The organism is Bacillus sp. FSL K6-1012 (assembly GCF_037964915.1).
Taxonomy (GTDB): Bacteria; Bacillota; Bacilli; order Bacillales; family Bacillaceae; genus Bacillus; species Bacillus halotolerans.
In genome coordinates this window covers 864,386-1,325,758 of sequence record NZ_CP150175.1, presented here as the reverse complement: position 1 = coordinate 1,325,758, position 461,373 = coordinate 864,386, and the positions used below count along the sequence as shown (strand labels likewise).

Sequence of the window (461,373 nt, the reverse complement as noted above, 5' to 3'; positions counted from 1 at the left end):
TGAGCGGCTCCAGCTGTTTGACATCCAGCATGCCGAGTGTTCCAAACAGGAGAAGCAGGTTTTTAAGCATATTGGCCGTTTCCTCTGTATCTGCCTTTTTCACTAGGATGTCAAGGACTTTATCACCTTGGCCAAAAAGACCGCGGAGCAAAGGCAGCACGCCCCGTTCGTTCATGTGCCCAAGCATTTGCAGCGTCTCCAGAATGGCTTCTTTGTTGTCGACTAAGGCATCTTCGATTTCTTCCAAATCACGTTTGCGCTGATCTTCTTCGGTCACCTGTACTTTCTGAATGCGTTTAATCGCTTTAGCCATTGTGCCCAATCCCCCTTTTCACAGCATCGCCAGGGAAGATGTAATCCTTCCGCGCCCATTTCTTATGAACCAGCACACCGATTTGCGGCTGCGGATTTCCGTTGCGGTGATTGATTTTAGGCAGCGGATTGATTCCATCCTGCTTCAATATTTCCATCTTTGCTGATGTTTCTTTGTACGCAGGCGTGTCGGTATCCTTGTCCGCGTGGCTGCCTGTTAACAGGTTGATCGCCGCTTCCCCAGAATCGTTCATTGGCAAATACACTTCCTTCCCTTTGACACGATCAGTGATCAGGCATTTCACCTTCACATTTCCAAAAGGCGACGTGAGTCTGACAAGGGTCCCGTTCTGGATTCCCCGTTCTGCCGCAAGCTCTGGAGAAATTTCTAAAAATACATGCGGCGTTTTTTCAGAAATGCCTTTTGATTTATACGTCAGGTTTCCTTCATGGAAATGCTCCAAGAGTCTGCCGTTATTTACATGGATATCATATTCCTCACCGAACTCCTCAGGCTCTGTCCATTGAACCGGATAAAGAATCGCTTTGCCGTCCGGAAAAGGAAAGCGTTCTGTAAAGAGTAAAGGTGAATCCTTCCCATCAGCACTTACAGGCCATTGCAGGGAGTTGTAGCCCTCAAGACGTTCATAGGTTACTCCTGCATAAATTGGTGACAGCATTGCAGCTTCTTCCATAATATCGGAAGGATGCTCATAATTCCAATTGGCCCCAAGCTTATTCGCTACCTCCATAATAATCTGCCAGTCCGGCTTTGATTCACCCATAGGTTCAAATACCTGGTATAAACGCTGAATACGGCGTTCAGTGTTTGTAAAGGTTCCTTCTTTTTCAAGGCTCGGGCTCGCAGGAAGAACAACATCTGCAAATTCTGCCGTCCGAGATAGGAAAATGTCCTGCACAACAAAGAAATCAAGTTTTTCATATGCGGCGTGTACATGATTGATATTAGAATCGACAAGGCCCATTTCTTCCCCTTTTACATACATCGCTTTCAGCTGGCCGGAATGGATTTTTTCAATCATTTCATGGTTGGTCATGCCCGGCTCCTTCGGCAGCTGCACACCCCAGGCTTGTTCGTATTTCTTGCGGACTTGTTCATCCTTCACTTTTTCATAGCCCGGCAGGCTGTCTGGCATGCTTCCGAAGTCACTTGCTCCCTGCACGTTGTTATGGCCGCGTAATGGATAAGAACCCGCACCCGGTTTTCCGTAGTTTCCTGTAACAAGCAGCAAATTTGAAATCGCAGTGCTTGTATCGCTGCCTCCAATGTGCTGTGTCACGCCCATGGCCCACAACGCGCATACACTGTCAGCCTCATGAATCATTTCAGCCATTTGAATCAGGGTTTGTTTATCAATTCCGGTTTTCTCCTCTGCATATTCAAGTGTGTACGGCGCAAGGCTTTTCACGTATTTATCCCGGCCGTTGACCCTTTCCTGCAAAAAGCGTTCATCGGCCTTACCGTTTTCAATCAGATATTTGGCGATGGCATTCAGCCAGACGATATCTGATCCGGCACGCGGCTGAACAAATAGATCAGAACGCTCAGCCATTTCGTGTTTTCTGATATCTGCCACGATAACCTTCTGCCCTCTCAGCTTGTGAGCCCGTTTAATGCGGGTAGACAATACCGGATGCGACTCTGATGTGTTCGAACCGATAATTAAAACAAGATCTGCCTGGGCGATATCTGTAATCGATCCTGAGTCACCGCCGTATCCGACTGTCCGGAACAGGCCGGCAGTAGCCGGAGACTGGCAATAGCGCGAGCAGTTATCCACATTATTTGTGCCGATAACCCCTCTGGCCAGCTTTTGCATCAGGTAGGATTCTTCATTCGTACATTTAGACGACGTGATAAAAGCAAGTGAGTCAGGGCCACATTCTTCTTTCAATTCAGTGAACTTGCTTGCGATCAGTGTTAAGGCTTCCTCCCACTCTGCTTCCCGGAAATGGTCGCCTTCGCGGATGAGCGGTTTTGTCAGACGCTCCTCACTGTTTACAAAATCCCAGCCGAACTTGCCTTTTACACAAGTGGAAATGCCATTGGCAGGCGCCTCCTCCTGCGGCTCCACTTTCAGAATATCTCTGCCCTTAGTCCAAACATCAAAACTGCAGCCGACACCGCAATAGGTGCAGACGGTTTTGGTTTTTTTGATTCGTTCATCACGCATGGCAGATTCCATGTCAGAAATGGCGAGAATCGAGCCGTATCCTGTCTCTACGCCTTTCGTAATCTCGATCATCGGGCGCAGTGATTCGTTATTGATGCCTGTTAAATATCCGGCTTCCCCTTCCATTCCTTTTTCCATCATCGCGTTGCACGGACATACGGTTGAGCAATGGCCGCACGACACACATGACGACTCGTTAATCGGCACGTCATGATCCCAAATGACGCGCGGGCGTTCCCGCTCCCAGTCAATCGTCAGTGTTTCTGTCACCTGTACGTCTTGGCATGCTTCGACACAGCGGCCGCACAAAATACATTGATCAGGATCATACCGGTAAAACGGATGGGATTCATCCTTATGATAAGGCTTTTGATCAAACGGGATGCTTTGGTGATTGATTTTCATTTCTTTCACCGTATTATGTATTTCGCATCCTCCATTGTTGTAATCGCAAACTGTACAGTAAAGCTCATGATTATATAAGATTTTATCCATCCCGATGACCTGTGCCTTTTTCACGTCAGACGCAAGCGTATCAATGACATCGCCATCCTTTATTTCAGCAGAGCACGATCTCTTCAGCTCACCATTGATGCTGACAATACACGTATCACATGTTTCAATCGGCCCAAGGCTCGGATGATAGCATACTTGCGGCACTTCGATTGAACTGTTATTCAAAAGCTGCAGCACCGTCTGGTCTCCGGCTGTCTCCATCTCAACGCCGTTTATGGTTACTTTTTTTGTGTCCGCCATCTCCATTCCCCTTTCTTGCGTTTATATACCGAATTACCCATTTCAGTTCCCTTGCATGTGCTGATTAAAACATACAGAGCGCATACAAATGTTTTAATGCACGAACATCGGGAAACGTCATGATAGACAAAAAGGGAGGGATAACCATGAAGAAAACCATTTCCGCATTAACAGCGGCGGCAGCACTGTCAGGCACTGTTTTTGGCTTCGGTACGGCAATTCCGGCAAAAGCTGCCGCTCAGGCAAATCCGCCTGCTGAAGAAACAACCTCATCATCCGCTGAGCTTGTAAAAAATCTTTATAACACCGCTTTTACAGGTGAAATGCCGCAGCAGGTACAAGGTCTTACGATTAACAAAAGCACAAAAGGGGATGTCCATGCCAAGATGGGAGAGCCGGAAAGACCGGCTGGAGGAAACAATATGTTTGATCTATACAGCTGGAATATGGGAAATCCCGGCTACGGCTTTTCCTATAACAAAGACATGACCATTTCAGAAATCCGTTACTTTGGAACCGGAGTAGAACGCCGTCTGAATCTTGGAGGGGTTACACCGGATGTGCTGAGCGATCAAATTGGCCCCGCCGACCGAATTTTAACCGTCCCATTCACGGATGAAATCGACTATATCTATGATACAGGCCCTTATGAGCTCCATTTCGTCATTGGAAAAGACCAGACAGCCGACCATGTCAATCTAAGAGCAAGATAAAAGCACTTGCGGCTCCAGCCGCTTTTTTTATGGACAAAGTGAGGATGGATTCCTTACAATACATAGGAGGAAAAATGCGGGAAGAGGTATCAATCATTAATGAGAAGGAACCGGTTCATATATGCGGCCTTTACAATCCTCATCATTGGGTTGGGACTGGGGTCAAGAGCGTTCTCCAGTTTTCTCCCGGATATCGTCAATGCCTATCTCGGAGATGCACTGTGGGCCGCAATGATTTTTACGGGCTGCGGCTTTCTGTTTCAGACGATGAAAACCATCACAACAGGCATTATCAGCCTTTTATTTTGCGTTATTATTGAATGCAGCCAGCTGTACCATGCTGAGTGGATCGATCGGATCAGGGACACTTCGCTCGGCGGCCTCGTGCTGGGGTACGGATTTTTATGGAGCGATATCATAGCTTATACGATGGGAATTGTCACCTGCACACTCATAGAGCTGATCCATCAAAACATCAAAAAGCGCCGCTGACGTGACGCTTTTTCTTATGTCGAGAACAGCCCGCACTGAGACAGAATCGTCTCTGTATCCAAGAGTGTGGCCTCCTTTATATCGACCCGGTGTTTATTCATAAAAGACTGAACAGCGTGATATCCAACCGCATATCCGGCAAAAGCAGATAATCCCGCCGGCTCAAAGCCTTGCGCTTTCGCTATTTGATCTCCAAACATGTAACGGCTCACCTCCGAAAAGCCTTTTACATCAATCACCTCTTTTATGACTTCAATGGAATATTGCAAATCGTCCCGATCAAAGCGAGTAACCCAAGGGCCTAATTGTTCTTCGCCAAAGAGCTCCCGCGCAAATGACTCAGCCAGCCCTTCAATGACAAGATAATCCCCGACTGACACAGAACCTCGGTGAAAATCAAAATACGAAAACCGCAGATTATGGTGAAATTCATGGGCAATCATCGATGAAATCCTAAGAAGGTTATAGCTGTTCGGATACATCCAAACGTGAATAAAGCCTGGAATTCCCCCAAACCCGCAATACCCTTTTTGCAGCTTCAGCTTGCTTGGATCAGCAATGTAAAGCCCGAACCTCATTTCTTCCGCATTTACTCGCAGCTTTTCACGCTCGGCAAAATGTATACACTGCTGCAGCGCAGATTCAGCAGTCTCGGCAATATGCAATTGCTGCAGTTTTCTTAATGCTTTCTGTCCGGTTTCAGCATTACACACATCCAAATAACCAAGCATCTTTACAGCCATGATCACATCATATCCATTTGGTGTCTTCGCTTTTAGGGGAACCTGTATGGCGCTCCACATTTTTTCAAACGGTCCCATCATCGTATACCGAAACTCGTCCTCTCTTTCGTGTTCTTCCATCGAAAACAGCTTTTCATATTGCTGAAAGGTCTGTTCTATTACGATATTCATCCTAATCCCTCCTCACGAAAAATATACGGTATGCCGCAGCGTAAAGGTCAACAGAAAAAATTAAGCCTTTCTGCCCTATAAAATCAAAGCCGGCCGCCGATAGGTAAGGCATAGGAGGTGTAGCAATGGATATTCCTGCATTATCAGTTGCCGTGCATCAAGCAAATCTGGCGCAAAATGTTAATATCGCTTTAACGAAAAAGATGCTGGACACTGCCCAGCAAAATGCTGACCAAACCCTTAAGCTGATTCAGCATCCGACACTCGGACAAAAAATTGACCTGAAAGCTTAGCTCCACACCCAGGCGGCCAAGAACTCCATCCTCCCGGCCGCCTTTATCTTTCACAAAAAAGCATGCATGTTTTGGCCTTTCCTCCGTATGATTTATTGTTTGTCATTTTAAGGAGGTCAGGAAGAGATGAAAAGAATGGTTAAAAAGGTGTCTTTGGTGTTGTTCGCATTCGTATTTATTTTTGCCATCAAGGGAGCACCCGCTCATGCGGAAACACATGCCTACGATGGAAAAAGCCCTTATTACAATGATTGTACGTCCAGCGCCGCCACAAAAAAATCTTCTAACTTAGTGAACGCAAACAATCAAGTCATCGGAGTCGTCGAGCTCAAGTTCAGCAGTACATGCAAAACGGCATGGGCAAAAATAACGATGAACAACACCTTGACAACAGGCTATGAAGCAAACGCGGAAATAACCCGGAACACAGACAAAAAGAGATATAACTGTGACTCTGCAGGCGGCAATGGCAAAGCGGTGGCAGGCCAAAAATCTTGTTATACGCCTATGGTCTATGACTTAGACCCGAGAACCTCCTACGCTTTCGGTAAATATTCAGGCCCCAACCTGAATGTATGGGCAACCACAGGCTCTTATTAAACAGAAAAAAGGCTGTCCAACGGGCATTTCCCGCAACAGCCTTTCCACATTTATTTAGCTTCCCTTTGTTTTTTTACCTCTTCAAGCTGAGTGACCGTCACCAATTGATAGCCTTGATCGGTTAGTCTTTTGATAATCTCATCGGCCGCATCAGCAGAAGTGCCGTAAATGTCATGAATTAAAATCGTCTTTCCGTCAGCCGCGTGGCTCATGACTCGGTTGACAATTGTATTTTTATTTCGGTCTTTCCAATCTTCCGGATCAATGTCCCATAACGCGACATCCATTTTCAGCTTGCTGCGCAGTTCATCATTCATGCCGCCATATGGAGGACGCACAAGCATCGGACGATACCCGCTTATTTTTTCAATCATGTCCTGCGTGTCATTGATCTGCTTTACAGCCTCTTTCACTGAAAGCCTTGTGAGAAGCGGATGGCTCCATGAGTGGTTCCCCACTTCATTTCCTTCTTTCAGCATTCTTTTTAACGTTTCCGGATAATATTGAACCCTGCTGCCCAGCACAAAAAACGTTGCATGCCCTTCATATTTCTTCAAGGAGTCCAGAATCTGATTTGTTGTCGCAGGATTCGGGCCGTCGTCGAAAGTAAGCGCAATGACTTTTTTATTCGGATCAACTGTTTCTTCTTTAGGTAATGAAATGACTTCGTGCTTCGGTTTTTGTTCTTTGATTTTATTTTTGTTTTTCGCTTTATCAATATATTGTTCTTTCAATATATCTTTTAAAAGATTTTTCTTAATCGCAATCGACTGCTCTCCAAGATAGCCCGCAGCGACTTGATATGTATCAAAATAAAACTCGATATAATCTTCCTTGACGGCAAAACGGCTGAAATTTTCTTTTGCCGGTACAGTTCCTTCTTTTAACAATTCGTCGTCCGCTGCAATGTCCTTATTCTTTTTAAGCTCATGATAAGCGATCAGCGAAAGCTTTTGTAAATAATCAGAGTCCTTTATGAAAATATCATCAATAGAAAGAAAGGCTTCCTTGCTAAAATCAAAGTTAAATGTTTTTTTTACGGTTTGTCCATGCGCGCCGCCTATGTATTTATATTCATTAAAGACCACTGCCGCTGTCTGCTTGGCATAATGAACAATTTCATAATCGATGTTGAGTTCATTGCGCTTTTTTGTATGCTCCTGGTCAGCATCTTTCGTTTCCTTCTGAAATTGGCGAACCTCTTTCTCTGCGAAACTCTTTAATGCCGCATCCATTTTTTTATTTTTAAAAACAGGGTAGTTGACCGCGTAATTAAAGGTTTTCCCGTCATTCACAAGCGTTGCGATCTCCACATCTCCATACTGAGAATCGGTTTTCACTTGATTCATGACCGTTTCTTTTTTTGATGTATTATGGCAAAAGCCAATAAGCCCTGCCGCACAAACAACTGCTAATAATACTTGAAACCATTTGATTCTTCTCGCCAACAACACAAACTCCTTCTTTCGTAATCACTTCGATTTATATCCCATCAAAAGATTCAGATGATGTTCTTTATGCTCATTCGTACTCAATTAGAAATATTTTTGTAACATTAAAGTAACATTTATTTCACTTTTGTAATAATAGGAGATTTAGAAGTTCTTGTCAATCCCTTTCTGAGGATTTACTCAATTTAAAAAAACAATTTGGTCGATGGACATACACCCATTTCTCATATCAGGAATAAGGTAAACAGAATAAAAAATGCTAGGGAGGTAACCCTCTTGGAATTTCCTGTTAATTACGATCAGTTTGAGCAAGTTTCACCTTTTGACGAAAGACAGCCATATTACTACCCGCGTCCGCGCCCTAGACCGCCATTTTATCCGCCTTATTATTACCCAAGACCGTTTTATCCGTTTTATCCGCGTCCGCCTTACTACTACCCGCGCCCTCCTTACTACCCTTGGTACGGATACGGCGGCGGATACGGCGGCGGATATGGAGGATACAACAGATAGCAGGCGGTGTTTACCGAGAATGGGGGCAGTCCAGCTCCCCTTTTTTTGTATAAAAATTGACAATATCATGACAAATACAGGAAATAATTGTGATCTGGATGGCCTCTTGGTACGATAACAAAAGCATGCAGTTTTGGGGGAGGCGTCTATTTTTGGAGAATTCAAGAGTTTCTGCTCCGATTTCTGAAACAAAATACATAAAAGCCTCGAACCGGGTATCCGTTTACGATTTTATAAAGCTTGCAAAACCCGGCATTATCGTATCAAACTCGATAGCAGCCTTCGGCGGATTTTGGATCGCATTTGTGGGCTCAGAAAAACCATTAACAGGACTCGCTTTTTTTATGACAATGATAACGGCAATGCTTGGAACCGCGTTCGTCATGGCCTCCGGCACTGTCTACAACAACTATTTTGATCGGCATATGGATGCAAAAATGAAGCGCACCCGCAGCAGGGCCTCAGTCACAGGAAAAATGCCGCCTGCTTTGATCTTAACGTATGGCTCTGTTTTAGGAATAGCAGGTCTTGCCATGCTGTATTCCCTCAACCCTTTACCTGCAATTCTCGGACTGGCCGCCTTTATTTTTTATGCCATCATCTATACAGTATGGGTGAAACGGGCCTCGGTATGGAGCACGTTTGTCGGAAGCTTTCCGGGAGCTGCTCCGCCGCTGATGGGTTATTGTGCCATCACAGGAGAAATCAGTGTAACCGCCGTCATGTTATATGCCATTATGTTTCTGTGGCAGCCCCCGCATTTTTGGGCTATTGGGATAAGACGCAAAGAGGAATATCGGGCGGCGGGTGTCCCGCTCTTGCCTGTTGTAAAAGGAAATCATGTAACGAAAGTAAAAATGATTCAATATATTGCAGTCCTGGTGCCGGTTACGCTATTATTTCCTTTTTCTCTCGGCACCGGCCATATAAGCCCATTTTATTTTTTAACTGCCTTAGTTCTCGGAGGTATATGGATCAAAAAAAGCATGCAAGGATTCAAAACAGACGATGACGTAAAGTGGGCAAAGGATATGTTTGTCTACTCACTCATTTATTTTTGCTTGCTGTTTTTTGTCATGATGATTGATTCATTTGTAATGTTATTAATCTGATGATTTTATGCAAAAAGAGCCACACATTAATGTGACTCTTTTTTGTTTGGGAAAACAGTCTCTAATAGAAATGTCAGGATAATAAACACAGCCGCGCAAATCAAAAATCGTACGATTTCAGTCAAAATCCAGCTATGGGCAATACTCATATCATCGGTTTCCTGGAGGGCTGCACATATTGAAAAAATAGTGAGTATGTATTTTAGGATTTCTTTGTTCATGGACACCATCACTTTCTGGATATGAGCACCAATATCCAAAATAACACATAGCTGAGAGCGGCAAAAGCCGAAAGAGCAAAAAAGTACCAGCCCAGTCTGAACTAAAGCTCCAATGAAATACATACTGGCTCTCCATTCTAAGATATGAAATATTACAGATTGAGATCCTTTCCATTGTCAGCTATCCCAATCCGGAATAAAGAAAAAATTGTCCAACCACCTACATTATGGTTATATATGATCTGCTTTTCTCATGTTCATTGATTTGGAGGCGTACGATGAAAGGGATTGTTTTAGTTGTTCAGCTTGGATTTTCATTCATGGCTTTTCTGTTTTTAGCCGCTGTCAATTGGTATCAAGGAAGCGAGCTTGTTTCAGATCAATTCGATTGGAATTACACAGCCAAATTTTCAAAGCTCCTTAACGGCATTGACACCATCACCAGCCCCAAACAAATTTCACAGCTGGATTTTTTCATATACTCTGCGAAACACTATCCGGTCATAAGTATACTGATGATCTGTTCGTTTTTATATGTGTTATTATCACTTTTTTTGCTGATTCGCGATTGCCACACGGCTCGGTAAAGAATATGTCATTTCCCATGCCCCATTGAAATACCATAAAAGGAGCACCGTTATGATCCTCCCCCTCTTTTTTCTTTAATCGCCAGTTCATCTAAAGGATATGGCAAGGCGTATCTCGCTCCGCGCACTTGATTTCTAAGCATTCCACGATTAGGTGCGCGATTTACATCTTCTCTATATTCGTATGGTCAATCAGAACTGCGTTTATATGATCCGAACTTGAATGTTCTTGCCTCATTGGTTATTTTCGGTTTCACCTTTTGTTTTTCCATCTTTCGGAACTTTTCTCTCGCTCTTTCGTATAACCTTACAGGAGGTATCACATGATGAAAGAGTATGAATTCGTTAGAGTCGAACTTAGTACCATGAGAAGAAGACCCAAAGAAGACTACCAACAAATCATTCGTGACTATGCTCAAAGAGGATGGAAGTTTATTCAGATTTTCGCCCCTAGTATAGACGGGTATGGAGCAGCTGCTTATTTTGAAATGATATTTGAAAGAGATGTGGAAGATGCTTAGTCTTTATGGCTAAGCATTCTTACCATTGAGTAACTTACATTTATAAATGACAAATCATAAAAAGCTTACAATTAGTAAGCTTTTTTGACCCTTCATGACAAAGAAAGACTCTAGTTTTTTCAATCGTGCTTCAAACTTCGCTTTCGTTCTCGCTCGATAAAGTCCATGCATCAGTTAGATGCTTAATCATTTACTTTCCCAGTATACACATAGATCACCTGTCTTAGAAATTCAGCTAATCCCTCACCATGTTGATCGTAATATCGCTTAAAGCGCTCATCTGATACATACATCTCCCCTAGACCTGCATGAGCTTCTTTGCTGTAGTCGCTCCAATGATAAAGAAGCCATTTTTTGTGCAATTCCGCCGCTTTCAAGGCATCTTCACTTTTTGGATCTCCTTCTTCAAATGCTTTTTTAAGTTTTTCAAACATTTCTTTTTCTGTAGCGGTCAGCTCTTCATATTGCTCCTTTGTCATATTCAACACTTTTTGGTTAGTTTCTTCCACCGCTTCTTCTCCATACTTTTGGCGTATTTCCGCTCCGTATTTCCTCTCGTTTTCTTCCACAAGCTCTTTTTTAAATCCTTTAAATTTCTCTTCATCTCTCATCTTTTCATTTCTCTCCTCTGCATGAATTGTTTTCTCTACATTTTGGATAAGGCTATCAATCCGGGCTCTTTCTTCTAGAAGCTCTGCATGATGATCCTTTAATGCTTTATGACGATTAAAAGATGGGGAAAAGATTAATTTTTTTATCTCCTCTAATTGGAAACCTAACTCTCGATAAAATAAAATGTGCTGTAATTCGTTGATTTCTTTTTCCCCATAAATTCGGTATCCTGATGAATTAATCCGTGCTGGCTTTAAAAGGTTAATCTCATCATAATACCTAAGCGTTCTTGTGCTGACTCCCGCTAATTTGGCTAACTTCTGAACGGTATATTCCATTTCTTCTCCCTCCTTATACATTAACCGTACACTTTGACGTAACGTGAATGTCAAAGCTTTTTTTATAAAAATCTCCTTGAATGTTTCAAGGAGATGATTTATCTGCAACATGTCATATACCGAAACTTATTTGATGTCTCTATTAAGAAGTTCTTTTAAAAGTTGATTGAACTCCTCCTGCTGTTTTATATTTTTGCGGCCATTCCGATTAATTGCTGCTAGTTCACAGACAATTCCAGCCGAAATGAAAAACAATAAACCTTCAAGCATATAGCATCCTCCAACGTTTAAGAGATAGTCAACTGTGTTTGTTCACTTTCTAAAGACTGCTTATCATTTTTATCTTCCTTACGCTGAAAAATGTTATTTAGAATAAGCGCTGTCATGACAAGCAGTGTTCCTGCTACATCAAAAGTGGTGATTTTAGATCCTTGTAGCATCATGATCAACAATGTAGTAATGGGAACAAAGTTAATAAATAAAATCCCGTTAATGGGTGATAAAATTTTCACACCATAGTTCCAGCTAAGGAGAGCTACGATACCTGGTAAAGTAATCATAAATAATAAGTCATACTTAATTTCAGCAATCAATTTCATACTTGGTATGGACACGTATCCTTGAGCGGTGAGCGCAGCTGTTAGAATACCCGTTACAGCTGTACCAAATAAACTTGTCAATGTTGAATAGCGCAGTGTAGACCATTCTTGAAATAGCTGTCCTCCCATTGTATAGATTACCCATCCCACAACCCCCATTAGAATAAAGGTTAGCGAATACAGATTATCTCTCAATGTATAAAAGAAACTCATATCACCTTTGGTAATAACGAATGCGGCTCCAAAAAAAGCAATCATAATAGATATAATCTTATATTTTTTCGGCTTCACATGTTTATATCCCCACAGGATAAAAATAGAAATGATTGGCATCAGCGCCTCTGCAATAGACGCAGTCATGATTCCAGACTCCCCCATCAATCTTTGGCCCCAAAAAATAAAAACATTGTATACAGTAAACGCCATCACACCAAAAAAAACGAGCAGTTTTGCTTTACCCTCTAGACGAAATGATTTCTTCCCCTCCCTCACCAATAATAAAATCACTAAGATAACTGCTACAACACCGTATCGAATAGATGAAAAATAAAATGGATCAACAAATGCTAATGCATGATCTGCAACTGGAAACATTGCGCCCCACGACATACTTGCTACTAAACATGTGAGGACACCAATGAATAATTGACCGTTTTTCATTGTCATTCCCCTCCTTTTCTTGTATTGACAATGAGAATTATAAAAAGAAGGGTGACATCATGTAAAATGAATAAAAATGATGAAAAACATCATTTATAATGATATTTTAAATGAAGGAGGGATACTAAATGGAACTGCGAGACTTACAAATTTTCCAAAGCGTTGCTCATCACAAAAGTATTACCGGCGCTGCAAAGGAATTAAGCTATGTACAATCCAATGTAACAGCACGTATTAAGCAATTAGAAAACGAACTCAAAACACCTCTTTTCAATCGGCATAAAAAAGGGGTAACATTAAATCCCGAGGGCCGAAAAATGCTTGAATACGTGAACAAAATCTTGATAGATGTTGAGGAGCTAAAACAAGTCTTTCTTGATAGTGATATACCGTCGGGAATATTAAAAATCGGGACAGTGGAAACAGTGAGGATACTGCCGCCCATCTTAGCCTCCTATTATAAAAAGTATCCTAACGTTGATTTATCATTGCAGGCTGGTTTAACGGAGGAGCTTATTGAGAAGGTAGCTAACCACGAATTAGACGGGGCTTTTATATCAGGGCCAATTAAGCATTCCATTCTCGAACAATATGATGTCAATACTGAAAAACTCACTCTAGTAACAGCAAATAAAACGTTTCAAATAGAGGATTTTATGACGACGCCGATCCTTGTGTCTAATCAAGGATGCGGATATCGTTCCAGGCTGGAACATTGGCTCAAAGATGAAGGTTTACTGCCAAAAAGAATTTTGGAGTTTAACATTCTAGAGACCATTTTAAATAGTGTTGCACTTGGTCTTGGAATCACAGTCGTACCCGAATCTGCCATAACACATCTTTCAGCCGCAGGTAAGGTTTATTGTCACCCGCTGCCTGAGAAATATAGCATGATCTCAACCATCTTTATTCGGCACAAAGACGCTTACATGACAAATTCGATGCGCAGCCTGCTGAAGACGATTAGTGAGCATCAAAGTATGAGTATGTCTTAAGGAAGTCTGCTACTGCTTTGTTCTCACCGCCAAACTTATGCATATTCCTGTTAGCCGCAAATATCTTTTCATAATAAAGAGCAGGCACCATCTCTGCTCCCCCTTTACTCCTTAACATCCGTTTATTTCTGTTATCAAGTTCATGAATTTTTCTGGTGCGGCACATATTACGGATACGTTATAGAGAGAGAAAATAATGAATATGCATTGTGACAAACTTGTTATAGAGAGGACAATTAATTCTCGATTCATGGTAAATGAATATAAAAAGAATCACATGTATGGATATCAAATAGAAGAGAGGCTAAAGAGATGGTTCTCCTTGAAACGGATCGGTTACTATTAAAAACGATTGATGTTAACCTTCTAGACGCTGCATCTAAACTGGATCATCAGGCTATTATAGACCTGGGTTATAAAACAAATGGGGAATGGCCAAACTCCGATTTTTTTGAAGCAATTCCTTATTTCCGCGAGATTTTAATCAAAAATAAAGGAACAAGAGGATTTGATTCATGGATCATTTTAAAGAAGGATGATTATGAAATTGTCGGAGGAACTGGGTTTTTAGGTGACCCGGATACGGATGGCATGGTTGAAATCGGTTTTGCAACAAATAAAAGTCACCGCCGTAAAGGTTATTGTTTTGAGGCTGCTCAAAAGTTAATAAACTGGGCATTAAGCGAAGAGAATGTTAACTGTATTGCGGCAAGATGTGATCATGGCAATATGGGATCACAACATATTTTGAAGAAGTTAGGGTTTAAACTGGACCGTGAAGAAAAAGACTTTATCCATTGGAGATACGCTAAAGTGTAAAAACATATTCTTCACTTATAAGAAAGCAGGCTCTATGCCTGCTTTTTCAAGTTATTTTCCTCTATGCTTTTTTTTAGCTTTTTGCTTTCTGATGAGATACTTTTGTTCTTTTATTTTTTCTCTTTGTTCTTTCGTTATTTGTTTTTTCCTTTGCTTCTTCGCTTCCAACTCTTGTTTCATCGCATCCTGTGCCTTTAAGGATGCTCCGGCACGTTTCAATTCCTTCGAAACCTGACGTTGCAATCTTTTCGGATTTATCTTTTTCTGATCTTGGGCCTTTACACGAACTCCTTCCTGCTCAGACTGGGACAGAGTCTTTAAGAGTTGTCTATTAACAAAATCGAATACTTCAGAATCCTTCGGCTCTTTTCCAAACAAATGCTGAGAGGCCTTTAGTTTTCCGTTTTTCACAACCTCAATAACTCCTACCCAAAACTGACCATTGTAGTAAATCGTTAATTTCATAACGATTCCCCCCTCTTTTAAATGATGAAAGAATGACGGACATCCCGAGGAGGGGAAGGTTACTGACATGATAAAAATGCATTCGGACTACCAACCGAATCGTGTTTTTTCATTCTTCCGCATAAATTTTATCAATTTTTCCCTTTAGAGAAAAGATATTGAGTGCATACTTCAAGAATAAGTCATGCATCAGCTTGAACCTTTTTTCTCTATTCAAAATCAAGGAAACCAAAGAAGACTGAAAAAAATTAAATAGAATTGCATTCTCTTCTTTCAATAGAATATCAAGCTACGGTTTCCTTTTGTTTCGCAAAAGCGAGGATCCCATTATTTGCATGCCCCTTTATGAAAGCAGCCTCTGCCGAACCAGTTTCATCTTTGTACGAAAAACGGAACTAACTCAAGTTCATTCGAGTCAGCTCCGCTTGATTATTAGTCCAAGTTTTGGTCGATGGTTCCCTCAAAATAGTCATCACTGACTTGTTCATGCGTTTCAGCCAAACCCTGTTCCAATTGAGTGGTTCCTTTGTAATCTGACAGTTCAAAATATCTTCCTGCAACATCCATATTTTCGTTTGCTTCTTCTTTGTTATTGGTTTGCTCGTTCTTGCCTAATGTCTCTGACTTAGGATCGCCATTTTGATTAAAATCAAAATCCTTGTCGATTTCCGAAAATCTTTTATAATCATCAGGTCTGTCTGCTCCATTTTTTTGAGTCACATCATCCACTCCCATTCCTTATCAATCAATATGACAGGCCAAAAACAATTGGCCCTATCTTGATATTAGGCTTTCCATTGAAACAAAACTTATTTGGTCCTCTTTGAACCTGTGCCATGTTTTTTAGGGTCATCTGCCTTGAATGCTGTTTCAGTCTCATGATCATTTCTTATTTGTTCAATACTTGAATTTTGAATCCCTTTTTTAGTCATGCTTTCACCTCTTTTCTGAAAACTTTGGAATATCAGCTTCCCCCTTATTCTGTCTTTTGAGCAGGCATTCATTCACCCCTTTTGACCAATAACAAAAAAACTCTTAAGAGTGACCATTCGTCAGTTCTGTATCTGCCAAAGCATAATTTATCTTTCAGTCAACACAATAAGTTTAAAGAATGTAATATGACAGAAACTGTTCCCTTTACTGTAAGAAAAACACTCTTTATTTAGAGGATCAGCCAGCATGAAAACAAGTCTAGAATTATGTATTAAGCCTAATTGCTGATGTGACTGCCGTTGGATCGGATACATTCATGCTAGTGAATCTGGTTTTTTTCATTGAATCGGAAAAGCAGATTAGATTGAAATAAGCCCTTCTCTCTGAGAAAGGCTAAGTAATGGTAATGACATTTACACAATCGGTTCATACCTTAAACCCCGCCATATTAATGAAGGCGGCGGGTCTATACGCAAAGGTGCAGCCTGTTTCTTTACACTCGCTGCTTATTTGATTACGAAATCACCGTATTCTGCTGAATGGATATTGATCGGTCCGTTCAGATTGTAGTTGTTCGACTTGGCGATAGAGCGAAGCACATCCACACGGGCAACAGATTCTCTCCACTCATCACGGGTGTCCGGATCTGCTGGATTCATCAGGTCGTCATAACGCACGTCCAGAAATTTATTTAACCATTTCTTCTCATCTATTCCGTCTTTAGGTGAGCCGCCTGCCTTTTTGTTCGTGCGTTTGATCAAGGCATAAAAAGAGTCAGGGTCATCACCATCGCCATGCTGAATAACTGTATCGTACATCACAGCTCTTGCCAATGCCGTTTTCAATCCGGCATTCTCTGATCGTTTCATGGCAGGCTGATAATACAAGCGATCATTTACCTTGTCTTGGGCAGCACGGAAATCTTTATCATTTCCAAGCGAACGCCAGGCAGAAGCAAATCCCTTGAGGTTGCTTATGTCATCGCTTTCTTCTTCGGCCAGACGGCGCAATTCAGGAAGATACTTTTTCAGTTTGTTATTCGGTACTGCCTTTGTGTATACTTCAACTACTTCCAATGCATCCCCGGTAGCCGTTGTAAAGCCTGCCCGGCCGCATGTATAGCCTCTTCCATCCCCCAAGGGTTCCACATATCCGTATTGGATTTCCGTCGTGCCGTTTTCAAAGATACTGGTCAGCTGTTCCGCCCGGCGCTTTTGATCCTTGTTCAGTCCGGCCGCAAAAACCGTATCACTCATCATCAGGGTAAAAAACATGGTAAAAATAAATGATGAAATCGCTGCCTTCTTCCAGAAACCTGCTTTTTTCTCCAAACTGATTTTCATTCTATTACCCCTTTCTACATATTGTAATTACGGACTCAGTATACATGAAGGGGTTGCCCTTTTGTTGAAAATACATCGATTTGTCAATATTTTGAATCTTAATTACTACTCTTAATGGTAATTGATTGCGGCTTGAACCTTATCCTCTCATTTAAAAGACAGACATCATTTTCACCACAGAGAGATTCTTGAGAGAAAAGGCTTTCCGACAAGGACTTCTCTTATTATCATTCGTTCCATTTTAAAAGTAATCATTGCCAATCAGCTATCGGAGATAATAGGAATTCATGTAAGTCAAAAAAAGAATCCTTCTTTGTAAGGACTCTTCCCAATACCAAGATGTTTTTATTTAAACCATGCTTTCTTTAAATTGCTGGTAAAGTTATTATCATTAAAAGGAACATTTGCTTTACCGAAATCTGTTGTATGTAATGCATTCCTTGCGGCAGGAGTTAAATCATCCCATCCGATTAACGGTTGAGTTCCGCCTACTACATCATCGCTCATAAGTAATTCATGGTTCAGCGGCCAAGTGCTGTCATATGCAATCAAAGGATGATGATCTCTCATGTTGCTTCCACTTGGTGCTGCATTTGTGAATTTTCCGTGTCCGGAATATGCAATGGATAAAACTTTTGGATGTTGATTTGCTGGATTATCAATCCATACAACGATTCCTTCCCAGTCATGTCTGTGACCTGATTTTGGAGAGGCTTCATCTTTTGGAAAATACCAGGAATACATAATTGCCCAAACACCATTATACCAAGCAGAACGCGAATATACTTGTCCTGTATTTTTGCTGCAATGTCCTTCAGGCGCTCCAGTAGGCTCTAAACCTCCACTTGTATTGCCTTGTGCATCGACTGCAGGAAAAGGCACGCATCCGCTATAAACCTTCAAATATGGCTGAAAACGTTTCGCCGCTTTTTGAGTAACAGTGGCAGGCGCTGCCTCTTTAAAACCGACAACCTTGTCATGATCGATTACTGCTGCATTTGCTGTTGAAACAATGCTGACAGAAGCAAAAACGGATAAAAAGAGAGCCAAGAAAAATTTGTTCATGATTCCAACTCCTTTTGACATTATAGACAATTATTAGTCATCAAAAATTCGAGTTGAAATCAATGTCATTTTTACAAACTTCACACATTTTGTTTCTAAAGTATTATTTCAATTTTTCGTATATTTTAAATTCGGTAAATCATATTCATTTCAAAAACGTGTCACAAACACACAATAAGCCCCATCCGCTAAGGACAGAGCTTTTTGTCATTTTAGAGCCCTTCAAGCACGTTTTTCGTCTGTAGCACCGCCATCAGAAAGCATCAGAAAAGAATACTAAAACTTCTCTGCACGAAGTGTCGGTTCTTCTGCAAACAATGATGATGTGCTGTTTCCTTACTCATCTTTTTTATCTTTATCGGCATCTTCATTATCCTCAACCGGATCTTCGGGATCAGTCTCATTATCTTTTTCATCATCTTTATTGATCGTATCGTCCTCATCAACACCCGGCGCATTGTTACCATTATTATCCTGTTCGTTCTCCTCAACATCTGGAGTATTGTTATCTTGATCATTATTATTTTGATCATTATTACAGCCCATTAATATAAAATTGGATAGACATAACGCAGTTATTATTTGCAGCCATTTTTTACTCATTTCCACCCTCCTCTCTTCTTTTTAATCCATATAAGTTTGTCCATTAATTTCACTTTGATTCGTTCCATTCTAAATGTCTTCTTGATCAGCATATTAATTCAATCCTTTGCGAAAACTATAAACAAAGGTGCTTAGGAAGTGGTTAAGAAGAAAAATAAATAACTATTCAAAATGCAGTTAACCATTTTAAACCAAATAATGTAAGACCATTCATGCCGATATCCTGCTAAGGTTGATTTATTCCTCCCTCTTTGGTGAAGTTGTTCTCTATCTTGAATATGTAGTTTCCTTATGAGTTTTTCAGGCTATAAAAAACACCCCAATCGCTAAACTCATTGTCTAACAATTGGGGCGCAATTTACGATTCATTGATAATCTTAGGATTTGCTCCATATTGATTCTCTATTGTTTCACTATCTTGGCAGTTAAAGATCAGCATAATAATAGGACCGACCACTGGAATAAAGCCTATAAATATCCACCAGCCACTTTTGCCGATATCATGCAATCTGCGGATACTGAGAGCAAGAGACGGAAGAAAAACAGCTAACTGATAAAGAAAGATCAGAATATATGCCAGTAATCCCCCGCCATATCCAATTACATATCCTACTTGAGAACCGGCATATCCTTCTGCCGCCAATGGGCCTGATGTTAATAATCCAACTAGTATTAATGATAGCAGTAATAAAATAAAACAAATGATGCCATTAAAGAGATGAAACATCCAATATTCCTTTCGCCGAGCTCTCCCTTCAAAATTGACATAGTTCTTTAAGCCATTCCAATACCATTTCATATAGTTTCCTCCATTACCAACACTGTAAATTACTGAAAAACATATCCATTATATCATAAAAATGATTAAAAATAGGGAGGTCTATAAAACTAGCCAATGGCAAAAAGACCTCATTATCGAAGAACTTGCTATACAAAAATGAAGGCAGTCGTGAAACAAAAATGGACAAGCTGATTGTCCTCACTCCTTTAGTTCCATTCTTAGTCAACTGACAACAAAACAGGAATTAACGAAATACGCCAACATACACTTTGTATGAATGTAAACGAAGGAGTGGTTGCTTTGTATCATTACTTTTATGTTCCTGTGTTAATTCCTCACTTACCACCTGCTCATCACACGCAAAGAAATCAAGACTTTTCAGAAAGACAGCGAAGAAGAGAAATCACATTGAATGTAGATGGCTTTATACCGCCATCCTCCACCGAGGATCTCGGAGACGGCTTTTATTCTTACGCATGGACTAACCAACAGGTCATAGATCCCGGTGAATACCTTGTTTGTTATCTTGAAGGAAGAGATATAAAGGTAATAAATGGCGGGTTTACTCCACGTGATTATGCTCCAATGTATGCAATAGGCAGTTTTCCGAGGCGAAGAAACCAGTGGGTGATTACGATTCATAATCCTCTTCAAACTCAAAGAGCCATATCACTTTATCTCATTGCGAAAAGATAACACAAAACAAAAACGGCAGGAACGCCTTTATCAGCGTTTCCTGCCGTTTTTTTCGTGTATGATTCCGCCTGGGTTCGAACCAGTGGCCTCTACCTTGTCAAGGTAGGGGCTATATGCCGTTACGAACTGACGTATTATTTTAATAACCATATTTTATAGGGTTTTCTAACAAGAATTTCTGATAAAAAACCTTTTGTTTTGACTAAAAAGTTTGTCCCCTATTCGTCCCCATCTGTTCCCAAATGGCATTACAACATACTTCGTCTATTCACTGTGATCGAATCCTTTCACCTAACCTATCTTCATAAACAGTTTATCATTTGGCTATCAGAAACAGCCCTATTAATAAATTATTAGTGAATTTGGCCATACCATATCATATAAACTTCATATATTAATATTGATTAAAATAATAGGAGGGCTTAAATTGGGTTATTATAAAAAATATAAAGAAGAGTATTACACTTGGAAAAAAACTTATTACAAAAAGTATTATGACCACGATAAGAAGCATTATGATTGTGACAAAAAGTATTATGACTGCGATAAGAAGCATTATGATTGCGACAATAAGTATTATGATTTTGATCATGACAAGAAGTATGATGATGATCACGATTATCATTACGATAAAAAGTATTATGATGACGATGATCATTATTATGATTTTGTCGAATCGTATAAAAAACATCACTAAATCTCTTAAACATCTATAAAAGTTTCTGCTTTATATCAAGTGATGTGAAAATAGAAAAGCTCCCTATTGTGTGGGAGCTTTTCTTAGAAAATTGAGATTTTATGTTCCTATCCAGGTTCAAATTAAACACCGCAGAACTTTTCAATGATTTTGACCCTAAAAAGAGACAGGATCAATGAATTTCTAAGCCGAAAAATCAAGTTTGCCCTTTTATTTCAAAGCCTATTGAATTGTACATCTGATGACTTCTGAATGAAAATGATGATTGTTGGCAGAATTGGACAACAATCCGCCAACACTTTACTACTTAATTACAGGTGGTTGATTCTTAGCCATTGAATGTCTCTTTGTTAAGGAACCTTTTACTCATTCACATTGCTTTTTATTAACCACTCTACTTCCGTTAATTCTTGTTTTTGAACGTCTTTTGTGTGTTTTTTCGTGAAATGTTCTTTAACAGCTTCTTCGTTTTCCCAAATCTCCCAAAGCATTATTTTGCGTTCTGATGGTTCAAGCGGATAAGCATGGAATGTAATACACCCTTCTTCTTTGTTTGTTTCTTCCTCAAGTTTTTTAAATTCCTTCATTATTTCATTAAGGTCTTTATCACTGATGATTTTTAAGCATGCCGTTATGTAATGCACCGAAATTCCTCCTCACATCATTTTATGACTTTTCATTATAACATTTTCTTGAAAAATGTAGATGTCATTTATACATCATTAAACGACATCGATAGCCTTTTAGACCAATTTTCTATAAATTCTAAAGCAAGCTAAAGGGTCGATATCAGACGATATGGTCCTCATTTATGTTTATTCCGACCCTTTTCAGTCTAAATAGAGGGACTTTTCAAAAAAATACTCTATTAGAGGGGGTCCTTAGCGGTATAATATTAAATATATGTAAATAAAAGGAGGTATTTGATTGTCTGTTTCGGATTTAATCCCATATCATTATGTAACTACAGACATTAATCATTGGTATGTTGTAATAAAGCAGGGTCGAGTTGAGAAAGCAAAAGAAATGAAAAGAAAAGTTGAAAAAGAATTCGATATGATGGAGAAAGATGAAAAGGTTGCAGTCTATCTTCAGCTATTAAAGCTACGGTACGAAATAATGCTGTCGTATCTCGAACCTGACTTTGTTAAAAATATAGATGGTGTTTATTCTGCTCTTAAAAAGACAAGGGAGAATATGGCCCCTGAATCCCTTACGAATACAATAGAGTTCTATTATCATTTTTTTACCGGTATGTATCATTTCAGAACAAGAGATTTAGTTATTGCCTTAACATATTATCGCGAAGCCGAAAAATATCTTGATTTATTAGATGAAAACGCAAATACAGATAAGGCCGAGTTCTATTTTAAAGTATCAGAGGTCTATTACTATATGAAAGAGACTCATTTCTCAATGAATTATGCTCAGCGAGCATATTCTATATTTAAAGAGCAAAAAAATGCTCAGGGTAACCTTACATATGGCAAAGAAATGGTCCAATGTCAGTTTGTTGTCTTTGGGAACTGGCTAGATAAAATGTGTTATGAGGATGCTTTAGAAACAGCTGAAAAAGCCTTAAATGATGCTATAAAATAGGGGAGCAACATTTAATTGGTTCAGCTCATTTTAACGTGGGATTATGTTATAATAACCTTGAAGAGCTTGACAATTCTGAGAAATATTTTCAAATCGCCTATGAAATTCATAAAGATCGAAAACACATTTATGAGTCCAAAGCGATTTTTAATCTGGCATATGTCAAAGCAAAGAAAAATGATTTAAAGACTGCATTAGAATTATACCAGGAAGGTCAGAAGGTTGCTGCCCGACACAACAACCAGGAAGTATCCGAGAAATTAAAACTGGTTAAAGGTATTTATTTATCATTCGACTTACAAACACTTAGAGAAGTGTTCAAGTTCTTCGAAGAGAAAAACCTTTACGGTGATATGGAAGAATACGCTGTTGCTGTTGCTGATTTTTTGACCAACAAAGAAGACAGACATGATGCGGTCGATTTTTATCAAATGGCAATTGAAGCACGCAAACAAATTCAAAGGGGGAAACATTTAAATGAAAAAATGTAAAATTGCAATTTGTTTAGCGCTCTTGCTTGGCGTTGTTGGAGTATCTAGCGCTTCATACGCTCTCTCTGAGCAGTCCACTTATAAGGTCGCAGATAGAGCAGCAACTTAATATGAAATCTAAGAAATAACCCCATTTTGGACGTTACAAATGGGGTTTTTATTTTATCTTCTCAACTCAATTTTTATTCTTGGATTTTCATTTAAATCATATACTGCATTAATAAAACCGACAACCCCTATAAAAAGTAAAAAACCCTTGCTACGCAAGGGTTTAAGCTATGATTCCGACTGGGCTCGAACCAGCGACCTCTACCCTGTCAAGGTAGCGCTCTCCCAGCTGAGCTACGGAATCATGATATGTATGTGTTGCTGGGTATGTTGTTGTCTTTCTGACAAGTTCTATTATATAACCTTCCCTTCTATTCGTCAACTGCTTTTTCAGAAAAACTTTTTTCGGACTTGCTGTTATGTTCATCGGCTATTATAATATGTCTTAATTTTCTAACAATAGGGGTGATGGGATTTTGCATTCTTTGATTTCTTCTGATGATGTATGGGTATTATGGGGATTTATTGCGGTGTGGGCGGCAGTGAGCATCGGGCTGGAGCAGCGGTTTAAGTGGGCTTCCGCTGTGTCTGGCGCTATTATCGCGCTGGCAGGTGCAATGGTGTTTACAAATATAGGAGTGCTTCCTGTTGAATCCCCTGTATACGATACCGTATGGTCATATGTGGTGCCGCTTGCGATTCCTCTTTTGCTGTTTCAGATCAATGTGCGGCAGATTTTTAAGGAAAGCAGGCGTTTGCTGTTTATTTTTCTTATAAGCTCCTTAGGGACAGTGGTTGGCAGCATCATCGCTTTTTTTCTATTAAAACAGCATATTCCCTATCTAGATAAGATCGGCGGGATGATCAGTGCCTCCTATATTGGCGGCGGGATTAATTTTGCGGCGATGGCTGCGAAATTTGAGACACCGGGCGAATATGTGTCGGCAACGGTTGTGGCAGATAACTTTATGATGGCGCTGTTGTTTTTTATTTTAATCAGCATTCCTGCACTCAAATGGTTTCGCCGTCATTATGCGATGCCGTTTGAAGATCAGGCAAAAGCGGAAGGAAACAGCGGTAACAGCGCGGAAAGCTATTGGAAGCGGAAAGACATTTCATTAAAGGACATTGCCTTTAACGCTGGAGCTGCTTTTGCTCTTGTTGCGGTAAGCGGTAAGGTTTCCGGCTATTTCAAAATTACGTTTTCTCATCCCCTGGTGACCGGAACGTTTGGCGATCAGTACCTTGTGCTTACGTCTTTAACCGTTCTTATCATCTTTCTGTTCCCTCGTTTTTTTGAAAGGCTCAATGGATCTCAGGAGCTTGGCACCTACTTGATTTATTTGTTTTTTGTGGTGATTGGCATTCCTGCAGATCTCCGGTTAATCATCACAAATGCGCCTCTTATTCTCTTATTTGTCTTCATCATCGCCATCAGCAATTTAGCGGTTTCCTTAGCTGTCGGTAAATTGTTCCGCGTGCGCCTTGAGGAAATTCTGCTTGCCGTAAACGCCACAGTCGGCGGCCCTACAACAGCAGCTGCGATGGCGATTGCCAAAGGATGGCGGGAGCTTGTTGCACCGATTATGCTGGTCGGCACACTCGGCTACTTGATCGGCAATTATGTTGGCACCTTTATGGGAAATTGGTTTTCTTCCTTTTTATAAAAAGGATTTTCACACTTTCCTCAGAATACTATGTAAGAGAAACGGAGAGATCACTGTATGTTAAAAGGACATACCATTTATATAAGACCTTTAGAAACAGAAGATGCTGAAGAGAATCTTCGGCTGCAAAGCGAAAACCGGGCATTTTTCGAACAGTTCTCCATGATTCGCGCAGACGATTACTATACGATTGAAGGGCAGAGAAAAAGGATCGAACAATATCAGCAAAGGCTGGTAAATGACCAAGAGTATCACTTCGGCATCTTCACAAATAAAGACCATACATTAATCGGGACGGTTTCCCTTTTCCAAATCATCCGCGGAGCGCTGCAATGCGCGTTTATTGGATACTTTTTAGATAAAGCCCATAACGGAAAGGGCCTTATGACAGAGACGGTCAGACTGATTGTTGATTATGCGTTTCACGATTTGAAACTGCATCGCATTGAAGCCGGTGTCATGCCTCGCAATCTGGGGTCCATGCGCGTATTAGAAAAAGCGGGATTTCATAAAGAGGGTATTGCCCGAAAAAACGTGAAAATCAATGGAAAATGGGAGGATCATCAAGTACTGGCGATTCTGAATCCTGATGATGAAAAATAAAAAAGAAGCCGGGATATGGGACTGACCCCATAAGATGAGACAAATAAAAAACACCTTCAAGTTTGAAAACGGATAGTTGTTATCCGAAATAAGACTTGGAGGTGTTTTTTGTATGGGAACAAGAATGAGTTATCCGATTGAAGTCAAACAGAAGGCTGTAGAAATGAGATTGGCAGGCGTGCCTACGAAAGAGATCATGCAGGAATTGAATATCAAGAATAAGACGCAGGTTCAGACATGGGTTAGATGGCATAAAGCTGGGGATACACATCGATTTGAACAGCCTGTTGGTAAGCAATACACTTACGGAAAAGGTCCGGAGTATTCTTCCGAATTAGAGAAACTGCAGGCAGAGAACCGTTATCTGAGACAACAAAATGAAGTTTTAAAAAAGTACAACGAATTGGAAAGGAAGTTGATAGCCAAACGTCAGTCGAACTTGTAGAAGTATTGCACGGCACAATGACCGTACAGAATATCTGTGTTCATTTAGGTATCTCACGAGCATCTTATTATCGTTGGAAAAAGAACCTGACGAAAGATCATCCCAAGTGCCATTTGGAAAAACAAATCGGCACGTTGTGCCGAGAGCACAAGTATCGATATGGATATCGAAAAATTACAGCTATATTAAAAAAGGGAATGCGTATTAACCATAAAACGGTTCAGCGTATCATGCAGAAAAATCAGTGGCAGTGCCGGGTTAAGGTGAAAAAGCGCAAGAAGAATGGGCAGCCATATGCCGTGGTCGATAACATATTGAATCGGAACTTTCAGTCTGATCATCCTCTTGAAAAACTAGTAACGGACATCACATATTTGCCTTATGGACAGAAACAATTGTACCTTTCCAGTATATTGGATGTATACAATGGAGAAGTGATTGCTTTCACGATTGGAGATAAGCAGGACACAGACTTTGTCTTAAACACACTTGATCAGCTGCCAACACTGCCTCAGAACTGCGTGTTACATAGTGACCAAGGATCTGTGTATACATCTTATGAGTATCAGAAAGCTGTTAAAACAAAAGGCATTACCATGAGCATGTCCCGCAAAGGGACGCCCGCTGATAATGCCTCCATCGAATCGTTTCATTCCTCACTAAAGTCTGAAACGTTCTATCTTAACAGCATTAATCGAACCACGACCGCCATCGTAGAACGCACTGTCAAAGAATACATTTATTATTATAACAACATTCGTATTCAAACGAAACTAAACAGCCAATCACCGATAAGCTATCGGCAATTGGCTGTATAAAAGGTGTTTTGATCCCTGTCTCAAAAACAGGGGTCAGTCCCATATCGCCCGGCTTCTTTTTTAACGCGCAGCTACGGGCGCAATTTCTTTCAGCGCTTGTTCGAAATCACGTTCTAAATCATCTGCATGTTCGACTCCCACACTTAGACGGAGCAGGCCGTCTGTGATGCCGCGTTTTTCACGCTCTTCCTTAGACATTGCCGCGTGAGACATCGTTGCCGGATAGGACAAAATCGATTCCACGGCGCCAAGGCTCACAGCAAAGACCGGAAGTGATACATTCTCTACTAATTTCTTAACGGCCTCCTTGCTTTCTAGCTCAAAGGAAAGCACAGCACCCGCTCCCATCGACTGACTTTTATGGGTTTGGGCCCCCGGATGATCAGACAGCCCCGGATAATACACGCGTTTCACCGCCGGATGCTTCTGGAAAAATTCCGCAAGCCGCTGCGCTGTTTGGCTCGCTTTTTCTAAACGGACCTGCAATGTTTTTAAGCCGCGCAGCACGAGCCAGCAATCTTGCACGCCAAGGACGGCGCCGAACGAGTTTTGCAGCTTATACAGCTGCTTCCCAAGCTCTTCATCCTTGACAGCAGCCAGTCCTGACAGCACATCGCTGTGTCCGCTCAGGAATTTTGTTGCGCTGTGAAGCACAATATCCACGCCGAGATCAAGCGGACGCTGCAGTGCCGGTGTCATGAATGTATTATCCAGAAAGGTCAGACAGCCGTTTTCTTTTGCAAGCTGGACAACCGCTTTAATATCAGTAATTCCAAGTGTCGGATTTGACGGTGTCTCCATATAAATGACCTTTGTGTTTGGCTGGATATTCCGTGCCACTTCGTTGATATCCGTCATATCAACAAACGTGTGCTCAATGCCAAAACGGGTCAAAACCTCTGTCACCATGCGGAAGGTTCCGCCGTATACATCTTCTGTCACAAGAACGTGATCGCCCTGTGAGAGAAGTAAAAATGCTGTTGAGATCGCAGCCATGCCTGAACTGAAAGCAAACCCTCTCGTTCCGCCTTCCAGTGCGGCAATTGTTTCTTCGAGAGCTGTTCTTGTCGGCGTGCCTGAGCGGCTGTAATCATATGCGCCAAATTCTTCAAATGAAGATTGATGGAAGGTCGAGGCGTGCTGGATCGGTACACTGACCGCCCCGGTTGCACCGTCTGTTTTAAATGGATTGTGCACGAGCTGGGTTTCCAGCGTCCAATTGTGATTACTCAAATGAAACAGCTCCCTCTTTGACCTGACATAAAGCCTGTTTTAGGTCCTCTTTTAAATCTTCCGCATGTTCAATTCCGACTGAAAAACGCAGCAGACGATTGCAGACACCGTTTGCGATACGGATTTCTTCAGGAATATCCATGTGCGTCTGTGTGGCAGGGTATGTAATAAAGCTCTCCACCCCGCCGAGGCTTTCTGCAAAGCAAATCGTTTTCAGTGCTTTTAGAAATGGATTCACCCACTCTTCTTTTTGCAGACGGAAGGATAGCATGCCTCCTTTTCCCGGGTAAAGCACATCCTTGATTTCTTCTTGCTCTTCTAAAAAGGCCGCAAGCTCTTGCGCGTTCTCCTGATGCTGGCGCATTCTGAGACTGAGCGTCTTCATTCCTCTCATCAAAAGCCATGAGTCAAACGGAGGCAGGACCGCGCCGATGGCGTTTTGATGCTGAAACATTTCTTCTCCAAGCTGTTCATCCTTTACAACAACAAGGCCTGCGAGCAAATCGTTATGGCCGCCTAAATATTTGGTTGCGCTGTGAATGACAATGTCGGCTCCGAGCTCAAGCGGACGCTGCAAAACCGGTGTATAAAATGTGTTATCAACAATCACCAGAAGACCGTGCTCTTTTGAGATCCGGGCGATCTTTTCAATGTCCGCCTCCTGCATCAGCGGATTTGTCGGTGTTTCCACAAACACCGCTTTTGTATTTGGTGTAATCTTGGAGCGTAAACAGTCCTCATCGCTGAAATCATCATAATAAAAGGTCAAGCCGTATTTTTTCCATTCATTTTCAAACAGACGGTACGTGCCCCCATACAAATCCGATGAAACGATCAGTTCATCCCCGCTTTTAAACAGTGCCATAATCGTTTGAATCGCTGCCATTCCCGAACTGAAGGCAAGCCCTCTCGCTCCGTTTTCTAAACTGGCAATCGCGTCCTCAACAAGCTGGCGTGTCGGGTTTTTTGTCCGAACATAATCAAATCCGGTCGATTCGCCGATCCCTCTGTGGCGGTATGCTGTTGATAAATAAATAGGAGGACTCACTGTTCCCGTTACTTCGTCGCTTCGGTTTCCGATTTGGGCTAATTTCGTTTCAACGTGCTGTGACATATAGCTGACACCTTCCCTTTTCATAATAAAAAACCCCTTCTTCATAAGAAGAAGGGGTTTAACGCTTCTTCTTATCTTCCAAGCATAGTACGCTTGCTGGATTTAGCACCTTGGCGCTTTGCACGTATGCAAAACAAGCCGGTTGCTGAGGTTTCTAAGGGCCAGTCCCTCCACCTCTCACGATAAGAAATATCGATTTCAATTTTCTGATTGTTTTATATTAGCGCAATTTGCAGTTTATTTCAATACTTTTTTCTTCGGGCACCGAACTGTTTAAAGAGAGAAATTTCTAATAATTCATGGTACAATAATTTCAAACGCAAGAAAGTCTAGTGATGTCCTGGAGGAATGTATTATGGCACCGAAAAACGGCACAGTTCAAGAAAAGAAGCTCTTTTCAAAAGAGCTTAACGAGGAAATGACAGTACTCGTTTATCTGCCGTCAAACTACTCCCCTCTTTATAAATATCATCTTATTATCGCGCAGGACGGCCACGATTATTTCAGGCTGGGGAGAATCGGCAGACAAGTGGAGGAATTGCTGTCCAAAAGAGAAATAGACCGATGCATTATTATCGGTGTTCCTTACAAGGATGTAAAAGAACGCAGAAAAACCTATCATCCGGAAGGTTCTAAGTTTTCGGCATATAAACGATTTATTGCCCACGAGCTAGTTCCTTTTGCGGACCATGAATTTCCGACGTACCAAGTCGGCTACGGGCGGACACTGATCGGTGATTCTCTCGGAGCGACCGTTTCTCTTATGACAGCGCTTGATTATCCGAATATGTTTGGTAACATCATCATGCAGTCTCCCTATGTAGATCAACATGTATTAGAAGCCGTGAAACAGTCAGACGACATCAAACACCTCTCTCTTTATCACCAAATCGGAACAAAAGAAACAGACGTCCATACGACAGACGGCAATATTTTGGACTTCACAGAACCGAATCAGGAGCTGAAAAAGCTTTTGGAGGAAAAGCTTTCCGATTATTATTTTGAGCCATTTGACGGAGACCACAAGTGGACATACTGGCAGCCGCTCATTACGCCGGCTCTGAAAAAAATGCTCTAACATACTTTATTTTCAGGAGGGACATACTATGAAATACGGAATTGTTTTATTTCCATCAAAAAAACTGCAAGATCTCGCGAACTCTTACAGAAAGCGCTATGATCCGAGCTATTCCCTGATCCCGCCTCATTTGACGCTGAGATCTTCATTTGAATTTACAGAAGAGGAAGCCGGTGAATTGGTATCACAATTAAGAGAAATCGCTAAAGAATCTCATCCGATTGTTCTCAAAATGACCAAATACAGTTCTTTTGCGCCTGTCAATAATGTCATTTACATTAAAGCAGAACCGACGGAAGAATTAAAAACACTGAATGAAAAACTTTACACCGGTGTATTAGCCGGTAATCAGGAATACAATTTTGTTCCGCATGTGACGGTCGGCCAAAACCTTTCCGACGATGAGCATTCGGATGTATTAGGGCAGTTAAAAATGCAGGAAGTATCTCATGAAGAAATTGTTGACCGTTTTCATCTGCTGTATCAATTGGAAAACGGTTCGTGGACGGTATATGAAACGTTCCTGTTAGGCGGAGGAGAATAAACGATTGGAAGCAGTTATCGCAAAAAATGAAGAACAAATGAAAGATGCATTTTATGTAAGAAAAGAAGTCTTTGTCAAAGAACAAAACGTACCAGTTGAAGAAGAAATTGATGAGCTCGAAAACGAATCAGAGCATATTGTGGTGTATGACGGAGATCAGCCGATCGGCGCCGGAAGATGGCGGCTAAAGAACGGATACGGCAAATTAGAGCGAATTTGTGTCTTAAAAAGCCACCGCTCAGCCGGTGTCGGCGGCATCATTATGAAAGCGCTGGAAAAAGCGGCAGCAGACGGCGGTGCTTCAGGTTTTATGTTAAATGCGCAGACACAAGCAGTGCCATTTTACAAAAAACATGGATATCGGGTGCTGTCTGAAAAGGAATTTCTCGATGCTGGCATTCCCCATTTGCAAATGATTAAGGATTAAACACCATCCGGGTCTTCTGAGATCCGGATTTTTTCGCATATAAAAAACCGCTCTCTCATGTGAACGGTTTTTTATACATATCGATTAATAGATGTGCCTATCCCTTTTTCTCGAAATCTTTTATAAAGAGAGCGCTTACGTTTTGCCTCGTTTACTTTCCTTTCAGCAGCCGTTAGATTCTCCTGCTGCTTTTCAAGTTCCTTGTATACCCGCTGAAACGGGACATAGCTGATCTTCTCTGTTCCGGCATAATCCTGTTTATGGCCTATTGTGCGATTGGCATATTGAGCGTATTGCTGGTTCTGAATTTGACCTGCATATATCATACGATCCCCACCCTTCTGCTGTTCTTTTCCCTTAAACTTACTTTTTGAAACACGTTTCTTTTGATATGATAGTCTTTGTCTGTAATGAACACCTTTTTATTGGGAGGACCCCTTTTTGAAATGCGCCCGACTGAATGATCGAACAATACATTTACATACATATTCGAGAGAACATTATCAATTCCTCTATGAAGAAGGAATAAAAGGGAATTTATTTTGTTCTCATTGCGGAAAGCCTGTTTTGTTAAGGCTCAACATCGCTGAACCGCCTGCATTTATTCACCGGCAGCCTGGTGATTTCCCGGCGTGTGAGGAAGCCTGCGAACCAAAACCGGCGAAAGAAGAGAGAAAAGAAGACTTTCAGGAATCCGGCGTCTTTCGTTTGCCTAAAGGAAAAGCGATATCAGCTGATCCGGCACCCGGTGTCACGGAATGGCAGACTCCAAGACATATTAAACCTGGTACACCTTTTATAAAAAGACCGGAAACACCTGATATGAGCCTTTTTCCGACTGTCGGCTTAAACACAGATCAGCTGAAAGCTGTCACGGAAACGGAAGGCCCTTTATTGGTGCTTGCCGGTGCAGGAAGCGGAAAAACACGTGTGCTGACCGCGCGCGCTGCCCACATGATCGAACACTTAGACATACCGCCGGAACATATGCTGCTTGTCACCTTTACAACAAAAGCCGTCGCGGAAATGAAAGATCGCATGGCGAAGCAGTACGGATTACAGCCGTCAAAAGTCAGAAGACTTGTCACCGGAACATTCCACAGCTTGTTTTATAAAATCCTATATCACTATGATTCTGCCAAATGGAATGGCGAACATTTGCTGAAAATGGAGTGGCAAAAGGAACAATATATGAAAAAAGCACTCTATGAAGAAGGCGTAGATGAGAAAGAGTTCCCTGTCGATCAGGCTTTGCAGCAAATCGGCTTCTGGAAAAACACTTATTTGCCGAATGAACATATTCCTTTAAAGGATGAGTGGGAAAAACAAGTTTACCGCCTATACGAATATTATGAGCGCCAGAAAAAAGAACACCGCCAATTTGATTTTGATGATATGGCGTCAGCCTGCTATGAACTGTTTATAGAACGGCCTGACCTTCTGGAGCAATATCAATCTAGGTTTACGTATATTTTAATCGATGAGTTTCAGGACATTAATCCGGTTCAATATAAAATCATGCAAATGCTGGCGAGTCCGGAACAAAACCTGTGCTGTGTCGGTGACGATGATCAGTCAATCTATGCGTTTCGCGGCAGCAGCCCTTCTTTTATTCTGGATTTTCAAAAGGATTATCCCGGTGCCAAAACAATCTATTTAACAGCGAACTACCGTTCAACACATCCGATCGTTTCCAGTGCTGATATTGTCGTGAAAAAGAACAAAAACAGGTATGCCAAGATGCTGGAAGCCGCTCGTGACGACGCGCAGGTCCCTGTGCTGTTTTATCCTTATGACGAAGAAGAAGAAGCGACAATGGTGGTTTCCGATATGAAAGAAAAAATTCAAAACGGCGCAAAACCTGAAGATTTTGCGGTTCTCTACCGGACAAACAGCGCCGGCCGCGCCATTTATGAAAGGCTCCATCAATCATCAATTCCGTATACCGCAGATCGCGGCGTCCAGTCCTTTTACAGCAGAAGGATCGTCCGCCAGATACTCGCATACTTGTACGCAAGCCAAAACGAGGATGATACTGAAGCGATTAAACACTTGCTGCCTGCCTTATTTCTAAAGCAGTCTGCTTTAAACACGCTGAAGGCGCTCTCGATTACCGAGGACTGCTCCATGATCAAGGCGCTGGCCAAACTGCCGGATCTGAAGCCGTTCCAGCTGGATAAAATCAAAAAAATCGTGCCCTTTTTCGCAAGCATCCGCACCATGAAGCCGGTGGAAGCCATTACCTTTGCCGAAGGAAAAATGGGCTTCTCCGAATACTTAAAAAAACGGGGCAACGAAGGAAATAAGCTGGAAAAAGGCTCTGATGACCTGCGTGACGTCAAGGTTGTCGCCAAAAAATTCAAAACCATCCCTGACTTTCTCGCCCATGTTGATCACATGCGGGCTGCTGAGAAAAACAAAACGGATGAAAACGGCGTGCAGCTGATGACCATTCACCGTTCAAAGGGCCTCGAATTCAAAACCGTCTATGTATTAGGCACGGTAGATGGCTCCATCCCGCATGATTTCTCACTAGAAACAGCGAGAAAGGGAGACGAAGCTCCGCTTGAGGAGGAAAGACGCCTTCTGTACGTTGCAATGACACGGGCCAAACAGCATTTATATTTGTCTTGTCCCGCAAACAGGCGCGGCAAAACCGCCCACCGTTCAAGGTTTTTGTATCCTCTTTTGCAGCAAACGAGACAGCCCTTGCCCAAATAAACAGCCCGGCAGTGATACTGCCGGGTTTTTCACTGTAAAAAAGGCCCGCTGCCCAGGCCATCCGCTTATTTACTATCCAGCATTTTAGAAATCGTTCCAAAATCAAGCTTTTCTTTTCCGCTTGTAATGGACTGAACAATCTTATCTTCCAGTTCTTTCGGCACGCGTCTGTTTGCCAGCTGCGCCACGCGTTTAATGACGCTGCGGACTGTGTTTTCATCTTTAAAATTGGCGTTTTGAAGTGATCCTGCAAGATTCATGACATCCTGCATGTTCACGCCTGTTTTCTTTTCAATGTTCTTAAAAAATTGATTATCCATGATACGCCTCCTTTTGGCGGAGTAATACAGTATTGTATGAACGCTTTACGCATAATGTGATGATTCGCAATCAAAAATAAGTTACTGCTTTAAAAAGCAGCAAAGGGTACACAATGTAAGGAAGAAGCACGGAAATCATCCGCACTTCCTCCTTCATTCATTTCTTAGTAGTTAAAAAAAGATGCACCTACGATGATGAGAAGAATGAACAGTACGACCACAAGAACGAATGTTGAACCGTAACCGCCTGAATATCCTCCAGCATAACCGCCGCCGTAGCAGCAGCCTCCGTAACCAAAGCCCATAACTAAGCACCTCCTTTACTCTCTATACACTATGTGAGATATCATGATCGGCTTGGATATCCGCATAGGGCTCTTGCGGATTTATGATGGATCATGCTGAGCCTGCTGTTTTTTCAGTAAGTCTTCCGTCTTTTCAGCCAATTCTTCAATTTCTTGTTCAAACGACAGGCCGGCTTCGTCAAATAAAGCCAATTCCTTTTCAATATGTTTGATCGTCTTGTCATGTTTGTTTTGCTTTTGATCGTGCGTGCCATACCTGCCCTCTATGAATTTTTCAAACTCGTTCATGAAATCCCCCCCTCTCATGACATATGCTGAGCGAATCAGCATTGTTAAAAAAACAAAAAACCGGACATCTCCGGTCTCTTGTCAGGGTCAGGCTATTGAGGTTTTTTCTTTTTACTGCCGCATCCGCAGCCTTTCTTTTTGATCTTTTTTGTTTGATACGATGAATCTGTATATGGAGTTTTTTGGGAAGGTTTGTTAAATTGATTCACTTTGATCCCTTCCTTTCCTTATGTCATATATGCTACTTTATGCGGATACTGACGGAAAGTTGCTGATGGGAATGCCTTATTCCTGCAGCCATTTTGATACAAGGGTTTCAATAATACCGGCCAGCCCTGCGATCGCCAGCAGCAAAACCAGCCACTGGGCCGCCTCTGGAATAAAGGCCTGGCACAAAATCAAAAAGCCGGCGCACCACACGCCTGTGCACCAATAGCAGCTCAGCAATTCACCGATAAACGCCCTCACACCCGTTCCCTTTATGACAATATACGTTTCAATGTTCCCGTCCGCATCCTTTTCCTCCTTCTCTTCATGAAAAAGGCTGCGCAGCGGCGCCATAATCGTATCAAACACGAAAAGACGCGCGAGCCGGAAGACCGCAAGCGAAAGAAGGAAAAGAGACAGCCAATTGATAACCACTGGTTCACTCCTTTCATCATCCCCTTCACATATATGCAGAAACCCTAGCTTTCATGAATTTGTATCTTGTCCTGTTGGAAATTGGTTATTTTTCTTATTCCGCTCTGCACCTCTTCTGCATTATATACAGTATGGATAAGAAAGGAGTGAAGGTTATGTCGTTTGAAGAAGAAGTTGAATCCCTGCACCCTGAAATATTTCAGCAATTATCTAGCGAGTTCGAACAGCAGATCGAAGTCATTGATTGCGAAAATATCACAATAGATACGTCACATATAACAGCTGCCCTTTCTATACAAGCCTTGGCTACAACATTGATTATCCTAGTGACACAGCTCGTCATCGCCGATGAGGACTTGGCTGACACTGTAGCAAGCGAAATACTCATTCTCGATAACTCCCAAATCAAAAAAAGAACCATCATTAAAATTATCAACAGCCGAAATATCAAGATTACTTTGTCTGCCGATGAAATAATAATCTTTGTACAACTTTTGCTTCAGGTGCTAAACAGCATTCTCCTTGAACTTGACGTCCTTTAATCCTTTCTTTTCACAAACTAAAAAGTCGAGGTGAAAACAAATGTCAGATAACGATAAAATCAAAGAAGAACTTGAAAAGCTTCCGGAAGTTGATCCAATGATGAAAATGCTGGTTCAAAATATATTTGTTAAACACGGCATCACGAAAGACAAAATGAAAAAAGTATCAGATGAAGAAAAGGAAATGCTTTTGAATATGGTAAAAGACTTGCAAGCGAAATCAGCGGAGCTAGCTGAAAAACAAAAGAAGAAAAACGAAGAAGAAGCTGTGCAAGAGCAAAAGAGCGATAAACCGCTTAGCCGCAGAGAGCAGCTCATTGAACAGCTCAGACAAAGACGGCAAAACAATAACAATTAACACCAATTATAAAAATAGGGAACTTCATCAGGATATATGCCTCAGTCAAAGTAAGAGGCTCGATCATTTAATAACAGTAAAAGAAAAGGAGGAATAGATATGGAAAGCAGACCATACTCTTGGGTTGCACTTGATCCTGACTGTGACCATCCGTTAGATCACAAAGAGAAAGAAAAAGAAGATAGAAAATGTAATTGTGATATTTGTTGCAATGGCAATGGTTTTGGCGACGACAATGCTTTTATCAATCAAGATCTGGCACAGGCAAATCTCAACAAACAAGTCTCCGATGAGACAATTATTATCAGAGACTCTTGTGACATCAACGTTTCGTCTACAGACGTTCAAGCCGTAACATCTGTTGTAACAGCACTTAATGCAGCTGTCCTTACAGTAGCTCTTACCTCAATTGCAGACGGAGTTATTGCCGAATTAGTCGCACAAGATTTATTGCAGCTGACAGCCAATAAGCAAGTAAACCGCCAGAAACTTCTTATCGAATGCTCCCGCGGCGTAAACGTTACAACAGTAGATGCCGATATCGCAACCCTTATCTCTACAGCAACAAACGTTCTTATCGCCGTCCTAGTTATCACTCTTGTCCTCTAGAACCTAAAAGCAGAGCTAAAAACGCTCTGCTTTTTCTTATTTTCCCGCATATGATGAATATATAGACGTTCACCCACACCAAGTGAGGCACGAGTACATATGTTGTTAAGGACTAAAGTCAAATACCCTATAAAGAAGGAGCTGAAATCAATGAGCTGCGGAAAAACCCATGGCCGGCATGAGAACTGTGTATGCGATGCAGTGGAAAAGATTTTAGCAGAGCAGGAGGCAGTTGAAGAACAGTGTCCGACTGGCTGCTATACCAACCTTTTAAACCCTACGATTGCTGGAAAAGACACAATTCCGTTTCTCGTTTTTGATAAAAAAGGCGGATTGTTCTCCACATTCGGAAACGTGGGGGGATTTGTGGATGATATGCAATGCTTTGAATCCATTTTCTTCCGCGTTGAAAAATTATGCGATTGCTGTGCAACACTTTCTATTTTACGCCCGGTCGATGTCAAAGGCGATACCTTAAGTGTTTGCCACCCTTGCGACCCGGATTTCTTCGGGCTAGAAAAAACAGATTTTTGCATCGAAGTGGACCTCGGATGCTTCTGTGCGATTCAATGCCTGTCACCAGAGTTAGTTGACAGAACTTCGCCTCATAAAGATAAAAAGCATCATCACAATGGATAAACACTTGTAAAGAGGAATCCCCTTCCAAGCTCTATTACAGGTGCAAATTATTCAGCTGCTTCGAAAGTGAGGCAGCTGACTCTCCATCATTTCGCCAGTCTCAAAATTACAAGGCAGGAGGGATAATATGAGCCAGAAAACATCAAGCTGCGTGCGTGAAGCGGTAGAACAAATTGAAGATCTGCAAAACGCGGTTGAAGAGGATTGCCCGACCGGCTGCCATTCCAAGCTTTTGTCTGTAAGCCATTCATTAGGCGATACAGTGCCTTTTGCAATATTTACATCAAAATCAAAGCCTTTAGTCGCCTTCGGTAATGTCGGCGAGCTGGATAACGGACCTTGCTTTAATACAGTATTTTTTAGAGTGGAAAAAGTTCATGGCAGCTGCGCAACGCTATCCTTATTAATCGCTTTTGACGAACACAAACACATTTTGGACTTCACCGATAAAGACACGATTTGTGAAGTGTTCCGACTTGAAAAAACGCACTACTGCATTGAAGTGGATTTAGACTGCTTCTGCGCGATTAATTGCTTAAATCCCCGTTTAATCAATCGAACACATCATCATTCATGATAAGGCGGAAAAGCTTGCAGATTTGCAGGCTTTTCTCTATGTAAAAAAGCTGCCGGAACGAACTGCCGGGCAGCTTTTTGCTTTCATTAAAAACCTAACGGGTGCAGAGATGTGATATCATCGATCGCCAGCTCAGTCGGAGCGCCGTTTCCGGTCGTCCGAAGCAGAACGGAATCATTTCTTCTTCCGACAATCACGCCTCTGTACGTTTTCCCATTGGCTTCGATCAGACAAAGCGCTCTCGGCATGTTATGCGGCAGTTTTGTTAAAAAGTCGATTTTTTCATGGATGGACATCTTGCTCATCGGTTTTTTCACTTTTCTGGCCGGCGGTGTCTTTTCTTCAGCTTTAGCTGCATTATGCACGGCCTCCGGTTCCTTTTCAGGCTTACGGGCTTCAGGTGCAGGCTCTTCCTTTTTTTCCGCTTCCTGAGGTTGCTGTTTGGCGGTGTCTTCAATTGCCTGCGGCTCTTCTAACGGTTCCTGCTGCTTTTTCTGGTTCTCCGGCTCTCTCGCCTCTTGTTTTTGCTGACTCACTTGTTCCTCTGCCTGTTTTTTCTCTGTTTGCTGAGCATCTTTTGCCTGAATGTCTTCCCGCTCTTTTTCCTCTGTTTCAATTGCACCTTTTACCTGAATGTCTTCCCGCTCTTTTTCATGATAAACCGGCTGTTCCTCTGCTTTTGTCGGAGCCGGTTTGGCTTTTCTTTTAATGACGATCTCCTGCATGGACGAGCGTGTTTCCATATAATCCGGCTGAACAATATACATGAGCGGTTTTTTATCCGCGTTTCTTTTCTTATTAGACATCTTCATCCCTCCGATTCTGTCATATTCTATCTATATGACAGAATGCTGAAAATCAGAAGAAATAAAAAAGCAATCCCTATTAGGGACTGCTTGTTGGTGAATCTGCTTAGCGGGCAGTGATATGGAAACCTGAATCAACATGAAGATTTTCACCTGTGATGCCTCGGGACATATCGCTAAATAAAAATGCAGCTGTATCTCCCACCTCTTCAGGTGTAGTCGTGCGGCGTAGCGGCGCACGCTCTTCGATGTCTTTTAAGATGGAGTTAAAGTCACTGATGCCTTTAGCAGACAATGTTCTGATTGGACCGGCAGAAATGCTGTTAACACGGATATTTTCTTTTCCTAAGTCAGCTGCTAAGTACTTCACACTTGCGTCAAGAGAAGCTTTCGCTACACCCATCACGTTGTAGTTCGGCATAACGAGCTCTCCGCCAAGGTAAGTCAGCGTTACGATGCTTCCGCCTTCAGTCATCATCGGACGCGCCGCTTTTGCGACAGCAGTCAGTGAGTATGAGCTGATGTTGTGAGCTAGAAGGAAGCCCTCACGATTTGTGTTTAAGTATTCGCCGACAAGCTCTTCTTTGTTGGCAAACGCGATACAATGCGCGATACCGTGAATCACACCGACCTGCTCCTTAATGCTTGCGAAACAAGTTTCGATTTCCGCGTCGTTTGTCACGTCGCAAGGAAGGATAATGGAATCGTTCCGCTCCAAAGTTCCAGCGAGTTCATGAACAGATTTCTCCAGGCGTTCACCTGCATATGTGAAAATCAATCGTGCGCCCGCTTCATGTAAAGAGCGCGCAATTCCCCAAGCGATACTGCGTTTGTTGGCTACTCCCATAACAACAATGTTGCGGCCTTCAAGTGAAAAATTCATATGTATAAAGCCTCCTATATTTGTTAAAGACATAGTATTAGTACCTGATCTTAATACCTATCATATCATAACCTTGTCCAGATGAAAAGCGCATACCAAAGTCAAACATGAAAGAGACCACCATAAGCAGGTGGTCTCATCGGTTTATTTTTATACTGTTTCGTTTAAAAGCGAAATGATTTGTCGGTCCGTGGCCCGATCCGATGCCGAGCGTATTTCCCACAGCTTCGCGGACAAAGTTGGCAGCAACCTCGAATGCCTGATGGATGCTGTCTCCTTTAGCGGTTTGGGCTGTTAAAGCCGCAGCAAAGGTGCAGCCTGTGCCATGCGTATGCTTCGTATCGATATAAGGATGGCTGATTTGCATAAACATGTTTCCATCAAAAAGAAGGTCAGTAATGTGATTGTCCTCAGGCTGGTGCCCGCCTTTGATAATCACATGCTGCGCACCCATCTTCACCAGCTGTTCCGCAGCTTTCTTCCGGTCATCAAGCGAACGGATCGCCATACCCGTCAGCGCTTCTGCTTCCGGCACATTCGGAGTGATCGCATAGCTTCTTGGAATCAGCAGCTCCTTCAGCGTAGCGATTGATTCATCGCGAAGCAAGGACGCCCCGCCCTTCGCGATCATAACCGGATCAACGATCACCCGGCTTAATTCGTATTGATCAATTTTCCTTGCCACTTCTTCAATCATTTCCGCATTCCAAAGCATTCCTGTTTTTACGGCGTCCGGTCTCAAATCCTCCGCCACAGCGTCAATTTGCTCTCTCAATGCCTCTGCAGTCAGCGGGTACACGCCGTGGACGCCAAGTGTATTTTGAGCAGTGACCGCCGTGATGGCAGACATTCCGAATACACCAAGCTCCTGAAAGGTTTTAATATCTGCCTGTATCCCCGCGCCGCCGCCTGAGTCAGAGCCGGCGATCGTCAAAGCTTTATATATACTCATCAAACTACACTCCTTTTATTACCCGATCCATTTATGATAGATGGATTTTGCCCTGGCAATATCATTTGTTCCATGGATCAATGCTCTGCCGTCCCTAAACAGCACCATTTTCATGTCATCCGAGCGGCAGGAAATTAAATACGGATTCGCTGCTATTTCCAGCCCCGCCTGCCTCAGCTGCCCCGCCAACACGTCAAGATCTGCTTCTTTTGTGAAAGAGGATCTGATTTGCACCGTGTTTCTGCCGCACAATACTGCTGCTTTCGTTTGATTTTCGTATGATAAAAACGGAAAATCCTTTGTGCCGCAGCTTGGACACGAGTCATCTTTAAGTCCCGCTGCTCTTACCTCTGACCGCTCATTGTTCCACAGGTCAAAGGAGCGCAGCACGGGCTCGCATTCCTCTCCCGTCAGCAGTTTCAGGGCGTCTGTCACCTGAAGGACAGCAACCTGCAGAACAGCCGGGCTGATAATGCCGGCTGTGTCGCATGTCGCACCGCCAATCGGAAGAGTATCGAGTAAACAATGAAGGCAGGGTGTTACTCCCGGCAATACAGTAAACGTAAGACCGTAGCTCCCCACACAAGCGCCGTAAAGAAACGGAATGCCTTCTTTCACCGCAGCATCGTTAACAATGAGCCGGGTTTCAAAATTATCGGCGGCATCTACAATGATTGATGCGCCGCGAATCAGCTCGGATACGTTTTCTGCTGTGACATCCATGACAAGTCCGGTCACATCCACGTCACTGTTAATGGAACGAAGACGCTGCTCAGCTGCTGCTGCTTTCGGCAGTTCCTTTTTGACATCATTTTCTGTGTAAAGCTGCTGGCGCTGCAGATTGCTCCATTCGACGTAATCTCTATCAGCGATTTTCACCGATCCGACTCCCGCTCTCACCAGCATCTCTGCGCTGGCTGTTCCCAGTGCGCCGGCGCCGATGATCACAACGAGCGCCTCTCTCAGTTTCTTCTGGCCTTCGCGGCCGATTGGAGCAAACAGCTCCTGTCTGGAATACCTGTCCGTCATACAGGAAGACCTTCTCCCGGACTGCTAGCCGTCCCATATGACTTGGCTGGAATGCGGCCTGCTTCATAAGATAGACGTCCTGCTTCTACCGCGAGCTTCATGGCGTGTGCCATTTTCACCGGATCGTTCGCACCTGATACGGCCGTATTCAGCAGTACGCCGTCCGCTCCAAGCTCCATTGCATATGCCGCATCTTTTGGCGATCCGATTCCGGCATCCACGATGACCGGCACTTTCGCCTGTTCAATGATAAATGACAGATTCAGAGGATTTAAAATTCCCTGCCCCGATCCAATCGGAGAAGCCCCCGGCATAATGGCATGAACACCAAGCTCTTCAAGCTTTCTCGCCAGCACCACATCATCCGAGGTGTACGGCAGCACAATGAACCCTTCTTCAAGAAGCTGTTCAGACGCTTTTAACGTTTCCACAGGATCGGGCAGCAAGGAGCGGCTGCACCCGATGACTTCGACTTTAATCATGTCACAAAGCCCGGATGCCTTCGCAAGCCGTGCAATTCGAACTGCTTCTTCCGCTGTGCTGGCGCCTGCTGTATTTGGCAGAAGCGTATATTTTGATAAATCAAGCTGCTCCAGAAAATTAGGCTGAGACGCTTCAAAGATATTCATTCTCCGCACAGCAAATGTTAAAATATCAGACTCTGAAACAGCCACCGCTTCCTTTTGAATGTCAAACGATGGATATTTTCCCGTGCCCAGCAGCAACCTTGATTGAAATTGTTTCCCGCCAATTGTTAACATTCTCATCCGCCTCCTACAAAATGGACAATTTCGATGACATCACGATCAGAAAGCTCTACCTCGTGATATTGTTCTTTACCGATAATTTCTTTATTTCTTTCAACGATCACGATTTTATTTTCAAGCTGATAAGACGCAAGCAAATCCTGAATCGTACCTGTGTCTCTATCCCACTCAACTTGTTTACCGTTCAGCTGAAGCATCATATCTGAACCGCCTCCTTGCGATCAATTCGAAAGGCGTGCAGCCAGTCTGCCTTGACCTCTTTATTCATAATGAGATCACCGATTAAAGCACCCGTTGCAGGAGCAAGCAGAATCCCGTTTCTGAAATGGCCCGCCGCAAATAAAATGCGGCTGTCCTCAGGGTGTCTGCCAATGTATGGTTTTCCGTCCTTTGTCCCCGGACGCAGTCCCGCCCAAAAACGATCAACCTTCATATTCTGAATCGCCGGCAGCATCGTTTTCGCTTTTTCCATAACCGACTGAAGTCCGCCAAGATCCGGCTTATCGCTCCAATCACCAGGCTTCATCGTCGCGCCGACAACCAGTCTGCCGCTTTTTCTCGGTACGATATAGCAATGATCATGATAAAGTGTTTTTGTCAGCGGAATATCATCATTCCAAACAGACAGGCACTCTCCTTTTACAGGAAAAAATGACTGGTTCAACCCGAGCTGTTTAAAAAACATCCCGCTCCAGACCCCGCTGGCAACCACGACATGGTCCGCATGCACGTCACCGGAACCCGTTTTGATCAAAATGGATTCACCGCCAAGTGTCACATCAAGAACGGGAGTATGCTCAAAAATATCCGTACCAAGCGCTTTAGCCGATTTAGCGTATGCCTTGCACACAAAATAAGGCTCAACATGAACATCGTCCTGAATAAAGCTCGCCCCGTAAATCTCTCCGGCCGTATACGGCTCTTTTTCCAGCACTTCTTCTTTTGTATGCCAGCTGACAGAATCCAAATCGTCCATTCGTCTCAAGCGGGACACGTCTTCTTCGGAGAATGCAAGCTTAAACATACCGCCTTCATGCCTTCTGATATCAATGCCGGATAAGGCAAGTAGCTCCTCTCCAAGACCCTGATACAAACGCTGACTGTGCATGGCGAAATCAAAAAACGCATCCCGCTCCTCGCACTCAGCATGGGCGCCAAGCATCCCTGCCGCGGCGCTTGTTGTTCTGCTGCCGATTGTTCCGCTTTCAAGCAATGCGGTGTTTTTCTTTTCTTTTGCCAACTGATAAGCTATCGCAGAACCAATAATTCCGCCTCCAATGACAACTGCATCATAATGCCTTTTCATACTGAATCTCCTTTAGCTTGCGGGAATATCGTCTGGCAGCTTCCAAAGGATCATCGGAAGAAAAAATTCCGGACATGACAGCGATACCGTCTGAACCTGCTTGTTTCATTTCTCTTAATCTGGCAGGTGTCATTCCGCCAATTGCAATAACCGGAATCGAGATCCTCTGTTTGATTTCTGAAAGCAAAGACACGCCTCTGCCCTCAAGTCCTTGTTTGCAATCCGTTTCAAACACATGGCCGAACAAAACATAATCAGCGTCTTCCTTTTCTGCCTGAAGCGCTTCCTCAAGTGAATGCACCGATCGCCCAATGTGCAGGTGAGGAAATCTCGCTCTTACTTGTTTCGGCGAAAAGCTGCTGCTCGGCAGCTGAACGCGATGAATATTTGAAAAAAGCGCAATATCAACCCGGCCATTCATCACCAGCTTTTGCTTATCAACACCGCCTTCAGAAATAAGCTCCAGCAGTTTCAAAATGTCAGCCGCCGATTTAGACCGTTCACGAATATGGATGAAATCAACCTCATCCTGAATGGCTATAATTGATCTCGCTAGATCTTCAACCGGCTTGCGGTCATCAGTTATGGCGTGCAGCTCCAAGCCCTTCCACCTCTTTTACGCCGCTGTCTGACCAGCCTTCTTTTCGATAAGCCATTCCCCAGAACTGATATTCATAATAGCTGGAAATAACAAAATTCTCTTTCATCTTGGCACGCACTTCCTCGGTGCTGTTTTCCGCCAGCTCATCCAAACGGTTAATTTGTTCTTCCACCTGCTGTCTGAACCAGTCACCGCCGTAGGTACCAATCCACTTCTGATAGATCGGATGCCCCGGATCACATGTCAGCAATTTCTCACCAACCTCATAATAAAGCCAATAGCACGGGAGAAGAGCTGCCAAGATTTCTGCAAAATTCCCGCTCAAAACCGAACGGTACATATGGGATGTATAGGAGTAAGCGGTAGGAGATGGCTTAAATGACTTCCGTTCTTCCTCACTGATTTCCAAAAGCTCCGTAAACTCGCGATGAAGCGCCATCTCCGCTTCATATGTACCTTGAGCATGGCTGGCCATGCGTCCTGTTGTATAAAGATCCGTTGCATAAGCGGCACCGAACGATTGCACCTTTGCAAAATGAGTTAAATAGTAAGAATCCTGAAGCACGTAATATTTAAAGCGGTCGATCGGGAGAGTTCCGTCACCGATCCCCTGAACAAATGGATGGACAAAGCTGCCTTCCCACCATTCTGCGGCTGCACTGCGGCATTCTTCTGAAAACTTCACACGTCATTCCCCCTGTCTGATAATAAAAAAACCACTTTCCCGCAAGGAAAAGTGGTTTGGAATTGGCATAGTTGTATAACACAAATACCGCTCCACTTCCCTACGCAGGTCTGAACCTGTTCAAGTTATGAGGGTCTAAAAGTCACACTTTTATCTCAGCCCTTATAAAGGACACCCCTAGTGGTTTTACGAATACATATTGAATTGTTCTGCACCTCTATATTAACACGAATCCTTATTTGGTCAAGATATTATCCTTCCAATGTTTTCTTAAGATCCGTTACGTACCCGCGTGATCCGGTGACAATTAAGCGGTCTCCGATTTTCAGCCTTGTATCGCCGTGAGGAACGATGCTGTCGACACCTCGGAAAATCCTGACAAAAATCACGTCGCCTGTTAAAGGGAATTCACGGAGAATCACGCCATCGTATTTGCTGTTTTCCATATTAATTTGATACAGCGAGGACTCCTGGTTCGTGAGCAGTTTCATGACGCCAGGCGCTTCTATCAGCGCGCGAAGCAGCGTTTTGGTCGACAGCAAGATGGAAAAGATGCTGATGCCCTGCTCTTTCAATTTCGCTTCGTTCTCCGGTGATCCGGTGCTGGCAATGACTCTTTCTGTTCCTTTTTCTTTGGCGTATAATGCGATGTCCGTATTCATGTCTTCATCCCCTGTCGCCACCACAAGGATTTCTGTATCAAATATACCGAGTGATTCAAGGGTTTGATGCTCATAATCAGAAATCGTTTCGACGGAAAATACTGAGTCTGACAGCTTTTCCTCAGCGTTTTCTTGATAAACGTGCACGACACGCACTTTATACTCGCTCTCAGGCAATTCAAGTGTCACAGGCAGTGTCATTTGATTAGCGCCGATAAATGTGATCTTCTTTTTCTCCTCCGGCTGCTCCTGTTTTTTGTACAGCTTTTTAAAACCGACCGGCGTAAAAATACTTGCAATAACCGCCACCAGCGTAAGCGCTCCTGACATATTCGCGCTGATGACATGAAGCTGCTGGCCGATTGTCGCAGCGGCAATCACAAGAGAAAGCGTTGATGTCAGCAGGAAACCAGACGCCAATATTGTGCGGTTATCATACCATTTCTTCAAGTACAGGACAGGAAGAATTTTGCTTACTAACAGCGCCATAAGCAACAGCGGAATCATCACTAAAATTTTCGGGTCCTGAAAAAGTGTCCAAATATCCAATTTTACACCGACCATCACAAAGAAAATCGGTATTAAGAACCCGTAGCCGAAGGAATCAAGCTGCTGAACCAGTTCCTTGTTCGGCGAGAGCAGGGAAACAAGCACGCCCGCTAAGAAAGCGCCGAGAATATTTTCTGCCCCCAGTGATTCAGACAGAGCCACCAGTACGATAATTAAGGTGAAAATAGCACGAGTCCCGATCTGGATCGTCCCTTTTGACATGGATTGAACAAAAGAACGGTGTTTGAAGACCCGGCCGAAGAAGTAAAGCACTACTCCGGCTGCGAACAGGATCATCAAGAGCCACATGTTTCCGCTGTCCTCTCCGTATAGAGAAGAAAATACAGCAAGAAGAATCATAGTGACCAAGTCAGCAATCACAGCAACAAGCAGGATGATCTGCCCGATGTTTGAATCCATGATCCTTTCTTCCTTTAAGGTTGGAACAACAACACCTAACGAAATCGTAGAAATAATAAGCGTCATTAAAAAAGCATTTTGGATAAATCCGGCCAAGACGAACCCATAGGACAGCAGCAATGATAAAATAAAAATACCGATAAAAATAATGGATGCTGTGGCAAATGTATTGGGTGCTTCCTTGCCGTTTTGCAGAAACTGTTTTTTCTTTCCTCTCTCAAAGGATGAAAAATCAATTTCAAGCCCGCTTAAAAACATTAAAAAGATAAATCCCAGCATAGAGAGCGTCTGAAGCCAAGTATCACCCTCCACAACTAAATTAAGACCGCTTTTTCCTATAATCAATCCCATAATAATTTCAGCAACTACAACAGGGATGCTGAGTTTAAACCGATGCAAAAGGATGGGAGTTAAAAATGCAACGATAAGTACGACAACTAATGATGCGACAGATGTATGCGCCATAATCTGAACCTCCTTTTAAAAAAACATAACGCGATTTTAACAAGGGTGATGATGAAAAATAAAGTAATAAGGTCTCATTTTTTTTAGAAAATGATTCTTCTATAATTTGCACATAAAAGCTGGTGATGACTCACAGCAATTTGCTTCATAATAAATAAAATCATGAGTAAGGAGGATGCTGCATTGGCTTACTACGATATTATCAGCGATATTCATGGCTGCTACGATGAAATGACAGCCCTGATAGAAAAACTTGGATACACAATAAAAAATGGATTGCCTGTACATGATGAAGGCAGGATGCTTGTTTTTGCCGGGGATTTGACAGACCGAGGCCCTAAATCAATTGAAGTCATCCGCTTTGTAGCCGGCGCTTATGAACAAGGAGCAGTGCGTTATGTCCCGGGAAATCATTGCAATAAGCTGTACCGCTACTTAAAAGGAAATCCCGTTAAAGTGATGCACGGTCTTGAAACAACTGCGGCAGAGCTTAAAGCACTTTCTGAAGAAGAAAGAAGAAAAGTCAGCGAACAATTTATGAAGCTGTATGAAACTGCGCCGCTTTACGACATTTTACATAATGGGGAATTGGTTGTCGCCCATGCTGGCATAAAGGCTGACGATATCGGCAAAAACACAAGGAGAGTAAAGGACTTTGTACTTTACGGCGATGTGACGGGTGAAACGTATCCGGACGGCAGACCCGTCAGGAGGGATTGGGCCGCCGCCTATAACGGGAAAGCATGGGTTGTATACGGACACACACCTGTTAAAGAGCCCCGCATCATAAATCGCACCATTAACATTGATACAGGCTGTGTGTTTGGGAATGAACTGACGGCCTTGCGTTTTCCCGAACTGGAGACAGTCTCCGTTCCAAGCTCTATGCCCTATGACGAATCTAGATTTCGCCCCATATAAAAAAGGAGAGAATCGTTTTAATGATTCTCTCCTTTAACTAATTCTTGCATATCGTGCGGCAGAGCCGCATGAAACGTCATTTTCTCCTGCGTCAGCGGGTGGATAAACGACAGCTGCTCACTGTGCAGCGCCTGCCTGTCAATCTTTTGTCTCGTTCCGCCGTACAACGTATCGCCGCACAGCGGGTGTCCGAGATAGCTCATATGGACGCGAATCTGGTGGGTCCGCCCTGTCTCAAGCTGCAATGCCACCGAGGTTAAGTCATCTGTTATACGTGTGACACGAAAGTGAGTAACAGCCTTCTGACCGCCCGGTGTCACCATCCGTTCAATGATACTGTCAGGATGTCTGTCAATCGGGGCGTCTATCTTTCCCTCTGTCTCTGTCATACGTCCATGCACAACCGCAACATATCTGCGTTTCACAAGACCGTTTTTTTGCGCCGACGATAAAATGGAGTGGGCAAAGCGATGTTTGGCAATCAGCATGACACCAGACGTGTCCCGGTCTAGCCGGGTGACAAGATGCACCGTGGCCCGCACTCCGTTTTTTTGGTAGTGATGGATGATGCCATTTGCTATGCTTCCCGCCGGGTGCTCTCGCGACGGAATAGATGACACATACGGCTGTTTGTTTATCACAAGCACGTGTTCATCCTCATACAGAATATCGAGCAGAACTGGCTCGGCCAAAAGCGTCTCGCTCACCTGTTCCTCAGGAAACTTTACAACAAGAAGGTCTCCCTCTCTCAATACGTATTTAACAGTCACATGCTTACCGTTAATGAGAAGATCTCCTCCGCTAAACTTGATGTCGGTCAGCAGACGTTTAGAAATCCCCAGCTCGCCCGCATATTCCTTTAAGGTCATTCCGTCTTCAGCGGAAGTGATGTTCTTTTCAATAATAAATTGCTCCACGATACGTCCTCTTTCTACTCACCTTTTCCGATAAATGAATCCTGGACTCTTTTCCAAAACGGAAACGGACGGAATCTTGCAAATCTTACATTTTCGGATGCAACCTGGCAGCGGATGGACTTTACATCCTTATGAAGCAGGGTTAAATGGTCAATTGTTACTTGAAAGTCAACTTCGTTTCTCGGTTTAATCATGCAATCATGATGGGATGGGAGAAGGAGCGGTGATCCGACCGTCCGGAATACGCGGTTATTGATAGATGCCATTTCCGCCAGCTGAATCGCTCTGATGGATGGGTGGATAATTGCTCCGCCCAGCGCTTTATTATAGGCTGTGCTCCCGGAAGGCGTGGACAGGCAAAGGCCGTCGCCTCGGAACGTTTCAAAGAGCTGCCCTTTGATTTCCACATCCGCCACAAGGCTTCCTTCTATGCTTTTAATCGTACATTCATTTAACGCCAAATATCTTTCCTCTCGCTCATTTTCATGATAGGTCACTATCACTTCAAGGAGCGGATATTCCACAGTATGATACGGTGTTTTGGCAATTGCGAGCACGAGTTTTTCAATTTCATGAGGAACCCAGTCCGCATAAAACCCAAGATGACCCGTGTGAACGCCGACAAAAGCCGTTTTATCTAACCTGTCGCTGTATCTGTGAAAAGCGTATAAAAGCGTCCCGTCGCCCCCGACTGAAATGACGATTTCCGGTTCATTTTCATCCAGTTCCATGTCAAAATCCAATAAATACGCCTGTATTTTGCTTTTCAGCGTATCAGAAACATTATCTCCTTTTGACGATACGGCAAATTTCATGCTTTTTCTTCCCCTTTACCTATTGATGCTCGCTTCCTTTTTTCTTTCTAGAAAAGGCAGCTTGAGCTTCCTGTATTTCACCCTTGATCTCCGACATCTCTTCATCAAGCCGTGAAGCCGCTTCAGAAGCGCGCTGAAGCCTCAGTTTTACTTTTTCAGGAATGTTTCCGCTGTATTTATAATTTAATGAATGCTCAATGGTCGCCCAAAAATTCATCGCCAGCGTACGGATCTGTATTTCAACAAGAACATGTTTCTCTCCAGATATCGTCTGCAAAGGATACATTACGACAAGGTGATATGACCGATACCCGCTCTCTTTATGTTCTGCAATATAATCTCTCTGATCCACAACGGTGAAATCTTTTCGGGCAAACAGCATTTCCTTTACAAATTGGATGTCATCGACAAATTGGCACATGATCCTAAGGCCTGCGATATCCTGCATGGTTTCAATTTCATGTAACGGTATGCTTTTCCGTCTGGCTTTTTCGAGTATACTCGCCACAGGCTTGACGCGTCCTGTCACAAACTCAATCGGTGAATGGTCATCCTCATATTCATAAAGCGTGCGGATCCCCTTAAGCTTCACTTTTAATTCTTCAACAGCCTGGCGGTACGGCACTAAAAAACGCTCCCATTGCTTGTCATCCATCATACATCCCCCAATTCAGCACCAGTTTCTATAGAAATACGCGTTTCACTTTTTCTTCCATTTCTTCTCCGTAGTTCGCATTATCTTTAATATTTTCTAAAAGATACTCCAGCTCCTCATAGAGGCCTGACAGCTCAATGCTTTCCTTCCCTGCCTCTAAAACAATCGGTTTTCTTTGATCATGGGCCTGCTTCAGTTCAGGCCATATATGTTCCTTTATCATGACATATTCAAAAGAATCAGCTAATTCAAGTATGTATACAAAAGCAATGTTGTCAGAATCAACAAGCATTTGACCTGACGGCTTGCGCTCTGCTTCGATTCCTTCTGTCTCACAGGTAAGGCGAAGCTCATCATCCGATAGTGTTGCATTTAAGATTTCGATTCTGTTTTGCATAATGCTCTCCTTTATAAACAAAGTACAGATTCATTTTATCATATCAAGCTCGATATTGATAAACCTAACATCTAAAGAGATAATAGTAAAAATGAGATTTACAGAGCTGAAAGGAAGACAATCATGAGCCAAGAAATTGAAATTGAATTTAAAAATCTGCTGACAAAACATGAATTTGAAAACATAGCTGCAGCACTGCACTTGACAGAAAAAGAATTTACAAATCAAGAGAATCACTATTTTGATACAAACAGCTTCGCACTGAAACAAAAACATGCGGCGCTTCGAATCCGCAAGAAAAATGGCGAGTATGTGCTGACGTTAAAAGAACCGGCTGAAGTTGGACTTCTGGAAACCCACCAGAAACTTTCCGGCGTATCCGACTTTACACGTTTCACGATTCCGAAAGGCCCTGTCGAGGACCAGCTGAAGAAGCTTCACATCGATACAGACGCCATTCATTATTTTGGATCTTTAGCAACAAATCGTGCAGAAAAAGAAACAGAAAAAGGTTTAATAGTTTTAGATCACAGCCGATATTTAAATAAAGAGGATTATGAAATCGAATTTGAGGCGGCTGACTGGCATGAAGGCAAGCTGGCCTTTGAAAAGCTGCTTCAGCAATTCAGTATTCCTCTGCGCGAAACCAAAAATAAAATTCAGCGTTTTTATGAAGAAAAACGAAAGTCTATATAAGGTGGAATGACATAGTGAACGTAACGAATTGGGCGGCTCTCCTTCAGCTTCAGGCATTACAGTCTATATCAAATGCAAGCAGCACGGGCAGTCAGAGTGCCGAAAGCCCGCTTTCAAGCTTCAGCTCCTTGCTCAGCCAATATACAAATGGACTGTCCCAGCAAACAACAGCGTCAGCAGCATCTTCAAGCCCGCTCAGCCAGCTGAACAGCGTTTACGGGACATCGCCGTCACTGCTTTCAGCTTACGGGCTTAACTCCTATTCAAACGGCAATGTCGCCCAAATGACAAAAGCGAGTGAAAGCACTGAAACAGCTGCTGTTGATGTCTCCTCAAACAAACAAGAGGATAAAACCGTCAGCTCGGGTGATTTCTCAATCGACAGCGCTATAAAAAAAGCCTCTGACAAATACGGAGTCGATGAAAAATTAATCCGCGCTGTCATCAAACAGGAATCAGGCTTCAATGCAAAAGCCGTCAGCGGTGCAGGCGCAATGGGCTTAATGCAGCTGATGCCGTCAACAGCAACCTCACTTGGCGTTTCCAATCCGCTTAATCCGCAACAAAACGTTGAGGGCGGAACGAAGTATTTAAAACAAATGCTGGATAAATATGATGGCAATGTATCCATGGCGTTAGCAGCTTATAACGCCGGACCGGGAAACGTTGATCGATACGGAGGCATTCCGCCTTTCAGAGAAACTCAAAACTATGTAAAAAAAATAACAGCAACCTATTACGCGTAACCGGAGCGGCTCTTGCCCTCCGGTTTTTTTGCGGAGTGAAATCTTACACATTCATGATTTGTATGTGATATGATATGAAATACAAACCCGGCTCTAAAGCCGAACCCTGTCTTCAAGCACATAAAAGGCAGTTTGTTTGTAGAAATGATGCCTTGTTGCTAAAATAAATCATAGATGAATTGAAATAAATACAGAAAATAACTTTTTGCAATAGGAATTATGATTCCTATTAGCCATATTTAAAGGAGTAGTCAACATGGGACAATCGTTTAACGCACCTTATGAAGCGATTGGAGAAGAACTTCTATCGCAACTTGTTGATACTTTTTATGAGCGTGTCGCGTTTCATCCTTTGCTTAAGCCCATATTTCCGAGCGATTTAACAGAAACGGCCAGGAAACAGAAGCAATTTTTGACACAGTATTTAGGCGGGCCTCCCCTTTATACTGAGGAACACGGCCATCCCATGCTCAGGGCAAGACATCTTCCCTTTCCAATTACAAACGAGAGGGCCGATGCGTGGCTCAGCTGTATGAAAGACGCAATGGACCATGTAGGACTAGAGGGCGATATTCGTGAATTTTTGTTTGGCCGGCTGGAGTTGACAGCAAGGCATATGGTGAATCAAACAGAAGCGGAGGATCGATCATATTGACAAACTATCAGCATGAGCAATACTTCGCCCATTGCCACGGCCATCCAAAAAAACCGCTGGAAATCTACATGTTTGTTGACCCTTTATGTCCCGAATGCTGGTCCTTAGAGCCTGTCATAAAAAAAATGAAAATCAGATACGGACGTTTTTTTACCTTACGCATCATAGCATCCGCAAGCCTTACAGCGTTAAATAAGAAACGCAAAAAGCATCTTCTGGCAGAAGCCTGGGAAAAGATCGCTAGCCGTTCCGGTATGCCGTGTGACGGCAGTGTATGGTTTGAGCAAGATCAGCCGCTCTCTTCTCCATATATGGCCGCTCTCGCATTTAAGGCAGCCGAACTTCAAGGAAGAAGAGCCGGTATGCAATTTCTTCGGAATATGCAAGAGAGTCTGTTCGTTTCGAAGAAGAATATTACGGATGAAAACGTGCTTTTGGAAATAGCGTCAAAAACAAGCCTAGATCTCGAGGAATTTCAAAAAGACCTTCACTCCCAAAGCGCGGTAAAGGCGCTTCAATGTGACATGAAAATCGCGGCTGAGATGGATGTTACAGCCACACCGACGCTGACGTTTTTTAATACGCAGCATGAAGACGAAGGACTTAAAGTCCCCGGCAGCTATTCATATCATGTATATGAAGAAATCTTATTTGAGATGCTTGGCGACGAGCCGAAGCCGTCAGAAACACCGCCTCTGGAATGTTTTATTGAATATTTCCGTTTCGTTGCCTCTAAGGAAATCGCTCTTGTATATGATTTGAGTCTTGAAGAGGTAGAAAAGGAAATGAAAAAATTGGCGTTTGCTAAAAAGGTTGCCAAAGTAGAGGCCAAGCACGGAATGTTTTGGCAGTCCCTCACAAGCAGTTCTGATGAATACCAATCATGTGAAAAATAGCCGCAGGCGTGTATATGCTTGAGGCTGTTTTTTTGCGCAAAAATCAAACATATGTTCTGTTCAAAGCACTAAAGAAACCGCGCCGGGATAAGCGCGGTTTCATATGTCTTAACGACAACAAAGGGGATGGGAGAAATTTTTCACGGTCAAACAAAGGGGTAATGTTTGTTTGTGATCAATTTCACATCCTTATCATATCAAAAGTTGTCGACTGTTGACAACCATTAAGCTTAATGTTCATATTTTTGTCACAAAACATAACTGACAGATTTCATTCATATGCTTGTAAGGAACAAGGACGAGGAGGATCGCCATGATGTTTAATGTGATCTCAATTGTGTGCATTGTTGTTTTTTTCTGTTTAAATTTATTAGCTATGATGCATATGCTGCCTCTTTACATTACATCCCCTCTGCTGTTTCTCTCTATTCTGTTTACCTTGTACCGCCTGAACCATCGGAAAACCTTTAAAGGATTTTAAAAAGCCTGTGCATCATTTATGCACAGGCAATTTTTTTAAGACTGCTTTACTTTTAACAGCAGTTCTTCCATCTCATCAAGTTTTTCCTCAAACATTTTGCACGCAGCTTCAATCGGTTCTGGAGACGTCATATCAACGCCCGCTTTTTTCAGGATGTCGATCGGATATTGTGAGCTGCCCGCTTTCAGGAAGTCAATATAACGGTCAACCGCAGGCTTGCCTTCCTTCAAAATTTGGCTGCTTAACGCCTGGGCCGCACTGTACCCTGTCGCATACTGATATACATAGTAGTTGTAATAGAAATGCGGAATCCGTGACCATTCGAGTCCGATTTCTTTATCAATCACCATGTCGTTTCCGAAATACTTTTTATTCAGATCATAATATACATTGGTCAGGAGCTCAGGTGTCAGCGGCTCTCCTTCTTGCGCTTTTATATGGATAAGATGTTCAAATTCTGCAAACATCGTTTGTCTGAAGACGGTTCCTCTAAAGCCCTCAAGCATATGGTTGAGAATATATAAACGCTGTTTTTCGTCCTCTAAATTGTTCAGCAAATATTCACCAAGCAGCGCTTCATTTGTCGTGGAGGCAACTTCCGCGACAAAGATGCTGTAATTGCCGTAAGGATATGGCTGGTGTTTTCTCGTATAGTAGCTGTGAACAGAGTGGCCGAACTCATGGACCAGCGTAAAGAGATTATTGACGTTATCATGCCAGTTCATTAAAATATACGGATTTGTGCCGTATGTTCCAGAAGAGTAAGCGCCGTTGCGTTTCCCTTTATTTTCATAAACATCAACCCAGCGGTTTTCAAGCCCCTCTTTTAAGATAGAGCGGTATTCTTCTCCTAAAGGTGCAAGCCCCTTTAGCATATAATCTTTAGCTTGTTCGTACGTAACCTTCATCCCCGCATCCTTCACAAGCGGTGTATACAGATCATAGATATGCACTTCATCCAGCTCAAGCACTTTCTTTCTCAGTGCAATATAACGATGCAGCAGCGGAAGATGCTTGTTAATCGTTTTGACGAGATTGTCGTATACCTCTTCAGGGATACTGTTGTTAGAAAGCGCAGCTTCTCGTGCTGATTTGTACTTTTTCATTCTTGCGTAGAAGTTGTCTTTTTTCACAGTCCCGCTCAAGGTAGTCGCCATTGTGTTTTTATATTGGCCGTATGTTTTATATACAGCGTCGAACGCATTTTTGCGGACTTCGCGGTTTTCGCTTTCTAAGAAATTAATAAAATTGCCGTGAGTGATCTGTTTTTCATTTCCCTCTTCATCTTTAATAGATGGGAATGTAATATCGGCATTATTTAACACGCTGAACGTATTTGACGACGAAGACAGCACCTCAGAAGCTTCAGCCAGCAGCGCTTCTTCCTTCTCGCTCAGCACGTGCGGGCGTTCCTTTGTGATTTCTTCAATCGCGTGTGAGTAAAGCTTCAGCTCTTCTTTTTCAAGAATAAACTGCTGCAGTTTGTCTTCCTCTATGGATAAAATCTCCGGAACAAGATAGGCTGTTGCGCTTGCGGCCTGTGTATACAGATTTCCAGCCTTATCATTAAGCCCCTGATAAAAGGAGTTCCCGGTATCTTGGTCTGAGCGCATATGCGCGTATGTGTAAAGTTTGCCCAAACGCTCCATCACCTTATCTTGGTAAGTAAGGGCTTCGTATAAATGATCAGCTGAATCAGCCAGCTTGCCTTTATACTTAGATAAATCCGGTATTAATTCTTTGACAGCTTGAAATTCTTTATTCCAGGCCTCATCACTAGGAAAAATATCCTCTAGTCTCCATGTGTCCTCTACCTTTACCTCGCTTCGGTCAGGCAGTTGATTAGCTTTTTTTTCCTCAGCCATGGTGATCCCCCTCGTTTTCTTTGATTCAAGCCAATTGAAAAAACGGTTGTTTCTCAATAAACTTGTGTTGTGAATATCTTCCGGTTTTTCACTGCCATTTGTCAAATCATATGCAGTTATAAAGAGAACGAATGCCAAAAAAGCAGTAAAAACACGAAAAACCTTTCCTTTTGTGCTTCTCACAACCAGCCCACCACCTTTGTCTTAGGGTGAGCCAAATCAGGAAAACTCATTCGATAAAACAGCTTCTGTCTTTTTCAATGAGATCCTGTAATGATTGGCTGCGGTTTGCGGGCTGATTCAGCACATATACTTCTTTCTGAGTCTCCCTCAAAAATCCCTTCTTGCACAAAAACTCAATGTACTGTTTAACCGCCTCAATGAAATCCTGATCCCTGTATACGCCTCTTAGCAAAATGTTCTTTTTATGAATGTGTATTTTGCAGTGCTGCAAAACGGCTGAAAAGCGAATGGGCGCATGTTTATATCCAAGATCCGTAATAAACAGATAAAGATAGCCCTGCCATACAAAAACGGGGCTCTTAAAAACAGCTCCTTTCTTTACAGGAACAAACACCTCTGTCGGAAGAAAAGAGAGAGGTGTATGCCGTTTTTCATAAAACAGAAGCCTGATCCGATTCATATCTTTAGAGAGAAAGCGATGAGTTTTGCGGCGAAAACGGAGAATGGCTCCTGTCCAATCTGAGTGCTTAAACGAAGAATCTGGTTCAGTGCAAAATAAATCTTCAGCCGCTGCCTGGCGGATTGGAATCGTTTGGACGGAGCAGTAAAAATGGGTTGTGTAAAACGGGATCATGCGGCTGAGCCTCAGGAAAGAATGTGTTTCGGGGCAGTAACATAACAGATCGCTGTTCGGACTGGCATTGATAAACTGCCAATGGAAAGCGGACAGCTGGTAAAAGGATGATGATGTCCGTTTTAAGCGGCTGCCTCCAAGAATCCACTGCGGTATCAGTCCTGCTTGTTTGAAACCGGCTGTTCTTTTTTGAAAGACATCTGGAGCGAGAGTCGCGCATTGGTATTCAACTGCAAGCGTATCCCCCTTTACTTTTGCCAAGATGTCGGGCCTTTGTTTAATCTCTTTCACGTACGGCTCTAAGAGCGGGGAAGCCTTTTGCGTTTTCAGCCATACATAAAGCTGCCGTTTTCCTTCTAAGTGATAGGCGCTCTCAGGTTCTATGTCTATCGTGCAGGACTTGTTCTGTTTATGGGCAAAATGCGGCGCTTTCTGAGACCCCAACTTCACATCGAGCTCCTCTGCACACACCGGGCAGAAAAACCTGGTCTGCTTTAATTGTTCTCTCCTCTGCCTGCCTATGAGGTGAAACACTTGGCCGTCTTCTGTCACAGCACTAAACAATTGTCATCTCTCCTTTCCAGATTCATAACTCTTTCTGGAAATAACCGATGAACTCCTGTTCGCTGATGTTTTGCCTATATGTATGTTTTTGATTTTCCAGCTTCAATATGTTGTTTTGAAATAGAAAAAAACCGATTTCCGGCAAGAAATCGGTCTGCTATGATGCAAAGTGTTTTTTTATCGTTTCAAGAGCGTGCTCTGATACAACCAGCTTGCCGTATTCTTCAAGACGGTGTATGCTGATTGAGGATTCAGACGCGTACTCCAACAGGATGCTTAGCTGATTTTCAACCTCTTCATCAGTCAAATTGTAAAAATCCACATATAAATAATATCGGTTCTCAAACGAATATAAAGTCGTTTTACTTCCGTTAACGTTTAATTTAGATAGAGAAATTACATCTTCGAAGTCATCAAACCGCAAGACAAATTGAAGCTTTTGCTCCTTTTCTTCCTGATTGACTTCTTGCTCTTCTTTTTGAAAATCATCCAGCAAGGCGTCAAGATCCTCAGATGCTGGTTCTTGCTTTTTATCCTCAGGAATCGGCAGTTCGAGCTTTTGTCCGTCTTTGGAAAGCTGGGCTTTGGTGACGATAATTTCTAATCCTTTGTCCAGTGCCTGAACTTGAATCCAAAGAGGACCTTCAACAGCGAATTCCTCTTCCTCATGAACTTCATCCATAACTTCCCAGAATAGTTCTTCACTGCGCTCACGGTTATACCAAATTTCTTCTCTGTCAAAACCGCGATCTTCAATATCTCCATAAGACATATAAAATTTTACTGTATGCTCGTTAATTCTTTCAATTTCCATTTGCCAACCTTCCCTTCTATATAAGATGTTGAAGGGACATCTAAGCTCCCGATTAATAGTACTTTACTACACTTTACCCATTCCGTCCACATCTTAACCTTGAACCAAGGCAAGTGTGAATTCCTTTGTATTTCTATTTTATGATAAATCAGTCACAAAAGAAATAAAAATGCATCTTCGGCCAAAAAATGGCTTGTCTTCCGCACCGCTATCATAAATTGCGTCCCGCTTCATATATTAGTGGTACAAGCGATGGAACGAAAGCGAGGTGCCGATTCATGGAGCATGACTATCTGATATCGCTGCTGCTTATCGTCGGAATTGATCTGATCCTCGGCGGCGATAATGCAGTCGTGATCGCCATGGCCAGCCGAAATTTACCGGACAAGCAAAGACAGCAAGCCATTATTCTCGGAACATTTATCGCCGTTGCGATGAGAATTGGATTAACAAGCGCAGCGGTTTATCTTTTGAATATTCCTTTCCTGCAATGCGCCGGAGGAATTTTCCTTCTATATTTGGGATACCAGCTATTAATTGAAAAAAAAGACGCCCAGCATGTCAAAAGCAGCACCTCTCTGTGGAAAGCCATACGAACAATTGTACTCGCAGACCTGTTTATGTCGCTGGACAATGTTATTGCTGTCGCAGGAGCGTCGCACGGTGAGCTTTCTCTCGTTATGATTGGTCTGTGTGTATCGGTGCCTGTAATTATTTGGGGCAGCAAACTTATCCACATCGCGCTTGAGAAAATACCTTTATTGATTTATGCGGGAAGCGGATTATTGGCTTATACAGGCGGAGAAATGATTGTCCGGGATAAAAAGCTGTCTTTTTTTATGGCTCAGCACGGCGCCGTTGAAGCGCTTCTCCCCATTTTAACCGTCGTCTTTGTCATCCTTGCCAGCATTTATTATCAGCAGGTTGAAAAATAAAAGAAGGCTGATGTCTCAGCCTTCTTTTTAACGTGCGATCTATTAGTTTGCCAAACGCTGTGCTTCTCTTAATTGGAAAGAGCGGACTTTTCTTGGCAGGAAACGTCTGATTTCGTCTTCGTTGTATCCGACCTGCAAACGTTTTTCATCGATGATGATCGGGCGGCGAAGCAAACCTGGGTGCTCGTTGATCAAGCGGTACAAGTCTTGCAGCGGCATTGATTCAACGTTTACATTCAATTTTTGGAATACTTTTGAACGGGTTGAGATGATCTCATCTGTTCCGTCCTCAGTCATTCTTAAGATTTGTTTTATTTCATCAATTGATAAAGGTTCAGAGAAAATGTTTCTTTCTACATAAGGAATCTCATGCTCCTCGAGCCACGCTCTCGCCTTTCTGCATGAAGTACAGCTTGGTGATGTGTATAATGTAACCATTCATCTTCACTCCTCTAATTAGTAGGATGAACATCTATTTTATTCTTAAATTGAAATTACTCTAAAAAAGGAATCTTTATAGGTATTATACTATAAAAAAGTAAGTGTGAACAGTGTCCTAAGAAAAAAATGTGTCAATCCAGCAAATTTTTATTTTATTCATGTGTTTGCATTCTCAATTAGCTTAACTCATCGAAAATATTTTTTTGCTTTTCTTCATCAATGAGTGTCAGGACTTCATCCGTTTTTTCGTATGATTCCCCGTACCATTTCTCATCTTTATAAGTATGAATGTTTTCATATGTCTGTTTCATGGCTTCAAGAATTTCTTCTTCTGATTCTGTTTTCGGTGACCAGTACAGAATCTCCATCTTGTTGACTTCATTCGTAGCCAATGACCGGCGCCGGTACCCAATTGACTGAGCATGCTTAAAATGCTCTCTTTGATAAAATCTCAGGCGTTTTTCTGTATCAGCATCATCTTCGTCCACAGGCTCCACCTCAAGCAATATCGGCTTATTTTTCTTTTTCAGCTTGGCAATCAGTTTGCCGCCAAGCCCCTGCCCTCTTGCATCTTTTGACACATACAGATAATCAACGAAGATAAAAGATTCAAATTCCGCAAACATTAAAATATGATGCTTGCCTTCGTCTTTATGATAAATATCGCTTCGCTCTCTCAAGAGAGCTTCCATATGCGCTTTTGATTTCAATTCTTCAATTGGAAAGTACTCGCTAAGCTTTTCGTACCAGTTCATTGATTTGCTCCTTATGAGTTCGTTGTCTTCATACTTTTAGATATACCCCATTTCTTCTTGTTTAAACAGCCTTACATCTATAAAGACGTACGAACGTTCCGCATGGTTTCATTTTTTTTCGGCAAGTAAGACGATTCGTCGTTCCACCGGAGATGTTTGTCATGCTCAATTCGCGTGTTTTTCCCGTTTGTAACGACTCAGGCCGGGCTGTGCCAACGCAATCAAAAAAGTCATGCCATATAATACACCCGCCGAAATAAAAGCTGTTTTTGCACCAGCAGCATCAGCCAGCAGTCCCATGATGGAATAAGTAACACCAGACCAAGGAGTCAACAGCGCGTTTTTGGCAGCCATGATCCCGATGCGCTTATGTGCCGGAATGACCTCCTGCAATACGGTTTCCTGACAAATATCTCTGACCTGATAAAAAGGCCCCATCGCCGCGCAAGCCAGGGCGCATAAAAATGGCAAGGGAGAAACCGCAAAGAAAAATGTCAGCACTGACATTACAAGTGAGCTGAATATAATCGCATACCCCATGTTTCGCTCAAAAAATGCAGAAAAATGGATGGCGATGACACTGCCGATCATAGCACCTATAAAATAAGAAGCGTTAAAGATTCCCCACCACACTTCTGTTTCATGCAGAACAGCCACTGTAAAAGCCAAAAGAATGGCAGATGACCAAACTGAGCCGGCAAGAGCTTCTATCATGTCCATTACAGTGATGTCTCTTACAATCGGGGTTGTTATCAAATCCTTCCATACACTTCTGGCAGATGCTGTTTCAGCTGTTCTTTTCGTTCCTTCATCGTTCACATGAAGCAGGCTGATGAAAGCTCCGGAAAAGACAAACAGGCATATGGCACTGCCGACAACGAACTCAAAAGATACAGCATATGTAAGAAAACCTCCAAGTCCCCAGCCAGCTGTTAAAAACAATTGATTAGCGAGTGAAATCACGCCGTTCGCTTTCACGTAATGCTCTTTTGAAACAATGACAGGCAGCAGCGCGAACCTTGCCGGCTGAAAAAAGGCGCCCGAAAATGAAAAACAAAAAACAAACAGCAGCGTCATGATCAAGGAGGAAATTCCGTTTTGGCTGACACTGTATGCGATTAGCATCGCAAAAACCGCTCTCAGCAGACTTGCACCGGCAAGCACCTTTTTAAAACCAAGCTTATGGAGTGCATCTGAAATGCAAAAGCTTGCCGCAACACTTGCAAACGACATGAATGATAAAATAAGACCCGAAAAAAAGACAGAATCGGTCATTTGATAGACCCTTACCATTAAAACGATTGTCACCAGTACTCCAGCTAAAGATTGCAGAGATTGCGACAGAAGCAGCGCAAAGACATTTTTCTGATGAATAATTTGAATAGTGTCCGCCTCCGTTTTTCCTCTAATTGTAAAAGATATGACTCTTACTTTCTATCAGCCTGTATAAAAAAATCCTTCAAAACATTTGTTTTGAAGGATTTTCAACTTATGAATAGGCTTTAAATTCTTCTTCCGTACACATCACAAAATGACCTGGTTTTACTTCACGGAATTCCATCTTTTCTCCATCCTTTAACCGATGCACGGACGGATCGTATTTCTGGCGGACACGATTTCTCTCATAATCCGGGTCAGGAAGCGGAATGGCAGAAAGCAATGATTTTGTATACGGGTGTAGCGGGTTTTCGTAAAGTTCATCTGCCGGCGCAAGTTCAACCAGCTTTCCGAAATACATCACTCCGATACGGTCGCTGATGTATTTGACCATTGATAAATCATGGGCGATAAACAAGTAGGTGAGTCCTTTTTCCTTTTGGAGTTCTTTCATTAAGTTCACGACTTGTGCCTGAATAGACACATCCAATGCAGAAATCGGTTCATCCGCGATAATAAATTCAGGATCAACGGCAAGAGCTCTCGCGATCCCGATTCTTTGCCGCTGTCCGCCGGAAAATTCATGCGGATAACGGTTGGCATGCTCCTTGTTTAAACCGACTGTTTTCAGGAGCTCATGAACCCGCTGCATACGCTCTTTCTTCGTTTTCGTCAGCTTATGAATGTCGAGGCCTTCTGCAATAATATCTGCGACTGTCATTCTCGGATTCAGCGATGCATATGGGTCCTGGAAAATCATTTGCATTTTGCGGTTGAATTCAAGCAGCTTTTTGCGGGATTTTTTACCGTGAACATTTTCACCGTTAAACAGCACCTCGCCATCAGTTGCTTCGTACAGCCGAATGATACTTCGGCCTGTTGTCGATTTACCGCAGCCAGATTCACCAACCAGACCTAATGTTTCGCCCCTATAGATATCAAACGACAGGTCATCTACGGCTTTAACCGTTCCTCTCGGCGTAACAAAGTGCTGTTTTAAATGTTTGATTTCTAATAGTTTCTCCGTCAATTTATTCACCTTCTCTCACTAAGACAGGTTTTTGATACGTATTCGCCAGCGTCCGCATTTTCGCTTTTACCGCTTCAGGCGGCTCTACCTTTGGCGCATCAGGATGAAGCAGCCACGATTTCACATAATGAGTATCGGAAACCTTAAACATTGGCGGCTCCTGTTCAAAATCAATTTTCATCGCATATGGACTCCGGAGCGCAAAGGCATCTCCCTTTGGAGGATTTGTCAAATCAGGCGGCGTGCCCGGGATTGCCGTCAGCTGTTCGTCTCCTGAGCTGTCAAGTGTCGGCATGGATGCCAGCAGTCCCCAAGTATACGGATGTCTCGGATCATAAAAAATCTCGTCTACCGTACCGGTTTCTACAATCTGTCCCGCATACATCACGGCAACTCTGTCGGCTACGTTAGCCACAACACCGAGATCGTGAGTGATAAAGATAATGGACGTGTCAATTTTCTTTTGCAATTCTTTCATCAATTCAAGAATCTGCGCTTGGATGGTCACGTCAAGAGCAGTTGTCGGCTCATCGGCAATTAACAGCTTCGGATTCGCCGCAAGTGCCATCGCAATGACAACACGCTGTCTCATCCCGCCTGAAAACTCGTGCGGAAATTGGTTGACCCGTTTTTCCGGCATTGGGATACCTACTAAATCAAGCAGCTCAACAGCACGTTTTTTCGCAGCTTCCTTTGAAATGTTTTCGTGTTTAAAAAGCACTTCCGTAATTTGTTTACCGACTTTCATTGTCGGGTTTAAAGAGGTCATCGGATCCTGGAATATCATTCCGATCTCTTTCCCCCGTACATTTTGCATCTCTTTTTCGGACAGCGGCACTAAATCCTTGCCGTCAAATAAAATCTCACCGCGTTTAAAATAACCCGGAGGCATCGGTATCAGCTTCATGATCGCTTGAGATGTCACACTTTTTCCAGAGCCTGACTCCCCGACGATTGCCAATGTTTCTCCTTTATTCAGATGGAAATTCACTCCGCGGATCGCCTGGACCTCTCCGCCGTATGTTTTAAATGAAATCGCTAAATCTTTTACTTCTAATAGGCGTGTCACCCGTATCACTCCCTTATTTACGTAACTTAGGATCCAATGCGTCTCTTAATCCGTCGCCGACAACGTTAAAACCAAACATCGTAATGCAGATAAAACCGGCAGGGAAAAACAAACGCCACGGATAATAGGTCAATGCAGGCAATCCGTCAGAAGCCATCGTTCCCCAGCTTGCAAGAGGAGCCGGAACACCAAGTCCTAAATAGCTTAAAAAGGCTTCTGTAAAAATCGCGGTTGGAACAGTTAGTGTCATCGTGACTAAAATAGAGCCCATTGCGTTCGGCACGATATGTTTAAACAGCAAACGGGATGTTTTCGCCCCGAGTGTCTGCGACGCAAGCACGTATTCCTGGTTCTTCAGCTGCAGCACTTGTCCGCGAACGATTCTGGCCATGTTAATCCAGCCCGTAATCGTCATGGCAATAATAATCGTTAACAGCCCTTTCGGAAGAACGACCATCAGCAGGATAACCATTAATAATGAAGGAACAGCCCAAAGGATATCTGCGATACGCATCATAATCTCATCTGTTCTGCCTCCGCGGAACCCTGAAATACTGCCCCAAATAACACCGATCAGCAAGTCAAGAACAGCGGCTGCGACACCGATAAAGATTGAAATTCGCGCACCTACCCATGTACGGACGAAAATGTCCCTTCCTAGATCATCAGTCCCGAACCAGTGATCCTTTGAAGGCGGCTTATCCGCATTTAAGAGATTGGTAGTCGAATAATCATATTTTGAGAAAACAGGCGCAAAAATCGCCATGAGAATAATGAGAACAATAATAACAAGCCCGACCATCGCAAGCTTATTGCTGCGGAAGCGTAACATCGCATCTTTCCAGAGGGAAAGGCTCTTTTTACTTATTTTCTCAGCATCGCCGGCATTCGCTGCGGCTGGTTCAAACATGTTTTTTGGAATGTTCTGCATGGCCTAGGCTCCTTTCTTTGCTTTGGAAAGCTTGATTCTTGGATCAATAATGCCGTATAACACGTCTACGATTAATACACATAAAAGCAGGATGACACTGAAGAACACCGTTACACCCATAATGACCGTATAATCACGGTTTGTAATACTGTTTACGAAGTGTGAACCAAGCCCCGGGATACCAAAAATAGTTTCAATGATAAAGCTTCCAGTTAAAACTTGAGCGGCCATAGGGCCCATATATGTAACGACTGGCAACAGCGCGTTTCGGATGGCGTGCCGCACTGTAACTGCAGGACGCGACAGCCCTTTCGCTTTCGCTGTACGAATATAATCACTGTTTAACACTTCAATCATGCTTGAACGGGAAAGTCTGGCAATAAACGCCATCGGCATGGAAGCAAGTGCGATGGAAGGCAAAAAGGTGTATGACCAGGACTCCCACCCCGCGACCGGAAACAGCTCAAGCTTCATGGAGAACACATATTGCAGCACAGCCGCCATGATAAAGCTCGGAACTGAAATACCAAAGATCGTTAAAATCGCGACGGTATAATCCTGCCATTTATTATGATAAAGGGCTGCAATCACCCCAAACAGTACACCAAACGCTAAAGCGAGGAGAATAGCTTCTGCTCCAAGAGTGAATGAAACGGGGAAACCTGAACTGATCAGGTCGTTAACACTCTGACCTTTATATTTAAATGACGGTCCGAAATCCCACATTGCAACTGATTTCAAATAGCTCGCATATTGTACAAACAGCGGCTTGTCCAGGCCATAATGCGCATTTAAGTTTGCTTCAATTTCAGGCGGAAGCTTTTTCTCACCTGAAAATGGCCCGCCCGGTGCTGCTTGCATTAAGAAGAATGTCACGGTTACAATCACAAATAATGTGATAATCATATAGACTAAACGTCTTCCGATATATTTTAGCAAGGGGGAACACCTCCATGGTTTTTACATTTTTACAATCCATCAGTAAGAAAGGTATATGGGAAATAGGTCCCCATATACCTTGAGGTTTTTGTTTTCACAAATAAGACTTATTGAAAGTACGAGTTTCTGAAATAAATTTCTCCGGTTCCAGTAATGATGGTTCCTTTCAGATTTTCGTCTTGCACCCAAGGAATCGTATAAAAATAAACTGGCGCTACTGGCATTTCATCAATGAAAATACCTTCTGCTTTTTTCAGCAGCTCAGCACGTTTAGTTGGATCAGTTTCAGTTTGTGACTGGTTCAGAAGTTTTTTGAATTCTGGATTTTCCCAGCCGGTATCGTTATTTCCTCCGTCTTTGTCACGGAACAGCTCAAGGAAGTTAATCGGATCGTTGAAGTCTCCAAGCCAGCCCATACGGCCGATTTGATAATCTTGGCTGTGAAGCTTATCAATATATACATTCCATTCTGAGTTATCAAGCTCTACATCCACGCCTAAATTTTTCTTCCACATTTCTTGCACTGCTTGAGCGATTTTTGCATGTGCATCATCAGTGTTATAAGACAATTTGATTTTCGGCAGGTCAGATGCCTTGCTTAAGCCCATTTCTTTCAGGCCTTTTTCAAGGTATTCTTTTGCCGTTTTGACATCGTTGTCTTTGTAGTAGCCTTCTTTGTTATCTTCAAATCCCTTCATTGTCGGCGGCACCGCAGCCATTGCCGGGATTTGTTCACCCTGTGTAATGTTTTTAACAATCGATTGGCGGTCAATCGCATAAGATAATGCTTTACGGATATTGACGTTGTCTAACGGCTTCGCTTCAGTATTGAATTTGTACCAATACACACCTGCCATCGGCTCAACATGTAAAGAACCGTCTTTTTTCAAGCTAGGGAGCGATTCAGTCGGAAGCTGTCCGAGCGGCAAACCAGCCCAATCAAGTTCGCCAGCTTGGAATTTTTTAAGTTCAGTATTGTTGTTGTTGATCATAACCATATTGATTTTCTTCAGTTTGACTTTGTCTTTATCCCAGTATTGATCATTCTTTTCAAGATCGATAGATCCGCTGTGTTTCCATGCCGTCATCTTAAATGGCCCGTTTGACACATAATCGTCTCCGGCATTTGTGTTCCACTTTTTGTTTTTCTCTGCAATTTTTTTGTTAATCGGCATATAAGTATAAAATGCTGTTAATTCAGTGAAGTATGGAGTCGGGTTGTTTAGTTCAACCTTTAATGTCTTATCGTTTTCAGCTTTTACTGCCACATCATCAAGGCTGCCTTTACCGGTATTTGCCGCCTCAGCACCTTTTATGTAGTAGAGCTGGTAAGCGTATTGTGATTCGTTATTAGGATCAAGCGCCCATTTCCATGCATATTCAAAATCTTGCGCTGTGACAGGGTCACCGTTTGACCATTTGGCATCATCACGAATCGTAAACGTATAGGTTTTTCCATCTTTGCTTGTTTCAATTTTAGAAGCTGCGCCTTCTTCAGGTTCACCATCTGCATTAATACGTGTCAATCCTTCAAAAGTCTGACGGATAACCCCGCCTGATACCGAGTCATTTGCCAATCCGGGATGTAAGGAGAACGGCTCAGTTTTAATATTAATGTTAAGAGTCGTCTTCCCTTTGCTGTCTTTTTTCCCATCACCGTTTGAACCGCTGCCGCCAAAGCCGCATGCGCTCAGCACGAGAGTGAAAATGAGCATTAACGTGACAATCGACCAACGTTTTTTCATATCCACAAACCCCCTAATAATCATTTTTTCAGCTCCTTACGGCTAAATCCTCAGAAATATCAGACAAATGAACCTAAGTTTACATAACTTTTATTCTGTTCCGTCTTTTCTGATTATTTTTGTAAAAAAGCTGTAACAATAGAGTGAACAAGTTCATTATAATGAAACAAATTCTTTATTGCAATATTATTTTATCAATTTAAAATTTTTAAACTTCGTTAGTTTTTCTGCCAATAACGCGATATCCTTCTGCCGTTTAAAGCATAAATTGATTAAAAACTATTTTAGGAGTTTCCAATCCATATTGCTTTATACATATAATATCTGGCTGTTTAACTGCTGAGAGCGGTTATCATTTGGGCGATTTATAACTGTTCTTTTATTTATATCATTACAATTTTCATGCAAAAAGAACGTTTTTTCAGGATGACAATTGGTTATAATTGATTTATAATGAAGCAATCAAAAGAAAAGCTTGCTATGAAAAAGAGTAGTACACATTTCACCCGTTTGAAGAGAGTCTGCGGTGCTGGGAGCAGATATCGGGCAATGTGGAATGGACTTTGGAGCAGCTGACCGAACCAAAAAGTAGGCTCAGCCGGAGCAGTCTCCGTTACAAACGTCAGAGTGATTCCATTTTAATGGAATAATCAGGGTGGTACCACGGTTCATTCGTCCCTTTTTTACAGGGGAAGAATGAGCCTTTTTTATTATGTTCTAAGAAATGAGGTTGATTTTCCAATGAAACAGACGATTTTTTCAGGCATCCAGCCAAGCGGTTCCGTTACACTCGGCAACTACATCGGTGCAATGAAGCAGTTTGTCGAACTGCAGCATGATTATAACAGCTATTTTTGCATCGTAGACCAGCATGCGATCACAGTGCCTCAGGATCGGCTTCAGCTGAGAAAAAATATCCGCAGTCTGGCTGCGCTTTATCTAGCTGTCGGTCTCGACCCTGAAAAGGCAACACTGTTTATTCAATCAGAGGTTCCCGCACATGCACAGGCCGGTTGGATGATGCAGTGCGTCGCTTATATTGGTGAGCTTGAACGAATGACTCAATTTAAGGACAAGTCAAATGGCAAAGAAGCTGTTGTCTCGGGCCTGTTAACGTACCCGCCGCTGATGGCTGCAGACATTCTGCTGTACGGAACAGATCTTGTGCCTGTCGGCGAGGATCAAAAGCAGCATCTTGAGCTGACCCGAAACCTTGCAGAGCGATTTAACAAAAAATATAACGACATCTTTACAATTCCGGAAGTCAAGATTCCAAAAGTAGGCGCTCGGATCATGTCTCTGACTGACCCGCTGAAGAAAATGAGTAAATCTGATCCGAACCAGAAATCTTTTATAACATTGCTGGACGAACCAAAGCAGCTTGAAAAGAAAATCAAAAGCGCTGTGACAGATTCTGAAGGTATTGTAAAATTTGACAAAGAAAACAAACCGGGCGTTTCCAATCTTCTTACGATTTATTCAATTCTCGGCAATACGACGATTGAAGAGCTTGAAGCGAAATACGAAGGAAAAGGCTATGGCGAGTTCAAAGGTGATTTGGCAGAAGTGGTAGTCGGTGCATTGAAGCCAATTCAAGACCGTTATCATGAACTGATTGAGTCCGAAGAATTAGACCGGATTCTTGATGAAGGCGCTGAGCGGGCGAACCGGACAGCAAACAAAATGCTCAAAAAAATGGAAAATGCCATGGGTCTCGGCCGAAAAAGACGATAACAAAAAGACCGCTCTTGCGATTTGCAAGAGCGGTTTTTTTAATTTACCTTTGATTCATTTTCTATTTCCCAAAGCTTCTCGAAAAAAGGCTGTCCTTTGATCAGGTTTTCGCAAAAAGCCAAATGCTTGTCCGACCAGCCTTCAATGGTTTCGTTATACAGCATGTCCCAAATCTCTTCAAAGCTCATCCGTTTGATTTGTTCATACATATGCGGGTTCCACTCTGTGTACCAGTAGCCAATCTCCGCACGGTTTTTCAGCCCTTTTAATTGATCCAGCGCCATAAACATAAGCTGCTTAATTTGCCGCTCTTTTCTCGTTAATCCTCTGACGTGCTCTGGTGCCAATGATAAGATATGATATTCTTTTGAAGACTCCAGCTTCTTCGGCTCAAATTCATACGTTTCCGGCTCTACATCTTTCACCATTTCATACACGAGCTGCTCCTGGCGCGGAATAAGGCGGCTTTTTCTGACAGGGATCGTGTAGCCGATTGTATCAACAGCCAAAATGCCGATTCCGTCCGTCACAACAAAACAATACTCCAGCTTTGTGCGTTCATGATTTTTGCGAATGTACGATTTTTGATGAACCTCTTCAAGCAAATCTTTTGGAAGCTCTGACAAATCGTTTTCTATGTAATGAAACAATACTGACGGCACCCTTAAGAGAGGCACCTGATCCAAAAGCTCAACCGTATCTTCCTTGCGCCATTCATGAAAGTGGCATACATTGTAGCCATTTTCTTCCCCTTCAAACCAATTGACCCACACATCATGAAGAAATAACATCTCTAACCCCTCACTTTATAAAAACTGTTGTCCACAGTATAGGCAAGGTGCAGAGAAATTATTCCATAGAGATTGAGGAAATCTGGAATAACTGGGTTTCTGTTATAAACACAAAAAGCAGACTTCCTCGTATATTTTCTGACAAAGGAAATCTGCTTACTCTAGGAATTCGTTACATTTTCTAACGAACATGATTTTCATTTTTATTTAATATTTTTAGGATCAAGAGCATCCCGCAAACCGTCTCCGACAAAGTTGAAGCACAGCACGGTAATTAAAATAAATAGCCCGGGAAATAATGGGTACCACCATGCTTGAATCATCAACGTAAAGTTTTGCGCATCTTGAAGCATATTCCCCCAACTTGCAATTGGAGGCTGGATTCCAAAGCCCAGATAACTTAATGTTGATTCAGCTAGAATTACACTGCCCACTTTTAAAGTGGCTGAGACAATTATTGGTCCTAGACAATTGGGTAATATATGCGAAAAAATGACTTTGTAATTTTTAGTCCCAATCGTTTTAGCAGCTAATACGAATTCTCTTGATCTCAGTGATAAAAACTCTCCTCTAACCAGCCGCGCTGTTGTTGTCCAACCTGTCAGAGAAAAAATTAAAATTAACTTATCCATACCCGGCTGAAAAATTGTTACCAATGTAATAAGGAGAAAAATATCTGGAATAGATAGGACTACATCTACTATCCTCATCAAAATAGCATCTACTATACCTTTAAAATATCCTGCCACAGCGCCAACTACAGTGCCTATTGTAATTGCACCAATTACTGAAGCAAAACCGACTAATAAGGAAACACGAGCCCCATATAACACCCTTGTGAATATATCACGGCCAAATTTATCTGTTCCCATTAAATTTTTAGAGCTTGGCGGCTTCAGTTTATTTAATAGTGACTGACTTTCTGGCGAATAAGGCGCAATAAAAGGTGCAAAAACGGCCATTAAAATAATGACTGTTAAAATAATACCTCCTATAACAGCCAACTTATTCTTTAAAAATTTTTCAAAAAAAATCTTAGTCATTGTTTCTGGTTTTTGTCTAATATTTTCTTTTAGCTTTACCTCATTAGAGGGAGCTGCAGTATTCGGAATTGTCATATGTACCTCCCCCTTTTAATATTCGATTCGCGGATCAACTAATGCATATAAAATATCCGCTATCAAGTTTCCTAGTACAACCAAAACAGCGGAAATAACAGTCATCGCCATAATAACCGGATAATCTCTGGAAAATGCTGAATCAATAAATAACTTCCCAAGTCCCGGCCAAGTAAAAATCTGTTCTACCACGACAGCACCACCAATAAATGACGGGATCATCAATCCGAAAATTGTAATAACAGGAAGAAGACCATTTCTTAAGCCATGTTTGAAAATCACTTTATTTTCTCTAAACCCTTTTGCACGAGCTGTTCTTATATAGTCCTGTTTCAATACATCGAGCATACTTGAACGTGTATAACGAGTAATACCAGCCATATCAGCAGTTGCTAAAACAAAAGCAGGTAAAATTAAATGATGAAGTCTGTCAAAAATGTTAAAATCAGCATTTAAAGTACTAACGCCCCCCGTAGGAAACCAACCGAGATTTACCGAAAGAATCATAATTAGAATTAATCCGAACCAAAAATTAGGTATTGCCAGACCTAAGAATGACGTGACAGTTATACCGTAGTCAAGCTTTGAATAAGGGCGTTTTGCAGAAAGAACACCGAAAGGAATGGAAATCAGAAGAGCAACAAGTGTTGAAAATACCATGAGCACCAGAGTGTTGGGTAAACGTGATAGGATTAAGTCGGAAACAGGTGTACCTTTTTTAACAATAGATGTACCAAAATCTCCTTGCAACATGTTTCCAAGCCATTTTAAATATTGAACTGGTTCAGGATCATTAAGTCCGTACTTTTCTATAAATTTCGCTCTGTCCGCTTGACTGATTGTCGGATCCATCATAAGTGACATCGGATCACCTGGTGCCGCTTTCATTATCGCAAAAGATAATATTGTAATGCCCAAAAGAATCGGCAGAGACATTAATGTTCTACGAACAATATATGTAACCATATTCTTGTCCCCTTTTCTAAAATAGGATAAAGAGGAAAGGATGCTGAATCCTCACCTCTCTAGGGATATAATTTTTATTGTTCAAGCCACCATTTCTCAATATGGTATAAGTCATTCTTAGGATGGAATACGTACCCATGCATGTTTGCCGGGATTGCCCTATGATAATTGTAATAAAATAAGAATGAATAAGGCTGATCCTCTGCAATCAATTTATAAATTTCTTCGTATTTTTTCTGATATTCTTTTCTGTCTGTGATTGACTTTGCCTCAACTAAGAGTTTATCAACCTTAGGGTTTTTGTACCAAATGTTGTTCAAGCCATTTTCAGACTGACTTGAATGGAAGATCGTGTATTGGTCAGGGAACGTAGCTAGACTCCATCCGAGCAGTAATGCATCATAATCCCAATTTGGCGGACTCGTCTGTTCAATAAGAGCACTAAATTCTACAATTTGCGGTTTTGCTTCAATTCCTACTTCTTTTAGCTGCTGCTGAACAACAACCGCTAAATCTTCCCGAATTTTATTGCCTTGATTGGTCTTAATGGTAAACGAGAATTTCTTTCCGTCCTTATCAAGGTAACCGTCTCCGTCTGTATCTTTCCATCCCGCTTCTTTCAGTAGCTTTTTAGCTTTTTTAGGATTGTAATCAAATGTAGGCACATCACTTTTCGGGTAATTCCAAGATAGCGGACTTTCAGGAACGTTTGCGACTTCACCATCACCGTTTAATACTTGATCCACCATTGCTTTTCGATCAAGTGCGTGCGTAAGAGCTTGGCGGACTTTTTTGTCTTTAAATAAATCTTTTTTTTCATTCCATCCGATATAGCTGTAGTTCAAACCAAGATCTGATTTAACTTGCACATTATCAAATGTTTTGACTGTCTCAAAATCAGTACCCGGGACAACAAAGAAATCAATATCTCCCGCCTTTAACTGGGCAATAGCTGCATTTGAATCTGGGATTGTTTTTACTGTAACTGTATCTAAATATGGTCTTCCGCCGTAATAATCTTCATTGGCTTCAAGTTTTACATAATCCCCTTTTTTCCATTCAGCAAACTTGAATGGACCTGAACCAATCGGATTCTTCCTGTTAAATTCATTTTCGCCTAAATCTGCAACTGGTACTTTCCCTAAAATGTGTTTAGGCAAAATACCGTAACTATCTAGAACAACATTGTAAAAATATGCATCTTTTTTCTTTAATTTAAATTCAACTTCATAATCACCTTTTTTTGTAACAGACTTTAGTGATTCAAAACCAGAGCCGCGTTCACCATTATAATCCTTATTTAAAGGTATGCTGTATGTGAAAACGACATCATCCGCTGTAAGTTCTTTTCCGTCATGGAATTTTACACCTTTTCTGATCTTGACATTATAAGTCAGACCATCCTTGGATTCTGTCACTTTCTCGGCTAGTGCAGGCTTCACATTTAACTTTTCATCTGTTTCCAGTAAAGTGCTATAGATCATCCCTTCAATATCAGAACTGGAAACGTCAGTAGAGTAAAGCGGGTTAAACAAAGTGGGCTCCCCAGTTGAACCAACAACCAAGTCCCCGCCCTGCTGCGGTTTGCCGGTTGATTTTTTCTCGCTGCTGCTTGACTTCGATCCCGAGCAGGCCGATAAAAAGATGGCCATCACCATTAATACACTTAGCATCATCAGTGCGGTTTTACGTCTTTTCATTCAATATTCCCCCTCTTGAAATGTTCGTTCTTCTTAGCTGCTGTTTATGTAGTAGCATACCCCCTCTCAAAGCTGTGCGGGCGACAGTTAGCTATAAAGGTGACAAGCCACAAAATGGCTGGGAGCAGCTTCTTTGAATTCTGGTAATTGTTCCTTGCATATCGGTTTTGCAACAGGACATCTCGTATGGAAAACACAGCCTTTAGGCGGATTGGCCGGGCTGGGCAGTTCTCCTTTCAGGACGATGCGTTCGCGTTTGACAGATCCTTTTTTTCTTGTAACCGGGACAGATGATAAAAGTGCCTGGGTGTATGGGTGTAGCGGGTTTTCATATAACTCATGCTTATCGGTCAGTTCCATCATTTTGCCGAGGTACATTACTCCGACCCTGTCACTGATATGGCGGACGACACTTAAATCGTGAGAGATAAATAGATACGTCAGATTAAATTCTTCCTGCAATTCTTCCATTAAGTTGATGACCTGGGCCTGAATCGATACATCAAGTGCAGAAACCGGTTCGTCTGCAATGATAAGCTCCGGATTCAGCGTGAGGGCTCTCGCAATGCCGATCCGCTGACGCTGCCCGCCGGAAAATTCATGGGGATAGCGTGAGGCAAACGACGGATGAAGGCCTACTCTCGCAAGCAGCTCTTCGACTTTCTCATTTCGTTCTCGCATCGTGTACATGTGATGTGTGTTAAAAGGCTCCTTAATAATAGAACGCAGCGTTTTTCTTGGATTCAGCGAAGCAAATGGATCTTGAAAGACCATCTGAATATTTTTGCGGACGTTTTTTCGTAAATTCTCCTCTGACAGATTGGAAATATCCTGTCCCTTAAAGAGAATCTGGCCTTCAGTCGGTTTGTACAGCCTGATCATCGTTCGGCCGGCAGTCGATTTTCCGCAGCCCGACTCTCCAACGATTCCGAGTGTTTCTCCTTTTTTTAAAGAAAACGAAACACCGTCCACCGCTTTCACATCACCAACTTTTCTTTGAAAAAAGCCTGAGCGGATTGGGAAATATTTTTTTACGTCTCGAAGTTCTAAAATTGTTTCCTGATTAGCTGCTGTCATGATTGTTCGGCACCTTCTTCCTCATATAAAAAGCATCTCACTGACCTTCCGCTTTTGTGCGTCAAAAGCGAAGGCTGATGGGTCCAGCATTTATCCATCGCTTTTGGGCACCTTGGAGCAAAACGGCACCCCGGCGGCAGATTATCCGGTGTCGGCACGCTGCCTTTAATCGCATTTAATTTATCAATCTCTCCATCTATGACAGGAATAGACATAAGCAGGCCTTCTGTATAAGGATGAAGGGGCTCTAAAAATAACTCATCGACTGAGGCATTTTCTACGACTTGTCCGCAGTACATGACAATGACTCTGTCGGCTGCTTCCGATACGACACCTAAGTCATGTGTAATCAGCAAAATTGAAGTATCGAACTTCTGGCAGAGATCCTTCATTAGCTCCAGCACCTGGGCTTGTATCGTCACGTCTAACGCCGTTGTCGGTTCATCGGCAATCAGCAGTTTTGGATTACAGCTGAGCGCGATGGCAATCATTACCCTCTGTCTCATGCCGCCAGATAGACGGTGCGGGTATTCCTTCATAATTTGCTCCGCTCTTGAAAACCCAACCATCTTCAAGAGGTCGACGGCTCTTTGATACGCTTCTTTTTTCTTCATGTTTTTATGGTAAATCAGCACTTCGGTAATTTGTTCTCCGATCGTTAACACCGGATTAAGGGAGGTCATTGGTTCTTGAAAGATCATGGATACTTCGTTTCCGCGGATTTTACAATAGTCATTTTCAGTGAATGTGGTGAGGTCCTTGTCTTCGAGTTTAATCGTACCGTCCATGATTTTTCCGCCTGAGCTCTGGACGAGACCCATAATAGACAATGAAGTAATACTTTTGCCGGAGCCCGATTCGCCTACAAGCGCGACGGTTTCGCCTTTTTTGATGTAGAAATCGACTCCGTCCACCGCAGGGATCGGCTCCTTTTTTCTAAAAAAATAAGTCTTTAAATTATTCACTTCTAAAAGTGTGCTCATGCTAGCTCCCCTTTCCCCCTCTTGTCGCCAAACGTTTTCAAGAGAAAGTAATCCCTCTATTCAGAAATAATAAACAATATTGAATTATCGAAAAATTTTATAGTTGTATATTATTACAATCATTTTGCAAAATCAAGAATTTTTTAGGATAATTGTAATATTATTAATGGAATTCCATTATTTTATTCTTTTAAAGCGTTGCTTTCAAAAAGGTTTCAGGAGAGATGGACAACCCTTCTGTTGTACTGGCTCTGTTCTCTGTTAAATATTTTTTTACAATATTGAATCCGACTGCGTATCCAAGCATTTTCGGCTGATATCCTTTGCCGTATAAAAGCTGATCGAACAATCGATGACCCCGTTTGATGTTCAGATGGGGCGCAATCTTTTTTTCGTAAAACACCTCAAGCTGCAGAGGGGTATACCAGGTGGTCCATTCAGCCGTTTGGCTTTGGCCTAACCTCTCATAAACAGCATATTCTGCTAGCCCCTCCATGATGATTGTATCAAGTAATGTGACGTCTTTTTCCTCTTTTGTCATATGATCTAACCGGCAAACATGATGATATTCATGTGTCATAAGGGCTGAAACCGAGGACAATTCGATATCTGACGAGAGAAAGAGAAACATTTTATCTGGGAAGGCGAGCCCTGATTTTGACCCGAATTCTAAACGGATTCTTCTGTTACGTTCATCAACCGGCAGTGCTACGATTGGCACGTCAGGTCCTTGCCACTTCTTTCTGAGATACTGCTCCTCTTTTTGTATATGCCTGAAAAGTCCTTTTTCTTTTAGAATGGAAGACGTGCTTATTCCCTCTTTTATGTTTTTAAACATTCCGTGATGCTGCAAATGTCCCAAGATGCCTTTCCAGTCTTCTTTCTTCGTTCTTGAAAAGTACGGGACAATGTAATGCGCCAGATCATCTATTGAAGCGGCTTTTTCAAACCATTTGTATGTTTGTTCCACGCTCATGCTATCGCCTCCTCTTTTTTATCCTATGCGCACGAAAAAAACCGGCTACCCTTTTAGGGCAGCCGGTTTGGCGTCATGATTACTGATATTTTTTGAAGATTAGCGTTGCGTTATGTCCGCCGAATCCCAGTGAGTTGCTGAGAACATAGCTGAGATCCTCTCTGCGTGCTTCATCAGGCACATAATCTAAATCGCATTCTTCGTCAGGCGTTTCAATATTGATTGTTGGCGGGATCATGCCTTCTTTAATGGCAAGGATAGAGAAAATGGCTTCAATACCGCCCGCCGCGCCTAGAAGGTGGCCCGTCATAGATTTTGTAGAGCTTACCGCAAGTTTATAGGCATGCTCGCCAAAAACTGTCTTAATCGCCATTGTTTCATATTTGTCATTGTAATATGTGCTTGTGCCGTGAGCATTGATATAGTCAATCTCTTCAGGCGCAATGCCCGCATCTTTAATGGCTTCTTGCATCGCTCTCGCTCCGCCTTCGCCGTCTTGGGCAGGCGCTGTGATATGATAAGCGTCTCCCGTCGAACCGTAACCGACGATTTCTCCGTAAATTTTGGCGCCGCGTGCAAGTGCATGCTCAAGTTCTTCAAGAACGATAATACCCGCACCTTCACCCATAACGAATCCATCACGGTTTTTATCAAACGGACGGCTCGCAGTTTTCGGATCCGGATTTGTAGAAAGCGCTTTGTTGGCACTGAAGCCCGCGAATGACATTCTAGTCAGCGGCGCTTCTGTTCCGCCTGTGATCATAGCGTCTGCATCGCCGCGCTGAATCACTTTAAATGCGTCACCGATAGAGTTTGTTCCTGTTGCACATGCAGTTACCGTACAAGAGTTAACTCCCTTTGCTCCTAAAGCGATAGAAATTTGGCCTGTCGCCATATCAGGAATCATCATCGGCACAAAAAACGGGCTTACCCGTCTTGGGCCTTTTGTTAAGAAGATTTCAAACTGAGACTCAAGCGTTTCAAGTCCTCCGATTCCGGAACCAACCCAAACACCGACTCTCGGCGCGATTTCATCAGTAATTTCAAGACCTGCGTCTTCAACTGCCATTTTCGCAGCGACAACCGCATATTGAGTGAAACGGTCCATTTTTCTTGCTTCTTTTTTGTCCATGTAATCTTCAACATTAAAGTCTTTTAATTCAGCGGCTACTTTAGCCGGATATTCTTCAGAATCAACACGAGTGATCGGACCGATCCCGGACACACCGTTGATTGCGTTATTCCAACTTGTATCGACGTCGTTGCCAAGCGGAGACAATGCTCCGAGTCCTGTAACAACTACTCTTTTTTTACTCATCTTGTGTGCACCTCACCTTTTTTTATCGGCCCCAGCGGATTGCAATGGCGCCCCAAGTTAATCCTCCGCCGAATCCTACCATGACGATCACATCGCCATCTTTGATTTTACCGGCTTCCAATTCTTCTACTAGAGAAATAGGAATGGATGCGGCAGAAGTGTTTCCATATTTATGAACAGTTTTAGACATCTTTTCGACAGGAAGCTCTAAACGCTCACGTGCAGCTTCCATGATGCGGATGTTCGCCTGATGCGGAATCAAAAAGTCGACGTCCTCTTTTGAGAGTCCGGCTTTTTCAATGACATTTACGCATGATTCACCCATTTGGCGGACCGCAAATTTGAAAACTTCACGTCCATTCATGATTGTATGTCCTTTTTCATTCAGATACAAGTGCTGACCGCCTGTGCCGTCTGCTCCTAGTTCAAATGAAAGAATTCCTCTGTCATCACTGACTGGCCCGACTACCGCAGCGCCCGCTCCGTCACCAAACAGAACGGCTGTGTTGCGGTCTTCCCAGTCTGTAATGCTTGAGAGCTTTTCTACACCGACAACAAGGACATGCTTATAAGTTCCGGATTCAATAAATTGTTTACCCGTTACAACCCCGTACATAAAGCCTGCACAAGCCGCGCTGATATCCATGGCACATGCTTTCTTTGCGCCGAGCTGTTCTTGAATCATACAAGAAACTGTAGGAAATGACTGATCAGGTGTGACAGTCGCAACGAGAATCATATCGAGATCCTCAGCGGACACTTCAGCTTGTTCCAGCGCTTTTTTCGCTGCTGCAACAGCCATATGTGATGAATATACGTCATCAGCGGCAATTCTTCTTTCTTCTATTCCTGTTCTTGTACGAATCCACTCGTCAGAAGTTTCAACCATTTTTTCTAAATCATGATTTGTTAAAACCTTCTCAGGGATATAACGTCCAACTCCAAGTATTCCAGCTTTCATAAGGGAAGACTCCTTTATATAGTTAATTTAGAAGATCAATCAGGTTATGATCAATTATTAGTATCAGGTACTAATTCTATCTTATTTTTTTTCACATGGCAATATATTCGTCTAAACTATCGGTTCATCTTACTCATAGAGTATGGTATATGGAAAAGGAGGCGTATGCAGGTGGATGTGTTTTCAAAAATGATGTTCGGCGATAACGCCAAACAAAAAACAGAAAAAGAAGAAGTGCAGGAGGAGGAGGTTTCCCCGACAAACGAAGAAGAGACGATTGATTACATGTATATTATGAACCAAATCGGTTCGATTATGAACTCTCTCGATCAAATCAAGCCCGCTCTGAAGGAACTCGCGCCTATGGTATCCGCTATTAAAAAGAAAATCATGTGAAAAGCCACTTTCGAGAAAGTGGCTTCTTCTTATTCGGTTTCAGATTTCGCGTCGGATTTACCCAGCTCATAGGCTTCCGCCATTACCGTTGTAAATAAATTCATAAACGGCTGAATGGCCTCCATCGACAGCTCTATTCCTGATTTTTCAAGCTGCTCTTTCGCTTCAGGCAGATATTTCATTGCTATTTGCAGAAACTCAAGTGATTTTTCGTGCTGCATGTAAAGTCACCCCGTTACTCGTTTTTTGGCAGTTCACCTGTTTTGTTATATGTTTTGACCAGTTTGGCGATTTTTTTCTGAAAGGCTTTGTCCACAAGCGGACTGAAGGTTCCCATTTCGACAACTCGGCTTTTCAGATCGTAATAGTGATCGCCGCCTTTTAAAGTCCCTTTGTCGAATTGCTCAGCTATAATTTCATAGGCCTTGTCCACATTTTGCACCGTGCTGGTTAACACGGTGTTTTCGCCAAGATCGGATTGATCTGTGACATAGCCGATCGCATATAGGCCGTCTTTTTTGATTTGCTGAATGACAGGAACATTATACCCGTCTCCGGCAGGATACACAACATCCGCGCCTTCGTTCTTCATTTTTTGATAAAGGTTCACCGCAGTCGAATCATCATCCCAGTGATCCGTATATTTTGTATTCACTTCTATATTAGGATTTTCATACTTAGCCCCTTTTATAAAGCCGTCCACTTCTGGCTGCCATGAAAAAGAAGCGATGACGCCGACCTGATTGGTTTTTGACATATGGGCAGCGGTCATTCCGCCGAAAAAGCCGATTGCTTCCCCGCTGAGATGAACGCTTGTGACATTGTCCGCTTTTGCTTTTGCATTTGAAATCACAAACTGCATATCCGGATAGTCTTCACTGACCAAGTTAAATACTTCTTCATACTCACTTCCATGGCCAAAGAGGAGATTGACGCCGCGCTTATGAAAATCTTCAATCGCATTTATAATATCTTCATCTGTTTTTACGCCTTCTTTATAGTAGACGTCCACATTGTATTTAGATTGTATATTCAGTAATCCTTTATACCCTTTTGTGCCCCATACGAGGTCATTAATCGTATCAGGAAAGAGCATGCCGACCTTCTCAATTTTTCCTTTAAACGGAGTTTGTCCACATCCGCTTAATAAAAGGAGGACAGAAAAGATCATGACAAGCCTTGTGATCAAGTCATGTTCAACTCCTTTTGACAAGCTATCACATGTATTAAAATGATACGTTTATTGTATCTAGAAAACTCGAAACATGGAAGGTTTTTCTTAATATTTGTCGAAAATTGATGAAAATTGTCTTTTCCACTCGAGAATTTTTGTTTTCGCTTCATCTTTTGAAGTTTTTTTCGTGACTTGCAAATCAAAAATGCAATCTTTGCCGGTATCACGGCCGGGCTCAAGCAGGAATCTCAACAGCTCGTCAGCTACATCTTCTGTATAAAAGCCCTCTTCCTCCTGTTCTTCTTTCCACGGCCCATACATTTTAGGAAGGATCACCGCTTTTTCTGAACCTGTCTTTTCACGTTTCTCCCACTCTTTTCGGTCTTGTTCGTATACCAATACATAAGCGGATTTATATTGGTCCAAAGGCAAAAAGCCGCAGTTATATTGGATACAAATTGTATCATACTTTTGATCCTCAATGTGCTCAAGCTGCCGAAAGTGTTCGTTTCTTCCAAGCCACATGAGTCTTTCTTCTAAGTACATTTGTCTGTTTTCATCATCTGTTTCAGCCAAAACGACATCGACGTATATGCCTTCATCCATCATTCGCTCGCATAAAGAAAGGCCGAAAAATTCATCCGCCCCTACAATCAGCGTTGATTCCATTTCATCTGCCGCCCTTCCGGTTTTTCATTTATCCAAAGCAAAACAGCCTCCGCAAAAGAGAAGGCTATTGTTATTGTATTCTTTATAACTCTTTTTCATGCCTGTGAAAGAATTTGCAGATTGATGCATAGATCCTGCTTGGGTGCTCAAATAAATGAAACGTTATGTCAACCGGACAGCCTTGGTTTTGCTGCTGCTTTTCCTTAAATACTTCCGCATGCAGGCTGTACGGATACGGTGCTCCGGTCATCCGCTGCCATATATGAACCGGTACGCTGCTCGGATAGCTTTCGATTGTTTTATAACGGAGTGAAGCCGCTTCTTTTTCGGAGATTTCGTAGCTTTCCGATACCTCTTTCAAAAATTGTTTATAGAAAAATTTATTTTCTTTTTCTGATTCATAATGTGCCTGAAGATCGAGACAAGGATTCAACATCGCGGCTGATCGGATATGATCCGGGGAAAAACGAAGCAGTTCATCGGCCACGAGAGCGCCCATCCCTTCTGCTAAAATATGAATCTTCGGATTGAGTATTTCCTGCTTCAACACGAAATGTATCAGCTGTTTGGCATAGGTGACCGCTTTTTCCGCGCCCCAGTGCCTTCCGAACAGATTGCTGTTAAAAATGGTATAGCCTTCGTCCCTCAGCATATTTAAAAGCTGATTTCTGCCATAATGCTGAAGCCAAAAACTTGAATCATTACCGACAAAGTGGGTTCTGTCCCCGAGGACAAAGATGCCAAAGCCGTTCGGACGATAGGGCAGATGAATCACGTTATGCTCCGTTCCCAATTGAAAATACCTTTCCGTTATTCCCATCGCTTGCCCGCCTCCTTTCACACTTCATCTCACGCTATCTTATGTAAAAAGAAAAGAAACGAATAAGGTAAAGTCCTAGCCTTTCTATGTTTTGGCTATTATACCAATTGACGATATTTATTTTTTATATTTTACCATTAAAAATGTGACGAATCAGACTCTTTTGTCACCTCACTTTCTTCTAAAATTAGATTCCCCCTTGGCTTTATGTATGGTATGATAACTTCTAGAATAGAATGAGAAGGACGAGGTGGAAACGTGCGATTTATTATTGCTTTTATTTGGACGTTCCTTTTATCGCATATGGCATGCTATTTGATTGCCAGCATGAACAGTGTAGCGTATAACTTCACAACATCATCCGTAATTGCTGTCGTTTTATATGTGCTGATCATGGCGCTAGCAGCAATCATGCCTATGAACAACAATGCCAGCCAGCATTAATAAGCCAAAAACCCAAAACATGTATTGTTTTGGGTTTTTTCGTGATCACGGTTTTCTTTTATACGTCCACAGGCGGTTGTGATTAGATGTTTCAGGAAACATATCTCCTGCTGACAGATGGACCTTTTGCGGGTTTTTGACCATACTCCCCGTCTCGCCGATTTCTACGTAGATGCCGTTGTTGGGCGCTTTCTGCCCGGGCCGGAATTGATGCTGCTGTCCCACTGTTTTTCCTCCTTTTCCTTTTTCGTGTAGTATGCGCCTAAGCGGGTGTGAATATGTTTCCATAAAAAAACTGCTGAGACCGGCTCAGCAGTTTTTTCGGTTATTCCCCTTTGTAAAGGATCGCCTTTAACAGCGCTTTTTGCACATGGAGACGGTTTTCGGCCTGCTGGAATACAGCGGAATTCGGACCGTCAATAATCTCTGCCGTCACTTCTTCTTCACGGTGTGCAGGAAGACAGTGCAAAAATGTATAGTCAGGTTTAGCATGGCTGACAAGCGATGCATTCACCTGGTAAGGCGCGAAGACTGCGAGACGCTCTTGTTCTTCCGCTTCCTGTCCCATGCTTGTGAATACATCTGAATAAATGACGTCCGCATTTTTTACGGCTTCAATCGGATCAGCTGTAAGTGTAATGGAAGCACCGGATTGAAGGGCAAATGCTTTGGCTGCTTCCGCCGCTTCGTCTAACACTTCGTATCCCTTAGGCGAAGCAATCGAGATATCACAGCCCATTTTTGCGCAGCCGATCATCAGGGAGTGCGCCACATTATTTCCGTCACCGATATATGCGACTTTCACACCTTTGAGATCGCCTTTGATTTCCTTGATCGTCAATAGGTCCGCCAGCGCCTGGCAAGGATGATATTTATCAGTAAGCCCGTTGATGACCGGAATATCAGCGTGTTCAGCAAGCTCCTCCACCTTTTCATGCTCGAAGGTCCGGATCATGATTGCATCTACATAGCCCGAGAGCACTTTTGCCGTGTCAGCCACAGTTTCACCGCGGCCCAGCTGCAGATCTTTCTGGCTTAAAAAGAGGGCATTTCCGCCAAGTTGCGCCATGCCGGCCTCAAATGAAACACGTGTCCGTGTGGATGATTTTTCAAAAATCATCGCAAGGGTTTTGCCTTGAAAAATAGGCTGAATCTTGTTTTGTTTCAGTTCACTGGCTTCAGCAAGCAACGCGCTGATATCCTGTTCACTGAGATCTTTTAGCGTTAATAGGTCTTTTCCGAATAGCATTTCTCCCATATTCACTGTGTGCATGATGCCACTTCCTTTTTATAAAGATCTCTGAGGGAAACAGGGTGCGGACTGCCTGATCCGCTTTGCAAAAACGCCCGTACGGTTTCCTCTTCAGTAAAGACGGTAATGCCGTGTGTCATGGCTTCCAAACGCTCTTTGCGTGCTTCTTCAGAGCCATTCAAATGGATATGGAGCGCTTTTTCATCCTGTTCCATCCATGAGGCGAATGTGCCTTCATGAACCGTAAAGCCGGCGTTTTCCGCTAATGTCTTCAAATCTTCCGGTCCGTTTTGCAAATAAATGCTTCCTTTTTGATTCCAAACACGCGTGTAGATTTTTTTCAACGCGCTGTCGGCGTCGTATGCAACACACATGCCTTCTCCTGTCGATTTCATCTCCGGTCCAAGCTTGACATCTACATCTTGAATCGCATGTGAGGAAAAGACCGGGAACTTTACAGCAACGCCGTGGTGATTTTGAACTGCCGGGTTTACATCTTTTAGAGATGCCCCCGCCAGCAGCCTTGTGGCGAGCGGAATCATCGGGACGCCCATGACTTTGCTGACGACCGGAACTGTACGGCTCGCTCTCGGGTTCACTTCAAGGACGAGAATGGTTTCGTTATCGATCACAAATTGGATGTTCATAATACCTTTAAATGAAAGCTTTTGGGCAATTTTTTGAGCAGCATCTTTTATTCCCTGCTGCAGTTTGTTTGTGACAGAAGGCCCCGGGAGAATGGCGAAGCTGTCTCCTGAGTGGACGCCCGCCCGCTCAATATGTTCGGTATATGTCGGGATAAAGACTTCTTCGCCATCGGAAATCAGATCAATTTCGACTTCTTTTCCTGACACGTACTGATCAATCAAAATCGGGTACGGCATGCTGTCTTCTCCGTCCAGCAGCTGAGAAAGCGCAGCTTCCGATTCAACGATGATCATGCCCATTCCGCCAATGACATAAGAAGGACGGATTAATACAGGATAGCCGATGCCGTTTGCTTTCTCTGCAGCCTCTTCTTTTGTATAGGCAATTTCTCCTTTAGCGTGCTGCAATCCGAGTTCATCAAGAAGCTGATAAAATTGATCGCGATCCTCTAACACGTCAAGCGTTTCAAACGATGTGCCGAGAAGCGTGATTCCGGCTTTTTCGAGCGCTTCAGCAGCATTGATCGCGGTTTGGCCGCCGAACTGCACGATCGCAAAGTCAATGTTTTCCTGCTCCGCCACGTTTAATATGTGCTCCGTTGTCAGCGGTTCAAAATACAGGCGGTCCGCAATTTCATAATCTGTGCTCACGGTTTCCGGGTTGTTATTAATCATAATCGTTTCGAATCCAAGCTTTTGCAGCGTTAACACCCCATGAACAGCACTGTAATCGAATTCAACGCCCTGCCCGATGCGAATCGGTCCTGAGCCGATAATCAGCGCGCGCTTTTTCTCTTTGCGGCTGATGTCTCCATCGGTTTCTCCGAAATACGTGGAGTAAAAATAGTTGGTTTTCGCATCAAACTCAGCTGCGCAAGTATCAACAATTTTGAAGGAAGGCGTAATCCCCTTCTCTTTGCGAAGAGCGCGCACCTCTGCCTCTGTCTTGCCGATAAGTGAGGCAATCGTTGCGTCTGAAAACCCTTTTTCCTTTGCCTTTTTCAATAAATCAAAAGAAAGGTCGCTCCCCGCTTCCATGATCTGATTTTCCAGCTTGATGATATTGTTAAAGGTGTGAAGGAAAAACGGGTCGATTTTTGTTTTTGCATGGATTTCTTCTATTGATATGCTTCGGCTTAACAGCTCCATCACAACGAAAAATCTTCGATCGTCAGGTGTGATTGCCAGCTCCCAGAGCGCTTCAATTGATAAGCCGCCGAGCTCCGGCAGATGCGTGCCGACGTTTTTCAGCTCAAGAGAGGCTGCCGCCTTTTGGAGCGCCGCTTCTACATTACGTTCAATCGCCATCACTTCTCCGGTGGCTTTCATTTTTGTGCCGAGCTTGCGATCCGCGTTTTTGAATTTATCAAACGGCCAGCGCGGAAACTTGACGATGACATAGTCCAATGCCGGTTCGAAGCTCGCATAAGTGGAGCCTGTAAGCGGGTTTTTTAATTCGTCAAGCGTGTATCCGACCGCCAATTTCGCAGCCATTTTCGCAATGGGATAACCTGTTGCTTTTGACGCGAGAGCAGATGAACGGCTCACACGCGGATTCACTTCAATGACGTAGTATTGCTTGCTGAACGGATCAAGCGCAAACTGAATGTTGCACCCGCCTACGACATCAAGTGCCGAAATGATCGTCAGACTTGCCGTCCGGAGCATTTGATAGTCTTCATCAGTTAATGTTTGTGAAGGCGCCACTACGATCGAATCGCCTGTATGCACACCGACCGGATCGATGTTTTCCATATTACAGACGGTAATGCATGTGTTGTTGCTGTCGCGCATCACTTCATATTCAATTTCTTTAAAGCCGGCAATGCTCTTTTCTACCAGGCATTGATTGATCGGGCTAGCCAGGAGCGCTTGCTTGATCATGGCGGCAAATGCTTCTTTCGTGGGCGCGATGCCCCCGCCTTTTCCGCCTAAAGTGTAAGCAGGCCGGATAATGACAGGAAAGCCGATGGATTCCGCAAAACGAAGGGCATCTGTTTCGTTATCGACAATTTCGCTTTCTGGAACTGGCTGATTCAGCTCGTTCATTAAAGAACGAAATTTTTCCCGGTCCTCTCCTTTTTGTATTGTATCAACGGATGTACCCAGAAGTTTGACGCCGTGCGCCTTTAAAATACCCGCTTCTTCAAGTTCAACCGCAAGATTCAGTGCAGTCTGCCCGCCTAAATTGGCCAGAAGTCCGTCGGGCTTTTCTTTCTTAATAATGTCTGTCAGGCTTTCTACCGTCAGCGGTTCAAAATAAATGTCATCCGCGAAAGCTTCATCGGTCATAATTGTTGCCGGGTTGTTGTTGACGAGAATAACCCGATAGCCTTCTTCCTTGAGCGCGATGCAACCTTGAGTGCCTGAATAATCAAATTCTGCCGCCTGGCCGATGATGATCGGGCCTGAGCCGATTACTAATATGCTTGAAATACTGGTGTCTTTAGGCATGGGCGATTTCTCTCCTTGCTGGTATCACATTCTTTAAATAATCATCAAAAATCCATTCGCTTTCCGCCGGTCCGGGATGGGCTTCCGGGTGGAATTGCACACTCATGACGGGCAGTTTTTTATGGGAAAGTCCTTCAACTGATGTGTCATTGACATGATGGAATCTGATCGTCAGCTCTTCTTGATTAATGGATTTTTCATCAACCACATAGCTGTGATTTTGGCTGGTCATGAACACCCGCTTCGTTTCACGGTCGATGACCGGATGGTTTGCGCCCCTGTGTCCGAACGGCAGCTTAAACGTATTTCCGCCGAAAGCGAGCGCAATCAGCTGGTGGCCGAGACATATGCCGAGTGTCGGAAAGCGGCTGACAATGTTTTTGATTTGTTCCATATACGGTGTAATGGCTTTCGGATCTCCGGGTCCGTTGGATAACACGACACCGTCGGGCTTTATGCCGTAAACCGATTCCATTTGCTGATACGGTATAACTGTGACCTTGCAGCCTCGTTTCACGAGTGATGATGCAATTGATTTTTTATAGCCAAAGTCAATGAGAGCGATATGTTTATTCCCTTCGCCGATTGTGCTGATGTCCTGTGCGGACGCCTGTTCTGCGACGTTCTCAGGCTGCAGGGCAATCTCAGCCGCTTCTTTAGAGGCAGTGACAGACGCCCCCATCGTTCCGTTCGCGCGGATTTTTTTGACGACAGCCCTCGTATCGACATGGGACAAGAGCGGGATGTTCCATTTTTTCAGATATTCCTTAAGACTGTATACCGCTTCATGATGAGAAAAATGATCGCACGCCTCGTAAACAACCGCTGCTTTCACTTGCGGTTTTTTGCTTTCAAAGTCGTTTTCATTAATGCCGTAGTTGCCGATCAGCGGGTACGTAAATACGATAATCTGTCCTTTGTATGACGGGTCTGTCAGCACTTCCTGATAACCCGTCATTCCTGTGAAAAACACAGCTTCGCCCGTGCAGTTTTCATGTCCGTCCAGTTCTCCGCTGAACACTGTTCCATCTTCTAATACTAAATAACCTTCCATCTAAAAGCCCACCTCTTGATGAATAATTAATTATAAAAATGAATTTTTATGCTTTCATATCGAAAAAAATTACAAATTGACAGCGGTATGCTGAGCAATCGCTTGTTTCAGCTTACTGACGGTTTCTGTTATTTCATCCTTTGTCACGGTGAGCGGCGGCAGCAGACGAATCACGTTCGGTCCGGCCGGCAGTACGAGCAAGCCTAATGTCTGCAATTCAGCAATGATGTCTGCAACCGGCCCATCACACTCAATTCCAAGCATTAATCCTTTGCCGCGGATTTGCCTCACAAAAGGACTCTTCAGTTCAGCCTCCAGCTGTTCTTTCAAAAACGCACCCTTATCAGCAGCCTCTTGCAGAAAGTCAGGCTGGAATACAACCTGCAATGTTGCATTGACGGCGGCCATCGCCAGCATATTCCCTCCGAAAGTCGTTCCGTGAGACCCAGGAGTAAACGCTGCTCCCAGCTCTTTCTTGCCGATTACCGCACCGACTGGAAAGCCGTTCCCCAATCCTTTTGCAGCTGTGATGATATCAGGTGAGAGGCCGAAGTGTTCGTATGCGAAGCCTTTTCCTGTCCGTCCAATGCCGGTCTGAATTTCATCAACGATCAGAAGCGCCTGCTTTTCCTTGCAAAACGACTGTACGGCTGTTAAAAATTCTGCACTGGCCGGATTGACTCCGCCTTCTCCCTGTACAGTCTCAAGCATTACCGCGGCTATGCCGTCTTCCTCCCCAAGAGCATTAAAAGCGGCAGGATCATTGTACGGGAGGTAATGAAAGCCTTCCAGCATCGGGCCGAAGCCTGTTTTGATTTTATCCTGTCCGGTAGCTGCCATCCCTGCATAGGTGCGGCCGTGGAATGATTGAAGAAATGTGATGATTTTCGTTTTTCCAGTTGCTTTTCGCGCCAGCTTAATCGCGCCTTCATTCGCTTCCGCTCCGCTGTTGCAGAAAAAAACGAGATCTCCGGCACTGTTTGCTGCTAACTGCTGTGCCGCTTGCTCCTGAAGACTGTTTTCAAACAGATTGGATACGTGCCATACGCTGTCGAGCTGTTTTTTGACCGCTTCTGTGACCGCTTCATGGCAGTGACCTAGGTTGGAAACCGCAATCCCTTGAATGAAATCGAGGTATGTTTTGCCGTTTTGATCCTCAACGCAAGTTCCCTTCGCTTTCTTTATCTCAATGTTCCACCGTCCGTAGGTTTGAAACAAGCTGCTCATGAAACAGCCTCCTTTGCTTTGACGATTTTTGTTCCTTGAAATGTTTGATCTGAGAAAAACGATCCTTTTCCATTTACGATCATCACTTCTGATACCTGGTCCGATAATGCTGACAAGGCTGAATTGACCTTTGGTATCATCCCGCCTGTGATCACTTCCTGTTTAATGAGAGTCTGAATTTCCTCAGGGGTCAGGATGTTGAGACGCTGTTTTTCCTTCATAATTCCTTCCACGTCTGTGACGAACATCAGCTTATCGGCTTTCAGCGCCCCGGCGACTGCCGAAGCAGCAAGATCAGCATTGACATTCAGTGTTTTGTAATCGCTCGTCAAGGACAGGGGCGCGATTACCGGGATAATGCCTTCATCCATCAGCGCGTTTACCATAGAGGCATTAACCTTTTTAATTTCTCCGACTTCCCCGTATGTGTCCGGATCAAGATAGTCTGCTTCGAGAAGGCCTCCATCCTTGCCGGACACTCCCGCAGCCCGGAGCCCGTGTTTTGCAAGCTCGGCAACGAAAAATTTATTCACTGAGCCGGACAGTACCATTTCAGCGACTTCCAATACCGGTTTGGTTGTTTTCCGCTGTCCGCCTGCAAATTCTGTTTTGATGTTTAACCGTTTCAGCATATGTGTGATTTCCGGTCCGCCGCCGTGCACGATTGCCAATTTCCATCCTGACTCCATCAATTCTTTCAGGTTTTGAAAAAATTCTTCCGACAGCTCACGGATGACACTTCCCCCGCATTTAAAAACGATTGTTTTCTTCATTGTGCTCCCCTTTATTACGTGCGATAGCTCGCATTAATTTTGATATAATCATAAGTCAGATCACAGCCCCATGCTCTTCCGTTCCCGTCTCCTTCATGCATCTTGATGACAATGGCAATCTCGTCTCCTTCGAGATATTCTTTCGCGAGAGATTCAGAGAATGGCTGAGGCTCGTTGTTTTTAAACAGGCATTGGCCCCCGAGATAAACCTCTACTTCTTCAGCCTTCACCTGAGCCGCGCTGTGCCCGATAGCCCCGATAATGCGCCCCCAGTTCGCGTCTGTTCCGTATACAGCGGTTTTTACGAGGTTCGACCCGACAATTTTCTTGGCAATTACGTTTGCATCAAGATTGTTTTTCGCCCCTTTTACTTGGGCTTCGATTAGTTTTGTCGCGCCTTCTCCGTCTCTGGCAATCTCCTTAGCCAAATCTTCGCAAGCCAGAAGAAGCGCTTTTTTAAAGAGCGGCCAGTCTTTATGCTCTTCCGTAAGGCACTCATTTTCCGCACAGCCATTTGCCATGACCAATACCATGTCATTGGTGGAGGTTTCTCCATCAACTGTAATTTGATTAAAAGAGACGTCAGTGATGTCGCGGAGCGCTTTTTGCAGCGTTTTTTCTTCGATTGCCGCGTCTGTTGTCACAAACCCCAGCATCGTTGCCATGTTTGGGTGAATCATTCCGGAGCCTTTAGCCGCTCCGCCGATGGTGACTTTTTGACCGCCGATTGTCAGTTCATAGCACGTTTGCTTGATGACTGTATCTGTCGTTAAAATCGCTTCCTCGAAATCTCCAGATCCCGCAGGCGTTTCTTTCAAAAGCTCGATGCCGGCCTGAATGTTTTCCATATTTAAATGTTCGCCGATGACACCAGTTGAAGAAACGGCGACAAGCTCCGGCTCAATGCCCAGCTGTAAAGCAAGGCTCTCCCGCATTTTGTATGCATCCTCTAAGCCCTGTTCCCCTGTACAAGCATTGGCAATGGCGCTGTTGACAATGACTGCTTTCAGAGCTGATCCATGCTTTAAGCTGTCCTGTGTGACTTTAATCGGAGCCGCCTGAAAGTGGCTTTGCGTATAAACTGCCGCGCTCACTGCCGGTGTCTCGCTGATGATGACGCCAAGGTCTTTTTTCGAGTAGCGCAGCCCGCAATGCACGCCCTTTGCCTGAAATCCTTTTGGCGAGGATACATCGCCTTTTACTTTCACTATTTGATCTTCACTCAACTGAATCATGGTTCGATTCTCTCCTGTTCTATGGATAAATTGGTGTCATGGTAAGACCTGTCTCTTCGTTCCAGCCATTCATGATATTGAAATTTTGTACTGCCTGCCCAGCGGCACCCTTCATCAGATTATCAATTACCGATACGATCGTGACCCTGTTCGTTCTTTCGTCGAGGGTAACGGATACATCGCAGAAATTGCTGCCGAACACTTCCTTCGTTTGCGGGTAATGACCCTTTGGCCTCACTCTCACAAAATATGAATCTTGGTAAAATTCCGAATATAAATCGTGCAGATCTTCTGCAGATAGGTCAGATGTTAACTGCGTATACATTGTCGCCATGATTCCCCTTGTCATCGGAACCAAGTGAGCAGAAAATGTAATAGCCTTCAACTCTGGCTGCCATTCTTTTAACGTCTGTTCAATCTCAGGGGTGTGCTGATGTTCATTTACTTTATAAATTTTAAAATTGTCGTTAAGCTCAGAAAAATGGGTTCCCATGGATGCTTTCCTCCCCGCACCGGAAACGCCTGTTTTCGCATCAACGATAACGAACGATTCATCAAGCAGCTTTTTTTGAGCCAGAGGCGCGAGGCCTAGCAGTACAGCCGTCGGGAAACACCCCGGATTGGCGATGAGCTTCGCCTGCTGAATGTTCCTTTGATTCAGCTCCGAAAGACCGTAAACTGCCTCTTGAATTGTTTCTTTTGGTGCCGCTGTCCGTTTATACCACTTTTCATATACAGCAGGCTCTTGGATCCTCAGATCACCTGACAGATCAATAACCGAAATTCCCACCTCTGCAAGCTGCGGAGTCAGTTCACTTGATACTCCCGGGGGCGCAGCAAGAAACATGACATCGATTTCCTGTTTGATTGTATTCATATCAATGGGCTTCAGCTTCTGCTCAGCCAAGCCGGTTAGATGAGGATAAACATTACTATAGACCTTTCCTTCCCCGCTGGATGAATAAAGTATACATTCTTCTGCATGAGGATGATGTGTAAGAATCCTGACAAGTTCGGCGCCTCCATAACCCGTAGCGCCTACAATTCCTATTTTCAAAACGAATTCACCTTCTTGGTCTTTGTGAAATTATTTAACATTATAACATGAATAAAAATTAATTCAATCGTATATTTAATATTTTTATTCATTTATAAATTTTCTGTTCAATAAAAAAACCGACTCTTAAAAAGCAGGCAGAAACCGCTTCAAGTTGTTGGTACGGCGCCATTTGCAGCTGTATAAAAAAACAGGCTGACCGTGTCAGCCTGTTTTCATCATCATCAATCCGCTCAGAAAATATAGAATAGAGCTTGTATAAAAAATCATTTGCACCGTAAAAAAGTCGGCGAGAAAACCGCCGAGCATAATGGCAGCTGCTGAAAAAACAGCGGTCCAAAAATGATAATTCCCAATCTTTTTTCCGCGTTCCCCGGTGTCTGTAAAGTCGGCGATTAATACTTTTTCTCCGTGTTTTTGCATCGCCCCAAAGAGACCTAACAGCACTTGCACGATGTACACTTGAAGAACGCTGTTAACATGCGGGACATACAAAAGCAGAACCGCCATGCCCCATGAGTTCGCAAGCAGATAATAGCGGCTGTCGATCCTTTCAGAAAGCCGGCCGAGGAGCGGGTAAATGAGCGCTCCGCTCAGTCCGAATAATCCGTAGGAAAACCCGAACTGCGTGTAGCTTGAGCCGATATTCTTCACAAACAGAATATAAAACGGAAAGATTAAACTGCTTGCGAAAAACACGCTGCTTTGTGAAAGTGTCAGCCATTTTAATTTGTTTTTCCCCATTATTTATACCTCTGATAAAAGTAATTCATAAACCGCTCATCCGGATCATACGTCTTTTTTTTCTGAAAAAACGCTTCGCTTTTCGGATACGCCTGTCTCATTTGCGCTTTTGTCTGATATGTCATATACGGCAGATAATAGCTTCCTCCGTGTTTGAGCGCAACGTCTGTCATGCGCCTGATGATCCTGGCAGCGTCAGCCTGGTCTTCTTTTGAAAAGCCCTCGTTGATTAAAAGCACGAGCGAAAACATATCATCCTTCGCATAAGACAGGTCAGCTTTTTCGTTTTTTTGCACATACCGGATCGTGATATTAAGCAGATTCAGGTCTTCGTGTGACAGCGTTTGTCTCAGGTCATCAATATAGGAAGCGTACTCCTTCACCGGCACAAAGTATTCCTGCAGCACGTCTGTATTTTCATTGTTTTCGTATTCGAGAAATTTTGATTCTGACCGCATGACATTATTGCGTGAGATCTTTGTTCCATTTTGGCTTAGAAAATAGGATTGCTGGGTATTCCACAGCCAGTTTCTGCCCCACCCGTACCTTCTTGACAGGCCGAGCGCGAATTTCGTCACCTGTGTATGCTCATCCTCTTTGAGATCGCTGTAAGATGTCAGCTGATCCTGCTCGTCTGATAATACGTAATTTGTGACATACATGTCTTTTAGAAATCCCTTTTCTGCTGTTGAGATGCGAGCGAGGTGCATGCGGACACCGGGATTGCCTTTGACATGCTTTGTAAAATAGTCAGCGTATGTGCTGTAGTTCATTTTTTCCGTCTGCATGACGTACAGCTCGTCATCCGTTAATTCAAGCTCAGCATCGAGAATCACGCCAAAAAGACCGTACCCGCCGATGACTGCTGAAAATAAGTCATCTTTTGGAGTGACAGTGACAATTGTGCCGTCGGCTTTTAAAAGACGGAATGATTTGACTGTATCAATCAGCGATCCATAGCGGATATCACGCCCGTGGGCATTGGCGCTGAGAGATCCTCCGATTGTAAAAATATTTTGTGACTGCATGACTTTTACCGCAAGCCCGTATGGATTTACGTATTTCTGTATGTCATTCCACGTCGCCCCGCTTTGGACCCTGATGGTTTTTTTCTCTTTATCGAAAGCGAGGATTTTGTTGTAGCCTGTCATGTCCAGAACGATGCCGTCCTCGTAATATGTATGGCCGCCCATCGAATGCTGGGTTCCGGCTATTGAGATTTTTATGCTTTTTCGATTGGCCTCTTTGACTGTGTCAATGAGGTTATTTTCTTCCTGCCCTTTCACCGTCTGCTTAATTTTCACCGGCATCAAGCGGCTGACATCGGTCATCTCGCTGGAGCCGCTTTTTTGCTCTGAGTGAACAGAGTACGCAAACAGGGCCGCATACGCACCGGTGCACAGCGCGAATGCAAGCAATTTCTTTTTCATGGCGCTCTCCCTGCTGTTTTTTATGGCCATTATACCATGTTTGCGTCCTCTTTTTTCCAGATTATCGTCTTGCCCGTTTTTCAGCGCGGCGGTCAGCCACGATAAAACAAGCGTGAATGGCGCCCGGCAGCCAAAAGATGCATGTCAATATGAGATTGATCAGGGCCTGAAACGGCTTTCCCGTAAACAAAACAGCAAGCGGCGGACATAGAACGGCAAGCAGGTACATCATTTTGCTTCACTCCTTTTCAGCTGTAAAAAGGACAGCCTCACAGTAAGGCTGTCCTCTTTTGTTTTATTGTATGCCAAGCGCGATTTTTGCATATCTTGACATTTTGTCCCGAGTCCACGGCGGATTCCACACAATGTGAACTTCCGTCTCTTTCACTTCCGGAATGTCCGCAAGCGCTTTTTTCACTTCATCCACAATAATCGGTGCTAAAGGGCATCCCATTGACGTCAGTGTCATTGTGACGTGCGTTAAGCCGTCTTCATCCATATCAACATCGTATACTAACCCGAGGTTTACGATATCAACGCCAAGCTCAGGGTCGACAACCTGTTCCAGGGCGCCCATAATGTTTTCTTTTAATGCTTCTTCCACGTTCCCTCACTCCTTTTTTCTACAGTATAACGTAAATCCGGCCTGTGTTTACACCTTTGTGCTTTATAAATGCGTTTCAAACCATTCAACGGTTTTTAACACAGCGGCCCGCGGCACTTTGTGATCGGCTCTTTCATCCGCAATGAACTGGAGATGTTCCGGCTGCTCGCTGTAATAAGATTTAATCGTGTCATAAAATTTCCGGGTCGGCGCGTAAGGCACGACTTGATCTTTAACACCATGCCAAAATAAAAGCGGGCGCTGGCGAAGTTTCTCCGGCTGAAGGCTGAGATCCAGCACTTTAAGGCGCTCCATGAGCTCCCGCACCCTTTCCTCCGGCACATCGATATCAATGCCCTGAGATTTGATGTGGTCGATCTGCTGCTGAAACAGCTCGACATAATTCGGGCTTCCCATCAGGCTGACGCCGGCTTGTACCCAGTCATAAACCGTTAAGGCGCCAAGCGTTGTAATGCCGCCCATTGATGTACCCGCAAGCCCGATACGGCCGCCTTCTATTAGGCCTTCCTTCTCAAAATGGTTCTTGAGTACTTCAAGCTCTTCAATCTCGTTTAGCACGATGTCCCAAAAATGGCCGGCCAGCTTTTCAACAGCCATTTGCTCTCCCCGTTCACCATGGTGCAGAGCCTCCGGCAGAACGGCTCTAAAGCCCTTCTCCGCAAGCAGATAAGCAATATGAAGGTTGTGTTCCTTTGCGCTTGCAAAGCCATGTATAAAGAAAACAAGAGGAACAGCACGGTGCCGGTTCTCTTCTTTTACAATATGTAAAAACGGAATGCCGGAAACGGTCTGATTTTCAATTTGAATCACAATGTCCCCTCCTTAGGATAACCATAATCATAAGTGTAACATGTAGACAATAAAGATGGTAAAAAGCTACACTGTCATTAAGGCAACTCGCGTAAAATCTTAGGTTAAAGGAGCTTTTCATGGAGACAAAACCCTATGTAATCGCATTAGATTTAGATGGAACATTATTAAAGGACGATAAAACAATATCAGAAAACACCCTTCAAACGATACAGCGCCTAAAAAATGACGGACATTACGTCTGCATCTCCACCGGCCGGCCGTACCGTTCAAGTTCCATGTACTATGAGCAGATGAATCTGACAACGCCGATCGTCAATTTCAATGGAGCGTTTGTCCACCATCCGCAAGATGACAGCTGGGGACGGTATCATACCTCACTGCCGCTTCAAGTTGTCAAACAGCTTGTGGATATCAGCGAGACCTACAACGTACATAATATACTTGCTGAAGTCATCGATGATGTGTACTTCCATTATCATGATGAGCATCTGATTGACGCCTTTAACATGAACACAACAAATGTCACCGTCGGCGATTTGCGTGAAAATCTCGGTGAGGATGTCACCTCTGTGCTCATCCATGCGAAAGAGGAAGATGTGCCAGAGATACGAGCTTATTTAACAGATGTGCACGCCGAGGTGATCGATCACAGAAGATGGGCAGCCCCGTGGCATGTGATTGAGATTATTAAAAGCGGCATGAACAAAGCGATTGGCTTGCAGAAAATCAGCGATTACTACGGCGTGCCGCGAGAACGGATCATCGCTTTTGGCGATGAAGATAACGACCTGGAAATGCTCGAATTTGCAGGATGCGGCGTCGCCATGGGAAATGGAATTGACGCAGTCAAGCAGATCGCTGACAAAACGACGGGTTCCAATGAAGAAGATGGGGTCGCCCAATTTTTGAAAGAATATTTCTCAATATAAAGAGCGGAGTGTTTTAATTTTTCCCACTTATAAACCTTTACCCGCCCCAGCATACTATGGGAGACGACTCATCTCGTCAAAGTATGGAAGGGGGCAGTCTCACAATGGGTAAACGAAGCAAATCCAAAAGGTTTATTCAGCAGGGTAAAGACTCCATCGGGCAACACGCCGCAAGATTTCCATATCGGTCTACTTTAGAAGAAGCTCACCAGCATGCCGCGGCACGAGACTCGGCTGAAAGGCAGTATGAATATTAAATGAGAAACGAACTGTTTCAGCAGGCGAAATCATTTGTTCAACAGGCTGTCATGGTGACAAACGGCTTTGAGGAAGGCGATCAGGAGCAAGCGATTCTGAGGGCCAAAAATGCTGTGTCTTCTGCGTATGCCAATTCGACAGATGCGGAACGTCAACAGCTTCATCAATTTCAAGATCAACTGGATAAATTGCAATAAAAAAAAGGCTATGGCGATTCGCCATAGCCTATTATTTGACCTCAAACTGCTGAACAGCCTGGACCTGCTTAAGATTCTCCGCTTTGCCCTTAAACGTCACCTTCACCTCGTATGTTCCCGGCTCCGGTACTTCCTTCCATTCATCAGTGAAATCATAGGTTTCTCCCGGTTCAAGCGTCAGGTTTTGAAAAGCCTGTGTAAACATTTTGTCTTTCGAATAACGGTATCTTTCTTTGTGTTCTGAATCGTACACGACAAGTTCAAATTTTTGTCCCGTGCTGAATTGAAACTCCACACTGCGTTCGCTTTGGTTCTTCAGTGACATGTTAAACTTGATTTGTTCAGGCTCCTGAATTGCGTCAACAGATAAAACAACCTCTTGATTCTCCATTCCGCCTGATACCTCCTTATCGGGTTCTGTCTGCTCATTTTTCCCGCAGCCTATTAATAGCACCACAGGCAAGAGCATCACAAGCAGCCGTTTCACGACTTCCACCTGCTTTCGTCAGTCTTTTCTAAAGAAACCAAAAATCCCGGTCGTTTGGACAATGTTTGTAAATGCTTTCGGGTCCACTTCTTTTACGATTTTTTCTAAATCGTACAATTCATACCTCGTGATGACGATAATCATCATTTCTTTCTGCTCGTTTGTAAAAGCTCCTTTGGCTGGGACAGTCGTTATGCCCCGCACCATTTTTCCATAAATGGCTTCTTTGATTTCGTCCGCTTTTTTCGTCACAATCATTGCTGTCAGCTTCATGTGCCTGGTATGAATCGCGTCGATCACCCTCGTTGTCACATACAAAGTAACAAGGGTATATAAAGCTTTCTCCCAACCTTGCAATAATCCTGCCGTCAGAATGATAATCCCGTTCAGAATAAAGAAATACGTGCCGACGGGTTTATCCTTCCACTTGGCCAGCACCATAGCGACGATATCAAGGCCGCCTGTCGAAGCGCCGTACTTTAATGTTAAACCGATTCCGACCGCGGAAATCACGCCGCCGAATACCGCGTTCAGCAGGATGTCATGAGACAGTCTCATTTCCGGCAGGATTCCCATAAACAATGTGGTCAGTGCGACACTCAAAATGCTGTACACCGTAAACGATCTGCCGACCTTCAGCCATCCTAAAATACCGACCGGAATATTTAAGAGGAACAAGAGCGTTCCCGTCGATATGTAGAAAGGGGCATATTGGTCAACGACGCTTGATAAAAGCTGGGCGACACCCGTGAATCCGCTGGCATATACATCTGCCGGAATCAGAAATAAGTTCAGCCCGGCCGCATTAAGTAAGGCCCCGATGATGACGATGAGTAATTTTTTTGTTTGATCTAGTACCATGGCATGTTCCTCCGCTCATTCTTCTTTATTATGTTTTCCCTTAAAACAAATATTTGAACACGATTTTGACAAATTAATATGATATAGTTGGCTTAAATCACATGATGACGAGCGATAAACGGAAAGAAGGGAAGCAAAATGACAGTTCATCTCATCGCTGACAGCGCCGCTGATCTGCCTCGTTCTTATTTTGAGGAAAACGGCATTGGCTTTATCCCGCTTAGGGTTTCTCTCGGCGACAAAGAATATGAAGATGCAGTCACGATTCATTCGGAACAAATATTTGAAGCGATGCAAAATGGGGAAGCGCCAAAGACGTCCCAAGCCTCACCGCAAACAATTAAAAATGTATTTTTGCAATATGCCAAAACAGGAGAGCCCGCACTTTACATCGCTTTTTCCTCAGGACTCTCCGGCACCTATCAGACAGCCGTCATGATCGCCAATGAAGTGAAGGAAGAATTCCCCGATTTTGATTTGCGGGTGATTGATTCCAAATGCGCTTCATTAGGCTGCGGTCTGGCCGTCCGGCATGCACGCGAACTCTGTATCAACGGAAATACAATACAAGAAATTGAAACGTCTGTAAAGAGCTTTTGCGCACAGCTTGAGCACATTTTTACAGTCGATGATTTAACGTACCTCGCCCGGGGCGGCCGAATTTCAAAAACGTCCGCTTTTGTCGGCGGTCTGCTTAATATTAAACCGCTTCTTCATATGGAGGACGGCAAGCTTGTGCCTCTTGAAAAAATCCGCGGACAGAAAAAGCTGTTCAAACGGATTATTGAATTAATGAAAGAGCGAGGAGACAATTGGAGCGATCAAACCGTCGGGATCAGCTATGCCGCTAACGAAGGAACAGCCAATGAAATGAAACACTTGATCGAAGACGCGTTCAAGCCGAAAGACATCATCATGCACTCCATCGGCTCTGCTGTCGGATCCCATTCCGGGCCGGGCACACTGGCCATATTTTTTCTGGGTAGATCATAATAAAACAGCCAGGCTAAAAAAGCCCTGGCTGTTTTTTCATTTTTATTGAATTCCGACTGCGTCATATGCCTTTTCGACAGAAGCTGATTGCTTCGAGTCTTCACCGTATAAATCATTGGCAGCTTCGATTGCCGCTTGCTTCATCATGCTGAAGTCTGAAGAAGGCGTTACATAATATGTCAAAGCCCGGTAATAAATTTGCTCACAAGCTTCACGCCCGATCCCCTCAACCCGCACATCATGGTGCACGCCGCCTTCTGCGAGAAGATATGCCGCTTTATTGTGGATCGACGAATTAATATGCACCCCGCCGTAATCCTCTGTGCCCGTATAACGGTTTGAATAATGATCCGGATTCCCCTGCTTGGAAGGGTCCTCTAACGAACGTAAAGCATCCCCGCGTACATCCGGCGTATATACATCCTCGCCGATTTCCCAGTCATCCCGGTCTGTCATCGCCGCCATAATATCAGAAATGGATTCGTTTAACGCGCCGGGTTCTCCCTGATATAAAAGGCCGGCGGAATACTGGGTGACCGCGTGTGTCATTTCATGCGCCACAATGTCGAGCGATCCGGACAGCGGCTTAAACCTAGCGCCGTCACCATCCCCGTACACCATCTGCACACCGTTCCACGCCGCATTGTTCCACTGTGTTCCCACATGTACGGTAGACGTAATTCTCGCGCCGTTTTGATCAAAAGAATGGCGGCCGAACGTGCGGCTGTAATAGTCGTAAACGGTTTGAGCGTTTGCATGGGCATCTACAGCCGCCGGATCATGAAATACGGACGTGCCGCTGACCACTTCACTGCCTGTATACCCGATCAATTGAGACAAAAGGGTAAACAAGGTTTCGTTCAGGTTCTTTGCGTCAAAAGTATTTATCCCTTTTCCCCTTGTTTCGTCAGCCAAATAATAACGCCCATTCTGTTCAGTTACTTCAAAGCTTTTTTCTTCGCCTGATACGCCGATCCCTGTACCGGCTGCTTCATGAATGGCATTAAAAGAATCGATGACCTTTCCGCTTTTGGCATTAATGAAATAATGCCAATAACCAGGCTCAGGTTCAGACGTCGAAAGTCTTACAAGGTAGGCAAGGTCATATGCGCCTTCGTGCGGATAAATATATAATTCGGCTTTCGGTTCCCCGTCAACATACTCGATTTTTCCAATGGAGGCCTCAAGCGCACGGCGCGCTGTATGTATGGCTTTTTTCTTAGATACAGACGGTGTGACAGATATGTCATTTATTTGCGGGTGCACCTTCCCGAAGAAACTTTTCACTTGTTTGTTTTCCTTCATCGCGACCGCCTGTCCAAAGCCGTAAACAGGAATCCCTTTATACACTTCCTCTAATTTAAAAAATGTTTGTTTTGTCTTTGAATCCTTTATTGTTTTTGAAATGCGAAAATGGCTGTTCGCGTTTCCTTTGAGCTTAAAATGCGTTTGTTGCTTGTCCAGATATGAAAATAGCGCTTCTTTCTGCGTTAGGTTTTGAGCTGGCTGCCATGATGGCTGTGATTTTTCGATGATGTATGAAGGGGTTTGATACGTATGGTCGTATTTGATGCTTTGATCTGCTGAGGCATTTGATGCAAAAACACATTGAGCCGCCGTGCATAAGCCGGCCATAAACAGAGATGTTTTGAACAGTGTACGCAAAACACCACATCCTTCCTGTTTTGGAATCTATTTTTTCGTTCATCCTAACAAAAAAACCGAAACTTGTATGTGGTGCTTCGTTCCTATTTTCAGGAAAAAGAAAGAAGGACAGAGGTTTCGCTCCGTCCTTCAGCTCCTATTCTACCAGTTTTTTATTCACGTAAATAATAACCCCTGCGCCATATGCCAAAATAAGCGGCGGAATCAGCTGCTCCTGGCCTTGAAATGAGATAAAGCTGTTCAGCAGAATGAACAAACCGGAATTCAAGAAAAAGTAGCCTGCTATTCTGGCCAGCCGATCCTTATCCCGGATACGTGCCTCATTAAACCCCGCCAGCATCCACGTCTGTTTTTTGATCCCGACAAAATAGGCTACCACAAAGAATAAAAGCGAAATGACAATTAATAGATAATTGATGCTGATCTCCATATTACAGCCTCCTACAACATTACTTGACGTTTAAATAAAGAAAAAAAGCGGCACAGCTAACCACAATCAGCAGAAGGACGACGAATGCATTGATGAGCGGCTGCACAAGAAGCAGAACAGCCAAAAACAGCAGATAGCCCGCACCGACCCTAGAAATCGTGACAATCTCATGTTGAGAGCGCATTTTGTTTTTTCTTACACCCGCAAACATCATTAACTTCTTCCGCTTCCACACATAACCTGCGAGCACCGCCAAATAAAGAGCCAATGGCACATATCTGTATGAGGGTGGCAGCAGCGGCAGGAGTATGATCACAGCAATAAGAAAGACTGAAAGTCCGCTTTTTCCTAACACAGAACCCCTCCGTTTCTGTTCCTCCCCTTCACCCATCATCGCTTCGGCAAGCTCTTTCGGATGAGAAAACTCATTTTCAACAGCTTCCCGCAGCTCCTCTACACTATGGCCGGCATTCATTCTGTCTTGTACAAAAGCGGTTAAATGGCCCTTCAATTCGGCTATCGTATTTTCTCTCTCTACTTCAGGCATATTCGCCAGCTCAGCGTTTAGTTCCTCCGTATAGCGGTCAATGATGTGCTGTGCATTCATAGCAAATCCCCCGATAAAGACAATAAAGCTTGATGGGTTTCCAGGTACTTCTCCAGCCGTTCTTTTAACATCTCTTCTCCTTTTTGCGTCATTTTGTAGTACTTCCTTTTCGGGCCATCCAAAGAATCTTGCCAAAAAAATTCGACCCAGTCCTTCTCCGTCATCCGTTTCAAAATCGGATAAATCGCACCCTCTGAAATAGCCAGTGCCGGGGTTGTTTTTAAGGACGATGTCAGCTCATAACCATACATCGGTTTTGAGCGCAGCAGGGATAAAATAGCCAGCTCGAAAATCCCTTTGCGAAATTGAACAATCCAGCGGTCGTTAATTTGATTCGTTTTCATGGTTTAAATATATCGAAAAAATCACTATATATCAATGACATATAGCTATGAAAAATGTCCTATTTTCCCCATTAACAAAAATGGAATTTCTCATACTTTTTAACCTTTTTATTACAAAAATGTTTTTATATTATGAAAAGTAAGAAAAGTGAATTTCTTCAGTTTGAAAAGGAGCAGTCGAATGCAGAAATCGATATCATTTTTTATCATTTTTTCAGTCCTCTGGGGGTCTTTATTTCTGTTTTCAATCATTGGCAGCTTAGGGACAACCCCGATTCCGCTGACAAAGGACTCCAAATTTCTCATGTCCAGCGTCATTCCTCAAGGCTGGGGCTTTTTCAGCAAAAACCCCCGTGATACCGCCATCGGCTTATATGAAGATGGAGATGCCAGCGCCAAGGTCAGGTGGCCTAATATGAGGGCTGATAATCTATTCGGCCTGTATCGTTATGGGCGATCGCAGGGCGTAGAAATGGGCGTGATCTACAGCCAAGTCGGCAAGGAACAGTGGACAGAATGTAAAGAAACGGACCTGAGTGCCTGCAAAAGCAAAGCCAAAACCGTTCAGCTGCAAACACCGGCGCCCCGCCCGCTGCTTTGCGGCAGCTATTATTTGACGAAAGAGGACATCGTTCCATGGAGCTATTCTAAATACACCGCTTCATCTTATCAGGTAAAAAGCATAGTCAAGGTTGTGATCTCATGCTCGAAAACATAAAACAGACCATCACCGGATGGGACAAAAAAAACCCGTGGACAAATGTATACGGACTCGCGCGAAGCATTATTGCTTTATCCAGCCTGCTGACGCTGCTTGTCAATCATCCGAGCCTCATTATGAAGCCAGCCAGCGGAATCAGCAGTTACCCTGCTTGTAAAATGAATCTCAGTCTCTTTTGCCTCGGCGAAAATAACTATATGATGTTAAATCTGTTCAGGTGGGTCTGTATTGCCATTCTGGTGCTTGTTGTGATCGGGTGGCGCCCCAGAATCACCGGGATTCTCCATTGGTATGTCAGTTACAGCCTGCAGTCGTCGTTAATTGTCATCGACGGAGGCGAGCAGGCAGCCGCGGTTATCACATTTTTGCTGATTCCTATCACGCTGACTGACCCGAGAAAATGGCATTGGAGCGGGAGGCCTGATGACCCAGAGGGCCAAAGAACAAATGGTAAAATCACAGCTTTTATTTCTTATTTTGTCATCAGACTTCAAGTAGCGGTACTTTACTTCCACTCTACTGTCGCTAAGCTGTCTCAGCAGGAATGGGTGGACGGAACGGCCGTCTATTATTTCGCCCAGGAAAAAACCATCGGCTTCAACGGCTTTTTTCAGGCTTTAACGAAGCCGTTTGTATCAAGTCCGTTTGTGGTGATTCCGACATGGGGGACGCTTCTCGTTCAGATTGTCATCTTTGCGGCACTGTTCGCGCCGAAGAAGCATTGGAGATTGATTTTAATCATCGCTGTTTTTATGCACGAGATATTCGCGGTTATGCTGGGTTTAATCAGCTTTTCACTCATCATGGCCGGCATTTTGATATTGTATCTCACTCCAATTGATTCCACGTTTCAATTTACATATATACGCAGACTGAAGTGGAATAAAAAAGAAAAGAAGGGAGAGGTTTCAGTTTGAAGAAGGCGTTTCTTGTATTTTTGTCGGTTGTATTGGTGACGACAGTGTTTTTGGTGAAGCAGCAGGAAAGTGTAGCACAGGCGAAGCAGCTTGAGTATTCAGGTGAAGAGATTTTTAAAGGGTTTGTGTTTGCTCAGGGTGAAGTGGGCAAAAAGCTTCCAGAGGTATTTAATAAAGCCATGACTGACAAGCTCAACACAAAACAGGCAAAGGCTTTTGCCAATCAGGTTGTTGCTGATATCAAAAAAGAGGATGCTGACTTTTTTGACAATCTGAAGAAAGCTGTTTACAGCAAAGATGCAATGAAGGTGGATGAACTGCTGAAAAAAGCAGGTCAAATCGTTGAAGAAAAAGTAGAAGCTGCAAAGGACATCGCCGCTTCCAAGGATGATACGTCCAGAGTTCAAGCCGAGCTCGTCAACACGGTCGATACCGCTAACTATTTCTATTATGTTTCTTATGTTGCCGCAGCCGGTGCGCTGATTCTTGTCATTCTTGCCATTGATATTACGCCGATCGCGATTTCAGACAATGTGGATCGCGAAATGGCAATCAGAACGCTGGTTGATGAATTAAATTAGAAATAAAAAAGGCTCGCTCCGCAGTTCTGCTGCAGGTGAGCCTTTTTCATGCACTATTTTTTCTCGTATGTCCAGCCGTCTTCCTGATACACTTTTCCGTTTTTCATTAAGTGGCCAAGCGCCCGTTTAAAGGCAGCCTTGCTCATGTTAAAACGTTCTTTGATATCATCGGGCTGGCTTTTGTCGCTGTACGGCATGGCGCCGTTTCTCGTTCTTAAATACGTAAGAATATACTCGGCATCAACAGACAGCGCATCCTGCTTTCTCGGAAGAAGCGACATATTCACTGAGCCGTCTTCCTTCACTTGAATCACACGTCCTGTCACTTTTGAGCCGAGTCTAGGCTCTTCTTTTCTTTCTGATGAATGAATAAAACCGCGGATTCCGTCATCCGTAATGATGAACGATCCTGAAGCGATCAGCCTGTACACCGTTCCGGTCAGCTCTTTATTCATCAGATCGTCTGAAGCGTCCGTAAACAGCTCGCTGATGATGTCCTCCGGTGCGGGTTTGGCAAACATGCGCCCCCGATTTGTCACCTTCAGCATACAGTAGAGCTTATCCCCTTTTTGCGGCCAGACATCTTCATACGGCGGCAGATGCTCTGTTGCGACAAGCGCGTCTTTTGAGAGGCCGACATCGACGAATACGCCCATATCATCTACCGTGTCCACCACTTCTACCCATCCGTACTCATCAGCGCTGATGACCGGAATTTTCATCGTTGCTGCGAGCCGTTCCTGCTGGTCAACGTATATAAAGACCTCTACCTCATCTCTGTCTTCTATATCCTCTGTCACTTCACTGTTATGTAAGAGAATCGTATCTTCTCCATCGGTTAAAAAGTAACCGAAGTCAGTTTCGTGATCTATACTCAAGGTTAACTGCTGCCCTGGTCTCATGCTATCGTCCTTCCTCTTCCCGCTTATTTCACTGCGGATCTTGTTAACATTTTTTCCAATCATCACAAATTGATTCTTTGTTCTGTTGGAAGTTTCTCTTTATTCTACTATAATCAACACATAAGTTAAATGTTATGGAGGTTTTCATATGGCAAAAGAAAGTTCATTTGATATTGTATCCAAGGTGGAGCTCCCTGAGGTGCAAAACGCGATTCAAATCGCACTGAAGGAAATCAGCACACGCTATGACTTCAAAGGGAGCAAAAGTGACATTTCATTAGATAAAGAAGAGCTTGTTCTTGTTTCCGATGACGAATTCAAATTAAGCCAGCTCAAGGATGTGCTTGTCAGCAAATTGATTAAGCGCAGCGTGCCGACAAAAAACATTGATTACGCCAAAATTGAGAACGCGTCCGGCGGCACCGTGCGCCAGCGCGCAAAGCTTGTTCAAGGGATTGACAAAGACAACGCCAAAAAAATCAATACCATCATCAAAAACTCCGGACTGAAAGTAAAATCTCAGGTACAGGATGATCAAGTGCGTGTCACCGGAAAAAACAAGGATGATCTTCAGCAGGTTATCGCAGCAGTTCGAGGTGCCGATCTGCCAATTGACGTTCAATTTATAAATTTCAGATAAATTTTCTGATTCCTATTGATTATTGTCTTTATTTTCGGTAAATTTGGAGAAAGGGAAAATGCCAGGCATCTTTTGGCAGCTCCTGAACATTAAAACTTCATATCCGTTCTTATCAAGAGAAGCAGAGGGACTGGCCCGACGAAGCTTCAGCAACCGGTGTAATGGCGCATTGCCATGACCAAGGTGCTAAATCCAGCAAGCTCGAACAGCTTGGAAGATAAGAAGAGACAATATCACTGACAAAGTCTTCTTCTTAAGAGGACTTTTTTTATTTCTCTTTTTTCCTTGCTGAATGTGAATAAAGGAGGCAGACAATGGGACTTTTAGAAGATTTGAAGAAACAGGTGTTAATCGGTGACGGCGCAATGGGCACGCTGCTTTACTCCTTCGGAATAGACAGGTGCTTTGAGGAGCTTAATCTTTCAAAACCTGAGGAAATTCAGCGTATACATAAAGCCTATGTCGAAGCGGGAGCAAACATCATTCAGACCAACACGTACGGAGCGAACTATATTAAATTATCGAGACACGGCCTTGAAGATGACATCAAAAAAATGAATCAGGAGGCTGTAAAAATCGCGCGGGCTTCCGCCGGCGATGCGTATGTGCTCGGGACGATGGGCGGCATCCGCACGTTTAACAAAAATGCGTACAGCCTTGACGAAATCAAACGAAGCTTTCGCGAACAGCTGTATTTACTGCTGCATGAAGAGCCGGACGGTTTGCTGTTAGAAACGTATTATGATTTGGAAGAAGCCCGTGCAGTGCTGAAAATCGCCCGAAAAGAAACCGATCTTCCGATTATGCTGAATGTATCCATGCATGAGCAAGGAGTACTTCAGGATGGAACGCCGCTTTCTGATGCGCTGCGCTCGGTTGCGGATCTCGGTGCCGATATCGTCGGCATTAACTGCCGGCTCGGCCCTTACCACATGATTGAAGCGCTCAGTGAAGTGCCGATTTTTGATGACGTGTTTTTATCTGTCTACCCGAACAGCAGCCTCCCCTCACTCGAAGAAGGCCGGCTTGTATATGAAACTGACGACAAGTATTTTCAAAACAGCGCGGCTGAGTTCCGCAAGCAAGGCGCGCGGATTATCGGCGGCTGCTGCGGCACCACGCCAAACCACATCCGGGCTATGGCAGAGGCTGTGGGCGGACTCGCCCCTGTTACGGAAAAGTATGTAAAGGTTCGGGCAAAGGAATTGGTGACCGTTCAGCACGAACGGACAGAGCCGGGATTAAATGAAATCGCTGCGGAAAAGCGCTCAATTATTGTTGAGCTGGACCCGCCGAAGAAATTGAGCTTTGACAAATTTCTGTCCGCCGCTGCCGAATTAAAAGAAGCGGGAATCGATGCCCTGACGCTCGCCGATAACTCACTGGCAACCCCGCGGATCAGCAATGTTGCCTGCGGCGCCCTTGTCAAGCAGCAGCTCGATATGCGGTCTCTTGTCCATATTACATGCCGGGACCGAAACATTATCGGACTCCAGTCACATTTAATGGGACTGGACACATTAGGGCTGCATGATGTGCTGGCGATTACCGGCGATCCTTCTAAAATCGGTGATTTCCCGGGTGCAACGTCTGTCTATGATTTAACATCCTTTGATTTAATCAGGCTGATTAAACAGTTCAATGAAGGGCTGTCTCTGTCCGGAAAACCGCTCGGAAAGAAAACCAATTTCTCAGTGGCCGCTGCTTTTAATCCAAACGTCCGCCATCTCGATAAAGCCGTAAAACGGCTGGAGAAAAAAATAGACTGCGGCGCTGATTATTTTATCTCACAGCCCGTCTATTCGGAGCAGCAGCTTGTCGATATTCATAATGAAACAAAGCATTTGAAGACTCCGATTTATATCGGCGTTATGCCGCTGACAAGCAGCCGGAACGCTGAGTTTATCCATAACGAAATTCCGGGCATCAAGCTGTCCGATTCCATCCGCGAAAAAATGGCGCGCGCCGGCGAAGATAAAGAGAAACAAAAGGCGGAAGGCCTTGCGATTGCACGCTCCCTGCTGGATACTGCCTGCGAGCTGTTTAACGGCATCTATTTAATCACGCCTTTTCTCAGATCTGACTTGACGTCGGAACTTACTTCTTACATTAAGCAAAAAGATGAACAGCGTCAGAATATTTATTTGCATTAACATCGCTTTCTAAGACTGTCCGAACCAATTGGGCAGTCTTTTTCAAACCCGATTCGTGTTACGATATAGAAAATAAATCACATAGGAGGAGGAACATCATGCTTGAAGTGAAAACCATACCCGCAGAGGATACATATGAAATCAGGAACCGCATTTTGCGTCCCCATCAATCAATTGAACAATGCAAATATGAACAGGATCAAGCAGAAGGCTCTTTCCATCTCGGCGCTTTTTTTGAAGGAACGCTGATCAGCATCGCTTCCTTTTCTCCCGAAAATCAGCCGCTATTGACTGATTCACCCGCATATCGGCTTAGAGGCATGGCAACGCTCGAAGAATACCGTGATCAAAAAGCCGGAAGCACACTGATCACATACGCGGAGCAGAAGCTGGCCGATATGGGCGTGCAGGCGGTCTGGTGCAACGCAAGATACCATGTGAAAGGCTATTACGAAAAGCTTGGCTGGAAAGAACTTGGCGAGCCGTTTGAGATTTCCGGCATTGGCACCCATATTGTGATGTACAAAAAAACAGGAACAAGCAGGTGATGACATGCATTCAGCAATTGAGCTGATTCAGCTTACTGAAAAACATGTGCCCGGCCTATTGCATCTGTGCCGGCAAGCCGGGTGGCCGGATTACGGCGAACGAGAGCTGCAGTTGCTTGTAAAACATGGACGCTTCTTCGGGTATCAAAACAGCCAAGGAGACATCATCTCCTGCATCGGTTTGTTTTTGTATGGCCGACTTGCTTCTATCGGACTCGTTATCGTCGACAACGAGTACAAACGGCGAGGTCTGGGGCGGCGTATGGTGAATGCGTGTATCAGCCAAGTCGATGAAAACACCGCCATCATGCTTTGCGCCACGAAGGAAGGTTTGCCGCTTTATGAAAAAGCCGGATTTCAAACAGCGGGTTCAATCCGCAAATACAGCTGTCAAAGCTTCAAGCCGCTTACAAAGCAGCATGACATTGAACTGACATCTTTTACAGAAAAGGATTTTCCGGAATTAATCGCGGCTGATCAAGCCGCCTTTGGCGGGGACAGAGCAGCACTTCTGCATCATTTGATCTCTCAGTCAGCGGAATGTGTAATTGCCAGAAATAATGAAGGCACATTCATTGGCTATGGCTTATCTGTCCAAACACCGGCCAATCTGAAATTAGGCCCGCTTATCGCACCGTCACCGGGTCTCGCTGCTGTATTGGTCAACAGGCTGGCCGCAGGAAAACAAGGACCCATCCGAATCGACGTGCCTGGGGAAAGCCCGTTGCTGCATGACAGCCTGGAAGCAATGGGATTTCACTTAGACGATGAGCCCCCGCTTATGATGTACCAAAAAAAGATGCTGCCTGCACGAAACAGACAATTATTCGCTGTCATCTCACAGGCGCTCGGTTAACCTTTTTTACCCGAACAGGAAGATTCTGTTCGGTTTTTTTAATGCCTTCAGGGACACTCTAAGCAGAAGAAAAGGAGTGTGCTTTGAGATGGAAACATCAAAACAAAATAACGGAATGACGATTGTAGCTATCGGTTCAATCCCTTTAATATTAACCCTTGGAAACTCTATGCTTATTCCTATACTGCCAAAAATGAAATCTGAACTTCATTTATCCCAATTTCAAGTCAGTCTCGTGATCACGGTGTTTTCCCTGATTGCGGCGTTTGCGATTCCGATTGTCGGCTATCTCGCAGACCGGTTTTCACGGAAAATCATCATTATTCCCTGCTTATTTTTGTATGGAGCAGGCGGATTGCTGGCCGGGTTTGCGGCAGGTTTTTTTGACAATGCTTATCCGTGGGTCATGGCTGGCCGGGCTCTTCAGGGTATCGGAGCAGCCGGAACGGGACCGATTGCGATGGCGCTGTCAGCGGACCTATTTAAAGGCGCGCAGGAAAGCAGAGTGCTCGGCCTTGTTGAAGCGTCAAACGGAATGGGGAAAGTTCTATCGCCGATTATTGGCTCACTTATCGCCCTGATCGTTTGGTATGGCGCATTTTTTGCCTTTCCTGTGTTTTGTATCATTTCAATCGTGCTGACTTGGATTTTTATTAAAGAAAAGGAAAAAGAAAAAGAACCGCCTCCTATCGGAAAATATGCAAAAGGGCTGTTAAGTGTATTTAAGCATGAAGGCAGATGGCTGTTTACCGCTTATTTAGCCGGGGCTACCTGTTTGTTTACCTTATTCGGCATTTTGTTTTACCTATCAGACGTACTGGAAAAAACATACGATACAGATGGCGTCAAAAAAGGGCTGATTTTGGCGATTCCCCTTTTGGTCATGTGTGTGACATCCTATACGACGGGCAGCAAAATCGGACAAAAGCAATCGTTAATGAAAAAGCTGATCGTCATCGGTTTAGCGTTTATGACTGTGTCTTACGCGGCACTGTCATTCATTGAAAATCTCGTCCTCTTTATCAGCGTTCTCGTGCTGAGCAGTATCGGTTCAGGCCTTGTCCTTCCTTGTATAAACAGCTTTATCACAGGCGCTGTCGGCAAAGAACGACGGGGTTTTGTGACATCGCTGTACGGATCAGTGCGTTTTCTGGGGGTGGCGATCGGGCCTCCTATTTTCGGGCGCTTGATGCAGTGGTCAAGACCCGGCATGTTCTTAAGCATTGCGGGCTTGACACTGGTTGTCGGTATTCTTGTGCTTACGCTGATTCATGTCAAACAAAATAAAGACGAGACGAATGAAAAAGAAGAGCCTGCAATGAATGGCAATCGGCTTCAGCCGGCTGAGGAAAGGTAGCGTCCGGTTTGAAAATCGAACGGATCGAGACCTTTCCGCTCTTTCACCGATTAGAGAAACCTTACGGAGATGCAAACGGATTTAAACAATACCGGACATGCTATCTGATCAGAATTATCACAGAAAGCGGCATTGACGGCTGGGGAGAGTGCGCGGATTGGCTCCCGGCCCTGCATGTCGGTTTCACAAAACGAATCATTCCCTATCTCTTAGGTAAACAGGCAGGCAGCCGCCTGCCTTTAGTGCGCACAATCAAAAAATGGCATCAGCGGGCGGCATCGGCTGTAAGCATGGCACTGACGGAGATTGCGGCAAAAGCGGCAGGTTGTTCCGTATGCGACATGTGGGGCGGGCGGTACAGAGAAGAACTCCCTGTATATGCCTCTTTCCAATCATATTCAGACCATCCGCAATGGATAAGCAGCTCGCTTACGAATGTTGAAGTTCAATTGAAACAGGGCTTCAATCAAATCAAAGTCAAAATCGGCGGGACAACCTTTGAGGAAGATGTGCGGCATATCACTGCCCTGCAAACCACGGCCGGCAGCTCTGTTTCTATTATTCTGGACGCAAACCAAAGCTACGATACAGCAGCAGCTTTAAAGTGGGAGCGTCTTTTTTCGAAATGGGCCAATATCAGCTGGCTGGAAGAGCCTCTGCCTTTTGACCAGCCGCAGGATTACACTTTGCTGCGGAGCCGTTTATCCGTTCCTGTCGCCGGCGGAGAAAATATGAAAGGCGCGGCACAATTTGCGCCTCTCCTCTCACAGCGCTGCCTGGATATTATTCAGCCTGATGTCATGCATGTCAATGGAATCGATGAGTTTCGCGACTGCCTCCAGCTCGCGCGTTATTTCGGTGTGAGAGCGTCTGCCCATGCCTATGACGGCGCTCTTTCCCGGCTTTATGCCTTATTTGCGCAAGCCTGCCTGCCTCCGTGGTCAAAAATGGAGAACGACCAAATTGAACCGATTGAGTGGGACGTAATGGAGAATCCTTTTACAGAACTGATCAGCCTTCAGCCTTCAAAAGGAATCGTGCACATCCCAAAAGGAACAGGGATCGGCAGAGAAATCAATATGGAGATCATCAATCGGTATATGTGGGATGGTTCAGCGTTTTAAGCTGTCCCATCCCTTTATTTATAGACATAAATCATGGACAGCCTCATAAAATGGTAACAGCGGACAAGTCTTTTCATAAAGGAGCAAATGACTTAATGGCTGAACTGCTGATGAAAGCAAAACTCACGTTTATGATTGTCACAGGCGGTGTATTACAGGGACTCGGCATGTCCTTATTTTTATTTCCGCATGATATTCCGACAGGCGGGGCGGCAGGTATTGCGGTCTTATTGCACCATTTGTTTCACATTCCCCACGGCTTCTCGGTATGGGCTGTGAATGTGTCAATGCTTTTCACTGCTTTAAAATGGCTGGAGATGAGAACATTCACCGGCACTCTCGCCTCGATTACCGTCACCTCTGTATCGGTATTGATCTTCGATGTCATTTTTCCGGACATCACCTCAAACCTGTGGCTTGATTTGGCAAGCGGCGCTGTTTTATTAGGACTCGGCATCGGACTTTTATACAAATATAAAATTTCTAACGGAGGGTTCGGAGCCCTTGCTCTTATGATCTCAATTTACCGGGGCGGAAACCCGGGAACCATCTTGCTCATTATGAATTGCATCATTTTTATGATTACCGCATCAATTATTGCCTGGGGCATTGTGATTCAAGCTCTGATTTGCCAAGTGATATCAACAAGAGTCATCGACTTCATCTATAACATCCGCCTGACCTCTCTTCCCATACTTACGCCTATGTACCGTCATAAAAAATAATAGGCAAGAGGCTCTCCCGATACAGAGAGCCCCGCAGCCGCTGTTTTACAAATAAAAGGTATCGGATCTTAACCCCAAGCGCAAAGTCTCCAGAGCAATCGCATCATGAAATGAGATATTCGCCAGATTGACATTCGGCCCGATCCTTTGAATAAAACCTTGCTGGAGCGTTTTGTTCGGTGCTTCAAATATCATTCGGCTGATATCGATATCCGACAAAATGATATCATCAACGATTTGAAACCGGACATCTCCGCTGCTGGAACAGATCCCCCCTGTCCCGCTTTCCCTTGCTTCCGTAATCACTTTCTCTGCGCCTGCCTCCATATCTTCGAGAATATACTCAAGCCATTCCTCAGAGCACTGGCAGCTTGATACTTCCTCATCCTTGCTGCCCACCTCGCTGAGCACAAGAAATTCATCAGAAAAATCAGCAATATAAGCCGCTTTTTCTTTATTTGTCATCGGGAGAGTGCCGTTTGAAATCTCAATATATTCGCACCCGAAGTAAGTGCAGTACCGATGAAATTCGTTGACTTTATTCTGGCTTACATATTTCTCAAACAGCGTGCCGCCGAAGAAAAACTTCACGTCATGCTCTTTCAGGGAGCTGATTTTTTCTTCAAGGTCTTTCGTAAGTAATGAAGTGCCCCAGCCGAACTTCACAAAATCTATATAGTCGGATGCCGCGCCTATCACATCTTTGAAAAACTGTAAGGGGTAGCCGTTGTCGATTAAAATGGTCTGTCCGTTTTCCCTCGGTTTACTTGTTCTCATTGGCAATTCTAGTGAAAAATCATTCATATCATGACCCTCTCTATCGTTGGAACTTCTCTTTCTTGTTTTACTTTCATCACGAAGTCGCCCTTTATTTCTTTTATACAGTACGCAATGTCTTCCGAATCAAATAACGGCTGGCTCCTGTCAAAAAACTTCTCCGCAACGGATGAGTTTTTGATTCTTTCAATCACTTCGGCCGCCGCACCATTCGTCCCTTCTATGATGCTTTTGATATATTCCGCACACGCCATATCATCATCACCTGACGGATGGGAAGCCACAATGTTCAGCACACAATCTTTTGCAGCGAGCTTTTTCACATATTCCGCTGTTGTTCTGGCATTAGAAAATCCGGTCACAAAAAGATGCTTGGCCTTCAGCGCTCCTAACGCTGCTGTGACGCCGTTTGTCGTTTTCTGGATCAGCCGCTTATCCGCCATATCCTGCTCTGCCATACGTTTTGGAGAATTATCCAAATCAAACCCTTTGATTCCGACCCCCTTTTCCTCTCCTGTTAATACATAATCCGGATAGGTTTCTTTCAACTTGAAAGCTTCTTCAGTTGTCCGGACCAAGAGAATTTCTTTCGCCCCGCCGATAAAAGCAAAATGGGCCACGGTAAAGGCTCGAATGACGTCAATAACGATATTGATATCTGCCGGGGCAAGTGAATGATGATGCCCCTGATAAATGGTAATCGGCATAATACCTCTCCTTGGGCATAAAACCATTTTGCTAAAAAGCATATTCAGCTGGTCTCTTATTGGTTCCGCCGCGCCTCCGTCTCCTCATTTTAGGCGGCCGCACACCTAAAAACCCTGAACCTTTATCTCAAAAGTGAATAGTCTGCCTATAACTCGATCAATAGATAAAAAACAGACAGATGCAAAACGGGGGGAAAATATTGAACGAACACATCACCTTTGACACATGGAACGAAACGCTGGCAAAAGAGATGACGGACCAATTGATCGATGAGCTCGATGTATTGAAATGGGCTTACAGGACATACGGGGATAAGATCGTGTATGCATGCAGCTTTGGCGCTGAAGGGATGGTGCTTCTCGACTTAATTTCAAAGATCAACAAACATGCGCACATCATCTTTTTAGATACAGGGCTCCATTTTCAGGAAACATATGAGCTGATCGAAGCCGTCAAACAAAAATACCCGGCATTTACGATCCAGCTGCTTGAACCCGAGCTGAACTTAAAAGAACAAGCGGCGCAATACGGCGATGAATTATGGAAACACAACCCGAATCTCTGCTGTCAATTACGGAAAATTGCACCTCTGCAAAAACACTTATCTGGCATGACAGCTTGGATATCAGGTCTGCGCCGGGAGCAATCGCCGACGAGAAAGCATATTCAATTCATCAATCAGGATCAGAAATTTAAGCTTATTAAAATCTGTCCGCTCATTCACTGGACATGGGATGATGTTTGGACGTACATCCGGCTCCACAATTTGCCTTACAACAAACTGCACGATCAAAATTACCCGAGCATAGGCTGTGAAATGTGCACATTGCCTTCTTCAAACCCAAATGATGAGAGAGCGGGAAGATGGGCCGGACGCGAGAAAACTGAATGCGGTCTGCACCAGGAATGAAAGACCGTATGTCGTGAGAATGGAAGCGCCGGCAGGTTTCAATCTACATTTTCTATTGATGAGAAAGCCCGTCCAGCGAAGAAATGGCAGACTATTAAAAAACAATGTAAAACGCAAAGATGGAGGTTAAGCACGTGAATGCAATCGAGCCCCATGGAGGGGTGTTAATCAACCGCTTCGATCCCGCATGCACTTTTGATGGCTGCACTTGCGAAGCTGAGCTTGATCAGCTGGCACTGAGCGACCTCGAGCTTATCGCGATCGGCGGCTACAGCCCGTTAACAGGTTTTTTGGGAGAAAAAGATTATCATTCCGTTGTGAAAGAGATGAGGCTGGCGAACGGTTTGCCGTGGAGCCTGCCTATTACGCTGCCTGTCAGCGAAGAAACAGCCAAACAGCTGTCTGTCGGAAATCACGTGAAGCTTGTGAAACACGGCGTGACGTACGGCATGATGACAGTGACCGATATCTATCAGCCAGATAAAACACAGGAGGCGCTGTCTGTTTATAAAACAAACGATCCCGCCCACCCCGGAGTAAAAAAACTGCTGGAGCGTCCGGACTTTTGTATTGGAGGGCCTATCCTTGTCAGCCGCCTTCCCGATAAGTCCTTCGAACAGTTTTATGCAGCGCCGGCACAAACGAGAACGGCCTTTGATAAGCTCGGCTGGAAAACGATTGTCGGCTTTCAGACGCGGAATCCCGTTCACAGAGCCCATGAATATATTCAAAAAACAGCGTTGGAAACCGTCGACGGTCTGCTGCTTCATCCGCTAGTAGGAGAAACGAAATCAGATGATATTCCGAGTGATATCAGAATGGAAAGCTACCAAGTGTTGCTTGACCAGTATTATCCAAAGGATCGGGTGATGTTATCGGTGTTCCCTGCCGCCATGCGGTATGCCGGACCGCGTGAAGCGATTTTCCATGCGCTCGTCCGCAAAAATTACGGCTGCACCCATTTTATCGTCGGACGCGATCATGCAGGCGTCGGCAGCTATTACGGAACATACGACGCACAGACCATTTTCGGATCATTCACCGAGGAAGAGCTGGGTATCAAGCCGCTGTTTTTTGAGCATAGCTTTTACTGCCGGAAATGCGGAAATATGGGCACCTCCAAAACATGTCCGCACAGCGCGAGGGATCACATCCATTTATCAGGCACCAAAGTGAGGGAGCTTCTCCGCCAAGGCAAAAAGCCGCCGAAAGAATTCAGCCGGCCCGAGGTCGCAAGCGTGCTGATAAAAGGGCTCCATCAGCAGCCTGTTGCCATTCAGAGAAACAGCGGGGGATCAGAATGACACACAACCCGAATATCGTTTGGCATCCAGCGGTGATCCAAAAATCTGACAGACAGAGCTTAAACGGGCATAAAAGCTGCGCCCTTTGGTTTACCGGTCTGTCCGGCTCAGGAAAATCAGTGCTTGCCAATGCCGTAGATGAAAAGCTCTATCACATGGGAATTCGGAGTTATGTTCTTGACGGCGATAATATCCGCCACGGATTGAATCGAGATCTCGGCTTTCGGACTGAGGACAGAATCGAAAACATCCGCCGGATCGGGGAAGTCGCGAAGCTGTTTGTCGATAGCGGCCAAATGATCTTAACAGCCTTTATTTCTCCGTTCAGAGAGGATCGGGATATGGTCAGAGAGCTGTTTCCCGATGGAGAATTTCTCGAAATTTATGTGAAGTGCCCGCTCCAGATTTGTGAACAGCGGGATCCGAAAGGCCTTTATAAAAAAGCGCGCAACGGAGACATTAAACATTTCACGGGGATTGATTCTCCCTATGAAGCACCTCTTTCCCCCGATTTGATCATTGAATCTGACCAAACGTCCATTGCGGATGGAGCTGATTTGATCATCAAAAAATTGCAGCACAAAGGCATTATTTAAAAAACCCGACATTGATCGGGTTTTTTTATTTAGCAAACTGCGCAATCAGGCTGTTTATTTTTTCTTTTTCCTCATAAAAGAGCCCGTGCCCATTGTTTTCAAACGGAACCAATTCCGATTGCTTTATGCCGCGTTTTAATACTTTTGCAAAATCAAACGGAGCGATTTTGTCCTTTCTGCCGTGCAGGATGAGTGTCGGCACCTTGATTTCCGCCAGATCCTTTCTGAGATCCTCGTCTCTTAACGCAATGCCTGAGTGAATCGTTCCGTAAGAGGAAGCGTCCAGCAAAAGATTCTGGAACCATTGCTGGAACTCCGGAGAAACTTGTTTCTCAAAAAACTGTCTTCCCAGGTCAGCAAGCGTCTTCGGCCGATCGCTTTTGAATTGTTCAATCATGTCATCAATGTCCTGTTTCCTCATGCCGTACGGATAGCCCGGGCGCTTTGTAAATGCTGGCGCGGCCGCTGACAATAAAACCAGTTTATCGATATCGGCGCTCTCATGTCTTGCCATGTAACGGATCGCAATCGCACCTCCCATCGAAAAGCCGGCGAGAATCGCATTCTCAAGCTGCAGCGTATAAATGACGGCCTTCACGTCATCTGCCATCGTATTATAATCGTAGCCTTCCCACGGGCGGTCGGAATCACCGTAGCCCCGAAAATCGATGCCAATAAAACGGAATCCTCTTTTCGGCAGCTCATTCATTTGATATTCAAACATCTTATGGTTCAGCGGCCAGCCATGCAAGAAGATAATAGGCCTTCCATGCCCGATATCCTCCACAAACAGTGTCACATGCTCCTCGGTTTTTACGTAATGCCCCACTCCACATTCCTCCTATTCCCTTTTCTTTCCCGTCTTGTAAACGCCTTGACGTGCGGGAAGCTTTGCATTTATGCTTACAAAACAAGCGGGGTGCAGCACCCAGAAAAGGCTCTTCACGTTTTACTATATGTATCAATCCGCGGAAACGATCAATGAAATTGATCCTGATGGCTTTAGGTCATTCAGGAATGTAAAGGATGTCAAATGATGAATAAAACAGCGATTCAAAAACCGTACGTACCAGAAAACCTGCAAGCTGCCGATTTTCATGAAACGGCTGCAACAGATGATGTGATCAGCATGCATTTATTTGAAGATTGTTCAATTTCCGGGGAAGACATAGACAGGCTTTGTATTGAAAAAACTGTATTTCGGAATGTCGTGTTTATCGATGTTTCCTTTCGTTTTATTGAGCTGACAGATGTGATTTTCGAAAAATGTGATGTATCGAACGCCGATTTCAGCGGGGCTGTTCTACACAGAACTTTATTCAAGCAATCGAAAATGGTCGGGATGAACCTGGCGGACTCAACGCTGCGGAATGTGTCGTTCGAGGAATGTCACGGGCAATTCAGTTCATTTTATTATTCGAATATGAAACACGTTCTGTTTCGTCATTGTGTTCTTCTGCAAAGTGAATGCAGCAGCATGGCGCTCCAGCAGACACACTTTGATGCATGCGAACTGGAGGGCGCCAACTTTACCGGTACGTCACTTCAAAACGTGGACATCAGCTCCTGCCGGTTTGAACAGATCCATGTCTCACTAGACAAATTAAAGGGCTGCAAAATTGCTCCGGAGCACGCAATGGCCTTTGCCAGAGCGCTGGGAGCTGTCATCGTCTAGCTTAAGCCTGCGTCATCAGGCGGCGGGCTGTATCTGCAGCCGCCTTGATGCCGATTTTCAGATCCTGAAGAGACGCATAGGAATACGACAGCCGGATGCTGTGCCGGTCTTCGCCGTCATAAACGGAACCGGGGTTCACCAGCACCTGCTGTTTCAATAATTCAAGAAACAGCTGCCTGACAGGCAGTTGTTTGTGGAATGTGACCCATATATAAAAGCCGCCGGCTGGGATTTCCCACTCGGCAATATCTCCTGCATACTGCTGAAGAAGCTGAAGTGCCGCGTCTCTCCTTTTCTTCAGCTCCTTTCTTACCCAAGCGAGGTGTTCTTCATAATATCCTTGTGACAGCCATTGCGCCGCGGCCCATTGAGAGAGGCCGCTCGATCCGTAATCCGTCTGCATTTTAATGTCAGCCAGCCTTTCAATAACTGGTTCCGGGCCGGCCAGCCAGCCGATTCGAAGACCGGGGCTTACTGTTTTCGAAAACGTGCCGAGATACAGGACATTGCCTTCCTGATCCATCGACTTTAACGGCAGCGGCGGCTGTTCTTCAAACCACAAATCACCGTACGCATCATCCTCAATGACCGGCAGCTGCTCTTTTTTTGACAGACTGACAACCTCTTCCCTTCTCTTCTCTGACATGACAATGCCAGTCGGATTATGAAACGACGGAATCGTGTAAAGCAGCTGGCCCCCGTATTGCTTCCGGTAAGCTGAAATTAGCCCCGCCTGCATTCCTTCTTCATCCATCGGCACACCGCGAAGCCGCATCCCTGCGGATTGAAAAACATGCAAAGAGTGAAGATAGGAAGGTTTTTCTGTCAAAATGACTGAGTCCCGCTTTAAAAGCCCGATCGAAATGAGCTGGAGCGCCTGCAGTGCGCCGGATACAATTAAAATGGCTGAAGGTGACACATTGATATGCTTTGTTTTTAAATGCTCAGCCACCGCCTCTCGCAGGTCTATATTCCCTTTCGGCTGTTCGTATCCTAAAGACAGAACATGCGGATTGATTTGCTGAAACATCCTGCGCATCGTTTCAGCCGGCAGCAGCTCTGGTGAAAGCTCTCCCGTCCCCAGCCGAATGATATCCGCTCGCGCCTCGTTTTTATTGATATCCTGAATGATAGAAGAATTGGGATGATGAATCCCTGAGCGGACATAGGTGCTCCAATCAAGCGGCGGAGCTGACGCAAGCACGCTCCATGTGCTGTTTACTACCTTTGTGCCGCCGCCTCTTCTCCCCTCTAACAGACCTTGAGACGTGAGTTCATCAATTCCCGATGTCACTGTGCTTCGGTTGACCTGAAACATATCCGCCAGCATTCTTTGCGACGGAATTTTCGTCCCTACAGCCCACTCGCCATGGAGAATTTTTTCTTTTATATATTGTTCGATTTGCCGATGAAGCGGAATGTCCGATTCACGGCCCGGCTGCCAATGTGACAACGTCATGCCCCCTTTTTTCACATTATACATTTGGCTGGTTTCAAAACCAACCAAATGGCCGGAGACATGTAAAATCTTCTCTATTATTATGAGAAAAACAGATGTGAAAGGAGTTTTTTTCAGCATGAATGCAATGATTCACGGAATCGTGCTGGCCTTCGGCTTAATTTTGCCGCTGGGGGCGCAGAATGTGTTTATTTTTCAGCAGGGAGCGTGGCAAAGGCATATTTGGCTGGCGCTTCCAGCCGTCATCAGTGCTTCTGTCTGCGATACCCTGCTCATTGTGTTAGCGGTTGCGGGTGTATCTGTCATTGTGCAGCAGGTGCCTGTTTTTGAGACGGGAATGATGGCCGTGGGATTTTTGTTTCTCATTTACATGGGCTGGGTGACATGGAACAGCCGTCCGAAAACGGATGACAAAGAAAACAATATATTCACAGCAAAGAAACAAGCCGCATTTGCCGCAGCCGTGTCTCTGTTAAACCCGCACGCCATTTTAGACACTGTCGGCGTCATCGGTACAAGCTCTTTACAATATTCTGGACTGGAGAAATGGCTCTTTATGGCCGCCTGCATCGCTGTGTCTTGGATTTGGTTTATCAGTCTTGCAATAGCGGGCCGGCTGTTTCAGACGATAGATACGAGCGGCAGGCTTATGTTGATCGTAAACAAATGTTCTGCGGTGGTAATGTGGGCTGCCGCCGTCTATTTCTTGTTCTCGATCTTTCGTTAACTGGAGGAAACCACAGCCTAAACATCGAATTGTATTTAGAAAAGGGGGCGATGTTTGTGACTGATGCTAAACAGTTTTATGACTACCATTCCTGGGCGAACAAGCGAATCTTGAACCATATCGAACACCTGCCGGAGGAAACTGCTTATCAAGAAGTAAAGAGCGTATTCCCTTCAGTCAGTGACGTACTGCTTCATATGTGCAGGGCTGACTACATATGGCTGAACGTTCTTTCGGGAGTGGACTACCAAGAGATTATAGACGGCACAGGCAAATTCGAGTCCGCGCATGGCAATATGGCAGCGATTAAACAGCACGCTTCCGAGTTGGAATTACAGTATCATCATTTCTTCAGCCGCCAAACGGACTTAGAACAGACCTTCTCCATGCAGCATCCGAAACTCGGTACACTGGAATCAACCTATGCAGACACCATCCTGCATGTCGTTAATCACGGCACTTATCACAGAGGGAACGTGACGGCCATGCTAAGACAGCTGGGCCATTCAGGCGTACCTACTGATTATATGTACTATTTATATGAGAAAAGAGAAAGCAAGGGCTAAACTGTCCTTGCTTTTTTTGGCGGAAAAGCCTCAAATGGAGCCTATTAACTTTTACATACCTGTATAAGCACGCTCCACATCAAGCTGTACAGGCCTGCCGCTTCGATACGAATCGGTCGCGGCGATGCCGACTTCTAAATTGATCGTCGCATCGACATCTGTCACAATCGGTGTTTTTCCATTCCGGACGCACTCTGCAAAATGCTGCAGTTCTAAGCAGTAGGCTTCATGAAAACGAGTTTGAAAGTCTGGGATGATCTCATAGCTGCTCCCTTTAGCGGTCAGGATGGTCACATTTTGGTTTCTCAATGTCCCTATGAAAATACTGCCTTCTGTCCCGATAATTTCTGCACGGATGTCATGGCCGTATGGAGAGGTTCTGCTTGCCTCGACGTCTCCCGCTGCGCCGGAATTAAACTCTAAATACGTCAGCGCCTGATCAACATCGCCGTATTGTTCCATAAACGGGTTGTTTAAAATCCGGCCGTGTCCGGAAACAGAAGTGATCTCCGCTCCGAGCAAATAACGGGCAATATCGTAATCATGGATGGAACAGTCGATAAAGATCCCTCCGCTATGTTTGATAAACTCAGCGGGAGGCGCTCCTTGATCGCGTGTAAAGCCTTTATAATAGATGGGTTTGCCGATCTCACCCGCGTCTATCCGCCGTTTCGCATCCGCATATGCAGGATCAAAACGCCTCATAAAACCGACTTGGCAGATGACACCTGTCTCTTTTATTTTTTCAGAAACTGATTTTGATTCCTCAAGGTTTAATGTCAGCGGTTTTTCAACGAAAATCTGCTTGCCGTTTTCCGCCGCTTTGATGATCATTTCCCCATGTGTGCTTGTCGGCGTTACGATGACCACTGCATCAATCTCGGAATCTGCTAAAATCTCATGCGGATCATCCGACCATTTTTCAAGCCCGAATTCTTTAGCGACCTGCTCGGCTCTTTCTGTCATCGGATCACCGACACTGACAAGCTCAGCTCCCGGAACGCTGGTCATAAGGTTTCTTGCGTGATAGTATCCCAGTCTCCCTAACCCTAATACCGCGCATCTTACTCGATTCCCCATGTCCTCATCTCCTTATTCTCCTTTTTTTTCGCCTAATGAAAGCGCTTTACCAGAATGATTAAAAAAATAGCGGTTCATCCACTATTTGGCCGATATATTTTTGCGCAAGCGCTTTCTCAAAAGGTGATTTCATTTTACAATGTCCTTTCTTCCCATGCAATATCTTTTTCGCCTTCGCTGTCAAAAAGAAAAGAACCCGCTGCATTATCGGATTCTTTTCTTGAACGGTGCTGTAGAATGTCTGATCACTAGCTCGGGTGATAACACTATTTTTTGTTTTGCCTTTCGTTTTCCTTCGATTTCTTCCGCCAGCAGTTCAATGACGCGCTGCCCCATTTCTTTAATCGGCTGGGCTACCGTTGTCAGGGGCGGATCGACCATTTCAGCAAGGATGGTGTTATCAAACCCGATGATGGACAGGTCATCCGGAACCTTGATGCCTCTTATTCTCGCTGCCTGAATGGCGGCACAGGCCAATACATCGTTAAAAGCAAAAATAGCGGTTGGCCTATCCCTGTCCAGCAATTTTCCCGCCTCTTCCTTTCCGCTCTCCAAAGAGAAGCGTGTCGGAACAATCAGCGACTCATCGACCGGCACATTCGCTTCCCCCATCGCCTGCCGGAATCCTTTGATTCTGTCTGTTTCACCTGTCGTTGACCCGTCACCCACAATGCAGGCAATCCTCGTGTGGCCCAGTGACAAAAGATGCTTGGCAGCCTCATACCCGCCGAGAACATCATCCATCACAACAATATCCATCGGAAGAAGGGGCTTATCCTGAGAAATCATGGCGAGCGGGATATGTTCGCTAATGATTTCCTCTAAAGCTGACATGCTGTCATGATTCTCAATTCCTGTCGCAAAAATGATGCCGTCTACGTTTTTTTGCTTTAGGACAGAAAAATATTTCGTTTCTTTTTTCGGATCGTAATCGGTACTGCAAATGATCATCTGAAAACCAAGCTCATCCGCTCTTTCCTCTATGCTTTTCGCGAGCTCGCCGTAAAACGGGTTTGAAATATCAGGCGTCACAAGGCCGATAATATTGGTCCGCTTTCCCGATAAAGCAGCGGCGTGGACATTGGGCGTGTACTCCATTTCCTTCATCACATTCATGACCCTTTGCCTTGTTTTGTCACTGATCCGGCCCGTATGGTTAATGACGCGCGATACGGTCGTGATCGAGACACCCGCCTTCCTCGCCACATCGTAAATTGTCGTTTTCATCTTCATCCCTCGTCTGCTCATTGAACTTTCCGGCTGACAATTTTCCGGTATTCAATTGGTGAAATGCCTTCAATTTGCTTAAAGAGCTTTGAAAAGTATGTCGGGTCCTCCATTCCAATCGTTTCCGCGATGACGCCCATTTTATCATTTGTCGAGGATAAAAGACGCTTTGCTTCAGTCATTCTCACCCGATTTGTGTATTGCCCCGGCGTGACACCAAGCACTTGCTGCATGCAGCGGGTCACATAATCCTGATTATAGTGCAGGGCGAGCGACAGATCCTTGATTGTCGTTTTCTCCTTATAATGCTCCTGTAAGTATCGGGCCGCCTCCCATGCCACCCGCTCTTTTGCAGATGGAATTTGAAACGCCTCCTTTTGAAGGTGCAGCATCAGCTCTTCAAACAAGATTTGTTTTCTGAGCGGCAAATCGGAGTTTTCTGCGGAGTAATCAATGAGCCTTTCAAACTGCTGCGCCATAAATTGCGGGCGTTGCACCTTGCCTTTTCTCGGCAATGCGAGCCCGTAGCGGGCCGGCTCCTCGAAGCTCCCCTTTTCCTGCTGAAGCTCTGCCCAATTGCTGCCCCCTTTTGCGGTAAATTCATATTGATGTTCATCAAAGTGAAGCCAATAATAGGAGGTCGCTTCATCACTGCCCTTTGTCCCATAGTGTTCAAGACCGGGAGAAAGCAAGATATATTCGCCCCCTTCAACAGAGAACGATTTTTCATTTTCAGTGATATATAACGTCCCCTGCTTGACGTATATCAGATCAAATACAGAAAAAATGCGTTTGACATGGGTTTCTCCTTTTTTAAAAACCCCTTCTCCGGCTGCGATAAATACCGGAAAAGGGGGGACTGTAAACAGGATGCGAGGCAATTTGATCACCCTCCTTTTTAAGTCGGATTTTTGCAAGAAGTATCGTTTCTCTCCCTTTTTATTATAAGGAAATGGAGGTACACTTTAAAACGTTGATTTTATTTACGAAAGGGGTTAGACACTATGAAACAAGCTGTCTTCAAATCAACTGCTTTGAAAAAACCCGCTGACAAATCGTTCTCATTATTTTCGCTTACTTGGCCGATCTTTATTGAGGTCTCATTATATATGTTTATGGGTAATGCTGATACACTGATGCTCAGCCAATACTCAGATAACAGTGTGGCGGCAGTCGGCGTCAGCAACCAGATTTTGAATTTAATTATCGTGATGTTCAGTTTTATCGCAACAGGAACAACTGTTGTCATCTCACAATTTTTAGGATCCCGGAAAAAGAAAGAAGCTATGGAAGTCGCTTATGTGTCAATCGCAGCCAACTTCTTCATCAGCCTTGCGATCAGCGCTCTCATCTTTTTTGCGGCAATTCCTCTGCTTCATATGATGGGATTATCAAATGAGCTGATGCCTGACGCTAAAGTCTTTTTACAAGTTGTCGGAGGTCTGTCCTTTATTCAGGCTTTAATCATGACATTCAGCGCGATCTTAAAAAGCTATGGCTACACAAAGGATACAATGTTTGTCACAATCGGCATGAACATTTTAAACATTGCCGGAAACTTTGTTGTCATTTTCGGTCTGTTCGGCTTTCCAGTTCTCGGCGTAGCCGGTGTTGCCATGTCCACATCTATCGCGCGTGTTATCGGATTAATCGCGATGATTGTCATTGTAAACAAACGCATTCAGCTGAAGATGTCGTTGAAAAAAGTATTTCATATGCATAAAGACCATTTGCGCAAGCTGCTGAAAATCGGCATTCCTTCAGCAGGCGAACAGCTTTCTTATAACCTTTCGCAAATGATTGTCACTTATTTTATTGCCATCATGGGGGCGCAGGCTTTAACAACCAAAGTGTATACGCAAAATATTACGATGTTTATTCTGCTCTTCGGGACTGCGATCAGCCAAGGCACACAAATTTTAATCGGCCGCTATATCGGCGGCAAACAGTTTGACGCTGCTTATGAGCGCTGCATGAAAAGCTTGTATTGGGCGCTCGGAATTGCTGCGGCCACATCTGTTTTGATGACAATCTTTTCAAAAGATCTTATCGGCATCTTCACACAAAGCCCTGATATTATCGCTACCGCAAGCCTTTTGATTGCGATGACCATCATCCTTGAACCGGGCCGCTCGTTTAATGTGATTATTATTAACTCTCTGCGCGCCGCGGGGGATGCGAAATTCCCGGTCTACATGGCGATGATTTCCATGTGGGGCATCGGCCTTCCGCTTGCTTATCTATTCGGCATTCATCTCGGTTTCGGGCTTGCCGGCGTATGGATTTCTTTTATCGCGGATGAATGGGTCCGGGGAATCTTAATGTACAGAAGATGGCGCTCACGGATCTGGATTCAAAAAGGTATGGCGTAACACCCGGCAGAACAAGCCGGGTGTTTTTTTACAGCTCGGACAGAATCATTTTTGCTTCGCTGTCTGTTAAGGCATGCTTGTGTCCAAATACGTTGTACTGCTCTGCTCGGATTTTTTCCAGAATGGCTCGGTACAGCTGAGCTGCAGCTTTTACCGCTTTTTGAGAATACTGAGGGAAAATCGGCAGGGCATCCAGGCACTCTTCAAGGTAGGCCTCCGCTTCAAAAGCGATGTACTCCCACGTCATCGTGAACGCTTTATTGACGGTGCCTTTTTGGAGATCGTCTTCCGTATAGCCGAATTGCTGCATCACCTGGCGGGGAATGCGGTTTTTTTGATGCTGGTCCGTTCCGAGATTGTTTAAAATTCGAATCAGCTGTATGGCCAAGCCGAGAGAGACCGCTGCTTGTTTGAGCTGATCTTGATTTCGGCGCGTCAGCATCGGCAGCAGCATCAATCCCGCGTTTCCGCCCGTCTGATATGCGTCCATGAGCAGTTCATCAAGGGTTTCATGCGTCTTCGATTCATCTTTCTTTGCGGCAAGGAACTCCCGAAAAGGCTCGCTGTCTAATGTAAATGTCTGATACGCATGGTCGAACGCTTTCCACAAATCGTGTTTCCCGTTACTTGCCCTTTGAAAAACATGTTCAGCCTCAGCTTCAAATACAGGTATCGCCTTCTCGTCTGCACTGGCTGCCGTATGGCAAAACGCCAAAACCGACCAAGCAGCTTGTCTTTGCTTCAGCGGGAGAAATGAGAATGCCTGGTAACAGGCTGGCGCGTATTCGCTGACAATCTGTCCGCACTGCTGATAAGCTTCTTTTATCTCTTTCATTTCTTTTCACTCCTATGTATCACTGCTTCTTCAAGTCTATTATGTTTTCTCCTAATTGTATATGAAGAAAAAGCCGATTCTTACTTTGTAAAAGTAACAAGAATGAAAAATGCGCAACATGCTGCTTCAATCATATAAACCTCGAATACCTAGTCTGAACAGGACCATCAACGAGATATGCTTTTTTATTTTTAATGCCATACAACAGATAGAGATTAAACACTTCTCAATCACTGCTTCAATAAAAGAGGAATCACGGAAAAAAGGGCTAATTGTTATTTAATACATTATAGTAATGGAGTGAGTTCAGTGATAAAATTTTTTGAATATAACTGGCAGGTTAGAGATCAATGGTTTACTTGGTGTCATCAACTAAGCACTGAAGAGTTACTTAAAAACCATCTTGGCGGGGTAGAGAATATTTTATATACCCTTTTTCATATTATTGACGTGGAATATAGTTGGGTTCGTGCTATCCAAGGAAAAGAAGATATCGTTGTTCAGTTCGCTGATTATCAAACACTCGATAAAGTGAAATCCCTCTCAAATACATTCCGATCTGAAATTATTGATGTTTTAGAAACACATTCAGAGCAAATAAAAGATGAACTTGTAAGCGTTCCTTGGGAGAAAGATGTTCTATATACGCGAGATGAAATATTACACCATATAATCGCTCACGAAATCCACCATATTGGTCAACTTTCTGTATGGGCTAGGGAATTAAAGTTAAGCCCAGTATCAGCTAGTTTTATCGACAGAACATTAAAACCTATTCATTCATATTGAAGGAACGTGGGGACTTTGGCGCAACAACACTTCGATATTGCTGTTGTAAAAAAAGGATAGATAGAGCATATATTTCTCTGCCCATCTATCCTTTCTTATTTTAATCTATACATCTCCGGCTTTTAAAAACATTTGCATAGAACCTACCTCTCGTCAATATCAATCCGATACGCCTCAAACCATGTATGAATTTGGGCAAGATGGGCGATCAGCTGCGGTCCTTTCATCAGCTGTCCGTACCATGGGACCTGAAAGGAGGAGCCTTCCGTGTCTAAAAGCTGATCCAATTGGTTTCTGTCCAGCAAGGTATGGAGCACGGAGTCCTTTTGGCTCCTGATCGCTTTCAGCCACTCGCTGACGCCTTTTGTATATTCAGGATGGTGCGTTTTCGGATACGGACTTTTTTTACGATATAAGATTTCATCAGGCAAAATGCCTTCAAGCGCTTTTCGCAAAATGCCTTTTTCCCGGTTGTCATGCATTTTCATTTCCCATGGGATATTCCAGACATATTCAACGAGCCGATGATCTGCAAACGGCACCCGCACCTCAAGGCTCGCCCCCATGCTCATGCGGTCCTTCCGGTCCAAAAGATTGGTCATAAACCAAAGCATATTTAAATAGAACAGCTGTCTTCTTGCTTTATCCTCACCTGTTTCACCGTCTAATAACGGCGTTTCGGCCAAGGTTTCTTCGTATTTCGCATGTACGTATTCTTTCAAATTCAATTTTTTTTGCCACGAACCGGAGAGCAGCTTCACCCGCTCTTCAGTTGATCTCATCCATGGAAAACCGGACTCAACGTCTGCTGTATGGAACCACGGATATCCGCCGAAAATCTCATCCGCGCATTCTCCTGACAGGCTGACGACAAAGTCCTTTTTGATTTCACGGCAAAACCACAATAGGGATGAGTCGACATCAGCCATTCCCGGCAGGTCTTTGACCAGAACGGCTTCCTCCAAATGATCGACGAGATCTTTTTGGCTGATGACGCATTTATGGTGCGTCGTGCCGAAAGCCTCTGTCATTTTTTCAATCCACGGCCCGTCGTCATTCGGCTGAAAGGCGCTCGCTTGAAAAAATTTGTCGTTTTCTTCGTAATCAATCGAATAAGTATGAAGCGGGGCTTTTCCTTCCTTTTCAAAATGGCCTGCGGCAATGGCGGTAATCGCACTCGAATCAAGTCCGCCGGATAGGAACGTACAAACCGGAACATCCGACACTAGCTGCCGCGTCACCGCATCCTGAAACAACGATCTCACATTGGCCACACTGTCTTCAAAGCTGTCCGTATGTTTCTCGCTTTTGACATTCCAATAACGCCATATGTTCAGTCCGTCTTTAGAAAACGTCAGCGCATGGGCTGGACGGACTTCATTAATGCCTTTAAACACGCCTGTCCCCGGGGTTCTGGACGGTCCGAGCCCGAAAATTTCCGAGAGACCCGTTCTGTCCACCCGCGCCTTCACCTCGGGGTGTGCGAGGATGGCTTTGAGTTCTGATCCGAAGAGAAAAGAAGAGCCTTGCTCCGTATAAAAAAACGGCTTCACGCCAAGACGGTCTCTCGCCGCAAACAGCAGATCACGCTTTTCATCCCACACGGCAAAGGCGAAAATGCCGTTCAAGCGATCCACACAATTCTCCTGCCATTCAATGTAGCTGTGCAGCAACACCTCGGTATCAGATGTCCGCTCGAACTGATGGCCCCGCGCCCGCAGCTCTTTGCGCAGATCTTCCGTGTTATACAGCTCACCATTGTAAATAATTGTGTACGTATCCCCTTTATAGGTGCATGCCATCGGCTGGCGTCCGCCTTCAATATCAACAACCGCAAGCCTTTTATGTCCGAATAAAACATGGTGCTCTCCCCAAACGTTAGAATCATCAGGCCCCCGTTTGGAAAGAGTGTCTGTCATTCTGTTCATCGTTTGTTTTTCTTGGACGAGCTGCTTTTTAAAGTCGACCCAACCCGTAATTCCACACATGTGATATCAGCTCCAATCCCGTTTCTTTCGGTATCAAATTCGTTTCTTTCAGCACCTTAGTAAGTTTATGCATCTATAGACAGATAGTTGATTTGTCCACAAAAGAGTTGTATGGGACAGGCTTGTATTGGAAAGAAAAGAGAGGAACGAAGAAAAAAGGAGAGCACTTCATTTATGAAACGAAAACAATTTCTATATAGAGATGAACAGAAATGGGAATACGGCACCATTCTGGTCGAAGAAGGCATATGCTTAATCGAAAACCAGGAAGGTGAAGTGCTGCTGGCGGAAAGTCTTCAAAACAGACCGATCTGGATTCAGCGCGAAGGGAAGTGGGAGCAGGCCGATTTCCAGGACAAAATGGTTCTGACATGTTGCGGAGAAGACATCTCCCTTTCCGGCGGAGAATGCATACGCTATGAAAAATCGGTAAAACGTCCGCTTATGACGCTTCTGGATTCGCTGGATGATGAAACCTTTCTCGCTTTTTTGCAGCATTTGCACAGCTTTGGTTTATCGGTATTCGATTGCGTGTTTTCTTATAATAAAGAGGTCTTTTCAAATATCTCAGAGGAACATGGTGTTTCCTTTTATCACTTTTCAAATGATACCGCCCAATGCGCGCTGCAGCACCATTACAGCAGAGGAGCGGCTGGCGACCGGTTCGAATGGACGGCTTCCGATGGAAAACGTTCCATTATGTATTCAGCGGTCCAGCGGGGACGCAAATAAAAAAGCGGTGCTTCAGCACCGCTTTTTCTTTATTTTTCTACAACAACCTTTACAGCCTTGCTTTCTTTTTTATCCGTATCAGCTGCCGTGACGTACAGCACCGTACCGGCTTTTTGTTTTTTGATTTTTACCGTAAAGGCACCTTTTGCGTCAGCTTTACCAGAAGCGATCACTTTTTTCGATTTGTTTTTCACTTTGATCACCGCTTTGCTGTTGGCCGTGCCTTTTACTGCTGTGTCTTTCGTTTTGACAGCCTTTACTTTCGGTGTGCCGGATGGTTTTCCTTTCACGACAACCACTTGTATGGATGTTTTTGCATCGCCTTTTGAGGCTTTCACATGCAGGACTTTATCTTGTTTCTGAGTCGGGATGCTGACTTTAAATGCACCGTCTTTTCCCGCTTTGGCACTGCCGAGTTTTTTCTTGCCGCTCATCACCTCGATCAGCGTGCCTTCTTTCGCTTTTCCTCTGACGGCTGTTTGCGTGCTTTCCAGCTTATTGACCTTCACCTGTAAATCAACAGCGCTGACAGCCTGCATCACATTCAGCCGGCCGTATCCGGAATGCCAGTCAACTCCTGGAATGCGGGGAATTTCGATTGGATCGCCATTATCGTCATACATTTCCTCTTCTTCACCGTCGGCGCTTTCAAAGGAAATATCGTCCGCTGTCTTTTTCAGGATATCCTCTGCTTCTGTTCTTTTAAGTTTCGGATTTTGCGCAAACAGCAGCCCTGCCGCAGCTGCCGCATAAGGCGTCGCCATGGACGTTCCGCTCATGTACGTCACATTTCCGTTCGGCACCAAGCTCGGGATATCAGAACCCGGCGCACTGATGTCGAGACCTTTCCCGTAGTTAGAAAAGTCTGCTGTCATATCCATGCGGTTCGTCGCTCCGACTGACATGACATATTTAGAGGAAGCTGGGTAAGATAAGGAATTGGCTCCGTCATTTCCGCTGGCTGCCGCAATCAGGACGTTTTTGTCAGCCGCGTATTTCAAAGCAAATTCAAGCACGCGGCTGTAGCCTCCGCCTAAGCTTAAGTTAATGACCTTTGCTCCTTTGTCAGCTGCGTATTTGATGCCGAGGGCAATTTGTTCAGTATCTCCGGAGCCTGTTGAATCAAGCACCTTAACCGGTATAATTTTCGCTTTGGCGTTCAGGCCAGTCATGGAATAGCCGTTATCACTTTGGGCGGCGATAATGCCGGCGACATGCGTTCCATGCCCTTGATCATCCATTGCATTGTTATTCCGTCCCACAAAATTGTGTCCCAGATCGGTTCTTACTTTCCCTTTTAAATCAGCAAGCGTACTGTCTACACCTGTGTCCACAACCGCAATCAATGTATCGTTCAGCTTGCGCTTGGACAGCAATGTGCTGGCAGGCTCATATTTGACATCTGCATTTTTGATGCCGCCGTTTTCACCATTGTTTCTAAGCGGCCACTGGTAAGAGTACTGAACGTCGTTAGACATGCTTTTGTATTCCTGAACCGGTTCAGCAAATTCTACGTTAGACATTTTGGATAATGTCGCGGCAGCGCTTTTCACACGTTTTGCGCTTGCCGTGTATGTCCCGCTTTGCTTTTGATCCTTCGGCAGTTCAAAAGAATAGAGGTTGTCAAACAGTTTCTTTGCCTTTTTCACATTGGAAATGTCTTGTTTCGATTGCGCGCTGGCAGAAAAGCCCTTCATTTCGTTATGTACTGATGAGAGGCTTTTATTGTCTTTTACCTTAAAAATCACCTTTGTTGTCTGAACTTCGCTTTTTGCCGCCAGGCTGTTTTCAGATAAAACCGCTCCTGCCGTCTTGCCCTCAAGCTTTGTGATGTTTAATCGCTCCGCCTGTTTCTTTATATCCCCTTTCAGGAAAGACGGAACGGATTGTAAAGCTGTTTCATATAACCGATTGATTGCTTTTTGATCCTTTTCGGTTACCTTATATGCAGACGCTGCGCCATTTTCTGACACATCGTCAAACATCGGTTTTAACGTCACAAGATCTTGATAGACTTCATTTCTCTCTGTTTTATTGAGTGCGAGTTTTGCAGCAATAAATGGAGCCGCTTTGTAGTAAAGGCTTGTCAGTTCTTTGCCCTCTGCTGTTTGGCTGAGCTGCTCATCACGAATCGCTCTCAGCTTTGCCAGAATGCCTTTTCCCGATTTTTTCTGATCGACACTCATTTCCACCGGGCAGGCTTCTGCCTCTTCCAGATCTGAGGGCTGCTTTTTGGTGCCTGTATATCCAATCGTATATTTGGCTTCGGCAGCTGCTTCTGCGCTTCCTCCGTCTTCCGTTTCCTCTTCCCCAAGGTTCTCAACCTTTACATAGTAAGGGCCGCTCCATGCATAAGGAAAAACAATTTCACTCTTTCCATCCTCTGCTGTGTAGGAACGGTACATGTCAAACGTCTCATCTTTAAGCGCTTTTTCCTTGCTTGGGTAGACAGATACATTCAGAACAGCATCACTCTTAACAGTCAGTGCCATATGAGAGTCTTTCTGAATATCTGCCTTTCCCGGATTCACTTGATACCATTTCGCCTGCTCCGGTTCCTTCATGGTTCCCGTTTGTTCTTTTCCTTTTTCCAGCACACCAGCTACATCAATGGTTCCGGCAGCAGCTGCTTTGGTGCCTGGAGAAAAAAGGCTGAAGATCAGTGCGAAAATGAGCACTGCCGCCAAAAAAGAGCTGAATTTTCTTCGTTTCATGTTATCCCTCCTGTAAAATAATGAATCTTTTTGAAGAGTATCATAATTTCATAGGCCGAGATACCGCTTACAGGGAATTTTAAGGTTATTTTAAATGATTTGGAATATCAGGGAGGAACCATATAAAAAAACCCGATTCTCTTTAGAACCGGGTTCAAGCTTTTTCTATTAAAATAATCGGAATCCAATCGGCAGATGAAGACCGAGCAGCACTGTCAGCACAAGGACAATGATAAAGCCGATCCACAGTCCGCCAGTTGATTTTTCTTTTTTCTTGCGGATCAATAGCATTTCCATCAGGCCGATGGTGATAATGCCAAGCAGCATTTTTCCAGCGTATTCCCCGTTCCAGTTGGCGAAACGGACAAACAGCTCAGCACCTGTCAAAATAATAATGATATAGAATAACCGCAGAATCATATGAGTGATTTTGGCGCCCTTCGCACTTCCTGATGAATACAGCGAGTAGCTGACGAAAAGCAGGATCAGCGCTACCACCCATGATGTAATATGCATGTGTGTCATACATGTTCCCCCTATCAGATAACATTACCCCACTTATAGTACCACGAACTTGTCCCTTGCTACAAAGATGATTCACAGAAAAAGCGGGCGGTTCCTGTGCCGCCCTCCTTATGATCAGCCGATTTGATTTGACAGCGTTCCGATGGGTTCAATCGTGATGTCGATTTGATCGCCTCGCCGCAGAAATTTCGGCGGTGTAAAGCCTTTTCCTACACCAGACGGCGTGCCGGTCGCAATGATGTCCCCCGCTTCAAGCGTCATCCCCATTGAAAGGGTTTCGATTAATTCCGCGACAGAGAAAATCATATCGCTTGCCGAGCCGGATTGGCGCAGCTCGCCGTTGACCCTCGTTTCAACCTTAAGGCGCTCCGGATCGGGAATTAACGATTTATGTACAAGCACAGGTCCCATCGGACATGTCGTATCCAGGCTTTTTCCGATAAAAAACTGCTTATGTCTTTTTTGCAGATCCCGCGCCGTGATATCATTCACAATCGTATATCCGAAAATATGGTCATAAGCTTCTTCTTTTGAAATGCGGGTGCCGCTTTTTCCGATGACGACAGCAAGCTCTCCTTCGTAATCGAGCTGAGAGGTGACCTCCTCATGGCTGTTTACCGCATCACCGTGGCCAGTGACTGTTACAGGCGATTTTGTAAATACCATCGGATGCTCCGGAATGTCAGCCTCGCTGCCCATTTCAATTGCATGATCCCTATAGTTTTTGCCGATGCACATGATATTTTTTGACGGCTTAGGAATAGGCGCATGGAGCTTCACGTCAGATAATGAGTAAATAAATGACCCAAGCTCATCATTTGGTTTCTTCGCCCACTCGGCCAGCTGCCTTGCATGCGCAACAAATTTATCCCCTTCTGCGATACACTCAATCAGCGAACTCGGAATCGTCTCAAGTTCAAACAGTTTTTTTTCAGCCCTTTGCAAGTCCATAATTTTATCATCTTCAATGATCAGGCCGACAAACATTCGGTTGTAAAGTTCCCCTGTCGCAAATTTCATGTTATTCCTCCATCATCTTTTAAATCAGAGTTCTACTTCAGTTATTCTCTGTCGAATGCTGAAATTCCTTTTTATCAAATGCGTGTTTTCATTCCCGTTTCGGGACTGGCTCGCTGTACATATCATACAAATGGCTTCTGAGGAGGAGGAAAGAATATGGAAAGCATACATTTATTTTTTCGTCGGCAGCAGCTTAACAGAACGGGGACTGCCAAAGGACTGATGATGACAGACAGAATCGTTTCTCCCATTCTTCTCACACAGCGTGACAGCCTGCAAAAGGCGTCCTATGAAATAAACTGTGATCAGTCTCCGCTCGGTGAAAAAAAGTTTTATCTGAATGCGGAACAAGATGATCCTTCACTGATGCGGCGCAGGCTTGCTTATTGTTTTTTTCATCAAATCGGCGTCGCTTCCCAGGATGCTTCTTACATCTTTCTGATCATCAATGGCCAAAGGGAAGGCATTTATTTAAAAATTGATGGGCTCGATGAGAATCGCCGGCTTCCGAAAGGAGCCATTTATGAAGTGAAGGATACCGATCCGAGGGTTCCGCTGTCTGTTTTCAAACACGAAGCTTCCATTGAAAACAGACAGCGCACCGCATACTTACGTGAATTTCTCACGCTGATCTGTAAAGCGGAGGATGACGAATTTGCCGAACGAATTAAAATGTATCTTGATGTAAAGCTGTTTTTCCTGTGGCTGATCGGCAGCGCCTGCACCCGCCAAGCCTTTTATTACGGCTTTTGTTTGAACGAGGCCGGCCGCTTTCACATCGCTCCAATGGAAACAAAAGCGCTTGCCGCATACGGATTTACAGAAGAAGACCCTCTATTGACAAACGGCCGTACACTTGCGTCAAGACTTCTCTCCATCCCAGCTTTCCGGGCACAATATCACGCGCTAATGAAAAACGTGCTGAGCCGGGAGTTTACGATTGACCGCCTGTCTCCGTTTATCAGGGACTGGCATTTTGACATTTGTCAAAGAGCAAGCGATGATCCGCATATGAAAAAAAGCCCCTTACAATTAGAGAAGGAGCAAGCAAATATCCTGCGCGAAATCGAAGAGCGGCAGGACTTTTTACAAGTACACCTGGCGAGACTATAGTCCTTTCTCCACCAGAGCAAGTCAAAAAGACCGCAGCAAAAATTGTCGCTTTTTTAGTCAAATTGACGAAAGGCAACCTTTTCAGCCAAAATAGGTTATACTATCTATATCCAGTATGCATCAAAATAAAATCTAGAATTGGAGATTGTTTCATGAATACAAAAATTGAAGAAATGAGAGTTATGCTAATTGAAACAGCACAAAAATACGGTATGAATTCGAAAGAAACGATTCAATGCAGCCAAGAGCTGGACAGTCTGCTCAATATTCGAATTAAAGAAGAAATCACCTCTTGGGGGCAAAACGCCCGTGTGTGATCATATGATATGTATTTAAAGGCTTCCCGCCTCACCCGCCGCTATTGCTCATCAACATCCTGAGACATGCTTCAGGTCGAGAATTTGCCGCCCGAAAACAACATGTTGAACAATACAGCAGACCCTTTCTGGATCAGCATGAAACATCACGGCAGATAACACTCCAGCAGCACGAATTACTCCGAAAGACATTTCCTGTACCTCTTTTGCACATACACCAACGCAAAACAATATACAATCACGCAGGCGGACAGCGGCAGCATCGCCGCATTTCCGCTTGGCTATAGACAATACCCAGCTTCTGAAATGTTTAAACCTTCATCTGGAAAAAACAAACGGATTTTTTTAAATCTCTCCGGCATGTCCCCATTTAATTTTCTCTCACACAAATGTGCGTTTGTCATAAGCTATCGTGAATAGCCCAGCACAAACAAATCTTGTCCTTACTTCACCTGCCTTTTTTCAATTTTACAACAAAGGATGTGCTCGTATGCCGGCAATTGTCGGAGCGTTTAAAATTAATGCGGTCGGTACGAGCGGAGTCGTTCATATCGGAGACTGCATTACCATTTCTCCTCAAGCCGAGGTCAGAACGTTTGCCGGGGCAGGCAGCTTTAATACCGGTGACAGTCTGAAGGTGATGAATTATAAAAACGCAACGAATGTGTACGACAATGATGTGGTTGATCAGCCGATCGCAGGCAATGCGTAAAGGAGCGGTGCTTCATGAATTTTTATATCAATCAAACCATCCAAATTAACTATCTCCGGCTGGAATCAATCAGCAACTCCTCCATACTGCAAATCGGGAGCGCCGGATCTATTAAGTCTCTTTCAAACTTGTATAATACGGGCAGCTATGTGGAACCCGCACCTGAGGTTTCCGCTTCGGGGGAACAGGTTGAATCGGAAGGGCCCGATACAGGATCATTGGTGCCGCTCCAGCCCCCTGGCCGTTAATAATAAGATGAGAGGTGAAAGAACATGTATGATCAATCCATTTCCTCTTACTTGCAAAATTTGAATTCCTTCGTTCAGCAGCAGGCGCTGCATATTCAGCAGCTCGAACGCCAGCTGAAAGAGATGCAAACTGAAATGAATACGATGAAACAGCGGCCGGCCACAACCATTGAGCGTGTGGAATATAAATTTGATCAGCTGAAAATCGAACGGCTCGACGGCACGCTGAATATCGGTTTAAATCCGACAGACCCGAACAGCGTTCAAAACTTTGAAGTGAGCCAGACTACACCGGAAATCGGAATGATGCAGCAGGAAGAGAGCGCCCAGCTCATGCAGCAAATCCGGCAGAACGTCGACATGTACTTAACCGAGGAAATCCCGGCTGTTTTGGAGCAGCTAGAAAACCAATATGACAGCAGGCTTGACGACACAAATCGGCATCATGTAATTGAGGACATCAGAAAACAAATAGACAGCCGGATTCACTATTATATGTCCCATATCAAAAAAGAAGAAAACACGCCGCCCAAACAATATGCGGAACATATCGCTGAGCATGTGAAGCGTGACGTGATCCGTGCTGTGGAACATTTTCTCGAACATATCCCCTCCGAAATGAAAGGAGATGAGCAAGCATGATCTTTACCGTCGTCAACCGCAGCCTGGAAGTCGGAGATATCCGAATGAACGGTGTATCCAGTTCCTCTGTTTTCCAAATTGGAGACGCAGAATCCATCTATTTATCGTCTATTTTTGATACGCCGCCTGAATCTCTTATTATCGGTCCGTTTGCTCCGCTGCCGTCGAATCATGCTTAAGCGTATATCACGCATCAGACAGATTAAATTTAACTCGCTCGGAATATCAAGCGTATTTCAAGCAGGCGATACAAACGAAATTGATATGAAAATAAAAGTGCTCGCTGTTCAGCGCTCGCTTTCAACGTTTTATGAAAATGAGGGGTCATTTAACAGAAAGGAGTACCCTATTTTTGATCAGCACGCTGTGAAGCTTCTTCCGGAAACGGGCGTGCAAACCGCTTTTTGCCATGAAGTGCCTGTCATCCATGTCCGCAACATCAAAATTCAAGGGGTCTCATCCTCTTCCGTCTTTCACGCAGGCTCAGCTTCGGTCGTACGCGGCGACGCGCGGATTAAACATATCCGTCAGATTCTGCCTCCAAACTCACAATCGTCCGGCACGGGCATATAATAAACAGAGACTTCTATAAAGGGTGTCGTCTATGCCAGCAATTGTCGGGCCTATAGCTATCAATTCCATATCGGGCGGAGTCGTGAACTTTGGTGATTCCTTTTACCTTTCTCCGAAAAGCTCTTCAAAATCTGCGCTCGGTTCGGGAGCAGGAAACACGGGAGATTTCCTTCTTTTAAACAACGTAGTCAACGCGACAAATTATATAGACCCCGATGTCAGCGATCAGGATATGGTTGGAAACGGATAAAAAGCAGCCGCTCTGCAAAGAGAGGGCTGCTTTTTATTTTTTCTTTTTCCGTTCATTGGACTTCTTTATTTTAATCAGCTTTTCAGGCGGCTGTTTTCTGATCCATTTAACAAACCGGGCAAGCTGCGGATCGTTTCTGAGCGCTTCTATTCCGGACAGTCGAACTGCCAGCTCCTGATTTGTATACAAGGCGTGGATCTGTTTATGGCAAGGGATGCAAAGCATCGCAGTCGGCAGGAACGTTCCGCCTTCTTCCTTCGGTGTGAGGTGGTGCTCTGTCAGCTGGACATCGCTCCGGCCGCATAGCTCACATATCCCGACAGTCTGTTTTGCCACATCCGCGTCCCCCTTACATCATCTCAAGTGTTACCCTTGTGCCGCGTCCGCTAGGTTCAGCCGGATGTACGATCAGCTTTTTCGGAAGCCGCGCCCGCAGTTCCTGCACATGGCTGATCACGCCGACAGACAGATTGTCTGACTGCAGTTTTTCCAAAGCGGTGACAACCGTATCAAGCAGATCTTGGTCAAGCGTTCCAAACCCTTCATCCAAGAAAAAGAACTGCAGCGGGTATTCACCGCGAAGCTGAATCTGCGCAGACAGCGCGAGAGCAAGAGAAAGCGAGGTAAGGAAGGTCTCCCCTCCTGACAAGCTTGATACCGGGCGCTTAACGCCTCCATTGGCATCATCACGCATCACAAATCCGCCTTCTGAATCCACTTCAATGGCATAACGCTGTCTTGTCAGCACGCCGAGCCGTGCTGACGCATCCCGTGCAACACTTTCAAGCTGTTCCTCAGCTAAAAATTCAACGAACGTATTGCCTTTAAACACTGCTTGAAGCTTGTCCAGCCTGTCGATATGGGTCTGCCATTTTTTCAGCTCAGCTTCAATTTCATTGAAACGTTTGTGATGGTCGCGGATCACAGCCAGTGCTTTGGCCGCCGCTCCTTTTTCTTCCATAGCAGTCCCAAATGCCTCCTCGGCTTCTTTTAAGGACGTGACGGTTTCGTTCCATTCACTTTCGGATAAGGATCTGCCGGCGAGCTTATCAGACACACGTTTTAAGTTTGCGGCATTTTGCTTACATTTATCCAGAAACTGGTCAATGCTGCCTTTGATCTTTTCAAGCTCATCGGCTGGGATGAGACTGCGCTCCACCTCGTCAGCCCGGACAAAGCGGGTGCTTTTCGCATGTTCAAGCCAATCCGCTTCCGCTTTTTTCAACCTTTCTTCCGCTTCCTTAAGCGTATGCTCGCTTGCTGAAGCGCGGCTTTTTGCCTGATTGAGCATCATTTGGGCGCTTTGCAGCTCTTCATATAGAGATTGTTCTTTTTCCTTTAAACATTTCAGATCCTGCTGAACTGAGCGGAGCTTCGTTTGGATGGAATCCTCTTTTACATAGTCTCCGAGTTCCTGCTTATAATCAGCTACGACGCCATTCGTACGTTCTGCGGCATAGTGAAGCTCCAGTTTTTCCCTTTCAAGCTGATGGCTCGATTCCCGCAGCCGCTCCTTTTGTGACTCATGCTCAGAAAGAAAAGCGATACTGCGTTCAATTCGTTTCTCGCACTCTTCCGCGGCCCGATCCTTTTCTTCAATGGCTTGCTGCCATTTTTCCGCTTCATCCAGGGATTGGCCTTCAAATGCTTCATGAAACATCTTCTGCTGGCTGTCCATCGAGGACTGAAGCTCTGCGATCATGCTGCCAATACGGTCAGCCTCTCTTTTTTCAAAACTCATTCTTTCATTAAGCTGCTCGACTTTTTTTAATGATTCCTGATATGCGCCAATCATTTGGGTCATTCGTGTTTTGACTGACAGGATGTCCTGTTTGATTTGCTTCCATTCAATTTTTGCGGCATGAAAAGCTTCCTGCACCGGCTGATTCTCACAGGAAGCAGCTGCCTCAAGAGTCGGCGCTTGAATCGATTTCAAAAACGGACACTGCTCGAGAAAGCGGGCGGACTGCTCTTCAAGTGTGATTTTGGCAGAAAGAATCTCCTGACTGAGCGCCGCCGTTTCTGACAGCAAATCTTCTGTCTGTTTGATTTCTGCTTCAACATTATGATCCGGCTCATATGTCCCATGTGCTGAGGCAGACGGGTCATGATCGGTTGAACCGCAGACCGGGCAAGGTTTTCCGGCAATCAGTTTTTCCGATAACTCTTTAGTTAGTGCCGCCATTCTTGCTTTCTCACGCTGAGTGTGAAGTGTGTTTTGTCGCTGTTTTGCCTGATCAGCAGTTCGCGTGAGTGATCGTTCCGTCTCGCAGACCATATGATACACAGCTTGCACAGCCTCATATGCCTGTATGATTTTATTTTCTTCCGCTTCAGCCTTTTGAACGAGTGTGTTCTTTTCCTCATTCATCTTCTGTAATACAAGGTTCAATGCGTCAATGCGTTTTTTCTCTTTTGCCAGCTGCTCCTCAGTCTGTCTGATCCGCAAAGCCATTTCAGCGGCCTGCTGGCAGCTTTTCCGCTCATCAGTGGTTACCTGCAAGGTTTTGAGCTGCTGTTTTAATTCCGTCTGTCTGTTTTGTCCCCTTGTAAGACGGTCAGTTACGGTTTCTAATTCCTTCATGACAGATTGAAGATTTTCGGCCTTCTGCTGAAGTTCAGCCTGTTTGCGCTCTGCCTCCTGCTGGGCCTCTCTCAATTTGATTTCGATCTCCTGCAAGCGGAAGAGCTGTTCCTGCTCAGCTAAAAGCTCTGGCTCTTTCTCGCTTTTATGGCGGCGCCACGCTTCATATTCTTCATTCTTTTGCTGAAAGAAAGCGGTGCGTTCTGTTAAATCCTTTTGGGCAAGCACTTCTTCCCTCGCGGCCTTCTCCTCATGCTGTACCGCTTCCAAGTATCGGTCCGCATACGGCTTTAAAGCGGCTGCTGTTTCCGCTTCCGCCAGGCGTTTTTGCATGCTGCCGACATGCGGCTTTTCCTCTTCAAGCCGATTTTTCTCTGCTTCATAAACGATTTTTTCCTTTTGGACATTCCAGATCTCTTGATGCTCCGCAAACCGTTCTTTTATTTGATCACGATTTTTTCTCACTGATTCCAGTTTGGCTTCCGCTTGTTCAACCGCTTGTTCAGCTTGTTCAACCGCTTCTGAACTCGCCTCGCCGAGACCCGATTGCTCTGCAAGCATTTCGTTTTTTCTCGCATTGGCTTCCTGCGCCTGCCGTCTCAGCTTTTTCACAAGGCGGTCTCCATACTGTTCCAAATTGAATAAACGCTGAAGCATATGCCTGCGTTCCGCCCCTTTTAAGGAAAGAAATTCAGCAAACTTCCCTTGCGGCAGCACAACCGCTCTCGTAAAGTCGTCGATGGTCAGCCCCAAGAGCTCCTCGACTCTTTTGTTCACTTCATTGGCCTTATCAGCAAGCACAGTTTGCTCATCCTTGATCTCGATGAAACGGCAAAGTGCTGTTTTCACCTTCATTTCATCCGTTCTCTTAAACACACGCTCGACTTTGTAAGAGGTTTGATGATTGGTCTGAAGCGCAAAGGTAAAGGAAACAGTCAGCGAATCTTCCGCATGGTTTAAGATCCCGTGCGTATTGTTCGCCGCCCGCTCTACCTTTCCGTATAAAGCAAGGGTCATCGCATCAAGGATCGAGGATTTACCGCTTCCTGTCGGCCCGAAAATACCGAAGACACCCGCACCGGAAAGGCTGTCAAAATCTATCGTCTGCTCCTCCCTAAAGCTGTGGAGCCCTTTTATCGTTAAGGCGATCGGCTTCATCTTGCTTCCTCCTCATCTTCTGCGCCTGATGCAAGCTCTAAAAACAGCTTCACCATTTCATCATCCGGCACTGCGCCGCCTGTCTGTTTTTCATAAAATTTCTTAAAACGGTCTTCGATGGACACATGCCTAACCTCGATCCGTTCGCGCTCAATGTTTTGTTCTTCAAAGACCGGCCTGATATGGATAAAGCCCGGATGTGCTTTTCGCAGTCTGTGAATGTCTTCAAGTGACAGCTGGTCCGTCACACGGATTTCAAGATCAATCCAGGCATTCTGATCCCTGCCTTCTTCGAGCCAGCTGTATACCTCGCTTAAACCATTTGCCGCTTTCCATTTTACGAGAGACTTGCCGCTTGATAATAAAACCTCATGCCATGAGGCCTCTTCGCCAGGCTTTGCGTCTACAATGGTCACCGATTTGGCGTAGCCTGCCTCAGAAAAGCTGTAGGCCAGCGGAGATCCAGAATACCGCGCAAGCGTTCGCGCCCGTTTAATCGTTTGCGGCCGATGCAAATGGCCGAGCGCCACGTAAGCGGCCTCCGCCGGCAGGCTTTCAGCGGCCACCGTATAAGCGCCGCCGACTTCAATCGGCCGCTCCGAGTCCGTTTGGTTGCCGCCCGCAACATAAATATGGCTGGCGGCAATCTTTACGGCGTCTTTTCGGTAGCGGCTTGTAATCTGTTCAAACGCCTGCCTGATTTTCACATCATAGTGATCACGGAGAAGTTTCTCATCAAATGTATCGGAAAGAACTTCATTTAACCGTGCCTCAGACGGATATGCCAGCGCTCCGACAGCCAAAAGCTCACCTGCTGAAGGCACTTCTATATGAAGCGGTTCAGTTGTCGGATAGCCGATTAAATAAATGCCGTTCTCATGTGTCAGCGGTGAAGCAGCGGACAATCTGTCAGGATTATCATGGTTTCCGGCAATGACAACGATCGGGCGCTTTCCTCTGTCACTGAGAGCGGACAGGCTTTCATAAAATAACTGCTCGGCTAAAGCCGGCGGGTTCACGGTATCAAACGCGTCTCCCGCCATCACAATAGCATCGATCTGCTCTTCCTTTACGATTGTATTCAGTTCGTCCAATACATCCGCCTGTTCACTCAGCCTGCTTCTTCCTTCAAGGGTTTTTCCTAGATGCCAGTCAGCCGTATGTAAAATCCGCAAATGCGTTCACCTCTCTTTTGTATAGAAAACGAGATCCGCTCCGTCTGAATTCCCGGAGCTTATGGATCTCGTTATAAAGTCAGAATGTGCCCTCCGTCAAAGAAATAAAGCGCACACCCTTTTACCTTCGTTTGAGCAATTTGTCCAACGGCCCTTGTGTACAGCTTAATTTGCGTTTCATATCTCTTTTTCAGGATCGGGGCTGCTCCTTCAAAGCCGTGCTGGAATTTACCCTCAATTCGGTCTGTTTTATAGTCCAGCAAATATAAGCCATCCTCTGTTTCGTAGAGACAATCGATGATCCCCTGCACCAATAGCGGCTCATCCGCCTCTTTCGCATCAGGATAAATCTCTTTTGCCGGAAGCGCCAAACTGAATGGAATTTCGCGGTTCTTCCATTTAGCGCCGATCAGTTTTTCGCCAATTTCTGTATGGAAAAATTGAACGATTTCCTCGATATTGATAGCGGATTGCTGTTCTTCGGTGAGCAGCTCTTTTTCATAAAGATGCTGCACTGTCCGCTCCGCTTCTTCTATCGTCGGCACATGTGTCAGCGGAATATGCTGCATGACCGTATGCATAGCTGTTCCTTTTTCTGCTGCTGTCAGGCCTTTTTTCATCATGAAAGCCGGGCGTCTGTACAGAATGCTTCCATCAGCCGGTTTAACGGGCGCCCGTCCGCTGTATTCGTCTTCGTACTCTCTTCTTCTCTTAATCTCAGAAACGGACTGCTTCGTGCGAATTTGTGTCACCTCGTGATACGAATACTTCCAAGCCAGCCGCTCCCGAGCTTTTTCCTCAAATGCAAACGGGCCGGGAACCGGTTCACCACGGCGGATCGCTTCAAGACGTTCGCTTTTTTCTTCCAGTCTCTCTTCCAGCTCATCATCAAGCAGATCATATGAATGAATCATTTGAATAGCAAAACGGGCCGGATGGCCTGATATATCAGAAACCGCTGCCGCACCGCCCTCAGCCAAAGACTCCAAGTCTCTGTGTCTGACAAGAGCAGGTCCGATGAAATCCAAATACGTTTTCGCCTGATAGCGGTCAAATTCCGGCAGAAGCCAGTCAGCTTGGGATGCGGATGCCTGCCATTTCGCCAGCTGTTTCTGATGATCCTTGCATGAGCCTACAAGAAACAGCTTTTCCTTTGCCCTCGTTAAAGCAACATAGAGGACACGCAATTCCTCAGACAGCAATTCCCTGCGCATTTTTTTCTTCATCGCGATGAGCGGAAGCGTCGGATAGCTGATGCGCCATTCTGGATGGATAAATTTCGTGCCAAACCCAAGCTCCTTGTCCAGCAGGTAGGATTTGTTGAGATCCATCATGTTGAAATTCCGGCCGAGTCCCGCTGTGAAGACGACTGGAAATTCGAGCCCTTTGCTGCTGTGAATCGTCATCAAACGGACAACATCCTCCTGTTCGGTCAACGCTCTCGCCGTTCCCAGATCATCGCCGCGTTCCTGCATGCGTTCGATAAACCTCAAGAATCGAAACAGGCCGCGAAATGCCGTCGATTCATATTGGCGCGCCCGGTCATAAAGGACACGCAAGTTAGCCTGGCGCTGTTTTCCGCCCGGCATCCCGCCGACATAATCCATATATTTTGTGTCGCGGTACACTTCCCAGATCAGCTCGGACACCGAATGGTTTTTCGAAAAAACGCGCCACTTTTGCAAATGTCCGTAAAACGTTTGCAGCTTTTGGTAGAGCTCATCGTTTCGGTCGCCGGCTGCCAGATAGTCTTTCATTGCTTCATAGTACGGCGCCTTTTTGTTTTCAAGCCGGATCAAAGACAGCTCGTTCTCGTCAGCACCGACAATCGGTGAACGCAGAACGGAAGCAAGCGGAATATCCTGATACGGGTTATCAATTACCTTCAGGACAGAAAGCACCACAGACACTTCCACCGCATCAAAGTAGCCTGATGTTAAATTGGCGTAAACCGGTATGCCCTGAGCTCGCAGTTCCTCCATGATTTGCGGCGCCCACGGCATCGATCGCAGCAAAATCACGATATCGCGGTATTGAATATTGCGGTGTGTCTTCGTTTTCCCGTCATATACTTTAAATGGCGATGAGATCAGCTTGCGTATTTCTTTAGCGATCGCTTTAGCTTCGAACTGCACCGTTTCCAGCTCTTCCGCTTCCTCGCCTGCGTCCGCCTCCTCTGACTTGTCAATCAGCAGCAGCCCTGTTTCCGTTTCGTTGTTTTCCGGATACGCCGCTCCGAGTTTCAGCTCAGCCTGTTCATCATAATCGACCTCGCCGATTTTGCCGCCCATCAGCTGTTTGAACAAGAAGTTTGTGCTGTCTAAAATATCAGCCCTGCTTCGAAAGTTTTTGTTCAAGTCGATTTTCCGGCCCGTACCTTCTCCGCTCTCTGTAAACCGTTTGTACTTTGAAAGAAAAAGAAGCGGCTCCGCAAGCCTGAATCGATAAATCGACTGTTTGACATCTCCTACCATAAACAGGTTGCCTGTCTCTTCCGGCCCGTTTGTGACGAGCTGAAGAATGGATTCTTGCACCAGGTTGGTATCCTGATATTCATCGACAAGCACCTCATGAAACTGCTCCTGATAAAATCTTGCCGCCTCACTCGGCTCACGTTCGCCTTTTTCGTTCACAGCGGTCAAGATGGACAGGCAATAATGCTCCAAATCAGAAAAATCGATAAGCGATTTCTCCTGCTTCGCGGCTTCAAACCGTTTCCCGTAGCTGATAACAAGCTGGACGAGTGTTTCAATGACAGGCTCCATGTCAGCCAAACTTTTTACATGCTGCTCCGGGCTTCTGGTGAAGTAATCGGTTTTAAGTTTTTCAAGCAGTTTTTTGGCGCCATTTCTTAAGTCTGTCGCTTCATCAAGCAAGACGGGATCAAACTCATCCCCCTTCACCGCTTTTGCACGCTTAAAGGAGACAGCGGGCACGCGTTGATAAAGTTCATTGAAGTCATCCTGATGCTGAATCAGCTCATCAATCTGCGCGAGATCATCGAGAAAATTTTCAGCGCGCGGCGCAGGTCCGCCCGGCGCTTTTGTCAGCTCAAGGGCACGCTGCAGCTTTTCCTTTGCTCCGTCCAGCACCATCGCAATATCTTCTTTGACATACGGATAAAACGGCAGTTCCTCGATCGCGCTCTTTTCTGTTACATCATACAAATGAACAAAGCTTTTCAGCCATGTCTCCGGATCAGGATGGGAACGGGAATACTCGTACACCTGTTTCACGAGATATTGCAGATCTAAGTCATGCCGGTCAGTCGTGTAGCGGTCGACAAGCTCAAAGAACGCCTTATCACCCTTTGCATATTCATCCTCAAACAGCTCATCAAGCACCTCGTCCCCGAGAAGCTCGCCTTCTGTCTGATCAGCAATCCGAAAGCCCGGATCAAGATCAATCAGGTAGTAATATTTTTTCAGCACCTGCAGGCAAAACGAATGAAGCGTTGAAATGCTGGCCCGGTTTAACAGCGACAGCTGGCGTCGGATATGCAGTGATCCCGGGCGTTTCACCAGCTCTTTTTCCAGTGCATCCGCGATCCGGTGTTTCATCTCTGCCGCTGAGGCGTTTGTAAAGGTGACAACGAGAAGCCGGTCTACATCAATCGGATTTTCTTCCGCCGTGATTTTCCGGATCATTCTTTCGACAAGAACAGCGGTTTTACCGGAGCCTGCCGCCGCTGCCACAAGGATATCCTGGCCGGTTGAGACGATGGCATTCCACTGGTCATCTGTCCATGTGCTGTCTGCCGGTTTAGGAATGTTCATTGCCATCAGCCTCCTTCTTTATCCAATCAAGTACCGTCTTGTCCTTTTCGGCCTTTAACAGACGATACTCGTTTTCTTCTAATGATTCATCAAATTGGCATACTGATTTGAACGCACAGTATGTGCAAGGCGTCTTGTTCTTCATTTTATACGGCTCAATGGATACGCGCCCGTCAGTGATTTGCTCGCCTGCTTCTTGGAAGGTGCGGCGCACATGCTTCGTCAACAGCTCAAATTCTTTTTCACCGACTGCCGCTGAATCCGATCTGAGTGAGCCGTCTTTCTTCAGGCCCGCATTGATGATATTTGATCTTCCTTCTTGAAGGGTTGTATCCATGAGGCGAATCGCTTCCTGATCACCGAGGAGGAGGCCCTTCATCTTAAATTTCTTAAAAATTTCCTGTTCAATTTCATCAAGTCCGAGCGGAAGATTCGATTGTATCATCGGGTCATGAATATGGAAATACAGCACTCCGGCCGGCGTGGCTTTCATTCCTAGCCAGTCTAACGAATGTGTAATCGATAAATCCAGATACGTCAGCATTTGCAGCGCAAGTCCGTAATACACTTCCGCCAAGTCAAGGCCTTTATCGCTGGATTTATAGTCGACAATTCGGAGGAGCAGGCCTTTAGAGCTTTCCGCTTTATCCACGCGGTCAATCCGCCCGACGAGCTCCATCGTACAGCCGTTTTTCAGCTTAAAGGTAAGCGGCGGGAGCGGGCCCTTTCCGCCAAAGCCCAATTCAAGGCCGATCGGCACGAATCCGCTCGCTTTTGCATGCTCGCTTAAAATGCCGGACACGCGTGTCACAATTTTTTGCAGTTTTTCCTTCACGTAATAATGTCTGTTTGAACTGAGCAGAATTTCTTTTTGCAGTTTCGGCGCCAGCCGCTCGACCGCATCATAAGAAAACAGCTCGCACTGCTCCTTCGTTAGGTCGCGCCAATCTATTTTGTGCTCGCGCAGCCGGTCTGAAATCAGTTTTAAACTCGAATGAAAGAGCTGCCCGATATCCGGTGCTTCAAGCTTGAAAAATTGACGTTCCTTCAGATGCAGCCCGTGAGACGCAAAATGGGAGAACGGACAAGCGTTAAAGGTTTCCATCCTCGACACGCTCCCTTGAATGCGTTCACCATAGAGCTGTCTCGATACAGAGCGTTCAAGCTGCTTGACTTCATTTCGGAAAAACAGGCTTGAGAAAAGCTTTTTCGACTCCAGCCTGTCAGGTTCATTCATCAGCGCATTGTACGCGCTCCACCAGACGTCGCTGATTTCATATTCCCTCGTCCATAATCTGAGCTGGCTAGCGGTGTATGATTGTGCCACGCTTTTATTGACAAGGTACATAAGCTGTTCCTCATCGCTGACCTGCTCCGGTTCATTTGTCAATAGACGCTCACGATGCTGCGGAAACAGTTCTTCCAGCCGCTTGATTACAATCGACGGCAAAAGCGTTTTCCCTTCCGCATCAGCAATCGGATACGTCACATAAAGGCGGTCAGACGGGCTTGAAAGCGCCATATAGATGAGGAAATGCTCATCAAGCAGACGCTCCCGCCCGCCGGAGGAAAGCTCAATACCTATCGTCTTCAGCCACTCACGATCATCATCCGACAGCACCCCGTTTTCGTCAGGGCGAGCCGGCAGGACGCCGTCGTTTGCCCCGATCACAAAGGTGCATGAGGTGCCGTATATTCTCGACAAATCCATATTGCCGACAAACACCTGATCAAGCGCCGGAGGGATAAGAGAGAATGTCAGCGACTCTGCACCGGTCTCCATCATTTGCTGAAACAAATCGAGAGAAATGTCATCTTCGCCCATCATTTCCACAAACTCCTCAAGCAGCTGAATGACTGCATCCCACGCCTGCTGGTGCTGCTGTGCTTCAATGATTCTGCCGTCTTCCTCAGCCCGCTGTCTTTCCTGATCCAGCTTCAGCGGCACATCTGTCTCTTCTAAATAACGGTAAAGCGCCTCCGCCTTCTCTTGAACCGTTTTTGCTTTTTTCATTCGTTTCTGCAGCTGGAACAGCGGCGGAACAATCCAATCGCGCGTGTCATTCAGCATGTTTTCCATTTCGATTTCTTGATCGGTCTGCGCAAATTCATCATCTAACGACACAAAACGTCTGTAATGGAAACGATCATCCTTTGTCCAGCGATCGCCTTTGATCCCGTAAGCGATACAGTAATTCTCCAGCTGATCAACCTGCTCTCTTACCTTGGCCTTCGGCTGGTTAAGCGGGAATAACAGTTCGGTTTTCACGCAGCGGAACACCGCTTCATAACGCCAATTTCCCTTTAATACGTCAAGGCTTGACCGGATAAATTCTACTAACGGGTGGTTCAGCATAGATGTTTTCCCGTCAATAAAATAAGGAATCTCGTAATCTGCAAATACTTCCTTGACCATATCCTTATAGTCTTCCGGCTGACGCGCTAGAATCGCCATATCCTTGTATCGGTAGCCCTTCTCTCTGACAAGGCTGTGGATTTCCCGGGCAATACCTTCCAGCTCTGCTCGTCTGTTTGCGGCCTGCATCACGGTAAAAGCCTCTTGTTTCTCAGCAAACGGAATAACCGGACGCGCTTCATACTGTGCTTCTAAATGGGCTAATTCCGGTGCGCCCTTGTGCCGCTTTGATTCATCAAGCTCTTTATAGGTGATGTCCAGATTCAGTTCCTTTGCCGTCTGGTGGAGGCGATAATACGTTTTTCCCGTCATTCTGAACAAATCAAGTTCCTGCGGCTCCCCCTCATGTGACGGCTTGTCCGCTGTGAGTGAAAACGTGATATGCTCTGCCTGAAGCATAAGCTGCTCTAACACCCTGAATTCCTGCGGTGTAAACTGATAAAAGCCGTCTACATAGACATGTGCCCCTTTCAAATCTTCCGCCTGCGGGATATGCTCTGCCAATAGTGTCAAATAATCATCAGAATGAAGATACTGATCCTCAAGGCTTTTTTCCATCTGCTGGTACAGGATCGATAAATCATGAAGCTTTTCAGATAAAATACGTTCCCCCCGATACTCGGAAGCTGTTCCGCTATCCGCCATCCGTCGAATATCTTCCGGTTCCAGACAGTATCTCTTAAACTCAGTCAGCATCCGTTCTACCTGTGCGGTAAAACCGCTTTTATCACTTGCTTTTTGATAGACTTTAAACTCCTGTTTGTGCTCTTCAATGAGCTTCCGCAGGAGCATCTGTACGCCCGTGCTCGTAAGAAACGGCCTGCTCATTCCTCCCGTATGCTGGAGGACGCGCCAGGCCAGTCGTGAAAAGCTGAAGACTTGAGCACGAATCATGCCGCCCGTATCAGGCGTTTTAGCAAGCTCGTATTCCATTAAAAACGTCATTTGATCCGGGACTAGAAAAATGATCGGTTTCCCGAATGGAGCCCGGCGCAGTTCATCTTGAATGCTGTCGATGATCAGCTTCGTTTTTCCACTCCCGGACCTGCCTACTAAAAACTCTGCTCCCAAATTAGAAGACCCCTCTCTTTTTATCTGTTTATATTTTATCGAACATTGACGAAAATGACCAATCTGATCTATTGGTAAAAACGGCCTTTTCACTTATGAGAAGCTGAATTTCTCCGCACATGTTTTCTGGCCTCACATATACTTTTACAGAAGCCCAATTCCTTAAGAATGGAGTTGAACCCCTTGTATTACAGCTATTTTTCTTATCCAGCGCAATATCGGGAAGACCCTGTTTTGATTCAAAATCTCCAGAAAGCCATCAACGGAGAATTCAGTGCGGTTCAATGCTACCGCAGGCTTGCTGAACTTGCCCACCCTGCCGATGTCAGAAAACAAATTGAAGAAATCAGGCGCGATGAGATCCGCCATCTCCGTAATTTCTCCTCATTATACGGAGCCATTACAGGCAAACATATCATGCCGAAACAAACAGAGAAATGCCCGGACACTTTTACAAGAGGACTTGATGCCGCTTTTAAAGATGAACAAAAAACCGTTGACTTTTACTTACGCGCAGCTGAGGAAACCTCAAATGTAAAGGCAAAGGGTATCTTTACGCGCGCCGCACGAGATGAACAAAATCATGCTGTCTGGTTTTTATACTATTTGATGGATCGCTAGCACACGATTTTGATAGACACGATCAGATTATATTTACACCCTCTCCCCCTAAAACACACTCCACTGTTTTTCTTAACCTCAGCCGGGAAACATAAAATCATACACGAACATATGAGGGGGAATCAAGCATGCAGCAACCCATTGAAGCTTGTATCGAATGTATGGAAGCTTGCAACCATTGTTTTACAAAATGTTTGGAAGAAAGTGCGCACCACGATCTGAGCGGCTGCATCCGGCTTGACAGGGAATGTGCGGATATTTGCGCGCTGGCAGTGAAAGCCATGCAAACGGACAGCCCCTTTATGAAAGAAATTTGCGCACTTTGCGCCGATATTTGTGAAGCCTGCGGCACTGAATGCGAAAAGCATGATCATGATCATTGCCAAGCGTGTGCGACGTCTTGTTTTGCCTGCGCCGATCACTGCCGCAAAATGGCTGCGTAACGAAGCATGAGAGGGATCAAATGAGAGCCCTCTTCACTCTTTTGACAGCCATACAGAGTAAAAATCAATCCACCCCTCTTCATCCAGCATCAGACCCTCAACAGTTTCACTCGATGCAACCTCAAGCACATTTTGATACAGCGGAATCGCGCTGACATCGCCTATAAGCTGACGGTCAATTTGTTTTACTATATTCATTCTGGAAGGCAGGTCGCGCAATGAGAAAAACCGTTCTATCATTTCTGAAAATGTCCGTTTCTGTTCATCTGAAAGATGCTGATGCAAAAAGCTGTTCTCCGAAAGCAGCAAATGCAAAAAACCAAACTCGCTTTCTTCATAAAACGTTGCGCTGTCATGAATGATGTCAGCCATTTGTACGATTTCCGGGCGGCGCAAATCGGCAGCAGCACAAAATTCCAGGTCAAGCCTAATGCCGTTCCGTTCACAAACCTCTTGAATCCATGCTGCGTTCTCGCGATGATCTGTTTCAGAAAAGGTAAACAGTGACAGCGTTTCCCCCGCATATCCGCTTTTTTTTATTAATTCCGCAGGTGAAGCATATCCCCAGTCAAAAGGCGCCGGGGGGAAAAAAGATGATACCGGAATGCTTCTGTGTCCTCCCGCCTCACGAACGAGCTGTTCAGATGAAATCAGCAGCCGAAGGGCTTTTCTCAAGCTTGGATGCTGAAGCGGCCCTTTCTTTCTGAGGTTTAGTGACAAATATTGAACATGCCGTTCTTCAAAAACAGTTTGCCTCTCAGGAGGTTTCTGTTTTTCTCGAAGGGTAAAACCGTACATATCATCTGCTTGCTCAGAAAGCACAAACTCAATACGATCTAAGAATGCCCGGCCCTTAAAGTAACGCTCGTTGGCTTGAAGAATGAGCATGTGTTCGTCATGCTGAACAAGGCAAAAAGGTCCCGTCCCATTCACCCCGCCGTTCGTTTCTGCCGGCAGGATAGACAGCCGTTCATCACAAAGAATATACGGCAAAAGCTCATTCGGCTGATCGAGCTCAATGTCCACACAAAAAGGCCCTTTCTCTGAAATCCGTTCAACACCTTTCAGCAGCCATTTATATGGATTTTCATCATGATCCATAAAACGCTGAAACGTAAATACAACATCCCTTGACGTCAATGGCTTTCCATTATGAAAAGAAACGCCTTTCCGAAGAAAAAATCGCCACCTTTTTTTCCCCGCCTTATTCCATCCGTGGATCAAATGCGGCTGCGGCTCTCTCTTTTCCCGATCAAATCGGAGCAGTGTATCATAAATCTGCTTGACAAAATGGCCCTCTGACCGCAGAAAAATCCTGTACGGATCAAAACTGCTTACCGCTGCTGGGGCTATAAACAAGCGCAGCACATCCTGTTCACCATCCTGTCCGGTTTCTGTTACAAAACCGAATACCTCAGAAAACCACATGTTATACATATTTTGAATCCCCGGAAATGCCGGCTGATAATGGTCAAGCAGTCCTTTTGCTTTTTCAAGTTTACCGGCTGTTGTATATTCCTTGGCAGTTTGAAGCAGCAAATCTTCCGGCTGACGGAGAAAAGCGATTTTTGATTTATGGCCGCGCCCCGATCCGCTTTCGCGAATGATCCATTTTTTGCTCTCCATCTTATGTAAAATCAGCTTCGCATTTCTCTCTGTACAATATAAACAAGCCGCAATCTCACTGAGCGGCATTTCCTTCATCTGTCCCGGTTCGCCGCTCTCAGCTTTTGCGAGCGCCACATAGTGGTCAATCAGCTTCAATCCCTGCACCTCCTGACAAAAAAGGGGAATCTTTTTCTCTTATTTTCTTCTCTTTTTGGCCCGCCGCCCCTTCTATACACTACTACTATATCAAACAGCGAAAGGCGGAAATCACATGTTTATCCTCTTCCAATCAATTAAATCCCGCTACACAGCACCCGTTTGGCTCCGATTTTTCGGCGAAATGCTGACAAGCCTGACAGGGGCCATGATGGGGCCGTTTATGGTGCTGTATCTGCATGAGCAATTAAACGGAAGCGTGATGCTTCCCATGCTTATCATCAGTCTTCAGCCCTTCGCTGATATTTGCCTGACACTCATAGCGGGACGTGTGACAGATCAGCTCGGACGGCGAACAGCGATCCTGACTGCCCTGCTTCTGCAAACAGCGGCAATGGCGGGTTTTGTTTTTGCTCATGATGCGTATTTTTTCGCTTTCCTTTATATCCTCAACGGCATCGGCAGATCCCTGTACATTCCTGCATCACGCGCACAGATCGCCGAAAGCACGCCGGAAAGCAGACGTTCGGAAGTTTTTGCCGTCATCAATGCCATCTACTCAGCAGGCTTGACGGCAGGTCCGCTGCTTGGGCTGCTGCTGTACGCTCATGATCCCGTTTGGATATTTGCATTAGATGCCGCGGCGCTGTTCATTTATTTTCTTATCGCCGCCTTTAAATTACCAGAAACAAAGCCGCTAAAAGCCGATCATCCCGCAGCATTATCCGCGCGTTTCACAAGATATCGGCCTGTTTTGATCCTTTTGCTGCTTTCTCTCCCAATCAGCATGTTATACGCGCAAACAGAAACGACATACAGGCTGTTCAGCAAAAGTATGTTTTCTGATTACCTGTCCATGCTGGCAATCTATTCGGCAGCAAAAGCTTTATTAAGCTTTGTTCTTCAAGTACCTCTAGTAAAATGGACAGAAAAGTTATCGATGAAAACGATTCTTCTCATTACCTATATTAGCTACTCACTTGCGGCCGCCGGCTTTGCATTCTCAACATCTTTAACGCTGCTTATGCTGACTGCTGCCGTGATGACGGTTGGAGAAAGCATCGGACTCACTCATATCCAAACCTTTATTTCCCGGCTGGCGCCGCCGCATATGCTCGGCCGTTTCTATGCGATATACGGCTTGCATTGGGATATTTCACGGTCAATCGGACCGCTGGCCGGCGGACTGATCCTGACTTCGTTTGGCGGAGAAATCATGTTTTACACTCTTTCCGTGTGTCTTCTCGCCGCCGGTTTCTTGCAGTCTCATATCATGGAGAGGATTGAATATAAGGTCATAAGAAAAATCAATGGCTGACAGAAAAAAATTCATAATTTCTTTATCAACAAAAATATACTATAGTATTCATACATTCACTACATGAACAATTGGAGCTGTAAGTTTATAGGAAGAAGGGTTTTATATTGAAGAAAGACAAAAATCTCCTCACAGATCTATGGTTTATCGCAATCAGTGCAGCCGGGGGGTTTATTCTTTCGTTATCCGGAATATCGATCGGATGGATGATCGGAACGCTGATTGTCGCCTGCTGTCTCGCTATGATACGGCCGGCTTGGCTGATGATGGCGCCAGACCAAAAAGGAATTAACCGCCGGTGGCTCGCTCTCGGGCAGATGATCCTCGGCATTGAATTGGGCCAAAAGCTGAACCTATCCGTTCTGTCTGTCCTCAAAGATCATTGGTTTTCGGTCGGCATCATGCTGATTTTATCGATACTTCTTGCCATGCTGTCAGGCTATGTGCTTTGGCGTTACAGCAAAACGGATATGATGACCAGCTTTGTCGGCACGGCTCCCGGCGGACTGTCCGCCATGCCGAGTATTGCTCAGGAGGTCGGTGCCAATACCGCTATTGTCAGTCTCGTTCAAATGATGCGGGTGCTGCTCGTGGTCCTGTCTATTCCGTTTTTGGTTATCCTGATTTACGCTAAACAAGATGGCCCTGCAAGTGCCGCAACACAAACGGTATCCGCTGCTACGACAGAAATCGGGCTCGCTCCCGTACTGTGGACCGGCGTTCTCATTTTCGTTGCCTGGGGAGCTTGTAAAGCGGCAAAATATTTAAAATTTCCCGCTCCGTGGCTGCTCGGCAGTATGCTCGGTGTAGCGGCCGTGCACATAGGCGGCGCTTCAATAACAGGCCATGACATGCTTGCATGGTGGCCGTCACAGGCTAACCATCTTTCGCAGATATTTCTGGGGGCTACAATCGGTTCTAAGATGTACAAAAGCATGTTTGCCGGCGTTACACGTATCATGATCGTCGGTTTCATTTCATCAGTCGGCTTAATTGCCGCCATGCTTTTAAGCGCGGTGATCGTTTCCAAACTGACAGGGATTTCGCTGATCACCTCTGTTTTGGCATTTGCACCCGGCGGCATTGCAGAAATGGCGACGACGTCTGTTACATTGCATGCCGATTCCACCTTTGTCGTTGCGGTTCAGGTCATACGCGTCATCCTTGTCATCGCCCTCTTGCCGCCGTTTTATCGTCTGCTTCACCATCTTCATGGTGAAAAAAAAGGCAAAGAGAGTTCGATAAGCGGCAGCAATGCCTAGTTAAAAAAAGGAATACTTAGGAAGAAAAGGGCAGGAGCGACTCTATTCTGCAGAGTATGGAGACTTCAAAATGAGGCAGGAAAGTGAAATTTCCTGATTGAAAAAGAGGTTATATATGATAACCTCTTTTTTCTATACAAAGTGATAAAATGATAAGGAAGTGAAAATTTATAGTTACGTTGATTCTCTTATAATAAGATTTGTTGGCAGTTTAATAATTTTTCTGTTTAAAGAAGTGTTACCCGAAATATACTCGATTATTTTCAACACAGCCTGTTGACCTAATTCTATTATGGGAATATCAATTGTTGTTATGGTCGGAGTAACGACTTGGCAAATCGAATGGTTGTCAAAACCAATTACAGCTAAGTCTTCTGGAACTTTAAAGCCATTTTTTATCGCCTGTTTAATAATCCCTGCGGCGACTTGATCATTTCCTGTAAATATTGCTGAGGGTCTGTCCTTTAGATCCTTTATCTTATGAAAAACACGAAAGCCATCCTCGATATTAAACAATTCGCCGAATATCCATTCGTTTCTATGATGTAAATTGTAATCTTGTAAAGCTTTCAAGTAACCCTCTCTCCTCTGACATTGAGCTTCGCTATATGGAGTATCAAAACAAAATCCAATTTTTTTATGTCCTCTTTCAATTAAATGTGCTACCCCCATGTATGCGGCTTCAAATTCATCATACCCAATGATCGTGATGTCCGCAGAGTGATGATATTCATTACACAATAAGATAGGACCATACTTTAAGAAAGGGGATATCTTATCCCATTCATTTTCTAAAGTTCCAAGAATAATGCCATCAACTTCTTTATGTTTCAATAACTCTAATAATTCCAGCTCTGTCTGTTTGTCATAAAAGGTTTGAAATACAATGACCTTGTAATTCTTAAACAGCGCTTCATGAGAGACCCCTTTTATTAATTGAGCAAAAAATGGATGGTCGATACTCGGAACCGATAAAGCTATCGTTTGTGTCTTATTTCTCCTAAAATTCCGAGCTAAATAATTGGGAGTGTAGTCAAGATCGTTAATAGCCTCTAAGATCATATCTCTTTTTTCTTTTGATACATAAGGATGATTATTCAATACTCTTGATACTGTGGTTTTAGACACATTGCACAATTTTGCTATTTCATCAATTGTAGGCATATTTTCCCTTCCTCAAAAAAGTTATTGACATGTTATCGGTTTCAGAAATTAGGATAAATTTGTATCAAATTTTCCAGATTATAAAAATCATTGGAGGTACTGTTCATGCAAAAACAGGTTAGAGTTTCAGGTAAAAGTAAAGAAAACATGTTATTGCTAAAACACTTAAAAGGTGACATGCAAGGAAAAGAACTTGTTATTGAAGACAGTATTGCAAACGAGCGGTGGAAACAAGTATTAAAAGAAAATACAGATATTGAAAACGACCTTTTCAACTACCAAAAAAATCGTGAAATCAGTAAAGTCCCTTTTATGCCTGTAGACAGATTAATAACCAATGATGAAGTGGATGATATCTTAAATACTTTAACTAAAGTTTTGCCAACTGGAAAATTTACGAGTGGTTCCTATTTAGAGCAATTCGAAGATGTTTTATCTACATATTTACATAAAAGGTATGTAATTGCAACCAGCAGTGGAACGGATGCTATTATGATAGGATTATTGGCTTTAGGGTTAAATCGTGGGGATGAAGTGATCATGCCAGCTAATAGCTTTGCAGCTACTGAAAATGCTGTGTTAGCTTTGGGAGGCGTTCCTGTCTATGTAGATATTAACCCGCAAACATTCTGCATCGATCCTAACAAAATCGAGGAAGCAATAACTCCTTATACAAAATTTATTCTGCCTGTGCATTTATACGGAAAACATTCAGAAATGAAGCATATCCGTCAAATAGCCAATCGTTATCAATTGAAAGTAATTGAGGATGCTTGCCAAGGAATTGGACTGACAGACTTAGGAAAGGATGCAGACATCACTACATTAAGTTTTAATCCATATAAGAATTTTGGTGTATGTGGTAAGGCTGGAGCAATAGCAACTGATAATGAAGAACTCGCTAAAAAATGCATTCAATTTAGTTATCATGGTTTTGAAGTAAATGTGAAAAATAAGAAAGTCATCGATTTTGGACTTAACTCAAAAATGGACAATTTACAAGCAGCTATTGGTTTAGAGAGAATGAAGTATCTTTCATTAAACAACTTCAAAAGACTGTTTTTGGCGGATAGATACATTACTCAATTAGCAGAATTACAGAATAAAGGTCTTATTGAATTACCGGAATTAAGTGAAGATCATGTGTGGCATCTGTTTCCTATTAAGGTAAGAACAGAAGATAGGACAAATATCATGACGAAATTAAATGAAGAGTTTGGTGTTCAAACAGATGTATATTATCCAATCCTGTCTCATATGCAAAAAACTCCTTTAGTACAGGACAAGTATACAAAACTCCAATTGGTCCATACGGAAAAAGCTCATAGCCAGGTACTGCATTTGCCATTATATCCGTCATTTACTTTAGAAGAACAAGACAGAGTAGTGGAGGGTCTGTTTCATGTTATTAAGCAAGAAGTCAGAGTATAAAACGTTATCCAAGGTTGACCATCCTAAGTATATTGTTTTTTGTGATTTTGATGAAACGTATTTTCCGCATACAATCGATGAACAAAAACAACGAGACATATATGAACTCGAAGATTATCTAGAACAAAAAAGTAAAGATGGGGAACTACTCATCGGATGGGTTACCGGGAGCAGTATAGAATCTATTCTGGATAAAATGGGACGAGGAAAATTTAGATATTTCCCGCATTTTATAGCTAGTGATCTTGGAACTGAAATTACGTACTTTTCAGAGCATAATTTCGGACAGCAAGATAATGAGTGGAACAGTCGTATAAATGAAGAGTTTAGTAAAGAAAAGATTGAGATACTTGTAAAACAGTTACATGAAAATCATAACATTCTTTTGAATCCGCAAACTCAATTAGGAACGTCACGGTATAAGAATAATTTTTATTATCAGGAACAAGATGAAATAAACGACAAGAAAAACCTATTAGCAATTGAAAAGATCTGCGAGGAATACGGAGTTTCAGTTAATATAAATCGTTGCAATCCCTTAGCAGGTGATCCAGAAGACAGCTATGATGTAGATTTTATACCCATGGGAACAGGAAAGAATGAAATTGTAAAGTTTATGTTAGAGAAATACAACCTAAATACTGAAAAAGCTATCGCATTTGGAGATAGCGGAAATGATGTTCGTATGTTACAGGCAGTAGGAAATGGATATCTACTTAAAAATGCAACACAAGAAGCCAAAAATCTGCATCAATTGATAACCGATAGTGAGTACTCAAAAGGAATTACCAATACCTTGAAAAAATTAATTGGATCATGAGGAGGAAATAGAGTATGAAGAAGATTGGTATCATAGGTGCAGGTGGTATTGCAAGAGCGCACGCAACTGCTTTATCTACAATTAAAAATGCAGAGTTAGTAGGGGTGTATGACATAAATCAACAAAATGCGGAAAGCTTTGTTAAAACTTTCGGTGGGAAGACATATGAAAATGTAGATGAACTAATTGATGTCTCAGAAGGTTTAATTGTAGCATCTCCAAACTTTTGCCATAAAGAACATGCTTTGCAAGCATTAGCAAAACATAAGCATGTATTGTGTGAAAAGCCTATGGCTATTTCTCTTGAAGAAGCAAGCATTATGAAAGATACTGCTGAAAGGTTAGACGTAAGAGCTAGTATGGGATTTAATTATAGATATTTGTCTTACGTAAATATCTTAAAAAGCTTAATTATCAATAATGAACTAGGTAACATACTGTCCATAAAAGTACACTTCAAGAAAAATAGTGCACTTAGACGTAAGAAGTTTACTTGGAGAGATGACGCTAATAGTAAGAAGACCAGCGGGTCATTGGGGGATCTGGGTATTCACCTTATCGACATGGTATGGTATTTGTTCGAGAGTGATTTCATCACAGAATCAGTAAGGGCAAAGATGAACACAAATGTAAAAACAAAAGAGGATAAACAGGTACTTGTAGATGACTATGCAGAAATTTATGGTCAACTGAAGAACAAGGTATTTGTAAATATCATCACATCAAAATGTTCTGTACCTGAAGACTGCGGTTTTAGCATTGAGGTAGTTGGACACAAAAAAGAGTTTAAATACCACACAGGCAATCCTCACGTTTACAAGCTCATAGATGGCTTGAACGTGGTAGACTGCCCAGTGCCGCAAAGTCTCTTAAACGATCCGCCAAACGAATTTTATGGTTGGGCTGATTCTTTTAGAAGCGAGTTAATCAATTGGATTTCATCAACTCAGAAAGATTGGGTTGAGATCCCTTCTTTTAACGATGGTTTTAGATCTCAGGAAGTATTAGAAATGTTCTTTGAGAAAGATAGCAACTCTCAAACAATGTCTGTTTTAGCAGTCAACTAGTATTTCGAAGAGATAAGTTACTGAAAAAGCAGGAATTTATTTTCCTGCTTTTTCATATAGGGGTGTAATGAATGTTAAGAGGGACATATTTATTTGGATATGCTTTCTTTTTCACAGTGGGTATTATCCATATATCAACAGGAAGTTTGACACCATTTCTTTTAGAGTCTTTTAACAAGACAACAGATGATATTTCGATCATCATTTTCTTTCAGTTTACCGGATTCCTAAGCGGAGTATTAATCGCACCGTTAATGATTAAGAAATACAGTCACTTTAGGACACTTACTTTAGCTTTGACAATTATGCTTGTAGCGTTAAGTATCTTTTTTCTCACTAAGGATTGGTATTATATTGTTGTAATGGCTTTTCTCTTAGGATATGGAGCAGGTACATTAGAAACGACAGTTGGTTCCTTTGTTATTGCTAATTTCGAAAGTAATGCAGAAAAAATGAGTAAGCTGGAAGTCCTCTTTGGATTAGGCGCTTTAACTTTCCCATTATTAATTAATTCCTTCATCAATATCAATAACTGGTTTTTACCGTATTACTGCATATTCACCTTTTTGTTCGTCCTATTAGCAGGGTGGTTAATTTTCTTATCCAAGAACCGAAAGTACGCTAAGAATGCTAACCAGCAAGTGGCCTTGCCAAATGTAGGAGCATTTCAATACTTTATAGGAGATAGAAAAAAATCAAAGCAATTAGGCTTTTTTGTATTTTTTGCTTTTCTATATGCTGGTATCGAAACAAATTTCGCCAACTTTTTACCTTCAATTATGATAAACCAAGACAATGAACAAATCAGTCTTATCAGTGTCTCCTTTTTCTGGGTAGGGATCATCATAGGAAGAATACTGATTGGTTTCGTAAGCAGAAGGCTTGATTTTTCTAAGTACCTCCTATTTAGTTGCAGTTGTTTAATAGTTTTGTTGATCGCCTTCTCTTATATAAATAACCCAATACTTCAATTGGGTGGCACATTTTTGATTGGTCTAAGTATAGCGGGCATATTTCCCATTGCTTTAACACTAGCATCAATCATTATTCAAAAGTACGTTGACGAAGTTACAAGTTTATTTATTGCTTCGGCAAGTTTCGGTGGAGCGATAATCTCTTTCTTAATTGGATGGAGTTTAAATCATGATACGATCTTATTAACCATGGGAATATTTACAACGATGGCGGTAATTCTAGTAGGTATTTCTGTAAAGATTAGGAGAACTAAAACAGAAGACCCTATTTCACTTGAAAGCAAAGCTTCAAAAACACAGTAAAAAAATTAAAGATACTAATAGGCGTATCGTAAGTAAGAAGAGGACTTAATGTCCTCTTTTTTATCAGGAGAAAACAGTGTTTTAGCAAGGGAGATAGTAGATGATAGAAGTGATTATGATTCTGTACCTGTCCGAGATACGTTCAGGTAACAAGCAAAGGTATTTACAGAATTGTTTTATGATACATCCATAAATCAAGGTATACTAGACTGTTGCTCCCCATCAAAAATAATTCCTAAATTTCCTCAGCATATTCTGAGGAAGCATCAAAAGCCAAAGATCGAATTTTGAGATTAACCGAAGATGCATGTAAACTAAAGGAGAAATCATAAAATTAATAGGGGCGTTATGATGAAAAAGATTTTTAAAGGGAGTTTGCTGCGCGACAACCCCGAGAAAGCAATGCACTTATATTATGGAATATGTTTAGGAATCTGGCTGATTTATAATTTGGTGACATCCAGTTCCCCTGGACTGCCGCTTATCATTTTAGCCGGAGGAAATCTGATTTACCTTACAATCTTGAAAAAGAAAGAAGAAACGTAAAAAACACCCACCTCAGTGCGTGTTTTTTATTTAAAAACGTTGTGAAACCCCTCTTCCATTTCTTCTGAGGACGGATACCATTTCGTCGCCAGATCCCGGAACAGCCTTTCCGCAAACAGAATCTCTTCCTCTGTATAACGGTCAAAAAAGGAAAGAAAACGCTGCTCAACCTTTTGATGATAGTATTGATGCAAGTTGTGCAGCTTCTTCCCTGCCGGCGTCAAACGGAAGTAGACCTCCTTCTTATTATCGCTGAGCTGTGTTCTGTGAAGGAAGCCGGCGCCAAGCAATTTTGTGCTGATGCGTGACACCGTCGCTTTCGTCGTATTCATTTTGTCGGCAATCGAAGTGACATTGATCGGCTCATGCTCCCCCACACAGGAAAGAACATGAATTTCTGTCATCGTTAATTGAGATTTTTGTCCGTGCTCCTGATCCAGCTTCTTCATTTCATCAGCCAAAAAGACTTTTATGAGCCCCTCCCATTTCTCCTGCTGATGAATGAGTTCCGTATATAATTCAAAAAGTGATCGCTTAGTATGTTCTGTATCCATACGGCTCTTCCATCCTTTATTAATCAATTGTTTCTTATATCATAACGTTTTGTTACAGATGAAACAATCGATTTGTGTTACACACGGCTGGCAATCGGCAGCCAGCGCCTGATACCTGTTTGAATCACTTCTGCCGCATCTGGCCCTGCGGCATCGACTGCCCAGGCGGCATGGCCATCAGGCCGAACCAATACAGTATGCACGTCTCTCCACTCTTCACGAGGTTCTGCAAGAGAAGCACACACTGTGTGCAAGCCTTTAAATGGGATGTGGTCATTATCAGCTCCTTGTTTCAGTGACAGCAAAACGTATGACCCATTATGCAGGCAGTTATAGAGGCGTTCCATACTGCCATCAGAAAGCCGCAGTTCCACATCCGGAAGTCTTTTGCCGTTCAACCGATGCGGCGGCATGTTTTGGTCAGCTTCATACCCGACATCGATTGCAGAAATTTGGCCCGCTATAAAGCGATTCACATCGGAAAAAGCAAGCATATCGGACACCATGCTTCGCAAATGGAGACCGGCCTTCGTGAAATCCATCAGCCGCGTCTGCGCCTCTGTGTTCCGAAGAAGATCTTCCGCCACCGGATGCCGCTCTGCGTGATAGCTGTCCAAAAGCCATGAAGGTGCAGAGCCGCCGACAGCCGCCGCAAGCTTCCATCCAAGGTTCATGGCATCCTGAAGACCGACATTCAGCCCTTGGCCGCCAGCAGGAAAATGAATATGTGCTGCATCGCCCGCAAGAAAGAGTCTGCCGCTCCGATACTCCTTCGCTTGACGGGAGGCATTCCCGAATCGGGACATCCACGTAGGCTCGTTTAAGCCAAAATCAGTTCCGCATATCCGGATGAGATCTGTTTTCAGCTCCTCTTCTGTGACAGGAGCATCTTTCGGCGTCTGCGTGCGGTAAGGGCTGATCAACACAACGCGGTACCGGTCAGGAGAAAGCGGAACAATCATGACTCCTCCCTCTGTCGTACAAAGCGACAAAACTCCTGATGGCGGCGGAGAAAGAAGCTTCACATCACCAAGAGCTGCGGTGACGGTGCTGTCTGTTCCAGGAAACGCAATTCCCGCCTGTTTCCTAACGACGCTCCCTGCTCCGTCAGCGCCAACGGCAAACAGGCTGCTCAGCGTCCGCACAATGCCTTCCCGATCCTTGAAAACGGTTTGCACTGCCTCTTCGTTTTGCGTTACCGTTAGCACCTCTGCCCCCCGTAACACCTCTGCCCCCAGGCTTCGCGCACGTTCCTCAAGCAGCTGTTCAGTCTCGGTCTGCGGAAGCAATAGCGTATAAGGACAGCTCGTATCCAGACTGGAAAAATCAAGACGGGTATCGAGCATTGAAAAATGGCCGGAAGATATCTTTTTCCCACGAGACGCAAAACGCTCAAGCAGCCCTCTCATTTCAAAAAGCTCAAGCGTGCGGGGGTGCAGCGTCAACGCCTTCGAATACGGCACTGGCTGTTCAAGCCGCTCAAGCACGCATGTTTTTACCCCTGCCAATGCCAGCTCAGAAGCCAGCATCAATCCAACCGGTCCGCCTCCGATAATAACTGTTTTGTAATCCATCATGAGATCACTCCTTTTGTTTTATCAGCAACTAAACAAAAACCCTAAGAAAAAAGAAATAAGTGTTAATAAATATTTCATTTTGTTACACACGTAACAAAAATAATTATATCGGGTGACAAATGATCTCGCAACATATTTTTCCAACCAGCACAAAAAAGACGCCTTTCAAATGGCGCCTTTTTCTCAGTGTACAGTTCCTAATCCGAAATGACTCCGACAATGTCTTTTTCCCTGATCGGACCGAAATGCCGGCTGTCAAAGCTATATATGCGATTATCTCCGATTACAAAATATTGCCCCTTCGATAACGTCTTTTTCCCTGTCGTTTCTTTCAGTGAAAAATCTCCCGTTACATGGCTTCCGGCAGATACAGATTTCAATGGTTTCAAAAATGGTTCAGCCACCTGTTTTCCGTTCACATACAGCTGATCGTCATTATATTTGATCGATTCACCGGGCAATCCAATGACTCGCTTTATCAGCACTTTTTGATCAGGGCCTTTAAACAAAACAATATCAAAACGATGGATGGTTTTGAATCGATGTGAAAATTTATTGACCAACAGTTCGTTCCCTTCCTGAAAAGTCGGGTTCATGCTGATGCCTTCTACTTTGTAATCAATAAAGACGGCATTTTTGACTTGAATGGCGAGAACTACGGACACGACACCGGCAAGAAACCAAAACCGTTTTTTCATGTTACTGTCTCCCTCCATCATGCTCACGCTGGCTGGCTCTCACATGCAGATGCCGTTCCACCCTTTTGCCGACATACCATAAGACAGCAATCACCAGAACGGCAATCACCGTGCGAATCGGCTGTGTGATCAGCGCGTGAAGATCATATCCGATGAAGCTGATCATAAAAATCATGACGAGCTTTCCCGAAGCTGCCGCCAAAACAAACGGCCGCGTCCCGATCCTTGACAAACCGGCGACCACATTCACCGCGGCAGACGGTGTAAATGGAAAACAAAGCAGCAGAAACATCGGGCCAAAACCGTGTCTTTCCACCCATAACATAAGCTTTCTGACAGACGGATGCCTGCGGATGAATCCAAGAGCCCTTCTTTGTCCATAATGACGGACAATGAAAAACACGAGAATGGACCCCGCTGTTGATCCGGCCCATGACAGGATGAAGCCTTCCCACAATCCAAACGAATTTGTATTCGCCACTACAAAAACGATAAGCGGCAAAAACGGAAGAAATGCTTCAACTAAAGGCAGCAGCACAGCAATAAGCGGACCGAAAGCCCTATAGCTTTGAAATAATTCAGTTAAACGATCCTCTGTCAAATAGGATAAAAATTGCTCCAACGTTTATACTCCTCACCGGGTTTGTCTATCCTTATTCTACACATTCTCGGCGAAAAACTAAAAAGTTTTGGTGATTTTTTCTGTCTTGAAACATTTCACCAGCCGATATAGAATATAACAAGAACAAACGTTCCCTTAAGAAAGAAGGAGTTACCATGCCGCATTTGCAGCCGGAAGGATATGAATTGATAGAGCGGGCTCTCTTTTTGCCTATGGTCATTACCATTTTAAACCGCGATCTCGGCGGAATTGAGAAAAGCTCATTAAAATTGAAACACCCTTATATACAACTTATCAACGAATCATTAAAAATAGCACAAAAGGATCTGATTGAGGTCAGAAAAGAGCTGAGGAAAAGAAAAATCGCCATCCACGAGGCTGAGCGTGATGAAGCCTTTACGCTTTATTTATTTGTCATCGATGGCTACGAAGAAAAACACCGCTATTTTAACCCGCGAATCCGGGAGCAAGTAAGCAGTTTGTTAACATACTATTTATTTTCGCCGGACTCGCCATGAGTCTTTCGAATCATTCTGTATTCCCCTCCTTGCGCCCGTCCCCTCTTCTAGCTCCTCAAGAATAAATTTCTGACAATTCGCACTATACAAACAAAATAAATTTATTTATAATTCGTACCACAGCCTTTCACTCCCCAAAAAATGACATGTGCCGCCAAATTAGCGACATGATTTGCAGCCTGCACATGACACGCACCGCCCAACTTTTGATCAAAGGAGGATTTTATGAAACTGATTCACATTCTTGCCGCTTTGCCCTTCATCGGACTTTTGCTTGGCATCCCTTTTGCAAACAAAGTGACACCCTATCTGTTTGGCATGCCATTCATTCTCGCCTATGTCGTCATGTGGGCTTTGCTGACCTCTGTCCTGATGGCGATCGTGTATGTCCTCGACAAAGAAAATAAAAGGGAGGAAGCAGAATGAACGCAGCTCTCATCATCATTTTTGGTGTCCTGCTATTCAGCATGTTTCTCGGTGTACGCGCCCAAAAAGGAAAAGACATGGACCTTGAGCAGTGGACGGTTGGAGGCCGCGGCTTCGGTACTGTTTTTGTTTTCCTATTGATGGCAGGAGAGATTTATACGACGTTTACGTTTCTCGGCGGAAGCGGCTGGGCTTACGGAAAAGGCGGGCCTGCCTTTTACATCATCGCCTACGGCTGTCTGGCCTATATTCTTTCTTATTGGCTCCTGCCGGCGGTATGGTCCTATGCGAAACAGCATAAGCTGATGTCGCAGTCCGATTTTTTCATCAAAAAGTACAACAGCCCGCTGCTTGGCGTGCTCGTCTCACTTGTCGGCATTGCCGCGCTTATTCCTTATCTTGTGCTGCAGCTGAAAGGGCTTGGATTGATTGTATCGGAAACGTCTTACGGAAAAATTTCTCCTACTGCTGCCATTTGGATCGGCGTCATTTCAATCACAGTTTACGTTATGGTATCCGGCATCCACGGGTCCGCCTGGATATCCGTTGTCAAAGACATCATGATTTTGGCCGTCGTTTTATTCTTAGGCATATATCTGCCGATTCATTACTACGGCGGATTTCAAGACATGTTTCAGCAGATTGAAAACGCAAATCCCGGTTTTATTACCCTGCCCGAAACAGGGCAAAGTGCTGCATGGTTCAGTTCAACCGTGCTGCTGACGGCGCTGGGCTTTTACATGTGGCCCCATACGTTTTCCGCTTCCTATTCAGCAGAAAACCCAAAAGTCTTTCGAAAAAACGCCATTATTATGCCTTTATACCAGCTGGTCCTTCTATTCGTCCTTTTCGTCGGCTTTGCGGCTATCCTGCAAGTTCCCGGTCTGAAAGGCGCAGACGCGGATTTATCACTTTTGAGACTGTCTCTTCAAACCTTTGATCCTTGGTTTGTCGGAATCATCGGTGCAGCCGGACTGCTGACAGCGCTTGTGCCGGGTTCCATGATTTTAATGTCGGCCTCCACTTTGTTTGCCAAAAATGTTTATCAAGTGTTTGCTCCCCGCACGACGGAACAGCAGGTGTCATTATTAGCTAAATGTTTAGTGCCTGTGATTGCGCTGATTGCTGTGTACTTTACATTCAAAGGCGGGAACACAATCGTTACGCTTCTCCTTATGGGATACAGCCTCGTCACACAGCTATTTCCGGCCCTGCTGTTCAGCCTGTTCAAGCATAAGATCGTGACCAAACAAGGAGCCTTTGCCGGCATTATAACGGGAGTCGGAGCGGTTTCTTATATTACGGTTACGGAAACAACAATCGGCACTTTATTTCCGGCGCTGCCGCAAGCGGCGAAAGACTTAAACGTCGGCATTGTCGCTTTGCTGCTGAATGTTACGGTCATGATAGCGGTAAGTCTCGTGACAAGAAAAACGAAAAGCACAGCTGCTGATCAAGCCGCTTAAACAAGAAAAAAGCAATCTGGACAACAGATTGCTTTTTTGTTTAGCGTTCGCAGGCGATAAAATCTTTATCACGGTCGCTCTTTTTATTGGCATCATAAAGCGCCTTAGATACGTAAGGCTTGTACTTCGTTTTTCCGCCTTTATTTTTCACCTTGGACGTACGGGCTACCCCGCCTTTGTACACTTTGTTTAATTCCTTGCAGTTCTTATACGTCTTTACCTTCGTTTTGGCTTCCGCCACATGGTCAGCTCCGTATGAAAAACCGAAAACGAGACCGAGTGACAGCAAAAGCGCCGCGGCTTTTTTCATGACAATATACTCCCCCATACCCAATATTTAGTTGTTTTATAGCGATTTTATCATAATTCAATTCGTCATATTTTACAAGATAAATATGGAAGGAGCGGCAGTTTCTTTGTCTTGCAGAGATGCAAACTGCCAAAACATGTTTTTCTCACTTTGCTCAAGGGTACACATACGAATGTACACCACACAAAAAGGAGCGTTGATGATGTCTGATACAAAACGAAACAATCCTTTAACAGCATTTTTTCACGATGAATTTCCTGAACAATACCAAGAACCGCCCGGTCTGCAGCAAAAAATGAAGCCGGTTCCGGACTGCGGAGAAAAAAGCTATAAAGGAGCTGGCAAACTAAATGGCCGAAAAGCTCTTGTCACCGGCGGTGATTCCGGTATTGGCCGCGCTGCCGCCATCGCTTATGCGCGGGAAGGCGCCGATGTGGCAATTAACTATTTGCCCGCGGAACAGCCTGATGCAAAAGAAGTAAAAGAACTGATTGAAGCAGAAGGACGCAAGGCAGTCCTGATTCCAGGTGATCTGAGTGACGAATCGTTTTGTCACGATTTAGTCAAACAAGCGCATAACGAACTCGGCGGGCTGGATGTGTTAGCGCTCGTTGCCGGTAAACAGCAAGCAGTGCAAAACATCGAAGACCTTCCTACTGAACAAATCTATAAAACGTTTGAAGTGAACGTCTTCTCGCTATATTGGGTTGTTAAAGCGGCGCTACCGTATTTGCCGGAGGGCGCGTCTATTATTACCACAACTTCAGTTGAAGGCTACAACCCAAGCCCGATGCTGTTAGATTATGCGGCGACGAAAAACGCCATTATCGGCTTTACCGTTGCGCTCGGAAAACAGCTGGCGCCCAAAGGCATCAGAGTGAACTCTGTTGCGCCAGGACCAATCTGGACTCCGCTGCAAATTTCCGGCGGACAGCCAACTGAAAACATTCCGAAATTCGGCAAAGGGACGCCGCCGTCACCATTAAACCGCGCGGGACAGCCGGTGGAACTGGCAGATGTTTATGTATTCTTAGCTTCAGAGAATTCAAGCTATGTGACATCTCAAATATACGGCATCACTGGCGGAATTCCGACGGCCTAGCGTTTTAGAAGGAGCTGCCCTATTTGGTCAGCTCCTTTCTATTTTCTAATACCGCTCCCCGAGCTCACGCAAAATAAAATCATAAATCATCTTCGTCCGCTCTTCCTTCGGGTACAGCATAAATTCCTGCCGTTTCGGGACACGGTGTTCGATTCTGTCCTGAAATTTGGTTCTGAGCCAGGCTGTCCGGTATACCTGATTCTCGAACGAATTGCAGGAGACCGGCAGTTCCATCGTTTTTCCGTTTGAAAACGTCACTTCCGTATCGTCGAATTCAGTCGGTTTGAATTCTTTTACATGCACATGGGAAATCCAGCCGCATTGGGGTCTAGTCGAAGAAAGTGTAGGGAATAAAAAGATTTGGTTCGAAGGGTCCACCATGATTGGCGGTTTGTGAGAAATTTTTGTCACTTCATAAGTTCCCGCTTTTCTTCCCGCGTAGCTTGATCCGAAAAATCGGCAGCTTCGGTCGACAATTTGCAGCGGCTTCATGCTGACGTAAAACATACAGTCTTTTTCAATGATTTTTGAACAGATTTTGCCGTCGATTTCTTCTGGCAAAACGGCAATTGTTGCGCTGTTTACTTCATACGATTCTAATGGTGCGTCAGTTTTCTGACTCATGTTATGGCCTCCATCCTTTTTCTGCAAAATTTATACTAATAATCTATCATCTGTGTTTATAAAACGACAGGATTTTTTAACAAATGAACTAAAATCATCTTTTATTTATATTTTTTAGTTCTATTTTACTAGTAATAAACCGATTTTACTTTACTGCATGATTTCAGATCACAGCATTTCGCAGGATATGTCGATAGATTGCCAAGTATTAGTTGTCTAAAGATTATAAAAATTTATTGATTTTTTCGACCGTTATCCATATACTATAAAAAAGGCATTGGGGGGATTCTTTATGAAAGAGAAAAAGTCGTACACTGAGCTCATGAAGTCCCGCAACACGCAAAAAACAAAAGAATTTGATGTAACAATGATGGATATTTACATTCAAATGGTGCTCGATGAATCCTTGTTTAAGCGTCGGTTGACCATGCTGACTGACCAAATCAACAAAGCCTTGGACGAAAAAGATAAAGATGCGTTTCTTACGCTCTCTAAAGAATATGCAGCGCTCAAACAGAGCGAATAAGCCAATCCTTAAGGATTGGCTTTTTTAATTACCCATTTACAATCGTTCCCCCGTTGACATGAATGGTCTGGCCGGTGACGTAAGTGGAATCATCGCTGGCAAGATATAAATAGCTCGGCGCCACTTCCACCGGCTGGCCCGGCCGTTCCATCGGCACATCCGAACCAAACACTTCCACATCTTTTGCAGCAAAGCTAGCCGGAATGAGCGGTGTCCAGATTGGCCCCGGCGCAACCGCATTGACACGAATGCCTTGCTGGACAAGCGATTGGGAAAGGGATCTTGTAAAAGTGACAATGGCTCCTTTCGTCGCTGAATAATCGATCAGTGTTTTATTGCCTTTGTACGCGGTGATCGATGCTGTATTGATAATACTGCTTCCTTTTTTCAAATGAGGCAGCACAGCCTTCGTTAAATAAAACATAGAGAAAATGTTCGTCTGGAAGGTTCTGATCAGCTGGTGGCTAGTGATTTTTTCAATGCTCGGCTGCACATGCTGCTCAGCGGCATTATTAACCAAAATATCTATGGTTGGAAAAGCCTGGCTGGCCTGTCTTACCACTTCATTACATAAGGCTTCATCTCCGACATCTCCTGCAATCAGCAGGCACTTCACCCCTTCTTTCTCTACATACTCCTTTGTTTCTTCGGCGTCCTGATGTTCATTAAAATACACAATGACCACATTCGCCCCTTCTTTTGCGAATAACACCGATACAGCGCGTCCGATCCCGCTGTCTCCGCCTGTAATAATGGCCGTTTTGCCCGCTAGTTTTTTTGCCTTCTTCGGCTTATCAAATACCGGACGGGGATCCATCAGATATTCGAATCCCGGCTGCTGGTCCTGATGCTGCGGCGGCAATGTTTTCTTTTTCTCATTCGCCAATGCAATCACTCCTTTTCAACCCTATTATGGTATGAACAAAGCCTGCTTCCTATGTATGAAAAGATAGAAAATGGAAAAATTAAGAATAAATGATATTGGAGGTACAATGGTTTGGCTAATCAACCTTTTTCAAAAGAAGCTCCCGAAACATATTGGAAAACATCGGCGGACTTGCCTTCTTTTCCGGCGCTGCAAGAAGATACGGAATGTGATGTCACCATTATTGGAGGAGGCATTACAGGAATCACGACGGCCTATGAGCTGTCCAAAAGAGGCTTCCGTGTCATTCTGATTGAAGCGAATCAGGTTCTCAATGGCACAACGGCCCACACAACGGCAAAAATTACAGCGCAGCACGACATGATTTATGATGAATTAATCCGCAATTTCGGACTGAACCACGCAAGGCTTTATTATGAAGCGAACCAGAATGCAATTGATTATATAAAAGGAATTGTTGATGAACTTCAGATCGATTGCGAATGGGCCGAACAAGACGCTTACCTTTACACAACAAGTGAAGATGCTGTACAAAAAATCCGCACTGAGCATGAGGCATACACAAAACTCGGGATTGAAAGGGATCTCTTAAAAGATCTTCCGCTTCCCGTCGGCTCTAAGCTGGCGCTCGTGATGAAGAATCAGGCCCAATTTCACCCGCTTCACTTTTTAACCGGGCTCCTTGATCAGATCGTGCAAAAGGGCGGACGGATTTATGAAGAGACTGTTGCGCTTGATATTAAAAAAGGAGAAATGCCTGAAGTTGTTACAAAAAGCCGGCACGCCATTAAAAGCCGATTTATCGTATGCTGCTCCCATTTCCCTTTTTATGACGGGGGCGGATTATATGCAGCAAGAATGTATTCTGACAGATCCTATGTCCTCGCCGTCAAGCCGAAGATCGACTATCCTGAGGGCATGTATTTAAGTATAGACCAGCCGTCAGTTGCGCTTCGCTACACCATTGTGAACGGAGAAAAGCTGATTCTCTTCAGCGGCGTAAGCCATAAAACAGGCCAAGGCAAAGACATGTCGACCCATTACGAAACGCTGAGACAATTGGCAGAAAGCACAATTGGAATCGAAAGCATTCCCTATTACTGGTCCACACAGGATCTCGTGACAATCGATAAAATCCCATTTATCGGGCCTATGTCTGAAAACGAAGACAATATTCTCGTTGCGACCGGCTTCAAAAAATGGGGCATGACATCATCAGCTGTCGCAGCTCAGCTTTTATCAGACCTTGTGGAGAAAAAAGACAATCCATATGAGAGCATTTTTACACCGTCTCGTTTCCATCTGAATCCCGGCTTGCAAAAGGTGATTTCTTACAATGCAGATGTGGCTAAGCATTTCATTAAAGGGAAGCTTGAAAAACCGAACGTCGAGTTTGAAGAGATCGCGCCAGGTGAAGGAAAAGCCGTCACCATTAACGGCAGACGCGCGGGGGCATTCAGAGATGAAACGGGCTGCCTGCATCTTGTTGATACAACCTGCACCCATTTAGGCTGTGAAGTGGAATGGAACGATGGAGAGCACACATGGGATTGTCCGTGCCACGGATCACGCTTTAAACCAACTGGCGAGGTAGTCGAAGGACCGGCCATCAAACCACTAAAACAAATTGACCTTGATTAAACCGTTCATATAACTGAACGGTTTTTTTATAAATATTTTCTATCTGCCGTCTTCATTCGTGCTTCCCTTGACCGATAAAAAAGAAAAAGGCTTAAAAAGCCAAAAGATAAAATTATATTTTCCCAAGGGGGATCACTGTATTGTTATTTAAAAAAGATAGAAAAAAAGAAACGGCTTATTTTTCAGATTCAAACGACCAGCAAAAAAACCGCATTCAGCTCACAAACAAGTTCTCAGATGTGAAAAAACAGCTCAAAATGGTCAGACTGGGAGATCCAGAGCTGCACGTGCTGCAGGAGCTACAGCCCTTAATCCAACAAAACATTGTTTACATCGTTGACGCTTTCTATAAAAATCTTGATCATGAAAGCTCATTAATGGATATCATTAACGACCACAGCTCAGTTGACCGCTTAAAACAAACGTTAAAACGGCATATTCAAGAAATGTTTGCCGGTGTCATTGATGATGAATTTATTGAAAAACGAAATAAAATTGCTTCTATCCATTTACGAATCGGCCTTCTGCCAAAATGGTACATGGGGGCGTTTCAGGAATTGCTTCTATCAATGATTGACATTTATGAAAAATCAATTACAGATCACCAGGAACTGCTGAAAGCAATCAAAGCGACAACTAAAATCTTGAACTTAGAACAGCAGCTTGTCCTTGAAGCGTTTCAGGATGAGTACAACCAAACCCGAGATGAACAAGAAGAAAGGAAAAACCTTCTGCATCAGAGAATCCAAGAAACCTCCGGGTCGATCGCAAATCTGTTCTCAGAAACGAGCCGATCCGTTCAAGAGCTTGTTGACAAATCTGAAGGCATTTCCGAAGCATCCAAAGCCGGCACAGTGACATCCAGCACCGTTGAAGAAAAGTCGATCGGCGGGAAAAAAGAGCTTGAAATCCAGCAAAAACAGATGAACCAGATCGATACGAGCCTCGTCCAAATCGAAAAAGAAATGGTCAAGCTGGATGAAATCGCACAGCAAATTGAAAAAATCTTCGGCATCGTCACAGGCATCGCCGAACAAACGAATCTTCTGTCGCTAAACGCATCTATTGAATCAGCCCGTGCAGGCGAACACGGCAAAGGCTTTGCCGTTGTGGCCAATGAAGTGCGAAAGCTGTCTGAAGATACGAAAAAAACCGTTTCTACAGTGTCCGAGCTTGTGAACAACACCAATACACAAATCAACATCGTGTCGAAGCATATCAAAAACGTGAACGGGCTTGTCAGCGAAAGCAAAGAAAAAATGACACAAATTAACCGTTTATTCGATGAAATCGTTCACAGCATGAAAGTCAGCAAAGAACAATCAGGAAAAATTGACGTCGATCTGCAGGCCTTTCTCGGAGGGCTCCAGGAGGTCAGCCGCGCCGTTTCTCATGTGGCTGCTTCTGTTGATTCGCTTGTCATTCTTACAGAAGAATAATCATCAAAAACCGGCCGACCGCAGGGCCGGTTTTTTTGCACCTATTTGTAAACCCTAATTAAAATTAAGTTGACATAAAAGCTGTCTGCATTTATTGTATAACCATATTTTATTCGTTAGCTGGAGGATTTTATATGAAATTACTAGACATGATGCACATTGCAATCTTTACTGCACTGATGGCAGTGCTTGGTTTTATCCCCCCTCTTTTCTTATCCTTTACACCTGTTCCTATTACACTGCAGACGCTCGGTGTCATGCTGGCCGGCAGCATTCTCAGACCCAAAGCCGCTTTTTTAAGCCAGCTTGTCTTTTTGCTGCTCGTCGCCTTTGGAGCCCCGCTATTGCCCGGCGGCCGCGGCGGGTTTGGCGTTTTTTTCGGACCGAGTGCGGGTTTTCTGATTGCTTATCCGTTCGCCTCGTGGCTGATCAGCCTAGCTGTTTACAGACTGCGTAAGGTGACAGTGTTCCGTCTCTTTTTCATTCATATTGTATTCGGCATCGCCTTTATTTACCTGCTTGGCATTCCTGTACAAGCTTTTATCATGCATATTGATCTGTTACAGGCCGGTTTTATAAGTCTTTCATTTGTGCCCGGCGATTTATTAAAAGCGGCAGCATCTGCGCTGCTTGCTATTAAGATCACCCAAGCCTTGTCTCTTTCTGATACGATGTATACAAAAGGAGGCTGACATTCTGTGACCATTACACATACATATCTATCCTTTGCCAATAAAAATCCAAGACGGATTGCGATCCAGACTGAATCTGAACATATTACATATCGGGATTTGAACCGGCTCGTCACCCAAACTGCCAATTGGCTGCGGGCGCAGCCAAACGTTCCAAAACGTGTAGCCATCCTGCTCCCAAACAGCCTTGCATTTTTACAGCTGTTTGCCGGAGCTGCCGCGGCCGGATGTACGGCGGTTCCTATTGATACACGCTGGAGTGCGGCTGAATGCGGTGAGCGGCTGGCATTAAGCGGTGCTGATTTTGTGGTGGCTTCATCTCTTTTTAAAAACAAACTGACAGATTGTCTGACACCCGTAGTTTGGCTGGAAGACTGTATGGCGCATATCTCAGAGGCATCCGCTGCCCCGGCCCCAGCCGTTGATCCGGAGCTTCCCTTTTATATGGGCTTTACATCAGGCTCAACAGGCAAGCCGAAAGGATTTACCCGCTCTCATCGCTCTTGGGTTGAAAGCTTTCATTGTACAAAAACTGATTTTTTGGTCTCTTCAAATGACAAAGTTCTGATTCCGGGAACATTACTGTCCTCTCACTTTTTATACGGTGCTGTCAGCACTCTGTATCTCGGGGGAACCGTTTGTTTGCTTAAAAAATTCATTCCCGCTCAAACGAAGGAGTGGCTAACACAAAAATCCATCAGCGTACTCTATACCGTACCGACAATGACAGATGCCCTCGCCAACATTCACGCTTTCCCTGACAGCTCCGTTACAATCATTTCTTCGGGAGCGGACTGGCCGGCAGCATCCAAGGAGAAGCTTGCATCCAAATGGCCTCATTTGAAGCTGTACGATTTTTACGGCACATCTGAGCTTAGCTTTGTTGCGTATCTCTCACCAGAAGACAGCAAACGAAAACCTCATTCAGCGGGCCGCCCTTTTCATAATGTCCGCATAGAGATCCGCAGCGCCGCCGGGGACCTCTGTCAGCCGGGGGAAATCGGGAAAATATTCGTCAAAAGCCCGATGAAGTTCTCAGGCTATGTAAACAGCCGCACACCAGATCAATCGGAATGGATGACAGTAGATGACATGGGCTATGTTGATGCAGAGGGATTTCTGTACATAGCCGGACGAGAAAACGGGATGATCGTATATGGCGGATTAAATATTTTCCCTGAAGAAATTGAGCGCGTGCTTCTCTCCTGCCCAGAGGTTGAAAAAGCAGCTGTGGCAGGCATTCCGGACGAGTATTGGGGAGAAATCGCCGCGGCCGTCATTTGCGGGAATACAGACGCCAAAAAGCTGAAAGCCTGGTGCAAGCAGAAACTGGCATCCTACAAAATCCCGAAAAAATGGGTATTTACAGACAGTATGCCGGAAACAAGCAGCGGCAAAATTGCCCGTTCGAACGTAAAAAAATGGCTGCGGGGTATGGTGAATTGAACGCGGTTATTGCAGATGCAAAACGAACGATTTTCGGAAAAGAAAACGGACTGCTGAAGCAGTTTTTGCCGGAGGATTTGGCCGCTCCTCTCATCAGCTGTCTCGGCCGAAAGTTAGAGGATCAAATTGACGAGGTGATTTTGGGAAACGCCACTGGCAGAGGCGGCAACCTCGCCCGGCTGTCAGCACTTCAAGCTGGACTTCCTTTATCTGTTCCCGGCATGACGATTGACAGACAATGCGGCTCCGGGCTTGAAGCAGTGCGTTCCGCATGCAATCTTATCAAAGCGGGTGCCGGAAACATTTATATCGCAGGCGGCGCAGAAAGCAGCAGCCGATCGCCTTTTTCAGAAAGAGCCCGCTTTTCGCCGGACACTGTTGGTGATCCCGATATGGGCATGGCGGCCGAATATACAGCAGCACGCTATGCCATCCCAAGAAACATGCAGGACGAATACACGCTTCTCAGCTATCAACGCAGCTGGAGTGCTCATACCGAAGGATTGTACCGTGAAGAGATTGTTCCTCTCGGGGAGTTGGAAACAGACGAAGCTTTTCTGAAAAGACGGCCGATGGAAGCGATCATTTCTCGTGCAAAGCCGGTGTTTGACACCAGCTCCGGAACGGTTACAGCCGCCAATAGCAGCGGCATATCAGATGGAGCGGCTGCACTCCTTGTCATGGAAGAGAAAAAAGCTGCATCCCTCGGCTATAAACCTGTGCTGCGCTTTATCGGAAGCGCCGTTAGCGGCATTCATCCCAACTATCCGTCCGCTGCGCCGGTTGAAGCGATCAAAAAGCTTTTATCTGCAAACGCGTTGACAACTGACGATATCGGTTTATACGAAATCAACGAAGCCTTTGCCGTTAAAATATGTGTCTGCTCACAAGAACTTGGCATTCCCTATACGAAGATCAATGTGCGGGGCGGCGCGTTAGCTCTCGGCCATCCTTACGGCGCTTCCGGGGCGGCACTGGTCACCAGATTGTTTTATGAAGCGCAGAGACGAACAGGCTGTCAATATGCTGTTGCCGCCATCGGAAGCGGCGGCGGAATCGGCTTGGCTTTATTATTTGAGGTTTTGGCATAGGCTTTTTCATAGGATGCATGCCTCTGATTTAGTATAATAGCGATAAGATCAAAGTCAGGAAGGGGATTTTATGACAGCCGTTTGCTTAGTAAGACACGGAGAAACCGATTGGAACCTGCAGCAAAAATGCCAAGGGAAAACAGATATCCCGCTGAACGCGACAGGCGAACGCCAAGCAAAAGAAACCGGAGAATACTTAAAAGATTTCTCTTGGGATATCATTGTCACCAGCCCGCTGAAAAGAGCCAGAAGGACCGCGGACATTATTAATGAATACCTCAATCTTCCTATCGTTGAGATGGATGACTTTAAGGAGCGTGATTACGGGGACGCGGAGGGCATGCCGCTTGAAGAACGGACAAAGCGCTATCCGGACAAGAACTATCCAAACATGGAAACGCTAAAAGAGCTCACGGACAGGCTGATGGGCGGATTGGTGAAAGTAAACCACGCATACCCAAATCAAAAGGTACTCATTGTCGCGCACGGCGCAGCGATTCACGCACTGCTGACAGAGATTTCCGGCGGTGATGCCGAGCTTCAAAATACGCGCCTTGTCAATGCCTGCCTTAGTAACATTCAATTTGCAGAAGAAAAATGGAAAATTAAAGACTATAACATCAATAGCCACTTATCCGGTTTTATTCAATAAGAAAAGACAGGCGTTTGCCTGTCTTTTCTTATTTATTTTCTGCTGTCATATCATTTTGAAGCTCATCTAAAATCGCATTCGCTCCGTCCACACTGCGGCGCAGAGACCATACCTGACGGTCAACATGGTACACATGCCCGTTTTTCACTGCCTTCAGCTTCTTCCACAGAACATTTTTTTCGATCGGGCGTTTGCCGTCCGCGTCAATGTCGTCTGTTTTTCCTGTCATCAGTATGATTACATCCGGGTCTGTTTTCAGCAGCTGCTCAAGTGTCATTTTCATGTTCACAGAGTCGCCGCCATTACCGGTTTTTTTGTTATCGGACGTGCTGATCGCATATTGATAGCCGACTTGTGTTAAAAGTCTCGATGTGAAGAAATTTTCATCTCTGGCCATAATCGTATCATTTGTATTTCCAATCAAAAGCACAGATTGGCTGTTCGCACTGATCTTTCTCTTTGTTTCATTCACTTTTTCTTCATGCGCTGTCAGCTTTTTCTCCATTTCCTTCTCTTTGCCGACTGCTTTGGCAATGGTAAGAGAAGCGTCAATTGTATCCTGATAATCAGCATTTAAATTATTAAGCGCGATCGTCGGCGCGATGTTTTTCAGCTGATCATATATCTTCTTATGACGGGTCGTGTCTGCAATAATCAAATCCGGTTTTAGCGAAGCGATTTTTTCCATGCTTGGCTGTGACCGTGTGCCGACAGAGGTGTAGCCGTCAATTTTTTTCAGTACATCCTTGTTGATCAGTTGCTTCGCTTTATTGTCATCCGCCACTCCAACAGGTGTAATGCCGAGATCAAGCAAAGTGTCGATAAAGCCAAGCTCAAGCACAACGACCCGCTTCGGATGCTCAGGCACGTTCGTTTTCCCTAAATCATGTGTTACCGCTGCTTTATTTTCTTCACTGTTTTGATGGCCGGCTGAAGAAGAACAAGCCACAGTCAAAACAGAAAGAAGTAAAACTGTAAGAATAATCAGTGTTTTTTTCATAACATTCCAGTCTCTCCTGTATGTAGTTTCTCAATTAAGATGTCCAAAAGATAGTATAACACGGAATGATAATCATTATCACTATTATTATTGAAAATCATAATAGAAAGTTTCGCATCGAAGTATCGTTTCTCTGTTGCTATGAGATGCACTTGCATATTCTAGAATCAAACAAAAAAGCTTGCAGAAAAAGCATCGTTTTTTCTGCAAGCTGAAACTTCAATTTTACAGTTTTACAAGGACTCTTCCTTGAATGTGATTTTGCAAAATATCTTTTAGCGCATCAGGTGCTTCTGTTAATGAGACTTCCTTGTCTATGATTGTCAGAAGCTGTTCAGGCTTAAGATCGGATGCCATGCGCTCCCAAACCGCCGCTCTAAGATCCATTGGACAATAGACTGAGTCTATCCCCAGCAGGCTGACTCCGCGAAGAATAAACGGATACACCGTTGCAGGAACCTCTCCCCCGCCCGTTAAACCGCTCACCGCGACAGATCCGCCATATTGGATTTTGCTTAAAAGCGAGGCAAGCTGCTTCCCGCCGACAGGATCAACGGCTCCTTGCCATTGCTGCTTGGACAGCGCCTTACGTTTACCGTCATAGACATCTTCCCTGCTGATTACTTCATCAGCACCGAGCTGCTTCAAATAGTCAGCCGCCTCCCGGTTTCCTGTGCTTGCGACCACGTTGTAGCCGCGTTTGCTGAGCATCGTTATTGCAATTCCGCCGACACCGCCGGTTGCTCCGGTGACAAGCACGCTCCCTTTTTCAGGAGAGAGTCCGTTCTGTTCAAGACGATGCACAGATAACGCCGCTGTAAACCCCGCCGTTCCGTACGCCATCGCTTCCTGCAGCGAAAGGTTCTTTGGCAAAGGCACCAGCCAGTCGCCAGGCACTGAAACATATTCGCTTAATCCGCCATGACGTGAGACACCAAGCTCATAGCTTGTCGCAATGACTTCATCCCCTTCGGCAAAACGCGGATCATTTGAAGAGACAACCGTACCTGCAGCATCAATGCCTAAAATAAGCGGATATTCTCTGACAATATTGCCGCCCGCTTTTCCGGCCAAGCCGTCTTTGTAGTTGATGCCTGAATATGCTGTTTTAATCAGCACGCCGTCTTTCGGCAAATCCTCTGTTGATATGGTTTTGATATTGACTGAAACATCATCTGCATTTTTTTCTGCCAGCAATGCTTGAAATAACGTTGACATTCGGCACACTCCTTTTCATCTTTATCGTAACCGAACATCGGCCAAAAAACCAAATCATGAGACCTCTATTTTCACTTCTCCGGCACATTAAGGCTGTAATGCACAAATGCGGTTTCCTCTTCATAGCCGTTTTGCTCATATAAACTTCTTGCCGTCCGGTTGTGATGTTCCGTCTGCAGCTTTAAACATTTCGCTCCGTTTTCCGCGGCATAATCCTTTGCAGCGGAAAGCAGCCGCCGGCCAACTCCCTTTTTTCGTACAGAAGAAGCGACGAATAAATCATTTAATATGTAGATTCTTTTCATAGCCACGGAAGAAAAGGCTGGATAAAGCTGTGTAAAACCAATGAATTCCCCATTTTCTTCTGCGATAAAAATAACAGACTCTTCCTTTTCCAGGCGTGCTTTCAAAAAAGCCTCCGCTCCTTCCAGATCCGACGCCTGCTTATAAAATTCCCGATACTGATTAAACAGCGGTGCTATAGCTGCCGCATCTGCTGGTAAAGCTTGACGAATGTTCATCTCGTTTCCTTCTCTCAATATGCTGTTAAGAATTACATTTTATATTTAATAGAATTTTCTGTAAACCATATTGATCAGAATACTTTTTTCAGCATGCATGAAAAAAATATCACGATAATATCCATTGAACTCATAGAAAAACATGCAGGTCAATGGAACTGATTTATTCGACAGGGTTTTTTCTGGTCGCGGGAGGATTTAACCTGAAAAAACATGAAATTTCAACATAATGATTATTTACTCATGTCTATTTTCGTTCTTTTCTGTATGAATGCAGTTATTTCGAGTCTCTATAGAAATAACGAGAGATGATATACCTAAATAGAAATAAAACAATCTCAAAAAAATGGGTCTACTAAAATAGTATCCAATCTATTACAATAAATTCACAGAATAGTCTATTAATAGGCTGCTCTGAAATTGTAAAGGAGAGGGTAAAGAGTGAGAAGCAAAAAATTGTGGATCAGCTTGTTGTTTGCGTTCACGCTAATCTTCACGATGGCATTCAGCAACATGTCTGCACAGGCTGCCGGAAAAAACAGTGAAGAAAAGAAGTACATTGTCGGGTTTAAACAGACAATGGGAGCTATGAGCACCGCCAAGAAAAAAGATGTTATTTCTGAAAAAGGCGGGAAAGTTCAAAAGCAATTTAAGTATGTAAATGCAGCCACAGCAACATTGGATGAAAAAGCTGTAAAAGAACTGAAAAAAGATCCGAGTGTTGCTTATGTGGAAGAAGATCATGTTGCACATGAATATGCGCAATCTGTTCCTTACGGCATTTCTCAAATTAAAGCGCCGGCTCTTCACTCTCAAGGCTACACAGGCTCTAATGTAAAAGTAGCTGTCATCGACAGCGGAATTGACTCTTCTCATCCTGACTTAAACGTTCGAGGCGGAGCAAGCTTCGTACCTTCTGAAACAAACCCATACCAAGACGGCAGTTCTCACGGCACGCATGTAGCCGGTACTGTTGCCGCTCTTAATAACACAATTGGTGTTCTGGGCGTAGCGCCTAGCGCATCATTATATGCAGTAAAAGTGCTTGATTCTACAGGAAGCGGCCAATACAGCTGGATTATTAACGGTATTGAATGGGCGATTTCTAACAACATGGATGTCATCAATATGAGTCTTGGCGGACCTACTGGATCTACAGCGTTGAAAACAGTAGTCGATAAAGCGGTTGCAAGCGGTATCGTCGTTGTTGCCGCAGCCGGAAACGAAGGAAGTTCAGGCAGCTCAAGCACAGTCGGCTACCCTGCAAAATATCCTTCTACTATTGCAGTAGGCGCAGTAAACAGCAGCAACCAAAGAGCTTCCTTCTCAAGCGCAGGTTCTGAGCTTGACGTTATGGCTCCCGGCGTGTCGATCCAAAGCACACTTCCTGGCGGCACATACGGCTCTTACAACGGAACCTCAATGGCGACACCTCACGTTGCCGGAGCAGCAGCTTTAATCCTTTCTAAACATCCGACTTGGTCAAATGCGCAAGTCCGTGATCGTTTAGAAAGCACTGCGACAAACCTTGGCAGCTCTTTCTACTATGGAAAAGGGTTAATCAACGTTCAAGCAGCTGCACAATAAGATAAAAGAGAAGCAGGTCACTCCATACCTGCTTCTTTTTTTATTGGTCGTCCCCCTGTTCTGAGGCCGGGTGTTCTGAGGTATTTTCTTCGGTTTCCGCATGTTGAATCCGTTCCATGATCGAAGGATGGCTCCCTCTGAAAAGTTTCACGAGAAAAGGCGGATCAACCTGGCTCAGCCCCGTAACAGCCAAATCTTGAAACGTTCTGACTGCGGCTTCGCTGTCCCCTGTCAGCTCAATCCCATATTGGTCAGCCTTATTCTCCTGATAGCGGGAAACAGCATTAGAAAAAGGCGTAACAGCAAAGCTCAAAACAGACACGATAAGCAATAACAGCGGCAATGCCGCAAGATCACGCCGGCCCTCTACATGAAACAGATTGCGTGCAAGCCGTACCCCCCGCTTGTAAAGCTTATCAACCACATAAAATCCAGCTAGCGACACAATTAAATAGCCAGCCAATCCGATATACACGTGCTTCATGACATAATGGCCCATTTCGTGCCCCATAATAAAGAGAATTTCCGAATCATCGAGTTTATTCAGCGTCGTATCCCATAGAACAATTCGCTTATTAGCCCCAATTCCTGTCACATAGGCATTAAGCGCGTTTGTTTTCTCTGACATATTCACTTCATATACATGATCAGCCGGAATATCTGCTTCTTCGGCCAGTGCTAAAATTTTGCTTTCCAGCTCTTTGTTTTTCAGCGGATAAAAATCATTGTATAAAGGATCAATAATCACCGGCTGAATAAAAAACAGAAACAGCGAAAACGGCACTGTTAACAGCCAGGCGTAAAACCACCATTTTTTTTCATGCTTTTTGATCAGCCAATAAAACACCAGCACGCAAAGTGTAAAGATCGGAAAACTGATCCAAAAATCAATGACTTGATCTTTAGCCCAGCTGGAGGCTGTCTGCGTCGAAATATTGTAATCAAGTGATACCTGATAGCCTATCCAATCCAAAGGCAGCGTCACCAGAGCCGTGATCAGCGAAAGCACAAACACGAAACCGATGATCTGCAAAAAACGAAAACGCACAGCCGCTTCCATCCATTGCTTGATTTTCTTTGAAACACCGCTGGTCAGCAATACAAAAAACAGAAACCAATCAAGAGGAATACTGATAAAAAATAAAAAGTTCTTCACATCAGAATACTGTTCGGCGACAGCCAATTGAGACGGCTTCATGAAAGAAGCCGGGTCAGCCTGTGTTCCTTTCACGGCCTCCGGCACAGCGGAATCGCCGGACATAAAGAAATACCAATAGAAAAAAAGCCCATACAGCACATATGCAAGCCCTGCACCCGCAATCCACTTGCGCATAACGCCTCACTCCTCACATCTAGACCCATTACTTCTATTGTAATCATAAATTCAATTTCTTAGAACCAAGCTGTGAGTTCGGACTTTTTCGCATGGAATCGCCCTTTGCTGGAGAAACTAGCAAATGTTTGGAGTGATGCAGATGAAAAAAATAGTAGCAGCCATCGTTGTTATCGGTCTTGTGTTTATTGCATTTTTCTACCTTTACAGCCGGTCAGGCGATGTATATCAATCGGTTGATGCGGAATTGATCACCCTGTCTTCAGACGGGCAGGAAAAGATTGAAATCGAAAAAAGACAGCACGTCAAAGATATGCTGGACATTATGAATCAGGGAAAGCAGCTGAAAACCGAAAAAACATCAGCTCCTGATTACGAAGGCACGATTAAATTTCATAAAGACAGATTTGACTCATTCAGATTATGGATTGACGACAGCCAGCAAGCCATTTTTTTGAAAGACGGCACGTATTACAAATTAACGCGAAACGATACCAAAGCGCTGCAAACTATCATTAAAAAAGAAGCAAAGGATTAACAATGGAAAAAGCGAAGCCCACTGGCTTCGCTTTTTTCACATTAATGAGGCAGCATATCTTTGAGCGCCCGTCTGAGCATTTTGCCTGTCGCATTTTTCGGAATCTCATCAAGAAAGATGATCTCGGCAGGCCGTTTGTATTTTGCCAGATGCTTTTCACAATGCGCCATCATTTCTTCTTCTGTGACACCAGACCGTTTCGGTACGACATATCCCTTTACCGCTTCGCCGCTTTCAGCATCAGGCACGCCGATGACAACAGCCTCCTTTACGTCCGGGTGGCTGTACAGGACCTCTTCCACTTCACGCGGATACACATTGTAGCCGCCTACAATAATCATGTCTTTTTTCCGGTCAACAATGTAAAAATAACCGTCCTCATCCCGCCTTGCCAGGTCTCCCGTATAAAGCCATCCGTCCTTTAAAGCGTGCTCCGTTTCCATCGGCATATTATAATAGCCCTTCATCACATTGGGCCCTTTTACGATCAATTCGCCCACCTGGTGATCAGGGACCTCTCGGCCGAGCGGATCGACGACCTTGTTTTCGACATGCAAAATACTTGTCCCGATGGAGCCTGGTTTTCTCCCTCTGTCAAACGGGTTAAAGCATGTGACAGGCGATGCTTCCGAAAGCCCGTAGCCCTCCAAAATGGTGACGCCGAATTTCTCTTCAAATGCCGTAAGCAGCGCGACCGGCATGGCCGCACCACCCGAGATGCACAGGCGAATAGAAGAAAAATCATCTGCCTTTCCTTCTTCATGCTGGAATAAATAGTTATACATCGTAGGCACGCCGGCAAAAATCGTTGCCTGCCGCTGCTTTACAAGCTTAAAAACAGATGCGGGGCTGAACTGCGGTTCAATCAGCACGCATGCGCCGCTCATCAGCGGAGCGTTCATGCAGACAGTTAAGCAAAAAACATGAAACATCGGAAGAGCGCAAACCACATTGTCTTTCTCATCCATTCCCAAATACCCGGCGACATCGTTTGCATTGCTGAACAAATTCTGGTGGGTCAGCATCGCGCCTTTCGGTCTTCCCGTTGTTCCTGACGTATATAAAATTACCGCAGTATCATCAGGCACAACCTCTGGATGGCGTGCAGCACCGGGTGTCGGACGCAACATTTTTGTAAACGTTGTCATTTTCATTCTGACTTCGGGATCTGAAGCTTCCAGCTCAGTTTCTCCCGTCCGGCATAAAATGACGAGTTCGACCTTTGGCAAAGATTCGTGCATGCTTTCATAAATCGGCAAAAGCTGATCTACTCCTACGATTGCTTTGACATCGCCGTTTGTCAGCATATAGCCGATTTCTGTCGGCGTGTACGTCGGATTGATCGGCACCACCACAATACCGGCCTTTAATGCGCCGAAAAATGCGATGACAAAATCAGGCGAATTGCCAAGCAGCAAAGCAAGGTGATCCCCTTTTTCCATACCCGCTTTTTGAAGGCCGTCCGCAAAACGCTGAATATTGTCATTCAGATCCTTGTAAGTAATCACTTGATCCCTAAACCTGCATGCGATGCTGTCCGGCTTCTCAGATGCTGTCTCTTCTAATTTTGAAACCAGATTCATTCTCCCACCCCTTAAAGTGAATGAGTAGTCATTCATTATTGAAGATAAGCTTTCCTTTTCATTATAGAGAAACACAAAAAAACACTCAAGAGCAAAAAGCCCCGAGTGTCAGTAGTGTTATAGATTCTTCAAAGCTTCGGCAATCGGTGTATCTCCTTCAGTGAGATCAAAAGCCCGATTTTCCGTGTTGGTTTCATCTAAAGAGGCAATGACTGCTGCCGCAACGTCATCACGTGATATATCACCCCGCTCTAGATCTGGGGCTGCGGAAACCGTTCCTGTTCCCGGTTCATTGCGAAGGCCTCCCGGACGTATAATCGTATAGGCTAAGCCGCTGGATTCCAGAATTTTATCAGCATAATGCTTGGCCACGTAATAAGGTTTAAGTGCCTCATTCCAATTTTCACGGCGGTGGGCCTGCAGGGCGCTGACCATAATAAAACGTTTGATTCCCGCGATTTCCGCAGCCTCTATTGCTTTTGCCGCTCCGTCAAGATCCACCAGCAGCGTTTTATCATAGCCTGTGCTCCCGCCGGAACCCGCCGTAAAAATAATCGCGTCACAGCCTTTTGCCGCAGCTGCGATTTCTTCCGGGCTTCCTTCTAGATTTGCTAGCACAGCTTCCGCGCCGGCCGCTTCCAAAGATGCTTTCTGTTCTTCTTTTCTGACCATCGCTCTGACGGAATGATCAGCATTCTCTTTGAATAAAGAAACAAGTCTTTGTCCGATTTGTCCGTTCGCTCCGATTAAAAACACTTTCATGTGAATCCCTCCTGCCTCCATTATTTCAAAACACAAATTTCCTTTCAAACAATGTGTTTTATATTAATAAATCAGATCAAGAAAATCTTCTTTCGTAATGTTCCCAAAATAATGCTTCAGATTCACATCAGCCAGCGCATCAGCGATCACACTGCGCTCATATTGCTTTCCAATCAGCAGGTTTTCGATTTCCGACACATCGCCCACACCGAAGAAATCGCCGAAAATTTTGCAGTCTTCAATTTTCCCTTTTTTTACTTCCAAACGCAAATCAATGGACCCGACCGGATAACGCTTTGAATGGTTCAGGTTAAATTTAGGTGAGCGGCCGTAGTTCCAGTCCCAATTTTGATAGCGTTCTTCCGAGATTTTGCGAATGACTTCCCAATCTTTTTCAGTCAGCTTATACTCCGGCACATCTTGAATGTGATTTGTATTGAAAATATGTTTGAGCAAATGACTGCGGAAATCTTCGGTCGTCATTTTATCATCAAGAAACTCACTGATGTTTGCCACACGGCTTCTGATTGATTTGATGCCCTTTGATTCAATTTTATCCTTTTTGACTTTTAAAGCGGACACAACATGATCAATGGCTGAATCAAACATGAGGGTGCCATGGCTGAAGATGCGGCCTCTTGTGGCAAATTGGGCGTTACCTGATATTTTGCGGCCATCTACCACAATATCATTCCGGCCGCTTAATTCCGCTTCAACTCCGAGCTGATGTAGCGCTTGAATCACCGGCTCAGTGAATTTTTTGAAGTTATGAAAGCTTTCACCGTCATCCTTCGTGATAAAGCTGAAATTTAAATTCCCTAAATCATGATACACAGCCCCGCCGCCAGATAAACGGCGGACGACGATAATTCCGTTTTCCTCTACATACTTTGTATTGATTTCTTCTATTGTATTTTGGTTTTTTCCGATGATGATAGACGGCTGATTCACGTAAAAAAGCAAATACGGCTGTTCAGGGTCTAAATATTTAAGGCAATACTCCTCGATAGCAAGATTGATCCGCGGATCATTGATATTTTGATTGTCAATAAATAACATGGTGCTCCTCCTTTATCCTTCCCACACAAAACCAGATTTCGCAATGTTCACTTTCCCGTTAAAAACGGTCTTGGCTTCTTTGCGAAGGTTGTCATGCACGCCGAAATGAGGCAGATGGGTCAGAAGCAGCTCGCCCGCTCCCGCTTCTTCTGCAATTCGCCCTGCTTCCAAGCTGTTCATATGGCCTGCGCTTGTCCCGTCTTGATCAGCATAAAAATTACATTCTGAGATCAATAAATCAGCGTTTTCCGAAAACGGAATAAATGAATCCTGATAGCTGGAATCAGCAGTATACACAACAGTATGGCTGCCGTCAGTAATCCGCATCGCATAACAAGTCACCGGGTGAACCGTTTTTAAAAAGGTGATCGTAAACGGACCGACAGTCAGCTGCTGATCAGGCTGATAGGCAATCCCTTTCGTATGCGTTTTATATGTAAGCTTTTGAAACTGTTCTATATCAGCATCATGTCCGTAAATCGGAAGCGAGTGCTCTCCTTTGCCGAGGAATGATCCGACTTGCTTCGCAAATTGCAGCGGCCCGATGTCGGCAATATGGTCATGGTGATAATGAGACAGAACCACCGCGTCCAGCTTTTCCGCCGGGACATATCCAAACAGCTTAGATAACACGGCACTTCCGCAGTCCACTAACAATGAAAAATCCCCCGATTGAAACAAGTAACCCGACGTCGCTTCATTTGCGGCCGGAAAACCGCCGTAGCATCCGATAACTGTAACTTTCATAATGTCCTCCTTCTTTTCAAAGAAAATTGATCCTCCTTCAATATACCCATTTTTCTAAAAAAAAGCATGTTTTAAACATTGTATCAAAACAGATGTTGAATTTCACTTTCTGTTATATTACAATGAAAACATTACAAAGGGGAAAGAGGGATTGGTTATGCTAGGGAAAATTACTGAATTTTTTAGAAACCTGCCTTCGAAAAAGTGCGCGGAATGCGGAAAAAAGATTGATGAGCAGCATGAGTGTTATGGTAATATTTGCAACGACTGTATAAAAGTAAGCGATATGTAAAGGGGCGAAAATCTCACGCATACAGTGTGAGATTTTCTTCATTCTTCTAACTTCTCTTTATATTGAAATAATAGTCAGGTTGGGTCAAAGCTCACCTGTTTTTAGATAATTATGGTGATTCACTTTATATTTTTGAATATTCTATATTTTCAAAATATAATTTACTATAGACGAACCTATTTCTTATCTATTATAATTTGATCTAATAGTGAGATTAAATATATGTCTATTCATGATATATGTTGATACTTTGTTTTTTGGGAGGTAATCTATGAAAAGAATTAGGTTTGGATTAGCCACGCAAATATTCGTTGGACTTATTCTAGGTGTTATTGCTGGCGTTATTTGGTACGGCAACCCAGCACTGCCTACTTATCTGCAGCCAATCGGGGATCTCTTTTTACGCTTAATCAAAATGATAGTGATTCCTATTGTTGTCTCCAGTTTAATCATCGGTGTAGCCGGAGCTGGAAATGGAAAGCAAGTTGGTAAATTAGGCTTCAGAACAATTCTGTACTTTGAGATCATTACGACCTTTGCCATCATTCTCGGACTAGCCCTTGCAAACATCTTCCACCCGGGTACAGGAGTTAATATACACGAAGCTCAAAAAACAGACATCAGTCAATATGTTGAAACAGAAAAAGAACAAAGCAATAAATCAGTGGCAGAGACATTCCTGCACATTGTGCCGACAAACTTCTTCCAATCCTTGGTCGAAGGGGATCTTCTTGCCATCATCTTCTTTACCGTACTATTTGCATTGGGAATTTCCGCGATCGGTGAAAGAGGCAAGCCAGTGTTAGCCTTTTTTGAAGGCGTTTCCCATTCGATGTTCCATGTGGTAAACCTTGTGATGAAAGTAGCGCCATTCGGGGTTTTTGCTCTAATCGGAGTTACTGTCTCTAAATTCGGACTCGGTTCTCTTCTATCTCTCGGAAAGCTTGTCGGATTGGTATATGTCGCACTTGCTTTCTTCTTAATCGTCATTTTTGGGATTGTCGGAAAAATTGCCGGTATCAGCATCTTCAAATTCCTGGCTTACATGAAGGACGAAATTTTATTGGCGTTCAGTACGTCCAGCTCTGAAACCGTTCTTCCGCGCATCATGGAAAAAATGGAGAAAATCGGCTGTCCGAAAGGTATTGTGTCTTTCGTTATCCCGATTGGATATACGTTTAACTTAGACGGCTCCGTTCTCTATCAATCTATTGCAGCGCTGTTTCTTGCACAAGTATACGGCATTGATTTAACAATTTGGCACCAAATTACGCTTGTATTAGTTTTGATGGTGACATCTAAAGGAATGGCTGCCGTTCCGGGAACTTCTTTTGTCGTCTTGCTTGCAACACTGGGCACGATCGGTGTTCCGGCAGAAGGACTTGCCTTTATTGCCGGTGTAGACCGCATTATGGACATGGCACGTACAGTTGTAAACCTGACTGGTAACGCACTTGCTGCCGTTGTCATGTCTAAATGGGAAGGCATGTTTAATCCTGCAAAAGCGGAAGCTGTCATGAGCCAATCTAAAGCAGATCAAAACGCAACCATTTCCGGTTAATCAAAAAGCCTGCGGGGTTCTCAACGCCCCGCAGGCTTTTTTTAATCTTGGACAAGCTCAAACAGCTCTGTAATCAAAACAGTGTCCTCATTCAGTTCCATTTCGCCATTTTTGATCAGCTCGGCCCATGCTCTTCGATGGTCCTCTTGAAATTCATCAATTCGGTCTCCGTTGCCCTCTCCTTTGACTAACCTCATATCAGGCGCTCCAAAGGTCGTTTCAAACACATCTGTCACTTTTATATTGCATCTCGGATGATCATGTTTATCATAAACGGTTACAAGCTGTCCCGCTGTTTGATATACATCACTCAGTTCATCTTTTGAATATAATGATTTCGGCGCGCAGGTGGCCGTTTTTTCTCCAGCAAGGATTTGCTGGATCAGCTGTTCTCCAAGACCTTCATCGCCTTCCCAGCCGAAAGTGCTTTTCAGTTCATAGATTTTCATTTGTTTTCTCCCTCTTATACCATCGGTGATTGCACATAATAATACAGGAGCTTCGCTGTATGGCGGAGAGAAGACTTATGCGTGCGCTCAAAAGCGTGCGAAGCGTCAATTCCCGGCCCGATCAGGCCGTGCACAATATCATGCCCGGATTTGATCGCTGCTGAGGCGTCCGACCCGTAATACGGGTAAATATCAAGCTTATAGTCAATATGGTGCTTTTCAGCTAAATCGACCAAATGCTTTCTCAGCTGATAATGATACGGACCGCTCGAATCCTTCACACAAATCGAAACCGAATATTCGTCTGTCGCCTGGCCGTCGCCGATAGCCCCCATATCCACCGCCAAGTATTCAACAGTTTCAGCAGGAATATTAGAGTTCCCGCCGTATCCGATTTCTTCATTATTAGAAATCAGAAAATGAGTCGTATACGGCAGTTCAATTTCTTCTGTTTGAATTTGATGGATTAAGCGAAGCAACAAGGCCACACTTGCTTTGTCATCTAAATGGCGTGATTTAATGAATCCGCTGGATGTGATCTCAACACGGGGATCAAACGAAACAAAATCTCCGACGCCAATGCCAAGCTCTTCCGTATCCTTACGGCAGTGTACAGGCTCATCCAGGCGGATTTCCATATTCTCTTGATTGCGCTCCGCTTTTCCCGCGTCTTTGTACACGTGCACAGACGTTTGATGCATTAAAATGGTGCCCGTATACGTTTTCCCTGAAGCCGTTTCAATTTGGCAATACTCCCCTTCGATCGAGTTATAGCGGAAACCGCCGATCAAATCGATTTTCAGCCGGCCGTCAGCTTTAATTTCTTTCACCATCGCGCCCAAGGTGTCAACGTGCGCCGTCAGCATTCGGTGACGGGATGTATCGCGGCCCGGAAGCGTGGCGATCAAACCGCCCTTATGGTTCAGAACCGTTTCGACCTTCCATTCTTTTAAAAGGTTTTCAACGTATTTGATCACCTCATATGTATTCCCTGTCGGACTTGGAATAGAAACGAGTTCTTTAATCAGCTCCATCGTTTTACGAACGGACGTCATAGGACATTCCTCCTTTTATTTTCTATTTAAAATATACTCTTTTCCTGATAGACCCGTCCAATCTTTTCCTATCAATCTAGCATATGCTGTAGAGAGCATGGGAAGAGGAGGGATATCTATGTGCTGTCGTCATTCACATGAACGGAAACATCATTGTAATTTTTGGTTTGATGATTTTTGGTTCTTTGACGAGTGGTTCGATAAGGATTTCCACGACCATTGCAAGAAAGAGAAAGAATGCCATGACCCTTGCGAGAAAAAGAAGAAAAAGAAAAGACATTGCTCTTGCAAAAAACGCTGCCACTCTTGCTGTCATTGCTAAGGACTGAGTCAGAAATATTCTGATACCCCATGCCTAAACGAATATTTCATTTTTCCAAGCGGGCTGTTACTGCTGCTTGGATTTTTTATTGAAACAGCCTTTTTGCCTTTACAATCCAAACCACTGATGCCGCGGCTATCCCAGCAACGATGAGTTCAACAGCCGCCGCATGTTCTATCACTCCTTTTTGGTATAAAACCGCCGGTACATTAAACAGCCCGTGTAAGAGAATCGAATACAGCAAAAACAGCGGCCGGCGGCTTTTAACCGCATACAGCACAAGCAGTGACAGACCGATTTGAACAGAGATGGCGCTGATTCTTTCAATTCCGCCGAGCAGCCATTCATACGAAGGTGTATTCAGCAGCTGCGCCTGAATCGGCATAAGTGCCTGCTTCACATCTTGATTAATCAATAGCTGTTCAAAAGTGCCGCTATTGATCGCAAAAGCGTACACGATAAGCGTAATGCTGGACAAGCCGGTTATTAGTATCGCCTCCAGACCGCCGTGGCCCGCTCCGAAGGCCAGACCGTCCGCCCAAGAAAGACGGCGCTTCATAAAGAAACGCATCATGATATACCTTCCGCACTCCTCAAAAATCCCGGCCATCAAGCATCCGTAAATGGCATACCAGACTGGATGCTTCATCACTTCTTTCGTCGTTTCATTCATTTGCAGCACATAAACATGAACGCCGCCCTCCAACAGCTGAGCAAAGACAAAAAACGTAAGAGCGCCAATAAAAAACACCTTAATCGGAGCATGATACTTTCGCCTAAACCATATCATCAGTCCGATCGGCAACAAAAACGCAATAACCCCGGAAATAATCATAGAGGCTATCGCTCCTTGACTGACCATTTTTTTCCTCCTTTTCTGGTTTTCTACTGACAGTTTCTCTTTTTTTATCAAAAATCCTCTTTTTAGTACCAGATACTAATATCTAGTGTTATAATCTGATAATAAAAGGAGTTGTGTTATTATGTCAAAAGCAAACATTACAGCAATCGGCACCTATGCGCCGACCCGGCGTTTAACCAATGCGGATCTGGAAAAAATCGTAAATACGTCTGATGAATGGATTGTTCAGCGCACAGGAATGAGAGAACGGCGGATTGCCGATGAGCAGCAGTTCACTTCAGACTTATGCATTGAAGCAGTCAAAGATCTCAAGAGCCGTTACGAAGGAACACTTGAAGATGTGGATATGATTCTCGTCGCCACAACAACAGCAGATTATGCCTTTCCGAGTACGGCTTGCCGGGTGCAGGAATATTTCGGCTGGGAGAACACCGGCGCGTTAGATATCAATGCGACATGCGCAGGACTGACATACGGTCTCCATTTGGCAAACGGATTGATTACATCCGGGCTTCATCAAAAAATTCTCGTCATCGCCGGAGAAACATTGTCAAAAGTGACTGATTATACAGATCGAACGACATGCGTTCTGTTCGGCGATGCTGCGGGCGCACTATTGGTTGAACGAACTGAAGAGGCACCGGGATTCCTCGCTTCCGTCCAAGGAACATATGGAAAAGGTGCAGATATTTTGTATAGGGCAGGACTGCGGAGCGAACTCAACGGCATGCCGCTTGCGGATTCCGGGAAAATGGTCCAAAACGGACGCGAAGTGTATAAGTGGGCCGCAAGAACCATTCCCCGTGAATTTGAACATCTTTTACACAAAGCAGGGCTCAGCCGTGATGATCTTGATTGGTTTGTTCCCCACAGCGCCAACTTGCGCATGATCGAATCGATTTGTGAAAAAACACCGTTTCCGATTGAACAAACACTCACCAGTGTCGAATACTACGGAAATACATCTTCAGTCTCTATTGTTTTGGCCCTTGATCTGGCAGTGAAAGCCGGGAAGCTGAAAAAAGACCAAACCCTGATGCTTTTCGGATTCGGCGGAGGATTAACGTATACCGGACTTCTGATTAAATGGGGATGTTAAATCAAAAAAGACCTTGTTTCCTGAGAAACAAGGTCTTTTTCATTAGGAAGCCGGCTGTTCTTCTGAAGTGTCTTCCTTCCGGCTTAAGATCGTAAAGTAGGTAATGCTCAGCGCGATCATGACTAGAGCAATGCCGATTAAGACACCGGCCATCTGCCACATGTAGCCGAAATCTCCGTTTGAAATCACCGCTCTGAACCCGTTTATGCTGTAGGTCATCGGCAGCGCGCCATGGATCACCTGATAGAAATTCGGAAGCAATTCTAATGGGAAGGTTCCTCCGCTGGCCCCGAGCTGCAGCACTAAAATAATGACTGCAATAAACCGGCCCGGATTGCCCATCGTCGTGGCCAAAAATTGAATCATCGCAAGGAAAGCGAGACTCGTAATGATCGTAAACACGTAAAATCTCCATGTGCTCTCCACCTCGAGCCCGATTCCCAGAAGAAGAACTGTCGCCACAATCAGTGATTGAATGATTCCTACCAGCATCATGACGTTAAATTTACTGAAGAACCACTCAAATCCGTTTCTCGGACGGCCTGATGCTTCTTTCAGCGGGAATACGACCGTCAGCATAATGCCGCCGACATACAAACCCATTGATAGGATATAAGGCGTCAGCCCTGTTCCGTAGTTAGGGACGGAATGAATCGCGTCGTCATTAGTTTTGACCGGATCCGCAAACATACCGTATGTTTTATCATCAGCGCTGATATCCCCTGTTTGATCAGCCGCATCATTCAGCTTATTAGACAGCTGTCCTGTGCCGTCCAATAGCTTGCCTAAACCTGTATCAAGCGATTCAGATCCCTCAGCGAGTTTTGATGATCCATTTTGAACTTGTTTAGAACCGTCTAACAGTTTCAGTAAGCCGCCCGACACTTGGCTGCCGCCTGTCACCAATTGTTCTGAGCCCGCTTTTGCTTTTGCAAACTGTTTATTGTATTCTCCAATACCGGCTGTCAGTTTATTTTGGCTATCTGTGATCTGCTGTGAACCGTTGTATATCTTCTCGGTTCCTTCAGTTAATTTGTCAATTGCATCTTGCGTCGCTTTTGCACCGTTATAAAGCTTAGATGTAGCTTCCGGCATTGCTTTCAGCTGTGCCGCCTGCTCTTTTACATCTTCCAGAGAGGCTTTAATTGTTGAAATGTCAGGAAGCTGGTCCACTGAAGGGAGCCGGCTAATGATTTGATCAAAATCAGGCGCATCTACTTGCGGAAGCTTCTTCTCAACAGAATTGATCAGCTGGCTTTTTTGCTCCGCTGTTAAGAACTCGCTTGAATTGATCACATTTTTAAATGCCTGATCACGGTTTTTTAAGCTGTTTTCAAACTCTGTCAGCTGCTTTTTAAATTGGTTCATGGCAGTTTCAGATTTTTCAAGGTTGCTGACAGCTGTTTCAAGCTGTGTCAAATCGACTGCGTTTATGACCTTCTCTGCTTTTTCTACTTTCTGTGAAGCCTCCGCGGCCTTTGTATTAAGCTGATCCAGACCGTTTGTAATCTTTGGAAAGCCCTGCTGCAATGTCTGCTGCCCGGCTAGAAGTTCATTCAGCCTTCCTGTCAGCTCACTTGATCCCGCGGCAATTTTTCCTGAATTTTCATAAATGGTATTGCTGCTGTCCTGGAATTTGCCGAGCGAGCTGTCAAGCGATTGAATGCCGCTTGTTACTTTAGCTGCTCCTGCTGCAAGCTGTGCCGTTTTGTCACTGATTGTCGCAGTGCTTTCTGTCAGCTTCTCCAGATTTTCTTTCAGCTGGGCGCTTCCGTTTTTCGCGTCCTTAGTGCCGTCATCAATTTTTTTCGCTCCGCTGCTCGCGTCGCTGAGACCTTTGGCAATATCTTTAAAGTTATCAAAAATCACTTTCGTATATTGCTCGGTCACTTCTTTAGAAACAGAAGCTTTCAGTTTATCAATCGCTTTTTCGCCAATCGTTGCTCCTACATAGTTTGAACCGGCATTCGTATGGTATTTCAAATCCAGTTTTTTCGGATTTTTATCCATTACAGTGCTGGCGTTTTTAGAAAAGTCTTCTGGAATCTCGACTACTAAATAGTATTTTTGATTTAATAAGTCCTTTAACGATTGGTCGAGATCAGTGGAAAAATGCCAGTCAAAGCTTTTATTATCTTTTAATTCTTTTACCAGATCATCACCGATTTGTAGCTTTTCTCCCTCATATGTCGTTCCTTTATCCTGGTTGACGACAACGACAGGCAGCTGGTCAACTGTGCCGTACGGGTCCCAATAGGCCTTTAAGAAAACACCGCTGTAAATAAGCGGGACAAACAAAATGGCGATGATGGGAATCAATAATTTTTTACTCGTTACGATGTCTTTCCATTGACTTCGTATTGTGTTCATCCTGATGCCTCCATTCTAAAACTGACTCATCATTAAAAATGGTCATTTTCTTGTAAAGAGAAAGGATTATCTAGTTGGCTGACAATCCTTTGACAACATACAACTCAAGCAGTTCCGCAATCGTTTCTTTATCAAGCGGGGGATGCTGTTTTTCCCAATCAAAAATGAGCGCGATATAAAGCTTCAACATGACAAAAGCCGTCAGCTCAGGATCACACGGCTTGATATCTCCGTTTTCGACACCCTCTTCTATCTTATTTTTAATATAAGAAAGAATGGAACGCTCCATTTTCTGAATCACGTCCTGAACTGCCATTGTACCAATCTCAGCATTTTCTTGAAAAATTTTAATCGTCAGCTGATGTGTTTTCCTGAATTCAAGAATGGCAAACAGCGCTCTGTGAACATTTTCATGGAACGGGAGATCAGGCTCCATCGCTTCGTCAGCTTTTTGCTTCATTTCTTTTAATAACGTAGAGAAAATATCATCAAACAGCTCTTCTTTATTTTTGAAAAACGTATAGATGGTTCCTTTTCCCACGTTCGCAAGCTTCGCCACCAAATCCATTGTCGTCGCTTTATAGCCAAACTGTGTGAAAGACTTTGTGGCAGCCTCCAAAATGAGCTTTTTTCGATCTATTGACATTGTATATCACCTCAAAACTGACCATTTGAACATTTTAGTCAATAAGTACATATGCAAATGTATCATACCATGCTGAACAATTCAAACATTTTTTACACAATATTGCCATCATCTAGGCACAAAAAACCCCCGTACGAGGTACGGAGGTTTTTAGTTGAATAAATATTTCAGCGCGTCTGACACAGCTGCTTTTCCTTGATCGATACAGTCCGGGATTCCAACACCCTCGAAGGATGCGCCCGTCATGTACACACCAGGATATGAGGAAGCCAGCGCTTCACGGAGCTCATTGATACGGCGTTTATGGCCGACATGGTACTGAGGCATGCTTTCATGCCAGCGCGTGACACATGTCATTTCCGGCTCACCGTTGATTTTCATTACTTTCTTTAGGTCTTCCAGTACAATGTTGATAATGTCGTTATCTGAGAGGTCGACGATGGATTCGTCTCCGGCTTTTCCGACATATGCCCGAAGCAGTGTTTTTCCTTCCGGCGCTGCGTGCGGCCATTTTTTGTTCGTCCACGTACAAGCTGTGATCGCGAAATCACTGTTTCTTGAGATGACAAAGCCCGTGCCCTCATGCTCCATTTGGACGGCGCCTTCCGGGAAGCCCAAGGCGACATTCGCCACAGATGTGGAATGCATGTTTTTCAGATTTGCAACAGCCGGCAAATCTGAAATCATTCCTGCGGCAGCTTTATGCGGGGCTGTTACAATCACAGATTCGGCATCAAGGGATACGCCGTTATCAAGATCAAGCGAGTAGCCCGTGCCTTCTCGGCTAATCTTAGTAACCTTTGTGCCTTTGTATACCTTTGTCAGCTTTAGTTGACTTTCGATCTCTTCGACAAGCGTCTGCAAGCCTGTTGTCAGCGTCTGAAACTGCCCTTGTTTTTTGGCTGTCAGCTGCTGGCCGGAGCCTTGAGGTCTTGTTTTTTTCATCCCAAGGATCAGGCTTCTGTGCTTTTGTTCCGTCTGATAGAATTGCGGGAATGTTGACATCAGGCTGAGTTTGTCGATATCACCTGCATAGATGCCTGATAAAAGCGGCTCGATTAAATTCTCGACAACTTCATCCCCGACACGTCTGCGGAAAAATTCTCCCAGTGACTGATCCTCTTTTGATTTACTTGCGGGCAGGATGAAATCCATTGCAGCTCGCGCCTTCCCTGACAGAGAAAACAGCCCCGTTGACACGAACGGCGCGATTTTTGTCGGTATTCCCATTACAGCCCCCTTCGGCATCGGATGCAAAGTGCGGTTGACAAGCACGTAAGATTGTCCGGTCGCATTGTTCACAAGCAGATGGTCAAGACCTAAGTCTTTGACAAGCTGCGGAGCGCTTTTTTTCCGTTCCAGGAATGAATCAGGCCCTCTTTCGATGATATAGCCGTCCTTCTTGACTGTCTGGATTTTTCCGCCTACTCTCGGACTTGCCTCAATAAGCGTCAGCTCAAGCGGCAAATCTTTGTCTCTGATTTCTTTTTCCATGTAGAAGGCGGCGGCTAAACCGGTAATGCCGCCGCCGATGATGACTACATGTTTTTTGCCGTCACTCATGTTCATCGCCTTCTTTAACGTCCTAATTTTTTCAAAACGACTGTTGCTAAAGCATCAATAAATGCCGGCTTAGCGTTTGGCATTTCCGGCCGGTAATAGCTGGCGCCGATATCGTCAGTCACCACTTTGCATTCATAGTCATTGTCATAAAGCACTTCTAGATGGTCCGCGACAAATCCGACAGGCGCATATACAAATGCTTGATAGCCTTTTTGTTCAAATAAATCACGTGTCAGATCTTGCACGTCAGGTCCGAGCCACGGATCAGGCGTATTGCCTTCACTTTGCCAGCCGACAGCGTATTCAGATACGCCTGCGCCTTCAGCGATCAGCTTCGCGGATTCATGAAGCTGATCCGGGTACGGATCTCCGTACTCTTTAATTTTTTCCGGAAGGCTGTGCGCGGAAACGATGAGCATCGCGTTTTCTCTTTCTTCCTTCGGCATTGACGCGTACGTGTCCTTCACTTGGTCAACCCAATATTTCACAAACTTCGGTTCATCGTACCAGCTTTCGACAGACGTAATTGTTAAGCCCCCGAGTTTTTCAGCCTCTTCCTTCGCACGTTTGTTGTAAGACTGCACGCTGAATGTGGAGAAGTGCGGTGCCAATACAAGGCTGACCGCCTCTGTAATGCCGTCCTTATGCATCTCTGCCACAGCGTCTTCAATAAACGGCTCGATATGCTTCAGCCCGATATACGCTTTAAACGTAATCTCATCCTGAATCTCGTTTAAGTGCTGTTCAAGCTTATAAGCCTGTTCTTCTGTGATTTTGGCAAGCGGCGAAATGCCCCCGATTGCTTCATATCTGTCTTTCAGATCCTGAAGCATTTCAGGCTCAGGCTTTCTGCCTCTTCTGATATGTGTATAATAACGCTCTATATCTTCTTCTTTGTAAGGCGTGCCGTACGCCATAATGAGAAGCCCCATTTTCTTTTTACCCACTGTTTACACCCTCTTTAGATGATCTATCACAAAACAATTTTGACAGGCTTTTATCCTGATACCAAAAAATATGCTCAGGAGTATTGGCCTATTTTCTTTGATTGAGAATATTCATGTACAAATGCAGTCAGCTTTTTCAGCACTTCCGGACTGACATCAGGAAATACACCGTGCCCGAGGTTAAAAATGAAGCTGTCCGATTTTAAGCCTTGATCAAGAATCTCTTTCGTTCTCTTCTCGATCACTTCCCAAGGAGCAAGCAAAATGGACGGGTCCAGGTTGCCTTGCACCGTTTTGGTGATGCCTTTTGATCTGGCTTCATCAATGCCGAGTCTCCAATCGAGCCCCACAACATCGAGAGGCAGGTCATGCCAATCCGTTGCTAAATGGCTGGCACCTACACCAAACATGATAAGCGGCACATTTTCCGATGCCAGCTCAGAAAAAATTCGGTTCATCACCGGTTTGATGTACGTTCTGTAATCCGCTTGATTCAGCGCGCCAACCCATGAATCAAAGATTTGAATGGCTTTTGCGCCCGCCTTAATTTGCGCTTTCGCGTACACGATAATCATGTCGGCAAGCTTTGTCATCAGCAGGTTCCAGGCATCCGGCATGCTGTACATAAAGGCTTTTGTTTTATTGTAGTTTTTCGAAGGCCCGCCTTCGATCATATAGCTGGCAAGCGTAAAAGGCGCACCAGAGAAACCGATTAGCGGGACGTCAAGCTGTTCATTGACAAGCAGTTTGATCGTTTCGAGCACATACGGCACGTCCTGTTCCGGCTCAAGCTTGCCGAGCTTTTCAATGTCCTGCAGAGAACGAATCGGCTGATCAATCACCGGCCCGATTCCATTTTTAATTTCAACATCTACACCGATCGACGGAAGCGGCGTCATAATATCTTTATAAAGGATTGCAGCATCGACTCCGTATTGCTCGACCGGAAGTCTTGTGACGTACGCACACAATTCGGGCTGATGTGTAATTTCGAACAATCCGTATTTTTCCTTCAGCTTACGGTACTCCGGCTGTGAGCGCCCGGCTTGTCTCATGTACCAAACAGGCGTGTGATCCGCTTTTTCTCCCCGCGCAGCTTTTAAAAACGTCTCGTTAAACGTTTCTCGTTTCCTCATCTGATTTCCACCTTTCATACTGCAACCATACGTTCGTGTTCCTTGACCATTACACTATACCTCGTTTTGGGCAAATGGTATAGAAATGCGGCTCAAAGTTCAAAAAATCGCCGAATTCCATTAAGAGGAAAACAGTTTCGGCTGAACGTAATCGGTTCCTTCTCCTTCTTTTTTTGTCTGTGTATTATAAGGCACCACTTTATAGGAAGCGCCCGAAAACAAATTGGCATATGGGATCTCATAGCTTCCCTTTCCTTCAACAGAATCAAGAAGCGTTTCCTTGCCGTCCTTATTTACATAAATTCTGTACACTGCCCGATCATCCTCTTGCGCATCCCATTTTAATTCAATCGTAAACAGCCCCGCTGCCCTAAATGTATAGTCAGCCGTCAGCGTTTTGACAGGCTCAAGCTCAATTGGGCTTTCAAGTTCTTTTACTTTTTTAGGCTTCGCAAACGCAGAACCCGTTTCGCCAGCCTGTGTCAAAATATCCTTAAACATTCTGGTCGGATATGCGCTTCCGCCTTTTAAGTAATGGTTTTGATCTGTTTTGTCATAGCCCATCCAGACAGCTCCCGTTATGTTCGGCGTATAACCTGCAAACCAGGCATCCTTTGTTGCGCCGGAAACGCCTGTATATGAAGTAGAACCGGTTTTCCCGGCAAGATCGCCGTGATAGGTGCCGGACGTTGCTGTTCCCTTCTTAACCACCTGCTGAAGCATTCTCGTCATGTTCCAAGACGTCTGTTTGCTGAATACTCGTTTTCCTTCTTCTTTATGATCGGCTATTGTTTCCCCGTCTTCATCTGTTATGTTTGAAATAAAGTACGGCTCGGTGTATGTTCCATTCGCGGCAAACGTATGAAAAGCGCCGGCAAGCTGGAGGGGTGACACGCCTTTTTCCAAACCGCCGAGAGCCAGAGCAAGCCCTTCATCCGGTATATCAATGCCGTTTGCCTTCAAATAAGATTTCCCCGTTTCCACACCGATCTCATTCAGCGTCCACACTGCAGGCGCGTTTTTGCTGTAAGTGATGGCATCAGACATCGTGACTTCCCCTTCATAACGGCCGTCATAGTTTTTCGGTGTGTAATCTCCGTAGGATTGTAATTCATCCTTTAACAGAGAGTACGGCTTGAATTTCTTTTCCTGCATCGCAGGTCCGTATACGGCCAGCGGCTTAAACGTTGACCCCGGCTGGCGCACAGCTGTCACACGATTATATCCTTTAGCCGTGTAATCTCTTCCGCCGATCGCCGCTTCCACACCGCCTGTTTTATTGTTGATAAAGACTGCGCTTCCTTCAGCATCTTGATCTGTTCCGGGATAATAGCTGCCTTCCTTCATGACTTGATATGCCGTTTTTTGCAGTTTTGAATCAAGCGGCACCTTAATCTTGTACCCGCCTTGAAGCAGCTGCTCTCCGGAAATGGAATACTTGTCCTCCGCTTCTTGGATCACAAGGTCAATATAGCTGTCAAACCAAGGTGTTTCCGACTGTTTTTTCACGTTCAGCCCGAGCGTCCTCCCCTGCGCGCTGACAGCCTCTTTCGCACTGATATAGCCTTGGTCATTCATCATGCCGAGAATCGTATCACGCCGCTCCTTGCTTTTATCAGGATGCAAAACAGGAGAATACGTAGAAGGCGCCTTCGGAATAGCAGCCAAGACCGCGCCTTCTGACACGGTTAAATCTTTAACTTCCTTATTAAAATAATAATGGGATGCAGCTTGAATTCCATAAACCCCGTGTCCGAAGTATAGCTGGTTCAGATACATTTCCAGCAGCTTGTCCTTGCTGTAATCCCGTTCAAGGTTGATCGCTATGATCACTTCTTTCGTTTTTCTTAAAAACGTTTTGTCATGTGTCAGAAAAATATTTTTGGCAAGCTGCTGGGTGATCGTGCTCGCGCCTTCTACTTTTCCTCCTGCTAATATATCGCGGTACACCGCTCTTCCGACAGATTTCACATCGATACCGTGGTGTTCATAAAATCTCTTATCTTCCACTGAGATAAACGCTTCTCTGACCCCTTTCGGAATTTCATTGATAGAGACCGGTTCACGATTTTCTGTATACAGACTTGCGACCTCATCCCCGTTTTGGTCAACAATTTTTGAAGATGCGTGAAGGATCAGCTTCTTTTCATCTATGACATAATGACCGAGAAAAATGATTGAAATATATCCTATTAAAGCGAGAAAAGCAGTTAACACTAAAATAATGATGGGAATGAAAAGTTTCTTTTTCTTTATCTTAAACATGAACTCACCTCGCCTTTCTAAAGGTAGTATGGGAAAAATTGTTTGGATTTATGTTTGAAGCAGTCGCCAATAGAAACTTATACCATTGTTTTGATATACTAGCAAGCAGGAGGTGGCTGATATGAAGGTTTATATTACATATGGGACAGCCGATTTTTTGAAAAACATCGTGCAAAAACATTCCTCGGAAAATATGCTTTTGATGCAGGGACAGGAAAATGCGATTTTAATTCACGAAACAAACGGAGAAACGGTTTTTCAGGCCCCCCATTCCTATGAAGTCATTGACCAAGTCGGGGACATGAAGCATCCCGGCTTCGCAGTATTGAACAATATAGCCGTCACACAGGAAGGACGGCCGCTGTTTGAAAACAGATTTAAAAACAGAGCGGGAAAAGTCGAAAACGAGCCCGGTTTTGAAGCCATTCGTGTCCTGCGTCCGCTTGACAGCGACACGTACGTCATTCTCACCTTGTGGGAAACAGAAAGATCCTTCCAAGACTGGCAGCAGTCAGGCTCATACAAAGAAGCCCACAAAAAACGCGGCACGTCTGCCGGAGTTGACACAACGTCCATTTTCTCCCGGCCTTCGTATGTCACCACATATGTTGCTGTCGAATAGCTGCCGGAATGTCCGGCAGCTTTTTTTATGGCGAAAGGGAGGGAAGCTAGATGAAGTATATTTGCCCAGTCTGCGGGTTTAAAGGGCTGACAGAACCGGCATATGATGACCAAGGGAATCACTCCTATGAAATCTGCTCGTGCTGCGGCTTCCAATTCGGATTTGACGATTTTGAAATGACGCGTGAGGACGGTTCATATTTAGAGCCTTCGGAAAGCATAATCGCCTACCGAAAAAACTGGCTTGCTGCCGGTGCCGTTATTTTTTCACCCGAATGCTACCCGCAGCATCAGCAGCAGGCTAAAAAAGTATTGAAGCACGAGTTGATCGAGCAGCTAAAACATATTCATGTCTATCTGAAGTAATATCTGCGGTCAGATGCTATCTGTCCCGGCACCTTCCGCCCGCCTATGAATAATCTGTAGGAAGCGGAAGGAGTGATCAATGATGGAAATCGGGATTATGTCTGTTCATGTTCTTTATGTGTTTTTTATTGGAGCGATCATTCTTTTTATGCTGCTGCGAAAAGATACAACCTTTATTTCGTTATTTGGGATTTTCATCATTTCGTTATGGGCCAGCCATTCGCTTTCAGCTTCGGTCAGCAGTTTATTCCACAGCTTCATCTATGCGGCATCTGAGCTGCTTCCTACGATTTTCATCATCTGTTTTATCGTGTCTATGAGTGATGTGTTAACGAAAACAGGGATAAATGAAGCGATGATTTCTCCCTTTGTCCGTCTTGTTAAAGGTCCTGTAATTGCATACTGGCTGATTGGCGGACTGATGTTTGCCATTTCTCTATTCTTCTGGCCTTCGCCGGGTGTCGCTTTAATCGGCGCCGTTCTGCTTCCGGCAGCCGCCCGTGCCGGCCTGCCGCCTATCGCTGCCGCCATGGCAATGAATTTATTCGGGCACGGCTTTGCCCTTTCAGGAGACTTTGTCATTCAGGCAGCGCCAAAACTGACAGCTGATGCAGCAGGCATCCCTGTCGGTGATGTCATCTCAGCAAGCATTCCGCTCGTTTTGATTATGGGCGTGACCACAACAACTGCGGCTTTCTTTATGATTCAGCGTGAACGCAAAAAACAATTGCGGCCCGCTTCTTTTTCCCCGATGTCAGAAGAACATGACACTTCAATGTATTTGCCGAAACGTCTTCGGTCAATGCTGGCTCTTTTGATTCCTCTTGTATTTGCCGCTGATATCGCGTGCATGGTCATATTCAACCTTCAAGGAAATGATGCAACCGCGTTAATTGGCGGATCGGCCATTTGCATCCTGCTGATCGTTCATTTCCTTGTGTATAAACAGAAAGGGCTTGAAAAAATCACTGGATATTTTATCGAGGGGTTTCAATTCGGCTTTAAGGTTTTCGGTCCCGTCATTCCAATTGCCGCTTTCTTTTATCTTGGTGATTCCGGCTATGAGAGCATCTTGGGTACTGAACTCCCTAAACATTCACACGGCATTGTCAATGATCTCGGCATCGCCTTATCCCACGCCATGCCTATGTCTAAGGAGCTTGCCGCCGCAGCCTTGACTGCCGCTGGAGCCGTAACCGGACTCGACGGTTCAGGTTTTTCAGGCATTTCCCTCGCCGGCTCCATCGCCAAGCTCTTTTCATCCGCTCTCCATGCTGATCCAGCCGTCCTGACCGCACTCGGGCAAATATCAGCCATCTGGGTGGGCGGCGGTACGCTTATTCCATGGGCGCTCATTCCCGCTGCAGCCATTTGCAAGGTCGATCCATTTGAGCTTGCTAGAAAGAACTTCCTCCCCGTTGTGATCGGACTTTCGGTGACAACCATTGCAGCGATGATCATGCTTTGAAACCCGACCAGTTGAAATATTCAGACTTTTTCTATACAATCATGGAAAAGCTTAGAAAAGGGGGAAGCGGCTTTGTCCATAAAGACGCTGCAAAAAGAGATAAACAAACAGCTCGACAGCTGTTTCGATGAAATGGTGGAAATCAGGCGCCATTTCCATATGTACCCTGAACTGTCCAATCAGGAAGAAAAAACGGCCGCTTTTATTGCTTCCTATTACGAATCGTTAGGAGTCCCGATCCGCACCAAAGTCGGCGGCAATGGAGTTTTGGCTTATATTGAAGGCAGCGAGCCCGGTCCTGCTGTCGCATTGCGGGCCGATTTTGACGCCCTTCCCATCCAGGATGAAAAAGATGTTCCTTACGCCTCCAAAGTGCCCGGTGTCATGCATGCATGCGGCCATGACGGCCATACAGCGGCTCTGCTTGCCGTCGGAAAGGTGCTTTATCAGAACAGGCATGATCTGAAAGGAACATTTATTATGATCCACCAGCACGCTGAGGAGTACGCGCCAGGGGGCGCAAAACCGATGATTGAAGACGGCTGTCTTGAAAACGCAGACGTCATATTCGGCACCCATCTTTGGGCGACTGAGCCGATCGGAACCATTCTCTGCCGCTCCGGTGCCGTAATGGCCGCAGCTGACAGATTTACAATCAGCATTCACGGAAAGGGCGGCCATGGCGCTCACCCCCATGATACAAAAGACGCCGTCCTGATCGGCTCGCAAATCGTTTCCTCGCTGCAGCATATTGTCAGCCGCAAAGTCAATCCGATTCACTCCGCTGTCATCTCGACAGGCTCTTTCATGGCTGATAACCCGTTTAATGTGATTGCAGACCATGCAACTCTCATTGGCACAGCTCGTTCGTTTAATGAAAATGTCCGCGACATTCTGGAAAAAGAAATCGAAGCTGTTGTAAAAGGTGTGTGCAGCATGCACGGCGCTTCCTATGACTACAACTATGAACGCGGCTACCCGGCGGTAGTCAATCACCCTGCGGAGACCGACCATCTGGTAAACGTCGCAAAAGCCACAGACGGCGTTCATCAGGTTCTTCAAGGTGAACCGCAAATGGGCGGCGAAGATTTTTCTTATTACTTACAGCATGTCAAAGGAACCTTTTTCTTTACCGGCGCCGCTCCTGAACAGCCTGAACGTATCTTTTCCCACCACCATCCAAAATTTGATATCAATGAAAAAGCGATGCTGACTGCTGCAAAAGTGCTTGCGGGCGCTGCAATCACTTACCATTTATCTTAAAAAAACAGCCGGAGTTTTACTCTCCGGCTGTTTCCTTTAATATTCTCAGATGAAAAACGTGTCTTGCTGTATCTCCAAGCTGAGCAAGCAGTTTATAATTGGCAATTCCGCCGACTGCGGCCCCTACCCCTGGTAAAAGCTGAAAAAGCTTGACGACATCAATATAATCGCGATACTCCTGCTGAAACACTCTCCAGTCAATATCCTTTTTCTCCGTCTCCCAGTTTTCAATGACAGAAAAAAGTGATTTGCGGCAGTCATCACTTGAAAAAGCAAGCTGAAATACAAGAAGTAAAAACATCCTTTCTTCTGCATTCTTCACATCAAAGCCGTATATCGAGGACAAAGTGAATAAACATTTCATCTTAATGGAAAGCAGGAGCGGGAAATCGGCAATACCTAAAAAGATGCCGCCCGCCCCGGTGCCGACTCCTTCAGCAGCCGCCACTTTCTGATAAGAAGCAATCGTTTTTTTCGCAAGCTCGTTTTTTTCACTGAGTGAAAGCGTGCTTGTATCCTTCTTATAAGTGGTGATATTAGACCCTGCCATCGTTGCTTCCACCATTTTTTTCACGCTTTCAGTTACCGCTGCATGAATTTTTTCAGGTATTCGTTCATTCACCTTTGTTTGCACACGCTTTGAGAAGCGTTCAAACATGGAATCCTTTCGCAAAAAATGCATTTTCCATTGAAGAGCTTCCTGCATCAGCAGATTCTCGCTCATTTGACCTACCCCTTTTTTCAGCTCACAGCTTTCCGTGTTTTTTTAATCTGGCGGTCATGTAAGACGGCAGAACGACAAAGATCAAGACGGCAGAGCCGATCAGCGCGTACAGAAAACCTGCAGCGCCCGCAGCATATGCAGAGGCCGCTGCCATGAGCAGAGCCTGCACGCTAAGCGCAGTTTTTAATAGAGAAAAATAGCTTTTCAGCTTCGCTTCCTTTTTGACAGGATATAGCTCTTGAAGCGCCAGATGGTCAAAGTGGCCAAACAGCGGCAGAAGCTGAATGCCTGTGATAAAGACGGTAAACACAGTCAAAATCCCTGCGATCATCGGGCTTGCAGACGCATACATAATAATCAGCGCGAAAATAACGGTTAATCTGACTTGAATGCCCAGATAATCACTTGAACGCAAAAACGCGCGGGCAAACATATAGGCGAACGTTTTACGCTGTTCAAACGGCACAAACCGCAGCAAAAAGTCGAGATACGCTCTCCGTTTCGCTTGTTTCTTTAAATGCGGCACATCCGTAAACAGGTTGGCAATCCGGTAAAAACGCTGCTTGCGTCTCAATTCGTATTCAATATGGCTTTCCCATTTAAATGTTTTTCCTTTTGCAGCGGAAGACACATAAAGATAAAGAGCCGCCATAATGATATAGATCACAAGCGCATACACATAAACAGACTGAAAAACAAAATACAGAACGAGTGTATTAGCGGCAAAACGAATGACAAGATCCATCTGTTTCATGCTTCGGTCATTTTGAAACGTCATACGCCATTCCAAGGCCTGATTCCACGCTTTCAGCAGCAGAAGCTGTACAAATACCGCCACGTACGACACGAGCGATGCTCCCGGCGTGACAGCGAAATAAAGCGGCATCGCTACAAGGCTCAGTGCAATCAGCGGAAACAGCTGGGACACATAGCTGTAAACAAACGCCTGTCTCAAATACGGCTCCATCTTAGCCTCAAGCGGCAATAAGAAGACAAGGTCAGCCTCCTTTAAAAGCGTCCGCACATAAGATCCTGTCAGAACGAGTGAAAACAGAACGGCCATCACCCAAAAGGACGGAAAGTGAGCGGGAATGTCCCGTACCCATTTGCTGTACCAGCTCGCCGCACCTGCGATAAAAAAGATCAAAACGATAACGAGGTGATCGTTGAGCATATATTTCATGTACATTCTTGTTTCTTTAATATGCTCCTGCAGCCGTGACTGCCAAATATCCAGCATGTTATTCATGGCCAGCGTCTTCCTTTGTGAGCTCTAGATACAAATCATCCAGCGCCGCGTCCTTCATTCCAAACTGCTCTCTGAGCTCGGACAGCGTGCCGCGCGCCCGCACTTCGCCGTTATGTAAAATGATAAACGAATCGCAATAGCGCTCCGCCGTTGCCAGGATGTGCGTTGACATCAGCACGCTCGCCCCGCTTTTCTTCGCTTCATTCATCCGCTCAAGCAGAGCATTAATTGCCAGCGGATCAAGTCCCAGAAACGGCTCATCAATGATGTAGAGCGCAGGCTCTGCCAAAAACGCACACATGATCATGACCTTCTGCTTCATTCCTTTAGAAAAATGCGCCGGGAACCATTTCAGCCTTTTTTCCATTCGAAATTCCTTTAACAGCGGCGGCAATCTTTTTTCCATCGTTTCTTTTGAAAGGCCGTATGCCATCGCCGTCAATTCAAGGTGTTCCATCAGCGTCAGTTCTTCATATAAGACGGGTGTCTCAGGAATATAAGTGAATTGGGACCGATAGCCTTCCCGATCCTCAGCAAAGGTTTTCCCGTTTAACTCAATAGATCCTTTATGCGGGTCCATCAGCCCGATGATATGTCTGATTGTTGTACTTTTACCTGCACCATTTAAACCGATTAAACCGACAATTTGGTTCGGCTCAAGGGTGAATGACACGTTTTTCAAAACCGGATTTCTCGTATAACCGCCGGTTAAGTCTTTTACCGATAGCAGAGACATAGTTTCTCCCCTTATATTGTTTTTCTTCATAGTACCAAAAACAAAGCCTGATTTGAAACAATTCCCTTTTAACAAATGATGAATTTGCTGTCATAAAGAGACAGGTTTCTGGACAATATAATCGTTGTAGAGGAAAAAGCATATCAACTGAAAAATGAGGTGTTTGTCAAAGACGTCTTAGGCACAGTTGGATAGAAAATAACATGTCCTATGCTCAAACCTTTTTGCATTCACTGAATTGATGAATCTTCATTTCTGAAGCTGACTATCAAATGAGGTGTTTATCGCAGGAATCGTTAGGCATTAAACAAGTCTTCATTTTATTGACAAATGAGGTGCTTACCAAAGGCATAACACATTTTCTTCATAAAGCTGATTCCTCTGCATTCAGGGTGAACGCTCCGCCGTTCATCCTGTTTTCTATTTTCTTCATTTCTGTGGTACGATGAGTTTATACATAAAAAAACAATTTCATAAGGAGGAACCCTCATGCATAGTGCAGAGAATTGTATCTTTTGTAAAATTATCGCCGGCGAAATCCCGTCAGCAAAGGTTTATGAAGATGAACATGTGCTGGCATTTCTCGATATCAGCCAAGTGACGAAAGGCCACACCCTTGTTATCCCGAAAACCCATATTGAAAATGTTTACGAATTTACAGACGAATTAGCGAAACAATATTTTCACGCCGTTCCGAAAATTGCCCGCGCCATCAGGGATGAATTTGAACCGATCGGCTTAAATACGTTAAACAACAACGGCGAAAAAGCAGGACAATCTGTTTTCCATTACCATATGCATATTATCCCGCGCTACGGAAAAGGAGACGGATTCGGAGCAGTGTGGAAAACACATGCAGATGATTACAAACCGGAAGATCTCCAAGACATTTCTTCATCCATTGCCAAACGCCTGGCCTCATCATAAAGATGAGGTTTTTTTATTTGTGAACAATTCGCAAATATTCGTCATTTTCTTTTGATAATTCTAATTTTTTATCAAAAAAACTGAATTTTTGTGATAGGATAATTGTATTATTTATTACATTAACGTGGAAAACAGGGAGAGATCATGATGGAACGTACAACGAATTTTAACGCAGGTCCTGCAGCGCTGCCATTAGAAGTTCTGCAAACAGCACAGAAAGAGTTTATTGATTTTAATGAATCCGGCATGTCCGTTATGGAGCTTTCCCACCGCAGCAAAGAATATGAAGCGGTGCATCAAAAAGCGAAAAGCTTGCTGATTGAACTGATGGGCATCCCGGAAGACTATGACATTCTGTTTCTTCAAGGCGGGGCAAGCCTTCAATTCTCAATGCTTCCGATGAACTTTTTAACACCTGAAAAAACCGCTCATTTTGTGATGACAGGCGCTTGGTCTGAAAAAGCGCTCGCTGAAGCGAAACTGTTCGGAAACACATCTGTGACGGCGACAAGCGAATCAGACAATTACAGCTACATTCCCAAGGTTGACCTTACAGATGTAAAAGACGGCGCATATTTACATATTACATCTAACAATACGATTTTCGGCACACAGTGGCAAGAATTCCCGAATTCTCCAATTCCGCTTGTCGCTGACATGTCCAGCGATATTTTAAGCCGAAAAATCGATGTATCCAAATTTGACGTCATTTACGGCGGTGCCCAAAAAAACCTTGGTCCTTCAGGTGTTACCGTTGTCGTAATGAAAAAATCATGGCTGCAAAATGAAAATGCCAACGTTCCGAAAATCCTTAAATATTCAACACATGTCAAAGCGGATTCTCTTTACAACACTCCGCCTACATTTGCCATTTATATGCTGAGCCTCGTCCTTGAGTGGCTGAAGAAAAACGGCGGAGTTGAAGCCGCTGAACAGCGCAACGAACAAAAAGCACAGGTTGTTTACAGCTGCATTGACGAAAGCAATGGCTTCTATAAAGGCCATGCCAGAAAGGACAGCCGTTCACGCATGAACGTTACCTTTACGCTCCGTGATGACGGTTTAACGAAAAAGTTCGTTCAGGAGGCAAAAGAAACAAAAATGGTAGGCCTTGGCGGACACCGTTCAGTAGGAGGCTGCCGTGCTTCCATTTATAATGCGGTGTCACTGGAAGACTGTGAAAAATTAGCTGCGTTCATGAAGAAATTCCAGCAGGAAAATGAGTAAAAAGTCTGGCTGTGCAAACCATTCGTTTGGTATACTGTTTGCATAACAAATTCTTTAAGCCTTCGCAATAAATGATGAGCATATTATTGGAGGGCAAAAAGCTTAGCAGAGGAGAGCATAGTTATGAAAACAAAAGAGTTAGTCATTATGGCTCTGTTTGCCGCAATCGGCGCAGCGCTCCATTCCATTATTCCGCCCTTTTTAGGCGGGATGAAACCAGATATGATGCTGATCATGATGTTTATGGGCATCCTTCTGTTCCCGCGGGTGCAAAATGTACTCGTTATCGGGATTGTGACCGGGATCATTTCAGCTCTTACAACCGCATTTCCGGCCGGACAGATTCCGAATATCATTGACAAACCTGTATCAGCGTTTCTGTTTTTCTTCCTGTTCCTTCTGGTCAGAAAGAGCCAGAAAACAGCTGCAGCCACAGTGCTGACAGTCATCGGCACCATCTTATCAGGAACTGTATTTTTAACGTCAGCTTTATTTATCGTCGGTTTGCCTGGCGGTTTCGCCGCATTATTCGCCGCAGTCGTTCTTCCGGCAGCTGTATTGAATACAATTGCCATGATCATAATGTATCCGATTGTGCAAACCATTTTAAGACGCTCAAGTTTTATGGAAGCTGCAAAATAAATGTGACACAAAACCTCTTCCGCTTCCGGGAGAGGTTTTTTTAAAAAAGAGCCCGCAGCATGTCAGCATGTTTTAAGCGAGGAGTTTTGTGAAAAAGATAAGACATAGTGTAAAGGCGGTTCCGGTTGAACAAACAAGCGCTTTCTGCCGGATGACTTTCTTCGGCGGATAAGAAGCAGCCTGGCTGAGAAGTCTGATATAGTAAATGGCGCCTGTTGCAAAGGCAAGGGTGATGCAGGATAACACAATCATAAAGACAGACAACCTTCTCCCTCCTTTTCACTTAAAAAATATGCTAAAATAAAGCAAGCTATGTATAGAAGTTCATTCTTCGAACAAAATTGAAAAAGCTGCACGTATCATATTTCAAGAAAAAAACGGGGTGATTTTAATGGCGGACGGACGTTCTCTATTAACAGGACTATTCGTGGGCGGCATCATCGGAGGTGCTGCAGTTCTTCTATCAGCACCTTCTTCAGGTAAACAGCTGCGTGAAAAAATCAAAACCAATTGCGATTCTTTTGAAGAAACGATCAAGCGCTTAAAATCAGACGGCTTAACTTTAAAGGACCAGCTAGTGAAAGCGGCAAAAGAAAGTGCAGATGTCATTAAAGACGTGAGCGGTGAACTGCAAACCTCAATTAAAAAATGGCAGGAAGAGATCAAACCTCATCAGCAGGATCTTCAAAAAGAAATCGCTGATATTGAAGAAAAAATCAAACAGCTGGAGAAAACCTTACAAAACTAATATCCTATTCAAAGGAAAAAAGTGCGGGTCATAACATGACCTGCACTTTTTTTATTCGCAAAAGCCTTTCCTAGCAACGGCTCAAGAATTTATTAAAAAATTCTTACATTTTCATCTTTATTAATCTTTATTTTATTGGCATAATAGAGAAAAAGATAAAGAGAAGCAGGTGACGTAATGAATCAAGTGGAACCGCCTTATGATGTGAAAGAGGCTCTGGTCTTCACCCAGAAAATGGCTCAGCTTAGCAAAGCTCTTTGGAAATCGATTGAGAAGGACTGGCAGCAATGGCTCAAACCGTATGACCTGAATATTAATGAGCACCATATTTTATGGATTGCTTATCAGCTGAATGGAGCTTCCATTTCTGAAATTGCAAAGTTCGGAGTCATGCACGTTTCAACGGCATTTAACTTTTCAAAAAAGCTTGAGGAACGCGGGTATTTAAGGTTTTCAAAACGGCTGAACGATAAACGAAACACATATGTTCAGCTGACTGAGGAAGGAACTGAGGTATTCTGGAGCTTGCTTGAAGAATTTGATCCGACGCGCAACGCGGTTTTTAAAGGGTCACAGCCTCTGTATCATTTATTCGGAAAGTTCCCTGAAGTGGCAGAAATGATGTGTATGATCCGCCATATATACGGCGATGATTTTATGGAAATCTTTGAAACATCACTCACAAATATCGACAACGACTTTGAAAGCGTAAACGGAAAACTGAAGAAAAAAGCAACGGACACTGCTGCGGATGAATCAGCCGAAGAACTTGAACCTGTAAACAGTTAATCAAAGTGTCTGATAATGTCTATAAAAACTTCCATCAGTTCTTTATAAAGCCCCTGCTCATACAGGGCAAAAATCGTTTCATGAACATCTAATTTTTCGTTCAGCTGTCCGGCAAAAAGCGCAAGGAGCTTATCAAAGGTTACAAATCCTTGCGCTTTTTGTGTTGCCAGCTCCTCCGACAATTCACCGCATATGCGCACAACCTCTTCCCCTTCTTCTCTGCTCAGCCCTTTATCAATCAGCAGCGCATAGAAAGGGTACCTGTCCATATCCACTGTTTTCACTAATAATTGTATGTAATATTCCAATCGCTCAATGCGATGATCCATCGAATCCATCCACACCACTTCTTTCTATCTTTAATCTTATTTTAGCTGATAATTCACTGAGAAGAAAGTTCTAACCCCATATTTCATAGATTGTTTGCTCCTTTCAAAAAAATACCTATTGAAAGATATTTTTTCTTAAAAAAGCATTGATTTTTTTTCTTGGGAGGAGTAAATTATTTTGAGATTCTATTCAAGATGTACGGAAGGATGACTTTGATGAATTGCTGGAAAACCATAAATCTGATGAAAGATTATGGTGCCGTTCGCATAATATTGATTGCTGTGTGTTTCATGATTATGGTTTTTATATCTAACTTCTTAGCATTTGAGCTGTTGCGGCCTAAAACAAGCTTGAGCGATGAATATGTACCGCTGTTCGGCGTTTTGCTCGTCGTTATTTTATTTGTACATAAAGTCATCCATGTCCTGCCGATCATCTGCAAAAAAAGAAAAATAGAAAAAAAGATTTATATATGGCGTATGCGAACGTGGAAACGGATACCGAAAACGACGATGCTGATTTCACTGTTAAGCCCTTTTATGCTGATAACACCTGTATTATTTTACGCCGCGCTGGCGTTTCCGAATCACGCCCATTACTTCTGCATGATTTCAGGCATTCATGCAGGCTACTGTCTGCCTGACTTTTTGCTGGCTCTGAAGCTGATGCAAGCACCGAAAGCATGCTTTATCGATCAGGAAGCAGACGGCTTGGATATTTTGGTCGAAAAGTAGCGGACGCTTGGCGCTGTGCCGATTTTTCAGTTTACATTCTATCTTTTTTGATAAATATTTGGTAATGTAATATGGGAGCAGTTCAGAGAGAGGGGGAATCTCCCATCATTTTATTCTATTTTATCGTGACTGCCTTGTTTATTGTTTACTTTATAAACAGGCTCACCAATACATTATGCCTTGTCAGAGAGATTCCTGAAGAGCGCCAGGATAAGGTATTTCGATTTATCAATGTATGTATATTAATTTTACTGATCTCTTCATTTGTGGAGATATCCTTTACTGTTTAAATATGAAGGAAGTAAAGAAAGCATAGCTGCCGGTCTCGCTAGAACCGGCAGCTATGCTTTTTTGCATTGATTAGTAAAGCCAAGAAGCGCCGATGATAATCAACAAGATAAATAAGACGACCAATAAAGCGAAACCGCCTGCAAATACTTCACCCATCTTAAAAAGCACCTCCTGTAAAAAGCTTTATTTTCCAATTACATCTTATGCAGTTAATTGATGAAACGATTAGGCGCTTGTGAAAGTAAAGGATCGCTTATTCAACAAGCGATCCCTTTTGCTGCTTAGTAGATGTAAGCTGCACCTACAATGATAAGCAAAATGAACAGTACAACAAGCAAAGCGAAACCGTTTGAATATCCTCCGCTCATGTTACATACCTCCTTTTCTTGATCAATATATTTGTATGTCATCAGCGAAAGTTTGACTAGACGAATGCCCTTTATTTAAAATCTTTTTACAGAAAGCCACAATATGTTATGATACGCATAGGCAATTCAATTTGGAATGATTAGGAGTGTTTGAAAACAATGAAGAAAATCGCAATAGCAGCTATCACTGCTACAAGCATCCTCGCTCTCAGTGCTTGCAGCAGCGGCGACAAAGAAGTCATCGCAAAAACAGACGCAGGCGATGTAACAAAAGGCGAACTTTACACAAACATGAAAAAACAAGCTGGAGCGAGCGTCCTGACTCAGCTGGTGCAAGAAAAAGTTTTGGACAAGAAATACAAAGTATCAGATAAAGAAATTGACAACAAGCTGAAAGAATACAAAACACAGCTCGGGGATCAATATACTGCGTTAGAAGATCAATATGGAAAAGATTACCTTAAAGAACAAGTTAAATTTGAATTACTTACACAAAAAGCAGCTAAAGATAACATCAAGGTTACAGATGACGATATAAAAGAATACTGGGAAGGCTTAAAAAATAAAATCCGCGCAAGCCACATCCTTGTCGCTGATAAAAAGACAGCTGAAGAAGTGGAGAAAAAGCTGAAAAAAGGCGAGAAATTTGAAGACCTTGCGAAAGAATACTCTACAGACAACTCTGCTTCACAAGGCGGGGACCTTGGCTGGTTTGCGAAAGACGGTATGGTCGCTGAATTCAGCAAAGCTGCATTCAAATTAAAAACTGGCGAAGTCAGTGATCCTGTGAAAACACAATATGGCTATCATATCATCAAAAAGACTGAAGAACGCGGAAAATATGAAGATATGAAAAAAGAGCTGAAATCTGAAGTTCTTGAGCAAAAACTTAATGACAATACAGCTGTGCAAGCAGCCGTTCAAAAAGTAATGAAAAAAGCTGACATCGATGTGAAGGATAAAGATTTGAAGGATACATTTAACACTTCTGCTTCTACTAGCAGTCCTTCAAACAGTTCTAAATAATAAAAAAAAGCTGTGCAGGCTCACCGGAGCTGCGCAGCTTTTTTTATGCGATGGAATGATTTTGGTTTTCTTCCTCACGCTGCTGGGACGTGCGGCGTTCTTTTTCTTTTTCCATCCTTTCAATATAAATCTGACCTTCTTTTTCAATAAAAGACTGGTCTAACTTGTCTTCCTCTTTGGCTGCTGACACCAGCTTATATGCACTGAAAATGATACCCACAATACAAAGATATACCCACCATGGAAAAAACAACACGGGCTTCTCCCCCTTTTGCATAGATTCTTTATTTTTAACCTTATGCAGGAATGAGACAGGTTATGAGCGGGAAAAGCATGTAAAAAAGGACTGAGCTGAACATGTCAGCATCAGTCCTTTTTGATTATTGATGAAAAGTCGGTTTATAAAAGGAACGGTTTTCAAGTGCAAATACACGTTCAGTGTACTCACCCGGCTTCACGCGCTCCAGCGCTCTGTCCATCATATTCATTTTCGCATCCAGATTATCAATATAGTGCAAAATTTCCGCTTCTTTTACCATCGGCGGTTTTGGGCTGCCCCATTCTGCTTTGCCGTGATGGCTCAGGATCAAGTGCTGAAGGATCAACACCTCTTCAGAATCGATTTGAAGCTCCTCAGCCGCTTTTGACAGCTCTGTGACCATAATGGAAATATGGCCGAGCAGATTGCCTTCTACTGTATAGGAAGTGGAAACGGGCCCGGACAGCTCTTTCACTTTTCCGAGATCGTGAAGGATAACTCCTGCATAAAGAAGATCACGGTCAAGAGACGGATATAAATCAGCAATTGCTTTTGCCAGATTCAGCATAGAGACGACGTGATACGCTAAACCTGAGACAAACTCGTGATGATTTTTCGTAGCCGCCGGGTAATCCATAAATTCTGCTTCGTGCTTTTTGACCAAATATCTTGTTATCCGCTGGATATTTGGATTTTTCATTTCAAATATATATTGAGTGATGGTATCCAGCATTTCATTTTTCGGAATCGGCGCAGTTTCCAAAAAATCATCAATATTGACGTTTTCATTCTCGCTCACCGGTCTGATATTTCTCAGCTTCAGCTGGGTGCGCCCGCGGTAATGGTGGACATCCCCCACAACCTTAACGATCGTCTGCGGCGCATAGGTTACTTCATCACTTTGCTTGGCATCCCACAGCTTGGCTTCAATATCACCTGACTGGTCTTGAAGCATCAGAGTTAAAAACGGTTTTCCATTGCTTGCAATCCCTTTTGTTAAGGATTTGATCAATAGATATTGGTCAACCTGTTCGCCAACCTCATGTAGCATAATCCCTTTAGCCATACTATTAAAGCTCCCTCCGTATCTTACATAATATCAGTATATCACATACCGATTTTCAGCTATATAACCTCATTTATGATACTAAATGGATGATTTGATCACTTTGAAACGCGTTTTTTACATGTTCATGGCATGTAAAATAGAAAATCTGCCGTTCTCCTCCTGATAAAACAGCAAGCATTTCCAGCACGCGGTTCAGACGTTTCTGATCGAAATGTACAAAGCTGTCGTCGAGCTGGAATGGCAGCATTGCCCCATCCTGACGAGTAACGGCCAGAGCGAAACGAATTGCTGTATACAGCTGTTCACACGTGCCCTGAGACAGCTCTTCCGCCTGAAATACCGTTCCAGCGCTGTTCATAACCATGATGGAATCATCTGTTTCGGAAAAATAAATCGATTGATAGCTGCCGTCAGTCAGCGGGCGGAAGAATTCTTCAGCTGTCTCCAAAAGACGCGGCAATCCGACTTTTTTATGCCGCTCCATTTTGTTTCTGATCACATGTCTGACCATTTGAATCGATGCCCATTTTTTTGCAGCTTCTTTCACACGCTCTTTTTGCATTTCGGTTTGCAATTTGAGATCTGAGACCAATCCCGAAGCCTCTAACTGTTCCTGTTTGACCAAAAGCAATGCGATTTGAGCGCGCAGCTGTTTCAGCTCCTCATCGAGCCGTTCTTTTTTTTCATGTTCCTGCAGTCGTTTTTGTTCCAATTCAGAAAGAGTGCCGGAGTCCGCCAGATGAAGTTCTGCTGAGCTGACACCTTGAAGCTGTGCATTAACGTTATACAGCCTTATTTCAGTATCCTTCAATTTCTTGCTGATGTCGGCTATGGCGAAAAACTCATTTCTGTTTTTTGCACCCGCCTCAGTGAATAATTGTTCGATCTGCGCTTGGAAATACCGTATCTCTTGCTCCAGCTCCAGCACCTGCTCTTCGTGAAATTGGATATCTGTTTCAATTTCTCTTTTTTGCTTCTCGATCTCTTTTTCGCGTTCCGCATTTTTCCGCAGTGCGTGAAGGACATCAGCCACGGGGGTTTGAGAATCGTTTTTGTCAGAAAGCAGCATTCTGACGCGTTCCTCAAATGTCCGCCGATGCTTTTGAAGTCTCCCTACTTCGATCGTCAGCTCATGTTTTTTCTTCACTTCTTTTTTTACATCCTTCATTACATTGTAAGCATCCAGTAAGAAGGAAGGGTCTTCCTTAAATCCGAGTTCATTCATGAATTGCTCAGCTTGGCTGAAGGAGGGAGCCATATCGGCCTCCCACTGTTCGAATTGCTGGATGATCCTTTCGTAAGCTGCCTCTTTCTGCTGGAGCTCTGCCCGCAACGATGTGAGGTGCTGTTTATTGCGGTCATCCTCCCATAGCGCTTCTCTAATCGCTTCGGCTTCTCGCGGAGAAATATCCGTCTCTGGCTCTTCCCTCTCCCTTACTTCTTCAGAAGACAGCGGCTTTCTGCCAGTTGTAAAGGCATACAGCATGAGTGCAGCGCCGACGCATATGGCTGGAATCCATTGCCCCAGCAGCAGAAAGAGAACCATGAAGAGAATGCCTGCTGCAATCACGATCTTCTTTTGTTTCGCCTGCTGCCTTTCGAAGAACTTCAGCTGTTCCCTCAGTTTCATCTGCTCTTGATGCTGTCCCTGTGCTTCATCATATGCTTTAAGAGCGGCTTCTTTTTCTTTTCTTTGGCTGTTTTCAAGTATGGCGGTAGATACGTCACGAATTGCCCTTTCAGCGTCTTCCAGCTCGCGCCGCGCCGCTTCAAACGCTTCATCAAGCTGTCTTTTTCTGTCTCTTGCCTGTACGTAATGCCGCACCGCCTGCTGGAGCTGCCATTCATAGTCATAAGACGTGTTCATATTCAGCAGTTCATTTTCATCTGTTTTATTCAGCTGCTCCAGCCCAGCCGCTGCCTGTGAAGAGGACTGGCGCAGCTGAGCCTGGATGGCGGCAAGGTGTTCCCCGTAGGATTGGTACATATGATACGCTGATGATAGCTCTAGGATAAGCGCTTCATTCGCCAATATATCCTCATTCGGGTTAAGCTTTTGCAGCTGTTTGTCCAACCCTGCAAGCTTTACCCGAAGCGCCTCCAGCTGTGCGGATTTCGGATGAAGATGGGATTCATACTTTTCTAAACGATGTAACCCGTCAGCAGGGAATTGCCCCGCATGCTCCGGATATTGTTCAATCGCCTGTTCCAGCGCAGTTTTTTCGGTTAGCACCGGCTTCAGTTCAATGGCCCTGTCGATGTTTCGAATATGTTCCGCAGTCTCTTTCAGCTCTGTTTCAGCAACAGCAAGACGGGACTCGAGCGTTCTTTTCTCCTCAAGAAGCTGATGATAGCCCGCCTCCTCCGCTTCAGCCTGCTTCAGCTTTGCTGCCAGCTGCTTCAGCGTTTCCAGCTCCTGATTCAAATGAGGATTTCGGCCGTTTGGTTTAAAGAGCCTTTCGCTTTCCTTCATCAATCTTGAATCAAGCTTTGATACGGATTCAGCGCCAAACAGGCTGGAAAACAGCAGGAATTCTCCAATCTTGTCCCGATTAAAGGCGTGAATTTCCTGCAATCCGAATACGTCAAACGAATAAATGGCTTTGTACAGCGCCCTGTCCGTACCCTGGAACAGCTGCTTCAGAAAATCTTCCTGCTTTACCTCTCCGGTTTCTGTGTACACCCTTACCTTCTCAGCGGTTCCTTTCGTCCGTTCAATCTTCATCACGCCGTATTCAGGGTGCTCAGCCTCAAGAACACCGCCATACACACCGCCGGATTTCGGTTCATATTTTTTCGATTTCGGAAAACCAAACAGCATGCTTTCGATAAATGACATCATCGTCGTTTTTCCTGCCTCATTTAATCCGTAGATTAATTGGACAGGCGAGGCGGAAAAGTGAAAGGTTCGATTTGAAAATTTTCCGTATTGGTAGATATGTATTGATATGATTCGCATTGCTTTCACCGCCTCATGACTCAAGCACCTTAAGCTGTCTTTTCAATAAAACCTGTGCCTGCTCTTTTATTTCCTTTATCTCCTCTTGACTAAACCGGTCTGCGTGTCTCCTATATACAGGATGCCGTTCAAGTCCTTCCAGCACGCCTGCAAGATCAGTCTGTTCAATGTCTTCCAATAAACCGCCGAAAAAAGGATCAAGGCTCTTAAGCTCTGCTTCATTTTCCGTCTCATCTTCTAATGAGAGCGGCCATATAAAATTCTCCTCGTCTACCTCTTGCTCCTGAAAGGCTTCAAGGAGCTCGTCCAGTGAACCTCTCGGCGCATCCGATAACCATTCTGGCGCGATCCCCTGTAATACGAGCTTCACACAAGCAGGAGTCCCTTTTTTCCGCAGCTTTGAAAACGTATCCTCGACAATTTGAAAGAGCGCGGTCATATTCTCTATCGCTGACACATCAACTTCTGCTTTCTCCCACAGGACGTCATGCGCTTTCTTAAATTCATAGGAAATATTTCCGCGCTCCACACGGACAAGATAAAAGCCTTTATCTCCTGTTTCCTTCATATGGCGCGCTTGAGGATTTCCCGGATATATCACGGCCGGATTCCCGGCAGAAACAACCTGGCGTTTGTGAATATGGCCAAGCGCCCAATAATCCATCCCGCTTTTCACAAGATCATCCTGAGTAAACGGGCAATATGGATCGTGTCCTTCAGATCCTGATAACGTGCCGTGGAGCATCCCGATATGAAAGGGCGCGTCAGTTGATCTCCGGTAGCGGGCGGCTTGGTTTTCCATCACGGCTCTGGTCTGATAGCTGAAACCGTAAATGCTTGCTGCGCGCCTGTCATTCTTATAAAACGATTTTTCTTCAGGGACTGGGGATGTAAACATGTGAACATTCTCCGGCCATTCAATCGGCGTCCATTCTCCGCCGAGATGATCATGGTTCCCAAAAATCACATAGACTGAAATCCTGTACTCTCTAAGTCTATCGAACTGTTTTTTCAAAAAGAGCTGCGCCTTTAAACTTCGATTGGCCTCATCAAACAGATCCCCCGCCAGCAAAACGAAATCAACGTTCTCTGTGATTGCAGCGTCTATAATATGTCTCACGCTTGAAAACGTGCTTTCTTTGATCCGGGCAAAAATGGGTTCCGGCAGATGCGATATCCCGTAAAACGGGCTGTCGAGATGAAGATCTGCCGCATGAATAAAGGTTAGATCAGTCAACATTCTGCTCCTTTCCAGGATGAAGTACCCTTATTTTAGCACCGATTTCTTGCGAATGCACGTTCTGTCAAAACGAATACAATCAAAAACAGCCTGAGCATCCCCAGGCTGTTTTCCAATCAGCTTTTTGACAAACGCAGCGCTTGTTTGATTGCTTTAAACGCGCTTGAGTTGCCGTAAATCAAGACGCCGCCTTTATAGATTCTGGCGCCAATGACGGCAAGTATGATAATGGTGAGCAATGTTATCCCGATGCCGGCAGCCGCCTGCCAAAACGGAATATCAAGCATGCCGACGCGCAAGAACATAATCATCGGCGTAAAGAACGGGATAAACGATGTGACCGTAATAAATCCTGCGTCCGGAGCGTTTAGTCCGAACATGGCAATCATAAAACCGGCAACCACCAAAAGCGTCATCGGTGTGATCGTTTGCTGCACGTCCTCTATTCTGCTGACGACGCTGCCAAGAAACGCGGCCAGTGTCGCATATAAAAAGTAACCGAGCAAAAAGAAAATAACAGCATATATCACGGTAGAAACGGGAACATCGGTCAGATTAAGAAAACCGCCGACAGATGAAGCCGTTTCGCTCGTTTTGTTCAGCTTCAGCGATAGATATCCGGCAGAAATAATGACAGCAAGCTGTGTTATTCCGACAAGCCCGATGCCTAACAGCTTTGCAAACATTTGCTGGATCGGCGGCATGCTTGAGATGAGGATTTCCATGACACGCGAAGATTTTTCAGTCGCAACCTCCATCGCAATCATACTGGCATACATAATAACGGAGAAATATATGACAAACAGCATAATGTAAACAAGCCCCATCGCCTGCCCCAGCTCTTCCTCAGACTTTGCACCCTCTTTCAGCGCCTCCTGCCCGACAGTGACAGGCGCATAGAGGCTGCTGATGGTTTCCTGCGAAACGCCGAGCTCCTCTGTTCCAACAGCGGTTTTTGTTTGTGTTAACGCCTGCTGCAGTGTTTGGTACGTGCTTTCATCCGAAATCGTTAACGCTTTGTACGTCCCTGAGATCGTCCCTTTTTCATCTCTTTTGATAATGAGCATCCCATCAAGCGTTTCCTCTTTGACTTGCTTTATAACCTTTTCCTCTGATTGCTTAGACTGCTTCACATCAAGATCGCTGTCTGTATCGACTGCTTTCAGCTGCTTTGAGAAAATCGGATATAATTCGTTTGTTTCATCAATAACAGCAATTTTCTCTTTTGTATCTTCTCCTTGAAACATAGAAATGATCGATTCTAAATTGGTGACAGCCAATACAAGCAGAACCGTGATGACAGTAGAAATAATAAAAGACTTTGCCATAATCTTATTTTTGTATGTATGAGAAAGCATGATCAAAAATTTATTCATAGACGGCCCCCACCTTTTCTATAAAAATATCATGGAGTGACGGCTCTTCAAGCTCAAACTTTCGAATAAATCCTTTTCCTTGTAGCATGGCGAAGATCTCTTGAGAGATGTCTTCATTGGCAATTTGCAGCTTTACGCCGCCAGCCGTTTCTTTCCATTGCGTAATTCCTTCGTGCCCCTGTAAAAAATGCAGATCGTCATCGGAATGAATGGTCACATTCTTTTTGCCGAATGAACGTTTAATTTCCTTCAGTCTGCCTTGCACAACAGGCTTCCCTTTTTGCAAAATACAAAGGTGCTCACACAGCTCCTCGACATGCTCCATCCGATGGCTGGAAAATAAAATCGAGACACCGCTGTTTTTCAAAGAGATAACAGCCTCCTTCAACAGCTCGACATTGACAGGGTCCAGCCCGCTGAATGGTTCATCGAGAATCAGCAGCTCAGGCTTATGCAAAACCGACGAAATAAACTGGATTTTCTGCTGGTTTCCTTTTGAAAGCTCTTCTACTTTTTTATTCTCGTATTCTGTTATATTGAAGCGTTCAAGCCATGTTCCGAGCTCTTTTACGGCTTCGCGTTTCTCCATGCCTTTTAATCTTGCCAGATAGACAAGCTGCTCCTTTACCTTCATTTTCGGATAAAGTCCGCGCTCTTCCGGCAAATATCCGATTTTGTTGCTCATACTGTAGTTGACGGGACGGCCTTTCCAGCTGATCGTACCCTCCGTAATGCTTAATAAGCCGAGAATCATGCGAAAGGTCGTCGTTTTTCCCGCTCCGTTTGCGCCTAAGAGGCCAAACATTTGCTGTTCCGGAATTTCCAGATTCAAACCGTCAACCGCTTTATAATCTCCAAATGTCTTCGTTACGTGATCAATCGTCAGCACCGAATCTCCTCCTTCCCTGCCCCATTATATACTATATTTGGTTAAAACATAATAAAGGATTTTGGTTTGTTATTTAGAATATAAATGAAGAAAGAACGATAAATGATGAAGTTGGAGGCGAAATATAATGGCGGAGTATTTTCTTACGGCTTTTGATCCTTCGGGAGAAACACTGATAAACGAGCGATTTGACGCAGAAAACGAAGATGCGGCAAAACAGCAGGGTGAAGCCCTGTTAAAGGAAAAAGAGATTCATCGTCATACCCATCGTTTAGTGAATGCAGCCGGAAAGCTGATTTTGTTTCAGAGATGATCAGCTTCCCGGCTGATCTGTTATGCTTGAAACTTCGGCTCCCGTTTCTCTAAAAATGCACGGATTCCTTCCTGGTGATCTTTTGTCCTCCTCATTCTCTCCTGGGCACTTCGTTCAAGAGCCAGCACCTTCTTCAATTCATCAATATGGAGGCTTTGAAAAATGGCTTTCGTCTCAATCATTGCCAATAAGGGCGAGGCTAAAAGCGTTTCAACATAAGGTCTTGCACCTTCCGCAGGATCTCCGTTAAATGTTCCATCCAAGAGACCCATGCCAGCCGCTTCTTCAGCGGATAGCTTTTTCCCGCTCCAAATCAGCTTTTTCGCTTTCGCTTCCCCAATCCTTTTTTTCAGCAAATAATGTCCCCCGCCATCAGGAACAAGGCCGATGCCGATAAAGTTCATTGCAAGGACGGCATTTTTCTCCGCAAGCACAATGTCAGCACAAAGTGCTAAACTCAAGCCCAGCCCAGCGGCAGCACCATGGACAGCGGCAATTGTCACTTTTTTCATTTCGTATAACGTTAAAGTAATGGCTTCGATCGTATCCATCAGCTGCCTAAATTGATCAGGGTCATGCTCAGAGGTCATCATCCGTATATCGCCGCCTGCCGAAAAACCTTTTCCGGTACCTCTCAGGAGGACGATGAGCGCCTCGCTTTCAGAAACCTTTTCACACGCCTCCTTCAGCTCGAAAAGCATTTGCTCATTCAAGGCGTGATGAGCATCAGGACGATTCAGCACAATTTCTGCCACAGGCCCCTTCAGTTCATATTGAATATAATCCATATGAAACACCTCCATGTATACGCTTTCTTTTTTTCTTTCTCATATACATTCCCCGCCGTCCTTAAAGAAACCTTTTTTATTTTTCAAGGTCAATAGATACTGAAAAATGCATATCATTTGAATGGGAACATAAAGTTTTATATAGTGAAATGGAAGGGATATAGAATGAGAAAGGGGGAAGGTAACATGGATAAATTGCTGATCAGCTTTCTATTAAGCTTATTTATGGTGTGCTTTCCCCCTTCTGACGTGGCCCTGCCCTCCCAGTTTGATGCAAGCACTGACAGCTATGTGCCAATGTCCTCATATCCGAAAGAATCACAATCAGCCAAAACGCCGTCACCGGGCAGTCTGCATCTGGCGGAGTTTATGAAAGAGTACAATCCATTGGCGCAGTCTATCAGAACGTTATCTGTCAAGCCGCTTGATGATCCTCACATCAACAGGCTGGAAAGGGTTTGTGCCGTCCCTGTCAAATACCAGTCTAATTACCTCCGAATATGAATGTATATCGTTTTGTTTGTACCCTATCTTTTATGCCAACACTACATTCGGAGGGATTTTCATTGAATATAAAAGAAAACGATCTGCCGGGAATCGGCAAAAAATTTGAAATTGAAACAAGAAACCGCGAAAAAATGACGATTATCATTCATGATGACGGAAGAAGAGAAATCTATCGATTTGATGATCGGGATCCGGATGAGCTTCTTTCCAATATTTCATTGGATGATTCTGAAGCAAGGCAAATTGCAGCCATTTTAGGCGGCATGGTCTATAAGCCGCAGGCGCTGGAATCCATCGAGATGGCGTTTAGCGACCTCATTATCGAATGGTTTAAGGTGGAAAAAGGCGCGAAGTCAATCGGGCGCACCCTCGGCGAACTTGATGTCCGTCAAAACTATGATGTCACTGTCATCGCCATCATTAAACACAACCAGCAAAAGTTTTTAAATCCAGGCGCTGACTCGGTGATTGAAGAAGATGATACCCTTGTCCTCTCAGGTGAAAGAAAGCATCTGAAAAAACTGACTCATGATTTTCTTTCTAGAGAGGGCGTGTGATCAGCGGATGGATCATCTTGTTTTTGAAGTCGGAACCGCGCTTGTGCTTGTGGCAATTGCCAGTGTCATCGCAAATAAAATTAAGTTTTCAATTATCCCGTTTCTCATTATTTTAGGGATGCTGCTTGGCCCTCATGCCCCTAAAGTCGGGATCATTGACCTCACGTTTATAGAAAGCAGTGAAATCATTGAGTTTTTCGGGCGGATGGGCGTGCTTTTCCTCCTTTTCTATCTCGGACTTGAATTCTCTGTCGGAAAGCTGATCAAGTCTGGAAAATCCATCGCAATTGGCGGATCAATTTATATTTTGATTAACTTCAGCCTCGGACTGCTTTATGGCTTTATCACCGGGTTTTCTTTTCTGGAAGTCCTCGTGCTGGCAGGCGTCATCACCATTTCTTCAAGCGCGATCGTCGCAAAAGTGCTGGTCGATTTAAAAAGAACGGCCAACCCGGAAACAGAGCTGATTCTCGGCATTATTATGTTTGAGGATATCTTCCTTGCCGTGTATCTGTCTGTTGTTTCCGGCCTTGTGCTTGGAGACGCGACATCAGTCGGGAGTGCGCTTTTGTCCATTCTGATCGCATTTGGCTATATGCTGCTGTTTTTTATCGCGGCCAGAAAGCTCCCGCCGCTTTTGAATAAGCTGTTGGACATTCGCTCGAACGAAGTGTTTATTATCGTCATTTTTGCAGCGCTCTTTTTCATCGCCGGATTTTCAGAGACAATTCATGTGGCAGAAGCCATCGGCGCGCTGCTGCTCGGTTTGGTATTTTCGGAAACAGAGCATTCCGATCGGATTGAGCACCTTGTCGTTCCGTTTCGCGACTTTTTCGGCGCGATGTTCTTTTTCAGCTTCGGCCTCAGCATAGACCCTTTTTCACTTGGTGAAGCGGTTTGGCTGGCATTGGGAGCTGTGATCCTGACCATATTCGGAAACTTTATCGCCGGAATGGTGGCTGGACGCCGCGCAGGGCTTTCTCATAAAGCCTCATCCAATATCGGTCTTACGATCGTATCACGGGGTGAGTTTTCGATTATCGTTGCCAACCTCGGCATAGCCGGCGGCCTGTCAGCCACATTAAAGCCGTTCGCCGCATTATATGTCCTCATTCTGGCGATTTTGGGGCCATTATTAACAAAAGAGTCAAAATGGATTTACCGCCAGCTAAACAAGGTGTTTAAATGGAAGCCGGACGTTCAGCCTGTGAAAAAACAGCGGGGATAAAAAAAAGCAGCACTGTGATCAGTGCTGCTTTGTCGTTCTCTCAAAAATCTGCTCTAAATATTTGATCTTTTCGTCCGTGTAGTGCTCAAATCGGTCATTGTATGATTTCGGGTCTTTCGGATTGGCAAAGTGTGTGATTTTCCCTGTATCCGGATCAATAAATTTACTTGCCGCACCGCAGCCGATGCCGATAATCGTCTGCACTTCTTCCATAATCATAATGTTGTAGATGCTTTCCTGGCCCGGAATCGAGTACCCGACGTTTTCCAGATTTCCAAGAATATTTTTCTGGCGGTATAAATAATAAGGCACGTATCCATGTTCTTTCGTCCAAGCTACCGCATCATCCATCATTTGAGAAACCTCTTCTCTCCCGGCAACTTTGTATTTATGTTTGTTTCTTGTCATTTCTGACGCCCGCTTAAAGGAAAGGGTATGAACAGTCAGCGATTCCGGCATCAGTTTCTCGGTTTCTGAGAGGCTGTGTCTGAACTCCTTCACGCCTTCGCCAGGCAAACCGATAATTAAATCCATATTGATATTATTCATGCCGTGCTGGCGTGACAGATGGTATTTTTCAATGGTCTCTTCCACCGTATGATGACGGCCGATTGCTTTGAGCGTTTCGTTTTCATAGGATTGCGGGTTAATGCTGATCCTGTCAATATCATATTTGTTCAACACGTCAAGTTTTTCTTCAGTAATCGTGTCGGGGCGACCGGCTTCCACAGTAATTTCCCGAATGTTTTTCACATCCGGGAAGGAGCGGACCATTTCTTCATACAGAAGATCCATCTCTTCCGCTGTAATGCTTGTAGGCGTCCCGCCGCCAAAATATATGGTTGTGACCTTGACGTCATGCTCCTTGAGCCATTCGCCGATTTTCTGCATTTCGTAATGCAGCCCCCATAAAAATGAGCCGACTCTGCCTGCTTGTCCTTGGATGGCGTATGCAGGGAATGTGCAATACGCACATTTGGTCGGGCAGAAAGGAATGCCGATATAAATACTGACTTCGTCCTTTACTTGATACAAATCAGGAACTGCCGCCAGCTGCCTGTCGACAATTTGCTGCATCAATTCGATTTTCTCATCATGAATTAAATAGTCTTTTTTCAATTCTGCATGCGCCTGTTCCTTCGGCATCCCGCTTTGCAGCTTTTTATGAAGCAGCTTCGTCGGGCGGATTCCCGTGAGAATTCCCCACTTTTGCGTCATGCCCGTATGCGCTTGAAGTAGATTTAAGTAAACATAAGAAATTGTGTTTTTTACTTGTTTGAAAGCTTCTTTTTCATTCATATCAGGAGAAAAAGATTTAGTATGGTGTTCCTTAATTCCGGTTCCTTTCACTTCTCCTGAAACCGTCACATGCTCATCCGTTTGCGTGCAGGCTAAAGAGATGACAAGATCCGCCGGCTCCTCTCCGCCGTAGACAAGACCGCATTCCTCATAAAACAAATTTGCGATATTTTGCAGTGGCCGATGAAGGCGGTCATCGTGTATGCCTTCTATTTTAATTTGCAACTTCATCACCTAATTTATCAGATTCAAAACTTTCTTTAGTGTACAGAAATAAACAGCTAAAATCAATCCGGCAAAAAAGCCGCCGCACCTGTTTGGGCGCGAGCGGCTTTTTTTATACGCGTTTCATGTGGAACTTATCGAGGAACCCTTTTCGCTGCTGCATACGGAAATATTCCTTCATCATATATGCGACGCCTTGCTCGTCATTTGACCTTGTGACCCAATCGGCTTTTCTCTTAATTTCCGGTGCAGCGTTCCCCATTGCAACCCCAAGTCCGGCAAGCTCAATCATCGGAAGATCGTCTTGCTGATGGCCGATAGCGACTACATCCTCCATCCCCAGCCCCAGTTCCGAAGCGACAAGTGCAAGGCCCGCTTCCTTCGAAACTCCCTTTGGAACAATGTTCATCTTCTCATCGTTTACGCGAATCACGTCAACCGCCGGGAAGGCTTTTGTAATCGTTTCTGTAATGTCTTGCTGAATATCTTGTTCTGTATATACTTCGATGACGGGCGCACTCACCGGTTCATCCATCAGAAGATCGCTTAACGATTCAACAAACTGAACCGGGTAAAAGATGGGATCTGACGGGTGGATCAGCGCTTTCCCAAGCAAATTTGAATTGACCTTTTTCTTGTTTCCAATCGAATATTTCTCGTGAAGAAGCCTGATGTTGCATTGATAGCTCTCAAGCACTTGAACGATATTAAAAGTATGATCGTCAGAAATTCTTTTTTCAAAAAAGGGCGCGTCTATTTTCTCAGCGATATAGGCGCCGCTGTGGGTGATCAGCTTTGCATCAAGCTTCAGCGATTTTGCTATTTTCTGAGCTGAGCGAAAATGGCGGTTGGTGACAAGTGTGACGTAAATCCCTTTTTTCTTAACATATTCAATCGCGTCTTTCGTTGCCTGATGAATTTTCCCGTTCGACCGAAGCAGCGCTCCATCTATGTTTAAGGCAAGCAATTGTTTAGACACAGAGATGTCCCCCTCCTTGATGACTGTACTTGTGTATAGGATATGACCCTGTCTCTGTGTTTAGAACAACCTTTTCTGTACAGCAAAAAAAGCCTGACTCAGCAGACTTTATATACGCAATCATAATAGGATACGATCGAAGCAGCCATTCTCCCTAATATCGTTATTTCGATTTACTTACGAAAAATCATGTATCAGGAACCCCTTATTTGACCAATGATGCGCTCCGAACACTTACTCTCTGTTGCTTATCCCCTCTATATAACGGCATGATATGCGACCGTATCCATTTGAAACAGGTAAGTGTAGGCGCTTTCAATGTTATTATCCCAGTTTTCTCTGCAGATGACAAGGGTTTTTTTAACTAAAAAAAGTAACCAATATCTGTGTAACTAAGGTAGCGTGTAATGTTAATTATTGGATTCTTCCACTTGAATAGGAACGTACATTCGTATACAATATAAACATTAAATGAAAAAAGCGGTGGTCCAATGACTGTATTAAAAGAAATTTATAATCAAGAACTGATCTCTCGATTGACAGATACTGTAAAAGAAACCTATCCTGCATTCAACAAAGACAAATTCGAGGAACTCTTAATGACGGGAGAATGGCCTGGGCTCGCATTAAAAGAACGCATGCGCCGCATTACCGTTGCTTTATACGAAACACTGCCGAAACATTATGGCGAAGCGCTTGCGGTATTATGGGATGCAGCTCCTCATTTTAAGGGACTCAGCGGAATCATATTTCCTGATTATGTGGAGCATTACGGCTTAGAGCATTGGGATGATTCAATGAAGGCGTTAGAATACTTTACGGCATATTCCACTTCAGAATTTGCTGTGAGACCTTTTTTGCTTTTAAATCAGGAAAAAATGATTGCACAATTCCTGATATGGTCTAAGCATGAAAATGAGCACGTAAGAAGACTTGCGAGTGAAGGAAGCAGGCCCCGCCTCCCATGGGGAAAATCGATACCCGCTTTGAAATCGGACCCCTCCCCCGTGCTGCCGATCCTTGAGCAGCTGATGCAGGACGAGTCTTTGTATGTGAGAAAAAGTGTGGCCAACAACCTTAATGATATATCAAAAACGCATCCTCACTTGCTGAGAAAAGTCGCAGAACAATGGTATGGAACACATCCTCATACAGACTGGATCATCAAACACGCTTACCGGACCTTGTTAAAAAAAGGCGATAAACAGGATTTATCGCTTTTTGGCTATCACGATGCTGACTCGATTCAACTGCAAGAATTAACGTGCGAGTCCAGCCGTATTTCTATTGGCGAAACCCTCAAGTTTACTTTTCACATTCATTCAGACAGGGATCAGAAAGTAAGAATTGAGTACGCCATTGATTACGTAAAAGCCAGAGGCCAGCATCATCGAAAGGTATTTAAAATAACAGAAACGAAAAAACGAAACAAAATCATATACCAAAACACAAACCTTTAAGGATTTATCTACAAGAAAACATTACAAAGGAATTCATACATTATCAGTGATCATCAATGGAGAGGTAAAGAAATCGCTGGATTTTCTAGTTTGCTGAACGAATAAAAAAATCCCTTCTTATCCAGAAGGGATTTTGAATGATTAGCCTTCGACACTGCCGTAAAGCTCTTCTAAAGGCTTCATGATGATTTTGTTTAATTCGCCGATCAGCATACTCATACGCTGCTCCGCTTCCATCAGCTGAGAGATTTTTTCGTGCTGCTGTACAAGCGCAACGGTTTTTTGAGCCTGCTGCACTTCGTCTTCTGTAATTTCTTCTCCAGCCATTTGTTTTTGCTGAAGTCTCAGCTGCACATCACGGAAGTTTTCGAACATTCGTTTCGCAGACTCGTCTGCGTTTACTTCATCGTACAGGTTTTTTAAACGGGTAAACTCTTCGCTCCCGCGCAATGCATTTTCCAGATCATACGCTACATCATAAAAATTAACAGCCATTGTAAGTAGCTCCTTTCATTATTGCCGATTGACATACCACTCCACTATAACAGACTATGGAGCTCCTTTCATTAATCGAAACCCGTTTCTTCTTAAAAAAGGATGACAAACAACGCTTGAATTGCACCTATGATTCCGCCGAGAAGGCCGCCCAAATAGGTTATCATTTTAAATTCTTTTTTCGAAATCGACAGCACCATTTCTTCAAGACGCTGTACCGGGAACTGATCCACCTGCTCCTTTACAATTTCCTCAAGGCGCATTCGTTTTAATACACTTTCAAGATTGGTTGAAATCCCCTCAAGCAATTTGTCTAAAAGCGCCGGCAGGATACGATGGTTCAGATCATTTTCATAGCGGGCTGTAAGCGAGCCAATCGTATTTTCAAAAAACGGAGCAGTTGAAAATGCTTGCAGCACTCTTTGTTTCAGGCTAAAGATTAGTACTTTTGCGTTCCATTTTTCGTCCGCTTCATTAAATGTATACTCCTTCAGCTTGCCCCATTCGTTTTTCAGAAGATCAGAAAGCAGCTTATTCGTTTCCTCATTCCGCAAAAACTTCAGAAGCTCCGGCAGCACGCGATCAGCAAGGCTTGAATTGCCGAGAAACATTTGCACCATGCTTCCAAGCATACCGCGTTCTTTTAAGAAATCATCAATCATATTGCCGAGACGGATTTTTCCTTCTTCACTTTCAAAATAATGAATGCTTCGCGCCAAAATATAGCCTGAAATCATCGGTATCTTCTCTTCTAGCTTTTCCTGCACTTCCAATGGCAGTGCTTCCTTTAACGTTTGATGCTCATATCGGCGGAAAAGTTCATTCAATTTATCATCCGTCCAGCGGCTGATCCAGTCGTCTGCCGCTTCACCCGGATGCTTTACTCCGGCTTTTTCAAGCGCTTCTTTTACTGTCATTTCAGATAGCGACAGGTTTTGAATCAGCTGTTCTCCGACTTGAAGCGCCTGCTTTTTGGCTGAATCTGAAACAAGCCGCTTTTTAATACCCTCAGGCGTTAATAAATGGTTTACCACCATCAGCCCCATTTGTTTCGCAAGCTCATCACGTCTTCTTGGAATCAATCCCGGAGTAAAAGGGACTCGTTTTCCAAACAAATAATATGCCTTATACGGCCTAAATAGCATTTGAATTGCTAAATGATTGGTCACCGCGCCGATAACTGCGCCGATCACGATCATAAATATAAAGGTTCCTGCAATACCCATTCCTGCTCATCTGCCTCCATCTGTGCTTTTACTTTTTCATAAATAGAATGACCTATTTGTATTATAGAGGTTGGTGTGATCACTTAGCAAACAAGGAGACAAAACATATGGCCATAAAATCAGCTTGTTTAACAGGAATAGGGCAAGATGCTGAATCGTAATCTGTAAAGTAGACTACCGACAGCTGTGTTCCTGATGTTTTTTGAAGCGTAAAGCTGCTGACACCCGCCGGCAGCTTTTTAATAAAAGGGGGAGTCTCACCATGATAACACTCGGTTTTATGTCCTTAACCCGCCAGCACGAGCAGGATTATTCCGCAGAATTGGCCACAAGAGCGCCCGAATTCGGCATACGTTTGATCCGCTTTACACCGTTTGACATTTTGCCCGACACCCTGCGTGTCAAAGCGCTGGTTTATCATCCCGCCAGCAGCAATTGGAATGAAACAGAACTTGCGATTCCCGATTATATTTATGACCGCTGCTTTTATGGGAAGGATTCACAATCACAAAAAGCAAAGCCGATCGTTGAATGGCTCAAAAAATATCCGAAAACCGAATTTATCGGGCGGGGTCTTCCTGATAAATGGACTGTGTTTCAAGATTTGCAGGAGCATTCTGTGATCAATCCTTACATTCCAGAAACCATGAAAGTGAGCCGATTTGAACAAATCCATTCGTATTTATTGAAAGAAAAAGCCTGTATTTTAAAGCCAGCGTTCGGTGCTGGCGGCAGAGGCGTGATACTTCTGGAGCTTGGCAAGAAAAACATAACCGCCACCTACCATATCGGAAAGGATAAACAGACAAAATCCTTTTCCAACCAAGCTTCATTTAAAACTTGGTGCAAAAAAGTGCTTCAGCACCAATATTTGATGCAGCCTTATTTAAATATCCAAGATAAGGAGCAATACCCTTGTGATATCCGGCTGTTTATGCAAAAAAATGAGGACGGTGAATGGCATACCGTCGGAAAGGCAGTGAGACGCGGATACAAAAACGGGCTGCTGGCCAATTTATCAGGCGGATCGGATACGCTTACATTTGATACATGGTTTGAAAATATCCCGAAAAAACAGCAGGTAGTCTTACTGGATGACGTATTCTCGATTACCCAATCGGTTCCGTATTATCTTGATGAGCGATACGGGCCATTATTTGAACTCGGTCTGGATATATGCCTTGCGAAGGACGGGAGGATCTGGATCCTTGATATCAATTCTAAACCAGGCAGAAAATCAATACTTCATGTTTCTCCTGAGAAAAAAGAACATCTATATACTTGTCCTCTTAAGCGGTGCAAATTTCTATTTTCGCTGCAAAACCAGAAAGGAGTCCTTCCGCGTGAATCGTAAACGGTTTTTGATCGGCATAGACAAAAACAGTGAAAATACTCTGTTTCTGCCCTCCGCAATGAAGCAAGACGGCCTTTTGTCTGCCTCATTCGGAACGAAGGTTGTCAGATGCCATGTTACTTTCAGACGAAATCTCGAACAGACAGTGCTCCTCTCTGAAAATCTGTTTCACGAACTGCTGATACCGCACCGCAGCCGGGCTGATATTCTCATTCATGATCATTCGGTGCACATTGGTCCATTAATCGGCATCTTCACCGCAGGGTTTACCGCATCACTTGAGCGCCCTTTTAAGGACCGTTCTCTCTTTTTTTCTAAACTGCTCACTTTGCATGAACAAACAGGAAGCTATTGCTTCGTGTTCGGCGCGCACCAAATCAATTGGCAGGAAGGGACGATTGAAGCGCTTCTATACAGGGAAAATGGCTGGGAGAAACACATTGTCCCGCTGCCGAACGTCGTGTATGACCGTTTGCCGAACAGAAAAATCGAGAACTCAATTGTCTTGCAGAATACAAAAAACCGGCTGATCAATGAATATCAAATCCCATGGTTCAATAAAACATTTTTCAACAAATGGGATGTTCATCAATTGCTGGAAAAAGACCCGAGAACGGCTCCTTACTTACCGAAATCAATCCTTCATCCTACTGTTGAGCGGATTGAAGAGCTGAGTGATTCATTCGGCAAGGTTTATATAAAACCGGCGGACGGAGCACTCGGCACCGGGATTTATCAGCTCGCCAAAACGGAATCCGGTTTGACTGTGAAACATACAAATGATGCCAAATCTTTTTCTTCAATCGACTATCCCGATGCTTCCGCATTTCTGGATGAATTTCAAAAACAGCATGATCCCGCTGTCTTTCTCGTTCAGCAAGGGGTAAATTTGATTGAATTTCAGGGAAAACCAGCCGATTTCCGCGTTCATACGAATAAAAACAGTAAAGGGAAATGGACTGTGACCGCCATCGCAGTAAAAATTTCAGGAGAAAACAGCATTACAACACACCTATCGAATGGCGGAAAAGTGAAAACGCTGGCCGAAGTATACGATGATCCGGCGGAACGAATACATGTCATTAAAAAGCTTTCTGCGGCGGCATTGACCGCCAGCCAAGTGCTCCATGACCATATCGAAGGGTTCATCGGCGAGATCGGTTTTGATTTTGGCATTGACCAAAACGGTAAGGTATGGATGTTTGAAGCGAATTCACGTCCGGGCCGCAGTATTTTTTCTCATCCGAGTCTGCAATCTGTCGATTCTTTGACAAAACGAAGAAGCTTTGAATATGCTTCATATCTTTCGAAGATGGCCATTACCTCCCATGAATCGCTGTGGCCATCCTAATTTGCCCGCTTTATGTAAAAGCGGGCTTGAAGTTTATTCAACGCAAGGACAAGTTCATCATAAAGCCCCTTCAATGATGTTTTGCAACAATGATACAATGAATGTAATTCGTCCGTATCCATGTCAATTGATATCAATTTCAAGGAGCGTGGCCCCTGATGATTTCTCATTTCAGCTGGAAACCTTTGTTTCAAAAACAAAAACTGCCCGGATGGACAATTTCCTTTTACTATAAAGGCATGCATTACGAGGGCATCTATCATAAAAGCGGCGAGATTGAATGGGGAGATTTGTTTCCCGCCCGTGCTGATGAGCCTGCACTCAAAAACGAGATACATGAATTGATGCTTTTTCATATTTACGATTAGCTTAGCCTGAGCGGCTAAGCTTTTTTTATGCCTTCTCAAGATTTACCACTAAAATCCCCGCATGAGTTTCAGTCAAATCTAACATAATACGTAGTAACAAGCCGGCAAAGCATTGGGTTACGCCGAGACGGCAGTGACACCCGAGACGGGTCCACAGACTGGTGCAACTCCAGTTAACCCAACCATATCAAATAAAAAAGGAGATTTTACACATGGCAAACCAAAACTCTTCAAATCAATTACTAGTACCTGGCGCAGCTCAGGCTATCGACCAAATGAAACTTGAAATCGCTTCTGAATTCGGCGTTAACCTTGGAGCGGATACGACTTCCCGCGCTAACGGTTCTGTCGGAGGAGAAATCACAAAACGTTTAGTATCTTTCGCTCAGCAGAACATGGGCGGACGCGTACAATAACAATTCAATAAATGGCTGACAGAAGGCGCGGTTTCCGCGCCTTCTTTATATTTGTCACCCTTTTTTCCTACACCACATATCCTAGGAGAAAAGGGAGGGAATCAAGGTGCCATTCATCGCTATTGTGAATTGGGAGCTGGTGCAGTTCGTAAGTATATCCATGATTAATGAATATGTTTCCCATCGTTCTGTCTTTTTGTACAGGTATTCTTTCCCGCGCTGTTCAAACTGAGTACATCCTTTTATAATGAGGGGCGAGGAGGTTTTTTCATGAAAATTGCCTTATTTGGCGCAACCGGCCGTGTCGGACAAGCCTTTTTAAGATTGGCAGGCACCAATGAACAACTCGATATTTACGCTCTGATCAGATCATCGAATGATAAACTTGGCCTGCCGAAAGAACGGATCGTTATCGGGAATGCCCGCTGCCGAGAAGATGTGAAAGAAGTTATGAAGGATGCTGAGATCGTCATCAGCTGTCTCGGTACAGATGGCGACGATACGTTGTCAGCTGCCATGACACATATTCTTGCCATTATGCAGGAAAAGCATATCAAACGGCTCATAACGATCGGCACCGCGGGCATTCTTAATTCACGATTTGAACCAGGAAAATACCGATTTGAAACAAATGAATCAAAACGAAAGCTGACCCGCGCTGCCAAGGAGCATGCAAGGGTATATGAAATGCTCAGAGCTTCGTCCTTAGACTGGACCATGATCTGCCCCACATATCTCCCCGACGGAGAAGCAGCAGGTGAATACCGTGCAGAGCGCAACGTCTTGCCGGCGGAAGGTAAAAAGATCACTGTCGGCGACACTGCGGCTTTTCTGTATCACGAGCTTCTTACAGGGGACTATATCGGCTGCCGGGTAGGACTGGCTTATTAATGCGCACAAAAACCCAAAACATTGAATGTCTTGGGTTTTTGAAAGCTATGCAATGGAGTGCCTCTGTCCTTTTTGCAGCTCATACATTTGATAATATTGCCCTTTTAACGCCATTAGTTCCTCATGATTCCCTTTCTCAACAATTTCTCCTTTTTCAAGCACTAAAATTTGATCCGCGTTTCTGATGGTTGAAAGCCGGTGTGCAATGACAAATGTCGTGCGCCCTTGTTTCACTACATCCAGTGCCTTCTGGATCAAAGCCTCTGTCTCCGTATCAATATGCGCCGTTGCTTCATCCAAAATCAAAATGGCGGGATCGTACGCCAGAGCTCTTGCAAAGGAAATGAGCTGCCGCTCTCCCGAGGATAGCGTGCTGCCTTTTTCAATGACAGGTTCGCTGATGCCTTTCGGAAGCTTTTCAAGAAGCGACTCAGCCCCGACTTGCCGCAGTGCTTCTATAATGTCTTCTTCTGAAATTCTTTCATCCTCCAGACTGACGTTAGAACCGATTGTTCCTGAAAATAAGTACGGGTCCTGCAGCACAATCCCCATATGGGATCTAAGTTTCTGCCTTGACATGCTGTAAATGCTTCTCCCATCGATGAGCACATCCCCTTTTTGCGCATCATAAAAGCGGAAGAGGATATTCAAAATCGAGCTCTTGCCTGATCCGGTATGGCCGACAAGCGCTACAGTTTCGCCTTTTTGTGCTGTAAAGGAAATGTGTTTCAAAACATTTTGTCCTTCTTGATAAGCAAATGATACGTCTCTAAATTCAACCCGCCCCAGCGCGCGCTCCTTCGCCGGTTCACCCGTTTCTTCCGTTTCCTTTTCTTCAAGCAGTTCAAAAACACGCCCGGCGGACACCCGCGCCAGTTCCAGCTTAGAAAACTGATTGACGATACCTGTAATCGGCTGGAATAAGCGGTTTAAGTAATCCACAAACGCGTACAGCACACCGATGGAAACAATTCCTGCCGCGTTTAGACTTGCGCCGCCAAAATGCCAGATCAGACAGACAAACGCAAGGTTGCGGATCACATTCACAAGATTGTGTGACATTAAGGAGTTTAAATTCAGCATCCTGTTCTGATAGTAATAATGAGATTCATTTAATTCCTCAAACTCTCTCATTGTTTCTTTTTGATGGAGAAAAGCTTGGATGATCGGCATGCCTTGAATAGACTCATTCATTTTTGCATTAATGTCACTATTGATCGAACGGATTTGATGATTGTAATAGGAAGCGTATTTCCGGTAGATGATCGACCACAGCCAGATGATCGGCACAATCGCCAAGCATAAAAACGCGAGCTTTACATCCAGCAGGAACAACGCCGTAAATATCCCGATCATATATATGCCGCTTGTCACAAACGTTGACAGCACTGTCACATATAAATCTCTGATTGCCTCAGTATCATTTGTAATTCTTGCGACTACTTTGCCCGCGGGAAGATTATCAAAATAGCGGATCGGCAGTTTCTGAATGCGGGAAAACACATCCTGTCTCATCTTTTGAATAATGCGGTTGGCACTCATCTGCAATAAATAATGCTGCCCATATTGGAAAAATACCGAGAAGACAAGCAAACCGGCATACAGAAAAATAAGAAACGTCATCCCCTTCATTTCCGGCTTATAGAACTGAAAAATCTCCTGCTTTGTCAGCTTTTCAGCAGGATACGTCCGGCTTTCATTCCCATTAGTGATCGTCAGCTTTCCGTCAGAAACCGTTCTGTTCCCGTCAAAGCTGACAGCCTGATCAACGAAATAAAACGCCATTCCCACTTGATAAATATGCGCTTCTTTCTCTTTAGCAGCCGCTCCCTGCATCCGGTCTTCCCTGACATAGGAGGTGCCGTCAAATTCAACTGCATTTTTATCTTTTTCCGAGACCTCATACCATGTTTTTTCAATCCCGAGGATGTGGTCGTCAATCATTTTTTTGCCGATAAACGGTCCGGTCAGCTCTGCCCCGACTGCAATCGCAAGCAACAGGACGGCAGTGATCAGCAATTTTTTATATAGGAGTGCGTATCTCCATAAGGTTTTTCCTGTCTTCATGCCCCTGCTCCCCCTTCTTCTGCAGTGAACAGCTGCTGCCTTTCGTATTGTTCCCGATACCATCCGTTATTGGCCATCAGCTCTTGATGTGTGCCTCTCTCAGAAATCACGCCGCCGTCCATCACAAGGATGAGATCGGCATGCTCCACAGCTGATAAACGATGCGTCAGAATAAATGTCGTTTTCTCTTGGCGGTTTTTCCTGATATTGCTGATAATAGCCGCCTCCGTTTTTGCATCTACAGCGGAAAGAGAATCATCCAGGATTAAAATCTCCGGATTCGCCATCAGCGCCCTCGCGATTGAAATTCTTTGTTTTTGCCCTCCAGAGAGTGCGACGCCTTTTTCACCCACCATTGTCTCCAGACCGGCCGGAAGCATTTGCAAGTCTTTTTCAAAATGAGCTTCTGAAACAGCCTTCTTTACCTCAGCATCACTTGCGTCAAGCTTTCCGTACAAGATGTTTTCTTTTACAGACCGGGAAAACAGTAAATGATCCTGCGGCACATATCCAATCCATCCGCGGAGCCGGTCAAGAGGAATCTGCTCAATCGGCACACCTGAACATGTGATGCTCCCTTCACCGGCTGGATACTGGCGCAAAAGCTGCTTAATGATCGTCGTTTTACCGCTCCCTGTTTTACCGGCAATCCCGACAGTCTGCCCTTTTCGCACGGCAAAAGAAATATCTTGAATATTCACATTTGTTGAGCTTGGGTATGTAAAGCTCACATGGCTGAAAACGATATCTCCAGGCTCTTTTAAATCAGACGGCCACTTCGGATCTGTCACGTCCGGTTCATAAGAAAGGGTTTCATTTACCCGATCTAAGGACGCGTTGCCGCGCTGCATCACATTAATTAATTCACCGATCGCAAACATCGGCCAAATCATCATGCCCAAATAGACATTAAAGGAAACAAGCTCGCCAAGCGTCAGCTCATTACGGAAAACAAGAAACGCTCCATACCCCAGCCCAATCAGATAGCTGGCGCCGACAAGCAGCTTAACAGTCGGCTCAAACAGAGAATCGATAAAGGCTACCTTCATATTCTTCCGGTACACATCGGCCGTCATTTCATTAAAACGGCGTTCATCATTCGTTTCCTGCACATAAGCGCGAATCACTCTCACACCCGAGACCGATTCGAGCACCCTGTCATTCAGCGCTCCGAAAGAATGTTGTGCCTCTGTAAACCTTTCATGAATTTTACTTCCGTATATGCTGATCGCAACAGCCATAATGGGAAGCGGTATTATGGCTGCAAGCGTCAGCTTCCAGCTGATCAAAAACCCCATCGTCAAAAAGATCGTCATCATAAACATTGTGGAATCGACTAATGTCAAAATGCCAAAACCCGTCGTTAAACTGACAGCCTGGAGATCATTTGTCCCCCGCGCCATTAAATCTCCTGTTCTGTATTTTTCATAAAACGGCGGCGCCATTTTCAGCAAATGGCCCATCAGCTTAGAGCGGAGAATTTTTTCCATCACATTCGCTCCGCCGAACAGCTGGTGCATCCAAAAATAAGACATGATATACACCACCGCCGTCAAACCTAAAAATACGCTGACATAAAACAGCAGCCCGCCTGAGGTAAACTCCCCCGATTTCATATCATCGATGGCGTTCCCCAACAATTTAGGCGGAAACATCTCAAGTACATTTACACATAATAAAAGCACAATCGCAATGGTATAGCGCAGCCAGTAGGCTTTAAAAAACCAGCCCAGCTTTTTCAATACTGAAAACATCCATCCCCATCTCCTTTATCTCGTCAGCCGCCTTCTATTTTTTCCTTGCAGCTCTTTTCGTTCAGGTTGTCATAACCAATCCTTGCCTCTGTATTTGTCTTCACATCCGATACACCTGTCTTTCTTAAGATTTTGTATATAAAAAAGGCATGAAGCGTCAGCTCCATGCCTTTTGTTATCGATTATGATGTACAGAGCGCTTTTCGGCGCGCGGATTAACCCAATTCAAAAAAACAGAATAAGGGTTTGCCGCGCCAATATGAAACTGTTCTGTAAGACATATCATTCCTTGGCATAGCAAACCCTCCATTCATTCTGATTTTTCACTCTTTTTTCATAATATAAACAAAACCTTTTTTTGTCAATCATTACTTGAACAGAGAAAAGATTAAATAGATATGATGTCGGGTATTGTATTGTACGACGTTTTTTGAAAGGGTGAGAATGATGTTTCATGCTGACCGTATTATTGTTGCGTTTGACGGAAGTGAAAACAGTAAGAAAGCGCTTCAGACAGCCATTGATCTTGCGAAAACGGTAAATGCAGCCATTACAGTCGCCCATTCGTATGATATGAAAGACAACCAGACCATCATCGATCCGCCGAGGCCCGCAGCAGGGGCAAGCTATATTGGCGGAGGCATGACAAGTGTTCCTGACCCGCTGATATCAGATGTTGCGCCACCGGAGCCAATGATTTATGAAGACCGTACGGAAGAAGTCATCGCCGAAGCCAGAATGATGCTGAATGATCAGCAGACAGAGGGAGATATCGATATATTGGAAGGTGACCCGGCTGAATCAATTATCGAGCATGCCAACCGGATTTCAGCAGATCTGATTGTAACCGGAAGCAGAGACCAAAACAGACTGAAGAAACTTTTGTTTGGAAGTGTAAGTGAAAAGCTTTCGGCGAAATCAGATATACCGGTTCTGATCGTAAAGTGAGCACGCCACGTGCTCGCTTTTTTATATTCATAATTGTGAAAAAACACGGATTTTCGTTTTTTTCTGATATAATGCTTTCGTGCCCAAAAGCACAAAAGCATTAAAGAAAATGATGGGGTGTTGTTTTGGATTCTCAAAAAAAGCTGATGTTTTCGTTAGCCGTCGGTTTATTTATATTAATGTTAGGAGTCATTATCTCCTGCTTATTTTTTCTTCATACAGAACCGCATATCCCGCTGTTCCTATGTGTTGTCCTGCTTTCAGCAGCCGGTTTATGGTACGGTTTTTCCTGGAACAGCCTTGAAAAAGGAATTGTAAACGGGATTAAAAACGGTGTACAGCCGATCATTGTTCTGGCACTGATCGGTATCTTAATCGGCGCTTGGATGTACAGCGGCGCCATACCGTCCGTTACAGTTTATGCTTTGTCCTTTATTGAACCGAGCCATCTTCTGTTGACTGCTTTGTTTTCCTGCATGATCATCAGCACGCTTGTCGGCTCAAGCCTGACAACTGTAAGCACAATTGGCGTGGCACTGATCGGCGTGGCGAGCGCGGCAGGCGTTCCGCTCGAATGGACGGCGGGGGCAGTCATTTGCGGAGCCTGCTTTGGTGATAAAATGTCACCGATGTCGGATACAACAAATTTTGCTGCGGGTATAGGCGAAATATCGATCTTTGAACACATTCGCCACATGATGGGCACAACTATTCCCGCCTTGCTGATCACCGTTGTCCTTTTTTACTTTCTTGGTTTATCAGTCTCAGCAGACGCTGCTTCAACAGATGATATTGCACATGTTATTGCCGGAATAAAAGATGCAGCAAACGTCACACCGTGGGCGCTTCTTTCTCCGCTCTTAGTTGTTTTGCTGGCGATTAAGCGCGTGTCCGTTATTCCCGTTCTGACTGCCGGTATTATTTCCTCGGGAATTTTGACAGCCATCTTTGTTCCCGACAGCAGCATTCAGGCTTTTATGTCAGCCCTGCAAAATGGCACCATGTTCGAAACTGACAATGAGGCTGCCGCTAAAATCATCAACAGAGGCGGACTGCAATCCATGATGGGCTCAGTTTCTCTTATTATGATCGCTTTTGCACTCGGCGGTTTAATGGAGAAAATCGGCCTGATCTCCGCACTATTGGAGGGTGTGATGAAAGGAATCCGTTCAAAGGGCAGTCTCATTGCAGCAACTGTCTGCTCCAGTATCGGTGTCAATCTTGCAACAGGCGAACAGTATTTATCTATATTAATACCGGGACAGTCATATAAATCCTTATATGACAAACAAAACATTCAGCGGAAGTTTTTATCAAGATCATTAGAGGACGGCGGAACATTGATTAATCCATTAATCCCTTGGGGCGTCAGCGGGGCTTTTATGGCAACCGCGCTTGGTGTTCCCGTCATTGACTATATCCCATTTACGTTCTTCCTCTATATATCGCCGATGATTTCGATTTTAGTTGGATTTGTAAAAAAATAAAAAGAGCGCCGCTTGCAAAGCGGGCTCTTTTTTAACATTAAAATGATACGCGGGCTGCCTGCTGAATGCTTTCTTGAAAAGCCGCCTGCAGCTGTTTTGTCACCGGTCCGGGCACTCCGCTTCCGACTGATTTTCCATCAAGCGTCACAACCGGAACAATCTCTGCCGTCGTTGAAGAAATAAAGATTTCCTCCGCCTGTCTCAGCTCTTCTTCAGTAACGGGCTTTTCATCAAGCTCTATGCCGTTCTTTACGATGAGATCCAAAATCTTCATTCGTGTAATCCCATTGAGAATCATTCGGTTAGCCGGATGCGTCCGCACCGTACCGTTTAAAACAGCATAAACATTAGAAGATGTACCTTCTGTAACAATTCCGTCTCTTATTAAAATGCCTTCAAATGCTCCCGCTTCGTAGGCTTTCTGCTTTGCCATCACATTATACAGTAAATTCAGACTTTTAATATCGCATCTCAGCCAGCGAAGATCCTCATCCGTGATGGCTGAAACGCCGTATGTCTGCTCCTGTTCCGGCTTTTTAACAGAAAATGTATAGGCCGTCGTCTGCGGCTCAAGGCCCGCTTCATATTGGTGTTTTCGCGGAGCAACCCCTCTTGTGGTTTGAATGTAAACCGCTCCGTCGCTGACCGCATTTTCCTGCACAAGCTTTTGCAGGTCCCACTCTAAATCTTCTAAACTGAACGGCAGTGAAATTCCGATCTCAGCCGCGCTTCTGAATAAACGCTCCGCATGCTCGCGCAAGCCGAATAATACCCCTTTATACACCCTGATAACCTCATAGATTCCGTCTCCAAACTGATAACCGCGATCTTCCACATCAACGGATGCCTCGTTTCGCTCCACCAGTTGGCCATTGACTAAAATCTTCATATAAGCCCTCCCTTTTTCGTATTTATCCTGATGCCTAATCAAGCTGTCATTGTCACTCATTCTACCATATCAAACCAGCTGAAAAACAGAAAGATCAAGAACTCAATAGCTGGGAAGGAGATTATTTTTTCCTTAAAATCTGACATTTCGACATTTTTTCTATGTTCTTTCCAATTTTATTCCTGTATACTTGACTCGTAATACATAGGTTGTAAACAATGGCACCTTCAGAGCTGCCAATACAGCGGTATGTAGAGATTTTATGCCACTGGAGAGATTGATATGCGACAAACGAGAGGAGACGCTTCTCCTTCTGCAGTTTCGCTTGCTTTTAAATTTGCAAGTTTAGCAGTTTTATGTGTGCTGCTTTTGCTTATGGTGATTTTAGGTTATTCCAACAGCTCCTCGAAAGCAAAGGAGATCACTGTCACAACAAACAGCCAGCTTCGTGATGAGAAGGAAAGCCTGAAGCTGAAAGACGACTCCCCAGGCCTGCTGATAAAACATTTGCAGACTGAGCAGAATATGGGAGACAAAACGGTTTATTTAACCTTCGATGATGGCCCGTCAGCCTCTACAAACCGCTTGCTGGACGTACTGAAAAGCGCCGATGTAAAGGCGACATTTTTTATGCTGTCACCGCGAATGAACGAATTCAAACACGCGGTTAAAAGGGCCGGAAATGAAGGGCATGCACTCGGTTTACACGGGGTCACGCATAATAACAAATTGTTTTATCAAACGCCGACATCACCGCTAAAAGAAATGCAGCAGGCGCGTGACACGCTGGAAAGCATTACAGGCTATTGCACTGATCTTGTCAGAACGCCCTACGGCAGCAAGCCGTCTCTTACAGATTCACAAATTCGCAATCTAGAAAAAGACGGTTTTGTGTACTGGGATTGGACGATTGACAGCATGGACTGGAAATACCGCAACTCAAAATACGTAGCAGAAGTACTGCAGCAGCTTGACAATATGGAACACAGCCATTCAAATCGGCCGTATGTGATTCTCATGCACGATCTTCCTGCTACAGTAAACGCACTGCCGGTGCTAATCCATAAACTGAAAGAAAAGGGCTATTCCTTCGGTGTGTTAAAGGATACAATGGTTCCGGTTCATGAATAAAAAAGTGAGGCGCTTATCTGCGGCCTCACTTTTTTATGCCCAAGCTGCGGGCAAACTCTCCGATTTTTTGATGGATGACGAAATCAAACAAACTGTCGCAGTACGTCGGCTCCAGGTTAATAATGGCTTTTTTAATGCCTGGAATCCGGATTGCATCCTCAGGCACAAATCTTGCGGGAGCAACCTCAAGAGACGTGCCGATCACCAATAATAGGTCGGCTTTATCCAGCTTTTCATAAAGCGTGTCAAAATGCAAAACGGCATCGCCAAACAGAACGACATCGGTTTTTAATACCGTTCCGCACACCTCACCGTCATTTCCGAACGCTGTACACTCCGGCACATCATGCTTCAGTAAATGAGGGAGATCATATCGGGCACCGCATGAGAGACAGCTCGCTGTTTGGATAGAGCCATGCAACTCGTATACATGTCTGCTTCCGGCTTTTCTATGAAGGCCGTCAATGTTTTGTGTGAATATATCCATCTGCTTCCCTTGTTTCTCCAGTTCTGCCAAAAGCAAATGCCCTTCATTCGGTTCATAGCTCCCGCTCATTTTCATTTGAAACAATTCTTTGAACTTAGGCCAAAACAGACGCGGATAGCTTAAAAAATAATCAAGGCTCATCGCCTCCATCCTTGAGGCATCCTCAGTCCAGATGCCGCCGGCTGAGCGAAAATCGGGTATGCCTGATTCTGTGCTCATTCCCGCTCCGGTCAGCACGACAATTCGCTGCGCTTCATTCAGCATGTTTCTGAATGCTTCCAATTCAACACCGCCTTACAGTCTTTTTTCTTATTTTACCATGAAAAAGACCCCGCCTCTTTGAGACGAAGTCTTTCTTTTTTAAGCCCGTTCCTTTTCCCCTTTATTGAGATTTACTTGAAACGGATCGTGCTGGTGCTTCTGGTTGACATACACCATTTGTCCGGGATAAGCAAATTCAACCCCTTCAGCGCCGAGGATTTCAATAATTTTGTAGTTGATATCCTCTCTGACATGAAGGTTCTCCGCCCAAACCGTTGTTTTTGTATAGAAGTTGAAAAATAAATTGTAATAGCTGTCAGCAAACGTATCGAAATTGACCATGATTGTATCATTATCGACGCCTTCATGTTCAAGCAGCATCTTTCTGAGCGAACGAATGCAGCGTTCCAAATTCTCAATCGGCGTTGCGTAGGATACATGAATGGAAAACGTAATCTGGCGCTTGGTCATTCTCGTCCAGTTCGTGATGGCTTCCATCGACAGCGTGGAATTCGGCACCGTTACAAGCGCACCCTGCGCTGTTCTGAATCTTGTGCTTCTGAAGGTAATATCCTCCACTGATCCGGTCACTGTCGCCGTCTCCACCCAATCACCGATCGTAAACGGCTTTTCAGTGATAATGATGATTCCGCCAAAGAAGTTGCTGATCGTGTCTTTCGCTGCTAGCGCAAAAGCCAATCCGCCAAGCCCAAGGCCCGCCACAAACCCATTGACGTCATAATTAAATTCCTGCGCGATCACGCTCACACTGAGCGCTATAATGACAAAACGGAGCAGCTTAGACAAAAACGGCGCCAGAATATCATCCATATCCAGTTCGAAGCGCTGATTCACTTTATGAAAAATAAAAGATGATGTAGCGGTCAAATTACAAAGCCCCCAGCTCAACAGCGCCACAATCAGCGAGCGGTATATTTTGCTGATCAGCGGCATCTGTGCATCTAAAAACGGTGAATAGCGGATCGCTAAAAACAGCCCTAAGGCAACAAAAAACCATCTGGCAGGCTTATCGAATGCCACAACCACCTGTTTAAAAATTTCGGTTTTCGGTTTGTTTGTCATATTAAAAAGCAAATTAAAGAAATATCTTGTAAACAGTTTTCTTAGTATAAGAAACAACAGCAAAATTGCCAAACTGATGCCGGTTTGTATGATTTTATCAAGCGTGAAATATTGCTGCAGATGATCTAGCATGGCAGTCTCCCCTCTATCCCAATCGAATGTTTATTATACTAAAACATTCGGCAGAATGCTTCCCTAAATGTCTTTATAAAACACAAAACCCCGGCGGAGCGCCGGGGCAATTTCTCATTTTAACCATTCAGCCAGATTCAATAGGGACAGTCACTTACTTTTTTTTCGTTTGTGTCTGATCAAGGAGAGTTGCTTTTTGCATTTCAACATCCGTTTCGGCTTTAATTCTTTCCTCCACTCTGATTCTCCCTTTTCCCATGATCTCGCCTCCTTTTTTGCTATTATAAAGTAACAGAATATTTTGTGAACATGTCGAAAGCACTATTTTTCTCCCGAAATATGCTCGGATACGGTGAGTGTTCTTGTTTCAGTTATACGTTGTTTTCAGCTTGGACTATTCAAATATGACAGAAAAAAAATTCACAAGTTGGTATCGCGGTGCATATATGGATTTGATACAATAACAGAAATGCCCATATGAGGAGCTGACAAGCTTGTTCACCATTGCCCACCGCGGAGCATCCGGCTACGCTCCCGAAAATACAATTGCTGCATTTGATCTCGCGGCAGAAATGAATGCAGATATGATTGAGCTGGATGTCCAGCTAACAAAAGACAGGCAGATTGTCGTTATACACGATGACAGAGTGGACCGGACAACAAACGGTTCAGGCTTTGTTAAGGATTTTACGCTGAAGGAGCTGCAGGCACTCGATGCAGGAAGCTGGTACGGCCCCGCTTTTCAAGGAGAAAAAATCCCGACTCTGGAGGACGTGCTCAAGCGCTACCATAAAAAAATCGGACTTTTAATTGAACTAAAGGGCCACCCTTCGCAAATCGGGATTGAAGAAGAAGTGGGACAGCTGTTAGGACAATTTTCTTTTTCTATTAACAATATTGTTCAATCCTTTGGTTTCCGTTCCATCCAAAGGTTCCGCGAGCTTTATCCATCGATTCCGACAGCCGTTATTACAAGACCGAATTTTGGCATGCTGTCCAGAAATCAGCTGAAAGCCTGCAAAGCTTTCGCAAATTATATCAATATCAAATACACACGTCTCAATCGTCTCATGATCGCTTCCGCCCATAAAAATGGATTAAAAGTGTTTGCATGGACAGTAAAGCATCAGAAAACAGCAGCCAAACTGCAGGCCATGGGCGTCGACGGGATTGTCACAGACTACCCGGACTACGTATTAAAGGATGGAAAACATGAATAGATATAGTGCAGTTTTTATTGGAGGCGCCCTTGGCGCTTGTCTCCGATACGGATGTAACATCAGCATAAACAATAATATATTTCCGGCTGCAACTTGGCTGGAGAACGCGGCAGGCAGCCTTCTTTTAGGCATTCTGACCGGTTTTTTTATGATTAGGGCGAAACGGCCTTTGCTATCGGCTTTTTTAGGCACCGGTTTTTGCGGAGGCTTTACAACCATGTCAACGCTTTCTAAAGAAACGGTCATGCTGTTGCAATCGCATTCGTCATTAGCTGTTTTGTATATGGCGGTCTCATTCATATCAGGAATCGGGCTTGCGCTCTTCGGCGTTTTGGCAGGACGGCGAATAGCCCAATTTCAAATCGGAAAGGAGCGGAAGCAATGATGACACTGGCTGGTATTTTCGCAGCGGGAGGACTCGGTGCTGTGCTGCGTTTTTGGCTTGGCAACATCATAACATCTAAAACGCAAAGCCTTCGTTTTCCAGTCGGCATATTGACCGTTAATATACTGGGTGCCCTCGGTCTTGGGCTTTTTACAGGGCTTCATGTGACAAATTCATCTGCAGCACTCATCATCGGCACCGGCTTTTTTGGCGCCTTTACCACGTTTTCGACTTTCAGCGTTGAAAGTGTTCAGCTCTTGCTGGCCAAGCGTGTAAAGGAAAGCATCCTATACATCGGTTTAACGCTTTGCGGGTCCCTTTTGGCGTTTTGGTGCGGCTGGACGCTGCTGACATAAAAAAACCTTGAGCTTATTTCTCGCTCAAGGTTGCACTGTTCAGCATGACTGGCTCGGGCATCGGCAGCGTATGGTGGGCCGTAATCCCGGATGTCTGGCTGATTTCTTCTTTTATATCTATTTGCTTAATCAAACGGCCATCCATCTTCAGCACCTTTATTGTATATGATCCGATGCGAATGGATTCGCCAGCCTCAATATCAATGTTTTCTTTCAATATCAGCCCGCCGATAGTGTCCACGTCTTCTTGAATCGACGCGCCGAGAAGGCTGTTCACCTGATCCATGCGAACCTTTCCATCCATAACATAATGGCGGTCGCCAAGCTTTTGGATCAGCGGCTGTTCATCTTCATCAAATTCATCTCTGATCTCGCCGACAATTTCTTCAAGAATGTCCTCTGTCGTGACAAGTCCCGAGGTTCCGCCGTATTCATCCGACAAAATCGCCATATGAATGCGTTCACGCTGCATTTTAATCAGCAGATCATGAACCGGAATTGTTTCAATGACTTCGATCACTGGCCGCACATACGGATGGATCGTCATTTTCATTCTTTCCTCTTCTGTCATAAACAGCAAGTCAGAAAACAAATGCTTCGTATTAACCAAGCCGATGACACTGTCTTTGTCCCCATCTGTGACAGGCCAGCGGGTGTATTTTTCTTTCAGCATAACCTCCAGCATCTCTGCCATCGTCATATCCGTTGATACAGCGGCCATTTCCTTCCGCGGTATCATAATTTCTTTGGCAATGCGGTTATCAAATTCAAAAATCTTATTCACATATTTATATTCAGACGGATTAATCTCTCCGTTTTTTAAACTCTCACACAACAGCATTCTGAGTTCTTCTTCAGAATGAGAACCCTCATGTTCTGACGCCGGCTTCAAACCAAACATGCCGCATAAAAGCCGCGCCGATCCATTCAGGATCCAAATAAACGGAAACAGAAGCAAATAGAATAGTCGCAGCGGACCCGCTATCAGCAAGGTTAGCTGTTCAGCCTTTTGAATCGCGACCGTTTTCGGGGCCAGTTCACCTACAACAACATGCAGAAATGTAATCAAGCCGTACGCGACTGCAAAAGAGACTGCATGAGAAACCGATTCCGGCAGGCCGAGCGGTTCAAACAATGGATGCAGCAGCCGTTCAAATGCCGGCTCCCCCAGCACGCCGAGTCCAATTGATGTCACTGTAATGCCCAGCTGGGATGCAGATAAATATTCATCCAAATCTGTAATGACACGCTTTGCGAGTATCGCCCGTTTGTTTCCTTCTGTTATAAGCTGATCAATTTTGGATCTCCTTACTCTAACAATCGCAAACTCACTTGCGACGAAAAATGCAGTTAAAGCAATGAGCACACCAATTAAAATCAGACTGTCAATATCGTCCATTTAACCTTATCCCCTCATTAAAGGATAAGGAGTCACCTCCTGATATAATCATTTTTCCTTAACATTGAGGTACGCGGTGTATTGTTGCCTAAGCAGAGGGCCCCATCATACCACCTCCAAGTCAAAGTTTGATTATAAATTGTATATTTTATTGTAACACAACTCATTCCAAAAATGATTTTAAATTTTTAGACTTCTATCATAGGACAGCCTATTGATTCATCCGGCCAGCAGGTTCTTGATATCCGTGCATAGCCTTTTAAGACGATGCTAAGATTATTGGGCAAGGTGCTGTTCACTGAAATATCGGACATATATCTGTTTTTCAAGCTGAAGCTTGTACGGCTCATTCGCTCGGATCTGCTTCGGCGGCGTGCATAGGATAAAGTTCGTTTGAGGCCAGTTTGACTGTTAGATCATGACGTGTGCTTTTAAATGCTTACTAGATGTGTCTGGTCACACAGCACAGGCAAGGGCCAGGAATGGGCTCGACCAGTTTGCGTTATAAACGGTTTCTATCTTCAGGCCGGCTCTGCTGTTATTGATTGAATTTGGCGGTTTATCTAAGGGAGAGATAAAATCAGGAATTGAAAAACAGGACAAAGCTTGGGGCATACGACAAATAAAAAAGATAACAGCCTCAAATAGCTGTTATCTTTTTGTCTGAGATGGCCTATGAAAAATCTTTATATAAGGCAATAAAGATGTCGCGTGATTTTTTGATCTGCTCCAGCGGCACACTGAAGGATAAACGGAAGTGCCCTTTCATCCCAAAACCGCTGCTCGGTACAATTAACAATTTATACTTTTGCGCTGCATGCACACAAAATGCGACTTCATCTTCAATTGGCGACTTCGGAAAAACGAAGAAACCGCCTTTTGGCATTTCAAATTCAAAACCGGCTTCCTTTAAAATATCAACCATGAGATCCCTGCGCTCTTTATAAGCGCTTGCGTCTATTCTTAAATCATCCATTCTCGCCACAGCCCGCTGCATCATGACAGGCGCATTTACAAATCCAAGCGTTCGATTGCAGTACACAAAAGCGTTTATCAAAAGGTCAGCATCCGGCATGCTGCTGTCTAAGCCGATATAACCGAGCCGCTCCCCTGCTATGCCGAGGTCTTTACTGAATGAGCTCGCCAAAATGACACGGTGATACGATTGGAACGGATTTGCCAGTTCTTCATCATAAATCAGCTGACTGTACGGTTCATCAAACAGCACATAGATGGTTTGGCCGTTTGTCTCTTCGATCTCTTTTAACAGAGCGCCTAGATCATCTATATTTTTCTGGCTGAGTACGGTTCCCGTCGGGTTATGCGGTGTATTCAGAATGAGACCCTTCGTCTGCGGGGTGATCGCCTGCCTGACCGCTTCAATATCAATCTCGAACCGGGCTGTCAGCGGGCAGCTGACAGCCTTCCCGCCATAGTTCTCAATATACAATTTATATTCTGCAAAGTAAGGAGCGAGAATGATGACCTCTTCTCCCGGATTTAATATACTTTTTAACGCCACATTCAATGCGCCGCCCGCACCTACTGTCATGACAACGCGCTCAGCTGAAAACTCGGCAGCAAAGCGGCCTGCCAGAAATTGCGCGACTTTTTCTCTAGCTTCAGGAAGGCCCTGATTTTGTATGTATCCGTGGTTTCCTTTTTCAGCTTCTTCTATTAATGCTCTCGTAAAGGCTTCAGGCGGTTCAACGACCGGGTTGCCGATTGAAAAATCAAACACCTGGTCATTCCCGAACTCTTTCTTCAGTCTCGCTCCTTCATCGAACAGCTTTCGAATCCACGATCCTTTATTAAGGTTCTCTTCAATTTCCCGCGATAAACCAGCCAATCTCATCTGTCCCTTCTGCACATATAAATTGAACATTCTATCTATCTATGTTACTTCAATCAGAATTCGGATGCCACAATTTCCATATCCGGCATCTCAAAAAAACAATAAACTTGTGTAAGGCACCCTTCATATATTAAACTATTCTCATAACTATAACGTGATGGTTGGGAGGGATTTAGATGGGGCTGAGACTTATCGTATCAGTGAACTAGCGGCACTTGCCGGAGTAACGAAACGAACAGTTGATTATTATACGAATCTTGGTCTGCTGACGCCGGCCAGATCCTGTTCAAATTATCGTTACTACGATGAAAACGCACTTAAACGACTCATATTTATTGTAGATTGCAAGCAGCAGAGATTGGCCCTGTCCGATATTAAAGATCGACTGGAGAACCAGTTTCCCTCTTCAGCCATAGATCATGATGAAATTGGAAATCTGGCATCTGAAATTGATTATATGAATCAAAACATCTCCGGAATCTTGCATCGGTTTGAACGGCTGGAGCCTGAGGAGCGTGACAAGCTAAAAAGCAAACTTACACCCGAAAAGCTCGCCGTGTTCCAATCATTTATGCTGCTGTTAAGTTAAAACCATTTTACTAACAGGAGGTGTTACCTTCATTCTCATTGTAGAGTGAAGGTTCTAATTGGACATAGTGAATTTGATTTTAGTCGCTGTTTTAATCGCCCTGACGGCGTTTTTCGTAGCATCTGAGTTTGCCATTATCAGAATCAGAGGCTCACGGATTGATCAGCTGATCGCGGAAGGAAATAAAGCAGCAATTGCCGCAAAAAGAGTGACCACGCATCTTGATGAGTATCTATCTGCGTGTCAGCTTGGAATTACATTGACTTCCATTGGATTAGGGGTTTTAGGGGAATCAACGATTGAAAGGCTTGTTCATCCGCTTTTCGTACAATTGGACGTACCAAGTTCCCTTTCACATATCATATCGTTTATTTTGGCGTATGCCATTATCACGTTCCTGCACGTTGTTGTCGGAGAACTTGCACCTAAGACAGTTGCCATCCAAAAGGCGGAAGCAGTGTCTATGCTGTTTGCGAAACCGCTGATTTGGTTTTACCGCATCATGTTCCCGTTCATCTGGCTTTTGAACAATTCCGCAAGGTTATTGACAAAAGCTTTTGGCCTGGAGACCGTATCAGAAAACGAACTGGCTCACTCTGAAGAAGAGCTAAGAATCATTCTGTCGGAAAGCTATAAAAGCGGTGAAATTAACCAGTCAGAATTTAAATATGTGAATAAAATCTTTGAATTTGACGACAGGCTCGCGAAAGAAATTATGATCCCGCGGACCGAGATTGTCAGCCTTCCGCATGACATTAAGATTTCTGAAATGATGGAAATCATTCAAATTGAAAAATATACCCGCTACCCAGTAGAAGAGGGCGATAAAGATAATATTATCGGGGTTATTAATATTAAAGAAGTGCTGACCGCCTGCATCAGCGGCGAGGTTTCTGTTGATTCCACCATCTCTCAATTCGTGAATCCGATCATTCATGTGATTGAATCTGCGCCGATCCATGATTTGCTTGTCAAAATGCAAAAAGAAAGAGTCCACATGGCAATCCTGTCAGATGAATACGGCGGAACTGCCGGACTGGTGACGGTAGAGGACATTATTGAAGAAATCGTTGGCGAAATCCGCGATGAGTTTGATATGGATGAAATCAGCGAAATCCGCAAAATCGGCGAAGGCCATTACATGCTGGACGGTAAAGTCTTGATCGACCAAGTGAACGACCTGCTCGGCATTCATTTAGAGAATGAAGAAGTCGATACGATCGGCGGCTGGTTCCTTACTCAGAAATACGATGTTGAAAAGAACGATTCAATTATCGAAGAAGGCTGTGAATTTATTATTAATGAAATTGACGGCCACCACGTCGCTTATATTGAAGTGAAAAAGCTCGCAGCAGAAGAGCTGATAGAAGTTGGAGAGTCGAAAGAAGCATAATTTGAAAAGACACCCTTTATTGGGGTGTCTTTTTTTATTCTGGTTCGTTTTTGACGTGATCATACCTCTCTTCTGAAAACTGCTGCTAATAAATCGGTCATCCGCGGGAACTCTAAAAAGGTGCAACTGCGAGAAAAACGAACATCTCTGCATTATTATCGAAAAGGAGCGAAAACATGAAAGTTGTCGTAACTGGAGCAGCAGGTAAAATCGGACGCTGGGCTGTAAGAACAATATTAGAGGCCGGCCATGATGTGACAGCATCAGACAGAGTATTAAAAGAAGAATCCGCATCGAAAAAATTTATTCAAGCTGATTTACGAGATTACGGTCAGGTATGTCAGCTAATTATGGGCTGTGACGCTGTGATTCACCTTGGGAATATCCCTACAGATGTCAGGAATACATCACAGGCGATATTTGAAAATAATATGCTTGTTAATTTTAATATCCTGGAAGCCTGTAAAGATTTTAAAATCCGTAAGCTTGTGTGGGCTTCCAGTGAAACGGTGCTGGGATATCCATTTGTGCCGGACGAGCTCAGTTACCTTCCCGTAGACGAGGACCATCCAACGATCGTAAAGTCATCTTATGCGATGGCAAAACGGCTGACCGAAATCCTCTCAGATATGTATTCAAAGCTGATCAATACACAAATTGTCACTCTCCGCTTTGCGAATATATATGAGCCTGATGAGTACGAAAAAATCCCAGGCATGCACTGGAACGAGCAGCAAAAGGATATTCAAAAGAAAAACGCATGGGCGTATTGTGATGTCAGGGATGCTGCACATGCTTGCCTTCTAGCACTCGAAAAAAACAATCTCGGAAATGACGTCTTCCATATTACTGCACCCGATACCATCATGAAAGAGCCGAGTGAAGACTTAGTAAAACGATTTTTCCCCGATGTATCTTTAAAGAGAGATATAAAAGGATATGAAACGCTGATGGCAATCGATAAAGCCAAAAAGGTCCTTGGCTATGAACCGCGTTATACATGGCGTTCTGTATTAAATAATGACGGCTCTCTTAAAGCACTGCCAGAGGATCAGCTATCATTATCAAAAATATAAACATCACAAAAAAGCAGCAGGCGATCACCGGACTCCTGCTGCTTTTTTTATATCATAATCATCTAAATTGATATCCAAATCCATTTTGAGGGCCATCTTCGCCAACTGCTTCCCCATATAGGGGCCCATTGTTAAACCAGACGATCCAAGACCGTTTGCCACTATGATCCCATTCCAGCCGGGAAGAGATCCGATCACCGGCACATCGCCTGGTGTAAAGGGGCGTAAGCCGACTCTTGCCTCTTGAAAGGTGCTGCTGTTCGCTAAGCCGGGAGCCATTTCTAATCCTTTGCTCAGAAGTTCCTGCAGCCCGCCAGCCGTTATCCGCACATCACGTCCGCCTATCTCATCTTCACGTGTCGCACCGATGGCTATTCTATTGTCATGATAAGCTAAAAGATATTCTTTGGAAGGCGGCATCACTGCAGGCCAGCTGTCGATATGATTTACATTCGGCACCTGCACATACACAATTTGCGCTTTTTGCACACTTACTTTGAAGTGAATTCCCAAAGGCGCTAACAATTGGTCTGCCCAAACACCGGCACAAACAATAACCTCGTCAGAAGAATAGATTTCATTACCGACAGTTACGCCTGTGACACGATTCGAATGATGTCGAAGCGCAGCATCACCTTTTAAAATGACTGCACCGTTTCTTTGAGCAGATCTCAATAATGTATCTCGCAGCACTTCTCCATCCACGCGGGCGGCTCTGCTTATATGAACAGAATGGTACCGTTCAGCCAGCAGAGGAAACAAATCAGCGGTTTGGTTTTCATGAAGAAAGGTAATCTCACCAATTTCCGCGGCAGCTTGTTTACGCTCCCGCACACGTTTTTCGATCTTTTCTATCTTTTCTATATCTTGATGAATACTGAGAGCACCGACTTGAGCATAACCAATGTCCGTCTCGCCTTCTTTTCTAAGTTCTTCTATGAACCGAGGATAAAAGCGCGCTCCGTCCTTTGCCAGCCGGTACCAAGCCTGATCACGGCGAGGAGACAGCCATGGACAGATAATGCCTTTCGCTGCATGGGTGGCCTGGCCCTTATCTTTCCGATCTATAACAAGAACCTCTGCACCCATTTTGGCTAGCTGATATGCTGTTGATGCTCCCAAAATTCCAGCCCCGACTATTATCATTTTTTTCATGATCCGTAACCTTTCCCAATGATCAATACCTCATTTAGTATAGCTAATGGCCCAGGAAATTATAAACAATCGGGAAATGGATGAATGCAATGACTGATGAATTAAAGTTGTTCCAGCTTCTTTTCAAGCTCTTTAATGCTGTTATTCAAAGCCTCTGTCATAGCCGCCAGCCTTTCCTTAGACGGAAGGTGGGCAAAATCAGCCTGCTGCAAAGGTTTACCGATAATCAGCTTCATTTTTCCTTTTTTGAACAACGCCTTTCCGCTTGAAGGTCCTTTATAAGCGGCCGGAACAAGGGGCGCTTTCCCCATTTGCGCAATTGTCACTGCGCCTCTTTTTAAAGGCACATCCTCAGAGGTTCTTGTTCCGCTTGGGAAGATTCCGACAATTTCTCCTTCTTTCAGCAGCTTAATCGGCGTTTTAATGCTGCTTGGGCCGGGATTTTCCCGATCTACCGGAAAGGCATGAATTTTCTTCAGAAACGAACCAATCCATTTATTTTGAAAAAGCTCTTTTTTCGCCATGTAGTGTATTTGATAAGGAAGAATCCCGACTCCGAGTGTGATCACATCAACCCAGCCAGAGTGTGTACACGCGATGACAAAACCTGAATCGGCCGGAAGGTTTTCTTTGTTATACACCTTCACTCCTCCGCGAAGAGAAAGAATAACTTTTAAAGCATTTGCACAAAACTTATACATATCGCACTTCCTTTGTCGTAATCAATGATTCTTTCTGTTACTTATTATAACAACATTTTTTATTACCTGGTACTAATTTTTAAGATTTCTCTTTTCTTAACGTCAAAAAGCTGAGGAATCATCCTCAGCTTTTTGTTATATGCCCTCTCTTGTCGGAGGCGCCATAAATTCCGGTCCGACCGGGTTTGATATCGTCTGTTCCAATATGGTATTGATGTCTTTTTTATCTTGACTGCTCAGCGTCCAGCCGGTAATTTCTGATACCGCCTCTATTTGCTCAGGTTTTCTAGCCCCCCAAAGGGCGATCCCAGCTCCCGGCTGGTCTAAAATCCATCTGACGGCCAGATGAATCACTGATTTTCCATACCGTGTCTTCGCCAGCTCATCTAATTGATTGACAGCAGAAAGATACTCTTTAAATCTTGGCTTCTGGAATTTCGGATCGTGATTTCGGAGATCGTCTCCCTCAAACGAATGATCTTCTGTCATTTTTCCTGTTAACAGCCCTCTGCATAAACTGCCGTACAATAGTGTTGTCATCTGTTTGTCTTTCGCATACGGAAGCACATTCTCTTCAATTTCCCTTTCAAACAGATTGTAAGGAGGCTGGATTGTATGAAGCGGAGCAACAGCCCGAAATGTATCCATTTGTTCAACCGAAAAATTACTGACGCCGATCGCGCGGATTTTCCCGGCATCATATAATTCCTTCATCACTTCTGCTGTTTCCTCTATCGGGACAAGCGGATCAGGCCAGTGCACCTGATATAGATCGATATAATCCGTCTGAAGACGTTGCAGGGAATCCTCGACCTCCTGTATAATTCTCGCTCTGTTAGCATGGCGGAACAGCTGATTGTTTTTCCAATCCAGCGCCGTTTTAGTGGCAAGAACAACCTGATCTCTTGCCCCATGCTGCTTGATCGCCTTCCCGACAATTTCTTCGGACTGCCCGAACCCATACGCCGGCGCGGTGTCAATCAGTGTGATCCCCTTATCAAGAGCGGCGCGGATGGTTTCGATCGATGTTTTTTCATCAGTGCCTCCCCACATGGTTCCGCCGATCGCCCATGTGCCGAGTCCAATTCGGGAGGCTTTTATTCCTGTGTCTGAGATACTGGTATATTCCATTGTGCCACTCCTTCACTTTTTCACTATGGTTTCCCTGATGGAAAAAATGTTAAACATTTCTCACCACTATCTTTCAGGGCAAATTTTAGGTACTATAGAGTAATGGTGTTTAATTACGTATTAAAAAGCCGTTTGCATGTAATGTGCAACTTTAAACCTTTCTTATGCGTGTATAACATAGAGGGGAGAAAAGGCAGTGACGATCGATGAAATTTACCAAATGTACATGAATGATGTTTACAGGTTCCTGCTCTCCATGACAAAAGACAAGCATCTTGCCGAAGACTTGCTGCAGGAAACCTTTATGCGGGCATACATACACATTCACTCCTATGATCACAGCAAAGTAAAGCCCTGGCTTTTTCAAGTGGCGCGGAACGCCTTCATTGATTACGTCAGAAAGCATAAGAAAGAAGTAACCATTTCTGATGATTTGATTGGAAGTCTCTTTCAAACTGCTGTTCAGAGCCCTGCCCATCAGGTAGAGATAAAGGAAGTGCTGACTGGTTATATGTCCGAGCTCCCCGATAACTATCGGGAGGCGTTAACACTATATTATTTAAAAGAATTAAATTACAAAGAAGCATCCCATATTATGAATATTTCAGAGGCGAATTTTAAAAGTGTTTTGTTTCGTGCCAGACAGCGGCTGAAAGCACTTTATAATAGAGGTGTTAATGATGAATGAAGAATTTAAAAAGCGTTTTGATCAATATAAAAACGGTGAAATGAGCGATCAGGAAATGACCGCGTTTGAAGAGGAACTTGAGAAGCTCGAAGTGTATCAGGAAATGATTGATAGTGAGCTGCCAGACGATCATGATTGGGATGTCGACATCAGTCCTGAAAAACAAAAAGCCATTCTGGCCTACGGCAAACGGAAGTCTTATTTGCGTATTTCCGCGCTTGCCGTCATTTCGACATTAATGATTTTGCCGCTATGTACGCTGGGAAGCTACCTCTATTACGGAATGGGAGGAAAACACAGCACCGGCAATGAATTTATGGAAACTGCCGCAGTCACTGTAGCCCTGACTATGCCAAATGTTCTTGTCGATACTTCTGGACTGAAGAGCCAGGTGAAGCTGTTTGGCATGAATACAGAATTCCCGCTGCAAAAACAGATTGGCACAAAAACGGCCGCCGTGGGGAATGAACGGGTGGAAATGTTTTATGACAGAGTGAAAGCGCCGGTCGTCAACTACTATGACTTAGAAATCCATAAAGCCGGCCATTACTTTACACACCCATCAAGCGGATCTGAACAAACAACCGCAAAAGCAGAAAAAACATTAAAAACTTTGCCTGAAGGGACTGTTTCCGAGGTCTACCTTTCTTATGACCGGGCATATCCGACAAAAGAAGTGTATCAAAAATTCAGCGGCTATGATGTAAGCTTTTTGTGGAACGCAGTTGAAACAGAGAACAATACAAAGGATACCCCTTACGCAGAGCCGCTTGGCTACCCAGGGAAAGATTCAAAGTTCCTGACTGCTCTTGATACAAAAGGCAAGTCAAACGGCGACCAATTTATCGATGCTTTAACTTACATATCGAAGCACGAGAAATGGGCGCAGGTCATCTCAAAACGAAAAGATTTAAAAGTGGACTCCCGCTTGGATTATGTAGAGAAAAATGGTGTTAATGTATACGGCTCAGTCGTTACAGGACCGACCAAGGAAATCCAGCGCATGCTGAAAAACAAATCAGTAAAATCAGCAAATGTCGGCGAGGTGGAATTATGGAATTGGTAAGAATTTTTAAAGAACATAATGTATTTGGCTGGATATCTGTCGGGACAGCAATTCTGTCTTTGCTCTTGCTTAATTTGGCGATTATCAGCAATGTGACCTCTTATTCTTATCAAATGCTGCCGTTTGCCATGGCCGCCGTTCCGTTTGGCGTTATCGAGCTTTTCATCAAAAGAGGACGCACGGGTCCCGGCCTGCTCGGCGTTGTACTTAATCTCTTTGTGATTATCTGTGTGTATACCATCGTATCAGTGGATACCAACTTACAGTTTGGCTTTTAGCAGAAAAGACGCCTGAAACGGCGTCTTTTTTATTACAGCTGTTTTCTGAATAAATAACTTTCAATCGTAAATCCCATTCTATCCTTATAAAATCTGTGGGCGTCTTTGCGCTGAAGGCCTGATGAAAGACTGACAAGAGGATAGCCCGCATCTTTCGCCCAGTTTGCCGCATAATCCAAAAGAAGTTTGCCGTACCCTTTAGATCTGTGAGACCCGCTTGTGACAAGATCCGCTATCCATACGTACTCTCCTTTATGAAGCGAGACCCTTGGCAGCGCGCCGCACAGCGCCCTGATCGCTTTATCCTCATATAAGGCAAACAGCATATACGACTCTTTTTGGACACAGCGCTCCAGCCTATGTAAATACGTCTTTTCATCCAGCTCTGTTCGTAATTCACGCATTACCGGATATGCTTCCATCCATTCTTCTCTAGTCGTTAATTGTTTGATATGAAGCATCTTATCAATCCCCTCTCCATTCGTTACAATGATAATATCCGATTTATGGCATTCACCAAATAGCCAAAACCTGAAAAAATGACCACGCCAGATGCAAAGGAGAGATAAAATGGATATCACGCCGTTTCTGGACAAAACAAGCAAAACACCGCTGTATGAACAGCTTTACACCTATTTCAAACAAGAAATGACACATGCCAGAATCACCAAGGGAATGAGGCTTCCGTCAAAACGCAGGCTCTCCGGCTTGCTCGGTGTCAGCACGGCAACGGTAGAACGCGCCTACGAGCAATTAACCACTGAAGGATATGTCAAAAGCAAGCCTAAAATCGGCTGGTTTGCGGCAGAAATTGAACCTGAGTTTCCGGCTGCTCCAGTATCATATCAACCGCCTCCTCAATCGGTCACTCATAAAGAAATAGAACCTGTTATTAACTTTCATCAAGGAAATGTCGATCCGGTCCACTTTCCCTTTAACGCTTGGCGAAAAAGCATAGTGAAAAGTCTCGATCTGTATTCTGAACAATTTCACACCTCAGGCGATCCTCAAGGAGAACCTGCACTCAGAGAAATGATAGCCCGATTTGTCAGACTGTCACGGGGTGTCAATTGTGACCCCAGCCAGATTATTATCGGAGCAGGCACTACTGTCCTTCTGCAAATTCTTTGCCTTACGCATCAGCCGGGAACAAAAATCGGTTTTGAAGAACCGGGATTTCACCGTTCAAGACGAATGTTTGAGGCCAATCACATGAACGTGATTCCCATTTGCACTGATGAAGAAGGAGTCCTGCCGGCTAGCCTTACACACGAGAGCCCGCATCTTGTCTATACGACTCCCTCGCATCAATTCCCTCTCGGGAGCATAATGACGATCGCCCGAAGACAGGAGCTGTTGTCTTGGGCAAAAGAGGCAAACTCATTTATTATTGAGGATGATTATGATGGAGAATTTCGCTACAGCGGGCAGCCCATTCCATCTCTGCAAGGCCTTGACCCGAATGGCAGGGTCATTTATCTCGGCACTTTTTCAAAATCATTGCTCCCTTCCTTGCGGATCAGCTATATGATTCTTCCTGCTGCACTTATTGAACCCGTAAGAAAAAATGCGCTTTTGATGAAACAGACCGTCTCTTCTCATAATCAATTGGCATTGGCAGATTTCATTGAAAACGGCGAATGGCAAAAGCATTTGAACAGGATGAGATCCTTGTATCGAAAAAAACACGCTGTTCTGCTGGAAGCGATACGAACTGAACTGGGAGACAGTGTGGAGGTTCTCGGAAAAAACTCGGGGCTTCACATCCTGCTCCGGCTCATGTTTTCAGCCAGTGAGGTTGATGCAATAAAAGCCGCTGCCAAAAACAGAGTGAATGTCTATCCGGTATCTCCATCGTACAAAAGCCAGCCGCCGTTTGTTTCTGTCTTAATCGGTTATGGAGGGCTTTCTGAAGAGGACATCCGGCTCGGTATCAAAAAGCTGAAAACCGCATGGGAGCCGCTGATGAAATCATAAAAAACAAAAAAACAGGCCCCCAACAGAGCCTGTTTTTCTAAAAGGATATAATCCCGATTAAATTTAAGAACACAATAATAATAGCCAGCGGCACAACGAAACGGAGCAAATAAAACCATATATAAAAGAATGCTTTTCCGGGATGCGATCCTTGTCTCATTTCTGCCCACAGCTCCTGTTTCGATATTTTCAGCGGAATAAAAATAGAAATTAACAGGGCGCCTAATGGCAGCAGAACATTGCTGACAGTAAAATCGACAACGTCAAAAAACGTCTTATCAAATATGCGCACATCGCTCAGCATGCCATAAGATAAGCAAGATGGGATACCGACTAAGAAGATTAAAAACCCGCTTGTCCATGACAGTTTTTTCCTCTTCGTTTCATCGCCTTTGCCGATAATGGCTACAATCATTTCCACCATTGAAAAGGCAGAGGTCAGTGCGGCAAATAAAAATGCGACAAGAAAGCCGATGAAAAACAGGATGCCGAACGGAAGCTGTTCAAAAACGGCCGGAAGCACTGTAAACAGCAAAGTCGGACCTTCATTCGGCTCTAATCCGAAGGAGAAAACCGCAGGAAAAATAGCCAGGCCTGCCAAAAGTGTCACAATGATATTCATGACGACAATGGAGGCTGCAGACCGCGGGATATTTTGCGTTTTCGGCAGATAGGAGCTGTAAGTCACCATGACCGAAACCCCCAGTGTTAACGTAAAGAAAGCCTGTCCCAGCGCAAATAAAACAGACTCCGGCGTCAAATCGCCGAAATGAGGCACAAGCAAAAATTTCACGCCTTCAATCGCATGATCCAGCGTGAGCGACCGAAGAACAAGCAGGACAAACAATATAAACAAAATCGGCATCATCACCGCGCTTACCCGTTCAATCCCTTTTTGAACCCCTCTGGCGACAACCAGCACAGTCAGCACCATAAAGATAAGCTGAGCCGCGAGCGTCTGCACGGGATTTTGAATAACAGAACCAAAAAGTGCACCGTACTGTTCCTGGGTGAGTCCTGACAGTGAACCTGATGCTGTTTTCACTATATATAGTAAAATCCATCCTCCGATAACACTGTAAAACGATAAAACTAAGAAACAAGCCGCTACGCCGACCCATCCTGTGAGAAACCAAGCTGTTCGCGGCGCTTCTTTTTTATATGCATCAATGGCATTCGTTTGGTTCCGTCTCCCAAAGATAAATTCTCCCACTAAAAGCGGATAGCCCAAGAGAATGGTAAATAGCACAAAAATAAGGAAAAAGGCGCCTCCTCCATTCGTCCCCGCTACATAAGGGAACTTCCAAATCGCGCCTAAGCCGATGGCTGATCCAGCGGCAGCCATGACGAAACCGATTTTTGAAGCCCATTGGACTGGTTTTTGCTCAGACAATGATGTCACTTCCTTTCCAGCCTATATTATCTCTTATTTTCATGCTTATTTCTATACATTCATTTGATGAGAATAGAAAAGAGAGCGGCCAGTGTAAGCCGCTCTCTTCTTTGAGAGTTATTGATTTAATTTTGAATGCTTTCTTGAATATAAGAAATAGATCGCCATGCCAATTAACAGCCACACAAGGAAGCGGACAATCGTCACCCATCCAAGATTAAAAATTAAGAACAGGCAGAAAAGAATTGCTAAGCCCGGGATAACCGGAACCCCTGGGCATTTAAAAGCTCTCGGGAGATCAGGCTGTTTCTTTCTCAATACGATAACCGCCACAGAAATCAGCACAAACGCTGACAGCGTTCCGATGTTTACCAGCTTGGCAAGCTCATCAAGCGGAACAAGTGAACCGAGAAGCGCCGACATAATGCCGAAAAACCAAGTCGCAACATAAGGTGTTTTATGCTTCGGATGAACCTTAGAAAGCGAGCCCGGAACCAGGCCGTCACGAGACATAGCAAACATAACGCGTGTCTGTCCATAAAGCATCACAAGCATAACCGTTGTCATTCCCAAAACCGCGCCGATATCGATAATGCCTGCCACCCAGTTTTGCCCCGCGCTTTGAAGAACGAGAGAAACCGGATGATCGACGCCTGCAAACTGGGCAAACGGAACAACCCCTGTCATGATGGCTGATACAGTCACATATAAAATCGTACAAGCCAATAATGAGAAAATAATTCCTTTCGGCAGATCCTTCCCAGGGTTTTTCGTCTCTTCCGCAGCAGAGGATACAGCGTCAAATCCGATAAAAGCAAAGAAAACGAGCGCCGCTGCGCTGAAAACGCCGCCAAAGCCCATTGGCATAAACGGCTGCCAGTTATCCGGCTTCACGTAAACAGCTGCTACCGCAATAAATAAGAGAACGACCAGCACTTTTAAAATCACCATAATGTTGTTGACTCTTTTAGATTCTCTGATGCCTAAATAAAGCAAATACGTAATCGCAAGAACAATGACAAACGCAGGCAGATTAAAAATGGTAAATGTTCCTTTTACAGCCCCCGGAGCAGCCGTTAAGGCAACCGGAAGATGAATGCCCAGCCCGGACAAAAATGATTGAAAATACCCGGACCACCCGACTGAAACGGCACTTACCGCCAGCATATACTCTAAAATTAAATCCCACCCGATAATGAAGGCCAAAAGTTCTCCCATTGTAGCATAAGTAAATGTGTACACGGAACCTGAGACAGGCACACTTGAAGCAAATTCAGCATAAGACAATGCAGCGAATAAACAAGCCAGCGCTGCGACAACAAATGAAATGGTCAGTCCGGGTCCGGCAGTTACCGCCCCTGTCCCCGTCAGTACAAAAATCCCAGTACCAATAATGGCCCCAATCCCAAGCAATGTTAAGTCAAACGCCCCTAATTCTCTTTTTAAGGATTTTTCTCCATTTGTTGCAGCGATTAAATCTTGTATGCTTTTCTTCCTAAATACGCTTCCTTTCATTCCCCTTCAACTCCTAGCTGATGTTTTCTTTATATTTTATTTGAATTTTCTGAATTCATGAGCGGTAATGGCCGTTTTTCTTTTTTTCTACTATATTTGTACTGGTGTTGAATCATTCCTTTCTCCTACTCAATATTATATATAAAAATCTGAAAATGAAAACTAAATTTTTAAAAAATTCGACAAATTTCTGCGATAACATATTTTCATGCACAAAAAAACCAGCAAATCTGCTGGTTTTTTGTACATTATGTTGAAATAAAACGGCCGCCATTTACATGAATCGTCTGTCCCGTCATATAGGAAGATTCGTCAGATGCGAGCAAGACGTACGCCCCCGCATGCTCAACCGGCTGTCCCGGTCTGCCCATCGGTGTATCAAGTCCATGCTGCTTCACTTTTTCTTCCGGGAATGTCGCCGGAATCAGCGGTGTCCAAATCGGACCGGGCGCCACCGCATTCACTCTGATGCCTTTGTCCGCAAGAGATTTGCTCATTGATCGTGTAAAGGAGACAATTGCCCCCTTTGTACTGGAATAATCAATTAATGCGGTATCCCCTTCATAAGCGGTAATCGAGGTCGTATTAATGATTGCGCTCCCTTCTTTCAAATGAGGCAAAGCTTTCTTCGTCATATGAAACATTGAAAAAATGTTCGTGCGGAAGGTTTTTTCAAGCTGTTCTGTTGAAATATCAAGAATACTGTCCTGCGGGTGCTGTTCAGCAGCGTTATTAACCAAAATATCCAGCTTCCCAAAATGGTCTACGGTTTGCTGTACAGCCTGTTCACAATGCTTCTCATCTCCGACGTCACCCGGAATCAGCAGGCAGCGGACGTTTTCCTGTTCAATCTGTTTTCGCGTTTCCTCCGCGTCAGAATGTTCGTCCAGATAAAGAATGGAGACGTCCGCCCCTTCTTTTGCGTACGCGATTGCTGCCGCTCTCCCGATTCCGCTGTCGCCTCCTGTAATGATCGCGACTTTTCCTTTCAGTTTTCCGCTTCCTTTATAATCACGGTCCTCTGATAAAGGAAGAGGATTCATTTCGGACTCAATACCCGGCTGCCGGTCCTGCCGCTGCGGTTCTTGTCCTTCTGTTTGTCTGTCCATTGGGTTCATATTGATCACTCCTAGACATGATAATACTGATCGTTTACCACATCACAGCAGCGAATAAACCGCAAAATATGTTTATAAAAGTACTTCTTCAGGAATAGCCCCTGTATATTTAGCTGACGGGCGGAAAATCATGTTGTTTTCTGCTTGTTCCAGCACGTGTGCGCACCAGCCTACCATTCGGCTTGCTGAAAACGTCGGTGTAAACAATTCATCATCAAAATCAATTGCCTTCATGACAGCAGCTGCATAAAATTCAACGTTTGTGTACAGCTTGCGGCCCGGTTTGTAGATGTCCAGCAAACGAATCGCTTCTGCCTCTACATGCAGCGCCAGATCCAAATCACGGTCATCGCCTGCAACCTCTTCAGCTTTCTGTCTCAAAGCTTCTGCCCGCGGATCTTTCGTCTTATACACGCGGTGCCCAAATCCCATCAGGCGTTCTCCTTTTTCAAGCTTTGCTGTCAAATACGCTGCAGCATTCGCTTTTTCTCCAATGTCTTCAAGCATTTTTGTCACAGCAGATGGAGCCCCTCCGTGCAGCGGGCCTTTCATCGTGCCAAGCGCCGCGGTAATGGCCGATACCAAATCACTCTCTGTAGACAAAGTGACCCGTGCTGAGAAAGTTGATGCATTCATGCCGTGCTCCATGGCCAGAATCATATATGTTTCAAGCGCTTTCTTTTTTGCTTCTGAAGGCTGCTCACCTGTGAGCATATAATAATAGTTTTCAACATGTCCGTACTGGGAAGATGGCTCAATGGCTTGTTCGCCGCGCACCCAGCGTTTTCTGTAAGCGATAATGGACGGCGTGATGGCAATCAGCCGAATCGCTTCTTCTATTTTTGGATAAAACGTGTACGTATTTTCCCCTAATGCTGAAACAACCGTTCTCAGTACCGACATGTCGTCCATGTTGTTTGGCAGCGACTGAATCAAACGCCCGATGCGGTCAGGCAGGTTTCGCTCCGCAATCAGCTTTTTTTCAAATGTCTGTAATTCATCTGATGCCGGCAGTTTTCCAAACAAAATCAAGTAAGCGGCTTCTTCAAAGCTGTGATGCAGCGCGATGTCTTTTGCATGATGTCCTCTGTAGATAAGCCGACCTTTTTCGCCGTCAATATGGCTGATTGATGTGTCCACACATGTAATTCCCTTTAATCCGTAATGTACCATTTGTATTCCCCCTATCCTTTTCTGTTATTATAGTAAATATAATATTTAAAAAATATTGAATATTTTAAAGGGAATTAATTAAAAATCTTAATCAGAGGGAGAATGGAAATGGATTTCAAATGGCTTCACACCTTTGTGACCGCAGCGAAATATGAAAACTTCAGAAAAACAGCAGAAACGCTTTTTTTATCTCAGCCCACTGTAACCGTTCATATCAAGCAATTAGAAAAAGAAATCAGCTGCAAGCTGTTCGAGCGAAAAGGCAGGCAGATTCAGTTAACCGATGAAGGCAGGGCTTATTTGCCGTTCGCACTGAGGCTGCTTGATGACTATGAAAACAGCATGGCAGAGCTCCACAGAGTGAGACAAGGCTACTCTCAAACCTTACAGCTCGCGGTTTCGCCGCTTATTGCCGATACCGTGCTTCCATCTGTTATGAAACGATACACTTCAATGAATACCGAAACAGAAATTGCAGTGAAAATTTTTGAATCGGCAGAAATCTCGTCTCTGATTAAAGCCGGCGAGGCGGATATCGGACTGAGCTGTTTAAAAGTCCAGTCTTCTTCTTTAACATGCCACTGTTTATATAAGGACCCTGTCGTCCTCGTTGCGCCTCCTGATCAGCGTTTCACATCAGACGAAGAAATTGATGCCAAAGAGGTGCTTGAGCAATACCTGCTTTTGACCCACAATCATCCTGACTACTGGGACGACTTACTCCGTCAAGTCAGAGTGACTTTTCCATTTGTGAGAACAATGAAAGTCACACAAACCCATATAACGAAACGGTTTATAAAAGAAGGACTTGGCGTTTCATTCCTCCCCTTATCTACAGTAAAGCGCGAATTAGAGGAAAAACAGATGATCAGAATTCCTTACCATTCTGTGCAGCTGCCTTATGCCGGTGCTTATGCGATCGCCCTTTATGAAAATAAGAAGGAAAAAAAGTTTTTGGACTTTTTATCACATTTTCATTTTTAGATGTAACCAAAACGAAGATGCTCCGTCTAATGAAAAAAACCCGTTCTATGAACGGGTTACTTCGTAAAATTAGAATCTTTTCGCACCGAGGTAGCGAGGCTTCCAGTAGCTGTTGTTCAGGCTGCTGATTTGTACACCGTCAGATCCTGCATGAACGAAACTGTTGTTTCCAATGTAAATCCCCATGTGAGAAGGGCCGGATTTATATGTTGTAAAGAATACGAAATCACCGACAGACGGGCTGGCAATGCTCTTCATGGAACTCCAGTATCCCGCAGTGCTCGTTCTTGCCACACTTGTTTGTTTGTTTAATACGTACCAAATGAATCCGCTGCAGTCAAAACCGGAAGTTGTTGTTCCGCCCCATTTGTACGGCGTTCCAGTTAGCGCTTTTGCATCAGAAACCAGTTTGCTTACGTTAAGTGATGTAGATGATACTTTGCTGCTTGAACTAGATGAAGGTTTAGAGGAAGTGACAGGTTTTGAACTTGTTCCTTTCACCTTCAATACTTGTCCGACATAGATTAAATCTGATTTTAAGCCGTTGAGACTCTTTATTTTGCTAACCGTTGTGCCGTATTTTTTCGCGATTTTAGATAGACTGTCGCCGCTTACTACTTTGTATGTAGAAGTTGCAGACGTAGACACGCTTGATGAGCCGGAGCTGCTTGAACTGCTTGAGCCCTTCACTTTCAGAACTTGTCCGATACGCAGAAGATCTGATTTTAAGCCGTTCAGTTTTTTCAGTTCATTGATCGTCATGCCGTATTTTTTCGAAATCTTCCAAAGACTGTCGCCGCTCACTACTTTGTATGTAGAAGAAGATGAACTGCTTTTTGAACCTGATGCTGCCGATTTACCGTTAATAGATAAAGTCTGTCCTGCGTAAATAATATCGGAATGAAGCTTGTTTTCTGATTTAATTTTACTTATTGTGGTGCCGTATTTTTTTGAAAGATCCCATAACGTGTCGCCTTTTTTCACCTTGACGCTTTGTGCAGATGCCGCTCCTGCAAATAAGGTCGATCCTAAAACTACTGCTGTTGTAGCTGTAATGATTTGCTTTTTCATGTTTTCCTCCCTAAATATGTATATCTATTATTATCTCTTTTTTTAATTAATCATCTTGTTTTCTATTATAAGGATGGATTCCCAACAGAAATAGTCTTGACTTCACGTGACAAATTTCTTAATTATTCGTTTTCAAAAAAAGTTTTTAAGGGTATTAAATATTTCATTTTCATTTCAAAGGTGACAAAAAACGAGTGCTTTTGTCATGTTTTTTGGGCGGTTTATCAACATTTAGGAAATAATTGAAGAAGGTTTTGGGGATTTATGACATAGCGAAAGAATGTTGAACTTATAGGTTTCGATAAAAACTGCGGGTATCCGCAGTTTTTTTATTTAAACAACCATATCACGCATAAACCATGAGGTAAAGATTTTTCCGGAAAAATGAATGCTTTGATGAAAGAAAGGCAAGATAACGGACACAGACAATTTATATTCATCACAATCCTTTACTTAATGTTTACAGGATCAACAGCCGCACTTAACAAACATTCCCTATCGTAATAAGCAGAACAAATTAAAGGAGGCCTGCAAAAAAATGAGTCTGTTTCAAAAAATGAAATCAAAATTGCTGCCAGTCGCAGCTGTTTCCGTGCTTACAGCCGGTATATTCGCCGGTGCAGAGCTGCAGCAGACCGAAAAAGCAAGCGCCAAAAAACAAAACAAAGATGAGATCAGAAATGTCATTGTGATGATTGGGGACGGCATGGGAGCATCGTACATAAACGCCTACCGTTCCATGAAAAATAACGGTGAAACACCGAACAACCCGAAGTTAACTGAATTTGACCGGAACCTGACAGGCATGATGATGACGCACCCGGATGACCCTGACTATAATATTACAGATTCAGCAGCCGCCGGAACAGCATTGGCGACAGGCGTTAAGACATATAACAATGCAATTGGCGTCGATAAAAACGGAAAAAAAGTAAAATCAATACTCGAAGAAGCCAAGCAGCAAGGCAAGTCAACAGGGCTTGTCGCAACTTCTGAAATTAACCACGCCACACCCGCAGCATACGGCGCTCACAATGAATCGCGGAAAAATATGAACCAAATCGCCAACAGCTATATAGATGATAAAATAAAAGGCAAACAAAAAATTGACGTTTTGCTTGGCGGCGGAAAATCCTACTTTACCCGCAAGGACAGAAATGTAACGAAAGAATTTAAACAAGCGGGCTACAGCTATGTGACAACAAAACAAGCGCTGAAGAAAAATAAAGATCAGCAGGTGCTCGGGCTTTTTGCAGACGGTGGGCTTGATAAAGCGCTCGACCGCGACAGCAAAACCCCATCCCTGAAAGATATGACTGTTTCAGCAATTGACCGGCTGAATCAAAATAAAAAAGGATTTTTCTTGATGGTCGAAGGCAGCCAAATTGACTGGGCCGCTCACGACAATGATACTGTCGGAGCCATGAGCGAGGTTAAGGATTTTGAACAGGCCTATAAAGCCGCTATTGAATTTGCGAAAAAAGATAAACATACGCTTGTGATTGCAGCTGCTGATCATACAACAGGCGGATTTACCATCGGTGCAAACGGCGAAAAAAATTGGCATGCGGAGCCGATTTTGGCCGCGAAAAAAACACCTGAGTTTATGGCCAAAAAAATCAGCGAAGGCAAACCGGTCAAAGATGTGCTCGCCCGCTATACAGATCTGGATTTCACACGTGAAGAAATGAAAAGTATTGAAGCCGCTTCACAGGCTGACAAAAGCAAAGGCGCCTACAAAGCCATCATCAAAATTTTCAACACCCGCTCTAACAGCGGCTGGACCAGTACCGATCATACCGGTGAAGAAGTACCGGTATACGCGTACGGCCCCGGAAAAGAGAAATTCAGCGGACTGATCAACAATACCGACCAGGCAAAAATCATATTTAACATTTTGAAAACAGGAAAATAAAAAGGATGCAGAACACTGCATCCTTTTTTCTTATAAATACCTGCGGTGAACCCCTTTTCCGTCATACGAAAACATCACTTGCTTATCCTCCAGCACAGATTCGATATGCACGCTTCTTCCCCACAGCTGGTATAAATAAGGAAGCACTTTCTCCAAGTATTTCAAATCCAGTTCTATGCCCTCATACCAATGCTTAATTAAGAGCTCGTTATTTTTCAGATAATCGCCTTCGTTTACTGTCAAATACGGAAATCCTCCGTTTACCCGCATGCTCACAAGCTGATCGCGGACAGCCTCCCACTCTTTATCGACGATTTTGTAGTCTCTGCCCTGCTTTTGGAACAGGTAAAGATCCTCGCGCATCACTAAATCTTTTGTTAAATAATTGCGGATGAATGAGATATCTGATTCAATCTCTCTGACCTCAAACATTTTCTCCCGGCCTGAGTTCGGCTTGACGCCCATTTTCTTCATTTCCTCAGTCGGATTGTTATACCGTTCCTCAATATCTTCAAAAATCTTCAGTCCCAAATAATAAGGGTTGATTCCCGTTTTTGACGGCTGGACAACCCCGGCATTCAGCTTGGCGAACTCTATCGCTTCATCAGAGGTTAAATCAAGCTCCCGGATAATTCTTTGATGCCAGTATGAGGCCCATCCTTCATTCATAATTTTCGTTTCCAGCTGAGGCCAAAAATAAAGCATTTCTTCTCTCATCATCGTCAAAATATCACGCTGCCACGGCTCAAGTTCCCTTGAATGCTCTTCAATAAAAAGCAGAATATCTTTCTCGGGCCGCGGCGGGAAAGGTTTTTTTGATTTTTTCAGTTGTTTTCTCGGTTTCTTTCCATCTAAATTCCATAGATCATCGTACGGCGTAGCCATTTCCTCAAACTCTTCTTCCTCATCATCCACACTCCACTGGAGCTTCGGACGCACCAAAGAAGGATCGATATGCTCCTGGATTGAAAGGATCGCGTCTAAAAAGGCCTCCACTTCCTTTATTCCGTGAATCCGTTCATAATACTTAATCCGCTCCGCCGTTGCCGCCATGCTTTCCACCATGTCACGCTTCGTGTTTTGGAAGCGGCAGTTGTTTTTGAAAAAGTCACAGTGGGCGAGTACATGGGCGACAATCAATTTATTTTGAATCAGTGAATTGCTGTCCAGCAAAAAGGCGTAGCATGGGTCTGAGTTAATGACAAGCTCATAAATTTTGCTTAATCCAAGGTCATAATGCAGTTTCATTTTGTGAAACTGTTTCCCGAAGCTCCAGTGGCTGAATCTTGTCGGCATCCCGTACGCGCCGAATGTATAAATAATTTCAGCCGGGCAGATTTCATATCTCATCGGATAGAAATCAAGGCCGAATCCTTTTGCAACTTCGGTAATTTCCTCAATTGCCCGCTGTAATCCCTTTTTCTCCTCCGCGTTCAACCGAATCCCCCCTACTTGGACTTATCTATAATGTATGAGCCCGCCTGATAAAAGATGATAAGTCACATTTCCGCCTGAAAAAAACTTGCCCTGCACATTGGCCTGTTTGCCAAATGTGTCAGTGGGTAAAAACAGACCATATTACGAAAAAAAGGAGCGATACCAATTGAACGCAGCAGACATGTTTTCTTCTTATCTCAGTAAATTGCCAAACCTCATCATTGCTTTGCTTGTCTTATTAATCGGATGGGCTATCGCCAAAATCATTGAAAAAGCGGTGTACAAAGGGCTCAGAAAAACAAAAATCGACGACAAGATCTTTGCTGAGAAAAAGCCGTCACGCTATTCATCGGAAAAAATCGTAAGCAAGGTCGTTTATTTTATCGCTTTGATTATCGTCTTTATTTTATTCTTTAACATTTTGCACCTGACAACAGTGGCTTCGCCTTTTGTCAGCATGCTTTCTGCTATTGCAGCAGCTGTTCCGAGCGTGCTGAAGGCCGGATTGATTCTGCTGTTAGGCTGGGCGGCAGCTTCTGTGTTAAGCTTTCTTGTCAAAAAAATCGGGATGAAGCTGAACACGAGCGAAAAACTGCGCAAATGGAACTTGGTATCTGAAGGGAAAGATATTCACCAGGCAGTTAACGCCGCTTCACAAATTGTCTTTTACCTCGTGCTGCTCATATTCTTGCCGGGAGTCTTATCTTCACTGAATATCAGCGGAATTTCAGGCCCGTTTACAAATATGATGGAAAGCGTACTCGCTTTTCTGCCGAAATTATTCGCTGCGGCGCTGATCGTTTTAATCGGCTGGCTCATCGCCCGCCTGGTCCGTGACATCATCACAAATTTCCTAGCAAGCATCGGTACAGAAAGATTCGCTGCTCGTATGGGGTTATCCATTTACTTAAAGGATACAAGCCTTTCAGCTGTCATCGGGACCATTGCTTATGTGCTGATTTTAATTCCGGTTGTCATTTCAGCGCTTGATCGTCTTGATGTCGCCGGCATTTCTCAGCCAGCCGTCTCTATGCTCAATACCATCTTAAACATGCTTCCGAATATCATTATCGCCATCGTACTGATTTTAGCCGGTATATGGGCCGGAAAATGGGTAAACACAATGGTGTCCGGACTGCTCCGCCGTGCAGGCTTTGATTCTTTATTAGGAAAAATGGGCGTAGAACCTGGCGCATCCGCAAAGCTGTCACTCTCCCAAGTTGTTGGTATGATTGCGCAAATCATTGTGATCCTGCTGTTTACAGCCGAGGCGCTGCAAATTGTTCAGCTGCATTTACTCGTTGAGATCGCAGGAGGCATCATCGCGTATCTGCCGAATGTCCTTGTCGCAGTATTTATCCTCGGAATCGGCCTTTACGCCGGAGAATTGCTGCGCAAGGTACTGGCCAGCATGATCAAAGGTCAGGAGTTCAAATCTTTAGCTGCGATTGCAAAGTATACAATCATCGCACTGGCTTTCTTTATGGCACTAGATCAGCTCGGAGTCGCTGACACAATTGTCAATTCCGCATTTATCATCGTGCTTGGCGGATTCGCACTTGCATTCGGTTTATCATTCGGTCTTGGCGGAAAGGATTTTGCTTCACGTTATCTTTCTAAATTCGAACGCAAAATTCAAAACACCGAGGTTGATACGAAAAACCGTTCAAAACAAAATCCTTCCAATGACATGAATTAATGAATTAAAAAAATGCGTGTGCCCAGCAGGGTGCACGCTTTTTTAGGGAAATTCCTTTTTTTTCATTTTATAATAGATTATGATAAGATATAGAAAATGTCTTATTCCGAGGTCTTAATATGAAGTTAACAAATTATACAGATTATTCATTACGAGTTTTGATTTTTCTTGCTGCAGAACGTCCCGGAGAACTTTCAAATATAAAACAGATCGCCGAAACGTATTCTATTTCAAAAAATCATCTCATGAAAGTCATATACAGGCTCGGTCAGCTCGGATATGTAGAAACGATACGCGGACGTGGAGGCGGCATACGTTTAGGCATGGATCCTGAAGACATTAATATTGGAGAGGTCGTCAGAAAAACAGAAGACGATTTTAATATTGTTGAATGTTTTGATGCGAATAGAAATCTCTGCATTATTTCTCCAGTGTGCGGCTTAAAACACGTGCTTAATGAAGCGCTTATGGCCTATCTTGCCGTTTTAAACAAATATACGCTGCGAGACCTTGTCAAAAACAAAGAGGAAATTATGCAGCTTTTGAAAATGAAGGAATAGTTGATGATTCCTTCTTTTTTTATGTCCTTTTTCCTGCTTTCTGTTAAGATAATATGACTGATTTTTAAAAAAGGCAAAACGATGAGTTGAATCTGCCGATATAAAAAAGAAACAGCATATTCAAAATCATTGGGGGAAAAAGGAGAGCTCAGATGAAAAAGAAATTAGCAGCAGGGCTGACAGCATCCGCGATTGTCAGCACAACACTAGCGATTACACCCGCTGAAGCAGCAACGATTAAAGTCAAAAGCGGAGATTCCTTATGGAAGCTGGCGCAAAACTACAACACAAGTGTAGCGGCCATCACATCCGCCAACCATCTTTCGACTACCGTCCTGTCAATCGGCCAGACGCTTACCATCCCAGGCAGCAATTCCGGCACTTCATCATCTTCTTCAGGCTCAACAGCAAAGAAGAGCGGAAATTCTGTTTACACAGTGAAAAGCGGCGATTCACTATGGCTGATTGCCAATGAGTATAAGATGTCGGTACAGGAACTGAAAAAGTTAAACGGATTGAGCAGCGACATGATTCGTGCAGGGCAAAAATTAAAAGTATCCGGAAAGGTTTCTTCAAATTCCAGTTCCGGCACTTCAAGCAGCTCTAAATCATCTAAATCGAGCTCAAGCTCTTCAGCTTCGACTGGCACTTACAAAGTGCAGCTAGGTGATTCGCTTTGGAAAATCGCGAACAAAGTCAATATGTCCATCGCTGAATTGAAGGTATTGAACAATTTAAAATCAGATACCATTTATGTGAATCAAGTGTTAAAAACAAAATCAGCGGGTTCTAATTCGTCATCCAAAGACAATTCATCCAAATCGAATCAATCAGCATCAGCAACAACGAAGTACACCGTAAAAAGCGGAGACTCACTTTGGAAGATCGCAAACAAATATAACCTGACTGTACAGCAAATCCGAAACAGCAACAATCTGAAATCAGACGTTCTGTACGTCGGACAAGTGCTGAAGCTGACCGGCAAATCAAGTTCCGGCACATCAACAACACCGTCTTCGTCAAATTCAAGCTCCGGCACAACGACGACTACATATACGGTGAAGAGCGGGGATTCCTTATGGGTGATCGCTCAAAAGTTCAATGTGACAGCCCAGCAGATCCGGGAGAAAAACAACTTGAAAAACGATGTCTTACAAATCGGCCAGAAGCTCACGATTACAGGCAAAGCTTCATCTTCAAATTCAAGTTCCGGATCTTCAGGCAGCACGATCTCAACAAGCGCGAAGATTAACAAAATGATCGCGGCCGCTAAGGAGCAGCTTGGCGTTCCATATCGCTGGGGAGGAACGACACCGGCCGGATTTGACTGCAGCGGATTCATTTACTATGCGCTAAACAAAGTGACATCTGTGTCCAGATTAACGGCGGCCGGCTACTGGAACACCATGAAATCTGTCAGCCAGCCTGCAGTCGGAGACTTTGTCTTCTTTTCGACATACAAAGCCGGCCCTTCTCATGTCGGGATTTACCTCGGAAACGGGGAATTCATTAATGCCAACGACTCAGGGGTTGTCATTTCAAATATGAACAACTCATACTGGAAACAGCGCTACCTCGGAGCAAAGCGTTATTTCTAAAAACAAAACTGTATGGCCTTTGTCGGCTGTACAGTTTTTTTATTAAAGACGAAACACATTGATGCTGATCATATGTTTTGTCACAGGGTGAAAATAAACTTCCGCACGCACGGAAAATGTTTCATCATTCTGTTTGACGGTCACCCGAAAGACATCCTTTGTCTGCTGGTCATTCACCTCGGTCCGCCCCATATAGGCGTAATCGGAAAAAGAAGCCCCTTTATATTCATCTTGAATTTTACTCCAAGCGAGCTGTTCCCACTTTTGAACAGACTCGTTCATGTTTTCTGAATGCCCTTTTGCAGCCATCGATAAGATGATGAAACCGCAAAACAGAAGCGCAATGGCATACGGCAGAGATTTCATGTTTTCAGTCTCCTGTACCCAGATTATTTTCATCTTAGGTTTTCCAAAACCGCTTGCTTCATTCAGACATTTTCATTTTATGTCTCCCTCATATTGCTACCCCAGTTCTGACGCAGACGCCAAGTTTTGCCCCGTCAATAACAGCTGATGCGGCATAAACTAATCCTGAACTTCTCACACAGGAAAGGAGAAGCGATTGATATGGATTATGCTGATTACGACAAAGCATTGTATTACACCCATCGTTCCCAATGGGATAATTTATTAATTTTAATGGTGCGGACAGAGGATGATTTGTTATCAAAACGAATTGAGCATTTTTTGCATGCATACCATTTTGAACAGGATTATGCTGTATTAGAAAAGGTGCTGTATTCTCTTCTCCGCTATATTGACCATGCCACTGAGCTGACATATGAGGATCAATTAGCGCTTCTCACATAAAAAAACCCCCGGTGTTTAGACGCCGGGGGTTCCTGCATTTGCGAACATGTGCAATTCTTCCATCAGCTCTTTTATGCTGGCCGCCATGTGTTCCGTTACTGTTGCGTTTTCCACATCAATCGTTACCGGATCAAGCACAAGCTGCCTCGGAATAGCATTGGCATATAAACCCCGCATCACGGTTCTCATATTGTTCAGCGCATTGATTCCGCCTTTTCCGCCGCCTGCTGCTGCCAAAAGAGCTACTGGCTTATATTTAAATTGTTCGCTGCTTAAAAAATCCAGTGCATTTTTTAAAGCGCCGCTCATGCCGCTGTGATATTCAGGAGATAGTAATACAATCGCATCCGCTTTGCTGACGCGCTGCTTCAGCTCTTGTACCCGCATAAGCTCGGCCTGTTCGGCTTCACCGTTAAATAACGGCAATATAAATTCGCTCAAATCAATCAAATCCGTTTGATACACAGATGAAATATAGGCTGCCGCAATTCTTGTCCTGCCATGTGTTCTCGGCGAGCCGCTAATCACTAATATGTTCACTTTGTGGTCTCTCCATTCAGGTTGTATTTCACTGCAAAAAGCGCTGCTTGTGTGCGGTCCGCCAGCTCAAGCTTTGCTAAAAGATTAGACACATGGGTTTTTACTGTTTTTTCTGAAATAAACAACGATGCTGCGATTTCTTTATTGCTTTTTCCGCAAGCAATTTCGTTTAGCACATCTCTTTCCCGCCGGGTTAATTGATAAAATTTTTCTTTTTCAGGTTCATTCTGTTTTTTCATATGTGTCAGGACATGGGGCATAATAGCTGAAGACAGCATATATTCGCCTGAATCAACCTGTCTCAGTGTTTTCACCAATTCCTCCGGCTCCGTATCCTTTAGCTGATATGCCTTCGCTCCTGCCTGAAGCGCAGGGATTACATGCTCCTGATCAGAGTAGCTCGTCAGCACGACGATATGGACACCGGGAAATTGCTGTACTGCTTTTTTTGTTGCTTCTATTCCATCCATATCCGGCATCGACAGATCCATCAGAACGAGGTCAGGCTTTGTTTCTTCGATGACACGGAGGGCCTCACTTCCGGTTGCCGCTTCTCCGACAACTTCAATGTCGTCCTTGGTGGCAAAGAAAAAACGAAGCCCCTTCCGGACAACATGGTGATCATCCGCTATTACAATTCTCATCTCACTGTCCTTCCTTTCTGATTGGTAAGCGGAAGTCTGACAGACAGCTTCGTGCCAGCTCCAAGCTCTGACTCAATGAAAAATTCCGCGCCGGCTTTTTCTGCCCGCTCTTTCATTCCTTTGATGCCAAGTGAAGGCAGTCCGTCGTGCGCTTCATAACGAAACCCTGCCCCATGATCGATAATATCCAGTTCTGCATAGGACGAAGAAGCAGTAATTCTGACATACGCTGTATCAGTCCCGGCATGCTTTTTGCAATTATTGAGGGCTTCCTGCACGACACGCCACAGCATATGCTCCTCTTCATCACGAAGGGCCGGACATCCTTTTTGTGTAAAGACGACATTCAATCCGATCAGAGTGCCGTAGCTTTTAATGGCTTCAGCCAGCCCTTTTTCCAATCCTCCGGGGCGAAGCTGCCAAATTAAGGACTTCATTTCAGCCAGCGCGTCCTGCGTTAACGTTTGAATAAAATCAATCATTTGCTGCAGGGTCTCTTCTTGTGTTAATGTCTTTGCCGCTTTTGCTGTTAAACTGACGGAAAACAGCATCTGGTTGACTGAATCATGCAGCTCCTGAGCGAGACGGTTCCGCTCCATTAAAAGAGCGTTTTTTTGTTTGTATTCAGCAAGTCTCATCCGCTGTATCGCCGTTCCGATCTGAAAAGCAACCGCCTCCAGCAAATGAAGCTCCTCCTCATCAAAAAGTGTCTTTCCAGCCGCCGCCACATTTAATAAACCAAACCGTCTGTCTCCATCTTCTAAGGGAACGGTTGCATGATGCGTAATCCCTTCTGTGTCAAAACAATGCAGCTCTTCAGCTGATTCTATGCGTTTACAGTTCATAATATTGGCTGCTTTTCTAAGTCCGCCGTTATTGAATTTCGTCAGGCAATAGCACTCCCCTTCACACATCAGCACTTTTTCCCTGCGGCTTAAAGCAGGCGGCAGGTATGCGTCTGCTGCTAACGTATAGGAACCGTCCTCTTCAATGAGAAAGATCCATCCAGACTGAAGATTCGTTAAGCTCAGCAATTCTTTTAAAACTTCATTCAGCGTTGCTTTGACATCGTGTCCTTGATTCAAAGTCTCGGCAATGGTTTTCAGCGTTCTTAATTTTTCCACCCTCGGTTTGGTCACGTCTCTCACTCCGGCTATGGTTATTATCTAAGATTATACCAGTTTTTTGAATATTGTTACTTCACATGAAGGATGATTTTCTTTCAGACTTTTGGATGAGAAATAGAAAAAAGCTGGATCACGCAATGTGATCCAGCTTTTTTAGAATTACTTTGCTGTTGCTTCGACAATTTCGTCAACTGTCTTCATGACATCGTCAGAAAGTGCCGCAAGACGCTGTTCACTGTCTTGTAGGGATGTTCCTTTTACGGCGAAATAAAATTTGACCTTCGGCTCAGTACCAGAAGGACGGAGGCAGAACCAAGATCCGTCTTCCAAGAAATATTTCAATACATTTGATTTTGGCAGGTCGATGGCTTCTTCTTTATTTTCCGTCAAAACCATCCGTTTGCTTAAAGCGTAATCCTCTGCTGAGACAACCTGTTTACCGGCCATTGTTTGCGGCGGATTTTGTCTGAAGGAAGCAAGAATCGCTTCAATCTGCTCCGCTCCCTGTTTTCCTTTCAGCGTCAGTGATTTCAGCCCTTCACGGTAAAAACCATATTCTTTGAAGATATTCATTAACGCTTCGTATAATGACGTTCCTTGTTTCTTATAGAACGCGCAAACCTCAACTGCCAAAAGTGCGGCCTGAATGGCATCCTTGTCGCGGGCGAAATCTCCGATTAAATAACCATAGCTTTCTTCATATCCGAATTGGAAAGTGTACTGGCCTGAGGCTTCGTATTGTTTAATCTTTTCCCCGATAAACTTAAAGCCCGTCAGTGTATCAATCGTATCGAGTCCGAATGAAGATGCGACATCGCGGCCGATTTCACTTGTTACGATTGTTTTGAGAACGACGCCATTCTCAGGCAGGATTCCTTGTTTTTTCTTTTCAGAAAGCAAATAATGAAGCAGCAACGCGCCGGTTTGGTTTCCTGTCAGCACTGTATATTTGCCTTCATCATTTTTCACCGCAATGCCAAGGCGGTCCGCATCTGGATCTGTTGCAATAAGAATATCTGCATTTTGCTCTTCGCCGAGCTTAATAGCGTATTCAAATGCAGCATGCTCTTCCGGGTTCGGAGATGTTACAGTTGAAAAGTCCGGATCTGGCCGTTCCTGTTCCTTCACGACCGTGACATTTTGATAGCCAAGGGCTTCGAGCCCGCGTCTGACCGGTTTGTTTGCGGTTCCATGCAGCGGAGTGAAAACCACTTTCACATCCACTTCTCCGGATAACTCAGGATGAACGGAAATAGATGTCAGTTTTTCAGTATAGACCTTATCAATCTCTTCACCGATGATCTTTATTAAGCCTTTTTCTTTTAACGCTTCTTCATCATCGACCGTGATTGTCAGTTCATTTTCGATGGCGTTTACCTGCTCAATGACGATGTCTGCTTCACGCGGAGGCAGCTGGCCGCCGTCATCACCGTACACTTTGTACCCATTATATTCAGGCGGGTTATGGCTAGCCGTCACGACAATTCCTCCGTAAGCGTTCAGTTGTCTGACAGCGAATGACAGCTCCGGCGTCGGGCGAAGCTCATCAAATACGTACGTTTGGATGCCTTGTGTAGCAAGTGTTTTTGCCGCTTCCATCGCAAACTCCGGTGACTTATGGCGGGAATCATACGCAATGACAACGCCCCGTTTTTTCGCTTCCTCACCCTGCTGCAAGATGTATGCCGCAAATCCCGCTGATGCCTTGCGCACCGTGTAAATATTCATCCGATTCGTACCGGCGCCAATTTCTCCGCGCATACCCCCAGTCCCGAATTCAAGGTTTTTATAGAAGCAGTCTTCAAGAGCCTGATCATTCCCCTCTAATTCAGTGAGGAGCTTTTTTAATTCAGGATCTAAATTTTCTGTCTGTTTCCAGCGTTCATAGCTCTTTCTCCAAGTCATAATTCGTCCTCCTATGTATCAGCCATATGCCATTATTTTAATATGAAGAGAGCGTCTCTGTCACTTGATATCTTGAGATCTGACGCTTTCTGGCTCATAAAAGAAAAAACGGGCTGCAGACAGCCCGTTATTTTTATTGTTCGACCGGTACAACCGCATCGTGTAATAGCTTGTTAAGGTTTTCTGTATGTTTGTTTTGCGTCTGCTCATCCCACTGGAATCGCTCGCTCATAAAATCAATAACGGCGTCTTTATATGTTTTTACCCAATTGATATCAAAAAATAAACGTCCCGTTCTGCGGACAAAGAAGTCAGCAGGCGTTGCAGTCAATTCTTCTTCAATGCTGTATTCTGCCTCGGCAAGGATATGAACCGGGATATTTCGCTTCGCAGCCTCGTCTTTCAGTGCCTCGACCCGATTAAAGACACGCTCTACGTTGGAGCCGTATCTGATAGCCAGCTGTTTCGCATCTTTTTCTGATAAGCCGGCCGCAATGCCTTCTTTCGTTTTCGCCGTCACGAAGGATGCAAGGTTTTTAGAACCGCCGACGTGCCCGCCTGAAATCGGCATGTTTTTCGTTTTGCATGGGCCGAAATCCTTTTCGCCTTCCTCTTTTAATCGATCACGAACAAGATCTACAATGTGCTCCGCCATTTTTCTGTACCCGGTCAGCTTACCGCCGGCAATAGTGATCAAGCCTGAATCTGACGTCCAAATTTCATCTTTGCGTGAAATCTCGGAAGGGTCCTTTCCTTCTTCATGAATGAGCGGACGCAGACCAGCCCAGCTTGATTCGATATCATCCGCTTTAATATTCAGTTCCGGGAACATGTAATTGATTGAATTGATGACGTAATCGCGATCCTCAGTTGTCATGCGCGGATGCTCCAGGGCCTCTTTGTAAACGGTATCGGTTGTGCCCACATATGTTTTGCCTTCGCGAGGAATAGCAAACACCATGCGGCCGTCCGGTGTATCGAAATATACCGCTTGTTTCAAAGGAAAGACAGATTGGTCAAATACAAGGTGAATACCTTTTGTATGCTGAAGGTGCTTTCCGTTTTTAGAATGGTCTTTTTCTCTGAGCTGGTCTACCCAAGGGCCTGTCGCATTGACGATTTTTTTCGCGTATACTTTATATTCTTTTTTCGTCAAAACGTCTTCAATTAATACACCGACTGCTTTGCCTTTTTCATAAAGGAGTTCTTTTACTTTGGAATAATTCACAGGCTCTGCCCCGAATTTGACCGCTTCCTTCATGACCTCGATTGTCAGTCTCGCATCGTCAGTGCGGTATTCAACATAGTAGCCGCCGCCTTTTAAGCCGTCTTTTTTCACCAAAGGCTCTTTTTGCAGCGTTTCTTTTGCTGAAAGCATACTTCTGCGTTCTGATTTTTTTACGCCGGCTAAGAAGTCATAAACTCTTAAACCGATAGAGGTTGTGAATGAACCGAATGTGCCGCCTTTATGAAACGGAAGCAGCATCCATTCCGGTGTGGTAACGTGCGGGCCGTTTTCATAGACAATCGCCCGCTCTTTCCCTACCTCAGCGACCATTTTCACTTCAAATTGTTTTAAATAGCGCAATCCGCCATGAACCAATTTTGTTGATCTGCTTGATGTTCCAGCCGCGAAATCCTGCATTTCGCTGAGTGCGACCTTCATGCCCCTTGATGCCGCGTCAAGAGCTGTACCAGCTCCTGTAATTCCTCCTCCGATAATAAATAGATCATATGTTTTTTTCGTCATGTCTGTCAGCATGCGATCCCGCTCAAGACTTGAAAATTGATTTTTCATTATTACGTTTCCTCCTTGTTGTCACGGTAAGTAAATAGAAAAAGAGACCACAACAGCCAAAGTGCATGTTCACACTTTGGTGCTGTGGTCTCTCCTCATCTCAGGACCGTTCTTATTAACTTGTAACCATTATAACATACTCTTATTTTATTTAAAAGCCATAGCTGCTTTAACGGCTTTTTGCCAGCCTGTATACAGCTCATTTCGTTTTTCTTCTTCCAATTTAGGTTCAAAACGCTTATCCAGATTCCACTGGTTAATAATTTCAGAACGATCCTTCCAGAATCCCACAGCGATACCCGCCAAATATGCCGCGCCAAGCGCAGTTGTTTCATTGATTTCCGGTCGTTCCACAGGCACATCCAAAATATCCCCTTGAAACTGCATCAAAAAGTTATTTTTAACAGCGCCGCCATCCACACGAAGCGTTTTCAATGAAATGTTAGAATCCGCTTCCATTGCATCAAGCACATCTTTCGTCTGATAAGCCAATGACTCCAGCGTGGCACGGATAAAATGTTCTTTTGTTGTGCCTCTTGTCAGGCCGAAAACTGAACCGCGCACATCGCTGTCCCAGTAAGGCGTTCCCAAGCCGACAAAGGCCGGAACGACATATACGCCGTCAGTTGAATCAACTTTCTCCGCGTATGATTCGCTAAGCGAAGAGTCCTGGAACATTCTCATTCCGTCTCTGAGCCATTGGATGGCTGAGCCTGCGACAAAAATACTTCCTTCTAAAGCATATTCAACTTTACCGTCAATGCCCCAGGCGATTGTTGTCAGCAGCCCGTGTTCCGACTTAATTGCTTTTTCCCCTGTATTCATCAGCATGAAACATCCTGTGCCGTATGTGTTTTTCCCCATACCTGCTTCAAAGCACGCCTGGCCGAACAGCGCGGACTGCTGGTCGCCTGCCGCTCCAGCAATCGGAATATTTTTTCCGAAGAAGTGATAATCAACTGTCTCCGCATACACATGAGAGGACGGTTTCACTTCAGGGAGCATTGATTTCGGAACGCCTAAAATCTCAAGCAGCTCATCGTCCCATTTCAAATCGTAAATATTAAACATCAGCGTTCTTGAGGCGTTGGAATAATCCGTTACGTGCGCTTTTCCGCCTGACATTTTCCAAATGAGCCATGTGTCAATCGTTCCAAACAGCAGCTCGCCTTTTTCCGCTTTTTCTCTTGCGCCTTCCACATTGTCTAAAATCCATTTCACCTTCGTGCCAGAAAAATATGGATCTATCAAAAGGCCTGTTTTCTCTCTGAATGTATCATTATATCCTTTTTCACGAAGCTCCTCGCAGATTCCAGACGTCTGTCGTGACTGCCAAACGATCGCATTATACACAGGCTTTCCTGTATCCTTATCCCAAACAACCGCTGTTTCCCTTTGGTTGGTAATGCCGATTCCGGCAATTTGAGAAGCGCTGATTCCCGATTCAGAAATGACAGATGCGATAACAGCAAGGACAGATCCCCAAATTTCATTTGCATTATGCTCAACCCATCCTGGATGCGGGAAGTATTGTGTAAATTCCTTTTGAGCGGAGTGAACGATTTTGCCTTCTTTATTAAACAGAATCGCTCTTGAACTTGTTGTCCCTTGATCTAAGGATAAAATGTAAGTTTCCATAAGATGTCTCCCCTTTGCTTAAATATATTTTGAATTTGATAGTGTTTTAGCTGCATGTTTTTTCGTATAGCCATAGAGTCCTAACAATACCACAACCAAAACAACGCTTACAATCCAGAAACTGCTTGTAATCTGCCCCTGAAACGCTGCGCTGTAAAATACACCGCCGAATGATCCGCCCAAAATCGGGCCGGCAACAGGAACCCATGCGTACTTCCAGTTTGATGAGCCTTTCCCCGGAATCGGCAGAAGTGCATGGGCAATCCGCGGGCCTAAGTCGCGGGCGGGATTAATTGCATATCCCGTGGTTCCTCCAAGAGAAATACCGATAGCAACGATGAGAAAACCGACGATTAAAGGGTTAAGTCCCTCTGTAAACTCATTTGCCCCAATCGCCAAAATTCCAAGCACAAGGACAAATGTCCCAATAACCTCACTTAAAACGTTTGCAAACGTATGCGGAATGCTGGGTCCGGTTGAAAAAACACCCAGCTTGGCAGCGGGATCATCGGTAGACTTCCAATGCGGCAGGTAATGAAGGTAAACAATCACCGCACCGATCATTGCTCCGATCATTTGCGCCGCAATGTAAACCGGAACCTCTTTCCACGGAAAATCACCAACAAAAGCAAATGCTATCGTTAACGCGGGATTGAGATGGGCGCCGCTGATGCCGCCGACCGCATAAGCGGCCATTGCCACACCTAATCCCCATCCAAATACAACAACAATCCAGCCAGATTGATATGAAAGCGATTTCTTCAAATTGACTCCTGCACAAACACCTGCGCCAAAAATAACAAGCAGCATCGTACCGATTAGTTCTCCCCAAAATGCTGTCATAGATAATTCCTCCTAAGGTTGCGATTAAGAAGTATGATAGAGAATAAAAAAACCACAACAAACCGCTTTACGGATGTATAACTTTTACCGTAAAGAGCTGCTGTGGGTCTCCGGATTCTCCATCACATTGTATTAACCTAGTGCAATTGTATCAGTGGATGAAAGCGGTGTCAATCACTTTCTGTCAAAAAGTTTTCATATTTTTTCCATAATTTGGTGTTAGATGTGGTGACAGCAACGGCACCAGCTTTCAGTGCCTGTTCTACATCTTGTTCTGTGCGGATGAAACCTCCCGCAAAGATAGGGATACCTGTTTTCTCTTTAATTTCCTGAATAAGTGACGGCACGATGCCCGGCAGCACTTCAATGAAGTCAGGCTTATGCTTGCCGACAAACTCCATGCTTTTTTCCATTGCGCTTGTATCAAGCAGAAACAAACGCTGGATCGCATAGATTTTCTTCTGCTTCGCTTTTGCAATCACGTTTGATCTTGTTGAGATAATCCCCGCTGGCTTGATATCCTGGCAGATAAATTCCGCTCCGTATTCATCATGTTTGATCCCTTGGATTAAATCGACATGCACCATCATCTTCTTCCCGTGCTTTTGCGCCTCTCTGATCACGCCCTTTAATTGTCCGAGATGAATATCAAGTATCACGCCGTACGAAAACGAGCTGTTTAAAAACTCATCAAATTGCTTCATATTGCGAATAGCCGGTAAAATAGGCTGGTTGTGAAAACTCATAGTGTGCTCCTTTAACAAATCACTTTTGTATCAAATCGTCAGTATGCTTTCCTTCACCGTTTTTACGATAAATGCAAGGTCTTCTTCTGTCAGACAAAATGGCGGGGCGAGCTGAATGACATTGTTATATCCGGCGACTGTATCGCCGTTTTTGCCGATGATCAGCCCTTTCTCTTTGCATGCCGCAACCACTTGGTTCACTTGGTCAGCGCCAGCCGGCTCTTTAGTCAGCTTATCTTTGACAAGTTCGATTCCGACCAGCAGCCCTTTTCCCCTTACATCTCCTACTGCAGGGTGTTCTCTCAACGACTGAAGCTCACCTAAAAGCTTTGCTCCGAGATCGCGGGATCGCTGAATCAGCTGTTCATCCTCCATAATTTGCAGGTTTTTCAAAGCCAATGCGCAGGCTGCCGGGCTGCCGCCGAATGTGCTGACGTGGCGGAAACGGTCATAAGGAGCTTCTCCTTGGTATGCTTCAAAAATCTCCCGTTTAACTGCGGTCGCTGACAATGGCAGATACGCGCTTGTAATCCCTTTCGCCATTGTAATGATATCGGGCTTCACGCCGTAGTGCATAAATCCGAACGGCTCGCCAGTCCGCCCAAATCCGCAGATGACTTCGTCACAAATCAGCAGGGCGCCGTGGCGGCGGCAGATTTCCTCCACTTTCTTCATATATCCGTCCGGCGGCATTAAAATGCCTCCGCCAGTAATAATGGGCTCCATAATGACACCGGCAATCGTTTCGCTTAATTCCCATGTCATGATGCGGTCAATTTCATTTGCGCTCTCTAGCGTATCGGCGTCTTCAGGATTTCGGTAGACATCAGGCGGGGCGGCGTGCAAGAATCCTTGGCTTAACGGTTCATATTTATATTTCCGCTGTGCCTGGCCGGTTGCAGAGAGTGCTCCCAACGTATTGCCGTGATAGGCTCTATATCTAGAGATGAATTTATAACGGCTGTGGTCGCCGTTTTCCAGATGGTACTGGCGAGCGATCTTAAAAGCGGTTTCATTTGCTTCCGATCCGCTGTTGGAAAAGAAAATCACATAATCGCCGCCAAGCCACTCATTCAGCTTCTCCGCCAAGTGAATCGCAGGTGCGTGACTTTGCGTTAACGGGTAATACGGCAGTTCCTTTAATTGTTCATAGGCAGCCTCCGCAAGCTCTTTTCTGCCGTAACCAACATTAACGCACCACAAACCGGACATCGCATCAAGATAGCGGCGTCCGTCTATATCAGTCACCCAGGCTCCTTCCGCCTTTTGGGCAATCAGACTGTCCGCTTGATGCGCTCCCTTCATAGCATGCCACACGAATTGCTCATCCTTTTGCTTTAATCCCTGATTTTGCTGAATGTTTTCCATCCCCATCATCTCCATTTCATTAGCGTTCAATAAATAAATTGAAACAGACCTTCTCTTATGTGATGTCTAGGTGATGATTTCCCTGACTTCAATATAAAGCCAGACGACAAAGGAGTCAATAAACCGCCGGGTAATTAAAACATCCTCTTTCATCAAGAAGAAAGAGGATGCAGCATCCAAAGCAGGACCGGCAAAGTGACTATGCTCAGCATTGTGCTGATAAAAGTGGCACTGGAAACGACTTCGGGCCTTGTATTAAACTGAACGGCCATTAAGGTCGTATTGGCAGCGGTCGGCATGGCCGCTACGAGAATCATGATTTGCTTCGTCATGTCATCCACAGGCAAAATCAATGTGAAGGCCAGCACAATTAACGGTGATACCATAAGCTTCAGCAGCAGAGAATAAGAAATTTTTCTATATTCAATATTCCTGAAAGAGATCAGCGCAAGCTGCATGCCAAGAATAATCATGATCGTCGGAATCGTCGCATTTCCGACCAGTTCAATGCCTGTCATTAACTCTTTAGGGATTGAAATATGCATAAGCTGAAGTATTGCGCCTAAAAGTGCTCCGTACGCCACAGGCATACGGATAACCCGAGTCATCACCGTTTTACATCCGCCTTCCTCCGAACCACCCTTTGCAGCGTAATACATGCCGATAGTACTCATAATTAACTGCTGCAGCACCATTAACACAACAGCCGTATCCAGCCCCGCCGTCCCAAACACAAGCAATACGACAGGCGTGCCGTAATTACCGTTATTCATAAAGGCTGATGAGAGAATCATGGCACAGCGATCTTGGTTCGAATACTTATGAAAAAAGGATAAAAAGGAGACCAACAGCACAAGAACCAGGCATAGACCCAGCACAAAAATAGACAGATACACATAGTCCATCGTCAGCTTGTTTGAATAAAACGTATCAAAAGCCAAAAAAGGAGACATTAAATATAAGGACATTTTGGACAGTGTCTGTATATCAAAACCAAGTGTTTTCTGTCCGATATAACCAATTGCGAAGATTCCGAAAACAGGAACTAAAACAAGCAGAAACTCCATAGGGCACCTTCTTTTCCGATGTACACACATTTATTTCTATTTTAAAGAAAGCACGGAAGCGTTTCAATTCCGCTTTTTTTAAAAAAAGCCCGCCAATTCAGGCGGACTTTCGCATTATTTTTTATAGTGAATATGATAAATATCGCGGCGTCTGTCTTTGAGCTGACGCACTGTTCCGTTTTGCCGCTGTCTTCTGAGAATTTCTAAGTCAACATCGCCAATGACGACCATTTCAATATTCGGGTTGGTTTCCCCAACGATGCCGTCTCTTGCGAATTCAAAATCAGAAGGGGCAAAGATGCCGGACTGAGCATATTGGATATCCATATTTTCCGTTTGCGGCAGGTTTCCAACCGTTCCGGAAATGACGGTATAAATTTGATTTTCGACTGCTCTTGCCTGTGAACAGTATCTGACACGCAAGTAGCCTTGGCGGTCTTCCGTACAAAATGGCGTAAAAATAATTTTTGCGCCTTTATCGGCCGCAATGCGGGCAAGCTCAGGAAACTCAATGTCATAGCAAATTTGGATCGCAATTTTCCCGCAGTCCGTATCAAACACACGTACCTGGTCGCCCGCGCTGATTCCCCACCATTTGCGTTCATTCGGCGTAATATGCAGTTTATATTGCTTCTCAATCGTTCCATCACGTCTGAACAGGTAGGCGATATTATAAATTTTCCCTTCCTCTTCTACAAAATGAGATCCGCCGATAATGTTGACATTATACTTAACAGCCAAGTCTGTAAACAGACTGATGTAATCCTCAGTATACTCGGTAATTCTCTGTACCGCCAAACTTGGTGAACGTTCCTCAAGGAAGGACATCAGCTGGGTTGTGAAAATTTCCGGGAACACTGCAAAATCAGACCTCGCGTCAGATGCGACATCGACATAGTACTCTACTTGATTTGCAAATTCCTCAAAGGAATAGATTTTTTTCATTTCGTATTGAATGACACAAATTCTCACAGGGAAGGCCGATTTATAAAAACGCTTTGTCTGCTGCGGCAGATAATCGACATTATTCCATTCCATGAGCGTCGCATATTTGATTGAAGCTGTATCATCCGGAAGATAATCCGGGTTAATCCGCATCAGGGTAAAACCGTTCATCAGCTGAAAAGAAAGGACAGGATCGTAAATTTGATGGCGTGTAACCTGTTCAACATACTCTCTCGCAGTCATTTCATCAGCATATTTATGATAGTTCGGTATCCGTCCGCCTATGATGATGCTTTTCAGATTTAAACGTCTTGCCAAATCCTTTCTTGCCTCATACAAACGATGGCCGATTTTCATCCGTCTGTAATCAGGATGCACCATGACCTCGATCCCGTACATGTTTAAGCCATCCGGATTGTGATTGGTGATGTATCCGTCATCTGTAATGTCCTGCCACGTATGGCGGTCATCATATTCATCAAAATTAATCAGGAGGCTTGAGCACGAACCGATAATTTCACCTTCGAATTCTGCACAAAACTGCCCTTCCGGAAAATGCTCCAGATGGCTGATTAAATGCTCTCGCTTCCACGGCTCCATGCCTGGAAAGCAGTCCTTTTGAAGGTCGATAATGTTGTCAATATCTTTCTCTTCGATATTACGGATGACCATTTTCTTTTCAAAACGGGTCAAATCTAATTTCTCAGACAATCTACTCGCTCCTTTCTAGTTTTGTGCGTTCAGATGATCAAGCAATAGGGCGAGCTCCATCTCCGCCATTGATTCGAGCCTGTGATCGTATTCTTCAAACATCAAGGTGCCTGTTACTTGATTTGGAACGATGACACACTTCATGCCCGCTCGCTTGGCAGCAATCGAACCATTGACGGAATCCTCGAATGCGAGACATTCCGACGGCGATACTCCAAGATTCTTTGCCGCTAACAAATACAGCTCGGGATTGGGCTTGACCTCTTCTACATCATCAGCTGTCTGAATCACTTCGAATTCGTCAAACAGGCCAAGTTGCTTTAAATGGCCGGATACCCATTTATAATCTGAGCTGGAAGCCAGTCCTACTTTTAAACCTAAATCCTTTGCCGCATTCAGATACGCTTCAACACCAGGTCTCGCTTTTTCTGTTTCCATGCGTTTTGCAAACCGGTCTCTTCTCAGTTTTGTCAGCTCTTCATGGTTCAGCTTTTTGCCTATCTGCTCTTCTAAGTATTCAAATGGCCGAAATCCCGCCGCTGTTCCGATAACCTTGCCCCAAACGGATAACGGCAGAACTGAGCCATGTTCCTCAAAAATTTCCTGAAGGACTTCATATTCATGGGTTTCTGTATCAAGAATAAGCCCATCAAAATCAAAAATTAACGCTTTTATCACTGCGTACAACTCCTTTGGCCCGAATTGAGACATATGTATACACTATACCCCGAAACGTCTCTGCTTTCAAAAAGTAAGGGTTTATGTGAAGAAAGAGCCTGCACATTGCAAGCTCTTTCTTATTAATGCAAGTTTTGATGAGAAATGTTTGTCAGCGCTTCTCCAGCAGACTCGTTCGACATCTGATTGACAGCCAGGTCTCCAAGCGCAACGATCCCGACTAGATTGTTTTGATCTACAATAGGAAGGCGGCGGATTTGGTGCTGGGCCATCAGATGCGACGCGTCTTCCAGACTCATATTAGGATTTCCTGATACGAGGTCTGTTGACATCACTTCTGAAACGGGTGTCTGGCCATCTCGGCCTTGAGCTGTGGTTCTCAATGCAATGTCACGGTCAGTCAGCATTCCTTTTAAAACACCTTGCTCTACCACGGGAACCGCCCCGACGTTATGCTGTTTCATCAGAGAAGCCGCTTCCTGAATCGTTTGATTCGGAGAAACGGTTGCTACCTGCGTTGTCATTGAATGTTTAACTGAACTCATTGGTCAGCACCCCTTTCAATCATTAGTATGTTCAGACACCGGATGATTAAAAAGGGAGTTGCAGGAAAGGTTTTGTGGTATGATTTCTCTGATGCAAAAAGAGCTTTTCTCGAAACGGAAAAGCTCTTGCCGCAGATTATATCAGCCTTCTGTGACCCGAAAAGGCATTGTTTGTTTTCGGTTGAAAATCAGATAAAGCAAACGGAAAATATACTCCGCAATCATTCAGCATCTTGCTGTTTTTATCAAAAATGGCTTGATCACTCAAGTCATCGTGCGGTGAAGGCTTTGTCAGAATAATATGTATCATTTGCAGACAAGCCATAATTTGAAAAGCTTCTTTTAATGTTCCTTGGTAATATTGGTTATTTAAAGACAGAACGCCTTTCTTTTTAAAGCGCTGAATGTCCAGTTCGGAGAAATAAAGAGGAAATACATGATGGAAAAGCTCCATTGACAGTTCCTTGATAAAGCTTTCCTGTTCTTCAGTTGCTGCGTTCACGATTCTCACGTCTATCACCTTTCTTGCCATCGAATATCCAAAGTCTTTCTCAAGAATATCACAGAAAAAAACGCGAAAGCTAAGGTAAGTGTTTCCTATGAGAAGCAGCGGCCTTTCGCGCAAAAAAGGAGCCATTTGATCATGAAAGAAAAAGGCAAAGGGCTAGAGCTGATAATCAGTGAAAAACAGGACGGACAATGGCTGTTTTCTGTGCTGAAAACAGAGCTCAAAGCTTCTAAACCCGTTATCCAAGAATGGATGACTTATCACAATATAAAGGTCAATCACGAGCATGTCAAAAACAACATACTCGTAAAAAAGGGTGACCGCCTGTTTATTGATCTTCAGGAAAGCGAAGAGTCATCCGTCATACCTGAGTATGGAGAGCTTGATATTTTATTTGAAGACCGCCACATGTTAATCGTCAATAAACCAGCTGGTATTTCCACTCATCCCAATGAAGAAGGCCAAACCGGCACACTCGCCAATTTGATCGCATATCACTTTCAGGTGAATGGCGAAACAATCAAAGTGCGCCATGTCCACCGTCTTGATCAGGATACATCAGGCGCTGTCGTATTCGCCAAGCACCGTCTGGCGCATGCCATCTTAGACCAGCAGCTAGAGCAAAAAACGCTGAGGCGTACGTATCTCGCAATTGTTGAAGGAAAACTGAAACCGAAAAAAGGCAAGATCGATTCGCCGATTGGAAGAGACAGATCACATCCGACAAGACGGCGGGTTTCGCCAGGCGGACAAGCCGCCGTCACCCATTACCGTACCCTTGCTATCAATGCGAGAGAACAGCTCTCGCTTGCTGAATTAGAGCTAGAAACAGGCAGAACACATCAAATCCGTGTGCATATGGCAAGCATCGGCCATCCGCTTACTGGGGATACACTTTACGGAGGCGGGAGCCAATTTCTTAACAGGCAGGCACTGCATGCCAAAAAGGTACAGGCTGTTCATCCGATTACCGAAGAGCTGGTCGTTGCCGAAGCACCTCTTCCCGCTGATATAGAAAGCCTTTGCCATACGTATTTATCATGAAAGAAAAGCCGCAGGGATTGTCCTGCGGCTTTTTTTACGAAATACGTTTTCCGTAAATAATATAACGTTTCGGGGCATCCCCGACGTATGAAAAAGGATAGCAGGTGGTCAGAATGAGCTCTTCCTTTTCGTGCTGCAGCGTAATAATGGAGGTATCATCCTTATCCACGATTTTTGTTTTTTCAATTTCATATGTGAAATCACCATATGAAAGGATGATGTTGAGCCGGTCACCTTTTTCAAGCTCTCCTGTCCGGCGAAAAACGGTGTCCCGATGTCCTGACAGTACAATTTGCCCGTTTTCATCTGGATAATAGCTGTCCTTGTAATGCCCCACACCCTTTTCTAAATCATCTGCATCGGTCCCTTCCACGATCGGAAGCTCCGCATTGATTTTCGGTATTTCCAGTATGCCGCTTGCTTGGCCGGTCTTCGGCTTAAACGATGATTTTTTCTCGGCTTGATTATCGTTTTTCTTCGTGCCTGCAATGGCCGGCGGCTGTTCAGCCGCCTTTTTTGCTTCTTTTAATGTCTGCTCTGTTTTCATGCTGGTATCTATCAGCTTGAAGCCCCCGTAGCCTGTGATCACAAGACCGATCACAATGATCACAAGAGGAATATATTTTTTCACGTCGTAGCGGCACTCCTTTTCCTTCTGATATATAAATACGTTCCGGACAGTGAGACCGCTGCGCCGATCACAATGAAGTTGTAGTATCCTGCTGATGTATCCGGAAGCTTATGATCAGAACCGCTTTCCTCACTTTCTTTATGCAAAGGCAGTGTGTTTATACGGCCGGCGGCAGTGGCAGGCTGTTTGGTCTCTGTTAATTCTTCAAAGGTCGAAATGACTGCAGGCGGCAGCTGATGGACCGGAGCTGTGCCCGGGGTCTCTCTTAGATCAGGCTGTTCTTCCCCAGGTGTCGGATTTACCTTGCCCGGATCGTCTGTTCCCGGACTGTCTGCCGGGTCTTCAGTGACTGGGTCTTCAGCCTGACTGTCTTCAGCCAGTTTTATTCTGCCTTCTTTCGTATATGAAATCGGCTTATCAAAGCTTTTTACATACTCTACAGTCGCTTCTAAATCCTCAGGCCCTGTAACCGGATGTTTCCCAAGCAATCCGATTGGCTGGTATTTGGCTCCTGTCGCCGTCGCCATAAAATGATTAACGGTCAATGTGTATGTGGCATCCGGCTGGATTTCGGTTCCGTCTGCCATCTTTATATCAACCGCTTTGCCTGTTTCTGTATCCCACGTATACGTAAACCCGCTTATGCTGTAGTCAGGGCCGAAAATCGGTGAGATTTGCGCATTGATGATCTCCCGCAAATCTTTTCCTTTAATCTCAAGCTTCGTCAGCACATTTCCAAACGGCTGAATGTTATAAAGGTCTCCCCATGTAATTGGGCCTTTCTTCAGTCCTTCCCGTATCCCGCCGCCATTCATTAGCGCAAAATCCGTTTTCATCGCCGCTCTCATGCCATCAGCAATCAAATTCCCAAGTGGTGTGTCGCCATCATTAGAATAACCGCCTTCCATATCAACAGCCGCCTCACCGACTACTTCGCTGATAATCGGTTCAGCAAGGGCCTGATACTTGCTTAAAATAGCTGAGGCGCTGGCATCAGGTTTTTTCTTGCTTTGATCGACATATTCGATATCAGCCGATTTTTTGACGATGTCTTTTGTCTGTTTATTGATTTCCAGATCTACAACACCTATCGCTTTTCCGTATTCAAACGCCTGAACGATCAGCTTGCCGTTCACTTCACCATTGACGACCTTATGGTTATGCGCTGCAAAAATGATGTCTATCTCAGAATCTGATTTGTTTGCAAGGTCAGCAGATTCGCCTGTTATTGTACTGCCATTTTGTTCGGCAGACATATGTGCGAGCACTGCAATGGCCCTGATGCCTTTTTTCTTCAACTCTTCGGCAGCGTCATTTACCGCTTGTATTTCATCGGTAAACTCAATATCCTTTATTCCGTCAGGCATGACCATTCCGGCCGCCGACTGTGTGACAACCCCAATAAAAGCAACTGGTATGCCCTCTACGTTTATAATGTCATAAGCCGGCAAAAAGGGTTCTCCGGTAGACTTCATTTTACAATTGGCGCACACAAGGGGAAAGTTTTGTCCGTCATAGCCGCTAGTGCCTTTCGGGTGATCTCCCCCTTTTAACATTCTCATGAGTTCATCCGTACCTTCATCGAACTCGTGATTGCCCACAGTTCCGACATCAAATCCGATATCCTCCATCAGCTCGACAGTTGGTTCGTCTTGAAGAAGAGATGATACGGGCGAACTTCCTCCGATCATATCCCCGGCGTGCACAGTGAGCGTGTTTTTCTTTTCCGCCTTTTTTTCTTTCAAATAGGCAGCTGCATAGTCCATGCGTCCGAATGTGCCATCTGGACTGCCGTCTCCATCAAGGTCAAGCTCGTATTGCTGATCGATTTTCCCATGTAAATCGTTCATGCTTAAAATTCTAAGCGGTATATTTTCTTGGAGAGAGGTTTGCTTTTTCTTGTAACCGGCACTCTCTGCTTCAGCTGCTGAAGCAAAGAAGATCCTGTTTTCCACAGCCACCTGCTTCCAGTCTGCTGGCGAAACATAGGTCTTGTTTGATGAGTCTCCCACATACCTTGTCAGCCCTTTTCCCTGCTCTCTGGCTCTAAATTCAAACGGCATTTCCATTAGAGGATCCGCTTCATTCCAAATGCCTTTTTGCTCCTTTTTAGCATTGGCGGCTGCGGCCTGAAATTCCTGATAATCCTCTTCATTTTCAACAGGCCAAATAAAATATGTTGGAGCATAGCCATTTTTCACGAGTTCTAAATTTACATTTGCCCCTGTCTCAGTCACAACCTGTCCAAGAAGTCTCCCATAGCTGTCCATGGCTTCGCTGCCGACTTTTACAGTAATGTGATCTCCTGGAGACAAAACAGTTTTTAAATAGTCAGAGGCTTTTTTTCCAAATCTTAATTGATTTTCATCCGCTTCATTTTTTGGTGTGTGGTATGTTTCTGGCGTGTCTACATTTACAAAGCGGATTTTTGCCGTGCCAAGTATCGGTTTTTTGACATGAATGGTGTCACCGTCTACAACGCGATCAACCACAGTTTCATATTCGCCTTCTGAAGTCGGCGGGGCAGGCTGCTCTTGAAGCAGCTTCATGTCTGCTGATTTTCGCGGAAGAAGCTGAAAGGATTGATATCTGCTCAACACGCCAGTGATTTCATACCATTTATCCTCAGTCAGTTCATCAATGATACCTGTCTCACTCATAACACGCAGTGTCATTGCGTGGTGATCATTATCAATCATCGTAACATTGTAACCGCCGCCTGCTTGAGAATTTGGAATGGAAGAAATATAAGCTTTGACTGTTACAAGACGCCCTTCATATTGATCACCCAAGCTGCCATTGACCAGTTCATTGATCGTTGAAAATTCAGGGACAGGGAGAGGCTGATTTGATTGGGTAATACGGATGCCTGATGTATCCGGAACTATTTCAGTAAGCCCTTGGTAAGTCGTTATTTTCCCTGTCACCGTAATGTCCATTCCTTCTTTTAACTCAGGGAAATTCTCTGGTGCTGCCGAATAAATGTTGATGCCGCCTGTGTCATCCTGCATAAAGGTCGACAGCTTTCCGCCTCCGATTGCGCTCTGATCGGCAGTAACAACGCCTTTAATCGTGACATGTTCATTCATTCGGCCGCGCGCTTCCTGTATTGTAATAGGCTGTGCTGCCGGCGGAGATTCAGCGTCATCCTTTAAGACCATTGACTGAACCTTCTTAAGACCTGTCGTATTAAAATAATGTTCAAGCTCACCCTGAACAGCTATCTTTTTCCCAAGAAGCAGCGGGTTCGTTTGCAGTCCGAATTGGCTTCTAAACGCGGAGGGGATTTGCACGGGAAGAATGTGATCGGGTGATGTCTCGTTTTTGCTGTCCGCTATAGCAACGTTATAATCATTTGAAAAAGGGCTTGTCAGATTGTAATGCTGGGGTGAAACGGCTTGGCCGATTGTATATCCTTCGACAAGAGCTTGCCCCTCTTTTTGCTGTATCGCTTTTTCAACCGATATTGGTTCTGGCTCAGCAGCTCTTACAGCTTCATAAGCGGACATGACATTCAAGAAAATAAAAAGTATGATCAAAACAACATGCAAAAAACGCCTCATCAGTTTTCCTCCCTTACATCTTGCATCATTCGTTTATTTGATAATCACTTCGACAATCAGCATATAAATCCTGTCAGGCGCTGCATAAAACACCGCAGACAAGCACAAAATACAGCTGATCTGAAAAAAAAGGAGGAATTCGGTTTGGATCAGCAATTTCAGCAGCAATCACAGAATAAAGGGATACCAGGCAAACCGCATCAAAATCACGGCGGACATGAAATGTTTGATATGCACGAGGTGCTTTCCGGAACGCTTACTGTGCTTGATCAGTTTATGATGCTGAGACAATTCTGTAAGGATCAGGAATTATTAAACATCCTTGACCGTCAATATCAATTCATTACATCTCAATATAACTTAACGGCAGAGTGCTTCAAAACAGGAAGCGAGCCTTCACAAAAAACGGCAACTTATATGATGAAAGAAGACAACCAGACTGTTTACGGTATGCAGCCGGCACAGCCTAAGAAACCTGTTCAATCCATGAATGACATTGATGACAGCATCATCAGCCGCCAAATGCTTTGCGCTGTTAAGGCACAGGCATCTATGCTGACGATGGCTTCTCTAGAAATGACAAATCCGGCCGTAAGACGTGTACTGTCTGCGCAAATTCAGCAGTATGTCGAAATGGCTTTTGAGATTTTCCTTTACCAAAACAAACATGGTTATTACCAAGTTCCGCAGCTTGACGCGCAGGATATGGAACAACTGAGAAATTCATTTGCCCCTGCACAAGGACAAATGCCTCCGACTCAAGGCGGTATGGGCCAGCAGGGACTTCATTAAATAAAAAAGGCATTGGATAGAAACTATCCAATGCCGCATTTTCTTCAAACGTTCTGGTAAAATCTTTTTCAAATTGATCAAGACTATCCTGCGTCGCCGCTTTAAACCCTTTTTTAAAATCCCCTTTTTTCGCTGTTTCCTTTATAATCTCCAAAATAATGTCTTTCCCGTATGTTTCCGTCAGCTCATTGATCATATAAAAGCTTTGCAAATAAACATCGGTTTCATATTCCGATCGAGCTTCCTGCCAGTTCTGATCTGTCTGCAAACGGTCAAACGGCACGACAGTAAACGTGATCGGATCTATGAGCAATTCATAGTTCGCGATCCACTCGCTTAATCCTTCATGGAACCATAAGGGGAACTCATCAGGACCTGCTTCGAGCTCCCGTAATTTCTGATGAAACGCATGGTGTGTGTACTCATGAATCAATAATCTCTGATACAGATAAACCGCTACATCATCACCTTCTAAAAGCTGCTTTTTCTCTTCAGGCAATAATCCGATCAGCTGCTCCCGCTCAGAATAAAAGCCGACAACATCCAATAAACCGGAATAAGCCTCCATCTGTTTTTCATTAGGAAAAAAAATAATATCAATAGGCTTATGATTCGAATAGTCAAGCATGACCTGATTAATACTCACCGCATATTCAAGCGTTTCTTTCGTTAATGGCAGTAAGGATTTTTCCTTAGAAGTGTAATAAACATCGGCCTGTTTAAATGACTCTTTCTTCATGTGCTTCGTCACTTGTTCTTTCGTTATCCCAGATGTCTGCCCTGGCAAAGACAGAATATACATCGTGCTTGATACGATGGCCGAGCTTACGGCCAGCATCACAAGGACTCCGCACAGGAATAGAGCGGATGCCGCACGCTTTCCTATGCCACCCTGCAAACGTCTCCCTCCCTGAGCCGGTCCGTCTTGTACCTTTTATTTTTACTCTATGCAGCCTTAGTTCACAGCGTGTCATTTCTGCAAAGAAAAAAGCCGCACAAGTTATGCGGCTTTTTATCTGTTATTCAGCTTGCGGAAAGACACGTTGTACTGTTTGACTGAATTCATCAAAGAATCCTGCAATCGGATCACCATTTTGAATCCGTTCGCCATACCCCTGCATCCGATCAACAAAGTCTGGATTTGCAGAAACATAAACATTGTCCATGTTCTTATCAGTGTCTCTAACTTTATCGGAAATTTTCTTTTTCAGATCTTTTCCAACTTCTTTTTTCCCATTTGTTAATACAACTGCAACATACGCTTGATTTCCGGCAACAATCACATTCGCGTGTTTAACTTCTTTCATATCGGTAATTTTATCGGCTGCATCATCAGCAACTTCCAACTTACGGTTATCATTACCGTTATTGTCATTACCATTATTCGTCATATTATTGTCAACGTTGTCACGGCTATCATTTTCATTGTTGATATTTCTTGTGCCGTTATCATTTGCCGGATTGCGGTAGTTAACATTTTCAGGCTCTGCATTATCACGTCTGCCCTCACCCTGATTGGCCATACTGCAGCCAGTCATAAGCAAAGGGATAAGAAGCATGGACGCAAGGACTTGTTTTTTTCCAAGCATGTGAATTCCTCCTTTATCACTTTACTTATAGGTTTTTCTAATTGGCTCTAAATATGCATGAAAAAATAACGGAAATGCTTTCCCGGGAAATAAAACGGTTAATTTGTCTAATCAGAGGGGAAAATATCAATACACTTATAAAGGAGGGATCACGTTGTTCAATCAGCGAAAAGGAATCAGTCCGACAGCCTTAGTTATCGGTTCAACTGTGCTTGTTGCTGCTTTATCACCGCAGATCCGGCAAAAAATCAGCGGGTTTATTACAGGTCAAATGAGCAACCGGAATTCTCAAAATAAGTCGTTTGATGTTTCTAATGTTGGAGATATCATGAAACAGGCGTTTGGCGGGAATAATCAAGATCAATCTCAAAATCGTCAGCAAAATGGCCGGCAGCATCAGCATGCAGGCCAGCAGCAAAGCCACCCTCAACAGCATCAGTCTCAGTCTAAGCATAATCGCCAAACGGACACAACAACAGCCAGAAATAGACAGCAGCAATATGCAGAGCCAATCCATTTCGAACAAAGCGCAATGAATGTAATGGATGACAACACTGTAATGGAAATGCTGGAAGACTTAGAACCCGGCCGTTAAAAAAAACGTGTAATCCCCCGTGGGATTACACGTTTTAATATGACTAGGCTTCTTCCGCTTCGATCACATTGGATCGATCTTGGAATACACCAGAATCTATTTCCTTCGTAACTTTGCTGGTAATCAGGCCTGATGTCATACTTCCGCTGACATTCAGCGCAGTACGTCCCATGTCAATCAACGGTTCGATAGAGATTAATAAACCGGCGAGCGCGACAGGCATATTTAACGCTGATAATACGAGCAGCGCTGCGAATGTAGCTCCGCCGCCAACTCCGGCGACACCAAACGAACTGATGGCAACAACCGCGATCACTGAGATAATAAACGCCGGATCAAACGGATTTTGACCGATTGTCGGGGCAATCATCATCGCCAGCATAGCCGGATAAATCCCGGCACAGCCATTTTGGCCGATAGATAGCCCGAACGAGCCGGCGAAATTCGCAATTCCTTCCGGGACACCCAAGCTTCTTTGTGTTTTAATATTCAGCGGCAAAGCGCCTGCGCTTGATCGTGACGTAAATGCAAACACGAGTACAGGCAGCGCTTTTTTCAAATAAACAACCGGATTTAATCCGCTGATCGTCAGCAGAAGCAAGTGGATGATAAACATTACAATTAACGCGGCATATGAAGCAATGACAAACATACCCAGTTTCAAAATGCTGTCAATATCACTTGTCGCAATCGTTTTTGTCATAATGGCCAGCACACCGTAAGGCGTCAGTCTCAAGATGAGAGTAACAACACGCATGACAATGGCGTAAACAGCATCAATCAATTTTTTGAACGTTTCAGCCTGTTCCGGCTGTTTCCGTCTCACACCTAGAAATGCAATGCCCAGAAAAGCGGCAAAAATAACGACTCCGATAGTTGATGTCGGTCTAGCCCCTGTAAAATCCAAAAACGGATTTCCAGGAAGCAGCTCAATCATTTGCTGCGGCAGTGTTTTCGCTGTCATCTCCTCTGATTTCTGTTCAAGCTCCTGTCCCCGAGAAAGCTCTGTATTTCCTTGGTCAACCTGAATCGCCTGAAGATCAAAGGAAAGGGCGGACGCAATACCAATCGCCGCGGCTACCGCTGTAGTCGCAACCAAAATCCCGATAATCAAACCGCTGATTTTCCCAAGATTTTTTGTCAGCTTCATCTTTGTAAAAGCGCCTAGAATGGAAATAAAAACAAGCGGCATGACAATCATTTGAAGCAATTTGACATATCCGCCCCCGGCAATATTAAACCAGTCGGCTGTTTGAACCACAATGTTTGAAGTCGGACCGTATATCAGCTGAAGCGCAAATCCAAAAACGATCCCCAGCCCCAGGGCAGTAAACACACGTTTTGAAAAAGAAACATGTTTCTTCTGCATGGCAAATAGCCCAATAATGAGTAAAAGTAAAATAAATACGTGCAAAATGACTAGCAAAGTCTCCAATTGAGGCAAACTCTCCCTTCAAAATTTTTCTTATATACTATATTACACAAATTCCGATAGTTCAAGTAAGAATTATTTCAGCATCAATATTTGGATAAAAAAACCCAATGAATACCGTTTTTGTTCTTTTCATTCCCCCCTTTCTTTAGTAACTTATATAAGGGTGATAATATTGCTGAAAGAACTGTTCGTAAATTTGACCATTTTAATCACATTTAATTATCTGTTCACCCACCTGTTTAAAGAAAGGTTAATACATAAAAAAGACCGCCTGTCCTTTCAGTTAATAAAAGGAACTGCCTGCGGTCTCCTCGGGGTTATTCTTATGAATTTTGGTCTGACGTATCACCATTCAATCATAGATTTTAGAAATATCCCTATTATGATCGCCGCTCTTTATGGAGGCTGGGTGTCTACGGCGGCAGCCCTGATGATAATCGCAGCAGGCCGCATGCTGATCAGCTTGAATGAATCTGCGCTGTATTCCATGATTACAATTTGTATCGCTGCCGTGCTGTCACTTATTGCATCAAGGAGAGAAAAAGTTCAGCTGAAACACGTTCTGTTACTTTTAATCATTTCAAATGGTTTCATCTCCTTTTTCTTCTATGTATTTGTTGATATCTATTCACTTAAGCTTCACTTTTACTTTTGGCTGATTTCAATTATCGGCGGCATGCTCAGCCTATATATTATCGAGCATGAAACAAATGCACATCTTTTATTTAAACAGTATAAGTTCCAGGCGCACTTTGACTTTTTGACAGGTATTTATAACCGCAGAAAGTTTGAAGAAATCACACAAGACCTGTATCAACAGGCTGCACACACTCCATCTTTACAATTTTCGCTTATTTATATGGATATCGATCACTTTAAAACCATTAACGATCAATACGGCCATCATGAGGGGGATCAGGTTCTAAAAGAGCTGGGATCCCGACTAAAACAAAATATCCGCAACACTGATCCTGCCGCACGGATCGGCGGCGAGGAATTTGCCGTCCTCTTGCCAAATTGCACGCCCGAGAAAGCATTCCAAATCGCCGAACGGATCAGGCACTCAATTAGTCATACACCGATTGTATTAACAAACGGGGAAAAACTTGCCGTTACGGCCTCACTGGGGGTAGCCCATTACCCCCGAAACACAGATAAGCCGGAAACCTTGCCGGTTCTTGCTGATCAAATGCTGTATAAAGCGAAAGAAAGCGGCCGAAACAAAGTATGGTTTTCTGAAAAAAAAGAATGAATTCATTTTTTGAATTCATTCTTCCAATCTGAAAGACGATGTAAAGGCAAAAAAGCGGGAACAAGCATCCCTTGATACTCTTTCTCAATAAATGCCGCTGTATCATCTGATTGATAGAGTTCAAGGATGGTTTGCAGTGTTTCGCGATCTCTGTCCTCAGCTCTGACAACAATTACATTCATATCTTCCTTCCCGGTTTGTCTGCCGCCCTTTAATGTATGCTTCTGCGGGTTCAGCCCCGCTTTTTTTGCGGCGGCTGTTTTCATCACAAACACGTCGGCTCCGCTCAATTCATCCTGTCGGCGTACGGTTTTCAATTTCAAGTGTTTCGGATTATCTTTTATCACATCAATTGAACCGGTTCCGTTAAATCCGTTCTTCAAAGTAAGCAAACCCGCTTCCTGCAGCAGCGTAAGGGCTCGCCCAAAATCGAGCGCTTCATCTGGGACAGCAACAACAGCACCGCGCGGAATATCTTTGATTCGCTGATATCGTTTTGAATAAATGCCCATAGGCGCTATGTATGTCGTGCCGAGCGGTGCCAGTTTATGTTTGTATTTCTTTGAAAACGACTGAAAATATGAAATGGATTGAATAGCATTGGCATCAATCTCTTTGTTAGCCAGCGCAATATCTGATTCTGCATAATCAGAGAATGGAATCAGCTGAATATTAAGCCCTTCCGCTTCAGCCTTTTTTACGATATAGTTCCATATCGCTTCGTCCGACTCAGCAATTCCAATTTTTATCGTTTCATGTTCTGCTGACGGTGAGCATGCAGTAAATGAAATGAAAAGAATAAGAACAAAACTGCATACAAGCCACTTTTTCATTGTGACACCATACTCCTATCTATTTATTAGAGCATGCAAGCAATATCAGACATAAAAATCAGACGCTCTTAGTTGATAAACGTTGTCATTTGTAACATTGGTTAACTTTACCTTACTCATATCAGATAGGGTTGTCAATTACTATTACCCTGCCTTTCCGTAAAGAGAAATTAAAGTAAAAAGTCCTGCAAACATATGATCACGTATCGAAAAAACAGATACATATCGGCAAATAAATATCAAAATGAAAAATAATATGTTATTTTCCGAAAAAAGTTTCGTTTAACAGTTGTTTTTTCTCAAAATTACTGGTAGAGTAAAGGTAATTATTTTTGTTCGAACTATCTTTAAGAAGAAAGTTTTGTAAGAGTTTTCGTCTTGGAAGTTTGTTTTAGAGCAAGAATAGTGAATTTAAGCGTTATGATCGCTTTAGGAGGAAATTTCATGTTAGAAGGTAAAGTAAAATGGTTCAACTCTGAAAAAGGTTTCGGATTCATCGAAGTAGAAGGTCAAGACGATGTATTCGTTCATTTCTCTGCTATTCAAGGCGAAGGCTTCAAAACTTTAGAAGAAGGCCAATCAGTTTCTTTCGAAATCGTTGAAGGAAACCGTGGACCACAAGCTGCTAACGTTACTAAAGAAGCGTAAGCATAAATTGATAATAAAAACTGCAGGTGCAAGCCTGCAGTTCTTATTTTAAAGAAAAAGCTGTTTTGCTTATGCAAAACAGCTTTTTTCATTAGTTCGCAATATCCCGTTTCATAAAGATTCCGAAAGCAAGCAACAGAAAGACGACAAAGTAAATCGCCAGCATCACAATAGAAAAAGTGATTGTCATCCCTTCCACTAACGGTGTTCCTTCTACATACTGCATCAGATCAACATTGGCAAATAAAATATACTTCGCCCAGTCAAACTTCATCGCCATAAATGTAGTGGCTGTCGTGCCCGTTACCAATAAAAAGATAGAAAACCCTACAGCAAGAGAGCTGTTTCTGAATACTGCGGACAGCATAAATGCCATCGTAGCCAGCATTAAAGCCGCAACAGATTCTGAGAGATACGTTTTGGCCAAATATCCTAACATGTTTTGTTCCAATACATGACCATCTTTATAGATTAAATGAACATTCGCGGCAGTGTCCCCGCCTGTTCCAAAAAAGACCAGTCCCAGCAAAGTTGAACCTATAAATAAAATAAACAGCAATAAGAGACCAAATAAAAGAACGGTAATATATTTAGAAAGCAGAATTTGAAAACGGCTGAGCGGCCGAATCATTAACAGCTTAACCGTACCCCAGTTAAATTCGTTTGCGACGATGCCAGCTGCAATTATAATCGTGAACAGCCCAGTAAGGATTGTAAAACCGGCAGAATCCGTTACATAAGACCAAACGGTATATCCAGTGTCACTCGGGATATTATGTTCAATGCGATAGTTATTGATTGTAATCGTTTCTTCATATTGTCCTTTTAGGGAAGGATCTTCCTTCATCGCCTTCTTCAAATCAGCATTTTGTGCTTGAAGCGTTTCTTTCCACTTCGGATTTGCTTCATCGGTTGAAAAGTGGTTTGTTAAAAATGCCCACCCGATCATTGTCAAAGCCAGGATTCCGATCATCACCCATGTTCCGACACGGCTGAAAATTTTGATCCACTCATTATAAATCAAATTAAGCATGTTGAACCTCCTCTTTTGCTTCGCCTGTGATTTCTAAGAAACGATCCTCTAATGATTTTGTAATCACTTTGACTTCATAAATGCGGATTTGCTGCATGACCAGCAATTCAATGACTGCAGGGACGTCCTCTTTAGCCAGTTTGATTTCCAAACCGTTTGTCTTGATTACCGAATCATATTCTTTTAGAATCGCAGCAGCTTCTTTCGGCTGCTCCACATGGAAGAAATATGTATCCTTTTCATCAGTTATTTCATCTCTTACATTCTGAATATCGATAAGTTTTCCTTTTTGGATAATCGCAATTCGGTCACACATTAGTTCCATTTCTGACAGCAGATGGCTTGATACGATGACAGACATTCCTCTTTCTCGCGTCAGCTTCTTTAAATGGTCTCTGATTTCTCTGATTCCCGCCGGATCAAGGCCGTTAGTCGGTTCATCCAAAATCAGCACTTTCGGATCGTGCAGAAGGCATTGTGCCAAGCCGAGACGCTGTCTCATTCCCAGAGAGTAGGTTTTCACTTTATCATGGATTCTTTCTTTGAGGCCTACCAGTTCTACCACTTCATCAATTTTTTCCTTCGTGACACCCTTTACCATCCTTGCGTATTGCTGGAGATTTTTATATCCGCTTAAGAATTTATACAGCTCTGGATTCTCTACAATAGCCCCGATATGTTTGATTGCCTTGGCATAATCTTTTGTGATTGATTGGCCGCAAATGAGCACGTCACCTTGTGACAGCTTCATTAAACCGACCATCATTCTGATTGTCGTCGTTTTCCCTGCTCCGTTTGGTCCCAGAAATCCAAATACTTCGCCTTCGCGAATCGTAAAGCTCAGATGATCAATGATCGTCCGGCCTCTGATGTTTTTTGTCACATTTTTTAATTCCAATACTGTTTTCATCAAATTCCTCCTCTTTCTAGTAAACTTCCATATTCGTTTTAAACCATTGCAGCACGGACATACCTTCCTGCTCGCGAATCTCTTCTACATCACGCTGTGCCATTTTTTCTCCGTCGGCGAGCACGATGACCTCGTCAAGCAGGATTTCAATTTCATCAATTTCGTGTGTCGCAATGACAACGATCTGCTGCTCAAAATCAATATAAGAAACGAGGCTGTTTACGATTGAATCCCTGACCATTGGATCAAGACCGGAAAAAGGCTCATCCAGCAGAATGACGGAAGCTTTTCTTGATAGTGCCAGCACGATTTTAAGACGGCCTCGATTTCCCTTAGAAAGCTGCTTTATCTTTTTTTCAGGCTTCAGCTGCATTTCCTCAAGCAGCTGATAGGCTTTTTCCATCTGAAAGTCAGGGAACTGTGATTCGTAAAAATCGAGCATATCTTTCACCGTAAATCCGGGATAAAACATGTCTAACTCTGTTAGATAAGCCGTCTGCTTGATCATGTCTCTTGTTACAGGCTGTTCACCCGCTTTTACTGAACCTGTAGTAGGAAACATCAATCCGGCGATTAATTTCAAGGTTGTCGATTTCCCGCTGCCATTCGAGCCCAAAAATCCGTAAATTTTTCCCGGATATAAAGTGAATGATATATTGTTTAGCGCCGTGTGGCCGCCGTATCTCTTAGACACATTGTCAAATACAATATTCATTCCTGTCCTCCTCCCGTGTATTTTTTAATGCCTGCCAACATTTCTTCTTTTGTTAATCCCAGCTCTGCCATTTGATGAATAAAGCTTTCAAACACTTCACGGGTAAGCCTCTCTTTCAGTTCATCCACGAGTTCAGCTTTGTCAGCGATAAACGTCCCTTGCCCTCTTCTTGTCTCCACAATTCCCAGCCTTTCCATTTCACTGTAGGTTCTTTGAATCGTATTCGGATTTACTTTTGTTTGAATTGCCATTTCTCTGACAGACGGCAGCTTGTCTCCGGGAACAAGCTCCTGTCTGACCAGCCTGTAAAAGATTTGATCAGCAATTTGCAAATAAATCGGTTTAGAGGATTGAAAGTCTTGTCTCATGTTCTCTACACCTCAACTTTTCGCTGCAGGAGCCTGGAAGCCAGAAAAAGAAATACAGCTGCCAAAACCAGCATGACTATAATAGACGGATAGGGAAGATGGAAGATGTTTAATTCCACGCTCCACCCTAAGGATCCCTTGTATGTAAAACCGACATCTCCATACGTTGTGAAATAATACAGTTTATCCAGCTGTGTCAGCCAAGGCATGATCAAATGGTCCTCTACATAAAACCACCCTATCCCCAGTAACATACAAATGAACCAGCGAAACCGTCTGATGAAGGAAGAACTCGATTTTAAAGAATGAAACACATTCCACAGCAGGATCACCGCACAGGAAAGATAAGCAGTAAATACCAGCCCATAAAGATTAAAGATCAGTATAGTGCCTGCAAGCGGAACTTGATCAGCAATGAGCGCTTTTGAGTCAAGGTACTGATAAAGAAAGACTCCATAAACTGAAATCAAAAACTGAAAAATAAATTGATAGACAAGACCGGTAGTCAGCTTCGAGAGTAAAAGCGCAGCTGCGCCGTTTGGATTATATAACCATAGCTGATTTTTCCCCTCTACACGAAGACTATTGTAGATCAGCAAAGGAGCTAAAAACACTTGAAAAATGGCAAGCATTACCCAGCATCCAAAAGCAGCTAAAGGTTCTTCAGTCAATCGTTCCAATAAAAAGCTTCCGGCAGCTAAAAGTATGACTGCACCGAGACATGCAAAAAACCGCATTTTTGACAGTCTCAGATCCTTTTTTACTAAACCCCAAAACGGTTTCATTGTTTTTCCTCCTAAAAACACTTATGAAGTGTATGACTCAAATAGTACACTAGAACTTTCTGAAATACAACATATTCCATGGATTTATTTTATAAAAAACCAAGTTTTATGCATTTAAACAGCATAAAAAAAGCAAACCCGCCATGAGTAAACGGATTTGCCTTTGATATTATTTCTTTTTATTTTTCATGGAGAGCAGCGCATCACGATAACTGCTGTCCTGCATTTTGTCACTTTTTTCAGTGACCTCTTTGTCTTTCTGATCTTCCTCAGAATGCTTAAACTTTTGAAGCGCCTGCCTGTAGAAGTCATCCCCAATTGAGTCACTTTTCTCTTTTTCAGAGTCAGTTTTTACAACGGCTGGGACATGCTCAGCAGCCCGTGCTTCAGCAGGGTATTGTGCTTCGTTTTCTTCCTCTTCTGGAGGGGCGATTTTTTCAGCTGTTTCTCGCTTCTCGAGTCCAGCAGAGGCGTTGCGGACGTTATACGTGATAAGGCCCGCAATCACAATGACAGCAGCAATAATTGCTATAATAATGGCCATTTTAACCTCTCCTTACTGTCCGGCTGTTAAGTTTCCTGTGACTTGGCTGACGCGTCTTCCTAATGCGCGGCCCAGCTGGATACCTTCCTCAGACATTAACTCATCACTGTCTACCGGGCAAGTGACGCCCGCTCCGTAGTAAGAACCGTACAGCGCGTTTTCAGGCACATTGCCAGGCAGACCGACAACAATCATCCCTTGGTGGAACATTGGCGTGATTAAGTTGTGCATTGTCATTTCCAAGCCGCCGTGTGTTGTTGCCGTTGTGCAGAATACTGCGCCGACTTTGTTGATCAGCTCGCCTTCAGCCCATAAGTAGCCGAGTCTGTCGATCCAAGTTTTCAGACCTGCACTGATTGTTCCGAAATGCCCGGGGCATCCCCAAATAATCGCGTCCATGTCTTTAAGCTTGCGGATATCCGCCTGATCTACGTGGTCGATGAATACTTCAGCCGCGTCGTTTTCCCGAGCGCCTTCAGCAATCGCTTCTGCCAATACCTTTGTATGTTCGCCTTCACTGTCATACACTACATAAATTTTCATTCAGGAAACCTCCCTGTACAGTTTAAGATTCCTTAACTTCTTTTGGAGCCGGAAGCAATGAAAGCTCCTCTTTTTTCTTTTTCTCCGCACGCAATTTATCTTTTCTGACATCACGCAGGAAAAGACTGAGAATCACACCTGCCACACAGAATAATGTCGCCCACATAAAGGCGTCATTAATCCCCATGACGTTTGAATCGAGTGTCGCGTGTTTATAAATATGTGAGTAAACATACGTTTTCGCTGTTTCATAAGGCACATTCATATTCACCATTATATTCGAAACTGCATTTTGGAACGCATGGAGGAAGTTCGGGTCCGCCGTGCTTGTTTTATCTGCAATTTGTGAATAATGGAATGTCGTGCGGTTTGTATAAATCGTCGTAATTAAGCTTGTTCCAATTGATCCGCTGATTTGGCGGAGCGTGTTGCTCATCGCCGTTCCGTGACTGTTCAGACGGGCAGGAAGCTGGTTCATCCCGGCTGTCATGACAGGCATCATTAAGAGTGACATACCGAATGCGCGAATTGAGTATACAAGCATAATGTGTGTATACGGTGTATCGATGGTCAATTGCGTATATTGGAATGTTGTCACCACTGTCACGACCAGACCGATAATCGCAAGCGGTCTCGGGCCGAATTTATCAAACAAAATACCTGAAATCGGTGACATGATCAGCATCACGATCGCACCCGGAAGCAGAAGCAGACCGGATTGAAGCGCCGTAAATCCGACCAGGTTTTGCAGATAGATCGGTAACAGGAACATACCAGTGTAAAGTGCCACTGTAATAATGATATTAATAACACTTGAGAGTGAGAAAATGTCGTATTTAAACACTCTGAAATCAAGCATCGGATCATCATGGCGCAATTGCTGAACAACAAAAGCAATAATTGCAATGACGCCGATTATAACTGTAGACAGTACAACAGGGTCGGTCCAGCCGTCAGAACCCGCTTCACTGACTCCGTATAATAAGGATGCGAAACCGACAATTGAGAGGATCGCTCCAAGTGTGTCAAGTTTGATTTTTTGCGGCTCCACCAGATTCTTAAAGATGAAGAAAGCCACGATGATAACAATTGCGCCGATCGGCACAAGTCCGTAAAACATGATGCGCCATGTGTAATGCTCAATAATCCACCCAGAAAGAGTCGGGCCGACCGCTGGAGCAAACATCATCGCAAGTCCGAAAATCCCCATTCCTTTCCCCCTGCTTTCAGGCGGGAAGATTAACAGAATGGTTGTCATAACGAGCGGCTGCAAGATACCTCCGCCCACGGCCTGGATCAAACGGCCGATCAGCATTACAGAGAAGTTAGGTGCGATACCGCAGACTAACGTACCGAGCGTAAAACAGAACATGGCGACGAGAAAGAGACTCCGTTGGCCAAAACGTGTAATCAGGAAGGCAGATAACGGAATCAATACGCCGTTAACAAGCATGTAACCTGTTGTCAGCCACTGAATCGTCGTTGCACTTACGCCAAATTCAGTCATTAAGTGCGGCATTGCGACGTTAAGCAATGTTTGGTTTAGTATTGCCAAAAACAAACCCGCCATTAGCACAATCAGCAATGTCATAGGGCTTTTTGTATTTTTTTCTTTGCCTGTAGCCATCTAAGACAACCTCCTTTCATGGTTTGATGACTGATCTGTTTTACTCAGAAATTTTAACAGATGCATTCATACCTGGAAGCACCTTATCAGATGGGTTTTTGATTGAAATTTTAACAGGAACTTTTTGCGTTACTTTTGTGTAGTTTCCGCTTGAATTTGTAGATGGAAGCATATCAAAAGTTGAGTTCGTCGCATAGCCAATTTCTTCTACAGTACCGTCAAAAGTTGTATCAGGATCTCCGTCAACTACTACGTCTACACTATTTCCTACTTCAACATCCGCAATATCTGTTTCTTTAATATTTGCTGTGATGTACAGGTTGTCCATGTCAATCGTTTGCGCAATTGTTGTACCAGCCTGTACGGTTTGTCCGTTTTTCACTTCGTTTTTCACAATTGTTCCATCCATGATGGATTTCACATCAACCGTTTGTTCACCTTTGATTTTTGCAACTGTATCGCCTTTTTTCACTGTTTTTCCTTCTTCAAGATCCCAGTCGGATACTTTACCTGCTGCTGGAGCTGAGATAGCTGCCATATCGCCGGCTACTTTTGCTTCATCTGTTTTTACGTAGTTTGTGCTTTGATAATAGTAGTAAGCACCTCCGCCTATAATTGCAAGAACAACAATCAAACCGATAATGTTGGTCAGAATTAAACGTCCTCTGTTCATTTTGTTTTTCTCCTTTCGTTTCTTCCTCTATCATTTTGTGGAAAGCTGGTGAAAATATGTGGGAAGTTTTCAATTACCGCTTTTTTCTGCACAGCCTTCAGCGAGCTTAGATAAACTCCCGGCAAGCTTACGCAAATATTGAAGCTGAGACGTGTCAAGCTTCTGATACAGGCTCGCGCCCATTTTTGCGTATTGCACAGCGGCTTTCTGTAAAAGTTTTTCCCCCTCTTCGGTTAACTGAATCATGACGATACGGCGGTCATCCGGACTGTCATATCGATTCATCAATTGCCGGTTATATAGGATATCGGTCATCCGGGTCACAGAAGCAGGCTTAAGATCAAGAGACATGGCCAGCTTGCTGAGCGGCGTGCTTCCGGTTTGATGAATTTTAAACATCAGTAAATATTGAAGGACTGTAATATCAAAAGGCTCAAGCACAATCTCCAATATCTTCTTCTGTTTTTTATAGATAGACCGAGACGTATCGAAGAGCTGTTCAAAAGTGAGCAAAGCACGTTCTGATTCAGTCAACTCCTTTTCACCTCATTCCTCAATAATAGTTCACAAGATAAAATATTAATAAATGAAAGAAGATTTGTCAAAGGAAAAATTCCTTTTTTCTTCTTATTTTTTTCGTAATCGCTTTCTTACTTTTTTTAAATAAAAAAAAGCCCTGAAATGGGCTCTTCACTAGGATAATTGATGGCTGATGCCAGTTTCTTCATTTCTGAAAAAGTTCTTCAGCGCCTGAAAAACGTCTGACTTCTGCTTTAAAATATAGTACTTGAATTTCTCGTCTTTCACATTTTTATAAGCCGACATTAACGTCGAGTGTCTATTGTATTGATTAACCTCGCCATAACAGAACAAATTCGCTTTCTTCATAATATCATTCACCAATTTCACGCACCGGGCATTATCAGATGTGAGATTGTCGCCGTCGGAGAAATGAAAAGGGTAAATATTATAACGGGCGGGGCTGTATTTTTCATCGATCAGCTCAAGCGACTTTCGATATACGGAAGAACAGATTGTTCCGCCGCTTTCTCCCTTTGAAAAGAAATCTTCCTCAGACACAACTTTTGCTTCTGTATGATGGGCAATAAATTCAATTTCAACTGTTTCATATTTCGTCCGTAAAAAGCGGGTCATCCAGAAAAAGAAGCTTCTCGCCATGTACTTTTCCCACACGCCCATACTGCCGCTCGTATCCATCATTGCTAACACGACAGCTTTTGACTCAGGCTTCGTGACATCATTCCATGTTTTATATTTTAAGTCCTCCGGATAAATCGGATAGAAAGACGGCTTCCCTGTCATCGCGTTGCGTTTAAAAGCCGACATCATTGTTCTTTTCTTATCAATATTACCGGTTAACCCTGTTTTACGGATATCGTTAAACTCAATATCCGTGTGGATGATATTATCTCTTTCTTTTTGCTGAAGATTCGGAAGCTCTAATTCTTTGAAGAGCGCTTCTTCTAAATCCATTAGTGAAACTTCTGCTTCATAATAATCCTCGCCTGCCTGATCTCCGGCTCCCTGGCCTTTACCCGGCCCCTGCTTTTTGTCTGATCCGTCCCGGGCTACAACATCTCCAACCTGGCTGTCGCCGTCCCCTTGCCCTACATGTTTATTTTTATCGTAGTTATAGCGGATTTTATACTCATCCAGTGATCGGATTGGAATTTTCACTACATCTTTGCCGTTAGACATAATAATGCTTTCCTCGGTTACGAGATCCGGGAGATTGTTTTTTATGGCTTCCTGTACTTTTTTTTGGTGGCGCTGCTGGTCATCGAAGCCTTTGCGATGGAGGGACCAGTTTTCCTCAGAAATTAAAAAATGGCCGCTGTCATTTTGGGACATGAATTCCCCTCCTTAACCATTTGTGGTCGTGATACATACCTATTCCGGCTTGTGCCAGATTATGAAACAAGTCTTTCGAAAAGATTTATATTCATCATATGCGCATAAGTACAGTTAATTGACAAACTATTTAGAAAATGGTACAAAACAACCCGCCCTGTTCGGACGGGTCACTTGCTTATCGGTTCAGCAGGCTGCCGACGTATTTCAGCAGCTCATTGGCACTCGTCGAGTTGTAGCCGTGCTCATCAATTAAACGGGCTACGACTTCATTTACTTTCTTCAGCTGCTGCTCATCAGGCGTTTTCGTTGAGGTCGTAATTTTAACGACATCCTTCAAATCAGCAAACAATTTTTTTTGAATGGCTTCACGCAGTCTTTCGTGGGAATTGTAGTCAAACCGCTTTCCTTTTCTCGCATAAGCGGAGATGCGGATTAAGATTTCTTCGCGGAACGCTTTTTTCGCGTTTTCGGAAATGCCGATCTGTTCTTCGATCGATCTCATCAGCTTTTCGTCCGGATTCATTTCTTCCCCTGTCAAAGGATCACGCAGCTTATTTTTATTGCAATAAGCCTCTACGTTGTCGAGATAATTATCCATGAGCGTTTTGGCTGATTCTTCATATGAATACACAAACGCTTTTTGGACTTCCTTCTTCGCAATATCATCATATTCCTTACGGGCTGCAGAAATAAAATTCAAGTACCGCTCCCGATCCTCGTTTGAAATAGACGGATGCTGATCAAGTCCTTCTTTTAAAGAACGGAGAACATCAAGGGAATTGATCGACTCCATATTTTTTCTGATAATGGTTGAAGAAATGCGGTTGATCACGTAGCGCGGGTCAATTCCGCTCATCCCCTCATCATTATATTCTTTCTTCATGTCCTCAACGTCTACTGAATTAAAGCCTTCCACACTTTCTCCGTCATACAGTCTCATTTTCTTCACCAGATCAATATCAGACCGCTTCGGCTCTTTTAATCTCGTAAGGATTGAAAACATCGCGGCGACCTTAAGGGTGTGAGGAGCAATATGAACATCCGATACATCACTTTCTGCGATCATTTTTTCATAAATTCTTTCTTCCTCAGACACTTTTAAGTTATAAGGAACAGGCATCACAATAATTCTGGAGTGCAAGGCTTCGTTTTTCTTATTAGAAATAAATGAGCGATACTCCGTTTCATTCGTGTGAGCTACGATCAGCTCATCAGCAGAAATTAACGCAAATCGCCCGGCTTTAAAATTCCCTTCCTGTGTCAGTGAGAGCAAATGCCAGAGAAACTTCTCATCACATTTCAGCATCTCCTGAAACTCCATCATGCCTCGGTTCGCCTTGTTCAGCTCTCCGTCAAACCGGTAGGCGCGCGGATCAGATTCAGAACCGTACTCGGCAATGGTTGAAAAATCAATACTTCCCGTCAAATCGGCAATATCCTGAGATTTCGGGTCAGACGGGCTGAAGGTGCCGATTCCCGTACGCTTATCCTCAGAAAAGAAGATCCGTTCCACCCTCACATCTTCAATACGCCCTCCGTACTCTTCCTCCAGCCTCATCACATTTAATGGTGACAGACTTCCTTCTATTCTAATGCCGTATTCTCTGTAAAAATCCTCCCGCAAATGATGAGGGATTAAATGAAGGGGGTCCTCGTGCATCGGGCAGCCTTTAATCGCGTATACAGCACCATTATCCGTCAGCGTGTACGCTTCAAGACCTTTTTTGAGCATCGTGACCAGCGTTGATTTACCGCCGCTCACAGGGCCCATTAAAAGTAGAATCCGCTTTCTGACATCAAGCCTTTTCGCTGCCGGATGAAAATATTCTTCCACAAGGCGCTCGAGGGATTCTTCAAGCCCGAACAGCTCGCGGTCAAAAAAGCTGTACTTCTTCCGTCCGTCAATCTCCTCTATCCCGCTGTCTTTTATCATATTAAAAACACGAGAATGAGCAGATTGCGCGACCATTGGATTCTCTTTAATAATCTCCAAATAATCAGCGAATGTTCCTTCCCATTTCAGACGCTGCTCTTCCTCTCTGTACTTTTCAATTTTCTTTAATATATCCATAAGGACCTCCTCTATCATGTTTGATGCGCTGTGCAAAAAAAGGTACTTTGATACAATCTATGCCGTCAGCTCGTGATACATGCTTTGGTTTCTTAAAAATAAAGATACCTTATACAGCGTTGACAAGGCAGACTGCGTGCGTTCATAATAAAGAAAATACAGAATCATCCAGACTCGGACAGCAGGAAAAATTGAAGAGGGGGAGAGACGGTGAAAACAATCATCATGATGGGAGTCATTGTCACTTTTTTAGTATCAATTTTTACCGCAGGGTACGATAGCAAGGCGGGAAAAGAATAAAAAGAAAAGGGTGCTCCCTCCTGAGAGCACCCTTTTTCTTTGTAACAGAACAGTGTTTTACAACTTAATTCTTTTCATCATTTTTGAATGCTGATCGCATTCGCATTTGTTTTCAAACTCAACTGTGCCGATTTTACAGCCTGGCCCGATAACAACTTCTTTCCCTCTGACAACCGCCGCCTCGGTATTTTCCAAATAGATTTTATCTCCTTCAATCAGCTCCGCAGTTAGTTTCGCTTTTTTTCGCGTAAAAAAGCGCGCACGTTTTTTTACAGTAATGGACGTTCCGCCTATTTCCCGAACCCGGCTGGCATCATGGCTCAATCCGATATCAATCTCGCCTGCATTCAACAAACCTGTTACGTCCACACAGCCAGTGATATGAAACGATTCGATTTCACAATCGCCTTTCACGCTGAGCTTTCCTTTTGCTTCGCACGAATCCCCTGCCATATTGCCGCCGATCTCAGTCAGACCCTTCAGCTTTAATCGGCCAACATGAAGAGCGCCTCTGACTTGCATCGTCCCATATATGCTGATTTTGTCCGCAGTCAAATCGCCTTCAAACTCGCTTTCTCCGAATACTTTCAGCCGTTCAGTCTCCGCGTTCCCGAGAAAACGGCCTGTGCCGTATATGCGGCAGCCTGCAGCGGACAGTCCTTCTCCAACCGTACCTTCACCTTTGATGCTGACATGGTGATAGGCACCTCCCGCAGCGTGCCCGGCACCATATAATTTTAAATTCCCTAATTTTACTGTTTCCATATGATCCTCCTTACATTCTTGTGTACATGCCTACCGAAGCGTTCGGATCACAAGTATAATCACCGCTGTATTCCACGGTCTCAATCCGGCAGTTCGGACCGATTTTCACTGTGTTTCCCCGCACAGTCTTGGCGTTCGTGTTTGTCAGCTCAATCACGTCCCCCTCGATCAGTTCAGCCGTTAACACAGGAGTCGGCATCAGCTTCAGCAATGTCAGCATCCCTTTTCTGCCCGTCACTTGAAGATGGCGGCAGCCGATTTCCCGCACATAACTCTCTCCGGAAGAAAGCTTGATATTCACCTGATCAGCATTTAAAAGACCGCTGACTATGCATTTCCCTTCGGTCTGAAATCTTTCCGTTTCACAATCAGCTTCCATGACCGCCTTTCCGGTGATCACAATGTCATCAGCCTTGACTGTTCCGCCAAATGTTGACGATCCCGCAACCTTCAATTGTTTAGCGGCGGTATCACCTTGAATAAAGCCTGTTCCATTCATGCGGATGGATTCTGCTTCAACATCCCCATGAATTTTCCCTGAACCGCTGATGGTTACTGTTTTTGCCTTGACGCTCCCATCCGCTTTACCGGTCCCGTTAAATGAAAAAGAGTCACACTCCACGTCTCCGGCCACGGTTCCGCTGCCATTAATCTCAACTGATTGAAATTTTCCGCCCTTTGAACTCCCCGTACCGTTTATCACCAGATTATCCATTATTTCCATTGATGGCCCTCCTGCATATATTTTGTCTTTAGTTCCTCTGAAGCATTTGCTAAATCCACTCTTTCGACAATCTTGACGGACGACTCAAAAAGGATGCTGTCTGCGGCAGCCGCTATAAAACAAGTCGTTACACCCAGCTTGCGTAAAATGATCAGTTCCGTCTGCTTCTTGATCTCCGCTGTATCATACTTCCTCAATACCTCAGCAGCCATTTTCGCTTCTTCCAAGCTGACATTTCCGGATTGTAAAAGCCCTTCAAGCACATACAGCGACAACAGATCCCGAGAAGAAAACACCGTGTCTGCTCCGCCTTCTGAAAAGACATGCAGAGCCGGCTTTGATATCAAACCTTTCGTCAGCAATTCATCAGCTGTCATGCTCACATCCTTCATTTTCGGTGACAGCATCTCCCGCATCTCATCCAAAGACAAATTTTCTTTCATCTTTTGAATGATTGAAATGCGCTTTAAAATATCCTCTCTAGGAAAAAACGTCTCTTGCCCTGTAAATGTGGATTTACGTATAAACCACTCCTCAGGGATTAAATTTTTTCGTTTCCATCGATACAGCTGACCGTATGAGATGGATGTTTCTTCAAGCAATTCTTTTTTAGAGATTAATTGATCTTCCATAAGTCCAGCTCCTTTGATGGATACATTGTAACATAACACTGTTACGTTGTTAAGCCTAAAATAACAAAACACAGTTCTATAAAAAAAACCCGCCCATACACATGAGCGGGTTTTTCACTATTTTAAATCTCGGTAATTTTGCTGACGCAGCGCCTCATACACAAGAATCGCTGCGGTATTGGACAGATTTAGCGATCTGACATGCTCTGTCATCGGAAGGCGCAGGCATCGGTCCATATTATTTTGAATTAATTCCTTTGGCAAGCCGCTTGTTTCTCTTCCGAACACAAAGAAATAATCCTCGTCAATATCCGTGTAGTCAAAAGATGTATGCGGCTTTTGGCCGAATTTCGTGATGAAGAAAAACTGCCCTTTTTTATATGCCTCAAACAATTCTTCTAACGAGTCATGATACACTACGTTTACAAACTCCCAATAATCAAGTCCGGCGCGCTTCAGCATTTTATCATCTGTTGAAAAGCCGAGCGGACGAATCAGGTGGAGCGTTGTATCTGTTGCTGCGCAAGTACGTGCGATATTCCCTGTATTAGCAGGAATTTCTGGTTGATATAAAACGACATGTAATGCCACTGTGTTCACCTCTATTTTTCTTATCCGCCCATCATTATATCATTAATTACTCTTTTGTCGTATCATCAACGATATGAAAAAAGGCATATCGGATAGACGGTGTGTATGCAGTTGAATCCTCGTATGACCAATACCTCATCCGGCTGTCATAGGACTGGGCGTTGACAAGCGGCATATTGCCTTTGTCCTTCGCCACCACAATCGTTGTATGATTAAACCGGCCGTCTCCCTCAAAATCATAGCAAATCACATCACCCGGCACCAGCTCTTCCGCTGATTTCACCCGAACCGCCCGAAGGCCGGCCTTGGAATTCGTCAAATACATTTTCATCGAGTGCGCCACCGTCCAGCTATAGCTCCAAGAGCTTTGTTTCATCCACCAGCCAGATCCTCTGTTCGGGTGACCGCGCATTGGCGCTCCTCCTGCATGAAGACACTGAGAAATAAAATTCGTACAATTATCGCTGAAATTCTTATAAGCCGGATTACGCTTGTTCCAATATTTTTCGGCATATTGTACCGCTCCGAGCCGGTCATATTGAAAAGCTCGGCCAAACGCTTCCCTTTCTTCCTGTGAATAGTCAATAATGCTTTGGCCTTCACTAAACCCCGCCGGTTTTTTTATCACTTCCTGATCCTTAATCAGAATTTGATCATAAACAAAAGCGACTCTTTCTTCTATCTGCTCTTCCATATACAGACTGTCATCCTGCTCCTTGTATAGATATTCGAAGTGTATGATATACCTGATGCATGCGGTTCCGTCATCCTCAACCTGCACATAGTCTATGACAGCTTTTGCTTTCGCTTTTATCATCTCAATCTTACGTTTTTCCAGAAGCTTTTTCTTTCGTTCCATGACTTCCAGGTCTCCGACTTGAGGCTCCTGTCTCAGATCATGCCCGTTGACCAGATAGCTGAGACGCTCCTCCGCTAGTTGTTCTAATATGTGCTTCAAGCTCACCCCACCCGACATACTTTTTTATAGAGAAAAAACACTTGGCTGCATCTCAAGTGTTTTTTCCTTCTGCTCTATACGTATGTCAGGACAAGACTTATTTAGTCATGCCGGCTTTTAGCAATTCAATTCCTTTTTCAATTTCCTGCTTTGCCTCTTCATCATTTTCTTTTTCCAGTGCTTTTTCAAGCTCCTCCGCGTATGTGTTGTCTCCGATTTTCCCGATAGCCCAGGCAGCCGTTCCCCTGATTACCGGGCGCGGATCTTTATGCATAAGCTCCGTCAGTTCAGACAGTGCGGAGGTGTCTTTAAAGTGGGCAAGCGCCAGAATCGCATTCCGCTGAATCGGTTTTTTTCCGCGCCACGAGCCTGAAACATGTCCGAATTTCTCTTTAAATTCACGGTTGCTGATGGTTAAAAGCGGCTTCAATAACGGTTTTGCAATCTCGGGATCCGGTTCCATTTCAGGATGCAGATGAAAATCCTTCCCTTTATTGATTGGACATACCGTTTGGCACGTATCGCATCCATACAGTCGGTTTCCGATTTTCGTGCGGAATTCATCCGGCAAAAATCCTTTTGTCTGGGTCAGAAAAGATATACAGCGCTGAGCGTTAAGCTGCCCAGGGTTCACAAGCGCTCCCGTCGGGCAAGCATCTAAACATTTGGTGCATGATCCGCACATATCCTCAATCGGCACATCCGGCTCGAAAGGTATATTTGTAATCATTTCCGCCAAATACACATAAGACCCGTACTCTGGCGTTGTAATCATACAATTTTTGGCGCTGAACCCAATTCCGGCCCGTTCCGCCACTGCCCGATCAGACAATTCACCCGTATCGACCATTGATTTTGTCCTGATATCCTCATGCTTGCTTCTCAGGAAATCCTCCAGAAGATCGAGCTTTTCCCGCAGGACGTCATGATAGTCCTTTCCCCAGGAGGCTCTGCAAAAAATGCCTCTGCGCTCAGTTCGCGTGCTTCTTGGCGCATCCTTCATTCTCGAAGGATAAGCAAGTGCAATCGCCACGATTGATTTCGCTTTCGGCAAAAGCAGCGTCGGCGTCACTCTTTTTTCAATATCAGGCTCTTCAAAACCGGAAAGATATCCGAGTGACTCCTGAAGAATCAAACGGTCTTTTAAACTGTCAAATGTATCAGCGGTCGTAAAACCGATCTTGTCCACGCCAATGCTTTTCGCGTATTCAATTAATTCTTCTTTCAGCTGATAAACGTTCATGGTTTGCACAGCCTCCTTTCTTTGTGATAAAACAATAAGCCGTTGTATAATAGGTTGATATCCCGTAATTGGAGTGAATGCATGTGAATATCAAACTTGATCCTGTTATTACTGAACGCGCGGCAGGAATAAATGCAGCCGCTGTGATATATGAAAATATTGAAGTCGGATCCTCTCCGCAAATGCTGAAAGGCAGACTTCGTTTATTTCAAGAGTCCCTGTTTTTTGACTATGCGGACGGCGGAATTTCCAGCCAGCCTTACGTCAAAGAATGGCAGACAATCTTTAAGCAGCTTGACCCTTCATTCGAGGGAGAAAAAACGCCGATGGAGCAAATGCTGATCCCGATATCCAAAGAACAATTCATGGAAAGCGAGGATTCAGCCCATGATACCATACATTTTTTCGCGTTAAAATATTCTCTCCCCATTATGATCTATGATGCCGGCAAGCTCCAGGAGCCAGTCCGGATTTCAGTAGGAGAAAAAGATAACATACTGATTTATTCTGATGAAGACGGGGTATTCGGCGATTTCAAAAACAAAGTCAATCAAAAACCCGTCACAGCAGATACAAAAAGCATGCTGCAAATCATCTTTTTCCCGCCATCGATTAAAAAAGAAAACGCCGTTAACCTATTAACATCATTAACGAAAATGTTTGAACAAATTCACGGCGGCTGCCATACAGTACATTGGCTTACGTAAAAGAACACGAGATTCGTGTTCTTTTTCACATAAAAAAACGCAATACTTCGTTTATCTGAGAAACGAAACACTGCGTTAATAACGTATGTATGGAGCGGGTGATGAGAATCGAACTCACGACATCAGCTTGGAAGGCTGAGGTTTTACCACTAAACTACACCCGCATTTATTATTGGCGGTGTCAGCACCGCTTTGACTTTTATTATGTTACACGTTTATTAATTTTTCGTCAAGAGAATATAAAAAATTTGTCGAAAAAAATTTTTATTTTTGTAATATTGTTAAGTTACATTTACATAATGTTAAATAAACTATACAATGGAAGAAAGTGAGAATGTGAAGGTGGCAGACGTCATGATGAAAAATAAAGTGAAAGAGCTCAGAGCGCGTTTCAGCTATTCTCAGGAAAAACTCGGAGAAACGGTCGGCGTCACGAGACAAACGGTAGCAGCAATTGAAAAAGGAGACTATGTTCCCTCACTGTTATTAGCATTAAAAATCTGCAAAGCCTTCTCCATGAAAATGGAGGATGTCTTTTGGCTAGAGGAGGAAGACTAATATGGGCATGAAAACAAAAGCAGCATTTCACCTCGTTTTGTTCGGCCTTGCATGCTGGACACTGATTGCATACTTTGAAGCTTCGGAAGGCATTGAAGCCTTTTTCAGCACAAGGAACGGCCAGATGATGTTTGAAATAAACATCACCCCGTTTATTCTTTTTATTGCGGCAGCTGCAGTTTATATCTATTTACAAAAGAAAAGCCGACCTGCGTCAAAAAATCTCCTGCTGCCAGATGAATTTGAGGAACAGGATGAAAGAGAGCAGATGATGACGGCAAAAGCCTGCCGTGCGTCATATATCGCCGTCTACTTTTCACTGCCTGCCGCCGCTGTCCTGCTCATTTTTTATCCGCTGTTTCAGTCACACATTCCCTTTTTCCCTATTATTATCGTGTTTATCATCATGATCATCCAGCACATATCCTACGTCATTTCCTTCAAGAAAAATGAAAAAAACTCCGGCGCGGTGTAATCGTCCGGAGTTTTTTCTTACCAGCTTGCTTTTTTCACACCCGGAATTTGACCTTTATGCGCCAGCTCCCTAAATGCAATTCTGGACATTTTAAATTTTCTCATATATCCTCTCGGGCGGCCCGTTACCATACAGCGGTTATGGAGTCTTCCCGGTGCTGAATCTCTCGGCAGCTTGCTGAGTGCTTCGTAATCTCCTTTTGCCTTTAACTCTTGTCTGATAGCAACATATTGTTCAACAAGCTTCTGGCGTTTTAATTCTTTTGCCACTTTTGATTTCTTAGCCAAGAAAAAGCCTCCTTTAAATCGTAACATTTACGATTTAAAATGTATCACGATGTATTCTAAAATGCAAGCACACCGCTCGGTAAAACAGACGGCCGAAGCCGTCCATTTTATTTATGCAATTCAACATAATAAAGCAGAGCATCTTTATGTTTGATCAGTTCATTTTTGTTTCCAGTGGTTTTCATTGTACCGTTAGAATCCTTTATGCTGCTGCCGATCAATATCGGTTTCCCGAAAGAAATTGGCTCTGCTGATGATATATTTTGAGTCATTTCCTGTACAGCGCTGACGTCACGCTGAAACGATGAAGCAGCCGTGCTGCTCCCTTGTTCATCAACAATGCCAAAGTGAACGGTGCTCATTTTTTTCTGCCCTTCCTCATTCTCAAAATAAACAAATTGTAATGTATCGGGATTTTCTTCCGTGTAATCAGCAGTTACCGGACCTATCGTTTCAACAAGCTTTCCGTTTTGGTAATGTTCAATGTACATGTCAGCCTCAGAAATGCTTTCGTTGATATTAGTCACTTCAGCAGCGAATGAATGCGGAGCCGCAATCTTCATTCTGTTTTTTTCAATATCTGAAACATCTGCCTCTTTGATTTCCATGTGCTTCGTATTTCCGCATGCAGACAGCATGACCAACAGAGTAACGGCACTTATAAGTATTTTCAGAAAAAACAGCCCCCTTTTTTGATTATCATACCATGTTCGGAGGCTGTGTTTTCACTTAAACTGACGCATGATTCTCTTTGACAAAATAAGTGTTACCGACGGCTTCTCCTCTTTTTTTCTGAAGCTTCCTTGTCCGCTCATTTTCGAACGGCAAAAGCGGAAAGACGAGCTCTGCAAAATAGTACGCTTCTTCTAAATGAGGATAGCCGGAAAAAATAAATGATTCAATGCCGAGGGCCTGGTACTCCGCTATGCGGTCGGCAATAGTCTGCGGATCTCCGACAAGAGCCGTGCCTGCCCCTCCTCTGACCAGGCCGATACCCGCCCACAGATTCGGGCTGATTTCAAGCTTTGTCCGATCGCCTCGATGAAGCTCCGCCATCCGCTTTTGACCCGAAGAATCAGCACGGCGCAAAGCGTTCTGTGCTTTGGCAATCGTGTCATCATCCAAATGGCTGATTAAACGCTCAGCCGCTTCCCACGCCTCATGTTCTGTTTCACGGGCGATCACATGCAGCCTAATGCCGAACCGCACTGTTCTTCCCTCTTTTTCCGCTTGCTTTTTGACTCTCTCGATCTTTTCTTTTACCTGCTCAGGCGGCTCACCCCACGTTAAATACACATCTGTATGCTTTGCCGCGACTTCAATTCCAGCCTGTGAGGACCCGCCGAAATAGATAGGCGGGTGCGGTGCTTGCCGCGGCGGGAATAGCAGATTGCTGTTTTCCACTTTTATATGGTTTCCTTCATAGGTAACCGTTTCTCCGCGCAAAAGCCCCCGCCAAACAGTTAAAAATTCGTCCGTTGCTTCATAGCGCTCATCATGACTGATAAACAGTCCGTCCCCGGCTAGCTCGTACGGATCGCCCCCTGCCACAACATTAATCAGCAGCCGTCCATCTGAAATGTGATCTAAGGTAGAGGTCATTCTGGCTGCAAGAGAAGGCTGCATTAACCCAGGCCGTACCGCGACTAAAAACTTTAAGTCCTTTGTTTCCCCGGCTAACGCAGCGGCTGTGAGCCAAGGGTCCTCGCACGATCTTCCCGTCGGCAGAAGGACTCCTGTATACCCCAGCCTGTCAGCGGCCTGCGCCACTTGTTTAAAGTATTCATGATCCGCCGTCCGCCCCTCGCTTTCCGACCCTAAATACCTTGCATCTCCATGTGTCGGAATAAACCAAAGAATGTCCATATCAATCTCTCCTTTTCGTCTATTTTCCCTCGTAACTGTTTCTCCACTTTAATAGCTTTCGTTCAAGCAGTCTGACAAAAGAATCCGTCAGCTTTCCAACCACCGCAAAAATGATAATCCCGGCAAACACTTTATTTGTTTGTGAAAATTGTCTGGCATCCATGATCATATAACCGACCCCTGAGCTTGAACCCATCAGCTCCGCTACAACAAGCCCAAGCCATGCAATACCCAGCGATAAGCGAATGCCGAGCAATATATTGGGCAGGGATGCCGGCACAATCACTTTTGTCATCTGCTGGTGCCATTTAAATTCAAGCACCCGGGCAACTTCGAACAGCTTAGCGTCAACTCCGCGAATGCCGTTAAATGTATTGATATACACAGGGAAGAAAGCGCCGAGCGCAATCAGCAAAATTTTAGATATTTCATCAAAACCGAACCATAAAATAAACAGCGGCGTGACAGCCAGATGCGGAACGGTTCTGAGCATTTGCAATGATGGGTCAAGATACAATTCCGTCCGTTTTGAAAATCCGGCCAAAATTCCGATCAATAGTCCAAGCCCCGCACCAAGTACAAAACCAAGCGCTGCCCGGTATATACTGATTTGCAGATGGCCAAAGAGCTCGCCTGTCAAAATGAGCTCTTTAAACGTCAGCAAGATCGCAACAGGTGTAGGGAGCACTGTCGCCGACACGATGCCAAGACTGCCGATCACCTGCCAGATGGCTATGATCACAGCAGGCAGCAGAAGCCCCTTTGCCCACCCGTATTTGATTCTATGGGGCTTTCTTTGTATCGCTTCAGCATTTGCTTTCGGCAGTGAACCTGCAGCCTCTGCTTTCATGATGGATCACCTCCAGAGACTTTTTCCTTTAACGCTTTTTTGATAAATGAATTATCAACAACTTCTCTCACATCAATTTTCTTATCTATCGCTTTTGTTTTAAATTGAAAATCCGCTGTCTCCTGCTGCGCTTTTATAATGTCTTCACTAATAACCTCATTCAGAGGCTCCGTATTTTTCAGCACATTTTCAACGACCTTTTTATCGAGATCTTTTATTTTTGCATACAAGTCAGCCGCTTCATCCGGATGTTCCTTTTGCCATACAACCGCCTGATTAAATACCTTCAGAAAACGGACCACTTCGTCTGGATGTTCCTTAGAGAATGTTGTTCTAACTAATGTAAACCCTGGTGAATATAAATCGGTGCTTTCCCCGTTCACAAGAAGTTTCGCTCCGTGTTTGATTGTTTCTAAGGATAGGTACGGCTCCCAGATGGACCAAGCGTCAACCGAACCGTTTTCAAACGCAGAGGCCGATTCATCAGGCTGCAGCTGAATAATGGTCACGTCATCAGCTGACAAGCCTGATTGATCAAGCGCTTTATACAAAAAGTCAAAGCCGCTGCTGCCTTTCGCTACAGCAATTTTCTTTCCTTTTAAATCTTTGACCTCCTTAATCCCGCTGGCTGGATTCACAAGTATTCCGTTCGCCTTTAATCCGTCCTGAGACAAGCCGATTTCTTTAAAATCAATGCCTGCCGCCTGTCCAGCGATCACTGGTGAATTGCCGACTTGAGAAAAGTCAAGTTTATCTGCTGCAAGCCCTTCAAATTGTGGCGGCCCGCTTTGAAACTCCACCCATTTCACCTTGATGCCTTCTTTTTCAAAAGCCTTTTCAAACCAGCCTTTTTCCTTGGCAATTAAAAGCGGGCTTAAGCTTTGCTGTATTCCGATCCGAATTTCTTTCAATGGTTTTTTATCACCGCTGGCTCCATTTGCTCCGCACCCTGCCAGCAGAAAAAAAATAGATGCCAATACAATGATTCCTTTTTTCATCTCTGCTTCAGCCCTTTCTATATCCCTGATCCTTCTGCATACTCAAAGTCTTCTGTTTTTTCGAATTCCGACAGCACTTTCTGTCTGATCGCTTGGAAATCAGTCGTCGTCCTGTTTCGGGGATAAGTCAGATGAATTGGCATCAGCTTGTGAATTTTTCCCGGTTTAGCTTTTAGGATCGCAATCTCATTCCCTAAATAAACAGATTCATCTATATCATGAGTGACGAGTATCATCGTTGTCTTTTTCCTCCGCCATATATCCAGCAGCACGTCTTGAAGGTGTTTTCGAGTAAACGCGTCTAACGCACCGAACGGTTCATCCAAAAGCAGCACCTCCGGCTCCCGCAGAAGAGCTCGTGCGATGGCCACTCTTTGAGACATACCGCCCGACAGCTCACGCGGATATGCTTTCTCCGATCCTTTTAATCTGACAATCTCGATCAGTTCATCTACCTTCTGTTTGACTTTAGGATCTTTCAAATTCAAATCGGCGGCAATATTCTGCTCAACCGTCAGCCAAGGAAAAAGACGGTGTTCCTGAAAAATAAATCCTTGCTGAATACCTGGTGCAGTCACATAGCGTCCGTTAATTTCGACACTCCCGCTAAAATCAGAATCAAGTCCTGCAATTATCTTTAAAAGTGTGCTTTTTCCGCATCCGCTCGGTCCGATGATCGTTAAAAACTCACCCGGTGCAATTGATAATTGAATATTCTCCAAGACCGTAGTTTGGCGGCCTTCTTGAGCAAATGCTTTTTCCTTGATGTTGATGGTCACAGCCACTTTTATCCCTCTCCTTCTGCCAACCCCGCCTTCTAAAAAAAACAAAAAGGCCCCCATCTCTGTTTTTGTAGAGATGAGAGCCTTCGGCGGTCCGATCAGCTGCCCAATTGTTTTTTGTTTGAATATCATGTTAATTCAAATTATTCCAATATGTCAACTCTTTTTTATTCAACATTTTTTGGATTAATGTTTATCACTTACTTTTCATATTCGCAAATAGCGCTTATTTCTATGAACCCTCGATCATCTCTATTAAACTGTTCTGCCAAGGGTTTTCTGCTTTTTTCAATAGTTTTTATCGTATTATACAAATGATTATTTTATAATCATTATAAAATAATATTGACTTTTTACTTAGAGATGATATTATGTTCTTATCAATTCCAAGAGGTGATGACATGAGTTCAAATAAACTGACAACTAGCTGGGGAGCTCCAGTTGGAGATAATCAAAATTCAATGACTGCCGGTTCTCGCGGACCAACTTTAATCCAAGATGTACACTTACTCGAAAAATTGGCCCATTTTAACAGAGAACGTGTTCCTGAGCGTGTCGTTCATGCTAAAGGTGCAGGCGCACACGGTTATTTTGAAGTGACAAACGATGTAACAAAATATACAAAAGCTGCTTTCTTATCAGAAGTCGGCAAACGCACACCTTTGTTCATCCGTTTCTCAACAGTTGCCGGTGAACTTGGCTCTGCTGACACCGTTCGCGACCCGCGCGGATTTGCTGTTAAGTTTTATACAGAAGAAGGAAACTATGACATCGTCGGCAACAATACGCCGGTATTCTTCATCCGCGATGCGATTAAGTTCCCTGATTTTATCCATACACAAAAAAGAGATCCAAAAACACACTTGAAAAATCCTACAGCTGTATGGGATTTCTGGTCACTTTCACCGGAATCTCTACACCAAGTGACGATCCTGATGTCTGACCGCGGAATTCCTGCTACACTTCGCCACATGCACGGTTTTGGTAGCCATACATTCAAATGGACAAATGCCGAAGGCGAAGGCGTATGGATCAAGTATCACTTTAAAACAGAACAAGGCGTGAAGAACCTTGATGTGAAGACAGCAGCAAAAATTGCCGGTGAAAACCCCGATTATCATACTGAAGATCTGTTCAATGCAATCGAAAACGGCGATTTCCCTGCATGGAAATTATATGTGCAAATCATGCCTTTAGAAGATGCAAATACGTACCGCTTCGATCCGTTTGATGTCACAAAAGTATGGTCTCAAAAAGACTATCCGCTCATTGAAGTCGGCCGTATGGTTCTTGACAGAAATCCGGAAAACTACTTTGCAGAAGTAGAACAAGCAACATTCTCACCTGGAACACTGGTCCCCGGTATTGATGTATCACCGGATAAAATGCTTCAAGGGCGTCTGTTTGCGTATCATGATGCGCATCGCTACCGTGTCGGAGCAAACCACCAGGCCCTGCCGATCAACCGCGCACGCAACGAAGTAAGAAACTATCAGCGTGACGGACAAATGCGCTTTGACAATAACGGCGGCGGCTCCGTCTACTACGAGCCAAACAGCTTCGGCGGACCGACTGAATCACCTGAGGATAAACAAGCGGCTTATCCAGTACAAGGAATGGCTGACAGCGTAAGCTACGATCACAATGATCACTACACACAAGCAGGCGATCTCTACCGTTTAATGAGCGAAGAGGAACGCACACGCCTTGTAGAAAATATCGTAAATGCAATGAAACCAGTAGAAAAAGAAGATATCAAACTCCGCCAAATCGAGCACTTTTACAAAGCTGATCCTGAATACGGAAGACGCGTAGCAGAGGGCTTAGGTTTGCCGATTAAAAAAGAAGTTTAATAGCATAGAAAAAAACCCGCTGTTTATTCAGCGGGTTTTTTACATAGATTTACGGATTGCCGTATGCTTCTCGTCAATCTTCATATAAATTTTTTCCATTAACTCCTCACTATTCATTATCTCCCGCTTGTTCTTTTCAATAAGAAGCGCCAGCGGCAGCATCTGATTGCCATATGTTTTTCGTTTTCTGAAGCGTCTTCTCCCTTTCTCTTTTTTGGTTCCCATCATTTCTCCCTCCTTTAAAAATAAAAAAGGCTCTTATCTCAAAAGATAAGAGCCTTCGGTGATCCGATCAGCAAATGTTGGAAATGTATATTAGCTATATTTAAACGTATTCAATTCGGCCTGTCAATGACTTTCTATACTGTTACTTATAAAGTTTGCTCCCTTGATTCACAAATTCCTCGGCTTTTTCTTTCATGCCCTCTTGAATGGCATCCCACTCATTAAGCTCTTTGTCTTTGGCATAATCACGGATATCCTGAGAAATTCTCATGCTGCAAAATTTCGGCCCGCACATCGAACAGAAATGAGCCGTTTTCGCCCCTTCAGCAGGCAGGGTCTCATCATGATATTCAAGCGCTCTTTCCGGATCAAGCGACAGGTTAAATTGGTCTCGCCAGCGGAATTCAAAGCGGGCTTTTGATAAAGCGTCATCTCGTATTTGCGCTCCCGGATGCCCTTTTGCAAGGTCAGCCGCATGCGCCGCAATTTTGTATGTAATAACCCCTTCCCGCACATCTTCACGGTTTGGCAGCCCGAGATGCTCCTTCGGCGTCACATAACAAAGCATGGCCGTACCGTACCAGCCGATCATCGCCGCTCCGATCGCTGATGTAATGTGGTCATAGCCCGGTGCAATATCCGTCGTCAGCGGTCCTAGCGTGTAAAAAGGCGCTTCTTTACAGATTTCCATTTGTTTATCGACGTTCTCCTTGATTTTATGCATCGGCACATGACCCGGCCCCTCAATCATCACCTGAACATCATGCTTCCAGGCAATTTGCGTGAGTTCTCCGAGAGTCTCTAATTCAGCAAACTGCGCTTCGTCATTGGCATCGGCAATTGACCCTGGGCGAAGCCCGTCTCCAAGAGAAAAGGCAATATCATACGTTTTCATAATTTCACAGATTTCTTCAAAATGAGTATACAGAAAGCTTTCCTGATGATGAGCCAGACACCACTGGGCCATAATCGCTCCGCCGCGTGACACAATTCCCGTTGTCCGTTTAGCAGTTAGCGGCACATATCGCAGCAAAACACCCGCGTGAATCGTAAAATAATCCACACCCTGTTCAGCCTGCTCAATCAGCGTGTCACGGTAGATTTCCCACGTTAAATCCTCCGCTACACCGTTTACTTTTTCAAGCGCTTGATAGATCGGAACGGTGCCAACCGGAACCGGACAATTTCGGATAATCCATTCACGCGTCGTATGAATATCTTTCCCCGTGGAAAGATCCATCATCGTATCTGCTCCCCAGCGAATCGCCCACGTCATTTTTTCCACTTCTTCTTCAATCGAAGATGTAACGGCTGAATTCCCGATATTCGCGTTAATTTTCACATGGAAATTTCGGCCGATTATCATTGGTTCACTTTCCGGATGATTAATATTTGCTGGAATAATCGCCCGGCCGCTGGCTACTTCATCTCTGACAAATTCGGGAGACACATGCTCACGAATAGCGATAAACTCCATTTCAGGGGTAATTATCCCCTTTTTCGCATAATGCATTTGAGTGACATTTTGGCCTGTTTTCGCCCGCAGCGGTTTCCGTTTTAACCCGGGATAGCTTACATTAGGGTTAGCCTTTTTATAGCCGTTGTCTTCTGGCTTCACAGCACGTCCATCGTATTTTTCAACATCGCCGCGCCCAGTGATCCACTTGTGCCGAAGCGGTTTTAAACCTTCTTGAATATTAATTTTTACATCGGGGTCCGTATACGGTCCGCTTGTATCATAGACACGAACCGGCGCGTTTTCCTCTTCGCCGAATGATCCTGTTGTCGGACTGAGTTCAATTTCTCTCATCGGCACTTGAATATCCGGCGAAGCCCCCTCTACATATACTTTTTTACTCCCCGAAAAACTCGACATAATGGAAATGTTGGCTTGCTGCACTGAATGATTTTGCATCACTTATCCTTCCCCTCTCTTTGTTTGAAAGGACAAAATCAAGCCCATAACCAGCACAAAAAACCGGATTCAATTGAATGAACCCGGTTACAGTCAGAAAGAAACATATTATTGCAGTATTCAGCAATAATAAAAACAATTCCTCTACTTCCCCACGCTGGTACGAACCAGATCAGGTCCAAAGGGTTAAGAAGCATATCTTCTCTCTCAGCCCGTCAGCGGGCACCCCCAGTAACTATTAATTTCGCACTTATAGTATCATAAAAACAAACTGAAAAAAAGAGCAATGTATAAAATATTCAGCAAATTCAAGACAAATATGTAATCGGCAATGCTATTTCGGAGATTTCATTTTCATGAAGCACCACCTGATACGCATTTGCATCAGATCTTGAACTCACAGCCTGAAAAAAATGATCATCAATAAAATGAAGAGCTGCTCCATCATCCGCCGCATAACCGCTGCTCAACGCTTTCTCTGATATCATGTGATGATATGTAGGTCTCCGATCCTTTTCTCCATCATAATGAGGACAAAAACTGCCTTGCAAAAAACCCAAGCTTTTCAAACCGGTCAGCGGTCCGGCAGAATCCGTCACACCTTCTTCAAACCAGCAGATCGCACCTGCACTTAATCCCGCTAAAATAATCCCGTTCTCCCAAGCTTTTTTCAATATGTGATCCAGTCCCCACTCCTTCCACAGCACCAGCAAATTTCTTGTATTTCCCCCGCCGACATAAATCACATCTTTCTCCATAATAAAGGAGGCTAAATCTGTTGTCGGCGGCTTAAATAAAGACAAATGAGACGGGTCACAATCAAGCTTTTGAAAAGCATGGTAAAACCGCTGAACATAGTTCTCCGCATCCCCGCTTGCCGTTGGCAAAAAACAAATGCGAGGTGAGGGCTGCTTTGACTGATTAATGATAAATTGATCAAGAACCAGATGATCTGGTTCCATTGAAAAACCTCCGCCGCCCATCGCAATAATCTGTTTCATCATCCGACTCCCCCAAGAAAATATTTTCCCCATTATAGCACTTTCGCATAAAAGCATGATACAAGGTAAAAATACCTTTGAATCAGGAGGTGACCGAAAAAATGGAACAAGACCGTTTGGCAAACCACGAAACAGTTGATTTACACGAAATCCTCAACTTCAAAACCGTATGTTTACTTAAATCAAAAATGATGCAGGGACTGGTGTTCGATCAGGAACTGAGAGCCCTTATGGAGAAGGATGTACAGCAGTCTGTACGGGACGTAACTGAGCTTCAGAGCCTCTATCAAAAGGCCCCGACAATAACAGGAGGTGACTATCATTGAACGATTTCTTAGACCCGAAAAACGCAAAAGGCATGCCTGACCTTGCTGATTCAGCACTTGCCCTAGATTTCTTAATTTCCGTAAAAACCGGCATCAAAAATTATGCTGTCGCCATCACGGAAACCGCAAGCCCAGAACTCAGAACAGCATTGCGAAATCAATTAGACGCCGCTATTTACCTGCACGGAGAACTATCACAGCTCATGATGGAAAAAGGCTGGCTTTTCCCTTCTGACTTGGACAAACAATTTCAAATCGATATGAAATCAGCACAAACAGCCGTTGATATCGCTGGGCTAAAACTTTTCCCCGATAACACGAACCGTCTCGGAACATTCGCAACGCCCGATCACTAAACAATAAGGAGACATCATGAATGAAAGCTGTTACGTATCAAGGCATTAAAGACGTCCGCGTCAAAGAGGTAAAAGCGCCAGAAATCAAAAAACCTGATGATATCATCGTCAAACTGACAACCACAGCAATCTGCGGATCTGATTTACACCTAATTCACGGCATGGTTCCCAATTTTCCTGAAGATTATATCATCGGCCATGAACCAATGGGCATTGTTGAAGAAACAGGCCCCGACGTTCACAAGGTTAAAAAAGGCGATCGTGTCATCATACCGTTTAACGTCAGCTGCGGCGAATGTTTTTTCTGCAAAAACCAGCTTGAAAGCCAATGTGACAATTCAAATGCAAACGGCGAAGTCGGTGCTTATTTTGGCTATTCAGACTCAGCAGGCGGCTATCCCGGAGGCCAGGCTGAATACATGCGCGTCCCCTATGCTAACTTCACTCCCTTTAAACTTCCTGATGACTGTGAAGTAGAAGATGAGAAATTGGTATTGCTTTCAGACGCTATGTCGACAGCCTATTGGAGCGTAGACAACGCAGGAGTAAAAGAGGGAAATACCGTCATTATTCTCGGCTGCGGTCCTGTCGGGCTGCTCGCGCAAAAATTCGCATGGATGAAAGGCGCCAAAAGAGTCATTGCAGTGGATTATGTAGACTATCGCCTTCAGCACGCAAAAAAAACAAACAATGTAGAAATCGTTAATTTCGAGCATCATGAAAACGCTGGTTCATATTTGAAAGAAATCACACAGGGCGGTGCAGATGTCGTCATCGACTGCGTCGGAATGGACGGCAAAATGTCCCCGCTTGAATTTCTCGCCACCGGTGTTAAAATGCACGGCGGAGCCATGGGTGCGCTGGTAACGGCGGCACAGGCTGTCAGAAAATGCGGCACAATTCAAGTGACAGGTGTGTACGGAATGAGATACAATGCATTTCCATTCGGAGACATCTTCCAAAGGAACGTAAATATTAGAACCGGCCAAGCCCCCGTCATTCATTATATGCCGTACCTGTATGAACTGATTGCTACAGGTAAAGTAGATCCGGGCGACATCATCACACATGTTCTGCCGTTAGATCAAGCAAAGCACGGTTATGAGGTGTTTGATACGAAAACAGACGGAGCCATTAAAGTGCTTCTTAAACCATAAAAAAAGACGGTCTCTCATTTTGAGAAGCCGTCTCTCTATTTTATTGCTCCACTCTTCTTAACGCTTCGTTTACTGTTTCTTTTATAAACGCGTCTTCCCCGGTCAAACTGTCTAATCTGAGTTCACCGCTTCTCAGTCTTTCTGAAAGATTGTTAATGTCCTCCTCGACTGTGATTTGCAGCTCACCAGCTAAAAACATTCTATGTAATTCATCAGCGACCATCGTTTCTTTATTCATTCATATCTCCTCCTATACTTAAGCATCACTTTTAGTCTGTCCCTCAGATAAACGATTATAGGAAAAAAGGTTCATTTATTTCAAAATAAATGAACCTTTTTTCCTTCTTCCCACGTATAACTGTTGAGAAAAAGAAAAAGGGGAAGATCTAATATGTCATTTTTTAAGAAACTTGCCGCAAGTGCCGGCATCGGCGCAGCAAAAGTCGATACCATTTTGGAGAAAGATGCGTATTGTCCAGGAGAAGAAGTCCGCGGAACTGTACATGTAAAAGGCGGGAAAATCGCCCAGGATATCCGTTATATTGACTTACAGCTCAACACAAGATATGTCATTGTAAAAGACGATGAAGAGCACCGGAAACACGCAACAATTCATTCTTTTCGGGTAACTGGTTCATTCACCATTCAGCCTGAAGAAGAACACCAATTTCCGTTCTCCTTCATCCTGCCTCTTGATACACCGATTACTGTAGGGAAGGTAGAAGTCGCAGTAGTGACAGACCTTGACATTCAAGGCGGTATTGATAAATCAGATCACGATCGTATCTTCGTAGAAGCACATCCTTGGGTTGAAAATGTATTAGAAGCAATTGAGAACCTTGGCTTCCGTCTTAACGAAGCAGACTGTGAACAGGCATCTTACTTCCAGCGCCGTCTGCCTTTCGTTCAAGAATTTGAGTTTGTTCCAACATCAGGCTATTACCGTCAGATGCTTGATGAATTAGAGCTTATTTTTCTTTTAGAGGAAGACGGTTTAGAAATTATTTTCGAAGTTGATCGCCGGGCAAGAGGCCTGCGTGGATGGCTGGAAGAGATGTATAATGACGGAGAGCAGCTTGTACGTGTCCGTTTCAGACAATCAGAGCTTGATGATATCGAACAACTTGAAGAGGTCTTAGAAGAGATCATCGACCAATATGCTGAGTAAATAACAAAAAGGAGCCTATATTAAGCATAGGCTCCTTCTTTTAATTAAAACAAAAACCTGTTTCTTACATAAGTAAGAAACAGGTTTTTATTGGATACCGGTGGTCGGGGTCGAACCGACACTCCAGAAGGAACACGATTTTGAGTCGTGCGCGTCTGCCAATTCCGCCACACCGGCAAGTTTTACGTCGTATCTAACCGACGAATATAAATATATCATGGATATGATAAAGTGTCAATGTATTTCAAAAAAGTTTTTTGGGAAATATAATAATAAAGGGCTAAAGCGACTTTTTATGAAATACAGCCCAATGCTTACTTCGACACTTTCATACAATAAAAAAATGATCTACATAAGTAGATCATTGATATGATTAGCTTCATTATATTTTTAAGCACAAACACCAATTTAACTTATCAAGTAAGTAAAATTGGTGCCGAGGGCCGGACTTGAACCGGCACGGTAGTCACCTACCGCAGGATTTTAAGTCCTGTGTGTCTGCCAATTCCACCACCCCGGCAAAAGAAAGGCGACACCCGGATTCGAACCGGGGATAAAGGTTTTGCAGACCTCTGCCTTACCACTTGGCTATGCCGCCGTAATTGGAGCGGAAGACGGGATTCGAACCCGCGACCCCCACCTTGGCAAGGTGGTGTTCTACCACTGAACTACTTCCGCATCTTAAGGGACTTAATACATTATATTCAATTGATATAAAAAAGTGAGACTGGGCTAGCTGGATTCGAACCAACGCATGACGGAGTCAAAGTCCGTTGCCTTACCGCTTGGCTATAGCCCAATGATAATATGGGGCGATTGATGGGAATCGAACCCACGAGTGCCAGAGCCACAATCTGGTGCGTTAACCACTTCGCCACAACCGCCATAATCTCAAGATGTCATAAATTTGGCAGGGGCAGTAGGAATCGAACCCACACCGGAGGTTTTGGAGACCTCTGTTCTACCGTTAAACTATGCCCCTATAAATGGTGGAGGGGGGCAGATTCGAACTGCCGAACCCTGAGGGAGCGGATTTACAGTCCGCCGCGTTTAGCCACTTCGCTACCCCTCCACATTAAGTTTTGAAAAAACAGTGCCGGCAAGAGGACTTGAACCCCCAACCTACTGATTACAAGTCAGTTGCTCTACCAATTGAGCTACACCGGCATAGGTGGTGGCTCGGGACGGAATCGAACCGCCGACACACGGATTTTCAGTCCGTTGCTCTACCAACTGAGCTACCGAGCCTTATTATTTAAATGGCGGTCCGGACGGGACTCGAACCCGCGACCTCCTGCGTGACAGGCAGGCATTCTAACCAACTGAACTACCGGACCATTTGATTTTAATTGGTTGCGGGGGCAGGATTTGAACCTGCGACCTTCGGGTTATGAGCCCGACGAGCTACCGAACTGCTCCACCCCGCGATGATAATGGTGGAGGATGACGGGCTCGAACCGCCGACCCTCTGCTTGTAAGGCAGATGCTCTCCCAGCTGAGCTAATCCTCCATCATATAATGACCCGTACGGGATTCGAACCCGTGTTACCGCCGTGAAAGGGCGGTGTCTTAACCGCTTGACCAACGGGCCCAGACTTTCAATTGTGATTATGTATAAATATCAGTGGCGGAGAGCAAGGGATTCGAACCCTTGAGACGGAGTTGACCGCCTACACGATTTCCAATCGTGCTCCTTCGACCACTCGGACAGCTCTCCAATAATGGCTCCGCAGGTAGGATTCGAACCTACGACCGATCGGTTAACAGCCGATAGCTCTACCACTGAGCTACTGCGGAATGAAGTCTGCCTGGCGATGTCCTACTCTCACAGGGGGAACCCCCCGACTACCATCGGCGCTGAAGAGCTTAACTTCCGTGTTCGGCATGGGAACGGGTGTGACCTCTTCGCCATCATCACCAGACAATTTCAGTGACATTTAACATTATACTATGTATATCTTGAAAAATCAAGAGTTTTTTTGAGATATTCTCTCAAAACTAGATAACAGGTGTGACATCATTAGAAATTAGGTTAAGTCCTCGATCGATTAGTATCTGTCAGCTCCATGTGTCGCCACACTTCCACCTCAGACCTATCAACCTGATCATCTTTCAGGGATCTTACTTCCTTGCGGAATGGGAAATCTCATCTTGAGGGGGGCTTCATGCTTAGATGCTTTCAGCACTTATCCCGTCCGCACATAGCTACCCAGCGATGCCCTTGGCAGAACAACTGGTACACCAGCGGTGCGTCCATCCCGGTCCTCTCGTACTAAGGACAGCTCCTCTCAAATTTCCTGCGCCCGCGACGGATAGGGACCGAACTGTCTCACGACGTTCTGAACCCAGCTCGCGTACCGCTTTAATGGGCGAACAGCCCAACCCTTGGGACCGACTACAGCCCCAGGATGCGATGAGCCGACATCGAGGTGCCAAACCTCCCCGTCGATGTGGACTCTTGGGGGAGATAAGCCTGTTATCCCCGGGGTAGCTTTTATCCGTTGAGCGATGGCCCTTCCATGCGGAACCACCGGATCACTAAGCCCGACTTTCGTCCCTGCTCGACTTGTAGGTCTCGCAGTCAAGCTCCCTTGTGCCTTTACACTCTGCGAATGATTTCCAACCATTCTGAGGGAACCTTTGGGCGCCTCCGTTACCTTTTAGGAGGCGACCGCCCCAGTCAAACTGCCCACCTGACACTGTCTCCCCGCCCGATAAGGGCGGCGGGTTAGAAGGTCAATACAGCCAGGGTAGTATCCCACCGATGCCTCCACCGAAGCTAGCGCTCCGGTTTCCAAGGCTCCTACCTATCCTGTACAAGCTGTACCAACATTCAATATCAGGCTGCAGTAAAGCTCCACGGGGTCTTTCCGTCCTGTCGCGGGTAACCTGCATCTTCACAGGTACTATAATTTCACCGAGTCTCTCGTTGAGACAGTGCCCAGATCGTTGCGCCTTTCGTGCGGGTCGGAACTTACCCGACAAGGAATTTCGCTACCTTAGGACCGTTATAGTTACGGCCGCCGTTTACTGGGGCTTCAATTCGCACCTTCGCTTACGCTAAGCGCTCCTCTTAACCTTCCAGCACCGGGCAGGCGTCAGCCCCTATACTTCGCCTTACGGCTTCGCAGAGACCTGTGTTTTTGCTAAACAGTCGCCTGGGCCTATTCACTGCGGCTCTCTCGGGCTTGCACCCTAACAGAGCACCCCTTCTCCCGAAGTTACGGGGTCATTTTGCCGAGTTCCTTAACGAGAGTTCTCTCGATCACCTTAGGATTCTCTCCTCGCCTACCTGTGTCGGTTTGCGGTACGGGCACCTCTCACCTCGCTAGAGGCTTTTCTTGGCAGTGTGGAATCAGGAACTTCGCTACTATATTTCGCTCGCCATCACAGCTCAGCCTTATGGGAAACGGATTTGCCTATTTCCCAGCCTAACTGCTTGGACGCGGATATCCAATACCGCGCTTACCCTATCCTCCTGCGTCCCCCCATTGCTCAAATGGTGAGGAGGTGGTACAGGAATATCAACCTGTTGTCCATCGCCTACGCCTTTCGGCCTCGGCTTAGGTCCCGACTAACCCTGAGCGGACGAGCCTTCCTCAGGAAACCTTAGGCATTCGGTGGAGGGGATTCTCACCCCTCTTTCGCTACTCATACCGGCATTCTCACTTCTAAGCGCTCCACCAGTCCTTCCGGTCTGGCTTCACAGCCCTTAGAACGCTCTCCTACCACTGTTCGAAGAACAGTCCGCAGCTTCGGTGATACGTTTAGCCCCGGTACATTTTCGGCGCAGAGTCACTCGACCAGTGAGCTATTACGCACTCTTTAAATGGTGGCTGCTTCTAAGCCAACATCCTGGTTGTCTAAGCAACTCCACATCCTTTTCCACTTAACGTATACTTTGGGACCTTAGCTGGCGGTCTGGGCTGTTTCCCTTTCGACTACGGATCTTATCACTCGCAGTCTGACTCCCAAGGATAAGTCATTGGCATTCGGAGTTTGACTGAATTCGGTAACCCGGTAGGGGCCCCTAGTCCAATCAGTGCTCTACCTCCAAGACTCTTACCTTGAGGCTAGCCCTAAAGCTATTTCGGAGAGAACCAGCTATCTCCAGGTTCGATTGGCATTTCACCCCTACCCACACCTCATCCCCGCACTTTTCAACGTGCGTGGGTTCGGGCCTCCATTCAGTGTTACCTGAACTTCACCCTGGACATGGGTAGATCACCTGGTTTCGGGTCTACGACCACGTACTCATGCGCCCTATTCAGACTCGCTTTCGCTGCGGCTCCGCATCTTCTGCTTAACCTTGCACGGGATCGTAACTCGCCGGTTCATTCTACAAAAGGCACGCCATCACCCGTTAACGGGCTCTGACTACTTGTAGGCACACGGTTTCAGGATCTCTTTCACTCCCCTTCCGGGGTGCTTTTCACCTTTCCCTCACGGTACTGGTTCACTATCGGTCACTAGGGAGTATTTAGCCTTGGGAGATGGTCCTCCCGGATTCCGACGGAATTTCACGTGTTCCGCCGTACTCAGGATCCACTCTGGAGAGAACGAAGTTTTGACTACAGGGCTGTTACCTTCTATGGCGGGCCTTTCCAGACCTCTTCATCTACCTCGTTCCTTTGTAACTCCGTATAGAGTGTCCTACAACCCCAAGAGGCAAGCCTCTTGGTTTGGGCTAATCCCGTTTCGCTCGCCGCTACTCAGGGAATCGCATTTGCTTTCTCTTCCTCCGGGTACTTAGATGTTTCAGTTCCCCGGGTCTGCCTTCTCATATCCTATGAATTCAGATATGGATACCACTCCATTACGAGTGGTGGGTTTCCCCATTCGGAAATCTCCGGATCAAAGCTTGCTTACAGCTCCCCGAAGCATATCGGTGTTCGTCCCGTCCTTCATCGGCTCCTAGTGCCAAGGCATCCACCGTGCGCCCTTTCTAACTTAACCGTTAAAAAGAATCACTATGTGATATCTTGTGTTACTAATTGAATGTGATGTCTACTGTTATCTAGTTTTCAAAGAACACGTTTCGAAGGAATGATCCTTCAAAACTAAACAAGACAGGGAACGTTCTGTTTATAAGACCCAAGGTCTTATATTCCGTAAATATCCTTAGAAAGGAGGTGATCCAGCCGCACCTTCCGATACGGCTACCTTGTTACGACTTCACCCCAATCATCTGTCCCACCTTCGGCGGCTGGCTCCATAAAGGTTACCTCACCGACTTCGGGTGTTACAAACTCTCGTGGTGTGACGGGCGGTGTGTACAAGGCCCGGGAACGTATTCACCGCGGCATGCTGATCCGCGATTACTAGCGATTCCAGCTTCACGCAGTCGAGTTGCAGACTGCGATCCGAACTGAGAACAGATTTGTGGGATTGGCTTAACCTCGCGGTTTCGCTGCCCTTTGTTCTGTCCATTGTAGCACGTGTGTAGCCCAGGTCATAAGGGGCATGATGATTTGACGTCATCCCCACCTTCCTCCGGTTTGTCACCGGCAGTCACCTTAGAGTGCCCAACTGAATGCTGGCAACTAAGATCAAGGGTTGCGCTCGTTGCGGGACTTAACCCAACATCTCACGACACGAGCTGACGACAACCATGCACCACCTGTCACTCTGCCCCCGAAGGGGACGTCCTATCTCTAGGATTGTCAGAGGATGTCAAGACCTGGTAAGGTTCTTCGCGTTGCTTCGAATTAAACCACATGCTCCACCGCTTGTGCGGGCCCCCGTCAATTCCTTTGAGTTTCAGTCTTGCGACCGTACTCCCCAGGCGGAGTGCTTAATGCGTTAGCTGCAGCACTAAGGGGCGGAAACCCCCTAACACTTAGCACTCATCGTTTACGGCGTGGACTACCAGGGTATCTAATCCTGTTCGCTCCCCACGCTTTCGCTCCTCAGCGTCAGTTACAGACCAGAGAGTCGCCTTCGCCACTGGTGTTCCTCCACATCTCTACGCATTTCACCGCTACACGTGGAATTCCACTCTCCTCTTCTGCACTCAAGTTCCCCAGTTTCCAATGACCCTCCCCGGTTGAGCCGGGGGCTTTCACATCAGACTTAAGGAACCGCCTGCGAGCCCTTTACGCCCAATAATTCCGGACAACGCTTGCCACCTACGTATTACCGCGGCTGCTGGCACGTAGTTAGCCGTGGCTTTCTGGTTAGGTACCGTCAAGGTACCGCCCTATTCGAACGGTACTTGTTCTTCCCTAACAACAGAGCTTTACGATCCGAAAACCTTCATCACTCACGCGGCGTTGCTCCGTCAGACTTTCGTCCATTGCGGAAGATTCCCTACTGCTGCCTCCCGTAGGAGTCTGGGCCGTGTCTCAGTCCCAGTGTGGCCGATCACCCTCTCAGGTCGGCTACGCATCGTTGCCTTGGTGAGCCGTTACCTCACCAACTAGCTAATGCGCCGCGGGTCCATCTGTAAGTGGTAGCCGAAGCCACCTTTTATGTTTGAACCATGCGGTTCAAACAAGCATCCGGTATTAGCCCCGGTTTCCCGGAGTTATCCCAGTCTTACAGGCAGGTTACCCACGTGTTACTCACCCGTCCGCCGCTAACATCAGGGAGCAAGCTCCCATCTGTCCGCTCGACTTGCATGTATTAGGCACGCCGCCAGCGTTCGTCCTGAGCCAGGATCAAACTCTCCGATAAATGGATCGCAGATTAAGTTCACCACATCCTGTGGTAACATCTGCGTGATCTGCATCGTGCAGACCTCAGTTTGACTGACTACGCACATCGCTGTGCGATTTATAATAAAACTTGAATTAACAGGTACGTTTTGTCTTGTTTAGTTTTCAAAGATCATCCGCCACTTCTTTAAGAAGCGACTTTTTCAGTATAACATTTCGACTTTGTTTTGTCAAATGTTTTTTATTTTATTTCTCCGCCGCTGTGAGCTTATTTTTTCAGAAGCGCATCAGCGACGTTTAATAATATACCATGCTCAGGAATCAGAGTCAACATCTTTTTTAAAAGAATATCCTCGATGAAAGACAGCCTGTCCTTTGGTTTCAATTCGGCACACGCTGATAAGACCTTTTTCTGTCAGGTAATCAAGCATGACGCCAAGGTCTTGAGTAAAATGTTTTAAGTCAGGATGCTGAAGAAGCTCGCTAAATTGCCATATGTCCTTTTCTTTCATCACTTCAAAAAGATGTGCTGAACCAATCTCAGCTTTAGAATGAATAAGAAAATCATTTGCTAAAAATAATAATTCAAGTCTTTTTTCCAAGCTTTCGTGACTTTCAATCAGCTCGGAATATAATTTGTACACTTGAGGTTCCATCTGACGCACTTGACTCCACACAGTGGTTTCCGGATGGAATCCTCTGTCGATTACTTCAATACGTGCTAGATGATGCAATGCATGGACTACTGCATTGTAGGCATCTAAAAATTGATTGGCTTCAAAGAAAGCTTTTCCTTCAACGTATCTTCTAATTAACTTGCCGTATTCAAGGCCGATCTTCAGTTTACGTTCTGCAAACGGAAAAGTATTAAGCCTGTCGATAAGCTCAGCAATATACTCATTGCGGTCAAACATGACTCTTCCGTTTACAATCCAATCTATGATTCTCCTATTTGTGCCGAGCAAAATCCATTCTTGAACCTGAGCATCAGTTATCACATGCAAAGAGGCTGTTTTGTGATCAAATTCATAATGCTTTATAAAAACAGGCTTATCAGACTGCTTTACAATGACAAGCAAAGCGGCATCAAAGTTGTCTGTTATGGAAGACGTTTTGTTTCTTCTCTCAATCATAATAACAGCCAATGTATTGGGATGACTTGCTCTTTCTTGGTAAATTGGACGGAGAAGATTTTCCATCACTATTCCTCCAATGCAATTGTTCAATTTTTTTATTCTCTATTTGATTCAATTCTATGGTTAAATCGAAATTCCTTTTTTCTAAACACATTGAACTATTATAAACAATTTCAAAGCAAGTCTCCATATTTAAATTCCATTTCAAACGAAAACATGAAGAAAATACCATCGGGTTTGTGCTATATTTAATTCAGAGGGGGATGGACATGGCGAAATACTCCAGCAAAATTAATAAAATCAGAACGTTTGCGTTAAGTTTGGTTTTCGTTGGGTTTATCATTATGTACATCGGGATCTTTTTTAAGGAATCCGTTTTGCTTTCGAGTTTGTTTATGATACTTGGGCTTTTATCTATCGGGCTCAGCACGGTTGTTTATTTTTGGATCGGCATGCTCTCGACTAAAGCGGTTCGGGTCATTTGTCCGGGCTGTGAAAAAGAGACCAAGGTTTTAGGCAGAGTAGATATGTGTATGCATTGCAGAGAGCCGCTGACTTTAGATCAAAGCTTAGAAGGAAAAGAATTTGATGAGTCTTATAATAAGAAGAAAATGTCGAAATAAATAAGCTGACCGTTTCGCGGTCAGCTTATTTTAATGGTTTTCTTTTTTTGAACACTCTTGGCAGACGCCGTAAATTTCTAAACGGTGGTGGCTTACTTTAAAGCCGGTCACATGTGCAGCAAGCTGCTCTACTTCATCAAGGCCGGGATAGTGGAAGTCCACAATTTTACCGCAGCTTTCACAAATGGCGTGATAGTGATCGGATGTAACAAAATCAAATCTGCTGGAAGCATCACCATATGTGAGCTCTTTTACCAGGCCGGATTCCCGGAACACACGCAAGTTGTTATATACCGTCGCTACGCTCATGTTAGGAAATTTTCCTTCCAGAGCTTTATATATATCGTCCGCTGTTGGATGAGCCATAGAGTTAACGAGATATTCCAGAATCGCATGACGTTGAGGAGTAATGCGAACTCCGGTTTCCTTCAACGTTTCTAAGGCTTCTTTTAGTTCATGTGCAGCCATCCGTCATGCACCTCTCTTCTAAAAAAGATTCTTACATTATAATGTTTATAATTAGTGTAACTCTTTTTACGATAATTTGTCAATTGATATTAGGGTAAAAGTTGCAGCATATGCTATGAGGCTGATTGACGATTTTACTTTCCCGACATATCTTTCAGCGTCTGGAGCGCTTCGGCTACATGGTCTTTCACTTTTACCTTTCTCCATTCTTTAATGAGCCGGCCTTCTTTGTCAATTAAAAAAGTGGAGCGTTCAATCCCCATATATTCTTTTCCGAAGTTTTTCTTCAGTTTCCATACATCAAACGCCTCCGCCAGCTTGTGTTCGTCATCGACAAGCAGCAAGAACGGCAGATTATGCTTCTCTTTAAATTTCCCGTGTTTTTCCTCGCTGTCCGGGCTGACGCCGATAATCACAGCATCCAGCTCAGCGAAGTTTTCATGGCTGTCACGAAAATCGCAGGCTTCAGTTGTGCATCCCGGTGTCATGTCTTTTGGATAAAAGTAAAGGACGATATATTTCCCTTCATAATCCGATAATTTTACTATCTCCCCATGATCGCCTTTCAACTCAATCTCAGGCGCTTTTTGTCCGATTTCAATAGTCATTTCTTTACCTCCGGATGTTTTTGTATTAAGCGTATCCAATTCTTGTCCAGATTACAACTATGACCCTGTATCTTGAGCCTGAATCCGTTGTTCTTGTCTGGAAGCATGCTACAATAGAGGGGACGCAAGGAGATATAGGAGGTTATTATTTTTGTATACAAAATCAGTTGAACTTCACCGTGAAGCATTAGAGCATATTGTCGGCGGTGTAAACAGCCCTTCAAGATCATATAAAGCAGTTGGCGGGGGTTCTCCTGTTGCAATGGAGAAAGCAAATGGCGCTTATTTTTGGGACGTCGACGGAAACAAATACATTGATTATTTGGCGGCTTACGGGCCAATCATCACCGGACATGCCCACCCGCATATTACAGAGGCGATTAAAAAAGCCGCGGAAAACGGTGTATTATATGGAACACCGACAAAACATGAGGTTACTTTTGCAAAGATGCTGAAGGAAGCCATCCCTGCTATGGATAAAGTAAGATTCGTCAATTCAGGGACAGAAGCTGTGATGACGACCATCCGTGTGGCTCGTGCTTACACAGGCCGCACCAAAATCATTAAATTTGCAGGCTGTTATCACGGCCATTCAGATCTTGTGCTCGTAGCGGCCGGCTCCGGTCCGTCTACTCTGGGCACGCCTGACTCAGCCGGTGTACCGAAAAGCATTGCAAACGAGGTCATTACAGTTCCATTTAATGATATTGACAGCTACAAAGCGGCCTTAGAGAAATGGGGCAGTGAAATCGCAGCGGTTCTCGTTGAACCGATTGTCGGCAACTTCGGTATCGTTGAGCCAAAAGAAGGTTTCTTAGAACAAGTAAACGAACTGACACACAATGCGGGCGCCCTCGTTATTTATGATGAAGTCATTACTGCTTTCCGCTTTATGTATGGCGGTGCACAGGATCTTTTACAGGTGAAACCGGATTTAACTGCACTCGGAAAAATTATTGGCGGCGGACTTCCAATTGGAGCCTATGGCGGCAAACAAGAAATTATGGAGCAAGTCGCACCGCTCGGCCCTGCATATCAGGCAGGAACAATGGCCGGAAACCCCGCTTCTATTTTATCCGGCATTGCTTGCCTGGAAGTGCTGAAAGAAGAAGGCGTGTATGAAAAGCTTGACCGTCTTGGCGCTATGCTTGAGGAAGGCATTTTGGCACACGCAGAAACCCATGGCATCACAATAACAGTCAATCGCTTAAAGGGTGCGCTGACGGTTTACTTCTCTGATGAGAAAGTAGAAAATTACGATCAGGCAGAACGCAGTGACGGTGAAACATTCGCTACGTTTTTCAAGCTGATGCTGGAGCGCGGCATTAATCTCGCACCTTCTAAATATGAAGCGTGGTTTATTACAACAGCACATACAGAGCAGGACATTAAAGATACGCTTGCTGCTGTTGAGGATGCTTTTAAACATCTTAAAAAGTAATATTGCACATCCCCGGACAGGAGCTTATAAGCTCCTGTTTTTGTGTACTTTTAAAATGCGTGTAAGATTTTGGTCTTTTTCTTGAGAAATAGCTTGAATAATTGTATTGATCCCTGTATATTACTTAATTGTTTAGCAAATAAACTCACAGGGAATTTTAATGATTAGCCATTTGCTAGGTCAAACAATTTATTATAGAAAGGAATGCACGCACAAACCAATGAAACTTGGTGCCCGCATTTTCAAAACAGGGATCGCGATTACGCTGGCTCTTTATTTAGCTTCGTGGATCGGACTTCCCGCACCGATTTTTGCTGGGATTGCAGCGATATTTGCGATCCAGCCGTCAATTTACCGCTCTTTTCTTATTATTATTGATCAGGTTCAGGCAAATATTATCGGAGCTGTTATTGCCACAGTGTTCGGTCTTATTTTCGGACCCAGTCCGATTATGATCGGATTGACAGCAGTTATTGTTATTACCATAATGCTGAAGCTTAAAATTGAACATACGATTTCGATTGCTCTTGTTACAGTTATTGCGATTTTAGAATCTGCCGGTGACGACTTTTTAATGTTTGCGCTGATCAGAACAAGCACAGTCATTTTAGGGGTGCTTTCTTCCTTTATCGTCAACCTGGTATTCCTGCCGCCTAAGTACGAGACAAAGCTGATTCATAACACAGTCGAAAACACTGAAGAAATCATGAAATGGATCAGGCTGATTATGCGCCAGTCAACAGAGCATTCGATTTTGAAAGAGGATATTGAAAAATTGAAAGAAAAAATGTTCAAGCTAGATCAGACATATCTTCTATATAAAGAAGAAAGAAGCTACTTTAAGAAAACGACTTACGTGAAATCAAGAAAACTTGTCCTGTTCAGACAGGCGATAATAACCGCAAACCGGGCGCTCGACACGCTGAAGAAGCTGCATCGCCTGGAAAACGAGATTTATCATATGCCTGAAGAGTTTCAGGAAACACTGACTGAAGAACTTGATTACCTTCTTTATTGGCACGAGCGGATTTTGATGAGGTTTGTCGGCAAAATTAAACCGCATGATGATACAGATGAAGAAGGCATCCAATACAAACAGCTGCTGACAAAGTCATTTCTTAAAAACCAGCGCAACTCAGATGATGAGCTTCTTGATTATAATATGCTTAATATTATGGCAAGCGCTGTAGAATACCGCGAGCAGCTTGAACATTTAGAAACACTTATTACAAGCTTTCAAACGTACCATCCGAAAGACTGCGAAATGGAAATAGAAGAGTAGCCCGGTTCATATGCCGGGTTTTTTTATACAAAAAAATCTTATATCCTTGATAAAAGGATATAAGATCGAAGTTTAATTCAAGTTTTGGATTGTGAATAAGTGCTTGTATTGACTGTCATAATCCATCAGTTCATCATGGGTTCCGGTTTCGATGATTGTTCCGTTTTCCATGACGACAATTTTATCCGCATGTGTGATGGTTGATAAGCGGTGAGCCACGACAAAAGTTGTTCTGTCCTTCGCCAGCTTGTCCATCGCTTCTTGAATGTAGTGCTCACTTTCAAGATCCAAAGCTGAAGTAGCTTCATCCAAGATCAGCAGCGGCGGATTTTTCAGAAATACACGCGCAATGGAAATCCGCTGTTTTTGTCCCCCTGAGAGCTTAACGCCTCTTTCTCCCACACGGGTCTCATACCCTTCCGGAAAACTCATAATAAAATCATGTGCATTGGCTGCTTTTGCGGCTTCCATAATGTCTTCAAGCGTGGCATCAGGTTTTCCGATCGCAATATTTTCTCTAATCGTTTCACTGAATAAAAAGGTATCCTGAAGCACCATGCCAACCTGATTGCGCAGGCTTCTTGCTTCATAATCCCGAATATCTGTCCCGTCAATCAATAGTTTGCCGCTTGATACATCATAAAACCTTGGAATCAGGCTGACGAGCGTGGATTTCCCTCCGCCGCTCATTCCAACGAGGGCTACGGTTTCTCCTCTGGTTACTTTTAAAGACACATCGTAAAGGATGTTTTCTTTTCCCTTTTCATATTGAAACGACACATTTCGAAATTCGACTTCTCCGCGGATATGGTCAGCTTTGATGGCATTTGGTTTGTCAGTCAGTTCATACGGCTCGTCAATAAATTCAAATACCCTGTCCATTGAAGCGATTGACTGCGTCAAGGTTGTAGAAGAATTAATCAGCCTTCTGACAGGGTTATACATTCTGTCGATATACCCGACAAACGCAACCATCGTTCCGACTGTCAGCGGTCCGTTGATGACAAAATAGCCGGCGAATGCAATCACGATGAGCGGTGCCAGATCTGTAATGGTGTTGACAACCGCAAAGGTTTTGGCATTCCAATTCGTATGACGGATTGCTTTATCTAAGAAATGGCTGTTTTTTTCATTAAAGTTGGCCTGCTCATGGTCTTCTATCGCAAAACTTCTGATCACTGGCATGCCTTGAATCCGTTCATGCAAATGCCCCTGTACCTGAGCAAGCGCCTGTGACCGCTCTCTTGTCAGCTTTCTTAAACGGCCGTAAAAATACTTCACTGATATACCGTATAACGGAAACAAAATGATGGAAATAAGCGTTAATTTAACGTCCAGTGTCAGCATGATAGAGATCACGATCAAAATCGTCAGCATATCGAGCCATATATTCATCAGACCTGTGATCACAAAATCCTTTGTTTGTTCCACGTCATTGATGACTCGGGAAATGACTTCCCCTGTTCTAGTATTCGCATAGAAACGAAGGCTCAGCTTCTGTATATGATCAAACAGCTTGGCTCTTATATCATAGAGTACCTTGCTGGCTGTCCACTGGGCAAAATATTGCCGATAATATTCAACAGGCGGGCGCAAAATTAAAAATAAGGCGAACATGATCGCCATAATGGTGAACAATGACGTTGTTTTGTCACTGGCCGTGCCGCCTCCTTGAATAATGTCGTCAACTACGTACTTCAGAAGCAATGGGAGAGCAAGCGGAATGGAGAATTTTACGATCCCGATTAATACTGTAATGAAAATTTGCTTCTTATAAGGTTTGACGAATTGCATATAGCGTTTCATAACCCCCACGTTGATTCCCCCTCTCTTTATCATGATGTGTGTGAGCCCATGTGAAAAACCTGTTGTACCCCGCAACAGGTTTTTACGTAACCATTATTTTGTATAGCGCAAATACCGTTCATACCACATATCGACAAACTCGGGTGCAAACGGGCCCTGCCGCTGATGAATCCAATGGAGCAGTGTGTTTAAGTAGTCTCTTAAAATACTGTCAATTTCTTTTGGATAATTCATGGATTTCCGATGATCATCATATTCGTCTTCATCGAGAATATTGTAAGTCATGTCAGGAAAAACCTTAACATCTAAGTCATAATCAATATATTTAATTGCTTCGCCATCATAGGCAAACGGAGAACTGATGTTGCAATAATAATGAACCCCGTCTTCCCTCAGCATCCCGATGACATTAAACCATTGTCTTGCGTGAAAATAACAGATTGCGGGCTCTCTGGTTATCCATGTCCGGCCGTCTGATTCGGTTACCATCGTCCGGTCATTGGCTCCGATGACACACATTTCTGTACTTTTTAAGATTGTTGTCTCATTCCAAATTCTATGAATCAGCCCATTATGCTTATAGCTGTGAATTTGAATGGTTTCTCCTTCCTTGGGATAACCCATATTTCTCCCCTACTTTCTATAAAGCCCTACAGTTAGTATGTCCAAATTTGCTTACCGACAACGTCTTTTACCTATTATAACGTTACAAATTGAAAAATGAAAATAAAAGAGCCATTCCGGCTTGGGAATGGCACATTCCTGCTCTACACATAGGAAGACGGCTTTTCTGAGCTGCGATATGAACGAATCACCTGCTCTGTCTGTTTCTGAAACGTATCCTGTATATCAGCAAGATGCTTTCGTTTTACCGCAATTTCATCCTGAATACCGCGCAGCCTTGCATCCCTTTCCAAGTGCCGGAGTTCTGCTTCGATTTCTTTGCAGCGGTCGAGCTCTGATTGGAGATCGAGAAGCTTGTCCATCGTTTTCATCTGTTCTATTACCAGCTTTTCAAATTCCGTCATCGGTTCCTCCTTCAGCCTGGTCAAAGTCTAAACGTTTCCACCATTAATCATTTCGATTCTGATCTAAGCAAACCCTTTGACTCATTCTGTTGAGCTTTCACAAGTTTTGTCGTTTTTCAAACAGAAAAAAGCACTTCCACCCGAAGATGAAGTGCTTTTTTCTGTTTCAGTGATTAGCTGTTTTGTTGTTTGTTTTGTTCAGCAGATTGGTTTTGCTGTCTTACCTGCTGTGTGTTAGTTTCGCTTGCGAATTCAGTGCCGAATTGACCTTGTTGGCCAGCAGCTGATTGTTGGTTTTGTTTTCTGACTTGCTGAGCGTTTGTTTCGCTAGCAAATTCAGTGCCGAATTGACCTTGACCAGCAGCTGATTGTTGGTTTTGTTTTCTGACTTGTTGAGCGTTTGTTTTGCTGAAGTTATTTGAGTTAGCCATTGTTATCACCTCCACGGTCATTAGAATGTGCAGGTAATCGAGTGGCTATTCCTTTTTTCAAAAAATTTTTTTAAACGAGCAGTGAGCGCCCGCCGTCAACGATAATGGTCTGCCCTCGGATCATGTCAGCTTTTGATGACACTAAAAATTCAACCGTATTGACCATATCTTTAATCTCTACCATACGTCCCGCCGGGGTATTTTGACGCGCATCCTCCAAAAGGTCTTCTCTGTTCGGGAAGTGTTTGAGCGCATCTGTGTCAATCGCTCCGCCTGATACCGCATTTACGATAATCTGTTTTGGTGAAAGCTCTACTGCGAGATAACGGGTTAAAGCCTCTAACGCAGCTTTTGACACACCAACTGTCGTATAGTTTTCAAGGTAGCGGATTGAACCTAATGAGCTGATGCTGACGATATGACCGCCGCCGTTTTTCTCCATCAGCTTTGCCGCTTCCTGAGCGCAGAAAAGCAAGGCTTTTGCATTGATGTTCATCGTCCAGTCCCAATGTGTCTCCTCTAATTCCATAACCGGTCTCAGTACGCCTGATGCAGCGTTATTAACAAAAACATCCAGTCTTCCAAAGGTTTCATCAATTTGCTGAAACATCTCTTTAATTTTTGCGGGCTGGCCTACGTTTGCTTTTACGATAAGCACTTTCACGCCAAGTTTTTCGATTTCTTCCGCTGTTTCCAGAGCGGCTTTTTTGCTGCGTGCATAGTTAATGACAATATTATAGCCGTTTTCCGCAAGTCTGATCGCCGCTGCTTTTCCGACGCCGCGGCTGCTTCCTGTTACGAGTGCACATTTATTTTGTTCCATTTTTTCCTCAGCTCCTTGTAGCGTATAGTTCTCTTCATTCCACAAACAATAATGGCAAGAACTTTAAAGGGGGTCTTCTGTTATGTATGTCGGACGAGATATGAGCGAATTGACCATGATTTCCAAAAAGGACTGGAAAAACAGTGAACTCGCCTTTTTTCATCATGCCTTTCAGCAAATTATGCCTTATTTGAACGAAGAAGGCCAATCAAAATACCGTGAATTAACGCAAGAGATTGAAGCGCGCGGCGGAATGAAGCGTAATGAAGCAGACTACAGCCACGGCACGCGCGTCAGTTATGATTAAGGACTCTTACCGAGCAGCCGAATTAAATGACTCCGGCTGCTTCCACTGCCATCTTCCAAATTTTCTGGTGTGACACTGGAAACGCGAATTCTTCAAGCTCTTCCTTCGTTACTTTTTTTAGGTCTGCAGTATCCGACACTTGTTTTACTTTACCGAAAAACACAGAAATATTCCATACCAGGTGGGTGAAAACATGCTCCACTACACCTTGGAGGTCACTGATTTCAGCTTTTATGCCAAAATCACTTTCTAAAAATGCAGTGAGCTGCTCGCGCTCTGTTTTGATTCCTTTTTGCGTTTCAAGATTCGGGAATTCCCACAGATTGGCAAGCAGTCCCTTAGACGGGCGTTTATGAATATAGACTTGTCCGTCATCATCTGTCAGTACAATTGCAGCCATTGTTTTGATTCCCGGTTTTTTCTTTTTGCTTTTCACCGGGAGTTCTCGTTCAGTGCCTTCTGCAAACGCTGAGCAATGCTGCTGAACAGGACAAAGCAGGCAAGAAGGTGATTTCGGCGTACAGATGATGGCTCCCAGCTCCATTAAACCCTGATTGAATTCAGAGGGTTTTTCTTTTGAAATAAACGCACGGACTGCTTCTTCAAAAATCGTTCTTGTTTTTGGCTTGGCAATATCATCCCAGATGGACAAAATTCTCGACATGACACGCATCACATTTCCGTCAACCGCGGGAATCGGTTTATTGTATGCGATGCTTAGCACCGCTCCTTTTGTGTAAGGACCTACGCCTTTTAAGCCGCCGAACTCTTTTTCTTCTGACGGAACAACTCCCCCGTATTGCTGCTTCACTTCTTTAACCGCGCTTTGCAGGTTTCTGACCCGCGAATAATAACCGAGGCCTTCCCATGCTTTGAGCACTTTTTCTTCATCGGCATCAGCGAGCGCTTCTACTGTCGGGAATTGCTCCACAAACCGTAAAAAGTAAGGAATGACCGTCTCTACCCTCGTTTGCTGGAGCATCACTTCAGATACCCATACTTTATACGGATCCTGGTCCTCTCTCCACGGCAGAATGCGCTGTTCTCTTTCGAACCAGTTAATTAAATCATTTTGAAATTGCTGTATATCTTTTTGTTTTATCTTATCTTCAAGTACGTTCATATGTGTTTCTCCCCAGTCTCTCGCGCCCCGCTTTTCTTTAGACTGTTTTTTGTTGTACACTAAGGGCACAGTACGATAATATGTTACATTAAATAGAAGTAAAGAAAAAGCGGAAACATATGAGAACGATTAAACAGGTTAAAAGATTGGGTATATAAAAATAGGTAATGTCTTACAAAAGTGAATGTGCAGGATACACCTGCAAGGAGGTCACCTATGGATACGGGCACACATGTTGTCATGGGCATCGCCCTCGGCGGAATCGCGACACTGGATCCGGTTGTCGGAACAGATCCGGCAATGGCTCACGCAGTCATGATCGCTACGCTTGCGGGCTCACAGGCTCCTGATATTGATACTGTGTTAAAACTTAAAAACAATGCTGTTTATATAAGAAATCACAGAGGCTTTACCCATTCTATTCCCGCCGTTTTGTTTTGGTCTGTCATCATTCCGGCGATTTTGTATTTATTTTATCCGCAGGCTGATTTTCTGCATCTGTGGCTGTGGACATTGCTGGCAGTTGTGCTGCATGTATTTGTTGACATTTTCAACGCGTACGGAACACAAGCCATCCGGCCGTTTTCGAAAAAATGGGTGGCGCTCGGGCTGATTAACACATTTGATCCGTTTATATTTATCAGCCATCTGGCGGCCATCGCGGTTTGGTATGTCGGCGGCAGCCCCGGTATCACATTTCTCACCTTATACGTAATACTGGCAGGCTATTATATCTTGCGCCTGATGATGCAGCTGCGAATCAAACGGCAGCTCCGTGAGATGATTCATGAAGAGATCGAAAGCATTATCATTTCGCCGACGATGAAATTCAGGCAATGGCGGATTGCGGTTACAACTGCGCATGCTTTTTATGTAGGAAGGAGCATGGACGGGCACGTGGTGATACTTGATACGTTTAATCGGGTGCCTGTGCCTGAAACCGACGTTATGCAAGCGGCGAAGCAGGATGATAACATTGCGGCGTTTCTTTCGTTCTCCCCGGTTTACAGGTGGGAAGTGGATACGTATAAGGATCATTACGAGGTACGGTTTATTGACCTGCGTTATCGGAGTAAAGGGCACTATCCGTTTGTCGCAATTGTTCATATCAGTCATGATCTTGAGATACGCTCATCTTATACCGGCTGGATATTCAGCGAAGAAAAGCTTCAGAAAAAATTAAAGCTCGGCTCTATTTAGAGCCGGGCTTTTTTGCGTCTTGTATAAAAAACAGCTAAGAGCAGACTGATGAAAGACATCACTGCGGATATTTTAAAATATGGCGGATAGTAGGTGAGTTCAATTTGATTGTCTCCCTTTTGCGCCTTAAAACCGATAAAAGTGTAATCGGCTTTTTCAATTTTCTGCTGTTTTCCGTTAATTTTCAGCTCCCAGCCTTTCTCATACGGAATCGGGAGCATGATGTACTGGGGTTTAGAATTGTGATATGTGAATGTCAGCTTGTTTTTATTCCATTCCAGGCTGTCTGTTCTCTCTGTTTTGTTTTGCGACACAGCGTTTTTTAATGTTTGATAATTTTCTGCATAAAGCGCTATGTGTGAAAGCTCGTACGTTCCTTTCGGAAGCCTGATCGAGATATGATCTGATTTAGGCACTCTGATGGTTAAATCATTTACACCCGTTTTATAGATCGATTGATTGGATTTTCTTGTTGTGACATAATCATTTACCTTTAGCGTAAATCCTTTGTCTTTTGCTTTGCTTTTTAAATAAAAACTGACATAGTAATCGCCCGGACCGGCTGACGCCTTTTTCGGAGTGATGATCAATTCTCCGCCGTTTTCTCCAGTTACCGTAAGGAGTCCGTTTTGATATTGAGCTTGTTTTGCAGTGATGTCCGATTTGGAGATCAGATTCGCCAGATCAGGCGGCTGCTCTGTTTTTTCAGTTGGATCTGCTAACACAATTCCTTTCAGCATCGCTTGCTCTTTCGCAAGAGCGGGCAATTTTTCCAAATCCCTTTCTGAGTAAACTTTATCGGCTGATTTGACGAAAGGAAGCATGTATTGATTTTCATAAACGGTGTAGTGCTCTGATTCTATATGTTTTGTAAAGCCGTATGGAACATTCGCTTCGTTTATTTTTTCCGTCATATAATATCTGCCGTAAAGCAAGCTGTACAAATTCGCTCTGTCCCCCAATGAAGCGTAGCGGCTGACGCTTTCTCTTCCCATATCGATGCGAAGATCATTCCAATAGAAGGAGAGCAAATGGCTGTTTAAAATGCTCGAGTAGGCGCTGAATCCATTAAACCCGTAAATAATCGGAGTGTTATTGCGGACGCCATTCATCCAGTCGATTCTCACGAGCGGATCATTGTCTTCCTTTTGCACACGTCTGATGAGCTGAGATTGTTCGTCTCCTTTGTATTCCTCGCTTGTAATATAGGATTTTGAGACACTGTCCAGCCCGCCTCCTTCTGAGAGCGCATATTTCTGATAGGTGTTAGCGACAAGCAGCGAAGACAGAATCACCACACCGTATACAGCAAGCTTTGCCCGTTTTTTCACAAAAACTGCGGCAAACAAAGCAGCGATTGTCAGGAACAAAAGCAGTAGGATGCTTTCATTCGCTGGCTTCCATATATCAAGCTCATACCTTTGGACATGATACCAATAAAGAAGCAGAACAATCGCTGCTGCAGGAAGCAGTTCTTTCCGCCTCAGCTCCTGCAGCTGTGATAAACCTGCGGCGGCTGCTCCGGCGATTGTAAAGGCCAAAATATATTCAAACCGGTTTTGCGGTGCGGAAAAGCCGTTAAAGGCGCTTGCCGCGTACGGACTGAAATGAAAGAGGATAAACAGAAGGCTCAATCCGGCAAAAAGGCGAAACACCCGGTGTTTATAAAAAGAAATGACAAACAAAAACAGCAAAAAGATGGCTGGCACCACGATAATCCTGCTTGAAAATAAAATATTATCATCGAAATTCAGCCACTCTATTTTTTCATTATACGGAGGGCGCAGGTTATTTAAATACCCGTAAACCACCGGCACAAATACCGCCGCACTGATACCGAAAGAAATGAGTCCCGAGACTAAAAACATTCTGCATTGAACCCATTTTTTCACTTCATGATCTTCCAGCTTGATCAGCCATCTGAACAAAATATAAATTCCAATGAAAATCAGATTTATGTATGCAAAGTAAAAATTGTTGATTAAGCTCAGTGAGCAAGCAATGATAAACCATGCCGGACGCCGCTCCCTGATGATTTTTTCCGCTCCGAGCACAAGAAGCGGAAGCCAAATCATTGTATCGGTGAAAAATTCCCAATACGCTTCGTGGCGAAAGTAAATAATCGATACTCCGTATAGTACAGCACCCGTAAACGCCGCTGCTCTGCGTTTGAGCAAATAGCTGAAAACAGAAGCTGCTGTAAAAATAATCAGACTCAGCTTAATAATGCTGATAAAAACGGCTGACTGTGCCCAAAAAAGCGTATCCGCCTCACCGATGAGATGAACCGATTGCAGCAGCCATACTGCGGCGGATGTCGCAAGAAAAAGGAAAGAAGCAGAAAAATAATAGCCAAGCTGGCTGAATGTGCCGCCGCCGAGTCCGAATGAATAATGATAGAAAAAGTTTCCTTGCGTGTATTGTTCATATAATAATTTCTTAAATACGATCATTTGCGCCAGTCCGTCACCGGGACCGGTCATATATCTGCCTTCCGCCCATTCTTTCACAAAAAAAGCGTGCGCAAGAACGGCTATGAACAGACTGGCCGCATAAATCATGACATGTTTTCTTTTTTTCATAAGAGGTCTCCAGTCTTGCCGTTAACTGTAAGCATGCAAAAAAGCACTGCCAATGGCAATTGATTCATTTCAGTGCAGTTTGGTCAGGCGCCGCATGTTTTTCAATTCGTTCGTTTCAGGCAGATCTTTGCTCGGGATATTTGCTTCTTTGATCAAATAATGCGGACGTTTTTTTGTTTCGTAATAGATTCTGCCGATGTATTCTCCTATGATGCCAAGGCTTAACAGCTGAACCCCGCCAAGGAATAAGACCGCAGATATAATTGTGAAATATCCGGGTACAGAAATACCGTTTGTAAGAATTTTGACGAACGTGGCTATGATATAAATAAGAGAGAGCAGCAATACAAAAATGCCGGTGTAAAAGCAAATTCTCAGCGGTTTATGGTTAAAGGAGACAACGCCGTCCATTCCGTAATTAAAAAGGCTGCTGAATGACCATTTGGATGTGCCGTTTTTTCTTTCGACATTTTCGTAAAAAACAATTTTCTGTTCGAAGCCGATCCAGCAAAACAGGCCTTTTGAAAAGCGGTTGCCTTCGCTCAATTTCAAAAGTGCATCCACAGCTTGGCGGCTTAACAGACGAAAGTCTCCGACACCGTCACGCAAATCAACTTCCACCGCTTTATTAATGAACTTGTAGTAAAGGGACGAAAGAAGCGAACGCACGGGGTTATCCCCTTTTCTGTTCCTCTGGGCAATGACTTGATCATAGCCTTCCTCGTAGCCTTTGATAAAATCCTTCAGCAAATAGGTCGGATGCTGCAAATCGGCGTCCATCACGACAACTGCCTCGCCTTGAACATGTTCAAATCCGGCCAAGATCGCGGCTTCTTTTCCAAAGTTTCGCGAAAATGATATGTATTTCACTCGGCTGCATTTGGATGCCAGGTCTTTGATCTGCTGAAGCGTGTCATCAATACTTCCGTCGTTAATGAAGAATATTTCATAATCATAATGAATGTTTTTGAATTCCTTTTTTAAAGATTCATGAATGAGTTTGACATTATAACCTTCATTGTAAGACGGGATAATAATCGAGATTAATCCTTGCTTCATTAAGGCACCTTCTTTTTTTTATTCTTTTTAAGTATTGCCTTAGGGGAATTGTACACAAATCTTCAGTAAGGCTATTCCTTTTTTTAAAGTCGTTTAAACCTGTTTTTTGTTACATTTTTGGTATGACATTTGAGTATATGTAATGTTATTTTGTCAGGTTTAAAATAGAGTATGAAAAAAAAGCATAGAAAAAGTCTGCCATTTCGACAGACGGTGCAAAGAAAATCTGACTTATTGGTTTTCAAGATATTCTAAAATAAGCTGATTCACGATGGCCGGCTTTTCGTGGCTGATCCAATGGGACGCTTCATCCACAAATATTAAATGCCCGTTTGGACAGCGTCTTGCTGTTTCTTTTGCAAGCTTTCTGCTTAAAAAGCGGTCTTCCATTCCCCAGATCATCCGATAAGGGGCTGTATGGCATTCGCGGGAATTTTCTGCAAGGCTGCCTTTTCTGAGGGCCCTGTACCAGTTCAGCATTGACGTCAGGGCGCCAGGCTGCTTCCACGCTTCTTTGTACTTATTGATATCCTCAGAAGAAAAAAGCTTCGGCCGATCAGATAGCCCGATGGCTTTATCTAATTTCTCATAGTCGTTTTCTGTTAACGCGGCCTCCGGTTTGTCCGGCAGCTGGAAGAAGGCAATGTATGAGCTTTTCAGCCATTGCGGAGGGTAGACTGGTGTTACGGTTTTCATGACGTGCGGATGCGGTATGTTAATGGCGATAAGCTTTTCAAGATATTCCGGACGTGTTGATGCCAAGTGCCAGGCTACTGCTCCTCCCCAGTCATGACCGATCACGATTGCTTTTTGATCAGTGAATTGCGAAATAAGCCCAATGATATCATCTCTTAATGTATCAATCCGATATGCCTCAATTCCTTCCGGTTTGTCACTGAGATTGTAACCTCGCTGATCAGGAACAATCACCCGGTACCCCGCGTCCGCAAGCGGTTTGATTTGGTTTTTCCAGCCATACCAAAACTCAGGAAATCCATGGAGCAGGACGATAAGCGGGCCGTCCTCCGGTCCTGCAGAAGCAACGTGGAGTGTGATTCCATTTGTTTTGACAAACTGGCTGTTAACTCCTTCCACTTAAATCTCCTCCTTGACTTTGCGTCATATGTTTCAGCCTTTTCTCTGTCAGTATAAAAGTGATGATACAAGCAGCAACAAGCAAGATCAGCTGAAGGATGATAAAGACTTGATCTCAGGAGCACCCCGGCCCCCAAGACAATCAAACCTGACAGGATCATGAGCACCGCACTGTAACGGTTGGCTTCATTCCATAACTTTTGATCTGACATTGAGCGTCTCGTTCTGAATCCATATACACTGTTAATGGATTTTGGAGGGAACAATTTGATAAAAAGACCTGCAATGATCATGAGCCCTCCGCCAACTAAACATGCCATCTGATCATCTCCTCTCTCATTGTTACGTTCAGAAAGAAGAAATGTTTCAATATCCTGACAAAAAGACAAGCATGAGCCTGTCTATTTAGCGTATTTGTAAATCCTTTGTCGGAATATAGCCTTTTATCCCGCCGTGATCAACGAATGCCCAGCTGAAATCAAATCCTCCGTTTTCACTGAATCCCCAGCCGAGCAAAGTGACTTCTGTCCCCGAGGAAAGCTGCTTGGCTTTTCCATTTTCCGGTGTTGGAGAATAGAAGGCAGTCTGTTTTGCTGTTTTTGCTTGACTTGCGGTTTTCATTAAGAAGTGTGTTGAAATAAATCCTTTTTTTCCTTTGAATTCAATTTGAGCCCAATCAGCATTAGCAAATCCCTTTACAGTGACTTTCTGTTCAGATGATACTGTGCCGAGAATCGCGCTTTTTTGTTTTGGCTCAGCCCGGACATTCAGTTTTCCTGCTTTAATCATATAAGAATCTGATGATGGCATGGTGACATTTATGGTCTGAAGGGTTGCAGCTTTTGCTGCGGGAGCAGTGCTACATGCTGTGAAACTCAGTCCTGCGGCGGCAGTTAAAGCGAGCAATACTTGTTTCTTTTTCATACATAGCTCCTCCTCGGATTTTGACAAGATATAAGAGGTATTCCCTGATTGCCTGGAGGATGAAACACTTTTTGTTTATTTTTTCTAACAGTTAAGGAAATTTTAAGGTTTGTAAGGTGTACATTACATTCTAATCTTTGTATGATACATTATGTAAGGTATACGTTACATAACGAGAGAGGATCAAATAAGATGAAGCACGGGGTTCGTAATTGTGTAAAAGAATACAGAAAAGCTAAAGGATGGACACAGGATCAGCTGGCAGAAAACATTCAAGTGACAAGACAGACGGTCATTGCAATTGAAAAACAAAGATATGAACCCTCGATAGGCACTGCAATTAAATTATCTTCAGTATTAGAGTGCTCATTAGATCAATTATTCTGGATAGAAGGAGACAAATAATATGAACATGACGTATCGTACCGGATTGTTTTTGCAAACTTTGCTTCCCATTTTATTGTGTGTCCTTTATTGGCATTCACCTTCAACTTTAACACTTCTGTTAGCAGTCATCGGAACTGCACGAGTTCTTTATTCTGCCGCACATATTCATAGAAATAAACTCTGGGGAAACGTACACTTTCAGAATGACCAACGCACCCGCTCAAATGCTCATTTCGCGGGCTATATATCACATTGGGTGATGATTGTTATTTTGCTTATAGGTGTTATTCTTATTCATCAATCCATGCTTCCTCTGTCCTATCTGCAGCTGATTGCATATACTGCTTTTCTTGGTTTTATGCTTAGAATGGTGATTAGTGATGTACTTAATACAAATGTGTAAAAAACAGCCTGCCGTACTTTGCCGGCAGGCTGTGTTAATGTAAAAGCCCTCTGCTTTGGTTTAAGTAATCATTCACGTCTTCACGGCCGCTTTGGAAAAGGTGGAGCTGGCCGCCATAGTTCTCAATCCACTGTGTGACGATTTTTTCGGTCATTTTTTCGCCTTGGTAGGCGTGTCCGGCTTTTGCATAGGTTGCTTCAAAGTCGCTCCATAACAATTCCACCCATGTTTTCGCCTGAATGTAGCTGATCATATCGTTTTTCTCCAGAAGCAGATTTGTCAGTTTCTCAATATACGTATTCATTTGGTGGTCTCCTTTCCTTCAGGAAAAAAATTACGCTTTAAAACTTCATGTTCTCCATATACTAACCTTACGTCTTCATCTGGCAAGACGCAACTTTTTGATCTCGAACCTAGGGGGATATGACATGGTCCGCAATAAAGAAAAAGGATTTCCTTACGAAAACGAAAACAAGTTTCAAGGTGAACCGAGAGCAAAGGACGACTATGCTTCAAAGCGTCCTGACGGGTCAATCAACCAGCATCCTCAGGAAAAAATGAGAGCCTCCGGCAAACGATAAAAGAAGAACAGCTGCACATGTGCAGCTGTTTTTTAGCCTTTATTGACTTGATACTCATAGACGCTTTTCTTTTCAGACAGATGCGCAAATGTTGAGAGCACCAGTCCGCACGCGGTCATCAGCGCTCCTCCCGCAAACAGCCAGGAATAAGAGCCGGTTCCGCTTAAAATGATGCCGCCGATCCACGCGCCGAGCGCATTGGCCAGGTTAAATGCAGACACGCTCACAGCTGCGGCGATCGTTGTTCCGTTCTCAGATGAAGAAAGCACCTTTGTTTGCAAAAGAGGCGGTGTGCCGAATGCGCAAGCTCCAAATAAGAAAGTCGCGACAATGGCTGCGGCCGGATAAACGGCGATGTACGGGAATACCGCAAGTACGCCGATCAAACCGATCATGACGCCAATCATGGTCCGGGTCAGCAGAGGAAGCGGCACTTTTCCCGCAAAGAAATTTCCCGCAACCCCTCCCAACCCATAGGCGAAGAGGGCACCTGTAATGCCGACTGTGCTGAAACCTGCTGAATTTCTTAAAATCGGTTCGATAAATGTATACGCGATAAATACGCCTGAATAGCCTAAAATTGTAATCGCAAAGGAGTACAGCACCTGTTTGTGTTTAAATACTCCCCACTCATTCATGAGCATCGGGATGACTTTTGGTTTTCTGTTCGGCACGGTAGCCATCAGGCCTACAAATCCGATCACTCCAAGCACCGTAATGATGGAAAACACGACTCTCCAGTTTAGGACATCACCCAAGTAGGAACCGAATGGAACACCCAGCATCAAAGCCACTGTTAAACCGCCGTTCATAGACGCAGCGGCTGCGGCGCGTTTTTCCGGCGGCACCATTTCACTAGCGAATACCATCGCAATCGCAAAGAAAGCGCCGTGAATGGAAGCAGATAAAATTCTTGAGACCGCCAATACCGCAAAATTCGGTGCCAGTGCGCTCATCAGGTTGGAAAGGATGAAAATCCCCATCAATCCAAGAAGCACCGGCTTTCTCGGGAGCTTAACAGAAACAATCGTGACGAGCGGGCCTGTCACACAGACGCTTGCCGCATAAGCGGTGACAAGGAGTCCCGCAGAGGAAACATGTATATGAAAGTCATCGGCAATCGACGTCAAAATACCCATCACCGCATATTCTGTGTATCCAATTGAAAACGTGCAGATCATTAGAACAAAAATAATTAATTTTACTGATGGGTTTTTCATACTCAACGTCATCGCCTCCTTTAATGTGAAAAAACAACGAGTTCCATCTTAAAAGAAATCCAGGGTGAATTCAATCATTTTTCCTCTAAAAATCGCCTTGAGTGTGCTCAAATAAAAAAGAGGCTGATATTCAGCCTCTCGGTTATCCCTGCTTCTTTTGCTGCAATACTGAGATTGGAAGCGCTTCTTCTTGATCGGGAGCCGATGTTCTGTATCCCCAAGCGAAAACGCCATTTAAATAGTTAATGTGAAACTCGTCCTCAGAGCCGTCCACAACATACGTTTCTCCCGGCGTGAAGTCCTCCGGGTTCAGCAAGTATGCCTTTGCCATGGCAATTTTCCGTTCGAGCACTGCCAGTTCATTTATGATTCCAAGCTGTTCCGCTTTTCTTGCTTTTTCAGAAAGTCCTGCGATTTCTGTATTGAGTTCGTGCGTTGTCATTTGACTGTATCGTTTCTCCATTTTCAGCTACTCCTCTTCCTGCAGAAATTGATCGATTAAATCGAGTGAGAATCCTTTTCTGAATAAAAATTGTTTGACCTTCATGGCACATTCATAGGAGCCGTCATAACGGTATTTTCTAAACGCTTTTTCCGCATGAAGACGCAGCGCTTCTTTTTCAGTATCTTCGTCATTTTCGTATTCAATCTGCTCCAGCGCCGCAGAGATGACATCAAATGAGAAGCCTTTGCGCTGCAGCTGCATCTGTGCTCGCTGTTTGATTTCTTTTGAAGAGAGTTTCTTGTCTTTCTTCAGAAGCTTTTCGATATGCTTAACTGCTTTTTCCGTCTGTTCTTCAAAGGAGAAAGAACTCAGTGTATCTTTGATGGTGTCGTCATCAATCCCCTTCGCTTTCAGCTCTCTGAACAAAACGTCAGGCCCTTTTCCGTTTGTTTTTTTGTGGGTGCTCACGTAGGCCGCCGCAAACTCTTGGTCATTTAAATAGTTGTAATCGTTCAGCTTATGAATCACTTCCGCAATGACGGGCGCCGAGGTATCTTTTTTCTTTAAATAGTCTTCTACCTCTTTCGTTGACCGCATTCGATAGGATAAAAAATCAATCGCACGGTTGAAGCCTTTTTTCACTTCATCTCCGTATTGAATCTCAATGATCTCGAGGTCATCAAGCTCTTTTCCCTTTGTAAGCTCAAATTTCACGAGCACATCTGCGTCAACACTGAAAGCATATTTTTCATCCAGAAAAATATTAAAGCGTTCCGTATTCTTCTTTTGCGCTGAAATCTTTGTAATAAATGGCATCTTAATCTCCCTTCTCCGGTCTCAAATGCGTTTTCTATGATCAAAATGAGGTAAAGTATAGGTATCAGAACGATGAGGAGAGATGTTTATGAATATTGCAATGACTGGCGGAACGGGTTTTCTCGGTACGCATCTGACTGGCGTCCTCACCCGCCAGGGACATCATGTTTATATTTTATCAAGAAACGCGCCAAAAACTGAACAAAAAAATATCAGTTATGTCCAATGGCTGACTGAAGAAGCTGCGCCTGAACAAGAACTTCCTCATATTGATGTTTGGGTAAATCTTGCGGGAAAATCAATTTTTGGCCGCTGGAACGAAAAAACGAAGCAGCAAATTCTCTCCAGCCGGATCGATGCAACCCGGGAAGTACGGCGGCTTATTCATAAACAGGCGGAAAAACCGAAGGCGCTTATTCAAGCCAGTGCAGTGGGCATTTACGGCACTAGCCTTGAAAAAACCTTTACAGAAGACTCCCCCACGTCGGACGAGGATTTTCTCAGCCACACTGCACATATGTGGGAACGGGAAGGGCAAAATATAGAAATGATGGGCATTCGAACGGTTTACGCGAGATTTGGCGTGATGCTCGGAGAAAAAGGCGCTCTCCCGCTGATGGTTCTGCCATATAAGCTGCTGGCCGGCGGAACGATCGGGACGGGCAATCAGTGGCTGTCCTGGATTCACGTGGAGGACGCCGCCCAGCTGATTGTATATGCAATCGAAAACGACAGCGTCTCAGGTCCTGTTAATGTGACAGCGCCTAATCCGGTTGAAATGAAGCAGTTCGGAAAAACGATTGCACGGGTGAAACACCGTCCCCACTGGCTCCCCGTTCCAGCATTCTTTTTATCAAAAGCATTGGGAGAAATGAGCCTGCTTATCGTGAAAGGACAGCGCGCTCTGCCGAAAAAAGCAATTACGTCCGGATTCCGTTTTACATATTCAGATCTTGAATTCGCCCTCTCGCAGCTGCTGACGGACCGAAAGGCTGTATAAAAACGGAAGGAAGCGTCAACCTTAATAATAACATGGTTGAAGGAGGTCCTTTTATGGAAAAGAAGAGGGAGAAGCACCAGCAAGGAGCCAACCTGAAGAAAATGCAGGAAGTTCTTTATTCGAGTGAATTTAAAAAGGCGGAAAAAGCTGCTAAGCGGAAGTAGGGATACATAGCGCCGGAAAGCAGATACTATGTTTGTTTGATATCACTTTTTAGGGGGAATTTGATATGGGCAGAAATCATATCCACAAAAACCGTGATAAAAACAAACAAAAACTTCCTCAGGTTCCCGATGCGTTAAAACGAGAAACTGACGGCGTTTACGAGGAATATTCAAGCGAACTCGCTGATGCGGATGACCGCGAAGCGCAGGAGCGCGCAAAAGCGGCCGACAGCAGAGCGAAAAGCAAAAAACGTTAATGAAAAACCCCTTGTCTCTGCTTGAGACAGGGGGTTTTTTACAGCTCGGTGAACCGTTCCTTTATCGGTGTGCGTTTTTTCACTTCCGGCATTTCATCAGGATAGCCTGTTTGTATGATCGCGGCGAAGCGCTCGTTATCCTGTAAACCGAAGGCTTGATGCACGTCTTTATCATAGAGGATCTTTCCGCTTTTCCAAACCATGCCGATTCCTTTTTCCCAGGCAAGAAGCTGGAGATTTTGAATCAATGAGCTGGTTGCCGCAAAATCATCATCTCTTGCTCTTTCGTTCTCATCTTCCTGAAATACAACGAGCAGAAATCCAGGCACACGGCTGAGTGTCTTTTTGAAATTTTGGAGTTTTTCTTCCGTCATGTCCGGCTTTGATTTTTTAGAAAATGAAGCAAAGGTTTTAATCAAGCTTGCTTTTCCTGTTTCACTGGAAACGTAAATAAATCTCCAAGGCTCCGTCACTCTGTGATTTGGCGCATATTTTGCCGTTTCTAGCATGTCAAGGATGACAGCCGGAGGTACGGGATCTTGTTTAAATTTACGGATTGATCTTCTGCTGCGTATGATATCCCGCAGTGCTGAATCTTGATTTATCTGTTCGGCTTGAGGCATACCGCTTCACCCTTTCTATCCAATTGAAAATGATTATCAATCATAATCATAACGGAAAGTGCAGCTTTTTGTAAACCGTCAGCCATATTAGATTTCAAGAATCCGAGTTTCTGAGTAAACGGCAGTCCCTGTCATGTTCACTTTGATGTGATCGTTATCTCCATTTATTTCAATTTCCACACTTCCGTCTTTCCCCATCTCCTGTCCTTGTTCAATGATGAATGTACGCTGCCCGGACCGGCCGTATTGCTGCATGTAAGCTCCCATCACACCGGATGCTGTGCCAGTCACGGGATCTTCTATTGTTCCTGAATACGGCGACGAAAAGTGGCGCCCGTGCAGGTCGCTGTCAGAGTGAATCGTTTCAAAGGTAAACGGATGCACTGAGGCTTTTGGCAGATCAACTAGAACTTCCGGAAATTGTTTGTTATTCGGCACCATTTTTTTAGAGGCTTCTAATGATTTGAGCGGAACGATCGCAGTCCATATGCCTGTGCTGCCAAAAACAATTGGAAGGTCCTCATGAAAGTCCTCCGCCGTAATTCCCAATGCGTCCGCGAGCTTTTCCCGGTCGCCCGTAAATGGTTTGAATTTCGGAGCAGCCTGTTCAAGTGTGATATGGATGCGCCCCTCTTTTTCAGAAATGTTTGCTGGCAGGATACCGGCTTTTGTCTGGATGCTGTACGTTTTACCAATCTCCAGCCTTCCTTTTTCACATAATGCGTATAGGGAAGCGACCGTCGCATGTCCGCATAAATTCATTTCGTGTCCAGGAGTGAAGTAACGGAGTTCAAGATCAGCCGCCTCGCTGTTCCGAATAAAGGAGGTTTCTGAATATCCTGCGATTTCAGCTATTCTCTGCATTTCTTCTTCTGTGTAATGGTCCCCGTGCAATACCACACCCGCGGGGTTTCCTTTGCCGGGATTTTCCGTAAATGCTTCATATTTTAATACCTCTGCTTTCATTCGCCTGCCATCCTTTCTACATCAATGTCTCTGTCAGTATAACAAAATATTAGAGGGAATTTTCAGTCAATATCAAAAACCCATTTTCTTTGCAGAGAAAATGGGTTCTTACAATCAGGAATTTCTTGTTTTATAGAGCAAATAAATAAAATAGGGGGCGCCGATCGCCGCTGTAAAAACGCCTGCCGGGACTTCGACCGGGGCAAATAAGGTTCTGCCGATGATGTCTGCTCCTAATACGAGCAGAGCCCCGATCAGTGCAGATGCCGGGAGCAGCGCACCGTAAAACGAGCCGACGAGACGCCTTGCGATGTGCGGCGCCATCAGACCGACAAAACCAATCGTTCCGGCAACCGAAACCGCACAGCCCGTAAGAGCCGTACTCAGCAGCAGGAGGAAGAACCGGTTTCTTTGCACGGAGCTTCCCGCGCCTGCCGCAATATCTTCACCGAGCATCTGTATATTCATATTTTTAAGACAGATAAAACAAATGAATAAGAGAATGACAGACAGCAACACGGCTATTTTTACATGCTGCCAGTTAGATCCGTAGACTGAACCTGTTATATATACATTGGCTTGGGACGCCCTGTAGATCGGTCCTTTGATCATGAGCAATGTGGTCATCGCTTGTGCAGACATTGAAAATCCGATTCCGATCAGCACCAGCCGAAACGTGGAGGCGCCATTTTTGTATGCGAGTAAATAAACGATAAGTCCAACAACTGATGCCCCGATAAATGCGGCAGCCGGAAGCCATGACAGACTGATCGTCAGTGAATCGCTTCGGTCTGAGAAGAACATCATGACAAGCACCACAGCCACAGCCGCTCCGCCCGTGATTCCGATAATATCCGGGGATGCGAGAGGGTTTCTGACCAGCCCCTGCAAAATTGCGCCTGCCGCAGCCAAGCAAACGCCGGCGCATACAGCTGTCAAAATTCTTGGCATGCGGAACGACATCACCATCATTTCATCGAGCTTTGAACCTGCACCGAAAAATGTTTTGGCCACATCCCAAGGAGGAATGAACCGCTGTCCGAGACCGGCGCTTATGATGAACACAGCCGCTGTTAAACCGAGTAAAACAAAAAAGACAATCCATGCTTTCTTTTCAGCCGCTGTAATGCCAAAACGAAGTTTCATAGATTCGCCCCCCTTCTTGCGATGTAAACAAACACTGGCATGCCGATAATCGCCGTCATAACCCCGACAGGAACTTCCTGAGGCATAATGATATATCGTGCCCCGATGTCCGCGGCAACAAGTAAAATCGCACCCAACACAGCGGAAAACGGCAGTACCCAGCGATAATCATTGCCGATGATAAAGCGGGCAAAGTGCGGGATGATGATGCCGATAAAGGAAATCGGCCCGGCAATGGAGACAGCCGAACCGGCAAGCAGGACAATGCATAGTGCCATAGCGAATTTCAGCAGTCCCGTTTTTTGACCAAGTCCTTTGGCAACATCTTCTCCCATGACAAGAAGATTAATTTTTCGGCCGAGGAAACAGCTGATCAAAAGCGCCGCCGCGGCATATGGAAGCATCGTCATCAGCAAATCGAGACTCCTGCCCTGCACAGAGCCCGTCAGCCAAAATAGCACCTGAGCCAGCTCGAGTTCATTGACGGAAAGCATGCCTTGTGTCAGCGAAGAAAACATTGCCGCCATGGCTGCTCCAGCCAGCGTCAATTTGATCGGCGTGAGCCCTTCCCTTCCAAGCGAACCTGCGGCATAGACAATCGCGGCGGTAAAGGAAGCACCGAGAAACGAGCTCCATACAAGCGCTTGGGGTGATTGAATATGCAGAAAAAATGATCCGGCAACAATAAAAAAGCCGGCCCCTGCGTTGATTCCGAAAATCCCTGGTGATGCTAGCGGGTTTTTTGTCAGCGCCTGCATCAGAGCGCCGGCAGCCGCAAGGGAAGCGCCGACGACCGTGGCAACCAAGGCGCGCGGGAGCCTGACGTCTTTAATGATGACTTGCTCATTTGATCCGTTAAAAGATGTAAACGCTTGATAGACCTGTTCCCATGACGTACCGGTATAGCCGTATATGACACTTGCGCAGACAGCCGCCAGCAAAACGAAAAGCAGACATAATAACAAAATCCATTTCGAATAAGCCTTTTTGAAGATCATCATCCAATTCTCCTAGTGATTTACTATGTAACATTCTTGATCATGACTGCAGTAAATTGATTGTTTTTGAGAATCATCCTCAATTAATGATTGACACTCTCACCACTGCTTATTATGATCTAAATGATAATGAATTTCAATATTGGGAGGAAAAAGATGAAAAAGCATATCAGCATGCTATTTGTATTACTTATGGCCGTTATGGTGCTTTCTGCCTGTAATAGTTCAGAAAGTTCAAGTAACAGCGAGGGGTCAAGCAGCAAAACAAGAACAGTTAAACATGCAATGGGGACATCAGACAACATTCCAGCCCATCCAAAACGGATTGTCGTCTTAACAAATGAAGGAACAGAGGCGCTTTTAGCGCTTGGCATTAAACCTGTCGGGGCCGTGAAGTCATGGAAGGGCGACCCGTGGTATGACTACCTGAAAGACGATATGAAAGGTGTTAAAAACGTCGGGCTAGAAACTGAACCGAATGTGGAAGCCATCGCGGAATTAAAGCCTGATTTGATTATTGGAAATAAAGTGCGCCAAGAAAAGATTTATGATCAGTTAAATGCGATTGCGCCGACGGTTTTTGCTGAATCTTTAGCCGGGAACTGGAAGGATAACCTGACTCTTTATGCCGACGCGGTGAATAAGGCGGACAAAGGCAAAGAAGTCATTGCTGATTTTGATAAGCGCGTTGCCGATATGAAAGATAAGCTTGGCGATCAGACAAACAAAACTGTGTCTGTTGTACGCTTTCTGTCCGGCGAGTCAAGAATCTATTATAAGGATTCATTCTCTGGCATTATTTTAGACCAGCTTGGTTTTAAACGTCCTGAAAAGCAAGTTGAGCTATTCAAGAAACAAAAGGACCAATTCACGTTCTCAACAGACAGCAAAGAATCCATTCCTGATATGGATGGCGATGTGCTTTTTTATTTCACTTATAAAGCCGATAATGCAAAAGATAATGAAAAATGGGCCAATCAGTGGACGAGCAGTTCACTATGGAAAAACCTCAAGGCTGTGAAATCAGGGAACGCCCATGAGGTCGATGACGTCGTGTGGACAACCGCAGGCGGAATCAAAGCCGCAAACTATCTGCTTGACGATATTGAAACGTATTTCTTAAAGTCTAAATAAAAAAAAGAACTCCGTCTGTTTAGACGGAGTCTTTTTTGCTTTTGCCGATCAGACGCGTGACGAGGAACATGGTGACAGAAAGAGATCTGTTTTTCCGATACGCCAAGTATTTTCCGCGCCATTCAGGTTTGTATTTTTCTTTAAATGCCCGGAGCCCGCTGAAGCTGTACATGTACCGAACATTATTAAAAATGACAGCCGCGAAGCGTTCTGACCAAAAGGATGTAAAGGCTGTGCCGACATTGGCCAAAGGCGCCATGCCCATGTTAAATGACGTGCACCCCTCCTCCTTCGCCCATAAAAACATGCGGATGAACAATGCATCCATAATACCGTTCGGGGCGTCGCTGCGATAGCGCATCAGATCGACCGAGATTTCGCCTTCCTGATACATCGGCATGATATTTGCGAAAGCTACAATGTCCCCTTCGGCATTTTTCATATAGGCGATCGGTGCTCTCTGTAAATATGACGGATCAAAGAACCCGAGCGAAAAGCCCTTCTCCTTTTTCGAGCCGAGCCATTCATCGGAGATTTGTTTGAGCTCTTCTAAAAACGCTTCTGAAAATGGAGGATGATCAACATGGAAAGTATATTCCTCCCGTTCAAACCGGTTATTGATCGCCCGCAGGCCTGCTTTTTTCTTCCCTGATATGGTAAACGTGTTTAAGTCCACATAGGCTTCCTCGCCAAGTTTAAAAAAGTTATACCCAAAATCGTGGTACAGCGCCATGTCCTCTCGTTCGATTTGATAGAACAAAACACTGAACCCCTTTTGATGTGCTTCGTTAAGAAATTCTTCGAGCACAAGCGGGAACGATTCTCTTTGGCCTGACGGATCGCCGAGCACGACCAGCCGTCTTGCAATTTTCCCAAACAGAAGCAATGCATTGCCGTCGCTTGAGAAATAAAACCGCTTATCCCCCAGAAAGCCGAGATGGCTGAGCGCGTTGCCGCCTTTTTCATTGAGAAACGCAGCAAGACGTTCTGGATCAGCTTTTTCCCCAATTGGTTTGGTTTTCTTATGGTACACCACTGTAAAAATAAAGAAGAACAGCGGAACGGCGATGACTGCCATGATGGTCGCATGTGTAATATGGGAAGTGCTGTGGACGAAATATTCGTGGCGCAGCACCTTTTTCATCCGATCCCAGATGAAGCTTGCGATAAGGTTATAGTTAAACAGTGCCACAGTAAACAGGGCCGCAGCGAAAATCATTTGCCCTAGTGTATAGGAAGCCTGTTCTCTGACAAATTGTTTTTTCAGCAGCACAAGCAAGACGATGATAATCGGCAATATGAATATTGCACTGATATTGAGCCCTTTTAAAAAGCTGAAAACAAATCCGCCGACAAGTGCTGTAATCGCCATTGTATAGGACCGTTTTGTCCGTTTATAAAGCTCGATCGGCAATATCAGCAAAATGAGCGCTGAGCTTAAGGACAGCCCGTTGAACAGCAAAAGGACCGGACGGGGAATGTGCGGAATGACTGTCAGCCTATCAATCGGCAGTGACACCGACGCAAGGACAATGAGACCGGCTACGAACACAATAAGTGAAAGCGATCCCTGTAAAATCCTCACTAACATGGCCCGCTGTACGACAAGCAGCACGTTTGTCGTTTCGATAGCCGGTGCGATGCGCGGGTTCGTTTCGAGCCGTTTCATTGTATTTTCGGTCAGGTCGCCGGCAGCAAAGAACAGCCCCAAAACAAATGGAATAAATGAATAGGCGAGCCTGTACAAAACGATTGACGTAACAATGGCTTCCTGATGATAGCCAAGCTGCTCCATACCGAGCAAGAACAAAAGGTCGAACGAGCCGAAACCGCCCGGCACGAGGCTGATCATCCCGCCGATCGCCGCAATGACGAACACCCCAAACACATACCGGATATCAGCATGAATGCCCATGGCGAACAAAGCAAAATAGATGACGACTCCAGCCATGAGCCATTCGGCAACGGAAGCGCCGATATAAGCGAAAATCGGATTTTTCACTTTATCCTCATTTTCTTCGTCTCCGGCTTTGCGGCCTTTTATTTTGGCCACCGCCAAGGATAACGGCAAAATCAGCGCGAAACCGATAACGACTGCCCACAGCCAAGGCTTTTCATGGATCACTTCATCCACTGGCAGCACCCGCGCTGCGACGAAAATGCTGAAAACAGATAGCCCGAGCAGCATAGATGACGTTAGCCAGGCGATTCCTTTCACGAGCGCCTTATGGTCTTTCGTATGCTCCTTATAGAACATCATTCTTAACCCGACACCGGCTAAACCGCCGAACCCGAGCACATTATTAAATGAATTGGCGATCCAGGAAACCCTGAATACCTTTCCGTTTGTGATCGAAAGGCGCAGCGAGTATTTAAGAACGTAATCATATAGTGACATGGCCGCAACAGCAAGCAGGCCGATGAGCACAAGAATGAATAAGTCGGTCCGCTCCAGCCCGTTGATAACCATAAGCGTTCGTTTGAATGACAGGTTTGTCAATTCTTTTTTCGACTGATAAAACACAAATAGTAAAACAGCAACAGGAAAAACGATTTTTAAAATTGATAAAGCATTCTTTTTAATCAGCAATGGTCTCTCCAATCATATACAGTTCGATATTTCTTTCCCCAATAATCTCCAACTCATTATACACTACCGCTATTTTTCGGACAAAGACTCATCTGCGGTTTATGCTGACTTTCTTTCAGCGGTTAAAATCGAGTAATATGGTAAGAGGAGCGAATGACGAGGAAGTGATCAAATGGAATATAACTTACATGATACAACAGTATTAAACGAAAATATTCTTTCATCTGAGGAACGGGAAATCTGGGTGCTTTATATGAAAGTCTTAACATCTGCCGGGCTCGGTGATGTATCTGAGTGGATGAAGCTGGATATGAGCATGCCGCAAATGAAAGTGCTCATGCTTTTAAACAATCACGGAACGCTGAAGGTCAGTGAAATTGCAGAGAAAATGGGGGCTTCCCTGTCAAATACAACCGGGCTGCTTGACCGCCTTGAGAAGTCCGGCTTTGTTAAACGCTCACACTCTGAAGAGGACCGCCGTTCAGTGGTTGTTCATTTAACGGAGGATGCGAAAAATATTTTTCGCGGGCTTTATCAAAAGGGCCATATGAAATTGAAGCGTTCCTTGGAGATACTGTCTCCTGATGAAAAGCAAGCTGTTTCCAAAGGGCTTTCTGTTCTTTCCAGAGCGCTGGAGCAGGCTAAAAAAGAATAATGTCAGCGAAGTCTGTCCTCACGCAAACTGCGGAGGCAGACTTTTTTTATTTGACATTTAGTTCATTTTAAATGAATAATATATTCTGAGTGAAGTAAAAGGAGTGATGAATATGCATAAGGCATTGGCAGATCAAAAAAGCCAAAAGTGGGCGATCAGCCTGTTTACCATCGGTGTGTTTATGGCTGCGCTGGATAACGGGATCATCTCCGCTGCGCTGACCACGATAAACGAATCGTTTGCCGTTTCTCCGTCTTGGGGTTCATGGGGCATTACGCTTTATACGCTCGGTCTCAGCGTCAGTGTGCCGATCGTCGGAAAGCTTTCCGACCGCTACGGCAGAAAAAAGCTGTTTCTTATTGAAGTCGGCCTTTTCGGGCTTGGTTCTTTGCTTGTCGCTTTAAGCCAAAGCTTTCCGCTATTTCTTATCTCACGGCTGATTCAGGCGCTTGGAGGCGGCGGGATTTTCATCATCGGAAGTTCTCACGTCCTTGCTACACTTCCAAAGGAAAAGCAAGGGAAGGCCCTTGGTTTGCTAGGGGCGATGAACGGGATGGCTGCTGTGCTCGGACCCAATATTGGAAGCTTTCTGCTTGATTGGACCGGGTCATGGCATTGGCTGTTTTTGATTAACCTGCCGATTGCAGTGCTGCTGGTTGTTTTCGGTGCATTTTTTATTGTGGAAACCAAAGCGCCGGAGGCCAAACGTCTCGACACGGCCGGAATTTTTCTTCTGTCCTTGTCAATTTTGGCTGTAATGTACGGCATGACAAACCTTGACGGGGCAAATCTCTTAAAAAGCCTGGGAGATCCTGAGGTTTATGGATGTATTGTTTTCGGTATTTTTTGTTTTGCGGCGCTCGTATGGTTTGAGAAGCGGATGGAAATGCGCGGGGGCGATCCCATTCTGGCGTATTCTTTACTTCGGAATCACATGTTTCAGCGAACGCTTATCATCGGTTTATTATCCGGGGGCCTCTTGGCGGCGGTTATTTTTATTCCGTCATATGTTGAGCAATATTTAGGCGTTCCTGCCGCAAAAGCGGGCTATTGGATGACACCTCTTGCCTTAGCTTCCGGAATCGGCGCTTGGCTTGGCGGAGCGCTCACCGACAAAAAAGGACCGGTGAAAACTGTTGTGCTTTCAGGAATTATTTCATGTGCGGGATTTGCTTTATTTCCGCTTTGGGTGACGGAAAAATGGGAGTTTGTCATTGCAAGCGTGGCGGCCGGCATCGGTTTTGGCTTTCTGCTAGGCGCTCCGCTGAATGTTCTTGTATCAGAAGCAGCTAAAGCGAATAAGGGCACGGCGCTCGGCACGCTTTCATTAGTAAGGCAAATCGGACTGACATTGGCGCCTACTCTTTATGCAGGTTTTATCACAGCAGGGTTTGACCAAATCGGCGATGAAATCAGCAGCCGCTTATCGGACAGCGGACAGTCAGGGAAGGCTATGCAGATGATTCCCGAGATCGACAGTTCAGATGTTTCTTCTTTACAAGAACAGATCGAACGCATTCCTGTGCCTGAAGTCAAAACTGCGATAAGCGATGCCATTCAGGCCAGTGTTGCCAGCGGCTATGATCATTTATATGCGGCGGCGGCTGTGATTTCTCTGCTGGTGATTGCAGCAATCAGTCTCCCGGCTTTCCGCCGGCAAAAGCGTTAAGACCACCCCATCCGTTTGGAAAGCTCCGTAATATGAGCGATATGGTGATGTGAGTGCCAGACATACAGCCCGAGCGCGTTCTCTAGGGTAATGATCTCTTTTGTATCGGGATGGTAAAATCCGCGCTGAAATTGCTGATCCGTCAGAGTGCGGAGAAGAGCCGTCCATCTTCCGTGAAGCTCCTGCAAAAGCGCGAGTGAACCGCTCGGCTCCGCTGTTTTGGAGTCTTCAAGCTCCGACCATGCTTTTTCATCATACGGACGGATGGCCGGCGTCTCTTCTGTCAAGCTTAATTTAAAACGGATATAGCTGTTCATATGACTGTCAGCCAGATGATGAACAACTTGACGGACGGTCCATCCGCCGTCTCGGTACGGTGTATCAAGCTGGCTGTCCGTCATTCTCTCAACGGCTTGCTTCAGCTTAGCCGGCACTTCCTCCAGCACTTGAATCCATTCTTCTTTCTGCTCGTTTGATATGAATTTCCTAGGCTTGTACTCTCCTATCGGATAGCTTAGATTGGCTGTTGACATGTGCATCTCCCTCCTGAATGCTTTATTCAATCTTTATTATTTTACAAGAAAACCATTGTTTATTGTGTTATTTTCCCATACAATAAAAACGACACTAGTGTCACTTTTATGAGCAGGAGGAGAAAACTATGGGTCAATCATTGTTTTGGAGAAATAAAGGGCTGATGACGCTGTTAGCCTCGCAAACGATTTCTTCCCTTGGCGACTGGCTGCACATTTTGGCCGTCTTAACATTAGCCGCCTTTCAGCTGGATGCTTCTTCACTGGATATGTCTTTTTTAATGATGTCATTTGCACTGCCTGTCATTGTTCTCGGCCCCGTATCGGGTGTGCTTGCAGATCGATTTGACAGAAAAATGATCATGTTTCTGTCTGAAATCGGCCGCACCCTCACCGTTATCAGCTGTGTTTATGTCAGTGAGCTTTGGCAGCTTTACGTATTGCTCAGCCTTCAGAGCTGTTTTTCTTCATTGTTTTCACCTTCTAAAAACGGCAAGCTTAAGGAATTGACATCAGAAGCTTTCCTTCAGCAGGCCGTTTCTATCAGCAGCATCATCGATAACACTGCAAAAATTTTCGGTCCCGCGCTTGGCGGCATAATGGTCGCCGCAGTCTCCATTCATTCCGTTTTCTTCATCAACGCGGGCGCTTTTCTTCTGTCTGCTGTCATTTTGTTTTTGCTTCCGAGAGATGCGTTTCAGCAAACACCCAATACACCTCAAGACAAAACATCAGCACTTGCTTCTATAAAAGAAGGTTTTCTATTTATGAAACAGACACCTCTTCTATTGACGGGCTTGTTCACGGCTTGCTTTGTTCTCTTCATATTGCAGATAGGCGATTCACAGGCTATTATTCTCATCCGCTCTTTTCCCGGTGCGCCGCCCGAACTTGCAGGATGGTGCATGGCCGTAAGCGGGGCCGGTATGCTGCTGACGGCGGCCATTGTAGGGAAAAGGCGAATTTCCTCTTATCTGCTTTATTTCACACTAGGGGCATGTCTGCTTGGAATAGCAACTGGATGTGTGCCATTTCTGGGAGGCCTCGGAATTGTCGGCACAGCACTTTTTATCTTCGCTTTTTTCATCATGGGAGCAGCTTTCGGCCTCGTCCATATCCCGTTTCAAATTCTTGTTCAGACGTCCGTGCCTGTTGATTATAGCGGCAGAGTGTTTGGCGCTATTCAGAGCATGACGACTCTCGCCTCCATTCTCGGCATGGCGGGCGGGGGCGTGCTGGCCGAATTGATCGGCGTATCTCTTGCTTTTCTGATCTGCGGCTGCTTGCTGATTGCGGCCGGATTGACTACACTTATAGGTAAGAAAATGGCAGAAAGCAGGCGATATTTTGTCACCGAAAGTAACAAAGGAGCACAAAGATAAACGGCAAGCCGAGATTTTAGAAGCCGCCAAAACCGTTTTTAAACGAAAGGGATTTGAATTAACGACAATGAAGGACGTTGTGGAGGAATCGGGCTTCAGCAGGGGCGGCGTCTATCTTTATTTTTCCAGTACAGAAGAGATGTTTCGCCGCATCATTGAGGCCGGCCTCGATGAAGGGCTCCGAAAGCTGGATGAATCAGCTGAAAACCGAAGTGTCTGGGATACTATTACCAGCTACCTCGATGGACTGACTGAAGGCCTACGTGGAGCGGCGGATACATTGGCGCCGGTGCAATTTGAATATTTGGTGACTGCTTGGCGCAATGAAGAACGGCGCGAGTATTTGGAGAAGCGTTATGATCTTTTTGTGACAAGGTTTTCGAAGCTTTTGCAAAAAGGAATCGATCAAGGTGAATTTCAGCCGCGGCAGCCTCTGGCGACGATTACTAAGTTTTTTCTTAATGTGAACGATGGCATGATCCAGAACGCGCTTTATTTCAATGAAGATAAAGCTGATGTATCAGGAATGGCTGAAGCAGCTAAACTGTATTTAAAAACAGCATTGCAAGTGAATCAAACATAAAAATCACGGCAGGAACGTTTCTCCTGCCGTGATTTTTCAGCCTGCGTGGTCTCGCACTTCCATTTTTACTTTTTGCCTCTTCGGCTGATAGATTTTCCCTACAAACAAATATCCATATTTAAACTTGTTCAGTGTCCAGGATGTCAGGATCGGGCCCGCTGTGCAGACGGCAAACAGCAAGAAAACGGCCGGCACGGCGGGAATGTCTGGCATATTTAACAGCAAAACATAGCCAATGATCATAAAATAAGCGTGCAGCAGATAAATCGAAAAGGAATAGTTACTGATAAACATAATGATTTTCGGCACCTGCTTTATGTTAGAAAACAGGTGAAAGCACAGGAAAATCATACTTGTTGAATAAAGCATGATGTCAGGCCGCTTTGAGCTGATCATGCCGACCTCTCCGAAATAAGAAACAGCCACAACCAACGCGGCGGACCCGACCGCAGCGCCGTATACCACCCAGCGGTATTGATTCAGCAGCGCTAAAAACCGCTTGTACTCTTTTCCGCAGTAATAAGCGAGACAAAAGTAGAAAAGCCAGCCTGCAAACGGAACCCAGAAGAACGGAAATGAACCGCCTTGTTCAGAAGCGGGTGCCGGACTGACTGCTGAGAAATAGCCCAAATAAGCGGCTGTCACCACAAACGAAACAGACAGCACCCATTTTGGCGATGCTTTTTTCAAATACTCATGAAAGAGCATGTGCAGGATATAAAATTGGAAGATGACAAGAATGAAATATCCGATAAAGTTTCCTAAAAATACGTTTTCCAGATATTTCTGCACAAACGCCAGAAAAGTCAGCTTTCCCCCCATTGCACTGGCCATCAGCAAGGCATCAATGGCTGCGATAAACAAAAAGGGAATAAAAATCACTTTTCCTCTCTTCTTCAAAAACCCCTCCGGCACCCCGTCAGGATAAGAACGCGCCAGCAAAAACTCAGAGATGAAAATGAAAGCAGGCGTGCTGAACATCAGGAGTGTGCGCAAAGAATCAACCGTGTGAGAAATATCGGCAAGTGCTTCCGCCTGAAGCATCAGAACCATTGAAATGATATGGAGCAGAACGACACTTAAGCACGAAATGCAGCGGATCACAAAAATTTCTTTGATTTGCATAACAGCGCTCCTTTATTTCAAATTTTTAGAAATCGATGGTTGTACCATAACACACCTGCTTCAATTGAAAAAAGTGCCTGATTTCTTATCTTTCAGTATGCATGAACGACTAAGACCCATAAAGACCCATAACTTTTTGGCATACCGCCCTCAGCCATTTGTCCCGTACAGCCGGTCTGCTATGCTTGACGCACGGGAACAGTGTCCTGTTCTCTTTTTTGATTCCGCAAAATTACAAAATCCGCGATTTGCCTCGGCATCCATGAGTGAAATTACCAAAAAAGCTGGCGTTGCGGATAAGACAATTTGTCTCGAAGACGGTGGCTCCCGCATTTGCGAAAACCTTCAGCAATGAAGTGTTCATTCGGGAAGTGCTGAATAACTGTATTAGAACTTACAAAAAGGTCCGTGTTCGTTCTGACTTTCTGCTCTTTTCAACCTGTCAGAAAACAAAAAACCTGCTGTAACCAAACAGCAGGTTTTAACATAGCCGCATATCTTTGAAGCATCAGTTCGTATTTAATCCTCCGCCATTCAATCCTTCTTTGATATAGGCGTTGACTTGGCTATTAGAAAGCAATCCAATATGTCCAATGCCATACAGTTGGATGTTTCTGGCTCCTTGTAATCGAGACAAGCTATTGATGACAATTTCATCATTCAGACTGTAGATCGATGTATAGAGGATCTTTTGATTAGGATCTGTACCTGGCAGCGCAACAGATGACACTAAACCATTAGCCCCTCCGAGCGTGACAACGTTTTGAATCTTATTGCCCCCGCCTAAATATTTTATAGCATACAGCGTATTGGCTCCTCCCATGCTATGAGCCACAATATCTACTTTTTTTGCTCCTGTTTCTTTTAAAACACGATCAATATATGCTGCAAGCTGCGGTCCGTTATTTAGGTTATTCCCTGTCTTATCATAAAAATCAATCGCATACAGTTTATTGCTTTGCCAGCCCTGAGAGATTAAGTAATTTTTAATAGCAAAAAAATTGTATGATGCACCGCTAATCCCATGAACAAGAACAACAGGGTTATGTGCTGTTTCTGCCTTCGCACTTGAAGGCGGAGCTGCTAGAATAGACAAAATCATTGATAGACAAATAGTTGATGCAATAAGTAATCTTTTCATTTGACGTTTCTCCTCAATTATGTATTTACCAGAATGATTATACAATTAAATTTAAACTTGGTAAATATAAACTTATCAGAATCTTCAATTTACCTATTATTTTGATTAAATCCTAATTCTGTCGATTGGCAGTTGTCTGCAGTACACTTGATCCATATACTCGAAAGAAACTTGAAAGGACAATAAGCGTAGGAGACATGCGGTTGTGTTCCCAGTCTCCCTTTCCTATAATATAGGGAACAGATGAAAGCTAAACATAAGATGGCATTCACTATTTTATATAGGACGAGTATCAAGAAGGAATTCAATTTTGTTTTCCGTATAAGAGAAAAGAACGATACGATTTTGCGGCAGGGCATTTAAAAAACTTCTGGTTTGCAAAAACAGCCATAGACACGGAGGACAGCATGAGAGTATTAAAATACGCCATATTAGGGCTTTTACGAAAAGGCGAATTGAGCGGATATGATATTACAAGTTATTTCAAAGCGGAGCTCGGCCAGTTTTGGAGCGCCAAGCACAGCCAGATTTATCCGGAGCTCAAAAAGCTGACAGATGAAGGCTTTATCACATTCCGGACAACGATTCAGGGCACAAAACTTGAGAAAAAAATGTATACCCTGACAGACAGCGGAAAACAGGAGCTTCACGTGTGGCTGACCCGCCACCACCCTATTCCGGAAACAGTGAAGGATGAATTTATGCTGAAGGCTTATTTCATTTCTTCTCTGTCACGCCAGGAGGCAGCCGACTTGTTTACAGACCAGCTGCTGAAGCGCAAGGAGAAGCTCGCTGATCTGCAAGGCAGTTATGAAAAGCTAATGGCCTCAGCGGAGCCAATGTCGTTTTCTTCACCGGATTTCGGCCACTATCTGGTACTGACAAAAGCGCTGGAACGGGAAAAGAATTACGTATCCTGGCTGGAGCATATTTTAGCCATGATACAAGAGAATACCCAGGAGCGGCCTTAATCGAAGGTGACTGGCCGTCCGGCAAACAACACTTGGAACAAAGACTGAACCTGACAGAACACACGATATAATGATAAAAGCATCTGCCCGGAGGCGGATGCTTTTACGTTCGGAGCGCTTTCAGCCCCGCTGTGAAGGTGACGGCGGCAAAAGCAAGCAAGATGCCGCAAATGCCGAGTATATCCGTGATGGTTGCCCCGTTAGCGATAATTTCTGTCAGTCCGCTCATCGCCCACTTTTGCGGGAGAAAGTCAGCAATGGACTGCATCAGCTTCGGCTCAATTTCTATCGGCCAATACATTCCGCTCACCATACACGTCGCAATAACGAACAAGTTGCCGAAAGCAAGCTGCTGTTCTGGCGTTCTGACATGGGCAGCAATCATCAGCCCGATGCCAACGACTGCAAACAGAAAAAAGGATACTAACACGATCAGCGCAGCCGGATTGCCCCAGCTGATTCCGAACAGCCAATGAGATGCGAGAAGCAGCATTCCAAATTGAATCCAGCCAATCACAAAGAACGACAGCACATACCCCGCTCCGATTTCCGCGCGGCTGACAGACGCGGTGAGCAGTCTCGGCCAGACGCCGCTTTTTCGAGCTTCTAATATCGTGCCGGCTGCCCCCATCATTGTCAGCATCACAAACAGAATGGAAAAGCCAGCAGCTCGTGAAGCTGTGTCACTTACGCCCTTGCCTTCTTTTTTATCATTGAGAGATTCCCGTTTTACAGCTGGGGCGCTATCTCCATGATCTTTGGCGATTACCGTTTTATAAGCCGATTTCCAGCTCTCCCCCGCCGCCTCGGCCGCGGTTTTTGCCGCGGTTACCTGAATGTTGAGCTTTGCCAGCTTGCTTTCGGCATACTGTTTAGCGACTGGCGCTTCTGTCAGCTCTGGACCGTGGCTGAAGACCAGCTCCGGCTTCTCTCCTTTTTCCAGCTTCTCTTGGAAAGAGCGGGAAAGGGTGATGACTCCGGCAATTTTCTTTTGTTTCAGTTTTTCTGAAGCTTTGCTTTTAGTCATCGTTTGAAATGTATACATATCATCATGTTGCTTGAGCTCCCGGATATAATGCTGTGAAAGAAGCGTATCATCCTGATCGACGATCGCAAGCCGCATCTTATCATCACTTCCGCCGAGCAGACCGCCGAATACAAAGGTCAGCAGCAGCGGGGCAGCGAACATCATTAAATAGTTCTGCGGCTTCTTAAAAATGAGAGAAAGCTCAACGCCGCAAATGGCTATGATTTTTTTCACCGTGTTTTACCTCCTTATCTTGTGTGAAGCCTTCTGATGCCAACAGCCAGTGAACAAAGACCGATTGCCGCAAAAAGAAGGACCGGCGTTTGAAGTTCAGCCCAGCCTCCCCCTTCCATTAAGGAAAGAAAGCCTTCGAGCGCCCATCGATTTGGCACCGCCTTTGAAACAGATTGCAGAAAATCCGGAAATTGATAAAACGGAAGCATAGAACCACCGAGAACGGCAAGCACCTGAATTCCAAAACCGCCTAAAACATCTGCTGACTTCATATCGCTGATGCACGAAGCAAGAAGCATTGAAATGCTGGATACAGCTGCTGCGTAGGAAAGCCCCAGCACGCACACAAACAAGAGATTGTCTCCCCAGTCCACATCAAATATATTGATGGTCACAATAAGAAAAATGAAAAATTGTATAATGGCAAACAAATAGGTTCCGAGCCACTTCCCGAAGAGAATGGCGTATTTTTGTGCAGGCGTCATCAGCAGTCTGGCAAGGGTTTCTGTTTCCTTTTCCAGCAAAAATGATTTCGCGCCGACCGTCATATGAAACAGCATAAACATGCAAAGCATTGCCGCCGAATAGTATTGAAAACTGGTAACTTCTTTTGCGCCGACTGATTTCTCAGTAACAGCAAGCCTGGCACCCGCTTCTTTTTCAAGCGTCTTAGCAAGATTTTCTGCTATGAGGGCAGGATTGAGCTTTCCTTGTTTTACAGCTTCCGTCTTGGTGACATATTCCATCGAGGCGGATGCCGCTTCTCGTACCGCCTTGTATTGGTCTAAAAAAGATACTGCAGCCGTTTCTATGATAGAGCTTTTTAATTCCTGATCAGTGCCAGCATAGACAGCGGCCGGTTTCTTGCCGGATCCCCAATGTGCCGGGACGGCAATTCCGACATCAATTTTCTTTTCCGCCAGCAGCTTTTTCATTTCCTTTTTACTGCCGGCTTCTGTGACCTTGATCATCTTCATTTTTTCAAGTACGTCTGTTTTAAACATCTTCGACGCGCCTGACTGATCAGACTGGACATAGCCGACTTTGATTTCATCAATCCCGCTGCCTCCGCCAAGGATTGATCCAAGAGCGGCCCCTAATATGGCTGTTAAGATCAGCGGCATTAGGATAAGCATCATAAACCCTTTTTTGTCCGTGATTCTGATTTTGACATCTTTCCATGCGATCCATATTGCTTTTTTCATCGCCGCCCCTCCTAATCCCGCAATGTGCGGCCTGTCAGATTCAGAAACAGCCGTTCCAGATTCGGCTCCTGAACCTGAAGAGACAGGAGATTCGTTTGATGGGCAGCGGCTTCCGCGAGCAGGCTGGTGACTACTTTCTCATGGTGCGCCGCAGCAACCTCAATTTTGAGCTCAGATTCATTCACTATTACATCATTCACATTGGCAAGCGAGCGGACAGCAGAAAGAAATCCTTCATCTGCCCCGCTGACAGTCATCTGGATGATCGTATCTCCTCCAAGACGGCTGCACAAGTCGTTTTTTGTGCCGATTGCAATCATTTCTCCCTGATCAATAATGCCGATCCGGTCGCATAAATACTCGACCTCTTCCATGTAGTGACTCGTATAGATCACGGTCATGCCTGTTTCGTTGAGCTGTTTGACTGTTTCTAAAATATGATTTCTCGATTGGGGGTCGATGCCGACGGTCGGTTCATCCATGATAAGCAGCTCAGGCTTATGCATAAGGGCTGCGCCGATGTTAATTCTCCGTTTCATTCCGCCGGAGAATGTTTCGATTTTATCTTTAGCCCGTTCAGTAAGCCCTACATATTCAAGGACTTCTGCTGATCTTTTTTTGGCCTCTCCATGCGTGAGTCCATACATTTTCCCCCAAAATACGAGATTTTCTTGAGCCGTCAGTGTCGGGTACAGGGCGATTTCCTGCGGGACGATGCCGATTTTTTGTTTGGCTTTGTTCGTGTCTTTGCCGATGACATACCCGCCGACTGTAATCTCCCCTCCGTCAAGCGGCACAAGTCCGGAAATCATAGAAATGGTTGTGGACTTCCCCGCTCCGTTCGGTCCGAGAAGTCCGAACGACTCACCCTTTCTCAAGGAAAAAGAGATTCCTTTGACAATTGTTTTTTTTCCGTATGCCTTTTTGATATTTTCTGCTTGAAGCACGCCGTTTCACTCCTTTTTTTATCCCATTGCCATTGTAGAAGAGATTGAGGCGTGAAACATGTGGCGCCGGATAGAACATCGGGCATAAAAAAAGGCCTGTGACAGGCCTTTTCAGGGCAACGCATATGCCAAACGTCATCTATCAAAAGACAGATACGCCATGTCTGACGGAATAAATGGCGGCTTGGGTTCTGTCTCTGACCGACAGTTTGCTGATAATGTTTGACACGTGATTTTTCACTGTTCCTTCTGTAATGTACAGCTTTTCGGCAATTTCTTTATTGTTCAGTCCGTACCCGAGCTCAGCCAGCACTTCCATTTCACGCTCGGTCAGGTCGAGCAGTTCCTTCGGTTTTTCTTTCTCTTCCGTTCCTTTCAGCTGTTTTTCTCGTTTCCATTCATTCAGCATTTGGGCTGTGAGTTCCGGCGGGAGCACCATTCCTCCTGATTGAACAGTCATCACCGCTTTCACAATCGTATCGGCTGACATGTCCTTTAACAGGTACCCGCTTGCCCCTTCTTCAAGCGCTTCGGCAATCAGCTCTGAATCTTTAAAGGTCGTCAGCATCAGCACCTTTACGCCCGGCAGCGAGCTGGTGATCAATTTTGTTCCCTCCACCCCGTTGGACACCGGCATGCGGATGTCCATCAATACGATATCCGGTTCCATCTCCTTCGCCTTTTCAAAGGCTTCCTGTCCGTTTCGCGCCGTGGCGATGACATCGAGCTCTTCCCGGAGCTGAAGCAGAGACGCCAGCCCTTCTCTGACGATATCCTGATCGTCGGTAATGATGATTTTAATCATGATAAACTCTCCTTTTGCTGTGCGGGCCCAAAGCTCCATTTTTTATTAGCCAAAGAAAATTCCGCAATCACGGTAAATCCTTGATCCCGCTCGCTTTCAAAACGGATCATCCCGCCATGTTCGGCCGCCCGCTTTTTCATATTCAAGAGACCAAATCCCAGCGCGGCCTCAGGATTTCCTTTTCCGTCATCTTTAATCAAAAGACTGACTGTTTCCGGTGAACACGTGAGCTGAATCGAGCAGGCAGTGGCGCCGCCGTGACGTTTTGCATTGGTCAGCGCCTCCTGCACCGTTCTGATCACAGTCGGATGCAGAGACAGCGGGACCAGCGCAGGATCGCCGCTGACCGTCAGTTCGGATGTGACGCCCGCATTTTTGTAAAAGTCTTCTGTCAGCTGTTTCAGCGATTCAATGAATGAGGGATCGTTCTCCGTTTGCAGGGTTCGGACTGATAAGCGGATATCGCCGAGTGCTTCACGGGCGAGCGTTTCACAGACGCCGACTGTCTCATCTGCTTTTCGGCTGTCTCTTTTTTGCCATTCACGCAGAAGCTGCAGCTGGACAAGAAGCGCCGTCATTTTGTGCCCTACTGTATCATGGATGTCCCGTGCCATTCTGTTCCGCTCGTGAATGGCAGTGAGTTCTTCGACCTGCTTCGCATATAAATGCAGCTCCTGGTGTGCTGCTGACAGCGCCCGATGCGAATCCGTCAGTTCCTGAAACTGCTGTTTTGCCGTTTCTTGTGCTTCAAGAAGTTTGCGGATTAATTTGCCGACCACCCCGCAGAACACCACAAATGTCATGCTGGTGATGTGATCCATGACGTATTCATTGCCGGCTAGCAGATATGTACGTATGAGGACAATTGAAAACAAAATTGAGCAAAGACATAACAAAAACCATGCCATTTTTCTATTGAACCCGCGCAGAAAAAATGCGACAGCTACCGGGCATAGCATAATAATGAACAAACCATTGCCGGGAAACATGAATCCAAACGAAAAGCCGACCGTAAGATCAATCAGACAAAACCAGACGTCATACTTCTCTGTTTTCAGCAGAAAATGATTGGCTGCATACACGGCAGCTCCTAACGCTATAAATAGATATTCAAACCAGTTATCATCCTTTACGAGGGACAGATACATCGAACAGCTCACCATCAAGGTGAAAATTCTTGTAAATAAAAGAGCCTTCACGCTCATCACTCCTATAAGCAATTCCTTTCTTATCATACCTGCCTCTTGTTATTTTTTACAGATGTTTCTGGAAAATAAAAACCGCATATGAACTTTATGTCATATGCGGCGTTTCCACTTATTTATTTGAATTCAACCCAGACTGATCCTTGGTCTGCTGAACGCACGCAATTCTCAATCCAGCGGATGCCCTCGATCCCTGCATCAATGTCAGGATAGACTAAGTTGTTCAAGGTTTCTTCATCTTCGCGATTTTTAGCGTCAATTGCTATGGCAAACTTAAGATAAATATTGGCCCACGCCTCTGACAGCCCTTCGCTGTGTAAGGCGCCGAGACGTTCATCGGCGCTGCATGCACCATCTAAATATTGCATGCCGCGAACGAGTGTCTGAATCGGCTCTCCCTGCACTTCATACGTCAGTTCGTTCGGTTTGCTGTCCCACCATTCGATGCTTGCTTTAGAGCCAACAATTCTGATTCTGTGGCCATCCATACACCCTGCATTGATTGATGATGTCCACATCGTCCCGACCGCCCCGTTTTCATAATGCATTAGCACATGGGCATTATCCTCAAGCGGCGTGCGGCTGCCGACGAAGCTCTGGCGGTCACACAGCAGCTCTTTTATTTTCATATGCGGCATAATAAGCTGCGACATATAATACGTGTGGGTAGATAAATCGCCCAGCACAAAGCTTGGCCCGGCGATCGCAGGGTCGACACGCCATTTCTGTGCAGCGCTTATGTTTTCGCCTTCATCTGCTGCACAAAAACCGTGTGTGTACTGCAAGTCAACCACACGAATATCGCCGATCTTGCCCTGCTCAATTATCGCACGCATTTGAAGGAGCATTTGATTGCCGGAAAAACCGTATGTCACGCCGACAATTTTCCCTTTTTTCTCCGCGAGCGCTTTGATTTCATAGCCCTCTTCTGAAGTGAAGAACAGCGGTTTTTCACAAATGACATGCAGATCTGCTTCAAGCGCTGCCTTACAGATCTCATAATGAGTGCCGTTCGGAGTGGCAATCGATACAACCTCTATGCCATCCTCTCTTTTCGTTTCCTCCGCAAACATTGTTTGATAGTCGGGATAACAGCGTTCCGCTTCCACTCCGAGGTTCACCCCGAAGTCTTTTCCTCTTTCGGCATCGATATCAAAGGCGCCTGCGGTTAATTGAAAGGCAGTATTGTCTCTCAGCGCTCCAATACGATGTTTATATCCAACCTGGCTGAGCCGCCCGCCGCCTACCATTGCCCAGCGCAGCGGTTTTGAAATGGTTCTTTCTCCATTTAGCATGATGAAAACCTCCTATTGGCTGATGGTTTGTTTTAAAGCTTCTATCGATGTGCGGATGCCCGCTTCCGGTGACATCGTCAGGTCCTCCATTTCTAAGGAAACCTCACCGTCATACCCCATCATTTTTACGACTGAAAAAAATTCCTTCCACCACTGTAAATCCTGTCCGCAGCCGACAGCTACATAATTCCATGCCCGGTTTGCAGGATCTGTCACTTCTTTTGTTTCTAACAGCCCGTTAACCGCAGCTAAATGTCTTTCAATTCTGACATCTTTTCCGTGAACATGGTGAATGGCTTCTCCGAGCTCCCTTGCTGCGATGATTGGGTCTGCGCCCATCCATAACAAATGGCTCGGGTCAAGATTCAAACCGACCATCGGGCCGACTGCATTTCTGAGCCGAAAGAGAGTCTCAGGATTATAGACTAATTGAGAGCTGAAATTTTCAAGCGCGATTTTTTCAACACCGCAGGCTTCCGCTTTTTTGACAAGCTCCTTCCAATACGGAATCGCAACATCTTCCCATTGATAATTGAGTATATCTTTTAAAACAGGAGGCCAGCTCACTGTGTATGTGATCCAGTTCGGCACTTTGTCGTCCGGGCCGCCGGCTGGCAGGCCGCTCATCATGATCACTTTTTTGACGCCTAATAATCCAGCCAGCTCCATCGTTTTGTCAGTTACTTCTCTGTGCAATTTGCCCAGTTCGCCTGGATCCAAAGGATTCCCCGAGCAGTTTAAAGCGCAAAGTGTCATATTCCGCTTTTCCAGCGCTGCTGAAAATTCTTCTCTTTTGTGACTGCTTTGCAGCAGTTCATCAAGATTCAAGTGAGGCGCAGGCGACCAGCCTCCGGTTGTCATTTCAAGCGTATCAATGCCAAGCTCCGCGGCAAAATTGAGCATTTCTTCAAAAGGCAAATGTCCTAAACTGTCTGTTACATAAGATAGTTTCATTGATAGATTCCTCCTAGTATCTGCAGGTTACGATAAGTGAGTTGTTTGATTTTGGATTTCCTGATCATCGCGGCGGCCATACTGGCGAAAGGAGTGTTCAAGCTGTTCAAGTGACCGCCCTTTTGTCTCAGGCACATATTTTTTCACAAATAGAATCGCTAGGATATTCATAGCGACAAAGATAAAAAATGTCGCCGACATCCCAATATGATTGAGCAAAATGGGAAAGGTGAATCCAATGAGAAAGTTAGCTGTCCACAAGCAGAAAGTACTGATCCCCATACCAAGTCCCCGCACATGCATAGGGAAAATTTCTGAGAGCATGAGCCACGTCACTGTAGAAATGGCTGTCTGCTGAAATGCAAGAAACAAAACGGTCAAACTCAGAACAACATACGGCAGGGCGAGTGTTCCTTCAAGGACAATAGATAAAATCCCGATCAGCAGAAGAGCTGTCATCGTGCCAATCTGTCCGATGATCAGCATGGGCCGACGGCGGACTTTGCCGAGAAGCCATATCCCAAAAATGACCGCAATAACTGAAATAACACCGTTTGCAATATTGCCGATTAATGCAGCTTCTGTTTGAAAACCGGCTTCTCTCAGAATTTCTGTCCCATAGTACATGATTGAATTGACACCGGTAATTTGCTGTACGATGGCGATTCCGATCCCAATCAATAAAATGCGCCTGATCCACGGCTCTTGAAAATCATGAAAGCCTGCCTTTTTTGCTGTGCCCTCAATCGCATGTTTGATTTCTTTTATTTCCTGCTGTGCCCGGCTGTCTTCACGGATTTGCCGAAGCACCCGCAGGGCGTCACCCATTCTGCCTTTAACTGCCAGCCAACGCGGGCTTTCAGGCACGATGAGCATTCCAAACCATAACACAACAGCTGGAAGTGTCGCGATGACCAGCATATACCGCCATACATTTGCGCTCTCCCCCATTCTGCTGCCGATAATGGCGTTAAAGGTGTATGCCAGCAGCTGGCCAATTACGATCATCAGTTCATTTTGTGTCACGATTCGTCCCCTGCGTTCTGCCGGCGAAATTTCCGCTAAAAAGGTTGGAACCGTTACAGAAGCGCAGCCAACCGCCAGTCCGAGCAGAAAACGAAAGGCAATCATCACGGACGCGTTTGGTGAAAAGGTGCAGCCAAGTGTGGCTGCGATGAAGAGTAAGGCTAAATAAAGGATCGTTTTTCGGCGGCCGTGACGATCGGACAGACGTCCTCCAAACATCGCCCCAAAGGCTGCCCCGAGAAGCAGGGAACTCGCAACCAGTCCTTCTGTAACAGGTGTAAGATTCAGTTGACCTGCAGTTGCCATAAAAGGAAGTGCCCCATTAATGACACCCGTATCGTAACCGAACAATAGGCCGCCGAATGTAGATACCAATGTAATCGTTCGTAAAAGCCCTTTATGAGCTAAGCTTTCTTTTTCTTTTACAGCCTCTTTCTTTTTAGTACTCACGGCTTTCTTCCCCTTCTTTCAAGAATGGCAGAGCACCCGACACCAAGCATAAGCCAATGCATCCCTCCTTCAGCAACATTCATTGTTGTAACCGCTTTCTAAAAAGATTATAAGACAACGAGATTTCTCGCGTCTTTATCATATGAAGACATTGTTTTGTCATTTCAGGACATCTTATTCGTGCGGCTTGGCCTGTTCGGTTTTTTGAAAAGGTTTATTGATTTGAAATGCGGTCATTTTTGAATCTTTATAAAGGGAACGGAAAAGCCCTGGAGAGCTGCCGATTTTGGCGGAAAATATGCGAGTGAAATAATGTACTGAGAAACCGATTTCTTCTGCTATTTCTTTAATCGACAGAGTCGTTGATTTCAGCAGCTCGGCAGCTTTATTTATTTTTTCATTTTGGACAAATTCTGAGTAGCTGACGCCCAGTTCTGCTGCAAATAAACGTGATAAATGTCTCCCTGAGATATGAAAGTGGCTGGCGACATCCGTCAGCTTTAACGGCTGTGACAGATTGTCTTTTATGTGCAGTTTCACCTCTGTCAGCAAAGCAGAAGATGTGTGAATGGGCTGCTTTTGTTTCGAGCGATGGGCGGCCGGGAGAAAGGTTTGGATTAATGACAGGATCAATGCATGCGACAAATGAGATAGGATCTCTTTGTCAAAAGTATTGACAGGCTGCGCTGCTTGCAGCATTAATGTTTTCCAAAGCAGGCCCGGCGGTTCGCCAGCTTTCATTTGCATTGTGATAAGGGGACTTTGTTTCACTTTTTCCATCACTTTGATCCATTCGGCGCTTGACTGATCCTCGCTCAGCTCGAAAGCAACATAAAAAAGGAACAGACCTGTTTCACTTTTGATTTGGTGCAAATGATCCGGCTTTGACAAAAAAATCGTCTGTTCACGAAGCGGATATGTACGATCGCCTTCAAGGTAATATCCTTCACCTCTTACGACGTAACAAATTTCATAAAAGGAATGCTTATGAAGCAGTGTGTTATAGTGGTTCGTCATCGCTCCCCAATAGTGGACGTAAAATAAAACATCCTTTTGCTCTAAGCGATGCACATATTGATTTAAAGCGATTTTGCCCGTCACAAGGTGATTGAGTTCCATGTAAACGCCTCCTAACAAGTTGGTTCTCCCATCATAACAAGGCGGACAGAAATAAAAAATCCCCCTGCCGTTTTTTACGGGCAAAGGGATGACAGTTAAATCACAAATTTGATATGTGCTCCGGAGACAGGGTCTTTCACAAGAAAATGGTTTTCCGTTTCTTCAAGCGAATATCCAGCGTTTTTGACTCGGTCCGCCACACGTTTGAGTTCCTCCTGATAAGGCAGGACAACGGTGTAATAGTCGAGCCCGCTCGCATTTGCCGGCTTAGGCGGCGCATGTTTCCCAGCCCAGATGTTTAAGCCGATATGGTGGTGGTAGCCACCGGCTGAAATGAAGAGAGCAGACATGCCCGCATAGTCTCCGACAATGTCAAAGCCCAGCACATCTGTGTAAAACGCTTTTGCTTCTTTCAGATCGCTGACATGCAGATGAATGTGCCCGATGACCGTACCGTTTGGAAGCGTTGTTTTCCGCTCTTCTCCGGCCTCTTCCAAAAGGCCCTCGATGTCGACAGCAGTTGTTGTCATGACGTAGTTTCCTTCACGATCCCGCTGCCAAGTGCTGCGAGGACGGTCAGCGTACATTTCAATTCCGTTTCCGTCAGGATCAGAGAGATAGAGCGCCTCACTGACAGCGTGGTCTCCCTGTCCGAGGGCAATCCCGTTTTCAATCAAGCGGGCGAGTGCGATACCAAGTTCCTTTCTGTTGGGAAGCAGAATCGCAAAGTGATACAGGCCCGTTACCGTGCGTTCAGGCAAGACGACAGCGCTTGGATTTTCTTCCAGAATAAGCAGGGGGCGTTTTCCGTCAGCCGTTAATTCAGCTTGGCGGTCCGTCTTATTCAAGACTTGAAAGCCGATCACGTTGCAGTAGAACTGAAGGGAACGCTCCAGACTGCGGATTGTGAGTTTGACATAGCCAATGGTTGTATCCTCATGAATGCTGGTCATGCTGTATGCCTCTTTTCTTATGCTGATACGTTTTCGTTCTTTTTTGCTTTAAACACAAATGGGTCCAGTGCCAGGAATCTGCTTCCAGTAAGCGCCAGGTGAATGGATGTCAAAAGCAGAAGGTAATCAAATTCTGCATTGCCCATGAATGGCGCTTTCAGCTTCACTGTAATAATGGCTCCGATCAATGTGAGAGCAAACAGAACACCTACAATACGTGTAGCCAATCCGAAAAAGACGAGCACTCCGCCAACGAGTTCAATCGCTGCGATGACATACGCCATAAAGCTTGGAAGGCCTATGCTGCCGAAAAATTGGATGGTGCCCTCCATTGCCTGAAACTTTGATAAACCGTGAACAAAAAAGATAATACCTGTGATGACTCTTAAAAGTAATGTGCCAATTTCAAATGATTTATTCATTTTTATCCTCCTTGATAAATGTTATCACTTACTTAATGTAAGCTAGTATATATACATAACTTGTTTACGTCAAGTAATTTTGTTACATTTTACGAAATTGAAATAAAAGTACTATAAATCTGTAACAAAAAAGACCTTTATGCAGGACAAAGGTCTTTTTCTTTATTTCTGAAATTGGCTTTCGTATAAGTCACTGTAAAATCCTTTTTGGCGTACCAGCTCATCATGGCTGCCTTTTTCAATCATTTCGCCGTCTTTTAATACGACAATCTGATCCGCTCTTTGAATGGTATTCAGCCTATGAGCAATGATAACGCTCGTTCTCCCCTCCATTAAACGGGCAAGCGCTTCTTGGATTTTCACTTCTGTTACGGTATCAATGTTGCTTGTCGCTTCATCCAAGATGAGCAGAACCGGATCGGCCAGCACGGCTCTTGCTATGGAGATCAATTGTTTCTGTCCTTGACTGATGCCCGAGCCGTTTTGCGTCAGCACTGTATCATATCCTTTTGGCATCCGCTCAATAAAGCTGTGGGCATTCGCTGTTTTTGCTGCGGCCTCGACTTCCTGATCGGAGGCATCGAGCCTGCCGTAGCGGATATTTTCTCTGATCGTGCCTTGGAACAAGAACGAATCCTGAAGCACAAACCCCATATTTTTTCTCAGGCTCGCCCTTGTCAGCTTTTTAATATCAATCCCGTCAATTAAAATGCTCCCCTCATTGGGCTCATAAAAACGGGCAAGCAGATTGGTAACAGTGGTTTTACCCGCTCCCGTCGGGCCGACAAAGGCGATTGACTGCCCGGCCGGCACTGTGAATTGGAGGTGTTTCAGTGTCTGATTGTTTTCCTCGTAGCCGAAGGAAACATTTCGGAATTCAATGCCGCCTGTTTGTATCGGCTGATGCAGGGCACTCTTTTCATCCTCACGCTCCTCTTTTTCATCCAGCACGTCAAACACCCGTTCAGCGCCGGCAATAGCGGACAGCATCGTATTAAACTGATTGGCCAGATCATTTAATGGACGCGTAAACTGTCTTGAGTACTCGGCAAAGACAACGATGGTGCCGATGGATATCCAGCCTTTCAGCGCAAACAGTCCGCCGATTGCAGCAATGATCGTAAAGCTTAAATTGTTTAAAGAGTTCATCACTTTCGGGATAAAGCCGGAAATCGTCTGTGCCCAGAAGCCTGAAGTCTTGAGTGCGGCGTTTTTTTCCAGAAATTCAGCTGTAATCTGGTCTTCCCGTGAATACGCTTTGATGACCTTTGCGCCTGAAATGCTTTCTTCAATATATCCGTTCAGCTCGCCAAGATTTTTTTGCTGTTCTTTAAACAGTTTCCCCGTACGGTTTGTGATCCATTTCAGACTCACCGCCATTACCGGAATGATCGTCAGCGTGATCACCGTCAGAAGCGGACTCATGTACAGCATGACGGCAATCGTTCCGACGAAAGTGATGACGCTCGACAGAATTTGAATCACCGACGTATTTAAAGTGGAGCTGACATTTTCGATGTCATTGGTCACCCGGCTCATCAGCTCACCATGCCGCTGTTTATCAAAAAACGGGATCGGCAGCTCATGCAGATGGGTGAACAGCTCGCTTCGCATTCTAAAAACTGTGCCTTGCGAAATCGTGATCATCCAATAGTTTTGAAACCAGAGTGATAAAGATTGAATGAGATATATGCCAAGCAGAATGAGCAGAACGGGAATAAGCCCGCTGACCGTCTGGCCGACGATGAAATGGTCGATGGCCTTTCCGATCACAAAGGGGCCGAGGAGGCCGAATATCGCGCTGATTACGACCATCAGCATAACGAGTATGAGCAGCCCTTTTCGTTCTGCCAGGTAAGACCAGATTCGTCTCAGGGTGCCTTTTGTATCCTTTGCTTTCGCCCTTTTTTTGGCGCGTTCTTTTTTATCGATTGGGATTTTGGGATATTGGAAAGGCTTGCGGATGTCTTTCAGCACGACTCGCTCCCCTCCCTTCCGAATTGTGACTCGTAAATGCGCTTATATAAATGTGAGTCAGAAAGCAGCTGGCTGTGTGTGCCTTTTTCTATCAGCTCTCCATCCTCGAGCAGCAAGATTTCATCAGCTTTCATGGCCGTTGTTATTTTTTGTGTAATGATTAAGGTTGTGCACTCATATGTGCTGATGGCCTCAAGCAGATTCGCTTCCGTTTGCAGGTCAAGCGCGCTTGTGCTGTCATCCAAAAGAAGGATGGAGGGTTTTCTGATCAGTGCCCTTGCAATAGAAATCCGCTGCTTTTGGCCGCCGGACAAATTGACGCCTCTTTGTCCCAGGACGGTATCATATCCCTTCGGAAGCTTCATGATCGTTTCATGGATTTGCGCATGTTTGGCCGCTTCCATTATTTCATCAAGTGAAGCATTTTCTTTGCCCCAAGCAATATTTTCTTTGATCGTGCCTGAGAACAAGAGCACTTCCTGGGGCACAAATCCGATTTGCTTGCGAAGGCCCTCCGCCGGAAAGTCATCAATAGGCTTTTCATCTATGTAAATGCTGCCCGAATCCGGCTGATAAAGCCGCGGAATGAGCTGAAAAAGCGTCGATTTCCCTGATCCTGTCGCCCCGAGAATCGCGATCGTTTCTTTCGGCTTTGCGGAAAATGAGACATTGCGCAGCGCTTCTCTGTCCATATCCGGATATCGGAAGGACACATCCTGAAAGTCAATTCGGCCTGACAAGCGAGATGAGAGTAATCCTTCCTCCTGCTCGTCACCTTCTGTTTCAAGCACCTCGCCGATTCTGTCGCCTGAGGCTTTTGCCCGGGTGAAAATCATAATCAAAAACGGGAACATAGAAAGCGCACCCGTAATTCGTGTCGCATAGTTAATAACCGCAACGACATCGCCGACTTGAGAACCTCCGCTTGTGATGCTGTGAGCTCCCGCCCATAAAATAAAAAGAATGCAGAGGTTCATCAGCAGCATCAGCACAGGCATCGTAAATTCTACAAGCTGAAATGCCGAGACCGTTTTTTGCATCAGCATCGTGTTTGCTTTGATAAATCTCTTGACCTCATGGCTTCCGCGCAGCAGCGCTTTAATCAGCTTGATCGCAGTTAAATTCTCCTGCATGATCGTATTCACCTGATCCAGCCGCTTCTGCACAGACCGGAACAGCGCCCCGCCCTTTTTCAGTACCCAAAGCAAAAACAAAATCAGGATCGGAATCGTCACAAGAAGAAAAAAGCCGAGCTTCACATTAACGGCGAGTGACAGCGCAATGCCGCCCAAAATCATTAACGGCGCACGTAGCATAAACCTCAGGCTCATAAAAATCAGGTTTTGCACCTGTGTTACATCATTTGTCAGCCTTGTCATATAGGATGAGGACGAAAACTGTCCAAATGTTGAATAAGAGAAGGACTGGATTTTTTGAAAAAGCCCTTTTCTCGTATCGTAGGAAAAGCTTTGGCTGACATGGGCAGCGTAAAAGGAATTCAGCATCCCCGCCGCAAATGATAAAATGGTCAGACCGATCATGACCGCACCCCATATCCAAACGTGCCGCATGTCTTGCTTCAAAATCCCATCGTCGATGATTTTTGCGATCAATAGAGGCTGTACCAGTTCAACCGCGAGTTCCGTCAGCATGAGAATCAGCGCAATTCCCACCAGAAGTGAGTATGGTTTTAAATATGATAAAGCCTTTGACATGTAAAAGCCTCCAAATCCCTTATACTCGATTGTCTCTTTCTTTACTTTACTATGATGGTCTTTTTGACGGCAAACGAAAACCCTCCCAAAAAGGAGGGTCTGCTTTATTGATTTAATAGTTTTTCCACACGCTCCCGCATCTGCGGCACACTCAATCCGATAATCACCTGAAACGCTTTCCCGTTTCTGACGACGCCGTGTGCGCCAAGCGCGCGGAAGACGCTGTCGGGTTCGACCTTTTTTTCATCCTTGACGCTGACTCTGAGGCGGGTGGCGCAGTTTGTGACCTCGGTGATGTTGTCTTTTCCGCCTAACGCTTCGATGTACAATGCAGCGGTTTCATCTGCCGTTTCTGCAGCGGAGGCTGTTTCATCCTTTTTATTTTTTCTTTCTCTGTATTCTTGTTTCGAATACAGCTTTGTTTCCTGCTGATCGTCAATTTCCCGTCCCGGTGTGGCAATATTGAATTTGAGGATCAGAAATCGGAAGACGAAAAAATAAATTGCAGTAAATGAGAGTCCAATCAGAATTTGATACACATACGTCATACCGTGGCTGCCAAAGAGCGGAATCCAGTTCAGGGTAACCGCCTCAATTAACCCGCCCCCCATGTTTCCGACAACACCGGCCATATACATGACCGTCGACATTGTCGCGGCGAGTACGGCGTGAACCGCAAATAGGAAAGGAGAGATGAATAAGAAAGTAAACTCAATCGGCTCTGTGATGCCGGCGACGATGGCCGTGAGTGTGACAGGAATCAGCAGGCCGGCAACGAGTTTTTTCTTTTCCTTTTTGGCTGTGACATAAAACGCGAGCGCAATCCCCGGAATGCCGAAGATTTTTGAATTGCCGTGAAGCGCGAATCCGCCTTGCGGGAACAGCTCCTTCAGCGGTTTGGCGCTTTGTGAATATTCACCAAGGTGCTGCGCCCAATACGTGACGATCCCGCCTTCTGCCACAGCCGGGCCGTAGATGAACGGCGTGTAAATAAAATGATGAAGACCGGTCGGAATCAAAATCCGTTCCAAAAATGTGTAAATCCAAACGCCCACCGCCCCGGAAGCGACAAGAAAGCTTTGAAGCGACCCGATTCCCGTTTGGACCATCGGCCAGATAAAAGACACGGCCAGAGCGACCGGAATCATAATGAAGAAGGAAATCATGACGATATACGTGGAGCCTTGAAAGATGCCGAGAAAATCAGGCAGTTTTTTATCAAAATAGCGGTTATGCAAAAATACGACAATGGAAGAAATAAAGATTGCCCCGATAATGTTGGTATCAAGCGTTTTAATGCCGGCAATCATCGTTAATCCGCTCGTTCCGCCGACCTCTTGATTCATATCGACGCCAAAGGCGCCTCCCCAGACTGTCAGGATCGAGCTGACAAAATAATTAAACGTTAAATAAACCGTAAGCGCTTCCAAACAAGCGCGCGCCTGAGCTTTTTTCGCCAAAGCGACTGGAATGCCGATGGCGAATAAAAGCGGCATTTGATTAAATACCGTCCAGCCGCCTTGCTCAATGATATACCAGCACTGATACCAAAACCCGTCAGGATCAGCGAGCGGCCCCATCAGGGTTTCGTTTTTGAAAAGCGTGCTGACACCCACGATAATGCCGGCGAACGCAAATAATAATACAGGCACAAACATCGCGCTTCCAAAGCGCTGGACTTTTTGCATCATACCAAAACCCCCTGCTACTCAATGTCGTTTTTTTCAGCTTCTTTGTAATCAACATATGCGCGGAACAATGCTTCGCCAACGAGAAAAAACGGCGCAAAAGCGACAATTTCTTTTTTATCACTCAATGTCACGGGCTTGCTTGTCGCATAAAGATTATGCGGTGTGAGCTGGGCGAGGACATTGTTTTTCAAATTCGTAATGGAAATAAAGGGAACTCCCTTTGCGGAAAGCATTCTTGCCTGCGGAATCAGCTCAGGCGTTTCTCCGGACAGCGAAATGATGATAAACAGGTCATTCACCTTAAAATCATCCTGCATCTGGTCAAATTCATTTCTGCCCTCAATTAAAATCAGATACTTATTGAGAGGGATAAACATTCTTTGCAAATCATGGGCGCATATCTTTTGCGCCGTTCCGGACCCGTACACGAAAATGCGGTCCGCTTCATCAATCAGCTGGCACATGTCCGTCATGTCCTTTGTCCTTATAAATTTCAAATTTGCTTCAATATCATCCAGCAGCTTTTGAAAACTCATACTCTCGCCTTCTTCCGGCTGATCTTCCCACTTCAAAAAAACGCGAAATTCACTGTAGCCGCTGAAACCGAGCTTTTGGGCAAGACGCAAAATCGAGGAACGCGATACGCTGCATGCTTTCGCAAGGGCATCGATTCCAAGACGATAGCACGTGTTCTTGTGATTCAATATATATTTCAAAATATGAAAATCATTGTCATTTAATTTACTGTAATGCTGATTAATCAGTTCTTCGAGCTGCATATCAGATCCCCCCATTTTCTTTCTATTATATACAATATAGATTTCGAAAATGGGGGATTTTTCAGTTATGAGATACGGCTCGGGCTTTGATCAAGCTCAGGCCAGAAATCTTTGTTGGCCTCCAATAAATCTTCGAGAATAAGCCTTGCCACACGGGCGTTCGGCACTGTTTTTGAGAGAATGAGCGCCTGCCATAGCTTTTGGAAGGATTTTTCCGTCCACGCCTCAACTGTCAATTTTTCAACTGATACCTGCTGTTCCATCAGTCCTTTTTGGAACTGCGGAATGTTTCCGACTGTGATCGGTTCAGGCCCGTTTGAGCCGACGATACACGGCACCTCTACCATCGCTGTCGGGTCAAAGTTTGCGATTGCGCCGTTATTTTCAACGATTAAAAGCATTCTTTCACCTGTATTGTAGGCAATGGCGCGGGCAAGATCGACGATATATGACGCGTGATCGTCTATTTTGATTTCGCTGTTTTTAGAGGACTGCTCGCGTGCAATCATGTCGCATTGGCTGAAAATAAAGGCTTCGCGTCCTTCCATGACTTCGTTTGCCCGCGTATGGTTCGGATTTGATTTTTTCACCATGTCATCCGGGAACAGATAATATTGTAAATACGTATTCGGCAATGTGTCCGGATCGGCGGCCTGCACGTCACGCGCTTTTGCGAACGTGTCATTCCAGCTCGCCTCCACCGCCTCGGACTCTGCGTTCGGAATATACCCGTACTGAGACACATGTTCCTTCAGCTTCGGCATTAAATCATTGCCCTCTTGATCCTGAATGGATGTCCACCAGCCGAAATGATTTAATCCATAATACCGGACCTTCATTTCTTTTCTTGAGGACAGGCCGAGAATTTGCGCCATACGGTCTTCGATACCGACCGGCATATCACAGATGTTGAGGATTTTTGAGTTCGGTCTGAGGCGTCTCGTTGCTTCCGCCACAATCGCCGCCGGGTTGGAGTAATTCAGCATCCACGCATCTGGCGAGTATGTTTCCATGTAATCTAATATTTCAAGCACGCCGCCAATTGAACGCATACCGTATGCGATACCGCCCGGTCCGCATGTCTCCTGGCCCACAACTCCGTACTTCAGCGGAATTTGCTCATCAAGCGCACGCATCGCGTATTTCCCTACCCTGATGTGTGCCATGACAAAATCAACGTCTGTAAAAGCTTCTTCCGGGTCAGTCGTCGCTGTAAATTCAATTTCGGGTGCTTTTTCTCTGATAAAAACGTCACAGGCCCCCGCGATCCGCTCCTGTCTTTCCTTATCATTGTCATACAGCTTCAGCTTTCTGATCGGAAACTCATCCAAATGGTCTAAGAGCATCAGAACAATCCCGGGAGTAAATGTGCTCCCTCCGCCCGCTATTACGATTGAGAATGATTTTTTCTTCATATGACGACCTCCTTGATAACGTTTACATTTTATTTATATCATGTGACAGCTTGTCTCGTAATGCTTTTGGCGCACTTAGGTCATTTGATCAGTTTTAGTTTTTTTTCCCATTGAGCGGGAAATTTCTCACTTATCTATCAGTTCAACAATTTGATTTTTTTACCTTTTTTGTAATCTCAAAGTCTCATCATCTGTGAAATTTGAGTGAATATACGCCCTTCCAATTCTTATGAAAAGGTTCTTTTGTACGATTCGGATACATGCCGAATTATTTATAATCATTTATATAAAACATCCATTTGTGCGTTAATTTAGGAAAGGCAGGGGACAAAAGTTGGACTCACATAAAGTCATCGAGCTTGCAAATCAGTACAGTGCAGCCGCAGAAGAGGTCAGAAGCTCAAAAATGCTCCTTGACTCCCGGTTATCTGCATTGGGCGATACGTGGCAGGGAAAAGCAAGAGACACATTCGACCAGGATTTCGAGGAAACAAAAGCCGCCTACGAGCAGTTCGAACAGGAGCTGCTTGAAACAAGCCAGGAACTTAAGGCAGCTGCCGTAAAAATAGAAGAACGAAAAGCTGAGATTGCCAGAATGGAAGAATTAGAAAGAAAAGCAAGAGAGGAAAGACATAAACTCGAGAGGTGAATAGCGTGTCAGGAAACATTGCAGTTGATCCGGATAAGCTTGAACAGCTGGCAAATGATGTGGTCACAGAATTAACTGATATGGAAAACAAATATAAGGATTTGCATGCGGAGCTGGGACAGCTGATTTTACAATGCGATCCCCGCTACAGCAGCTGTTTTTCGGGGGTTGGGGATGCTTGGAGCTCAGGAAAAGCACTCGTCAGCAAGCTGAGTGACAATGAGATATTCATCAGAAAAACGAGCGACAAATTTGTTGAGCAAGACAATATTTTACGAAAGCTTTATAACGCTTACGACAAATACGGAACGATGACAAGCTTAACCGCCCTGATGCTGACCCAGGGAAAATACTACGGATTAGGGCTTACAAAGTTTGTGAAACAGCCAAGCGGCTTACATACTGCACGGCATTCAAAGCTTCTATTGGACATTTCCAGAGCAGTAGACAGCTCCCGTTATCAAAAAGCAGCCAGAGTGCTTTTGAACCCAAAATATCTGTTTAAAAAGACAAACCGGCCATTTTCTGATTTGGTACATAAAAAGTTTACAAAATACTTTCCGCAGGACACGGTGGATTTTTCAAACAGCGTAAGGAGCTATACAAGAGGATTTGTTAATGAAGCCGGCGTACGCTCAACACTGAAGGATGTCGGAAAAACAGGCTTGAAATTCGCAAAAGGAAATGCCATTACAGCGACACTGATAACCGGAGCGACAGAAACGTTTGGAGCAGGCTTAAAGATCGCAGAAAATTACGCGAAATACGAAGACAAACCCGAAGTGCTCAAACGGGAAAATGCAAAAGCTGTTGGCAATGCAGTGAATAACACTATTTTTGTCGCTGGCGGCGCAACGGCAGGCGCTGTAATAGGCGGGGCGATCGGAAGTTTTGCAGGCCCTGTTGGTACTGTCCTCCTTGGCGCAGCTGGCTCTTATGTTGGCGGAGTGGTAGGAGAACAAATTGCCAAATTTACGGCAGGTTTCGCCGAAAAGGCAGCCTTAAAGCTGAAAGAACCGATTCATGCTGTTGTAAATACTGCCAAAAAGGGGCTGGAAGCGGCCGGCAAAGTCGTAAAAACGGTGAATGACGGCATAGATGCGGCTAATAAAACAATTCATAAAGGAATGGCCAAAGCAAAGAAAACGGCGGACTCGCTCATACACGGCGCAACTCATTTCCTTAAAGGCAAACTTTCATTCGGATAGGAGAATAAATCATGAATCAGTTTACGATCAGCTTAGAAGAGCTCATATTTTGTTTTTACAGCGAAGGCTTTTTTGAACAGGGCATGTCACTGAAGCAAGCCTATTTTCCTGAAGTAGAAGATGAGCAGCTCGGATTTTTATTTGAAGCGGCCTGCCGTTCGCTTTTGGCGAAGGATGCTGCTGAATATCGGAATCATCAATACAGGTTAAAGGACGAGTATTGCCCGTTTATCCACGTATTAAATGACGCGGACTATACAGTGAAGCTTTCCAAGTTTGACGAGCAAGGCAGCGAACGGAATGTTTCCTGCCATGTTTCAAAATTTGGCACCTACTCCCATGAGCTTCTTTTTGATGAGCAAGTACATAGTATAAAAAAAATGGAATCAAGCGACGGATTACTTACAAAAACAGCTGAGTTTTTAAATATAATAGATACCGAGGATAAAAGCGAATCTATCCTGACTTTGACATCAAAAGAATTTGAAGCACTTCTGGAAGGTGCTTCCGAGACTCCCTCATACCTGAAGGAATTCCTTGGAAAGCACGACTACCAAGAGGACATTACCCGGTTTATAAATGATTTGTCATTACGTAAAGGAAAGATGGATACCCTGATGCGCCTGTCTTACGATAAAGATAACGCACCGGAAGTGGATGACATGGCTTTTATCCTGCCCGGCACCCGCCATACTTGGCTTGTAACGGGTATCACCCAGAATGAATTTACTGTCATGGCTGCTCATAAGGATGTTGTAAATCAAATCATTTCAAAACCGAACGAGAATCTGAATTGATAAAAGGAGAAGAGCATTGGAAAATCAAGTAGTCGAAGTCAAAAGCAGAATGTTCCTGAGAATATGGGCTTTTGTCGGATCTGCCGGTATGGGGCTTGCTTGTTTATGGCTGTTTTATATGGGGATTACCTTTCAAACGAAATATTATCTCCTAGCCATTCCAGCAGGTTTTCTATTCACCTTGTTTTGTTTATATTTATTTATCATCTTTTTTCCTGCCTTTACCTCTAGGGGAAATATCATCTTCCGTATTAAAACCGGAAAAGATGGTGAGATATTCACTGACAAAGCGGCTGTGAAATTTGCCGATATCAAGAAAATTGAAATGAATCGCAATAAATACCGCTTAAAAGGGATTTTTCAGGAAGATGTCATAATTCAAACAACTGACCACAAGACAATTCGCATTCCGACTTGGAACATCATTCCAAACCCTTTGTTTTTTGAAGCGGTTGAACGTTATATTGTCCCACATATGAATGATGAAGCGAAAACGAATTGGATCGGTCAGTTTACAGAGATTCAGCGCAATGTGTATTTAAAGGAATTTGAGAATCATCCGAAGCTATAGGAGCAGCACATTGGAATCACATGATATCGAAGTCAAAAGCAGAATGTTTTTCAGAATCTGGCTGTTTCTCGCAACAGGCGGCGCCGTTATTGCAGGCGTGTGGCTGGTATCAGAAGCCATTACGTTCGAATCCAAGTACTCTCTGCTTTATTTGGGCGGCGGATTGATGGCGATTGTCTATGGCTTGATCACATTTTCTATGGTTTTACCGGCGTTCACAAGCCGAGGACATGTTATTTTTCGTATTAAACAAGGGCCTGATGGGGAAATCTTCACAAAAAAACGCAGCGTGCCTTTTACTGAAATCAAGCGCATTTATATGGGACGCCATCAATACAGTTTGAAAGGGATTTTCTTTGAGGATATTATCATTGAGAAGAATGACGGCAAGATCGTTCGTATTCCGACTTGGAACATCATAGCTAATCCATTATTTTTCGAAGCGGTTGAACGTTATATGCTGCCCCATATGACGGAAGAGGCGAAAAACAATTGGATCAGCCAGTTTACGGAGATTCAGCGCAGTGTGTATTTAAAGGAATTTGAAGAGAATCCAAAGCTTTAACGCCTCTCTCTCCTTTATAATGAAATGTAATTGAAGTTTGAGGGGTGCGCGTGATGCTGATGACCATTCTTTTATTTCTCGCGGCGGGACTTGCTGAAATTGGCGGAGGCTATTTGATTTGGCTGTGGCTGAGAGAAGCGAAGCCCGTCGGATACGGGGCAGCCGGGGCGCTGATATTGATTGTATACGGCATTCTCCCGACGTTTCAATCCTTCCCTTCCTTCGGCCGTGTATATGCCGCTTATGGAGGGGTGTTCATCGTACTAGCTGTCTTTTGGGGGTGGCTTGTCGATCGGAAAACTCCTGATCTGTATGACTGGATCGGCGCACTGATTTGTCTGATAGGCGTTTGTGTGATCTTATTCGCGCCGCGAGCATAAACAAAATGGCCTGCTTATGAAAGCGGGCCATTTTTGTTTAATCCTCTTTTAAGTTGTTCAGCAGCACTTCATGCTCCTGCTGCGGTTCGTCCAGCGGATAAATTCTTGCTGTTCCGGTTTCTTCATTCACATGCTGAATGTAAATCGGAACTCCGTTATAAGTTACTTTCTTCATATCCGGTGATTCCACGATTTCTTTCGCTCTCTGTATATTCATCTCAACACCCTCCTTCACCCATAACGTTTCCATTTCTTGAAAGAAGTATGCTTTATGATCCAGCGGTCATATTAAATTTTTTCAATCGTTTGTAGAAGGTGCTGCGCGGAATGCCGCTGATTTTCGCGGCTTGGGAGACGTTTCCTTTTGCCGTTTCAAGCGCATTGATAAGGATATCTTTTTGAATTTGCTCACGGAGAGTAAGCGCCTTTGTTTCAGCCCCCTTTTCTTTTACGGGGCCGATCGGCAAGCCCGACGCTTCGAGCAATAAGGAAAGCGGCTCGTCACTCAGCCGTCCGTCCGGAAACCTGATGGAAAGGCGTTCAAAGACATTAAACAGCTCGCGGATATTCCCCGGCCACTTCCATTGCTTCAGTACGTCCAAAAAGGCAGGCGGAAGCTCTCCCGGCCATCCATTTTTCTGTGTGTAGCACGCAAAGAGGGCCTCAATATCTTCGAGGCGGTTCCGCAGCGGAGGAAGATGAATCGGGTAGACATGAAGGCGGTAAAACAGGTCCTCTCTGATTTTTCCGCTTTCTGCGAGTTCACGCAAATCACAATGTGTGGCTGCAATCACTCTGATATCAACCGGAATTTCTTTTGTCCCGCCGACCGGCGTAATCTTGCGTTCCTGAAGCACCCGTAAAAGCGCCACCTGCATCGAGTGGGAAATTTCTCCGATTTCATCTAGAAATAAGGTGCCGTGATTCGCTTTTTGGAAGGCGCCTTTGTAGCCATCTCGTTTCGCTCCTGTAAAAGCGCCTTCTGCATAGCCGAACAGCTCGCTTTCGATTAAATCCGACGGGATCGCTCCGCAATTCACGGCTACAAACGGGCCGTTCTTACGGTCGCTGTTTTCATGAAGCGCGCGGGCCGCGACTTCCTTGCCCGTGCCGGTTTCACCCGACAGGCAAACTGTCGCATCAGCCGCGGCCGCTCGTTCGAGGCTTTTGAGCATCGCTTGCGATTGCCTGCTTTGTCCGAGGACTCCATTGAATCGAAAGGCCGGCTTTTTCTTTTGTTCCGATAAATAAAAACAAGTGCCGCTGTCCCCCATGGTGACCGCTTTATCGATTGTAAAACCCCTTTCCTTCAACTCATAAAGATGCCGGCCTTGCCAATCCGGTATTGACGATCGTATCGGTAGGCTTGCGCCGATGATGTGCTGTTTGGCATTACAAAGCACGATCGGTACACGGGACGCTGTCCTATCAGCAAAGCGGCTGAGCAGTTCAAGCTCTTTCTCCCTGCTTTTGGCTGCCAATTCCCTTTCCGCGGCAAAGGCAATGGCCGCGGAAATGCCGAGCATATTTAGGGGTGTGTGCGCTGCCGGGCAAGAGATATCAATCACTCCCGCAAGACTGCCGTCCTCATAATGAATCGGTGCTGCTGAGCAATTCCAGTGATGGGAGGCGACAGAATAATGCTCTGAACCTTGAATGACAACCGGCTCGCTAATGTGAAGCGCCGTTCCGATTGCATTTGTGCCAACCGCCGTTTCCGTCCAGCACGCGCCTTCGATAAAGTTAATGCGTTTGGCTTCATGGAGCGCGCGGCGATGCCCGTCAAGCGCCAGCACCACGCCGTCCGCATCAATTAATAGCGCCATCATTTCCATTTCTTTTATTGCAGGCAGCAATTTTTCCAGGTAAGGCATTGCGGTCGACAGAAAGAATGAATGTTTGTTTGACTGCTGATCCAGCTCCGTTTGCTGCAAAACCTTCGGGCCTTTTTCCAAATAGGGGTTAACCTCAGCCTTTCTGCAGCGATGCCAGGACTCGGCTATCCTTTTTCTTATTCGGGCTTCGTCCAGCACGCCGTCCTTCACAAAACGTTTCCAGGTTTGCAAATCGTTCGGGATCGAATTCATTCCTTGATCGTTCCTCCCTTACACGCCGTTTTCATCTATTGTAGGGGAAAAGTAAAGCGCTTTCAACAATAAAAAAGCCGGCGTATTCGCCAGCTTTTCTTGTTATGCATGCACCGCAAGCCCAATTGTGCTTAACAATGCTTCGTGCAGCGTTTCCGAGAGCGTCGGATGGGCCGCGATAAAATGCTCTGCCATATCCGCCGTCATTTCACCGTTCATGATGGCAGCCGCCTGGCCGATGAGCTCGGTCACATCCGGTCCGATCATTGAGACTCCGACGATTTCGCCGAACTCCGGTTCCGCCACGATCTTGACCTTTCCTTCCGCTTGGTGTTTGATGAGCGCCTTCCCGTTTGCGGCAAAAGGAAATTCACCAATCTGTACTTCTCCGTAAACGTGTCTTGCCTGTTTTTCCGTCAATCCGATACATGCGATTTCCGGCGATGTGTAAATACATCGGGGCACGTTTTTTTCGTTCATTTTGATGTCGCGTCCTGAAGCGTGTGAAGCGGCGATGATTCCTTCATGGAAAGCAGCATGGGCCAGCTGAATGCCACCGATCGCGTCCCCGCATGCGTAGATATGAGGCACATTGGTCTGCATCTGCTCATTTACGGGAATACCTTTTTGGGAAAAATCAATTCCCGCCTGGTCAAGCTGTAATCCATCCAGATGAGGTTTTCTGCCGATCGCCACCAGTACATAATCGGCCTTCGTCTTAAACTCACGCTGTCCGCTTTTCCATATCGCCGTTTTGGCTGCTTGATCAACACGCTCTAACCGGGAGGAGGTATGAACTTCAACTCCGTCTTCCTCAAGCTTTTCCTGAAAGTGACGGGCGATATCCTCATCCTCTGCCGGAATCAGCTGGTCGGCTGTTTCAATGATCGTCACCTTCGTTCCAAGTCTGGCGAACAATCCGGCATACTCGCAGCCGATCACACCGCCGCCGACAATTACAAGCGAAGCGGGAATGTCTGAAAGGGCGAGTGCGTCTTTGCTGTCAATCACCCATTCGCCGTCAAACGGGGCAAAGGGCAGCTCGATCGGCTCTGATCCGGTTGCGATCAATATTTGTTCCGCCTCTCTGATTTCTTTTCCGTTCTCCCCTTTGATCAAGAGCTTCTTGTCAGAAAGAAAGGAAGCCTCTCCCTTCACGACTTGTATTTGATTTTTTTTCATTAAGTACTGTACGCCTTGGACAAGCTGGCTGACAACCTGCTGTTTTCGGCTCTGCATTTTGTCCCAATCAACCGATATTGCACCGGGCGGAAGCTCAATGCCGAAGCGCCCGGCATGTTTGATTTTATCGAGCACATTTGCGCTTTCTAACAAAGACTTCGTCGGAATGCAGCCTTCATTCAGACAGGTTCCTCCAAGTGAGCCTTTGTCAATGAGCAGCACCTTTTTTCCCTGCTGTGCCGCTGAGACTGCTGCCGCATAGCCCGCTGGTCCCCCTCCGATAATGGCTAATGTCATGTTCTTTCACCTGCTTTTCTATAAAATTAACGCTGCCGGTTCCTCCAAATATGTTTTGATCGCCTTCAGAAACTCAGCGGCCGGAGCGCCGTCACAGACTCTGTGATCAAATGTCAGGCTGAGCGGCAGGATCGTACCTCTGACAATCTCCTCCCCTTGAAAAACCGGCGTGTCAAAGCTTGCTCCGATGCCGAGAATGCCTGTTTCGGGCGGATTTAATATCGGCGTAAAATGCTCCACGCCGGATGCGCCAAGGTTTGTGATTGAGAAGGTCGAGCCTTGCAATTCTTCGCTTCCCGTCCGTCCCTCGCGTGCTTTTTTGGCATGTTCTGAGATGGATTGAGCCAGTTCGATCAGCGATTTCTTTTCAGCATGGCGGATCACAGGCACAACCAACCCTTTTTCAAGAGCAACAGCCATTCCAAGATGAACATGAGGATGTGTGATAATGCGCTCATTTTTGTAGAAGCTGTTCAGCATAGGGTGTGATTGTAGAGCGAGCACCGCAGCTCTTGAGACAAAATGAGTGATCGTCAATTTCGTGCCGTGCCGTTCCTCAGCTGTCGGCGAAAGCTGTTTTTGAAGAGCTGCCAGCTTAGTGATATCAGCCTTCATTGTAATCGTCAGCTGGGCGCTGTTTGCCAAGCTTTCCTGCATTCTGGATGCGATCACTTTTCTCATGCCTGTAACTGGCGTTTCCTGCGCCTTTTGCTCAGAAACCGGCTCTGTCTGCTCTTTTTTCTGTTCAGCAAGCGCCTTTGTTACATCGTCTTTCACGATTCGCCCGCCTGGTCCTGTGCCCTTCAGATTTTTCAGGTCTAACCCTGCTTTTTCCGCTATTTTTCTGGCGACTGGAGAGATTTTCAGTCTGTCTTTTTTAGTGTTTGCGGGTTTGTTCTCCTGTTTAGGAGGCTGGGGATTGGCTTGCCTGCTAGCTTCAGCGGCTGGCTCTTCCGTTTCTTCCTGCACCGATTCATTGGCGTTCCCGATATAGCAGATGGCTGTACCGGGCGGAACCTCTTCCCCTTCTTTCACCTTAATATCAATCAGCGTGCCCTTTTCAGGCGCTTCGATTTCCATTTCTATTTTCTCCGACTGAATGCTGGCGATGCTTTCTCCCTTTTCAACCGGATCTCCCACTTTTTTGTTCCAAATCGATACTTCTCCTTGTTTCATGGCCATTCCCAACTTTGGCATCACTACTTTGACCGCCATATGTGTCCCCCCTTTAATTCACTGCCGGCTCGCCAAGCAATTCAAGCGTGACGCTGACGATTTTATCTGGTGTCGGCAAATATTGGTCTTCAAGCACTGGCGAAAACGGCACAGGTGTGTGCGGCGCTGTAATCCGCTTAATCGGCGCATCCAGCAGATCAAAGCCTTTGTCGGCCACAATCGCGGCTATATCTGTGGCTATGCTGCATCGCGGATTGGCTTCGTCAATGATGATCAGCCGGTTTGTTTTTTCTAGCGATGTGAAAATTGCTTCCTCATCCAGAGGAGACAGACTGCGCGGATCAAGCACCTCGGCTTCAATGCCTTTTTCTGATAATTGTGCTGCCGCTTCGAGTGCGGTATTGACCTGCTTGCCGATCGCAAACAGCGTAATGTCGCTGCCCTCGCGTTTGATGTCCGCTTTTCCGAGCGGAATTGTGTAATACTCTTCCGGCACTTCGCCTTTCATGTTGTAGGACGTTTTGTCTTCAAAAAAGAACACCGGATCGTTGTCTTCGATCGCCGCAAGCAGCAGACCTTTGGCATCATACGGACTCGACGGAACAACCGTCTTCAGCCCCGGAATGCTTGTGAAAAGGCCGTACAGCGCCTGGGAGTGCTGTGCCGCAGCCCGGAAACCCGCTCCGTATGTGGTGCGGACGGTAATCGGCACTTGCGCTTTTCCGCCGAACATATAGCGGAATTTTGCCCCTTGGTTGATGACCTGGTCAAAGCACGTGCCGATGAAATCGTTAAACATCAGCTCCGCAATCGGTCTCAGCCCTGTTGATGCCGCAGCCATAGCGGCGCCCATATAGCCCGCTTCAGAAATGGGCGTATCCAGCACTCTGCTCCGTCCAAATTCCTGAACGAGCCCTTTGGTGACGCCTAATACGCCGCCCCATGCTTCGTCATCCTGCAAATGATCGACTGCCGCTCCTCCGGCTACATCCTCACCGATCAACAGCACATTTTCGTCCCTTCTCATCGCAAGTTTCATCGCCTCGTTGATCGCGTCTGACATGCTTATGACTCTTGCCATCTTACATTCCTCCTTTTTCGTATGAGACATATACATCTGCCAGCAGCTCTGATTCTTTCGGATATGGGCTGTCTTCGCTGAAAGAGACTGCTTTTTCAATCGATTCGCTGACACGCTGTTCAATGTCTGACAGCTTATTAGCATCTGTTTCTTTTAAAAGGTAGTTTTTAAAACCTTGAATGGCATCTTTTTCTTCAAGGTGCTCAACTCTTTCATCCTTTGTTTTATAGGTTTGGGCATCTCCTTCGAAATGGCCGTAGTTTCGGTAGGTCATGCATTCAATCAAAGACGGGCCTCCGCCGTTTCTTGCTCGTTCAATCGCTTCCTCCGCTGCCTGATAAACTGCTAAAATATCTTTTCCGTCCACGGTTACTCCCGGCATGTTATAGGCAGCTGCCCGATCAGCGATTGAATCACAGGCTGACGCGTACTCAAATGGCGTGGCTTCGCCGTAGCCGTTGTTTTCAGCGATAAACACAACTGGAAGATTCCATACAGCCGCTAAGTTGAGGCCTTCATGGAAGGTTCCTTGATTATTTGCTCCGTCTCCGAAAAAGCAAACGCTTACATTATTGGTCTGTTTATATTTAGCCGTGAGCGCTGACCCGCATGCGAGCGTAAATCCGCCCCCGACGATTCCATTTGCCCCTAACATACCTTTATTGAGATCGGCAATGTGCATAGAACCGCCCTTGCCTTTACACAGTCCGGTCGCTTTCCCGAATATTTCCGCCATCATGCCGTCCAGATCACAGCCCTTGGCGATACAATGCCCATGCCCTCTATGTGTGCTTGTAATGCTGTCGCCATCGTCTAAGTGAGCGCACACGCCTACAGCTACAGCTTCTTCACCGGCATACAAATGGACAAATCCGGGAAGCACTCCCTCTGCGAACAGTTCATGCACTTTGTCCTCAAAGCCCCTGATTTCCAGCATCTTTTGGTACATCCACAGCGCTTTTTCCTCAGTTAATGACAAGCCTTCTCGTTTTAACAGTTCCATTGTGTGTGCCTCCTTCTTTAGGGTTCGCATTAATGAATGCAAGAAGTGTGCCAGCTATTGGATGCCTGTAAAATCAGTCTTCTATGTTGATACCATGAGACAGTTTGAGACAGGTGTCTCATTTTGTCTCGATATGAAACCATGTGTCTCGTTTTATTCCAAATAAAAAAGACCGGGCACCTGCCCGGTCTTTTGACGTCGATCGACATATTTATTTCCTCGGAAATCTTATCAACTTCCTAATGCCTCTGCATCGTTTTTCTGAATGGCGATTTCAGGAGTAAAATCAATTGAATATTTTACATAACCAAAGCCGCCGTCCCCATCCTTCTGCATGCAGTCTATCGTGCCTCTGAAATATGTATACCCTTTTTGATTAAGCGTTTTTCTGACGGTTTCCGCCATCGCCGCGGCATCTGTTTTTGTTTTTCCGCTTGCATCTAACTGTATCGTCAAACTTAGCGGCGCTCTTTCAGCCAATTGCTTGCTCCAGCTTGTCTCTAATGTGAACTGGTCGTTTTCAACGCTGATATCTGCTTCGGCTTTTATAAGTTGCGGAACGGCTTTTTTCAAATCTGTTTCGATTTCCTTTGATGCTTCTTGATTTAGATGTTTTGCAACAGACTCGGTATAGGCTTCTTCAATTCCATCGCAGGTTACCTTAGGATGGAGAAACCCCATCGCGCACATTTGGTAGCTTTGAGATTGGGTGTTTGCTTGAAACACATATTCCGAGGTTTTCGCGTTATAAACTCCATTCGTGATCTTGATTTCTTTTTGAGGATAGGTCTGTTTCACATATGATGTGAGCTTTTGCTCTGCGGCATTTTTGGAAAATGGATCACCGAATAAAAAATGATAGATATAAAAGCCGCTTCCACATACCGCAATGGCAAGGAAGCCAAACACCATTCTTTTCATTTTCACACCCTTTTCGGGTTATGTACGTATTACAGTTCTTGTTTTTCTTCAACCGCCCTGTTCAGTGCTTGAAGCATGTAACCAATGCCTTTGTACGGTGCCAGCGGCCAGCTGATATGCTGATGATCTCCGACGACCGTGCCTAGGACTTTACGATATTTTTTCCCGCCGAGCATGACGAGCTCTTCTTTTTCAAGAAAACCCTTTTCACGATATTGACGGCTTAACTTCTCCTCTGTCATAATCTCTGGATGACCGCTCCCGAATGCCACATCGTAGTTTTCCGGCACGATGTCATCAGGACGCAGGAACCCGTGCTTCGCCGACAAAATGACCCACTCGTCAAAAAAAGCTTTTGCATACCGCTCGCACGCCTGATGAAACGGGCTCAGGTAAGCGTCTTCCGCCCTCGTCGGCCCCGCATCAGGCTGAACATCCCAGATTTTTTTCGCGCCGCAGGGGATGATGCATAGTCGTTTCATATTGATTTTCGAACTCCTTTTATCTTCTGGACTATCACAATGATTAAAATCCCGATCATGATCGCACAACCAACAGCGACCGTAATCAACGGATACAAAAGAGGAAATATGACATTGGGAATCACTTCATACATATCAGAATGATACCCCATTGAATTTCCTCCAACGTATGAAAAATTGAGCAGTTTTACACTCAATGGATCCTTGCTTCTATCAGAATAGCTTAGAAGCTTCTCCTTTACAGTCCCATCCTGATGAATCCTGATTATTTTCCATTTGCTTTTTTCAAGACTTATTTGATCGTCAGTTATTCTCTGAACAATGTAAACCAGATTTTGATCAGTCTTTCGATCCTTTACCGTTAATATTTCAAGCCATGAAAAGTATCTTCCTCCTCTTTCTCGATTAGAAAGCCATACTTCAGAAGGTGATGAGAGATCTCGGCCGTCTAATTGATACTGTATGTTAACAATCTCTCCGGCAGGAACGTTTTCGTCTTTATCCCAGCTTGTCAGGGGCGCATGTTTTCCTGTTTTGGCCTCAATAATCCTAATATGATGATTAAATATGTTGATATTTTGAGTATCTATCGCAGGTTCATAACCTTGCTTGTCTTGATATGCATAATGAATGTCATAACGATTTGTTACGTTGTGATCTATTATATTTTCTCTCAATAGTACAAAGATAGGATAGGCTGAAATCACGATCAGCAGCAGGCCTATACCTGTACAAAAATGCATTCTCTTCATTTGATTCTCCTCTTTTTTTCATACCTATCAATGTACCATAAATCCAACAAATCGTCTCCTTTATTTGGAAAGCGTTTCGAATGACATAAAAAAAGAGGGGATCCCCCTCTACTTCAACAGCTTCAATGCCGCTTGCTTCAGCAGCTGAACGCTTCGCGGAAGAATATCTTCCTGGATATCGAACTTTTCATGATGATGCGGGGCAGCGATGTCGGTGCCAATGATCATATATGTCCCTTTTCCTCCCCGCTCCTGAACTCTTTTGATCATATAGCTTGCGTCTTCACTTCCTCTTGAGCCGGTCTGGATGCCTTGCAGTGAGGAAAATCCGCCAACCTCTCCAGCAGCTTCTAGCACGGTCGAAACCATTTCCTCGTCACATTTGATCGGAATCGCTCCGCCGATGATTTCGACCTCATGTTCAAGCTCATGCATGGCTGCGCTGTGGGCGATGATCTTTCTCACCCGCTCTTCCAGATCGCGGTTGACCTCTTCTGAATCTGACCGCGTTTCAATGATCATTTTCGCGTGCTGCGGGATGATATTGGCCGCTGTTCCGCCTTCAAGCACGCCGACATTGATCCGGGTATCGCCCGAGCTGAAACGCGGAATGGCATGTATATTTAAAAGCGCCGTCGCCGCCCCTAGCAAAGCATTTCTGCCATGCTCAGGAGCCGCTCCTGCATGTGAGGAGACGCCCCGGAAATGAGCAGCCATTTTCGTAGTGGCCAGAAATCCTTCTGCACCGCCGTATACTTCCCCAAGCGGCACATTAGTCCCCAGATGATGGCAGAGGAGATAATCAACATCGTCCAGCATGCCTTTCTCAGTAACGGCATACGCTCCGCGGACACCCTCCTCAGCGGGCTGGAAAATCAGCTTCAGAGTACCTGCAAAGTTTCGATGTGCCAGCGCTTCAGCAACGCCTAGCCCGATCGCGGTATGTCCGTCATGGGCGCATGCGTGCATATTTCCTTCAAATGCAGAACGGAAGCCCTTGGCGTGAGGACCATGGTCAGCATCTGCGCTTTCTGTAATCGGAAGTGCATCCATATCAAAACGAAGCGCAACGACGGGTCCCGGCGTATTCCCTTCAAGTCTTCCGATGACAGCGGTATATCCGCCTTTCATCGGCGCAATGATATCAGGATCGGCTCCATTTTCAATTGCACGGTCAAAAGCGCGCTTCAGTTCTTTTTCTGAAGGAACGCCTCTGCGGGCCTCGCCATCCATTGCGTCCTTGCCATATGTTACGTGATATCCCAGGGCTTGAAGAGTTTCCACAACCTTTCCGGCTGTGCGAAATTCTGTGAAGCCCAGTTCGGGATGCCGGTGAAAATCTCGTCTTATTTGAATCATATCCATATGTCTCCCACCCTTTGCCGTTTTTATTTTGCATAAACGCCCGGTCCGATCGGCCAGCCGAAAGCGTACCAAATGAACATCATGAGAAGCCACGCCAAGAAGAACAGAACCGTATACGGAATCATGGTTGAGATCACAGTTCCGAAGCCCGCATCTGATTTGTAGCGCTTATAGTAAGCCATCAGCATCGGCAAGTACGGATTCATCGGCGTAATGGTGTTGGTCGCGGAATCCGCAATCCGATAGGCAATTTGAATAAACGCGGGATGAAAATCCAGCAGCATCAGCATCGGGATAAACACAGGGGCCAGCAACGCCCATAAAGCAGAGCCGCTCGTAATAAACAGACTGACGACACAAGTCAGCAACGAAAATCCGATTAATACAGGAAACCCGGTTAAATGGATGGATTCCAGAAAGTCCGCTCCTTTTACAGCCATAAAAATTCCCATATTGCTCCACGTGAAAAAAGCGATAAACTGTGAAATAACAAAGACAAGCACAATAAAGCCTGACATGCCTTTAATGGAATCTCCCATCAGCCTCGGGACGTCTGTCTGATCCTTAATGCGTCCGGCCACGATGCCATAGACAACCGATACAGTAATAAAGAACAGCAGAATGATGGGGATGATGCCTTTCAGAAAAGGCGAGGAAAGAATTGATCGGTTTTCAGGATCACGCAGGAGCGCTCCCTCTGGAACGACTAATAACGCAATGACTCCAGCATATAAAAGAGCCGCTGCCCCGGCCGCCTTCAGTGCTTTGATCTCTTTTCCCGTTAACGCCGCCATTTCAGGCTTGTATTCTCCGCGGTAGCTGCCAAGCCGGGGTTCAACGATTTTATCAGTAACCCATGCACCGATAAAGGCTAAAACAAATACGGAGGCCGCCATGAAAAACCAGTTATCGACAGCCGATACCTGAGCATTTTTATCGACGGTTTGTGCGACCTGTGTGGTAATGCCGGAAAGAAGCGCGTCTGTCCCGGCGATCATCAGATTGGCCGTAAATCCTGACCCTACACCTGCCGCAGCGGCCGCAAAGCCGGCAAGCGGATGACGCCCGGCTGCCATGAAGATCAGGGCGCCAACCGGCGGGATAATGACCCATGCCGCATCAGACGCCAGATTCCCTAAAATCCCGACAAATACGACGGAATAGCTGATGATCGCTTTCGGAACATGCGCCATCATCTTTTGCAGCACAGCCTCGATCAAACCGACGCGTTCCGCCAGCCCGATGCCGAGCACCATCGTGAGCACAAGTCCGAGAGGCGGAAATTGAACAAAGTTGTTCACCGCTTCCGTCAGCATCCAGTGAATGCCCTCGGTGCTGAGCAAACTCTTAACGGCTACCTCTTTCCCGTCTCCCGGATGTGTCACTGCGTTTCCTGCCAGCAAAACAGACATGGCAATGATGATCATCGATAAGTAGATAAATAACATAAAAGGATCAGGCAATTTGTTTCCGACCTTTTCGATCCACTTTAATATTCCTTTATGCTCGATTTTTTGTAAAGAATCAGCGGTCATGACTTCCGGCAGATGTTTAGCCATAGCGCCCTCCTATAATCGGTTTTAGTTGATCTTCATTGAAATCGATTCACGGGAATGCAGAATAAAATAGACTGAATTTACAAATAATTTAACACCTGCTGATAACGCTTTTTCATCGAACGTGAATTTAGGATGGTGATGCGGATAGATCATCTCCCCGGTTCCCGCTCCCAAAGCGATATAACAGCTAGGCACTCGTTCAGAAAACGCGGAGAAATCCTCTCCGCCCATCATTGGCGCTAACGGAAATACCTGATCCTTCCCCCACAGATTCTCTGCTGCTTGTCTGACCAGTTCGGTTACGTTCGGATCGTTTACCACAGACTTGTATCCATGGCGGTAATCAAAATCATACGACGCGCCATGGGCTTCAGTTACGCCTTTTATAATGGTTTCCATGAGCGCTTCCGTATTTGCCCGGACTTCCTTTCGAAACGTCCTTACCGTCCCTCCAAGCGTCACAGTATCGGGGATCACATTGTAGGCGGAGCCCGCATGACACATGGTAACAGAGAGCACCAGTCTTTCGGCAGGATCTGTATGTCTTGAGGCAATGCTTTGCAAATGAGTAATGACTTGTGAGGCAATCACAAGCGGGTCAATACACTGTTCAGGCTGAGAGGCATGCCCGCCTTTTCCTTTAATCGTGATATCAAAGCGATCAGAGTTAGCTGCGACCGGGCCTGATGCCAGTCCGATTTTTCCTAAAGGCATGGCAGAAAACAGATGGATGGCTATGCATAGATCAAGATGGTCCGCAACACCAGCCTTCACCATTTCCTGCGCTCCGCCAGGATGAACCTCCTCGGCATGCTGAAAAATAAAGTAGACTTCGCCGCTAAGCTCATCCTTTTTCCGAGACAAAATCTCAGCCGCCCCAAGCAGCATGGCGGTGTGCCCATCATGCCCGCACGCATGCATTACACCTGGATGGCGGGAGCGAAAATGACTGTCATGCTCCTCTTGAATCGGCAGCGCATCCATATCAGCGCGCAGCCCAATTCGCTTGCCCGGGCGCGCACCGCTCAGCCGGGCAACGACACTTGTCCTTGTCGGGCGGCTGATCTCAAGATTTTCAAAAGAAGAGAGTGTATCATATACAAATTGAGCTGTTTTTTCTTCTTGAAAGGACAGCTCCGGGTATTGATGAAGATGTCTCCTCCATTCAATCACGTTCTTATATATACTGGCGTATTCATCCATCATGCTTCCAGCCTCCATTCTGTTTTAGAAACTCTTGCATTTACTTTATTGATTATATGGGGCTGGTTCAATTGGAATGTCAGACAATCTGACTTATTGAATCAAAAAAGAAGAGGAAATCTGACAGATTCCTCTTCGTCTGTTGTATTTTTGCACAGTGAAAATAAACTTTTCCTAAATAACTAACTTATAAAGCAAAAAGAGCGTCCCGCTCCGCTTTTACCTTGAATTAGGAAACATCTACTGTTGCTCCGCCCCATCAAGATACTTACTCTCAAAGTCATCGAGCAATGCACGCACTTCATCTGTTGACTTAGTGTTCATGCACTGGTTTCTTAATTCACTTGCTCCGCGGAATCCGCGGAGGTAAATTTTGAAAAAGCGAGGAAGAGGCTTGTATGGACGCGCTTCTAATGCTGAATATTTATCATGAAGATCCAGATGCAGCCGTAAGAGATCAAGCAATTCCTTACTGCTATGCTCTTTCGGCTCCTTTTCAAAGGCAAATGGATTTGTAAAAATACCGCGCCCTATCATAATTCCATCGACACCGTATTGTTCAGCAAGTTTTAATCCAGTTTGGCGGTCAGGAATATCCCCATTGATCGTCAACAGTGTATCTGGCGCTACCTCATCACGAAGTTTCTTAATCTCCGGGATGAGTTCCCAATGCGCATCCACTTTGCTCATTTCCGCTCTTGTGCGCAAATGAATGGAAAGATTAGCAATGTCCTGTTTCAATACGTGTGTCAGCCAGCCGCGCCATTCATCTATATCCGTGTAACCAAGTCTAGTTTTCACGCTTACTGGCAATCCGCCTGCTTTTGCTGCTTGTATTAGTTCTGCTGCAACCTCTGGACGACAAATAAGGCCGCTTCCCTTTCCATTTCCCGCAACATTAGGTACAGGACAGCCCATATTGATATCTAGACCCTTAAACCCTAGTTCCGCCATACCAATACTCATTTGGCGAAAGTTCTCAGGCTTGTCTCCCCATATATGAGCTACCATTGGCTGTTCATCCTCAGTGAAGGTCAAACGGCCGCGCACACTATCCTTCCCATCCGGGTGACAATAGCTCTCCGAGTTTGTAAACTCTGTAAAAAACACATCCGGCCTGCCTGCTTCACTTACTACATGACGGAAAACAACATCTGTCACATCTTCCATTGGTGCCAGTACAAAAAATGGCCGTGGTAATTCACGCCAGAAATTATCTATCGTCATTACATTCAAATCCTTTCATTATGGGATACCAACCCAAACCTTTATCCCAAAATTAAAAAGCTGACCATGCTTCTTTTACACTTATAGCATGCTTAAGCACTTCTTATCAAACGATAGTAAATTTTGAACATTTACATCTTTACTAATCACACATAAAAAGTGACAAAGTAAACCGAGTAAGAAAGGCAGTTTGGGTCATAGGTTTAGGTACATGATCCAAGTTTCAGTGTATGTTCCTGCAAATTTTCTTTCAATAGCTTGGATGGGTTGCGCATGAAAAAGACCCGGAAATCGGCAATGTTCATTCTACCGAAATCCAGATCTGATTAGGACTTAATGAGACGATTTCAATACAAGCTTCGCCACTGCTTCAACGTGAGCTGTCTGCGGAAACATATCGACAGGCTGAATATATTCCACGCGATAGTCTTTCGACAGCGCCTGCAAATCCTTCGCAAGCGTGGATGGATTGCAGGAAACGTAGACAAAGCGTTTCGGTTTGACTTTTTTGATCGTATCCAGGAACGTGCTGTCACAGCCGGTTCTTGGCGGATCAACGATGACGACGTCCGGGCGGAAGCCTTCTTTCGTCCATTTCGGGAGCCAGTGCTCGGCTGTTCCTGTTACGTACGTGGCGTTTGTCATGCCGTGTTTTTTGGCATTTTTCTTGGCATCGTCAATCGATTCTTTGATGACGTCCATGCCGCGGACTTCCTTCGCTCCGTCGGCCACCCACATGCCGATGGTGCCGACGCCGCAATACGCGTCAACGACTTTTTCTTTCCCGGTCAGCTGCGCCGCTTTTTTCACTTCATCATACAGCTTGACGGTTTGCTCCGGATTGAGCTGGAAGAAGGCGCGGGCGCTCAATTCAAAAGATACGTCGCCAAGCACCTCTTGAATCACGGTATGTCCGGCGAGAGGTTTTGATTTCTCACCGAAAATAACAGAGGTTTTCGCTCCGTTTACATTTTGAATAATGGATTTCACCTCAGGCAGGCGATTTTGGATCGCTTTGACGATTTCTTCCTTGTGCGGAAGCGTTTCTTTTGCTGTTACAAGCACGACCTGCACTTCGCCTGTTTCAAAGCCGACTCTCGTCACTATCGTGCGAACGTCGCCTTTTCGTTTTCTTTCATTATAAACAGACACATTGAAGTCCTCTAAAATGCGGCGGACGATGCCTGTTGTTTTGTTGGTTGCCGGATGCTGAACGATGCAGTCTTTGATCGGTACGATATCATGAGAATCAAGGCCGTATAAGCCGGCAATGATGCTGCCGCTTTGTGAGCGTCCGATCTGGAATTGGCTTTTGTTGCGGTAATTCCATGGGTTGTCCATGCCGACCGTTTCTCTGATATCCATGTTTTCGACTTTGAACTTCGTATGGCGCTCCAGAGACTGGATGACAATGTCGCGCTTTTCCCGAAGCTGCTGGCTGTATGCAAGATGCTGAAGCTGGCAGCCGCCGCACTGCTCGTAGACAGGGCAAGGCGGTGCCACCCGATGCTCCGAAGCCTTGCGAATCTTCTTGATCCGTCCCTCCGAAAACTTCGGCTGCACTTTCGTCGCTTGGACGACAACCTCTTCACCAGGAAGCGCGCCGGGCACGAATACGACTTTTTTCTTGAAATAGCCGACGCCTTCCCCGTTAATCCCGAGACGTTTAATCGTCAGCGGAAAGGTCTGTCCGACTTTCAGTTCGACGGGCGCCTTTTTGTTTTGTTGGTTCACGTTGTTCTCTCCGTTTCTATATGAAGCTTTCTGCAAGTAACAGAAAGTGAAATGTTTTTTCACATCTTTCTAGTATAACACGTTTGCACGATTTCCTTCATTGTGAGACGAATTATTCTATACTTCTCCACAAATACAAAGACGCATAGCTCAAATAAGGCTCCCACTCCCTGCTCATCGCGAGCATAACATCCTTTGCCGGTTTGTCGTCCAAATTGAAGTGGCGTTTGATCGCGTTTTGCAGTCCAATATCGGCCAGCGGGAATAAATTGGGACGTCCGAGCCCAAACATCAGCACGTTTTGTACCGTCCATGGGCCGATGCCTCTGATTTTGATCATTTTTTTCATGATGTCTTCATCTGTCAGTTGGGGCAGCTCTGACAAGTCGAGCGAACCTTCGGCGATCATTCGCGACGTATCAATGGCGTATTCCGCTTTTCTCATGCTGAATTGGAGCTCGCGGAGATCTTGATAATCCAGCGCCGCAATCGTTTCCGGCTTCGGATAGCACCACACGCCGTCCTTCTGCTCGCCGAACGTATGGACAAACCGTTCTGTCAAGGTGTACGCAAAAGATATATTCAGCTGCTGGTGCACAATGCATTTCATGATACAGTTGTACACGCTGTAGTCTAATACCAGCGGCGTGCCTGCATGCTCTTCAAAAATCGCGGAAAGATTCGTTTTTGAGAAATGATCAAGGACATGCTGCAAATCATGTTCCCATTGAAAAATCCGTTTGATTTCCTTCATCATGTCTTCCTGCTCTGTTTCCCCGCTGACGAGAAACTCGGGCTCGTCCGCATGGCCTAACGCCTGCACCTTCACAATACATACGTCACCGGCCTTATTTCTGATCGGCACTCTTATGTCCCGCGCTTTCAAATCAACTGCATTAAGAGGATCTAACGACAGCCTGTCGAGCACACGGTCAAAATGGTACGGCGGTGTGACCGATACTTTTTCTTTCCACATATGATCAGCCCTTTTTCCGTTTTTTGTTCAGTATACCACGCCGCTGGAAATCGGTAGAAAACACTGTATACTTTTCTGAAAAAGGCTGCATGATATAATGGCAGGTGGAGGGTTGTTTATGATCAACATTACCGCTATCACAACACAGCATCAGCTTTTGAAAAATATACCGATCGAACGGGTTGAACAGCCGGATATTGCGTGGTACTGGGTTGATTTTTACGGCCCGGAGGAAACGGAAACCGCGTTATTGAGAGATTTTTTTCATTTTCATCCGCTTGCGATTGAAGATTGCTTTCAGCATATGCAGCGTCCGAAGCTTGACCATTACGACGGCTATCGCTTTTACGTGCTTCATGCGCTGAATCAGGAAACACTTGAAACCGAGGAAGTCGATATCTTTCAAGGCGAAAAATTTGTCGTCACCTTTCATTTACACGAAACGCCCGGTATCGCCAAAGTCCGGGAGCGTTTATATGCTTCACCGGACATGTTAAAAAAAGGGCCGGGGCATATTTCTTACATGATCATGGATCAGCTTGTTGATGAATATTTTCCTCTGGTCTACAAAATAGAAGACCGGCTGAATGAGATTGAAGACAGCCGCAGCCACAAAACATACGGGACGCTGATGAGCGAGGTGTTTGAGCTCAGAACTGACCTATTGCATCTCAGGCGGACCATTATTCCGATGCGTGATTTGCTGTATCGGATTTTAAGCCTTGACCATGTGAAGGAGCAGCGGGAAACAAAGGCATACTTCAGCGATATTTACGATCATTTATTAAAGCTTTCAGAAATTGTGGAATCTAACCGCGACATGACGTCCGATTTGCGTGACAGCTACGTGACACTGAATTCGAACAGGATGAATGCGATTATGATGACATTGACCATCGTGTCTACGATTTTTATCCCGCTCACGTTTATCGCCGGCGTTTACGGCATGAACTTCGACAACATGCCGGAGCTTCACTGGAAATACGGATATTTCGCCGTGCTTGGCCTGATGGCCGCTCTTGTGGCCGGCATGCTGATATGGTTTGTACATAAAGGATGGTTCAACATCTTTAAATGAGGACAGCGTGAAGCTGTTCTTTTTATTTTGGTAAGCCGCTTTCCAGCATATCCTGTTCATTTTGTATATAATGAAAAAAATGTTCAGGGAGTGATCATATTGAAAATCGCTGTGATCGGACTCGGCAATATGGGACAGCCCATTGCCCGGAACGTGCTTCAAGCAGGCTATCGTTTGACAGTATACAATCGGACGAAAGAAAAGACGGAAGAATTCGCATCCCAGGGCGCCCAAGTGGCAGAAACGCCGCGCCAGGCGGCCGAGACCGCTGATATTGTCGTGACAATGCTTTCCGATGACAATTCTGTCAGCGCCGTGACATTCGGCAAAGACGGATTGATTGAAGGATTATCAGAGAATGGCATTCACATTTCGATGAGCACGATCAGTGTGGAGTTCTCAGAAAAACTCGCGGCCGCCCATGCAGAAAAAGGACAATCCTTCCTTGCGGCTCCTGTGCTGGGAAGGCCGGATGCAGCCGCAAAAGCCGCCCTTCGCATTATAGCGGCAGGACCCGCGGAAGCAAAAAAAACAGCAAAACCTCTGCTCGAAAGCTTGAGTCAGCAAGTGTTTGACGTCGGCGAAGAAAGCAAAACAGCAAACGCAGCGAAAATCAGCATCAATTTCCTGCTCGTATCCATGCTGGAGGCGTTATCTGAATCATTCCTGTTGATGGAGAAATACGGATTAGAGCAAAAACAATTTTTAGAGATCGCCAACGCGCTTTTCGGCTCCCCCGTATATCAAAATTACGGAACGATCATGGCTGAGCAAACATTTGAGCCGGCGGGCTTTAAAATGTCATTAGGGTTGAAGGACACCAATCTGGCGCTCGCCGCCGCGGAGCAGGTTTCTGCAAACCTCCCTCTTGCCGAGCTGGCGAAAGGCCATTTTGAAAGCGGTATTGAAAAAGGGCTTGGAAACCTAGATTGGGCCGCTTTAATAAAATGCATAGAAAAATAGTAAAAGCCTCTCCATTGCGGAGAGGCTTTCATGTTTACAAAGACGGCAGCTTCATTTCTTTCTCAAACATCAAGTCATCAATGCTTTTAAAGGTATAGCCTTGTTTTTCCAGGTCGGTAATCGCATCGTCCAGCGCCTCGGCATTGTCCTTAGAGACAGTGTGAAGCAGGTAAATCGCACCCGGATGCGCCTGTTTGATCATGTGGTCGTAGGCGTATTTTTTCCCTTTTTGATGATTGATTTTCCAGTCGACAAAAGCGACGGACCAGAAAACGGTTTGATAGCCCATGCGTTTTGTTTCTTTCAGCACATATTCACTGAACACGCCGCGCGGCGGCCGTAAGTATAGGTTGTCCTGCTTTCCCGTGATCTTATAAACTTCCTCGTTGACTGAATCAAGCTCGTCCTGAATTTGGTCTGCTGTTTTTGTCGTCAGATCCGGATGGTGAAAGGAGTGGTTGCCGATGATATGCCCTTCATCCGACATCCGTTTGATCAGCTCGGGCTGATCCTTCACGAAATGCCCGGTGACAAAAAACGTTCCTGTCACGTGATGTTTTTTTAAGACATCAAGCACTTTTGGCGTATAGCCATTTTCGTAGCCGTTATCAAATGTTAAATAAATTGTTTTTTCTTTTGTATTGCCTAAATAAAACGCGTCATATTTTTTGATCAGGCTGTTCAGCTGTTTTCCCGCATCTGGCGGCTGATGATTAACGCTTCGCTTAAAGCCCCAATTAATCGGCTCATTCGGTACCGCATCTGCCTGTTTTGCTCCTGCTGCAAGCAGGACGGCGGCGCAGCATATTGCACACATCCACTTCATGGCCAGCGCTCCTTCTGCATTTTTTCTTATTTTACAGAAAGGCGCCCTGTTTTATACTGACGCTTTATGCCAATATAAAAAACCGCGGCATGCGCGGTTTTATTCCCAGTCTTTTTTAAATCGTTCATATTTGGCTTCCAGGTCATCCAGCATGCCGATGAGCCTGTCTATATCTTCAACGTCTGTTGCTTCAGGGTCTAATGAATCGATGACGTTCATAAACATGTCTAGTCTGTTCTTTAAATAATCAAGCTGCTGATCTTTATTGTTTACTGCGTTCCCCATTCTGCGCCTCCATTCATTTTTTATTATGGTAGCTCATTTTTTGCCGTTTTTCAATCGCCCCGCTACTTGCGATCTTGGCAAATCAGGTCTAAAATTAACTGTTGGCAGCGTTAGTATGCCTCATTTATAAAGGAGTTAGATAGTCATGACACAAAACACGAAGCTGCGTCCGATTACACCTGAGTTCGACCCTTGGGAAGCCTATATGGATGTCGACCAGTATGGAGATATGCAGCTGACGAACGTTGAATTTACAACGACGACACTGTGCAATATGAGATGCGAGCATTGCGCTGTAGGCTATACATTGCAGCCCAAAGACCCGAATGCTCTGCCAATAGATCTTCTGTTAAAACGGCTGGAGGAAATTCCCCGCCTCAGATCCATCAGTATTACAGGCGGAGAGCCGATGCTTTCATTAAAATCTGTAAAGGAATATGTCGTGCCGTTATTGAAATACGCCCACGAGCGCGGGGTGCGGACCCAAATCAATTCAAACCTGACTCTCGATATCGAGCGATACGAATGGATTATTCCGTATCTTGATGTGTTACATATTTCTCATAACTGGGGAACGGTTGAAGAGTTTGCGGAAATCGGTTTTGCTATGATGGACAGAAAACCGACCTTCGAGCAGCGCGCGCGCTATTTTGATAAAATGATCGAAAACAGCCGCAAGCTAGTGGATGCCGGAGTGATGGTATCAGCGGAAACGATGCTGAACAAACGCACACTTCCGCACATTGAGCATATTCACCGCCAAATCACAGAAGATATGAAATGTCAGCGTCATGAAATCCATCCGATGTATCCGAGTGATTTTGCGAGCGCCCTTGAATCTCTCAGCCTGAAGGACATGAGACAGGCGATTCACCGTTTGCTAGATATTCGTGATGAAAAGACATGGATGCTGTTCGGCACACTGCCGTTTTACGCATGCAGTCCTGATGAAGAGGATCAAGAGCTGCTTCGCCGGCTTCGCACGGCGAAAAACGTGACAGTGAGAAATGACCCTGACGGCCGGTCGCGCCTGAATGTCAATATTTTTGACGGGAATATTATTGTGACCGACTTTGGCGATACACCGCCGCTCGGCAATATACAGACGGACAGCCTGCCTTCCTCCTATCAAAAGTGGAGAGAAACAAAGCTGGCCAAAGAACTGAACTGCCACTGCCCGAATGTCCGGTGCCTCGGACCAAACGTTCTCGTCAAAAACAGCTACTACCAGGATACAGATTTTTCAAAACGTCAAGCCAGGAGTTAGATGCGGATGGAAGAAACACTTACGGAGATTTTTCAGAATAAAATCGTTGATATTCTCCTCGTCGCCGTCATTTTGTGGATCGGTGTTTTTATCATTAACCGATTGGTGCAGTTATTTTTTAAACGGACGGACTTTATTGAAGAAAGAAAAGAGAAAACCATTGAAAGCCTTGTCCGTTCTATCACCCAATATACGGCGACGATCGGTTTTATCTTTTATGTTATTTCTTTATTTGTGCATGATTTCGGCAAGATTTTAGCCGGGGCGGGCGTAGCCGGTATCGTCATTGGTTTTGGCGCCCAGTCACTGATTAAGGATGTGCTGGCGGGTGTGTTTTTAATTTATGAACGCCAGCTTCATAAAGGCGATTATGTGACGGTAAACAATTTATTTAACGGCACCGTCGAAGAAATCGGCCTGCGCTCGCTGCAAATCCGTGAATGGAGCGGAAAGCTTCTCACCATCAGCAACGGCGAGGTCAGACAAATAGAAAATTATAATATTGATTTTATGCGGATTACCGAATCCTTTCTCATCAGCTTTAAAGAAGATCCAGATCGTGTATACAGTGTGCTGGAGGAAGCGTGCGACATGCTGAATGAAGAGCTTCGCGATTCACTGAAGCGGGATGAATTCGGAAACCCGACAGAACCTTTTCAAATACACGGCATCACCGCTTTGAATAAAATCAACCGCGGAGTGGAATTTACCGTAAAGGGCATGGTCCGGGATGAAGATTATTTCAGCGCCAGCCTTGCCGCCAGACGGGTTCTCGTTCGCCAGCTGTACCAAAACAATGTGCAAATGCTTGAGGAAGCTGTAAGAATTGAAAGAACCCAATAAAAAAACTGATTCCATTATAGGAATCAGTTTTTTATTTATCTCGGCTGTGAGGAAAGCTGGAAGCTAAACGTGACATGGTCTTGAACCGGAATCCACGCGCCGATTCCCTGTGACGTGACATTTTTCACAACAAGTTTTCGTTTATTGCCTTTGAGCACTAAATAGACTTCTCCGTAAGTCACTTTCCCTTTTTCATTCACAGCCGGAGCATATGCGTTTAAATAACCGAGTTTTTTCGGAGCGACTTTATAAATTTGGTCTCGTTTTGTTCCCGCTCCGATGACCGTTTCAAATGCAAGCGGAAGATTTGTTTTTTTCATCGCCTTCAGCATCATCATGCTTTTGACATCTTCCGTGTTTGGAACTTTTGCTGTCAGGCCGCCCGTTACTCTATATTGCTGCTCTTGGGCATAATGCATTTCAGCCGTTTGTTTTCCGCCGCGGTTATCCGCGCGGTTTGTATTGATTTTTTTATATTCCCAGTTGGCGACTGTTTCATTCGATTCATAACCAAGCGCCCATTTCCCGAGAAATATTGTGGCTCGGTAGCCGACCGCAAGCGGTGTGCCAGAGACCGTAGACTCGTTCAGCATTTTGATGAGGTGCGGATTTTCGATCTGTACCTCTGATGAACTCAGCAGTTCCTTAGCCAGCTTGCTCGGCTGAAGCATCGGCTGATCCTGTGAAGCATTCGGATACGTGTTTTCCTTCGAAATGCTTGCCACAGAATTCGGCACCTTAAACTGCTTCTTCGCGTGGATGGGCTGAACGCCGAAAAAACTAAAGAATAACAACACAATAAGTGTGGAATGAAATAGCTTTTTCATCATATCACTCTTTCTATCGCATTTTCCCTTAGTCTTTTCATCCCGCTTTGTTGTTATCCATCATTTTTTCAGGTTAAAGAAGGAAAAAGCCGATCGCCATAATGACATAAGCCGCTAGCAGCGTGGCACCTTCAAACCAGTTGGAATCACCATCATTCGAAATGGCAATCATCAAGAGAACGGAAGACACCATCGCGACAAGCTCCGGCAGTGTAAACACAAGCGGCATGCTTACCGGGAAAAAGATGGAACAGATCACAAGAACAGGCGCGACAAACATAGCAATCTGCAGCGTCGAACCGACTGCAATTTCAACTGCAATATCCATTTTATTTTTATAGGCCATAATGATGGCTGACGCGTGTTCCGCCGCATTACCGACAATCGCAACGATGATGACCCCGATAAACAGCTCGCTCCAGCCGAACTGTTCAGCAACCGAGTGGAATGTGTGCACCAGGTTTTCGGATATGTACGCCACGACAATTGTTGCCGCAAACAAAACAATCGTGGCAACCTTCCCTGACCATTCCGGCTGCTCCTCTTCCTCAGGCTGGACAGCATTGTTCGGCTGATATACACCGCGGTGCGTGACAAGCTTAAAGTACAGAGCCGCCACATATAACAGAATCAAAATGATGCTGATCCCGATGCTTAAATTAAGCTTGCTTGTATCCCCCATTCCAACCGAAAACACCTCAGGAATTACGAAAGCCACAATAATGGCGAAAATCAAAAGCCCTGAATTATGGCGTGCATCATGGATATTAAACTCCTGCCGCTTGTATTTTAAACCGCCGACAAAAAACGATAAGCCCGCAACCAGCAGGAGATTTCCCAGCACTGAACCTGTTAAAGAGGCAAGCACGATTCCTGTAAGGCCTTCCTTTAATGCAAATAGCGAAATAATCAGCTCAACCGCATTCCCGAAGGTGGCGTTCAACAGACCGCCGATCCGCGGCCCGGCAATAATAGACAGCGATTCTGTCGCTCTTCCCATATAGCTTGCCAGAGCAATAATTGTTACACAATAGACTGCAAAGAGAATGGCAGAAGGCCAATGCATCAAACTGCCGATAACAGAAAGCGGAACACCAGCCGCCACTAATATAAAAAAGATACGATTCATAGTGAATTGACTCCTTTTGTATGACTTGTTTTATTTTTATTCTTCACAAAAATCATCATGATTACACGAGGTCAAATGTTTGCGCGCGATATAGGCTTTTTTCAGGTTGCCGGCTTTTGGAAATCGGTGTACGATCAACATAGATCTCACAAAGGAGAACAGACACGATGTCACGAATGCATTTTTTTATTCTGGTTTTGCTCGTTTCCATATCCGGTTTTTCACAAGGCATGCTGCTGCCCGTCATCTCGATTATCTTTGAAACAAATGGTGAATCAGCGGCGATTAACGGCCTGCATGCGACTGGACTCTACATCGGAGTGCTATTGGCTTCTCCGTTTATGGAGGCCCCGCTTAGAAAACTGGGTTTCAAACCGCTGATCGTCATTGGCGGAAGCATCGTCATTTTAAGCTTGTTCGGGTTCATTTGGCTTCAGTCGGTTTGGATGTGGTTCCTGCTTCGTCTTTTCATCGGGATCGGCGACCATATGCTTCACTTTTCTACGCAAACGTGGGTGACCTCCATGTCGTCAAAGCAAAACCGCGGGAGAAATCTTTCCATTTACGGACTCTCCTTTGGTCTTGGTTTTGCTGCGGGCCCGTTTATGGTCCCGTTTGTTAAGCTGAGTCCGGCACTGCCTTTTATCGTGTCAGGCTGCATCAGTTTGCTTGCGTGGCTCTTTGTTTTCTTGCTACAAAATGCATACCCGGAAACCAGCCCTCACGAAACCAAATCAGACAATAGTTTCAGACGCTTTTACCAGGCTATGCTGTTTGCATGGGTGGCGTTTATGCCTACGTTCGGGTACGGATTTCTGGAGACTGCATTAAACGGCAGCTTTCCTGTGTATGCGCTGCGTCTGGGTTTATCTGTGGACGCCGTCGCTTTGATTCTTCCTGCATTTGCGATCGGAAGCATTATTTTTCAATTCCCGCTCGGCATTCTCAGCGATAAATACGGAAGACGGAATGTGCTGCTTGTGATTTTGCTGACGGGGGCCTTTTGCTTTCTCATCGCTGGCGTGTTCCCTTTTCCTTACGTGATCGGCTGCTGCTTCTTTATTGCGGGCATGGCAGTCGGGTCAACCTTTACACTCGGCATCAGCTTTATGACAGACCTTCTTCCGTCCCACCTGCTTCCGGCGGGGAATTTGCTGTGCGGCATTTCATTCAGTCTCGGCAGCATTTTCGGGCCGATTGCAGGCGGCTGGTATATGCAAACCTTCGAAAGCGCTAACTTGTTCTATTTGATTACCCTCATTCTGGCCGCTGTCTGGCTCGCTATCGCTTTAGGCAAACCAAAAAGCTGGCCAGCTGCTGAGACCTATTCTTCCTCTTCATAAGAAAAAGCCTCCTGACAAAAAGTCAGGAGGCTTTTCTTCTAATGATAGCCGTTTTGTCCGTTGGCACTTCCGCTTGTTTTATGACTCGATTTGCTCTTTGAGTTCTGTTTGTTATGGCTTCCGCCTTTTTTCGTATGCTTTGTCATCACGTTTTGCCCCCCGGATCATTTTTGAACTGAAGTTCCTTTATAGGGTGCGCTAATTGTAGGGATTTTCATCAGGAAGCTTTTTACGTTTATGTAAAAGCGCGTTGATTTCTCCCCCTAAAATAATTAAAATCCCGCTTAAGTAAAACCAGATCATCAGGACGATGATCCCCCCAATGCTTCCGTATGTGGCGCTATAGTTCGCAAATGTACTGACGTAAAACGAAAACAGGGTGCTGACGACAATCCAGCCGATGGCCGCAAACAGCGCACCCGGCATTACAAAGCGAAGCGACAGCTTTTTGTTAGGCGCGATGACGTACAAAGCGGAAAAAACAATCAGCAGCACAAGCGGGCTGACTCCCCAGCGGATCGCAGTCCAGATGGATAAAAACAGGTCCGAAGCGCCGACAAAGTCCGCAGCAAGCATTCCGATCTGCCGGCCGAATACCGGCAGAAGCAAGGCAACTAAAATGGTAAACACCATGGCGATCGTCAGAAAAATTGAGGTTAGACGTACAATGATAAAAGAGCGGTTTTCCTCCACTTCATACGCGTGGTTTAACGATCTGACGATGGCATTCATTCCATTAGACGCAGACCATAACGCCGCGATGATCCCGAATGACAGCAATCCGCCGTTTCGGTCATTTAATGTTTGGTGGGTAATGGATTCAACGAGGGACATCGCACTTCCGGGAGCGTATTGTTTTACAACCCCCAGCACGTCATCTGTAGAAATCGGAAGATACGCGGTGAGCGTCAGCATAAAAATCAAAAACGGAAACAGCGATAACAGAAAAAAATACGCCAGCTCCGCAGATTTGCTTTGCCCCTCATGAAGGGTGTATCTGCCGAACAGCTCTTTCAGAAAGTTCATGTCGTCTCACCTCGAATGTTTGATCATTTATCTTTTGTAAAATGTTCCTTTGTTTCCTGTACCAGCTCCATCACTTTCGGCGTTGTTTTCTTCAGCTCTTTGACTTGCTGATTAACGAAGCCGACTTCATCTGACAGCGTCTGGGCCAGCTGTTTTGCTTCATCAATTTTTGTAATGACATTGTTTTTCAATAGTTCAGGATTGTTTTTGTACAGAGACATTTTATGCTTGCACGTCATCCATCTCATGCCGCAGGCCTGTCTCGTCGGCTTATGGAGCAAGGATAGCGCCGCGCCTGCCGCAGCTCCGAGAATGACACCTTTCAGCAACCAGCGTTCATTGTTCATGATGAACTCTCCTTTCCCTTACAATTGTTTTTCTTCTTGAATGGCTGCAAGCAGATGCTCACAGCCTGATCTGATCAATTGATAGACCTCGTCAAAGTTCCCGGTGTAGTAAGGGTCGGGAACGTCCGCGAGATCTGAATCATCAACGTAGTCAAGCAGCCTCTTGATCTGTGCGGCTTTTTTAAAACCCGCCATGCTTCTCAGGCTTCCGATATTTTCTGCATCCATCGCAATGATGTAATCAAAATCGGTTAAATCCTGTTCGCGCACCTGGCGCGCCAGCATGCCTTCAAAGCTGATTCCTTCTCTGCGCAATATCTCCTGCGTTCCTTCATGCGGAGGATTGCCGATGTGCCAGCCGCCGATGCCGGCTGAGTCTGTTCTGATTTTCCCCTCTAATCCTTTTGTTGCTGCCAAGTCCCGAAATATCGCTTCCGCCATTGGAGACCGGCAAATGTTTCCCAAGCAAACAAATAATACGCTGATCATGTTGTGCAACCTCCCTATTCTTTGCCCATATTTCTCTAAAAAGAAACCTTTACCGCTATCTTAGTAGGATGTTCAATCACTTTTCAACTGATGTCACCACTTTTTTGAAATAAATGGACGAAATGAGAATAGGGTTTTTTTCTGATGGAATTCTGTTAGAATAAAACATACCAAATGACGCGAAAGAAAGGATGTAATCATTTGTCCAGCCAAAATACAGAAACATTAACTCAAATGATTGAAGAGATTTCACAAAAACTGAACATGCTGAATGTCGGGGTTATCAAAGCGGAAGACTTCAGCGACGAAAAAATAGAGGATCTCACCTACCTTCATAAAATGGTGATGAAAAAAGAAGCATTCAGCCCGAGCGAAATGCAGGCGATCGCTCAAGAACTTGCATCACTTCGAAAATAATGGGGCTTGCCGGCATCCGGCAAGTCTTTTTTCTTATTGATGAAGATGATTCTTTTTGCTTTCGTTTATTAGGGAGCCGGAAAGACGCGGCAGCAAGGCGCCGGGCTTCCTGAGACCGGCGAATACAGCAAATGGCCGAATAAGATTTTGAAGGAGTACTAGAATGAAAACGAAATACGTCAAAACAGCATACGGAATGTACATCAACTACTTCTTGCTCGGAATGGTCAATATCATTCTCGCATCTAACATGTCCTCCTTAACGAAGCAGTGGAATACCGACCCGACAGGCATCAGTTATGTGATTGCGGCTATCGGATTCGGCAAGCTGCTGACATACGGAATATCTGGCGTTTTATCAGATAAAATAGGCAGAAAACCGCTCATTGTGGCTTCCGCCGGAATGATGGCTGTCTTTTTAATCGGTATTCCATTATCACCGAGTTATGAACTTGCGTTTGTGTTTGCTTTATTAGCCGGAGTCGCAAATTCGGCCATGGACGCAGGAACATATCCGGCTTTAACGGAGCTCTTCCCAACTGCTCCCAGCTCGGCGAATGTCTTGGTAAAAGCTTTTATGTCTCTCGGGGCCGCTCTTTTGCCGCTCCTGATTACAGTTTTGGCAGACCATAGCCTATTCTACGGATATGCATTTTATTTGCCGGCAGCTGTCTATGTGCTGAACATCCTTTGCTTATCAGCGGTTTCGCTGCCAAAAAAACAGAAACAACCCATCAGCACCGGGCAACAGGGATCTCCTGCTTTCTTATCTGAACCCGACATGAAGAAAGAAGGCGCCGCGCTGATTATCATTGGTTTTACATCAACCGCTTTATTCACAGTCTCTCAAATCTGGCTTCCAAGCTTCGCCCAAAAGGCTGTAGGGTTAGCTGAATCAGCTTCCGTACAATTGCTGAGCTACTATAGTATAGGCGCTTTGGTATCTGTTTTATTATTAGCCCTTCTGCTGAACAGATGGGTAAAACCGGTGATGATTACGCTGCTGTACCCCGTTATTACCTTATGTACGCTTGCCGTTATGCTGACAGTTCACGTCCCAGTTGTACTGGACATCACAGCCTTTTTCTTAGGATTTTCAACTGCGGGTGTGTTTCAAATTACCGTTACATTAATGACAGAGCTTTTCTGGAACCGTAAAGGCACTGTCACCGGAATTGTTGCGACAGCTTCAAGTATCGCGTCTATTCTGCTGCCGATTGCCACAGGGCTCATCGCAAAAGCGGGAGGCATAGCCCATATCTTTATGTTCGACTTCGGCATTGCCGTCATCGGAACAGCCTCTGCTGCCTTTTTGTATTACAGATACAATAAACTGACCGCAGGTTCCAAGCTATCATGAAAAAACGGACGCCCCCGCAGGGCGTCCGTTTTTGTTATTTTTCAAGCAGTGCCAAAGATTCGCGGTTAAATGCAGGAATGTCATCCGGCGTGCGGCTGGTGACCAATTGATTTTGGCAAACCACGACTTCCTGGTCAACGACATCGGCCCCAGCGTATTCCATATCTACACGAATGGACGTATAGCCTGTCGCTTTTCTGCCTTCCAGCGCTTTAGCAGTAATCAGCAGCTGCGGGCCGTGACAAATCGCAAATACCGGCTTTTTGTCCGTCATAAACGCTTTTGTAAACTGGACGAAACGCTCATCGGCACGAAGCTGGTCAGGTGAAAAACCTCCCGGAATTAAAAGCGCGTCAAAGTCGGAAGGGTTTACGTCATCAATGGACGCATCGACTGTGACTTGCGCATTTCCCTGCTTGCCTTTTACGGTTTTCCCTTTTTCATTTTCAATAACGGTCAGCTCATGCCCCGCTTCTTTAAATGCTTTTGCTGGTTCAGCATACTCGCTGTCTTCGAAATAATCTGTCAGCACAACTGCGATTTTTTTACCCATGATTGATAACCTCCCCCTTAATATGTCTACATAAAACACTCTACCCCAGCCACAATATAATAAACATTTTGCAGAGCTGACAAACGATAAGCATAATGACCCAATTCACATCACCCAAAGATGATACATAATACTTATTTTTCTCCCTTTTACAATAATCATAAAGAAACATCTACAAATGCTTACAAAATATTCTTACAATAGAACCAGTAACACAAATTTCGTTGAAAGGTGGAGAACTGGTGAGAATACAGAAAAGACGAAAAGACGTCAGTAACATTCTCCGTATTCTGCTGCCCCCAATTATGATACTTAGCCTAATCCTCCCAACACCGCCTGTTCATGCAGAAGAAAACATGGCTCCTCAAGTGAATCTCAGTATTTTGGCTACAACTGATATTCATGCCAACATGATGGATTACGACTACTACAGCGACAAAGAAACGACAGAATTCGGGCTTGCCAGAACGGCACAGCTGATCCAAAAGCACCGCCAGGAGAACCCAAACACCCTGCTCGTGGATAACGGTGACTTGATTCAAGGCAATCCGCTGGGCGAATACGCAGTGAAATACGAAAAAGACAACATTATCTCCGGTGCAAAAACCCACCCGATCATCAGCGTCATGAATGCGCTGAAATACGACGCCGGCACATTGGGGAATCATGAATTTAATTACGGGCTCGACTTTCTTGACGGCACGATCAAAGGAGCCGATTTCCCGATTGTAAACGCCAATGTTAAAACAACTGGCGGCGTACACCGTTATACGCCGTATGCAATTAACGAGAAAACAGTCACAGATGAAAACGGAAACGAACAGAAGATCAAAGTAGGCTACATAGGTTTTGTTCCGCCGCAAATCATGACCTGGGACAAAAAGAATCTCGAAGGACAGGTTCAGGTGCAGGATATCGTCGAATCTGCCAATGAAACGATTCCGAAAATGAAGGCAGAAGGCGCGGATGTCATTATTGCCCTTGCCCACACTGGTATTGAAAAGCAGGCGCAATCGTCAGGTGCAGAAAACGCCGTTTTTGACCTGGCCACGAAAACAAAGGGCATTGATGCGATTGTCTCGGGCCATCAGCACGGACTCTTCCCTTCCGCAGAATATGCGGGTGCCGCTCAGTTCGATGTTGAAAAAGGAACCATTAACGGCATTCCGGTCGTCATGCCAAGCAGCTGGGGCAAATACTTAGGCGTCATTGACCTCAAGCTTGAAAAAACAGACGGCTCGTGGAAGGTCGCAGATTCCAAGGGCAGCATCGAATCAATTTCCGGCAGCGTCACATCCAGAAACGAAGCCGTCACAAAAGCCATTCAGCAAACACATCAAAACACGCTGGAATATGTCAGAAAGCCTGTCGGAAAAACAGAAGCCGACATTAACAGCTTCTTTGCACAAGTCAAGGACGACCCTTCTATTCAAATTGTGACAGATGCGCAAAAATGGTACGCGGAAAATGAAATGAAGGATACCGAGTATAAAGATCTTCCGATTTTGTCAGCAGGCGCGCCGTTTAAAGCCGGCGGCAGAAACGGAGCCAATTACTATACAAACATTCCGGCCGGAGATCTTGCGATTAAAAACGTCGGAGACTTGTATCTGTACGATAATACCCTCCAGATCGTGAAGCTGACCGGTAGCGAGGTGAAGGACTGGCTCGACATGTCAGCTGGCCAATTTAATCATATCGATCCGTCAAAAGGCGGCGATCAGGCCTTGCTGAATGAGAATTTCCGCTCCTACAACTTTGACGTGATTGACGGCGTTACCTATCAGGTCGATGTCACAAAACCGGCTAAATACAACGAAAACGGAAAAGTGATTAACGCGGATTCAAGCCGGATCATCAACCTTTCCTATGAAGGCAAACCGATCAGCCCGAGCCAGGAATTTCTCGTAGTCACGAACAATTACCGCGCCTCCGGCGGCGGCGGTTTCCCTCATCTGACGAGTGATAAGATTGTCCACGGCTCCGCAGTTGAAAACAGACAGGTGCTGATGGATTACATTATTGAACAGAAAACATTAAATCCAAAAGCCGACAACAACTGGTCGATTGCACCGGTTTCCGGCACGAATTTGACGTTTGAATCTTCGCTTTTAGCCAGGCCTTTTGCGGACAAAGCTGATGATGTCGCTTATGTGAAACATTCTTCAAATGAAGGCTACGGCGTGTACAAGCTTCAATTTGACGACGATTCAGATACCGATCCTCCTGAAGGCGGATTATGGGATCTTACCGTCATGCATACAAATGATACGCATGCGCACCTTGATGACGCAGCCAGACGAATGACGAAAATCAGCGAAGTAAGAAACGAAACAGACCACAACATCCTGCTTGACGCGGGAGATGTGTTTTCCGGCGACCTGTATTTCACGAAATGGAACGGTTTAGCCGACCTGAAACTGATGAACATGATGGGTTATGACGCCATGACCTTCGGAAACCACGAATTTGATAAAGGTCCGTCTGTTCTTTCTGATTTTCTCAGCGGGAACAGCACAACTGTCGATCCGGCGAATCGCTATCACTTTGAAGCGCCTGATTTTCCAATCGTCAGCGCGAATGTGGATGTATCAAATGAACCTAAGCTAAAATCATATGTCAAAAAGCCGCAGACCTTTACTGCGGGAGAAAAGAAAGAGCCGGGCATCCATCCGTACATTCTGTTAGACGTTGACGGCGAGAAAGTGGCCGTGTTCGGACTGACAACAGAAGACACAGCCACAACATCAAGCCCGGGCAAAAGCATTGTATTTAACGACGCATTTAAAACTGCGCAGAACACCGTGAAAACGATTCAGGAAGAAGAAAAAGTAAACAAAATTATCGCGCTCACCCACATTGGGCATAACCGCGATCTTGAGCTAGCCAAAAAAGTGAAAGGCATTGACTTGATCATCGGCGGACACACCCACACTCTCGTGGACAAAATGGAGGTCGTGGAAAACGACGAACCGACTATCGTGGCGCAGGCAAAAGAATACGGCCAATTCTTAGGACGTGTCGATGTCTCATTTGATGATGACGGCGTCGTTCAAACAGACAAATCAAATCTAAGCGTACTGCCGATTGATGAGAATACTGAAGAAAACACGGAAGCAAAAGAAGAGCTCGATCAGTTCAAAAAAGAATTAGAGGACGTCAAAAATGAAAAAGTCGGCTACACGGATGTAGCCCTTGACGGCCAGCGTGAGCATGTGCGCACGAAGGAAACCAATCTCGGGAACTTCATCGCGGACGGCATGCTTGCAAAAGCGAAAGAAGCATCCGGCGCCAACATTGCGATTACAAATGGCGGCGGCATCAGAGCCGGCATTGACAAAGGCAAGATCACACTTGGCGAAGTACTGAACGTAATGCCGTTCGGCAACACGCTTTACGTGGCTGATTTGACCGGAAAACAAATCAAAGAAGCTCTTGAACAAGGCTTAAGCAATGTGGAGAACGGAGGCGGGGCCTTCCCTCAGGTGGCTGGAATCGAATATACCTTTACATTAAACAACGAACCTGGACACCGTGTTTTAGACGTGAAATTCGAATCGCCTAACGGAGACAAAGTTGATCTGAATACAGATGATACCTACCGCGTCGCAACAAATAATTTTGTCGGCGGCGGTGGAGACGGATACTCTGTCTTTACGGAAGCTTCTCATTGTGAAGACCTCGGCTACGTAGATTATGAGATTTTCACCGAGCAGCTGAAAAAGCTTGGTGACAAGGTCTCTCCTAAAATGGAAGGACGGATCAAAGAAGTATTCCTGCCGACAAAGCAGAAGGATGGCAGCTGGACACTCGATGAAGACAAATTTGCGATTTATGCCAAAAACGCCAACAAGCCGTTTGTCTATTATGAAACGTCTGAAGGATCACAAGAGAAACCAATCAATCTAAAAATGAAAAAAGACCAGGTCAAGCTATTGAAGGATAGAGAATTAGATCCTTCCCTGACGGTGTTCAACTACTGGTACAGCATGAAGCTTCCAATGGCGAACATCAAAACCGCGAACACTGAAATCGGAATCAAATCTAAGGGAGAATTAAACGTCTCCCTATCAAATGTATATGACTTTACAGTGAAGCAAAAAGGAAAAGAAGTGAAATCATTCAAGGAACCGGTTGAGCTATCGCTTCGGATGTTTGATATTGAAGAAGCTCACAACCCTGCCATTTACCATGTCGACCGGAAAAAGAAAACTTTTACAAAGACAGAAAAGGGATCAGTTGACGATGATATTGTAACAGGATACACAAACCACTTCAGCGAATACACGATCTTAAATTCCGGTGCTCACGATAAACCGCCGGCGTTCCCGTCCGATCAGCCGACAGGCGGCGATGACGACGGCAAGAATGGCGGAGGGTCCGACAATCCAGGCGGAAAGCAGCCGAATGATGGCAAAGGCGGCGATCAAACACCCCCCGGCACTGAACCAACAAATGGATCGGGCGGATCGGGAACCGATGGACCGGCTGGCGGCTTGCTTCCTGATACAGCCACCTCCATGTATTCCATCCTGCTGGCCGGATTTCTTATCAGCGCACTCGGAACAGCATTATATTTGCATCAGCGAAGAAAACAGAACAGAGCGAATGAAGCATAAAAAAAGCTGCTCGTTATGGGACTGACCCCTGTTTTTGAGACAGGGATCAAAACACCTTTTATACAGCTAATTGCCGATAGCTTATTGGTGATTGGCTGTTTCGTTTCGTTTGAATACGAATGTTGTTATAATAATAAATGTATTCTTTGACAGTGCGTTCTACGATGGTGGTCGTGGTTCGATCAATGCTGTAAAGATAGAACGTTTCAGACTTTAGTGAGGAATGAAACGATTCGATGGAGGCATTATCAGCGGGCGTCCCTTTGCGGGACATGCTCATGGTAATGCCTTTTGTTTTAACAGCTTTCTGATACTCATAAGATGTATACACAGATCCTTGGTCACTATGTAACACACAGTTCTGAGGCAGTGTTGGCAGTTGCTCAAGTGTGTTTAAGACAAAGTCTGTGTCCTGCTTATCTCCAATCGTGAAAGCAATCACTTCTCCATTGTATACATCCAATATACTGGAAAGGTACAATTGTTTCTGTCCATAAGGCAAATATGTGATGTCCGTTACTAGTTTTTCAAGAGGACGATCAGACTGAAAGTTCCGATTCAATATGTTATCGACCACGGCATATGGCTGCCCATTCTTCTTGCGTTTTTTCACCTTAACCCGGCACTGCCACTGATTTTTCTGCATGATACGCTGAACCGTTTTATGGTTAATACGCATTCCCTTTTTTAATATAGCTGTAATTTTTCGATATCCATATCGATACTTGTGCTCTCGGCACAACGTGCCGATTTGTTTTTCCAAATGGCATTTGGGATGATCTTTCGTCAGGTTCTTTTTCCAACGATAATAAGATGCTCGTGAAATACCTAAATGAACACAGATATTCTGTACGGTCATTGTGTTGCGCAATACTTCTACAAGTTCGACTGACGTTTGACTATCAACTTCCTTTCCAATTCGTTGTACTTTTTTAAAACTTCATTTTGTTGTCTCAGATAACGGTTCTCAGCCTGCAGTTTCTCTAATTCGGAAGAGTACTCCGGACCTTTTCCGTAAGTGTATTGCTTACCAACAGGCTGTTCAAATCGATGTGTTTCCCCAGCCTTATGCCATCTAACCCATGTCTGAACCTGCGTCTTATTCTTGATATTCAATTCCTGCATGATCTCTTTCATAGGCACACCTGCCAATCTCATTTCTACAGCCTTCTGTTTGACTTCAATCGGATAACTCATTCTTGTTCCCATACAAAAAACACCTCCAAGTCTTATTTCGGATAACAACTATCCGTTTTCAAACTTGAAGGTGTTTTTTATTTGTCTCATCTTATGGGGTCAGTCCCTTATCGAGCAGCTTTCTTTTTTATACCCACTTCACAACATCTTCAACAGCAGATCTTGTTTTCGGACGAGGGTCTCGCACACGGTAGCCGAACGCCACCATAACAGAAATATCAAAGCTTCCGTTTTCCAGAAGGCCTTCCTCTTCAAGGATGCGATGAATTTCATCATATTGGAAGCCTTCCACAGGGCAGGAATCAACGCCGATTTGCGCAGCGGCTGTCATCATGTTGCCAAGCGCAATATAGGTTTGTTTGGATGCCCAGTCAAACAGGGTTCTGTCGCTTTCAAGCAAATGCAAATCGTGCTTCTGGAACTCCTCTGTTTTGCTGAGATAGCCTTCATACACGTCTTGCGGCATTTGTTTTACTTCTTTTAAATGACGTTTGATGTAGTCCGCATTATATTTCATATCCTTCGCTGTACGCGCCAGAATCAGGACGAAATGGCTTGCTGTCGGAAGCTGCTTTTGCGCGCCCCATGTGTATTCGCGAAGCTTTTCGCGGAATTCGGGATTTTGGACAACAACGAATTTCCAAGGCTCAAGGCCGAGTGAACTTGGAGACAGTCTTCCTGTTTCTAAAATAAATTCAAAATCGCTGTCTGATACTTTTTTATTCGGGTCAAATTCCTTTGTCGCATGTCTGAAATTGTATGCGTCCAGAATTTGTTTCTTTACATCTGCCATGTTAAGCACCTCTCCTTTTGGTTACTCTCACTTCTATTGTAGCCATTCTCATAAAAAGTAAAAGTACGCACATTTTTGTATGATAGTATCAATTTTGATACCAAGAGAAAAAAGCGCTCTGCCGCAGGCAGGCGCTCTTTATTTTCCCCGTCGCGCAAAATCGACAAACCTGAATTTGTCCAGACGGTGTCTGCTTTCCGTATATTGAAAGAGACTTGTATCCTCTAAAAAGACATAGTTTCTCACAACCACCATATGGTCATAGCCGCGTAAATCAAGCAATTCCCTGTCCTCATCCGTACACGGCTCGGCCACAATTTCTTTCTGCGCGTAACTGATCGAAAGACCAAGCTCTCCTTCAATATATTCATAAATGGAGTTTTCGCAAATTTCTTTCGTCAGGTGAGGCACATGCTTTCTGAAAAAGTAGTCCTTGTCCAAAATGACATGCTCCCCGTCAATCTTTCTTGACCTGATCACTTCCCATATGTCATCATCCGGCTGTGCCCGAAGCTGTTTTTGGATCAGATCTGACGGGGGCACCAGCCCGAATTTGTGAACGGCTGTTTTCGTTTCTTTCCCCAAAGTTTGCGCCAGTTCCTTGAAGCTGACAAGCCCAGAGACCGGAAACTGCATTTTTTCACGGTTGAGAATCACGGAGCCTTTCCCCCTGATTTTCTGGATATATCCATTTTGAGCCAGCATGTGAAGCGCCTTTCGAACCGTCTCTCTTGATGTGCCGTACTGTGCGGTCAATTCATGTTCAGACGGAAGAATCTCCTCCGCCTTCCATCGGCCGTCTTCAATTTGCTGTGCGATGTCTTTATAGATTGTGATAAATTTATTCACCTTCATTTATGACCACCCAGCTTAGTTTAGCACGGTTTTGTTAAATGATAAACAATGGACTCATACGGTCGGAGCGTCATATTCTTCAGTTCTTCTCTCTCTTCATCGTTTGTCAGAAGCACCTCTGCCTTCCACTCGCCGGGCTTCAGCGTGTCCGGCAGTGTAAAGGCTGCCTCCGTCCCGTAAAAATTATTGATGATGAGCAGCTTCTCATTTTCGCCATGTCTCATATACGCAAAAACGTTCGGATCATCCTTTGCGATCAGTTCATACGTTCCCTCCGTGACAATGTCATAGGTTTTTCGGATCTGGATCAGCTTCTGGTAGTGATAAAAGACCGAGTGTTTGTCCTTTAGCGCCGCCTCGGCATTGATCTCCCGGTAATTGCCGGCGGCGGGTATCCATGGCGTGCCTGTTGTAAATCCGGCATTCGGCGTATCATCCCACTGGACGGGTGTTCTGGAATTGTCACGGGACTTTTCCTGTAAAATGGCTAAAATCTCTTTCTCCGCCATGCCTTTTTTCTTGAAGGCGTGATACATGTTCAGCGACTCGACATCCCGATAGGAGCTGATGCCGGTAAACTTCGGATTGGTCATGCCGAGCTCTTCACCCTGATAAATATAAGGCGTGCCCTGCATCATATGAATGGCCGTCGCAAGCATTTTTGCTGATTTCACCCGATATGGACCGTCATTTCCATATCTCGATACAATGCGCGGCTGATCGTGATTGCACCAGAACAAAGCGTTCCAGCCCCCTCCCGCCTGCATCTCCGTCTGCCACACGGATAAGATCTCCTTCAGCTTCAGAAAATCGAACGGAGCCAAGGCCCATTTTTCTCCGTTTGGATAATCGACCTTGAGATGATGGAAGTTAAACGTCATATCAAGCTCTTCATTGCCCGGATTTGTATAACGGATGCAATGGTCAATCGATGTAGAAGACATCTCACCGACCGTCATGCTGTCATAATGTGAAAACACCTTTTCGTTCATTTCATGCAGAAATTCATGCACCCGCGGCCCGTCAGTGTAAAAGGTACGGCCATCATCGCCGTCTTCCGCATTCGGAAAGCGCTGGTCTTTTGAAATCAGATTAATGACATCAAGCCTGAAGCCATCAATTCCTTTTTCAAACCAAAAATGCATCATCTCATAGACATGCTTTCTGACCTCTTCATTTTCCCAATTCAAATCAGCCTGTGTGACATCAAACAGGTGCAGATAATATTGGCCTGAAGCTTCGTCAAGCTTCCATGCCGAGCCGCCGAATTTCGATTCCCAGTTTGTCGGGGCTGTGCCGTCTTCGTTCGGGTTTTTCCATATATAAAAATCACGGTATGGGCTGTCTTTTGAAGAAATCGCCTCTCTAAACCATTTGTGCTCAGTTGACGTATGATTGACCACTAGATCCATGACGACTTTTAAGCCTCTTTTGTGCGCTTCAGCTAATAAGCGTTCAAAATCTTCCATTGTGCCGTACTCTTGATAAATCGTGAAGTAATCCCGAATATCATACCCATTATCATGCTGCGGCGAGTCGTAAATCGGCGTTAGCCAAAGAACATCAACCTGAAGCGTTTGTAAGTAATCAAGCTTTTCAATAATTCCATTCAAATCGCCAATGCCGTTTCCCGTCGTATCTTTAAAGCTTTTCGGATAAATTTGATAAACCACGGCTTTTTTCCACCATGGTGTTTGTTCTGTTTTCATCTGTCTCCACCACCGTCTTTTTTAATGAAAATGGGAAAAAGGGACCGTCAAAAACACGTCCCGCTCCCCTTTGTTATTTACGTTTCAGTCGCGCATAAGCGTATGTTCCGGCAAACGGAACAATCAAGACAATCGCCATTCCGATTGCGAATGCACCCCAGTACTGGCTCATAATCGAGAAAATGCCGGGCACGCCGCCAACACCGACGGAGCTAGCCAAAACGCCTTGAGATGAGATATACATCCCGGCCAGCCCTGAGCTGATCATCGCAATGATAAACGGAAATTTGTAGCGAAGGTTCACCCCGAATATGGCAGGCTCTGTAACGCCCAGATAAGCGGAAATGCCTGATGTTAAGGAAAGACCTTTTTGTTTCTCATCCTTTACGATAAACATCATCGCCAGCGCCGCTGATCCTTGGGCGATATTTGAAAGCGCCAGCATCGGCCATAAAAATGTGCCTCCGAGCTTAGAGCCGATCAGCTGCAGATCAACTGCCAAAAACGTATGATGCATTCCGGTAATCACCAGCGCTGAGTATAAGCCGCCGTACAGCAGCCCGCCCAGCGCGGCAAATGAGCCGAACACCGAGATAAGCCCCGAAGTTAACACATTCCCGATCGCAAATGTGACCGGACCGATAATGATAAAGGACGCAAAACCCGTCACGAGCAGGGTAATCGGCGCGACGACTAAAAGCTGTATTCCCTCGGGCGTCCGTTTCGTCAAAAACAATTCAATCTTGGCAAGCAAATACGAAGCGAGTAAAATCGGGAGCACCTGCCCTTGGTAGCCGACCTTCTGCACCTCAAGGCCGAAAAGATTCCATACGGGGATCTCTCCGCTTTGTTCCGCGGCGCCATAGCCCCACGCATTCAGTAAATCAGGATGCACGAGCATAACGCCGAGCACAATGCCGAGGAGCGGATTGCCGCCAAACCGCTTCACCGCCGACCAGCCGATCAGCGCTGGCAGGAACGTAAAGGCCGTGCCTGCGATTAAATTGATCATATTGGCAAGATCCGCCCACTGCGGGTACACCTGCACAATCGATTTTGTACTGAAGAAAATCTCCTGCGCCGTTAAGATATTGTTGATTCCCATTAAGAGACCCGCCGTGACAATCGCCGGCAAAATCGGAATAAAGATATCTGCAAGCGTTTTCACAGCACGCTGCAAAGGATTCATATTTTTTTCTGAGGCCTTCTTCACATCGTCCTTTGTTGACTCGCCAATCCCCGTTTCCTTGACCAGTTCCGCATATACTTTGTTGACTGTTCCCTGGCCGATCACAACCTGAAACTGTCCGTTTGTCGAAAACGATCCCTTTACAACATCGATTTGATCCAGCGCCTCTTGGTCAACCTTGCTTTCATCTATTAACGCGAAGCGTAAACGTGTTACACAATGAGTTGCCGCTGCAATATTTTCAGCACCGCCGACTGCTTCAACAATTTGCCGTGCTGATCTGTTCAGTTCCCCCATGCCAACCCCTCCGTTTGATAACTTGTATATACAATTTATGTTTATATTGTATTCCTGTATATACATGTAGTCAACAACTTTTTATAGCGCTTTCATACTATTCGTAAAGTCATAGAATGGCTTAACAGAAAGGTTACTCTAAAAAGCTAGCAAATGTTTTGAGAGGTGAACCCTATGAATAAACACGAGAATGCCCTGCAAGTTCCTCCGTGAGCTCGAGGCCAACAAGGAAGGGCCGATTTCTCCTATCTCAAGGAAAACACTATTAACAGAAAGCTGCTCAGAGATATCGTGTTTAAAGGGTTTGACTTCGGAAATGGACTGTGCGGATTTGTTATATATATCGAAGGAATCGTAAAATCTGAATCTATTCAGGATCACGCCCTCCTTCCTTTTTGCGGCATCTGAAGGATGAAATAGAGAAAGACGAAGAATCTCTGCCAATACGCTGTCTATTTCCAGTGTATTGGCAGAGACGAGTTTGAAACTATTATTTTGTCGACGTCAAAATGCCTGATTGTAAAAATGAAAGGCGGCTAAAGGAGAAGCATTGAAGAACCGATCGCCGAGTCCGCCATCAGAGGTTCCAGAGAGGCTTTACTTACAGAAAGCCTCAGAGTCAATAACGCTCATTAATGTGGTGATGCGATCTTGCTGCCTTTGTTCATCTAATTGATCATCAAGAGTAAGACGATGTTGAGTTCCAAAAACCCTAAGAGTTTTCAGCTTCTTTTGTCTGGTAAACAGCACTCTGTTTCGTTTTTCTTCTATCTTTCAGGTAATACTGTTCAGATGTGAAAAATTCGGTATACAGCGCTTTTACCTTCTTGCTCAATAATAACAGCGCAATCACATTCGGAACGAGAATAAAAACTAACGCTAAGTCCAGAAAGCCCCAGATGGCTTTTGCTCCGCCGGCGGCACCTATGATAATAGCCGCTAAATAAACGAATTTAATGACATGTCCCGACAGCCGTCCGAATAGAAATTCAGCTTGTTTTACGCCGTAAAATATGACAACCATAATGGTCGAGACAACAAAAAAGACGAGAGAAATCGAAACGAAGTACCCTCCGCCAGATCCGAAATAATGATGAAAGGCAGCCGTAGTCAGTGCTGCTGGGTCACTTGAGGCGTTCTTCCCTGTCCAGACACCCGATGCAAGGACGACAAACGCCGTGGTGGTGCAGATGATCAAGGTATCAATGACAATGCCGATCACAGACCAGAAGCCTTGTCTTACGGGGTGGTCAGTCATTGCCGCCGCATGTGCAATCGGGGCGGTTCCCATCCCGGCTTCATTAGAATACAGGCCGCGGGCAAACCCCCAGCGGATGGTTTCAGCCAAGGCAGCGCCTGCAAATCCTCCTGCTGCCGAAGAAGAAGTAAACGCATTCGAAAATATGAGAGAGAAAAACGCCGGAACAGATGAAAGATTCATAAGAACAATCAGGAGACCGGCTCCCGCGTATGCACCTGCCATGAGAGGCACAACAAACTCAGTTACTTTTCCGATCCGCTTCACCCCGCCAATTACAACTAAACCAATCAAAAACGCGATGCCGATTCCGGCGTATATTTTATTGAAAGAAAACGTTTCGGCAAGAGAGACTGAAACTGAATTCCCCTGAACCATTATGCTTGGAATCAGCTCTACGATCAGTGCAACAGAAAAAAACACGCCGAGCCATTTCATGCGCAGCCCTTTTGTTATGTAATACATCGGTCCCCCGACAAATTCACCCTGCTCATTTTTTTCCCTGTAATGAACCGCAAGCACACTTTCTGAAAACTTAATCGCCATAGCAAATAAGGCGACCAGCCACATCCAAAAAACAGCCCCGGGACCGCCAAACATGATAGCCGCAGGCACTCCGACAATGTTCGCCGCCCCAATCGTCGAACTGAGGGCTGATGTCAATGCCTGAAGCGGCGTAACTGTCCCCTCTCCCTTTGGCTTTTTTCCTACGCTGCCGATCGTCTGCTTCAAAATGTATAAAGGATAGCGAAATTGAAAAAACTTCAGCAAAATGGTGAAGTACAATCCCGTCCCCGTCAGTAAGATAATTAGCGGCGGCCCCCACAGCCAATCAGATATACGCTCTACCCATTCTAATAGTTGTTGCATCCCATCACCCTTTCCCGTTTATGGGTCAATTCCCCACAGATGGAAAAACATAAACCTTTTAGGGCAGACAGAACTGAGTCAAATTGAGGAAGAAAGGAAGCTGGACGGCTAAAAAACATCGCCTGACAAGGAAAACTAAGTGGAAGAAGGTCTGTTTCGTCCCAGCCGCTCATATACTTGATTCTTATAAAACGATGACGCTGGTTTGGAAAACATGCCTTTTTTGTCGGCAAGCTTATCGAGCATCAGCTGCTTTTCTGATTTTTTTCTTACTAATTGCTCACGTTCCTTTTCGTCATAGCACTTGGAGATTAAATGGTTGAGGGTCATAAGCTCTTTTTTAAGTGCACCCTCATCCTCAGCCATCCCTGCATTTTTTAACATTCGGTAGCCCATCCGCAGGGATTCCGGCAAGTGGGCCGCATCATCCTTTGGCAGCGGTTTTCCCATTCCCGGCAGGTTGTCAAATTCTCCGTCTTTGATGGCGCGTTTAATCTTATCTTCAGACACAATATGAGAATAATCCATCGTCCCACCTCTTTTCATTAATGAACATATTTTATCATACAGCTGCCATAAACCATATTATTCCTTTATTGACAGAAAGAGACCTGCTTTTACATCTGGCGAATTCCTAGGAAAACGTTGATTCGACGGCGTTTTTCGCCACATTTTCCATCGGACGATTTTCACTTTTCTAATCAGCCGATTCGTGTTATATTGGATACGTTCGTTTTTTCTATCGTTTCGCTCGAACTGTGATCGGAAAAAAGGAGTGTAACAATGAAAACATTTATAAAAGAAAGAGGACTGGCCTTCTTCTTAATTGCGGTCGTCCTGTTATGGGTAAAGACGTATGTCGGTTATGTCCTGAACTTCAATTTAGGAATAGACAACACGATCCAGAAAATATTGCTTTTTGTGAATCCGCTCAGCTCAAGCTTATTCTTTCTTGGATTTGGACTTTTGTTCAAGAAAAAATTACAGCAGACAGCCATCATAGTGATTCATTTTTTAATGTCTTTTTTACTGTACGCAAACATTGTGTATTACCGATTCTTCAATGATTTTATTACGATTCCGGTCATTATGCAGGCTAAAACAAACGGCGGCCAACTCGGTGACAGCGCATTTTCGCTGATGAGACCGACTGACGCCTTTTACTTTATCGATACGATCATTCTGATTATCTTAGCGATTAAAGTGAACAAGCCTGCCGATACGTCTAACAAAAAATCATTCCGAATCGTTCTTGCGTCTTCGATTCTCGTTTTCTTAATCAACCTGGCAGTTGCGGAGTCAGACCGTCCTGAATTGCTGACAAGATCATTTGACCGAAACTATCTTGTCAAATATTTAGGAACATACAATTTCACGATTTATGACGCTGTGCAGAATGTCAAATCCAACAGCCAGCGCGCACTTGCCGATTCAAGCGATGTAACGGAAGTTGAGAACTACATGAAAGCCAATTACGATGTGCCGAACAATGTGTATTTCGGCAAAGCGGAAGGAAAAAACGTCATTTACGTTTCACTTGAATCTTTACAGTCCTTTATCATCGACTATAAAATTGATGGCAAAGAAGTGACACCGTTCTTAAATAAACTGGCGCACGATAACGAAACGTTCTACTTTGATAACTTTTTCCACCAAACAGGACAAGGTAAAACATCGGATGCAGAATTTATGATGGAAAACTCTCTGTACCCGCTGGCCCAGGGTTCCGTTTTCGTTAATAAAGCGCAAAACACGCTTCAATCCGTTCCGGCGATTTTGAAGTCTAAAGATTACACATCTGCTACGTTCCACGGGAATACGCAGACGTTCTGGAACCGAAACGAAATGTACAAAGCGGAAGGCATTGATAAGTTCTTCGACTCTGCTTACTATGACATGAACGAAGAAAACACGAAAAACTACGGCATGAAAGATAAACCGTTCTTTAAAGAATCAATGCCGCTGTTAGAAAGCTTGCCGCAGCCGTTCTATACGAAGTTCATTACCCTGTCTAACCACTTCCCATTCGGAATGGATGAGGGGGATACTGACTTCCCGGCTGGAGACTTTGGCGACTCTGTCGTCAACAACTACTTCCAGTCAGCCCATTACCTTGATCAGTCCATTGAACAATTTTTCAATGACCTGAAAAAAGACGGGTTATATGATAAATCGGTTATCGTGATGTACGGAGACCACTACGGCATCTCTGAAAACCACAATAACGCGATGGCGAAAGTGCTTGGCAAAGATGAAATTACCGATTATGACAACGCCCAGCTTCAGCGGGTGCCGCTCTTTATCCACGCTGCCGGCGTGAAGGGCGAAAAAGTTCATAAATATGCCGGAGACGTCGATGTGGCTCCAACCCTTCTGCATTTGCTCGGAGTGGATACGAAAGACTACTTGATGTCCGGTTCTGATATTTTATCTAAAGAACACCGTGAAGTAATTCCGTTCCGCAACGGAGACTTTATATCACCGAAGTACACGAAAATATCCGGCAAGTACTATGACACAAAAACCGGGAAACAGCTTGATGAATCTGAGATCGACAAGTCAGAAGACTCACTCGTCAAGAAGGAACTCGAAATGTCCGATAAAATCATAAACGGAGACCTGCTGCGTTTCTACAACCCGAAAGGTTTTACAAAGGTGAACCCTTCCGATTATGATTACACAAAACACGGCGAGGATTCAGAGACGTCAACAGAAGACGAAGATAAATAAGAAAAAAGCAGAGAGGCTGGCCTCTCTGCTTTTTTTATTTCACTGCAGCACGTAATTCCTCTGCCGCAAACTCTACATTCGGGCCAATAATGACTTGTACTGATTGCCCGCCCGATTTGACGACTCCTTTTGCGCCTGCTTTCTTTAATAACGCTTCATCCACTAAAGAAGTATCTTTCACTGTCAGTCTCAGCCTTGTCGCACAGTGATCGATCGTCTGCAGGTTTTCTTTTCCGCCAAGCCCCTTCAGCATGATGTTTTCATTGACAGACTGTGCTGTGTTCTCGTCCAGCACTTCATCCAAGTCATCATCCTCACGTCCCGGCGTTTTCAAATTCAACGTCTTAATTAAGACGTAAAACACGACAAAGTATACAGCCGCATAGCATATACCTACCAGAAGCAGCAGCAGCGGCTTTTCTGCAATTCCGTAGCTCAAAAGATAATCGATCGCACCGGCTGAAAAAGAAAATCCAGAGCGTATGCCGAGCAAATTAACGATGAATAACGACAGTCCGGTTAAGACTGCATGCACAGCGTATAACAGCGGAGATAAAAACATAAATGCAAACTCAATTGGCTCGGTTATCCCTGTGATAAACGCAGTCAACGCAAACCCGATCATCATCCCGGCCGTTGCTTTTCGTTTTGACGGCTTGGCAGTCACAATCATTGCCAGACATGCCGCCGGAAGGCCGAACATCATAATCGGGAAGAATCCCGTCATGTATGTGCCCGCTGTCGGGTCTTTAGCGAAAAAGCGCGCCAAATCACCTGTCACTCCGTTATATTCGCCGAATTGGAACCAGAAAATATTATTGAGCACGTGGTGAAGACCGAGCGGAATTAACAGCCTGTTGAATAAGCCGAATATGCCCGCGCCGATTCCTCCAAGCCCAAGCATCCACTCCCCAAACGCGTTAATTCCCGATTGAATCGGCGGCCATATCGAACCGAATATTCCTGCTAAAATGATTGTAAAAATAGCGGTGACAATCGGCACAAGCCGTCTGCCGCTGAAGAATCCGAGATATTCCGGCAGTTTTGTATCCTTGAAGCGGTTATAGGTGTAACCCGCAATTAATCCGGCAATAATTCCCCCAAATACCGCCATGTTGTTTGCTTCATTAATCGATTTTGTTGCCGCGTCGAGCATCAGATACGAAATCGCCCCTGATAAACCCGCGGCCCCATTGCTATCCTTTGAAATGCCGATGGCAATCCCAATCGCAAATATAAGCGGCAGGTGATCAAAAACAGCAGTTCCCGCTTGATAAACAAACGGGATATCGAATAAATCCTCCCTGCCAAGTGCAAGGATAATCCCAACTGCAGGCAAAACCGCAATCGGGAGCATAAATGACTTTCCAAGCTTTTGTAAAAATGAAAGCATACCCATCCCCCTCTTACCCTTTTTTAAAAATATACCATACAAGATATCTAGTGATCTATACCAATTTTCCCGGCATATTTCTTTTTTCCCAGGTTCGCGTGTTTCCTATTCTAGAGCCAATTGTGGTAAGCTTAAACTAGATTATTTAAAAAGAAAGCGGGAATGACAGATGATTGTAACAAACGATCAAGAATTAGAAGGCCTGAAAAAAATCGGCAGAATTGTAGCGCTGGCGCGTGAAGAAATGAAACGGAAAGCAGAGCCCGGCATGAGCACTAAAGACCTTGACCTTATCGGAAAAGCGGTGCTTGACGAGCATGGCGCTGTTTCGGCTCCGCAAAAAGAATACGACTTTCCTGGTGTGACATGCATCAGCGTAAATGATGAAGTGGCGCATGGTATTCCAAGCACATCCACTATTTTAAAAGCCGGAGATCTTGTGAACATTGATATCTCTGCTGAATTCGGCGGTTTCTACTCCGATACAGGCATCTCGTTTGTGCTCGGTGAAGGAGAAGAACGTCTTCACAAGCTATGCCAATGCGCAGAGGATGCCTTCCAAAAAGGGCTGCAGCAGGCAAAAGCCGGCAAGCGCCAAAATCAGATCGGGAGAGCCGTTTATCATGAAGCACGTTCTAAAGGATTTACCGTCATTAAAACCCTGACCGGCCACGGAATCGGCAGAAGCCTTCACGAAGCGCCGAACCACATCATGAACTATTATGATCCATTTGATAACGCGCTTTTCAAAAACGGCACAGTGATCGCACTTGAACCATTCATTTCAACAAAAGCGGAAACTATCGTCGAAGCTGGAGACGGCTGGACCTTTAAGACGCCGGATAAAAGCATGGTCGCCCAAGTTGAGCACACCATCGTCATCACCAAAGACGAACCGATTATCCTGACAAAGCTGTAAAAACACATTTCGTATGTTTAACCTCCTCCTTTTACAGGTAAATCATCACTATTCTGCAGGAGGAGGCACTGTAATGAACAGAGATCAAGAAAAAATCCAAATTGAAAACGAAATGAATGCAATGCACGGAACAATAAAAGAAGAAATGTTAAAAGACTTTGAAGAATTTAAAGACTACCTGAAAAAACAAGTTAACCGGGGCAAGAAATTAGGATTAGATGACGGCAAGCTTGTCAAAAACGCTGCGATCCTGGGAGACTACCTCGCAAAGCATGAAGAGCCGCAAAACGGCGAAGAAATGCTGCTTCAGGAACTTTGGAGCGTTGCGGATGATGATGAGAAAAAACATTTGGCACAGCTATTAGTCAAATTGGTTGAGAAACAATAAAACACCTAAGCCGGGCGTATGCCCGGCTTCTTTATATTGTCACAGCCCGGCCCATCCAGATATGCTACACTAGGATTAATGTCTTGAAAGGAGCCTTTGTCCGCATGTGGTTTATTATTTTTGGAATCGTCTTTTTTATTGAAGGCATCATCATGACCGTTTTCGGCATGAAGAAAAAAAACGGGATGCTTACATATATCGGTATTGTGTTCAGCATCATGACACTTGGCATTGTCGTGCTGAAACTCACCGGGCATTAAAATCATATTCAGCGTTTACTCCGCATATACATACAGGAAGAACGTTCGCATCACTAGTGCGAAAGACTCAGTTTTTCCCGCATCTCTTTTCAGCATCTTTTGATAGATGTTACAATGCCAATCGTTTGGTCAATCAGATAGGGAAAGGAGTTTTCTGACATGCATTACGGCAGTAAAGGCTGGTATGTGGCAGAATTAAAAAAGCAGGGTATCACGAAATATGAAGGAAGAAAGCTTCAAAGCTATAAAACCTATTTTCTTGCCAACCTGCTTGAAACAAAGACAAAACAATCCTGACATGGTAAAGCCGCGCACGTTTAGATGCGCGGCTTTTTTATTGAATCGGAAGCATCCTGTCCCGTTTTTTGATAAAGGAAGATCTCCAGCTTTCCGACAATGCTTCTTCACTTAAAATCCGTTCAATGGCGGCGAGATTTTTTGTGTCATGGTATTTGATATGGTTTGCGAATTGGACGGATATGTCTTTTTCGCCTCTGGACAGCAGTTCGAGCTTTGCATCCGGAGCGACCCTGCCCTCTTCCAGCACGCGAAAATAAAATCCTGTATATCCGGTTTGCTGAACTTTCAGCACCATATCCTTCACACCAAACTTTTTGGCAAGTTTTATACACGGCTGACGCGGCTGGCTGACCTGAACAACAGCATCATCAAGCTGAAAGACATCCCCTATGCAAACGTCCTCCTCAGTCAGGCCTTGCACCGTAAGATTTTCACCAAACGCGGCGGCCGGGAGCGATCTTGAGAGAAACTCCGTCCAAAACGGATAGTGCTCCGCGGAATAGACACAGACAGCCTTATCAGGGCCGCCATGATTGACGAGGTCCGCCTGTCCGTCTCCCTCAAAATTCTCCCGATACAGCATCACTGCGGAATCTGCCGGCCGCTTCATAATGCCGGTCTCTATTTTCTTTCCGTCATATTCAAGCGTCTGCGGCTTTCCCAGATTAAGAGAAAGAATGGAATAATGAGCTGATGTCATACAAACACAACTCCTTTACAGGATATAAAATGATTGATTATCATAAAAAGAAAAGGTGGTTTTTTACATGCTTCAATATCGAATCGTTGCTGACGGCCGGGTTCAAGGTGTCGGTTTCCGCTACTTTGTTCAAGCGGAAGCCGATAAGCATAAACTCACCGGCTGGGTCAAAAACCGTGATGACGGGCGTGTCGAGATTTTGGCCGAAGGGCCGGAAAACGCCTTGCAATCATTTCTTGAGGCCGTGAAGAAAGGCAGCCCCTTTTCAAAGGTTACCGGCATCTCTGTCACTGAATCCAGCAGCCTTGAAGGCCATCACCGGTTTTCAATTGTCTATTCGTAAGGCTTATCCTGATAAAAGTAATTCGGCTTGACGATTGAATTGTCATAAGATCGGTGAAAAATATGTGTGGAGGCGGGTGAAATCGGCGGTATCAGCCACGTCCAGTCACCCGTCAGCTTTCTGCCCGCTTCTTCCTCCTGTTCTTCAAACCGTTTAAACTGGCTTGCAGCCGTGTGATGATCGACGATGCTGACGCCGTGCTTTTTATACGAGTGCAAGACAGCTTTATTCAATTCAACAAGCGCCTGATCCTTCCATAAATCCGCATTGTAATCAGTGGCAATACCGATAACGGATGCCACTTTTTTGAGCTTATCATACCGCTTTTCATCAGCCAGATTTCTCGCACCGATCTCCGTTCCCATATACCAGCCGTTAAACGGTGCGGCATTATAATGAACGCCCCCGATCTCAAGCCTCATATCCGCAATAATCGGCACGCCGTACCATTGCAGCTTCAGGTCAGAAAACGCTTCGAATTCCGGGTGGGTCAGCGGAACTTCTATCACCAGTGACCGGGGCAGCTCATACCAGACCGGCTGTTGGTCACCCTTCATGCGGAAAATAAGCGGCAGCAAATCAAAATCAGTTCGCTCTCCGCGCCAGCCGAGCTGCTCACAGGCTGCGGTGAGAGAACGGGAAGCAGGATCGCCGATTCTTTCTCCGTCGGATTCATATCCCGCATACCGGATCAGCTGATGATTCCAGATCTCAACTTGCTTTTCGCCCTTCTCTTCCGGAGGGAAAATCGTAATGGTCGGCCTGATTTTCCCGTTATTTGTGGCGGTTTCAATGTGATGAAACAGAGCGTCCCGTACTTCTTCTTTAGTCCGGACGTCACGTCTGTCAATGACATTCAGCGAGTTCCAGAACAGTCTGCCGATGCAGCGGTTGCTGTTTCTCCAAGCCATTTTCGCCCCGTGCGCTAGCTCTTCCTTTGTATGTACATAGCTTCCAGTCCGGTCAATCTCACTTTTAATGTCATCGAGACGGTCTTGCGCTTCATCCTCCTTTCCGAGTTCCTGATAGCAATTGGCAATAAACGCTTTCGCTTCGTTCCAGAGTATTTCTTTATCTTCCAACAAACTCTCTCCTCCAAATCGCATTCATGCTTCTCATTGTATCGTTTTTGAGCGGGAAGACAAATGATTTTTCTGCATCTTCTTGGAAAAACAAATAAAAAAACACCCGCGTTTGCGAGTGTCAAAGGGATGATAAATGATGGGCCAATTCCATTAAATCACTGCGAAAGTTTCTGCCTGTCATTGGGATGCCGTGCCCGGTCAGCAGCGCTTCCGGTTCTCGTTCGGCAAGTCTTTGAATCGACTCGGCGGCCATCTCAGTGTCAGGTGTGAAATAAGCCGGCGGGCCGTGAAGCTCCTGTTTTTGAATGAAGACGTCAGCCATTTTTTCCTGTTCAACTGTAATCACCGCATCGCCAGCGACAAGCACACGGCCGTCCTCGCGGAATAATGAAATATGGCCCGGTGTGTGGCCCGGTGTTGCGATCCAGATCCACTCGTCCAAAAACGGAACAGTGCCGTCTTCAGGCAGTGCTTGAACATGAGCGGAAATATCGATCGAATGGCGCGGAAACAGCGGCGACAGCTTGGCAACCAGACCGCTTTTGCTGTCTGGCCTCGCCGGCGGATAATCCTCTTTTCCGGTCACAAAAGGCATTTCCCGCGAATGGACATAAACAGGAACATCCCAATGCTCAAGGATCTCTTCAATGGCCCCGATATGATCAAAGTGCCCGTGTGTCAGAATAATGGCCTTCAAGTGGTAGTCATCACCGAATCTTTGTTTTGCTTCGTTTAAAATCATGCCGGCTGATTGAGGCATGCCGGCATCTATTAAAATAAATGAATGAGGTTCAGAAGGATACTGAATAAAATAGACATTCGCAATTTGCACGGTCAGACCATGTACACCCTCTGCGGCCTCGAACCCAGTCCCGCTTCTGACTGAAGTCAGCGGCATATAAGGATTACTCATGAAGACACCTCCGGTACGTTGTATGCCGTTAGTGTATGTCATTCCGCCTGAATTATCATGCAGAAATCGAAATGGCACCGATCAATAAAGCGGTAACCGTCATGACAATCACGGCGAGAACCGCCCATTTCAAAGCGAATTTTTGATGATCGTCAATTGAGACACCGACAAGCCCGACAAGCAAATGTGTTGATGGCACTAGCGGACTCAGCATATGAATCGGCTGCCCGATAATTGAGGCTCTGGCAATTTCGACTGTATCAACACCGTATGCGACAGCCGTTTCTGATAAAATCGGCAGCACTCCGTAAAAATACGCGTCATTCGGCATGAGAAATGTGAAAATGCCGCTAGTTAATGCTACAATTGCCGGGATCAAGCCGCCCATTTGTTCAGGAATCATCGACACAAGCGAAATCGCCATTTCGTCAACCATTTTGGTGCCTGTTAAAATTCCCGTAAAAACGCCTGCTGCAAAGATCATGGAGCCAATGGCCAGCACGTTGCTTGAATGTGCTGAAATACGCTGTCTCTGATGATCGAGGTTCGGATAATTCACAATGAGTGCAATACAGAATGCGATGACAAACAGCACCGTTAAACTGACTTTGCCTGATACTAAAAATCCTATCAATGAAAGCGTTAACAACAAATTGAACCGCCAAAGCTTCGGCCGCTTCCACTCATCTTCAACCGAAGCGGCTGGTTCGTTGACATCGGCCGGCTGGTTCAGCTCAATCACGCCGAGCCGTTTGCGCTCCGCTTTACCCAGCACATACGCAACTGCGACCATACAAAGCATTCCGCTCGCGATCACAGGGATCATAGGCCCGGTCAGCTCAGCCGGATCAACCCCAAGCGCGCTCGCCGCCCGCGGCGTCGCGCCTCCCCACGGGATCGTATTCATAATCCCCATGCCGACTCCGGCAATTCCCGCCAATATAATCGGCCGGATGCCGAGCAGCAAATAGAGCGGAAGCATCGCGCTTGTTGTAATCATATAGGTTGTTGAACCGTCTCCATCCAATGCAACAAGCATCGTAAGAACCGCTGTCCCGACAACGATTTTTAACGGATCGCCTTTGACCATATTTAATATTTTGGCAACCATCGGATCAAAAAGCCCAGTGTCAATCATGATTCCAAAATATAAAATCGCAAACATAATCATAACAGCCGTCGGCGCCACCTGTTGAATCCCCGAGATCATCATATCGCCAACTTCAGTGAACCCGAAACCGGCTATCAGCGCAAACACAATCGGCGTCAAAACCAATGCGGTCAGGACAGAAAGCCGTTTTGTCATGATCAGTACCATAAACACAAGCATCATAAGAAATCCTAAGATTGCTAACACATTCATTCCCCCTTTAAATGAATCCGCTTACATTTTATCCCCTATTCCCCTTTTGCCTTTTTGTCATCGTATGAGAAAAACGGTCTCAAGTAAATAATTTGGTTTTTTTGTATTTTTAATTTTTTAAAACCGTTTTGTTCTTTTTGGTCATTTCTAAACACAAAAAAAGCATTCCGCCTACGGCAGAATACTTTTTGCTTAATTGCCTGTCATGATGGTTTGATAAAACGCTGATTGTTCTTCAAGAAACCGTTTCGTTTCCTTGCTGTTTAAATAAAAGCTCTCCCAGTCCTGCTCGTTTATTTTCTGCTTCCATTCGGGCGAGGATGTCACCTTTTTTAATGCTTGGTCCCAGTAAGAAATCTCTTCCTCAGACATGTTTTTCGGTCCCAGCACCCCTCTCCAATGAGAGAAGACAAACGGAATGCCCTGCTCTTTCCACGTCGGCACTTTTGGAAAACCGGGCAGCCTTTTATCTGACGTGACGGCGGCTAATGTAATCTCGCCGTTTCGCTCGTACGGCTTGGCTTCTGAAACAGTCATGGAAGCTGCTTCTATCTCATGCCTGATAAGCGCCTGGATCAATTCTTCACTGCTGTCAAACTGTAAAAACTCAATGTCGAAAGGGTCAATCCCATACATATCAGCGGCTCTGACGAACGAGAGCTGATCGTCATTGCCAAGCCCCGGGGAAAAACCGATTTTGACTTTGCCAGGATGCTTCTTGATCTCTTTCAGCACATCCTTTCCGCTTTTCAGCGCCGACCCTTTCGGAAGAGCGACAGTCTGCCATTCCTTAGCGAGAATCGCCAGCGGCGTAAAATCATCAGTTTTTAATTTACTTTGACCGAGCAGGTAATTGCTCAGGATTAAACTGGACATCATACTGATAGTCTTCCTGCCGCTTTGGTTGACATATTTCCAGCCTTTATCGCCTCCGCTCCCGGGCTTATACACAATATGAATCCCGCCTTTCATCAGCTGTTTTTGCCTGAGCACGGATTGAATCGCCTGCGCCGTTACATCCCAGCCCCCGGAAGGCTCGGCAGGCACAACGATCTCAATCGGCCCGTCCGGCAGACGGGGAGCGGCCGCCTTCCGGATGTCACCTTGCATGAAGACCAATAGACAAATGAATATGATCACAAGTTTTTT

The 461,373-nt window shown here is 44.8% G+C and carries 466 protein-coding genes, 18 tRNA genes, 3 rRNA genes, 6 pseudogenes, 4 riboswitches and 1 other annotated feature (2 of these 498 only partly in view); of the genes and pseudogenes, 184 read left to right on the top strand and 309 right to left on the bottom strand.

Annotated features, from left to right (window positions below; genetic code table 11):
- Positions 1–313, bottom strand: partial view of a DUF1641 domain-containing protein gene (locus NSS75_RS06860; RefSeq protein WP_106020477.1) — the 5' portion only. It extends 248 nt beyond the left edge of the window; the window shows 313 of its 561 coding nt (coding positions 1–313); its start codon is at positions 311–313; its stop codon lies off the left edge, out of view.
- Positions 306–3,263, bottom strand: coding sequence for a formate dehydrogenase subunit alpha (gene fdhF, locus NSS75_RS06855; protein WP_268498258.1), 2,958 nt, complete (start codon positions 3,261–3,263; stop codon positions 306–308). Before fdhF ends, NSS75_RS06860 begins: the two co-directional genes overlap by 8 nt.
- A gap of 146 nt (positions 3,264–3,409) precedes the next feature.
- Here fdhF and NSS75_RS06850 point away from each other — a divergent pair, with 146 nt between their 5' ends.
- Positions 3,410–3,976, top strand: coding sequence for a YjgB family protein (locus tag NSS75_RS06850; protein WP_095713527.1), 567 nt, complete (start codon positions 3,410–3,412; stop codon positions 3,974–3,976).
- A 99-nt stretch (positions 3,977–4,075) separates the two neighbouring features.
- Positions 4,076–4,468, top strand: a complete 393-nt coding sequence (locus NSS75_RS06845; RefSeq protein ID WP_268498261.1) for a DUF2809 domain-containing protein — start codon at positions 4,076–4,078, stop codon at positions 4,466–4,468.
- A gap of 14 nt (positions 4,469–4,482) precedes the next feature.
- Here NSS75_RS06845 and NSS75_RS06840 read toward each other — a convergent pair whose 3' ends face one another.
- Positions 4,483–5,382 (bottom strand): DUF2268 domain-containing protein, encoded by a 900-nt coding sequence (locus tag NSS75_RS06840; RefSeq protein WP_106020480.1) that lies wholly within the window; start codon positions 5,380–5,382, stop codon positions 4,483–4,485.
- 125 nt (positions 5,383–5,507) lie between these two features.
- On the opposite strand from NSS75_RS06840, the gene NSS75_RS06835 reads away from it, so the two are divergent.
- Together NSS75_RS06835 and NSS75_RS06830 are read left to right on the top strand one after the other, a co-directional pair.
- Positions 5,508–5,675 (top strand): YjfB family protein, encoded by a 168-nt coding sequence (locus tag NSS75_RS06835; protein ID WP_326374514.1) that lies wholly within the window; start codon positions 5,508–5,510, stop codon positions 5,673–5,675.
- 126 nt (positions 5,676–5,801) lie between these two features.
- Complete coding sequence (locus NSS75_RS06830) at positions 5,802–6,275, top strand: YjfA family protein (RefSeq protein WP_339236682.1); 474 nt, start codon at positions 5,802–5,804, stop codon at positions 6,273–6,275.
- Between the two features lie 50 nt (positions 6,276–6,325).
- Here NSS75_RS06830 and NSS75_RS06825 read toward each other — a convergent pair whose 3' ends face one another.
- On the bottom strand, positions 6,326–7,726 hold the full coding sequence (locus NSS75_RS06825) for a polysaccharide deacetylase family protein (RefSeq protein ID WP_339236680.1): 1,401 nt from the start codon (positions 7,724–7,726) through the stop codon (positions 6,326–6,328).
- Between the two features lie 276 nt (positions 7,727–8,002).
- On the opposite strand from NSS75_RS06825, the gene NSS75_RS06820 reads away from it, so the two are divergent.
- From NSS75_RS06820 to NSS75_RS06805, 4 genes are all read left to right on the top strand, one after another.
- On the top strand, positions 8,003–8,239 hold the full coding sequence (locus NSS75_RS06820) for a hypothetical protein (RefSeq protein WP_024121014.1): 237 nt from the start codon (positions 8,003–8,005) through the stop codon (positions 8,237–8,239).
- A 125-nt stretch (positions 8,240–8,364) separates the two neighbouring features.
- Positions 8,365–9,351, top strand: coding sequence for a heme o synthase (cyoE, locus tag NSS75_RS06815; RefSeq protein ID WP_103671649.1), 987 nt, complete (start codon positions 8,365–8,367; stop codon positions 9,349–9,351).
- A gap of 499 nt (positions 9,352–9,850) precedes the next feature.
- Positions 9,851–10,159 carry a YjdJ family protein gene (locus NSS75_RS06810; RefSeq protein WP_101860785.1) on the top strand — a complete coding sequence of 103 codons (309 nt, stop codon included), beginning with the start codon at positions 9,851–9,853 and terminating at the stop codon, positions 10,157–10,159.
- Between the two features lie 326 nt (positions 10,160–10,485).
- Positions 10,486–10,680 (top strand): DUF4177 domain-containing protein, encoded by a 195-nt coding sequence (locus NSS75_RS06805; RefSeq protein WP_024121010.1) that lies wholly within the window; start codon positions 10,486–10,488, stop codon positions 10,678–10,680.
- Between the two features lie 182 nt (positions 10,681–10,862).
- Here NSS75_RS06805 and NSS75_RS06800 read toward each other — a convergent pair whose 3' ends face one another.
- The 3 genes from NSS75_RS06800 to NSS75_RS06790 all read right to left on the bottom strand — a co-directional run bounded on the left by NSS75_RS06800 (position 10,863) and on the right by NSS75_RS06790 (position 12,889).
- Positions 10,863–11,630 carry a MerR family transcriptional regulator gene (locus tag NSS75_RS06800; protein ID WP_268508771.1) on the bottom strand — a complete coding sequence of 256 codons (768 nt, stop codon included), beginning with the start codon at positions 11,628–11,630 and terminating at the stop codon, positions 10,863–10,865.
- A 126-nt stretch (positions 11,631–11,756) separates the two neighbouring features.
- Positions 11,757–11,900: a YrzO family protein gene (locus tag NSS75_RS06795; RefSeq protein WP_024121008.1), complete on the bottom strand. Its 144-nt coding sequence runs from the start codon at positions 11,898–11,900 to the stop codon at positions 11,757–11,759.
- Between the two features lie 17 nt (positions 11,901–11,917).
- The gene (locus NSS75_RS06790) at positions 11,918–12,889 is read right to left on the bottom strand and encodes a DMT family transporter (RefSeq protein WP_339236672.1); all 972 of its coding nucleotides are present in this window, start codon (positions 12,887–12,889) and stop codon (positions 11,918–11,920) included.
- A gap of 128 nt (positions 12,890–13,017) precedes the next feature.
- Here NSS75_RS06790 and NSS75_RS06785 point away from each other — a divergent pair, with 128 nt between their 5' ends.
- The gene (locus NSS75_RS06785; RefSeq protein ID WP_185848066.1) at positions 13,018–13,884 is read left to right on the top strand and encodes a LysR family transcriptional regulator; all 867 of its coding nucleotides are present in this window, start codon (positions 13,018–13,020) and stop codon (positions 13,882–13,884) included.
- Positions 13,885–14,196: 312 nt separating this feature from the next.
- On the top strand, positions 14,197–14,703 hold the full coding sequence (locus NSS75_RS06780; RefSeq protein WP_024121004.1) for a GNAT family protein: 507 nt from the start codon (positions 14,197–14,199) through the stop codon (positions 14,701–14,703).
- Positions 14,704–14,754: 51 nt separating this feature from the next.
- On the opposite strand, the gene NSS75_RS06775 is transcribed toward NSS75_RS06780, so the two are convergent.
- The 7 genes from NSS75_RS06775 to NSS75_RS06745 all read right to left on the bottom strand — a co-directional run bounded on the left by NSS75_RS06775 (position 14,755) and on the right by NSS75_RS06745 (position 19,911).
- Positions 14,755–15,168: a YjdF family protein gene (locus NSS75_RS06775; RefSeq protein ID WP_024121003.1), complete on the bottom strand. Its 414-nt coding sequence runs from the start codon at positions 15,166–15,168 to the stop codon at positions 14,755–14,757.
- Positions 15,169–15,600: 432 nt separating this feature from the next.
- On the bottom strand, positions 15,601–15,888 hold the full coding sequence (locus NSS75_RS06770; RefSeq protein ID WP_101860788.1) for a YozQ family protein: 288 nt from the start codon (positions 15,886–15,888) through the stop codon (positions 15,601–15,603).
- 89 nt (positions 15,889–15,977) lie between these two features.
- The gene (locus NSS75_RS06765) at positions 15,978–16,100 is read right to left on the bottom strand and encodes a hypothetical protein (protein ID WP_059292995.1); all 123 of its coding nucleotides are present in this window, start codon (positions 16,098–16,100) and stop codon (positions 15,978–15,980) included.
- Positions 16,101–16,607: 507 nt separating this feature from the next.
- Complete coding sequence (gene csn, locus NSS75_RS06760) at positions 16,608–17,444, bottom strand: chitosanase (protein ID WP_095713539.1); 837 nt, start codon at positions 17,442–17,444, stop codon at positions 16,608–16,610.
- 345 nt (positions 17,445–17,789) lie between these two features.
- Positions 17,790–18,509, bottom strand: a complete 720-nt coding sequence (locus NSS75_RS06755) for an NPP1 family protein (protein ID WP_339236665.1) — start codon at positions 18,507–18,509, stop codon at positions 17,790–17,792.
- Positions 18,510–18,845: 336 nt separating this feature from the next.
- On the bottom strand, positions 18,846–19,112 hold the full coding sequence (locus NSS75_RS06750) for a hypothetical protein (RefSeq protein WP_339236661.1): 267 nt from the start codon (positions 19,110–19,112) through the stop codon (positions 18,846–18,848).
- A 358-nt stretch (positions 19,113–19,470) separates the two neighbouring features.
- Positions 19,471–19,911, bottom strand: a complete 441-nt coding sequence (locus NSS75_RS06745; RefSeq protein ID WP_024120995.1) for a DUF805 domain-containing protein — start codon at positions 19,909–19,911, stop codon at positions 19,471–19,473.
- A 282-nt stretch (positions 19,912–20,193) separates the two neighbouring features.
- Here NSS75_RS06745 and NSS75_RS06740 point away from each other — a divergent pair, with 282 nt between their 5' ends.
- The gene (locus tag NSS75_RS06740; RefSeq protein ID WP_024120994.1) at positions 20,194–20,589 is read left to right on the top strand and encodes a hypothetical protein; all 396 of its coding nucleotides are present in this window, start codon (positions 20,194–20,196) and stop codon (positions 20,587–20,589) included.
- Positions 20,590–21,016: 427 nt separating this feature from the next.
- Positions 21,017–21,286, top strand: coding sequence for a hypothetical protein (locus NSS75_RS06735; RefSeq protein WP_101860790.1), 270 nt, complete (start codon positions 21,017–21,019; stop codon positions 21,284–21,286).
- A 362-nt stretch (positions 21,287–21,648) separates the two neighbouring features.
- Here NSS75_RS06735 and NSS75_RS06730 read toward each other — a convergent pair whose 3' ends face one another.
- A complete protein-coding gene (locus NSS75_RS06730; RefSeq protein ID WP_268543747.1) occupies positions 21,649–21,936 on the bottom strand; it encodes a putative quinol monooxygenase in 288 nt (95 codons plus the stop codon).
- Between the two features lie 277 nt (positions 21,937–22,213).
- Between NSS75_RS06730 and NSS75_RS06725 the strand changes: the two genes are divergently transcribed.
- Positions 22,214–22,885 (top strand): hypothetical protein, encoded by a 672-nt coding sequence (locus NSS75_RS06725; protein ID WP_339236654.1) that lies wholly within the window; start codon positions 22,214–22,216, stop codon positions 22,883–22,885.
- A 35-nt stretch (positions 22,886–22,920) separates the two neighbouring features.
- Positions 22,921–23,376 (top strand): tetratricopeptide repeat protein, encoded by a 456-nt coding sequence (locus NSS75_RS06720; protein ID WP_339236651.1) that lies wholly within the window; start codon positions 22,921–22,923, stop codon positions 23,374–23,376.
- Between the two features lie 279 nt (positions 23,377–23,655).
- Here NSS75_RS06720 and NSS75_RS06715 read toward each other — a convergent pair.
- A tRNA-Val gene (locus NSS75_RS06715) sits at positions 23,656–23,728 on the bottom strand.
- 172 nt (positions 23,729–23,900) lie between these two features.
- Here NSS75_RS06715 and NSS75_RS06710 point away from each other — a divergent pair.
- From NSS75_RS06710 to NSS75_RS06700, 3 genes are all read left to right on the top strand, one after another.
- Positions 23,901–25,091, top strand: coding sequence for a DUF819 family protein (locus tag NSS75_RS06710; RefSeq protein WP_339236647.1), 1,191 nt, complete (start codon positions 23,901–23,903; stop codon positions 25,089–25,091).
- A 57-nt stretch (positions 25,092–25,148) separates the two neighbouring features.
- On the top strand, positions 25,149–25,694 hold the full coding sequence (locus NSS75_RS06705; protein ID WP_326374648.1) for a GNAT family protein: 546 nt from the start codon (positions 25,149–25,151) through the stop codon (positions 25,692–25,694).
- A 112-nt stretch (positions 25,695–25,806) separates the two neighbouring features.
- A protein-coding gene (locus NSS75_RS06700; protein ID WP_339236642.1) for an IS3 family transposase occupies positions 25,807–26,957 on the top strand; the annotation gives its coding sequence in 2 pieces (ribosomal slippage) (positions 25,807–26,080 and positions 26,080–26,957; 1,152 coding nt in all).
- 60 nt (positions 26,958–27,017) lie between these two features.
- Here NSS75_RS06700 and metC read toward each other — a convergent pair.
- Positions 27,018–28,190, bottom strand: coding sequence for a cystathionine beta-lyase (metC, locus tag NSS75_RS06695; protein ID WP_339236639.1), 1,173 nt, complete (start codon positions 28,188–28,190; stop codon positions 27,018–27,020).
- Complete coding sequence (gene metI, locus NSS75_RS06690; RefSeq protein WP_101863942.1) at positions 28,183–29,304, bottom strand: cystathionine gamma-synthase/O-acetylhomoserine thiolyase; 1,122 nt, start codon at positions 29,302–29,304, stop codon at positions 28,183–28,185. Before metI ends, metC begins: the two co-directional genes overlap by 8 nt.
- Positions 29,305–29,372: 68 nt before the next feature.
- A riboswitch (SAM riboswitch) is annotated at positions 29,373–29,493 on the bottom strand.
- A gap of 166 nt (positions 29,494–29,659) precedes the next feature.
- Between metI and NSS75_RS06685 the strand changes: the two genes are divergently transcribed.
- From NSS75_RS06685 to NSS75_RS06675, 3 genes are read left to right on the top strand one after another with little or no spacing between them, the layout of a single operon-like run.
- Positions 29,660–30,382 (top strand): esterase family protein, encoded by a 723-nt coding sequence (locus NSS75_RS06685; protein ID WP_024120954.1) that lies wholly within the window; start codon positions 29,660–29,662, stop codon positions 30,380–30,382.
- Between the two features lie 28 nt (positions 30,383–30,410).
- Positions 30,411–30,926, top strand: a complete 516-nt coding sequence (locus NSS75_RS06680) for a YjcG family protein (protein WP_010333788.1) — start codon at positions 30,411–30,413, stop codon at positions 30,924–30,926.
- Positions 30,927–30,930: 4 nt separating this feature from the next.
- Positions 30,931–31,353 carry a GNAT family N-acetyltransferase gene (locus NSS75_RS06675; protein ID WP_339236636.1) on the top strand — a complete coding sequence of 141 codons (423 nt, stop codon included), beginning with the start codon at positions 30,931–30,933 and terminating at the stop codon, positions 31,351–31,353.
- 71 nt (positions 31,354–31,424) lie between these two features.
- Here the strand turns inward: NSS75_RS06675 and NSS75_RS06670 are convergent, their stop codons facing one another.
- The gene (locus NSS75_RS06670) at positions 31,425–31,679 is read right to left on the bottom strand and encodes a hypothetical protein (RefSeq protein WP_095713603.1); all 255 of its coding nucleotides are present in this window, start codon (positions 31,677–31,679) and stop codon (positions 31,425–31,427) included.
- A 115-nt stretch (positions 31,680–31,794) separates the two neighbouring features.
- Here NSS75_RS06670 and NSS75_RS06665 point away from each other — a divergent pair, with 115 nt between their 5' ends.
- Positions 31,795–34,074, top strand: coding sequence for an ATP-dependent helicase (locus tag NSS75_RS06665; protein ID WP_339236630.1), 2,280 nt, complete (start codon positions 31,795–31,797; stop codon positions 34,072–34,074).
- A gap of 65 nt (positions 34,075–34,139) precedes the next feature.
- Here the strand turns inward: NSS75_RS06665 and NSS75_RS06660 are convergent, their stop codons facing one another.
- The 4 genes from NSS75_RS06660 to NSS75_RS06645 form a co-directional block, all read right to left on the bottom strand.
- Positions 34,140–34,394, bottom strand: coding sequence for a stage VI sporulation protein F (locus NSS75_RS06660; RefSeq protein WP_024120950.1), 255 nt, complete (start codon positions 34,392–34,394; stop codon positions 34,140–34,142).
- A gap of 164 nt (positions 34,395–34,558) precedes the next feature.
- Positions 34,559–34,699, bottom strand: a complete 141-nt coding sequence (locus NSS75_RS06655; RefSeq protein ID WP_024120949.1) for a YjcZ family sporulation protein — start codon at positions 34,697–34,699, stop codon at positions 34,559–34,561.
- A gap of 81 nt (positions 34,700–34,780) precedes the next feature.
- The gene (locus NSS75_RS06650; RefSeq protein ID WP_213418521.1) at positions 34,781–34,987 is read right to left on the bottom strand and encodes a hypothetical protein; all 207 of its coding nucleotides are present in this window, start codon (positions 34,985–34,987) and stop codon (positions 34,781–34,783) included.
- 285 nt (positions 34,988–35,272) lie between these two features.
- Complete coding sequence (locus NSS75_RS06645; protein WP_010333781.1) at positions 35,273–35,629, bottom strand: DUF1360 domain-containing protein; 357 nt, start codon at positions 35,627–35,629, stop codon at positions 35,273–35,275.
- Positions 35,630–35,784: 155 nt separating this feature from the next.
- Between NSS75_RS06645 and NSS75_RS06640 the strand changes: the two genes are divergently transcribed.
- The 5 genes from NSS75_RS06640 (at position 35,785) to cotZ (ending at position 38,354) form a co-directional block, all read left to right on the top strand.
- Positions 35,785–36,171: a spore coat protein gene (locus tag NSS75_RS06640; RefSeq protein ID WP_103672301.1), complete on the top strand. Its 387-nt coding sequence runs from the start codon at positions 35,785–35,787 to the stop codon at positions 36,169–36,171.
- Between the two features lie 40 nt (positions 36,172–36,211).
- Positions 36,212–36,529, top strand: a complete 318-nt coding sequence (locus tag NSS75_RS06635; protein ID WP_101860796.1) for a spore coat protein — start codon at positions 36,212–36,214, stop codon at positions 36,527–36,529.
- 99 nt (positions 36,530–36,628) lie between these two features.
- Entirely contained in the window at positions 36,629–37,138 is a 510-nt protein-coding gene (gene cotX, locus NSS75_RS06630; RefSeq protein WP_101860797.1) for a spore coat protein CotX, read from the top strand.
- 150 nt (positions 37,139–37,288) lie between these two features.
- Positions 37,289–37,777 carry a spore coat protein CotY gene (gene cotY, locus NSS75_RS06625; RefSeq protein ID WP_003239243.1) on the top strand — a complete coding sequence of 163 codons (489 nt, stop codon included), beginning with the start codon at positions 37,289–37,291 and terminating at the stop codon, positions 37,775–37,777.
- A gap of 127 nt (positions 37,778–37,904) precedes the next feature.
- Entirely contained in the window at positions 37,905–38,354 is a 450-nt protein-coding gene (cotZ, locus tag NSS75_RS06620) for a spore coat protein CotZ (protein ID WP_095713608.1), read from the top strand.
- Positions 38,355–38,440: 86 nt separating this feature from the next.
- Here cotZ and cotO read toward each other — a convergent pair whose 3' ends face one another.
- From cotO to NSS75_RS06570, 10 genes are all read right to left on the bottom strand, one after another.
- A complete protein-coding gene (cotO, locus tag NSS75_RS06615) occupies positions 38,441–39,166 on the bottom strand; it encodes a spore coat protein CotO (RefSeq protein WP_081638279.1) in 726 nt (241 codons plus the stop codon).
- Positions 39,167–39,266: 100 nt separating this feature from the next.
- On the bottom strand, positions 39,267–40,043 hold the full coding sequence (gene fabI / locus NSS75_RS06610) for an enoyl-ACP reductase FabI (RefSeq protein WP_024120941.1): 777 nt from the start codon (positions 40,041–40,043) through the stop codon (positions 39,267–39,269).
- A gap of 136 nt (positions 40,044–40,179) precedes the next feature.
- The gene (thiD, locus tag NSS75_RS06605; RefSeq protein WP_101860798.1) at positions 40,180–40,995 is read right to left on the bottom strand and encodes a bifunctional hydroxymethylpyrimidine kinase/phosphomethylpyrimidine kinase; all 816 of its coding nucleotides are present in this window, start codon (positions 40,993–40,995) and stop codon (positions 40,180–40,182) included.
- Positions 40,996–41,013: 18 nt separating this feature from the next.
- Positions 41,014–42,024, bottom strand: coding sequence for a thiazole biosynthesis adenylyltransferase ThiF (gene thiF, locus NSS75_RS06600; protein ID WP_024120939.1), 1,011 nt, complete (start codon positions 42,022–42,024; stop codon positions 41,014–41,016).
- Positions 42,021–42,791: a thiazole synthase gene (gene thiG, locus NSS75_RS06595; protein WP_081638278.1), complete on the bottom strand. Its 771-nt coding sequence runs from the start codon at positions 42,789–42,791 to the stop codon at positions 42,021–42,023. Before thiG ends, thiF begins: the two co-directional genes overlap by 4 nt.
- Positions 42,788–42,988, bottom strand: a complete 201-nt coding sequence (thiS, locus tag NSS75_RS06590) for a sulfur carrier protein ThiS (protein WP_081638285.1) — start codon at positions 42,986–42,988, stop codon at positions 42,788–42,790. Before thiS ends, thiG begins: the two co-directional genes overlap by 4 nt.
- A complete protein-coding gene (thiO, locus tag NSS75_RS06585) occupies positions 42,988–44,097 on the bottom strand; it encodes a glycine oxidase ThiO (protein WP_268543221.1) in 1,110 nt (369 codons plus the stop codon). The genes thiS and thiO overlap by 1 nt, the downstream gene beginning before the upstream one ends.
- Positions 44,081–44,698, bottom strand: coding sequence for a thiazole tautomerase TenI (tenI, locus tag NSS75_RS06580; protein WP_198097489.1), 618 nt, complete (start codon positions 44,696–44,698; stop codon positions 44,081–44,083). The genes thiO and tenI overlap by 17 nt, the downstream gene beginning before the upstream one ends.
- Complete coding sequence (tenA, locus tag NSS75_RS06575; RefSeq protein ID WP_024120934.1) at positions 44,676–45,383, bottom strand: thiaminase II; 708 nt, start codon at positions 45,381–45,383, stop codon at positions 44,676–44,678. The genes tenI and tenA overlap by 23 nt, the downstream gene beginning before the upstream one ends.
- Before the next feature lie 80 nt (positions 45,384–45,463).
- Positions 45,464–45,572, bottom strand: a riboswitch (TPP riboswitch).
- Between the two features lie 62 nt (positions 45,573–45,634).
- On the bottom strand, positions 45,635–47,479 hold the full coding sequence (locus tag NSS75_RS06570; RefSeq protein WP_095713615.1) for a monovalent cation:proton antiporter family protein: 1,845 nt from the start codon (positions 47,477–47,479) through the stop codon (positions 45,635–45,637).
- Between the two features lie 183 nt (positions 47,480–47,662).
- On the opposite strand from NSS75_RS06570, the gene prpE reads away from it, so the two are divergent.
- Positions 47,663–48,400 carry a bis(5'-nucleosyl)-tetraphosphatase PrpE gene (gene prpE / locus NSS75_RS06565; RefSeq protein ID WP_024120932.1) on the top strand — a complete coding sequence of 246 codons (738 nt, stop codon included), beginning with the start codon at positions 47,663–47,665 and terminating at the stop codon, positions 48,398–48,400.
- 17 nt (positions 48,401–48,417) lie between these two features.
- On the opposite strand, the gene NSS75_RS06560 is transcribed toward prpE, so the two are convergent.
- Genes NSS75_RS06560 through NSS75_RS06545 form a run of 4 tightly spaced genes read right to left on the bottom strand, consistent with a single transcriptional unit; the run spans position 48,418 to position 51,184 of the window.
- Complete coding sequence (locus NSS75_RS06560) at positions 48,418–49,317, bottom strand: RluA family pseudouridine synthase (protein ID WP_185848077.1); 900 nt, start codon at positions 49,315–49,317, stop codon at positions 48,418–48,420.
- 14 nt (positions 49,318–49,331) lie between these two features.
- On the bottom strand, positions 49,332–50,132 hold the full coding sequence (locus tag NSS75_RS06555; protein ID WP_010333761.1) for an NAD kinase: 801 nt from the start codon (positions 50,130–50,132) through the stop codon (positions 49,332–49,334).
- A 19-nt stretch (positions 50,133–50,151) separates the two neighbouring features.
- Positions 50,152–50,787, bottom strand: coding sequence for a GTP diphosphokinase (yjbM, locus tag NSS75_RS06550; RefSeq protein ID WP_024120930.1), 636 nt, complete (start codon positions 50,785–50,787; stop codon positions 50,152–50,154).
- Between the two features lie 28 nt (positions 50,788–50,815).
- On the bottom strand, positions 50,816–51,184 hold the full coding sequence (locus tag NSS75_RS06545) for a hypothetical protein (protein WP_095713617.1): 369 nt from the start codon (positions 51,182–51,184) through the stop codon (positions 50,816–50,818).
- Positions 51,185–51,307: 123 nt separating this feature from the next.
- Here NSS75_RS06545 and NSS75_RS06540 point away from each other — a divergent pair, with 123 nt between their 5' ends.
- The 5 genes from NSS75_RS06540 to NSS75_RS06520 all read left to right on the top strand — a co-directional run bounded on the left by NSS75_RS06540 (position 51,308) and on the right by NSS75_RS06520 (position 54,658).
- The gene (locus NSS75_RS06540) at positions 51,308–51,880 is read left to right on the top strand and encodes a CYTH domain-containing protein (RefSeq protein ID WP_024120928.1); all 573 of its coding nucleotides are present in this window, start codon (positions 51,308–51,310) and stop codon (positions 51,878–51,880) included.
- A 14-nt stretch (positions 51,881–51,894) separates the two neighbouring features.
- On the top strand, positions 51,895–52,626 hold the full coding sequence (locus tag NSS75_RS06535) for a lytic transglycosylase domain-containing protein (RefSeq protein ID WP_255238335.1): 732 nt from the start codon (positions 51,895–51,897) through the stop codon (positions 52,624–52,626).
- Positions 52,627–52,882: 256 nt separating this feature from the next.
- Positions 52,883–53,281, top strand: a complete 399-nt coding sequence (locus NSS75_RS06530) for a thiol management oxidoreductase (RefSeq protein ID WP_339236611.1) — start codon at positions 52,883–52,885, stop codon at positions 53,279–53,281.
- The gene (spxH, locus tag NSS75_RS06525; RefSeq protein WP_024120926.1) at positions 53,278–54,177 is read left to right on the top strand and encodes a protease adaptor protein SpxH; all 900 of its coding nucleotides are present in this window, start codon (positions 53,278–53,280) and stop codon (positions 54,175–54,177) included. The genes NSS75_RS06530 and spxH overlap by 4 nt, the downstream gene beginning before the upstream one ends.
- 313 nt (positions 54,178–54,490) lie before the next feature.
- Positions 54,491–54,658, top strand: coding sequence for a hypothetical protein (locus NSS75_RS06520; protein WP_024120925.1), 168 nt, complete (start codon positions 54,491–54,493; stop codon positions 54,656–54,658).
- 35 nt (positions 54,659–54,693) lie between these two features.
- Here the strand turns inward: NSS75_RS06520 and pepF are convergent, their stop codons facing one another.
- From pepF to NSS75_RS06500, 4 genes are all read right to left on the bottom strand, one after another.
- A complete protein-coding gene (gene pepF / locus NSS75_RS06515; RefSeq protein ID WP_176471078.1) occupies positions 54,694–56,523 on the bottom strand; it encodes an oligoendopeptidase F in 1,830 nt (609 codons plus the stop codon).
- 229 nt (positions 56,524–56,752) lie between these two features.
- Complete coding sequence (locus NSS75_RS06510) at positions 56,753–57,904, bottom strand: competence protein CoiA family protein (protein WP_339236607.1); 1,152 nt, start codon at positions 57,902–57,904, stop codon at positions 56,753–56,755.
- Between the two features lie 157 nt (positions 57,905–58,061).
- On the bottom strand, positions 58,062–58,718 hold the full coding sequence (gene mecA / locus NSS75_RS06505; protein ID WP_024120921.1) for an adaptor protein MecA: 657 nt from the start codon (positions 58,716–58,718) through the stop codon (positions 58,062–58,064).
- Positions 58,685–58,810 (bottom strand): hypothetical protein, encoded by a 126-nt coding sequence (locus NSS75_RS06500; RefSeq protein ID WP_120698858.1) that lies wholly within the window; start codon positions 58,808–58,810, stop codon positions 58,685–58,687. The genes mecA and NSS75_RS06500 overlap by 34 nt, the downstream gene beginning before the upstream one ends.
- 186 nt (positions 58,811–58,996) lie before the next feature.
- On the opposite strand from NSS75_RS06500, the gene NSS75_RS06495 reads away from it, so the two are divergent.
- The gene (locus tag NSS75_RS06495; RefSeq protein WP_044156385.1) at positions 58,997–59,653 is read left to right on the top strand and encodes a TerC family protein; all 657 of its coding nucleotides are present in this window, start codon (positions 58,997–58,999) and stop codon (positions 59,651–59,653) included.
- Between the two features lie 42 nt (positions 59,654–59,695).
- Here the strand turns inward: NSS75_RS06495 and spx are convergent, their stop codons facing one another.
- The 8 genes from spx to oppA all read right to left on the bottom strand — a co-directional run bounded on the left by spx (position 59,696) and on the right by oppA (position 67,940).
- The gene (gene spx / locus NSS75_RS06490) at positions 59,696–60,091 is read right to left on the bottom strand and encodes a transcriptional regulator Spx (RefSeq protein ID WP_024120919.1); all 396 of its coding nucleotides are present in this window, start codon (positions 60,089–60,091) and stop codon (positions 59,696–59,698) included.
- 179 nt (positions 60,092–60,270) lie between these two features.
- The gene (locus NSS75_RS06485) at positions 60,271–60,849 is read right to left on the bottom strand and encodes a GNAT family N-acetyltransferase (RefSeq protein WP_103672306.1); all 579 of its coding nucleotides are present in this window, start codon (positions 60,847–60,849) and stop codon (positions 60,271–60,273) included.
- Between the two features lie 165 nt (positions 60,850–61,014).
- Positions 61,015–62,232: an MFS transporter gene (locus tag NSS75_RS06480; protein WP_103672307.1), complete on the bottom strand. Its 1,218-nt coding sequence runs from the start codon at positions 62,230–62,232 to the stop codon at positions 61,015–61,017.
- 106 nt (positions 62,233–62,338) lie between these two features.
- Positions 62,339–63,256 carry an oligopeptide ABC transporter ATP-binding protein OppF gene (gene oppF / locus NSS75_RS06475; protein WP_268543207.1) on the bottom strand — a complete coding sequence of 306 codons (918 nt, stop codon included), beginning with the start codon at positions 63,254–63,256 and terminating at the stop codon, positions 62,339–62,341.
- A 1-nt stretch (position 63,257) separates the two neighbouring features.
- Positions 63,258–64,334, bottom strand: coding sequence for an oligopeptide ABC transporter ATP-binding protein OppD (gene oppD / locus NSS75_RS06470; RefSeq protein ID WP_268449908.1), 1,077 nt, complete (start codon positions 64,332–64,334; stop codon positions 63,258–63,260).
- A gap of 4 nt (positions 64,335–64,338) precedes the next feature.
- Entirely contained in the window at positions 64,339–65,256 is a 918-nt protein-coding gene (gene oppC / locus NSS75_RS06465) for an oligopeptide ABC transporter permease OppC (protein WP_024120915.1), read from the bottom strand.
- Positions 65,257–65,259: 3 nt separating this feature from the next.
- Positions 65,260–66,195 (bottom strand): oligopeptide ABC transporter permease OppB, encoded by a 936-nt coding sequence (gene oppB / locus NSS75_RS06460; RefSeq protein WP_024120914.1) that lies wholly within the window; start codon positions 66,193–66,195, stop codon positions 65,260–65,262.
- Positions 66,196–66,302: 107 nt separating this feature from the next.
- Positions 66,303–67,940: an oligopeptide ABC transporter substrate-binding protein OppA gene (gene oppA / locus NSS75_RS06455; protein ID WP_024120913.1), complete on the bottom strand. Its 1,638-nt coding sequence runs from the start codon at positions 67,938–67,940 to the stop codon at positions 66,303–66,305.
- Positions 67,941–68,411: 471 nt separating this feature from the next.
- Positions 68,412–68,623 (top strand) — a binding site (T-box leader).
- A gap of 58 nt (positions 68,624–68,681) precedes the next feature.
- Here oppA and trpS point away from each other — a divergent pair.
- Positions 68,682–69,674: a tryptophan--tRNA ligase gene (gene trpS, locus NSS75_RS06450; RefSeq protein WP_010333741.1), complete on the top strand. Its 993-nt coding sequence runs from the start codon at positions 68,682–68,684 to the stop codon at positions 69,672–69,674.
- Between the two features lie 38 nt (positions 69,675–69,712).
- Here the strand turns inward: trpS and NSS75_RS06445 are convergent, their stop codons facing one another.
- The 9 genes from NSS75_RS06445 to fabH all read right to left on the bottom strand — a co-directional run bounded on the left by NSS75_RS06445 (position 69,713) and on the right by fabH (position 79,564).
- Positions 69,713–70,465 (bottom strand): YjbA family protein, encoded by a 753-nt coding sequence (locus NSS75_RS06445; RefSeq protein ID WP_024120912.1) that lies wholly within the window; start codon positions 70,463–70,465, stop codon positions 69,713–69,715.
- Between the two features lie 203 nt (positions 70,466–70,668).
- Positions 70,669–71,583, bottom strand: coding sequence for an oligopeptide ABC transporter permease (gene opp4C, locus NSS75_RS06440; protein ID WP_168747418.1), 915 nt, complete (start codon positions 71,581–71,583; stop codon positions 70,669–70,671).
- Between the two features lie 15 nt (positions 71,584–71,598).
- Positions 71,599–72,549, bottom strand: a complete 951-nt coding sequence (locus tag NSS75_RS06435; RefSeq protein WP_105990589.1) for an ABC transporter permease — start codon at positions 72,547–72,549, stop codon at positions 71,599–71,601.
- A 74-nt stretch (positions 72,550–72,623) separates the two neighbouring features.
- Positions 72,624–74,249, bottom strand: a complete 1,626-nt coding sequence (locus tag NSS75_RS06430; RefSeq protein WP_168747417.1) for a peptide-binding protein — start codon at positions 74,247–74,249, stop codon at positions 72,624–72,626.
- Between the two features lie 87 nt (positions 74,250–74,336).
- Positions 74,337–75,326: an oligopeptide ABC transporter ATP-binding protein AppF gene (gene appF / locus NSS75_RS06425; protein ID WP_213418513.1), complete on the bottom strand. Its 990-nt coding sequence runs from the start codon at positions 75,324–75,326 to the stop codon at positions 74,337–74,339.
- Entirely contained in the window at positions 75,323–76,309 is a 987-nt protein-coding gene (gene appD, locus NSS75_RS06420) for an oligopeptide ABC transporter ATP-binding protein AppD (RefSeq protein ID WP_185848081.1), read from the bottom strand. Before appD ends, appF begins: the two co-directional genes overlap by 4 nt.
- 190 nt (positions 76,310–76,499) lie before the next feature.
- Positions 76,500–77,285: a DUF2268 domain-containing protein gene (locus NSS75_RS06415; RefSeq protein WP_185848082.1), complete on the bottom strand. Its 786-nt coding sequence runs from the start codon at positions 77,283–77,285 to the stop codon at positions 76,500–76,502.
- Positions 77,286–77,364: 79 nt separating this feature from the next.
- Positions 77,365–78,603, bottom strand: a complete 1,239-nt coding sequence (gene fabF / locus NSS75_RS06410) for a beta-ketoacyl-ACP synthase II (RefSeq protein WP_185848083.1) — start codon at positions 78,601–78,603, stop codon at positions 77,365–77,367.
- A 22-nt stretch (positions 78,604–78,625) separates the two neighbouring features.
- Entirely contained in the window at positions 78,626–79,564 is a 939-nt protein-coding gene (gene fabH / locus NSS75_RS06405; RefSeq protein ID WP_010333732.1) for a beta-ketoacyl-ACP synthase III, read from the bottom strand.
- A gap of 165 nt (positions 79,565–79,729) precedes the next feature.
- On the opposite strand from fabH, the gene NSS75_RS06400 reads away from it, so the two are divergent.
- Complete coding sequence (locus NSS75_RS06400) at positions 79,730–79,960, top strand: hypothetical protein (RefSeq protein WP_081638273.1); 231 nt, start codon at positions 79,730–79,732, stop codon at positions 79,958–79,960.
- 29 nt (positions 79,961–79,989) lie between these two features.
- Here NSS75_RS06400 and comZ read toward each other — a convergent pair whose 3' ends face one another.
- The 4 genes from comZ to NSS75_RS06380 form a co-directional block, all read right to left on the bottom strand.
- Positions 79,990–80,181 (bottom strand): ComG operon transcriptional repressor ComZ, encoded by a 192-nt coding sequence (comZ, locus tag NSS75_RS06395; RefSeq protein ID WP_003224559.1) that lies wholly within the window; start codon positions 80,179–80,181, stop codon positions 79,990–79,992.
- A gap of 14 nt (positions 80,182–80,195) precedes the next feature.
- Positions 80,196–81,149 (bottom strand): BMP family ABC transporter substrate-binding protein, encoded by a 954-nt coding sequence (locus NSS75_RS06390; protein WP_024120903.1) that lies wholly within the window; start codon positions 81,147–81,149, stop codon positions 80,196–80,198.
- Between the two features lie 90 nt (positions 81,150–81,239).
- The gene (locus NSS75_RS06385; RefSeq protein WP_101860814.1) at positions 81,240–81,803 is read right to left on the bottom strand and encodes a hypothetical protein; all 564 of its coding nucleotides are present in this window, start codon (positions 81,801–81,803) and stop codon (positions 81,240–81,242) included.
- Positions 81,804–81,885: 82 nt separating this feature from the next.
- A complete protein-coding gene (locus NSS75_RS06380; protein ID WP_024120901.1) occupies positions 81,886–82,623 on the bottom strand; it encodes a hypothetical protein in 738 nt (245 codons plus the stop codon).
- Between the two features lie 258 nt (positions 82,624–82,881).
- On the opposite strand from NSS75_RS06380, the gene NSS75_RS06375 reads away from it, so the two are divergent.
- Entirely contained in the window at positions 82,882–83,067 is a 186-nt protein-coding gene (locus NSS75_RS06375; protein ID WP_010333727.1) for a YjzD family protein, read from the top strand.
- 45 nt (positions 83,068–83,112) lie between these two features.
- Here the strand turns inward: NSS75_RS06375 and NSS75_RS06370 are convergent, their stop codons facing one another.
- From NSS75_RS06370 to NSS75_RS06310, 13 genes are all read right to left on the bottom strand, one after another.
- A complete protein-coding gene (locus NSS75_RS06370; protein ID WP_003239319.1) occupies positions 83,113–83,292 on the bottom strand; it encodes a YjzC family protein in 180 nt (59 codons plus the stop codon).
- A gap of 100 nt (positions 83,293–83,392) precedes the next feature.
- The gene (gene argF / locus NSS75_RS06365; RefSeq protein ID WP_339236586.1) at positions 83,393–84,340 is read right to left on the bottom strand and encodes an ornithine carbamoyltransferase; all 948 of its coding nucleotides are present in this window, start codon (positions 84,338–84,340) and stop codon (positions 83,393–83,395) included.
- A complete protein-coding gene (locus tag NSS75_RS06360) occupies positions 84,328–87,420 on the bottom strand; it encodes a carbamoyl phosphate synthase large subunit (protein ID WP_185848086.1) in 3,093 nt (1,030 codons plus the stop codon). The genes argF and NSS75_RS06360 overlap by 13 nt, the downstream gene beginning before the upstream one ends.
- The gene (locus tag NSS75_RS06355; RefSeq protein ID WP_044156409.1) at positions 87,413–88,474 is read right to left on the bottom strand and encodes a carbamoyl phosphate synthase small subunit; all 1,062 of its coding nucleotides are present in this window, start codon (positions 88,472–88,474) and stop codon (positions 87,413–87,415) included. The genes NSS75_RS06360 and NSS75_RS06355 overlap by 8 nt, the downstream gene beginning before the upstream one ends.
- Before the next feature lie 69 nt (positions 88,475–88,543).
- Positions 88,544–89,701 (bottom strand): acetylornithine transaminase, encoded by a 1,158-nt coding sequence (locus tag NSS75_RS06350; protein ID WP_339236581.1) that lies wholly within the window; start codon positions 89,699–89,701, stop codon positions 88,544–88,546.
- The gene (gene argB, locus NSS75_RS06345) at positions 89,698–90,474 is read right to left on the bottom strand and encodes an acetylglutamate kinase (protein WP_213418506.1); all 777 of its coding nucleotides are present in this window, start codon (positions 90,472–90,474) and stop codon (positions 89,698–89,700) included. The genes NSS75_RS06350 and argB overlap by 4 nt, the downstream gene beginning before the upstream one ends.
- A 14-nt stretch (positions 90,475–90,488) precedes the next feature.
- Positions 90,489–91,709, bottom strand: a complete 1,221-nt coding sequence (argJ, locus tag NSS75_RS06340) for a bifunctional ornithine acetyltransferase/N-acetylglutamate synthase (protein WP_151174921.1) — start codon at positions 91,707–91,709, stop codon at positions 90,489–90,491.
- Positions 91,710–91,728: 19 nt separating this feature from the next.
- Positions 91,729–92,766, bottom strand: coding sequence for an N-acetyl-gamma-glutamyl-phosphate reductase (argC, locus tag NSS75_RS06335; protein ID WP_198097499.1), 1,038 nt, complete (start codon positions 92,764–92,766; stop codon positions 91,729–91,731).
- Between the two features lie 204 nt (positions 92,767–92,970).
- Positions 92,971–93,510 carry an MFS transporter gene (locus tag NSS75_RS06330; RefSeq protein WP_044156416.1) on the bottom strand — a complete coding sequence of 180 codons (540 nt, stop codon included), beginning with the start codon at positions 93,508–93,510 and terminating at the stop codon, positions 92,971–92,973.
- Positions 93,510–94,940 (bottom strand): FAD-binding oxidoreductase, encoded by a 1,431-nt coding sequence (locus NSS75_RS06325; RefSeq protein ID WP_339236576.1) that lies wholly within the window; start codon positions 94,938–94,940, stop codon positions 93,510–93,512. Before NSS75_RS06325 ends, NSS75_RS06330 begins: the two co-directional genes overlap by 1 nt.
- A gap of 61 nt (positions 94,941–95,001) precedes the next feature.
- The gene (locus NSS75_RS06320) at positions 95,002–95,172 is read right to left on the bottom strand and encodes a YqaE/Pmp3 family membrane protein (protein ID WP_326366229.1); all 171 of its coding nucleotides are present in this window, start codon (positions 95,170–95,172) and stop codon (positions 95,002–95,004) included.
- Between the two features lie 63 nt (positions 95,173–95,235).
- Positions 95,236–95,544: a metal-sulfur cluster assembly factor gene (locus NSS75_RS06315; protein WP_003224525.1), complete on the bottom strand. Its 309-nt coding sequence runs from the start codon at positions 95,542–95,544 to the stop codon at positions 95,236–95,238.
- Between the two features lie 63 nt (positions 95,545–95,607).
- Positions 95,608–96,375, bottom strand: coding sequence for a prolyl oligopeptidase family serine peptidase (locus NSS75_RS06310; protein ID WP_024120892.1), 768 nt, complete (start codon positions 96,373–96,375; stop codon positions 95,608–95,610).
- Positions 96,376–96,494: 119 nt separating this feature from the next.
- On the opposite strand from NSS75_RS06310, the gene NSS75_RS06305 reads away from it, so the two are divergent.
- The 3 genes from NSS75_RS06305 to NSS75_RS06295 all read left to right on the top strand — a co-directional run bounded on the left by NSS75_RS06305 (position 96,495) and on the right by NSS75_RS06295 (position 97,762).
- The gene (locus tag NSS75_RS06305) at positions 96,495–97,307 is read left to right on the top strand and encodes a Cof-type HAD-IIB family hydrolase (RefSeq protein WP_103672314.1); all 813 of its coding nucleotides are present in this window, start codon (positions 96,495–96,497) and stop codon (positions 97,305–97,307) included.
- A gap of 104 nt (positions 97,308–97,411) precedes the next feature.
- Positions 97,412–97,564, top strand: a complete 153-nt coding sequence (locus NSS75_RS06300) for a hypothetical protein (protein WP_024120890.1) — start codon at positions 97,412–97,414, stop codon at positions 97,562–97,564.
- On the top strand, positions 97,565–97,762 hold the full coding sequence (locus tag NSS75_RS06295; RefSeq protein WP_003224518.1) for a DUF3813 domain-containing protein: 198 nt from the start codon (positions 97,565–97,567) through the stop codon (positions 97,760–97,762).
- Between the two features lie 31 nt (positions 97,763–97,793).
- Here NSS75_RS06295 and NSS75_RS06290 read toward each other — a convergent pair whose 3' ends face one another.
- Both NSS75_RS06290 and NSS75_RS06285 read right to left on the bottom strand, forming a co-directional pair.
- Entirely contained in the window at positions 97,794–98,249 is a 456-nt protein-coding gene (locus NSS75_RS06290) for a BsuPI-related putative proteinase inhibitor (RefSeq protein WP_308314990.1), read from the bottom strand.
- Between the two features lie 18 nt (positions 98,250–98,267).
- On the bottom strand, positions 98,268–99,110 hold the full coding sequence (locus NSS75_RS06285) for a YitT family protein (RefSeq protein ID WP_024120888.1): 843 nt from the start codon (positions 99,108–99,110) through the stop codon (positions 98,268–98,270).
- Between the two features lie 138 nt (positions 99,111–99,248).
- On the opposite strand from NSS75_RS06285, the gene NSS75_RS06280 reads away from it, so the two are divergent.
- Positions 99,249–100,103 (top strand): DegV family protein, encoded by an 855-nt coding sequence (locus tag NSS75_RS06280; protein WP_095713640.1) that lies wholly within the window; start codon positions 99,249–99,251, stop codon positions 100,101–100,103.
- A 42-nt stretch (positions 100,104–100,145) separates the two neighbouring features.
- Here NSS75_RS06280 and NSS75_RS06275 read toward each other — a convergent pair whose 3' ends face one another.
- From NSS75_RS06275 to NSS75_RS06260, 4 genes are all read right to left on the bottom strand, one after another.
- The gene (locus tag NSS75_RS06275) at positions 100,146–101,768 is read right to left on the bottom strand and encodes a M4 family metallopeptidase (RefSeq protein ID WP_059352712.1); all 1,623 of its coding nucleotides are present in this window, start codon (positions 101,766–101,768) and stop codon (positions 100,146–100,148) included.
- Between the two features lie 136 nt (positions 101,769–101,904).
- Complete coding sequence (locus NSS75_RS06270; RefSeq protein WP_024120885.1) at positions 101,905–102,198, bottom strand: DUF3784 domain-containing protein; 294 nt, start codon at positions 102,196–102,198, stop codon at positions 101,905–101,907.
- A 19-nt stretch (positions 102,199–102,217) separates the two neighbouring features.
- Entirely contained in the window at positions 102,218–102,805 is a 588-nt protein-coding gene (locus tag NSS75_RS06265; protein WP_339236565.1) for a hypothetical protein, read from the bottom strand.
- The gene (locus NSS75_RS06260; protein WP_010333707.1) at positions 102,802–103,149 is read right to left on the bottom strand and encodes a PadR family transcriptional regulator; all 348 of its coding nucleotides are present in this window, start codon (positions 103,147–103,149) and stop codon (positions 102,802–102,804) included. Before NSS75_RS06260 ends, NSS75_RS06265 begins: the two co-directional genes overlap by 4 nt.
- 181 nt (positions 103,150–103,330) lie before the next feature.
- On the opposite strand from NSS75_RS06260, the gene NSS75_RS06255 reads away from it, so the two are divergent.
- From NSS75_RS06255 to NSS75_RS06245, 3 genes are read left to right on the top strand one after another with little or no spacing between them, the layout of a single operon-like run.
- Positions 103,331–103,867: an SdpA family antimicrobial peptide system protein gene (locus NSS75_RS06255; RefSeq protein ID WP_024120883.1), complete on the top strand. Its 537-nt coding sequence runs from the start codon at positions 103,331–103,333 to the stop codon at positions 103,865–103,867.
- Positions 103,852–104,787, top strand: coding sequence for a sporulation-delaying protein SdpB family protein (locus NSS75_RS06250; RefSeq protein WP_268498355.1), 936 nt, complete (start codon positions 103,852–103,854; stop codon positions 104,785–104,787). The genes NSS75_RS06255 and NSS75_RS06250 overlap by 16 nt, the downstream gene beginning before the upstream one ends.
- Positions 104,784–105,368 carry a sporulation delaying protein family toxin gene (locus NSS75_RS06245; protein ID WP_024120881.1) on the top strand — a complete coding sequence of 195 codons (585 nt, stop codon included), beginning with the start codon at positions 104,784–104,786 and terminating at the stop codon, positions 105,366–105,368. The genes NSS75_RS06250 and NSS75_RS06245 overlap by 4 nt, the downstream gene beginning before the upstream one ends.
- A 53-nt stretch (positions 105,369–105,421) precedes the next feature.
- Here the strand turns inward: NSS75_RS06245 and NSS75_RS06240 are convergent, their stop codons facing one another.
- Positions 105,422–106,270, bottom strand: coding sequence for a S1 RNA-binding domain-containing protein (locus NSS75_RS06240; RefSeq protein ID WP_101860824.1), 849 nt, complete (start codon positions 106,268–106,270; stop codon positions 105,422–105,424).
- 148 nt (positions 106,271–106,418) lie between these two features.
- Between NSS75_RS06240 and NSS75_RS06235 the strand changes: the two genes are divergently transcribed.
- From NSS75_RS06235 to NSS75_RS06205, 7 genes are all read left to right on the top strand, one after another.
- Entirely contained in the window at positions 106,419–106,910 is a 492-nt protein-coding gene (locus NSS75_RS06235; protein WP_044156433.1) for a YajQ family cyclic di-GMP-binding protein, read from the top strand.
- Between the two features lie 106 nt (positions 106,911–107,016).
- A riboswitch (SAM riboswitch) is annotated at positions 107,017–107,134 on the top strand.
- A 90-nt stretch (positions 107,135–107,224) separates the two neighbouring features.
- The gene (locus NSS75_RS06230) at positions 107,225–109,063 is read left to right on the top strand and encodes a bifunctional homocysteine S-methyltransferase/methylenetetrahydrofolate reductase (protein WP_106020560.1); all 1,839 of its coding nucleotides are present in this window, start codon (positions 107,225–107,227) and stop codon (positions 109,061–109,063) included.
- A gap of 98 nt (positions 109,064–109,161) precedes the next feature.
- Positions 109,162–109,611 carry a GNAT family N-acetyltransferase gene (locus NSS75_RS06225; protein WP_101860826.1) on the top strand — a complete coding sequence of 150 codons (450 nt, stop codon included), beginning with the start codon at positions 109,162–109,164 and terminating at the stop codon, positions 109,609–109,611.
- Positions 109,612–109,615: 4 nt separating this feature from the next.
- Positions 109,616–110,467 carry a GNAT family N-acetyltransferase gene (locus NSS75_RS06220; RefSeq protein ID WP_339236557.1) on the top strand — a complete coding sequence of 284 codons (852 nt, stop codon included), beginning with the start codon at positions 109,616–109,618 and terminating at the stop codon, positions 110,465–110,467.
- Between the two features lie 88 nt (positions 110,468–110,555).
- On the top strand, positions 110,556–111,824 hold the full coding sequence (locus NSS75_RS06215) for an MFS transporter (RefSeq protein ID WP_044156438.1): 1,269 nt from the start codon (positions 110,556–110,558) through the stop codon (positions 111,822–111,824).
- A gap of 8 nt (positions 111,825–111,832) precedes the next feature.
- Entirely contained in the window at positions 111,833–112,948 is a 1,116-nt protein-coding gene (locus tag NSS75_RS06210) for a mandelate racemase/muconate lactonizing enzyme family protein (protein WP_339236554.1), read from the top strand.
- A 95-nt stretch (positions 112,949–113,043) separates the two neighbouring features.
- Positions 113,044–113,673 (top strand): YitT family protein, encoded by a 630-nt coding sequence (locus NSS75_RS06205; protein WP_010333695.1) that lies wholly within the window; start codon positions 113,044–113,046, stop codon positions 113,671–113,673.
- A gap of 45 nt (positions 113,674–113,718) precedes the next feature.
- Here the strand turns inward: NSS75_RS06205 and NSS75_RS06200 are convergent, their stop codons facing one another.
- Both NSS75_RS06200 and NSS75_RS06195 read right to left on the bottom strand, forming a co-directional pair.
- The gene (locus NSS75_RS06200; protein WP_095713651.1) at positions 113,719–114,477 is read right to left on the bottom strand and encodes a phosphosulfolactate synthase; all 759 of its coding nucleotides are present in this window, start codon (positions 114,475–114,477) and stop codon (positions 113,719–113,721) included.
- The gene (locus NSS75_RS06195) at positions 114,474–115,157 is read right to left on the bottom strand and encodes a 2-phosphosulfolactate phosphatase (RefSeq protein WP_339236550.1); all 684 of its coding nucleotides are present in this window, start codon (positions 115,155–115,157) and stop codon (positions 114,474–114,476) included. Before NSS75_RS06195 ends, NSS75_RS06200 begins: the two co-directional genes overlap by 4 nt.
- Positions 115,158–115,357: 200 nt before the next feature.
- Between NSS75_RS06195 and NSS75_RS06190 the strand changes: the two genes are divergently transcribed.
- The 3 genes from NSS75_RS06190 (at position 115,358) to cysC (ending at position 117,968) form a co-directional block, all read left to right on the top strand.
- A complete protein-coding gene (locus tag NSS75_RS06190; protein WP_024120870.1) occupies positions 115,358–116,068 on the top strand; it encodes a phosphoadenylyl-sulfate reductase in 711 nt (236 codons plus the stop codon).
- Positions 116,069–116,202: 134 nt separating this feature from the next.
- Positions 116,203–117,372 (top strand): sulfate adenylyltransferase, encoded by a 1,170-nt coding sequence (gene sat / locus NSS75_RS06185; protein ID WP_326366223.1) that lies wholly within the window; start codon positions 116,203–116,205, stop codon positions 117,370–117,372.
- Complete coding sequence (gene cysC / locus NSS75_RS06180; protein ID WP_101863837.1) at positions 117,369–117,968, top strand: adenylyl-sulfate kinase; 600 nt, start codon at positions 117,369–117,371, stop codon at positions 117,966–117,968. The genes sat and cysC overlap by 4 nt, the downstream gene beginning before the upstream one ends.
- A 25-nt stretch (positions 117,969–117,993) precedes the next feature.
- Here the strand turns inward: cysC and NSS75_RS06175 are convergent, their stop codons facing one another.
- On the bottom strand, positions 117,994–118,797 hold the full coding sequence (locus NSS75_RS06175) for an alpha/beta hydrolase (protein ID WP_024120867.1): 804 nt from the start codon (positions 118,795–118,797) through the stop codon (positions 117,994–117,996).
- A 207-nt stretch (positions 118,798–119,004) separates the two neighbouring features.
- Between NSS75_RS06175 and NSS75_RS06170 the strand changes: the two genes are divergently transcribed.
- Positions 119,005–119,643: a pentapeptide repeat-containing protein gene (locus tag NSS75_RS06170; protein WP_213418715.1), complete on the top strand. Its 639-nt coding sequence runs from the start codon at positions 119,005–119,007 to the stop codon at positions 119,641–119,643.
- A 1-nt stretch (position 119,644) separates the two neighbouring features.
- On the opposite strand, the gene NSS75_RS06165 is transcribed toward NSS75_RS06170, so the two are convergent.
- Positions 119,645–121,102 (bottom strand): PLP-dependent aminotransferase family protein, encoded by a 1,458-nt coding sequence (locus NSS75_RS06165; protein WP_326366222.1) that lies wholly within the window; start codon positions 121,100–121,102, stop codon positions 119,645–119,647.
- 82 nt (positions 121,103–121,184) lie between these two features.
- On the opposite strand from NSS75_RS06165, the gene NSS75_RS06160 reads away from it, so the two are divergent.
- Complete coding sequence (locus tag NSS75_RS06160; protein WP_198097505.1) at positions 121,185–121,829, top strand: LysE/ArgO family amino acid transporter; 645 nt, start codon at positions 121,185–121,187, stop codon at positions 121,827–121,829.
- Positions 121,830–121,885: 56 nt separating this feature from the next.
- Complete coding sequence (locus NSS75_RS06155) at positions 121,886–122,395, top strand: DinB family protein (protein ID WP_024120862.1); 510 nt, start codon at positions 121,886–121,888, stop codon at positions 122,393–122,395.
- A gap of 51 nt (positions 122,396–122,446) precedes the next feature.
- Here NSS75_RS06155 and NSS75_RS06150 read toward each other — a convergent pair whose 3' ends face one another.
- The 3 genes from NSS75_RS06150 to NSS75_RS06140 form a co-directional block, all read right to left on the bottom strand.
- The gene (locus NSS75_RS06150; RefSeq protein WP_198097506.1) at positions 122,447–123,475 is read right to left on the bottom strand and encodes a Gfo/Idh/MocA family oxidoreductase; all 1,029 of its coding nucleotides are present in this window, start codon (positions 123,473–123,475) and stop codon (positions 122,447–122,449) included.
- Positions 123,476–123,679: 204 nt separating this feature from the next.
- A complete protein-coding gene (locus NSS75_RS06145) occupies positions 123,680–124,702 on the bottom strand; it encodes a LacI family DNA-binding transcriptional regulator (protein WP_024120859.1) in 1,023 nt (340 codons plus the stop codon).
- Positions 124,703–124,719: 17 nt separating this feature from the next.
- A complete protein-coding gene (locus NSS75_RS06140) occupies positions 124,720–125,583 on the bottom strand; it encodes an AraC family transcriptional regulator (protein WP_024120858.1) in 864 nt (287 codons plus the stop codon).
- A 123-nt stretch (positions 125,584–125,706) separates the two neighbouring features.
- Between NSS75_RS06140 and NSS75_RS06135 the strand changes: the two genes are divergently transcribed.
- On the top strand, positions 125,707–127,074 hold the full coding sequence (locus NSS75_RS06135) for an MATE family efflux transporter (protein ID WP_024120857.1): 1,368 nt from the start codon (positions 125,707–125,709) through the stop codon (positions 127,072–127,074).
- Positions 127,075–127,102: 28 nt separating this feature from the next.
- Here NSS75_RS06135 and NSS75_RS06130 read toward each other — a convergent pair.
- Positions 127,103–127,932: pseudogene (locus NSS75_RS06130) on the bottom strand (phytoene/squalene synthase family protein).
- Positions 127,933–128,218: 286 nt separating this feature from the next.
- On the opposite strand from NSS75_RS06130, the gene NSS75_RS06125 reads away from it, so the two are divergent.
- Positions 128,219–128,698 (top strand): DinB family protein, encoded by a 480-nt coding sequence (locus NSS75_RS06125; protein WP_339236536.1) that lies wholly within the window; start codon positions 128,219–128,221, stop codon positions 128,696–128,698.
- A 143-nt stretch (positions 128,699–128,841) separates the two neighbouring features.
- On the opposite strand, the gene asnB is transcribed toward NSS75_RS06125, so the two are convergent.
- Positions 128,842–130,686, bottom strand: a complete 1,845-nt coding sequence (gene asnB, locus NSS75_RS06120) for an asparagine synthase (glutamine-hydrolyzing) (RefSeq protein ID WP_339236533.1) — start codon at positions 130,684–130,686, stop codon at positions 128,842–128,844.
- A gap of 174 nt (positions 130,687–130,860) precedes the next feature.
- On the opposite strand from asnB, the gene NSS75_RS06115 reads away from it, so the two are divergent.
- Positions 130,861–131,418, top strand: a complete 558-nt coding sequence (locus NSS75_RS06115; protein ID WP_339236530.1) for a DUF2777 domain-containing protein — start codon at positions 130,861–130,863, stop codon at positions 131,416–131,418.
- Positions 131,419–131,447: 29 nt separating this feature from the next.
- On the opposite strand, the gene NSS75_RS06110 is transcribed toward NSS75_RS06115, so the two are convergent.
- The 3 genes from NSS75_RS06110 to NSS75_RS06100 all read right to left on the bottom strand — a co-directional run bounded on the left by NSS75_RS06110 (position 131,448) and on the right by NSS75_RS06100 (position 135,677).
- The gene (locus tag NSS75_RS06110; protein WP_339236527.1) at positions 131,448–134,132 is read right to left on the bottom strand and encodes a peptidase S8; all 2,685 of its coding nucleotides are present in this window, start codon (positions 134,130–134,132) and stop codon (positions 131,448–131,450) included.
- Positions 134,133–134,300: 168 nt separating this feature from the next.
- The gene (locus NSS75_RS06105; protein ID WP_044156468.1) at positions 134,301–134,657 is read right to left on the bottom strand and encodes a YisL family protein; all 357 of its coding nucleotides are present in this window, start codon (positions 134,655–134,657) and stop codon (positions 134,301–134,303) included.
- A gap of 114 nt (positions 134,658–134,771) precedes the next feature.
- Positions 134,772–135,677 carry a fumarylacetoacetate hydrolase family protein gene (locus NSS75_RS06100; RefSeq protein WP_024120850.1) on the bottom strand — a complete coding sequence of 302 codons (906 nt, stop codon included), beginning with the start codon at positions 135,675–135,677 and terminating at the stop codon, positions 134,772–134,774.
- Positions 135,678–135,833: 156 nt separating this feature from the next.
- Between NSS75_RS06100 and NSS75_RS06095 the strand changes: the two genes are divergently transcribed.
- The 8 genes from NSS75_RS06095 to NSS75_RS06060 all read left to right on the top strand — a co-directional run bounded on the left by NSS75_RS06095 (position 135,834) and on the right by NSS75_RS06060 (position 139,532).
- Entirely contained in the window at positions 135,834–136,790 is a 957-nt protein-coding gene (locus tag NSS75_RS06095; protein ID WP_024120849.1) for a CotH kinase family protein, read from the top strand.
- 152 nt (positions 136,791–136,942) lie between these two features.
- A complete protein-coding gene (locus tag NSS75_RS06090) occupies positions 136,943–137,107 on the top strand; it encodes an aspartyl-phosphate phosphatase Spo0E family protein (protein ID WP_024120848.1) in 165 nt (54 codons plus the stop codon).
- A 490-nt stretch (positions 137,108–137,597) separates the two neighbouring features.
- Positions 137,598–137,819, top strand: coding sequence for a spore germination protein (locus NSS75_RS06085; RefSeq protein WP_010333672.1), 222 nt, complete (start codon positions 137,598–137,600; stop codon positions 137,817–137,819).
- Between the two features lie 14 nt (positions 137,820–137,833).
- Positions 137,834–138,067 (top strand): spore germination protein GerPB, encoded by a 234-nt coding sequence (locus NSS75_RS06080; RefSeq protein WP_024120846.1) that lies wholly within the window; start codon positions 137,834–137,836, stop codon positions 138,065–138,067.
- A 24-nt stretch (positions 138,068–138,091) separates the two neighbouring features.
- The gene (locus NSS75_RS06075; RefSeq protein WP_101860848.1) at positions 138,092–138,709 is read left to right on the top strand and encodes a spore germination protein GerPC; all 618 of its coding nucleotides are present in this window, start codon (positions 138,092–138,094) and stop codon (positions 138,707–138,709) included.
- On the top strand, positions 138,706–138,888 hold the full coding sequence (gerPD, locus tag NSS75_RS06070; RefSeq protein ID WP_024120844.1) for a spore germination protein GerPD: 183 nt from the start codon (positions 138,706–138,708) through the stop codon (positions 138,886–138,888). The genes NSS75_RS06075 and gerPD overlap by 4 nt, the downstream gene beginning before the upstream one ends.
- On the top strand, positions 138,881–139,282 hold the full coding sequence (locus NSS75_RS06065) for a spore germination protein GerPE (protein WP_095713668.1): 402 nt from the start codon (positions 138,881–138,883) through the stop codon (positions 139,280–139,282). Before gerPD ends, NSS75_RS06065 begins: the two co-directional genes overlap by 8 nt.
- A 31-nt stretch (positions 139,283–139,313) precedes the next feature.
- Positions 139,314–139,532, top strand: a complete 219-nt coding sequence (locus NSS75_RS06060) for a spore germination protein (RefSeq protein WP_095713669.1) — start codon at positions 139,314–139,316, stop codon at positions 139,530–139,532.
- 33 nt (positions 139,533–139,565) lie between these two features.
- Here the strand turns inward: NSS75_RS06060 and NSS75_RS06055 are convergent, their stop codons facing one another.
- The 5 genes from NSS75_RS06055 to addB all read right to left on the bottom strand — a co-directional run bounded on the left by NSS75_RS06055 (position 139,566) and on the right by addB (position 151,712).
- Positions 139,566–139,868 carry a hypothetical protein gene (locus tag NSS75_RS06055; protein ID WP_101860849.1) on the bottom strand — a complete coding sequence of 101 codons (303 nt, stop codon included), beginning with the start codon at positions 139,866–139,868 and terminating at the stop codon, positions 139,566–139,568.
- 13 nt (positions 139,869–139,881) lie between these two features.
- Positions 139,882–143,274: an exonuclease subunit SbcC gene (sbcC, locus tag NSS75_RS06050; RefSeq protein WP_339236516.1), complete on the bottom strand. Its 3,393-nt coding sequence runs from the start codon at positions 143,272–143,274 to the stop codon at positions 139,882–139,884.
- Positions 143,271–144,449: an exonuclease subunit SbcD gene (gene sbcD, locus NSS75_RS06045; protein ID WP_024120840.1), complete on the bottom strand. Its 1,179-nt coding sequence runs from the start codon at positions 144,447–144,449 to the stop codon at positions 143,271–143,273. Before sbcD ends, sbcC begins: the two co-directional genes overlap by 4 nt.
- 71 nt (positions 144,450–144,520) lie before the next feature.
- Positions 144,521–148,225, bottom strand: a complete 3,705-nt coding sequence (addA, locus tag NSS75_RS06040; RefSeq protein ID WP_339236513.1) for a helicase-exonuclease AddAB subunit AddA — start codon at positions 148,223–148,225, stop codon at positions 144,521–144,523.
- On the bottom strand, positions 148,212–151,712 hold the full coding sequence (gene addB, locus NSS75_RS06035) for a helicase-exonuclease AddAB subunit AddB (RefSeq protein ID WP_339236510.1): 3,501 nt from the start codon (positions 151,710–151,712) through the stop codon (positions 148,212–148,214). The genes addA and addB overlap by 14 nt, the downstream gene beginning before the upstream one ends.
- Positions 151,713–151,895: 183 nt before the next feature.
- Here addB and NSS75_RS06030 point away from each other — a divergent pair, with 183 nt between their 5' ends.
- Positions 151,896–152,333, top strand: coding sequence for a ferritin family protein (locus tag NSS75_RS06030; protein ID WP_326231138.1), 438 nt, complete (start codon positions 151,896–151,898; stop codon positions 152,331–152,333).
- A gap of 128 nt (positions 152,334–152,461) precedes the next feature.
- Positions 152,462–152,776, top strand: coding sequence for a four-helix bundle copper-binding protein (locus NSS75_RS06025; protein WP_339236505.1), 315 nt, complete (start codon positions 152,462–152,464; stop codon positions 152,774–152,776).
- A gap of 33 nt (positions 152,777–152,809) precedes the next feature.
- Here the strand turns inward: NSS75_RS06025 and NSS75_RS06020 are convergent, their stop codons facing one another.
- A complete protein-coding gene (locus NSS75_RS06020) occupies positions 152,810–154,540 on the bottom strand; it encodes an ABC transporter substrate-binding protein (RefSeq protein WP_339236502.1) in 1,731 nt (576 codons plus the stop codon).
- A 115-nt stretch (positions 154,541–154,655) separates the two neighbouring features.
- Here NSS75_RS06020 and NSS75_RS06015 point away from each other — a divergent pair, with 115 nt between their 5' ends.
- Together NSS75_RS06015 and NSS75_RS06010 are read left to right on the top strand one after the other, a co-directional pair.
- Positions 154,656–155,858 carry an MFS transporter gene (locus NSS75_RS06015; RefSeq protein WP_024120834.1) on the top strand — a complete coding sequence of 401 codons (1,203 nt, stop codon included), beginning with the start codon at positions 154,656–154,658 and terminating at the stop codon, positions 155,856–155,858.
- Positions 155,859–155,965: 107 nt separating this feature from the next.
- On the top strand, positions 155,966–157,120 hold the full coding sequence (locus tag NSS75_RS06010; protein ID WP_339236499.1) for an AbrB family transcriptional regulator: 1,155 nt from the start codon (positions 155,966–155,968) through the stop codon (positions 157,118–157,120).
- Positions 157,121–157,294: 174 nt separating this feature from the next.
- Here the strand turns inward: NSS75_RS06010 and ntdR are convergent, their stop codons facing one another.
- Complete coding sequence (ntdR, locus tag NSS75_RS06005) at positions 157,295–158,284, bottom strand: NTD biosynthesis operon transcriptional regulator NtdR (protein WP_024120832.1); 990 nt, start codon at positions 158,282–158,284, stop codon at positions 157,295–157,297.
- A gap of 105 nt (positions 158,285–158,389) precedes the next feature.
- Here ntdR and NSS75_RS06000 point away from each other — a divergent pair, with 105 nt between their 5' ends.
- The 5 genes from NSS75_RS06000 to NSS75_RS05980 all read left to right on the top strand — a co-directional run bounded on the left by NSS75_RS06000 (position 158,390) and on the right by NSS75_RS05980 (position 163,425).
- Entirely contained in the window at positions 158,390–159,715 is a 1,326-nt protein-coding gene (locus NSS75_RS06000) for a DegT/DnrJ/EryC1/StrS family aminotransferase (protein ID WP_339236496.1), read from the top strand.
- Positions 159,687–160,535 (top strand): kanosamine-6-phosphate phosphatase, encoded by an 849-nt coding sequence (gene ntdB, locus NSS75_RS05995; protein WP_339236493.1) that lies wholly within the window; start codon positions 159,687–159,689, stop codon positions 160,533–160,535. The genes NSS75_RS06000 and ntdB overlap by 29 nt, the downstream gene beginning before the upstream one ends.
- 14 nt (positions 160,536–160,549) lie before the next feature.
- Positions 160,550–161,602, top strand: a complete 1,053-nt coding sequence (gene ntdC / locus NSS75_RS05990; RefSeq protein WP_024120829.1) for a glucose-6-phosphate 3-dehydrogenase NdtC — start codon at positions 160,550–160,552, stop codon at positions 161,600–161,602.
- 71 nt (positions 161,603–161,673) lie between these two features.
- Entirely contained in the window at positions 161,674–162,879 is a 1,206-nt protein-coding gene (gene glcP / locus NSS75_RS05985; RefSeq protein WP_103672334.1) for a glucose/mannose transporter GlcP, read from the top strand.
- 348 nt (positions 162,880–163,227) lie between these two features.
- A complete protein-coding gene (locus NSS75_RS05980; RefSeq protein WP_032731040.1) occupies positions 163,228–163,425 on the top strand; it encodes a hypothetical protein in 198 nt (65 codons plus the stop codon).
- Between the two features lie 26 nt (positions 163,426–163,451).
- On the opposite strand, the gene NSS75_RS05975 is transcribed toward NSS75_RS05980, so the two are convergent.
- The 4 genes from NSS75_RS05975 to NSS75_RS05960 form a co-directional block, all read right to left on the bottom strand.
- Positions 163,452–163,979, bottom strand: coding sequence for a MarR family transcriptional regulator (locus NSS75_RS05975; protein ID WP_339236489.1), 528 nt, complete (start codon positions 163,977–163,979; stop codon positions 163,452–163,454).
- 77 nt (positions 163,980–164,056) lie between these two features.
- A complete protein-coding gene (locus NSS75_RS05970) occupies positions 164,057–165,556 on the bottom strand; it encodes a monooxygenase (protein WP_339236486.1) in 1,500 nt (499 codons plus the stop codon).
- A gap of 197 nt (positions 165,557–165,753) precedes the next feature.
- On the bottom strand, positions 165,754–166,254 hold the full coding sequence (gene lepB, locus NSS75_RS05965; RefSeq protein WP_024120824.1) for a signal peptidase I: 501 nt from the start codon (positions 166,252–166,254) through the stop codon (positions 165,754–165,756).
- Position 166,255: 1 nt separating this feature from the next.
- Positions 166,256–166,876: a TVP38/TMEM64 family protein gene (locus NSS75_RS05960; protein ID WP_024120823.1), complete on the bottom strand. Its 621-nt coding sequence runs from the start codon at positions 166,874–166,876 to the stop codon at positions 166,256–166,258.
- Between the two features lie 155 nt (positions 166,877–167,031).
- On the opposite strand from NSS75_RS05960, the gene NSS75_RS05955 reads away from it, so the two are divergent.
- The 3 genes from NSS75_RS05955 (at position 167,032) to NSS75_RS05945 (ending at position 169,286) form a co-directional block, all read left to right on the top strand.
- On the top strand, positions 167,032–167,394 hold the full coding sequence (locus NSS75_RS05955; RefSeq protein ID WP_024120822.1) for a hypothetical protein: 363 nt from the start codon (positions 167,032–167,034) through the stop codon (positions 167,392–167,394).
- A gap of 225 nt (positions 167,395–167,619) precedes the next feature.
- On the top strand, positions 167,620–167,820 hold the full coding sequence (locus NSS75_RS05950; RefSeq protein WP_010333642.1) for a DUF3311 domain-containing protein: 201 nt from the start codon (positions 167,620–167,622) through the stop codon (positions 167,818–167,820).
- Entirely contained in the window at positions 167,817–169,286 is a 1,470-nt protein-coding gene (locus tag NSS75_RS05945) for a sodium:solute symporter (protein ID WP_024120821.1), read from the top strand. Before NSS75_RS05950 ends, NSS75_RS05945 begins: the two co-directional genes overlap by 4 nt.
- 40 nt (positions 169,287–169,326) lie before the next feature.
- Here the strand turns inward: NSS75_RS05945 and NSS75_RS05940 are convergent, their stop codons facing one another.
- A complete protein-coding gene (locus tag NSS75_RS05940; RefSeq protein ID WP_010333640.1) occupies positions 169,327–169,596 on the bottom strand; it encodes an excalibur calcium-binding domain-containing protein in 270 nt (89 codons plus the stop codon).
- A gap of 202 nt (positions 169,597–169,798) precedes the next feature.
- Here NSS75_RS05940 and NSS75_RS05935 point away from each other — a divergent pair, with 202 nt between their 5' ends.
- Entirely contained in the window at positions 169,799–170,698 is a 900-nt protein-coding gene (locus NSS75_RS05935; protein ID WP_101863809.1) for an SDR family oxidoreductase, read from the top strand.
- 45 nt (positions 170,699–170,743) lie between these two features.
- Here NSS75_RS05935 and comK read toward each other — a convergent pair whose 3' ends face one another.
- On the bottom strand, positions 170,744–171,322 hold the full coding sequence (comK, locus tag NSS75_RS05930) for a competence transcription factor ComK (protein WP_024120818.1): 579 nt from the start codon (positions 171,320–171,322) through the stop codon (positions 170,744–170,746).
- Between the two features lie 292 nt (positions 171,323–171,614).
- Between comK and NSS75_RS05925 the strand changes: the two genes are divergently transcribed.
- Positions 171,615–171,848: an IDEAL domain-containing protein gene (locus NSS75_RS05925; RefSeq protein WP_010333637.1), complete on the top strand. Its 234-nt coding sequence runs from the start codon at positions 171,615–171,617 to the stop codon at positions 171,846–171,848.
- Between the two features lie 28 nt (positions 171,849–171,876).
- Here NSS75_RS05925 and NSS75_RS05920 read toward each other — a convergent pair whose 3' ends face one another.
- Positions 171,877–172,734: an SDR family oxidoreductase gene (locus NSS75_RS05920; RefSeq protein WP_339236479.1), complete on the bottom strand. Its 858-nt coding sequence runs from the start codon at positions 172,732–172,734 to the stop codon at positions 171,877–171,879.
- 111 nt (positions 172,735–172,845) lie between these two features.
- Between NSS75_RS05920 and NSS75_RS05915 the strand changes: the two genes are divergently transcribed.
- The 6 genes from NSS75_RS05915 to NSS75_RS05890 all read left to right on the top strand — a co-directional run bounded on the left by NSS75_RS05915 (position 172,846) and on the right by NSS75_RS05890 (position 179,695).
- Entirely contained in the window at positions 172,846–174,375 is a 1,530-nt protein-coding gene (locus NSS75_RS05915; RefSeq protein WP_339236476.1) for an FAD-dependent oxidoreductase, read from the top strand.
- A 140-nt stretch (positions 174,376–174,515) separates the two neighbouring features.
- A complete protein-coding gene (gene hemAT, locus NSS75_RS05910) occupies positions 174,516–175,814 on the top strand; it encodes a heme-based aerotactic transducer HemAT (protein WP_339236473.1) in 1,299 nt (432 codons plus the stop codon).
- 134 nt (positions 175,815–175,948) lie between these two features.
- Positions 175,949–176,506, top strand: a complete 558-nt coding sequence (locus tag NSS75_RS05905; protein WP_024120814.1) for a biotin transporter BioY — start codon at positions 175,949–175,951, stop codon at positions 176,504–176,506.
- Between the two features lie 6 nt (positions 176,507–176,512).
- Positions 176,513–177,952: an acyl-CoA synthetase gene (locus NSS75_RS05900; protein ID WP_339236470.1), complete on the top strand. Its 1,440-nt coding sequence runs from the start codon at positions 176,513–176,515 to the stop codon at positions 177,950–177,952.
- Positions 177,949–179,043 carry an acetyl-CoA C-acyltransferase gene (locus NSS75_RS05895; RefSeq protein ID WP_339236467.1) on the top strand — a complete coding sequence of 365 codons (1,095 nt, stop codon included), beginning with the start codon at positions 177,949–177,951 and terminating at the stop codon, positions 179,041–179,043. Before NSS75_RS05900 ends, NSS75_RS05895 begins: the two co-directional genes overlap by 4 nt.
- 70 nt (positions 179,044–179,113) lie before the next feature.
- Positions 179,114–179,695 carry a histidine phosphatase family protein gene (locus NSS75_RS05890; RefSeq protein ID WP_213418483.1) on the top strand — a complete coding sequence of 194 codons (582 nt, stop codon included), beginning with the start codon at positions 179,114–179,116 and terminating at the stop codon, positions 179,693–179,695.
- Positions 179,696–179,723: 28 nt separating this feature from the next.
- Here NSS75_RS05890 and NSS75_RS05885 read toward each other — a convergent pair whose 3' ends face one another.
- The 3 genes from NSS75_RS05885 to NSS75_RS05875 all read right to left on the bottom strand — a co-directional run bounded on the left by NSS75_RS05885 (position 179,724) and on the right by NSS75_RS05875 (position 182,434).
- The gene (locus NSS75_RS05885; protein WP_339236464.1) at positions 179,724–180,695 is read right to left on the bottom strand and encodes an ABC transporter substrate-binding protein; all 972 of its coding nucleotides are present in this window, start codon (positions 180,693–180,695) and stop codon (positions 179,724–179,726) included.
- A gap of 225 nt (positions 180,696–180,920) precedes the next feature.
- Positions 180,921–181,913 carry an acryloyl-CoA reductase gene (locus tag NSS75_RS05880; RefSeq protein WP_103672343.1) on the bottom strand — a complete coding sequence of 331 codons (993 nt, stop codon included), beginning with the start codon at positions 181,911–181,913 and terminating at the stop codon, positions 180,921–180,923.
- Between the two features lie 71 nt (positions 181,914–181,984).
- On the bottom strand, positions 181,985–182,434 hold the full coding sequence (locus NSS75_RS05875; protein WP_024120808.1) for a GNAT family N-acetyltransferase: 450 nt from the start codon (positions 182,432–182,434) through the stop codon (positions 181,985–181,987).
- A gap of 441 nt (positions 182,435–182,875) precedes the next feature.
- Here NSS75_RS05875 and aprE point away from each other — a divergent pair, with 441 nt between their 5' ends.
- The gene (gene aprE / locus NSS75_RS05870) at positions 182,876–184,021 is read left to right on the top strand and encodes a subtilisin AprE (protein WP_024120806.1); all 1,146 of its coding nucleotides are present in this window, start codon (positions 182,876–182,878) and stop codon (positions 184,019–184,021) included.
- Positions 184,022–184,061: 40 nt separating this feature from the next.
- On the opposite strand, the gene NSS75_RS05865 is transcribed toward aprE, so the two are convergent.
- Positions 184,062–185,354, bottom strand: a complete 1,293-nt coding sequence (locus tag NSS75_RS05865; RefSeq protein ID WP_024120805.1) for a M48 family metallopeptidase — start codon at positions 185,352–185,354, stop codon at positions 184,062–184,064.
- Positions 185,355–185,496: 142 nt separating this feature from the next.
- On the opposite strand from NSS75_RS05865, the gene NSS75_RS05860 reads away from it, so the two are divergent.
- Positions 185,497–185,892 carry a hypothetical protein gene (locus NSS75_RS05860; RefSeq protein ID WP_216394556.1) on the top strand — a complete coding sequence of 132 codons (396 nt, stop codon included), beginning with the start codon at positions 185,497–185,499 and terminating at the stop codon, positions 185,890–185,892.
- A 41-nt stretch (positions 185,893–185,933) separates the two neighbouring features.
- Here the strand turns inward: NSS75_RS05860 and NSS75_RS05855 are convergent, their stop codons facing one another.
- From NSS75_RS05855 to NSS75_RS05840, 4 genes are all read right to left on the bottom strand, one after another.
- Complete coding sequence (locus NSS75_RS05855; protein WP_024120803.1) at positions 185,934–187,475, bottom strand: fatty acid--CoA ligase family protein; 1,542 nt, start codon at positions 187,473–187,475, stop codon at positions 185,934–185,936.
- 117 nt (positions 187,476–187,592) lie between these two features.
- The gene (locus NSS75_RS05850; RefSeq protein ID WP_101860868.1) at positions 187,593–188,237 is read right to left on the bottom strand and encodes an SDR family oxidoreductase; all 645 of its coding nucleotides are present in this window, start codon (positions 188,235–188,237) and stop codon (positions 187,593–187,595) included.
- Between the two features lie 63 nt (positions 188,238–188,300).
- Positions 188,301–189,296 (bottom strand): lipoate--protein ligase LplJ, encoded by a 996-nt coding sequence (gene lplJ, locus NSS75_RS05845; RefSeq protein WP_101863799.1) that lies wholly within the window; start codon positions 189,294–189,296, stop codon positions 188,301–188,303.
- Positions 189,297–189,308: 12 nt separating this feature from the next.
- A complete protein-coding gene (locus tag NSS75_RS05840) occupies positions 189,309–190,043 on the bottom strand; it encodes an MBL fold metallo-hydrolase (protein WP_095713699.1) in 735 nt (244 codons plus the stop codon).
- Positions 190,044–190,200: 157 nt separating this feature from the next.
- On the opposite strand from NSS75_RS05840, the gene yhfH reads away from it, so the two are divergent.
- Positions 190,201–190,335, top strand: a complete 135-nt coding sequence (yhfH, locus tag NSS75_RS05835) for a protein YhfH (protein ID WP_024120799.1) — start codon at positions 190,201–190,203, stop codon at positions 190,333–190,335.
- Between the two features lie 271 nt (positions 190,336–190,606).
- Positions 190,607–191,896 (top strand): glutamate/proton symporter GltT, encoded by a 1,290-nt coding sequence (gltT, locus tag NSS75_RS05830; RefSeq protein WP_024120798.1) that lies wholly within the window; start codon positions 190,607–190,609, stop codon positions 191,894–191,896.
- Positions 191,897–191,937: 41 nt separating this feature from the next.
- Here gltT and NSS75_RS05825 read toward each other — a convergent pair whose 3' ends face one another.
- The 4 genes from NSS75_RS05825 to NSS75_RS05810 all read right to left on the bottom strand — a co-directional run bounded on the left by NSS75_RS05825 (position 191,938) and on the right by NSS75_RS05810 (position 194,584).
- A complete protein-coding gene (locus NSS75_RS05825; protein ID WP_101863797.1) occupies positions 191,938–192,345 on the bottom strand; it encodes an ASCH domain-containing protein in 408 nt (135 codons plus the stop codon).
- Between the two features lie 14 nt (positions 192,346–192,359).
- A complete protein-coding gene (locus NSS75_RS05820; RefSeq protein WP_106020612.1) occupies positions 192,360–193,400 on the bottom strand; it encodes a M42 family metallopeptidase in 1,041 nt (346 codons plus the stop codon).
- 133 nt (positions 193,401–193,533) lie between these two features.
- The gene (locus NSS75_RS05815) at positions 193,534–193,716 is read right to left on the bottom strand and encodes a hypothetical protein (RefSeq protein WP_081638270.1); all 183 of its coding nucleotides are present in this window, start codon (positions 193,714–193,716) and stop codon (positions 193,534–193,536) included.
- Positions 193,717–193,807: 91 nt separating this feature from the next.
- Positions 193,808–194,584, bottom strand: a complete 777-nt coding sequence (locus NSS75_RS05810; RefSeq protein WP_024120794.1) for a YhfC family glutamic-type intramembrane protease — start codon at positions 194,582–194,584, stop codon at positions 193,808–193,810.
- A gap of 121 nt (positions 194,585–194,705) precedes the next feature.
- Between NSS75_RS05810 and fabHB the strand changes: the two genes are divergently transcribed.
- Positions 194,706–195,683: a beta-ketoacyl-ACP synthase III FabHB gene (gene fabHB, locus NSS75_RS05805; protein ID WP_326323255.1), complete on the top strand. Its 978-nt coding sequence runs from the start codon at positions 194,706–194,708 to the stop codon at positions 195,681–195,683.
- A gap of 42 nt (positions 195,684–195,725) precedes the next feature.
- On the opposite strand, the gene NSS75_RS05800 is transcribed toward fabHB, so the two are convergent.
- The 6 genes from NSS75_RS05800 to NSS75_RS05775 form a co-directional block, all read right to left on the bottom strand.
- Positions 195,726–198,053 carry a YhgE/Pip domain-containing protein gene (locus NSS75_RS05800; RefSeq protein WP_339236450.1) on the bottom strand — a complete coding sequence of 776 codons (2,328 nt, stop codon included), beginning with the start codon at positions 198,051–198,053 and terminating at the stop codon, positions 195,726–195,728.
- A 70-nt stretch (positions 198,054–198,123) separates the two neighbouring features.
- Entirely contained in the window at positions 198,124–198,699 is a 576-nt protein-coding gene (locus NSS75_RS05795; protein ID WP_010333611.1) for a TetR/AcrR family transcriptional regulator, read from the bottom strand.
- 150 nt (positions 198,700–198,849) lie between these two features.
- The gene (hemY, locus tag NSS75_RS05790) at positions 198,850–200,262 is read right to left on the bottom strand and encodes a protoporphyrinogen oxidase (protein WP_216394562.1); all 1,413 of its coding nucleotides are present in this window, start codon (positions 200,260–200,262) and stop codon (positions 198,850–198,852) included.
- Between the two features lie 14 nt (positions 200,263–200,276).
- The gene (hemH, locus tag NSS75_RS05785) at positions 200,277–201,209 is read right to left on the bottom strand and encodes a ferrochelatase (RefSeq protein ID WP_106020617.1); all 933 of its coding nucleotides are present in this window, start codon (positions 201,207–201,209) and stop codon (positions 200,277–200,279) included.
- Between the two features lie 74 nt (positions 201,210–201,283).
- The gene (gene hemE / locus NSS75_RS05780) at positions 201,284–202,345 is read right to left on the bottom strand and encodes a uroporphyrinogen decarboxylase (RefSeq protein WP_106022384.1); all 1,062 of its coding nucleotides are present in this window, start codon (positions 202,343–202,345) and stop codon (positions 201,284–201,286) included.
- Positions 202,346–202,465: 120 nt separating this feature from the next.
- Positions 202,466–204,610, bottom strand: coding sequence for a transglycosylase domain-containing protein (locus NSS75_RS05775; protein WP_339236443.1), 2,145 nt, complete (start codon positions 204,608–204,610; stop codon positions 202,466–202,468).
- 121 nt (positions 204,611–204,731) lie between these two features.
- On the opposite strand from NSS75_RS05775, the gene hmoB reads away from it, so the two are divergent.
- The 4 genes from hmoB (at position 204,732) to NSS75_RS05755 (ending at position 208,328) form a co-directional block, all read left to right on the top strand.
- A complete protein-coding gene (hmoB, locus tag NSS75_RS05770) occupies positions 204,732–205,232 on the top strand; it encodes a heme-degrading oxygenase HmoB (protein WP_024120788.1) in 501 nt (166 codons plus the stop codon).
- A gap of 50 nt (positions 205,233–205,282) precedes the next feature.
- Positions 205,283–205,597, top strand: coding sequence for a hypothetical protein (locus NSS75_RS05765; RefSeq protein WP_213418475.1), 315 nt, complete (start codon positions 205,283–205,285; stop codon positions 205,595–205,597).
- Between the two features lie 79 nt (positions 205,598–205,676).
- Positions 205,677–207,065, top strand: a complete 1,389-nt coding sequence (locus tag NSS75_RS05760) for a hypothetical protein (protein ID WP_151174882.1) — start codon at positions 205,677–205,679, stop codon at positions 207,063–207,065.
- 72 nt (positions 207,066–207,137) lie between these two features.
- Positions 207,138–208,328 (top strand): M20 family metallopeptidase, encoded by a 1,191-nt coding sequence (locus NSS75_RS05755; RefSeq protein ID WP_095713709.1) that lies wholly within the window; start codon positions 207,138–207,140, stop codon positions 208,326–208,328.
- Positions 208,329–208,344: 16 nt separating this feature from the next.
- On the opposite strand, the gene NSS75_RS05750 is transcribed toward NSS75_RS05755, so the two are convergent.
- The 3 genes from NSS75_RS05750 to ecsA are packed head-to-tail and all read right to left on the bottom strand — an operon-like array spanning position 208,345 to position 211,037.
- Entirely contained in the window at positions 208,345–209,052 is a 708-nt protein-coding gene (locus NSS75_RS05750; protein WP_024120784.1) for an EcsC family protein, read from the bottom strand.
- 22 nt (positions 209,053–209,074) lie between these two features.
- Positions 209,075–210,301 carry an ABC transporter permease gene (locus NSS75_RS05745; protein WP_024120783.1) on the bottom strand — a complete coding sequence of 409 codons (1,227 nt, stop codon included), beginning with the start codon at positions 210,299–210,301 and terminating at the stop codon, positions 209,075–209,077.
- Positions 210,294–211,037, bottom strand: a complete 744-nt coding sequence (ecsA, locus tag NSS75_RS05740; protein ID WP_024120782.1) for an ABC transporter ATP-binding protein EcsA — start codon at positions 211,035–211,037, stop codon at positions 210,294–210,296. Before ecsA ends, NSS75_RS05745 begins: the two co-directional genes overlap by 8 nt.
- A gap of 489 nt (positions 211,038–211,526) precedes the next feature.
- Here ecsA and NSS75_RS05735 point away from each other — a divergent pair, with 489 nt between their 5' ends.
- The 3 genes from NSS75_RS05735 (at position 211,527) to trpP (ending at position 213,833) form a co-directional block, all read left to right on the top strand.
- Positions 211,527–211,964: an HIT family protein gene (locus NSS75_RS05735; RefSeq protein ID WP_003327743.1), complete on the top strand. Its 438-nt coding sequence runs from the start codon at positions 211,527–211,529 to the stop codon at positions 211,962–211,964.
- Between the two features lie 147 nt (positions 211,965–212,111).
- Positions 212,112–213,191 (top strand): 3-phosphoserine/phosphohydroxythreonine transaminase, encoded by a 1,080-nt coding sequence (gene serC, locus NSS75_RS05730; RefSeq protein WP_339236434.1) that lies wholly within the window; start codon positions 212,112–212,114, stop codon positions 213,189–213,191.
- 123 nt (positions 213,192–213,314) lie between these two features.
- Complete coding sequence (trpP, locus tag NSS75_RS05725) at positions 213,315–213,833, top strand: tryptophan transporter TrpP (RefSeq protein WP_185848128.1); 519 nt, start codon at positions 213,315–213,317, stop codon at positions 213,831–213,833.
- 72 nt (positions 213,834–213,905) lie between these two features.
- Here the strand turns inward: trpP and NSS75_RS05720 are convergent, their stop codons facing one another.
- The gene (locus tag NSS75_RS05720; protein ID WP_024120779.1) at positions 213,906–214,097 is read right to left on the bottom strand and encodes a hypothetical protein; all 192 of its coding nucleotides are present in this window, start codon (positions 214,095–214,097) and stop codon (positions 213,906–213,908) included.
- A gap of 127 nt (positions 214,098–214,224) precedes the next feature.
- Between NSS75_RS05720 and NSS75_RS05715 the strand changes: the two genes are divergently transcribed.
- The gene (locus NSS75_RS05715; protein WP_024120778.1) at positions 214,225–214,581 is read left to right on the top strand and encodes a YtxH domain-containing protein; all 357 of its coding nucleotides are present in this window, start codon (positions 214,225–214,227) and stop codon (positions 214,579–214,581) included.
- Positions 214,582–214,758: 177 nt separating this feature from the next.
- Positions 214,759–215,370: an HTH-type transcriptional regulator Hpr gene (locus tag NSS75_RS05710; RefSeq protein WP_024120777.1), complete on the top strand. Its 612-nt coding sequence runs from the start codon at positions 214,759–214,761 to the stop codon at positions 215,368–215,370.
- Here NSS75_RS05710 and NSS75_RS05705 read toward each other — a convergent pair.
- Positions 215,367–215,708 carry a YhaI family protein gene (locus tag NSS75_RS05705; protein WP_010333592.1) on the bottom strand — a complete coding sequence of 114 codons (342 nt, stop codon included), beginning with the start codon at positions 215,706–215,708 and terminating at the stop codon, positions 215,367–215,369. The genes NSS75_RS05710 and NSS75_RS05705 overlap by 4 nt on opposite strands.
- A gap of 207 nt (positions 215,709–215,915) precedes the next feature.
- Here NSS75_RS05705 and NSS75_RS05700 point away from each other — a divergent pair, with 207 nt between their 5' ends.
- Positions 215,916–216,434 (top strand): DUF3267 domain-containing protein, encoded by a 519-nt coding sequence (locus NSS75_RS05700; protein ID WP_024120775.1) that lies wholly within the window; start codon positions 215,916–215,918, stop codon positions 216,432–216,434.
- A gap of 71 nt (positions 216,435–216,505) precedes the next feature.
- The gene (locus NSS75_RS05695; RefSeq protein ID WP_081638266.1) at positions 216,506–216,724 is read left to right on the top strand and encodes a hypothetical protein; all 219 of its coding nucleotides are present in this window, start codon (positions 216,506–216,508) and stop codon (positions 216,722–216,724) included.
- 70 nt (positions 216,725–216,794) lie between these two features.
- On the opposite strand, the gene yhzE2 is transcribed toward NSS75_RS05695, so the two are convergent.
- Positions 216,795–216,881, bottom strand: a complete 87-nt coding sequence (gene yhzE2, locus NSS75_RS05690; RefSeq protein WP_003155248.1) for a sporulation protein YhzE2 — start codon at positions 216,879–216,881, stop codon at positions 216,795–216,797.
- Positions 216,882–217,006: 125 nt separating this feature from the next.
- The gene (gene yhzE1, locus NSS75_RS05685) at positions 217,007–217,093 is read right to left on the bottom strand and encodes a sporulation protein YhzE1 (RefSeq protein ID WP_003327753.1); all 87 of its coding nucleotides are present in this window, start codon (positions 217,091–217,093) and stop codon (positions 217,007–217,009) included.
- Positions 217,094–217,252: 159 nt separating this feature from the next.
- Here yhzE1 and NSS75_RS05680 point away from each other — a divergent pair, with 159 nt between their 5' ends.
- Entirely contained in the window at positions 217,253–218,119 is an 867-nt protein-coding gene (locus NSS75_RS05680; RefSeq protein ID WP_106020626.1) for a peptidylprolyl isomerase, read from the top strand.
- A 43-nt stretch (positions 218,120–218,162) separates the two neighbouring features.
- Here NSS75_RS05680 and NSS75_RS05675 read toward each other — a convergent pair whose 3' ends face one another.
- From NSS75_RS05675 to NSS75_RS05650, 6 genes are all read right to left on the bottom strand, one after another.
- Positions 218,163–218,375 (bottom strand): sporulation YhaL family protein, encoded by a 213-nt coding sequence (locus NSS75_RS05675; RefSeq protein ID WP_010333590.1) that lies wholly within the window; start codon positions 218,373–218,375, stop codon positions 218,163–218,165.
- 124 nt (positions 218,376–218,499) lie between these two features.
- The gene (gene yhaM, locus NSS75_RS05670) at positions 218,500–219,444 is read right to left on the bottom strand and encodes a 3'-5' exoribonuclease YhaM (RefSeq protein ID WP_024120773.1); all 945 of its coding nucleotides are present in this window, start codon (positions 219,442–219,444) and stop codon (positions 218,500–218,502) included.
- A gap of 73 nt (positions 219,445–219,517) precedes the next feature.
- Positions 219,518–222,415 (bottom strand): AAA family ATPase, encoded by a 2,898-nt coding sequence (locus NSS75_RS05665; protein WP_339236427.1) that lies wholly within the window; start codon positions 222,413–222,415, stop codon positions 219,518–219,520.
- A 4-nt stretch (positions 222,416–222,419) separates the two neighbouring features.
- Complete coding sequence (locus tag NSS75_RS05660) at positions 222,420–223,646, bottom strand: DNA repair exonuclease (protein ID WP_339236423.1); 1,227 nt, start codon at positions 223,644–223,646, stop codon at positions 222,420–222,422.
- Between the two features lie 116 nt (positions 223,647–223,762).
- Positions 223,763–225,022, bottom strand: a complete 1,260-nt coding sequence (locus NSS75_RS05655; RefSeq protein WP_024120770.1) for an ABC transporter permease — start codon at positions 225,020–225,022, stop codon at positions 223,763–223,765.
- Positions 225,015–225,911: an ABC transporter ATP-binding protein gene (locus NSS75_RS05650; RefSeq protein ID WP_339236420.1), complete on the bottom strand. Its 897-nt coding sequence runs from the start codon at positions 225,909–225,911 to the stop codon at positions 225,015–225,017. The genes NSS75_RS05655 and NSS75_RS05650 overlap by 8 nt, the downstream gene beginning before the upstream one ends.
- Before the next feature lie 127 nt (positions 225,912–226,038).
- Here NSS75_RS05650 and NSS75_RS05645 point away from each other — a divergent pair, with 127 nt between their 5' ends.
- Positions 226,039–226,224, top strand: a complete 186-nt coding sequence (locus NSS75_RS05645) for a YhzD family protein (RefSeq protein WP_326374493.1) — start codon at positions 226,039–226,041, stop codon at positions 226,222–226,224.
- A 20-nt stretch (positions 226,225–226,244) separates the two neighbouring features.
- Here the strand turns inward: NSS75_RS05645 and NSS75_RS05640 are convergent, their stop codons facing one another.
- Positions 226,245–227,012: an enoyl-CoA hydratase gene (locus tag NSS75_RS05640; protein ID WP_024120767.1), complete on the bottom strand. Its 768-nt coding sequence runs from the start codon at positions 227,010–227,012 to the stop codon at positions 226,245–226,247.
- A gap of 165 nt (positions 227,013–227,177) precedes the next feature.
- Here NSS75_RS05640 and NSS75_RS05635 point away from each other — a divergent pair, with 165 nt between their 5' ends.
- The 3 genes from NSS75_RS05635 to khtU all read left to right on the top strand — a co-directional run bounded on the left by NSS75_RS05635 (position 227,178) and on the right by khtU (position 229,304).
- Complete coding sequence (locus NSS75_RS05635; protein ID WP_081638265.1) at positions 227,178–227,516, top strand: hypothetical protein; 339 nt, start codon at positions 227,178–227,180, stop codon at positions 227,514–227,516.
- Between the two features lie 62 nt (positions 227,517–227,578).
- Positions 227,579–228,076 (top strand): K(+)/H(+) antiporter subunit KhtT, encoded by a 498-nt coding sequence (gene khtT / locus NSS75_RS05630; RefSeq protein ID WP_010333581.1) that lies wholly within the window; start codon positions 227,579–227,581, stop codon positions 228,074–228,076.
- Between the two features lie 7 nt (positions 228,077–228,083).
- Positions 228,084–229,304, top strand: a complete 1,221-nt coding sequence (gene khtU / locus NSS75_RS05625; RefSeq protein WP_010333580.1) for a K(+)/H(+) antiporter subunit KhtU — start codon at positions 228,084–228,086, stop codon at positions 229,302–229,304.
- An 18-nt stretch (positions 229,305–229,322) separates the two neighbouring features.
- Here the strand turns inward: khtU and NSS75_RS05620 are convergent, their stop codons facing one another.
- Positions 229,323–230,828, bottom strand: coding sequence for a coproporphyrinogen III oxidase (locus NSS75_RS05620; protein WP_024120764.1), 1,506 nt, complete (start codon positions 230,826–230,828; stop codon positions 229,323–229,325).
- A gap of 112 nt (positions 230,829–230,940) precedes the next feature.
- Entirely contained in the window at positions 230,941–231,807 is an 867-nt protein-coding gene (locus NSS75_RS05615) for a Cof-type HAD-IIB family hydrolase (protein ID WP_024120763.1), read from the bottom strand.
- 491 nt (positions 231,808–232,298) lie between these two features.
- On the opposite strand from NSS75_RS05615, the pseudogene NSS75_RS05610 reads away from it, so the two are divergent.
- Positions 232,299–233,364, top strand: a pseudogene (locus tag NSS75_RS05610) (DNA alkylation repair protein).
- A 44-nt stretch (positions 233,365–233,408) separates the two neighbouring features.
- Here NSS75_RS05610 and NSS75_RS05605 read toward each other — a convergent pair.
- Together NSS75_RS05605 and NSS75_RS05600 are read right to left on the bottom strand one after the other, a co-directional pair.
- The gene (locus tag NSS75_RS05605; protein ID WP_010333576.1) at positions 233,409–233,762 is read right to left on the bottom strand and encodes a YlbF family regulator; all 354 of its coding nucleotides are present in this window, start codon (positions 233,760–233,762) and stop codon (positions 233,409–233,411) included.
- Positions 233,763–233,854: 92 nt separating this feature from the next.
- On the bottom strand, positions 233,855–234,988 hold the full coding sequence (locus NSS75_RS05600) for a DUF445 domain-containing protein (protein ID WP_339236413.1): 1,134 nt from the start codon (positions 234,986–234,988) through the stop codon (positions 233,855–233,857).
- Positions 234,989–235,250: 262 nt separating this feature from the next.
- Between NSS75_RS05600 and NSS75_RS05595 the strand changes: the two genes are divergently transcribed.
- The 6 genes from NSS75_RS05595 to NSS75_RS05570 all read left to right on the top strand — a co-directional run bounded on the left by NSS75_RS05595 (position 235,251) and on the right by NSS75_RS05570 (position 239,368).
- A complete protein-coding gene (locus NSS75_RS05595) occupies positions 235,251–236,342 on the top strand; it encodes a YheC/YheD family protein (RefSeq protein ID WP_106022389.1) in 1,092 nt (363 codons plus the stop codon).
- Positions 236,332–237,693: a YheC/YheD family protein gene (locus NSS75_RS05590; protein WP_069486318.1), complete on the top strand. Its 1,362-nt coding sequence runs from the start codon at positions 236,332–236,334 to the stop codon at positions 237,691–237,693. Before NSS75_RS05595 ends, NSS75_RS05590 begins: the two co-directional genes overlap by 11 nt.
- 158 nt (positions 237,694–237,851) lie before the next feature.
- Positions 237,852–238,061 carry a YheE family protein gene (locus NSS75_RS05585; protein WP_024120758.1) on the top strand — a complete coding sequence of 70 codons (210 nt, stop codon included), beginning with the start codon at positions 237,852–237,854 and terminating at the stop codon, positions 238,059–238,061.
- A gap of 212 nt (positions 238,062–238,273) precedes the next feature.
- The gene (sspB, locus tag NSS75_RS05580) at positions 238,274–238,477 is read left to right on the top strand and encodes a beta type acid-soluble spore protein SspB (RefSeq protein WP_010333571.1); all 204 of its coding nucleotides are present in this window, start codon (positions 238,274–238,276) and stop codon (positions 238,475–238,477) included.
- 106 nt (positions 238,478–238,583) lie between these two features.
- A complete protein-coding gene (locus NSS75_RS05575; protein WP_081638264.1) occupies positions 238,584–238,709 on the top strand; it encodes a hypothetical protein in 126 nt (41 codons plus the stop codon).
- A gap of 38 nt (positions 238,710–238,747) precedes the next feature.
- Positions 238,748–239,368, top strand: a complete 621-nt coding sequence (locus NSS75_RS05570; RefSeq protein ID WP_095713722.1) for an NAD(P)H-binding protein — start codon at positions 238,748–238,750, stop codon at positions 239,366–239,368.
- Between the two features lie 45 nt (positions 239,369–239,413).
- Here the strand turns inward: NSS75_RS05570 and NSS75_RS05565 are convergent, their stop codons facing one another.
- Both NSS75_RS05565 and NSS75_RS05560 read right to left on the bottom strand, forming a co-directional pair.
- On the bottom strand, positions 239,414–241,435 hold the full coding sequence (locus tag NSS75_RS05565) for an ABC transporter ATP-binding protein (RefSeq protein WP_339236404.1): 2,022 nt from the start codon (positions 241,433–241,435) through the stop codon (positions 239,414–239,416).
- Entirely contained in the window at positions 241,432–243,189 is a 1,758-nt protein-coding gene (locus NSS75_RS05560; RefSeq protein WP_339236401.1) for an ABC transporter transmembrane domain-containing protein, read from the bottom strand. The genes NSS75_RS05565 and NSS75_RS05560 overlap by 4 nt, the downstream gene beginning before the upstream one ends.
- Positions 243,190–243,636: 447 nt before the next feature.
- Here NSS75_RS05560 and NSS75_RS05555 point away from each other — a divergent pair, with 447 nt between their 5' ends.
- Positions 243,637–244,137, top strand: a complete 501-nt coding sequence (locus NSS75_RS05555; protein WP_339236398.1) for a universal stress protein — start codon at positions 243,637–243,639, stop codon at positions 244,135–244,137.
- Between the two features lie 125 nt (positions 244,138–244,262).
- Positions 244,263–245,624 carry a Na+/H+ antiporter NhaC gene (nhaC, locus tag NSS75_RS05550; protein WP_339236395.1) on the top strand — a complete coding sequence of 454 codons (1,362 nt, stop codon included), beginning with the start codon at positions 244,263–244,265 and terminating at the stop codon, positions 245,622–245,624.
- Positions 245,625–245,661: 37 nt separating this feature from the next.
- Here nhaC and dat read toward each other — a convergent pair whose 3' ends face one another.
- Positions 245,662–246,513: a D-amino-acid transaminase gene (gene dat, locus NSS75_RS05545; protein WP_103672378.1), complete on the bottom strand. Its 852-nt coding sequence runs from the start codon at positions 246,511–246,513 to the stop codon at positions 245,662–245,664.
- Between the two features lie 282 nt (positions 246,514–246,795).
- Between dat and NSS75_RS05540 the strand changes: the two genes are divergently transcribed.
- Complete coding sequence (locus NSS75_RS05540) at positions 246,796–247,644, top strand: polysaccharide deacetylase family protein (RefSeq protein ID WP_185848134.1); 849 nt, start codon at positions 246,796–246,798, stop codon at positions 247,642–247,644.
- Positions 247,645–247,669: 25 nt separating this feature from the next.
- Here NSS75_RS05540 and NSS75_RS05535 read toward each other — a convergent pair whose 3' ends face one another.
- The 3 genes from NSS75_RS05535 to NSS75_RS05525 all read right to left on the bottom strand — a co-directional run bounded on the left by NSS75_RS05535 (position 247,670) and on the right by NSS75_RS05525 (position 249,866).
- Positions 247,670–248,413 (bottom strand): NAD-dependent protein deacylase, encoded by a 744-nt coding sequence (locus tag NSS75_RS05535; protein WP_103672377.1) that lies wholly within the window; start codon positions 248,411–248,413, stop codon positions 247,670–247,672.
- A gap of 78 nt (positions 248,414–248,491) precedes the next feature.
- Positions 248,492–249,607, bottom strand: a complete 1,116-nt coding sequence (locus NSS75_RS05530) for a mechanosensitive ion channel family protein (protein ID WP_095713728.1) — start codon at positions 249,605–249,607, stop codon at positions 248,492–248,494.
- 154 nt (positions 249,608–249,761) lie between these two features.
- Positions 249,762–249,866, bottom strand: a complete 105-nt coding sequence (locus NSS75_RS05525) for a YhdX family protein (protein ID WP_103672376.1) — start codon at positions 249,864–249,866, stop codon at positions 249,762–249,764.
- A gap of 235 nt (positions 249,867–250,101) precedes the next feature.
- Here NSS75_RS05525 and NSS75_RS05520 point away from each other — a divergent pair, with 235 nt between their 5' ends.
- From NSS75_RS05520 to crcB, 3 genes are read left to right on the top strand one after another with little or no spacing between them, the layout of a single operon-like run.
- Complete coding sequence (locus NSS75_RS05520; RefSeq protein ID WP_339236389.1) at positions 250,102–250,827, top strand: glycerophosphodiester phosphodiesterase family protein; 726 nt, start codon at positions 250,102–250,104, stop codon at positions 250,825–250,827.
- On the top strand, positions 250,820–251,212 hold the full coding sequence (locus NSS75_RS05515) for a CrcB family protein (protein WP_103672374.1): 393 nt from the start codon (positions 250,820–250,822) through the stop codon (positions 251,210–251,212). The genes NSS75_RS05520 and NSS75_RS05515 overlap by 8 nt, the downstream gene beginning before the upstream one ends.
- A complete protein-coding gene (gene crcB / locus NSS75_RS05510; protein ID WP_103672399.1) occupies positions 251,212–251,568 on the top strand; it encodes a fluoride efflux transporter CrcB in 357 nt (118 codons plus the stop codon). The genes NSS75_RS05515 and crcB overlap by 1 nt, the downstream gene beginning before the upstream one ends.
- Positions 251,569–251,581: 13 nt before the next feature.
- Here crcB and NSS75_RS05505 read toward each other — a convergent pair whose 3' ends face one another.
- Both NSS75_RS05505 and NSS75_RS05500 read right to left on the bottom strand, forming a co-directional pair.
- Entirely contained in the window at positions 251,582–252,967 is a 1,386-nt protein-coding gene (locus tag NSS75_RS05505) for a hemolysin family protein (RefSeq protein WP_185848135.1), read from the bottom strand.
- Positions 252,968–253,640: 673 nt separating this feature from the next.
- Entirely contained in the window at positions 253,641–254,822 is a 1,182-nt protein-coding gene (locus tag NSS75_RS05500; protein ID WP_101860893.1) for a pyridoxal phosphate-dependent aminotransferase, read from the bottom strand.
- A 157-nt stretch (positions 254,823–254,979) separates the two neighbouring features.
- On the opposite strand from NSS75_RS05500, the gene NSS75_RS05495 reads away from it, so the two are divergent.
- The 3 genes from NSS75_RS05495 (at position 254,980) to NSS75_RS05485 (ending at position 257,880) form a co-directional block, all read left to right on the top strand.
- Positions 254,980–255,411: a MerR family transcriptional regulator gene (locus NSS75_RS05495; RefSeq protein ID WP_024120741.1), complete on the top strand. Its 432-nt coding sequence runs from the start codon at positions 254,980–254,982 to the stop codon at positions 255,409–255,411.
- 58 nt (positions 255,412–255,469) lie between these two features.
- A complete protein-coding gene (locus NSS75_RS05490; RefSeq protein WP_339236382.1) occupies positions 255,470–256,804 on the top strand; it encodes a hemolysin family protein in 1,335 nt (444 codons plus the stop codon).
- 176 nt (positions 256,805–256,980) lie between these two features.
- Positions 256,981–257,880, top strand: coding sequence for an NAD(P)-dependent oxidoreductase (locus NSS75_RS05485; RefSeq protein ID WP_024120739.1), 900 nt, complete (start codon positions 256,981–256,983; stop codon positions 257,878–257,880).
- A gap of 24 nt (positions 257,881–257,904) precedes the next feature.
- Here the strand turns inward: NSS75_RS05485 and NSS75_RS05480 are convergent, their stop codons facing one another.
- The 3 genes from NSS75_RS05480 to NSS75_RS05470 form a co-directional block, all read right to left on the bottom strand.
- Positions 257,905–259,035 (bottom strand): FAD-dependent oxidoreductase, encoded by a 1,131-nt coding sequence (locus tag NSS75_RS05480; protein ID WP_339236379.1) that lies wholly within the window; start codon positions 259,033–259,035, stop codon positions 257,905–257,907.
- Positions 259,036–259,136: 101 nt separating this feature from the next.
- The gene (locus NSS75_RS05475) at positions 259,137–259,736 is read right to left on the bottom strand and encodes a 1-acylglycerol-3-phosphate O-acyltransferase (protein WP_024120737.1); all 600 of its coding nucleotides are present in this window, start codon (positions 259,734–259,736) and stop codon (positions 259,137–259,139) included.
- Between the two features lie 135 nt (positions 259,737–259,871).
- The gene (locus tag NSS75_RS05470) at positions 259,872–260,867 is read right to left on the bottom strand and encodes an aldo/keto reductase (protein ID WP_185848138.1); all 996 of its coding nucleotides are present in this window, start codon (positions 260,865–260,867) and stop codon (positions 259,872–259,874) included.
- Positions 260,868–261,063: 196 nt separating this feature from the next.
- On the opposite strand from NSS75_RS05470, the gene sigM reads away from it, so the two are divergent.
- Genes sigM through NSS75_RS05455 form a run of 3 tightly spaced genes read left to right on the top strand, consistent with a single transcriptional unit; the run spans position 261,064 to position 262,899 of the window.
- Positions 261,064–261,555, top strand: coding sequence for an RNA polymerase sigma factor SigM (gene sigM, locus NSS75_RS05465; protein ID WP_024120735.1), 492 nt, complete (start codon positions 261,064–261,066; stop codon positions 261,553–261,555).
- Complete coding sequence (locus NSS75_RS05460) at positions 261,545–262,621, top strand: anti-sigma factor (RefSeq protein WP_081638263.1); 1,077 nt, start codon at positions 261,545–261,547, stop codon at positions 262,619–262,621. Before sigM ends, NSS75_RS05460 begins: the two co-directional genes overlap by 11 nt.
- The gene (locus NSS75_RS05455; RefSeq protein WP_024120733.1) at positions 262,609–262,899 is read left to right on the top strand and encodes a hypothetical protein; all 291 of its coding nucleotides are present in this window, start codon (positions 262,609–262,611) and stop codon (positions 262,897–262,899) included. The genes NSS75_RS05460 and NSS75_RS05455 overlap by 13 nt, the downstream gene beginning before the upstream one ends.
- A 32-nt stretch (positions 262,900–262,931) precedes the next feature.
- Here the strand turns inward: NSS75_RS05455 and NSS75_RS05450 are convergent, their stop codons facing one another.
- Positions 262,932–263,360, bottom strand: a complete 429-nt coding sequence (locus tag NSS75_RS05450) for a GNAT family N-acetyltransferase (protein WP_339236372.1) — start codon at positions 263,358–263,360, stop codon at positions 262,932–262,934.
- 109 nt (positions 263,361–263,469) lie between these two features.
- Here NSS75_RS05450 and NSS75_RS05445 point away from each other — a divergent pair, with 109 nt between their 5' ends.
- The gene (locus tag NSS75_RS05445; RefSeq protein ID WP_339236369.1) at positions 263,470–264,876 is read left to right on the top strand and encodes a PLP-dependent aminotransferase family protein; all 1,407 of its coding nucleotides are present in this window, start codon (positions 263,470–263,472) and stop codon (positions 264,874–264,876) included.
- Positions 264,877–264,913: 37 nt separating this feature from the next.
- On the opposite strand, the gene NSS75_RS05440 is transcribed toward NSS75_RS05445, so the two are convergent.
- The 4 genes from NSS75_RS05440 to citA form a co-directional block, all read right to left on the bottom strand.
- Positions 264,914–266,269, bottom strand: a complete 1,356-nt coding sequence (locus NSS75_RS05440; RefSeq protein ID WP_059352610.1) for a sodium-dependent transporter — start codon at positions 266,267–266,269, stop codon at positions 264,914–264,916.
- A 117-nt stretch (positions 266,270–266,386) separates the two neighbouring features.
- On the bottom strand, positions 266,387–267,784 hold the full coding sequence (gene bcaP, locus NSS75_RS05435) for a branched-chain amino acid transporter BcaP (RefSeq protein WP_101860899.1): 1,398 nt from the start codon (positions 267,782–267,784) through the stop codon (positions 266,387–266,389).
- 248 nt (positions 267,785–268,032) lie between these two features.
- Positions 268,033–268,902, bottom strand: coding sequence for an SDR family oxidoreductase (locus tag NSS75_RS05430; protein ID WP_024120728.1), 870 nt, complete (start codon positions 268,900–268,902; stop codon positions 268,033–268,035).
- A gap of 72 nt (positions 268,903–268,974) precedes the next feature.
- Positions 268,975–270,075, bottom strand: a complete 1,101-nt coding sequence (gene citA, locus NSS75_RS05425; protein WP_024120727.1) for a citrate synthase CitA — start codon at positions 270,073–270,075, stop codon at positions 268,975–268,977.
- Between the two features lie 108 nt (positions 270,076–270,183).
- Between citA and citR the strand changes: the two genes are divergently transcribed.
- Positions 270,184–271,059, top strand: a complete 876-nt coding sequence (gene citR, locus NSS75_RS05420) for a transcriptional regulator CitR (RefSeq protein ID WP_024120726.1) — start codon at positions 270,184–270,186, stop codon at positions 271,057–271,059.
- 69 nt (positions 271,060–271,128) lie between these two features.
- Here the strand turns inward: citR and NSS75_RS05415 are convergent, their stop codons facing one another.
- Positions 271,129–272,130, bottom strand: a complete 1,002-nt coding sequence (locus NSS75_RS05415; protein ID WP_024120725.1) for a peptidoglycan endopeptidase — start codon at positions 272,128–272,130, stop codon at positions 271,129–271,131.
- Positions 272,131–272,668: 538 nt separating this feature from the next.
- Here NSS75_RS05415 and NSS75_RS05410 point away from each other — a divergent pair.
- Positions 272,669–274,045 (top strand): alkaline phosphatase, encoded by a 1,377-nt coding sequence (locus tag NSS75_RS05410; protein ID WP_339236362.1) that lies wholly within the window; start codon positions 272,669–272,671, stop codon positions 274,043–274,045.
- A 30-nt stretch (positions 274,046–274,075) separates the two neighbouring features.
- Here the strand turns inward: NSS75_RS05410 and spoVR are convergent, their stop codons facing one another.
- Positions 274,076–275,482: a stage V sporulation protein SpoVR gene (spoVR, locus tag NSS75_RS05405; RefSeq protein ID WP_024120723.1), complete on the bottom strand. Its 1,407-nt coding sequence runs from the start codon at positions 275,480–275,482 to the stop codon at positions 274,076–274,078.
- A gap of 54 nt (positions 275,483–275,536) precedes the next feature.
- Between spoVR and NSS75_RS05400 the strand changes: the two are divergent.
- From NSS75_RS05400 to NSS75_RS05390, 3 genes and pseudogenes are all read left to right on the top strand, one after another.
- Positions 275,537–277,181 (top strand): annotated as a pseudogene (locus NSS75_RS05400) (mechanosensitive ion channel).
- A 119-nt stretch (positions 277,182–277,300) separates the two neighbouring features.
- A complete protein-coding gene (gene nsrR, locus NSS75_RS05395; RefSeq protein ID WP_010333538.1) occupies positions 277,301–277,741 on the top strand; it encodes a nitric oxide-sensing transcriptional repressor NsrR in 441 nt (146 codons plus the stop codon).
- 152 nt (positions 277,742–277,893) lie between these two features.
- On the top strand, positions 277,894–279,339 hold the full coding sequence (locus NSS75_RS05390; RefSeq protein WP_213418463.1) for a peptidoglycan endopeptidase: 1,446 nt from the start codon (positions 277,894–277,896) through the stop codon (positions 279,337–279,339).
- A gap of 42 nt (positions 279,340–279,381) precedes the next feature.
- Here NSS75_RS05390 and NSS75_RS05385 read toward each other — a convergent pair whose 3' ends face one another.
- Positions 279,382–279,705 (bottom strand): YqzG/YhdC family protein, encoded by a 324-nt coding sequence (locus NSS75_RS05385; RefSeq protein ID WP_024120720.1) that lies wholly within the window; start codon positions 279,703–279,705, stop codon positions 279,382–279,384.
- Positions 279,706–279,906: 201 nt separating this feature from the next.
- On the opposite strand from NSS75_RS05385, the gene NSS75_RS05380 reads away from it, so the two are divergent.
- Positions 279,907–280,149: a YhdB family protein gene (locus tag NSS75_RS05380; RefSeq protein ID WP_024120719.1), complete on the top strand. Its 243-nt coding sequence runs from the start codon at positions 279,907–279,909 to the stop codon at positions 280,147–280,149.
- Positions 280,150–280,164: 15 nt separating this feature from the next.
- Here NSS75_RS05380 and NSS75_RS05375 read toward each other — a convergent pair whose 3' ends face one another.
- The 14 genes from NSS75_RS05375 to NSS75_RS05310 form a co-directional block, all read right to left on the bottom strand.
- Complete coding sequence (locus tag NSS75_RS05375) at positions 280,165–280,689, bottom strand: NADPH-dependent FMN reductase (protein ID WP_024120718.1); 525 nt, start codon at positions 280,687–280,689, stop codon at positions 280,165–280,167.
- On the bottom strand, positions 280,686–281,333 hold the full coding sequence (locus tag NSS75_RS05370) for a response regulator transcription factor (RefSeq protein WP_339236356.1): 648 nt from the start codon (positions 281,331–281,333) through the stop codon (positions 280,686–280,688). Before NSS75_RS05370 ends, NSS75_RS05375 begins: the two co-directional genes overlap by 4 nt.
- Positions 281,330–282,472 carry a GAF domain-containing sensor histidine kinase gene (locus NSS75_RS05365; RefSeq protein ID WP_069486301.1) on the bottom strand — a complete coding sequence of 381 codons (1,143 nt, stop codon included), beginning with the start codon at positions 282,470–282,472 and terminating at the stop codon, positions 281,330–281,332. The genes NSS75_RS05370 and NSS75_RS05365 overlap by 4 nt, the downstream gene beginning before the upstream one ends.
- 147 nt (positions 282,473–282,619) lie before the next feature.
- Positions 282,620–284,365: a phospho-sugar mutase gene (locus NSS75_RS05360; protein WP_339236352.1), complete on the bottom strand. Its 1,746-nt coding sequence runs from the start codon at positions 284,363–284,365 to the stop codon at positions 282,620–282,622.
- A gap of 133 nt (positions 284,366–284,498) precedes the next feature.
- Positions 284,499–286,166: a glycerol-3-phosphate dehydrogenase gene (gene glpD / locus NSS75_RS05355; RefSeq protein ID WP_101860906.1), complete on the bottom strand. Its 1,668-nt coding sequence runs from the start codon at positions 286,164–286,166 to the stop codon at positions 284,499–284,501.
- A 144-nt stretch (positions 286,167–286,310) separates the two neighbouring features.
- Positions 286,311–287,801: a glycerol kinase GlpK gene (gene glpK / locus NSS75_RS05350; RefSeq protein ID WP_024120714.1), complete on the bottom strand. Its 1,491-nt coding sequence runs from the start codon at positions 287,799–287,801 to the stop codon at positions 286,311–286,313.
- A gap of 18 nt (positions 287,802–287,819) precedes the next feature.
- Complete coding sequence (glpF, locus tag NSS75_RS05345; RefSeq protein WP_095713748.1) at positions 287,820–288,644, bottom strand: glycerol uptake facilitator protein GlpF; 825 nt, start codon at positions 288,642–288,644, stop codon at positions 287,820–287,822.
- A gap of 170 nt (positions 288,645–288,814) precedes the next feature.
- Complete coding sequence (gene glpP, locus NSS75_RS05340; RefSeq protein WP_029441192.1) at positions 288,815–289,390, bottom strand: glycerol uptake operon antiterminator GlpP; 576 nt, start codon at positions 289,388–289,390, stop codon at positions 288,815–288,817.
- A 30-nt stretch (positions 289,391–289,420) separates the two neighbouring features.
- The gene (locus NSS75_RS05335) at positions 289,421–290,773 is read right to left on the bottom strand and encodes an aspartate aminotransferase family protein (RefSeq protein WP_339236348.1); all 1,353 of its coding nucleotides are present in this window, start codon (positions 290,771–290,773) and stop codon (positions 289,421–289,423) included.
- A gap of 137 nt (positions 290,774–290,910) precedes the next feature.
- The gene (locus NSS75_RS05330; RefSeq protein ID WP_339236344.1) at positions 290,911–291,825 is read right to left on the bottom strand and encodes an AEC family transporter; all 915 of its coding nucleotides are present in this window, start codon (positions 291,823–291,825) and stop codon (positions 290,911–290,913) included.
- Positions 291,826–291,939: 114 nt separating this feature from the next.
- Entirely contained in the window at positions 291,940–293,481 is a 1,542-nt protein-coding gene (locus tag NSS75_RS05325) for a bifunctional GNAT family N-acetyltransferase/carbon-nitrogen hydrolase family protein (RefSeq protein ID WP_339236341.1), read from the bottom strand.
- A 15-nt stretch (positions 293,482–293,496) separates the two neighbouring features.
- A complete protein-coding gene (locus NSS75_RS05320; protein ID WP_024120709.1) occupies positions 293,497–294,159 on the bottom strand; it encodes an HAD family hydrolase in 663 nt (220 codons plus the stop codon).
- Positions 294,160–294,281: 122 nt separating this feature from the next.
- Entirely contained in the window at positions 294,282–294,704 is a 423-nt protein-coding gene (locus NSS75_RS05315) for a CBS domain-containing protein (protein ID WP_024120708.1), read from the bottom strand.
- Between the two features lie 136 nt (positions 294,705–294,840).
- Positions 294,841–295,236 carry a YhcU family protein gene (locus NSS75_RS05310; RefSeq protein ID WP_024120707.1) on the bottom strand — a complete coding sequence of 132 codons (396 nt, stop codon included), beginning with the start codon at positions 295,234–295,236 and terminating at the stop codon, positions 294,841–294,843.
- A gap of 111 nt (positions 295,237–295,347) precedes the next feature.
- Between NSS75_RS05310 and NSS75_RS05305 the strand changes: the two genes are divergently transcribed.
- Entirely contained in the window at positions 295,348–296,256 is a 909-nt protein-coding gene (locus NSS75_RS05305) for an RluA family pseudouridine synthase (RefSeq protein ID WP_198097545.1), read from the top strand.
- 34 nt (positions 296,257–296,290) lie between these two features.
- Here the strand turns inward: NSS75_RS05305 and srtA are convergent, their stop codons facing one another.
- Positions 296,291–296,887, bottom strand: a complete 597-nt coding sequence (gene srtA, locus NSS75_RS05300; RefSeq protein ID WP_339236332.1) for a sortase SrtA — start codon at positions 296,885–296,887, stop codon at positions 296,291–296,293.
- Complete coding sequence (locus tag NSS75_RS05295) at positions 296,884–300,453, bottom strand: 5'-nucleotidase C-terminal domain-containing protein (RefSeq protein WP_339237572.1); 3,570 nt, start codon at positions 300,451–300,453, stop codon at positions 296,884–296,886. The genes srtA and NSS75_RS05295 overlap by 4 nt, the downstream gene beginning before the upstream one ends.
- Before the next feature lie 141 nt (positions 300,454–300,594).
- Between NSS75_RS05295 and NSS75_RS05290 the strand changes: the two genes are divergently transcribed.
- The gene (locus NSS75_RS05290; protein WP_024120704.1) at positions 300,595–301,242 is read left to right on the top strand and encodes a spore coat protein; all 648 of its coding nucleotides are present in this window, start codon (positions 300,595–300,597) and stop codon (positions 301,240–301,242) included.
- Here the strand turns inward: NSS75_RS05290 and NSS75_RS05285 are convergent.
- Both NSS75_RS05285 and NSS75_RS05280 read right to left on the bottom strand, forming a co-directional pair.
- Positions 301,174–302,140: pseudogene (locus tag NSS75_RS05285) on the bottom strand (hypothetical protein). The gene NSS75_RS05290 and the pseudogene NSS75_RS05285 sit on opposite strands and share 69 nt — an antisense overlap.
- 121 nt (positions 302,141–302,261) lie before the next feature.
- The gene (locus NSS75_RS05280; protein ID WP_326323375.1) at positions 302,262–302,831 is read right to left on the bottom strand and encodes a YhcN/YlaJ family sporulation lipoprotein; all 570 of its coding nucleotides are present in this window, start codon (positions 302,829–302,831) and stop codon (positions 302,262–302,264) included.
- A gap of 154 nt (positions 302,832–302,985) precedes the next feature.
- On the opposite strand from NSS75_RS05280, the gene NSS75_RS05275 reads away from it, so the two are divergent.
- Positions 302,986–303,426 (top strand): hypothetical protein, encoded by a 441-nt coding sequence (locus tag NSS75_RS05275; RefSeq protein WP_103672357.1) that lies wholly within the window; start codon positions 302,986–302,988, stop codon positions 303,424–303,426.
- Positions 303,427–303,469: 43 nt separating this feature from the next.
- Here NSS75_RS05275 and NSS75_RS05270 read toward each other — a convergent pair whose 3' ends face one another.
- Complete coding sequence (locus tag NSS75_RS05270) at positions 303,470–304,861, bottom strand: L-cystine transporter (protein ID WP_024120701.1); 1,392 nt, start codon at positions 304,859–304,861, stop codon at positions 303,470–303,472.
- 172 nt (positions 304,862–305,033) lie between these two features.
- Between NSS75_RS05270 and NSS75_RS05265 the strand changes: the two genes are divergently transcribed.
- A complete protein-coding gene (locus NSS75_RS05265) occupies positions 305,034–306,113 on the top strand; it encodes a diguanylate cyclase (protein ID WP_095713756.1) in 1,080 nt (359 codons plus the stop codon).
- A gap of 2 nt (positions 306,114–306,115) precedes the next feature.
- On the opposite strand, the gene NSS75_RS05260 is transcribed toward NSS75_RS05265, so the two are convergent.
- A complete protein-coding gene (locus NSS75_RS05260) occupies positions 306,116–306,946 on the bottom strand; it encodes a MetQ/NlpA family ABC transporter substrate-binding protein (protein WP_103672356.1) in 831 nt (276 codons plus the stop codon).
- 444 nt (positions 306,947–307,390) lie between these two features.
- Here NSS75_RS05260 and cspB point away from each other — a divergent pair, with 444 nt between their 5' ends.
- Entirely contained in the window at positions 307,391–307,594 is a 204-nt protein-coding gene (cspB, locus tag NSS75_RS05255) for a cold shock-like protein CspB (protein WP_010333511.1), read from the top strand.
- 91 nt (positions 307,595–307,685) lie between these two features.
- On the opposite strand, the gene NSS75_RS05250 is transcribed toward cspB, so the two are convergent.
- From NSS75_RS05250 to queG, 18 genes and pseudogenes are all read right to left on the bottom strand, one after another.
- Positions 307,686–308,627: an ABC transporter permease gene (locus NSS75_RS05250; protein WP_101860913.1), complete on the bottom strand. Its 942-nt coding sequence runs from the start codon at positions 308,625–308,627 to the stop codon at positions 307,686–307,688.
- Positions 308,620–309,537 (bottom strand): ABC transporter ATP-binding protein, encoded by a 918-nt coding sequence (locus tag NSS75_RS05245; RefSeq protein WP_024120697.1) that lies wholly within the window; start codon positions 309,535–309,537, stop codon positions 308,620–308,622. The genes NSS75_RS05250 and NSS75_RS05245 overlap by 8 nt, the downstream gene beginning before the upstream one ends.
- A 16-nt stretch (positions 309,538–309,553) precedes the next feature.
- The gene (locus NSS75_RS05240) at positions 309,554–310,252 is read right to left on the bottom strand and encodes an ABC transporter ATP-binding protein (RefSeq protein ID WP_024120696.1); all 699 of its coding nucleotides are present in this window, start codon (positions 310,250–310,252) and stop codon (positions 309,554–309,556) included.
- A complete protein-coding gene (locus NSS75_RS05235; RefSeq protein WP_024120695.1) occupies positions 310,249–310,620 on the bottom strand; it encodes a GntR family transcriptional regulator in 372 nt (123 codons plus the stop codon). Before NSS75_RS05235 ends, NSS75_RS05240 begins: the two co-directional genes overlap by 4 nt.
- Before the next feature lie 5 nt (positions 310,621–310,625).
- The gene (locus tag NSS75_RS05230; RefSeq protein ID WP_103672355.1) at positions 310,626–311,405 is read right to left on the bottom strand and encodes a hypothetical protein; all 780 of its coding nucleotides are present in this window, start codon (positions 311,403–311,405) and stop codon (positions 310,626–310,628) included.
- Positions 311,406–311,574: 169 nt separating this feature from the next.
- Entirely contained in the window at positions 311,575–311,949 is a 375-nt protein-coding gene (locus NSS75_RS05225; protein WP_024120693.1) for a hypothetical protein, read from the bottom strand.
- Positions 311,950–311,961: 12 nt separating this feature from the next.
- Positions 311,962–312,492 carry an NAD(P)H-dependent oxidoreductase gene (locus tag NSS75_RS05220; protein ID WP_003224063.1) on the bottom strand — a complete coding sequence of 177 codons (531 nt, stop codon included), beginning with the start codon at positions 312,490–312,492 and terminating at the stop codon, positions 311,962–311,964.
- 22 nt (positions 312,493–312,514) lie between these two features.
- Positions 312,515–314,119 (bottom strand): MFS transporter, encoded by a 1,605-nt coding sequence (locus tag NSS75_RS05215; protein ID WP_024120692.1) that lies wholly within the window; start codon positions 314,117–314,119, stop codon positions 312,515–312,517.
- A gap of 40 nt (positions 314,120–314,159) precedes the next feature.
- A pseudogene (locus NSS75_RS05210) lies at positions 314,160–314,826 on the bottom strand (HlyD family efflux transporter periplasmic adaptor subunit).
- A gap of 35 nt (positions 314,827–314,861) precedes the next feature.
- Positions 314,862–315,326, bottom strand: coding sequence for a MarR family transcriptional regulator (locus tag NSS75_RS05205; RefSeq protein ID WP_339236319.1), 465 nt, complete (start codon positions 315,324–315,326; stop codon positions 314,862–314,864).
- A gap of 159 nt (positions 315,327–315,485) precedes the next feature.
- Positions 315,486–316,664, bottom strand: a complete 1,179-nt coding sequence (yhbH, locus tag NSS75_RS05200; protein WP_095713766.1) for a sporulation protein YhbH — start codon at positions 316,662–316,664, stop codon at positions 315,486–315,488.
- Positions 316,665–316,842: 178 nt separating this feature from the next.
- Positions 316,843–318,738: a serine/threonine protein kinase PrkA gene (gene prkA, locus NSS75_RS05195; RefSeq protein ID WP_024120689.1), complete on the bottom strand. Its 1,896-nt coding sequence runs from the start codon at positions 318,736–318,738 to the stop codon at positions 316,843–316,845.
- 357 nt (positions 318,739–319,095) lie between these two features.
- Positions 319,096–319,803: a polymer-forming cytoskeletal protein gene (locus NSS75_RS05190; RefSeq protein WP_024120687.1), complete on the bottom strand. Its 708-nt coding sequence runs from the start codon at positions 319,801–319,803 to the stop codon at positions 319,096–319,098.
- A gap of 10 nt (positions 319,804–319,813) precedes the next feature.
- Positions 319,814–320,527 (bottom strand): polymer-forming cytoskeletal protein, encoded by a 714-nt coding sequence (locus NSS75_RS05185; protein WP_339236313.1) that lies wholly within the window; start codon positions 320,525–320,527, stop codon positions 319,814–319,816.
- Positions 320,518–321,159: a YhbD family protein gene (locus NSS75_RS05180; RefSeq protein WP_059336480.1), complete on the bottom strand. Its 642-nt coding sequence runs from the start codon at positions 321,157–321,159 to the stop codon at positions 320,518–320,520. Before NSS75_RS05180 ends, NSS75_RS05185 begins: the two co-directional genes overlap by 10 nt.
- 117 nt (positions 321,160–321,276) lie before the next feature.
- A complete protein-coding gene (gene trmL / locus NSS75_RS05175) occupies positions 321,277–321,759 on the bottom strand; it encodes a tRNA (uridine(34)/cytosine(34)/5-carboxymethylaminomethyluridine(34)-2'-O)-methyltransferase TrmL (protein WP_081638260.1) in 483 nt (160 codons plus the stop codon).
- A gap of 37 nt (positions 321,760–321,796) precedes the next feature.
- Complete coding sequence (locus tag NSS75_RS05170) at positions 321,797–322,726, bottom strand: amidase domain-containing protein (RefSeq protein WP_081638259.1); 930 nt, start codon at positions 322,724–322,726, stop codon at positions 321,797–321,799.
- A 79-nt stretch (positions 322,727–322,805) separates the two neighbouring features.
- Positions 322,806–323,951, bottom strand: a complete 1,146-nt coding sequence (queG, locus tag NSS75_RS05165; RefSeq protein ID WP_029441191.1) for a tRNA epoxyqueuosine(34) reductase QueG — start codon at positions 323,949–323,951, stop codon at positions 322,806–322,808.
- An 83-nt stretch (positions 323,952–324,034) separates the two neighbouring features.
- On the opposite strand from queG, the gene NSS75_RS05160 reads away from it, so the two are divergent.
- The gene (locus tag NSS75_RS05160; protein ID WP_339236308.1) at positions 324,035–324,658 is read left to right on the top strand and encodes a hypothetical protein; all 624 of its coding nucleotides are present in this window, start codon (positions 324,035–324,037) and stop codon (positions 324,656–324,658) included.
- A gap of 90 nt (positions 324,659–324,748) precedes the next feature.
- Here the strand turns inward: NSS75_RS05160 and NSS75_RS05155 are convergent.
- Positions 324,749–324,822 (bottom strand) — tRNA-Gly (locus tag NSS75_RS05155).
- A 193-nt stretch (positions 324,823–325,015) separates the two neighbouring features.
- Between NSS75_RS05155 and NSS75_RS05150 the strand changes: the two genes are divergently transcribed.
- A complete protein-coding gene (locus tag NSS75_RS05150) occupies positions 325,016–325,216 on the top strand; it encodes a helix-turn-helix transcriptional regulator (RefSeq protein WP_010333491.1) in 201 nt (66 codons plus the stop codon).
- Between the two features lies 1 nt (position 325,217).
- Positions 325,218–325,691 carry a hypothetical protein gene (locus NSS75_RS05145; RefSeq protein WP_095713775.1) on the top strand — a complete coding sequence of 158 codons (474 nt, stop codon included), beginning with the start codon at positions 325,218–325,220 and terminating at the stop codon, positions 325,689–325,691.
- 17 nt (positions 325,692–325,708) lie between these two features.
- On the opposite strand, the gene rpsN is transcribed toward NSS75_RS05145, so the two are convergent.
- The 6 genes from rpsN to NSS75_RS05115 form a co-directional block, all read right to left on the bottom strand.
- Complete coding sequence (rpsN, locus tag NSS75_RS05140) at positions 325,709–325,978, bottom strand: 30S ribosomal protein S14 (protein WP_024120680.1); 270 nt, start codon at positions 325,976–325,978, stop codon at positions 325,709–325,711.
- A gap of 107 nt (positions 325,979–326,085) precedes the next feature.
- Complete coding sequence (locus NSS75_RS05135; protein ID WP_213418713.1) at positions 326,086–326,616, bottom strand: hypothetical protein; 531 nt, start codon at positions 326,614–326,616, stop codon at positions 326,086–326,088.
- A 91-nt stretch (positions 326,617–326,707) separates the two neighbouring features.
- Positions 326,708–327,844, bottom strand: coding sequence for an FMNH2-dependent alkanesulfonate monooxygenase (gene ssuD, locus NSS75_RS05130; protein ID WP_095713776.1), 1,137 nt, complete (start codon positions 327,842–327,844; stop codon positions 326,708–326,710).
- A gap of 19 nt (positions 327,845–327,863) precedes the next feature.
- On the bottom strand, positions 327,864–328,697 hold the full coding sequence (locus tag NSS75_RS05125; protein ID WP_081638258.1) for an ABC transporter permease: 834 nt from the start codon (positions 328,695–328,697) through the stop codon (positions 327,864–327,866).
- Entirely contained in the window at positions 328,691–329,692 is a 1,002-nt protein-coding gene (locus tag NSS75_RS05120) for an aliphatic sulfonate ABC transporter substrate-binding protein (RefSeq protein ID WP_095713777.1), read from the bottom strand. The genes NSS75_RS05125 and NSS75_RS05120 overlap by 7 nt, the downstream gene beginning before the upstream one ends.
- A 17-nt stretch (positions 329,693–329,709) precedes the next feature.
- Positions 329,710–330,477, bottom strand: a complete 768-nt coding sequence (locus NSS75_RS05115; RefSeq protein WP_095713778.1) for an ABC transporter ATP-binding protein — start codon at positions 330,475–330,477, stop codon at positions 329,710–329,712.
- A 398-nt stretch (positions 330,478–330,875) separates the two neighbouring features.
- Between NSS75_RS05115 and katA the strand changes: the two genes are divergently transcribed.
- On the top strand, positions 330,876–332,327 hold the full coding sequence (katA, locus tag NSS75_RS05110; RefSeq protein ID WP_095713780.1) for a catalase KatA: 1,452 nt from the start codon (positions 330,876–330,878) through the stop codon (positions 332,325–332,327).
- A 39-nt stretch (positions 332,328–332,366) separates the two neighbouring features.
- Here the strand turns inward: katA and NSS75_RS05105 are convergent, their stop codons facing one another.
- The 3 genes from NSS75_RS05105 to NSS75_RS05095 all read right to left on the bottom strand — a co-directional run bounded on the left by NSS75_RS05105 (position 332,367) and on the right by NSS75_RS05095 (position 335,468).
- Entirely contained in the window at positions 332,367–332,552 is a 186-nt protein-coding gene (locus tag NSS75_RS05105; protein ID WP_024120673.1) for an FbpB family small basic protein, read from the bottom strand.
- A gap of 142 nt (positions 332,553–332,694) precedes the next feature.
- Entirely contained in the window at positions 332,695–334,467 is a 1,773-nt protein-coding gene (gene thiC, locus NSS75_RS05100) for a phosphomethylpyrimidine synthase ThiC (RefSeq protein ID WP_339237564.1), read from the bottom strand.
- Positions 334,468–334,599: 132 nt separating this feature from the next.
- Positions 334,600–334,707: riboswitch (TPP riboswitch) on the bottom strand.
- A 68-nt stretch (positions 334,708–334,775) separates the two neighbouring features.
- Entirely contained in the window at positions 334,776–335,468 is a 693-nt protein-coding gene (locus NSS75_RS05095; protein ID WP_101863931.1) for a Type 1 glutamine amidotransferase-like domain-containing protein, read from the bottom strand.
- A 101-nt stretch (positions 335,469–335,569) separates the two neighbouring features.
- Between NSS75_RS05095 and NSS75_RS05090 the strand changes: the two genes are divergently transcribed.
- Genes NSS75_RS05090 through NSS75_RS05080 form a run of 3 tightly spaced genes read left to right on the top strand, consistent with a single transcriptional unit; the run spans position 335,570 to position 337,307 of the window.
- Positions 335,570–335,794, top strand: coding sequence for a hypothetical protein (locus NSS75_RS05090; protein ID WP_024120670.1), 225 nt, complete (start codon positions 335,570–335,572; stop codon positions 335,792–335,794).
- Positions 335,791–336,150 (top strand): spore coat protein, encoded by a 360-nt coding sequence (locus NSS75_RS05085; protein ID WP_010333479.1) that lies wholly within the window; start codon positions 335,791–335,793, stop codon positions 336,148–336,150. Before NSS75_RS05090 ends, NSS75_RS05085 begins: the two co-directional genes overlap by 4 nt.
- Positions 336,151–336,170: 20 nt before the next feature.
- Positions 336,171–337,307, top strand: a complete 1,137-nt coding sequence (locus NSS75_RS05080; RefSeq protein ID WP_101863728.1) for a zinc-dependent alcohol dehydrogenase — start codon at positions 336,171–336,173, stop codon at positions 337,305–337,307.
- A gap of 40 nt (positions 337,308–337,347) precedes the next feature.
- On the opposite strand, the gene NSS75_RS05075 is transcribed toward NSS75_RS05080, so the two are convergent.
- The gene (locus tag NSS75_RS05075; protein WP_010333477.1) at positions 337,348–337,545 is read right to left on the bottom strand and encodes a hypothetical protein; all 198 of its coding nucleotides are present in this window, start codon (positions 337,543–337,545) and stop codon (positions 337,348–337,350) included.
- Between the two features lie 153 nt (positions 337,546–337,698).
- On the opposite strand from NSS75_RS05075, the gene spo0M reads away from it, so the two are divergent.
- A complete protein-coding gene (gene spo0M, locus NSS75_RS05070; RefSeq protein WP_326323367.1) occupies positions 337,699–338,475 on the top strand; it encodes a sporulation control protein Spo0M in 777 nt (258 codons plus the stop codon).
- Positions 338,476–338,570: 95 nt separating this feature from the next.
- On the opposite strand, the gene NSS75_RS05065 is transcribed toward spo0M, so the two are convergent.
- From NSS75_RS05065 to NSS75_RS04970, 20 genes are all read right to left on the bottom strand, one after another.
- Positions 338,571–338,652, bottom strand: a tRNA-Leu gene (locus tag NSS75_RS05065).
- 254 nt (positions 338,653–338,906) lie between these two features.
- Positions 338,907–338,995 (bottom strand) — tRNA-Leu (locus NSS75_RS05060).
- Between the two features lie 7 nt (positions 338,996–339,002).
- Positions 339,003–339,073, bottom strand: a tRNA-Cys gene (locus NSS75_RS05055).
- 5 nt (positions 339,074–339,078) lie between these two features.
- A tRNA-Gly gene (locus tag NSS75_RS05050) sits at positions 339,079–339,153 on the bottom strand.
- A 49-nt stretch (positions 339,154–339,202) separates the two neighbouring features.
- Positions 339,203–339,274: transfer RNA gene (locus NSS75_RS05045), tRNA-Gln, on the bottom strand.
- Positions 339,275–339,283: 9 nt separating this feature from the next.
- A tRNA-His gene (locus tag NSS75_RS05040) sits at positions 339,284–339,359 on the bottom strand.
- Between the two features lie 24 nt (positions 339,360–339,383).
- Positions 339,384–339,457, bottom strand: a tRNA-Trp gene (locus NSS75_RS05035).
- Between the two features lie 5 nt (positions 339,458–339,462).
- Positions 339,463–339,547 (bottom strand) — tRNA-Tyr (locus tag NSS75_RS05030).
- Positions 339,548–339,569: 22 nt separating this feature from the next.
- Positions 339,570–339,642: transfer RNA gene (locus NSS75_RS05025), tRNA-Thr, on the bottom strand.
- Between the two features lie 5 nt (positions 339,643–339,647).
- A tRNA-Phe gene (locus NSS75_RS05020) sits at positions 339,648–339,723 on the bottom strand.
- Between the two features lie 12 nt (positions 339,724–339,735).
- Positions 339,736–339,812 (bottom strand) — tRNA-Asp (locus NSS75_RS05015).
- 13 nt (positions 339,813–339,825) lie between these two features.
- Positions 339,826–339,902: transfer RNA gene (locus NSS75_RS05010), tRNA-Met, on the bottom strand.
- A 7-nt stretch (positions 339,903–339,909) separates the two neighbouring features.
- Positions 339,910–339,985, bottom strand: a tRNA-Val gene (locus NSS75_RS05005).
- A 9-nt stretch (positions 339,986–339,994) separates the two neighbouring features.
- Positions 339,995–340,066: transfer RNA gene (locus NSS75_RS05000), tRNA-Glu, on the bottom strand.
- 34 nt (positions 340,067–340,100) lie between these two features.
- Positions 340,101–340,192 (bottom strand) — tRNA-Ser (locus tag NSS75_RS04995).
- Between the two features lie 5 nt (positions 340,193–340,197).
- Positions 340,198–340,272: transfer RNA gene (locus NSS75_RS04990), tRNA-Asn, on the bottom strand.
- A gap of 9 nt (positions 340,273–340,281) precedes the next feature.
- Positions 340,282–340,397 (bottom strand): 5S ribosomal RNA (gene rrf, locus NSS75_RS04985).
- A 106-nt stretch (positions 340,398–340,503) separates the two neighbouring features.
- Positions 340,504–343,431 (bottom strand): 23S ribosomal RNA (locus NSS75_RS04980).
- Between the two features lie 169 nt (positions 343,432–343,600).
- Positions 343,601–345,150: ribosomal RNA gene (locus NSS75_RS04975) — 16S ribosomal RNA — on the bottom strand.
- Together the 16S, 23S and 5S rRNA genes with 16 tRNA genes alongside form the textbook arrangement of a ribosomal RNA operon.
- A gap of 295 nt (positions 345,151–345,445) precedes the next feature.
- Positions 345,446–346,330, bottom strand: coding sequence for a nucleotidyltransferase-like protein (locus tag NSS75_RS04970; protein ID WP_024120667.1), 885 nt, complete (start codon positions 346,328–346,330; stop codon positions 345,446–345,448).
- Between the two features lie 206 nt (positions 346,331–346,536).
- Between NSS75_RS04970 and NSS75_RS04965 the strand changes: the two genes are divergently transcribed.
- A complete protein-coding gene (locus tag NSS75_RS04965; RefSeq protein WP_010333473.1) occupies positions 346,537–346,890 on the top strand; it encodes a YgzB family protein in 354 nt (117 codons plus the stop codon).
- A gap of 30 nt (positions 346,891–346,920) precedes the next feature.
- Here NSS75_RS04965 and perR read toward each other — a convergent pair whose 3' ends face one another.
- Positions 346,921–347,358 (bottom strand): peroxide-responsive transcriptional repressor PerR, encoded by a 438-nt coding sequence (perR, locus tag NSS75_RS04960; RefSeq protein ID WP_010333472.1) that lies wholly within the window; start codon positions 347,356–347,358, stop codon positions 346,921–346,923.
- A 134-nt stretch (positions 347,359–347,492) separates the two neighbouring features.
- On the bottom strand, positions 347,493–347,966 hold the full coding sequence (gene bcp, locus NSS75_RS04955; protein ID WP_095714792.1) for a thioredoxin-dependent thiol peroxidase: 474 nt from the start codon (positions 347,964–347,966) through the stop codon (positions 347,493–347,495).
- Positions 347,967–348,117: 151 nt separating this feature from the next.
- On the opposite strand from bcp, the gene NSS75_RS04950 reads away from it, so the two are divergent.
- The gene (locus NSS75_RS04950; protein ID WP_101860258.1) at positions 348,118–349,407 is read left to right on the top strand and encodes a glutamate-1-semialdehyde 2,1-aminomutase; all 1,290 of its coding nucleotides are present in this window, start codon (positions 348,118–348,120) and stop codon (positions 349,405–349,407) included.
- A gap of 220 nt (positions 349,408–349,627) precedes the next feature.
- A complete protein-coding gene (locus NSS75_RS04945; protein ID WP_339236294.1) occupies positions 349,628–350,689 on the top strand; it encodes an aromatic acid exporter family protein in 1,062 nt (353 codons plus the stop codon).
- A 72-nt stretch (positions 350,690–350,761) separates the two neighbouring features.
- On the opposite strand, the gene NSS75_RS04940 is transcribed toward NSS75_RS04945, so the two are convergent.
- The 5 genes from NSS75_RS04940 to fabL form a co-directional block, all read right to left on the bottom strand.
- The gene (locus NSS75_RS04940; protein ID WP_141243810.1) at positions 350,762–352,504 is read right to left on the bottom strand and encodes an ABC transporter ATP-binding protein; all 1,743 of its coding nucleotides are present in this window, start codon (positions 352,502–352,504) and stop codon (positions 350,762–350,764) included.
- A gap of 84 nt (positions 352,505–352,588) precedes the next feature.
- Positions 352,589–353,119 (bottom strand): DUF402 domain-containing protein, encoded by a 531-nt coding sequence (locus NSS75_RS04935; protein ID WP_003239685.1) that lies wholly within the window; start codon positions 353,117–353,119, stop codon positions 352,589–352,591.
- Between the two features lie 143 nt (positions 353,120–353,262).
- Positions 353,263–353,523: a YgaB family protein gene (locus tag NSS75_RS04930; protein WP_024120661.1), complete on the bottom strand. Its 261-nt coding sequence runs from the start codon at positions 353,521–353,523 to the stop codon at positions 353,263–353,265.
- Positions 353,524–353,696: 173 nt separating this feature from the next.
- Positions 353,697–353,954 (bottom strand): gamma type acid-soluble spore protein SspE, encoded by a 258-nt coding sequence (sspE, locus tag NSS75_RS04925; RefSeq protein ID WP_024120660.1) that lies wholly within the window; start codon positions 353,952–353,954, stop codon positions 353,697–353,699.
- A 70-nt stretch (positions 353,955–354,024) separates the two neighbouring features.
- Entirely contained in the window at positions 354,025–354,777 is a 753-nt protein-coding gene (gene fabL, locus NSS75_RS04920; protein WP_339236290.1) for an enoyl-[acyl-carrier-protein] reductase FabL, read from the bottom strand.
- Between the two features lie 82 nt (positions 354,778–354,859).
- Here fabL and NSS75_RS04915 point away from each other — a divergent pair, with 82 nt between their 5' ends.
- Positions 354,860–355,084 (top strand): hypothetical protein, encoded by a 225-nt coding sequence (locus NSS75_RS04915; RefSeq protein WP_024120659.1) that lies wholly within the window; start codon positions 354,860–354,862, stop codon positions 355,082–355,084.
- A gap of 22 nt (positions 355,085–355,106) precedes the next feature.
- Here the strand turns inward: NSS75_RS04915 and mutY are convergent, their stop codons facing one another.
- Positions 355,107–356,207, bottom strand: a complete 1,101-nt coding sequence (gene mutY, locus NSS75_RS04910; protein ID WP_213418446.1) for an A/G-specific adenine glycosylase — start codon at positions 356,205–356,207, stop codon at positions 355,107–355,109.
- A gap of 216 nt (positions 356,208–356,423) precedes the next feature.
- Between mutY and NSS75_RS04905 the strand changes: the two genes are divergently transcribed.
- Complete coding sequence (locus NSS75_RS04905; protein ID WP_024120657.1) at positions 356,424–357,407, top strand: metal-dependent hydrolase; 984 nt, start codon at positions 356,424–356,426, stop codon at positions 357,405–357,407.
- Here the strand turns inward: NSS75_RS04905 and NSS75_RS04900 are convergent.
- The 5 genes and pseudogenes from NSS75_RS04900 to NSS75_RS04880 form a co-directional block, all read right to left on the bottom strand.
- Complete coding sequence (locus NSS75_RS04900) at positions 357,404–359,989, bottom strand: YfhO family protein (RefSeq protein WP_339236286.1); 2,586 nt, start codon at positions 359,987–359,989, stop codon at positions 357,404–357,406. The two genes, NSS75_RS04905 and NSS75_RS04900, sit on opposite strands and share 4 nt — an antisense overlap.
- Before the next feature lie 69 nt (positions 359,990–360,058).
- Positions 360,059–361,048: a glycosyltransferase family 2 protein gene (locus NSS75_RS04895; RefSeq protein ID WP_010333459.1), complete on the bottom strand. Its 990-nt coding sequence runs from the start codon at positions 361,046–361,048 to the stop codon at positions 360,059–360,061.
- A 231-nt stretch (positions 361,049–361,279) separates the two neighbouring features.
- Positions 361,280–362,143, bottom strand: coding sequence for an alpha/beta hydrolase (locus tag NSS75_RS04890; RefSeq protein ID WP_024120654.1), 864 nt, complete (start codon positions 362,141–362,143; stop codon positions 361,280–361,282).
- Positions 362,130–362,463: pseudogene (locus NSS75_RS04885) on the bottom strand (SdpI family protein). Before NSS75_RS04885 ends, NSS75_RS04890 begins: the two are co-directional and overlap by 14 nt.
- An 85-nt stretch (positions 362,464–362,548) precedes the next feature.
- Complete coding sequence (locus NSS75_RS04880; RefSeq protein WP_339236283.1) at positions 362,549–363,067, bottom strand: SH3 domain-containing protein; 519 nt, start codon at positions 363,065–363,067, stop codon at positions 362,549–362,551.
- A 192-nt stretch (positions 363,068–363,259) separates the two neighbouring features.
- Here NSS75_RS04880 and NSS75_RS04875 point away from each other — a divergent pair, with 192 nt between their 5' ends.
- A complete protein-coding gene (locus NSS75_RS04875; protein ID WP_010333455.1) occupies positions 363,260–363,472 on the top strand; it encodes a helix-turn-helix transcriptional regulator in 213 nt (70 codons plus the stop codon).
- 1 nt (position 363,473) lies between these two features.
- Complete coding sequence (locus NSS75_RS04870; RefSeq protein ID WP_101860264.1) at positions 363,474–363,857, top strand: hypothetical protein; 384 nt, start codon at positions 363,474–363,476, stop codon at positions 363,855–363,857.
- Positions 363,858–363,891: 34 nt separating this feature from the next.
- Here the strand turns inward: NSS75_RS04870 and NSS75_RS04865 are convergent, their stop codons facing one another.
- The gene (locus NSS75_RS04865; protein ID WP_024120650.1) at positions 363,892–364,161 is read right to left on the bottom strand and encodes a YfhJ family protein; all 270 of its coding nucleotides are present in this window, start codon (positions 364,159–364,161) and stop codon (positions 363,892–363,894) included.
- Between the two features lie 124 nt (positions 364,162–364,285).
- Here NSS75_RS04865 and NSS75_RS04860 point away from each other — a divergent pair, with 124 nt between their 5' ends.
- Positions 364,286–364,438, top strand: coding sequence for a small, acid-soluble spore protein K (locus tag NSS75_RS04860; RefSeq protein ID WP_010333452.1), 153 nt, complete (start codon positions 364,286–364,288; stop codon positions 364,436–364,438).
- A gap of 32 nt (positions 364,439–364,470) precedes the next feature.
- Here the strand turns inward: NSS75_RS04860 and NSS75_RS04855 are convergent, their stop codons facing one another.
- From NSS75_RS04855 to recX, 3 genes are all read right to left on the bottom strand, one after another.
- Positions 364,471–365,664 (bottom strand): MFS transporter, encoded by a 1,194-nt coding sequence (locus tag NSS75_RS04855; RefSeq protein WP_101860265.1) that lies wholly within the window; start codon positions 365,662–365,664, stop codon positions 364,471–364,473.
- 136 nt (positions 365,665–365,800) lie between these two features.
- Positions 365,801–366,121, bottom strand: a complete 321-nt coding sequence (locus tag NSS75_RS04850; RefSeq protein WP_095714804.1) for a YfhH family protein — start codon at positions 366,119–366,121, stop codon at positions 365,801–365,803.
- Between the two features lie 6 nt (positions 366,122–366,127).
- On the bottom strand, positions 366,128–366,919 hold the full coding sequence (recX, locus tag NSS75_RS04845; protein ID WP_095714805.1) for a recombination regulator RecX: 792 nt from the start codon (positions 366,917–366,919) through the stop codon (positions 366,128–366,130).
- An 88-nt stretch (positions 366,920–367,007) separates the two neighbouring features.
- Here recX and NSS75_RS04840 point away from each other — a divergent pair, with 88 nt between their 5' ends.
- The 3 genes from NSS75_RS04840 to NSS75_RS04830 all read left to right on the top strand — a co-directional run bounded on the left by NSS75_RS04840 (position 367,008) and on the right by NSS75_RS04830 (position 368,340).
- On the top strand, positions 367,008–367,919 hold the full coding sequence (locus NSS75_RS04840) for a TIGR01777 family oxidoreductase (RefSeq protein ID WP_095714806.1): 912 nt from the start codon (positions 367,008–367,010) through the stop codon (positions 367,917–367,919).
- A 53-nt stretch (positions 367,920–367,972) separates the two neighbouring features.
- Positions 367,973–368,083 carry a YfhE family protein gene (locus NSS75_RS04835; protein WP_010333447.1) on the top strand — a complete coding sequence of 37 codons (111 nt, stop codon included), beginning with the start codon at positions 367,973–367,975 and terminating at the stop codon, positions 368,081–368,083.
- 65 nt (positions 368,084–368,148) lie between these two features.
- Entirely contained in the window at positions 368,149–368,340 is a 192-nt protein-coding gene (locus tag NSS75_RS04830) for a YfhD family protein (RefSeq protein ID WP_044163723.1), read from the top strand.
- Positions 368,341–368,378: 38 nt separating this feature from the next.
- Here NSS75_RS04830 and NSS75_RS04825 read toward each other — a convergent pair whose 3' ends face one another.
- The 4 genes from NSS75_RS04825 to NSS75_RS04810 all read right to left on the bottom strand — a co-directional run bounded on the left by NSS75_RS04825 (position 368,379) and on the right by NSS75_RS04810 (position 372,073).
- On the bottom strand, positions 368,379–368,963 hold the full coding sequence (locus tag NSS75_RS04825) for a nitroreductase (RefSeq protein ID WP_024120644.1): 585 nt from the start codon (positions 368,961–368,963) through the stop codon (positions 368,379–368,381).
- Positions 368,964–369,050: 87 nt separating this feature from the next.
- Positions 369,051–369,929 (bottom strand): PhzF family phenazine biosynthesis isomerase, encoded by an 879-nt coding sequence (locus tag NSS75_RS04820; protein WP_339236272.1) that lies wholly within the window; start codon positions 369,927–369,929, stop codon positions 369,051–369,053.
- A 114-nt stretch (positions 369,930–370,043) separates the two neighbouring features.
- Positions 370,044–371,075 (bottom strand): iron ABC transporter permease, encoded by a 1,032-nt coding sequence (locus tag NSS75_RS04815; protein ID WP_339236269.1) that lies wholly within the window; start codon positions 371,073–371,075, stop codon positions 370,044–370,046.
- The gene (locus NSS75_RS04810) at positions 371,072–372,073 is read right to left on the bottom strand and encodes an iron ABC transporter permease (protein WP_339236265.1); all 1,002 of its coding nucleotides are present in this window, start codon (positions 372,071–372,073) and stop codon (positions 371,072–371,074) included. The genes NSS75_RS04815 and NSS75_RS04810 overlap by 4 nt, the downstream gene beginning before the upstream one ends.
- A gap of 156 nt (positions 372,074–372,229) precedes the next feature.
- On the opposite strand from NSS75_RS04810, the gene NSS75_RS04805 reads away from it, so the two are divergent.
- Entirely contained in the window at positions 372,230–373,207 is a 978-nt protein-coding gene (locus tag NSS75_RS04805) for an iron-siderophore ABC transporter substrate-binding protein (protein ID WP_024120640.1), read from the top strand.
- A gap of 19 nt (positions 373,208–373,226) precedes the next feature.
- Here NSS75_RS04805 and mprF read toward each other — a convergent pair whose 3' ends face one another.
- Complete coding sequence (mprF, locus tag NSS75_RS04800) at positions 373,227–375,797, bottom strand: bifunctional lysylphosphatidylglycerol flippase/synthetase MprF (RefSeq protein ID WP_339236262.1); 2,571 nt, start codon at positions 375,795–375,797, stop codon at positions 373,227–373,229.
- Between the two features lie 172 nt (positions 375,798–375,969).
- Between mprF and NSS75_RS04795 the strand changes: the two genes are divergently transcribed.
- Positions 375,970–376,452 (top strand): MarR family transcriptional regulator, encoded by a 483-nt coding sequence (locus NSS75_RS04795; protein ID WP_198097860.1) that lies wholly within the window; start codon positions 375,970–375,972, stop codon positions 376,450–376,452.
- Positions 376,453–376,564: 112 nt separating this feature from the next.
- The gene (locus NSS75_RS04790) at positions 376,565–378,121 is read left to right on the top strand and encodes an MFS transporter (RefSeq protein ID WP_339236257.1); all 1,557 of its coding nucleotides are present in this window, start codon (positions 376,565–376,567) and stop codon (positions 378,119–378,121) included.
- Here the strand turns inward: NSS75_RS04790 and bstA are convergent.
- Positions 378,118–378,654 carry a bacillithiol transferase BstA gene (gene bstA, locus NSS75_RS04785; protein WP_339236254.1) on the bottom strand — a complete coding sequence of 179 codons (537 nt, stop codon included), beginning with the start codon at positions 378,652–378,654 and terminating at the stop codon, positions 378,118–378,120. The genes NSS75_RS04790 and bstA overlap by 4 nt on opposite strands.
- Positions 378,655–378,782: 128 nt before the next feature.
- Between bstA and NSS75_RS04780 the strand changes: the two genes are divergently transcribed.
- On the top strand, positions 378,783–380,036 hold the full coding sequence (locus tag NSS75_RS04780) for an MFS transporter (protein WP_101863582.1): 1,254 nt from the start codon (positions 378,783–378,785) through the stop codon (positions 380,034–380,036).
- Entirely contained in the window at positions 380,002–380,619 is a 618-nt protein-coding gene (locus tag NSS75_RS04775) for a TetR family transcriptional regulator (protein WP_339236249.1), read from the top strand. The genes NSS75_RS04780 and NSS75_RS04775 overlap by 35 nt, the downstream gene beginning before the upstream one ends.
- 36 nt (positions 380,620–380,655) lie before the next feature.
- On the opposite strand, the gene NSS75_RS04770 is transcribed toward NSS75_RS04775, so the two are convergent.
- Positions 380,656–381,744, bottom strand: a complete 1,089-nt coding sequence (locus tag NSS75_RS04770; protein ID WP_213418439.1) for an acyltransferase family protein — start codon at positions 381,742–381,744, stop codon at positions 380,656–380,658.
- Between the two features lie 508 nt (positions 381,745–382,252).
- Positions 382,253–382,885: a triacylglycerol lipase gene (locus NSS75_RS04765; protein WP_095714599.1), complete on the bottom strand. Its 633-nt coding sequence runs from the start codon at positions 382,883–382,885 to the stop codon at positions 382,253–382,255.
- A 407-nt stretch (positions 382,886–383,292) separates the two neighbouring features.
- Here NSS75_RS04765 and NSS75_RS04760 point away from each other — a divergent pair, with 407 nt between their 5' ends.
- Positions 383,293–383,856 carry a PadR family transcriptional regulator gene (locus NSS75_RS04760; RefSeq protein ID WP_095714600.1) on the top strand — a complete coding sequence of 188 codons (564 nt, stop codon included), beginning with the start codon at positions 383,293–383,295 and terminating at the stop codon, positions 383,854–383,856.
- A 103-nt stretch (positions 383,857–383,959) separates the two neighbouring features.
- Here NSS75_RS04760 and NSS75_RS04755 read toward each other — a convergent pair whose 3' ends face one another.
- From NSS75_RS04755 to glvA, 16 genes are all read right to left on the bottom strand, one after another.
- Complete coding sequence (locus NSS75_RS04755) at positions 383,960–385,117, bottom strand: ABC transporter permease (RefSeq protein ID WP_339236241.1); 1,158 nt, start codon at positions 385,115–385,117, stop codon at positions 383,960–383,962.
- Positions 385,118–385,131: 14 nt separating this feature from the next.
- Positions 385,132–386,322 carry an ABC transporter permease gene (locus tag NSS75_RS04750; RefSeq protein ID WP_339236238.1) on the bottom strand — a complete coding sequence of 397 codons (1,191 nt, stop codon included), beginning with the start codon at positions 386,320–386,322 and terminating at the stop codon, positions 385,132–385,134.
- An 11-nt stretch (positions 386,323–386,333) separates the two neighbouring features.
- The gene (locus NSS75_RS04745) at positions 386,334–387,269 is read right to left on the bottom strand and encodes an ABC transporter ATP-binding protein (protein ID WP_103672432.1); all 936 of its coding nucleotides are present in this window, start codon (positions 387,267–387,269) and stop codon (positions 386,334–386,336) included.
- Positions 387,270–387,411: 142 nt separating this feature from the next.
- Positions 387,412–388,074 (bottom strand): two-component system response regulator LnrK, encoded by a 663-nt coding sequence (gene lnrK, locus NSS75_RS04740; protein WP_216394910.1) that lies wholly within the window; start codon positions 388,072–388,074, stop codon positions 387,412–387,414.
- A complete protein-coding gene (locus NSS75_RS04735; RefSeq protein WP_038954171.1) occupies positions 388,071–389,273 on the bottom strand; it encodes a sensor histidine kinase in 1,203 nt (400 codons plus the stop codon). The genes lnrK and NSS75_RS04735 overlap by 4 nt, the downstream gene beginning before the upstream one ends.
- 122 nt (positions 389,274–389,395) lie before the next feature.
- Positions 389,396–390,577: a Gfo/Idh/MocA family oxidoreductase gene (locus tag NSS75_RS04730; protein WP_339237560.1), complete on the bottom strand. Its 1,182-nt coding sequence runs from the start codon at positions 390,575–390,577 to the stop codon at positions 389,396–389,398.
- A gap of 9 nt (positions 390,578–390,586) precedes the next feature.
- Positions 390,587–391,528 (bottom strand): sugar phosphate isomerase/epimerase, encoded by a 942-nt coding sequence (locus tag NSS75_RS04725; protein ID WP_024120624.1) that lies wholly within the window; start codon positions 391,526–391,528, stop codon positions 390,587–390,589.
- Between the two features lie 27 nt (positions 391,529–391,555).
- Complete coding sequence (locus NSS75_RS04720; protein ID WP_024120623.1) at positions 391,556–393,004, bottom strand: sugar porter family MFS transporter; 1,449 nt, start codon at positions 393,002–393,004, stop codon at positions 391,556–391,558.
- 174 nt (positions 393,005–393,178) lie between these two features.
- Positions 393,179–394,123 (bottom strand): helix-turn-helix domain-containing protein, encoded by a 945-nt coding sequence (locus tag NSS75_RS04715; protein ID WP_101860277.1) that lies wholly within the window; start codon positions 394,121–394,123, stop codon positions 393,179–393,181.
- Positions 394,124–394,218: 95 nt separating this feature from the next.
- A complete protein-coding gene (locus NSS75_RS04710) occupies positions 394,219–395,076 on the bottom strand; it encodes a VOC family protein (RefSeq protein ID WP_024120621.1) in 858 nt (285 codons plus the stop codon).
- Between the two features lie 17 nt (positions 395,077–395,093).
- Positions 395,094–395,498, bottom strand: coding sequence for a DoxX family oxidoreductase CatD (gene catD, locus NSS75_RS04705; RefSeq protein WP_024120620.1), 405 nt, complete (start codon positions 395,496–395,498; stop codon positions 395,094–395,096).
- 162 nt (positions 395,499–395,660) lie between these two features.
- The gene (locus NSS75_RS04700) at positions 395,661–397,475 is read right to left on the bottom strand and encodes an ABC transporter ATP-binding protein (protein WP_024120619.1); all 1,815 of its coding nucleotides are present in this window, start codon (positions 397,473–397,475) and stop codon (positions 395,661–395,663) included.
- On the bottom strand, positions 397,469–399,190 hold the full coding sequence (locus NSS75_RS04695) for an ABC transporter ATP-binding protein (RefSeq protein WP_024120618.1): 1,722 nt from the start codon (positions 399,188–399,190) through the stop codon (positions 397,469–397,471). The genes NSS75_RS04700 and NSS75_RS04695 overlap by 7 nt, the downstream gene beginning before the upstream one ends.
- A 104-nt stretch (positions 399,191–399,294) precedes the next feature.
- The gene (gene malP, locus NSS75_RS04690) at positions 399,295–400,881 is read right to left on the bottom strand and encodes a PTS maltose transporter subunit IIBC (RefSeq protein ID WP_024120617.1); all 1,587 of its coding nucleotides are present in this window, start codon (positions 400,879–400,881) and stop codon (positions 399,295–399,297) included.
- Between the two features lie 14 nt (positions 400,882–400,895).
- The gene (locus NSS75_RS04685; protein ID WP_024120616.1) at positions 400,896–401,660 is read right to left on the bottom strand and encodes a MurR/RpiR family transcriptional regulator; all 765 of its coding nucleotides are present in this window, start codon (positions 401,658–401,660) and stop codon (positions 400,896–400,898) included.
- 65 nt (positions 401,661–401,725) lie between these two features.
- Positions 401,726–403,075 carry a maltose-6'-phosphate glucosidase gene (gene glvA, locus NSS75_RS04680; protein ID WP_044163674.1) on the bottom strand — a complete coding sequence of 450 codons (1,350 nt, stop codon included), beginning with the start codon at positions 403,073–403,075 and terminating at the stop codon, positions 401,726–401,728.
- A 334-nt stretch (positions 403,076–403,409) separates the two neighbouring features.
- On the opposite strand from glvA, the gene NSS75_RS04675 reads away from it, so the two are divergent.
- From NSS75_RS04675 to NSS75_RS04650, 6 genes are read left to right on the top strand one after another with little or no spacing between them, the layout of a single operon-like run.
- Positions 403,410–403,724, top strand: coding sequence for a WXG100 family type VII secretion target (locus tag NSS75_RS04675; RefSeq protein WP_268545119.1), 315 nt, complete (start codon positions 403,410–403,412; stop codon positions 403,722–403,724).
- A gap of 5 nt (positions 403,725–403,729) precedes the next feature.
- Positions 403,730–404,932: a hypothetical protein gene (locus NSS75_RS04670; protein WP_024120613.1), complete on the top strand. Its 1,203-nt coding sequence runs from the start codon at positions 403,730–403,732 to the stop codon at positions 404,930–404,932.
- An 11-nt stretch (positions 404,933–404,943) separates the two neighbouring features.
- Complete coding sequence (locus NSS75_RS04665) at positions 404,944–405,729, top strand: hypothetical protein (protein ID WP_024120612.1); 786 nt, start codon at positions 404,944–404,946, stop codon at positions 405,727–405,729.
- A 16-nt stretch (positions 405,730–405,745) separates the two neighbouring features.
- Positions 405,746–406,300, top strand: coding sequence for a YfjD family protein (locus NSS75_RS04660; protein WP_024120611.1), 555 nt, complete (start codon positions 405,746–405,748; stop codon positions 406,298–406,300).
- Between the two features lie 10 nt (positions 406,301–406,310).
- Positions 406,311–406,865, top strand: coding sequence for a YfjD family protein (locus tag NSS75_RS04655; protein WP_255004918.1), 555 nt, complete (start codon positions 406,311–406,313; stop codon positions 406,863–406,865).
- 50 nt (positions 406,866–406,915) lie between these two features.
- On the top strand, positions 406,916–407,245 hold the full coding sequence (locus NSS75_RS04650; RefSeq protein WP_081638253.1) for a YnfA family protein: 330 nt from the start codon (positions 406,916–406,918) through the stop codon (positions 407,243–407,245).
- A gap of 37 nt (positions 407,246–407,282) precedes the next feature.
- Here NSS75_RS04650 and NSS75_RS04645 read toward each other — a convergent pair whose 3' ends face one another.
- The 15 genes from NSS75_RS04645 to NSS75_RS04575 form a co-directional block, all read right to left on the bottom strand.
- On the bottom strand, positions 407,283–407,462 hold the full coding sequence (locus tag NSS75_RS04645) for a small acid-soluble spore protein H (RefSeq protein WP_010333419.1): 180 nt from the start codon (positions 407,460–407,462) through the stop codon (positions 407,283–407,285).
- 52 nt (positions 407,463–407,514) lie between these two features.
- A complete protein-coding gene (locus NSS75_RS04640) occupies positions 407,515–409,332 on the bottom strand; it encodes a sigma-54-dependent Fis family transcriptional regulator (RefSeq protein WP_339236222.1) in 1,818 nt (605 codons plus the stop codon).
- A 102-nt stretch (positions 409,333–409,434) separates the two neighbouring features.
- Positions 409,435–410,811 (bottom strand): dihydrolipoyl dehydrogenase, encoded by a 1,377-nt coding sequence (gene lpdA / locus NSS75_RS04635; RefSeq protein ID WP_339236219.1) that lies wholly within the window; start codon positions 410,809–410,811, stop codon positions 409,435–409,437.
- Between the two features lie 18 nt (positions 410,812–410,829).
- Complete coding sequence (locus NSS75_RS04630; RefSeq protein WP_339236216.1) at positions 410,830–412,026, bottom strand: dihydrolipoamide acetyltransferase family protein; 1,197 nt, start codon at positions 412,024–412,026, stop codon at positions 410,830–410,832.
- Positions 412,027–412,039: 13 nt separating this feature from the next.
- Positions 412,040–413,068: an acetoin:2,6-dichlorophenolindophenol oxidoreductase subunit beta gene (acoB, locus tag NSS75_RS04625; RefSeq protein ID WP_024120605.1), complete on the bottom strand. Its 1,029-nt coding sequence runs from the start codon at positions 413,066–413,068 to the stop codon at positions 412,040–412,042.
- Between the two features lies 1 nt (position 413,069).
- The gene (acoA, locus tag NSS75_RS04620; RefSeq protein ID WP_101860286.1) at positions 413,070–414,071 is read right to left on the bottom strand and encodes an acetoin:2,6-dichlorophenolindophenol oxidoreductase subunit alpha; all 1,002 of its coding nucleotides are present in this window, start codon (positions 414,069–414,071) and stop codon (positions 413,070–413,072) included.
- Between the two features lie 231 nt (positions 414,072–414,302).
- Positions 414,303–414,992, bottom strand: a complete 690-nt coding sequence (locus NSS75_RS04615) for a hypothetical protein (protein WP_268496262.1) — start codon at positions 414,990–414,992, stop codon at positions 414,303–414,305.
- 29 nt (positions 414,993–415,021) lie between these two features.
- Complete coding sequence (locus tag NSS75_RS04610; protein WP_268496263.1) at positions 415,022–415,474, bottom strand: DUF6884 domain-containing protein; 453 nt, start codon at positions 415,472–415,474, stop codon at positions 415,022–415,024.
- The gene (locus NSS75_RS04605) at positions 415,471–416,226 is read right to left on the bottom strand and encodes a hypothetical protein (protein WP_216394920.1); all 756 of its coding nucleotides are present in this window, start codon (positions 416,224–416,226) and stop codon (positions 415,471–415,473) included. Before NSS75_RS04605 ends, NSS75_RS04610 begins: the two co-directional genes overlap by 4 nt.
- 108 nt (positions 416,227–416,334) lie before the next feature.
- A complete protein-coding gene (locus tag NSS75_RS04600; RefSeq protein ID WP_103672419.1) occupies positions 416,335–417,591 on the bottom strand; it encodes an amidohydrolase in 1,257 nt (418 codons plus the stop codon).
- Positions 417,592–417,614: 23 nt separating this feature from the next.
- The gene (locus tag NSS75_RS04595) at positions 417,615–419,150 is read right to left on the bottom strand and encodes an AbgT family transporter (RefSeq protein ID WP_176471092.1); all 1,536 of its coding nucleotides are present in this window, start codon (positions 419,148–419,150) and stop codon (positions 417,615–417,617) included.
- 21 nt (positions 419,151–419,171) lie between these two features.
- The gene (locus NSS75_RS04590; RefSeq protein ID WP_268496266.1) at positions 419,172–420,356 is read right to left on the bottom strand and encodes an amidohydrolase; all 1,185 of its coding nucleotides are present in this window, start codon (positions 420,354–420,356) and stop codon (positions 419,172–419,174) included.
- Between the two features lie 237 nt (positions 420,357–420,593).
- Positions 420,594–421,580 (bottom strand): tRNA-dihydrouridine synthase, encoded by a 987-nt coding sequence (locus tag NSS75_RS04585; RefSeq protein ID WP_024120596.1) that lies wholly within the window; start codon positions 421,578–421,580, stop codon positions 420,594–420,596.
- A 333-nt stretch (positions 421,581–421,913) separates the two neighbouring features.
- Entirely contained in the window at positions 421,914–423,314 is a 1,401-nt protein-coding gene (gene rlmD, locus NSS75_RS04580) for a 23S rRNA (uracil(1939)-C(5))-methyltransferase RlmD (RefSeq protein ID WP_127695676.1), read from the bottom strand.
- A gap of 112 nt (positions 423,315–423,426) precedes the next feature.
- The gene (locus NSS75_RS04575; RefSeq protein WP_127695678.1) at positions 423,427–424,290 is read right to left on the bottom strand and encodes a DNA-3-methyladenine glycosylase; all 864 of its coding nucleotides are present in this window, start codon (positions 424,288–424,290) and stop codon (positions 423,427–423,429) included.
- Between the two features lie 118 nt (positions 424,291–424,408).
- Here NSS75_RS04575 and corA point away from each other — a divergent pair, with 118 nt between their 5' ends.
- A complete protein-coding gene (corA, locus tag NSS75_RS04570) occupies positions 424,409–425,368 on the top strand; it encodes a magnesium/cobalt transporter CorA (protein ID WP_024120593.1) in 960 nt (319 codons plus the stop codon).
- Between the two features lie 99 nt (positions 425,369–425,467).
- A complete protein-coding gene (locus tag NSS75_RS04565; RefSeq protein ID WP_339236202.1) occupies positions 425,468–426,331 on the top strand; it encodes an NAD(P)-dependent oxidoreductase in 864 nt (287 codons plus the stop codon).
- Between the two features lie 34 nt (positions 426,332–426,365).
- Here the strand turns inward: NSS75_RS04565 and pdaA are convergent, their stop codons facing one another.
- A complete protein-coding gene (gene pdaA / locus NSS75_RS04560; protein WP_216394927.1) occupies positions 426,366–427,157 on the bottom strand; it encodes a delta-lactam-biosynthetic de-N-acetylase in 792 nt (263 codons plus the stop codon).
- 99 nt (positions 427,158–427,256) lie between these two features.
- Entirely contained in the window at positions 427,257–427,442 is a 186-nt protein-coding gene (locus NSS75_RS04555) for an SE1561 family protein (protein ID WP_010333401.1), read from the bottom strand.
- A gap of 145 nt (positions 427,443–427,587) precedes the next feature.
- On the opposite strand from NSS75_RS04555, the gene yfkAB reads away from it, so the two are divergent.
- Both yfkAB and mscC read left to right on the top strand, forming a co-directional pair.
- A complete protein-coding gene (gene yfkAB, locus NSS75_RS04550) occupies positions 427,588–428,709 on the top strand; it encodes a radical SAM/CxCxxxxC motif protein YfkAB (protein ID WP_216394928.1) in 1,122 nt (373 codons plus the stop codon).
- Complete coding sequence (gene mscC / locus NSS75_RS04545; protein WP_083504394.1) at positions 428,710–429,552, top strand: mechanosensitive ion channel protein MscC; 843 nt, start codon at positions 428,710–428,712, stop codon at positions 429,550–429,552.
- Positions 429,553–429,587: 35 nt separating this feature from the next.
- Here the strand turns inward: mscC and NSS75_RS04540 are convergent, their stop codons facing one another.
- Positions 429,588–430,382: a YfkD famly protein gene (locus NSS75_RS04540; RefSeq protein WP_081638251.1), complete on the bottom strand. Its 795-nt coding sequence runs from the start codon at positions 430,380–430,382 to the stop codon at positions 429,588–429,590.
- Positions 430,383–430,452: 70 nt separating this feature from the next.
- Positions 430,453–431,508: a calcium/proton exchanger gene (cax, locus tag NSS75_RS04535; protein WP_024120588.1), complete on the bottom strand. Its 1,056-nt coding sequence runs from the start codon at positions 431,506–431,508 to the stop codon at positions 430,453–430,455.
- A gap of 167 nt (positions 431,509–431,675) precedes the next feature.
- Between cax and NSS75_RS04530 the strand changes: the two genes are divergently transcribed.
- Positions 431,676–432,851, top strand: coding sequence for an MFS transporter (locus tag NSS75_RS04530; RefSeq protein ID WP_095714625.1), 1,176 nt, complete (start codon positions 431,676–431,678; stop codon positions 432,849–432,851).
- A gap of 198 nt (positions 432,852–433,049) precedes the next feature.
- On the opposite strand, the gene NSS75_RS04525 is transcribed toward NSS75_RS04530, so the two are convergent.
- The 3 genes from NSS75_RS04525 to NSS75_RS04515 are packed head-to-tail and all read right to left on the bottom strand — an operon-like array spanning position 433,050 to position 434,713.
- On the bottom strand, positions 433,050–433,877 hold the full coding sequence (locus tag NSS75_RS04525; protein WP_024120586.1) for a YihY family inner membrane protein: 828 nt from the start codon (positions 433,875–433,877) through the stop codon (positions 433,050–433,052).
- A 23-nt stretch (positions 433,878–433,900) separates the two neighbouring features.
- Complete coding sequence (locus NSS75_RS04520; protein ID WP_024120585.1) at positions 433,901–434,224, bottom strand: hypothetical protein; 324 nt, start codon at positions 434,222–434,224, stop codon at positions 433,901–433,903.
- A gap of 18 nt (positions 434,225–434,242) precedes the next feature.
- Positions 434,243–434,713, bottom strand: coding sequence for a low molecular weight protein-tyrosine-phosphatase (locus tag NSS75_RS04515; protein WP_198097885.1), 471 nt, complete (start codon positions 434,711–434,713; stop codon positions 434,243–434,245).
- A gap of 201 nt (positions 434,714–434,914) precedes the next feature.
- Here NSS75_RS04515 and NSS75_RS04510 point away from each other — a divergent pair, with 201 nt between their 5' ends.
- Complete coding sequence (locus NSS75_RS04510; RefSeq protein WP_010333391.1) at positions 434,915–435,130, top strand: DUF1128 domain-containing protein; 216 nt, start codon at positions 434,915–434,917, stop codon at positions 435,128–435,130.
- 163 nt (positions 435,131–435,293) lie between these two features.
- The gene (locus NSS75_RS04505; RefSeq protein WP_339236192.1) at positions 435,294–436,490 is read left to right on the top strand and encodes an MFS transporter; all 1,197 of its coding nucleotides are present in this window, start codon (positions 435,294–435,296) and stop codon (positions 436,488–436,490) included.
- Between the two features lie 34 nt (positions 436,491–436,524).
- Here the strand turns inward: NSS75_RS04505 and NSS75_RS04500 are convergent, their stop codons facing one another.
- Complete coding sequence (locus NSS75_RS04500) at positions 436,525–437,043, bottom strand: type 1 glutamine amidotransferase domain-containing protein (RefSeq protein WP_024120581.1); 519 nt, start codon at positions 437,041–437,043, stop codon at positions 436,525–436,527.
- Positions 437,044–437,285: 242 nt separating this feature from the next.
- On the opposite strand from NSS75_RS04500, the gene NSS75_RS04495 reads away from it, so the two are divergent.
- On the top strand, positions 437,286–441,662 hold the full coding sequence (locus NSS75_RS04495; protein ID WP_339236189.1) for a multifunctional 2',3'-cyclic-nucleotide 2'-phosphodiesterase/3'-nucleotidase/5'-nucleotidase: 4,377 nt from the start codon (positions 437,286–437,288) through the stop codon (positions 441,660–441,662).
- A gap of 58 nt (positions 441,663–441,720) precedes the next feature.
- Here NSS75_RS04495 and NSS75_RS04490 read toward each other — a convergent pair.
- The 7 genes from NSS75_RS04490 to NSS75_RS04460 form a co-directional block, all read right to left on the bottom strand.
- A protein-coding gene (locus NSS75_RS04490; protein ID WP_339236186.1) for an IS3 family transposase occupies positions 441,721–442,871 on the bottom strand; the annotation gives its coding sequence in 2 pieces (ribosomal slippage) (positions 441,721–442,598 and positions 442,598–442,871; 1,152 coding nt in all).
- A gap of 115 nt (positions 442,872–442,986) precedes the next feature.
- Positions 442,987–443,652 carry an NAD(P)H-dependent oxidoreductase gene (locus NSS75_RS04485; RefSeq protein WP_038954167.1) on the bottom strand — a complete coding sequence of 222 codons (666 nt, stop codon included), beginning with the start codon at positions 443,650–443,652 and terminating at the stop codon, positions 442,987–442,989.
- Between the two features lie 138 nt (positions 443,653–443,790).
- The gene (gene treR, locus NSS75_RS04480; protein WP_024120578.1) at positions 443,791–444,507 is read right to left on the bottom strand and encodes a trehalose operon repressor; all 717 of its coding nucleotides are present in this window, start codon (positions 444,505–444,507) and stop codon (positions 443,791–443,793) included.
- A 20-nt stretch (positions 444,508–444,527) separates the two neighbouring features.
- Positions 444,528–446,216, bottom strand: a complete 1,689-nt coding sequence (gene treC / locus NSS75_RS04475) for an alpha,alpha-phosphotrehalase (protein WP_268545102.1) — start codon at positions 446,214–446,216, stop codon at positions 444,528–444,530.
- 73 nt (positions 446,217–446,289) lie between these two features.
- Entirely contained in the window at positions 446,290–447,702 is a 1,413-nt protein-coding gene (gene treP / locus NSS75_RS04470) for a PTS system trehalose-specific EIIBC component (protein ID WP_339236176.1), read from the bottom strand.
- A gap of 712 nt (positions 447,703–448,414) precedes the next feature.
- Complete coding sequence (locus NSS75_RS04465) at positions 448,415–449,830, bottom strand: sodium:alanine symporter family protein (RefSeq protein WP_024120576.1); 1,416 nt, start codon at positions 449,828–449,830, stop codon at positions 448,415–448,417.
- A 135-nt stretch (positions 449,831–449,965) separates the two neighbouring features.
- The gene (locus NSS75_RS04460; protein WP_059291655.1) at positions 449,966–450,358 is read right to left on the bottom strand and encodes a DUF1992 domain-containing protein; all 393 of its coding nucleotides are present in this window, start codon (positions 450,356–450,358) and stop codon (positions 449,966–449,968) included.
- A 255-nt stretch (positions 450,359–450,613) separates the two neighbouring features.
- Between NSS75_RS04460 and ltaS the strand changes: the two genes are divergently transcribed.
- Positions 450,614–452,560: a lipoteichoic acid synthase gene (gene ltaS, locus NSS75_RS04455; protein ID WP_024120574.1), complete on the top strand. Its 1,947-nt coding sequence runs from the start codon at positions 450,614–450,616 to the stop codon at positions 452,558–452,560.
- 34 nt (positions 452,561–452,594) lie between these two features.
- Here the strand turns inward: ltaS and nagE are convergent, their stop codons facing one another.
- Entirely contained in the window at positions 452,595–453,953 is a 1,359-nt protein-coding gene (gene nagE, locus NSS75_RS04450) for an N-acetylglucosamine-specific PTS transporter subunit IIBC (RefSeq protein WP_198097950.1), read from the bottom strand.
- Positions 453,954–454,122: 169 nt separating this feature from the next.
- On the opposite strand from nagE, the gene map reads away from it, so the two are divergent.
- From map to NSS75_RS04430, 4 genes are all read left to right on the top strand, one after another.
- Positions 454,123–454,872 carry a type I methionyl aminopeptidase gene (map, locus tag NSS75_RS04445; RefSeq protein WP_024120572.1) on the top strand — a complete coding sequence of 250 codons (750 nt, stop codon included), beginning with the start codon at positions 454,123–454,125 and terminating at the stop codon, positions 454,870–454,872.
- A gap of 73 nt (positions 454,873–454,945) precedes the next feature.
- Positions 454,946–455,260, top strand: a complete 315-nt coding sequence (locus tag NSS75_RS04440; protein ID WP_339236167.1) for a DUF3243 family protein — start codon at positions 454,946–454,948, stop codon at positions 455,258–455,260.
- Positions 455,261–455,364: 104 nt separating this feature from the next.
- On the top strand, positions 455,365–455,520 hold the full coding sequence (locus tag NSS75_RS04435) for a hypothetical protein (protein WP_185848173.1): 156 nt from the start codon (positions 455,365–455,367) through the stop codon (positions 455,518–455,520).
- Between the two features lie 159 nt (positions 455,521–455,679).
- On the top strand, positions 455,680–455,817 hold the full coding sequence (locus NSS75_RS04430) for a YflJ family protein (protein ID WP_024120569.1): 138 nt from the start codon (positions 455,680–455,682) through the stop codon (positions 455,815–455,817).
- 37 nt (positions 455,818–455,854) lie between these two features.
- Here the strand turns inward: NSS75_RS04430 and NSS75_RS04425 are convergent, their stop codons facing one another.
- Positions 455,855–456,520 carry an MOSC domain-containing protein gene (locus NSS75_RS04425; protein WP_185848174.1) on the bottom strand — a complete coding sequence of 222 codons (666 nt, stop codon included), beginning with the start codon at positions 456,518–456,520 and terminating at the stop codon, positions 455,855–455,857.
- A gap of 67 nt (positions 456,521–456,587) precedes the next feature.
- Between NSS75_RS04425 and NSS75_RS04420 the strand changes: the two genes are divergently transcribed.
- The gene (locus NSS75_RS04420; protein ID WP_010333374.1) at positions 456,588–456,863 is read left to right on the top strand and encodes an acylphosphatase; all 276 of its coding nucleotides are present in this window, start codon (positions 456,588–456,590) and stop codon (positions 456,861–456,863) included.
- On the opposite strand, the gene nosA is transcribed toward NSS75_RS04420, so the two are convergent.
- From nosA to NSS75_RS04400, 4 genes are all read right to left on the bottom strand, one after another.
- Positions 456,854–457,945 (bottom strand): nitric oxide synthase, encoded by a 1,092-nt coding sequence (nosA, locus tag NSS75_RS04415; protein WP_103672408.1) that lies wholly within the window; start codon positions 457,943–457,945, stop codon positions 456,854–456,856. The genes NSS75_RS04420 and nosA overlap by 10 nt on opposite strands.
- 121 nt (positions 457,946–458,066) lie before the next feature.
- Entirely contained in the window at positions 458,067–458,861 is a 795-nt protein-coding gene (locus NSS75_RS04410; protein ID WP_185848175.1) for an MBL fold metallo-hydrolase, read from the bottom strand.
- A gap of 55 nt (positions 458,862–458,916) precedes the next feature.
- Entirely contained in the window at positions 458,917–460,218 is a 1,302-nt protein-coding gene (gene citM / locus NSS75_RS04405) for a citrate transporter CitM (RefSeq protein ID WP_216395051.1), read from the bottom strand.
- 198 nt (positions 460,219–460,416) lie between these two features.
- Positions 460,417–461,373, bottom strand: partial view of a tripartite tricarboxylate transporter substrate binding protein gene (locus NSS75_RS04400; protein ID WP_216395052.1) — the 3' portion only. 3 nt of this gene lie beyond the right edge of the window; 957 of the gene's 960 nt are visible here — the last part of the coding sequence; its start codon lies beyond the right edge, outside the window — the gene reads right to left on this strand; the stop codon is at positions 460,417–460,419.

Coding starts and splice junctions, on each gene's coding strand:
- fdhF (WP_268498258.1), bottom strand. CDS start 3,263: ATGGCGGACACAAAAAAAGTAACCATAAACGGCGTTGAGATGGAGACA.
- NSS75_RS06850 (WP_095713527.1), top strand. CDS start 3,410: ATGAAGAAAACCATTTCCGCATTAACAGCGGCGGCAGCACTGTCAGGC.
- NSS75_RS06845 (WP_268498261.1), top strand. CDS start 4,076: ATGAGAAGGAACCGGTTCATATATGCGGCCTTTACAATCCTCATCATT.
- NSS75_RS06840 (WP_106020480.1), bottom strand. CDS start 5,382: ATGAATATCGTAATAGAACAGACCTTTCAGCAATATGAAAAGCTGTTT.
- NSS75_RS06835 (WP_326374514.1), top strand. CDS start 5,508: ATGGATATTCCTGCATTATCAGTTGCCGTGCATCAAGCAAATCTGGCG.
- NSS75_RS06830 (WP_339236682.1), top strand. CDS start 5,802: ATGAAAAGAATGGTTAAAAAGGTGTCTTTGGTGTTGTTCGCATTCGTA.
- cyoE (WP_103671649.1), top strand. CDS start 8,365: ATGCAGTTTTGGGGGAGGCGTCTATTTTTGGAGAATTCAAGAGTTTCT.
- NSS75_RS06810 (WP_101860785.1), top strand. CDS start 9,851: ATGAAAGGGATTGTTTTAGTTGTTCAGCTTGGATTTTCATTCATGGCT.
- NSS75_RS06805 (WP_024121010.1), top strand. CDS start 10,486: ATGAAAGAGTATGAATTCGTTAGAGTCGAACTTAGTACCATGAGAAGA.
- NSS75_RS06800 (WP_268508771.1), bottom strand. CDS start 11,630: ATGGAATATACCGTTCAGAAGTTAGCCAAATTAGCGGGAGTCAGCACA.
- NSS75_RS06795 (WP_024121008.1), bottom strand. CDS start 11,900: ATGCTTGAAGGTTTATTGTTTTTCATTTCGGCTGGAATTGTCTGTGAA.
- NSS75_RS06790 (WP_339236672.1), bottom strand. CDS start 12,889: ATGAAAAACGGTCAATTATTCATTGGTGTCCTCACATGTTTAGTAGCA.
- NSS75_RS06785 (WP_185848066.1), top strand. CDS start 13,018: ATGGAACTGCGAGACTTACAAATTTTCCAAAGCGTTGCTCATCACAAA.
- NSS75_RS06780 (WP_024121004.1), top strand. CDS start 14,197: ATGGTTCTCCTTGAAACGGATCGGTTACTATTAAAAACGATTGATGTT.
- NSS75_RS06775 (WP_024121003.1), bottom strand. CDS start 15,168: ATGAAATTAACGATTTACTACAATGGTCAGTTTTGGGTAGGAGTTATT.
- NSS75_RS06765 (WP_059292995.1), bottom strand. CDS start 16,100: ATGACTAAAAAAGGGATTCAAAATTCAAGTATTGAACAAATAAGAAAT.
- csn (WP_095713539.1), bottom strand. CDS start 17,444: ATGAAAATCAGTTTGGAGAAAAAAGCAGGTTTCTGGAAGAAGGCAGCG.
- NSS75_RS06755 (WP_339236665.1), bottom strand. CDS start 18,509: ATGAACAAATTTTTCTTGGCTCTCTTTTTATCCGTTTTTGCTTCTGTC.
- NSS75_RS06750 (WP_339236661.1), bottom strand. CDS start 19,112: ATGAGTAAAAAATGGCTGCAAATAATAACTGCGTTATGTCTATCCAAT.
- NSS75_RS06745 (WP_024120995.1), bottom strand. CDS start 19,911: ATGAAATGGTATTGGAATGGCTTAAAGAACTATGTCAATTTTGAAGGG.
- NSS75_RS06705 (WP_326374648.1), top strand. CDS start 25,149: ATGTTAAAAGGACATACCATTTATATAAGACCTTTAGAAACAGAAGAT.
- metI (WP_101863942.1), bottom strand. CDS start 29,304: ATGTCACAGCACGTTGAAACGAAATTAGCCCAAATCGGAAACCGAAGC.
- NSS75_RS06685 (WP_024120954.1), top strand. CDS start 29,660: ATGGCACCGAAAAACGGCACAGTTCAAGAAAAGAAGCTCTTTTCAAAA.
- NSS75_RS06680 (WP_010333788.1), top strand. CDS start 30,411: ATGAAATACGGAATTGTTTTATTTCCATCAAAAAAACTGCAAGATCTC.
- NSS75_RS06670 (WP_095713603.1), bottom strand. CDS start 31,679: ATGATATATGCAGGTCAAATTCAGAACCAGCAATACGCTCAATATGCC.
- NSS75_RS06660 (WP_024120950.1), bottom strand. CDS start 34,394: ATGGATAATCAATTTTTTAAGAACATTGAAAAGAAAACAGGCGTGAAC.
- NSS75_RS06655 (WP_024120949.1), bottom strand. CDS start 34,699: ATGGGCTTTGGTTACGGAGGCTGCTGCTACGGCGGCGGTTATGCTGGA.
- NSS75_RS06650 (WP_213418521.1), bottom strand. CDS start 34,987: ATGAACGAGTTTGAAAAATTCATAGAGGGCAGGTATGGCACGCACGAT.
- NSS75_RS06640 (WP_103672301.1), top strand. CDS start 35,785: ATGTCGTTTGAAGAAGAAGTTGAATCCCTGCACCCTGAAATATTTCAG.
- NSS75_RS06635 (WP_101860796.1), top strand. CDS start 36,212: ATGTCAGATAACGATAAAATCAAAGAAGAACTTGAAAAGCTTCCGGAA.
- cotX (WP_101860797.1), top strand. CDS start 36,629: ATGGAAAGCAGACCATACTCTTGGGTTGCACTTGATCCTGACTGTGAC.
- cotY (WP_003239243.1), top strand. CDS start 37,289: ATGAGCTGCGGAAAAACCCATGGCCGGCATGAGAACTGTGTATGCGAT.
- cotZ (WP_095713608.1), top strand. CDS start 37,905: ATGAGCCAGAAAACATCAAGCTGCGTGCGTGAAGCGGTAGAACAAATT.
- cotO (WP_081638279.1), bottom strand. CDS start 39,166: ATGAAGATGTCTAATAAGAAAAGAAACGCGGATAAAAAACCGCTCATG.
- fabI (WP_024120941.1), bottom strand. CDS start 40,043: ATGAATTTTTCACTTGAAGGCCGCAACATTGTTGTTATGGGAGTAGCC.
- thiD (WP_101860798.1), bottom strand. CDS start 40,995: ATGAGTATATATAAAGCTTTGACGATCGCCGGCTCTGACTCAGGCGGC.
- thiF (WP_024120939.1), bottom strand. CDS start 42,024: ATGACGGACAGGTATTCCAGACAGGAGCTGTTTGCTCCAATCGGCCGC.
- thiG (WP_081638278.1), bottom strand. CDS start 42,791: ATGAGAATGTTAACAATTGGCGGGAAACAATTTCAATCAAGGTTGCTG.
- thiS (WP_081638285.1), bottom strand. CDS start 42,988: ATGCTTCAGCTGAACGGTAAACAAGTTGAGTGGGATAGAGACACAGGT.
- thiO (WP_268543221.1), bottom strand. CDS start 44,097: ATGAAAAGGCATTATGATGCAGTTGTCATTGGAGGCGGAATTATTGGT.
- NSS75_RS06570 (WP_095713615.1), bottom strand. CDS start 47,479: ATGGCGCATACATCTGTCGCATCATTAGTTGTCGTACTTATCGTTGCA.
- NSS75_RS06555 (WP_010333761.1), bottom strand. CDS start 50,132: ATGAAATTTGCCGTATCGTCAAAAGGAGATAATGTTTCTGATACGCTG.
- yjbM (WP_024120930.1), bottom strand. CDS start 50,787: ATGGATGACAAGCAATGGGAGCGTTTTTTAGTGCCGTACCGCCAGGCT.
- NSS75_RS06545 (WP_095713617.1), bottom strand. CDS start 51,184: ATGCAAAACAGAATCGAAATCTTAAATGCAACACTATCGGATGATGAG.
- NSS75_RS06540 (WP_024120928.1), top strand. CDS start 51,308: ATGAGCCAAGAAATTGAAATTGAATTTAAAAATCTGCTGACAAAACAT.
- NSS75_RS06530 (WP_339236611.1), top strand. CDS start 52,883: ATGGGACAATCGTTTAACGCACCTTATGAAGCGATTGGAGAAGAACTT.
- NSS75_RS06520 (WP_024120925.1), top strand. CDS start 54,491: ATGATGTTTAATGTGATCTCAATTGTGTGCATTGTTGTTTTTTTCTGT.
- pepF (WP_176471078.1), bottom strand. CDS start 56,523: ATGGCTGAGGAAAAAAAAGCTAATCAACTGCCTGACCGAAGCGAGGTA.
- mecA (WP_024120921.1), bottom strand. CDS start 58,718: ATGGAAATTGAAAGAATTAACGAGCATACAGTAAAATTTTATATGTCT.
- NSS75_RS06500 (WP_120698858.1), bottom strand. CDS start 58,810: ATGTGGACGGAATGGGTAAAGTGTAGTAAAGTACTATTAATCGGGAGC.
- NSS75_RS06495 (WP_044156385.1), top strand. CDS start 58,997: ATGGAGCATGACTATCTGATATCGCTGCTGCTTATCGTCGGAATTGAT.
- spx (WP_024120919.1), bottom strand. CDS start 60,091: ATGGTTACATTATACACATCACCAAGCTGTACTTCATGCAGAAAGGCG.
- NSS75_RS06485 (WP_103672306.1), bottom strand. CDS start 60,849: ATGAACTGGTACGAAAAGCTTAGCGAGTACTTTCCAATTGAAGAATTG.
- oppC (WP_024120915.1), bottom strand. CDS start 65,256: ATGCAGAACATTCCAAAAAACATGTTTGAACCAGCCGCAGCGAATGCC.
- oppA (WP_024120913.1), bottom strand. CDS start 67,940: ATGAAAAAACGTTGGTCGATTGTCACGTTAATGCTCATTTTCACTCTC.
- trpS (WP_010333741.1), top strand. CDS start 68,682: ATGAAACAGACGATTTTTTCAGGCATCCAGCCAAGCGGTTCCGTTACA.
- NSS75_RS06445 (WP_024120912.1), bottom strand. CDS start 70,465: ATGTTATTTCTTCATGATGTGTGGGTCAATTGGTTTGAAGGGGAAGAA.
- opp4C (WP_168747418.1), bottom strand. CDS start 71,583: ATGACAATTCCGAATACTGCAGCTCCCTCTAATGAGGTAAAGCTAAAA.
- NSS75_RS06435 (WP_105990589.1), bottom strand. CDS start 72,549: ATGGTTACATATATTGTTCGTAGAACATTAATGTCTCTGCCGATTCTT.
- NSS75_RS06430 (WP_168747417.1), bottom strand. CDS start 74,249: ATGAAAAGACGTAAAACCGCACTGATGATGCTAAGTGTATTAATGGTG.
- appF (WP_213418513.1), bottom strand. CDS start 75,326: ATGACAGCAGCTAATCAGGAAACAATTTTAGAACTTCGAGACGTAAAA.
- appD (WP_185848081.1), bottom strand. CDS start 76,309: ATGAGCACACTTTTAGAAGTGAATAATTTAAAGACTTATTTTTTTAGA.
- NSS75_RS06415 (WP_185848082.1), bottom strand. CDS start 77,285: ATGAGCGTGGAACAAACATACAAATGGTTTGAAAAAGCCGCTTCAATA.
- fabF (WP_185848083.1), bottom strand. CDS start 78,603: ATGAGTAAAAAAAGAGTAGTTGTTACAGGACTCGGAGCATTGTCTCCG.
- fabH (WP_010333732.1), bottom strand. CDS start 79,564: ATGAAAGCTGGAATACTTGGAGTTGGACGTTATATCCCTGAGAAGGTT.
- NSS75_RS06400 (WP_081638273.1), top strand. CDS start 79,730: ATGCAGGTGGATGTGTTTTCAAAAATGATGTTCGGCGATAACGCCAAA.
- comZ (WP_003224559.1), bottom strand. CDS start 80,181: ATGCAGCACGAAAAATCACTTGAGTTTCTGCAAATAGCAATGAAATAT.
- NSS75_RS06385 (WP_101860814.1), bottom strand. CDS start 81,803: ATGGAATCAACGCTGATTGTAGGGGCGGATGAATTTTTCGGCCTTTCT.
- NSS75_RS06380 (WP_024120901.1), bottom strand. CDS start 82,623: ATGGGAATAACGGAAAGGTATTTTCAATTGGGAACGGAGCATAACGTG.
- argF (WP_339236586.1), bottom strand. CDS start 84,340: ATGCACACAGTGAATATGGGAGAAATGCTATTCGGAAAAGACCTATTA.
- NSS75_RS06360 (WP_185848086.1), bottom strand. CDS start 87,420: ATGCCTAAAGACACCAGTATTTCAAGCATATTAGTAATCGGCTCAGGC.
- NSS75_RS06355 (WP_044156409.1), bottom strand. CDS start 88,474: ATGGAAGGTTATTTAGTATTAGAAGATGGAACAGTGTTCAGCGGAGAA.
- NSS75_RS06350 (WP_339236581.1), bottom strand. CDS start 89,701: ATGAGCAGCTTGTTTCAAACCTACGGACGGTGGAACATTGAGATAAAG.
- argB (WP_213418506.1), bottom strand. CDS start 90,474: ATGAAGAAAACAATCGTTTTTAAATGCGGGGGAAGTGTCATCCGTGAG.
- argJ (WP_151174921.1), bottom strand. CDS start 91,709: ATGATTCAGTTGAGTGAAGATCAAATAGTGAAAGTAAAAGGCGATGTA.
- NSS75_RS06330 (WP_044156416.1), bottom strand. CDS start 93,510: ATGGGGAAAAACAAATTAAAATGGCTGACACTTTCACAAAGCAGCGTG.
- NSS75_RS06325 (WP_339236576.1), bottom strand. CDS start 94,940: ATGAAAAAGAAATTGCTTGCATTCGCGCTGTGCACCGGTGCGTATGCG.
- NSS75_RS06320 (WP_326366229.1), bottom strand. CDS start 95,172: ATGATGTACCTGCTTGCCGTTCTATGTCCGCCGCTTGCTGTTTTGTTT.
- NSS75_RS06305 (WP_103672314.1), top strand. CDS start 96,495: ATGGAGACAAAACCCTATGTAATCGCATTAGATTTAGATGGAACATTA.
- NSS75_RS06300 (WP_024120890.1), top strand. CDS start 97,412: ATGGGTAAACGAAGCAAATCCAAAAGGTTTATTCAGCAGGGTAAAGAC.
- NSS75_RS06295 (WP_003224518.1), top strand. CDS start 97,565: ATGAGAAACGAACTGTTTCAGCAGGCGAAATCATTTGTTCAACAGGCT.
- NSS75_RS06285 (WP_024120888.1), bottom strand. CDS start 99,110: ATGGTACTAGATCAAACAAAAAAATTACTCATCGTCATCATCGGGGCC.
- NSS75_RS06280 (WP_095713640.1), top strand. CDS start 99,249: ATGACAGTTCATCTCATCGCTGACAGCGCCGCTGATCTGCCTCGTTCT.
- NSS75_RS06270 (WP_024120885.1), bottom strand. CDS start 102,198: ATGGAGATCAGCATCAATTATCTATTAATTGTCATTTCGCTTTTATTC.
- NSS75_RS06265 (WP_339236565.1), bottom strand. CDS start 102,805: ATGAATGCACAGCACATCATTGACCGCTATACGGAGGAACTAAACGCT.
- NSS75_RS06260 (WP_010333707.1), bottom strand. CDS start 103,149: ATGAAAACGAATCAAATTAACGACCGCTGGATTGTTCAATTTCGCAAA.
- NSS75_RS06255 (WP_024120883.1), top strand. CDS start 103,331: ATGCAGAAATCGATATCATTTTTTATCATTTTTTCAGTCCTCTGGGGG.
- NSS75_RS06250 (WP_268498355.1), top strand. CDS start 103,852: ATGCTCGAAAACATAAAACAGACCATCACCGGATGGGACAAAAAAAAC.
- NSS75_RS06240 (WP_101860824.1), bottom strand. CDS start 106,270: ATGAGACCAGGGCAGCAGTTAACCTTGAGTATAGATCACGAAACTGAC.
- NSS75_RS06235 (WP_044156433.1), top strand. CDS start 106,419: ATGGCAAAAGAAAGTTCATTTGATATTGTATCCAAGGTGGAGCTCCCT.
- NSS75_RS06230 (WP_106020560.1), top strand. CDS start 107,225: ATGGGACTTTTAGAAGATTTGAAGAAACAGGTGTTAATCGGTGACGGC.
- NSS75_RS06225 (WP_101860826.1), top strand. CDS start 109,162: ATGCTTGAAGTGAAAACCATACCCGCAGAGGATACATATGAAATCAGG.
- NSS75_RS06220 (WP_339236557.1), top strand. CDS start 109,616: ATGCATTCAGCAATTGAGCTGATTCAGCTTACTGAAAAACATGTGCCC.
- NSS75_RS06215 (WP_044156438.1), top strand. CDS start 110,556: ATGGAAACATCAAAACAAAATAACGGAATGACGATTGTAGCTATCGGT.
- NSS75_RS06205 (WP_010333695.1), top strand. CDS start 113,044: ATGGCTGAACTGCTGATGAAAGCAAAACTCACGTTTATGATTGTCACA.
- NSS75_RS06200 (WP_095713651.1), bottom strand. CDS start 114,477: ATGAATGATTTTTCACTAGAATTGCCAATGAGAACAAGTAAACCGAGG.
- NSS75_RS06195 (WP_339236550.1), bottom strand. CDS start 115,157: ATGCCGATTACCATTTATCAGGGGCATCATCATTCACTTGCCCCGGCA.
- cysC (WP_101863837.1), top strand. CDS start 117,369: ATGACACACAACCCGAATATCGTTTGGCATCCAGCGGTGATCCAAAAA.
- NSS75_RS06170 (WP_213418715.1), top strand. CDS start 119,005: ATGAATAAAACAGCGATTCAAAAACCGTACGTACCAGAAAACCTGCAA.
- NSS75_RS06165 (WP_326366222.1), bottom strand. CDS start 121,102: ATGACGTTGTCACATTGGCAGCCGGGCCGTGAATCGGACATTCCGCTT.
- NSS75_RS06160 (WP_198097505.1), top strand. CDS start 121,185: ATGAGAAAAACAGATGTGAAAGGAGTTTTTTTCAGCATGAATGCAATG.
- NSS75_RS06150 (WP_198097506.1), bottom strand. CDS start 123,475: ATGGGGAATCGAGTAAGATGCGCGGTATTAGGGTTAGGGAGACTGGGA.
- NSS75_RS06145 (WP_024120859.1), bottom strand. CDS start 124,702: ATGAAAACGACAATTTACGATGTGGCGAGGAAGGCGGGTGTCTCGATC.
- NSS75_RS06135 (WP_024120857.1), top strand. CDS start 125,707: ATGAAACAAGCTGTCTTCAAATCAACTGCTTTGAAAAAACCCGCTGAC.
- asnB (WP_339236533.1), bottom strand. CDS start 130,686: ATGTGTGGAATTACGGGTTGGGTCGACTTTAAAAAGCAGCTCGTCCAA.
- NSS75_RS06115 (WP_339236530.1), top strand. CDS start 130,861: ATGAAACGAAAACAATTTCTATATAGAGATGAACAGAAATGGGAATAC.
- NSS75_RS06110 (WP_339236527.1), bottom strand. CDS start 134,132: ATGAAACGAAGAAAATTCAGCTCTTTTTTGGCGGCAGTGCTCATTTTC.
- NSS75_RS06105 (WP_044156468.1), bottom strand. CDS start 134,657: ATGACACACATGCATATTACATCATGGGTGGTAGCGCTGATCCTGCTT.
- NSS75_RS06100 (WP_024120850.1), bottom strand. CDS start 135,677: ATGAAATTTGCGACAGGGGAACTTTACAACCGAATGTTTGTCGGCCTG.
- NSS75_RS06095 (WP_024120849.1), top strand. CDS start 135,834: ATGGAAAGCATACATTTATTTTTTCGTCGGCAGCAGCTTAACAGAACG.
- NSS75_RS06090 (WP_024120848.1), top strand. CDS start 136,943: ATGAATACAAAAATTGAAGAAATGAGAGTTATGCTAATTGAAACAGCA.
- NSS75_RS06085 (WP_010333672.1), top strand. CDS start 137,598: ATGCCGGCAATTGTCGGAGCGTTTAAAATTAATGCGGTCGGTACGAGC.
- NSS75_RS06080 (WP_024120846.1), top strand. CDS start 137,834: ATGAATTTTTATATCAATCAAACCATCCAAATTAACTATCTCCGGCTG.
- NSS75_RS06075 (WP_101860848.1), top strand. CDS start 138,092: ATGTATGATCAATCCATTTCCTCTTACTTGCAAAATTTGAATTCCTTC.
- gerPD (WP_024120844.1), top strand. CDS start 138,706: ATGATCTTTACCGTCGTCAACCGCAGCCTGGAAGTCGGAGATATCCGA.
- NSS75_RS06065 (WP_095713668.1), top strand. CDS start 138,881: ATGCTTAAGCGTATATCACGCATCAGACAGATTAAATTTAACTCGCTC.
- NSS75_RS06060 (WP_095713669.1), top strand. CDS start 139,314: ATGCCAGCAATTGTCGGGCCTATAGCTATCAATTCCATATCGGGCGGA.
- sbcC (WP_339236516.1), bottom strand. CDS start 143,274: ATGAAGCCGATCGCCTTAACGATAAAAGGGCTCCACAGCTTTAGGGAG.
- addA (WP_339236513.1), bottom strand. CDS start 148,225: ATGAACATTCCTAAACCGGCAGACAGCACATGGACAGATGACCAGTGG.
- NSS75_RS06025 (WP_339236505.1), top strand. CDS start 152,462: ATGCAGCAACCCATTGAAGCTTGTATCGAATGTATGGAAGCTTGCAAC.
- NSS75_RS06015 (WP_024120834.1), top strand. CDS start 154,656: ATGTTTATCCTCTTCCAATCAATTAAATCCCGCTACACAGCACCCGTT.
- ntdR (WP_024120832.1), bottom strand. CDS start 158,284: ATGCCTACAATTGATGAAATAGCAAAATTGTGCAATGTGTCTAAAACC.
- NSS75_RS06000 (WP_339236496.1), top strand. CDS start 158,390: ATGCAAAAACAGGTTAGAGTTTCAGGTAAAAGTAAAGAAAACATGTTA.
- ntdB (WP_339236493.1), top strand. CDS start 159,687: ATGTTATTAAGCAAGAAGTCAGAGTATAAAACGTTATCCAAGGTTGAC.
- ntdC (WP_024120829.1), top strand. CDS start 160,550: ATGAAGAAGATTGGTATCATAGGTGCAGGTGGTATTGCAAGAGCGCAC.
- glcP (WP_103672334.1), top strand. CDS start 161,674: ATGTTAAGAGGGACATATTTATTTGGATATGCTTTCTTTTTCACAGTG.
- NSS75_RS05980 (WP_032731040.1), top strand. CDS start 163,228: ATGATGAAAAAGATTTTTAAAGGGAGTTTGCTGCGCGACAACCCCGAG.
- NSS75_RS05975 (WP_339236489.1), bottom strand. CDS start 163,979: ATGGATACAGAACATACTAAGCGATCACTTTTTGAATTATATACGGAA.
- NSS75_RS05970 (WP_339236486.1), bottom strand. CDS start 165,556: ATGATGGATTACAAAACAGTTATTATCGGAGGCGGACCGGTTGGATTG.
- lepB (WP_024120824.1), bottom strand. CDS start 166,254: ATGAAAAAACGGTTTTGGTTTCTTGCCGGTGTCGTGTCCGTAGTTCTC.
- NSS75_RS05955 (WP_024120822.1), top strand. CDS start 167,032: ATGCCGCATTTGCAGCCGGAAGGATATGAATTGATAGAGCGGGCTCTC.
- NSS75_RS05950 (WP_010333642.1), top strand. CDS start 167,620: ATGAAACTGATTCACATTCTTGCCGCTTTGCCCTTCATCGGACTTTTG.
- NSS75_RS05945 (WP_024120821.1), top strand. CDS start 167,817: ATGAACGCAGCTCTCATCATCATTTTTGGTGTCCTGCTATTCAGCATG.
- NSS75_RS05940 (WP_010333640.1), bottom strand. CDS start 169,596: ATGAAAAAAGCCGCGGCGCTTTTGCTGTCACTCGGTCTCGTTTTCGGT.
- NSS75_RS05935 (WP_101863809.1), top strand. CDS start 169,799: ATGTCTGATACAAAACGAAACAATCCTTTAACAGCATTTTTTCACGAT.
- comK (WP_024120818.1), bottom strand. CDS start 171,322: ATGAGTCAGAAAACTGACGCACCATTAGAATCGTATGAAGTAAACAGC.
- NSS75_RS05925 (WP_010333637.1), top strand. CDS start 171,615: ATGAAAGAGAAAAAGTCGTACACTGAGCTCATGAAGTCCCGCAACACG.
- NSS75_RS05905 (WP_024120814.1), top strand. CDS start 175,949: ATGAAATTACTAGACATGATGCACATTGCAATCTTTACTGCACTGATG.
- NSS75_RS05890 (WP_213418483.1), top strand. CDS start 179,114: ATGACAGCCGTTTGCTTAGTAAGACACGGAGAAACCGATTGGAACCTG.
- NSS75_RS05885 (WP_339236464.1), bottom strand. CDS start 180,695: ATGAAAAAAACACTGATTATTCTTACAGTTTTACTTCTTTCTGTTTTG.
- NSS75_RS05880 (WP_103672343.1), bottom strand. CDS start 181,913: ATGTCAACGTTATTTCAAGCATTGCTGGCAGAAAAAAATGCAGATGAT.
- NSS75_RS05875 (WP_024120808.1), bottom strand. CDS start 182,434: ATGAACATTCGTCAAGCTTTACCAGCAGATGCGGCAGCTATAGCACCG.
- NSS75_RS05865 (WP_024120805.1), bottom strand. CDS start 185,354: ATGCGCAAGTGGATTGCGGGTGCAGGGCTTGCATATGTGCTGTATGGG.
- NSS75_RS05860 (WP_216394556.1), top strand. CDS start 185,497: ATGAAAAAAATAGTAGCAGCCATCGTTGTTATCGGTCTTGTGTTTATT.
- NSS75_RS05855 (WP_024120803.1), bottom strand. CDS start 187,475: ATGAATCTGGTTTCAAAATTAGAAGAGACAGCATCTGAGAAGCCGGAC.
- NSS75_RS05850 (WP_101860868.1), bottom strand. CDS start 188,237: ATGAAAGTGTTTTTAATCGGAGCGAACGGACAAATCGGACAAAGACTT.
- lplJ (WP_101863799.1), bottom strand. CDS start 189,296: ATGTTATTTATTGACAATCAAAATATCAATGATCCGCGGATCAATCTT.
- NSS75_RS05840 (WP_095713699.1), bottom strand. CDS start 190,043: ATGAAAGTTACAGTTATCGGATGCTACGGCGGTTTTCCGGCCGCAAAT.
- yhfH (WP_024120799.1), top strand. CDS start 190,201: ATGCTAGGGAAAATTACTGAATTTTTTAGAAACCTGCCTTCGAAAAAG.
- gltT (WP_024120798.1), top strand. CDS start 190,607: ATGAAAAGAATTAGGTTTGGATTAGCCACGCAAATATTCGTTGGACTT.
- NSS75_RS05825 (WP_101863797.1), bottom strand. CDS start 192,345: ATGAAAATCTATGAACTGAAAAGCACTTTCGGCTGGGAAGGCGATGAA.
- NSS75_RS05820 (WP_106020612.1), bottom strand. CDS start 193,400: ATGACGTCCGTTCGTAAAACGATGGAGCTGATTAAAGAACTCGTTTCT.
- NSS75_RS05815 (WP_081638270.1), bottom strand. CDS start 193,716: ATGACAGCAAGAGTGGCAGCGTTTTTTGCAAGAGCAATGTCTTTTCTT.
- NSS75_RS05810 (WP_024120794.1), bottom strand. CDS start 194,584: ATGGTCAGTCAAGGAGCGATAGCCTCTATGATTATTTCCGGGGTTATT.
- fabHB (WP_326323255.1), top strand. CDS start 194,706: ATGTCAAAAGCAAACATTACAGCAATCGGCACCTATGCGCCGACCCGG.
- NSS75_RS05800 (WP_339236450.1), bottom strand. CDS start 198,053: ATGAACACAATACGAAGTCAATGGAAAGACATCGTAACGAGTAAAAAA.
- NSS75_RS05795 (WP_010333611.1), bottom strand. CDS start 198,699: ATGTCAATAGATCGAAAAAAGCTCATTTTGGAGGCTGCCACAAAGTCT.
- hemY (WP_216394562.1), bottom strand. CDS start 200,262: ATGAGTGACGGCAAAAAACATGTAGTCATCATCGGCGGCGGCATTACC.
- hemE (WP_106022384.1), bottom strand. CDS start 202,345: ATGAGGAAACGAGAAACGTTTAACGAGACGTTTTTAAAAGCTGCGCGG.
- NSS75_RS05775 (WP_339236443.1), bottom strand. CDS start 204,610: ATGTTTAAGATAAAGAAAAAGAAACTTTTCATTCCCATCATTATTTTA.
- hmoB (WP_024120788.1), top strand. CDS start 204,732: ATGAAGGTTTATATTACATATGGGACAGCCGATTTTTTGAAAAACATC.
- NSS75_RS05765 (WP_213418475.1), top strand. CDS start 205,283: ATGAAGTATATTTGCCCAGTCTGCGGGTTTAAAGGGCTGACAGAACCG.
- NSS75_RS05760 (WP_151174882.1), top strand. CDS start 205,677: ATGATGGAAATCGGGATTATGTCTGTTCATGTTCTTTATGTGTTTTTT.
- NSS75_RS05750 (WP_024120784.1), bottom strand. CDS start 209,052: ATGAGCGAGAATCTGCTGATGCAGGAAGCTCTTCAATGGAAAATGCAT.
- NSS75_RS05745 (WP_024120783.1), bottom strand. CDS start 210,301: ATGAATAACATGCTGGATATTTGGCAGTCACGGCTGCAGGAGCATATT.
- ecsA (WP_024120782.1), bottom strand. CDS start 211,037: ATGTCTCTGCTATCGGTAAAAGACTTAACCGGCGGTTATACGAGAAAT.
- NSS75_RS05735 (WP_003327743.1), top strand. CDS start 211,527: ATGCATAGTGCAGAGAATTGTATCTTTTGTAAAATTATCGCCGGCGAA.
- serC (WP_339236434.1), top strand. CDS start 212,112: ATGGAACGTACAACGAATTTTAACGCAGGTCCTGCAGCGCTGCCATTA.
- trpP (WP_185848128.1), top strand. CDS start 213,315: ATGAAAACAAAAGAGTTAGTCATTATGGCTCTGTTTGCCGCAATCGGC.
- NSS75_RS05715 (WP_024120778.1), top strand. CDS start 214,225: ATGGCGGACGGACGTTCTCTATTAACAGGACTATTCGTGGGCGGCATC.
- NSS75_RS05710 (WP_024120777.1), top strand. CDS start 214,759: ATGAATCAAGTGGAACCGCCTTATGATGTGAAAGAGGCTCTGGTCTTC.
- NSS75_RS05705 (WP_010333592.1), bottom strand. CDS start 215,708: ATGGATTCGATGGATCATCGCATTGAGCGATTGGAATATTACATACAA.
- NSS75_RS05700 (WP_024120775.1), top strand. CDS start 215,916: ATGAATTGCTGGAAAACCATAAATCTGATGAAAGATTATGGTGCCGTT.
- NSS75_RS05695 (WP_081638266.1), top strand. CDS start 216,506: ATGGGAGCAGTTCAGAGAGAGGGGGAATCTCCCATCATTTTATTCTAT.
- yhzE2 (WP_003155248.1), bottom strand. CDS start 216,881: ATGGGTGAAGTATTTGCAGGCGGTTTCGCTTTATTGGTCGTCTTATTT.
- yhzE1 (WP_003327753.1), bottom strand. CDS start 217,093: ATGAGCGGAGGATATTCAAACGGTTTCGCTTTGCTTGTTGTACTGTTC.
- NSS75_RS05680 (WP_106020626.1), top strand. CDS start 217,253: ATGAAGAAAATCGCAATAGCAGCTATCACTGCTACAAGCATCCTCGCT.
- yhaM (WP_024120773.1), bottom strand. CDS start 219,444: ATGGCTAAAGGGATTATGCTACATGAGGTTGGCGAACAGGTTGACCAA.
- NSS75_RS05660 (WP_339236423.1), bottom strand. CDS start 223,646: ATGTTGACTGATCTAACCTTTATTCATGCGGCAGATCTTCATCTCGAC.
- NSS75_RS05655 (WP_024120770.1), bottom strand. CDS start 225,022: ATGAATAAATTTTTGATCATGCTTTCTCATACATACAAAAATAAGATT.
- NSS75_RS05645 (WP_326374493.1), top strand. CDS start 226,039: ATGGCGGAGTATTTTCTTACGGCTTTTGATCCTTCGGGAGAAACACTG.
- NSS75_RS05640 (WP_024120767.1), bottom strand. CDS start 227,012: ATGGATTATATTCAATATGAACTGAAGGGGCCTGTGGCAGAAATTGTG.
- NSS75_RS05635 (WP_081638265.1), top strand. CDS start 227,178: ATGAGAAAGGGGGAAGGTAACATGGATAAATTGCTGATCAGCTTTCTA.
- khtU (WP_010333580.1), top strand. CDS start 228,084: ATGGATCATCTTGTTTTTGAAGTCGGAACCGCGCTTGTGCTTGTGGCA.
- NSS75_RS05605 (WP_010333576.1), bottom strand. CDS start 233,762: ATGGCTGTTAATTTTTATGATGTAGCGTATGATCTGGAAAATGCATTG.
- NSS75_RS05600 (WP_339236413.1), bottom strand. CDS start 234,988: ATGGGTATTGCAGGAACCTTTATATTTATGATCGTGATCGGCGCAGTT.
- NSS75_RS05595 (WP_106022389.1), top strand. CDS start 235,251: ATGATAACACTCGGTTTTATGTCCTTAACCCGCCAGCACGAGCAGGAT.
- NSS75_RS05585 (WP_024120758.1), top strand. CDS start 237,852: ATGATTTCTCATTTCAGCTGGAAACCTTTGTTTCAAAAACAAAAACTG.
- sspB (WP_010333571.1), top strand. CDS start 238,274: ATGGCAAACCAAAACTCTTCAAATCAATTACTAGTACCTGGCGCAGCT.
- NSS75_RS05570 (WP_095713722.1), top strand. CDS start 238,748: ATGAAAATTGCCTTATTTGGCGCAACCGGCCGTGTCGGACAAGCCTTT.
- NSS75_RS05565 (WP_339236404.1), bottom strand. CDS start 241,435: ATGAAGACAGGAAAAACCTTATGGAGATACGCACTCCTATATAAAAAA.
- NSS75_RS05560 (WP_339236401.1), bottom strand. CDS start 243,189: ATGTTTTCAGTATTGAAAAAGCTGGGCTGGTTTTTTAAAGCCTACTGG.
- NSS75_RS05555 (WP_339236398.1), top strand. CDS start 243,637: ATGTTTCATGCTGACCGTATTATTGTTGCGTTTGACGGAAGTGAAAAC.
- dat (WP_103672378.1), bottom strand. CDS start 246,513: ATGAAGATTTTAGTCAATGGCCAACTGGTGGAGCGAAACGAGGCATCC.
- NSS75_RS05540 (WP_185848134.1), top strand. CDS start 246,796: ATGCGACAAACGAGAGGAGACGCTTCTCCTTCTGCAGTTTCGCTTGCT.
- NSS75_RS05530 (WP_095713728.1), bottom strand. CDS start 249,607: ATGCTAGATCATCTGCAGCAATATTTCACGCTTGATAAAATCATACAA.
- NSS75_RS05525 (WP_103672376.1), bottom strand. CDS start 249,866: ATGGGAAAAGGGAGAATCAGAGTGGAGGAAAGAATTAAAGCCGAAACG.
- NSS75_RS05515 (WP_103672374.1), top strand. CDS start 250,820: ATGAATAGATATAGTGCAGTTTTTATTGGAGGCGCCCTTGGCGCTTGT.
- crcB (WP_103672399.1), top strand. CDS start 251,212: ATGACACTGGCTGGTATTTTCGCAGCGGGAGGACTCGGTGCTGTGCTG.
- NSS75_RS05505 (WP_185848135.1), bottom strand. CDS start 252,967: ATGGACGATATTGACAGTCTGATTTTAATTGGTGTGCTCATTGCTTTA.
- NSS75_RS05500 (WP_101860893.1), bottom strand. CDS start 254,822: ATGAGATTGGCTGGTTTATCGCGGGAAATTGAAGAGAACCTTAATAAA.
- NSS75_RS05495 (WP_024120741.1), top strand. CDS start 254,980: ATGGTTGGGAGGGATTTAGATGGGGCTGAGACTTATCGTATCAGTGAA.
- NSS75_RS05485 (WP_024120739.1), top strand. CDS start 256,981: ATGAAAGTTGTCGTAACTGGAGCAGCAGGTAAAATCGGACGCTGGGCT.
- NSS75_RS05480 (WP_339236379.1), bottom strand. CDS start 259,035: ATGAAAAAAATGATAATAGTCGGGGCTGGAATTTTGGGAGCATCAACA.
- NSS75_RS05475 (WP_024120737.1), bottom strand. CDS start 259,736: ATGTATAAGTTTTGTGCAAATGCTTTAAAAGTTATTCTTTCTCTTCGC.
- NSS75_RS05470 (WP_185848138.1), bottom strand. CDS start 260,867: ATGGAATATACCAGTATCTCAGACACAGGAATAAAAGCCTCCCGAATT.
- NSS75_RS05460 (WP_081638263.1), top strand. CDS start 261,545: ATGATGAATGAAGAATTTAAAAAGCGTTTTGATCAATATAAAAACGGT.
- NSS75_RS05455 (WP_024120733.1), top strand. CDS start 262,609: ATGGAATTGGTAAGAATTTTTAAAGAACATAATGTATTTGGCTGGATA.
- NSS75_RS05450 (WP_339236372.1), bottom strand. CDS start 263,360: ATGCTTCATATCAAACAATTAACGACTAGAGAAGAATGGATGGAAGCA.
- NSS75_RS05445 (WP_339236369.1), top strand. CDS start 263,470: ATGGATATCACGCCGTTTCTGGACAAAACAAGCAAAACACCGCTGTAT.
- bcaP (WP_101860899.1), bottom strand. CDS start 267,784: ATGAAAGGAAGCGTATTTAGGAAGAAAAGCATACAAGATTTAATCGCT.
- NSS75_RS05430 (WP_024120728.1), bottom strand. CDS start 268,902: ATGAACCCAATGGACAGACAAACAGAAGGACAAGAACCGCAGCGGCAG.
- citA (WP_024120727.1), bottom strand. CDS start 270,075: ATGGTACATTACGGATTAAAGGGAATTACATGTGTGGACACATCAATC.
- citR (WP_024120726.1), top strand. CDS start 270,184: ATGGATTTCAAATGGCTTCACACCTTTGTGACCGCAGCGAAATATGAA.
- NSS75_RS05415 (WP_024120725.1), bottom strand. CDS start 272,130: ATGAAAAAGCAAATCATTACAGCTACAACAGCAGTAGTTTTAGGATCG.
- NSS75_RS05410 (WP_339236362.1), top strand. CDS start 272,669: ATGAGTCTGTTTCAAAAAATGAAATCAAAATTGCTGCCAGTCGCAGCT.
- nsrR (WP_010333538.1), top strand. CDS start 277,301: ATGAAGTTAACAAATTATACAGATTATTCATTACGAGTTTTGATTTTT.
- NSS75_RS05390 (WP_213418463.1), top strand. CDS start 277,894: ATGAAAAAGAAATTAGCAGCAGGGCTGACAGCATCCGCGATTGTCAGC.
- NSS75_RS05385 (WP_024120720.1), bottom strand. CDS start 279,705: ATGAAATCTCTGCCGTATGCCATTGCGCTTCTGTTTTGCGGTTTCATC.
- NSS75_RS05380 (WP_024120719.1), top strand. CDS start 279,907: ATGGATTATGCTGATTACGACAAAGCATTGTATTACACCCATCGTTCC.
- NSS75_RS05370 (WP_339236356.1), bottom strand. CDS start 281,333: ATGAGAATTGTAATAGCGGATGATCACCATGTTGTCCGGAAGGGGCTT.
- NSS75_RS05360 (WP_339236352.1), bottom strand. CDS start 284,365: ATGACTTGGAGAAAGAGCTATGAACGCTGGAAACAGACAGAAAATTTA.
- glpK (WP_024120714.1), bottom strand. CDS start 287,801: ATGGAAACTTACATTTTATCCTTAGATCAAGGGACAACAAGTTCAAGA.
- glpF (WP_095713748.1), bottom strand. CDS start 288,644: ATGACAGCATTTTGGGGAGAACTAATCGGTACGATGCTGCTTGTTATT.
- glpP (WP_029441192.1), bottom strand. CDS start 289,390: ATGAGTTTTCACAACCAGCCTATTTTACCGGCTATTCGCAATATGAAG.
- NSS75_RS05335 (WP_339236348.1), bottom strand. CDS start 290,773: ATGGAGATGATGGGGATGGAAAACATTCAGCAAAATCAGGGATTAAAG.
- NSS75_RS05330 (WP_339236344.1), bottom strand. CDS start 291,825: ATGGAGTTTCTGCTTGTTTTAGTTCCTGTTTTCGGAATCTTCGCAATT.
- NSS75_RS05315 (WP_024120708.1), bottom strand. CDS start 294,704: ATGAGTTCAGTTAAACATTCAATGACAACGCAGGTAGCAACCGTTTCT.
- NSS75_RS05310 (WP_024120707.1), bottom strand. CDS start 295,236: ATGGCAAGAAAGGTGATAGACGTGAGAATCGTGAACGCAGCAACTGAA.
- NSS75_RS05305 (WP_198097545.1), top strand. CDS start 295,348: ATGAAAGAAAAAGGCAAAGGGCTAGAGCTGATAATCAGTGAAAAACAG.
- NSS75_RS05280 (WP_326323375.1), bottom strand. CDS start 302,831: ATGCTTGGAAAAAAACAAGTCCTTGCGTCCATGCTTCTTATCCCTTTG.
- NSS75_RS05260 (WP_103672356.1), bottom strand. CDS start 306,946: ATGAAAAAGTGGCTTGTATGCAGTTTTGTTCTTATTCTTTTCATTTCA.
- cspB (WP_010333511.1), top strand. CDS start 307,391: ATGTTAGAAGGTAAAGTAAAATGGTTCAACTCTGAAAAAGGTTTCGGA.
- NSS75_RS05250 (WP_101860913.1), bottom strand. CDS start 308,627: ATGCTTAATTTGATTTATAATGAGTGGATCAAAATTTTCAGCCGTGTC.
- NSS75_RS05245 (WP_024120697.1), bottom strand. CDS start 309,537: ATGAAAACAGTATTGGAATTAAAAAATGTGACAAAAAACATCAGAGGC.
- NSS75_RS05240 (WP_024120696.1), bottom strand. CDS start 310,252: ATGAATATTGTATTTGACAATGTGTCTAAGAGATACGGCGGCCACACG.
- NSS75_RS05235 (WP_024120695.1), bottom strand. CDS start 310,620: ATGAGACAAGACTTTCAATCCTCTAAACCGATTTATTTGCAAATTGCT.
- NSS75_RS05230 (WP_103672355.1), bottom strand. CDS start 311,405: ATGAAACCGTTTTGGGGTTTAGTAAAAAAGGATCTGAGACTGTCAAAA.
- NSS75_RS05225 (WP_024120693.1), bottom strand. CDS start 311,949: ATGGCCATTATTATAGCAATTATTGCTGCTGTCATTGTGATTGCGGGC.
- NSS75_RS05220 (WP_003224063.1), bottom strand. CDS start 312,492: ATGAAAATTTATGTAGTGTATGACAGTGAAGGCGAACATACAAAGGTA.
- NSS75_RS05215 (WP_024120692.1), bottom strand. CDS start 314,119: ATGGCTACAGGCAAAGAAAAAAATACAAAAAGCCCTATGACATTGCTG.
- yhbH (WP_095713766.1), bottom strand. CDS start 316,664: ATGTCCCAAAATGACAGCGGCCATTTTTTAATTTCTGAGGAAAACTGG.
- prkA (WP_024120689.1), bottom strand. CDS start 318,738: ATGGATATATTAAAGAAAATTGAAAAGTACAGAGAGGAAGAGCAGCGT.
- NSS75_RS05190 (WP_024120687.1), bottom strand. CDS start 319,803: ATGGAAACAGTAAAATTAGGGAATTTAAAATTATATGGTGCCGGGCAC.
- NSS75_RS05185 (WP_339236313.1), bottom strand. CDS start 320,527: ATGGAAATAATGGATAATCTGGTGATAAACGGTACGGGGAGTTCAAAG.
- NSS75_RS05180 (WP_059336480.1), bottom strand. CDS start 321,159: ATGGAAGATCAATTAATCTCTAAAAAAGAATTGCTTGAAGAAACATCC.
- NSS75_RS05170 (WP_081638259.1), bottom strand. CDS start 322,726: ATGTCGGGTGGGGTGAGCTTGAAGCACATATTAGAACAACTAGCGGAG.
- queG (WP_029441191.1), bottom strand. CDS start 323,951: ATGAACGTTTATCAGCTGAAAGAAGAATTAATTGAATACGCGAAAAGC.
- NSS75_RS05150 (WP_010333491.1), top strand. CDS start 325,016: ATGAAAAATAAAGTGAAAGAGCTCAGAGCGCGTTTCAGCTATTCTCAG.
- NSS75_RS05145 (WP_095713775.1), top strand. CDS start 325,218: ATGGGCATGAAAACAAAAGCAGCATTTCACCTCGTTTTGTTCGGCCTT.
- NSS75_RS05135 (WP_213418713.1), bottom strand. CDS start 326,616: ATGCTGTCTGCATGCGGAAATACGAAGCACATGGAAATCAAAGAGGCA.
- ssuD (WP_095713776.1), bottom strand. CDS start 327,844: ATGGACATTCTTTGGTTTATTCCGACACATGGAGATGCAAGGTATTTA.
- NSS75_RS05120 (WP_095713777.1), bottom strand. CDS start 329,692: ATGAAAAAAGGAATCATTGTATTGGCATCTATTTTTTTTCTGCTGGCA.
- katA (WP_095713780.1), top strand. CDS start 330,876: ATGAGTTCAAATAAACTGACAACTAGCTGGGGAGCTCCAGTTGGAGAT.
- NSS75_RS05105 (WP_024120673.1), bottom strand. CDS start 332,552: ATGGGAACCAAAAAAGAGAAAGGGAGAAGACGCTTCAGAAAACGAAAA.
- thiC (WP_339237564.1), bottom strand. CDS start 334,467: ATGCAAAATCATTCAGTGCAGCAAGCCAACATTTCCATTATGTCGAGT.
- NSS75_RS05095 (WP_101863931.1), bottom strand. CDS start 335,468: ATGAAACAGATTATTGCGATGGGCGGCGGAGGTTTTTCAATGGAACCA.
- NSS75_RS05090 (WP_024120670.1), top strand. CDS start 335,570: ATGGAACAAGACCGTTTGGCAAACCACGAAACAGTTGATTTACACGAA.
- NSS75_RS05080 (WP_101863728.1), top strand. CDS start 336,171: ATGAAAGCTGTTACGTATCAAGGCATTAAAGACGTCCGCGTCAAAGAG.
- NSS75_RS05075 (WP_010333477.1), bottom strand. CDS start 337,545: ATGAATAAAGAAACGATGGTCGCTGATGAATTACATAGAATGTTTTTA.
- spo0M (WP_326323367.1), top strand. CDS start 337,699: ATGTCATTTTTTAAGAAACTTGCCGCAAGTGCCGGCATCGGCGCAGCA.
- NSS75_RS04970 (WP_024120667.1), bottom strand. CDS start 346,330: ATGGAAAATCTTCTCCGTCCAATTTACCAAGAAAGAGCAAGTCATCCC.
- NSS75_RS04965 (WP_010333473.1), top strand. CDS start 346,537: ATGGCGAAATACTCCAGCAAAATTAATAAAATCAGAACGTTTGCGTTA.
- perR (WP_010333472.1), bottom strand. CDS start 347,358: ATGGCTGCACATGAACTAAAAGAAGCCTTAGAAACGTTGAAGGAAACC.
- bcp (WP_095714792.1), bottom strand. CDS start 347,966: ATGACTATTGAAATCGGACAAAAAGCGCCTGAGATTGAGTTGAAAGGC.
- NSS75_RS04945 (WP_339236294.1), top strand. CDS start 349,628: ATGAAACTTGGTGCCCGCATTTTCAAAACAGGGATCGCGATTACGCTG.
- NSS75_RS04935 (WP_003239685.1), bottom strand. CDS start 353,119: ATGGGTTATCCCAAGGAAGGAGAAACCATTCAAATTCACAGCTATAAG.
- NSS75_RS04930 (WP_024120661.1), bottom strand. CDS start 353,523: ATGACGGAATTTGAAAAGCTGGTAATAGAACAGATGAAAACGATGGAC.
- sspE (WP_024120660.1), bottom strand. CDS start 353,954: ATGGCTAACTCAAATAACTTCAGCAAAACAAACGCTCAACAAGTCAGA.
- fabL (WP_339236290.1), bottom strand. CDS start 354,777: ATGGAACAAAATAAATGTGCACTCGTAACAGGAAGCAGCCGCGGCGTC.
- NSS75_RS04915 (WP_024120659.1), top strand. CDS start 354,860: ATGTATGTCGGACGAGATATGAGCGAATTGACCATGATTTCCAAAAAG.
- mutY (WP_213418446.1), bottom strand. CDS start 356,207: ATGAACGTACTTGAAGATAAGATAAAACAAAAAGATATACAGCAATTT.
- NSS75_RS04905 (WP_024120657.1), top strand. CDS start 356,424: ATGGATACGGGCACACATGTTGTCATGGGCATCGCCCTCGGCGGAATC.
- NSS75_RS04900 (WP_339236286.1), bottom strand. CDS start 359,989: ATGAAAAAAAGAAAACATGTCATGATTTATGCGGCCAGTCTGTTCATA.
- NSS75_RS04895 (WP_010333459.1), bottom strand. CDS start 361,048: ATGAAGCAAGGATTAATCTCGATTATTATCCCGTCTTACAATGAAGGT.
- NSS75_RS04880 (WP_339236283.1), bottom strand. CDS start 363,067: ATGAAAAAGAAACAAGTATTGCTCGCTTTAACTGCCGCCGCAGGACTG.
- NSS75_RS04875 (WP_010333455.1), top strand. CDS start 363,260: ATGAAGCACGGGGTTCGTAATTGTGTAAAAGAATACAGAAAAGCTAAA.
- NSS75_RS04870 (WP_101860264.1), top strand. CDS start 363,474: ATGAACATGACGTATCGTACCGGATTGTTTTTGCAAACTTTGCTTCCC.
- NSS75_RS04865 (WP_024120650.1), bottom strand. CDS start 364,161: ATGAATACGTATATTGAGAAACTGACAAATCTGCTTCTGGAGAAAAAC.
- NSS75_RS04860 (WP_010333452.1), top strand. CDS start 364,286: ATGGTCCGCAATAAAGAAAAAGGATTTCCTTACGAAAACGAAAACAAG.
- NSS75_RS04850 (WP_095714804.1), bottom strand. CDS start 366,121: ATGGAGAAACGATACAGTCAAATGACAACGCACGAACTCAATACAGAA.
- recX (WP_095714805.1), bottom strand. CDS start 366,919: ATGCCATTTATTACAAAGATTTCAGCGCAAAAGAAGAATACGGAACGC.
- NSS75_RS04840 (WP_095714806.1), top strand. CDS start 367,008: ATGAATATTGCAATGACTGGCGGAACGGGTTTTCTCGGTACGCATCTG.
- NSS75_RS04835 (WP_010333447.1), top strand. CDS start 367,973: ATGGAAAAGAAGAGGGAGAAGCACCAGCAAGGAGCCAACCTGAAGAAA.
- NSS75_RS04830 (WP_044163723.1), top strand. CDS start 368,149: ATGGGCAGAAATCATATCCACAAAAACCGTGATAAAAACAAACAAAAA.
- NSS75_RS04825 (WP_024120644.1), bottom strand. CDS start 368,963: ATGCCTCAAGCCGAACAGATAAATCAAGATTCAGCACTGCGGGATATC.
- NSS75_RS04820 (WP_339236272.1), bottom strand. CDS start 369,929: ATGAAAGCAGAGGTATTAAAATATGAAGCATTTACGGAAAATCCCGGC.
- NSS75_RS04815 (WP_339236269.1), bottom strand. CDS start 371,075: ATGAAACTTCGTTTTGGCATTACAGCGGCTGAAAAGAAAGCATGGATT.
- NSS75_RS04810 (WP_339236265.1), bottom strand. CDS start 372,073: ATGATCTTCAAAAAGGCTTATTCGAAATGGATTTTGTTATTATGTCTG.
- NSS75_RS04805 (WP_024120640.1), top strand. CDS start 372,230: ATGAAAAAGCATATCAGCATGCTATTTGTATTACTTATGGCCGTTATG.
- NSS75_RS04795 (WP_198097860.1), top strand. CDS start 375,970: ATGGAATATAACTTACATGATACAACAGTATTAAACGAAAATATTCTT.
- NSS75_RS04790 (WP_339236257.1), top strand. CDS start 376,565: ATGCATAAGGCATTGGCAGATCAAAAAAGCCAAAAGTGGGCGATCAGC.
- bstA (WP_339236254.1), bottom strand. CDS start 378,654: ATGTCAACAGCCAATCTAAGCTATCCGATAGGAGAGTACAAGCCTAGG.
- NSS75_RS04780 (WP_101863582.1), top strand. CDS start 378,783: ATGGGTCAATCATTGTTTTGGAGAAATAAAGGGCTGATGACGCTGTTA.
- NSS75_RS04770 (WP_213418439.1), bottom strand. CDS start 381,744: ATGCAAATCAAAGAAATTTTTGTGATCCGCTGCATTTCGTGCTTAAGT.
- NSS75_RS04765 (WP_095714599.1), bottom strand. CDS start 382,885: ATGAAAAGATTACTTATTGCATCAACTATTTGTCTATCAATGATTTTG.
- NSS75_RS04760 (WP_095714600.1), top strand. CDS start 383,293: ATGAGAGTATTAAAATACGCCATATTAGGGCTTTTACGAAAAGGCGAA.
- NSS75_RS04750 (WP_339236238.1), bottom strand. CDS start 386,322: ATGAAAAAAGCAATATGGATCGCATGGAAAGATGTCAAAATCAGAATC.
- lnrK (WP_216394910.1), bottom strand. CDS start 388,074: ATGATTAAAATCATCATTACCGACGATCAGGATATCGTCAGAGAAGGG.
- NSS75_RS04725 (WP_024120624.1), bottom strand. CDS start 391,528: ATGAAACTATCTTATGTAACAGACAGTTTAGGACATTTGCCTTTTGAA.
- NSS75_RS04715 (WP_101860277.1), bottom strand. CDS start 394,123: ATGGAACTCAATCACCTTGTGACGGGCAAAATCGCTTTAAATCAATAT.
- NSS75_RS04710 (WP_024120621.1), bottom strand. CDS start 395,076: ATGACCAGCATTCATGAGGATACAACCATTGGCTATGTCAAACTCACA.
- catD (WP_024120620.1), bottom strand. CDS start 395,498: ATGAATAAATCATTTGAAATTGGCACATTACTTTTAAGAGTCATCACA.
- NSS75_RS04695 (WP_024120618.1), bottom strand. CDS start 399,190: ATGTCAAAGGCTTTATCATATTTAAAACCATACTCACTTCTGGTGGGA.
- malP (WP_024120617.1), bottom strand. CDS start 400,881: ATGATGCAAAAAGTCCAGCGCTTTGGAAGCGCGATGTTTGTGCCTGTA.
- NSS75_RS04685 (WP_024120616.1), bottom strand. CDS start 401,660: ATGCAGCTCGAAGAACTGATTAATCAGCATTACAGTAAATTAAATGAC.
- glvA (WP_044163674.1), bottom strand. CDS start 403,075: ATGAAGAAAAAATCATTCTCAATCGTAATAGCGGGCGGAGGGAGCACA.
- NSS75_RS04665 (WP_024120612.1), top strand. CDS start 404,944: ATGAATCAGTTTACGATCAGCTTAGAAGAGCTCATATTTTGTTTTTAC.
- NSS75_RS04645 (WP_010333419.1), bottom strand. CDS start 407,462: ATGAATATACAGAGAGCGAAAGAAATCGTGGAATCACCGGATATGAAG.
- NSS75_RS04640 (WP_339236222.1), bottom strand. CDS start 409,332: ATGAATTCGATCCCGAACGATTTGCAAACCTGGAAACGTTTTGTGAAG.
- lpdA (WP_339236219.1), bottom strand. CDS start 410,811: ATGACATTAGCCATTATCGGAGGGGGACCAGCGGGCTATGCGGCAGCA.
- NSS75_RS04630 (WP_339236216.1), bottom strand. CDS start 412,026: ATGGCGGTCAAAGTAGTGATGCCAAAGTTGGGAATGGCCATGAAACAA.
- acoB (WP_024120605.1), bottom strand. CDS start 413,068: ATGGCAAGAGTCATAAGCATGTCAGACGCGATCAACGAGGCGATGAAA.
- acoA (WP_101860286.1), bottom strand. CDS start 414,071: ATGGAACTGTTAAAACGAGAAGGCTTGTCATTAACTGAGGAAAAAGCG.
- NSS75_RS04615 (WP_268496262.1), bottom strand. CDS start 414,992: ATGAAAAGAATGGTGTTTGGCTTCCTTGCCATTGCGGTATGTGGAAGC.
- NSS75_RS04610 (WP_268496263.1), bottom strand. CDS start 415,474: ATGAAACGACTATGCATCATCCCCTGCGGCGCGAAAAAAATCTGGGAT.
- NSS75_RS04605 (WP_216394920.1), bottom strand. CDS start 416,226: ATGAAGAGAATGCATTTTTGTACAGGTATAGGCCTGCTGCTGATCGTG.
- NSS75_RS04600 (WP_103672419.1), bottom strand. CDS start 417,591: ATGGATATGATTCAAATAAGACGAGATTTTCACCGGCATCCCGAACTG.
- NSS75_RS04595 (WP_176471092.1), bottom strand. CDS start 419,150: ATGGCTAAACATCTGCCGGAAGTCATGACCGCTGATTCTTTACAAAAA.
- NSS75_RS04590 (WP_268496266.1), bottom strand. CDS start 420,356: ATGATGGATGAATACGCCAGTATATATAAGAACGTGATTGAATGGAGG.
- NSS75_RS04585 (WP_024120596.1), bottom strand. CDS start 421,580: ATGACGATAGATAATTTCTGGCGTGAATTACCACGGCCATTTTTTGTA.
- NSS75_RS04575 (WP_127695678.1), bottom strand. CDS start 424,290: ATGTGGAAAGAAAAAGTATCGGTCACACCGCCGTACCATTTTGACCGT.
- corA (WP_024120593.1), top strand. CDS start 424,409: ATGATCAACATTACCGCTATCACAACACAGCATCAGCTTTTGAAAAAT.
- pdaA (WP_216394927.1), bottom strand. CDS start 427,157: ATGAAGTGGATGTGTGCAATATGCTGCGCCGCCGTCCTGCTTGCAGCA.
- NSS75_RS04555 (WP_010333401.1), bottom strand. CDS start 427,442: ATGGGGAACGCAGTAAACAATAAAGATCAGCAGCTTGATTATTTAAAG.
- yfkAB (WP_216394928.1), top strand. CDS start 427,588: ATGACACAAAACACGAAGCTGCGTCCGATTACACCTGAGTTCGACCCT.
- mscC (WP_083504394.1), top strand. CDS start 428,710: ATGCGGATGGAAGAAACACTTACGGAGATTTTTCAGAATAAAATCGTT.
- NSS75_RS04540 (WP_081638251.1), bottom strand. CDS start 430,382: ATGATGAAAAAGCTATTTCATTCCACACTTATTGTGTTGTTATTCTTT.
- cax (WP_024120588.1), bottom strand. CDS start 431,508: ATGAATCGTATCTTTTTTATATTAGTGGCGGCTGGTGTTCCGCTTTCT.
- NSS75_RS04530 (WP_095714625.1), top strand. CDS start 431,676: ATGTCACGAATGCATTTTTTTATTCTGGTTTTGCTCGTTTCCATATCC.
- NSS75_RS04525 (WP_024120586.1), bottom strand. CDS start 433,877: ATGAACTTTCTGAAAGAGCTGTTCGGCAGATACACCCTTCATGAGGGG.
- NSS75_RS04520 (WP_024120585.1), bottom strand. CDS start 434,224: ATGAACAATGAACGCTGGTTGCTGAAAGGTGTCATTCTCGGAGCTGCG.
- NSS75_RS04515 (WP_198097885.1), bottom strand. CDS start 434,713: ATGATCAGCGTATTATTTGTTTGCTTGGGAAACATTTGCCGGTCTCCA.
- NSS75_RS04505 (WP_339236192.1), top strand. CDS start 435,294: ATGAAAACGAAATACGTCAAAACAGCATACGGAATGTACATCAACTAC.
- NSS75_RS04500 (WP_024120581.1), bottom strand. CDS start 437,043: ATGGGTAAAAAAATCGCAGTTGTGCTGACAGATTATTTCGAAGACAGC.
- NSS75_RS04485 (WP_038954167.1), bottom strand. CDS start 443,652: ATGGCAGATGTAAAGAAACAAATTCTGGACGCATACAATTTCAGACAT.
- treR (WP_024120578.1), bottom strand. CDS start 444,507: ATGAAGGTGAATAAATTTATCACAATCTATAAAGACATCGCACAGCAA.
- treC (WP_268545102.1), bottom strand. CDS start 446,216: ATGAAAACAGAACAAACACCATGGTGGAAAAAAGCCGTGGTTTATCAA.
- treP (WP_339236176.1), bottom strand. CDS start 447,702: ATGGGGGAACTGAACAGATCAGCACGGCAAATTGTTGAAGCAGTCGGC.
- NSS75_RS04465 (WP_024120576.1), bottom strand. CDS start 449,830: ATGCAACAACTATTAGAATGGGTAGAGCGTATATCTGATTGGCTGTGG.
- NSS75_RS04460 (WP_059291655.1), bottom strand. CDS start 450,358: ATGGATTATTCTCATATTGTGTCTGAAGATAAGATTAAACGCGCCATC.
- ltaS (WP_024120574.1), top strand. CDS start 450,614: ATGAAAACATTTATAAAAGAAAGAGGACTGGCCTTCTTCTTAATTGCG.
- nagE (WP_198097950.1), bottom strand. CDS start 453,953: ATGCTTTCATTTTTACAAAAGCTTGGAAAGTCATTTATGCTCCCGATT.
- map (WP_024120572.1), top strand. CDS start 454,123: ATGATTGTAACAAACGATCAAGAATTAGAAGGCCTGAAAAAAATCGGC.
- NSS75_RS04440 (WP_339236167.1), top strand. CDS start 454,946: ATGAACAGAGATCAAGAAAAAATCCAAATTGAAAACGAAATGAATGCA.
- NSS75_RS04435 (WP_185848173.1), top strand. CDS start 455,365: ATGTGGTTTATTATTTTTGGAATCGTCTTTTTTATTGAAGGCATCATC.
- NSS75_RS04430 (WP_024120569.1), top strand. CDS start 455,680: ATGCATTACGGCAGTAAAGGCTGGTATGTGGCAGAATTAAAAAAGCAG.
- NSS75_RS04425 (WP_185848174.1), bottom strand. CDS start 456,520: ATGACATCAGCTCATTATTCCATTCTTTCTCTTAATCTGGGAAAGCCG.
- NSS75_RS04420 (WP_010333374.1), top strand. CDS start 456,588: ATGCTTCAATATCGAATCGTTGCTGACGGCCGGGTTCAAGGTGTCGGT.
- NSS75_RS04410 (WP_185848175.1), bottom strand. CDS start 458,861: ATGAGTAATCCTTATATGCCGCTGACTTCAGTCAGAAGCGGGACTGGG.